Genomic DNA, 404,455 nt, shown 5'->3' on the forward strand with positions numbered 1-404,455 from the left:
GCTTTGGCGCTTGCCTGTGATCGAGGGTAATTCGATGACCTCTGGCGAATGGCTTGTTGGTGCAATGTATATGGCTGCCAAGCTTTATGACCGTCAGGAAAACGAAATTCTGGCCTCAACGGAACATGGCACCAACTTCATTCAGGGCATGGTGACGGTCAAGTCGACCAAGAGCGTGGCCTTGGCCGTGACGCGCCCTGCGTCTTTGGTGACTGGCGACTTCACCTTCTAAGAGGCTTGCGCATTTGATGTGAGGTGGTTGGGCGGCGTGGTGTCGCCCAACCATGAAAGACATTTTCTGAATTGGAATATCCAGATGCTTATCAAAATGAAGCGCAGCCAATCCTGCGGATCGGGCGTTTATCGCGCTGGTTTGATTTATGAGGTTGATGAAAAGAACGTGCTCCAAAAGCGTGACGTTGATCAAATGATTGCGCGCGGGTTTACCGTCGAGACCAGCAAGAAAGAACTGGCGTCGCTAGAGAAAAAGGCTGCTGCTGAAGCTGCGAAGGTTGCTGCCGACACCGCTGCAGCAGTAAAGTCTGCTGAAGAAAAGGCGATTGCGGACATTGCTGCCGCTGTGAAAGCGGTAGAAGAAAAGGCCGTTGCTGACATGGCTGCTGCCGTGAAAGCTGCCGAAGAAAAGGCTGCCGCCCAAAAGGCTGAAGCAAAAGACAGCGCTGCAAGGGGCGGTAAATAAGATGGCCAGCGCCGTCGACCTTGCCGGGATCAAGGCTCACTTGCGGGTGGATCATGATGACGAAGACACGTTGATTGCAGGCTATCTGTCGGCGGCGCAAGCCCATGTGGTGCGGTATTTGCGGCGCGATCTCGATACGGAGTTTCCAAGCGGGTGGCCATTTGAGGCGGATCAAGCGGTGCGGATGCTGACATGCCATTGGTATGAACACCGCGCACCAACAACGGATGGTGGGGCAGGGATGCTACCTGGTGTGAAAGGTTTACTGTCTGGTCTGCGGTGTCTGTCATGAATGATCATCATGCAGGCAAATTAGATCGCCGCGTGCAGTTTGTGCGTGCTGTGCTGAACGATGATGGGTTCCAGAAAGTAGAGCAGTTTGCGGATCATGGAGATCTGATTTGGGCCAGCAAGACGGATGTCTCTGATGGCGAACGCATGAGCGCGGGCGCGGTATCCGCATCGCTCACTGCGCGGTTTGTTGTGTGCTCATCAGCCTTCACCCGCGATCTGACGGCAAAGGATGCGCTGACCTACAATGGTGTGACCTTTGCGATCTTCGGGATCAAAGAAATCGGGCGGAATTACCGTTTGGAAATCACAGCCGGTGCGGAGGTGAGCAATGGCAACGGTTAAGATCGCAGGCCTCAAAGAGCTTGAGCGTGAGTTGGAAAAACTCAGCAAGGCAGCTGGCAAAAGTGTTTTGCGGCGGTCCTTGAAGAAAGCAGCGACGCCAATGAAGGATCTGATGCAGGACCTCGCGCCGCGTGGTGACACGGCGTCGGATGATTTGGCCGATTCAATTGCCATTGGCAGCAAGCTGTCAAAGCGTCAGGCGGGATTGCACCGCAAGATGTTCCGCGATGACCGGGCTGCCGTCGAGATGTTTGTGGGGCCGGGGCCTGATCCAGCCGCATGGAACCAAGAATTTGGCAACGTGCACCACGGCGCGCAGCCGTTCGCGCGCCCAGCATGGGATCAAGAGGCGCAGCCCACATTGGATCGGCTTGGGCGCCATCTCTGGGATGAATTTGACAAATCCCTACAGCGCGCAAAGCGCAAAGCCGCCAAGGAATAACCGATATGGAAGAAGACTTACGGGCGCTGCTGTTGGCTGACAGCGGGGTGTCCAGTCATGCCGGGGCCCGCGTGAACTTCGGCGCGCACCCGCAAGGCCAGCCATTCCCAGCCGTCGTGCTGAATACCATCAGCGACAACGAAGGCTACACATTGCAAGGCCCAAACGGCATCGCGCAGGCGCGTGTGCAGGTCGATTGCTACGCGGACAGCTACGGTGCTGCAAAACAATTGTCGCGCGCTGTGCGGTCGCTGTTGAGCGGCTATCAGCACGGCGCGTTCCAAGGCGTCTTTCTCGCGGGATCGCGGGACAGCCGTGAGGGCGGATCAAATGATGCGGTACGGCCCTACCGCACCTCAATGGACTTTCTGGTCCAGTTCACAACAACTTAGGAGGCTCTTATGAGCGAACAGATTATTGCATATGGTGCGACCGTAGAGCGCGCGACAGACGGCGTTGCATTCACCAAAATCCCTGAATGCAAAGGGCTGGCGATCCCATCGACAGAAACCGATTACAAAGAAGCGACATCGCTCGACAGTATCGGCGGGTTTAAAGAATACACCAAAGGCCTCAAGGATGCTGGCGTGATCAGCGTGCCGGCGGGTTATACGGCTGCCGGGTATGAACAGCAGCTTGCGGATCAAACGGCAGAAGGCGCGATTTATTATCGCTGCACGCTCAAACCGCAGCCGTCGCAAACAACGGGCGATGTGTTCACATTCCGTGGCTTTCCAACGCCTTCGGTTGAGGGCAATGATGTGGGCGACCTGGTTGGCATGACCGTCAGCATCCGCACGACCGGCAATGTGACTTGGGTCAAAGGCACGGCGGCACCATGAACAGCAAACGCGGCGGCGTGACGCTGACGGTTGATGGCGTGGATTATCTCTTTCGGATCACAACCAATGCTTTGATCGCTTATAAAGATATGATGGGGCAGTCATTCCAAGAGGGTCTCGCGGCGATCCAGGCCAACCAAGATGACTTCCGCACAGCACGCGCGGTAATCTGGACAGCACTTGCCCATGACAAAGCCATCACAGTTGAAGATGCGGGCGATGTCATGGACGCGGTTGGGCTGCCGGCGGCACTCGCGGCCTTTACCGAAGCTGTGAGCCTGGCGTTCCCGCAACCCGAAACTGAGACAGTGGGAAACGGCACAGCGGTGAAAACCGCCAAGCCCCAAACGAAGCCGAAGACCACGCCGAAAAAGCCGACGACATAGATAATCTTCTTGGCGCGTGGATCGATGCGCGCCAGGACTACCGCCTGTTTTGGGATCTCACGCCAGCAGAGATTCTGCGCGTCATCTCAGGCGTGCGGGCGCGCGATGCTCGCGATCATGAGGCGGCGCGCATCCGGAATTACGAATTGGCCAACCTGCTCACCTTTGCGCAGCATGATCCCAAGAAAATGCCGGGGTACAAGCCGGTCAGCGCCAAACCGCAGCCTGCGTCCGATGAGCTGCAGCAGGCAAAGGCGCGTGGTGCGATGATATTATGGGCGTTGCAGAATGGGGCGTGAGGGGGGGAGCAATCAATGATTTCGAAAGTAGACGTTAGACCTATCCGCTGTCCAAATTAGAATGAGCAGCCAATAGGTCAATGAATTCAGCTTTCTGGACGGGCTTTGACAAATATCCTGTCATTCCCGCAGCGAGACATTTCTCTCGATCTTCTGCCATGGCATTCGCTGTAAGGGCTATGATCGGGGTTTTCGGCTTGCCATGTTGTCGCTCTTGTTCTCTGATTGCGCGGGTTGCCGATAGCCCATCTAATACAGGCATCGAAACGTCCATAAATACGATATCTGGCGACCATTGATCAATTGATGAAACCGCAATCTGACCATTCTCCCAAAACACGATTTCGTCAACCAAAGGCCCAACCATTTTCTCCATGAGCATGCGGTTAATAACATTGTCCTCGGCTACAGCCACGCGAAGTTTAAAATGCTGTGCTGCGTCGATTTCTTTACTTAATAGGTTGCCGGCCTCCGGAGGCGATATTGCGTGCGTAGTTGCTGTATTAATTGCGTCAACCAGATCGGTTGTTTTGATTGGCTTATTCACTAATATGCTAATTCCCAACTGATCAGCTCTGCCTTTTAGGTCTTCTAGATTGCCAGAAGACAGAAATATAATCGGTAGACTTGATGTAGAAGCATCTTTGCGTATTGCCTCTGCCAAATCCACGCCTGAACGGATCGGCATATGATGATCTAAAATTGCAATATCGAAAGGCTTGTCGGCAGGTCGTTTCGAAATAATGTCGAGCGCACCACCATATGAATTTGCCGCTTGAGAGGTCATGCCAAGGCTCTCCAACCGTTCTGTAAGGATGCGCCGATTTACTTCGAGGTCATCAACGACGAGAGCATGCTTGCCCGTAAGATCGACGGTTTCTGTGCACGACTCGGAAATTGGGGGCTCTATTGCAGCAAGCGGGAGCGAAAAGAAAAACTCAGTGCCAACATCAGGTTCGCTTTCAAATTTGATCTCCCCACCCATCAACGAGATTAATTTGCGTGTGATTGCAAGCCCAAGGCCGGTACCTTCGATTTCGCGGGTTTCACTGCTTTCGACTTGTTCAAAATCAGCAAATACCTTGTCTACTTTATCGGGTGGAATGCCGATGCCAGTGTCCTTGACCGAAAACAGTATGTTGTCTGATCCATCTATCGCCACTTTGATTTCGACATACCCCGACGGTGTGAACTTTACGGCGTTACCGATAAGGTTCAACAAACACTGCCGCAAGCGGGCGTCGTCTCCTTCAACCCAAATTGGCACGTTGTCACCGATGTCCACGCATAGCTCTAGGTTCTTTCCTTCTGCAGCTGGAGCCAACAGGACCGCTGCATCCTGAACACAAGTGTGAATGTTGAACGAGTTTTTTGAAATCCTGATATGTCCAGAATCTATCTTCGAAAAATCCAAAACATCATTTATTATGACAAGCAAAGCGCGCGCAGATTGAGTGATCGTGTCAGTCAGCGATTTTTGTTCTTTGGTTAAGTCGGTTTCGCTCAGCAGTGCTGCCATGCCTACAACACCGTTCATAGGTGTGCGGATTTCATGGCTCATATTGGCCAAAAAGCTACTTTTAGCTTTGGCTGCACTAGTAGCCGCTAAGCGGGCTTCTTCCAGCCGCAGGTTGGAGAGTTGTAAGTGACGTATAAACCACAAAATTATGGCGATCGGAACCAATGCTGAAAGCAGTAGAATGAAGACTAAAGACTTCAACAAGGACCTGAACGCGTCGAAGATGGTTTGGTGTGCGTCGGATACATCCACATACACCTCAGCGACCCCAATTACAGTTCCGTCATCAATTAGAGGAAAGTACGTTTCAGCGTACCAATTCGGTCTATTCTCAAGTGCCCTGCCATCATTGATCTTAGTCACTTGTATTCCTGTTTGGATCACATCTAGGGCTGTTTCGTTCGTTTCGTCATCTATGAGAAACGTTGCATTTGCGTCATTCACGTTGTCTGACAATAGGATGAGATAACCTTCAGCGTCGAAGATTTTGAACCTAAATACGTCTACAAACCTTTGTGCGTCATTCAGTACTCTAACTTGTTCGTCTGTTGCCGCTTCGTTGAGAATTATTTCACTAAAGCCACCAATTTGAGAAGAAAAATGGCTTACCCAAGTACGTGCACTGGCTTCCGACCTTTCGGTCAATGTGTCATAAGCCATTTTGTCCGTCAGTCGCGTCGTCATGGCGATGCTCGCGTAGATCGCTGCGGAAACTATAAGTATGATTACTATGTTCTTTTTCACACGGAATCTCCTGACTTCTAAACGGCTAGCACGGTGTAAGGGCATGGGAGGGGGAATCCCGGCTGTTAAACCACCATATCATTACCAAAGTGTAGTTGATGCAACTAATTGGTGTAAGTTGTTCGGTGTATTAGTCAGCACTTACGGCAGAGAATATGATATTGGCGCTCGATTTGTCCTAAGGTGCACTGTGAAGGATGCACCGGCGAAACTCTAAAGTAGAGATGAATAATTACAGTACGATAGGCGGCGCTGTTAGCTGTGCAGATATGATGCTTATCTCAGTTTTCATATCGGCCAGCAGCATTAGATAACCAAGCCCCATCCTTCCCACCCCGCGACGGCCTCCCGCTCGCGCCCATAGCCGTGCGCAGGCCTCATTCAAACTGGAGTTTTTACAATGTCATCATCGGTGATTGGTAGCCTGCGGGTTAATTTGGGCTTGGATAGCGCGCAGTTTGAGCGTGGTGCCAAGCGCATGGATGCGCCGCTGCGGCAAATGCGCAAGCAGTTCATGGCGATCTCTGCGGTTGCGGCAACGACGGCGACGGCCCTGGCTGGTCTGACGGTCGGCGTCGCTGCCAACGCGCAAGAAATCGATAACTTCGCCAGAGTGGCCAATACGACGCCAGAGGTGTTTCAACGCTGGGCGGCCGGCGCGCGCACGGTTGGGATCGAGCAGGACAAGCTGTCGGATATTTTGAAGGATATGAATGACCGGGTGGGGGATTTTGCCGCGACCGGCGGCGGGCCCATGGCGGATTTCTTTGAGAACATCGCGCCACGGGTTGGGGTCACCGCTGCCTCGTTTCGCGATCTGTCGGGCGCGCAAGGGCTGCAGCTGTTTGTGAGCAGCTTGGAACAGGCGAACCTGTCCCAAGCGGAGATGACTTTCTACATGGAGGCCATGGCGGGGGATAGCACGCGGCTTTTACCGCTGCTGCGTGACAATGCGGCTGCGATGGATGGCTTTGGCGAGAGTGCCGCTTCACTGGGCGTTATCTTGGATCAAGACGCGATTGCGTCACTGCGTAAAACCAGCCTTGCGATTGCCCAAGTGGGCACCGCGTTCACAGGAATGGCAAACCGCATTGCCGTGCAAGTGGCCCCATCCCTTGAAGCGCTGGCCAATGGCTTCGTGGCATCAATGCAAGAAGGTGGGCTTTTGCGCGGTGTAACCGATGCGCTCATCAATAACCTCGACCGGCTGGCTGTCTATGCGGGCGTCGCGGTCACTGCCTTTGGCACCTATTATGTTGGAGCCCTTGTTGCGGCGAAGGTCGTGACCTTTTCCTTCTCCGGTGCGCTAGTGGCGCTGCGCACGGCACTGATCCGCACCGGCATTGGCGCATTGATTGTTGTCGCGGGCGAGCTGGTGCTGCGGTTTAGTCGCTTGGTGGAAAGCGTGGGCGGGTTTGGCAATGCCCTGGGGCTGATGAAGAATGTGGCCGTTGAGGTGTTTGACCGCATCGGCAAAGGGTTCAGTCTCATTCCCCAAGCGGTCCAGGCTGGCGGAGCTGCGATGAATGCGTGGTTTACACGCGCCATTGGATCGATGGCCTATAGCTTTGTCGAGTTCACCTGGACCGTTGCCGAAGGGCTGAACGATCTGTTTGGCACGAACATCCGCGGTGCCTCTGGTGTGATTACCCAAGAATTAACCTTGGCGGCCAATGAAGCCCAAGCGCTTGCGGATGCCGCATCCGCGACGATGACCGCCACAAAGGAGGCGATGATTGCACCGCTCGCCAGCATCGCGGCAATGCGGGCGGCCACGGTCGCGGCGGGCGAAGCCATTGCCGACACCGGCACAGAGGCGGGTGCTCTCTCAGAGCGTTTAGAGGATGTTGAAACGGCTGCGGGCGGTGCGGGGTCTGAGGCGGAAAGCCTTGCCGATACGCTGTCAGGGCAGCTGTCATCCGCCTGGGACAGGGTGGCTGCGGCCTTTGGTGATTTTGTCGCCAATGGATTTAAGGATTTTAAGAGCTTTGCGTCGGGTATCAAAGATACCTTCAAACAGCTGCTGTCGGATCTGATCTCAGCTGCAACCAAGAACACCATTATGATTGGCCTCGGGCTTTCGACCAGTGGGAGTGTCGCCAATGCGGCCACGGGCGGTGTGAGCTCTGCTTTGGGTGGCTCTGGCGGGCTGCTCTCTGGCCTAATGGGCAGCATGGGCGGATCTGGTGGTATCTTAGGCGCGTTTACTGGGGGCAGTGGATTGGCTGCTGGCTTTAGCGGCCTTGCAGGCGGCAGCGGTTTGCTCGGCGGCCTTGGCAACACATTAGCCGGCACGTTCGGGGCAGGCGGCGGCATTGGCGGTTTGTTCAGCAGTATTGGTGGCGGTGCGGGTCTGATGTCCAGCATTGGTGCCGCGCTGCCCATCATCGGGATCGCAGCGGCTGCGGTGTCGTTCTTTAAGACCAAAACCACATTGCTGGATAGCGGCATCCGCGCGACGATCAACATGGAAGACGCCATGTATGAGAGCTTTGAGAAGATCCAGAAAAGCAAGTTCTGGGGCCTCTCAAAGAAGACCAGTTATAAGTACAGCGCACTGTCAGCGGCCGAGAGCGATACAATCAATCAGGCGGTGCTTTCGGTACAAGAGGGCGTGGTTGCGGCCACCGCAGCGCTGGGGATCTCCAGCGATGTGTTTGACGGGTTTACCCATAAGTTCAAGGTCTCGCTCAAAGGCTTAGATGATGCCGCCAAAGAGGCCGCGTTCACCGAGGCGCTGGAAGGGCTTGGCGATGAGATGGCCGCCATCGTGCTGGGCTGGAATACCCAAGACGAAGCGGAAGCAGTCGGCACCTCACTGATCGATCAGATCCGCGACGGTGTGTTCGGGTCTGGGGGTTTGTCTGATCTCGGCACGACGATTGCGGAGAATATCGGTGAGGGCTTTCTTGCCAACCTCAGAAATAGCGTGGATGAGGTCAGCAACAGCGTTGACGGGGCCTATGATGAATTGATGCGGTTGAGTTCATCGCTGGTCACGGTCAATGATGTGTTCCGCGACTTGGGCTTTAGCGCCTATGATATCTCAATTGCCGGGGCGCAAGCAGCGACGGAATTCTCTGATCTGTTTGAATCCTTAGAAAACTTCACCACCGCATCTGCAGCCTATTACGACCAGTTCTATACCGATGAGGAAAAGCTGGCCAATGCCTCTGCGCGGCTGACCGAGGCACTCGCGGATCTCGGCGTGAACTTTGTGCCTGATACCAACGCGGCCTTCCGCGAGATGGTGGAAACGGCGATGCAGGGTGGTGATCTCGATCTTGCCGCGAGCCTGATCCAGCTGGCGCCGGTCTTTGATAGCGTCACGGATGCGGCCAATGCCTTGGAAACTGCCGCCTTGGAAATGCGCGGTGCCTATCAGCTGGATGGATCCGGCTATGCCACCGCCTTTGATGCCAAGATCGCCTATGAGGCGGCGAACCAAGGCGCAATCACGCAAGACCTGATTAACACGCAAAACGAAGAACTGCGCAGGCAGTCGGCCTTGTTGGCGGCGATGCAAAAGGAACTGGTGAAGCAATCCAATGCCGCCAGCGACAGTAACGTGCAAAGCAGCTTTGGATAAGTAGATGAACATTATCAAACCCGTAGACTATGCGCTGACCAGTGTCAGCGAAGCCGAAGACGACGCCGCTGTTTGGGATGCGGCCACGACTTATAACTTCGGCAACCCGGTGATGCAGGATGGTCTGGTCTATGTCTCAGCGATTGATGGGAATACAGGGCTTGATCCATCTTTAGAAGAACAAGAGCTGACGGGCGTGCGCTGGGTGCTGCGCGGTGCCACCAACATCCGCAAGTTCATGGATGCATCATTGTCGACGCAGACAGTGGGGGAAGGCCCGCTGATCATCGAGGTCACGGCCTCTGAACGCTTTACGGCACTTGCTTTGTTTGGGCTGGAGACGTCGGAAACAACGGTTGAGATCATCACCGGGGTGACGACCACGACTGCGGCCACGATTGTCACGGGGGCCGAACCCGCAAACAACTGGTGGGATTGGCTGAACACAGTCTTTTACGCCAGCACGGATCGCCTTGTTCTGACGGGGCTCTCTGGGTTTGCGGGATCCACGATCCGCCTGACCATCAACGGTGGATCACCAGCCTTGGGCAGCCTTGTTGTTGGGCGCGTGATCAGCATCGGCACTTCGATCATGGATGGGGCGACCAAGCTGCGCCGGCGCACCTTCACCAAAATCGATACCAATGATTTTGGGGATGTGACCGTGACCCGCCGCGCGATTGCGCGTGATGTGACCTATGCGATTGTCGCGGATCGCGCGGGCTTCGGGGCCAAAGCGCAGTTCTTGGACAGTGTTGACGGGGTGCGGGTGGTGACCTTCGCGACGGATGGTTGGGAGCAGTTCATCAATTACGGGTTCATCACCGATTGGGAGCTGCCTGCCAACATGCCCAATCATTTTATGTTTGAAATCACAACACAGGGGGTCAGCTAATGCCCAGTACAACCATTGCCAACTTTGATGCGGGACGGATCCCGGATGTCTCTGATGAGGCCAACTTCCACGCCGATGCGACCTATGTGTTTGAGCATATGGCGTCAGATATTATTCCTGGCATCAATGCCAATCTGGAGTGGATGAATGCGGCGCTTGCTGGGGCTGAAACACTTGTTGATGCGGTCGCGGATTTGCAGGGCTTGGTTGGGGATACAACGCCTTTTGCGAAGACGTTGCTTGACGATCCAGACGCGACAACCGCGCGCGCAACACTTGAAGCGCAAGTCTACAGCGCGAACCTGACAACGGCCTTAGCTGCATACACGTTGCCAGAGATAGCTGGGGCAGCCGGGCAGTTGCTTTTCAATTCATCGGCAGGGATGGCTGCTTGGTCAGACATCGGCGACCTCATCGCAGGGCAGGACTTCGGGGCAGTCGGAACATACGCGTTTCTGACGAACCCTGTCGCGACGGCTGACACCATTGTTGCAGGGTCTACTTACGCAGGTTCGGGGCTGTACCCGGCAGGTATCCGGAATAATAATGGCGTAAGCACAGGGTCAGATAATCCTGACACGAACGCTGACGCTGGCATATGCCACGCACTGCCTGCGATGTCTGGCACGTGGCAAGCGATGGGGTCGTTTACGGAAACGTTGACACGACGTTCTAAAACAACACTGTATTTAAGGATTTTGTGATGGAAGTTCGAAACGCTGCTTACAACGCGCACGGCGGAATTGACTGCGAAGTGAACCACCCTAGTTTGGGTTGGGTGCCTTTTACGGCATCCTTATCGGACACGAATGCACACGGAAAAGCGTTGTTCACCGATCTGAGCGTTCTGGCCACGCCCTACATTGGACCTGTCCCTGATGGGCCTGACGCTATGCTCGCCGCATTGCGCGACGCGACAACGATTACACGTCGTGCCTTATGCATCGCTTGCCGCGACGCGGGGCTGCTTACAAACACCGAGGCGATTGCAGCTGCGCGCGGCGACTGGCCTGCCTTGGTGATGACCGCACTTGACGGTTTGACCGATGATCAAAAAGCGGATGCGCAAATGGAATGGAGCGACGTCACAACAGTCCGCCGGACGGCACCGCTGATCCTGCTGCTGCAAGACCACCTGAATTACACCGACGCGCAGGTTGATGCGCTGTTTGGGATTGGTGGGCAGGGCTGATGGATGTTGATCTCAAAGACGTGCTGGCCTGGTGCGCAACGGCGGTCGCGATGGCCGGTGCGTTCTTCCATCTCAGAGGCCGCGTTTCTGTGATCGAGGCGCTGCAGAAACGTGACCGCGAGGTCGTGAAAGACGGCTTCAAAGAGATTAAAGACGGGTTCCGCGAGATCAAGGATGGTCTGCAGCGGGTCGAAGACAAGCTTGATAACAAAGCCGACAAATAGCGCCTTTTACTTAACATTGGAGTGATCGGAATGATCAATGATTGGAAGGCCACCGCCCTGGGCGCGTGGTCTATGTGGGCGTTATACGCCCTGATTTTACTTGAGGCTGCACCCGAGGTGATCGGTGCCTTGGCCCCAGACATGCAGCCCAGCGATGGGGTGATGACCGTGCTGTCGATCATCGCGGTTGCCTGCGGTGCGGTTGTACGGTTGCTGGCGCAGCCTAAGCTGGAGACAGACCAATGAGCGCCCGTAGCAAGGCTGCCGGCGGCATCGCCGGATCCGCAGCAGCACTGGCGCTGGCCATAAACTTCATCGGCGGCTGGGAGGGCAGCGAGACCACCGCCTATTGGGATCACTTTGGCCAGGTCTGGACTGTCTGCAGCGGTGAGACGCGCGGCGTGGGGCAGGGCGATCGCTACACCCAAGCGGAATGCGACGCGATGCTGGCCGATGGGATCTTGGATTTTGAACGCCAGCTGGATGCCTGCCTGACCGATGAAGACAGCATTCCGGTGAATGCCAAGATCGCCTTTGTCTCTTGGACTTACAACGTCGGCGCGGGGGCTGCGTGTGGATCCACGCTGGTGCGCAAAGCAAACGCGGGAGATCTTGATGGGGCCTGCCGTGAGCTGCCGCGCTGGAACCGGGCAGGCGGGCAAGTCATTCGCGGGCTATCCAACCGCCGGGGTGCTGAGCGCGTAATGTGCCTTGATGCGTTGGATGCGTCCTGATGTTGGGATATCTGACGGGCGGTCTCGCGGCCGTGGCGGTGGCATCACTGGGATATGCAGGCGTTCTGCGCGCTGACCGGGTCGCCCTGCAACAGGACGTAGTCAGCCTTCAACTTCAGCTCTCCGCATGCGGCGGGCGGCTGCAAACAATCCTGGATGATAAAGGGTCTGACCATGCCGTTGACCAAATGCCTGATACTGATCTTATCGCTGTCCCTGATCACTGGCTGCGCCCCTAAACCGGTCCTGGTGCCAGACGGTGCTGCAGACTTCTGCGACATCGAAGAGCCGCGGCGATTTACCCAAGAGGAACTGGATTGGCGGGCTGCAAATGCGCCCTGGAACCTGCGTCGCGATTTCAAAACAAACACCAGTTGGGAGCGCGAGTGCGCGGATCTTGATGTTTGAATTTCTGTCGTTGCTTGGCCACTGGTTACATCTCGCGATTTGCACGCTTGGCTACATTACATTTGCAGTCATCATGTTGGCGCTGATCGATGAATTGCACGCATGGTTGACGCGCGGAATGTCGGCACGACCGCGCCCAAAAGGGCAGGGCGACGTAGCGCGATAGCGGTTTCATTGATTTGGTGTATAACAGCCCTCAACCAAAATGGTGATTGACGTGACCCAAACTCACACTTATGGCGAGCCACTTGATGATGTCGCTGCTTAGGCAACGTCTCGCTTGCTAAAACCTCCAGAAAATCGTGGAACGATTGCTTTGGAAAACCCCTGAAAATGCAACGTTACTTAAGTTTCGACGACTTTTCTGAAGCGTCACAAGTGCATCGATATTCGTAACATGATCGATGGCTGGAAAACCCTTGGCGCGTGAGTTGCAATCCAATTAGCAGTATGTCATTTAGTAATTACACACTTAGGTTGTGCCTTTGAAGCGCTACTTGGGTCAAATAAAGTGAGCCAGTTTTCGCAACCAAACGACATATCTTGAGGGAACCCGAAACAGGGTAGTTTGCCATTTAGACACGATCAACCTTCTACGGTTAGCATACCTTGTTGGGAGCATACACTTCAACTGGCCAAGCTAGCGTCAGATATCTGTCATGGGCTCTTCTGTCACCGCTGTGGGCCAATGATTCTTTAAATATATAGTGTGCAATCCCACGACAAAAACTTTCACGGACCAATTCCATTGCTGCAACTAAAAACAAATAATGTGAGACAGATCATGAATAAAAAAAATACAAAAGGTAACAATCTGATAGTCTCAAAAAATGAAGCAAATAGTCAGATCAAGCTTTCTATAATAGTGCCATTCAGGGATGAAGGCGTCGCGGAATGGTACTTGCCTCGTTTAGAAGCATTGTGCAGTCAGTTCCCGAAATTGGATGACATGGAATTCATTGTGGTTGATTCTGGCTCGGTCGATGACGCGCAAGAAAAATGCCGTAATATCTGTCAGAAAACCGGCGTGGCCTACCATTATCATGATACTGCAGGGCAGACGTTTTCTATCGGCGCTGCACGCGATTTTGGAGCGTGTAAAGCTTCTGGTCGAGCGGTGACCTTTTTTGATATTGATTGGCGCGTCCCAGACGATTTTTGGCCGCGCCTATTATCATTTATGAAAACGTACGGTATCTCGGATTACAAAAAGCGGTTCTTTGTCATTCCCGCACTCTATCTGACCGAAACGGGCACGCAAGAATTTCAAGAGACAAATGATGATAATCGGTTTCAGGAATTTTATCTGCGTTGGTTAATGGGTGATACCGACAGTATCCAAAACATGGCGCCATGCTCTTCCGTAATGGTCGTCGATCGTTATCACTATCTCTCGATTGGGGGACACAATCCCGCATTCAAAGGGCATGGATTTGAAGATTTTGAACTTCTTCATCGACTTCTTGAGGAGGAAGGTCGTTTGCCCAAGCCAGACGTATTTCAGAAGGATGCTAAGACTTGGGATACGGCAACATATAACGGGTTTCGGTCTCGTCTTGCTTTGCTCGGACGGCCAGCCATGCTCAGTAATTTATTTGTAGTTCATCTATGGCACCCGCGCCCCAAGACTTTGAGCTTTTATAACACGCAAAAAATGAAAGATGCGAGGGGAATGGGCCCTGAGTTGTTGAAAGAGTTTGATCGCACAGGAAATCATCCCACGGCATTACTCCCAAGTGAAACGCCGGCAGGAAATGTTTTGATTTTGGCGCAGGTCGGGACAAATGTCGCACGTTGCGTGCGCGAGATAATACCCAGCCTAGGCAATCCAATCTATATGAGTGAAAGCGACTTTCTTGATACGGAGAAGGACCTAAATCCAAAAAAAGTTAAAGCTTTCATGGATCATCATTCTATTAAGCGCATTGTTTTTCCAAACCCGTACGGAAACACACTTCGTAAGTCTCTTTATGATTGGTGCCGAGCGACAGGGTTCCCATATCTATCATTTGAGCGTGGCGCATTGCCTGATAGCTGGTTTTTGGATCCCAATGGGTGCAACGCGGACTCGAGCAGCTATGATCCAGAACACTGGGATCATCCGTTGAGTGAAAGTGAAAAAAAGAACGCGGATACATATATCAACGAAGTTCTTTCATCCGACGCGGCTCTCGAACAACAAGGCATGCGGATCGGTGCAGAGGCTCTTGCCGAACAGCTCAAGCTTGGCGGAAAGAAAGTTCTTTTTGTACCGTTGCAGAGACCAAGCGACACTGTGACAACCTATATGGCAGGTGCTGCGGGCAGCTGTACAAAGTTCCTCTCCAAAATCGATGAAGTTTCGGCTATTCTAAAAAGCATGGGGTGGGTTGTCCTTTGTAAAAAGCACCCGCTTGAAGTCGTGACACCTGAGTTGCACCATGCCCAATATGTCCCTCAGGACACTCACTTTATGGATCTGCTAGAGCTTTGTGATGCGACTGCTTTGATTAACTCTGGGGTTGGCCTGTATGCGATGATGATGGAGAAACCATGTTATGTTTTCGGTGATGCATTCTATCAGATTGATGGTGTCAACAAAGCGGTTGGTGATATTCCTGCGGAGGACGTCAAACGTATAGTTCTTGACGGATATAACGTTGATCGCAATGCGATGTTACGCTTTATATCATACTTGACCGAGACGTTTTATAGCTTTGGCCAACCACAGTTGAAAGAATACAGAGAGTTAGATGGCTCTTTGCGCAACCGAACTACAAGCATTGATTTCTATGACTTGAAATTGATGGGACGTGAACTGTGTAAATATAAGAAAGAGTATTGGCTGCCTATATCCAAAAGTGCGCCTCTTTTTGAGCGCTATAAGCTTGATATTGTACAAAAAAACAAAAAACCCGCAACATCGAAACCCGTAGCACAAAAATCGGCGACCGCACAGCTTCCGGAGCGGGCTAAAGTGACGCAGGCTACCACTAATACAAGTCGTCGCTCAGCGAAATTTGAGAAGCTAAAACGCGATCCAAAAGCTTTTTTCCGTGACAGTAAATCTGTATTTTTGTTGCCGGTAAGAAAGCTGTTATGACGCAGTGAATACAAGGTGGGCGTCCAGCTCTTGCGCTTCGAGGCAATCCGCTGGGAGGGTCGTGGGGAGCTGAGGTCGAATTCGAATTATACTTAAGCTCCTTCCTTGTACTAAATGAAAATCAATGTTGGCTTGTCGTATTTTCCGATAACACAGAGGCGAGGAAGAATGTCTACATCAACTATAGCAAAGTCTGCGGGTCTTAAATCTTCCTGTCAGATCGAAGATCCTGTTCACGTAGGACCAGGATGTGTTGTCATGGCGGACATTATTGGTAGATATTGCTTCGTTAATGCAAATACCTGTATATTTGATAACGTTGAAATCGGGCGTTTCGTGACTTTTGCGAGAAATTGTCAAATCGGCGGTGTCGAGCACCCGATTCATCATGTTACAACGAGCTTCTTCAAAATATCACGGAATTGGTTTCCTGACGATCCATTAGCTCAATCATGCGATTTGATCAAAAACACGAAAGGCCCCTCCCGAAAAAGAGACTCGAAAATAGTTATCGGCAGTGATGTGTGGTTTGGGGCAAGTGCTATTGTGTTGAAGGGTATTCAGATTGGAACCGGAGCGGTTGTCGCTGCTGGCGCGGTGGTTACGAAGGATGTTCCCCCATACGCTGTCGTGGCGGGCAACCCTGCGAGGCTTCTTCGTTACAGGTTCGATGATACCATCATAGAAAGACTTTTGGCATCAAAGTGGTGGGATTTAGACCCTGAGCGAATTTCTCAGTTGCCGCTGGATAACGTCGAGCGTACTTTGGAAATGCTCGAGGAATAAGCTAATAGTGGCCACATTTATGGGTAGACAGGTAGTTTTTTATCTATTTACGATTGCAGGAGGTTTGACAAATGCAGATCTATTGAACTCGTTGTTGTCGCTCTCCTAACGGCGCAAGATCTCGCCACTATCGTTCTTGTACCGGGTTACGATTTATGCACCTGATTGAATGTATTACAAGATTTTGATAGTAATCCGTTCAAAGAAACAGCCGAGCATCATGGTGCGAACGTAGCGTACCCCATTTCGAATAATTTACGAAAACTATAAATATTAGTTTATCTTACATATCGTTAAGATGCCCTCCATCGGCACCAGTATCAACTTCTTAAACCTTCCGCGTTATACGAATAGGGGCGAAACCCCGACCGTATTGCGGTGCAAAACAGATCAAAAATTGCTCAAATTAAGGTAATTATGCGTAATGCCTATACTTTTGATGCATTTTGTAGCAAGCCATATTGATTACGCTCTCTGCACAGTGGTATCGGATTTTAGCTTTCGTTCCGGTTTCGAACGGATTTGACGAGTAGTACGCAGGACGTTTAAATGAACATGCCAAATCACGATAATGCGCTGCGAAATGGGTCAGCCGCCAAGCAGTTGCCAAAGCAATCCAAGAAGGTTGTGCCGTGCTTTACCCCTGGTACAGCCATTGCCACCCCGCGCGGTGAAGTCTTGGTCGAAGACCTGAAGGTTGGCGCGCGCGTCCTGACCCGCGATAACGGCATTCAGCACATTAGCTGGGTCGGTCACAAAGACGCCACCGCCGAAGATCTGACAATCACACAAACCATCCGCCCCATCTTTATCAAAGCAGGGGCCTTGGGACGCGGTCTGCCAGAACGTGATATGCAGGTTTCACCTTTTCACCGGATGTTGATCGTTTCCGAACTGGCGCAGATGTATTTTGAGCAAAACGAGGTACTGGTCTACGCCAAAGACCTGCTCAAGCTAAAAGGCGTTGGCGTCGCACCGATCCAAAACGTCAAATACATCCACTTTATGTGCGAACATCACGAAATTGTCCTGTCAAACGGATCATGGACAGAGACATTTCAACCCGGCGACCATTCCCTGCAAGGTGTAGATGGCCCGCAGCGCGAAGAACTGTTTCGGCTCTTCCCGCAGCTCGCGACAATGGAAGGGCGTAAAAATTACCGCGCTGCACGTAAGACATTGCAGAAAAAAGAAACCAAGCTCTTGGTTACTGAGATGTCCGCCAACTAGCCCAATCTGCGGGCGTGTCGAGGTCAAGTAAAGCCTGATCCCCAATGGCGACCAAGTGGACGCGATCGCGGTGCGCGGCGATGATCTGCGCCGCACCTTTATCACCTGTTAGCTGCGCAAACTTTGGACGCAATGACCCATCAAAAATAATGGGATGTCCCGGTTTGCCTGTCTGCGTTGCGCCGCGCCAGATCAGCGCAGCGGGATGTGCGTTGCGGGCCTCCAACAACGCGTCCATATCTGGCGCTTGTATGTCGACAAGATCCGCTAGCACCACCATAAAAGCATCCTCATCTGGCAGCGCCGCAACACCGTCGCGCAGGCTTGCGCCCAGACCTTCAGTGGCATTGCGGACCACAACGATATGCACATTGAGATCGCTAATCACTTGGGCGCGCGGGTGGTTAACTGCGGGCAGGGTGACAAATACCTGCTGCCCGGTCGCAAGCGCACGTAATGCCTGCGTGCGGATCAACGCGTGGCCCTCAACCGGCTCCAGTAGCTTGTCGCGCCCGCCCATGCGGGTCGATTTGCCCGCAGCAAGGATCAGGATCGGGCAGGGCGCGTGCATCACCCTAAGGGATGATACGCGTATATTTTGTGCCTTCGAGTGTGGCGCCAAGGCGCAGACCAGTTTGCCCGAACACCACGGCGATCACTGGTGAAAGCGATGTGGTGGTCTCTGCGCGGAGCATTTCGCTCTGGTCGCTGATGGCATATTCAATATCGGCACCTGCAGCCCAACCGGGGGATTGGCGGAACTCCATCAATGCCTCTTGGGTCATGAAAAACAGCACGTGACTGTATTGCTGCGCGCCAATTTGCAGCCCGGCACTCCCCGAGGCAGCAGCGTAGTAATCGACAGTCGATTCACCAATCCGCAGCGCACCGCGTCCAAATGATCCACCGAGCCCAAGCCCGACTTCGGTGATCAGCGGCATGACCAACATTCCGTTGGCACGGCTCGCAAGGTCGCTAACACCAGGGTAGGATGCGTAAAGTGCATTCAAGGTCGTATCGACGCGCGCATCAATGGTGCTTGCGCCAGCGCCGCCAATCCCATTGCTACAAGCGCCCAGAGTTGACGTTGCCACCGCACCGAGCGCAAAACTGCGCCGTGAAATGAAATCCATGTGATCCACCTTATTTTACCTGTTTTGAGACGTTTTTCCGTCTCTTATAAATCGAACTATAGATGAACGGCGTAACACTGTCACCATTTGGTTTTACGCCCCCTAAAACCGACCCATACGCTAAATCTTGCCGCTCAACTAATTCAGCGCTATACACGCTTAAGGATTGACCCGCTTGGCGATTAGCTCATAAGGTGAAGTGCTGCGATGGCTTTAGACTCTGGAGATCTCTTGTTTGTTGGTTGGGACGCCGACAACGAAGATATTGCATTCATCGCAACGACAGATATCGCGGCTGGTGAAATCATCTATTTTACCGACGACGAGCGCGACGCGTCAGGCTTTTTTGGCAGTGAACAATTGATGGAATGGACGGTTCCAGTAGGTGGTATATCGGCTGGTACAGTCGTGACGATCGATATGGATCCTGTCGCCGATACCGTTACTTTTGATGCTGGTGGTACTGTCGACTATATCACAGGTGGCTACCAAATCGCGACGCAAAACGAAATGTTTTGGGCGTTTCAGGGTACGCGCGTTGGTGACGACGTAACGGCCACAAATTATATCGCCGTGATTGCCAACGAGGCCGATGGCACTGACACGCAGACACCAAATCTAACCGGCACCGGTTTGACGACCAGTAACGGCGCGTTGATAATCGATGGTGACGAAGACATTATGGAATGGACGGGCGACGCCAGTTTGCCTGATCCTGTCCAGCAAAGTGACTTGATCGATTCGATCATGGACACGAACAACTGGACTACCGCTGATGGCACTGGAAATCAGAACCCGGGCGGCGGCTTCGATATCGATGATCAAAGCGTTGTCTGTTTCGCGCTTGGTACACGGATTGCGACGCCAAATTGCACGACAAAGATCGAAGATTTTCGCATCGGTGATTTGGTGACGACCGCTTCGGGGGCGGATACACCGATACAGTGGATCGGGCATATTCACATTCCCGCAGATCGATTGGCGCAAAATCCGAAACTTCGCCCCATTCGTATTACCGCCGGTGCACTTGGGCACGGATTACCTACACGCGACTTGCTTGTGTCGCGTCAGCACCGGCTTTTGGTGTCGTCCAAAATTTCTGAGCGGATGTTTGGTGTTTCAGAGGTTCTTGTCGCAGCCATTCGGCTTGTTGGTATTCCGGGCATCTATATTGACAAAACGGTCACGGAAATCACGTATTTCCACATTCTATGCACCGAACACGTTGTCCTTTTTGCCGAAGGCGCGCCCGCAGAAAGCCTTTTGCTTGGCGAGCAGGCGCGCGTTGCACTGCCTGCTGCGGCTGTTGAAGAGCTTACAACGCTTTTTCCACACCAATGCAGCGCGGATATATCGCGCGCAGCGCATTAAGAATGACATCCGCACCAAGACAAAACGCGCTGGTGGCGCGGCATCGCAAAAATCAAAAACCGCTTTTGCAAAGTTTCGCGGGAAACCCGAAAAATACCCTACATTAATGCGCCAACAGCTTTGCGACACGTGGTGCGAAATAGGTCAATACACCGTCACAGCCCGCGCGTTTGAACGCCAATAAGCTTTCCATCATGACTGCATCGCCATCAAGCCAGCCATTTTGTGCCGCCGCCTGCAACATCGCGTATTCACCGCTGACTTGATAGGCGAATGTCGGCACGCCAAACCCGTCTTTGACGCGGCGGCAAATATCCAAATAGGGCATACCGGGTTTGACCATGACCATATCCGCGCCCTCGGACAGATCGCGTTCCACAAGGCGCAGCGCCTCGTCTGAATTTCCCGGATCCATTTGGTAGGTTTTCTTATCACCAGCGAGCGCCGATGATGCCCCGACCGCATCCCGAAACGGCCCATAAAACGCAGAGGCGTATTTGGCGGTATAGCTTAGGATTGCGACATTCTGATACCCGGCGGTTTCAAGCCCCGCACGGATCGCGCCAATCCGCCCATCCATCATATCAGACGGCCCCAGAATATCGGCCCCGGCTTCCGCTTGTGCCAGCGCCATTTTCACCAGCGCTTCAACTGTGCGGTCATTGACGATTTCGCCGTTTTCGACAAACCCGTCGTGGCCGTTGATATTGTAGGGATCAAGCGCGATATCGGTCATCACAGCGATTTCAGGTGCCGCTGATTTGATCGCGCGAATGGCTTGGTTTGTGAGGTTGTTTGGGTCCCACGCCATGGCGCAATCTTCGGTGCGGGCGTCCATCCCAGTGTATGGAAAGATGCACATCGCACGAATACCAAGCGCTTGCGCCTCGATCGCGGCTTTGGCGATCCGGTCAACGGTCTTGCGCGTCACCCCGGGCATAGAGGCAATCGGCGTTTCCGTGTCCACGCCATCCATCACAAACACCGGCCAAATCAAGTCATCCACGCTCAGAGAATTCTGCCGTGTCAGTGCCCGCAAGCTAGCAGATTTACGATTGCGCCGCATTCGGGTGGCCGGAAAAGATGCGATGGTAGGTTTCATGACATGCCTTCTTGTGTGCTTAAGTCTTGGTCGCACGGTTTTTTGCACTTCACAAGTCTGGGCATCGGGCAAACAGGTCGTTAAGCTAACGAATAAGCGCAAGAAGAATTGGGGCAGTGCTTTGGATCTAAACGATGTTTTTTCGCGGATACTCAGCTTTCAGACATTTTCGAACCTTTGGTATTGGTTGGCTGTGTGCACCTCATGGATGATCGCCTGTTATTGGGTTGTGGGTGTGCCGCTTGATATGATCCACCGGGCCCGACGGCATGGCGGGCAGGCTGCGCAAGATCTCGAAATACTGGTTGCCGTGAACGTGCGACGTTTGCAGATGTTTACTCAGTGGGACCGGATCGCATCCGTCGGTTTCGCCACATTTATCCTGACGTCGGTTACGGTCTCGGCGTTTTTCTATGAGTTTGAAGTCGCCAAGGGTTTGTTCTTCATTCTAATCCCCATCACAATTGCCATGTTGGTGAACATCTATGCTGCGGAACATTTGCACGACGCGCCGCGCGAAGGCAGCGCACTTATCAAATATTTGATACTTGTCCGGCTTTGGATACAGGTGGTCGCGATGGTCGCGATTTTTATCTCTGTTACCTATGGCATGTTCTTTAACCTGACGCAGCCACTCGGGTACTAGGCGGTTGACACGCGGCGCGGGCAGGGTAGGTCATCGGCCATGATAAACAACACGCATATCACCGTTTCTGGCGCGCCCGAAGGGCATGACGCGCGGCTCATTTTGGCCGAATTGTCCAGGGGCGCACCCGTTGTACATATCGCGCGCGATGACAAACGACTTGCGGCTATGCAAGCAGCGCTCGCATTTTTTGCACCTGATATCCCGGTATTTACCTTCCCAGCATGGGACTGTTTACCTTACGACCGGGCATCGCCAAACGCCAATGTTTCTGCTGCACGGATGGCCACGCTTGCGGCGCTGACCCATGGAATGCCAGAAAAGTTCATTCTGCTGACTTCACTGGCTGCTGCCACACAACGCGTACCCGCACGCAGCATCCTGCGCGAAGCTGCGTTTCAGGCCACCGTTGGGCAGCGTATGGACGAAGCCGCTTTGCGTAACTTCCTAGTCCGCATGGGCTTTACCCAAAGCCCCACAGTGATGGAACCTGGCGACTATGCCGTGCGCGGCGGAATCATTGATATCTATGCGCCCGGTCATGCAGGGCCTGTACGGCTTGATCTTTTTGGTGATGTTTTGGACGGCGCGCGCCGCTTTGACCCCGCAACCCAGCGGACAACCGAAAAACTGACTGAAATCGAACTGGCACCTGTGTCCGAGGTGATCTTGGATGAGGCAGCAATCACACGGTTTCGCCAAAACTATAGGATCGAATTTGGCGCGGCTGGCACCGATGATCCCCTATACGAGGCCGTCAGCGCAGGGCGCAAACACGCCGGCATCGAACATTGGCTCGGGTTCTTTCAGGACGATCTGGAAACCTTGTTCGACTATTTGCCGCGTACGACAGTGACGCTGGATGACCAGATGGGCCCGATGCGATTGGCCCGTTGGGAGAGCGTCGCCGACCAATATGGCACACGCATGCATGCGTTGAGCCAAAAGGGCCGTATGGACAGCGTCTATAAACCTGCCCCGCCAGCACTGCTTTACCTTGATGACGCCGCATGGGACGCCGCTGTAGCCAACCACCGTGTGTTGCAGCTTTCGCCGCTCAAGCAAGCAACAGGCATGGGGGTCATCGATGCAGGCGCACGGATTGGCCGCAACTTTGCGCCGGAACGGCAGCAAGAAGATATCAATCTTTTCAGTGCTCTGGCGACACATGTAAAGGCGCGACTGCTGCATGGACCAGTGGTCATCGCATCCTATTCCGAAGGTGCGCGCGAACGACTTGAAGGGTTGATCGCTGACGAAGGCATTCCTGAAACCGTCTTAGTCAAAGATTACAGCCGTGTCGGCAAATCAGGTGTGCATTTGGCGGTTTGGCCGTTAGATCACGGATTCGAAGCCCCTGATTTGACAGTGATTTCGGAACAAGACGTCTTGGGCGACCGTTTAATCCGGCAAACAAAGCGCAAACGCCGGGCCGAGAATTTCCTATCCGAGGCGAACAGTCTAACCCCCGGTGATTTAGTGGTCCATGTAGATCACGGCGTGGGGCGCTTCAAAGGGATGGAGGTCGTCACTGCTTTGGGCGCGGCCCATGAATGCCTGCTGATTGAATACGCCGAAGATTCAAAGCTATATCTACCCGTTGAAAATATCGAACTGCTGTCAAAATACGGCCATGACACCGGGCTGCTGGACAAATTGGGCGGCGGCGCGTGGCAGGCTAAAAAGGCCAAACTGAAAGAACGCATTCGCCAAATTGCTGAACGGTTGATCCGTGTCGCGGCCGAACGCGAGCTGCGCACAGCGCCCGCGATGGACCCGCCAGATGGGCTTTGGGATCAGTTTTTGGCGCGGTTCCCATATGTTGAAACCGATGACCAATTGGCCGCAATTGCCGATGTGCTTGAAGACCTTGCCGCTGGCAAGCCAATGGACCGTCTGATTTGCGGCGATGTGGGTTTTGGTAAGACCGAAGTCGCCATTCGCGCGGCTTTTGTCGCGGCGCTTGCTGGGATTCAGGTGGCCATCATTGCCCCCACGACATTGCTTGCCCGTCAACATTATCAAAGCTTTACAGAACGTTTTCGCGGCTTTCCCGTCAACGTACGGCCCTTGTCGCGGTTTGTGTCCGCGAAGGATGCTGCCCTGACGCGCGACGGGATTACCAAAGGCACAGTCGATATTGTCGTTGGCACCCACGCGCTATTGGCGAAAGGCGTGCGGTTCAAAAACCTTGGCATGATCGTCATTGATGAAGAACAGAAATTTGGGGTCCAGCACAAAGAACGCTTGAAACAATTACGGACAGATGTGCACGTGTTGACGCTGACCGCGACGCCGATTCCACGCACGTTACAGCTGTCGTTGTCGGGTGTGCGCGATCTATCGATCATTGGCACGCCGCCGATCGACCGTTTGGCAATCCGTACCTATGTTAGCGAATTTGACAGCGTGACCATACGCGAAGCCTTGCTGCGTGAACATTACCGGGGCGGGCAGTCGTTTATCGTTGTGCCACGCATCGCTGATATGCCCGAGATGGAAGAGTTTCTGAAAACGCAGATGCCGGAAATTAGCTATATCACGGCCACGGGTCAGATGGCGGCGGGCGAGCTAGATGACCGGATGAACGCGTTTTATGATGGCAAATACGACGTGCTTTTGGCCACGACGATTGTCGAATCTGGGCTTGATATTCCGACGGCCAATACGATGATTGTCTGGCGGTCTGATATGTTCGGCCTGTCACAGCTTTACCAAATTCGCGGACGCGTTGGGCGCTCAAAAACCCGCGCATATGCGTATTTGACCACAAAACCACGCCAAAAACTGACGGATACAGCGCAAAAACGCCTGCGTGTTTTGGGATCGATTGATAGTCTTGGCGCGGGCTTTACCCTGGCCAGTCAAGATCTGGACATTCGCGGCGCGGGGAACTTGCTGGGCGAAGAGCAATCAGGCCAAATTCGCGAGGTTGGCTATGAGCTATATCAGCAGATGCTTGAAGACCAAATCGCCGCAATCAAATCAGGTGACGCTGAAGGCATTATTGATGACGGGCAATGGGCACCGCAGATTAACCTTGGCGTGCCGGTGCTGATCCCCGAAGATTACGTGCCCGATTTGGATGTGCGTTTGGGGCTTTACCGCCGTCTGTCGGAGCTGACTACCAAGGTTGAGCTTGAAGGTTTTGCCGCTGAAATGATTGATCGCTTTGGAAAATTGCCACGTGAGGTCAATACGTTGATGTTGGTGGTGCGGATCAAGGCGATGTGTAAACGCGCTGGGATCGCGAAATTGGATGCAGGTCCCAAGGGCGCTACGATCCAATTCCATAACGATAAATTTGCCTCTCCGCAGGGGTTGGTCGAATTCGTGCATGCCCAAAACGGGCAGGCGAAGGTCAAAGAAAACAAGATTGTTGTGTTGCAGGACTGGTCCAAAGAACGCGATAAAATTCAAGGTGCGTTTAACATTGCCCGCGCCTTGGCACAAAAACTGACTGATGAGAAAAAGAAAAAGGCCGGGTAAACCCGGCCTGATTTTTTGAGTATTTTTGGCAAGATGATATTGGGGAGCTATTCCTCGCCCGGGCGTTTGATCATTGTTGTCAGCCAAAGTGCGAGGCTCGCGCAAACCAGCGCGCCATAAGCCATAGGCATCGGCGTGCCATCAAACATCAGCGCTACCGGGGCCGCGATGATCACCGCGCCAACCGTTGCCACAGCTGCGATCACCGAAGCCGCGAGCCCGGCAATATGCCCCATTTCTTCCATTGCAAGCGCGTTCAGGTTACCGATTGTCAGTCCGGCCTGAAAGAAGTTCCCAAGGACCCAAATGACATAGGCCCCAAAGCTCAGCCAATACGGGCCATCAAATAGGGTAACCAAAATCAGCATGAGCGTCAGAAAAATCTGCGCGGTATACATCGTCTTGATGATAGCGCGCATCCCAAGGCGCACCACGAGGCGTGCGTTAACCACACTGGCAGTCGAAGCGCAGATCGCGATACCACCGAACCAGAGGTGGAAATGCTCTGCTTGACCAAATGTCTGGTCAAACACCTGCTGCGTCGATGAGATTAACGTGAACAACATGCCAAAGGTCAGCGTCTGGACCAAGATCGACAGGCGCGCCGTGCGATGAACGAACATTTCGTGCACTGCCGATCCAATAGATTTCATACTAAGTGGGCGTCGCTTTTCGGGGGTCAATGTTTCTGGCTGCCGCAGAAGAAGCCACAGCAATACGGCGGCTGCAAAAACGACAAATGCACCGAATATGCCCCGCCAACCAAAGCCGATGATGACATAGTGCCCGATCGTGGGCGCAAGTGCTGGCACAATCGAAAACACAAGCATCACAAATGACATTATCCGTGCCATTTCCCGTCCGCTGTAAAGATCACGCACCAGTGCCATTGCCACAACACGCGGACCGGCAGCGCCAAGGCCTTGGATCACGCGGGCGAGCAGCATGATCTCAATGCTTTGTGACTGCCATGCGATCACACAGGCGGTGATATAAATCAACGCCCCACCGACCATCACGGGCTTGCGGCCAAATGCATCGGACAAGGGCCCGGTGAACAGCGTGCCAATCCCCATACCGAACACAAAGCTGGTGATAATGAGCTGCGCGCGGTTCAGATGCAGCGGCGTGAGTTCCTGTCCAATTTGGGGCAGTGCGGGTAACATCGCGTCGATTGAAAACGCCACGGTCGCGGCAAGCATTGCCATAAGCGCAATAAATTCAGTTTGGGGCAGTCGTTTCATTTTTCAGGTCCATCAAAAAGCAAAGTAGTGTCGCCACGACAGGCAACGGGTCGCGGTGTTTCACCGCATTGCTTATGGGGCCGCCGAAATGCGGTGATGATCATTGGTGTGCCATGCAGGCTGCGGAGCAGTCATGCGCCGTTTTCGAGTTTATCCATGATTTCGGTGATCACGGTTTTCCAGACTTCAGGGGGCTGTGCACCGGGCACGGCGTGTTGTTGTGCCACAATAAATGTCGGTACAGAATTGACCCCCATTTCGCGGCTATGTTTGTCGCGCGCACGGATATCGGCGGTGTCGGCATCCGAGGCCAGCAGCTTGGTCACTGTCGCCGCATCCATTTCGGCGGTATCGGCAATATCGGCAAGGACTTCGTGATTGCTGATATCACGCCCTTCGACGAAATAGGCTTTGAACAACAGATCGACCACAAAGGTCTGACGCTGTTCAATCCCGGCCCAGTGAATTAATCGATGCGCATCAATCGTATTGGGGGTGATCTTTATCCCATCAAAATTAATATACGCGCCGGTTTTTTCGGCGTGTTCCACCACGGGGGCATAGGCACGCACGGCGGCTTCTTTGCCGCCAAATTTGGTTTCCAGATATTCGCGGCGATCCATGCCACCCGCAGGCATATCCGGGTTCAATTGAAACGGATGCCATTCCATGACAAACGGATGGTCCGGAAAGTCTAACAAAGCCTTATCAAGATTGGTTTTGCCGATGTAGCACCAGGGGCAGATCGGATCGGAAATAATGTCGAGCTTGACCATCTGGGCCTCCTGCCGTGTCAAATCTTATGGGTTTACGCGGATAACCTTACAAATTTCATGCAAGCGGGTGCCGCGCGCTGACGCACTGATACCATGTTAGCGCCAAAGAACCAGTGCAATTGCTGTGCAGCACAGCACAACATATCCTAAATTTGGTGCGTGTCAGAGTTGCAAGCCTCTGATCGCCTGCATAAAAGAAGCGGTATGAGCGAAAATGACCCAACAAAACTGATCCGTGTTGCCCATGAAAATGGCGATAGTACGATTGCACAGCCACTTGATTTAGGTGCCCGCGTGCGCGAATTGCGCAAGGCCCGCAGCTGGACCTTAGAACAGGCCGCGCAGCAGGCTGGGTTGGCCCGGTCCACCCTGTCAAAGATCGAGAACGGTCAGATGTCGCCGACTTACGATGCGCTCAAGAAGCTAGCCGTAGGGTTGGAAATATCAGTTCCACAACTGTTTACCCCCCCGTCCAAAGGGCAGGTGAACGGGCGTATGGCTGTTACCCGTAACGGCGATGAGGGCACCAAAATCACCACGACGTATGAACATGCTTTGCTGGCCGAAACATTGACCACTAAGAAAATGCTGCCCTACCGCGCCCGCGTGCGTGCCAGATCGATGGATGATTTTGAGGGCTGGGTGCGCCATGACGGCGAAGAGTTTCTGTATGTTCTGACGGGTCAGGTGCGTCTATTCACAGAATTCTATGAACCCATCGATCTGAGCCGGGGCGATAACGCCTATTATGATGCATCAATGGGCCATAATGTTGTGTCAATTAGCCAAGACGACGCGAGCATTTTATGGGTCACGTCGCTGACTTAGTGTGATTTAATTTTCTGCGTACCACCAGACGTCTGGCTGCCAACCGGGCCAATCCCCCATGACCGGCATCGTTTCGGGGTGATGCAGGTTTTTGTCATGGGCGATGCGCGACACGTTCCATTGGTAGAACGGGATTACATAGCGCCCCGCCGTCAACAGCCGATCCATGGCGCGCACGGAAGCGACAAAATCGTCTTGGTTCGGTGAATTCAGCATGCGATCGACCATCGCATCCATCGCAGACGATTCCACCCCCATCAGGTTCCGCCCACCGGGCGTATCTACGTTTTCCTGGCCAAAATAGAGATACAACTCATTGCCAGGCGACAGCGTAACGCCGCGACGATAGTAGGTCATATCAAAATCGTAAGCATCTGTACGTTCTTTATACTGTGGCCCGTCGGCCTGCGCGATCGTCATGGAAATACCCATAGATTCGAGCGTCTGCGCATACATATCCGCCATTGTCACATGTTCTGAACTGCCTTGTTTGAGCAAAAGTTCAAATGCAAACGGTTGCCCGGATTCATTCGTCATAACGCCGTCTTGGATGGTCCATCCCGCGGCCTCGAATTGCGCCAGTGCAACGCCCATATCCGCGCGGTTACGCTGGCTATCGTCACCTGCGGGCAACGCATATCCTTCTAATGTCCCTGGCAGAAGATCATCGGCGAAAGGTGCGAGCAGTTCTACGACGCGCCCGGTTGCCGGACCGGTTTGCATACCCAGCGGTGAATTCCCCCAATAGGATTCAATGCGCGGCTGCGCCATGCCCGTTGCCGCATCGTTGATGATCTGGAAATTGAACGCATGCAACATCGCGTCGCGCACACGCCAATCGTCAAAAAGCGGGTTACGTGTGTTCATTACAAACCCTGTCATTCCCGTTGGACGGCCATGCGCCAAGACAGATTTCACGACGTCGCCAGCTTGAACGGCAGGGAAATTATAGCGGCTGTCCCAACGTGCAATGCTGAATTCACGGGTGAAATTGACCTCTCCGGCGGTGAACGCTTCAAAGGCGGGGGTTTCATCACCAAAGAATTCTAACCGAATTTCATCGAGGTTGAATGTACCCCGGCGAAACGGGATATCCGCCCCCCAGTAATCAGGGTTGCGTTCTAAGGAAATAAACCGACCCGGTTCATAATCAGCGATCACCATGGGCGACGACGTGATCGGCACGATGTCGAGACTGCTTTGCTCAAAATCTATGCCATCCCATTGTGCCTTTTTCAGGATCGGGCGTAGGCCAGCCAAAAGAGCCAGTTCGCGATCTGCGCTATTAAAGGTGAACCGCACCGTACCCGGGCGCACCTCTGTGAGGCTTTCTACCTTGTCCCAAAACCCCCGGTAACGTGCGTGCCCTTGGGTCCCCAATGTTTCAAATGACCAGATGACATCTTCGACCGTGACCGGGCTACCGTCGCTAAATTCGGCCGCCGGGTTGAGCGTAAATTCAACCCATTCGCGATTCGGTCCAGCCTCAATCGATTCGGCCAAGACACCGTAAAGTGTGAAAGGTTCATCCAAGCTACGTCCCATCAGGCTTTCGCCGACCAAATAGCGAAGCTGCCAAGGCACGCTTCCTTTGGTGATGTACGGGTTTAAACTGTCAAAGCCGCCGACCTCAGCAGTGACCATCCGGCCACCGGTGGGCGCGTCTGGGTTTGCATAGGGCAGGGACACAAAATCATGTGGTAAGGCCGGATCCCCATACATAGCTATGCCATGCTGGGGTTCGGCGGAGGCAAGTGTGCCCGCTGCGACAAGCGCAATACTTGCACAAAATCCGCGCCAATTGCGTGTTCGATGTGATGCCATAATTGTGATGCCCCATAGTTTTGAATCGATTGCTCTCAAAGACCGTAATGCGGCTTTTGTGTGTTTTCAAACTTTTAGCTTGGACCCCTGTGGCAGATTGCTTATAAAGGGGTCACTGCTCGATAGGTTTCTTGCCTGTATGAAACCTGCCTCAATAACTTCACGCCCGCCTTGTGCGGGCGTTTTTTTATTGGCGATCCCAATGCACAGTGACCTTTGCAGTTGCAGCATATAGAGTGAGTCGCAAAGCATCATGACGGAGCAAATATCATGTCACTAACCGGAAAAACCGCCGTTATTACCGGCTCAAATTCAGGCATCGGGCTGGGTGTCGCGCGCGAATTGGCCAAAGCTGGCGTGAATGTGGTGCTCAATTCCTACACTGACAACGCTGAGGATCACGCGTTGGCCGCCGAAATCGCCGCGCAAACCGACGTGACGGCCCGCTATATTCAGGCCGACATGTCCAAAGGCGATGACTGTCGACGCCTGATCGCGGACGCAGGGTCCTGTGATATTTTGGTAAACAACGCCGGTATCCAACATGTCGCCCCGGTCGAAGAATTTCCGGGCAGCAAATGGGATGCGATCATCGCCATTAACCTGAGTTCGACTTTTCACACCACCGCCGCCGCAATCACAGGCATGCGCGCCAAGGGCTGGGGCCGGATCATCAACATTGCCTCGGCGCATGGTCTGACAGCGTCACCCTATAAATCCGCCTATGTCGCGGCCAAACACGGGGTTGTCGGGTTGACCAAAACCATCGGGCTAGAGACCGCGCAAGAGCCAATCACCTGTAACGCCATCTGTCCGGGCTATGTGCTGACCCCATTGGTCGAATCGCAAATCCCCGACACGATGAAAGAATACGACATGACCCGCGAAGAGGTGATTAAAAATGTCATGTTAAAGCGGCAACCGTCCAAAGCGTTCGCCACGACAGAACAATTAGGCGGCACAGCGCTGTATCTGTGTTCAGACGCGGCCGCGCAGGTTACAGGCACAACCATTAGCGTCGATGGCGGTTGGACCGCATTGTGAAACGGATCAATCTGGCACTGCAAGGCGGCGGCGCGCATGGGGCGTTTACTTGGGGTGTTCTGTCTCGGATTTTGGCTGAAGAAGATATCGAAATTGCCGCGATATCAGGAACATCTGCCGGGGCGCTTAATGCGGCGGCGCTCAAGTCCGGCTGGGTTGCGGGCGGACGCCAAGGCGCGATTGATAACCTTGATTGGCTTTGGGGGCAGGTCGGGGCCGTCACCGATCCCTATTTTTCCGCGTGGATGTCGACACTTGGGCCGACTGCCCAACATTGGGCAAAATCGCTGCATTATTCGCCGCTTTATACAGCAGTTGATTTCACGTCGCGGCTTATGTCGCCTTATGACTTTGGGATGGCAGGGAAAAATCCGCTCGCGAGCATCGTTGACCAATTTCACTATGATAAAGTCTGTGGCGACGCGGGACCTGAATTACATATCTGTGCGACAAATGTGCGATCCGGCAAAATACGCGTCTTTGCAGGTGACGAGATTTCCTCCGATGTGATCTTGGCCTCGGCCTGCCTGCCAAGCCTGTTTAAAGCGGTGGAATTTATCGACCCGAAAACCGGCGAATCCGAAGCCTTTTGGGACGGGGGCTATACGGGCAACCCGGCGCTTTTTCCCTTGTTTGAAAAGCACCTGCCAGACGATATTTTGATCGTAAATATCAACCCGCTTTATCGCGATGCGCTGCCCACTGATGTGCAATCGATCCAGAACCGGATTAACGAGATAAGCTTTAACAGCTCACTTTTACGCGAATTGCGCGCCATCGATTTTGTTAAACGGCTCATCACCGATGGGGCCGTTCCCGCAGGCGCGATGAAAAATGTGCTGGTGCATATGATCGCAGATGATGCGCTGATGAATGATCTCAATGTGGCCACGAAAACCATCGCAACGCCCGTTGTCCTCGCACGGTTACGCGCAGCAGGAGAAGAGGCCGCTGATGCATTTTTGGCTGCACATAAAAAAGACCTAAATCAGCAAAGCACGGTCGATCTGACGGATATGTTTAGCTAAGCAGTTTAAACGCGAGCGCCCACATCACCAAAGCGATCACCACATCCAATATCTGCCAGGCTTTGGCTGATTGCATCACGGGTGCCAGCAAGCGTGCGCCATATCCTAACCCAAAGAAAAAGATGAAGGATGATGTGACAGCGCCAATGGTAAAGGCCGTTTTTATTGGCACGGTTGTGAATTGAACCGAAATCGCCCCGATCAGCCCCAAAGTATCCAGATAGACATGCGGGTTAAGCCATGTCAGGGCAGCACCAGTGGCCAGCGTCGCCCAAAGCCCAGCCGATTGGCCCGCGATTTGCATCGCATATTCACCTTTATAGGCGGCCCAAAGCCGCATCGCACCGTAAACGATCAAAAACGCGGCACCGCCCCATGTCATAAACTCTGGTAATTGCGGGTACATTTCGGTGATCACACCAAACCCCAAAACCCCGGCCACGATCAAGATCGCGTCAGAACCCGCACAGAGTAAACACAAGTAAAATACGTGGCTGCGTGTCAACCCTTGGCGCAAAACAAACGCGTTTTGCGCGCCAATCGCGAGGATCAGGCTAAAGGCGGTCGCAAATCCCGTCAGTGCAGCGCCAATCACCTAAGACGCATCCGCAATCGCTGTTTCGGCGTTTTGGGGGGGAGGATAAACAAGACCCGCAGAAATCACGAGCTTGGCCGCATCTTCAACCGTCATATCAAGCACTTTGACCTCGCGCTGCGGCAAAAACAGCAAGAACCCGGATGTTGGGTTCGGCGTGGTCGGCAAAAATACGGTGACAAAGGGTTCACCATCCGAAAGCTTTGCGTCAATTTCACCTTTTGCGTTGATAGAAATGAACGCTATCGCCCAAATGCCCTTGCGCGGGTATTCAACCAAACAAGCCCGATCAAACGAGGTGTCGCGCTGCGAAAACACGGTTTCGGCAAGCTGCTTTGCGGCATTGTAGATCGACCGCACCACGGGCATCCGATCAACATAGCCTTCACCAAAGCGCAAAAATGATCGGCCAATCAATCCCTTGCCGATCCAGCCAACCATCATAGTGAAGAACAAAAAGATAAACACGCCAATGCCACGGACGTTGACCGTGATTTTGTCAGCGCCTTCAAGGCCCAGAATGCGGTTCACCAATTCTTCGGGTTGGTAGGCGTTGGGCACGAACGGCCAAACCCAGCTATCAATCCAACCAACCACGGTCCAAATCAGCCAAAACGTCAGCCCAATCGGCGCGACGATAATTAACCCCGCAAGGAAATTGCCGCGCAGCCGCGCAAAGATACGCAATTTGCCACGGCGTTTGGTTTCGTCTGGAGTTGCGTCAATCATATTGCTGTCTCAAATGGCTTTGCAAACATCTAGGCACTGCGCAGGCGCGCCACAAGCTTAGGTCACATCTTGAACGCTTAATTTCGTCATATTGATTGCAATTTGTGCAGCAAGCCGCGCGTTGTTCCGTACGAGCGCTATATTCGCCGTAAGCGATTGCCCATCTGTTAGCTCAAAAATGCGCCCTAGCAAAAATGGGGTGACCTGTTTTGCACTGACATTTTGCGCTTCCGCCTCTGACAGTGCTTGGGCGATAATTGGGGCCAAAACATCTGCGGGAATTTGGTCTTCTTGGGGGATCGGATTTGCAATCAACTGTCCGCCGCTCAGCCCCATGGCGCTGCGCGTGATCTGCGCGCGCGCGATATCAACTGCGCTGTCCATCCGCAGCGGGGCGGCCAAACTAGATTGCGCAGACCAGAACGCGGGCAGCGTGTCTTGCCCATAGGCAATAACAGGGACTCCTAGGGTTTCAAGCACTTCAAACGTCTTTGGCAGATCAAGGATCGCCTTGGCGCCCGCGCCAACAACGGTCACCGGGGTTTGTGCCAATTCTTGAAGGTCTGCAGAGATATCAAAGCTAAGTTCCGCGCCCCGGTGAACGCCGCCGATGCCACCCGTCGCAAAGACGTGAATACCCGCCAGATTGGCCGCAATCATTGTGGCCGCGACTGTGGTTGCGCCTGTGCCGCCTGTCGCAATGCAGGCCGCCATATCAGCGCGCGATAGTTTGGCGACGTCTTTGGCCTGCCCCAGCGCGTCAAGTTCGGCGGGTTCCAATCCAACGTGTAGCAATCCATCAATGACGGCGATCGTTGCCGGGACAGCACCCGCAGTCCGCACATCATCTTCGACCAACCGTGCAGTTTGAACGTTTTGCGGGAAGGGCATGCCGTGAGTGATGATGGTGCTTTCAAGGGCGACGATCGGCAAGCCTTCGGCGCGGGCATGGGCAACTTCGGTGCTGTAATGAATAGAAATTGTCATAGGGGTGTTTCTCCAGAAACGTAAGTTGCAGCGGCGTTAAGCGCGCGTGTCAGGGCGGCAGGGCGGTCCATGCCCTCTGCCTCAGACGCGATATGCGCCGCCATGAATGTATCGCCTGCGCCGGTCACACGGGTCACCATAACAGCAGGCGGGGTTTGTGTGATCACGTCACCGCCTGTGCCCTCAGACGCAGATTTGCCGCCATCGGTGACCAAAACGCGATATGCGCCGCGATCCATCAGCGCAGCGCAAGCGCTGGCGCTGTCGTCAAATACTGTATGACACAGCAACCCGGCCTCTTCGAGGTTCACATAAAGCGTCGCCGAAGGGTGACCAAGCAGCGCGAGTAAGCGTTCGGCCTTACCGGGCGACGCAGGGGCCACCCGTAAATCAGCCAATTGGAACAAAGGCGATGCAGCAATCACCTGTAGCAATTCAACCGTCAGGTTCCCGTCTAGCGCCACGGTCCCAGTATAGGGGGTTTCAGCCGTGCCTAAGGCTCCATCAGCCAAAGGGCGCAAAATTTTGTCGCCCGCAGCTTCTAAAGAGTGGGCATCAGCGATCGCCGCAATCAATCCGTTTGCGCCTTCGATGGCCATATAGACATCGGTGGGCAGGTCATCTGAGCGGTAGATATAGTCGCAAGCCATACCCATGCGCTTGGCCTCTGCCACCAATTCTTCACCCTCTGCGTCGCGACCAATGGCGGTAAGCAGGGCAGGGGTCATGCCAAAACGTCGCAATGTCATTGCAATGTTCATTGCCACGCCGCCGGGCAGACGGGTGATACGCCCCGGCACATCAGACCCCACGCGCATTGAACTGGCGGTGCGTCCGATCACATCCCACAGGACGGATCCAATACAAAGAATATCTGCGTTTTGTGTCATAGCCCCGTTCTGACTTAGCGCTGCCCGATGCACAAGCACCCGTCACACGCCATCGCGTGCCATTTGACGAATTTTTACGGCCTTTTCAAAATGATCCAACCTATGGGTTTCGATCCACCATGTAGCGGCTTGCATTAAAAGTGCAGGATCATCGTTTTTATTGGCAAAGAACGCGTAGAACGACAGGCCGACTTTGTCGCCCTTTTGCGCGATTTTCTGGTCGCAAACAGCGATGATTTTTTGACGTAGCTGTTCGTTCACTCCGGCACCCCAAAAGTAAGATTGGCCCAAAGTGTTTCCCATACAGCGCCAGTTTCATCCGCGAGCGCCTCACTTGGTTCGCGCAAAACAACTGCATCCACCATATAGCTATAGCCCGCCTGAACCGGGAATGTCGCGATACCTTCGGCGTTGGTGCGGAAATAGGTGATCGTCACTTCATCTGCGTTAGATTTTTCAAACACTTCAATCTGCACGTCTGCGCGCACATCGTGCTGGTAATACAATTGCACAGAAAACCCATCTGACAGATCATCAGTATAGGGGTTGGTTAAAGCCACCAATTCCGTCTCTAACCCCGTGCGACGGTCGGCACCGACACTATCACCCACACCAATCAAGGTTTTAGAATAACGTGAATATACTTCCTCAAATTCAACTTCGGGTAAATCACGGGCTTGGTGTTGGGTCAGGACATCGCCGAAATCTTTGTGATCTACAAAACCCTGAAAATCTTCCCATGTTTTATAGCCAACTGTCGCATTGCGCGCCTGATAAGCCACGATATTTAGCCCTTCGGCGACGGGTGGCAGGTTCAACGCAGGGCGATCCCCCATACGACCCGGCACATTTTGCGCCAGATCACCTGAAATGGCCACAAAGTGTTCAAATCGTTGCGGTAAATAGACTTGCGCGGTGCCGCCGAAATCCTGTCCGTTGACAATATCTGCTTGCAGATTAACGTCAGGCGATATCTGATAGGTCGTAGGTTCGATCCAAAATTCATGTGCTGACGCGGGCAGCGCCGACACCAACAAGAGAAATGAGACAATGCGCATCAATGTTTCCTTATCCAACATCTTAAAGGTTGCTTTTCAGGCCCTGATGTCAAGCATCATCACGTTGATTGTGATGTCTGCACCGTTACGTGCGCATGAGGTATTGCCCAGCATTTTGAATTTGCGCGCCGACGATGGCATCATCCTCATCGAAATTGACGTGAACGCCGAAGCGATCCTAGCGAGCATTGATCTGAGCAGTATTGTCGATACTGACAACGCTGAAAACGCATCAGGATACGATGCCTTGCGCGCGCTTAGTCCGCAGGAAATAGCCAATAGGTTTGACGCAAATTGGGCGACTTTCATATCTAACTTTACGGTATTGGCTGACGGTGAACCGATCACATTTCGGGACAATGGGACAATCGTTTATCCTGCCGATAATGACGAGGCCGTTCGGATCACGCGGTTAAGCCTCGTTGGTGAATATCCGGTCGATGCGACTGAATTTCAGGTCGGATGGGCCGGGATTTATGGGACATTGATTGTCCGTCAAAACGACATTGCCAATGCGCCGTTTACCGGCACCGTATCAGGTGGCGAACTCACCCCGCCATTTTTGATTAACGGTGGGTCTGCACAGACGGGTTGGCAGGTGTTCGCCAGCTATATCCCCATCGGCTTTGACCATATCGTCCCCAAAGGCTTGGATCATATCCTGTTTGTGCTGGGCCTGTTTTTCCTTGCTGCGCGGATGAAGCCACTGCTGGTGCAAGTCTCGCTGTTTACTCTTGCCCATACGATCACGCTTGCACTGGCCGCGCTGGGGCACACATCGTTTCTTGATGATTTCTTCCTCAATACGTTCAACATTGAATTTATCGCCATTGTTGAGCCGCTCATCGCCTTATCGATTGCATATGTCGCTGTTGAAAACATTTTCACCAAGGGGTTAAGCCCGTGGCGGCCCTATGTGATTTTTGCCTTTGGGCTGTTGCACGGGCTTGGGTTTGCATCTGTTTTGGCCGAATTCGGCTTGCCAGAGCACGCGTTTGTTCCGGCACTCATTGGCTTTAACGTCGGGGTCGAAGTTGGGCAGCTTGCGGTGATCGCGGTGATGTTTGCTTGCGTCTGGCAGGCACTCCGTGTGGATCGCGGTAAAAACGAAGTGATGCAGGGGTTTGTCCTTTATGGCGTGTTTTTTGTCGCGGCTATTGCGCTCATCGCGCTGAACCCACCAGTGCTGCAAGCGCTGGCCGAAGGGCCTGTGTGGCTGTTTGCAGGACCTCTCGCGCTCGTGTTTGCGCTTTGCGCACTGTCGATCCATTTTCGCGATCATGTCGCTGCCTACCGCCAAATTGTTGCGATCCCGGCATCCGTCGCGATTGCAGTGATCGGGGCCTATTGGTTCATTGAACGCGCATTTCTGTAAGTTTTGACCAAAACCCACCCCAAAAGGGTTGCGCCGGGGACAAACCCCGGCTAAAGGGCGGCTACTTAATCCCGCAGGCGGGGGCGGGTCCAATGGGGAGAAATCCCAAAGGATCCACCGGTTGGGCAATTGCCTAATCCCCCGCTGAGGTTGAAACCGGAAAAGGAAAAAAGACATGGCTCTTCCTGAGTTCTCCATGCGCCAACTGCTTGAAGCAGGCGTACACTTTGGTCACCAGACCGCACGCTGGAACCCTAAAATGGGTCAGTACATCTACGGCTCACGTAACGGCATCCACATCATGGATCTGACACAGACTGTTCCAATGCTGGATCAAGCGCTGAACGTTATCCGTGACACTGTCGCAAAAGGCGGCCGCGTTCTTTTCGTTGGCACAAAGCGTCAAGCTGCGAAACCAATCATGGAAGCTGCCGAGAAATCCGCACAGTTCTACATGAACCACCGTTGGTTGGGCGGCACACTCACAAACTGGCAGACTGTTTCTAAGTCGATCAACCGTTTGAAAGCGATTGACGAAGCGTCAGCAGCTGGCTTCGCTGGCCTGACCAAAAAAGAACGTCTTGGCATGGAACGTGAGCAAGGCAAACTCGAAGCATCATTGGGCGGTATCCGCGAAATGGGCGGCGTGCCTGACCTGATCTTCGTGATCGACGTCAACAAAGAAGACCTGGCCATCGCAGAAGCCAAAAAACTGGGCATCCCAGTTGTCGCTGTTGTTGATACGAACTGTTCACCTGACGGCGTTGATTACGTCATTCCAGGCAACGATGACGCGGCACGCGCAATTGCGCTTTACACCGATTTGGCTGCACGTGCAGCGCTTGACGGTATGTCCGCACAGTTGGGTGCAGCTGGCGTTGACATGGGTGCCATGGAAGAGTTCGCAGAAGAAGTTGTCGCTGAAGAAGCCGCAGCTGAGTAAGCGTCACAAAACAGTGGGGTAGGGGCGGTATTCCCTACCTCCAGATATTATGAATTCCGCTAAGGAGAAGTAACATGGCAATCACCGCTGCAATGGTGAAAGAACTGCGCGACAGCACGGGCGCAGGCATGATGGACGCGAAAAAAGCGCTGACAGAAAACAATGGCGACATGGAAGCCTCTGTCGATTGGCTGCGTACCAAAGGTCTTGCAAAGGCTGCGAAAAAATCTGGCCGCACTGCGGCTGAAGGTCTTGTCGCTGTAGCTGTCAAAGACGGCAAAGGGATCGCTGTTGAAGTGAACTCTGAAACCGACTTTGTTGGTAAAAATGCTGATTTCCAAAAAATGGTCGCTGGCATTGCTGACGTCGCATTGGGTGTGTCTGACATCGATGCGTTGAAAGCAGCTGACATGGGCGGCAAAACCGTCGAGCAGACTGTGACAGACGCAGTTGCCGTGATCGGCGAAAATATGTCCGTGCGCCGGATGTCCGCGCTCGAAGGTCAGCAAGTTGTGAACTACGTGCATAACGCTGCGGCACCTGGCATGGGTAACATCGGTGTTTTGGTTGCGCTGAACGGCGATAACGAAGCATTCGGCCGTCAGGTTGCGATGCACATTGCTGCTGCAAACCCTGCGTCTTTGTCCGAAGCTGATCTTGACCCGGCTGTTGTCGAAAAAGAAAAGCAGGTCCAGATGGACATCGCACGCGAATCTGGCAAGCCAGAAGCCGTGATCGAAAAAATGATCGTTGGCCGTATGAAAAAATACATGGCCGAAGTGACTTTGCTGAACCAGCAATTCGTTGTGAACCCAGATCTGACCGTTGCGGCAGCAGCCAAAGAAGCTGGCGTTGAAATCACAGGCTACGCACGCGTGGCGGTTGGTGAAGGCATCGAAAAAGTCGAAGAAGATTTTGCCGCTGAAGTTGCAAAACTGAACGGCTAATTCGCGGCACAATCGTACGATGATTTAGGCCTCGGTGGATTTCCAACGGGGCCTTTTTACATTTAAACGGTGTCTTGGAAATGACGCGACACCGTGCTCGGGAAAAGACACGGTGCCGCTTTGATCTATGTGCGTCCTAATTTCGGGACGAGAACGCACACTATCAATTGTGCTGGTGCGATAGGCAAACCCATAACACCAGCGTCCGGAAAACCGGCACGAATTGGAGTGCCTTGAAATCACAAGGGGTCCAAACCGCTGTTCCCAGGCCCAAGGCCACCACTCACGGAACTTCTATAGTTTGTCAAATAATGGCGGTTCATTAAAGTCAGGGAAACCTGACCTCGCGCATGTTTATAACGTTTCACGCGGCGTCATAAGAACGATCGTTACAAAACTGTCAAAACTCGAGCGCCATACGCCGAATCAATGCACTTACAACTCGGCGTCGATCACGAACATCTGGTTATAAAATGCAGCCTTAAGCACCGCTTGCGCGGTTGTTTCCACGTCTAATGCCTCGCGGGCAAGCCGCAGGTGTTTTTCGACTGTCGCGGGGGTCAGTCCTAGCAAAATCGCGATGTCTTGGGTTGTCTTACCGTCACCAACCCATTGCAAAACTTCGCGTTGCCGTTTGGTAAGATGGCGTTCGCCAGTATAGGGCAGGGTGAGCAGTTTCAGGTGCATGACGTTATTCATCACGATGATTTCGTCACCATGCTGCGCCCATACCTGTTCGACGGCATCTTGCGTCATGCCCGGCTTGGCCGTAAGAGCAATCGCCCCTTTGGTGCGTTCTGAAATTGACCGAAAGCTAACTGTATAGCCAGCGGTCACATTCATTTTGCGGTTAAACTCCATCACACGCGCTTCGCTTTGCGTGAGGTTGTCGATCCGTTTCATATCCATCATCCAGCGCCAGCTACAGGCACCGTCATTGGCCAAGGCCCATTTCAACATGGGGGCGTGATAATAGTAGGACTCGTCGAAAAACACCTGCATGTATTCAGGCGTTTGATTTGACAAAAGCACCCAATCTTGCGGGTCCCCAAGCGAACTGGACGTGCGGTAGCGCGTGTAACCATACATCACCCGGTCGAACCCATAGGCGTCCATTTGCTCTGTATGCAGGGTCCAAAGGTCTTCGACCGTGCGCGCGTTGGTCAACTTTGACAACTGTTCAACAAGTGTTCTCATAGGGGGTCACCCAAATAGTCAGCTATGGCTTGCATCGCCAGCGGATAGCCCGCCGCGCCAAATCCGCAAATCTGTCCGACGCAAACTTTAGAGATATAAGAGGTTTGACGAAACTCTTCGCGCGCGTGAATATTGGACAGGTGCAGCTCAATCACCGGTAACATGATACTTGAAATCGCATCCATGAGCGCAATCGACGTATGCGTATAAGCGCCTGCATTTAAAATAACGCCGTCATATGTGCCGCGCGCAGCGTGCAGCATGTCGATCATTTCGCCTTCATGATTGGTCTGCGCAAACACGACGGTAAGACCAAGCGTATCCGCCTGCGTCAAACAGAGGTTTTCAATGTCTTGTAAGGTCGTCGGCCCGTACACCTCAGGCTGGCGGGTGCCAAGCAGGTTCAAATTTGGGCCATTCAAGATCAAGATAGAATGCGTCATGGGCACCCCATAGCATCTTTAACTTACTGGTCAAAAGGGAAAATGGACGCAGGCGCTATTGCTTAAACACCGGGTCCGGTCGGACCATCGTTACGCGTGGATCCTTCGCGAGGCGCAGCAGGTCCTTTTTGTAGAGATTGGTCAAATGTTCACGTTCCCAATCCGACCAAGGGTCAAAGCCCTTGTTGGTCTTGTCCCGAGGATATCGGTCCTGAATCTCTCGGCGTGCGTCGACAGCTGCCTGAACCCCATCGGAAAGCATAAGGTTTTGGATTACTTCGACCGCACGATGCGACGCTGTCGGACGTGGGTTCTGGTCCTTTGGCGAACGAAACTTGCCGACGTCAATTTCTGGTCCCGCAATATTACTCAAAATTTGGTTTGCCATCATCGGGTTACTACGAAAATCTTCAAACGCCCAAATATAGATTTGCGCTTGGGGAAAGTAAGTTTTTACACGGTCTATAACTCCGTTCCACATCGGAAACCTCGTAATCACCTTGTCGACCATCGAATGAGTCAAAATTGGAGGGGAGCTGTCTGCTCGAATTGATCGAAAGTATTCAACGTAGGCTGCAGCGAAAAAATCTGCATAGTTTCTTACGGACAAGTGAACTTCGCGTACTGGAAACGGGATTTCACGCGCGGAGACCATCATAAAGGCGTCTTTGAAGCGGTATAAACGCCCGAATTTAACACAGTTCCCACAATGGCCCGCCAAGTTTTCGTCGCTTAAAATCAGCCTATCAGGCGCGCGCTCAACAATAGGCTCAAAGAATTTTAGCGTTATCTCGCGAAGAGTTTCATCATCAATGAATTTTTTACGTGGAAAACCGGTATGTTGGTGCGCGTTCCGTTGACAGGGCACTGTAAATTGTTCACGCATTTCGCGGTGCGGCACATAGTAAACACCCCGCTTGTCCATAAAGTTCTTATTGCGCTGCAAGATACGTTGCAGATAAGTGGACGCTGTTTTGTGAAAGCCACCATGTAGCACGACATATGGTTCGTTCATTTTTGATTGCCTGCCGCGGATTTTAGTGCGCGGCGATACTGTCGAAAACTTTTGCGAACCCGCAAGCCCATCTGTTCACGCCCGCTTTCAGTAAAGTAGTTTTGCAAAGCGCCCGCATACCAAGGCAACTGCCGTCGCCCCCGGTACAGCTGGTAAAACATCGGTTCAGTGATCTCACCAAACAGCCCGGCATGCATCAGGGGTTTAAGGGCGTCGATCTTACGGAGGAAAACGGCCGATTTATGATTTGAATACCAACACTTATATGGCGTGACATTTGCACCTGCTATGCGTTCAAAATGCTTATGGTCCGGTGCGAAATAGGGATCATAAAACACGCTAACCGGTCCGCATTTATCCAAAATTCCGCGCGCATCGCTTAACGGAAGCGTCCAATCTTGCCGCCGACCGATCCAATAGCGATCTTCCCACGGGACCAATTCCGGATCGAGGGTCGACTGCGGATTAAACGCCAAAACATGCGCGCCGGGCACCAGCGAGGCAAAGACAAGCGCGGCAAATCCCCCCATTGATGTGCCCGCAAAGACGACACGTTCATAGCCGTCGAAAAAACCACTATCGGCGAGCTGTTGCATCCGGTTGATCAACTGCGGATCGCGGTACCATTGCTTGCCATGCGCCAAGACCCCGAGATGCGACACATGATGATCCAGCGCAAACTTATACGCCCAAGGCACCCGTTCCGGACTCTTGTCGGCGACGTTCGAAAGATTGTCGAATGTTACCAAAAGAATGGGTCGCAAGCGCCTGAGAAACATCAATGAATGGCGATTTGATTTTTCAATGAATCCGATCCCATCGCCGCCGGGCGCGAGCTCTGAAAACCACAAAGGGAGCTGGGCGCCTAGCTGCGCAGCTGCACCATCAACATCTTCACTTTCGTCTGAAGGCGGAGTATCTTGCATATTGGCCCTTTGATCCTATCGCGGCCTAAGCTAAGCGGTTCGGCGCGCTAAGAAAACCAATTAATCTGCGGTACAGCTATGGTTTGGCACCGTTTTAAGCACTATACATGTCCCATCAGGCTGCGGCGCGCCGCCAACTAAAGGAACTCACCAGAATGAAAATAGCGGTTGCCGGTCTTGGATATGTCGGGCTTTCGAACGCGGTGTTGTTGGCGCAGCATCACGATGTGGTCGCAGTTGATGTCGATGAACAGCGTGTTGCATTGGTGAATGATGGTAAATCAGCAATCGAAGACGACGATATTTCGGCTTACTTGGCGCGTGGTGATCTAAAGCTGACCGCAACAACGGATGCCAAATCTGCATTTGCAGATGCCGATTTTATCATCATAGCAACGCCGACAAATTACGACCCGCGCACCAATCATTTTGACACATCTACCGTCGAATTTGTCGCGGCCCAAGCGCATGAGATCGCACCAGACGCGGTGATCGTGATCAAATCGACGGTACCTGTGAAATTCACGTCCGGGCTGCGCGCGGATATTGGTTATGACCGGATCATTTTCTCGCCAGAGTTTCTGCGCGAGGGCAGGGCGTTACACGACAACTTGCACCCCTCGCGCATTGTGGTGGGCGCGCATACCGAAGACGCAAAACGCTTTGCTGACCTTCTTGTTGAAGGCGCGATCAAAAAAGACATGCCTGTACTTTTCACTGATACAACAGAAGCGGAAGCTATTAAGCTGTTTTCAAACACATTTTTAGCTATGCGGGTTGCCTATTTCAACGAACTCGATAGCTATGCGATCGCACATGGGCTTAACACCCGCGAAGTGATCGAAGGTGTCAGCCTCGATCCGCGTGTTGGCAGCCATTATAATAACCCGTCGTTTGGCTATGGCGGGTACTGTTTGCCCAAAGATACCAAGCAGTTACTTGCCAACTATAATGCTGTTCCGCAAAATATGATCAGCGCGATTGTGCAGTCAAATCGCACCCGCAAGGACTTTATCGCAGATCAAATCATCGCAAAAAAACCAACGGCAGTAGGGGTTTACAGGCTGGTGATGAAAGCAGGTTCCAGCAACTTTCGCGACAGTTCGGTACAAGGTATCATGAAGCGCATCAAAGCTAAGGGAATTCAGTGCATCGTCTATGAACCCGTGCTTGACGACGATCAGTTCTTTAACAGTAAAGTCATCTCAGATCTTGCTGAATTTAAACAGAAATCAGACCTTATTCTAGCCAACCGCCTGACCGATGACCTGTCGGATGTGGTCGATAAAGTCTATACTCGCGATCTTTTTGAGGTCGACTGATGGCGCAGAAAACCGTTCTTGTGACCGGCGCAGCTGGGTTTATCGGCTTTCATCTGTCACAGCTTTTGATGGCCGAAGGTTTCCGCGTTGTCGGGCTAGATAGCCATAATGACTATTACGATCCGGCCTTAAAATCCGCACGTGAAGCCCAACTTATTGCCAATGCCGACTATACGTCCGTAAGGGGCAGGGTTGAAGAGCCTAGTCTTTTAATGGACCTCTTTGCGGCACATCGGTTTGACGCTGTGGTGCATTTAGCCGCGCAAGCTGGCGTACGCTATTCCATTGAAAACCCGCGCGCCTATACCGAGGCCAACCTCATGGGCACATTTGAATTGCTTGAAGCCGCACGCGCGTATCCGCCAAAACATCTGCTCTTGGCGTCGACAAGCTCTGCCTATGGTGCCAACACTAAAATGCCATACCGCGAGACGGATCAAGCGGACCACCAAATGTCCTATTACGCCGCGACGAAAAAGGCGTCAGAGGCCATGGCCCACAGCTATGCACATCTTTACGATCTGCCGGTCACCATGTTCCGGTTCTTTACTGTTTACGGGCCTTGGGGGCGCCCAGATATGGCGCCCAATCTGTTTACCAGCGCAATCATGGCCAACGCGCCGATCAAAGTGTTTAACCACGGCGATATGAAACGCGACTTTACCTATGTTGTCGATCTGGTTCGTGGAATCCGCTTGTTGGTTGATGCCGTACCAGAACGTCCCGTTGATGGGGTTGTGCCAGAGGGCGATAGCCTGTCACCAGTCGCACCGTGGCGGATTGTGAATATTGGGAATGGTGAATGCGTGCCGCTGATGGATTTCATCGGAGCGATTGAGCGCGCGTCGAACCACAAGGCGCACAAACAAATGCTACCGATGCAACCCGGTGACGTGCCCGCAACCTGGGCTGACAACAGCTTGCTCAAATCGCTCACGGGCTATGCGCCGGAAACGAGCGTGACTGACGGTATCGCAGAATACGTCAAATGGCACAGGGCGTATTACAAAATCTAAGCGTTTGTAATTATGGGCATTTGCCCCGCATAAATTTAACATAATACTGATTATGCGCTTTTTTTGTGTACGCGCAAAGTTATGTGACATTGGCTTAAATAGCTGATTGGCTTCTTGCCCTGCTTCGTTTAGTGCGATGCTCAGAACGGCAGAGCCAATCGCGCCAAGTCAAATAGTTTTCGCTCAAATGAGTTGATGATCACATCGAGTGCTTTTCGTCGCTCAACAAGGTGTGCCGCTGCAAATGGTTTCCGTAGGCCACGCGTGGCGTAACCTAGCTTTCGAGGCACTTTGAAGTACCGATTGTCGAAACAGTCAATCGGACGGAATGGTGATCCTAAGCTCGCATGAAGCAACATATCTGCGAGCGACTTGATGATCAGGGCCATTTTCCGTTTCTTGCTGTTGCACCGATGTTTCCCGGGTGTGTCTATCAAAAACTGCTCATAACGGATGATGCTGCGCCAAAGCGATTGGGTCGTCTGGCAAATGAATGCGATCTGGATGCCGTACAATGCACATTCCGGCATATCACAATAGGCAAAACAGCTAGAACACTGCCCGTTCCAGAAGCAGAAAGTGATCCCCGCCCCCTGCCCGATCTTCTAAAAGGCATTGTGGAAACTAGCTGAGGCGTATCCGATCCGAGAGACTGGTAGTCTTGTCTGCCGTGTCGTTCACTCCGCCAGTCGCGGTCAAGTCGCTGCGTTCCAGAAACGGCCATTGCGATCTGGCGAACAACTTGCTTATGGCTGACGGTTCCAATGTAAATTTTTGCGCAAGTTGTGAAGTAAACACATCCGAACATTCAAGCTACAGGGCGAGGTCAGCGGCTAGGTGCCCTGCCCCGCCAAATGTCGCGTTGCTCACCGAACAGTGCGTAATTAGTCCACTCGGCGTGCAGCCCAGGATTGCCGCATTGCGCACAATGAACGAGGCAAATATTTCTCGCTTAGCTGGTGCGCGCGAGATTGGCAGCAGTCAAATCGTAGTCATATTCGGCTCTGCTGAAGCACTCGCTGAACAATCTGTAAGTGATAGATTCCTCCGCAGAGTAGATTGCAAAAAACCGCGAGGCGGATCAACACATCAATAAGATAGCGCGTGACGCCACCAGTGCGCCGGATGAGTGCCTTACGCAGCGAATGATCACACGGAAGATCGGATTCGCGACGAAGCGGACACCAGCACGCGAAATCACCAAGAAACCCCTCGAAATCAGTGTCATTCGCCTTGAAGACTAAAATTTCGACGACTTGCGCCCGTGTGCCCAGTTGGACGTCCTGCCACGGCAGCCAAGCCGTTATGGCTCTTGCGGAAGTCCACTGGATCGCTGCCCACGATGTCCATACGCTCCAAATTGGGCACCACCAACCTGCCCTAGTCGCCGAGTTTGGCGTCTACATCGCGAGAGGTCTCGCGCGGATCATTACACCCCGCACACAGCTTGAGAGGAACACAAACAACGAGTTAGCAAGACCTGCGAGATGGTGGTGCATAAGTCTGCCGCCAAAACCAAGACACCCCGTCGAATCAAATATGTCTTGCTATGCAGGAGCCATCCACACGTGATATTCGCTGTAAGCGCAAAAAAGCGCTGGTCATGCTCAAGTAGCCCGCAACAATTCCTGTAGGTTGAACGATGCCTTCATTGCTGGCCAACCTTACTTATCTTGGACAATTGCGTTTTCCCATTCACTGATGAATGCGTCTCGTTTCATTTGATCCAGATAGGTCATCAGCGCGGGATTTAGATTGATTGTCCGTTGCGCAATATTGTCGTCAAAGCCAGACAAAGGCGGCAAAGGAAACGTGAGCGGATCAGCCGCTGTTTGGAGCGCCAAAAGGTGACGAACGAAGCTTTCCGCGTGTTCAGGGTTTGTCGCATTCGCAGAAACCAAAACTGTTCGCATCATGGTTATTGGGAAATCTGAGGGCAGGATCACCATCAACTCATCTGAAATCTCTGCCTGGTTGCGCGCATAACTTCCCAAAACGTTGTAAGCCAACAACAAATCACCCTCTCGCAAATCGTCGATCATCTGCCCCGAGCAACAATAAAGTTGAGCATCCATGCGCCCCATGACCTCCATTAGGCGCCAATAGGTTTCAGACGCGCGGGCATCTTGTGTTGCGAAAAGATAGCCCAGTCCCGATTGCCTTACATCATAGGTTCCGACCCGTCCTTGAAATCGGTGGGGATGCTTACGCATCAATTCAATTAGATCCTGTCGACTACTTGGAGTGGGGAGATCGCTCAGTGCGTGGCGATTAATGACAATAGCAGCGGGTTCGGAGGTAAAGGCAAACAAGCTATCGCCCCATTGCGCCCAGTCAGGATGCTCGACATCCAAAACAGGGACCGCGAAACCATCGTTCGTCAGTTTTAGTTGCAGATCCATTGCACTTGAAATCACAACGTCGAACTGTTCAGGTGTCGCGCGAAATATGCGGTCGATGTCGGCAGTTCCGGTGACAACATACTCGACCGCAATGTTTGAGTATGACGCGATGAAGTCTTCAATAATGGGCGCAAAAAACGACGTGTCAGTGCTGGAGAGGATACGTAGCGGGGCTTGATCGGATGAGCCAAAGGTTTGCTGATCCTCCCATTCTTGGGAGAAGCCAAAAACGGGAAAGAAAAGCGCGATTAGAAGAACAATGTAACGCATGCGCCGCCCTCCGGTCTGTTACTCAGGGTCATTTTGCCGCCATGTACGACAGCAACTTCTTGTGCGATGGTCAGCCCCAGTCCGGATCCGACCTTGTTACCCATGTTTTTACCGCGTACGAAACGCCCAGAAAGCGTTTCAATTTCATCGGGGGCGAACCCCTGACCATCGTCGTAGACACTGACCGATAAAGTCGGCGACTTGGATATCTCTACACAGACCCCCGTTTCTGAGGGGGCATATTTCACAGCATTGTCGATCAGGTTGCGCATGGCATTTTGGAGTAGGATCGGATCGCCATGCAGCGTTGCGGAACTGTCGAGTTTCATAGTGAATGTGATGTCTTTCATCTCGGCCACGGGTGTCATGCTCACAACCAATTCCTGTAACAATTCTGTCAAATCGACTCGTGGCATTTCAAGGTTCTCGGCGCGAAACGTCACCATTGCGTGATCCAGCAATTGCCCAGCTGCACGACTGCTTTCATCAATCGCGCGCACCATCGCTTGCAGTGACTTGCGATTGTCCTCGCGATCGACGCGCTGCAGCGTCGCCTCAGCATGTGAACGCACCGTTGCAAGAGGCGTTCGAATACGATGCGCCGCCTCGGCGATGAAATCTTCGGATTGGGTCAGCGTGTGATCTAGTCGCGACATGAATGTATTTAGCGACGCAACCAAGGGCGCCATCTCAGAGGGGACAGGTTTGGTCACGGGGCTTAGATCCTGCGGACCCCGGCGGGTCACGGATGTTGTAAGACGGTGCATTTGACGGCTGGTGGTCGACGCGGCCCAAATCGCAAGCGCCGATGACATAAGAAAGAAACCAAGCCCAAGTAACGCAACATTGCGGGAAATCGCATGCAAAGTGCTGGATAAGGCGTCCTGCGTCTGGGCGATGGAAACAAACACGTTCCGAGGGCCATCAGATCCGATCAGCACCCTTGCTCCTGTAGCGATGCGCAATTGATCACCGTTAAATGTCGTGTTTTCGAATGCAGTACTTTCTGGCGCCACATTTCGCGGGACAACAAGCCAATCGTAGCCTGAAAGCAGGGTCCCGTCTTCGTAAATGGCATAGAATACGCGGTCATCTGCTTGTGTATTCAGCATCGATAACGACGAATAGGGAAAGTCCAGCGTCACGCGCCCATCGCGGATTACGGCGGTATCCAACACGGATGACATCGATGCATTCAGGATATTATCTTGACCTTGTTGCGCGACCTGCGTGGCAAGCACACGTACGGCCACAAACAATACTACCGCCAACAACGCGGCCCCACCGGTTAGGATAAGCGCCAAGCGGTTTCGCAACGATCCTGAAACGATCACATTAGCCGTCATGATCTAACCTGTAACCCAACCCACGTAGCGTTACGATCCGCACTTCTGATCCTTCCAAATGTTTACGCAGACGCCCGATATAGACCTCAATCGCGTTCTCGGATACGTCGTCATCGTATGAAAAAAGTCGATCCACTAGCTTTTGCTTTGAGAAGACCTGCCCCTTGGTGGCGATAAGGAGTTCAAGCAATCGCAATTCACGATTGCGAAGGTTTATGGTGGTCCCATTGACGCGCAACTGGCCGGATACTGCATTGAATTCGACACCTCCGATGGTCTGAACTGATTGCGCAGATCCGGCATTTCGTCGCAAAACAGCACGGCAGCGCGCTTGCAATTCGGCATGATCGAACGGCTTGGTTAAGTAGTCATCTGCCCCTAAATCCAGCATACCGATTCGGTCCGATATCTGGCTTCGCGCCGTCAAAACAATAACCGGAGTGAGGTTTTTGCGGGCACGATGCTGTTTTAGAAAACTCCGCCCATCGCCATCCGGCAACATGATATCTAGTAAGATCAGGTCGTACTCTCCGGTGTCGACAAAGGCGCATGCCTCAGCGATTTTTGCAGCGTGATCAACCGTGTGCCCATCCAGACGGATGCGCGAGGCAACCGCCTCGGCAAGTTCCAGATTGTCTTCAACAAGAAGGTATTTCATCGCTGTAATCTCACTAAATAGACGCGTGACAGGTTTATGTCAGGTTGCCGTGATTATCGTCACGCACGGAGCCGTAGGGAGAACGGCTACCAAATGGGAGAGTAACATGACAACTTTGAAAATGGGCCGTCGTGCCCTGATCGCCGCAACTGCGGCAACACTTGGTTTTGGTACGCCAGTCTTTGCGGACGGCCATCAGGTTCTTGACGAAATTCACTTTATCATCCCCGGCGGCGCAGGTGGCGGTTGGGATGGCACCGCGCGCGGCACTGGCGAAGCCTTGACCGAATCTGGCCTTGTTGGCAGCGCGTCTTATGAAAACATGTCTGGCGGCGGCGGCGGCGTTGCGATCGGATACATGATCGAAAACGCCGAAAGCCTTGAAGGCACATTGATGGTCAACTCGACCCCGATCGTGATCCGGTCATTGACGGGCGTTTTTCCGCACAACTTTCGTGACCTGACACTGGTATCAGGCACAATTGGTGACTACGCGGCAATCATTGTAGGCAAAGACAGCCCCGTCAACAACATGGACGACCTGCTGGCAATCTATGATGCTGACCCTGCTGGCACACCAATCGGTGGCGGTTCGGTTCCGGGCGGTATGGACCACCTTGTTGCTGCCATGGTTATGGAAGCATCGGGTCGTGACGCGCTTGGCGTGAACTACATTCCATACGACGCTGGCGGTACAGCCATGGCAGCATTGCTGTCCGGTGAAATCGCGGCCCTGTCGACGGGCTTCTCTGAGGCAGTTGACCTTTCCAATGCAGGTGAAGTCAAAATCATCGGTGTAACAGCAGCCGAACGCGTTGACGCCGCCCCAGACGCCATGACGATGATGGAACAGGGTATCGACACCACATTCGTCAACTGGCGCGGCTTCTTTGGCGCACCGGACATGTCTGATGAAAAGCTGGCGCAATACCAGTCAGCGATCGAAGCCATGTACGACACCCCCGAGTGGGAATCCGTGCGCGCGCGCAACGGTTGGGTCAACATCCACAACTCTGGCGACGAATTCCGCACCTTCCTCGAAGAGCAGGAAGCAGTAATCGGCGATCTGATGACGAAACTAGGTTTTCTCTAGACGTTCGCGTCATTACGAAAACACGACGGTGCGCTCAGGCGCTCCGTCACGTCTACTTTGAATTTCTTTGGGGAATTGTTTCATGGCTTTGGATCGTTGGATCGCACTTATTCTTTTGGGGATCTGTATCGCTTATGGATACACCGCTTGGTTCGCGATGGATGCCAATCTTGCGCCATTCATGCGCCGCAATCCCATATGGCCCAGCACATTTCCCAAAGTTCTTTCCGTCTTGGGCGTCGCTGCCTCGCTCATCATTCTAGTTGGGCTTGAGAAAAGCGAAGAAAAGATAGGCGAAATCGACCATCGCCGTTTGGGGGATTACTTCATCGGGCAAGCGGTTGTTTTGTTGGCCCTAATGGTCGTCTATGCGCTTTGTCTTCGTCCACTCGGTTTCTTGTTTTCAACATCGGCGTTCCTGATCATCGGGTCGTTCATCTTGGGCGAACGCAAATGGCATGTGATGATCCCCGTTGCTTTCATCGCCACCGGCTCGGTCTGGTATTTGGTCCAAGAAGTGCTCGGCATTTTCTTGCGCCCCCTGCCAATGTTTATGGGAGTTTGATATGCTCGAAGGTATCCTGATTGGTCTGCAAACGGCCCTGTCACTGCAAAATTTGCTCGTCGTCATCGGCGGCTGTCTGATCGGCACGTTCATCGGCATGTTGCCCGGTCTTGGGCCGATGTCGATTATCGCAATCATGATCCCCGTGGCGATCACGATGGGTGACCCATCCGCCGCTTTGATCCTGCTTGCGGGCGTCTATTACGGCGCGATATTTGGGGGATCAACGTCCTCAATCTTGCTGAATGCACCCGGAGTCGCCGGAACAGTAGCCTCATCTTTTGATGGCTATCCCATGGCGCGACAAGGCAAGGCTGGCAAGGCCCTGACAATCGCCGCCATTGCCAGTTTTGCAGGCGGTACAATCGGCGCAATCTTATTGATGATCTTCGCGCCGATGCTGTCGACCGTCGCGTTATTGTTCCATTCACCAGAATACTTTGCACTGATGGTTGTTGGCTTGTCCGCCATTGCGGCTTTCGCAGGGCCCGGCCAGGTGACCAAGGCACTGTTGATGACCATCCTTGGCTTGGTCATGGCAACCGTGGGCGAAGGCGCATTGTTCAACTTGCCACGATTTACGGGCGGCATCATGGACCTGCAATCGGGCTTTGGCTTCATCACACTGGCCATGGCAATGTTTGCCCTACCCGAAGCAATATTTCTCGTTCTTAAACCAAAGAACCTTGGCGATGACGGAGGCGAAATCAAAGATTTGCGCATCAGCCGTGCAGAAGCCCGCGCAATCGCGCCAGTCATTGGCCGCCAATCCATTCAGGGCTTTTTCATCGGGGTCTTACCCGGGGCCGGCGCGACAATCGCTTCGTTCCTTGGCTATGCAGTGGAACGCAACATCGCCCCGAAACATGAACAAGAGGAATTCGGCAAGGGATCTGTCAAAGGCCTGGCTGCTCCTGAAACGGCCAACAACGCGGCCTGCACAGGATCGTTCGTGCCACTGTTGACGCTAGGCATTCCGGGGTCAGGAACCACGGCCATTTTGCTGGGCGCGTTGATTGCATTGAACGTGACGCCGGGCCCACGTCTGATGATCGACGAACCACAGATTTTTTGGGCAGTTATCATGTCCATGTTCATCGGCAATCTGGTGCTATTGGTTCTGAACCTACCTTTGATCCCATACATCGCGAAATTGCTGGCTATTCCGCGCAATTATCTAATCCCTTTCATCCTATTTTTCACGCTGATGGGGGCCTACATCGGCCAAAACAATGCGACAGAATTGCTCATGCTCGTCGGGTTCGGCGTGTGCGGCATCGCGTTGAAATTCGCCAACTATCCGCTGCCACCTCTGCTGATCGGATTTATCTTGGGCGGCATGATGGAAGATAACTTCTCTCGCTCGATGCAGCTTTATGGCGGTGTTTCGTTTGTTTTGGAGCGGCCTATGACACTTGGTCTGCTGGTGATCGCCGCTGGCCTGATCATTGTCCCTGTCTTGCGATCACGCCTCGCCAAGTGATTTCAATCGGGCGCGCCACCGAACGGGAACGCAACAAGGATTGTCTGCAGTAACGCCGAAGTAGCCGTTGATATGAAATTGGCGGAAGTTTGCGCCCTCCGCTTGCCAGCCATCGACGATTGACAAATCGTTGCAACGTCGACCGAATGTCTGCTCCAAAGAAGTTGCACCGCAGAGACGCATGTTTTGGTCAATGTCCGCAACGGGCCGACCATGTCGATCAACACAAAGGTCGGAAACGAACTTTTTCTGCGGATCAAACTAAATTGGGCAACTTGAAGAAAGCGGGCTCCCAAGGTTGCGCCCCTGTTTTTTTCCGATGTGCCAACGCAGCGAACGGCGGTAATGGGCCACAGTGTCGATTTTTGTGATGTACAGAATGTCCAATTTTGGGAACCTCACAAGCACTCCCGTTTGATGCCTAAACCCATCTACCAATGTGATTGCTTCCGCCCACTCATCTATACCTTACCCAGTTCTAACTCCGAATCCGCATTGCAGAGATTGCGGTCATGTTACGCGGGTCATCGGAAAACTAAGACCGGCAAAGACGAAAATATGTTCCGGAATTTGTGCACTCGTCCGTCTTCGACAGATTCGTCATTGACGGATTTCCCGACCGCACTTCCTTTTGATACCTGTGGCGAATTTCATCTTTAAGGTGCAAAGATGAACCTCATTATAAGATATTGATCAGGCTACCACCAAAAAAGAATCGCCCCACATATTTGGAACTGTGCGCAATAACACATTGAAACCAAATATATATTGTAATTATCGAAACTATGGCGTTGCCAGATAGCATTGACCTATGCTCTGCTTAACGTAGGGGCAACTATTTATTAACCCAATCTTTCACATTCGCCCCTAGGTATGCGCACTAAGCGCGTTCCGCCTTTCGACGACACATAACATAGGGGGCCACATGGTCTCTTCGACTACGCTTTTTCATGCCCTGCTTGCAGGCCCTAAAGAGATGGGTGAATCTCGTGATTGATGCGGCGCTGTCTCTGACGGTGTCCAAGTTAAACGGGCATCTTTCTGGCCGCTTTGGTGCGCCCGAAGATATCGCAGTGCTTGCGCCACTGACCGATCCTGATGGAAAAGTCTCTGAATTGACCCGCAATCGTCTTGCGCTTTTCATCACCAATATCTCCGAAGACAGCGTGCCCCGCCGTGGTCAGGGTCGCGGCGCGCCGTTGGCCGGGTTCACCGCTGGCGAAGACCCTTTGCATCTGGACGTCTACGCGATGCTCGCGGCCTCTTATGATGCAAATATCTACGGCGAAGGGCTCAAGATGCTTTCCGCCGCTTTGATGTATTTTCAAAGCTACCCGATGATGACCCCGCAAAATACGCCCAATATGCCCAAGGGCATGCAGCAGCTATCGTTTGAGATCAGCAATCTGCGCGTCGAAGAGATGGGACAGATGTGGGGCAATCTGGGCGGCCGTTACGTGCCTTCGGTCATGTTTAAAATCCGTACAGTCACATTGACCTCTGGCGCGATTACCTCGCTGAAACCGGCAATCCGCAAACCACGCCGCAGTCTGTTTCCGCTCAGGGAGGCCCAGTCATGAGCTTCCATATCGCATTGTCATTGCGTTTGACCCACGAGTATTGGGGGGATGAAACCCCGCCGCTGCGTATCCTGCCAACCGACGTGCACCATTTTACAAGGGCCGGATTTTTGGCAAAGCCAGCCCCTGCCCGATTGGATGTCGTCGCTGAAACCGCACTGTTAACGACGCCAACCCTGCTTGATTTTGATGTCTTCAGCACCAGCCCGGATACATATGTACTGACCAAGGGGCTGGCCGCCGAAAAAGTTCCGCTGTTTGATTTGGGCACCGAAGACGAATTGCAGCTTTCAGATGCGCATCCTGTCCAAGCCCCGGCACGGATGCCCGGTGACCCTTTGCTGCGGCTACGCGTATCGATTGATGTTTCTGGCACGTACGAAGTGACCTTGCATTTGCAAGCGGTAAGTGCCCTTTGGGCCTATTACTTTACCGGTGAAAATGCTGCCGAACGCCTGCAAATTTTGGATACTGCGGGCAGCACATCCTTCGAAGATCTTGGTCGCACCGCGATCACGGAGGGCCATTTCGCCCGCGTCCTACGCTCTGACACGCCCATAAAGATGTCTTACCGATCTGACGCGCGTTTTGCGCTAGAGGCGCGGCAAGACCCGCCCTTTGACCCTATTACCCTGATCCCGGTGCTTCCTGCGGCCGGTGTCAATCTGCGCCCTACAGATGACCCTGCGGCCGCAGCCCCACTTCAATCCGACATTTTCGTCAGCTTATGGTAAAGGAGAATTTCCAATGGTCATGAAGACCCCCGGCGTCTACATCGTCGAAAAAAGCGCCTTCCCGAACTCGGTCGTGCAAGTCGCCACGGCGGTGCCCGCCTTTATCGGCTATACAGAACGCGCCGCAAACGGGAATGTATCGCTGCTTGATACCCCGTTCCGGATCACGTCATTTTCTGAGTATATGAGCTATTTCGGTGGCCCACCAAAGCCACAATACGAATTGGTCCCTTACAAACACTTTGACGGTACATCGCCGCTATCAGCGGATGGGGCCGCCAAGAAAGACGCCCTGCCCCGCGCGGTGTTTTCAGTTGGCGATGCCAAGTTTGAATTTGTGCAAAATAACCCGGCCTTCGCCTTATTCGGTGCGATGCGCCTGTTTTTCCAAAACGGCGGCGGCGCTTGCTATGTCACCTCTATCGGTGGCTATGAGGTCAAAAACGAAGCTGGAGAAATCGAAGACAATGTTATCGACGCTGATCTGATGCTGGTTGCGATCAACGGGTTGAAAAAAGAACCTGAGCCCACAATGCTCGTGATCCCAGAGGCAACCCGCCTTGCCCGTCAAAACGCCGTCAAAGTACAGCAAGCCATGCTGAAACACTGCGGCAACGACATGAAAAACCGTTTCGCGATTTTGGATATCTTTGCCGGTCACCTTGACCAAAAAGACCCGCTGGGCAACCCGGTTGCGACATTCCGCAATGACGTTGGGATCAACAATCTCGACTTTGGCGCGGCCTACTACCCGTGGCTGGATACGTCGATTTTCCAATCGCGTGACTTTAGCTACGAAAACATCGTCGGGGCCAGCCACCCGAAAATGATGTCGCTCATGCGTCAGGCAATGAAAGCTGGCAAAGAGCTCGCAACAGAGATCAATCGCATCTCGGCCCCAACGGTTTCTGGCGATTTCACAATCTCTGTGCCTAAAAGCGGCACAGTGAAGGTCACGCCGCATGATCTCACGGCCGAAGACGATGAAAGCGACAAAACCGGTTTGAACTATAAGATCGCCAAGACCGATCTCATGGGCGGCACATTTGTGAATGCTGACGGCGCCGAAGTTTGGGAATTCACCCAAGATATGTTGGGCGATGAAGAAACCGCAAGTTCGATTAGCTTTCAGCATGATGGTGCCTCTGCCAAGGGTAAGATCGAATTGGTTGTCAGCGACGAGGCCGAAATGGCCACCGATACATTGACCATGAATATGGAAATGATCGGTGCGATCCTACTGCCTGCCGCGATCAAGGAACAAACGGCAACCGCCGAAATTGACGTCGCCTCTGATCACCCTGACGCGGACGCTGGATCGATTGTCCTGTCCGATGCCACGTCATCAGATGGCAAGGTTAAGGCTGTCGAAGGTGTTGGGACATGGACGGTCGCGGATGCGGGCAGTGTCAGCTTTGCGCCAGACCCCGCCTTTGCAGGCCCTGAAGCCAAAGCGACATATACGATCTTTAAAGAGGACGAACTTATCGCAAAACAAGAGCTTCGGGTCTTGGTCGATGGCACCAGCCCTGTTGTTGCCCAAGGCCCCTCGCCCGCGATGATCGACAAAACATTGCGATCTTTGGTGCCGCTTTACGGCACGATGATGGACACAATTGCTAAGCGTGAAAATAGCATGGCACCGGGTGCAGGCATGGCTGGACTTTATACAATGGTCGACAATAGCCGTGGTGTTTGGAAAGCGCCTGCAAACATCTCGATGAACTCTGTGGTTGGGCCGAAGGTCAATATTAACCACGAAGAACAAGAGAACCTGAACGTCTCAACAACGGGTAAATCGATTAACGCGATCAGACCGTTTGTAGGTGAAGGTACGCTTGTTTGGGGCGCGCGGACGTTGGACGGCAACAGCCTTGACTGGCGCTACATCAACGTGCGCCGCACGATGATCATGATCGAGGAATCGCTGCGTTTGGCATCAAAGGCTTATGTCTTTGAACCCAATACCGCCAACACATGGATCACGATGAAATCAATGACCGAAAATTTCCTGACATCTGTCTGGAAACAAGGCGGTCTTGCAGGCGCTGTGCCGTCAGACGCGTTCAGCGTGCATGTGGGCTTGGGCGATACGATGACACCTGTTGATGTTCTCGAAGGGATTCTTCGGATCACGGTTCTGGTCGCTGTCGTGCGTCCGGCAGAATTCATCGAAATCACCTTCCAGCAGCAAATGCAGAAATCTTAAGAGTTTCAGAAAGGATATAACACATGGCAGATGATGGCTCCGCCCAAACGCAGGCGATTTGGCCGCTTCCAAAGTTCCACTTTCAAGTAAAGTGGGACGATACGGAATTGGCATTTCAAGAGGTCTCAGGCCTCGATATCGAAACCCAGCCGCTTGAATATCGCGCCGGCAATAACCCGGTATTTTCCACGATCAAAATGCCCGGCATGCTGAAGACCGGCAATATCACCATGAAAAAAGGCGTCTTTGTCAAAGACAATGCCATTTGGGATTGGTTTGCTGAAATCAAGATGAACACGATCACCCGTAAGGCGCTGACGATTTCATTGCTGGACGAAGCAGGTGCCCCGACGATGGTCTGGAAAGTGCAAAACGCCTTCCCGGTCAAAGTCAGCGGCACCGATCTAAAGGCCGAAGGCAATGAAGTCGCCGTTGAAAGCATCGAAATCGCCCATGAAGGGTTCGTGATCGAGAACGCCTAAGATGGACGATTTCAGCGCACCAACAGCGTTTCACTTTGACGTGGCTTTTCAAGGCAGTGATCCGGATATTTCGGACACTGCCTTCCAAGAGGTCACGGGGTTAGAGGTCGAAATGACGACCGAACCTTTGCAAGAAGGCGGTGAAAACAGGTTTGTGCATAATCTTCCAAAACAGGTCAAGCACAAGAACCTGTCGCTCAAACGCGCTCTGACGGGGGACGATAGCGGCCTTGTGACATGGTGCCAAAACACGCTTGAGCAGGGGTTCGGGACGCCAATCAAACCGCAAGATTTGTTGATTTCCCTACTCAACGAAGAGGCCGAACCAGTTGCAAGCTGGTCAGTGACAAATGCGTTTCCGGTTAAGTGGACGACAGGAAATTTCGACGCGATGAAGAATGAACTGGCAATTGAAACCGTTGAGCTAAGCTACCTGACGCTCGAGAGGAAAAGCTAATGGCGATCGAAATCGGCAATCTTACTGTACGCGGCACATTTGGCGACAGCCGGACCCCGGAAGGCGGTATATCAGAGGATAAAGTGCGTGATATAACAGTCGGTATTCGCAAAGAAATGCGTGAACTCATCAAGAAAGAGATCGCCGCCAGTGAACAGCGCATCAAAGAGGGTCTGCTGTCATGACCAAACTCACGATTACGCGCTGCGACACATCTGTTTCGCAAATCACCGCCAAATCGGGCGCAGCGAATGTCTTTACGACCACGATCAACCCATCCGCGTTTAACCGCAAGTATGCCACGAAGTTTTCGGGTACGGGCGGCGGGTCCGATGACGCCATCGGCAAGGCGGCACCCGTTCCCAAGTTTTCAGCGTCTGAACCCGAAGAAGTGTCATTCACGCTGACGCTAGATGGCACCGGCGTTGTACCCGATGCGGCAGGTACCACCGTGGCGGCGCAAATCGATAAATTACGCAGTATCGCCTATGATTATTCTGGCGATGACCATGAACCTGATGCGGTGCAGATCGACTGGGGGACGGAACTAAAAGGGTTTCAAGGGCGTCTGACCAGCCTTGATATCGACTACACATTGTTTGACCCAGACGGCGCACCATTACGCGCGACGATGAAGCTCAAGTTCATCGAGGCTTTGACCGATGCCCAAGTTGCGCTGGAAGCCAACAATCAATCCCCCGACCTGACCCACCTTGTCCGCGTGGTTGAGGGTGACACCCTGCCCCTTTTATGTGAACGCATCTATAAGGACGTCACTAAATACCTTGAAATCGCACGGTTTAATGATCTCGACGGTTTCGCAAGACTAGAGCCGGATACGCTGCTGCGTTTCCCGCCAATGAGGTAACCCATGGCCACCTCACCCGTCGCGAATGTCAGCGGTCCGCTTGGGATCAGTGTAAAAATCAACGGCAGTGCAATTGCGGAAGATATCGCTGTGAACGGGATCACTGTCACACTCGATATCAACCGGGTGCCGCAGGCAACTGTCCGATTGGCGGATGGATCGGTCGCGACCAATGAATTTCCGTTGATTGACGGCACTGATTTTGAGGTCAGCACCCCGATAGAGATCGCAGCATTCTTCGGCGCTGGCGCCGCGCAAACCCTGTTTAAGGGCATTATCACCGCGACCCGGTTGCGCATTAGCGGTGGTGGCGCGGGTGAGTTGGAACTTACCTGCCGGGACAAGGCCATTGCCTTAATGGACATTCGCAAAACCACCAGCTTTGCCCAGATGAAAGACAGCGATGCGATGGCAGCCATCATTGGTGATGCAGGGCTTTCGGCCGCTGTTAAAGCCACCACTGCCGACCCCAGCGATCTGGTCCAATATGATTGCAGCGATTGGGACTTCCTGCGCCAGCTAGCCGACCGGAACGGTCAGATTATCATTGTCGACGATGGCAAAGTGACCACGGACGCCCCCGACCCTGCTGTGGCCGCGACGATGGGGCTGACGCTTGGCATTGATATTTTGGATTTTGACTGCAAGATCGACACGGCCTCATTGATCAAAGATAGTGCCGTAAGCGGCTGGGATCCTGCGTCACAAGCAGTCACGACCGAAACCAGCGACAGCGCTGACACGGGGTCATGGGGCAATGCAACCTATGCCGATCTAAGCAAAGTCACAGGCGACCGTAGCCATACAGCCACGACCCCCTATGCCATTGGTCAGGTCGCGCTCGCGGATGTGGCTAAGGCGCGTGCGATGCGCGCACCGATGAGCGCGATTTCAGGGCGCTGCAAATATCCGGGATCTGCCTTGGCTGAGATTGGTAAAACCATTGAAATTACGGGCGTTGGCGACCGTTTAGGCGGGACCGCCTATGTTTGCGGCATCACCCATGAAATTTCTGCGGGCACCTGGGAAACCACTTCGCGGCTTGGCCTGCCAGCCGGCTGGCGATCCGATAGCTTTGGCCTGTCTACGCCCGGCGCTGGCGGGCTGAGCGCGCCGGTGCAAGGGCTGCATGTGGGCACCGTGCTTGCGATTGTGGACAGCGGCGGTACCAACCCAATGGGCGACGATACGATGATCCAAGTCAGCGTCCCATTGATGGGGGAAACCCCTGCTGAACTTTGGGCCCGCTATGCACAGCCCTATGCGACAGGCGGCGCAGGTATTCAGTTTTTACCCGAAACCGGGGATGAAGTCATTTTGGGCTTTTTATCCGCTGATCCCGGCGCACCTGTCATCTTGGGGTCGATGCATAGCGGCAGCCTTGCCCGCACAAACGAGGCCACCGAAGAAAACGAGCTTAAGACCATCACAAGCAAGTCAGGTATTCACATCACCTTTGATGACGACAAAGAAATCCTGACCGCCGAGACCCCGGCGGGCCAATCCATCGTGATTGACGATGACGCCAGCACAATCACCCTGACCGATGTCACCGGCAACACAATTACGATGTCTGACAGCGGCATGGAAATGGCGGCCCAAGGCACGTTTGACCTGACGGCCACAGACACAATCACCATCGCCAGCGATATGGATGTCGAAATCACCGGCATGAATATCAGTGCGACCGCCGATGCGGAAATGACCGCCGAAGGCTCTGCGAGCGCAAGCTTTAGCTCCTCAGGCCAATGTACGATCGAAGGCTCGATCGTCATGATTAATTAAGAAGGACCATGCTTATGCCACCTGCCGCCCGCCTGACAGATATGCATGTATGCCCTGCCGCAACCGGCCCTGTGCCTCATGTCGGTGGCCCTATTGTTGGGCCGGGTGAAGCAACGGTTCTGATTGGCAAACTTCCCGCGGCGGTCCAAGGCGACAATTGTGTGTGCGTCGGCCCACCAGCGACAATCACAAAAGGCTCTGCCACGGTAATGATCGGCGGCTCACCAGCGGCACGCATGGGCGACACAACAGCTCATGGTGGATCGATCGTTGCGGGCTACCCAACCGTGATTATCGGAGGTTAGCCATGGCAAGCGATGATCCGGGTTTTTTGGGACGTGGCTGGGCGTTTCCGCCACAATTTGATCCGTTTTCCGGCGAGGCAAAATTGGTCACCGCCGATGAAGATATATACCAAAGCCTGCGCATTCTTTTTGAAACCCGCCCCGGCGAACGCGTCATGCATCCAACGTATGGGTGTCGGATCTATGACTATATTTTCGACCCGCTCAACGCCGCAACCCTGCGCAAAATGGAGGCCGCAATCGCGCGCGCAATCTTGTTTTTTGAACCACGCATTGATGTTGATCAGACCAAAGTATCCGTGGCGGACGCGGCCGAAGGAAAGCTGCTGATCGATCTATACTATCGTGTTCGGCAAACCAATTCGCGCGCCAATGTGGTCTTTCCCTTCTATATTCGCGAAGGCACCTTGGTCACTGACACGCCCGTGGTCGAAGGGTAGCTGATGCACGCAAGGCGCCTCATATCACTTGTCACCTGTGCGGGTCTGTTGGGCGGTTGCGATGCTGTCCAAGGGGCCGTCAATGCCGTCCGCGATACAACCGCCGCCGAAGTCATTGGGCTCGGCCCCGATTTGCCCTGCGACGTGGACCGGTTCGAAGCCAAGCGTATGGCGGGTACTTATTTGCGCACAGCAAATGGTACGCCGGGCGGCACAATCATCGCGGTGTCAGGCCGCACACACGGTGGAAGCGCACCGCTCCCGCGCAATTTAGCTGTGGATGATCGCAAAATTCGCGGGCTTGATGCGTCAGCGTTGGGAGATCTGAGCGGACGCAAACATTCCACCGCAGTCCCCATCGCCGCGCTCAACACACGCGCAACACTGCCACTGGCCTATCAGCTTCGCTATCAGGCCGATGGCGTTGACTACAGCGGCCCTTTGGTCGTCGGTATCCCGCCGTTGCAAGACGACATACCACTTTTGGGGCAATCATTGCGCATGGGGGCCGTGGCCATCACCTACACAGCCGTCTCAAACGACGGCGCGGTCGAAACCACACAAGCCACCGGCGATTTTGCGATACGTCTTGGGTTTGGATCGCAGCGCGCCACGTTTTCGATCAGCAATCTTAGGATTGAAAGCGGCCCAGCATTGCCCTTTGCCCGGCTGCGCTGGACCCGACTGGGGCTTTGCGGTGCGCGGGTTGTCAGTTCTGGGCAGGGGGTGGTCAGCATGTATGACCATGACGACGGGCGCATCCCGACCTTTGGCCCAGACGCCGACCCAAGCGAAGGTGTGCTGGTATTTCAAGCCACCCAATTTGCAGCCGATCCTACCACTCCGGGCCCAAGTGACCTTGGCGGGGTCTTTGCCATTCAAGGTGATGCATCCAGCCTAACGGCAGTCTTTCTTTCGCGTGGCGGCTCAGCCGCAGCAATCCCCTAACCCCTTCTCAAACGATGAAAAAACAATTGCAGAAAGCAACAGTGTCACACAATTGGTCAGATATCCGCGTCACGCAGGGTTCGCTCGAAGACGCGCGCTTGCCAACGCCATTGCGTTGCAGTGATCCGCATATCAGACCCGGCAATTTGGCGGATAACTTTGTACGCCTCGCAGCCAATGCCCCTGCCCCATGGGATAAAATGCTCCGGTCTGAGCCATTGCTGGTTGCCGCCCAAATCGTCGCTTTTCGCATTGATGACGAACTTACGCGCTTTGATCTGGCCCTTGAGCAGGGGGCGGACACCGCCGCACGTGAAATCCGCAACCTTGCACAGCAGCTTGACGATTGGATTATCCGGCTGCGGGCACAATGGCCGGGTGAATTTGCCGCCGTCTTGCAAGGCTTGGATCAGCAAATGAATCTCAGCGACCGTGCCCATGCACTTGCACGGGCGTCGGGCGCGCGGATGATTGCTGTGATGCAAAACAAAGGGTTTATTCCCGCGGCGACAGGCGACAACATCGTTCAAGCCCGTGCGTGCCAAGCCGGGTTAAGCGCGGCACATCGCCAACTGGTTCACGCGATCGCATCCTTAAAACCGGTGGCGCAACTTGGGTTTGATCGCAGGTTAAAATCAGGGCTGATTGACCCAGCAATTGGCCTGATGATCGCAGAACTCTCAGCGGCGCAGCAAGTTGATGCGCGCTTGAACCGGTTCACGGAACGCCACAGCGATTTTTACTATGGAGAGATCATCGGCCAGCCGCGCCGTGGCGCGGCCCCGGACCGCGCATTACTGCATCTGCCATCAGGTACCGCCCCAAAACTGCTGGCCAAGGGAACGCCACTCACAGCGCAATTGGCCGATGGTAGCAAGCTACATTTTCAGACCGAAGTTGATGTGCCGATCACCCCTGCGAAAGTCATCGCGACGGCCGCGCTCAGCTATGATACCGACCCCCAAATTTCACTATTTTCGACCTTGGGCAGCGTCACAGGTGTGCGTGGCGGGTTTGAACCCGCAGAACAGCAACCCCTCGATCGGAGCGTTTTTGTAGGGCCTGCAAATCAAGATATCGATATGGGGTTGGATATCGCGTCGCAGATGTTCCAGCTCTCAGAGGGGCACCGCCAAATTGATGTCAGTTTCAATCTGCAGCGCGCCACAGATTTACCAGCGGCGACACCGTCTGGAGCCATCGTCGCGCAGACTGCACCCGACCCTGATATCGCGTTGGAACTCCGCTCTGACCCGACGCTGATCCGCGCGCTGGGCTTTGACAATCTGAATGCAGGTGTGGCCGCCATCGCCGCACAGGTGCACAGCACCGCCTGCGCGCGCGACTGCGGCGCCTCGATGGACCTGATTTATGAGGTCATAGCGGGCAAGATCCTGACCGTGTCTGCACTGCGCATTCTTTTGGGCCGGATTGTGACGCTGGGACTGGTTGAAAATAACCCTTGGCCGACCGGGTCCTACTGGGACACACTCAAGACCCGTATATTGGCATGTGAAACGGCGCTCACCGGGCAGCATAACCCGGGGGCGGCAACAGGTGACATTGGCCAAATCGTCGAGGCCTTTGGGCAAGAAAACGGTCAGTTCATCTATTCTCCCGCCGATATGTTTGAAAAGCTGCTGGGCGATGCATTCCATGTCACCCTTTCCACGGCGCAAGGGCCAATGCCGGCGAAACTGACGCAAATCATTCCCAAAACCGACGGCACGCCCGGATTTTTGATCCGTCTGACCTATGCGCCAGATATGCCCGCCATCACCTCTGATAAGGAGAATGCGCCTGTCCTTTCATTTCGCTGGGATCAGCAGTCCCGCGTCTGCCCAATCTCGTTTTTTGAACGCTACACGCTTGATCAAGTAGGGATTGCCGTGCGGGTTGACGGGCTGACCCAGCTTTCGGGGTTTAGCGATGATGGGCCGGTTGCAACCGCGCAATCTTTCATGCCCTTTGGTGCGCGGCCCAATGAGGGAGCCACATTTACCGTCGCCTCTGCCGAGATGGCGGCGAAACCCGTGACCGGGGTGCATATGCGTTTGCGCTGGGCAGATGTCCCCGACAAGCCCGGTGGCTTTGCCACATATTATCGCGGCTATCCAGACAGCGTGACGGTCCCCGACCCAACGGTGCGCGCCGAATATCTGGTGGATGCGGCATGGAAGCCGATCACCGATGCACCCGGCCCGATGATCCCTACCAACCCCTACGACGGCACGTTGATCCCTGAATGGGCGCTCACCGCGCCGGTGCAAGGGTCTGACAGCATCGCGCCGCTATACACCCATGGGTCCTTGCCCAAAAACCGCGCGAAACTACGCGCAGGCGCGCTACGACTGACCCTGCGCGGCGGCGGGGATTTTGGGCAAGCGCAACATCCGCTTGCACTGGTCAAAGCCATGCGGCCAAACCCAGTCCCACTGCGGCCTCGCGTGCCCCCAAACCCGCCATGGATTCCGCGCATTGAGAGCCTAAGCCTTGGCTATACGGCCGCATCTGTCATGACTTTAGCTGCGCCCGACACTGCACAGCCGGGCGACAAAATCACACAAATCACGCCGTTCGGGGCACGGCCCGCCTTTCCTAATCGCATCAGGCGCAATTTGGGGCTGTTTCCACCGCGTTTGGGGCTAGGCACTTTGTATATCCAGCTTGCTGGCAAAGGTGCGCTGCGCCAATTGGGCATTTTGTTCGATATTGCGGATAGCGGGCACTTACGCCTCGTGCCGCCACCGGTGCCGCTTGATTGGTATTACCTGACTGCTGATGGTTGGACCGATCTGCCGCCCACCGCAATTTCATCCGATACGACCGACGGTTTGCTCCGCTCTGGCGTTGTCACGCTCGACTTACCAAATGATGCACACACCCCGGCCGGTGAAATGCCCGAAGGCGGGGTTTGGGTGGCGGTTTCGGCGCCGTGGCGTGGGTTTGAAACCCACCCTACGTTGTCACGCGTGCGCACAAATGGCGTTTGGGCGGTCAGCACTGAAAGTGACGCTCTGCCCGCTGCAGGCGACAGGCAATGGCGGTTTAACGTGCCGCAACCCGGCATGTCCGCGCCACAAGAAGCCGCACGCCGCGCACCACCAAAACCGCCCGAAACCCGGCCAGACTATCTTGCGCGGGTCGGTGAACGGTTACGCCACCGGCAACGCGCTGTGACCCCGTTTGATATTGAACGACTGGTTTTAAATGTCTTTCCGGATGTGTGGCGTTGCAAATGCCTGCCCCATTTGTCGCGTAAATCCGCGGCCCCGCGTCCGGGAACAGCCACCGTCGTGATCGTCCGTCACCCGCCAGAATTCGCGCAAGGCGCGCAGCAGCACGCGCAAGAAAGATACTTTGATGTCGGCACCTTAGAGCGGGTGCGTGCGTTTCTTCACAGACATGGAAGCCCAAACGCCCAGTATGAGGTGGTGAACCCTGCATTTGATCGCCTCCATGTTCGGGCCGCCCTGCGCTTTGTCCCATTCCAAGACGATGGCGCCCTGGCCAATAAGCTGCAGCATTATGTGTCGCAGTGCCTATCGGTTTGGACCGGCGGTGACGACATCGCCAGGTTTGGTTGGCAGGTAAACGTGCCGATGCTCAAGGCACAAATCGCCGCCCACCCAGATGTGCTTGGCATTACTGATTTTTCGGTTTTGCATTTCGTCGCAGACGACAGCCAGCATTATGCGCTTGGCGATACCGCGCAAGACGATGCGCGCGGGCCGCTTGGATCGATCATACGACCGTCGCGACCTTGGGCCCTGCCCTTGTCCGCCAAAAGCCACGCCATTTCGACGTCAGAACGCAAGCAACCCATTGCCCCAACCCAGAGCGGCATCGGTCGTTTGCGGATCGGTGACATGCTTATCGTAGGTCAGGAGGGTCACCCATGACCAAAAAAGATCGCACCACGCTCAAGGCGTTCTTTCGTGATGGGGCCCTGCCCACCGCCGAACATTACCGTGATTTGATTGACAGCGGCGTGAACCAGATCGAAGACGGGTATTCCAAAACCGCCGCTGACGGGTTGCGGCTGACGTCTGTTGGCGGCTCGCAAAGGGTGCTTAGCCTTTATGAAAGCCTAAGCGCGCAATACCCGGCGTGGGTCATTGATCATGGCGAAGACAGCAGCAGCCTGCATTTTCGACGCGGCGCTGATGTTACCGGCGACAATCTAGGTGTCAGCTTTTCGCCCGAAGGGCGGCTCGGGCTGCGTAATGATGCGCCTGAATGGCAGCTTGATGTCAACGGGGTGCAGCGCGCGCGCGGGCGCATCGGGTTTGCCAGTGATGAAATTCCGCATGTGCCTGCCGATGGCAAATGGCATGATGTCACCGCGGAAATGACCGGTTGCCAAGCCTTTGAAGTCATGGCGGGCGCAGGGGCCGAATTGACGCAAGGCCGCTATTCCATGGTGCATGCAATCGCGATGAATGCATTCCACCCGCGCAATTGGGTGCTTAATTGGCTGTTTGGGCGGCGGCGGATCAAATCCAAAACCGCCGTTTACGGCAGCTATGCCGACCGCATCCGGCTGCGTTGGGTCGCGACCAAAAACAGCCATCACTACAAGCTGCAAATGCGCACCAACGCGAATTTTGGCCGTGACAAGGTGATCCGCTACTATCTGACCCGGCTTTGGTTTGATCCGACAATGGCCGGATCACGTGGCGGCCCCACGCGCGAGGCTGATCTATCATGATGGATGCGCCGCTCACTTTTGACGATCTTCGCGCCCGTGCCATTGCCGCTGCCCATGACGCGTCCGGCAAAATATGGACCGACTTCAATCTGCATGATCCCGGCGTGACCTTGCTCGAACAATCGGTCTTTGCCCTCTCTGAAATCGCCTATCAAGGGGACCATGATGTGCGTGATCTGTTAACGGATCGCGACAGTGAAATCGATTTGACGCAGCGCGGAATTTTTCCTGCGGACGTTGTCCTGTCGGGTCGCCCCGTCACCAATACTGATCTAGCAAGTTGTCTCTCTGAACTGCCATCGCTTGAGCGCGTCTTTGTCACCCCCGGCCCCGCTGCCGGTCTGGTGGATTTGGTGATTATTCCACGTAGCAGCGTTGACCCACAGCAAGAGACATTGCGCACTGCCAGCGGATGGCAAGACGTGTTGATCGCCCAGACACGCGCCCGTTTCGATGAAAATCGGATGCTGGCGACAGCGATTAACCGCATTGATATCGCAACACCTAAACCCGTCATTGTGATGGGCGAAATCGCCATTGGCTCCTTTGCCCAGCCCGACCGCATCGTCGCCGAAATTTTTCATCAACTCCGGCTGTTGCTCAAAGGGTTGTCTGCACAACGCGCGCATGGCTCTAAATCGTTGGGAGCGACACGCAGTGATGTCTTTGATGATGCCGCCGAACTATGGCCGGATTTGCCTGCGGATGCGCACGAAAGCGCCTGGTTTGATGCGGTCCTCTCCCAATTTCGTGATATTGCGGGGGTTGCCCATATCGGCGCATTCGACATTCTGGATCCAGAAACGCATACATCGATCTCGCAACTTCCACTTGATCCGCGCATCTATTTTGATCCAATCTTACCGCAGATCAACCATTTAGTCCCACTGCGCGTGACGCGGGATGGTGGCGCGGTTGTCCTGAACCCCAACACCATTCAAGAAGAATTGGGCCGCATCACCGCCGCGCGTATCGCAGGCCAAAGCAACCGCAAAGCCCAATCAGATTGGGATGTGGGCCACGCTGGCAAACACCGCCAGCTAATCCACCGTTCCACCAACGATAGCTTGCCAAACCCCTACCGTGTGGCCGCGACGACCCAAAATCCGAATGGCGGGCTGACATCTTATCGCCAGATGATGGATCGGCATCTCGCCGAGATGCGCGCGCCCTTGGGCAATATTCCCGCCATTTACACACAAAACAATCCGCAAGGCCTGCATGACCCAGCCCTGCTACGCGCCCGGATCACGATGCTGGACTACTTGATTGCGCTGCAAGGCGAAGAAATGCCTCTGTGCGATCCAGACTGTTTGCATCGCTATCGCGGGGTGGCGGATCGGTTAACGTGGGAGGTGACGTGGCGCGAGGCTTACTTGCGCGACCTGCCCGCCTATAACCATTATTCGGGCACGAACCATCCTGAATACGGTTTTGCCGCGCGGCTTGCGCATTTGGCCGATCTTGGCGTTGCGACACATCAAGGGGTCGATGCGATCACGGTCGACGCGCAGATGCAGCCACCAGCCCCATCGATTAAGTCCGCAGATGTGATTTTACCGTCCCGGCCGCTCGATGCATTTGTGAAGCGTGATGATACGGTCGCGCCGTTGTCGCTCGCGAAACTCGCGATGAGCTGTCCGTGGGTCGTGGATGCACGGACAACGCCCGCATTGTTCCAGCGCGCAGCCCAAAGCGATGCCTATATCGTCGCGCGCAATCGGCAAAGCGATTGGGAAGTCATGTTTCAACCGCATAGCGGAGGTGATTTATATCCCTGTGGTAGCAGCCACACGCGCAAGAACGTCGAAGAATGGGCCAATCGGCTGCGCGTCAGTTTCGTTGAAATGCACTGCGACGCGGAAAAGCTATGGCTGTTCGAAGATATCCAACTGCGCCAAAAACAAACAGATTTCGCACCAGCTCGGGCCACGCTTTTACTGCCCGGATGGACCGCACGAACCTGCAATACCAGCTTTCGGCTGTTCGTCACCGATTTGGTCAGTCGGCTCGCGCCCGCGCATATCTATGTGCAAATCTTATGGCTCACCCCAGAAGAAACACATGAACTGCGCCCAAAACTCGGCGATTGGTACACTGCGCCAGAGGATAACGCGGCCCATATTCGCTATGCCATCCAAACCCTCACCCAAACGGCGCGCGTCCCATGAACAACATGATCGCACCCGAAATAATCAACCGGATCGACACGCTTGAATTTGACTTGCGGGTCACAAGCACAGCGCAAGCAGTCAATAGTCCAGATCGCCTATTGCTGGCCCTGCGCCAAGAGGTACTATCAACCATTGATCAGGTTCTCGATACCGCCGGGCGTGATCATGCGCCTGCGCGGATTACCACGCTCACGCTTGATATCGGGCAGTTTGACGACCCGCTTGATTGGGATTTGGTGCGCACACGGCTGCGCGATGGGCTTGTCTCGGCGATCCACCCCTATTTAACCCCGCGCAAACGGCAATCGCCGCGCGCCGCCTTTGCAGGGCAAAGCCTTGCTCAATTAAAGGGGATGGCAGCCGCGCGCGGCTTGGCCATATCGGGCACAAAATCCGCGCTGATCACCCGTCTTGTCGATCACACTGAGAAACCATGGGATTTTGCGGCGAAAACCCTAAGGCGCGCGCAATCGCGTAATGATCTGGCGTTTTTCCTTACCGGTCAAGACCGACCCTCTGCAGCGACCGCGGCCCGCAGCGTCGCAAAAATGCGCAAACAAGATATCGAAACGGCGCTTCTGATTGCATCAGCTAAAATACCACAAAACGAGGATGATTGGGCCGCGTGCCTTTCGCAGGTCATTTGCGATGAAAGCCCACATACAACAGCCACCCTGCTGTCCCCAGAGCCGGAGCAATCCCCGCTCGAGAGAGTGCGTGCGCGCTATCGTGATTTTCAGCAAACCGGGTTTGTCCCTTCAGACAATCCGATAGCTGAAAAACTGTCACCTTATTCTCATATTATCAGCCACTTATTCCTTGATACCGATATAGACCGAATACTGACCGCACGCATACCACCAAAGGCGAAGCAGCTTTCACAGGCCATCGCCGCGCTTGATGATGCCCCAGACCCATTAGCGGCAAAGCGTCATGTCATAGCAGCACTGATCGCGAACGCCCCGGTTGATATTGCCTCAGCGCGCAGTGCGCCCCATGACCCTGATAGTGCAGCACGCGCCGCATTCACACGCGCGATGTGTGCGCTGGGTGACGACATTTCACAAGCGATTGACCGCGCTGAGGCGCTCGCAGATCGCGATCAGCCCACGACCATTGCAACTGACCAACCCGAGGCTCCTTGTAAACAAGCCTTCATAGATGCCATCGGACTAACGGCCCCCGACCTGCTGGGACTGATTGAGCTGATCTACTCTGCATTACGTTCGGCCTTGCCGCCAGAGACACCGCATTCTGTTATGTTTTGGGGGCATTTAGTTGAAACCATTTTGACAAAGAGCGAAGCTCAAGCGTCTGATATTATATCGAACTTCGTCGCGCGTCTCATACCTGGCGCTCACAAACGAGACATCGCATTGCGCGCAACGATAGCGCGCCTAAACTACCCCGCTGTTGCAAGTGCAGCTGCCCGCGCCGAGGCCCGCGCAATGCTTGAAACAATTCTGCAACCACGACCGACCGCCGTACAGCCAACCCCGCGCGGGTCAACACGGCGTGCAACCCAGATTGCCGGACTTGTCCTATTCCACCCTTACATCGCGATGCTGTTTGATCGGCTTGAAATTCGCCGCGAGGGCACGAAAATCATCTCCGAAGATCATCCGCTTGCGCACGCCGCGCTTGGGCGTCTGGCGCAGGGTGAAGCCGGACATGACAGTGATCCGCTTTACGACTGCCTACTCGGGCGGCCAAGTGACGCTGACGTTCTGCCCGCCCACGCGCTTACCCCCGCGAACCACGCCTTGATTGACGGGCTTGTCCAATCGGTGATCGCGCAATGGGGGCGGCTTGGAAATACATCGCCCGATGGATTGCGATCTGCCTTTGTGCAGCGCGGCGGGGTGATGGACTTAGACGATCCGAGCCAACCAAAATTGACCGTGAATAAAGGCGCCTACGATATGTTGTTGGATGGGTTGCCTTGGGCTTTTAACGTGATCTCCCTGCCTTGGATGCCTGCACCGCTGCACGTAGATTGGAGACAGCGCGATGACTAGCCAAGCCCCAACACAAGATATCCACGCACAGGCGGTCACGGCCGAAATCACGTGGTTAAGTGCTGTGATCACAGCACGGCTGGAACATTTCTTTGGCGGGGGTGACGGGCAATTTTCGCCCCCCGCAGCACCACAGCACGATGCGGGTTCGGCCATGGCGCAAATGATCTTACGGGCCCGGCTTGATACTTCGGCGCGCGTGGTGTTTGCGCTGGCGCTTACCACACAGGTCAATCCGGCGGTTTTGGACCCGTTTTTTGTGCGCAACACTGCCATAGATCGGCCATTTTCGGCATTCGGCGGGCTGCGCACCGAAACCAGCAGCTTTATCCCGACCGCGATCACCGCGCTTTTTTTGCTGGGCGGCGGCAGCACGACCCGGCGGATCGCGGCAATGTCACTTTTTGCACCTGATCATCCGCTCCGCACGGTCGCCGGGCTCAGTCTTGGTGAATTGCCTGCGACGGGCGCTGTGCCCGGTGCGCTTTATGCTGGGCCGCTTTTGGTATCAGCACATCGGGTCGCTGAGCTGTGCGCAGGTCACAAACCCGCACCCGATTTTTCACCTCAGTTCCCAGCCAAGCGGCTGCGCAGCGGGTTGCAGTGGGATGATCTGATCTTGCCGCGCGAAGTAAAACATAATCTTGACCATATCTCGGCCTGGCTCGCCAATCGTGACACAATTTTGGAGGACTGGGGCATGAAAGCCCGCCTTGGCACCGGATTTAAGGCGTTATTTTACGGCCCTCCCGGCACGGGAAAAACGCTGACAGCAACGATGCTTGGGCAGCGTACCGGGCTAGAGGTCTACCGCATTGATCTGGCCATGGTCGTGTCAAAATATATCGGTGAAACGGAAAAGAACCTCGCGCAGGTCTTTGATATGGCAGAAGAAAACAACTGGATCTTGTTTTTCGACGAGGCCGACGCGCTGTTTGGCGCACGCGGGTCGACGAGTTCGGCAAACGACCGCCACGCCAATCAAGAAGTCGCCTATCTGCTGCAACGGATCGAGGAATGCTCGGCCCTTGTTATTTTGGCGACCAATCTGCGCAGTAATATCGACGAAGCCTTTTTTCGCCGTTTCCAGATGGCGGTCGGCTTTCCAAAACCCGATGCGGCGCTCCGCACGGCCCTTTGGCGCAGTATTTTGGGGAAAATGCCGCTCGACCCCGACGTGGATATTGCTGCCCTTGCCCGCGACACGCCGCTTGCGGGCGGGCCAATCACAAATGTCGCCCGTCACGCCGCAATTTCCGCGCTACGTCGGGACGCAACCCATGTCAGCACCCGTGATCTGCAACAAGCGATTGCAGGTGAGATGCGCAAAGAAGGACGCACCCGATGACCCGAATTCTCGCAGCAACCTTGCTTTTTTTGCCGACATTCGCGCAGGCCGATTGTCGCGATTTACGCACGATCCCTGATAACCCACCCGCATTTACGCAGGTTGACGAAATTCAACTCGGGCTGCGCTCCGCGCTTGACGACGATAATATTTTGCTTTCCGATAATTGGCTGGGGTCCTACACAAAGCAGGCCTTGGTGCGCCTGTGTCAACAGGTCCCAATGGTTTCAACCGTCACGCAGGTCGAAGCTACCTTGCACCTCGCGGATGAATATGGACGTTTGGCGGGGCTTGTCCCAGAATGGAAACAACTTGCGGGAGACGCGGGTTTTGCTAATGCGATCCTGCCAAGCGATCAGGATGTGTTTAATATCAACATCATGGCGCTTGTCGGTGCGCCTGACGGAACGGCGGATTGGTTGCTAGACCAAACCGGACCAACGGATTGCACGGACCTTAGCGATACGGGGCTTCCGGCCTTGGCGCGCACCGGGCAACTTGCGCTCACGGCGCTTGATCAAGCCACTTGGTCGAATGCTGCGGCCACATGCACGGCCCTTGACCTCGCAAGCGGCGCACAGGCCGCGACCGATGTTTTATCAAGCCTCGGACGCATTGAAACCACGCTGCCCGGCGGCGTCCAACAAATCCTGAGCCCTGATTTTGCGCTTTGGCTTGGCGAAGATGTTTCCGCGCGCGGGCCGCGACTGGTGGGCAGTGATGATGCGGTGATTGCGCTGGTCACGGATTACCGCGCTGCAAACCGCGCCGCCGCCCCCCGCGACTACAGCCTGCTTTATCAAACCCTACCGGCGAGCTGCAAACCCGCCACGGGCGCGTTGATCACCGACTATATCAGCTTTGACCAAACGGCACTTGATGGGCTGGTTGACCCTATAGATGTCAAAGGGTTGTTGGCTGATCTCGAAGAGCAAACCTTTGATACGGCGGCAGATCTTTCGCAGGCAATTGATACTGCTTTGACCGGTCAGGTCAGCGCATGCACGCGCGATCAAATCATGCGCGCAGTCAATAGCCCTGACAATTTGGGGCGCGCGTTTCAGCTCAACCCTGAAAAGGCAGCGAACCTCGCCTTGGTGCCAGAATTCGCCGAGAGCGCGCCCGTTGTGGCCGAATATATTGGACTGACCGCGCCAAGCCGCGCTGCATTGCTGACCGGCCTACGCGCGAATTTGCAAACGGCGACCAGCGCGCGGGTCCAAGCAGAGGTTGAGGCCGCCGCAGATGTGCTGGCCGCCGCCGCCGAACCGATGTCTGACACCTTCGATACTTTGCCCGAAGGAGTGCCAGAATTTGAACCGCTTGAGGTCACACCAACCATCGGGGTGACCGATGCCACGGATAGCGCAATCGCCGCAACAGTCACAGACGCGGAGTTTCGTGCGGCTTTGCTTGGTGCATCCTATGTCCCTGCCCCCAATGCCGAAGTGCTTAAATCCGACGCGCGCAAACTGCTTGCCCCAATCGCCGAAGACAAAATCGCCACCGCCGTAAACCGCGATATGATCCAGATATTGGGTGCGGTCGAAACGCGCTGGGGGCTGACGGATAGCTTAACACAGGCGATCGCAGCTGCCCCCGCAACCACCGCAATCCAAGAAGTGATCACCGATCCTGAAGCCGCCGCCGAACTTACCGCGCTTTTGGGCGTCGAATATCCAAATGCCCGGCTTTTGGACGCGGCGCTGGCGCAATTGTCGCCTGCACCATCCGCCGCATCAATCGCGGATATCCGCGCCAACGCAAGCCGCAATATCGCTGAGCCCACAGCCGATTATGACACCGCGATTGCCTTGCCTGATTGCGGCTGCGTCAGCACACGCGACGAGAACTCGGAAATATACAGTTTCTACCCGTTTTGGTTTGCACCACAGTTGAACGCGCCCGAGGATGCCCCCCCAGGGCGCAGCGTCGATTTCAGCATCGTCAGCCGCGCCGCGTTTTACGGTTTGGAGTTTGCGCTTAGTGATGAAGGCACATTGGTACTGCACAACGAGGGGCAATGGACGCAAGGCCAGCGCGATTTTGTGAACGCCGCACATCGGCACCGTGCCCAGGCCGACCTTGCGATAAAGCTGACCGGATGGGAAAATTGGTCTGACGTCCAAATCGCAACCGCCGTCCAAAAAATCCTAACGCTGACAGCACCTTACCACCGCACTGACACCAATGATCTTGCTGCTTGGCGCGCCGCGTTCCCGTACCTGTTGGATCACCCGCAAGTGGATGGTGTCACCTTGATCATTGACGGTTATGACGGTACGACGCAAAGCGTCCACAATATTGAACGCCTGATTTCTTTGGTGACCTTGCTTTATGCTGATCTGGAACCACGCGATCAAACGATCAACCTCGCGTTTGATTTGTCACTCGCCGAAGTGCCATCAAGTGAACCGGTATTTACTGACATCAAAGCACTGTTAACGGGGACCAATCCGATCGTCGATTACGTGCTTCTTTTTCTTGAACGTCCGACCACGGATAATAAAAAAACTTTGCGCGCGCGCATGGAAAACGGCGCATTTCGCGGCATCGATCGCGCCCGCGTCTTGCGGCGTATAATCCCGGTTTTGCCGCCCGCAGGCCACGAACATGTTTTGCAAAGCCCTGCTGCTGGAGCACCCGCTGATGCCCCTGATCCGGGACCATTTAGCCAGTTTGCCGATGATCTGGTCTATTTTCACGACAATTTCGCTGGTGTCGGATTTTGGCCTGCACCCGACCCAAACGCGGCTGAGACCCCGACAATCAATGCGATGTTTAGACAGATGTGGCTCAAGCCCCGCTTACCGCAGTTTTTGGCAAGCTATCAGGCCGATATGGACCGCGCCTGTACCTTCATTTGCCCCAACCGCGCCTATGTGGCCGCGGTGGCAGCGCTCATCTTTCTGGCCACGGCGCTACTTGTCTGGCGGTCGTTTTATAGCGGCTTTGTCGACCGGCTCGCGTTTCGTCTCGGCTTTGCTTGGCTTGGCGGCGCTGGCGTGTTTGCCGCCCTATTGGCGCTCACCATTTGTGATGCCGTTGCGATTTGGCCGCCTGTACTCTTGTTCATGATCATTTTGGGCGTTGGGTTCTTAATCGCGTTTCACATCTATCAAGGGGCGCGCAACGGCCCCAAACCATAAAAGCAACAGTTCCCTATAGTGAGATGAAAATAGGTAATGGGGCTATTCACACCCGCATAGGCCATGCATAAGTGCGCCAATGACCAGAATTTAGACAGGGCCTGCATCGGTGATTCTATCCAATTACGACCTTTTTGTTCTTTCCGCCGGCGCCATTCTGTTCGGTCTGTTCTTACTAATCAAAGGTGGCGATTGGACCATCGATTCGGCCGTATTCATCGCGCAACGCACCGGGTTATCGCCCTTGTTCATCGGCGCAACAATAATTTCCTTTGGCACTTCTGTGCCCGAGCTCTTCACATCCGTGAACGCAAACTTGCAGGGGTTTCCCGGGATCGCGCTAGGGAATGTGCTAGGGTCGAACATTGCGAATATTTTGCTGGTGCTTGGGGCTACAGCCATTGTGTTTCATATTGAAGGCAAAGCCAAAGACCTGATCAAAGACCTTGGCATGATGCTTCTTGCGACAGCGATCATGGTTTACGGCATGTATCAGGGTGTCTTTTCAACCCAGCTTGGATTGGTCATGTTCGGCATTCTTGTTTGCTTCGTTTTCTACCAGTTCAGGACCGATAGCCTCGAAGTCGAAATTGATGATCACGCTGACGACGACTGCCCGATTTCATCAATGGGCATGGCCCTGCTCATCTTGTTCGCTGGGCTTTGTGCGCTGGCACTCGGCTCAGAAATGCTTGTGAAAGGCGCCGTCGTTACTGGCACCCTGATCGGTGTGCCAGAAGCCATCATCGGCATGACTGTTGTCGCCTTCGGCACGTCATTGCCTGAACTATCAACATGTATCGCTGCTGCGCGCAAACGCTCTGTCGGGTTGATCTTAGGGAATATTATCGGGTCAAACACCTTTAATATCCTGTCGATTGTTGCGTTGACGGCCATTATCAAACCGCTCGAAGTGACGCCCGTATTAATGGGGATGCAGCTTTGGACGATGGTCGGAATTTCGATTGGGTTTAGCATCTGGATGCTGACAATTGGCAAAATCACGAAACCGGTCGGGATCGTCATGTTGACCGCATATATCGCGTTTATGGCGCTCCAATATATTGTGCCGACCGGCGCATAAGCGCGGCAAAATAATTTTTCATCCGAGCGCCGTTTCCATCCCCGCAAGGACAGCCTATACCTGCCAGAAATTGGCAAACCTTAGGGATCCGAACAATGAGCAAAGCAGAAATTGGCCTGATTGGTCTTGGGACAATGGGCGCGGCCTTGGCATCAAACATTGCCGATAACGGCTTTGACATCGCCGTCTGGAACCGCACCAGTGAAGTCACACAAGCGTTCCACGCAAACGCAGGCGCATTGGCCGAAAAAATAACGCCAACCCAAACGCTCGAAGAGCTTGTTGCAGCGATTGCAGAGCCCCGCGCGATCATTCTTATGGTGCCTGCCGGGCAACCCGTTGACGATCAAATTGCCGCCCTACGCCCTTTGTTAAGTGACAATGACCTGATCATCGACGCGGGCAACGCAAATTTCCACGACACAAACCGGCGCGCGATCGAGGCTGGCGATCTGCCGTTCTTGGGGATCGGCGTGTCTGGCGGCGAAGAAGGTGCGCGTTTTGGACCCTCGATTATGGGTGGCGGCAAACGTGAATATTGGGACCGGGTTGCCCATATCCTAACCGCCATTTCTGCAAAACACGAAGACACCGCCTGCGCCACATGGATGGGCGAAGCCGGCGCCGGGCATTTTGTCAAAGCCGTCCATAACGGCATCGAATACGCAGATATGCAGATGATTGCCGAAGTTTATGGCATCATGCGCGATGCTATGGGCATGGATAACGCCGCAATTGCCACGACATTCGCACAATGGGATAAGGGCCCGTTAAGGTCCTATTTGATTGAAATTTCTGGCAAAGTCGCCGCTGCGATTGATCCAAAAACAGGCCAGCCTATGTTGGATGTGATCGTCGATGCCGCGGGGCAAAAAGGCACTGGGCGCTGGACCGCGATTGAGGCACAACATCTCGCGGCACCGATCCCTGCGATTGAGGCCGCCGTTGTTGCGCGCAACCTATCATCGCAGCTTGAAACCCGTGCAGCCGGTGAAGCCCTATTTGGCACCGGCCCGCATAAAATGCCGCATGATGCACTGACATTGGACACGCTCGAACAAGCACTGATGGTCGGCAAAATTCTATGCTATGCGCAAGGCTTTGATATGATTAGCAAAGCGTCAATGGAATTTGGCTGGAATCTTCCCCTGCCAGACATCGCGCAAGTCTGGCGCGAAGGCTGCATTATCCGTTCAGACATGCTTGATGACATGGCGCTTGCATTAGGAGAGGATGTAAGCCGCAATCTGTTGTTCGCCCCACGTTTCGCCGACACCGTCAAAGCCAACCATGATGCGCTGCGCCAAACGGTCGCCCAAGGCGCACTACACGGCGTCGCCCTTCCCGCACTCTCGTCTGGTCTGGCCTATTTCGACGCGATGCGCACCGCCCGCGGCACCGCCAATATGATCCAAGGACAACGTGATTTCTTTGGTGCGCACGGGTTTGCCCGCACCGATGGCGGGTCTGGCCATCACGGCCCTTGGGGGAACAATTAATATCGTAGGGTGGGTTTAAACCCACCTTACTTTTCACCCTAACGCGTAGCCCGCACCGCGTACCGTGCGCACAGGGTCTTCGCCACCATGCTGTGTCAGAACCTTACGCAACCGCCCAACATGAACATCGACAGTACGCGTATCGACATAGATATCACGGCCCCAAACCCGATCCAGCAGCATATCACGTGACCAGACCCGCCCTGGTTTTTCCATGAATGTCGTCAGCAACCGGAATTCGGTTGGGCCGAGTTTCAACGGGTTTTCATCGCGGGTGACACGGTGGGTTTCCGCGTCCAGCACAATATCATCATAGGTCAGGATTTGGCCAACGGTCGCTGGGCGCACCCGGCGCAGCTGCGTGCGGACACGCGCCATCAATTCGGAGACAGAATAGGGTTTGACAACATAGTCATCCGCCCCCGTTTCCAATCCACGGACCTTATCGACCTCTTCTGAACGCGCCGACAACATGATCACCGGTATGGCGCGCGTTTCCGGCTTCACCTTTAGGCGACGACACACCTCGATGCCCGATAAATGCGGCATCATCCAATCAAGAATGATCACATCTGGCGTGTCTTCCTCAACACAGATGAGCCCCTCTTCGCCATTTTCGGCGCGCGTGACGCGAAACCCTTCTGCCTCTAGATTATAGGCAAGAACTTCGCGCTGTGCGGCCTCGTCTTCAACGACCAAAACATGTGGTTGCTGTGCCATGTGACCTATCCAGTTTCAAACACATAGGCGGTTTTATCACCTTTGGGGCGGGCCTCGTCAGGCATTTCGCCTGTGACAAGATAGATCACTTGTTCCGCCATGTTGGTGGTCAAATCGCCCATACGTTCGATATTTTTTGCCATAAAGTGCAAATGCATACAGGCCGTGATGTTGCGCGGGTCTTCCATCATGAAGGTCAGGAATTCGCGGAACAATGCATTGTACATCTGATCGACTTCTTGATCGCGTTGGCGCACAACCTCGGCCAATTCGGCGTCGCCGCGCACATAAGCATCAAGCGTGTCCTTCAACATTTGCTCAACTTCGCGGGCCATCCGGCGCAGGGCCGTATCTGCGCCGCTCACTGGGCTCATCTCGACCAAAACGCTTGTCCGTTTTGCGATGTTTTTGGCATAATCGCCGATCCGCTCAAGTGATGCTGACAGGCGCAAAACCGATAGGATCGTGCGCAAATCTTTTGACACAGGCGCGCGCAATGCAATTGTACGCGCCGCTTCTTCGTTGATCTGCTCTTCGAGCGCGTCAATGGCTTTATCAGCTTTGCGAACGGCCTCGGCCAATTCAACATCCCGGTTCGCAAGCGAATTCGCGGCCCGTATGATTGCCTCTTCGACCAGGCCACCCATTTGCATAATCAGCGTTGTGATGCCTTCAAGGTCGCGGTCGTAAGCGGATGAAATATGTTCGTTCATCTGATAGGCTCCTTACCCAATCCGTCCGGAAATATAGCTTTCCGTGCGCGGGTCTTGGGGGTTTGTGAAAATCTTGTCAGTGTCATCAAATTCAACCAGGTTCCCAAGGTGGAAGAACGCTGTTTTCTGGCTGACACGGGCGGCCTGTTGCATCGAGTGGGTGACGATCACAACTGAAAAGCTTTGACGTAACTCGTCGATCAATTCTTCAACCTGCGCAGTCGCAATCGGATCAAGCGCGGAACATGGTTCGTCCATCAGCAGGATTTCAGGGGCAGTCGCAATGGCCCGTGCGATACATAGGCGTTGCTGTTGACCACCCGACATACCGGTACCTGGCTGATGCAAACGGTCTTTGGCCTCGTTCCAAAGTGCTGCTTTGCGCAGTGAACTTTCAACGATTTCGTCCAGATCCGCCTTGGTTTTCGCCAGACCGTGGATTTTGGGGCCATATGCCACGTTGTCGTAGATCGACTTTGGGAACGGGTTTGGTTTTTGGAAAACCATCCCAACCTTGGCGCGTAACTGCACCGGATCGACCCGTGGATCATAGATGTCTTCGTCATCGATCAAAATATCGCCTTCGACGCGACAGATATCGATCGTGTCGTTCATCCGGTTCAAACAGCGCAAGAACGTGGATTTGCCGCAGCCCGATGGGCCAATGAAGGCCGTGACTGTTTTATCCGCGATTTCGACGTTCACGTCCTTAATCGCATGGGTGTCACCGTAGAACACTTGAACGTTCTTCGCTGTAATTTTACTGTCTTGCATGGTGCCTACTGCCCGATCTGCGTGATATTTATCGTCTAACATGATCTCTCCTACCACCGGCGCTCAAAGCGGCGGCGCAAAATGATCGCTATGATGTTCATCGTCATGAGGAACACTAGCAGGATGATGATACCGCCCCAAGCGCGCTCGTAATACGCGGGGTCGGCGCGTTTTGCCCATTCGAAGATTTGGGCGGGCATGGCCGAGTTCGGATCAAGAAAGCCAGAGGCGATCCCATCAGGATAGTTTGATGCGATGTAGCCAACCATCCCGATCAAAAGCAGCGGTGCGGTTTCACCCAATGCTTGGGCAAGGCCAATGATGGTTCCTGTCAAGATACCCGGCATCGCCAAAGGCAAAACATGGTGGAACACGGTCTGCATTTCGGATGCCCCGACCCCCAAAGCAGCAGAGCGGATCGACGGCGGCACAGCCTTAAGCGAAGCCCGTGTTGAGATCACGATTGTCGGCAATGTCATCAAGGTGAGCGTCAGACCACCAACCAGCGGCGCCGATTGCGGCAAATGCGCAAACTGGATGAACACGGCCAAGCCAAGGATACCAAACACAATCGATGGCACCGCAGCGAGGTTGGAAATGTTCACTTCGATCAGATCAGTGATCCAGTTTTGCGGCGCGAATTCTTCAAGGTAAATCGATGCAGCCACACCAATTGGCAGCGACAACAACAACACGACCAGCATCATAAACACAGACCCAAGCATCGCGACGCCCATACCTGCTTGTTCTGGCCGGCTTTCTGACGCATCCGCACCAAGAATGAAGTCCCAGTTGAATTTGCGTGTCACGCCCCCAGTTTGCGAAAGCGCATCAACAATATCCAAATGCGCGGCATCAAGGTTGCGGTCACGCGCCAGATCTTCACGGACAACGCGGCCTTTCATGTAGCCGTCCACACGTGACGAGGCCAAAAGTTCGAATTCAACCGTTTGCCCGATCAAGTCAGGGTTTGCGATAACTGCGTTGCGGACGGTGGCACCTGCAGATGACGACAACATCTTTTTCAGATCGCCGTCAGCAACTTCGGTTTCGATGTCAGCTGTCGCCGCGACCAGCGCGTCTTGGATTAATGGGTTATACCCAAAGGTCGACACTTTTTTGATGTCATCAATGTCGCGGTTGCCGTTCTTGTCCAAGACATCTGCAGGCAGTTCAACTTCAATAGTCACAAAGGTTTGCGTAAATGCGGGCACACCATTGCGGACAATCGCAAACAGCAACATCGCAAGAAACAAGATACTAAAGGCAAGCGCAGCGATGCCGTAAGCCTTAAACCGTATTTCGGCAGCATTGCGTTTTTTCGTCCGGGCATCCTGCGTCAGCAGTGATTTACCCTTACCACTTGGCGTGGCTGGTGGGGTGATATCGGCAGTCTCAAGGGTCATTCGTACTGTTCCCGGTATTTGCGAACGATATAAAGTGCGACGATGTTCAGCGCCAAAGTGATCACAAAGAGCGTCATGCCCAGTGCAAAGGCCACAAGCGTTTCAGGGCTGTTAAATTCGCCATCACCTGTTAGCTGGCTGACGATTTTAGCGGTCACGGTTGTCATCGCATCGAAAGGGTTCATTGAAAGGCTGGCGGCGGCACCCGCCCCCATCACAACGATCATGGTCTCACCGATGGCACGTGATGCTGCCAGCAAGATCGCGCCGACAATCCCCGGCAGGGCGGCGGGCAAAATCACCTGACGCACCGTTTCAGAATGGGTCGCCCCAAGCCCGAGTGACCCGTCACGCATGGATTGTGGCACCGAATTGATGATGTCATCTGACAGCGAGGACACGAATGGGATCAACATAAAGCCCATCACAAGGCCCGCCGTCATCGCAGCGGTCCCGCCAGACATCCATCCTAGATGGAACGATCCGTTTGCGCCAAAGGCGCTCAATAAAAGTGGACCTACAGTAAGCAGCGCAAACAGACCGTAAACAATCGTTGGCACCCCAGCGAGCAATTCAACCATTGGTTTGGCGAATGAGCGCACACGCGGTGACGCATATTCAGACAAGTAGATCGCAGCGAACAACCCGACCGGCACGGCCACAATCAAAGCAATGATTGAGATAAACAGCGTGCCCCAGATCAGCGGCAAGAAGCCTAGGTCTGAATTCCCGCCACGTCCAGAGAAGCTTGGCTCCCAGCGTGTTCCGAAAAAGAAATCCGACGCGGGAAAGGCCCGGAAAAATTCGATCGTGTTAAACACCAGTGACAGGACAATGCCCACGGTCGTCAAAACCGCAACAGATGCCGCCGTAATAAGCAACATCTTCACAGCACTTTCAACGTAACGGCGCGCGCGAAAATCTTTGTTGGTCATCGCATAGGCAGCCCCTGCCCCGAGCACTGAAAGCCCGATCACAGCAACCGCTTTCAATATGTTCCCAAATGCTGTTGCGCCGCGGTAGCGCTGCGCAAGTGCAAGGGTCGCGGCGTCAACATCTGCTCCAAGTGCCACACCGACGGCGGCCAGCTCTGCGCGAACATCTGTTGTCTCAACAGATAGATTTTTCGCCGCCTCAACCGTCATCGCGCCTTGGGCGACCACAAGGTCAAGCCCACCTGCGATCCGGTTTACATCGGCCATCGCAAGCGATGTCTCGCCCGCGTCACCGATGATATCTGCGGGTAGATACTGCGTTAAAGAGTTGTTGATTAGCAACGGCTGGGCGATCAGCCAAGCCAAAAGAACAAGTAACGCAGGACCCGCAGCTGCGATCGCTGCATTGGTGCCATAATAGACGGGCAGCGAGTGCATTTTTCGTGGGTCAGAACCTGCAGAAGCGAGCGCGCGTCCACGCGCTAAGAAGTAACCTACGGTTGCGATCACAAGAATGACCGCGATGATCCAAATTGCCGGCATGGCAGCGCAACCCCTTTTAGGTCGTTAATTCGTTTGGCCTGGTACGTTTTGGTACGGTACCCAAAAGCAAAGATGGGGCACCCCGAATGGGATGCCCCGAAACGTCATACTCTGATTAAAGAGTGTCTTCGTTTGCAACAGCCGCTTGTGTGTCTGACAGTTCTGGGTCAGCAACAAGACCGTAGGCAGACAATGGACCAGATGGGCCAGCGATTTCGTCAGAGATAAAGAATTCTGCGAATTCTTTCAGGCCTGGGATAACGCCGATGTGTGCTTTCTTGATGAAGAAGAACAATGGGCGTGACACTGGATATTCACCAGATGCGATGGTTTCTGTTTTTGGCTCAACACCACCGATTGTCGCAACTTTCAGCGAGTCAGTGTTGTTTTCGTAGAATGCCAGACCAAATACACCGATACCGTTCGGGTTTGTGTCAACACGTGCAAGTGTTTCTGTGTAGTCACCGTCGATGTCGACTGTGATGCCGTTGCCGCGCACTTCGATGCAAGCATCTTCTGCGTCGTCTTCAGACATGCCGCCAGCGATCATTGCTTCCATTGCGCCAGTGTCTTCACAGCCTTGCAACAGAACTTTGTCTTCGAACACTTCGCGTGTGCCGTGCTTTGTACCCGGGATGAACGCAAGAATGTCAGCCGCTGGCAATTCAGCGTTGAATTCAGCCCACTGTGTGTAAGGGTTAGCAACGACTTCGCCGTCAACCAAAACAGTTGCGCCAAGTGCGTTGAAAATATCGCTTGCTTCGAAAGCTGTGAACGCAGGACCGTCGATTTGTGACGCGAATACGATGCCGTCATAACCGATGCGGACTTCGATGATGTCGTTCACGCCGTTCTCTGTGCACAGTGCGATGTCGCTTTCGCGGATCGGACGTGAAGAGTTTGCGATGTCGATTGTGTTTTCGCCAACGCCTTCGCAGAAACGCTTCAGGCCAGCAGAAGAACCACCAGATTCAACAACAGGTGTTGGGAAGTCAAAGTTTTCGCCAAATGCTTCGGCCACGATAGACGCATAAGGCAAAACAGTTGAAGAACCAGCAACCTGTACGTTGTCACGTGCAGTAGCAGAAGTTGCGGTAAGGGCAGCAAGTACTGCGGTTGTCGCAGTCAGTTTCATGATCGACATCAAATCACTCCAGTCAGTCAAACATCAACCACGCGCGAGCCGCGTGGTTATCTCGGCCCGTCTAGGACCCAGTTCCAAACCTTTTGTGACAGTAGTGTAACAGTTTTATGACAGCTTAAGAAATTGGTAAGAAAACTGAAAATGTCGTGCCTTTGCCAAGTTCGCTTTCGATCAATAACCGCCCACGGTGGCGATTGACGATGTGCTTTACAATCGCGAGCCCGAGCCCAGTGCCGCCAACAGCGCGCGAACGATGGCTATCAACCCGGTAAAACCGCTCAGTTAGGCGCGCGATGTGGTGGTTTGGGATACCTTCACCGTAATCCGCAACCGAAATCTGTATCGCCGGGCCACGCAGACGTAGATCCACCGCCTGCGCATGAATGGTGACATCAACTTTTTTACCGGATGCGCCATATTTAATCGCATTTTCGACCAGATTGGTAAAGACTTGCACCAATTGCCCCGCGTCACCCGGAACCATATCCCCCGCGCCCAATGTCGTAAGTGCCACCGACACATTAGCGGCGGCGGCCTGCGGCTCTAAGCCTTTGATCACCGAACCAAGCAGCGCGGTCACATCAATATGTTCGCGTGGGCGCACGCGTTCGTCTTCTTCGACACGTGACAGTGACAAAAGGTCATCAACAAGCCGCGTCATGCGCGATGCCTCATGCGCCATGATCTGCAAGAAACGGTCACGGGCCTTCGCGTCATCACGCGCCGCCCCGCCCAAGGTTTCAATAAACCCCATCAATGCAGTCAGCGGAGTGCGCAATTCATGGCTGACATTCGCGACAAAATCGCGACGCATTTTACCTGCGTCTTCCGCTGCGGTTTGGTCTTCGAAGCTTAATACAATATCTTGGCCTGCAGGCGAAACGGCCACCCGGTAGATGGTATCACGTGCACCATCACGGCTGCTAAAACGGATGTTGCTTGGGCCACCTCCGCCACGCAACGAGGTGATCGCGGCCACAACTGCGGGCTGGCGCAGTGCAGAAATATAATGTTTCCCCACCAATTCAGTTCCCAAGATCGCTTCAAGCGCCGGATTGACGGCACGCACACGGTCTTCGGGACCAATGACAAGGACAGCCATGGGAAGCGCCGCAATAACATCGGCAATGTGATGATAGGTCAAAGTTTTTCCACAAATCTATTTTAGGCATGTGTAACCGTGAAAAACGCGTTGCGCCAACCCAGAAATTGCGCAATACATTTGCGCATGAAAATATGTTTTAAAGTGCCTAGCTAAATATGTATCATTCCAATACGGCGCTGGTTGTCGATTTCCCCCGCAGCACATCACGGCCAAAAACGATCGTTATTGGTGATGTGGCGCGCTGGCAGGCACAAGGAATGAATGTCGCTCCGATGGATGGTTTGCGGTTTGTCGCAATCGACGCTATTTGCGCCGATACACTTGTAGAATTCGCACCTGAAACGATTTTCTCACCACTAATTGCGGATACATTCGACGCCCTTGAGGTCGCTCAATTTCTCGCGACTTCCGCCTATTCTGGGCGTTACTGTGCGATTTCTGACCCGCTTCCTGATCGCGAAGGTGTCATCGCTGAGATTTCGAAACACGCGCCCGGCATATGGTTCGATATCTTTGTCGTGCCAATTTAGATTAACTTAAGATCACGGGCAAAGCGGTCGGCATTTTCTTGGTAATGCAAGGCTGATGCCCGCAAACCAGCAAGGGTTGCCGTGTCAAGTGTACGCACGATCTTACCCGGCGCTCCCATCACCAATGATCCGTCAGGAATAGCTTTGCCTTCGGTGATCAAGGCCCCGGCCCCGATCAAACAGCCTTTGCCAATGACGGCGCCATTCAAAACAGTCGCGCCCATGCCAATCAAACTGTCCTCGCCGATTGTGCAACCGTGCAGCATCGCCTTATGGCCAATGGTACAGCCTGCCCCGATGGTCAGCGGGTAGCCCATATCGGTATGCATCACGCAGTTTTCTTGCACGTTGCTGCCAGCGCCGATGGTGATCCGCTCGTTGTCGCCGCGCAAGACCGTGCCAAACCAGACCGAAGCCTTTGCAGCCACTGTTACTTTGCCAATAACATGGCAGCCCGGTGCGACCCATGCGTCTGCGGCAATCTCGGGCTGGTCGTCTCCAAGCGCATAGAGGCTCATGTGCGCTCTCCGAACTCTGATTGTAATTTGCGGACGTGATCCACAAGATCGGGCTGTTGCGCGCGACGCAGACGTTCAGCGCTGATAATCGTTTTCAACTGTGCCTCGGTGGCGTCCAAATCATCGTTCACTAAAACATAATCATAGCCATCCCAATGGCTGATTTCGTCCCAGCTTTTCTGCATCCGTTGTTCAATCACGTCATCGGCATCTTGGCCGCGGCTGACCAAACGACGGTGCAATTCAGTGATTGATGGCGGCAGTATGAAAATCGACAGCACATGTTCTTGCAGATCAGAATTGCTGATTTGCTGCGCCCCTTGCCAGTCAATATCAAACAAAACGTCGCGCCCGCCCTCAATCGCGGCCTGTACCGGTGCTTTGGGCGATCCGTAGTAGTTCCCAAACACCCGCGCATGTTCAAGCATATCATGGCTTGCGACCTGATCTTGGAATTCCGGAACGGAGACAAAATAGTAGTCTTTGCCGTCCTCTTCGCCCGGGCGCGGTTCACGCGTCGTTGCTGAGACCGAAAAGCGCAATGTGTCATCCCACGCACGCAGCCGCGTTGTTAACGTTGATTTTCCAGCCCCTGAAGGCGAAGACAAGACGATCAATAGGCCACGACGGGACATGCGTTACTCCACGTTTTGAATTTGTTCGCGCATCTGGTCGATCACGGCTTTCAGGTCAAGCCCAATCGCTGTCAACGCCGTTGACTGTGCTTTCGCGCAAAGCGTATTGGCCTCGCGGTTAAATTCCTGCGCCAAAAAGTCGAACTTGCGGCCAGATGGGGCGTCTTGCGCTAATAATTCGCGCGCGGCCTGCATATGCGCCTTGAGCCGGTCGATCTCTTCGGTGATATCCGCCTTCATCGCAACGACCGCCAGTTCTTGCGCAATGCGCCCTTCTTCAATGGTGGTCACATCTTCGGCGATACGCTGCAAAGCCGCCGTCAGATTGGCGCGCATTTGTGGCAACCGCGCGGTGGCCGCCTGCTCAGCGGCAGCAACAAGCGTTGCGATCTGAGTGACCTGCCCGACGATGACGTCGTGTAAAAATGCACCTTCGTCACGGCGCATGGCGTTGAAATCGGCCACGAGCGGCGCGATGTCTGCGTGAATGGCCGCAGCAAGAGCCGCGTCATCTTCTTGAACCTGTGCCGCGACCAACACCCCGCGCTGTGTCAAAACATCTGCGGCGGTCGGCTGCCCCAAGGTCACACCTTTGGTAAAAGCCCGTTCTTGAATTGCGTCCAATGCGCTCAGAACCATATCCAGCCGCAGTTCATCAATCACAAGCTCTCCGGCGGTTTCTTCGTGTGTGATGCGCAGGTTGACAGTGATATTGCCGCGCGCAGTGACTTCTCCCACGGCTTTACGCAGCGCGGGCTCTAGCCCGTCGATGCCATCGGGTAACCGCAGGCGTAGATCGTAGCCGCGCGCGTTTACCCCGCGCATTTCCCATTGCCAAGATACCCCCCCTTGCGCCCCAACTCGGGCCGCGAATGCTGTCATCGAAAGGGTCATGGGTGTCACCTGCATTGTTGGTTTGCATTGGTCCTATTGGATAAGTGGGGGGATGGGCAAGCCTGTGTGCATTAACCCATTAATACTTTGTTAAGTGAATTCATGACTAAACTATGTTAAATTTGATTTAAGGCCGCAAGATTTGTAGCACCCGATGTTACCGCATGACAGATGCAGAGGTTCAAATGACTGTTGTTAATGATTTTTCTTTTCGCCGTGACAGCGATATGCCCGGCGCCAATCATCCGGTTTTAACGAGTTTAGAGAGCTACTGGCGCGCGCTGCGACATGCCCGCCACATTCCTGCACGCAATGATATTCGCCCGCATGAGATCGATAGCGCCCTTCCCCATGCCTTTATTTTGCAACGAGTTGCGCCCGGTGTTGCACGTATGCGCGTTGCCGGACAACATTTGCATGATCTGCTTAAAATGGATGCGCGCGGCATGCCTATCAGCACATTTTTTCAGACATCTGCGCGCGATCAAATAGCAGAGCTTGTTGAAAAGGCATTTTCAGAACCTGCGATCATTGCGGTGCCATTGGTCGCGCAAGGGACAATCATCCGCTCACCGCTCTATGGCACGATGCTCTTGTTGCCGCTGCGCGATGAAGAAGGCCAAACAAGCCGCGTGTTAGGCGCAATTGTCACCGAAGGGAACCATGGCAACCGACCGCGTCGATTTGAAATTGACCAAACGGCTCGCACTCGCGTTGACATATTGGGGATCAAACTCGCCACCGCACAAACGATACCTTTGATCGCCAAAGCAAAAGGGCCAGACGCTGAACGCCCGGCCCTTCGCCTTGTGGTCAATAACGGCTGATTAGCCTGCTTTGGCTTGCTGCAACTTGCTGCGGCGGGCCGAAAGCTCTTCAGACACCAAAAACGCCAGTTCAAGAGATTGCGACGCATTCAGGCGCGGATCACAAGCCGTGTGGTAGCGGCTGGATAGATCTTCATCTGTCACAGCGCGGATACCGCCCGTACATTCGGTCACATCCTTACCTGTCATTTCAAAGTGAACGCCGCCCGGCACAGTGCCTTCTGCATTGTGAACCGCAAAGAATTCTTTGACCTCGCGCAGGACGCTATCAAACGGACGAGTTTTGTAACCCGTTGTTGATTTGATCGTGTTGCCATGCATGGCGTCACAGGTCCAAACGACGTTTGCACCTTCTTCTTCGACGGCTTTGATCAGACGCGGCAGGTGTTCGCCGACAGCGCCCGCGCCAAAGCGCGCGATCAGTGTCAAACGGCCAGCTTCGTTTTCGGGGTTCAGCGACGCCATCAATGATTTCAAGTGACCAGATGTCATTGACGGGCCACATTTCAGACCAATCGGGTTTTGTACGCCCTTACAGAATTCAACATGCGCGCCGTCAGGCTGACGCGTCCGGTCGCCGATCCAGATCATGTGACCAGAACCCGCCAGCCACTTGCCCGATGTCGAATCCAAGCGGCACAGCGCTTCTTCATATTCCAACAGCAGTGCTTCGTGGCTGGTGTAGAAATCGACAGTCTGTAGCTCGTGGTTGGTATCCGTTGACAGGCCAGCGGCCTCCATGAAATCAAGCGTGTCGGAAATACGAGCGGCCATGTCGCTGTATTTTTTCACCTCATTGGCGTCCGTAAAGCCCAAAGTCCACTTGTGAACCTCGTGTACGTTGGCGAAACCACCCGTTGAAAACGCGCGCAACAGGTTCAGTGTCGCCGCGGCCTGCATGTAGGCTTGGGACATGCGTTCTGGATCTGGAATGCGCGATTCTGGGGTAAAATCGAACCCGTTGATGATGTCGCCACGGTAGCTGGGCAGTTCCACGCCATCTACAGTTTCTGTTGGTGCCGAACGCGGTTTGGCCATTTGGCCAGCCATTCGGCCAACCTTGACCACAGGCACTTTTGCGCCATAGGTCAGAACCATCGCCATTTGCAGCATCACTTTGAAAGTGTCGCGAATACCATCGGCGCCAAATTCAGAGAAACTTTCTGCGCAATCGCCACCTTGCAACAAAAATGCCTCGCCACGGCTTACCGCGCCCAGTTGTTTCTTCAACTTGCGCGCTTCGCCAGCAAAGACCAAGGGTGGATAACTGGCAAGACGACCTTCAACAGCGCGAAGCGCAGCTGCGTCGGTATAGTCGGGCATCTGAACCCGGGGCTTGTTGCGCCAGTCAGATTTTTGCCAGTTAGTCATTTTCTTGCTCCATTTGCATGATTATTGATCGAAATTTAGACGGCCCGTATAGCGCTAACAACCCCAAGCGCCAATACGAAAGTGAGAAAGCACCGCGAAACATCGTTTCAGGTGCATTTGGGCTTGATCGCGACTGGTAAAACTGGTTCCGTCCTTTGATACTTTTTTCCGGAATCCCGACATGACTACCCAGCCTCAAATCGTCGATGTTGAACACAGCGGTAAACCACGGCATTTTGTCTTTGTTTTGCTCAATGAATTCACGATGCTCAGCTTTGCGGCGGCATTGGAATGCCTGCGGATCGCAAATCGAACATCCGGGAAAACCCTATATACATGGACAATCGTGAACGAAGACGGCGAGGACGCAGTCTGTTCAAACGGCTGTACATTTCGGGTTGAACATAGCCTGAATGAAACCACGCGTGATGACACGATTATGCTGTGCGGCGGGGTGAATGTCCAAAAAGCGACCACCAAACGCATGCTGAACTGGTTGCGCCGCGAGGCGCGCCGTGGTGCCACGATCGCAGGCCTATGCACGGCAGGCTACACGATTGCGAAAGCCGGGCTCTTAGATGGCAAGACCGCCGCCATCCATTGGGAAAATCACGACAGTTTTCTTGAAGAGTTTGAAGATGTCACCCTGACCAAATCTGTGTTTGTCGTGGACGGCAACCGGATTACGGCCGCTGGCGGCACTGCCGCGATTGATCTTATGATCAAACTGATCGCGGATGATCACGGCGAAGATTTGGCCAATGCGGTGGCTGATTTGTTGGTCTATTCGGCCATTCGCACCAGCAAAGACAGCCAGCGTCTGTCGATCCCGACCCGGATCGGTGTGCGCCATCCCAAACTGTCAAGCGTGATCCAAATGATGGAAGCCAATATCGAAGACCCGATCAGCCCCGCCACATTGGCGCGCGACGTCGGCATGTCGACACGTCAGCTCGAACGATTGTTTCGGCGCTATCTGTCACGGAGCCCAAAACGTTACTACATGGAATTACGCCTGCAAAAGGCGCGCAACCTGTTGATGCAAACGGATATGACAGTGATCAATGTCGCGCTTGCTTGCGGCTTTGCCTCTCCGTCGCATTTTTCAAAATGCTACCGGTCACATTACGACACAACACCCTACCGCGAACGTGGTAGCCAAGGGGCGAAAGTTTCGCATTAGAGTATTCGTAAAAACCCCCAAAGCACCGGGACTAGACTAATATGACCACGTTCATTATCTTGGCTTATTTTGCAGCACTTGTCGCCCTAATTCTGGCCCTTCCTGTCTATTTATATAAAACAATCAAGCACTTTTTGCGTGTTTTCATGACGATACACACAAGTAAATCCAGCCCAAAACCCGACGACACTGACTGGCTCAACGCACCCTTCGACGGCGTAGCGACAGAGAAAAAACTAAGGGCGTGGGCTAAAGTCCACTATAAGCACACGCCCACAAATTTACCCAGTGATGCCGAATTCAAGAAGATGGCGATCGCAATGGATGAACTCGTTCAAAAACGTGATACACTCCAAGAGTCTCAGGCAATCGCGGTTACACGCCAACCACGCCGCGATATCGACATCACCACAGCGGGAACCAGTTGGCTTGGTGGGTTACCCGCACTCGGAGACAACGCGTGGCCACTCGGGCGGCAAGGCAGGCCCATGCACCACGTCGCTCAAATTGATCTGCGCACATTAACAGGCTGCAAGGTGCCTGATGACTTTCCTATCACAGGTAGTCTCGCATTTTTCTTGAGCACCGACGACGACTGGCCCTATGAAGGCAAAGTTGTCTACATTTCATCAAATGATCAGCCCCCAACAACTGCCCCGGACAACCTACCAAGGTTATTTGAGGGTCCCAATTGGGGATATCATATCAAAGGTTATACACCGGAAAACGCCCCCCGCACCTTCGCGCGATGGCCTGTGGATATACTTCCCCTGCCCTTAGCAGCCGACACTATGCCAGATCATCCCATCCACAAACAATTGACAGCTGGAAGAAAGGGAAAAATAGGGAATAACCTCTCATGGTACGCGTACCAAAAAGATTTCCCGGGGCTTACCAACATTATTTGGTGGGACACCGCCATTCGGGTGGTAAACTCTTTAATCAATGCCAAAAATCATATCGAAAATTCAATTGCAGGTGCCAAAAGACATGGCAAGAAACAGCTTGAAGAAAACTTGATTGCAGAACAGGATTCGTTTCGAAACTTCGTAGACGAAACTGTCTTGTGGGCGCACGCGCACAGCCCATGGGACCAAATGACCGCAATAGATATCGGGAAATTGAATGATATAGTTTCGCGCGTAACACAACGTCATTCAAGCGGTCCAACGGGCTTCCATATTTTTCGAAACGATTTCGTCAGCAATATAAGCGACCTACGCTACGCTGCAGATGAAACGTTGTGTGCATTGGCCGTAGAGAAACCACATTTCTACGAACTACTACCTGCCCAAATCAAACGCGACATTGACGAAAAACACTTGTTGCCCGGACCACAAAGCTGGCACCAAATGTTCGGTCAGCCCGCCCTCGTACAAGAAGTCGCCATTGACCATTATCACGACTACCTTTTGCTCCAATTAAAATCCGATCACCTGATGAATTGGATGTGGGGTGACGTAGGGAACGTTCACTTTTGGATCGATCCGATCTCGTTAAAAAACCGCGACTGGGACAAGGTCACGGTCACTATGGAAGGTCATTAGGTTCGCACTAGCTTACACATGATTTCTGTACGCGGCATGAAATTAACCTTTCGTTCAGACTTTCCTTTTGAAAACACGCTGATAAGCTGCTGCGCAGGACAACAAGATCCAATTGGGAGTTTAGAAATGAAAAAACTAATGATGGCAACAACCGCCATGACCATGATCGCGAGTGCCGCAATTGCGGAAGACGTGAAAATCGGTGTAATTCTCGGGTTCACCGGCCCGCTTGAATCGATCACACCAGCGATGGGTGCGGGCGCCGAATTGGCGATGGCCGAGGTCAATGATTCCGGTGCGCTACTTGACGGGTCAACCGTGACATCTGTGCGCGGCGATAGCACATGTATCGACAGCGGTGCGGCGACCACTGCTGCAGAACGTCTGGTAACATCCGACAACGTCAACGCTATCATGGGTGCTGACTGTTCCGGTGTGACCGGCGCAATTCTGCAAAACGTGGCGCGTGCGAACGGTGTGGTGATGATTTCACCCTCAGCCACATCACCCGGCCTGTCATCTGCCGAAGATGATGGTCTGTTCTTCCGCACAGCCCCATCAGATGCGCGCCAAGGTGTGATCATCACAAACATCTTGCAAGATCGCGGCGTTGAAGAAGTCGCCCTGACATATACAAATAACGACTACGGCAAAGGTCTGGCTGACGCCTTCCAAGCCGCATTCGAAGAGGCAGGCGGCACGGTCACGATCTCAGCTGCGCACGAAGACGGCAAAGCAGACTATTCAGCTGAAGTTGGCGCATTGGCATCAGCGGGCGGCGAAGTGCTTGTTGTTGCGGGCTATGTTGACCAAGGCGGCTCTGGCGTTGTGCGCTCATCACTTGATTCTGGCGCGTTTGACACGTTCTACTTCCCTGACGGGATGGTTGGCGCAAAGCTAAACGAAAACTTCGGCGCTGAATTGAACGGGTCCTACGGCGCCTACCCCGGCACAGATAGCCCGGGCGCTGCGAAATTCGTTGAACTTGCTGCCGCTGCAGATTTTGACGGTACAGGCGCATTTGCCCCTGAATCATATGATGCTGCCGCACTGATCATGTTGGCGATGCAAGCTGCCGGGTCTAGCGATTCAGCGGATTTCAAAGACCACGTGTTTGATGTTGCAAACGCACCCGGCGTTGAAATCTTCCCGGGTGAACTGGCCAAAGGGCTTGAGCTGCTCGCGGCTGGCGAAGAGATCGACTATGTCGGCGCATCTGCGGTTGAACTCATCGGACCCGGCGAATCTGCGGGTAACTACCAAGAAATCGAATTCGCCGATGGCGAATATGCGACAATCGGCTACCGCTAAATCAGCGTATTAAGACTAGGGCGGCGCGGGAAACTGCGCCGCCTTAACAATAGACATGCCACAAAGGCGTGCGAGGGGAAGATATGATCGTTGTTGAAAATCTGGTGAAAACCTTTGGTGGTTTTCGCGCTGTGGACGGTGCGTCGCTCCGCATTGAAGAAGGATCGATCACCGGATTGATTGGCCCTAACGGCGCTGGAAAAACGACACTTTTCAACGTGATCGCTGGTGTTCTGAAACCAACATCTGGGCGTGTGACCATGATGGGCGAAGACATCACAGGTCTGCCGCCGCATGAATTGTTCCACAAAGGTCTGCTGCGTACGTTTCAAATCGCACATGAATTTTCATCCATGACGGTTCGGGAAAACCTGATGATGGTGCCCGGTGCACAGTCTGGTGAGACACTTTGGAACGCTTGGTTTGGCCGCAAAGGTATTGCCGAAGAAGAGCGCGCATTGCGGGCCAAGGCCGACGAAGTGCTTGAATTTCTGACCATCGATCACCTGAAAGACGAAAAAGCAGGAAACCTGTCCGGCGGGCAGAAAAAGCTGCTCGAACTCGGCCGCACCATGATGGTCGACGCCAAGATTGTGTTTTTGGATGAAGTCGGCGCAGGCGTAAACCGCACCCTGCTGAATACCATTGGCGATGCCATTATTCGCCTGAACAAAGAACGCAACTACACCTTTGTGGTGATTGAACACGATATGGATTTCATTGGCCGCCTTTGCGATCCCGTAATATGCATGGCCGAGGGCCGCGTTTTGGCCGAAGGCACGTTAAGCGAAATCAAAGCCAACGAACAGGTGATCGAGGCTTATCTCGGCACCGGATTAAAAAACAAAGATAAGGTCATGATATGAAATTCTTATTTACAGTTTTGCTGGGCGCAATTTTGGGCGCAGCCGGCGCATTTTACTACATCTATCTTTATCACGCAGACGCGACCGAACAGGCGCTCATGCGTGACACGATCACCACCTATCTGCCCTTCCTGTCGGAGTATATTAACCCGTGAACGACCCGTTTCTGATCGGCGATGCCATGACCGGCGGGTATGGCAAAGGTCCTGATATTTTGCATGGCTGCACCATTGCCGCCGAAAAAGGCGAAATCGCCGTGATCGTTGGCCCCAATGGGGCTGGCAAATCCACCGCGATGAAAGCCCTATTTGGCATGTTGAATGTAAATTCAGGCTCTGTCCGGTTAGATGGCGAAGACATCACGGCGCTTTCACCGCAAGAGCGCGTGGTGAAAGGCATGGGGTTTGTGCCGCAAACCTCCAATATCTTTACGTCAATGACGGTTGAAGAAAACCTAGAGATGGGTGCCTTTATCCGCCGTGATGATTTCAGCGATACGATGACGCAGATCTATGATCTGTTCCCAATCCTGAAAGAAAAGCGCAATCAAGCTGCTGGCGAATTGTCGGGCGGCCAACGCCAGCAAGTCGCCGTTGGCCGCGCCCTGATGACCCAGCCCAAAGTGCTGATGCTGGATGAACCAACCGCAGGCGTGTCGCCCATCGTCATGGACGAGCTTTTTGACCGCATCATTGAGGTCGCCCGCACCGGCATCCCAATCCTGATGGTCGAACAAAACGCACGACAAGCGCTTGAAATCGCAGACAAAGCCTATGTTTTGGTACAAGGGCGGAATGCGCATACTGGGACGGGCAAAGAGTTATTGGCGGACGAAGAAGTACGGCGGAGTTTCTTGGGCGGATGAGAAATGTCTTAAGCGCCTTAACACTCGTCATGCTCGCGCCATCAAGTGCGTTGGCCGTTGTTGATAACTATACCGAATGCAAAACGATCATGGGGTTCGTCGTTGAACTGGAGCAGACAGATTATGCTGTTCCCGCTGGAAGTGAGTTCACCATAGTTCACAGCCATGCGCCGACAGAAGCGCAGTTCTCAGAGCAATATATCGCCTATGAAAGTCAACTTCTACGCAAGGTTGAACTTGAAGTTGAGCCCGGTGAACAGACTGTGCCGATGGTGCTCGTCGATGTGATTTACAACTTTCCATATCCGCAAGGCGCCAATTCAGTTGCAGTCTATGACATGACAGTGCGCGAATTCCACACAAGCGACGATTTAATGCGCGATGGATTGTTTAGCGTTCCCCTCAATTGTTACCCAGTTAGTGGATTGTACTAATGGACTATCTTAATGCCCTTGTGGCCTTCTTGAATTTCGTTTTTGTGCCGGGCCTTGCATACGGTGCGCAGCTCGCCATTGGGGCGCTGGGTGTCACCTTGATTTATGGCATTTTGCGGTTTTCAAACTTTGCCCATGGCGACACGATGGCCTTTGGCACGGCGATGACAATTATTGGAACCAATGCGCTTTTGGCGTTGGGGATCACCTTTGGCCCCTTGCCGACCGCACTGCTCGCCCTGCCCTTTGGCATTGGCGCAACCATCCTTTTGGTGCTGTTCACCGATTGGCTGGTCTATAAATTCTACCGCGATCAAAAAGCCAAACCTGTGATCCTTGTTATCGTGTCGATGGGCGTGATGTTTGTGATGAACGGTGTTGTCCGCTTTATCATCGGGGTGCGGGATATCCGCTTTGCCGATGGCGAACGGTTCTTGATCACGGCGCGTGAATTCAAGGACATGACAGGGCTGCGTGAAGGGCTGGCGATCAAGACCACACAAGCGATCACCGTTGTTGTCGCGCTCATCGCGATGGCGCTACTGTTTTGGTTCCTCAACAAGACCCGCACCGGCAAATCCATGCGCGCGTTTTCTGATAACGAAGATCTCGCACTGCTATCGGGCATTAACCCTGATTGGGTGGTCAAGGTCACTTGGATGATTGTCGCCGCACTCGCGACTACAGCGGGTGTGCTGTACGGGTTGGATAAGTCTTTCAAAGCATTCACCTATTTCCAACTGCTGCTGCCGATCTTTGCTGCCGCCATCGTTGGCGGGTTAGGCAACCCATTGGGCGCCATCGCGGGCGGTTTTGTTATTGCGTTTAGCGAAGTCACAATCACCTATGCGTGGAAAAAGGTGCTGGTGTACCTGATGCCCGAAAGCCTTGAGCCTGACGGGCTCGTGCAGTTGATGTCGACCGATTACAAATTTGCGGTCAGCTTTGCGATCTTGATCATCGTGCTGCTGTTTAAACCCACCGGCCTATTCAAGGGGCAATCCGTATGAACCCTGCATTGAAAAATTCGCTACTGTTTGGCCTCGTCGCCGTTTTGCTGATTGGCACGGGGTTTGTGCAAGGTTGGAACTCTGCCTTGTTCATCCTGAACATGGGGCTGGTGTCTGCAATCTTGGCCTTGGGCGTGAACCTGCAATGGGGGTTTGCCGGGCTGTTTAATATCGGCGTGATGGGGTTTGTGGCACTTGGTGGCTTGGCAACGGTTTTGGTCGGCATGCCCCCCGTGGGCGAGGCATGGTCCGCAGGCGCGTTCCAAGTCTTTGCAGGGCTTGCACTGGGCGCAGGCACTGTTGTTGGCGCGGTTTTCTTACGCAAAAAACTGACCGGCCGCGCGCGGACATTTGGCACGCTCGCTGTTTTGATCGTCGGGTTTTTTGTCTTTCGCGCCGTGTTTGATGCAGGCGTTGCGGCAGTCGAGGCCGTGAACCCTGCGCTGACCGGAAACCTAGGCGGGATCAACATCTTTGGCCCGCACCGCAATGCCGCCGGCATGCTGCTTCCTGACTATTTCATCCTACTGGCTTGGCCTATGGGTGGGCTCTTGGCAGCTGGTGCGGCCTGGATCATCGGGAAAACGGCGCTGGGGCTGCGGTCGGATTATCTTGCGATTGCGACGCTGGGCATTGCAGAAATCATCATCGCCATAATGAAAAACGAAGACTGGTTGGCGCGTGGTGTTAAAAACGTCAACGGTCTACCGCGCCCTGTGCCTTACGAGGTGACATTGCAAAGCGATCCGGGCTTTATTGCGCGCGCCGCGAGTTTCGGTATGGACCCGGTCACAGCATCCACGATCTATACAAAGCTGTGTTATTCCGTGCTATTCGCCACCGTTCTGCTGATCCTGCTATGGCTCGCGCAGAAGGCGCTCAACAGCCCGTGGGGACGCATGATGCGTGCGATCCGCGACAATGAAACCGCGGCCCAAGCCATGGGCAAAAACGTCACCGCGCGGCATTTGCAGATTTTCATTCTGGGGTCCGCGATCTGCGGCATTGCGGGGGCGATGATGACCACGCTGGATGGGCAACTAACGCCAACATCCTATCAACCGTTGCGCTTTACCTTCTTGGTTTGGGTGATGGTGATCGTGGGTGGTTCGGGCAATAACTTTGGTGCGGTTTTGGGCGGGATGCTGATCTGGTGGCTGTGGGTGCAGGTCGAACCGATGGGTCTTTGGTTCATGAACTTACTGACCAGCGGTCTTGCGGATGGCAGCCCACTCAAAGAACACATGATCGAATCTGCCGCGCATATGCGGCTACTGACGATGGGTGTTGTTCTGCTGTTGGTGCTGCGGTTTAGCCCACGTGGGTTGATCCCTGAACGCTAGCTTGTTCTTTGGCACAGCATTGGTACAACGGGGTCACCCTATTACCCCGAGGATCCCATGGCGCTGATTTTCCGCTGGCTCATCCGGCTTACAACTGCACTGGTTTTCCTGTGCGTTGCGGCTATTTCATTGGCCTATTACTTCGCGTCGCGGTCATTGCCTGACTACAACGCACAGGCCGATGTTGATGGAATCAGCGAAACGATTGAGATCGTACGCGACAACGCCAATGTGCCGCATATCTTCGCCGCTAACGATGATGACGCATTTTTCGCGCTTGGCTATGCCCATGCCCAAGATCGGCTTTGGCAGATGACAATGTTACGCCGCACGGTACAGGGGCGATTGTCGGAGTTGTTTGGTGAACGCACCGTCGATATTGACGAGGTCATGCGCCGCTATGATCTTTATAATCTTTCTGTTGCCTCAGTCGCCGCACAAGATGCGCAAACGCTGGACGCCTTGGATGCTTATTCCGCAGGTGTGAACGCATGGTTGAATGAGGTGAACGCAGGCGCGCGCGGGCGTGGTGCGCCAGAAATGTGGTTGTTCAGCCATCCGGTGTCACCGTGGCAGCCTGCTGATTCAATTGCGATTATGAAGCTGATGGCACTACAGCTTTCGCCACACCTTGAAAACGAAGTTTTGCGCGCCCGGACATCGCTGCTGATTGATCCCGAGCGGCTGGCCGATATCATGCCCGATGATCCCACCAGCGGCATTGCCGCCCTGCCCGCCTTTGCCAGTTTGGTGCCCGGCCTCGCCCCATATAGCCCCGACACGCGTATGGCCGCTGACCCGCTCTCGCCCTTTCATCCGCCTGACCTTGCTGGCGCTTCCAATGCTTGGGCCGCCAATGCATCCCGTTCCGCAACAGGATCAACACTGCTTGCCAATGATCCCCATTTGGGGCTGACCGCGCCGACAATCTGGTATCTCGCGCGGCTTGAACTTGAAACTGGCGGTGTGATTGGTGCGACTATTCCGGGGATGCCGCTTGTTCTTTCAGGGCGTGGCGACGGTATCGGCTGGGGGATCACCGCGGCATATGTCGATGACGTTGATATTCTCATCGAAGAGATCAACCCCGATGATCCCACCCAATACCGCGCACCTGATGGCTGGGCATCATTTCGGACGCGCGACAGTATCATTAACATCAAAGACGCGCCCGCCGTCACCCTGAGTCTGCGCTGGACGGCAAATGGCCCTGTCATGCCCGGCAATCAGTTTAACCTTGGGGCAGTCACACCGCCGGGGCATGTAACCTCTATCGCGTGGAGCGCACTTTCAGACCGCGATACATCCATTTCGGCAGCGATGGGGATTATGCACGCGCGCACCGTCAACGAAGCCATTCGCGCAGGCGAGACATTTATTGCACCAGCATTGAACCTGACCATTGCCGATCGCAACAGGATCGCGATGAAAACAATTGGGGCACTGCCCGCACGTGATGCAAACCACCAAAGCCAAGGGCGGTACCCTTCCTTTGGCTATTTGCCACAAAACCGCTGGCAAGGCCGGTTCGCCTATTCCGACAACCCGATATTCCTAAACCCCGAAGGCGGCATTATCGGCAATACCAACAATAAAACCGTCGACCGCCCATTCCCGCATCACTTATCATTCCTCTGGGGTGATACACAGCGTATCAACCGCTGGCGGCTGCTTATGCAAGCACGCGAAGTTCACACACGCGATAGCTTTATCGAGGCGCAGCAAGACACCGTCAGCTTTACCGCGCGCACGCTTTCTGCACTCATGGGGGCTGATCTGTGGTTCACCGGCGACGCCGCCCCCGAAGGCACACCCGCGCGGCAACGCCAAATCGCGCTTGATCTATTGTCGGCGTGGAATGGTGAAATGAACGAACACCTGCCTGAACCGCTGATTTATGCAGCCTGGGTACGTGCGGTCCAGCAACGGTTGATCCGAGACGAATTAGGCCCGCTCGCGGCCGCCTATACCCATGTCGACCCGGTGTTCATTGAACGCGTGTTCCGCGATATCGACGGGGCTGGCGTCTGGTGCGACGTTATCCAATCCGCGCCTGTCGAAACCTGCACCGATATTGCTAGGCAATCAATGGATGACGCGATTGTCTGGATCACCGAAAACCACGGCACCGCAATCGAGGCCGTGCGCTGGGGCGACGCCCATGTCGCGACCCATGACCATCCTGTGCTAGGGAAAACGCCGCTGTTGCATTGGTTTGTGAACCTGCGCCAATCGACAAGCGGTGGCGACAACACCTTGCAACGCGGCAAAACATCCGGCGTTGGGCCTGATCCATTTCAAAACGTGCATGCGGCGGGCTATCGTGGGGTCTATGATTTCGCGGACCCTGACAGTTCAGTCTTTGTGACAGGCACCGGGCAGTCAGGGCATCCGCTATCGCGCTACTACGACAACCTTGGCGAACTATGGCGGCGCGGCGAATACATCCCCATGTCACTTGACCCGGCATTGGCACGGGCGGCTGCGGTTGGGGTGACTGTATTGACACCTGCGCACTAAGTATGCGCGCCGTCGCTACGATATGTTGGGCGGCTTGCCGTGAAATTCAACGTACAGATCTTGCAACCGTGGCGGCATAATATGCCAGATAGGTTTCGCGCGCGTCGGCGGAACCTGCCAAAACAGGTTTTCAACAAATGAATTATCAATGCACGCCCGCACCTCAGCGCTGCCAGTCCCCCAGTGACCATCAAAAAACTTGAAAACACCACTGATTTTTGCGTCAAAGTCTGAAGTGTCCATGCGTGAATTCAGGAAGCGCGCAAGGTCTTCGAACCACAAATGAAGCAGTGGATCCCCCTCATGGCTCCAAACTTCAGCATGTAGAGCATCTGTTGCCTCGGCAATTTCGACAAAACTTTCGCGAAAACCGGCATAGAGTTCCCTAACTTTCATGCCGCCTCCCTTGGCGCTCATCTGCACCGGACTAAAGCCGCGCGAACCGTTCGCGTTGTAGCTCTGTCCAGAATACAGTCAGATCATAGCCGGTGTCCGTTTGTACTTCATCGGTCACGATCCCCGCATCGAAAAGCCAAGCGCGTTTGCGGCCCTCTGCAAAGCTGAGTGTGATGTCCGCCACAGACCGAGGGTCCTTGAGCTTATCAGGGATACGCGCCAATAGCGCATCCATACCCTCGCCGGTGATCGCCGAAACGGCAAATAGATCATCGGTGCGTTCGGCCTGCGTGACCATCGCGTCGTGGTCTTCGGGCGACAACAGATCAATCTTATTCCAGACCTCGATGATCGGCGCCTCTTCGGCGACCCCAAGGCTTTGCAGGATTGTCATTACGTCTTGTGATTGTTCTTCGGTCTGTTCGTGGCTGATGTCGCGGACGTGCACGATCAGATCTGCGTCTAACACTTCTTCGAGCGTCGCCCGGAAGGCCGCGACGAGTTCTGTCGGCAGATCACTGATGAACCCAACCGTGTCGGACATGATGACCTCATCACCTGTGGGCAAGACGATCTTGCGCATGGTCGGGTCAAGCGTCGCAAATAGCATGTCTTTGGCGAATACTTCAGCCCCGGTCAGACGATTGAACAGGGTTGATTTTCCAGCGTTGGTATAACCGACAAGGGCAACAATCGGGAAAGGTACCTTTGCCCGCGACGCACGGTGCAATTCGCGGGTTTTGACGACCTTCGCCAGCTGGCGGCGTAAGCGGCCCAACTGTTCGTCAATTGCGCGGCGGTCAGCCTCGATCTGGGTTTCACCGGGGCCGCCGACAAACCCAAGCCCACCACGTTGGCGTTCAAGGTGAGTCCAAGCCCGCACGAGCCGGGTACGCTGATACGACAGCGCCGCCATTTCGACCTGCAACACCCCTTCCGAGGTGCGTGCGCGATCGCTAAAGATTTCCAAGATCAACCCGGTGCGGTCTAACAGCTTTACACCCCAGTCTTTTTCAAGATTGCGTTGCTGTACTGGTGTCACGGGACCGTCGATCAGGACCAATTCGACATCATTGGCTTTGAAAACGGCTTTTAGCTCTTCGATTTTACCTTTGCCAAATAACTTGCCGGGGTGGATTTTTGGCAATCGGACAATATCCGCGCCAACAACATCCAAGTCCGGAAGCGCAGCCGCGAGCGACACCCCCTCTTCAAGCGCGGGGCCAGCGGCACGGCGGGAATGATCGGATTTGAGATCAGGGTGAAGAACCCAAGCCCGTGTGACCGGGCGATCATGTTCGAGCAACGCTATTCTTCGCCTTCATACAGGCTGATCGGCTGCGACGGCATAATGGTCGAAATCGCGCTTTTATAGACCAGTTGCGCCTGACCATCGCGACGTAACAGCACACAAAAACTATCAAACCAAGTGATAACACCTTGCAACTTGACGCCATTTACCAAGAATATCGTGACCGGAATTTTGGCCTTACGCACATGGTTTAGGAATGCATCTTGCAGATTTGCTTTGTCGGCGGCCATTGTGACACCCTTTTTTTGTTATTGTGGCCATGCAATTGGCCCCCACTGTTACCGTCACTATGTCGTGGTGATCCTTAAGTTTCCAGCCCAAAATCGAAATCAAAATCGATGCGTGTCACCTGCGCCAGATTTCGGGGTTAAACAGCGCAATAATCGCCAATGTCTCGAGACGCCCCAAGACCATCGCCGCCGCAAGAATGATTTTCGCGCCGTCTGGAATACCTGAATAAGCAATCGGCACTTCGGCTGCGACCGCCGCCAATGGCCCAGTGGTTGATAAGGCAGATACCGCCAGCACCATTGAGGTTTCAAACTGCACCCCTGTCAGCGACATTAAGGTCATCACTGCAGCAATGCTAAGCGCAAAAAGCATGAAGAAAATCCATGAGATATAGGCACCTTGCTTACGGATACGCCGCGCCTCGCGCCCGCCGCCGCCAATGGACGACGGGTGCAAAAGCCGTTCTTGCTCGCGTTCGCTGTGCCGAAATAGCGCATAAATCCGCAAAAGCTTGACTCCACCGGCCGTTGTCGCAACCCCGCCCCCGATTAACGCCATGCCCGTCAGAAACAGCCCCGGTGTGCGCAGCCCTGACCACCACGTCGCCCCGTCCCAAAAACGCGATTCAAATCCAGTGGTCGTCAAAAACGACGTCACAGTGAACAACGTCCCCCAAAGCGCAGAACCCGTCTGCTGTAGCGTGACAATGGTCTGTCGATCAGTCGCGGCAACGAAATGACGCAAAAACAACCCCGCAGTGACCAAGCCGATCAAAACAAGCGCTGTGCGGAATTCAGGGTCCCGGCGCAGCCCTTGGCCACCTTCACCGATCATCCCCCGACTATATGTCAATCGCGACAAGGCGAATATGAAAAAGCCAAAGATCAAAACCTCGCCCCAAAAACCAGAGCCCGCGTAGTATAGACCGTTGATTGGCGAAATCCCCGATGTCGCCAATATCGACATCGCATGACACAGCGCGATGTAGGGCACTTCGCCCATGACAACGAGCCCGAGCCATAGCAAAAATGTCAGTGCGGTATATAGCGGCGCAAGCTTAAGCGTAAAGCGCACCAACCGTTCCGAAGGATCAGCAATACGCGTGATCTGAGACAGGCCCGCCGCCGCGCCTGTGCCAATATTCGCGGTCGCACGTACTTCGAACCCGCCAAGGTTCATTGGGGCGAAAATGGATACGGCGGTCACCCAGATCAGCAACCCGCCAAGCCAGCCAACCAAAGCACGCCATAAATGCAGCGACGGGGTAAGCCGCCCATAGGTGTCGTAAAGTGTGGCCCCCGTGGTGGTGAAGCTGGAAACCATTTCGAACCACGCGTTCAGATAGGTCGTGTTCCCGACCGCCTCGTAAAACGGCACGGCAAAGATCAATGGCAGCACCGTAAAAGCCGCCAAAAGCCCTATTAGTTGACTGCGCGCCACGTTCACGGGCGCATAGCCTGCCGTCGCCAGCCCAACGATCAGTGTCAGGATTGAAAACAGTATAAATCCGTAAAAGAACACGCGCATCGCTGTGAAATCTTCGACGACGACACCATGCGCGGCGGGCACCAGCATCGCCAATGACCCGAGCCCCATCAACACCACAAAAAAAGGAAGCTTAACGATCCAATTCATTAGAAGAAATCAATCGAAACCTGCAACAGACGCTCGACTTCAGGCACGTCTGGGCTCATGGCGAAGATGGCAATCACATCGCCCTCTTCAATACGCGTGTCTCCGGTTGGTTTGAGGAACTTGCCTTGTTTGATCAGCCCGCCGATCTTGGTGCCTTCGGGGAAATCAATTTCTTTGATCAGTTGCCCCGCGATCGGCGATGTTCCCAACACTTGGGCTTCGATCACTTCGGCTTCGGCGTCCCCGATCGAGTAAACCGCACGCACGCGCCCATGGCGGATATGACGCAAGATTGAACTCACGGTTGTGGCGCGCGGGTTGATATAGGCATCAATATTAAGCGGCGTCATCAAGGGCACAAGCGTCGGATCATTGACCAAACAAATCGCCATCGGGCAACCGAGCTCTTTCGCACGCACAGAGACCAAAATATTCGTCTTATCGTCGTCGGTCACGGCGAGTACGGCATCAGCGGTGCCGATATTGGCTTCTTCAAGCAAACCCGAGTTCAGCCCATCCCCATGCAATACAATGGTGCGGTCCAGCGCATCGGCAGCTTTTTCGGCAATACTACGGTCTTTCTCGATCACTTTGACGCGGACGCGTTCAGTGCGCGCTTCAAGCGCCTGCGCAACCCCCAGACCAACATTCCCGCCACCAATAATGACGATACGCTCTTGTTTTGAATGGGTTTTGCCGAAAATTTCAAGCGTGCGCGTCGCATCTTCGGTGATCGCAAAAATATAGCATTCGTCACCCGCAAAAATCTGATCACCCGCCGAAGGTACAAATAGAACGCCATCGCGGCGAATCCCGACGACCACGGCACGCAGGGTTGAAAACAGGTCAGTCAGTTGGCGCAGCGGCGTGTTGATGACAGGGCAATCCTCATCAATTGTAATCCCCAATAGTTGCGCCCGTCCTTCAAGAAAACTTTCCGTGTCAAATGCGGCAGGCGCTGCCAACCTTTGCAGCGCGGCCTCGGCGACTTCCTTTTCGGGTGAAATCACAACATCAATTGGCAGGTGGTCCCGGCGGTATAGATCCGAATAGATCGCATCAAGATAGCTTTGCGCACGCAATCGTGCGATTTTCCGTTGGACTGCAAAAACAGAGTGGGCCACTTGGCAGGTGACCATGTTCACCTCGTCTGAATGGGTGGCCGCGATAATCATATCAGCATCGCGTGCGCCCGCACGGTCCAGTACATCCGGATAGCTTGCGTGCCCCGCAATCCCTTGCACGTCCAATGTATCTGTGGCGCGGCGCACCAGTTCGGGATTGTTATCAACAACCGTCACATCGTTCTTTTCCCCCGACAAATGTCGGGCGATCTGCCAGCCAACTTGGCCTGCGCCGCAAATGATAACCTTCATTCTGCGTCTTCCTCGATGTAAGCAACGCGACCGCCCGCCTTGTTCGAAGTTACCACGCCCAACGATTTTAACTTACGATGCAGCGCAGAGCGCTCCATTCCGACAAAGGTTGCGGTACGACTAATATTACCGCCAAAGCGGTTAATCTGGGTCAGCAGATATTCGCGTTCAAATAGTTCACGCGCTTCACGCAGTGGCAGGGTTGCTAGGCCGCCCGCCAGAACAATCCGTCCTTCGTCACTGCCACCGCTTTCATCACCTGTTGGCAATTCTCGCGCCGTGATGTCACCCGAATTTTCACCAAGAATTAGAACGCGCTCGACGACATTCTTAAGCTGGCGCACATTGCCAGGCCAAACCATCGTTTGCAGCAAGGCCCGCGCATCATCAGCAAGCTTGCGCAAAGGTAAACCTTGAGCCTTGTTAAAGACCTCGATGAAATGCTCGGCCAAGACTGGGATATCTTCGCGCCGCTCTTCCAAAGATGGCACCTCAATCGGCACAACATTCAGACGGTGATATAGCTCTTCGCGGAATGTTCCCACCTCAATCGCGGTAGGTAGATCGCGGTTGGTACTCGACACGACGCGTAAATCAACTTGGATTTTGTCGCTGCCGCCCACCCGCTGGAACCGCTGATCAACCAAAACACGCAGAATTTTTGACTGTGTTCCCAGTGGCATATCAGCGATTTCATCGAAATAGATCACGCCGCCATTGGCTTCTTCTAACAACCCGGGTTCAACGCCGCGCGCGCTGTCTTCGCGCCCAAATAGCACTTCCTCCATCCGGTCAGGTTCAATCGAGGCAGAGTTGACTGTGACAAATGGCGCGCCTGAACGGTTCGAATGCGCATGAATGTAGCGCGCCGCAATTTCCTTGCCGACGCCTGCAGGGCCAGTCAGCATTACCCGCCCGTTCGATTTGGTCACCTTATCAAGCTGAGATTTCAGCAAACGAAACGCCGCACTATCGCCAAGCATATCCGCACTTGCCACATCACCACGTTTCAGCGCGACATTCTCGCGGCGCAGCCGAGATGTCTCCATTGCGCGTCGAATTACAACAAGCAACTGGTCGATATTAAACGGCTTTTCAATAAAGTCGTAAGCACCTTGTTTGATCGCCGCGACCGCAATTTCAATGTTGCCATGCCCAGAAATGATCACGACGGGAATGTCAGGATTGTCGCGTTTAACGGTTTTGAGGATATCAATGCCGTCCATCCCGCTGTCCTTGAGCCAAATATCAAGGATCATCAGCGCCGGCGGGGCTTTTGCGATTTCGGCCATGCAGGCGTCAGATGTACCTGCCAGCCGGGTTGTATAGCCTTCATCAATCAGAATATCCGAAATCAGTTCCCGGATATCGCGTTCGTCGTCGGTGATTAGAATATCGCCCATGATTTTCCTCATGCTGGTATTTTTATGGCCTGCGTCACTGCAGGCGTTATTGGTAGGTGGATGATCGCACAGGCGCCTGTATGGTCCTGCCCGTCAAATATTTCGGCATCAACAAGCGACAGGGTGCCGCCATGCTCTTCGATAATCTTTTTTACAATTGGCAGGCCAAGCCCGGTGCCTTTGTCGCGCGTCGTGACGTAGGGTTCAAACAACCGTGCGCGGTCACTTGGCAGGCCAACGCCATTGTCTGAAATGCGTATCTGCACCTGATCGCCCACATGGGTCATGGCAACATGCACCTGACGGGCATAGCCATCGGGGTTCTTTTTTTCCATATAAGTTTCAGTTGCTTCACCCGCGTTTTTAATCAAATTCATCAAGGCTTGACTGATCATCGTGCCGTCCATATCCGCCAGAATGGCGGCTTCGGGCAATGCCGCAGTAATTTGCACATCCGGTTGCCCTGCCCGTTGCAATGTGACGGCATCCGCGACCAGTTTTGTCAGGTCAGCGACCGCCAATTGCGGTTCGGGCATGCGTGCGAATTTCGAAAAATCATCCACGATGCGGCGCAAATCATTGGTTTGGCGCACAATCACATCCGTCATTTGTTCCAATTTACCAGCGTCATCCCCCAAAGATTTCGCGAATTTGCGTTTGATCCGCTCAGCCGACAATTGGATCGGTGTCAGCGGGTTTTTGATTTCATGCGCAATACGCCGGGCAACATCGCCCCATGCGGCCATACGTTGCGCGCTTACAAGATCGGTCACATCATCAAAGGCCACAACATAACCTTCAAGCGCCCCATCGGCGTTGCGTCGCGGTGACATGCGCACCAGCAGGCTTTCTTGTTGACCTTTGCGTACAAGGTTCACCTGATCTTGCAGGTTATCCACCCCGTCGCCACGCAGGCGCCCAAAAAGATCAGCAAATTCGGGGATCGCGACGGGTAGCGCGGTTGGGCCTTGATCATTAGGATCAACCGACAAGAGCCGCTGTGCGGACGGATTCATCATCGTCACACGCCCTTCCGCATCAAGCCCGATCACCCCCGATGTCACCGAACTCAGCACGGAATCAAACAGGCGGCGGCGCTGTTCGGTCATGCGGTTTGTTTCCAGCAATTCGTCGCGTTGCCCCTTTAGCTGCCCGGTCATCTGGTTAAAATACCGCCCAAGCTGCGCGATTTCATCATCGCCATCGTCTTCGATTACGCGGACATCCAGATCCCCCGAGCCCACGCGGCGCGAAGCCGACACAAGCCGCCCAATCGGGCGTGACAGGCGTTCAGCGAACCAAAGCCCCGCCCAGATCGCGGCCAAAATCAAAATCACCGCGAACCCAAGATACAAAAGCCCAAACTGGAACAGCATTTTACCGCGCTCAGACGCTAAAAGTTCATACTGCTCAACAGTTTGGGTCGTATCGTTCAGCAAAGACAAGACATTCCCATCCACGCTGCGTGTCACATATAGATAGCGATTGCGAAAGGCTGAAAGTGCGACAAGCGCCCGAAATTCATTGTTTTGCGCATCCTCTATGAGAATCAGCCCCTCTGCATCCGCACGGGTGAATTCTTCTGCGCTTGGGCGTTCATAATCAAAATCATAGGAATTTGCCCCGCGCGCTTTGATCTCTCCTGCGCCGTCGATGACAAAGGATTCGGTCAGCGACCGTTCGATTTGCGCCTCAACCTCTCCGAGCGCGCGGCGTACTTCGCCATCATCCATAAACAAATTGGCCTGCCGTTCGCGGTTCAAATAGCCCGCAAGCCCGCGCGCATCACGCGTGAGTTCTTGGCGGTGCTCGGCCTCATAGGCCTGCGCGGTGGTTAAGGATGTACGCAACACGTTGCCCACAGGTTCCGAAAACATCCCGTCGAGCGCGACAGAAATCAGCAGCACCGAAAATACAGCCACCAGCACGGTTGGAATCAACGCCCATGCAGCAAACACCCCGGTCAAACGAAAGTGCAGCCGCGACCCCGCCGATTTTGCGCGCCTTGCGGCCACCATACGTGCAACCTGGCGCATCACGACGGCCATAACAATCAGGACATAGACCAAATCGACCAGCAAAACAGTGCGCAGTTGCGCCGAGGACGCGCCCTGCCCCAATGGTCCAATCACAACGTAGGTCAAGATCGCAAGCACCGGCCCCGCGACAACCAAGGCCCCGGTTACCAAGCTTTGTACGTGCCGCCTGCGCTGCCAGCGCGAAAACTGCATCAAGTTAGAGGCCCAAAAGGTACGCCGCACGTTTCGGTCTCGATCTTTCTTAGGGTGGGTTAGCCCCACGTTACCGCCGGTATCCGTGGCCTCCCTGCATCATTGACGCAGAACGGTCACGGTCCTGTTGCGGTTTTACATCAATTTGCGGCGGCGTGTCACGCGAATATCAAGGTCAGTAATCTTCTTGCGCAAAGTATTGCGGTTAATGCCAAGTAAATCGGCGCATTTGGCCTGATTCCCGCCCGTCGCGTCGAGAGCAATCTCGATCAGCGGCCCTTCGACTTCTTTCAGGATACGGTTGTAGAGCCCCGGCGCGGGTAACACGCCGCCGTGCAGGTCAAAGTAGCGACGCAAATGTTTGGCGACACTGACCGACAATTTTTCGCCCTCGCCGCCAGAGCGCAGAGGCTCAATCGCGGGCTGGTTGCCCAGCACCGTTTCGACTTCGGCGCGCGAAATTTCTTCCTCGGCAGCGGTAAATACCAAACGACGCACCGCATTTTCAAGCTGGCGCACGTTTCCGGGCCAGCTATAAGCGCGCACCAATTCAAGCGCCGCATCGCCAAAGCGCCGCAGGGGCGCACCGTCGCGTTCAGAACGCGCGAGGAAGTGCTCTGCGAGCAACGGAATATCATCGACACGCTCGCGTAAAGACGGAACATCAACGGTAACGCCGCCCAAACGGTAAAACAGGTCCTCGCGGAACTGCCCGTCTTCCATCCGCGACATCAGATCGGTTTGTGACGTGGCCATGATGCGCGGCGCGTTATCGCCAAGTGCGTCCAACATACGCACAATACGGCCTTGGGCTTCGTCGGACAGATCGCTGACTTCATCGAATAAAATCGTGCCACCTTTTGCGCGACTTAGCACGGTGGATGGACCATCCATACCTTCAAGATCACTTGCCGACACCACAACAAATGGCAGGCTGCGCCGATCTGAAAAATCATGCACAGCGCGCGCGATCAATGATTTCCCAGTGCCGCTTTCGCCCGTGATCAACACCGGTAATTGCGTGTTCATCACCCGCGCAACCAGCCGGTAAAGCGATTGCATCACGGGTGTACGCCCCACTAATGGCAGTTCTCCCGCCTCTTGTGTGGCCCCAGCATCGGCGGCGCGGGCCTGTTGCGGTGCGCGGCGTTTTACCTCAAGCGCGCGCGCGGCACGCTTCATCAGGTCAGGCAGGTCAAAAGGTTTCGGCAGATAATCATATGCGTCCGCTTCGGCGGCCTGGATCGCGGTCATAATCGTGTTCTGCGCCGAGATCACAATCACGGGTAACCCAGGGCGGGCGGCGGCAATTTTGGGCAATTGGTCAAGCCCATTGCCGTCAGGCATCACCACGTCAGAGATGACAAGATCGCCTTTGCCTTCATCAACCCAGCGCATCAGCGTGACCAGTGATGATGTCGCATGGACCTTGCACCCCGCCCGCGTAAGCGCTTGGGTAAGCACCGTGCGGATTGTCCGGTCATCATCTGCAACAAGAACAGTACCGTCCATTAGTTTTCTCCTACTTCGCTATCTTTAGGGGCCAAGGGTAAAGAAATGCGGAACACGGTGCGGCCCGGGACGCTATCCACAGATATCCAGCCCCCAACATCGCCGACCAACTTGGACACAAGCGCAAGGCCCAGTCCGGTTCCGTTTTCTCTACCCGAGACAAAGGGTTCAAAAATATCATTTGCAATGGCGGGCGGCAGACCCGGCCCATCGTCGATGATCTCAATTTGAAGCGGCAGCCGCGCTTGCGTACCGTCAGCCCGCCGCACCCGCAATGAGGTGTCATAAAAGCTGTGCAGGCGGATGGTGCCGCCTTCTTTGTTCGCTTCGGCCGCGTTCTTGAGAAGGTTCAAAAAGACCTGCAACAGCTGGTCTCCATCGGCCAAAGTTTGCGGCAGAGAGGGATCATAATCTTCGACGAAAAGCATATGCGCGCCAAATCCAACAGAGGCAGATTGCCGCGCGCGGTCCAGGATGTCGTGGATATTTACGGGCTTAAGAAGCGGCGGCCGCAGGTTGCCGAACTGTTCGACCTGCTCAAGCAGCTTCACGATCCGGCGGCTTTCTTCGACAATCAGATCGGTCATTTCCTGATCTTCGCTGCTGAGCCCCATCGACAAAAGCTGTGCGGCGCCTGTGATCCCCGCAAGCGGGTTCTTGATTTCATGGGCAAGCATTTCGGCCATACCAATGGCTGATTTCGCGGCTTTTTCCGAAGAATGGTGCTGGTTCATGCGGCTCGCGATTTCACGCGGGCTGATCATAACGATCATCGCCTCATCACTGCCTTGGAGCGGCGCAAACTGCACATTGCAGGTCAGTGGCGCGCGTTCGCCGCTGCCTACATCCACGTCATTGACAAACAGCGACGATCGATTTGCACGGGCGCGTGCAAAAGGCCCCTCAAGCGGTGCATCAATCATCACCTTTTCCCACAACCGCTGGCCTGCCAGAGATTTTGAAGACATATTTAGGAAGCTTTCAGCGGCAGTATTGCTTGAGATAATCAAATCATCTTTGTCGAGCATCAAGGCAGGTACGGGAAGCGACGCCCAAAGCGCTGTATCAAGTATCATGCGGCCACCTTTTGGGTCAAAGCATCGGGAAGATCGCGCAGCACATCGCGCGGGTGAACATGGGTCAATATGGCTTTGCGTAAGACCGGGTCCGTTTGCGCATCATCCATGTACCAACCCAAATGCTTACGTGAGACGCGCCGCCCAAGGTCCGTGCCGTAAAACGACAACATTGCCTCGTAGTGCGTGCTGATCAATGCCACCAATGCCGCCCCTGATGGCACCTGAACTTTTGCGTCGCCATGCAGGGTTTGCGCCACTTGCGCCAGCGCCCAAGGGCGGCCTTGCGCACCGCGCCCAATCATCACACCATCCGCACCAGAAAGCGCCAACGCGCGCCGCGCGCTTGCTGCATCGATGATATCGCCATTTGCGATCACCGGGATATCGACAGCTTCTTTTATTTTCGAAATGGCCGCCCAATCAGCAGACCCTTTGTAAAACTGGCAGCGCGTGCGCCCATGAATTGTCACCAATTTGATGCCAGCACCTTCGGCGCGTTTTGCCACATCAGCCGCGTTCAAACTGTCATCATCCCAGCCAAGCCGCGTTTTTAGCGTGACGGGGATATCAACTGCGGCCACAACCGCCTCGATCAAGGAAAGCGCATGATCGGGTGTGCGCAATAGCGCCGACCCAGAATAACCGTTTGTGACCTTTTTGGCGGGGCAGCCCATGTTGATGTCGATCATCGCGGCGCCGTTATCTTGGATCATGCGCGCAGCTTCGCCCATCCAATAGGCGTCGCGCCCGGCAATTTGCACTGCTGTGCCCTCTTGGTCATAGCCCAGCTCCGCGCGTTCACGCACCCCGGGTTTTGCCTGCACCATTTCCTGACTGGCGACCATTTCGCTCACGACCCAGCCCGCACCAAAAGATGCCACAAGCTGCCGAAACGGCAAATCTGTGATCCCCGCAAGCGGCGCGAGCGCGACAGGCGGCTGCAAAGCCACATCGTCTAATCGAAGAGAATCGTCATTTGCCAAAGGAACGGTCATTCGCCTAAAGGGTGAGCAATACGCATGATCTAAGCCGAAATACCTGATTTCACAACGAAACGCCCAGTAACATTTTCAGAAAAAATGGCATGTGCACAAAAATTAGGCGCACTTCTGGACAAACTGTCGAATTGCGCTGCACGGGCACCCAGCATAAACCTATAGGCAACAAGGGATACAGGACCATGACCACAGCCGCCATAATTGTCGCAGCCGGACGCGGAACACGCGCAGGTGGTGGCACCCCAAAACAATGGCAAAAACTGCGCGGGAAAACGATTGCAGCGCGCGCAATGCAGCCCTTTGCCGACCACCAGGCAATCGCGCAACTGATCCTTGTGGTGCACCCGGATGACGCGCCCAGCCTTTGGGCCGATACCCCCGCTGCAACCGTTGTGGCGGGCGGGGCAACCCGGCAAGAATCTGTGCTTTCAGGGCTCAATGCGGCCGAGGGTGCCACACAAGTGCTGATCCATGACGCTGCCCGACCGATGCTTCGCGCGGCGGTCATTGACGCTGTGTTGAATGCGCTTGATCAGCATCCGGGAGCGGCCCCAGCAATTCCGGTCACTGATACGCTGTGGCATGGGGCGGATGATACCGTCGTTGGCGCACAAGACCGCGCTGGGCTTTACCGCGCGCAAACCCCGCAAGGGTTTCACCGCGCGCCACTGCTTGCCGCGCACCTTGCCTGCAAAACCGAAGCAACGGATGACGTGACCGTCGCGCGCGCCGCAGGTATGCATGTTGCGATTGTGGCGGGTGACGACGACAATATAAAGATTACAACGCCCGGCGATTTCGCACGCGCAGAACAACAGATGGGGTCAAATATGGATATCAGATGCGGTAATGGCTATGATGTGCACCGGTTTGGACCGGGTGATCATGTCTGGCTGTGTGGGATCAAAGTCCCCTTTGATCGCAGCTTGCAAGGCCATTCGGACGCCGATGTTGGCATGCATGCAGTCACGGATGCGATTTACGGCGCGCTTGGCATGGGTGACATCGGCCAGCATTTTCCGCCATCTGATCCGCAATGGAAAGGTGCCCAAAGCCATATTTTTCTAAACCACTCCGTCGCGCTGGCCGCAGAGAATGGTTACGAGATCAGCAACATCGATTGCACATTGGTCTGCGAATTCCCCAAAATCGGCCCACATCAACCCGCGATGAAAGCCGCGCTTGCGCAGATCATGGGGCTTGGCGCAGACCGGATCAGTGTCAAGGCAACCACATCTGAGCGGCTTGGCTTTACAGGCCGCGGCGAAGGGATCGCCGCACTCGCAACTGCAACACTGGTGAAACCATGACCCATCTGATCGCAACCTTCTTTTATGTCGGCCATATCCGCCCTGCACCGGGAACATGGGGGTCGCTTGCCGCCCTGCCCGCTGGCTGGGCCATTTATATGGTTGCAGGCCCTTGGGGGTTAATTGCGGGCGTCGTCGTTTCATACGTCTTGGGTGTTTGGGCTACCCGCGTTGAAACGCAGGGCAAAGACAATCATGATCCTTCTGAGATCGTCATTGACGAAGTCTGCGGCCAGTGGATTGCCTTGCTGCCGCTTGCATTTGGGGCGGCAAATAATGGCGTTGCGATCACGGCACTTTGGCCGGGCTGGATCGCGGCCTTTGCGCTGTTTCGCCTGTTCGATATCACCAAATGGGGGCCGGTCGGCTGGGCGGATCGGATGCACGGGCCAACGGGCGTGATGCTTGATGATGTGATCGCGGGGATCTTCGCCGCAATCGGCGTTGTGGCACTTGCCGCAGCTTACCATTTGTCATGACCGATCTTGCCCGCGGAATTCTTTCAGCTGCGCGCACCAAAGGCGTAATGATCACAACCGCCGAAAGCTGCACAGGCGGCATGGTATCGGCCGCGCTCACGGATACTGCGGGCAGTTCCGCCGTGTTTGAACGAGGATTTGTCACCTATACAAATGCGGCGAAAATGCAGATGCTTGGCGTGCGCAAAGCCAGTCTTGACGCCTATGGCGCCGTATCCGAACAGGTCGCGCGTGAAATGGCTTTGGGTGCAATCGCCCATGCGGATGCGCAAATCGCAGTGTCGATCACCGGAATCGCAGGCCCCGGTGGATCAGACCATAAGCCCGAAGGGCGCGTTTGCTTCGGGATCGCCGCCCCCGAACATTGCCAGACAGAAACAGTCGAATTCGGCGCATTGGGCCGGGCTCTTGTACGTCAAGCGGCCTGCGATCACGCGTTGGGTTTGCTTCTCTCAACAATAGACGCCACCCCCATCACGGGTGTAGCGCAAAAAAGCTAAGCGCCTCTTGGGTCGCATTAATTGAACTGGGCTCGCGCTGTGTTCGCCGCCCACCCGGCCATACATGCCCACCGCCATCGATGCGGATCAATACGACCACAGGCTTATTGTGCGCATCCATATAATTATGCCGCCACACCACCCCAGAACGCATTTCGACCTCTTGGACATTGCGCCCAAAGGCAGCGGCAAAGCGTATGATCACATCTGCAACTGCCGAAAAATCTGTACCGTTGCGCGTATTTACGCCCTCGCCGCCGTTAAACGGCACGTTCTGATCAGCCGTTCCGTGGATCACAAGCAACGGCACGGCGTCACGCAAACGCGTTGTGGCGTCAAAACTGCCTGCAACGCCGACCACTGCCGCAACCCGTTGAGAGCGACGCGCGGCATAGTATTCTGCCATCATGCTGCCGTTGGACATGCCTGTTATATAAACGCGTTCTGCATTCAGCCCAAAACGTGCGCCAGCGTCATCAATCACGCGGTCTAAAAAGGCCAAATCATCAACATTATTGCGTGTCGCAGCGCCACAGCAGTAACCAACATTCCATGTCTTGATTGCACCAGAACCCGCAGGGTAGATCACAGCATAGCCTAATCGCAGTGCGGCATCAGATAACCGGGTACTGCGTGCAAATTGTTCAGGACCGCCGCCGCCGCCATGTAGCCCAACAATCACACGCGGAGCGGTGACATCATCAGGCAAATCGATCCGATAATATCGTCCATCTGAAAAGCGGACAGTCTCAGCGACGGCCTGAAATGGGATCAAAAGTAGAATTAGAACAGAAAACAGGCGCATAGAAATATCCGGATATAGATTAACTCTGCGTTAAACGCGCGTTCCCCGTATTTCCGTCGTTCTAATTTGTTTGCGGCCCGTATAAATCAGCGGCGCGACCTTCAAATGCGCGCACAACACGTTGCATTGCCTCATTAAAAAACATGCCAGCTGCGCCTTGCAGTAGGCGGTTTTTGAACTCAAAATCCACTTCAAACGACACTTCGCAACCGCGGTCGACATCGCGAAACACCCATTGGCTTTCGAGATGTTTGAACGGGCCATCCAGATAGGCCGTGTCGATTTTTCGGACCTCAGGCCAAAGCGTGACCTGACTAAGAAAAGTCTCGCGGAACACTTTGAACGAAATCACCAAATCCGCCAGCATCACCTGTTTTTCGCCTTGATCATCGACACTGCGCACCCGCGCGGCAGCCGTCCAAGGCAGGAATTTTGAATAGTTCGCGACATCTGCAACAAGATCATACATTTGCTGGGCCGTGTAAGGGAGTATCTTTGTTTCTGAATGGCTCGGCATGAGACGTCTTTCGCAGGTGACTTCACGCCCTGATGTCGTAAACTGGCGCAGAAATTGCAACCCTTGTCTAACGCAGAGGCCCCTATGCCGCACCGCCCATACGAAATCGACGTGATGATCAGCGCCAAAGCCATTGCCGCGCGCATCGAAGACCTCGCACGCGAGATTGGCCGCGAATTTGCCGATACCGACAAATTGGTGGTGGTCGGGCTACTGCGTGGGTCTTTTGTATTTATCGCAGATCTTGTACGCGAGCTTGATATGCCCGTTGAGGTCGATTTTCTTGAGGCCTCATCCTATGGTGATGGGATGGAAAGCAGCCGCGAAGTGCGAATCCTTAAGGATCTGCGCGGCCAGATCGAAGGCCGTGATGTGCTGGTTGTCGAAGACATCGTCGACACGGGCCATACGCTGAAACATGTGACCGAATTTTTGCAAACGCGGAACCCTGCTAAAATGCGCTGCATCGCCCTGCTTGATAAACCCGCGCGGCGTGAAGTTGACTTTAAGGCAGACCTCATCGGCTTTGAAATCCCAGATGAATTTGTTGTCGGCTACGGCATTGATTTTGCGCAACGCAACCGTAACCTGCCGTTTATCGGCAAGGTGCGGTTCACCGATCTCGCATGAATATCCGCTGGCTAATACGCGCGAAACGCATGGCCGAGCGGCCCCCATCAGAGGCCAAATTCTGGCTCGTCGTCGGCATTATTCTGTTTTGCGCCCTGCTCTACGGGATCGAACAATTCTTTGGCTGGCCAGAATGGCTCACCCCGAATGAAGGTCAGCAGAGGCGCGCGATCCCGACGCTCTAGGCCCCGAATTTTGCCAGTCGTGCAGCCCGCAATTGCGCAAAATCATCGCCCGCATGGTAGGATGATCGTGTCAGCGGAGTTGCCGAAACCATCAAGAACCCTTTGTTATAGGCGGCCTTTTCATAGGATTCGAATTCCTCGGGCGTGACAAAGCGGTCTACTTTGTGGTGCTTTGGCGTTGGTTGCAGATATTGGCCAATGGTCAGGAAATCGATGTCGGCCGCGCGCATATCTTCCATGACCTGCACAACAGATTGGCGGTCTTCGCCCAAACCAACCATGATGCCCGACTTGGTGAACATCGTAGGGTCCAGTTCCTTAACCCGCTGCAAGAGACGTAATGAGTGGAAATAACGCGCGCCGGGACGCACTTCGGGGTAGAGACCCGGAACCGTTTCAAGATTGTGGTTAAACACGTCGGGGCGCGCTTTGACGACGATTTCCAAGACTTCCCGCGCGCAGCGAATAAAGTCGGGCGTCAGAATTTCAATTGTTGTGTTCGGCGACTGGCGGCGAACTGCGCGAATGGTCTGCGCGAAATGTTCGGCACCGCCGTCTTCGACATCGTCGCGGTCCACAGATGTGATCACGACGTGGTTTAGGCCCAGTTTTTTGACGGCATCCGCAACACGGCCAGGTTCGAACACATCCAATGCTTCGGGAGGTTTGCCCGTCGCGATGTTGCAAAAAGTACAGGCGCGCGTACAGACCTCGCCCATAATCATCATTGTGGCGTGGCCCTGCGACCAGCATTCGCCAACATTGGGGCAGCCCGCCTCTTCGCAGACAGTGACCAGCTTATTTTCACGCATGATATCGCGGGTTTGTTTGTACCCGTCAGAGGTCGGCGCTTTCACCCTGATCCAGTTTGGTTTTTTCGGCTGAGCGGAATCCGGGCGGCGCTGCTTTTCGGGGTGGCGTTGCGCTGGGATTGTCAGATCACGAGTGGTCATGGCGGTCTCCGCTTATTTGACTGATTATTTAGCGATGACTGCCATGATTGTCCAACGCTGATAGGCAAGACATGCCGGACCTGCATTTGGCGCATAGTTACTAGCCAATCAGTGGGCCGAATTTTCCACCCGTTGTTTCATAATGGCGCTGCAAGCGTTCAAGCGCGATACGCAAGACAATTTTCCCAGACCGCGCAGACCAACCCATTGATTTTTCTGTATGCTCTAAGCCCTCAAGAAGACAGCAACATTGCAAAACGATATCGCCAAGCCCCGGCCCGAGATCACCCAAAGCAGCGCGGACGCGTTTGCGCGCCTCGTCAACAGGCTCCGCATCTCCCATAATATCGTCCCATTTTGTGATCGGTTCTCCCGAAAGCTGCGCAAGTTCAAAATCTTCGCGTAACCGCTCCCCGACAACGACCAACGCGCGGTCCAAAAACGGGCTGCCGTCGCGATCCTTGCGGCGTGCAAGTCCGACCAGCGGGCTTTCAGTCCCGTGATAGCGGCGGGTGCGGCGCGATCCGCCGTCTATCGCATCCAAATCCCATGCGGCTTCGGATTCTGGATCACCACGGCTATGGCCCAAGCCATGCGCGCGATTTTCATCCTCAGCCGTCAGGCGACGCAGGGCAGCGCGCCCGGTATTGGTGATGAAATACCGCGCAACCCGGTTTTCAGGATCCGGGCAGGTGATCCAATCCTTGAGAGCCATGGCCTGCGCAATTTCACGGTCTACGACGGCCGTGCGCAATTGGTCATCGTGCCCAGCGGCCCGCACAACCACAGCGGTTTCCATTTCGCGCGCCACAGCCAAGACGGCACCCGGTTCGCATAGGCGTCGCAAAATCCGTTTGGCCTCTTGGTCAATACGCCGCTGCGTTAGCTCCTCGCTTGGATCCACGCGGTCTTGTTTTCGCTGTAATATCATTTCCTTACTTCCCCAGTTGTTTGTGGTTTCTTCCGGTCCAACCTGATCTGAAAGCGCATCAAGTGCCGCATCGATCAGCGGATCATCGCGGCGCCCTTCAAAACGGCGCACTTGCCGTAAAACAGTTGATGGATGACATGCGCTTTCACGGGCAACCGCCCGTATTGATAAACCTTTTTGAGTATGAGCTAAGTAATTGCGCGCCGCATTCGGCACCCAAACCGGGAACCTTTTGGACCGCAGCGGTCCCTTTTGAGCAGTCATCTTCACGCGTCCTCTTTCGCAGGTTTCAATGCACCAGCACAAAGCCCAGACACCCTACAAGCACATTGAAAAATCAACCTATGAGTGCTTGGTTATCTAAGTGTTAACGGCCCTATTGGCACGTCAACTATTCTTGCCAAAAGATAAACAAACCTGACCCAAGCGTTCTTAACTAACCAGATTCCCGCAACACCCGGTCCAGCCGTGCCATGGTTGGGCGACTCGACACGAAGCGTTGAAAGGGAAAAATATGCTGGATTTGGACACACGGATCGCAGGGCTCAAGAGGCCGACACTGCTTGCACGGGCCGCACGTTTTGGCGTGGACGACTACCGGCGCGAGGTACATTTGCACCGTATTTTGGGGCCGGGTCACCTGCCCCGGCACGCCGAAGCAATCATGCGATTGCTTGATATTGAGGCTGGCCTCAATATCCAAAGGGTCGCGCGCGATGGCCATTACCGCATCGCACACCATGTCGAAGTGTTGATTGCAATTGCAGGCGAAGCAAAGCTGATGCGCGCCACCCGCCTGCGGCTTGTCACGCCCTAGCCAAAGGCGTCAGGCATGCTGGCTTTCTTGTCAGCAACATAGGCGCGCAGCTTGGCTTCAATGTCAGGGTCAAGTGCGGGCTGCTGATAGGTATCGATCATCTTTTTGACCCGCACAGAGGCCAGTGTTTGCGTGTCGCGTGCGCCTTCTTCGTCCCATGTTTCAAACGGTTTGTAGTCCAGTAAATCAGTCCGCCAGAATGCGTCTTTAAAGTTGGCTTGCGTATGCGCACAGCCAAGATAGTGACCGCCCGGACCAACCTCAGCGATAGCATCCATGGCCTGCCCGTTTTCGGACATGTCCACGCCCCTTGCAAAATGGTGCAATGTGCCCAATTGGTCCGCATCCATCACGAATTTCTCAAACGATGCGACCATCCCACCTTCAAGCCACCCGCAAGAGTGCAACATAAAGTTCACGCCTGACAACAGCCCCATTTTCAGGCTGCTTGCGGTCTCGTAACCGGCTTGCGCATCGGGCAATTTCGAGCCACAAAACGATCCCGCAGAGCGATACGGTAGCCCCATACGGCGGGCCAGTTGCCCGGCCCCATAGGTAATATGCTCGGCCTCAGGCGTGCCAAATGTCGGCGCGCCAGAATTCATGTCGATTGATGTCACCATTGTACCGAAAATCACCGGTGCGCCAGAACGCACCAATTGCGAATAGGCAACGCCTGCAAGGACTTCAGCCAATGTCTGCGTCAATGTCCCGGCAACAGAAACTGGGGCCATCGCGCCACCAACGATAAAGGGGCTAATAATTGCTGCTTGGTTATTTGCAGCGTAAACCTCAAGCGCGCCCATCATCGTGCTATCAAACGTCAACGGAGAGTTGATGTTGATCAGCGAGGTCATCACCGTATTTTCTTGTACGAACTCTTTGCCGAACAATATTTCACACATTTCAACAGAATCTTGCGCACGCACAGGTTCGGTCACAGCCCCCATGAACGGTTTATCACTGTAAACCATATGCGCCAACAACATATCCAAATGCCGTTTATTCACAGCGATATCGGTGGGTTCGCAGACGGTTCCGCCAGAATGGTGTAGCCACTTCGACATATAGCCAAGCTTCACGAATTTTTCGAAATCCGCGATCGTCGCATAGCGGCGTCCGCCTTCGGCATCGCGCACAAACGGCGGGCCATAAACAGGGGCAAGCACCAGCGCATTGCCGCCAATCTCAACATTACGCTCCGGGTTGCGGGCGTGTTGCGTGAATTTAGACGGGGCTGTCGCACATAGTTTGCGCGCCAAACCGCGTGGGATCCGCACACGTTCGCCGTCGATCTCGGCGCCGGCGTCTTTCCAACGGGCCAGCGCTGCGGGGTTATCGACAAAGTTCACCCCAATCTCTGCCAAGACAGTTTCTGCGTTGGTTTCGATTGTCTGCAGGGCTTCTTCGGTTAGCACTTCGTAATTGGGTACATTGCGTTCGATAAACTTCGCCGTCTCGATGCTTACGGCTGTGCGTTCGGCCCGGCGCGCGGCCCCGCCACCACCACGTGCGCGGCGTCCTGATTTGGCTGGTGCATCTGACATATCGGTGTCCCCTTTGGCGTTGTTGGGTCTGTTTTATCGATCAGCGTCCTGACCCCTTGTAATTTTTGCGCCGTTTTTGACCTGAAAACGACATCACCGAACAAATTCCATTTTAGGCAGACCTGAATAGCGCGCGCCCTCTTGCACAAATTCAAGTCTGCCATTACCGAAGCGCCATGGAAAACAGCACCCACGAACGCCTTCTCATCATTGATTTTGGCAGCCAGGTTACGCAGCTGATTGCGCGTCGCTTGCGCGAATTGAGCGTCTATTGTGAAATTCATCCTTACCAATTGGTGACGGACGCGTTCTTGGCGGAATTCGCGCCCAAGGCGGTGATCTTGTCAGGTGGCCCCGACAGCGTGACCCGCGAGGGGTCGCCACGCGCACCGCAATCCGTATTTGAACTCGGCGTGCCGGTCCTTGGCATTTGCTACGGCCAACAAACGATGATGACCCAACTGGGCGGCAAAGTCGAAAGCGGCCATGGCACTGCCGAATTTGGCCGTGCTTTTGTAACGCCAAAAGACCCGCTCGATTTATTGCAAGGTTGGTTCGCCACTGACAAAGAACAAGTCTGGATGAGCCACGGCGACCATGTATCTGAAATCGCACCGGGTTTTGACGTTTACGGTACATCGCCCAACGCCCCATTTGCAGTGACGGCCGATGTGTCCCGCCATTTCTATGCAGTGCAATTCCACCCAGAGGTCCACCACACGCCAAATGGCGCAAAACTGTACGAAAACTTCGTTCGTATCGCAGGGTTTAGCGGTGACTGGACAATGGGCGCCTACCGCGAACAGGCGATTGCGGCGATCAAAGAACAAGTCGGCGACAAAAACGTTATCTGCGCACTTTCGGGTGGCGTTGATAGTTCCGTTGCTGCGGCGCTACTGCATGAAGCCATCGGCGATCAGCTCACTTGTGTGTTTGTTGACCACGGTTTGCTACGCCTGAATGAGGCCGAAGAAGTCGTCAGCATGTTCCGTGATCACATGAACCTCAAGGTTATTCACGCGGATGAAACTGAGCTATTCTTAGGCGAACTTGACGGGCAATCTGACCCGGAAACCAAACGCAAGATCATCGGTAAACTGTTCATTGATGTCTTCCAGAAATACGCCAATGAAATCGAAGGCGCCGAGTTCTTGGCTCAAGGGACACTTTACCCAGATGTCATTGAATCGGTGTCATTTTCTGGTGGCCCTTCGGTCACGATCAAATCGCACCACAACGTCGGCGGCCTACCCGAAAAAATGGGCTTGAAACTGGTCGAACCTCTACGTGAGTTGTTCAAAGACGAGGTCCGCGCGCTTGGTGTTGAACTTGGGCTACCACCAAGCTTTATCGGGCGGCACCCTTTCCCCGGTCCGGGTCTTGCGATCCGCTGCCCCGGCGAAATCACCCGTGAAAAACTTGAAATCCTGCGCAAAGCTGACGCGGTATATATCGATCAAATCCGCAAACATGGGCTTTATGATGATATCTGGCAGGCCTTTGTCGCAATCTTGCCTGTGCGTACCGTTGGTGTGATGGGCGATGGCCGGACGTATGATTTTGCCTGTGCGCTACGTGCGGTCACATCTGTCGATGGGATGACAGCGGATTACTATCCGTTTTCTCATGAATTCCTTGGCGAAACCGCGACGCGGATCATCAACGAAGTCCAAGGCATTAACCGCGTGACCTATGACATCACATCAAAACCACCCGGAACAATCGAATGGGAATAACGGGAAAAGCAGGTAACGTGCGTCTGACCGGCACGATTACAATTCCGGCGGACCAGCTTGAACAGTTGGTCCCGCTATTGGAGCAGCACATCGCGCTCACCCGCACCGAGCCGGGCTGCCTGCATTTCGATGTCATCCAAGACGCTGAAACACCGGAATTATTCCATGTCAGCGAATTATTCACAGATGAAGCGGCTTTTGCAGTCCATCAGGCCAATGGTGCTGCGCGCCCTTGGGGGCCGGTCAGCAAAGACCTCATCCGTGATTTTCACAAAGAAGCGCTTTAGAAGGTTGCAATTTCGGGCAGACCCGGCGCAACTAGCGGCATGAACAACACCCTCAAAGCTGGGCTGTGGATGCTTGCCGCCATTGGCTCTTTTACCAGCATGGCCGTCGCGGGCCGTGCCGTCAGCGCCGATCTTGATACCTTTGAAATCATGCTGTTTCGGAGCGTGACCGGCATTATTTTAGTGCTACTGGTTGCAGCCTTTTCCGGAAATTTCGGTCAAATCACGCGCAATCGGTTCGGCCTGCACCTTGTGCGGAACCTGTGCCATTTCACAGGGCAGAACCTTTGGTTTTTTGCGATTGCGACCATTCCATTGGCGCAAGTGTTCGCGCTTGAATTCACCACCCCTATCTGGGTTATTTTGCTGTCACCGCTTGTCTTGCGCGATAAGCTGACTCCGGTTGGTCTGCTAAGCGCGATCATCGGCTTTTTGGGCGTGTTGATCGTCACGCGTCCTGACACGGCCACCCTCAGCCCCGGTTTGATCGCCGCGGCTATCTGCGCAATTTTCTTTGCGCTGACTGCAATTTTCACGCGCAAGCTGACAATAACAGAACCAATTACCGCTATCATGTTTTACCTGACAGCAAGCCAAGCCGTGTTCGGTTTGCTTTTTGCTGGGTATGACGGTGACATCACCCTGCCCTCTGGGGCCGGTATTCCGCTAGTTATCTTGATCGGTTTTGCCGGGCTGTTTGCGCATTTTTGCCTGACCACAGCGCTTAGCCTTGCGCCACCCAGCATCGTAATGCCGTTTGATTTCATCAGGCTTCCTACAATCGCCGTTGCAGGCATGGTCCTGTACGGTGAACCATTGGAAATGCTCGTTTTTGTCGGAGCTGCGCTCATCTTTGGGGCCAACTATCTGAACATCAGCTACGGCACACGCACGGTTGGCAGCGACAAAAAATAACTAAACCGTTCAGTTTATTGCAATTTTATGACGTCACGTATAGAAGCGATACATGACGCTGCGTCAAGAATTGACGCAAACGTTACCCACTCCTTAGGGTCGATCCACGAGGAGATTCATGACAGGGATGAGGACATGAAAAACGCTATTACAGCCAGCGCAGCACTGCTGCTGACGACGACTATCGCAAACGCAGGTGGGATTGATCGCACCGGAAATCCATATTCGATTTTATTTGAGGAAGGGAACTATGTGCAGCTTTCGTTTAGCGCTGCCATGCCCGAAGTATCAGGTGAATACCCAGCCGTCCCTTTTGGCGGTGGTTCAACCGAAAACATGGCTGAAAGCTATTTCAGCGCCGGTGTCGCCCTTAAATACGAGATCAATGATCAAATCGATTTGGCTGTAATGCTCAATCAACCTTACGGTGCTGATGCCAATTATACTGGCGGCGCATATACTGGCTTGACTGCCGAATGGAATAGCACACAGCTTTCTGTTCTTGCTAAATACCAAGCAAATGACGCAATTTCAGTTTATGGTGGATTGCGCGCTATTCAATCAGAAGCCACAATCGCCATTCCTGTCGCCTTAACAATGACAGCTGATTACGACGCTGAGACCGAGAAAAACACCCAAGTTGGTTATGTCATTGGTGCAGCGTATGAAAAACCTGAGATCGCATTGCGTGTCGCGCTGACATATGAAAGCGGCGTTACACATGATTTCGCAACCGCCGAGTATGCGAATGGCGCTTTGCAACTTGAAAGCACCACCGACATAGAAATTCCGCAGACTGTGACTCTAGATTTCCAATCGGGGGTCGCAGAAGATACACTTGTTTTCGGTTCGATCCGCTGGTCTGAATGGTCAGTCTGGGAAGTACGGCCAGCCTTTTTCGAACTGGCCTCCGGGGGGGATCGCGTAACCGGAATCGATGATGATGTGATTACTTATCGTCTTGGCGTTGGGCGTCGGATCAACGACGACCTGTCAATCTTTGGTCGCGTCACGTATGAGGCAGGTAACGGCGCCGAGGCATCGCGCCTGTCTCCAACAGATGGATCAACAAGCATCGGTATCGGTGGCAGCTACACAATGAATGGCGTCAAGTTCACTGGTGGCATCGAATACGCAATGTTGGGTGATGCAACGGACGCATCCGGCGTTGAATTTGAAGATAACTCAGCGGTCGGGTTTGGCCTGTCTATTGGATACGCGTTCTAAATATTGCAAACCGAGAATTTGAAATCAGCCCCGCCAAGAAATTGGCGGGGCTTTTTTATTTGGGAAGCCGGTCCAAAACAGCCTTTGCCGCGCGCAATCCGGGTGGCTGCCCACCTGCCCCAAGCCGTTTCATTGTTTCAGCCATAGCATCCGATTGCGCGGTTGGATTGCCAAGTGTCGCGATCACAGCCTCTGCAATCGGTCCTGAAGCGCAGTTTTTACCAATAAACTCAGGGACAACGCGTGTTTCTGACACCAGGTTCACCAACGTCACCGTATCCACCCGCAACATGCGCCCGATGATGATCCGGCTTAGCCATGCCATGTCATAGGCGATCACCATCGGTGTGGCGTTCGCCGCCAGTTCAAGCGAAACTGTCCCCGATGCGGCCAGCGCAACATCTGCGCGCCGGAACCATGCGGCCTTTTCCGGCGATCCCGGCGGCACGATCGTAACGGGCACATCCCATTGTGCAGTCTTTTCGCGCACTAAATCCACGACGCCCGCGGTCGTTGGGATCACAAACATTGCGTTTGGGACTTTCGCTGCGATCTGACCTGCGGCCTTTCCAAATCGGTCGGCAAGCCGCCCGACCTCGCCCCTGCGGCTGCCCGGCAGCACTAGCACCACGGTGCCCTGACCTAACGCATCCGCCTGTTCTTGCGTCGCGATTGGATCGGTCACGACCGGATGCCCAACAAAATCACAGTCCATGCCAGCCGCCTGCATCAACGGTGGTTCAAACGGGAAAAGTGCGAGCACATGATCAATATGCGCCGCCATTTTCTGCGCGCGCCCCGGCCGCCATGCCCAGACCGTTGGTGCCACATAATGCACTGTGCGAATATCGCTTTGCGCTTTGACCAGCTTTGCGACGCGCAGGCAAAAATCAGGGCTGTCGATGGTAATCAGAACGTCAGGTTTGGTCTCAACAATCGCATCAGCCATTTCCCTGATACGCGCCTTAAGCGCACGGTATTTGGGAAGAATTTCCGCAAGTCCCATCACGCTCAGTTCATCCATGGGAAAACGGCTAACCAGCCCGTGCGATTGCATCAACGGTCCGCCGACCCCGTCAAATGTGACGTCTGGGCGCAGCTGTTTCAGCCCATCCATGAGCGCAGCACCCAGCTTATCGCCCGATGCTTCGCCTGCGATCACAAATACCTTCATGCGCCACCTCTGGGGCGCACCCATAAAAACATGCCTTGCGCATCTAATACTTTGCGGACCGTTGGTAAGTCCAAAACCATCACGCCGCCTGCCTCGATCACGATACCGTCCAGCCCGGCCTCAGCGGCCATCATCACGGTGCGTAACCCGATGAGCGGCAGGTCAGCGCGTTGGTCTTGACTTGGTTTTGGGGCTTTGAACAAAATGCCGCCCGTCGCATCTATTGTGGTGTCTGGCTTATCTGCGAGCCAGCTCTTAACCATTTTGCGTAGATCCGTTGATATATCTGTGGCCCAGTCAAATGACTTTGAATTTTCGTAGTTAGGCGCGCACAGCTTTTGCAGCATGGCATCTGTGCCTTGTGCGTCTTCGCGCGCGACTACGTCGCCGTTCAGAACAACGCAAGCCTGCCCTGTGTCCGCCAATCCCATCGCAACCACACAAGATTCGCCAGCAAATGCGTCGTTGGTATGATCCGAAGCCGGTCCAATTTTCGTGCGCACGCCGGGCTGCGGCAAGAGGTCAGGCGCAATTTCATGCGCTGCCATCACGTGAAACCCGTATTCCTCCATGATCGCGATGATGATACGCAGCGCGCCATCGTCGCCTTGGGTTAAGGCGGCTTGGACCTTTGGCACCAAAGGCATGGTGGCGGCATCAATCTGGGAAGGGTCAATTTGCGGACGACGGACAGCACCGGCCATACAAATCTGTGTCACCCCACGCGCGCGCAAATCTGCAAGAAAGCTGCCAAGATGCTCCATCCGGAATGTGATGTCGGGGTTCAGGCTAGGTTCAAATCCGCGCATGGCACAGATGAGCGGCGGTTCCGCCAATCGCCCGACTAATGCGGGGGGCAAATCCCCCGTCCCTGCAATCAGCGCCAGCATCAGCCCGGCGTCAGGAAATTGCGATCAGTATCGCCAAGGATAAAGGCAACCATTTGCTGCACGTAATCGCTATCGCTTTCTTCGCCCAAGCGCCGTGCCCGCTCTTGGAAATTGCCTTCGCCATCGCGCAGCATCTGAAACGCGGCCCGTAGCGCGGTGATATCAGCACGCGCAACGCCTTTGCGTTTCAGTCCGACAAGATTGAGCCCATCAAGAACACCGCGCGGGCCTTGGACCAACCCATGCGGGACGACATCATTTGTGACCATGGTGACCGCCCCGATGATCGCACCTTTGCCGATCCGCACCCATTGATGCACACCGCAAAGACCGCCGATGATCACATCATCTTCGATCACGCAATGCCCTGCAATTGCGGACGAATTTACTACGATCACCCGGTCGCCAATGCGTGCGTCATGCGCAACATGACAACCTGCCATGAACAGGCCGTCATCGCCGACGCGCGTTTCACCACCGCCCTGCACTGTGCCAGTGTTCATCGTGACATGTTCGCGAATACGGTTACGTGCGCCAATGCGCAGCCGCGTTTGTTCACCGTCAAATTTCAGATCCTGTGGAATTTCGCCAATTACCGCAAAGGAAAACACCGCCGTATCGTCACCGATATGCGTATCGCCATCAACAACCACATGGCTTTTGAGCACCACCCGGTCGCCCAAGACGACATTGGCACCGATCGCGCAGAATGGCCCAATGGTGCAATCAGCGCCAATCACGGCACCGTCAGCAATGACAGACGAAGGGTGGATATTGCTCATTCTTTGGGGATATCCATCATGGCTGTGAATTCTGCCTCGGCGGCCATTTCGCCATCTACAGTTGCGACGCCCTTAAAGCGCCACACCTTGCCACCGGGTTTGCCGCGTGTGGTTTCGACATGCATTTCAAGCACATCACCCGGCACGACCTTGCGGCGGAATTTACAGCCATCAATCGCCATGAAATAGACCAGCAGATTGCCCTCGGTCAGCCCAAGCGTCGCGCCAACCATCACGGCAGTGGTTTGCGCCATGGCTTCCACGATTGTAACGCCTGGCATGATCGGGTTACCTGGGAAATGGCCCTGAAAATGGGGCTCGTTCATCGTGACGTTCTTAATGCCGACAGCAGATTTTGTCCCCTCAATGCTGTGGACCTTATCGACCAACAAAAACGGATAGCGGTGCGGCAAGATTTTTTGGATCAGCAGAATGTCGGCTTCGGTGACAGGATCGGACATTGGTGGGGTATTCCTTGTATTTCGCTTATGCTGAGTAGCAATTCCACAGACTGCGGGCAAGCATGAGCCTACTGCGTTCCATCGCCCAGCTCGGCATCGACCCGCACAATCACGTCATCCGTGATATTGGCCGCGCGTACCGACATGACGACGCTGCGTTGCTCGAGTACGATGACCGCACCACGTTCAAGCATCACATTGGCAATAATACCCTGCACACGATCTTCAAAGGTCGCGCGTTGTTCGGCGTCTGCGGCTTGCAATTCAACGTTTTTGGCATCGCGGACCCGACGCACCTCTTGGACTTTCGCATCAAAGGCATCTGCTTCGGCACGAAAATCTTCCGGCGTCATCTCTGGTCGGCGCAGGGTCAGGCTGCGTTCTTCTTCGGTCAATGTTGCGACGATTTGTTCGTTTTCGTCCTGCACAGCCAGTGCCGCTTGGTTCAAATCTTCGGCAATCCGCCGGCCATAGAGTGTTTCAAAATAGATCCGGTTCATATCAAAAACCAAGATCTGCGGCGTGACCTCTTGCCCGCGCGCGGGTAATGCCGCGCACAGACAAATCAAAAGGGCACGCCATAAGCTCATCAAAAGCTCGTTGAGATGGTGACGTCAAAAGCCTTGGTGTCATCGCGGTCTTGCGCGTCCAGTGCTTCGGTAAAGTTAAACCGTAGCGGGCCAATGGGCGTGGTCCAGAACAGTGACAGCCCTGCAACCGCGCGGGGAGTGAATTCATCGTAGATCACATCTTCACCGTAGGTTTCGCCAACATTCCAAACCGATCCGTAATCGATGAACGCCCCACCAGTCAGCCCATATTCGGTGGGCAGTCCCAGCGGGAATTCAGATTCAAGACGCAGCACCGCATAGGCGTTACCCCCAAGCGCGTCATCGGTATCGTCGTCACGCGGCCCAATCCCGCCAGATTCGAACCCGCGCATTACACTGCTGCCCATAAAGAAGCGATCAGTCACACGGCTAGAGCCTTCTTGATAGTCGAGATAGCCACCTTCAAGGGTCGCTCGCAGGGTGACTTCTTCGTTCAGGACCTTGGCTTCGGCCCCAAGCAACGCAGTTGATTTAATAAACTGCGCGTCGCCAAATCCGAATTCTTGACCAAAGCGCAGAACGACACCTGCTGTTGGGTTCAATCCAGACCGACGAGTGTCGTAGCTGTAAGTATAGCCAAACGAATGGGTGGCGACCCCGCCTTCGTCGGCCTCGTTGTGAATAATCTGGCTGGCGCTGCTATCGACATCAGAAATATCGCTGTAGTCAAATGCGTAAAGCACAGTCAGGCGCCCATTTTCACTCACTGGGAATGTCAAACGAGGGCTGATACGCAGGCTTTCAGTATCGTAAAGCGCGCTTTCATTATCTGTAGTGGCATAAGAAAGGTTCACCCCAAGGCGCAAATCACGCCCCAACAAACGTGGCTCAGCAAAGCTAAACGACAGGTTTCGGTTGGTTTCAGCCGTCGATAGGTTGAAGCTGAGGCTTTGACCGCGCCCTTGAAAGTTTGATTGATTATAAGACGCAACCAGCCCAATGCCGGTATCACTGTTATAGTTCGCACCAAAGCTCAGGCTACCTGTCGGGCCTTCGACCACGTCGACGTCAACGATCTGTTGGTTTTCGCTGCTTCCCTGCCGCGTGTTCACAGACACATCTTGGAAGAAACCCAACGCGCGGATTCGGCTCGCTGAATCGCGAATTTCGCGCGGATTAAACGGGTCGCCCTCAACCACATCCACACGGTTGCGGATCACGCGGTCCAATGTGGTGCTGTTGCCTTCGATATCGATGCGTTCCACAAAAATACGTGGGCCAGGCACCAAGACGTAAGTCAAATCAAGCGTCAAATCGCGTGGGTTGCGGGTAATGCGCGTATCGACCTGCACAAAATTCACCCCCCGGCTGACCGCAAGGCGTTCAAGCCGCACAATATCCGTTTCAATTGGCACGGGTGAATAGGTCACGCCTTGGCGCACACGAATAGCGTCTTGGAATGGCGTGGGATCAAGCCCATCGATTTCGCTGGCGACAGTTACAGTGCCAAATTCAAACTTTTGGCCTTCGCGCAGATTGTAGGTAATCAGGTATGCATCGCGTTCACGCGTCAATGCGACATCCACGTTTTGCACGACAAAATCAGGGTAACCACGTGAATGGTAGAAATCCGTTAGCAATTCGCGATCTGCTGCCAGACGCTCTGACGAATAGGTATCACGGCGTATCAATGCACGCAGTGCACCGGCCTGTTTGGTGTCCAGCACACGCTGAAGGCGCGATTCAGAATAGGTCCGGTTGCCAAGGAAGGAAATTCGTTCAACTTCGGTAACCGCAGTTTCCGTCACAACGAAAACAAGGTCAACGCGGTTATCTGACAGCGGGATAATGCTTGGCGTGATCGTCGCATTGATCCGACCTTGCTCGGCATAGGCGGCGGTAATGGCGGCCGTATCGGATTCTGCCTGTGTCGGGTTATAGGCGCGGCGCGGCTGTGATTGCACAAATGGCAACAATTCGGAATCACTCAGTCGCGCGTTACCTTCGACATTGATCCGGTTAATCGTCGGGTATTCCACAACGCGGATAATCAAGGTGCTTCCACTTGGAACGACCTCAACGCTTTCAAAAAGACCGGATTCACGAATAGCCTGTGCAGCGTCGTTCAGCTCTGCAGTGCTCAGCGCCTCGCCTTGGGAAATACCTGCATATGTGAGGATTGTACCATCGGCGACGCGTTGGTTGCCTTCGATTGATACGTTATTGAAAACAAAGCTTTGCGCAAATGCGGCACCCGCAGTGAATGTTGCAATCACCGCGATGGTCGCAATCCGGCGCATATTCGCCCCGCCCTGCGCCAAAAGACGCCCCACAAATCTATGCATATTGTTCGCCTGTTTTCGTTATTCAGTTCTCTACGAACTAGCCCGATTAAAGGGCAATGTCAAAACGCCAAACACGCAAACAGGGTGTTTATGGGCACAGAATGGTATCGTTGAGCAAAGTGAACAGCATCATGGTCAGTATCAATGTCAGGCCGATCGACATAAACACTTGAATCGCTTTTTCTGAGGGCTTGCGGCGGGCCACTGCCTCATATCCGTAAAAGACCAGATGCCCCCCATCCAAGACGGGAATCGGTAGCAGATTCATAATTCCAACAGCCGCCGACAACATCCCGATTAACCAAATGAAACTTTGTGTACCTTGGCGCGCCATCGACGCACTGGTTTCAGCGATTCCGATAGGGCCAGACATATTGCAGGTCGATATGTTCCCCAAAATCATGTGTTTGACCGCAGAAAACGTCGTTGTAGCCGAGTTCCAAACACCGTTAACGCCAAAAGTTAGCGCATCTGTGACAGAGATACTTTCTACCATTGCGTCAAAGAAAAAATCACTGCTCACACCGATCAAATAGCGGGTCTGAAATCCACCTTCGGGCAAGGGGGTATCGGTTTGGCGCGCGGTTAGGGTCACTGTCCGCGTCTCACCCTCATTCCAAAGGTCTAGCACAACAGGTGCGCCTGCTGCAGCGAATACCTTTTCTTGCACCTGTAAAAACGAATAGACAGGCGCGCCATCAATTGTGGTGATCACGTCCCCTTTGACCAGCCCCGCCTCATCGGCTGCGGATCGCGGCGTCACGCTGCCAATTAGCGAAGGCATCACAAATGGACCGGTCACGATCATCTCGGCCCCGTCACGCAGGATGGTATAGTCAAGCTGCGGCGCACTCTGCACGAGATCTAGAATGTTTTCAGTGCGATCTGGATCGTTGAACAGAACACCGTCCACGGCGATCAAGACATCGCCCTGTTCAAGCTGGTTCACAATCCCATCTGGCAATGGTTTTGCACTGTCATAGGTCAGCGGATCGACCGCCTGCCCTTGCACCATCACCGCCCCCGCAAAGACCAAAATCGCGAGGATGAAGTTAAACACCGGACCTGCCGCAACCGTCGCTGTACGCGCCCATAGAGGCGCACCTTCCATCGTGTGGCGTGGATCAACATCGGGTGCGACCTCTTCTGATCCGACGCTCGCAGCATTCGCATCGCCTAGGAATTTGACGTAACCGCCCAATGGCACGGCCGCGACCTGCCAGCGTGTGCCGCGTTTATCAACCCAGCCAAACAGGCGCGGCCCAAAACCAAGCGAAAACACTTCGGCGTGGATACCACACCAACGCCCGACGATGTAATGCCCGTATTCATGCACTGCGACGATAACGGATAACGCCACAACAAAAGCCGCAATAGCAAAGGCAAGATTGCCGAACATCAGCACAAGTTGGTTGATTAAATCCAAGGGTCTATCCTAGCTTTGCAATGGCTTCGCCCGCGTGGATACGGGCCAATCTGTCTGTCTCTAAAACATTATCAAGCGTAATGGCACCCGCCGTCACGGATTGGTCGGATGACATTTTGGTTAACGTCATGTCAACGACCTTTGCCATATCCAAAAAGCCGATCTGACCGGCGATAAACCCATCCAATGCGCGTTCTTTGGCCGCGTTGAACACCGCGCCCGTCAGCCCACCCGTTTCCATCACTTGATGCGCGATCTCTAATGCCGGGTAGCGTTGCATATCTGGCGCCGCGAACGAAAGCTGGCCAATTTGGGCGAGATCAAGCCGCTCCACGGGCAGTTTGCGCCGTTCTGGCCAGTGTAGCGCATAGCCGATGGCGTGCCGCATATCCGGCGGGCCGACATGGGCCATCAACGCCCCATCATTAAACCCAACAAGCGCATGCACCATGCTTTCACGATGTACCAGAACTTCAATCATCTCATGCGGAACGCCAAAGAACTCTTTAGTTTCAATAAGCTCCATCGCCTTGTTGAACATCGACGCGCTATCAATTGTGATCCGCTGCCCCATATCCCAATTGGGATGGCTTGACGCCTCTGCCAATGTTGCGCCTGCGAGTTTTTCAAACGGCCAGTCGCGAAACGCACCGCCGCTGGCGGTAATGATAATTCGCTCAACCGACGCCATATGTTCGCCAACCAGCGCCTGAAAAATGGCGGAATGTTCACTATCAACGGGCAAAACGGTTGCCCCATGCGCCTTTGCACGGTCCAGCAATAGCGGCCCGGCAGTCACCAGCGATTCCTTATTGGCAAGCGCCAGCGTCGTGCCATGCGCCAATGCGGTCAGCCCAGGCACCAAACCGGCGGCCCCCACGATTGCGGACAACGCCCAATCAACCGGGCGCGCGGCGGCCTCTGCTATTGCAGCATCGCCAGCGGCGACCTCTATGTCAGTGCCTGCCAGCAGCTTATTAAGCTCATCATAGCAATCTTCATAACAAGTCACCGCCACATCAGCATTCAGCGCAACGGCATCGGCGGCCAGTTGCGCGACGTTGCGCCCGCCTGTCAGCGCCACAACATCATAAGAATCCATGTCGCGCTTGATCAGATCAACCGTGCTTTGGCCGATTGATCCAGTTGCGCCAAACAGCGTGATTTGCCTCAAAAGGCCGCTCCCGGAACGTTAAAGACGGATGCTATCAGTAGCAAAAACAGAGCCGCGCCAAGCACCGCATCGAAGCGATCAAACAACCCGCCATGACCGGGTATCAGGGTAGAACTATCCTTCACCCCCATGCGCCGCTTCAGCGCGCTTTCTCCAATATCGCCCATCTGCCCAGCAAAGCTGATCACCATAGAAATCAAAATAATCCATAGCCCAGCATTCGTGAAAAGAGTGAAAGTATATCCGACAAACCCGGCCCCCACCCAGCCCGCGATGGTGCCGCTCCAGGTCTTCTTTGGGCTAATTTTTGGCCAAAATTTTGGTCCGCCCAACATGCGGCCCGCGAAATATCCAAAAACATCTGTTACGATGACGACAGACATCATCCAAAGAAGCCAGACAAACCCATAGTCCATCCGAAAGTGAACGAGCCCCCAACCAGCGATTTGAATAGCGAGCGCAAAAACAAAAAACGTCACTTGTTCTTTTTTAATCAGGGTTGCGCCTATCACCGGCACCACGAAGAACAATAAAAGCCCTGCGGCACTGCCATCTGCGATTTGTCCTGACAGAACGGACGCGACAAGTGCAGCAAGCAGCATGCCCTTAGTGGGTTCATCCGTGCGGATCATCATCCACAATTCCCAAACCATCACAGCGGTCACAAAAACCACCAGCATTTGGAACCAAACGCCCCCCATGATCACGCCAGCCGCACCAATAATTGTCATCGCAATGGCCGATAGCACACGCGGTTTCAGGTCATCCCAATTGCTGGCCATTTAAGCGTTCACCCCACCAAAACGCCGTTCGCGGCTACCGTAATTGGCCAGCACATTGGCAAACTCTTTGGCCGTAAAATCTGGCCACAAAGTATCGATAAATTCATATTCCGCATAGGCCGACTGCCAAAGCAGAAAATTCGAAATGCGGGCTTCGCCGCTGGTGCGGATGACCAGATCGGGGTCGGGCAGAACGTGGGTATCCAAAAAGCCAGACAAGGTTTCGGCGTCGACGTCTTTATAGGACAGCCGCCCTTGTTCCACTTCAAGCGCCAATCGCTGTGCTGCGCGCGTCACTTCATCGCGGCCACCGTAGTTAATCGCCACTGTAAGGTGGACCAAATCATTATCCGCTGTCAGCAATTCCAATTCATCCATCAGGCTGACAAGTTTATCATCAAGCCTGATCCGGTCGCCAATAAACCGCACGCGCACACCGTTCTTTAGCAGCGCCTTCGCCTCGTTTTCAATATACTTACGGAACAAGGTCATGAGGCCAGAAACTTCGCTCTGGGTGCGTTTCCAGTTTTCCGTAGAAAAGGCAAAGATCGTCAGATATTTCACACCCTGATCGGGGCAAGCTGCCACGATTTCACGCACACGGCGTGCACCCGCATGATGCCCAAATAAGCGTGGCCGTCCGCGCTGTTGCGCCCAACGCCCGTTGCCATCCATGATAATCGCCACATGGTTGGGCCCTGTCTTGGAGTCGTTTTGATCCTCGGGCATCACAGGCCTCCTGACGTGGCGATTAGACCTGCATGATCTCTTCTTGCTTGCTTTCAAGCGTTTCATCGACCTTTTTGATATGCGCGTCGGTCATATCTTGCACTTCAGCCTCCCAGAATTTCTGGTCATCCTCTGACAAGCCATCGTTCTTGGCCTTTTTGATCTGGTCCATCCCATCACGGCGCAGGTTACGGATCGAAACCCGTGCGTTTTCGGCATAATTACCCGCAACTTTTGTTAGCTCGCGGCGGCGTTCTTCGTTCAACTCGGGGATCGGCAGCATGATGATCGTGCCGTTCAATTGTGGGTTAATTCCAAGGCCGCTTTCACGGATCGCCTTTTCAACTTTGCCCACTAGACCCTTATCCCAAACGTTGATCGTCACCATCCGTGGTTCAGGTACGTTCACCGTGCCCACTTGGTTAATTGGCGTCATTGACCCGTATGCATCAACCATTACCGGCTCTAGCATCGATCCAGACGCACGGCCTGTCCGCAATGATGCAAATTCTGTGCGCAGGTTAGCAATCGCGCCATCCATACGGCGGCCCAGATCATCGGTATCAAGTTCAAAATCGTCTGACATTTTTACTGCTCTTTCTTGGCGGGCGTTGCCCGGCTTTTATCCGTTCTATGCGAAACACCTGTGATTGTATAGCTTAGCAAATGTGCAGCATTTGTGCAGAACAATCACAAGCACTTACTACTCATGCACAATTGTATGGGTGCCTTCACCGGCCAAAATGCCTTGGAAACCGCCCGGTTCATCAAGTGAAAACACGATGATCGGCAGGTTATTGTCCCGCGCAAGCGCAATGGCGCTGGCGTCCATCACCCCAAGATGCTTTTGCAGCACTTCGTCGTATGTCACCTCTGAGTAGCGCACGGCATCCTCATGTTTCGCCGGGTCTTTATTGTAGACACCGTCGACCTTGGTGCCTTTGAAAATCGCTTCGCAATTCATCTCATTTGCGCGCAGAGTCGCGGCGGTATCCGTTGTAAAATAAGGGTTTCCGGTGCCTGCCGCAAAGATGCAAACCCGCTTCTTTTCAAGGTGACGTACGGCGCGGCGGCGGATGTAGGGTTCTGCGACTTCGTTCATGGTGATGGCGGAAATGACGCGTGTGTGGATGCCCAGCTCCTCAAGCGCGGATTGCATCGCCAGCGCATTCATCACGGTCGCAAGCATCCCCATATAGTCGGCCGTTGTGCGCTCCATCCCTTGGGCAGAGCCTTGCAGCCCGCGGAAAATATTGCCGCCTCCGATGACCATACAAATCTCGACACCCATATCGTGCACAGATTTCACTTCTTTGGCGACCCGCTGCACCGTCGGCGGGTGCAGACCAAAGCTCGTGTCGCCCATCAGCGCCTCTCCCGAGATCTTTAACATGACCCGCTTATAAGTCGTGTTCTCAGTATCGCCCATGATAGCCCCCAAGCTGTCTATTGTTATGAGGCGCAAAATGTCGCAAAACGGCGCTGAATTCAATGGCACCTTGCCGACAAAACGCAAAGCTGCGCAAATAGAGCAATGATTACGATCCCCCCTCATAAACCGGTGCTGATCGCGGGGCCGACGGCCTCTGGTAAATCCGCGCTCGCGCTGCATATCGCGCGTACCCAAGGCGGGGTGATCGTGAATGCAGATGCTTTGCAAGTCTTTGACGGCTGGCGCATTATCACCGCGCGCCCTGACGATGCTGATCTGGGGCTAGCGGATCATGCGCTTTATGGGCACATCCCCTATGACGCCGATTATTCGGTTGGGCACTGGCTACGAGATGTGACCCCATATCTACAAGGCGATGCGCGGCCAATCATCATCGGCGGCACTGGTTTGAATTTCGCGGCATTGACGCAGGGGTTGGCAGAAATTCCCGCCACACCCGACACATTAAGGTCGCAGGGCAATGAATTATCATTAAATGATTTATTACGTGAACTTGATTCAAAAACATCCGCCCGTATCGACATACAAAACCGGATGCGCGTACAGCGCGCTTGGGAGGTCCTTAAAGCCACGGGGCGCCCACTGGCCGATTGGCAAGACGAAACACCGCCGCCACTGCTTCCGGAAAGTCAGGCCGTGTGCCTAAACCTGAATGCAGACCCTGCCTGGTTGAATGATCGGATTTCGCGCCGCTTTGACCAAATGATTGCGCAAGGCGTCCTGGATGAGGCCCGCGCGATGCTTCCGACGTGGGACCCCACGCATGCGTCTTCAAAGGCTATCGGCGCGCCTGAATTAATTGCCCATCTAAATGGCACGTTAAACACTGAACAAACCCGCGACGCGGTGATTATTGGTTCCAGACAATACGCAAAACGCCAACGCACATGGTTTCGTTCGCGGCACAGAAACTGGCATCAACTCAAGGTTGATCAACTCGACATATCCGCAACACTTGATCTGCCTAAGTGACTGACACATTGATTTGAAACACTTTTCGGTCAAACTGAGAAAAACAGTCAGCATTGGGACGATGTAATGACGCTCATGACCGAAATAAAAGCAGCGGTAACGCTAGCACCGATCAAACACGCCGGCCCTCAAAGCCGCTGGCGCACCGAAGCCATGCGCAGCCACGCCACACCACGCCTGATCCATATCACCAAAGGTCAAGGGCGGATCACCGTCGCAGGTCTGACAAATGGCTACGGCCCCAATAATCTGATCTATATCCCCCCCCACACAATGTACGGGATGGAGGTCGGCCCGACCGTTTTCGCACAAATCATGGCCCTGCCCGATACGTCCGGCATGCCTGCCGCGCCGTTTCATCTGCGGCTCTTGGATGTTGGCCCGCAAAAGGAACTGTTGGGACTGTTCGAAGCCATCGAACAAGAACTGCAGCCCACCGGCGATGCGCGTGCCGTGTCCTGTCATCATGTCTTGCTGACGATTTTCATTGAACGACAACTGCGCGAACGCGATAAATCCGCTATCGATCCGCGCCGCAATTCGGCTGCGGCCAAGCTTGTCGCGCGCTATACCACGTTGATCGCACAAGATTTTCAATCAGATCGCACGGTCACAGATTATGCCGACAATCTAGGGGTTACGCCTACACATCTGACACGGTGTTGCCAACAAACCTGTAGCCGTTCGGCATTGAAGCTATTGAATGAGCGCATTCACTTTGAGGCCTGCACCCTTTTGCGTGAAACCCGGCAATCCGTGCAAGATATCGCGCAAAATCTTGGGTTCCAATCGGCGGCCTATTTCACCCGCACTTTCAAGGATCGCACTGGCGAAACCCCAACCCATTTTCGCAATACCGGGCTTACTGCCCTAAAATAACCTGCACGTAGTTTTGGGTTTCAGGATAGGGCGGAACATCGCCGTAGCGTTCGACCGCCCCCGGTCCCGCGTTATAGGCCGCAAGTGCCAGCCGCCAATTACCGAATGTGTTATATTGCTGGCGCAGATACCGCGCGCCACCTTGCAGGTTTTGCGTCGGGTCCGTCGGATCGACCCCCAAGACAGCCGCCGTTTGCGGCATCAGTTGTGCCAACCCCAGCGCACCTTTGGACGACACCGCCTGCGCATTCCAACCGCTTTCTTGCTGTACAAGCCGCAAAAACAGATCAACGGGGATGTTGTTGTTTTGGGCCGCAGCCCGCGCAATGGGCAAATAGGGACCAGAATAACTGCCTTGATAAGGTGTGACAAACGCCGCCAAATCCGCGCGCGGCGGCAAAAGCCGCTCAGACCCCGCATATTGCGTTGCGGCCCGGTCGTCCAAAATCGAAATCTGGTTTTGCAAAAGCTGCGTCCGCGTCCGGGTCGACACTTGTTCTTGCGCCCAAAGCGGCGCAACGCTCGCGCATAAAATCGCCCCGATCACCCCTGTTTGAAACCGCATGAAACCATCCCGCATCCGTTGCTTAGGTGCCTATGTACGGTTTCTTGCGCAGTTAGCCAACCCATCGGGCCACAACCATTCCTTAACCTTGTTCGCCCATCCCCAGTCTGTCACAAAAGCGCAAACAAGAATCGTGGGAGATACCGCAATGGCCGGATCAGTGAACAAAGTCATCCTTATCGGTAATCTGGGCGCTGACCCAGAGGTCCGAAATTTTCAGAACGGCGGCAAAGTGTGCAACCTGCGCATCGCAACGTCAGAAAACTGGAAAGACAAAAACACAGGCGAGCGCCGTGAAAAAACAGAATGGCATCAAGTCGCAATCTTCCAAGAAGGTCTTGTGCGCATAGCCGAACAGTACCTGCGCAAAGGCGCCAAGGTTTATATCGAAGGCAAATTGCAGACCCGCAAATGGCAGGATCAATCCGGCGCTGACCGCTATTCAACCGAAGTTGTTCTGCAAGGGTTTGATGGCACGTTGACCATGCTTGATGGGCGCGGCGAAGGCGGTGGCCAAGGCGGCGGTGGCGGCAATTATGGCGGTGGTCAATCTGGCGGCGGCTACGGCGGCGGCAGTTCCGGTGGTTACGGCGGCAATTCAGGTGGCGGTGCCCCTGCTGGCGGCGGCAGCGATATGGACGATGAAATCCCGTTCTAAAGCCTGAACTGTCAAGGCGAACTAATCAAAAAGTCCCGATTAACCTCGGGACTTTTTTAGTTCCAATGCATCTTCAAGCACTGACAGCACGACATCTGACGGCACATCTGACGTCATAAACGCACCGCCAATGCCGCGCGCCAACACAAAGCGCAGCTTGCCATCAAGCACTTTCTTGTCTTGCCCCATCAGCGCCAATAGCCCGGCGCCATCGGGCAAATCGCCAGCAATATCGGCCATATCGACCTTCATCCCCATGTCGCGCAGATGCGCACGCACGCGGCTGGGGTCTTCTTGGCTACACAGACCCAAACGGGCGGAAAGTTCAAACGCCAGCGCGCAGCCGATTGCCACGCCTTCGCCATGCAGCAGACGGTCAGAATAGCCGGTTGCGGCCTCAAGCGCGTGCCCAAACGTATGCCCAAGGTTCAATAGCGCCCGGTCACCGTTTTCCTTTTCGTCGCGGCGTACAACATCGGCCTTCATTTCACATGATCGGGTGACGGCGCGAATACGGGCGTCCATGTCACCAGCGGCAAGCGCCGGACCCTGCTTTTCAAGCCAGTCAAAAAACGCGGCATCACCCAGCATGCCGTATTTGACGACCTCGCCATATCCCGCCAGAAAATCGCGCGCGGTTAATGTCCCCAAAAGCGCAGTATCCGCGAGCACCAGACTTGGTTGATGAAATGCCCCAATCAGGTTTTTCCCCATTGGCGAATTGATCCCGGTCTTGCCGCCAACCGAACTGTCCACCTGTGCAAGCAAGGTCGTCGGAATCTGCACAAACCGCACGCCCCGACGCATGATTGCAGCTGCAAACCCGGCCAAATCACCGATGACACCGCCGCCGAATGCGATCACGACATCGCCGCGTTCAACCTTTTGAGCAAGCAACCATTCGACGCTTTTTTCTAATTGCGCCCAACATTTCGTCGCCTCACCCGCAGGCAGTGCCAGCGCCTCTGACGTCAGCCCAGCGGCGGTCAGCCCCGCCTGCAACTGCGCCAAATGCAACCCGGCGACTGTTTCATCGGTGATAATACAGATATGTTTGCGCCCACCGAACGCCGCGACATAAGGCCCTGCCTGACCCAACAAGCCGGGGCCGATATGAATGTCGTATTCGCGACCGGGCAGGTCAACATGCACCGTGGCAGTCATCTAGTTTCTCTCCAGGATAGTTGGGTCGGCAACAAGCACATCAATCGCGGCTTGTGTGGTATCGTCGATGGTTGCATCCGCACCAATTGCAAGCTGCAAACCGGCTTGCGCATAGATGGGGCGGCGCGTGTAAAAAATTTCGGTCAAGGTCGCCTTTGGCTCAGCGGTGCGCAACAACGGACGGGTATCTTTGTGCCGCACCCGTTCCCAGAGTGTTTCGAGGTCAGCATCAAGCCAAAGCGCCACGCCCATTTCGGCAATCGACGCGCGGTTGCGCGCGGCCATAAACGCCCCGCCACCTGTGGATACGATCCCAGGAGGGCCAGATAGGATGCGTCGCAGCACTTCGGCTTCGCGTTCGCGGAAAAACGCCTCGCCATCGCGCGCAAATATCTCAGCGATTGAGAGGGCGGCAGCGGCTTCGATTGCGGCGTCGCTATCGACAAAAGGCACGTCCAATTGCTCTGCCAGATTGCGTCCGATCGCAGACTTCCCGCAGCCCATCATCCCCACCAACACTACAGTGCGGTGCAAGTGGAACCCCTGCCCCTGCGTCATCACTTTTGCCCCCCGGCCTTTGGCATTTTGCCGCCTCACGTAAATTTAATGAATGAATGCCGTGATATTGCGCAAAAGGCCAGTTATAATGACTTCAAATGTTGGCATTAAGACCACATATTGAGGTAAATCAGTAGGAACGGGGCAGATAATGTTGCGGCTCATCAAGGTACTTTTATTTTTGGTTGTCCTCGCGGGCATCGGTTTGGTCGCATTTGCCTATATCGGGCCGATTTTCTTTCCAAATGATTTTGCAGCCCCGATCAGCGAGGTAACACACCCTGTTACGCTTGACACAGATTAGCGCAATCGCGCTGGCGTGCAGTCTGCTTGCCGCGCCGCTTACCGCACAACAGCAAGAACCGCTTTCTGCGATTGATTGGCTCTCGCGCAGCGTCGAACCCAATGTGCGCGTCTTTGAACCCCCTGTCAGCGATAGCGCAATCGCGCCGCAAATCACAGTTACACCGCTAGATCGCCCTTCAAAGGACTTGTTTGGCCTGCTCCCGCAATCAGTGACGGGCCTGCCCCGCACGCTTTGGGCGGGCAGCGACGAAGAAATGTTAGTGACGTTATTGCAGGCCGAACGGGTCGAAACCCTGCCTGCGATCCAAGATTTTCTTAAGGTCATGATCCTTGCTGAAACCGATCCGCCGCGCAACGCGAGCCCCAGTGGTACATTATTCTTGGCACGGGTTGATAAGCTTTTGGATCTTGGCGCGATTGAACCAGCACAAGCGCTGATCGAGCAAGCTGATCCCGATACCGCCGCGCTATTTCGGCGCTGGTTTGACGTGGCATTGCTGACAGGCACCGAAAACCCCGCTTGCGAAGTGATGGGACAAAAACCATCGATTGCGCCAACCTATGCGGCGCGCATTTTCTGTCTCGCGCGCAATGGCGACTGGGCAACAGCGGCGTTAACACTGAACACGCACCGCGTTTTGGGCGATGTGACTGAAGCAGAAGAGCTGTTGATGACCCGGTTCTTGGACCCTGAAATTTTTGAAGGCGCGCCACCGCTCGCGGCGCCTGACCGGATCAGCCCGTTGATATTTCGGATGCATGAAGCCATTGGCGAAGGACTGATCACCGCTAATTTGCCGCTCGCTTTTTCCCACGCTGATCTGCGACCAACTGTCGGCTGGAAATCACAGCTTGAAGCGGCAGAACGGCTTGCCCGCTATGGCGCGGTGTCTGAAAATATCTTGCAAGATTTCTACACCGCCAACACCCCCGCCGCATCGGGTGGCGTTTGGGATCGCGCGCGCGCAGTGCAACGATTTGACCAAGCGATTTCCGCAAAAGATACCGAAGCGATTGCGGCAACCCTGCCCGCAGCTTGGGAAGCCATGCAACAAGCGCGCACCGAAGTGCAATTTGCAAAGCTTTACGGACCAGCACTGCTTGAAACCCCGCTAATGGACGACGCCCAAGACCTCAAAATCACAATCGGCCTGCTTTCACCGGATTACGAAACATTTGCGCTGAACGCGCTGGACACATCCTATGATCCGTTTTTGATCGCGCTTGCACGCGGTCTGCCACAAGAGGTACCCGCAACATCGCCCAAAGCATTGGCCATCCAAGCTGCGTTTAACGGCGCGCAGCCGCCAGCAGTGCTACAAGCATTGGTCCAAGACGGCAAACTGGGCGAGGCATTACTGCGTGCAACCGCCCTGTTCAACGAAGGGTTTGTTGGCGATTACCGATTGGTCACCGATGCGCTCGCACTGATGCGCTCTGTCGGGTTAGAAGATGTATCGCGGCGCGCGGCCTTGCAACTGATGCTATTGGAACGGGCGACGTGACCGCACAATCCCCCCCTATGACACGCTGGATTCAAGTGTTTCTTGAAGCCCAAGCCGCCGAACTTGACGCTGCGACAAACACGCAATTGGCCTATGCGCGCGATCTGACAAAATTTGCGGAGTGGCTTTCCGACCGTGGCTTGCATTTTGCCACCACGAACCGCGACCACGTAGAAAGCTATCTGATCGATTGCGAAAACGAAGGGCTGTCAAAGGCCACGCGCGCGCGCAGGCTTTCCGCGATTAAACAACTCTACCGATTTGCCTTTGAAGAAGGCTGGCGTGCGGATAACCCCGCCATTCAAATCAAAGGGCCGGGGCGCGCCAAACGGCTGCCCAAAACCCTAGATATTACCGAAGTCGATCGTCTGCTGGAGGCTGCGCGCAATACCAAGCGCGATAGACGCCGCAATGCCTGCCTGATGGAATTGCTTTATGCGACAGGCATGCGCGTGACTGAACTTGTTAGTCTGCCCGTTTCTGCCGCGCGCGGTGATCCACGGATGCTGCTTGTGCGCGGGAAAGGCGGTAAGGAGCGTCTCGTGCCGTTATCACCCCCTGCCCGCGAAGCGCTGGCTGCTTTTCTTGAAGAACGTGACGCGAATGAAGATGCCGCACGCAAATCCGGGGTGCCCGCATCCAAGTTCCTATTCCCATCGCGCGGCAAATTAGGGCATCTCACGCGGCACCGGTTTTTTGGGCTGATCAAAGAATTTGCCGTTGCAGGCGGCGTAAGCCCCGCTAAGGTGACCCCGCATACGCTGCGACACGCCTTTGCCACACATCTTTTGGCAGGTGGTGCCGATTTACGGTCGATTCAAACAATGTTGGGCCACGCAGATGTTGCCACAACAGAAATCTATACACATGTGTTGGACGAGCGGCTAAAAGAGCTGGTGCTAGAACATCATCCGCTTGCCAAAAATAAATAGACCGAAAGAGAGTAATGGACACCCTGACTTCTGACGCTGCATTTTGGATCACGGCGGGCGCAATTTTGATCCTTTTGATCTTATCCGGCTTTTTCTCTGGCTCGGAAACGGCGTTGACCGCCGCTTCACGCGGGAAGTTACGCACCGCCGCTGACAAAGGATCGAAAGGCGCGCAAGCCGCGCTGGATGTGACCGAAGACAGCGAAAGGCTGATCGGCTCTGTTTTGCTGGGCAACAACGTCGTGAACATTCTTGCGACATCATTGGCTACCGCACTTTTGACCAAAATATTTGGCCAAAACGGCGTTGCGCTCGCGACCTTGGTGATGACGCTTTTGGTGCTGATCTTTGCCGAGGTGCTGCCAAAAACCTTTGCCATCACCCACCCCGAAACATTCGCTGCCAAAGTCGCACGCCCGATCGCGTTAATCGTGCTTGTGTTTTCACCGATGGTGTCCGCAGTGCGCTATTTGGTCCGTGGCGTGCTGTATGTCTTTGGGGTACGCACCGACCCGGATAGCAATATTTTGGCCGTACGCGAAGAAATCGCGGGTGCCTTGCAAATCGGCCATTCCGAAGGGATCGTCGAAAAAGAAGATCGCGACCGCATTTTGGGCGCGCTTGACCTCAATGAACGTGCCGTCGAAGAAATCATGCTGCACCGTTCATCCATCCAGATGGTCGATGCGGACCAAACGCCACAAGATATGCTGGCGCAAATTCTTGACAGCCCACATACACGGCTGCCGCTTTTCCGCGGCGACCAAGAAAACATCATCGGCGTGATCCACGCCAAAGACTTGTTGCGTGCCATGCATAAATTGCTGGCCGGATCAGATGCCAAAGGCTTGGCAGCCTTTGACGTCATGAAGGTCGCGATGCCCCCTTATTTTGTACCCGAAACCACAACGCTTGATGACCAGATGCGTAACTTTCTTAAGCGGCAAACGCATTTTGCGCTGGTCGTTGATGAATACGGCGGGCTGCAAGGGCTGATTACGCTCGAAGATATTTTGGAAGAAATCGTCGGAGAAATTGCCGATGAATTTGACGACCACGAAGAGGATCAAATCGAAGCCATGGCCGACGGCGCCTATATGGTCGATGGGGGCATGACCATCCGCGATTTGAACCGTGCGCATGATTGGAACCTGCCCGACGATGAGGCCAATACCGTCGCCGGCTTGGTGATCCATGAGGCGCAAATGATCCCGGTTGAGGGCCAGGTGTTTTCATTCCACGGGTTCCGGTTTGAAGTGCTGCAGAAATCAGAAAATCGGATCGCAACACTCAAAATTCGTCAACTTTGACAAGACGGTGGATCAATACCCACCTTCGCTTAGCGCCCCTTGAACAAGCCACCAAAGATGCCGCGCACGATGCGGCGTCCGGTTGTGCCTTTCAACTCTTTGACCACGGCACTTGCAAAAGCGTCTTTGATGTCGCCGCCAGTGGTTTTACTTGAAATTCGCTGACTACGACCTGGCCGCGCGCCACCGTCGTAGCGCCGCGCATGGTTTAGCCCGTCATCTTTGCCTTCGACCTCTGCCGCGCCTTTGGCTGCGGTTTCCGCCTTCTTTGACAGCATCTCATAGGCGCTATTGCGGTCTACAGGTGTCGCGTATTTAGCCGCCATATCTGAGGCATCCATGATCGCCTTGCGTGCCGCGTCATCCAGTGGGCCAAGCTGCGAGGATGGCGGGCGGATCAATGTGCGTTCGACCATCTGCGGGCTGCCTTTACGGTCAAGAAAGGATGTCACTGCCTCGCCCGTGCCGACCTCTTGGATCGCTTGGGCGGTATCAAACGCCGGGTTGTCACGATAGGTTTCAGCGGCTGTCTTTAGCTCTTTACGGTCTTTGGCGGTAAAGGCGCGTAGCGCATGTTGCACCCGATTACCAAGCTGGCCAAGCACATCACCAGGAATATCGCCAGGATTTTGCGTCACGAAATAGACGCCCACGCCTTTTGACCGGATCAACCGTGCCACCTGTTCGACCTTATCGACAAGCGCCTTGGGCGCGTCATCAAACAACAAATGCGCCTCGTCAAAAAAGAACACAAGCTTGGGCTTGTTGGGGTTCCCGACCTCAGGCAGTTCTTCAAACAGTTCAGACAAAAGCCATAAAAGGAACGTCGCATACAACCGTGGACTGCCCATCAGTTGGTCCGCCGCTAAAATATTGATCTCTCCGCGCCCATCGCGCAGCCGCATCATATCGGCCAGATCAAGTGCCGGTTCACCAAAGAGCGCAGCACCCCCTTGGTTTTCGAGCACCAAAAGTGCGCGCTGGATCGCGCCCACGGATGAGGCCCCGACATTCCCATAGCGTAACGAAAGGTCCTTGGCGTTTTGGCCTACCCAGACCAGTAACGCTTGCAGGTCTTTGAGATCTAACAGTGCGAGCCCGTCTTCATCGGCAACCCGAAACGCGACATTCAGCACACCTTCTTGCACATCGGTCAAATCCAGCAGCCGCGCGAGCAACAACGGCCCCATTTCCGCAACAGTGGCACGCACCGGGTGGCCTTTTTGGCCGAACAAGTCCCAAAACGTGACCGGAAAACTGTCGTAACTCAGGTCAAGCCCAATGGTCTGTGCGCGCGCTATAAACGCATCATGTAGTTTGAAATCAGCGCGGCCCGTCGCGGCAAGCCCGGATAGATCACCTTTTACGTCAGATAGAAAAACCGGCACGCCTGCGGATGAGAAGGCTTCTGCCATGATTTGCAGCGTGACCGTTTTCCCGGTGCCAGTGGCCCCTGCAATCAACCCATGCCGATTAGCCATATCGAGCCGCATTTCTTGCGCGACGCCGTAATCTTGTGCTCCACCACCAATAAAGATGTGATCTGTCATATACGTGCCCTTCGTTTCCATCGCTCTCAAAATACATTCTTAACCATTTGATGCCAGCTTAAAGCATGCTCGGTGGCGTCTACGTCACCGACTAACTTTCCTCCCTGTTTGACTTGCCGTGCCTTCGGGTACGGCATTTTTTTTGCACGACCTTATATGACGTGATTTCCTGTTGACGACTTTCCAAGCTTTGCGTAACTTTCGTGACAAATAGTCGGCCAAGTTCGACAGGGAGAAAGAAAAGGGTTCCTTCGGGGGCCCTTTTTTAATGGCCGCACAAATGTGATCATATCTCTGCCGACGCGATGCATTCCCCGCTGACAGCCTGTGCGCCGCATGCTAAGCAATAAAAAAATTCGAAAAGGAGCAGGCATATGCGCCGTGCAGTCACATCCATTTTTATCGCCGCCATGCTGATGCAGGGCAGCGCAGTTCTTGCCCAGGACACCGAAGAAACGCCCGCCGCAGAAAGCGCAGACGCGGTAACTGATCTTGATCTTGGTCAACCCGCAGGCCCTGTTGTTGGACAGCCCTATATTCTTGAAGAGTTTGGCGATTGGGCTATGCGCTGCGTGCGCGCGCCCGAAGGCGAATCTGACCCCTGCAACCTCTATCAGCTGCTCAGCGATGATCAGGGCAATGCGATTGCAGAGTTCAATTTCTTTCGCCTACCCGAGGGTGCTAACGCTGCGGCAGGCGCGACTGTTGTCGTCCCACTTGAAACATTGTTGACCCAACAGTTGACCATTGCTGTTGATGGGCAAAATGCGCGCAGCTACCCGTTCCGGTTTTGTAACGCAGGTGGCTGTGTTGCCCGACTTGGCTTTACCGCGCCAGAGGTCGAGCAGCTCAAGCGCGGCGCCGCTGCGACCGTCCGGCTCGTGCATGCTGCCAATCCCGGCCAAGAAATCACCCTTGATCTGTCGTTGAACGGCTTTACCGCAGGTTACGACGGCACGGCAACCGCCGGCGAATGATCCCAGTGCGCCCGGTCACGTGATCGGGCGCACAAACTAACTGTATTTGCGCAGCGCAATCACAGCATTTAGCCCGCCAAAGGCAAACGCGTTCGACAAGACCACATCCACATCTGCGTCGCGCGCCTCATTTGGCACCACATCCAATGCACATTCCGGGTCAGCCTCTTGATAGCCAATTGTGGGCGCGATCACCCCATCACGCAGCGCCATTACGCAGGCAAGCAGTTCGACGGCGCCGGTCCCGCCGATCAAATGTCCATGCATGGACTTCGTCGACGAGATCATCAATCGATCTGCATGGTGCCCAAAGACATCAGCGACGGCCGCGCATTCTGTTTTGTCGTTCGCGGCCGTGCCAGTGCCGTGCGCATTAATGTAGCCGACGCTGTCCACAGGGATCTTCGCATCACGGACCGCCCCGGCGATTGCACGCGCGGCCCCTTGTTTCGAAGGGGTAACAATATCAGAGGCATCCGACGACATCGCAAATCCCGCGACCTCGCACAAAATTTCTGCACCACGCGCTTTGGCGTGTTCATAGTCTTCAAACACATAGACCGCCGCCCCTTCGCCTTGAACCATGCCGTTGCGGGTGGCCGAAAACGGGCGGCACGCGTCTTTGGACATCACCCGCAGCCCTTCCCAAGCTTTGATGCCGCCAAAACACAACATCGCCTCGGACCCGCCGGTGATCATCACCTTTGACATGCCCGACCGCACCATATTAAACGCCTGCCCCATTGCGTGGTTGGATGACGCGCAGGCGGTGGCTACCGTAAATGTCGGCCCACGCAAATTCCATTCAATCGACACATGGCTTGCGGCGGCGTTGTTCATAAGCCGTGGGACGATAAACGGATGCACCCGGTTTTTGCCTTCTTCATAGACCGCGCGGTAGTTTTCATCTTGCGTGGTCAGCCCGCCACCAGAGGTGCCCAAGACGACACCAGATTGATCCGCCAATTCACCCGAAAATGTCAGCCCCGATTGCGCAATCGCCTGACGCGCAGAAAGCAGTGCAAATTGCGTAAAGCGATCATACAGGGCCAATTGTTGGCGGTTGAAATGATCCGCTTCGGCGTACCCCTTGATTTGTCCGCCTATTTGGATCGACAGCCGGTCAACGTCGCGAATTTCAAGCTGACTGATGCCGCAGCGCCCTTCGCGCAGGGCCGCAAACGTCGTGGCGACATCATCACCCAGCGGGTTGATCGTTCCCGCGCCCGTGATCACGACGCGACGCATTATTTACTTTGCTCTTGTTTCAGTTTCTCAACAGCAGAGATGATCGCCGCAACAGAGGAAATGTCAAAATCGCTCTCGGACGGATCATTCGCATTAAACGGAACAGTGATGTCAAAGGATTCTTCGATCGCGAAAATGCTTTCAACCAGCCCAAGGCTATCAATCCCCAAATCCGCGAGCGTATGATCCATCTTCACATCTGTTGGGTCAACCATTGCCTGATCTGCAATTATCGTGATTACCTGTTCTTTGATGCTCATCTTTCGAGACCTATTATTGTTTCATCGGGACTTAGGTCGTTTTGCCTAAGAATGAAACAGTTTCTTAACGCTTCGCAAGCTTGTTCAACAATCGTGGCAGCCGGCGCAGGGCTTTGTAGCTTTCGAGATGTGTTGTCATCTTGGTCGCCGGATAGCCCATCATCACGCGCCCGGCAGGCACATTTGACAAGACGACCGATCCGCCGCCCATGACCACATCAGCCCCAATTGTCAGATTATCGGCGACCCCGGCCTTGCCACCCACGACAACCCGGTCACCCAGTTGCGTGGAGCCCGCAACGCCCGCTTGTGCGCATAAAAGGCAATGTTCCCCGACGATCACGTTATGGCCGACCTGCACCAAATTATCGATTTTGGTGCCCTTGCCCACGCGTGTGGCCCGGATTGTGCCCGCATCAACGGTCGAGCCCGCCCCAACCTCTACATCATCGCCAATTTCAACACCGCCAAGCGAATGAATACGGTGCCATGTCGGGTCTTCTGGCGCGGTCATGGGATCAACACCCAAGGTTTCGCGTGCACGTTCCACATTTGATGGCTCAGTGCTTACAAATGAAAACCCGTCGCCGCCAATCACCACATTGGGTTGCAGGATCACTCGCGCACCAAGCGAAACCTCGCGCTGCAAGCGTACACCCGCGTGAATTTGACATTGATCGCCAATTTGCACGCCGGTTGCGATGCTCACATGATCTGCAATCCAGCAGCCTTCACCGATCACCGCACCGGCGCCGACGACGGTAAACGCCCCGATCACCACATCGGTCCCGATCTGCGCGGTCGGGTCGATCACCGCGTGGGGGCTAATGCCTGCGCCGGGCAATGCGGCATCCAGCATCTGCGTCAGTCCCGCCATCGCCAACCGCGCGCGCGGAGCATAAATCGCCGCGTCCAGCCCCAGCGCCTGCCAATCCGCACCCGGCCAAACAACGGCGGCACGCGCTTGGCCGTCGGCCAGAGCATCGCCATAGGCGGGCGTCATCGCAAGTGCTAGATCGCGCGGCCCTGCGGCACCCGGCTCTGACGCGCTGTCCACCAAAAGGTCAACGGCGCCAAAGGACTGAGCCCCAAGCGCCGTTGCGATATCTTTGATTGAATGTGCCATGCTAACCCCCGGAAATATCCCGAGGTTAGATTTACCCGCGAACGGCGCGGATCGCCACCCCTTCGCGTGCAAGTGCATTCCAAATCCGCGCATCACGCCCATAGACGTCGCGGCGGAATTGCATCCGCCCGTCCGCTTGGGTGAATGCGGTCCGGTAAACGAGGTGCACTGGCACCGGATCATCTAGATCAACACGTTGCTCTCTGCCCGTCGCCAATTGGCTTTGAAAGAACTCTTCTGGGTTCCCGACTTGGCGCGCAAGCAAAGCGTAAGCGAAATCAAACGGGTCCGCGAGCCGGATACAGCCATGGCTAAACGCACGGGTTTCGCGGCCAAAAAGGCTCTTGGCGGGGGTATCGTGCAGATAGATGTTGTAACGGTTCGGGAACATGAACTTAACCAAGCCCAACGCATTGCCGCGGCTTGGCGGTTGGCGCATAGAGAATGGGAAGTTATTGGCCGAATATTGCGTAAAGTCGACATTAGACCGGTTTACTGTCCGCCCGCTCGAATCTGTAATCACGAGTTGACGTACAGAGTTTGGATTCGCCTGAAGCTGCGGCAGATATTCTTTTGTGATGATTGAACGCGGCACATACCAACTTGGGTTAATGACCATGAATTCCATCACGTCAGAGAATTCTGGGCTGACGCGGTCATGGCGGTTGGCTCCAATCACAGAACGCGTTTCAAAGGTGACCACATCATTATCGACAATCTTTGCCGTAAAATCAGTGAGGTTCACCCAGATATGCCGTGTGCCACGTGGGCGGTTGTTCCAGCGTTCACGCTCCATCGCGACGATGATTGATTGTAGACGGCTTTCAGGTGCGACATTGATTTCGCGCAATGTGCCCTGCCCGGCCGTGCCGTCAATCGCCAACCCGTGGGCCTGCTGAAAACGCTGCACAGCGTTCACAATTGCTGCATCATAGGTCTGTGTATTCGTCCGCTCAAGGAAACCCATGGCGATCAAACGGTTGCGCAGTGCAACAACGCGGTTGCCACTATCGCCTGCTTCCAGCTTACCACCCGGCACCGTTGCGCCCCAGCCGCCATCCGCGAGCAGCCGTTCCATCGTCAGCTTTTCGCGCATCAGCCGCGTATATTCAGGAGAACTTGGCGGGAGTGCGCGCAAGAAAGATTCTGGATTTGATTGCACAAAGGCCCGCACAGTTGAAAGCCGTGAACGATACGGCACTTGGCGGTGAATGTTACTGTCAACGCGCGACGGCACCAACATGCCTGTTTGCACATCACGGGCATACTGCATGAACAACCGGGTCAATTCGACCTCGATTGCGGCCTGCTCAGTTGCTGTTGTCGCCGCCTGCATCCGCGCCATCAAAGGCACTGGATCATAGCGCGACATCGACAACCCATGATCACCAGCAGACGCAAAGGCCGCCATCAACGCGTTGCGGCGGCGGCGATCTGCGCTCGCGCTCCAGATTCCTTCGTAATTGCGTTCACGGTAAAATGCCGCAATGTCATCGTCAGATGCAGCCGCTTGGGCGACGGCCTGACGGAAATCAGTGACTTGTGCTTGGGCCGCAGGTGCGACCAATAGCAGCGGCGCCACTGCCGCACATCCAAGCCAAACGCGCACCATCGTCGCGCGTAGTGCAGTACTCATGATCATCATAACTGATCCCCCGAAATTCTTTAGTCGCATTTAGTATACTAGGCACAAATCATAAAGAAGAGTATGAATATCCTTACTTTGCCCATGTCCATTCATATTCCCGCGAGCAGCGAAACCTCCTTCAGAAGTGTTGCTGCGATGCCGATGTACCCGTAGGCACAGGCCTTCAAAACTGCACAATTTCTGCGCAAGAGTCTGCCGACTTACACATTAATTAATAAAAACTGTGTAATCAGGCCTTGGTGTGAGAATCAAAATGTGCCATAAAATAGGCACATCTGGGGACAAGGTGTAACCGCCGCAATGCGGCAAATTCGAGCGACGGGACAGGCGCAACAATATGAGCAATAAAAACTCCTCTGGGATTACACGTCGCGGCTTGCTTGGTGCATTTGCAGCAACAGCCGTAACAGCCGCACCAAGCTATGCAAACGCAGCAGGTTTTCTGCGTGGCGCTGGCGACATTCGTCGCATTGCGATGCATTCGGGCCGGACTGGTGAACGCATTGACACGATTTACTGGATTGAGGGCGAATATATCGCCGAAGCTGTCCGCGAAATTAACATCCATATGCGCGATTGGCGCACAGGCGAAGCGGTACAGATGGACCTGCGGACGATCGATATCATGGCCGCTGCCGCAAATCTGATGGATGCAAACGAACCTTACATGCTGCTGTCAGGCTACCGGTCTCCCCAAACAAACAACATGCTGCGCAGCCAATCTTCCGCCGTCGCACGCAACTCTCTGCATATGCGGGGTCAAGCCGCCGATTTGCGTCTGCAAAGCCGTTCACCCGGACAAATGGCAAGTGCCGCTGTCGCCTGTCATGCCGGTGGCGTTGGTCGCTACAACGGATCAAATTTTGTCCATATGGATTGCGGTCCAATCCGTACTTGGCGCGGCTAACACCCCCTGTTTGAATTGTCTAAAATGCGCGCTGCCCTGCTGGGTTGCGCGCTTTTTATAAGAAATCCATTTATTTTTCTGATCTGTGCCAGTTTAAGCGGATTTTAATAGCCCGTGTGCAAAAACATCGTGAACCGATGAATCTGCGCGAGGCCATGCATGAATTTCTTGAACGCGATCCGTATCTCGACCAAGCTACCAATGCTTGTCGCAACTTTGTGTCTTTTGGCATCAGCTTCCGTCGCTCTGCTGGGCTACTATGATTTACAACGCAACATCTTAAAAAACCAACGCGGAACCTTTGAACTGCTTGCTGAGGAACGCATTGCAGCGCTTGAGACCTGGTTGGGTAAGGTCACCGACGATGTAGCCAATTTGGGCAATGACCCAACGGTTGTCTCTGCCGTTAGCGCCTTTGGTGCCTCTCACAATCTGATGATCGATTCGGCGGGATTGCAGGCGGCATACATAACCGACAACCCAAACCCAATTGGGGAAAAGGAACTGCTTGATCAAGCAACTGAATCGCTCCCCTATCACTTTCAGCATGGCAGCTTTCATCCGTTTTTCAGGCAAACCAAGAATGTGGATGGTTACTATGACATTTTTCTTTTTAACCTCGACGGAGACATGCTGTACTCGGTGGTCAAGGAAGCCGATTTTGCGACAAATTTTGAAACCGGCCCCTACCGCGATAGCGGTCTCGCAGACGTCTTTCGGGCTGCACGAGATGGCGCGACCGGCGATGTCCACTTTGCCGATTTCACATCATATAGCCCAAGCGGCGGAGCGGCAGCCCTATTTCTTGCAACGCCCGTTGTCGATACGCAAGGGGCGGCTATTGGCGTGGTCGCTGCGCAACTTCCCCCTCATCGCATCGACAACATTATCAATAATCCAATTGGGCTTGGTGCAACGGGCGAGTTATACGCGGTTGGTCAAGATGGCCACGCAAGGAGCGACTCGCGTTTCGCAGGTGGGTTTAGCGCCCTGTCTACACTTGCAAATATCACGCACCTCTTGGGCGACACCGGCAGCTATCACATCAATGTGCCTGGCGTTACAGGAAATCAAGTCGTGGCTGTTGTGTCAAAGCTTGACGTATTTGATGGTCACTGGGACATCATTGCCGAAATGGATATGGATGAAGTATTGGCACCCGTGGTGGTCGCGCGGAATAAAATGCTCATTGTCAGCGCTGTTATCGCCGCAATGGCCGCCATTCTGGGCTGGCTTACCGCACGGTCAGTCGTTGTTCCACTCAACAGGTTGGAACAATCGATGCACGCCGTGGCTGACCACAAATATGACGACCCCGTGGATGATCAATACCGCGAAGACGAAATTGGGCAGCTCAGCAAATCACTTGTCGCCTTGCGAGACAAACTTTGTGTAGCCGAAGCAGCAGATCAGGCGCAAAAAGAAATTCAACAAGAGCAAACGCTTGTAGTTAATCGGCTAAGCACCGCGCTAACTAATCTTGCAGATGGAGATCTGACCCAAAAACTCAGTACACCCTTTTCAGAAACCTACGATAAGCTGCGCTTAGACTACAACCGAACGCTCGAAACCTTACACGCTACAATTAGCTCTGTAGTGCATGGGACGCGCGGTATTCAAACCCGCTCTGACGAAATGAGTAAATCATCTGACGAACTTTCACGCCGGACCGAAAACCAAGCCGCGACACTCGAAGAGACCGCCGCCGCATTAGACGAACTCACTGCCAGTGTCAGCGCTGCAGCAAGTGGCGCCAAAGAAGTCGAAAGCATTGTTGCTCACGCGCAATCCGACGCCGACGCCAGCGAAACCGTGGTTCACAACGCGGTCACGGCGATGACTGAAATCTCTGGCTCTTCGACCGAAATCTCACAAATTATTGGGGTGATCGCTGACATCGCCTTCCAAACCAACTTACTCGCATTAAATGCGGGCGTTGAAGCGGCACGTGCCGGTGAAGCCGGACGGGGATTTGCGGTCGTCGCGTCCGAAGTCCGTGCGCTCGCGCAGCGTTCATCAGAAGCCGCACGTCAAATCAAGGAATTGATCAGCGGGAGCAGTGAACAGGTCGACCGTGGTGTGACCCTCGTTGGACAGGCCGGCGATGTATTAACCCGTATCGCAAATCATATTGGCCATATTTCAAGTCTAATGAGCGATATCGCCGCAGGTGCGGCCGAACAGTCAACAGGATTGGGTGAAATCAATATCGGCGTCACCCAACTAGACCAGGTCACCCAACAAAACGCAGCAATGGTCGAAGAAGCGACAGCCGGCAGCCACGCATTAACAACACAGGCAACACAGCTTTCTACGCTTGTCGAAAAGTTCAAAATCGGTACGGAGAACGCAGTCAGCAAGTACCCCGAGCCTGCTGCAACGACCAATGTCACAACCTTCGCATCAAGGCGCAAACCCACGCTCACGCCGGCGCCTGCCCCAGCACCAGCACCAAAACGGGTAGTGAATGCAGTAAATACCCCCGACCCAGACGTCGGATGGGAGGATTTTTAAAAAACAGAGATGGGCCAACAACGTGAATATGGTGCACCCGAGAGGATTCGAACCTCTGACCTCTGCCTTCGGAGGGCAGCGCTCTATCCAGCTGAGCTACGGGTGCCTGCAGCCCCTATAGCCCGGCTATCACGCCCCTGCAACGGGCAATCATCACGAACTTGACTGGGTGGCGTCGGAAATTGAGCCGCGCACTGTATTAGATACCTAGATGCCCTTTTTCGATTTGGACACCATCGTCAGCGATTTCCGCGTTTTGGCCCTAAGAAAACCGCCAACGTCTGCGTCGTCAGGCAAAAAGGTCGTGACAAAGCTCAAGCGCATCAACCAGCGCGTCGACCTCTTGTGGCGTGTTATACATCCCAAATGAGGCCCGGCATGTGGCCCCGACGCCCATATGTTCCATCAGTGGCATGGCGCAATGGGTCCCGGCCCGTACGGCCACGCCTTTTTTGTCCAACACGGTTGAGATGTCATGCGCATGGGCCGCGCCTTCAATTGTGAACGAAAAAATCGCCCCTTTTGTCGCGGATTGGCCCTGAATATTGAGCCAATTCAGCCCGTCTAGCCGCTTGCGGGCATAGGCGCATAGCTGCGCTTCATGCGATGCAATCTGCGCCATCCCAACACCTGTCATATAGTCAAGCGCAGCACCAAAGCCGATGGTTTGCACGATACCCGGTGTGCCCGCTTCGAACATCATCGGCGGATCATTATAAGCAACCGCATCGCGTGATACTTCGCGGATCATGTCCCCGCCGCCCATAAAGGGCTGCATTTCGGCCATCCGCTCTGGCGTGACATAGATCGCCCCGGACCCCGAGGGGCCATATAGTTTGTGGCCTGTGATTGCGTAAAAATCGCAGCCGATATCGGCCACATCGACCGGCATATGGACGGCCGCTTGCGATCCGTCGACCAAGACGGGCACACCTTTTGCATGGGCGCCAGCGGTTATGGACTTGACGTCAACCACGGTGCCCAAGACGTTTGACATATGGGTGACGGCGGCCAATTTGGTTTTGGGGCCAATGGCATCAATGAATTTCTGCGGGTCAAGATCGCCATTTGAATCTACATCAACCCATTTGATGGTCACACCCAGACGCTCGCGCAAGAAGTGCCAGGGCACAATATTTGCGTGATGCTCCATGATCGATAGCACGATCTCATCGCCGGGCTGCATCCGGGGCATGGCCCACGCATAGGCCACCATATTGATGCCCTCTGTGGTGCCAGAGTTGAAGATAATGTTATCCTCGGAAGGCGCATTCAGAAATTTCGCGACCTTGCCGCGCACGGCCTCGTAGCGGTCCGTTGAAATGTTGCTGAGGAAATGCAGCCCACGGTGCACATTCGCGTATTCTTCGGCGTAGCCGCGCGTGATCACATCGATCACGGCCTGCGGCTTTTGCGCTGACGCCCCATTATCAAGATAAACCAAAGGTTTATTATTCACTTCACGTGACAAGATCGGAAAATCTGCGCGTATCTTTTGGACATCAAAGCTCATGTCATATCTCCGGATGGGGTGATACCCAGCAATGCCATCATCACGACGACAGCAAAAATTGTACCGATCATCGCAATGACCAGCGTGATCGTCGCCTTGCCCAGCGACGCAAACCCGTGCAAAACATTGATAAAGTTAACCGTGCACCAGAACAGCGCAACCAGCGCGCCAATCCCCAGCATAAACGCGAGCGTCGGGCTCATCAGCATCAAAAAAATTTGTGCAATGTCGATTGTCAGACCCACGGCTTGCAACCAGATCACGGCGGCAAGCGCACCGTCAAAATCCCCGGCGCCGCCGAAGATGCTCCCCACACGCGCGATCGCTGACGCCATTATAAACATGCTACCTGCAATTAAAATCGTCAGGGTAAAGGGCGTCACATAGACCGTGTCTTCGATTGGCGGCGGCGAAAGCAGGCTAACGATTGCGAGCAACATCAAATTGATAATCGCAACGACAATTACCGCCTGCACCAAGATCGGTCGCGCAAGGCGTTTAGACAACACCCGGTCGGCGATATCCGCAGGAGCATTCAACGTGGCGCCCACCGCGCGCAACCAACCTTGCAACGTCACATTCATGACTTTTCAGACTCAATCATGCATTGGATCCAGATAAACACGAATATCGCCGCCCAAATTGCGCCGACCACCAGAGATTGGGTGCCCGGTCCAATAAACCCGCGCACCAAGCCGTGCAAAAGCAGCAATGGTGTCGTCGCCAAAAGTGCCCAAAACAGCGCAAGACGCGCCGAGTACCAACTGCCCTGCCCGCCCATCACACGTGCAAGCAAACGCGCGACCGCTGCTAGCCCATACAAGGCCAAGGGCAACATGATCACGACAGCATAGAACGTATAGGTCATCATGCCCTCGAAATTAATTTCGGGCGGCCATGGTGAGGGTTCGAAATCATTCGCGATGCGCGAAAGGCGCGGCCATTGCGCGACAAAGATCAAGAAACAGGCGATCATCACGAATGCGACGGCGCGATCTTCGCGCCGCCCTTGGTCAAGTAATCCGCGGATCACAGCGCGCGGTGCGCGCCATGTGCGGACGATATCAGCGGTTAGTGCCATCAGCCGTGCCGCGCCAACCAGCCCTCAAGCCGATCACGCAGTTCCTCGGCCAATACGGGATCATCGATTTCATCCAGCGCTTCGGCCATGAAAGACAGGGTGAGCAGATTGCGCGCAACATTCATTGGCACCCCGCGCGAGCGCAGATAAAATAAAGCGGTTTCATCAATCGCACCTGATGTTGACCCATGCGAACACGCCACATCATCGGCGTAGATTTCCAGCTCTGGCTTGGCCAAAAACTGCGCGTCATCATCCAACAAAAGCGACTGGCTGATCTGATAGCCATCTGTTTTTTGCGCACCCGCTTTCACAAGGATCTTGCCTTGAAAAACGCCAGTCGCCCCGTTGCGCAGCACCTTTTTGAACACTTGGCGGCTTTCACCGTTCAGCGCGTCATGGGTGATGAATACCGTATCGTCATGATGGAAATCATTACCGTCACCGACACAGACACCCGCAACATGCGCAATCGCGTCATCGCCGATGATATCCAAAATGCATTCGTTGCGTGTCATCACGCCGTTCACTGTCATGGTAAATGACTTAAACGTCGATTCAGCGCCAACCCTTGCGAAACAATGAGTTACAGTCCGGCGCTCATGGTCGCGTCCTTGTGCGCGGACATGGTGGAATGCGCCAGTGTCTGCGATGTCAGCTTCAAGGCAGCTGGAAAAACGCGCGGCACCGGGCCCCGTTTCAAGCAAAGTTATCTCTGCACCTGCGTCAACCTTAACCAGATTGTGCAGGATCGCATCAGAGGTTTCATCGACATGTAGATAGGAAATATGAACCGGCTTGCTGACTTTACCTGTGGCATGGATCACAACGCCATCGGTTGCCAGCGCCGTATTGAGCGTGGCCAATGGTCGTTCAACCGGCGTTTGACCTCGCGTTTCCAGCACACCATACAGGTCCTTAGCCCAGTGAATATCCGCCGCCAAAGCATCGGACAGACGCATGATTTCAAGACCTTCACCGGCAAGCACGTCAGACGCATCCGCATCGAACACACCGTCAACAAAAACGACTTTCAAACGGTCCGTGTCGCCAAATAGCGGTGCCTCTTGCGCGTCAAACAGCGCAGCCTTAGGCGCGGCGACTGCCGTTAGATCGGATGGGTCGGTATATTTCCAATATTCATCACGCTTTGACGGCAGGCCCATTGCGCGCAACCGTGCCAACGCATCCTTGCGCGCGGCCTGCGCCCAAGCCGCACCATCAGGCAGGGTGACCCCGGCCAAGCGCGCCTCTGTGGCGTCAGATTTGAGTTTCGCAATCGCCATTAGGACACCTCTGCCAGAATGTCAGCGTAACCGTTGTTTTCAACTTCAAGGGCCAGTTCAGGACCGCCGGTTTTGATAATTTTACCGTCTGCCATGATGTGAACAACGTCGGGTTTGATGTGATCCAGCAAGCGCTGATAGTGCGTAATCACAAGGAATGACCGCCCTTCTGAACGCAGCGCATTCACGCCTTCAGCCACGAGTTTCATCGCGTCCACGTCAAGACCGGAATCGGTTTCATCCAAGATGCACATTTTTGGTGTGAGCATCGCCATTTGCAGGATTTCATTGCGCTTTTTCTCACCGCCAGAAAAGCCAACATTGACCGGGCGTTTCAGCATATCCGCGTCAATTTTTAGGTCTTTGGCTTTGGCGCGTACTTCCTTAAGGAAATCGCCTGCGCTCAATTCCTCTTCACCGCGCGCCTTGCGTTGCGCGTTCACGGCAGTCCGCAAAAAAGTCATATTGCCAACACCGGGAATTTCGACCGGGTATTGGAATGCAAGGAACAGGCCCAATGCGGCACGCTCTTCGGGGTCCATATCTAGCAGGTCATCGCCTTCGAGGAGCGCGCTGCCGCCGGTGACTTCATAGCCATCTTTGCCCGATAACACGTAAGAAAGGGTCGATTTACCAGACCCGTTCGGCCCCATGATCGCATGCACCTTGCCGGTTTCAACCGTCAGGTCCAGCCCTTTGAGGATTTGCTTATCTTCATCTTCAAGTTTGACCTTCAGGCCTTTGATTTCTAGCATTTTTATTCCTTCAACAAAGCGGCACGTCCCCGTGCACAAGAGGTGACGCGACCGCGCGAAACGCGCGCCGCAATTCGTGAATTATGTTGATATGCGCCAGCACGAAACACCCCAGATGGGGCGCTAATCATGCGGTCAATTCGTTGGTAAAGTGGAGCGCCTAGTTGGACCCCAAGGCGTAAACGTTGCCCTGAACAACGATCGACTGCACTTTGGTCGTGGCTTGAATTTCGGCGACATATTCCGGCGTGTATATTTTGCTCATCAGATCGGGCCACTTCCAGATCAAATTGTGCCCGGTAACCATCATCAGGCACAGGCCCGCAATCTGCCCCAGACGGCCAATCAGTTGCCGCCGCTGCATCAACGCCGAGATAATCAGCACCAACCAAAACCCGACCAGAAGATCGGTAAAGGTGACAAGGGAATTGCCGCCAGATAGCCCAAAATACCGCACGCGTAGAACTTGCGCGCCGAACATCGCGGTGCCGCCGAGCACCATAGAAACCAGGAATGCCGAGAGCGCTTCGTTGGATTTTGACGGCGGCTTTTCGATTTTGGCACGTGTGACCCGTTTGGGAATGTGCATCTGCAAATCGGGATCGTAATAGGAGTTGTTGCGCGGATTCTTGATACGCTTGATACGCGCATTGAAATCCGTTTGCCCCATATTCGCCATTGTGCCGCGTCCCAATCATCCGTCGCTGCCCGATATATGGCAACGAACTACGGCAACTTCGGGGCGAAGCGGTGACGGTTAATGGGCGCATTTCGGATAGCGAAATCATGACGCGACCATATCCGCATATGCCCTAACGATTGACGCATCAATTTTATTTCGCTGAACAAGGCGATCAAGACAATGGCAGGTGAGATCAGGGCTGTCGAACACAGCGTCCGCAAAAATGGCCAGTTTCTTAAGCTGCTCACTGCTTATGCTGTCATCATCTCGCATATCGCGAATATATACTGCATCACCATCGATTAGATGACTTCGCCGGGTGTTCTGGCGTATCTGTTGCTTGACCGAACTGCCAATGCGTGCAGTACTGAGAGACTGAAACTTATGCAGCATAAAGCCCTGATCACGCAGTGTAATGTCGAGCCCAGCAAACATAGGCTCTCCTTCGTATAACTGATTGAACCGTACTTCAGGAATAACGACAACCGCATCAGATAGTTTTTGCGCGCCATTATCGATAATCATCTTCTCGGCACCCTGCACATCAATTTTCAGGCAGTCGATTTGGGGCAATGCCTCCAAGTCGTCGAGACGCACGGTATCAATTGCATGCTCCGTAAATCTCCTGACGCGAGGCCTCCAGAATCCAAACGTCGTAAATCCCTTGATATGAAAAGGAAAAATCGAAGTAAAGCCGCTATGAGGTGACACGTAAAGTGTATGCCCTCTCCCATCACCGACTGCATTCGGAAAGTAGCTCTCATTCGGGCCACATTCCTTTAGCAACTGCTCATAAGCGTCCTGTTGTGGTTCGAAGCCCCACACATGACACAACCCATCCTCCAAGAGCTTTTGGTAGGGTGGTGGCGACAACGGATTTGCGCCAACGTCAACCACCCGCAACTTCTGTGCGGGTTGCAACTGTTCAACCAAGAATGCTGGACGAGATTGCACCGTGCTAACCAACAGACCCCTCCAATGAGATCGCCACAAGCGCTTGCGCTTCCATTGCGAATTCCATTGGTAGCGCTTGTAGCACTTCTTTGCAGAACCCGTTCACAACCAATGCGACGGCTTCCTCTTCGTCCATTCCGCGCGCGCGGCAGTAGAATAGTTGCTCATCGTCGACCTTGGATGTGGTTGCTTCGTGCTCAACCCGGCTGCTGTTATTTTTGACTTCGATATAGGGCACGGTGTGCGCGCCGCATTTGTCGCCGATCAGCAAGCTGTCACATTGCGTATAGTTGCGCGAATCCTTGGCTTTGGGGTGCATAGAAACAAGGCCACGGTAGGTGTTTTGCGCCTTGCCCGCTGAAATCCCTTTGGACACGATCCGCGATTTGGTATCTTTGCCCAAATGCACCATCTTCGTGCCGGTATCGGCCTGCTGCATGTTGTTGGCGATGGCAATTGAATAAAATTCGCCTTGGCTTTCGTTCCCGCGCAGGATGCAGCTTGGGTATTTCCATGTCACTGCAGACCCTGTTTCAACCTGGGTCCACATGATTTTTGACCGGTCACCGCGGCAATCCGCACGTTTGGTCACAAAGTTGTAAATGCCACCAACACCGTTTTCATCACCGGGGTACCAGTTCTGGACAGTTGAGTATTTCACCTCGGCATCTTCTTCGATGATGATCTCAACCACAGCGGCGTGCAGCTGCGCTGTGTCACGCTTTGGCGCGGTGCAGCCTTCGAGGTAAGATACATAGCTGCCTTTGTCTGCGATGATCAGCGTGCGTTCAAACTGACCGGTATTTTCAGCGTTAATACGAAAATAGGTCGACAGTTCCATCGGGCAGCGCACGCCGGGCGGCACATAGACGAATGATCCGTCCGAAAACACTGCTGAATTGAGCGTCGCATAAAAATTATCCGACGGCGGCACAACGGTGCCAAGGTACTTCTTGACCAGCTCAGGGTGCTTTTCAATCGCTTCCGAGATGGAGCAGAAAATCACCCCTGCCTTTTCCAGCTCTTTTTGGAACGTGGTGCCAACAGACACAGAATCAAACACCGCATCAACCGCAACTTTGCGTCCTTCTGCGGGGTACTCTTCAGCGCCTTCGACACCTGCAAGGATCATCTGCTCTTTCAGCGGGATTCCCAGTTTTTTGTAGGTCTCCAAAAGCTTCGGGTCCACCTCATCAAGCGATTTTGGCTTTTCGGCCATGCTCTTGGGGCGGGCATAGTAATAGATGTCTTGAAAATCGATATCGGGGTAGTCGACCATCGCCCATGTCGGCTCTTCGATTTTTTCCCAACGCGCGAACGCAGAAAGGCGCCAATCGGTCATCCATTCAGGCTCGTTGTTTTTGCCTGAAATCAGTTTCACGATATCGGTGTTCACGCCTTTGGGGGCGTAATCCATTTCGATCTCGGTATTCCAGCCGTATTTATAGGTACCCGATAGCTTGGAAACCGCATCAACGGTTTCTTGATCAACGCCATCTTTGACTTCTACGTCCTTGATATCCGACATGTTTATCCTCTCAGGCGGCCCGAAGCCGCGCCCGTTTCTGCGTCCACGCCTGTACAAAGCGCATGACTTCATCTTCTGTTGTATTGACCCCCAGCGACACGCGTAGCGCGCTTGCTGCGGCAGTATCATCCAATCCCAACGCGCCCAAAACCCGGCTCACTTTGACCTTGCCAGACGAACAAGCAGAGCCCGCCGACACGGCAAAGCCGGCCAAATCCATCGCCATCACTTGGGTTTCACCCTTCCAGCCAGGTGTCGCAAAACAACTGGTGTTGGGTAATCTGTTCGCGTCTTTCCCGACGAAAATAGTATTCTTTTCGGCAGTCTCAATGGCCTTTTCTAGAATATTTCTAAGTTGTGCAACCCGTTCCCATCGTCCGGCAGCCAAATCAGCCTGCGCGGCCACCACTGCAGCCCCCATTCCGGCAATAGCAATCACGTTTTCAGTGCCCGATCGGCGGCCCATTTCTTGACCACCACCCTTGATTTGTGCGGCAACATCGGTGCCTGCCGGAAAAATCAGCGCACCAACACCTGTGGGCCCGCCAAACTTATGTGCGGACAAAAACACCATTTGCACACCCGACCATGAAAATGCAAAGGGAACTTTGCCAAACCCTTGGGTAATATCGCTCACGGCCAATCCAGGTGGCAATTGCTGCACAATCCCGGTTTCCGAATTCGCCAATTGCAAAACCGATTCTGCCGGATCATCGACAACCGCCAGCCCATCGCGCAACCCCAATACCGGATCAATCCAGGCATGTACGGCGTCATGCTCAACCCGCGTGCCCTTCAATCCGCGCCCAGCCAGTGCCAGAGCAGCCGCCTCGGTCGCGCCGGATGTGAACACAACATCGGCCCCGGTCGCGCCAACCGCCTCAGCGACTTGCAAGCGCGCCCTTTCAACAATCGCTTTGGTCGCACGGCCTTCGGCGTGCACGGATGACGGATTGCCGACGACATCCATCGCCGCAATCATCGCCGCACGCGCCTCAGCGCGTAAAGGTGTGGTCGCATTATGATCGAGATAAGTTCTTACCATATCATCTAGCCAAAAATACTCCGGGGGAGGCCGCAGGCCGGGGGCAGCACCCAACTTTATTCTTCATCCACGATCTCAAACAATGCAGGCACTGCCGGGCACGGAACCAACCCGTTGCCCACAACATCAGACAGGCGGGCTTGATGCAAAAACACGTAGACATGCGCGCTCAGCCCCTCCCACAAACGGTTGGTCAGCGACTGTGCCCGTGAACCAGATGCACCACCTGATGCGCCTGCGCCCTTATGCATCGCCGAAACTGTTTCATCGACAGCCCCCAGAATATCGGAAACACGCATTTCAGAAGGCGGACGAGACAGACGGTACCCGCCACCCGGCCCGCGCACGGAATCGACCAGGCCCGCGCGGCGTAGCTTCACAAACAACTGCTCAAGATAGGGCAATGAGATATCCTGGCGTTTTGAAATCTCTGTCAAATTGACCAATGTATCGGCGGGTTGCAGTGCTAAATCTGCGAGCGCCACCATAGCGTAGCGACCTTTTGTGCTTAATTTCATCGCAGTTTTCCCTATGCAGACGCAATTTCATTGACGGCGCGGCGCTGCGTGATTACTTCACCGTGACCAGATAATGTGGGATCTCCCCCAGATTAGAATCTTTCTAAGGTGCCTGAGCATTTTCGTCAACAATGCTCTTGGCTCCGCAGCAGCGACGGAACACTATGCCCGAAGTTATTTTTCCCGGACCAGAAGGACGCCTCGAAGGGCGTTATCACCCCCAAAAAGACCGTGACGCACCGATCGCGATCGTTTTGCATCCACATCCGCAGTTTGGCGGCACGATGAACAACCGGGTTGTCTATAATCTGCACTACGCATTTTATAACATGGGCTTTACGGTTTTGCGGTTTAACTTCCGCGGCGTGGGTCGGTCTCAGGGGGAATATGATCAAGGGGTTGGCGAATTGTCTGATGCCGCCTCGGCGCTGGATTACCTGCAATCGATGAACAACAATTCCAAGCATTGCTGGGTTGCGGGTTTCTCGTTTGGGGCTTGGATCGGCATGCAGCTTTTGATGCGCCGCCCTGAAATCACCGGATTTATCTCTGTCAGCCCACCCGCCAATATGTATGACTTCAGCTTTCTTGCACCCTGCCCTTCCTCGGGGTTGATCATCAACGGTTCAAACGACCGCGTGGCACCACCTGCGGACACTGTGAACCTCGTGAACAAATTGCACGAACAAAAAGGTATCACTGTCACCCATGATGAAATGCAGGGCGCAGGCCACTTCTTTGAAGACCCGCATATGGACCCTATGATCGACACCGTCAAAACCTATGTGCGGCGGCGTCTGACTGAAAACACACGGTAATATCATGGCTGACTCGTATCTGGATCAAGTTGCAGACGAACTCGCGGATCTGGCGCTCGCGGATCAGGCCGCCTCTGGTGATATTGGGATCACCGAAACGATCGGTAACCTTTTGGGGGCCTCGTCGCAAACCTTGCAAGAGGCCTTTTTGACAGCTGTGCGTGTCCGCCGCGCAGAAGCACGCGCGCGCGCGCTGCTAGCGGAACGCGTAGCCAACAACTACCAAGATGCCCCTGCCCCCAAGGCAGCCCCGCTACAAGGTCTTTCAGACGAAGAAAAAGAAGCGCAACTTGACGAAGATATCGCCGATCTCTGGGGCGGGACGGTCAAAAAACCAGAGCCCGAAGACGAAAAGCCCGAACCTGATCCTGAACCATCGGTGAGTATGCCACGCCGGGTGAAACGTTAGATGACCAATAGAATCAACGCGCAGCTTGCGTTTTTGACCGAGGCCGACAAGCTCAAATCCACCCTGCGTGCAACCACACTATGTGACGGCTCACGCCGCGAAAACTCGGGCGAACATAGCTGGCATATTGCGCTTTACGCGCTGGTCATGGCCGAACATGCGGCCCGCCCGGTGCAGGTCGACCGGGTCATTAAGATGCTGTTGATCCACGATATTGTCGAGATTGACGCCGGCGATGCGCCGATCCACGGGGACCACGACCCGGTCGCCCAAGATGCGATTGAACAGCGCGCAGCCGACCGTATTTTTGGCCTACTCCCCCATGATCAAGCTACTGAATTTCGTACCCTCTGGGATGAATTTGAAGACGCACAAACGGATGATGCGATATTCGCAAAATCCATCGACCGCGTGCAGCCAGTCATCGCGAACCTTGAAACCGGCGGTGGCACTTGGCCCGCATATAATGTCACACCCGCACAGCTAGAGACCCGCGTCGGCAGCAAGGTCGCGCGTGGCGCGCCAGCAATTTGGGACGCGCTGAAAATGCGTATCGCAACTTGGTTCGCGCATAATCCACCCACCTAGGCTCTCAAATATTCTTGACCCAAGGGATTTTGCAACTGTAGGCTGCACCTATTCTTTTGCCATTTTTCGGGACGCATATGCCCAAATCCGCTAAGATTTCATTTGTACTTGCCGATGCACAAGTTCAGCATCCCATAACCAAGTTTGGCGGGCAGCCCGCTTGGGTCGACGCGCCAACATGGCCAGTTGATGATGAATTCGGCGAACAAATGATCTTTGTCGCACAGTTTGCGCTCACGCCAGAGATCTTCCCCTGCAGCAAAGAAAGCGTGGTCTATCTTTTTGTGGCAGCCTCCGAACCCGTGACGACTGACACAGCGACCTGTATCGTGCAATCTACACATGTAGCCATCCCAGTCACGTGCAAAACCACCCCCGAATTAACCGGCCCCAGCGTGATCACCCTGAGCGATGAGGTCGAAGAACGGCTTGAATACGTCGTCAGTTTGCAGACCGTGGACGAACCTATTGTTCCCCTTGCAGACCGATTTACGAAATCGGAATTATCGCTCAAAGATGGCTATCAGTTTCGTCATACCGCCCTTGCTGGGTGCAAGCTGGCGGGTCAGCCGATTTACGTCGAACAGCAACAGGCCCCTGAATATTTCCGCAACCCTGATTGGGTTCACATCTGCCAGCTCGCGCCCGACCACGGGTATTTCACCCAGTTTCAGCCCAACTTTTACCCCTTCGTACTTGAGCTGGGCGAGTATGGGCTTCTAAATGTGTTCATCAACACCGACGGCACGCGCGCTGTGGCCTATGTGCAGTCACTATGAGCCTGCAGCAGCATCAAACCTAGCAAACATCAACGCCCCTCACCCAATAATCGGGTCACGCCGCACCCTAAGGGTGCACTGCAAGATGCGGCAGATCATTCGCCCGCACATGCGCATTTGACGGCACTGCAACGGATGGCCGATACCCGACAGCTTGCGCAGGGTGACACGCGAGGGGATGTGACCGACAAGACAAAATCGCCTGAGGAAACACACCCCTCTGACGCCGCGTACTCCGATCCGACATCGCCCGACGACCCACCCGACCTGCGCAAACGTGCCGCCGCAGATAAGCTAAAGGAGTTGATGGCTGGCGCGGCCCAAACCAAAGACAATCTGGCCAAGCTGCTACAGGTCGTTGTCGACCAATTCCATCTTAGCGCCGCGCGCGTTGAAGGCGACGGGGATGCTGCAAAAATCGCGTTTTATGCATCACCTGCACTGTTCATCCCCTAAACAACAACTCCCATCAGCGGCCTATTTGATGACGCTGCACCAAAAAAACGAAAATCTGTAAAGAACGGCGATTACATTCGGGCGACCCAATACGATGGCCCCCATGAGGCCCGGGGAAAGCAGGCCTTTGACCAAATTGAGGCTCGATTTAACGGCGTACCAACATTTGCATCCTCGCCCGTGACCACGGCTGGGGCGCCAAAGAAGAAAAAGAAAAAAATGACGGTACCGCTTTGACATCAACGGTTCCTGAAAACCCGGGATCAGAAAAGCTGTGGACCCAATACGCGGAAGACACCTATATGCGCGCCGGAACAGTTGAGGCATTAACCAGCGTTCAACGAGGCACGGGTCGATCGGGGACAGGTGAAACAATATTTGGCCGGTTTGGCTACGACGAAGAGGTGATCTTCGTCAGGGAACGGCAGCAAGTTCAACGGCGGCCATATGGTTGGAGACCAATTGATGGATAGTAAAAAGGCGTTCAGTCTCTATGAAGACTGGAACCTTGTTCCGCAGGTCTCTACCTTCAATTCGCCCATTTACACTAGTGCACTTGAAAACCCAATTGTCAGGGCCGTGAAAGCTGGCGCGCAAATCAAATACACCGTGCGCGTGCAATACCCAGATAGCACCTATACAGTTCTCCCTTCGGTGCTTGTGACGCGGCTATATGATACACAAAACAGATACCGCAAACACGTCGAAGCAGCGCTCGCCTATGATCCGACACTCAACGCGCCCTTTACCTTCCGGCGGCGCGTCCCCGGATTTTGGCAAGCCACCGCCGTGGTTGTCTCGGGGGCCAAAATCAGTTCTGGCAACATTAACGAACGATTGACCGAAATCTACGATGACACCACCACCCATGTCGCGGCTGGTGCAACCTATACCCCTACCGGTTTGGAACGCGTGCGCTACATGCTCGAAACCGACGACGACGGGTCGGGATATGCAGTGTCAGCGGGGCCACAGCCCGTCGATGGTTTTTTTGGCAAATCCTACGACTATGATGATCAGGCAAGGGTGCAGATGACGGCGCGCCAAAAGACGTTTTCTTAGCCTGTTGTATTTAAAATCGGCGCGAAATCCCGCGCAACCCCTATACAAATGCGTCGTGTCGGCGTAGTGCGCACGCTTACCCGCCAGAAAGCCACCCGATGACAACGATGATCCAGACCCTTGCCGATGCCCTAGCCAAACAAGGCTACACAGATTTGACCCCCGTACAAGAGGCGGTCACCGCGCCCGAATTAGAAGGGCAAGACCTGTTGGTTTCCGCCCAGACCGGGTCGGGAAAAACCGTTGGTTTCGGGCTTGCGATTGGGCCGACAATCTTGGGCGAAGATGGCCACTTTGGCCCTGCGGGTCGCCCGCTCGCATTAGTCATCGCACCAACACGCGAACTGGCTTTGCAAGTGAAACGCGAATTGCAATGGCTTTATGCAAGCGCAGGCGTGACGATGGCATCGACCGTTGGTGGGATGGATATGCGCGATGAACGCCGCGCGCTGGATCGTGGCGCGCATATCGTTGTCGCAACACCGGGCCGGTTAAAAGACCACATCATGCGCGGCAGCCTTGATATGTCTGATATGCGCGCGATCGTTTTGGACGAAGCAGATGAAATGCTTGACCTTGGGTTCCGCGAAGATCTTGAATTTATTTTGGGCGAAGCGCCTGAAACACGCCGCACGCTGATGTTCTCGGCGACAGTGCCGCCGATGATTGCAAAGCTCGCGAAATCCTACCAGCGCGATTCCATTCGCATAGCCACAGCAACCAAAGAAAAGCAACACAGCGATATTGAATACCGTGCGTTGACTGTTGCCAACCACGATATTGACGCCGCGATCATCAACTGCCTGCGGTTCTATGATGCCCCCAATGCAATTGTGTTCTGTAACACTCGTGCCTCTGTCACACGTTTGACAACACGGCTTTCAAACCGTGGCTTTGCGACAGTGGCCCTGTCGGGTGAGCTGTCCCAAAATGAACGCTCACATGCGCTGCAAGCCATGCGCGACGGGCGTGCGCGGGTTTGTGTAGCGACAGATGTTGCAGCACGCGGGATTGACTTGCCGAACCTTGAACTGGTTATCCACGCCGAATTACCGACAAACGCGGAAACATTGCTGCACCGGTCTGGCCGGACCGGTCGCGCGGGCCGCAAGGGTATTTCTGCACTGATTGCCCCTGCAAAAATGCGCCGCCGCGCTGAAAACCTGCTCAAATGGGGCAAGCTGACAGCAACTTGGGCCGTGCCCCCCACCGCCGATGAGGTTAAAGCACGCGACGAGGAACGCCTGTTGAACGACCCGGTTTGGTCCGAAGAATTCAATGAGAGCGAACAAGAGTTCGCAACACGCCTATTGGCCCAACACGCGCCTGAAAAAATCGCGGCAGCCTATCTGCGTCTATACGCGGGCAAGCAATCCGCGCCCGAGCATCTATCAGAATACAAAGACGGTCCACAACGCGGCGAACGCGGTGATCGTCCCGAACGCGCCCCACGCGAGCATAAGGCATTTGGCCCGTCCAAATGGTTCAGCGTCGATGTTGGCCGCGAAGGCAAGGCCGAAGCCCGTTGGTTGCTGCCAATGATCTGTAAGGCTGGCGGGATCACTAAGAATGAAATTGGCGCGATCCGTATTCAGCCAAATGAAACCTTTGTTGAGATTTCGGAACCTGCGGTCGCAGGGTTCCTTAAGGCTGTTGGCGGGGACATGAAGCTTGAAAACCAAGCTAATTTAACCGCACTTGATGGCGCACCACAGCTGGGCGAACGTGGGCCGCGTAAAACCAAACGCGACTATGATGACCGCCCGAAACGAGATTTTGGTGACAAACCAAAGCGCGATTATGGTGATAAACCAAAACGTGACTACGGTGATAAGCCAAAACGCGCCGCGCCGCGCGATCGTGGCGCCCCGCCGCCATCATCACAGCATGATGTTGCGGCAATCCAGCCTGTACCGGGTGCAGCCGATGATTACAGCCCGCGCAAACCGCGGCATAAACCGGCCCGCAAAGATCACGGTGATGCGCTAGTCGCGAAACGTGGCAAGCCACCATACAAGGCAAAATCAGACGGCGGAAAGCCCCCGTATAAGGGTAAATCTGATGGCGGGAAGCCCGCCTATAAAGGTAAGTCCGATAGTGGCAAACCGGGCGGTAAACCACGGTCAAAAGCAAATGACACCTCCAAACGGTTCACCCCGCCCGGCGGCAAAAGTAAACCGCGCAAGCCACGTAGCTAAATCAATCTTCAGCCGTATCCCACAAGGATGCGGCTGAATTTTTCTGGGCATCCGCACGGCCCATGAATAAACTGCCCCCATGACAGCGCTGACATCCATCAAAAACATCGGCCCCGCGTTTGAAAAATCGTTGACCGCTGCGGGAATTACGACAGCCGAACAGCTGCGCGAACTGGGCGCGGATGCAGCATATCGGCGATTGCTGGAAAACGGCGGTCGCCCGCACTTCATCAGCTATTATGTGTTGCATATGGCCCTGCAGGGCCGCCCGTGGAACGATTGCAAAGGCGATGAAAAGAAAGCCTTGCGTCAATCATTCGATCAGATCAAAGAGAGCAGCTTTGACGCGGAACATTCTGAACTTGAACGGTTTTTAAATCAAATCGGAGTGATTGCGCGCGACTAAGTAAACACCATTCACATTTATGTGCGAATCGTTTATGTTAACAATATGAACATTGAACAAGATATGAATTATGAACTGTCCCGCCTGCGTAAAACTGCACAGCGTATGGATGCCCTTTTCAACATTCCGCGTACCAATATTTCTGTAGGTCTCGACAACATTTTGGGTCTTGTACCTGTTATCGGTGACATCGCCGCACTGATCCCATCGTTGTGGATGATCAAACAAGCACACCGCTTGGGTGCAACACCCGGTACGCTTGCCTACATGGGGCTGAATACGTTGGTCGATTTTGTGATTGGCAGCATCCCCTTGATCGGAGACATCTTTGATGTGCTCTACAATGCGAATATTCGCAACTATCGCGCCCTTGAAATCAATCTGAACAAAAAAGCCGCCCGCGCCAAAGAGGTGCGGACGGCCGGGAAAGATATTGGTTGGGATACCCCTAACCTACTTGGCGGATTAGCCAACCAGTTCAAGACCTGAGAAGAAGAATGCGATTTCTTCTGCTGCTGTTTCTGGTGCGTCAGACCCGTGAACAGAGTTTTCACCGATAGACAGTGCGAACTCTTTACGGATTGTGCCATCGGCTGCGTCTGCAGGGTTTGTTGCGCCCATAACTTCGCGGTTTTTCGCAATTGCGTCTTCGCCTTCAAGAACCTGAACAACGATTGGCTCAGAGATCATGAATTCACACAGTTCACCAAAAAATGGACGCTCAGAGTGCACACCGTAAAATGTTTCTGCTTGTGCCAAAGTCATCTGAATACGCTTAGACGCGACGATGCGCAGGCCAGCTTCTTCGAATTTCGCGGCGATTGCGCCAGTTAGGTTACGCTTTGTTGCGTCTGGTTTAATGATCGAAAATGTGCGTTGAATAGCCATGTTTTTAGGTCTTTCATGTCGGTGGGTTTACTTTGTGGCACCCCCTAACATGGGCTGCCCGAAGTGAAAAGAGGTAGGATAATGTCCGTCTTAAAACGAATACGGCCGCCCGAGGCGATCAGGCGGCCGTATGTAGATCAGGTGACGAAGACTTAGTCGCTTAAACCGTCCAGCGCCCAGAACATTGTCTCGCCAGAATGATCATCGACGCCGTCATTGTCGGTCACAACATAGGCGGTGCCGTTTGGCGTGAATGTCAGGCCTTCAATTTTATCAAGCACATAGCCACCGGTTGAGGTCAAATCAGGGATCAAATCACGCACAACGTCTTTTGTGACGACGGGCAGATCGCTGCCTAATGGTGCAGGCACCATTTGATCAAGCGAAACGCGGGTGATTTGTTTGATCACCGCGTTGGCCCCGATCTGATTGTCGCGCTCAATCAGGTAAACATAATCGCCCTGAGCCACGATTTCTGATAGGCCGATCCAGCCGGTTTCCGGCGTCTCAAGCGGATAATGCACCGCGCCCCATTCCTCTGTCTCAAGGTTATAGGCGACCAGTTTTACCAAACCAGCGGCATCGTCTTCCCATTCGCGCTGCACGGCCATCCAAAGCGTATCACCGACAAGGGTGATCCCTTCAAAACCAAAGCGTTTCTGCACGCCCAGCAATGCGTTTGGCAAACCGATTTCTTCGTCAATAGCCCCTTCTGCATCCACATGGTAGATTGCATGTGGCACGTTGCGGTCGATCCGGCCTTCAGAGGCAATCCAATAACCGCCCTGCCCGTCAACGGCGATCCCTTCCATGTCCATCTTTTGCGCCGGGTATCCACCGCGCGTAACAGGAATGGCCGAGGTGATCTGCGCAGGTGTCGCACTGACATCCACGGTAAAGATCGTTGGCTGATAGCTGTAGAAGCTATCATTCACAGCAACCAATGAGGTGTCATCCACCGCGGCCAGCCCAGAAAGCGCACCCCAACCGATCAGGCTGTCGGCGCCCGCTGATGTGATCATCGGGTACGTGGCCTCTGCATCTGAATATTCAAAGATCATCACATGGCTGCGCACGCCGCCATCTGCGATCAGATCAACTTCGTTTGCCGATACAAGCAGGTTCCGCGATGGAATCGCAACATAACCTTCTGGCCCGATGCCTGATGGCAAAAGCTGGGTCAGCACTGGGGCCGACAGGTCGGACACGTCATACACCCCAACCATCGACGCGCGTTCTGCGCCGACAAAGACCATCGGCGTATCGCCAAAGGTGGCGGTTTCAATTGATTCAGGCTCGACGCCTTTGCTATCAGAGCGTTTGTCAGGGTAGTGCCCGGCCTGAACGACAGCATATTCAAAAGACGTACCCGCATCATAAACGACTGTGCCGTCTGCGTTGAAAATAGTCCAACCGCGCGTGCCGCCATCCATGTCGCCCTCATTCGCGGTCGCGAAATGCGTGTCATCGATCCATTTGACCGCGTCGGGTTCACGCGGCAGATCAGATTGGCTTTCGGTGAATAGCAATGCGGCGCGTTCATCCGTGGCATCAATGTTTTCCAGATCAACGGTGCCCGCGCTAAAGTGGTTTTTGATCACGCCATCGCGGCCAACAACCACCATATGGTTATTTTCTTGCATGCTGACGATCACGTCACCTGCGCTGTTGATGTCCACAAACTCTGGCTCGGGGTCTTCGGGGCTGATTTCGGCCAAATCGGTCATCGTGACATTGATCAGCGTGCCGCAATCAGCGACGCCATCCGCGATTTGAACCAAGCTAAGCGCACCAGCAGGCAATTGGCCGGTACGGCCATCGCCCAGATCTTCGTCACGTTCGTTTTCAATCGCAATCGCAACAAATGACCCGTCCTTAGCAACCGCAATGCTGTCAGGCTGGCCGGGCAGTTCGCAGCTTGCCAGTTCTTCACCAGTGACGATGTCCACAACGGCCAAACGACCAGATGGCGCCGTATAGCTTTCAGAGGTGTTCACACCCACAAATGCCGCATTGCCAACAATCCCAACAGACGTAGGCTCGCCGTTCATATCAACATTGCCAAGCGGCGCAGGGTTGGCCGGGTCTGTAATATCGATACGCCCAATCACCCCCAGTGGGCTGTCTGTGTACACCAAAGTCATGCCATCGGCGGTGGCGGCGATGATCTCGGCGGATGTTTCAACCGCGTGATCACCATCAGCAATGTTCATATGGGTTGGGAATGATGCGATACGGTTAAATGAATCAGCCTGCGCTAGGCCAGCGGTCAAAGCCAAAACAGAAGTCAGGCAACAAAAACGATAGGTCATGATGATCCTCAGGGTTAATTATCCCCTTCCCATGCCGCTGCTGCGTTACAGTTCGGTAACCGTTGCGTGACGTTTTCATGACCCGCACGAAATCATCTGATTGACCCCGCCCGCATGATCGCGCATAGCGCTTTTATGCTTAAAATATCTGACATCACATACTCCGTCGAAGGCCGCACATTGGTCGAACATGCCACCGTCACCATCCCGACGGGCCATAAGGTTGGCCTAGTGGGGCGTAACGGTTCGGGCAAGACAACATTGTTCCGCATTATTCGCGGGGAAATGGTGCTTGATACCGGCACCGTGACAATCCCACGCGGATGGAAAATTGGTGGCGTCAGCCAGGAAGTCCCCGGTAACGAAGTGTCACTGATCGACACCGTACTGCGCGCCGATACCGAACGCGAAGCGCTGATGGCTGAAGCAGAAACAGCGACCGATCCCGACCGTATCGCCGAAGTGCAAACGCGACTTGCCGATATTGATGCATGGTCCGCCGAAGCACGTGCCGCGACGATCCTTAAGGGGCTTGGATTTACGCACGAAGAACAACAGCAGCCCTGTTCTGCGTTTTCGGGCGGCTGGCGCATGCGTGTAGCCTTGGCTGCGGTGCTGTTTTCAGAACCTGATCTGCTACTGCTCGACGAGCCGACCAACTATCTTGATCTCGAAGGCGCACTATGGCTCGAAGCATACCTCGTCAAATACCCGCATACAGTGCTGATCGTCAGCCACGACCGTGAACTGCTGAACCGCTCTGTCGGGGGGATTTTGCATCTCGAAGACAAGGGGCTGATTTATTATACTGGCACCTACGATATGTTTGCCAAACAGCGTGCTGCCAACCGCGCCGTTGTTGCGGCCGCAGCTAAGAAACAAGACGCACAGCGTCAGCATTTGCAAGCTTTTGTTGACAGGTTCAAAGCCAAAGCATCGAAGGCAAAGCAAGCTCAATCACGCGTCAAGGCGCTTGAAAAAATGGAAACCATCCGCGCGCCCGAAGATGCCGCGCGCACCGTGTTCACATTTCCCGAACCCGAAGAACTATCGCCGCCCATCATCGCGACCGAAGCCGCGTCTGTCGGTTACGGCGAAGCTGTCATTTTGCGCGACCTGAACCTGCGCATTGACCAAGACGACAGGATCGCGCTTTTGGGGCGCAACGGCGAAGGGAAATCAACACTTTCCAAGATGCTATCAGGTCGCCTTGATGTGATGAACGGCAAAATGGTGACGTCAAACAAGCTGCGCATCGGCTTTTTTGCGCAACACCAAGTCGATGAACTCTATATTGATGAAACTCCGCTGGACCACCTGATGCGCGAACGCGCCTATGAAGGTCAGGCCAAACTGCGCGCACGTTTAGCAGGCTTTGGACTGGGGGCAGATCAGGCCGACACCGAAGTCGGACGTCTGTCAGGTGGACAAAAGGCGCGTCTGTCACTGCTGCTTGCCACCCTGCCCGCTCCGCACCTACTGATCCTCGATGAGCCGACAAACCACCTTGATATCGAAAGCCGCGAAGCGCTAGTCGAAGCGCTGACCGCCTATTCAGGCGCTGTAATCCTTGTCAGTCACGATATGCATCTATTGTCGATGGTCGCGGATCGTTTGTGGCTTGTCAAAGACGGGCACGTGAACCCCTACGACGAAGATCTGCAAGCCTACCGCAAACTGCTTTTGACGCCTGAAAAAGCCGTCGAAAAAGAAAAGCCCAAACCGGTTAAACCAGCCAAACCAAGCCGCGAAAAGATCCAAGCGATGCGCAGCGACGTGCGCAAAAACGAAGAGCGCGTCAAGAAAATCAACGACATGCGCGACAAGCTCGCCAAAAAACTCGCTGACCCTGCGCTCTATGAGGATGGCAAAGCTGGCGAATTGGCCACTTGGAACAAGAAATACGCCGAAGTCATGGAAGCCCACGAGCGCGCCGAAACCATGTGGATGGCGGCGCTGGAACGGTTGGAGAAGGCTGAAAAAGCGTAGTTCAACCACGCTATTCATCGCTCAATGCGACTGCCGTATCTGTTAAACACTGCGGCAGCAATCCATTGGTCATATATGGTTCTTCTCGGGCGGCCATATTCGACAAGCCTTTCATCAGCGCCGAAACGGCCCGTTCCGAAGTGTTATAATCGCTTGACGCGATCAACCCGCCACTGAAAAAACTGCGGGTAAATCGGTCAAGTCCGAGAATCTCTCCACGCGCGACGCAATCCGCGATTTCTGCCCCGCATAAACGTTCGCAAACTGTCACCAATGGGCGCAATAAAGTCGTATGTTCTGCCTCTGCGATCAATAGGTCGCCCATCGTGACTAACCTCTCGTCCCCCTCCAAAAAACCCGGATTACTGTCTCTAACCATAATCGTTTGCAGATAGAATTCGGCTACTTTTTCATGCTGTTCCGCATACCTAAGGTCTTCGATGATTGCAGGTCGAAAATTGGGTAGATACGCAAGAAATCGAACAGCGTGCCAACGCCCATCGCGCAGGGCATCATCTAACGCGTGCGTGTCCTCGGCGCGCCAAGGTAAGCCGCCCCAATGCGCGACGATCGCTTCCGCTTCGCCCGGCTCAAGAAAGTTGTTAGCCTCGACAAGACCCGCGTGGAACATGCGAATCCACCAAACAGTTGCGCGTATCTCCATATCTAAGGGAAATCTTGTTTCAAGATAGCGCGCAATGTCGATTTCCAACAAACGCCTATCCCTTCCCAAAGTTTTTAGCACACGTGGCTGATACCCAGCGGCCCATGTGCGTTCTGCCAACGCGATCCAGGTTTCAATATCATCTGCATGATCAATTTCTCTAAGTGCGACCATCGCGGGAACCACGTCCCAATCAACATAATATGGTGAAGATATCGTCGTTCGCGCGCCTGACCGATCCGCAGGAACCAACGCCTTTCGTTCATCGTGATCAAATTCTGGAAAGTCTATATCCATATGAACCGAACGCATTATTCGGGTGACGAACATGCGGGCGGCAATATTCCCATCAGCGGCGATTTCACCCAAAGCCCAGATGTCTTCAACAGGGTTTTCACTGTCCAGCCACCGTTGTGCTGCGATCAGCAATGCAGGATCGTCAGCCCCGGGGATCGGCTGCGCGTCGGCAGGTTGTGATATCAGAAAGCTTGCAAATATGGCTGATAGCGCTTTGCGCATGGCGTCTCTCCAAATTCACTTTATCAAATTGTGGCATAATACACCTATGGCGCGAACGCCCTCTATTCAACCTGCTTGCGCATCACCGCCAAACAAACGATTGTCGCCGTATGACAGACATGACAGCCCTCATCGCCGCATTTACCACGATGTTTATCATCATCGATCCACCGGGGCTTGCGCCGGTGTTTATTGCCATGACCCAAGGCATGTCCGCCGCCCAACGACGCGCGATTGCGATCCGGGCTTGCCTTGTCTCTGCCGGTCTGATGATGGTGTTTTTATTCTTGGGCGAGGCCGTGCTTGGTTTTATTGGCATCTCAATGGATGCGTTCCGCATTGCGGGCGGAATATTGTTGTTTTTGACCGCACTTGAAATGCTGTTTCAAAAACGCCAAGCCCGCCGCGAAGATAACGCTGCCGAAGGGCTGGACGAACACCACGATGACCCATCGGTGTTTCCGTTAGCTTTGCCACTGATCGTAGGCCCCGGCGCGATTACCACGATCATTCTGCTCGCGGGCCAAGCCCAACGGGCAAGTGATTTTGTGGCTATTACCGGCGTGATCTTAGCGGTATTGCTGATCGTCCTGCTGGCGTTTTTGGCCTCCAACGCCATTGAACGCGCTTTGGGCAAAACCGGTTTGAATATTCTGACCCGGGTTTTGGGGATGCTCTTGGCCGCGCTTGCGGTACAATTCATTTTGGATGGGCTGCGCGGTTTTGGTATTGGCGGTTAGGGAAAGATCATGACCGGCGACCAAATAGCACGCGCGATATATCTGGGCATCTTAGGTCTTGCGATTGTGGGGTCCGTGCTGGTTTCAAGTCGCGAAAACCTAGGCAAATCGCTCCAGCAAGCCCTGATTTGGCTGTTTATCTTTTTGGGGGTGATTGGGGCTTACGGGCTTTGGGAAGATATCAGCCGCGACGTGACGGGGCAGCAGGCCACTTTGGCAGACGGGCGGATCAGTGTCCCACGCGCCGGTGACGGGCATTACCATCTGGATCTCTTGATTGACGGCATCCCTATCGCCTTTGTCATCGACACGGGCGCAAGCCAGGTTGTGCTGACACAAGCGGATGCAGAATCGCTTGGGATTGATCCTGACACGCTACACTATTTCGGTTCTGCGATGACGGCCAATGGGCGCGTCAGGACTGCAGCGGTTACGCTCGAAAACGTGGCCCTTGGTCGCTATGTTGATCAGAATGTAGATGCGGTCGTCAACGGCGGAGAGACGGATATTTCACTGCTTGGCATGACCTATCTTAATCGATTTTCACATATCGAAATTACCAATAATCAAATGGTCCTAACCCGATGAAATACATTATAATTGCGCTCTTAGCACTGGCGGCATGCGCCCCTGCACCGACGGAATTACCCGAAGATTTCGATTCAAGTTTTGCGTTTTAAACCGACTGAGTTTTACCAGTCGTTAATCCATTTCCCGCAATACTTTTGGGATGGAGAAATACGCCACCCCTGACCCGGCTGCGATTGCGGTGCTCGCAAGTTGCACGTTTTGTTTTACGCTTGCGGCAGCGCAATGGGTGCAGGGTAATCTTTGGTTCTCGGATATGCTGCGCACGATCTGCGGCGGTTAGCCTTTTTGCGCTTTCATCGCCCAACGCCCGTCTTCTTGCGCCCAGTATTGCGCCGCGCATCCCGCATCTGTCAGTGTTTTCCACTGGCTGCGCGCATGGCTCAACGCGGCCTCATCCCAGCCGTCAAACAACACGCAAGCGCGTTCTGCGTCGTCGACCTCCGCCTGTGTCAGCGCTGCGCCATCGACGCAAATCACGCAATCGAACCCCGTTGCCGGGGCATCCCCGATCAATATGGGTTGGTCCGCATCATGGGCGCCGCCCGCGACCCCATGCGGCAAAAACGCAGCCTCGGGCCCTTGCCATAAAATTTCATCTAAACGCGCGCATAGCTTCGGGTTCACCGCACGGATCAACACCCGCCAGCCTGCCGCGCGCGCCTTGCCGACCAACATCGGCAAGGTTACATCAAGCGGGCTATCTTTAAGCTGATAGAAATAGGCCGCGCCCATATCAGCCCTCGTATTTATCGGCAATCAAACGGTTGAGCGCCATGACGCCCCACCCTGTTGCCCCCGCAGGCGCAAGCGCTGTTTCGGATTTGACGCTGGCCACACCAGCGATATCCAAATGGCACCACGGCACATCTTCTTTGACAAACCGTTGCAAGAATTGCGCCGCCGTAATGGAACCCGCCATCCGTCCGCCAATATTCTTCATATCTGCAACCCGTGATTTCAGCAGATCATCATAGGCTTTGCCCATCGGCATCCGCCACGCGCCTTCGCCCTCAGAACCCGCCGCTTTGATAAACGCATCAGACAGCTCGTCGGAATTTGAAAAGACTCCGGCGTTTTCATGCCCCAAGGCCACCAAAATCGCCCCTGTCAACGTCGCCAGATTGATCATGCCGACAGGTTTAAACCGCTCTTGCGCATACCACATCACGTCAGCCAGCACCAAACGGCCTTCGGCATCAGTATTGATGACCTCGATTGTGTCGCCCTTCATCGATGTGACCACATCGCCGGGGCGTACGGCGTTTCCAGAGGGCATGTTTTCGACCAGCCCAACTAAGCCGACGACATTCGCCTTGGCCTTGCGCAGCGCCAATGTGCGCATCACACCAGAAACGACGCCAGCGCCGCCCATGTCCATGGTCATATCTTCCATGCCTCCCGCCGGTTTGAGGCTGATCCCGCCCGTATCAAACACCACACCTTTGCCAACCAATGCGAACGGGGCTTCATCGTCGCCGCCGTTCCACGACATCACCACCACCTTGCTGGGGCTGTCAGACCCTTGCCCAACACAGAGCAAACTGCCCATGCCAAGCCGTTCAAGATCGTCTTCTTCAAGAATTTCGACTTCAAGCCCAAGCTCGTGCATGGCCGCCAGCCGCGCAGCAAAATCATCGGTGGTTAAGATATTCGCAGGCTCATTGGTCAGATCGCGGGTAAAGAACACCCCTTCGGCAATTGCGGCCATGGGGGCAGCGGATTTCGCGACCTCTTCGGGTTTGGCGACCATGAATGTAACCGCACCTTTGCTTGGCTTCTCGGCTGTTTTATGGCTGTCAAAACGGTAATCGCGCAGTGCCAGCCCCAGTGCGATTTCATCCGCACGTGCGATGCTTCCGGCGCATACGGTCAAATCCGCGTTGCCTTGCGCTTTGGCCAATTGCGCGCCCGCTTTGCGCGCCTCTTGTGATGACGGACGCCGAGAAAGCTTTACGACCAAGAGGGTTTCAGCAGTCAATCCAGCGGGATAAGCGATTGTCGCGACATCGCCAGCGGCCATTTTTTCAAATTTTTCGCTTTCCGCGAATCGTGCCACTGCCTTGCGCGTCAAAGTATTTGCTTTGCGCGCCCCTGCATCTATTTTTCCATCTGCACCCAAAAAAATCGCAACCGCACCGCTGGCCGTTGCGATCCCATCAAGATCGACGTCTTTAAACTGAATTTCTGCTGGCGTTGTCATGGCGGCTCCTTGGCGCGAAGATCATTTCAACATAGGTAGCCCGCACGATGCGCAAATACCAGATAGCTGTTCAATCTGCCGCACCGATGCGGTAGCTTGAGCGAAATTTAGGCGACACGCGCAAACAAGGATCTGCCATTGGCCAAGTTCGACAGATATTTACTGTCACAATTGATGGTGATGTTTGGCTTTTTTAGCCTTGTGTTGGTGTTGATCTATTGGATCAATCGAGCCGTTGTTTTGTTCGATCAATTGATCGCGGACGGGCAATCGGCTGGGGTGTTTCTTGAATTTACGGCGCTGTCTTTGCCATCTGTGATCCGGCTGGCCCTACCATTGGCGGCCTTTGCAGCATCTGTCTATGTGACCAATCGGATGACAACCGAATCTGAACTCGTCGTGGTGCAAGCCACCGGCTATTCCGCCTTTCGGCTTGCGCGCCCTGTGTTCTATTTTGGGATTATTGTTGCAATTTTTATGTCCGTGTTGATGCATTATCTTGTGCCGCTTAGCTCTGCGCGATTGGAAGAACGCCAAGCCGATATTTCGCGTAACATCACCGCGCGGCTACTGACAGAGGGCCGGTTTATTGAACCCGTCAAAGGGATCACCTTCTATATTCGCGACATCACAACAGCAGGTGAACTCCAAGACATCTTCCTATCGGACACGAGATCTGATGATGAACAGGTGACCTATACCGCCACGCGCGCATTTCTTGTAAACGATACGGATGAGACGCAATTAGTAATGATAGAAGGGCTTGTGCAGGTGTTTGACACTGGCACCAAACGTCTGACGACAACCGCCTTTGACGATTTCGCCTATAATATCGGAAGCCTGATCACCACCAGCGAATCCAGTGGCCGAAGGGATGCGCATCTGTCGACTTGGGAACTCTTGAACCCTACCCCGGAAATCATTGCGGAAACGCGACGCAGTGCAGCACGGCTTATTGCGCGCGGGCATGATAGGTTCAGCCAATCTTTGCTAGGCACGGTTGCCGCAATGCTTGGATTTGCGACGCTTTTGATTGGCGGATTTAGCCGCTTTGGGGTTTGGCGCCAAATTGTTGCGGCAATCTTCTTGATTGTCGTCGTCAAAGCCATGGAAACAGCCGGGATCAATGCTGCGCGCAGTTCTGAAAGCCTGTGGTTTGCCACCTATTTGCCGGCGGTTGCCGGGTTTGCGATCATCTGGTTCTTACTATTTTGGGCCACGCGGCCGCATTTGTTTAAGCGACGCCGTAAGCCAGAGGGCGCGCAATGATCTTACACCGCTATTTTGCGCGCCGTTTTTTAATGACGTTTTTGGGCGTCTTGGGCGTGTTTTTTGTGATCATGATGTTTTTGGACATTGTCGAACAATTGCGCCGCTACGCGACAGCCGATGCAAATATTTTTGAAATTTTGACTCTCACGCTGCTGAACATCCCAGCGGGTGTGTATCAGATTATGCCTTTGATTATGATCCTTGCCGCAATCGCACTGTTTCTAGGGCTGGCGCGTTCATCGGAAATGGTTGTCACCCGTGCCGCGGGACGGTCAGCCCTGCGGGCCCTTGCCGCCCCATTGTTTGTCGCGTTGATGATCGGGGTCGTTGCCGTTGCGATCGGAAATCCGATCGTAGCGAGTACGTCGAAAGAATATGAACTTCGGTCTGGCGCATTGCGTGGGAATAATTCTGTGTTGTCGGTTGGGTCATCCGGGCTTTGGCTTCGGCAGGGCACCGATGCGGGCCAAACGGTCATCCGGGCGCAAAGTGCGAATTTGGACGGAACTGTTCTAACCGAAGTGAGCTTTTTTCGCTTTGGCCCTGACGGCACCCCAACCCAACGCGTCAACGCCAAAACCGCAGAGCTTGTGCCGGGCGCTTGGGCGCTGACAGACGCAAAACAATGGTTTTTTGACACTGGCGTCAATGCAGAGGCGGCGGCGATGCTACATCCCAGCCTCAATGTCGTATCGACCCTGACCCCGGATCAAATTCGCGACAGTTTCGGCACGCCCGCGTCTATCCCGATATGGGAATTGCCTGCGTTTATTGAACGGCTCCACGCCGCCGGGTTTTCGGCGCAGCGGCATCTGGTCTGGTTCCACACCGAATTGGCATTGCCTTTCTTTTTGGTCGCCATGGTCATGATTGGCGCGGCGTTTACACTGCGCCACCAACGCGGCGGACGTACCGGGTTGATGGTGATGTTTGCGATTTTGCTGGCCTTCGTGATCTATTTCATTCGCAATTTTGCGCAGGTCTTGGGCGAAAACGGCCAATTGCCAGCGGTGCTCGCAGCATGGGCGCCGCCATTCGCGGCGATTGGCATTGCTTTGGGTATTTTGCTCCACAATGAGGACGGCTAATGCGCCTGATTACGTTCTTACTACTACTGCTTTTGCCGCAGACCAGCCTCGCGCAAGGGGCTGCAACCTTGGTCGCCGACAGCGTGCGGGTCACCGATGATCAGCAGCTCATTGCCACAGGGAATATCGAGGTTCTATATGAAGGAACCCGGCTGACGGCGACCGAAATTACCTATGACCCGGCGGGTGACCGGCTAACGGTCACGGGGCCGATTGTCATTCAAACGTCCGATGGGACACTGCTGATGGCGCAAAGCGGCGCGCTGGACCCAACGCTCGAAAACGGCATTCTTCAGGGGGCGCGCATTGTATTGGATCAACAGCTTCAACTGGTCGCGAATCAAATTGACCGCCACGACGGGCGCTATTGGCAGCTCTACAAAACTGTTGCGACATCGTGTCAGGTATGTGGGGACGCAGCGCCGCTTTGGTCAATCCGGGCCCAGCGTGTCGTACACGATAGCGTGGAACAGCAGCTCTATTTAGACAATGCCACACTTTTGATCCGCGACATACCCGTGTTCTGGCTGCCAACATTGCGCCTTCCCGATCCTAACCTTGAGCGCGCAACTGGGTTTTTGATCCCAGAACAGCGTAACAACACGCAGCTAGGCACAGGGATTAAGGTACCCTATTTCATCACTTTAGGCGATTCCCGTGATCTTACGGTGACCCCTTATGTTTCTGAGGAAACCCGCACCCTAGAACTGATCTACCGTCAAGCCTTTCGCAAAGGCTCCCTGCGCATCGAAGGTGCCGCCAGTGATGATACACTTGAAGATGAAGATCGGTCATATATTTTTGCATCTGGAAGTTTTGATTTATCCCGCGATTACAAACTCGACTTTGACGTCGAAGCGGTCAGTGACACAGCCTATCTGGAAGACTACAGCTATTCGAGTAAAGATCGGCTTGATAGTGAGGTTTCGGTGACCCGCGTGACCGATACGGCGCTCACGCAAGTTGCTTTAACATATTATCAAACGCTGCGTGATGACGAAACGAACTCCTCATTGCCACCTATTGTCGCAAATGCGCTGTACGAAGCGCGCGATACTGAACGTTGGGGCGGCACGCTGACCTATGGCGCCAGCATCGATAGCGCCTATCGCTATAACACAACTGATGGCGACGATGGGCGCGATGTGTCGCGTATAGGCGCCTATAGCACTTGGGACGACAGCTGGATTTTGGGCAGTGGCATTGTTTTGCGAGCAGAGACCGGGATCCGTGCAGATTATTACAACGTGCAAGACGACAGCAGTTATGACAGCGATATTTTTCGCGCGGTACCTTCCGCGCAGATCACGGTCCGTTGGCCATTGGCCGCTGACAACGACGGCGGGGCGGCGCATCTGATCACGCCGGTGCTTAGCCTTGGCTGGGCCGAAAGCTATGGCGAGACACCCCCAAATGAGGACAGTACGCGCAGCGAATTGGACCAAGGAAACCTGTTAGACCTCTCACGCTTCACCGGCGAGGACGCCGTAGAAACCGGCGCACAGGTCGCACTAGGGGTAAGCTATACGCGCATAGGCACGGCCGGCCTGGACACATCGCTGGCATTTGGACGGGTCTTGCGAGAGACGGAAAACACCGCATTCACAAGTTCGTCGGGGCTGGATGGGCTGCAATCGGATTGGCTGGTCGCCGGACAAATCAGCAGTCCGGGTGGTTTCTTGTTTGATGCCCGTGCGCTGTTTGATGATAACACGGGCCTGACCGTGGCCGATGGGCGGATCGCGTGGAAAAATGATCGGGTGTCATTGGCCGCGAATTACATTTGGCAATCTGAGGATGCTGATGAAGATCTAACCGATACAGTATCCGCCTGGACGGTCGATGCGGGGGTCGTTTTATCGGATGCTTGGCGCGTCGATTTGGATGGGCGCTATGACATCGCAGCTGATTCCCCTGTCAGCGCCGGGATTGAGCTGGGATGGCAGAACGAATGTGTGAACATTAACGTTTCTGCCTCGCGTAGCTACACGTCTTCCAGTACAGTTGATCCAAGTACGACTTTTGGGCTAAGTGGCTCTTTGACAGGCTTTTCCGCTGGACGCTCCGCGGCAGGCACCGTCGCAAGTTGCCGAAACTGATTGCAAGAACGAGGACACCGATGCGCCTATTTACCTATTTCGCCGTTATTCTGGCTTGGGCACTGACAAGCAGCAGCGCAGCACTGGCACAGGGGCAATTGACCCCGGTAATCACCGTCAACGATAAAGTCGTGACCCGCTACGAGTTGAACCAACGGATGCGGCTTTTGGAACTGTTCCGCACGCCCGGCGATTTGAATGAGGTCGCCCGTGAAGGGCTGATCGAAGATCGGCTGAAGCAGCAAGAAATGGACCGCGTTGGGCTACAGCTGGACCCCGCGTCACTTGAAACCGCGCTGAATGATTTTGCCGCGCGCGCCAATATGACATTGCCGCAGTTCACAAATGTCTTGGCACAAAACAATGTCGATGTCGAAACGCTTCGTGATTTTGTTGCGGTCGGCGTTGCTTGGCGCGACTATGTGCGCGCCCGCTATAGCCGCGAAGTCACAATCACAGATGCCGACATTGAACGCGCGTTGCAGGCCCAAGGCACCCAACCCACCCAGATTGAGGTCTTGCTTTCCGAAATTATCATCGCGCCACCGCCAGATCGGCAGGTCCAAGCCGCACAAGCCGCGCGCGAGATTTCGCAAATGCGCTCTTATGCCGAATTTGAAGCCGCCGCGCGCCAAGTCTCTGCGCTCCCGTCACGTGAAAACGGCGGGCGTCTGGGCTGGCTGCCGATTTCAAACTACCCGCCCCAGCTACAACAAATCTTGCTTGATCTTGCCCCCGGTGAAGTGACCGAGCCTATCGAAATCCCGAATGCGATTGCGCTGTTTCAAAAACGTGGCATGCGCGAAGCCCCGCGCGCCCTACAAGCCCCGGTTAGCATCGACTACGCCGCCTACTACATTCCCGGTGGCCAATCGGACGCAGCCCGGAACACGGCGGCCGATGTGAAAAATAGCGTCGACACCTGCGACGATCTTTATGGGATAGCGCGTAACCAGCCTGCCGAAGTGCTTGACCGCCTTGTCGTCGCCCCATCCGAGATTTCAAGTGATGTCGCGCTTGAGCTCGCCCGGCTTGATCCAGGTGAAGTGTCGTACAATCTGACCCGCGACAATGGCGAAACATTGGTATTCTTGATGATGTGTGCTCGCAATCAGGCTGGCAGCGACACCATCGATCCAGCCGCCGTGCGCAATCAACTGACAAGCCAAAGGCTCGCTGGATTGGCGGATGCATTGGTTGCGGATCTGCGGGCATCGGCAGTGATCACGTCACGATGAAACCGATCGCGATCAGCTGTGGCGAACCGGCGGGCATCGGCCCCGAAATCGCGGCAGCTGCATGGGATCAGTTGCGAGACCAGATACCACTACTTTGGATCGGCGACCCGGCGCACCTGCCTGCAGGCACCCCTTACCAAACCGTCACAGACGCGGCTGAAGCCGCGTCACTTAGCCCAAATGCCCTACCCGTGCTTGCACAGGATTTTGGACCAATGGCCACCGCGGGCGTTGCCAACCCCGCCCATGCCCAAGGTGTGATTGACGCCATCGCAACAGGTGTGGCATTGACCCGTAGCGGTATGACACGCGCGCTTTGCACTGCGCCAATAAACAAAGCCGCGCTAATCAACGGGGCTGACTTTCCTTATCCCGGTCACACCGAATATTTGGCTGCGTTAGCGGACACCGATCAAGTTGTGATGATGCTCGCCTGTGACGCGCTGCGCGTTGTGCCGACGACAATTCACATCCCTTTGAATGCTGTGGCCACGCAACTGACTGCAAGTTTGCTGACAGATACATTGCTGATCACCCATGCCGCACTGCGCCGTGATTTCGGGATCGCGGTGCCACGCATCGCTGTGGCTGGGCTGAACCCGCATGCAGGCGAAGATGGCAAAATGGGACAGGAAGAGATCGACATGATCGCGCCCGTGCTAACGGCATTGCGCGCGCAAGGTATGGATGTGACCGGCCCCCTTCCCGCTGATACGATGTTTCATGCGGGCGCACGCGCAAAATACGATGTCGCCGTTTGCATGTATCATGACCAAGCTCTGATCCCGATTAAAACGCTTGATTTTTCAGGTGGAGTGAATGTGACGTTGGGGCTACCGTTTATTCGCACGTCTCCTGACCACGGCACCGCCTTTGACATCGCGGGGCAAGGCGTTGCAGATCCGACATCGATGATTGCAGCCATTAAAATGGCTGCAACGATGGCAGACAGCCGAGAACAAATTTAGACATGAGCACCATCGACAATCTTCCACCGCTGCGCGACGTGATCGCCACCCATGAATTGGCCGCAAAGAAGTCTTTGGGGCAGAACTTTTTGCTCGACCTTAATCTCACCGCCAAAATCGCGCGGCTTGCGGGCGATGTTTCTGCGGCGGATGTGCTCGAAATCGGTCCCGGTCCGGGTGGTCTGACACGCGGCCTATTGGCCGAAGGGGCGCGCCGTGTTTTGGCGATAGAAAAAGACCCCCGCTGTATGCCTGCGCTGGCCGAGATTGAAGCTGCGTACCCCGGACAATTGCAGGTGATCAATGGGGATGCGCTTGATGTGAACCCGCTCGAACATCTGACCGCGCCAATCAAAATCGCGGCAAACCTGCCTTATAATGTCGGGACTGAATTGCTTGTGCGCTGGCTGACGCCACCGGCTTGGCCCCCATTTTGGGAAAGCCTGACGTTGATGTTCCAGCGCGAAGTTGCCCAACGTATCGTCGCTCAGCCGGGTAACAAGGCTTACGGTCGCCTTGCCCTACTTGCGCAATGGCGTAGCGACCCGCGTATCGTGCTTGATCTCCCACCCGAGGCCTTTAGCCCGCCACCCAAAGTAAATTCCGCTGTCGTGCATCTGACTGCACTGCCTGCGCCACGCTATCCGGCTGATCCTGCCGTCCTGAACAAGGTCGTCGCAGCCGCGTTCAACCAGCGACGCAAGATGCTCCGCTCTGCGTTGAAATCCGTCAGCCCTGATATTGAAACGCATTTGGCCGCTGTCGGGATCAAGCCCACAGAACGCGGCGAACAGGTCGGACTTGAGGCGTTTTGTGCCCTTGCCCGACAGGTCGCGGACAATCCCACATAAAAGGCCCCCCGAAAATCGGAGGGCGATTTGATTATTCTGCGGCCTCTGGCGCATTATCGTCGCTTGGGCGCGCCTCGGCCTTAGGCTTGCGCGGGGCGCGGGGTTTGCGGGCGCGCGGTTTTGGTTTTTCTTCGGGCGTTTCAACGAGCCCATGGTCCGGAGTATCGGCAGCTTCGATATCAGGCTGCTCTTCGAGCCCCGCTGCTGCAGGCTGTTCCGTACTTGCAGCTTCTTGTGCTTTGATCCGCTCTTGACGTTCGCGGTCGCGTTCGGCCTGGCGTTCGCGGTTTTGGGCTTCTTGCTCTTCGCGGCGTTGATCAACTTCGCGCTGCGCTTCGGCCAACATACGTGTGTAATGCTCTGCGTGTTGCGCAAAGTTTTCAGCGTTTACACGGTCGCCAGATAGCTGCGCGTCACGATGAAGCTGGTTATATTTTTCAATGATCTGTTGCGGCGTTCCGCGCACTTTTCCATCCGGACCAGAGCTATCAAACACGCGGTTGATAATGTTGCCGCCAGACGGGCGGTTATTATTACGGTTTTTGTTCCGTGACCGGGACTTCGATGATCTCATTGATTTGCTTTCAAGCCTTTGGCTGTCGTTGCGCTGGCCGCATCGCGCTGTCTTGCACGTCTTAAAAAAAATTGGCCTTGCGATGTATTGGCGACTTATCGGGGGGAGATCCAATTTGGCCCTCTTACCGTCCGATGTCTTTGAATAAACATGTGATGTGGTTCAAGACAAGTAAAATTTGTGCAAAGCTTACGTTTTTTACGCCAAAGCTGCGGATTTATGCGGCTAATTTGGCATTTGCGCTGCGACAACTCGGTCGCGCCCGTCAAAATCTTGATGCACCTGCACGTCGATCAACCCTGTATCAACAATCATTGCAGCGACAGCATTCGCTTGGGTCGGTCCGATTTCGACGATCAACCGCCCACCCGGCGCCAGATGCGCGGGTGCACCACCACATATGATGCGGTAGGCGCTCAGCCCATCAGCCTCATCGGTGAGCGCCATACGCGGTTCATATAGCCGCACTTCGGGTTGGAGCCCCTCCATTTCGGACCGCGCGATATAGGGCGGATTGCTCACGATCAGATCGAATGTCCCACTGATCTGTGCGAACCAATCTGACTGCATGAAATCCGCGCGCGCACCAATTTCTAGAGCGGCACAGTTTTGCTGCGCAACCTCTAAAGCAGCGTCTGAAAGATCGGCCCCCACCCCTTGCGCATCGACGCGCGCGGCCAGCAAAGACAAAAGAATACAGCCCGACCCGGTTCCCAGATCCAACACCCGAGTAAATGCAGTTTCGAGCGCGCAGGTAATCAGGGTTTCTGTGTCTGGCCGCGGGTCCAAAACGGCCTCTGTCACGATAAACCGATGCGCATAGAAATCGCGGTAGCCCAAAATCTGTGACATCGGAACACGTTGCGCGCGCCGCGCGACCATCGCAAGAAAATCACCGGTTTCGCCGCCGTTCCGCCACAGCAACCGTGCTTCGCGTTGCGGGTCAGAAATGCCCGCCTCCGCCAAAAGCGCGGCGCCACGTTGCAGCAAATCGTCTGAAATCACGCGCCCATTTCCGCAAGAAGCGTCGCTTGGGCATCGGCCTGAAGCGCCAGAATCGTTTCCTCAAGATCGCCTTGCATCACTTGGTTCAGCGAATAAAGCGTCAGGTTAATACGGTGATCGGTCATCCGCCCTTGCGGGAAATTATAGGTGCGTATCCGTTCCGAGCGATCGCCTGACCCCACCTGCGCTTTGCGGTCCGCAGAGCGTTCGCCATCCACGCGTTGGCGTTCTAGGTCAAACAATCGGGTCTTCAACACCTGCATCGCGATTTCGCGGTTCCGGTGTTGTGACTTTTCAGCGCTGACGACGATGATTCCTGTGGGGATGTGCAAAATACGGACAGCAGAATCGGTGGTGTTCACGTGCTGGCCGCCTGATCCAGACGCGCGCATCGTATCAATGCGTAGATCACCGGGGTTAATTTGCACGTCGACATCTTCGGCCTCAGGCAACACCGCAACAGTCGCGGCAGATGTGTGAATCCGCCCGCCACTTTCGGTTTCGGGCACGCGCTGCACCCGATGTACGCCGCTTTCATATTTCAGCTTTGCAAAGACACCATCGCCCGCAACCCGCGCGACAACCTCTTTGATGCCACCAAGCTCTGTTTCCGACATTTCAAGAATTTCAAACTTCCAGCCCTGCCCTTCGGAATAGCGTTGGTACATACGCAGCAAATCAGCCGCGAAAAGCGATGCCTCATCACCACCGGTACCGGGACGAATTTCGACCAACGCGGGGCGTCCATCGGCGGCATCTTTTGGCAAAAGTGCAAGCTGCACACCGTGCTCAGAGGCTTCAAGCGCCGCTCTTAGGTCAGGCAATTCGGCCTCGGCCAGCTCCTTCATCTCGGGATCCGCCAGCATGGCTTCTGCATCTGCAATCTGCGCGACCAAGTCTTTATAGGCAGTCACGGTTTCGACTACGGGCCGCAGTTCCGCATATTCTCGGCCCAAGACCGCAATTTCATTCCCGGCAGAGCCATCGGCCATCTTGGCCTCTAGGAACTGAAAACGGTCGATGATTTGTTCAATTTTATCGGATGCTATCATGGCACCCGGATTGGCGGATCAAAGCGGCTCGGTCAAGGGGGCAAGCGTGGTGATCCACCCCAAGATACGGGTTTTATTTACACCCATGTCCGATCTACCGAACCGCAGATGCCCTGCTATAACCAACAAATCACCCTGCACCGACGCCGTCGTATAGTCTGGAAATCCCCAAAGCGCAGAGCGCGTCTCAAAGGTGATTGTCCCATCTTCGACGCTGCCCGCAATCACGCGGGTACGCAGCGTGGCAAGGGCGCGCTGTTCGACCGCCTGCAAGACATCGACAGTTGGCGCGATGATTTTGCGCGCCGCTTGAAACCCACCTGTGCTTTGCAGATCGCCGACTTCGGTCGGCACCGCAGCCTTGTGGCGCGCGTCCAGTCGGGTCGGCGCAAGCCGCACATACCCCATCAGACCGATGAGAATAACCAAAAATAATAAGACGATGCGCATCAGCGTGTTACTCCACAAACTTGAGAGGACGAATTTTGGTGGCTCGGTCGTGAAAAGCGCAAAACAGCTGTCCTCTACCCGCCCCCAAGCGGCAAAGCCCGCTCAATCAATCGCGCGAAATAAGAGGCCCCCACAGGCGCTGCATCATCATCAAAATCAAATTCTGGATGGTGCAATCCCGCCGTATCACCATTGCCGATAAACAAATATGCGCCGGGACGCTTTTCGAGCAAATAGGCGAAATCCTCTGCCGCCATTTCACGGCTGCCGTTATCGTCAACCTCGGCGGACACTTCGCGCGCCACCTCAGCAGCGAATGCCGTGCGTTCAGGATCATTAATTGTCGCAGGGTAGCCGACCTCATAGGTCAAATCTGCCTTCACACCAAAGGCGGCCGCCTGCCCCGCGACGATCTCTTTAAGCCGTTTCATCACCAGTGCCTGCACTTCGCGGTTGAACGTGCGCACGGTGCCGCTGATTTCGGCGGTTTCAGGGATAATATTATTCGCTGAACCCGAATGGAGTTGCGTAACAGAGACAACCAGATCGTCTTGCGTAAAATGATTGCGGCTCACGATAGTTTGCACCGCCCCGTAAATCGCCACGGCAGCCACCAGCGGATCATTGGTTTCATGCGGGGTTGCGGCGTGCCCGCCCGTACCCGTGATAACCACGCGGAATTCGTCGACAGCGGCCAGAACCGGCCCCGGCGTCGCCGAAAATGCCCCCACTGGCAACCCAGGCGTATTATGCAACGCATAGACCTGCGCGATGTCGAAGCGTTCAAGCATTCCTTCGCGCACCATCACATCGCCCCCGCCGCCGGCCTCTTCGGCGGGCTGAAAAATAAGCGCGACGCGGCCTGCAAAATTGCGCGTTTCCGCCAAATACTTTGCCGCACCCAGTAGCATGGTCGTGTGGCCATCGTGACCACAGGCGTGCATTTTCCCGGGCACTGTTGAAGCGTGTTCCAACCCGGTCAGCTCGTCCATTGGCAGGGCATCCATATCCGCGCGCAACCCAATCGTCGGCCCCGGTGCATTGCCTTCAATGATCGCGACCAACCCCGATGTTGCAATCCCTTCGTGAATGTCAGTCACGCCAAATTCGCGCAGGCGTTCGACAACAAAACCGGCCGTTTCGTGGCAATCAAACTGCAATTCTGGATGCGCGTGCAAGTGACGACGCCATGTCTTCATGTCTTCGGCATAGTCAGCAATACGGTTAATAATGGGCATCTAAGGTGGCTTTCTAAAATACAAATAATACTTCCGAAAAGCTGCCAATTCCGCGCAACTGTCAAGCCCCTGCAATGACGGTCTTGGCGCGGGGCGCGCTGTTGGCTAATCTTTGTGCAAACAACAAAGGCCACCCAAATGTCCGACGACCTCCTCATCTATGATCCAAACGGCGGATTGCCGCGCCTATTAGAAATCATGCGTCGCCTGCGTGACCCAAACACCGGATGCCCGTGGGATATTGAACAGGATTTTGACAGCATCGCCCCCTATACAATCGAAGAATCATACGAGGTCGCTGATGCGATTGCCCGCAAGAATTGGCCCGACCTAGAAGGCGAATTGGGCGATCTTTTGTTGCAAACCGTTTACCACACGCAAATGGGCAGCGAGGCTGGGCTGTTTAATTTTGAAACGGTCGTAAAATCAGTTGCGGATAAAATGGTTGCCCGTCACCCGCATGTCTTTGGCGATGAATCGCGTGATAAATCCGCAGACCAGCAAACTGCCGATTGGGAAAAGATTAAGGCCGCAGAGCGCGCGGGCAAAGCCCAGACCCGCACTTTGGACGGGGTGGCAACCGGGCTGCCCGCACTGACCCGCGCCGTAAAGCTGCAAAAACGCGCCGCGCGCGTGGGATTTGATTGGCCAGAAACGGCACAAGTGATCGACAAACTGCAAGAAGAAGCCGCCGAACTGGTCGAGGCCCGCGATGTTTTGACCCAAACTGAAGTTGAAGAAGAGTACGGTGATCTGATGTTCGTGATGGCGAACCTTGGGCGGCATTTGGGGGTGGACCCAGAAACTGCGCTGCGTAGCGCTAATGCCAAGTTTACAAGACGGTTCGAGGGGATCGAAGATGCGCTCAGCGCGATTGGCAAGACACCGCAGCAAAGCGACCTTGCTGAGATGGACGCGCTTTGGGATGCTGTCAAAACACGTGAGAAAACGCCGGAGTAAGGCGGTCATGACTTGACCTGAGTAAAATAGTCAGATTAATGTGCGCCAATCATAAATGGAGCACCGAATATGACCCTACGCACCGCACTTTTGACAACAGCATGCGCCGCAATCGCGACCCCGGCCCTTGCAGACGTTAATATCTATACAACGCGCCAGCCCGAATTGATCCAACCCGTCATGGATGCGTTTACCGATGCCACAGGTATTCACGTGAACCTTGCCTACGTCAGCGATGGTGTGGTTGAGCGGCTCAAGGCCGAAGGCGCCCGGTCGCCCGCCGATCTGGTGATGACTGTCGATATCGCCAACCTGATGCAAATCGTTGAGGCAGGCGTGATTCAGCCTGTCGAAAGCGACGTGTTGACCGCTGCTGTACCCGAAAGCCTGCGCAGCAGCGATAATCTTTGGTTCGGCCTGACAACACGTGCGCGTATCATCTATGCCTCACGTGATCGCGTCGCCAAAGATGAAGTGACCACTTACGAAGACCTGGCCTCTGATAACTGGGAAGGCCGTATTTGCACACGCTCTGGCGTCCACAACTATAACCTCGCGCTGGTTTCTGCCGTCATCGCCCATCAGGGTGAAGACGGCGCGACAGAGTGGGCCGCTGGCGTGCATAATAACCTTGCGCGCAAACCCGAAGGTAATGACCGCGCGCAGGTCAAGGCAATCTGGGCAGGCGAATGCGACATCAGCCTTGGCAACACCTATTACATGGGCCAAATGCTCGCCGACCCAGAGCAGACAGAATGGGCGAATTCTGTACGGATCGTGTTCCCAACCTTTGAAGACGGCGGCACGCATGTCAATATTTCGGGGATCGCGATGACCAAAGCCGCACCCAACCACGACGAAGCCTTACAGTTGATGGAATACCTTGTATCGCCCGAAGCACAGGCCATCTACGCCGAGCTGAACCATGAATACCCGGTGCTCGAAAGCGCCGCACTTTCCGATTTGGTCGCAAGCTGGGGCAGCTTTGAACCAGACGCTGTTGCTTTAGAAGAATTAGCCGCGCACCGCCCCGCAGCACTGCGGATCATGGAAGAAGTCAACTTCGACGGCTAAGCGGATTATACACTTCCGTTGAAACGCAATGCGCCCCGCCAATCTGGCGGGGCGCTTTTGCTTTGGCCACAAAAAGCGGCGTTTTACGCCAGATGCGTTCTGAAATGCGCAATCGTGCGATCCCATGACAGGGTCGCCATTTCTTCGTCGTAGCGCGGCGTGCTGTCGTTGTGGAAACCGTGGTTCGCATTTTCATAGATGAATGCCTCATAGGCCTTATCATTCGCCTTCAACGCTTCCTCATACGCAGGCCAACCTTCGTTCACACGCGCATCCAACCCACCGTAGTGCAACAGCAGTGGTGCTTGAATTTGCGGGACATCTTCGGCCGCAGGTTGACGGCCATAATAGGGCACCGCCGCCTTCAGTTCTGGGTACGCAACTGCAGCCGCATTCGCGACACCGCCACCGTAACAGAACCCCGTGATCCCAACATTCCCAGTTGATCCCTCATGGGCCATCATGAATTCGATTGCGGCAAAGAAATCATTCATCAGCTTTGTGCTGTCGACGGTTTGTTGCAGATCGCGCCCTTCGGCGTCATTGCCCGGATAGCCGCCAACCGACGACAAACCATCAGGCGCAATCGCCATGAAACCCGCCTTTGCCAAACGGCGTGCGACGTCTTCGATATATGGATTCAACCCGCGGTTTTCATGTACCACCACTACGGCTGGCAATTTGCCTTCAACGCCAGCGGGGCGCACCAAATAGCCCCGCACTTCGCCGTGGCCATTGGGCGATGGGTAGGTGATGTATTCCGGTTCAATTTCAGGGTCATTGAATGACACTTGTTCAGCCAACGCATAATTTGGCGCCATCAGGCCCAGAATCGTCGTGGCGGTCATGCCCGCGACTGCAAACTTTGTCGCACCTTCTAAAAACTGGCGCTTTGTGATCATCCCATGCGCATAAAAATCATACAATTCCAGCAACTTAGGATCGAAGTCTTTTGCAGTTAAACGTGTCATGTCATTCCCTCGGTTTATAGATATGGCAAACCATAGTTGAAATGAGCGACAATATCATATGCCTTCATCCGAGATAAACGAAACGTGATTAATATCTAGGGTTGCGAGCGTGACGGCGTTCGCAGCCACGGGAACTTATCCCCCGAAAACCCCAACTGATTTGTATGATGCAGACGCGGCCAACGGCTGCTCTGAGCCCTCTTTACCGAATTTCTGTAGCGCAGCGAATGTCCGGTTCGAGAAAATCGGCAGATTGCGAACGCTATGCACGACCTATAAACGGTATTGATCGTTGCCGATTTGTTAGGGACCATTTTGCTAGGAAGAGCTTTAGTATATATCGCGCGTAAAAAACGTGTCCTGCTTTTTCAAGAGGCTGTATTTGAGGGTCAAGTTGACCTTGTAAATGAGATGCTTGAAGTTGACCCAATACTGGCAGTGACCGGTCGCCGGGACGGAACCCAACCTATTCACCTCTTAAATACGTGCGAGGCGGATGATATGCTTGATATTCTTTTATCGCATGGTGCAGATGTTATGGCCCGCAATAACAGTGGTGTAACTCCATTACACTGTGTCATTGATGAAGACGCTGGTCTGAAACTTATTGCAAATGGGGCGGATGTTAACGCTACAGATTCACGAGGGCTTACACCGCTTATGAGTATTGCCGAGCAACCTCAACATTCTTTGCCGATTGCCGAAATATTAATTGAAGCAGGTGCAGAACTTGCAAATCGCGATCAAGCCGGTCGTACAGCACTCGATATTGCGCAGTCGAATGGCGCACATGAGTTAACCGATCTGTTCATGAGGGCTGGCGCATCGCGAAGCGGACGTTCGATTTAACCTATCAAAGGGCAGCAAAGTCCGCATAGCAGACTTTAGGCGCTAAGGTTCATGGATGACAGTTAACAGGACCAGCCTCTAAAAACGGGTTTACCCAGCTGCTTTTTCTTCCAGCATCAGCCATTCTTCTTCGGCGTCTGAGCGCGCGTTCTGACGCGCAATGAGCGCATCGGTTGCTTTTTGGAATTTGGCAGGAAATTTCGTGAAAAGCTCTGGATCGGCCAGCAATTCTTCTAGCTTTGTAATCTCAGCGCCCAGCTGGTCAATCACGCCCGGCAATTCTTCGAGCCGATGTTTTTCGGTAAACGATAGGCCAGATGCGGCCTTCTTTTCGGCTTGTTTTTGCTTTTTGGCGAGCGGCTTTGACGCCACCTTTGCCTCAACAAAATCGCCGCCACGTTGCGCGCGGTAGTCGGTCCAGCCGCCCGCATATACGACAGCCTGCCCGTTGCCTTCCATCGCGATGGTCGTTGTCGCCACCCGGTCAAGAAAGTCGCGGTCATGGCTGACCAATAGCACGGTGCCGTCATAATCGCCCAAGATGTCCTGCAATAGATCAAGCGTTTCAATATCCAGATCATTCGTCGGCTCATCAAGAATCAACAGGTTGCTTTCGCGCGCCATGAGCCGCGCAAGCAGTAGTCGCGCCTTTTCGCCACCCGACAGCGACCGCACGGGCGCACGCGCTTGGGCCTCGTCGAATAGAAATTCTTTGAGATAACCAACCACATGTTTGGGATTGCCGCGCACCATGATCTGGTCCGACTTTCCGCTGACCCCAAGTTCAGGATCATTGGCAAGGTTTTCCCATAGCGTCATATCGGGGTTTAACGCGGCGCGGGTCTGATCAAAGATCGCGATATCAAGGTTTGTGCCAAGCTTCACCGACCCCTCATCCGGTTCAACTTGACCCAGTAACATCTTGATAAGGGTTGTTTTTCCGACACCATTAGGGCCAACAAACGCGATGCGATCACCGCGTTGCACGGTCAGGTCAAGCCCTTGCACGATCTGCTTATCACCAAAGGATTTAGTCAGGCCCAAGGCCTCGACCACCTTTTTGCCTGATGTGCTGCCGCCATCAAATGCCATCGCCGCGGTGCCTTGACGTTTGATCTGGCCAGCCTTTTCGGCACGCAAATCCGCCAACGCGCGCACACGTCCTTGGTTGCGGGTCCGGCGGGCTGATATGCCCTCAACGGCCCAACGGGCCTCTTGTTTGATCTTGCGGTTCAGCTTGTGGCGCTGCTGGTCTTCTTCTTCCCAGATTTTGTCGCGCCAAGCCTCAAAATTCTCAAACCCTTCTTCGGCGCGGCGCACTGCACCGCGGTCGATCCACAGGGTCGCGCGGGTCAGCGCACGCAAAAACGCCCTATCATGACTGATCAAAACAAATGCGGCCCGCGTAGTTTTTAATTCGTTCTCAAGCCACGCAATCGCTTCGATATCAAGATGGTTTGTCGGCTCGTCCAGCAGCATCAGTTCTGGTGCTTCAGCCATCAGTTTGGCCAATGCTGCACGGCGGCGTTCCCCGCCTGATGCCGTGGCCACTTTGCCGGCCGGGTCAAACTTCAACCCTTCGGCCACCATATCGACCTTATATGCCTCGTCTATGTCCAGCCCGCTGGAAGCATATTCGCCCAAGGTTTCGAACCCCTCCATGGTCGGGTCCTGTTCCATATAGCCAACCCGCACACCGGGCGATGCCACGCGCGTGCCGCTGTCGACCTCGACCAATCCGGCCATGACTTTCATCAAGGTGGATTTGCCCGACCCGTTGCGCCCAACAAGCGCCACGCGGTCACCGGGTTGAACCACCAATGACAGGTCTTCGAATACAGGATCGCCACCGAATGTCAGCGCGATGTCGGAAATTTGGAGTAAAGGTGCTCTAGCCATAGCGTCTGCTACGGCGCGACGGCGCTTGCGTCAACTGGCAACCGCACGCAATCGCGCCACACGGGCCACTGACATGGCGCTGACGGGCAGACAGGTGAACACATGCAGCGTATTCATCTCTGGATCAACGACCACATGATCGCCGACCCAGCCGCCCAAAGACAGGTAGGATTTGAGCAATGCCGGTACGGGCGCAATGCCACTTGGCGCGATATCCATCATCCGCACGGCCTGTGCCGTGGTGATGGATGGGATCAGATCGGGCGGCCCTTGGTGATTGCGCATAAGCCGTTGAAATGCGGCACCATATACCTGCGGATCTGTCCCGGCAAAGCTGGTGCAACCAAGTAACATTTGCGCCCCATGTTGGTCGACGATCCGGGTCAGCGCACCCCAAAGCATCCGCAGCAGATCCGCATCCATATTTCCCGGAGCCGTACAAAACCGCCCGATCTCAAGAAACGGGCCCGCCTGCCCTTGCCAACCCGACAAATCGTAATATTGCGCAACATAGCCTTGGGCCAGATCATCGGTTGTTGCGGTCAATCGAAACCGCAACGTGCCACAAAGCACACCGTCGCGGTCATGGATCATCAAATGTTGAAATTCGGGGTCCAGCGGGTCCGCGTCCACCCCCTGCGCCCCATGAAAACTAAGGTGGCGCAGCGCCTGACAGGCGCGCACATCTGCTGCACCCGCAGCAAGCCGCGCTGTCAGCTGACCTTTATAAAACGGAAATGTCATTACGGCATCCCTTGGCGAACCTTTGGCAACAGCTTAGGTTAGATGTTAAGAATGCAAAAGGATTATGAATGATGGACAAGATTGTAAAATCAGATGCCGAGTGGCGTGAACAACTGTCCGATGAGGCTTATCGCGTCGCCCGCAAACACGGGACCGAACGCGCGGGCACACATGACAATTTCCCCAAGGACCCGGGCACATTTAGCTGCGTTTGTTGCGATGCGCCGCTGTTTGATCAAAACGCCAAGTTTGAAAGCGGCACGGGCTGGCCATCGTTCTTTCAACCCATCGCACCCGATGCCGTGGGCGAAAGCGTGGACCGCAAGTTTTTCATGAAACGCACCGAAATCCACTGCGCGCGCTGCGACGCCCACCTCGGCCACGTCTTCCCCGACGGCCCGCAGCCCACAGGGCTACGGTACTGTATGAACGGGGTGGCGATTGTGTTTGAGGAAGCGGCATAGATCCCCTCACAAACTAAGCCTGTCGTTACCGGCAGACCGCGGGATTAACACGCAAATACCTAACGTAACGCGGCTGCGGAATCGAACATATACCATCTGGGCACAATGTTTCCTCTTCGGAGGACACAATAAATGTCATTCTTGCCCCCGCGTTTAAAGCAAGATCATCCAGAACGGCCCCTCTCAGAGGAATATCGCGCAAATCAAGGCGAAAGAACGCAGGGCTATAGGGTTGGTCGTAATGTTCAAAAAGCTCGGTGCGCCCGAAATAATCAACGGGGTTTCCCCATGTTCCCGCTACGGCATATCGGATCGAAGCGCTCGTTTGTCGCGGCCCAGCTTTTTGCGGGCATGCAGCGTCACTATCCCAAGGCTGAAATACGCCTTCGTCGACTGTCGTTGTCATCCCGTTATTAGTTGTTGCCTGCCATGCCCCTTCCATCACCTGGTAGCTGGTTGGCGTCATACATGAAACAAGCGTTGCATGGACAGACAGCTGCATTTGTTCAAGTGATTGATCAATGCGAATTTGCGAGAGCGATCCAGTAGAAACGCGCCAGTCCTCGCCACACGATACCTCTATCCGGATTCGGTCTGTGCCACGCATTTCTTGTCGGTAACACACTTCTTCCACGGGTGCTGATGCGGATGTACGAGTACGTTCAAGGGCATCAACGAACAACGCGACGTCGTCTGCAAACAAGTCTGTCTTGAAAGCGATTTGTCCAATGCCATCGCAGCCTGCGTAACCTTCAAGCACGATTTGTTGTGCGAAATACGTGTTCACGGCCCCTTCTGGGATCGTGTCAGCAATGCCTACCGCCGGGATGCAAATTAGGCTTAACGCCAAAATTTCACTTCTCATAAATATCTCCTTCTAATAGGTGATATATAGGTAAGCATTGCTGACATTTCAAGATTTAGCCCGCTTCATCCTTCATCACCCATGCGCTGGCACCGATGATTACGGCGGCACCGATCCACATCATACCGGGTGGTGCGAAGCCGAAGAAGATGATCCCGAGCCCAACGTTGAGCGGCAGTTTTAGGTGGTCAAACGGCTGCAGATACGCAGCATCGGCGACCATATAGGCCTTTGCGATCAGGTATTGTGCGGCGGCGATTAGTAGGCCTGAGAGCGCGACGAGCCAAAGCGCCTCGGGCGTGACGGCGAACCCGCTGCCGATAGCCGCCACCCCGTTGATCGGCACCAAAAGCACCAAGAGTGCCAGCGTCAGCGTGCCCGCGTTTTCTGTTTTCGTAAGGTCTTTGGTCACGACAGATGATGCCGCCCAGAACGCCGCAGCGCCAACAGGCAAAAGTGCGGCAACCTCAAACGCATCCGCCCAAGGGGCCAGAATAATCGCGCCACCAACGCCACCAACCAGCACGGCCAACACGCGTGGCGCGGTCATCCGTTCACCCAAGAACAACCATGCGCCCAAGGTCACAAACAAAGGTGAGGTCAGGATAAGGGCGACAGCCTGCCAAATTGGCACAACGGCTAGCCCGGCGACCCAGAACTGCACACCAATCGCGGCGAAGCCAACGCGCAGCAGTTGCGCCAAAGGCCGATCACTGCGCCACGGCGCCCGCCAAACCATCGGAATCACGATCACGCAGGCCAGTGCGTATTGCCAAAATGCGATCGTCGCCGATGGCACGCCGAAGCCCATGCCAGCGCCTTGCACGGCGGTATTCGCCCCTGCAAACAGCGCACCGGCGGTCACAAAATAAAGTGGCCCCATGATGGCACCGCTGTTCATATTTTTCGTTTGGATCATTGCATCTATCCTTTCGTTTTGCGCATGACCCAAGGCAAAACAGGACAGACCCGGCGCAAAAATGCACCTGATTTGCTCTATTCTCTTTCATCCGGACTATGACCGTCGGCTCAGGCATCGCACCTGATCTGCTGACCAAGGGGAACCCCTTGCGCTCGCGGGCTCGTCCCGAAAGACATACCGCCGGTGGGGAATTGCGCCCCGCCCTGAGAATATGCCGCCCAAAAACAAGCGGCCCTTGCTAGTTAGGCAAGGGACGCGGAAAGATCAAGCGGTTGGCGTGGTGTTAGCTATCGCCCAAGAAAGTTCCGGCATCGATCTGCCCCAATGAGCCAAGCATCTGCCCGATAAAGGTAATATCTTGGATGCCATCATCCGTTACGCGGCGATCAAGCGAAACGACCTGCCCGTCTTGCAATGTATAGCGTGCCACGTCTTGGGTGACGTTGTTTTCATCAAACCGAATGGCAACAACTTGGCGGTCCACCTCTTTGGGGGCAAAGGCCCCGTAATGCACAAATTGGCTAGACGCATAGTAGACCGCGTTATTGGCGATCACACCTTCGGACATGGGTGGCCCAAATCGCGCGATCACGTCAGCGCGTGTCGTCTGGCCCAGTGTCACCTCGGTCAGATCTTCGGGAGACGGCGCGTATCCGTGGAATTTGTCGATCTTGCTGCACGCCGATGTGGCCGCCAAAACCAATACAACCCCTGCAATCCGTGCAGCGATGTGGAATTTACCTGATGTCTTGCTCATGACTGGCCTCTTGCTTTGGCGTCTTATGCCTTTTATCCCCACTATATCACCACCCGCCCCTGATCAAGAATGGAAGCACCTTTGGCCCAATTGCCGACATCACTGTTACGTATTGCTGATTTGCCAACTCGCAAACCCACGACATTCGATCTGACCCCAACCGCCGATGAGCGTAAAGCGATCGCGCAGATGTTAGATGTCATCGCCGTGAAAAAGCTGCGGTTCACGGGGGAATTGAGCCCACAAGGCCGGACCGACTGGGCATTAAACGCGAAACTTGGCGCGACAGTCGTGCAGGCTTGCGTTGTCTCGCTTGATCCGGTCACAGCACGCATCGATGAAGATATCGGCCGCCGTTACTTGGCCGAAGTGGCCGAGATTGATGCCGCAGAGGTCGAAATGCCCGAAGATGACAGCATTGATTTGTTGCCCGACTCGCTTGATGTCGCGCAGGTGATGATTGAGGCCTTATCGCTAGCCCTGCCCGCCTATCCGCGTAGCGCGGATGCTGCTTTGACACAGGTGAACTTTAGTGAACCGGGCACCGCGGCCATGACCGACGAAGACGCAAAACCGTTTGCGGGTCTCAGTTCTTTAAAAGAAGCCCTTGAAAAAAGGGAAGAATAAGCGTCTAAGCCGCACATCGGAAAAAAGGTTGCGTCATATTAATTTCACAGTATGTTCGCGGCCTCTTTATATCTCTCTCGACAGGGCGGCCAGATTGGCGTAGGACCCCGCGAGAATGCACGAAATCAGGGCCGTCGGCCCTACTTATCATAGGGTTGAGACATGGCTGTCCAGCAGAATAAAGTATCCAAATCACGCCGCAACAACCGGCGCTCGCACGACTCACTTGTCGCGGCGAACCCCAACGAATGCGACAACTGTGGTGAGCTGAAGCGCCCACACCACGTGTGCCCATCTTGCGGTCACTATGCGACACGCGAAGTGATTGCAGACACGACAGAAATCGATCTGGACGAAGACGCAGCGTAAGCTACGGCAAAGGTACAGTAGCATGACGCAAAGCCAGACGGATACCGCTTCCACGACGGCAACTGACGCGTCACATGTACTTTCCGTCGATGCGATGGGCGGCGATAAAGGGCCTGCAACTGTTGTTGCGGGCCTTTCAAAGTTTCTACGCAAAAATCCAGATGCTCGTATCATCGCGCACGGACCAGAATCAGAGCTGACCCCCCTGCTTGCCAAGCATAACATCACAGACCGTGTGTCCATTCACCACGCGGCAGATGTCGTTATGATGACCGACAAGCCCAAGGTCGCGTTCCGCAAGGGCGACACCACATCAATGTGGTCCGCCATCGCAGCGGTGCGATCAGGTGAAGCATCCGTTTGCGTCAGCTGTGGCAACACTGGCGCGTTGATGTTGATGTCAACAATCAGATTACGCAAAACAGACGGGGTGAACCGCCCTGCCATCGCCTGCCTTTGGCCATCACGCAACCCGGCCGGGTTCAACGTGATGTTGGATGCAGGCGCTGATATTAGCGCGGATCAGGATGATCTTTTGACCTACGCGCTGATGGGGGCGTCATATGCGCGCAATGGGCTTGATATTATGCGCCCACGCGTTGGGTTGCTGAATGTCGGCACCGAAGACCACAAAGGTCGTGCTGAACTTAAGGTCGCCAATGAAATGATTGCCGCAGCCGCAGATTCGGGCGGGTTCGACTATGTTGGTTTTGTTGAAGGCGGCGATCTGCCAACCGACAAAGTTGATGTCGTTGTGACAGACGGGTTCACAGGCAATGTCGCGCTTAAAACCGGTGAAGGCACTGCGAACCTGATCGGGGATTTGCTGCGCGAAAGCCTGATGAAGACACCCTTGTCGATGCTAGGCGCGCTGTTAGCGCGTGGATCGCTCAAACGGTTAACCAAGCGGATCGACCCGCGCCGCGTGAATGGCGGGGTCTTTTTGGGATTAAACCAGACCGTCATCAAGAGCCATGGATCCGCCGATGCAACCGGAGTTGCAGCCGCGCTTCACCTTGCTTACCGCTTGGCACAAAACGGCTTTTCGGAAAAGCTGGCAGCACGGGTTGCATCTGTCGCGGCACTTGCCCAAGATGTCCCGCATGACACTGGCACCGAAAAACCAGGCACCAAAACAGGCTAAAACGCATGACACGTCGCGCAGTTGTTAAGGGTATCGGGCATTATCTGCCTGAACGCATTGTTCCAAACGCTGAATTTGAAAAGACCCTTGATACATCAAACGACTGGATCGTCTCGCGCTCTGGGATTGAGCGCCGCCATTTCGCAGCCGAAGGTGAAACAACATCACAACTAGCCACCCATGCGGCCAAAGCCGCCTTAGAAATGGCCGGAATGGATGCCAATGACATCGACGCGATCATTGTTGCCACATCGACCCCAGATAACACCTTCCCTTCCGCCGCAACCATGGTGCAATCCGCACTTGGCAACACCACAGGGTTTGCTTTTGACGTTCAGGCGGTATGTGCCGGGTTCGTCTATGCCATGAGCAACGCAAATGCGATGATCCTTGCGGGGCAAGCGGACCGCGTGCTGGTGATCGGCGCAGAAACATTTAGCCGCATCATGGATTGGACAGACAGGTCAACGTGCGTCCTATTTGGTGACGGCGCTGGCGCACTGATTCTCGCGGCCGAAACTGGCAATGGCACCAGTGATGACCGTGGAATTTTGGCGACCGATTTGAACTCTGATGGCCGCTATAAAGACCTGCTTTACGTCGACGGCGGGGTCGCGACACAAAACACGGGCGTCTTGCGTATGGAAGGCAAAGAAGTCTTCCGTCACGCAGTCGAAAAATTGGCGCAAACCGCCGATGCCGCCTTGGAAAAAGTCGGGCTCAGCGCTGAGGACGTTGATTGGGTCGTGCCGCATCAGGCCAATATTCGGATCATCCAATCCACGGCGCGCAAGCTCGGCGTGGGTATGGACCGCGTTGTGGTCACGGTCCAAGACCACGGCAACACCTCTGCCGCATCGATTCCCCTCGCGCTTTCGATTGGGGTGTCTGAAGGCAAAATTAAGCCCGGCGACCTTGTCGTGACCGAAGCAATCGGCGGCGGATTGGCTTGGGGCGCAGTTGTATTGCGCTGGTAGCCTAGAAACACCGGGTTAACCCGACTTGCCAAGCCCTTGTTATTGACTCTGAATTTACCTCGCGCCTATGCTAGTAAAAATTGGTAGGGGAAGAGTAATGGTAGACAAAACACTAACACGCATGGATCTCGCGGATGCAGTCCACTCCGAAGTTGGATTGTCGCGCAACGATAGCGCCGATCTGGTCGAAAGCGTGCTGACCCATGTGTCCGATTCTTTGGTCGCTGGCGAATCTGTCAAAATTTCTTCTTTTGGAACATTTGCGGTGCGCGAAAAAGCTGCCCGTGTGGGTCGCAACCCAAAGACCGGCGAAGAAGTCCCTATTCACCCGCGCCGCGTCTTGACGTTCCGCCCTTCGCACCTGATGAAGGATCGCGTAGCCGCAGGTAACAAGTCCTAATACAATGGCCAAAGCCAAAGACGCATTTCGAACGATCAGCGAAGTCGCTGAATGGCTTGACACGCCAACCCATGTGCTGCGTTTTTGGGAAAGCAAATTCACGCAGATCAAACCGGTCAAAGGTGCCGGCAGTCGCCGGTATTACCGTCCCGCAGATATGGAATTGCTGGGCGGCATCAAACAATTGCTGCACGAAGATGGGATGACGATCAAAGGCGCGCAGAAACTGCTGCGCGAACAAGGTGTCAAACATGTTGCGACACTGGGCAAAACCTTGGCCCCGGCCGCGGCCCCTGAACCCGTTGTCGCCGAAAAAGTTGCTCCTCAAGCGCCGGACGTCAGCACGGCTGCCCCGGCGACTGATCCAACGCCAAGGCAAAACAGCCTGCCGTTCGAAGAGACGCCTGTTTTTACAATCGACGTCGCTCCGCTACCTGATGCATTTCCAGACTTGCCCGGTCGTCTTGTCGGGACACGACTTGCGGATAAGGCGGAGATCAGCGGGCGGGCCGCCCAGATCGCGCCGCTGCTGGCGCGTCTTGAACACCTGCGTAACCAGATGCACAAACAGTAGCCATGGCGATGCGTTTCGGGCTTGCTCCCACATCCATTTCGGGTATGAAAGCGCCTAGTCGGGCTATAGCGCAGCCTGGTAGCGCGTCCGTCTGGGGGACGGAAGGTCGCAGGTTCGAGTCCTGCTAGCCCGACCAATCATAACCGCCCGCTTGCGTCACAACGCAGCGGGCGTTTTGCGATCCAAATGGGGGCTTTGATGCAAACACCCGGCGTTCTTGCTGATCACCAAATCCGCGCGTTGATTGCGGCTGAACACATCAGTGCCACAGCCCCAATCACCGATGCGCAAATCCAGCCTGCCTCGCTTGATCTGCGGCTCGGATCGACCGCTTACCGGGTCCGCGCGTCGTTCTTGGCGGGGAGCAATCGCCGCGTCCAAGATCGTTTAACCGATTTTCAAATGCACGCGATTGATCTGGACGGCGGTGCCGTTTTGGAAAAGGGCTGCGTTTATGTGGTCCCATTGATGGAAAGCCTGTCGCTGCCCCAAGGGATGACCGCCGCTGCGAGCGCGAAATCATCCATCGGGCGGCTTGATTTGCTGACCCGCATTATTACAGACCAAGGTGTTGAATTTGACCGTGTACCTGCCGGGTACACCGGCCCGCTTTATGTTGAAATCTGCCCGCGCTCGTTTTCGGTGGTGGCGCAGCCCGGACAAATGCTGAACCAAATCATTTTTAGGCAAGGCAAGACCATCATGTCCGACGATGATCTGCGTCGCCTGCATGCGCAGACACCGATTGTTTCCGGCGATCCAGTGATTTCAGATGGGTTGGGGTTTTCTGTTGATTTACGCCCCGCCAGCGGAAATTTGGTCGGCTACCGCGCCAAACCACATACGGGTGTCGTTGATCTGTCCAAGCTGGACCACTATGCCCCCGATGAATTTTGGGAACCGGTGCATACGAATGACGGCTGGATCATCCTTGATCCGGGTGCTTTCTATATTTTGGTGAGCCGCGAATCGATCATCATTCCACCGCTACAAGCCGCCGAAATGGCCCCCTATCTGGCAATGGTCGGCGAATTTCGGGTCCATTACGCAGGGTTTTTTGACCCCGGTTTTGGTTATGCAGATGCGGGCGGATCTGGGTCGCGCGGTGTGCTTGAAGTCCGCTGTCACGAGGCCCCGTTTGTGCTTGAGCATGGGCAGGTCGTGGGGCGACTGGTCTATGAACATATGGCGGCGATGCCTGACGCCCTTTATGGGCGCGAGATTAAATCAAACTACCAAGGCCAAGGGCTTAAGCTGTCTAAGCATTTCAAATCTAACGCATAAACCGGCGCATAATCCGCATTCCCTTGCGGGCCCTTTGCAAGTTTTGTTGTGCAGATTGGGCTGATTGGCGCTCTTGCGGCGTCATATCTTCGGTGTTTTTACCACGGTTAGATGCCATTTTGATGCCGCCATTCATCAGCATCCGCATCCCCATGTTGATCAAACGGTTCATATTCATTGGCGCAGTCCTAATTGTTCCTGCCAACATTACCAGAGAATGATCATTCCTCAAACAGCTCTGTCTGATCATCGTTACCGTCCGCATTGTCTTCTTCATCAGGCACATCAACCACGCCCGGCGGCGGACGGTTTTCCAATAGACCTGCGGCGCGCAGGTCTTTGAGCCCCGGTAGATCGCGTGCGCTTTCCAAGCCAAAGTGATCAAGGAAGGTTGCGGTCACCACAAATGTCACAGGACGGCCCGGGGTCATCCGGCGGCGTCCAAACCGTATCCATTCAAGCTCGATCAACTGATCCAAAGTCCCCCGGCTGACGCTGACCCCGCGAATTTCTTCGATATCTGCGCGTGTTACCGGTTGATGATAGGCGATAATGGCCAAGGTTTCGATCGCCGCACGCGATAGCTTGCGGGTCTCAACCGATTCTTTTTGCATCAAAAAACCGAGATCAGGTGCCGTGCGGATCGCCCATGCATTGTCGATCTTCACAAGGTTCACGCCCCGTCCCTCGTAGCGTTTACGCAAATAGGCGATAGCCTCGGCCGGATCGCAACCATGTGGCATCCGCCCGATCAAATCCTGCACGCTGACCGGATCCGCAGAGGCAAAAAGAATCGCTTCGACCATGCGTTCTTGTTCGCCAATGGGCGGTGCTTCGAAAAGGCTGTCATTTTCTGGTTTAGACATCGCGCGGGGCCCTTTTTCGAATTTCAATCGGCGCAAAGCTTTCGCCTTGGCGCAATTCAATTTTACCTTCTTTTGCCAGCTCAAGACTGGCCGCAAAGGTAGCAGCCGTGGTCGACCGCCGCCGCTGCGGGTCGGCATCCCAGCCTTCGGGCAGATAGCTGGAAATATCGGTCCAATCGCCGGCAAAACCAATCAGATGACGCATTCTTTCAAGGGCTTGCTCCATCGTCATCACGTGCTGACGATCCATCACGAAGGGCCGGAAATCATCGCGGGTGCGGATACGCGCATAGCCCTGCATCAGGTCCAACAATGTCGCGGTATATGTCACGCGGCGCACACGCTGCACGTCTTCGGTGATACCACGCGCGAAAAAATCGCGCCCCAATTGATCGCGCGCCATAAGTTTGGCAGCGGCATTTCGCATCCCCTGCAAACGTTCAAGCTGAAACGCCAAATGCGCGGCAAGCTCTTCGCCGGATGGGCCTTCTTCCTTGGGATCGGGCGGCAAAAGCAGCCGCGATTTTAGAAACGCGAGCCATGCCGCCATCACCAAATAATCTGCCGCCAATTCAAGACGCAGTTGTTTAGCCTTTTCGACAAAGGCCAAATATTGTCGCGCAAGCGCCAGAATAGAGATTTGGCGCAGATCCACCTTTTGCGTACGTGACAGCGTTAACAAAAGATCAAGCGGGCCTTCAAACGCGCCCACATCAACGATCAGCGCCTCGGCAGCAACCCGGTCGCTAACGCTGATTTTATCGTCGGAAAGGTCGAAATTTTCTTGCATCACTTCTCACGCTAATAGCGTTTCAAGTTCGGCCTCCAATGCCGCGATGTCAACAATTTCGGCGGATTTGCGTTGCAAAAGCGCATTTTGGCCGCGTTTCTGCGCTGCATCGGTCATCATCCCAGAGGTTTCGGCGACCATTTGCATCTCGTCCTTATCGCCGTTGCAGTGCAAAACAAGATCGCACCCCGCCGTAATTGCGGCTTGCGCCCTGTCAGCGACAGTACCAGACAGTGCCTCCATTGAAATATCATCCGTCATCAATAGCCCATCAAAACCAATCTCAGTGCGGATCACATCGATCATCGCGGGAGAGGTTGTCGCGGGCCCATCGGGGTCAATCGCAGTAAAGACGATATGTGCGCTCATCCCCATCGGTAGGTCAGCAAGCGCTTTGAAAGGGGCAAAATCTTTGGCGTGTAGATCCGCAAGATCGGCGGTTACGGTAGGCAATTTCAAATGGCTATCAACCGCCGCGCGCCCGTGGCCGGGAATATGTTTCAACACGGGCAGCACGCCACCCGCCAAATGCGCATCAGCGCAGGCCCGCGCCGCCGCGACGACAGTGTCCACATCACGCCCATAAAGACGGTTTTGCAAAAAAGGATGCGTCGCGTCTTCGGCAATATCCGCCAAGGGGGCGCAGTTCACGTCAATCCCAACGCTGCGCAGATCATCGGCAATCAGGTGATTCCTGATCCAATGCGCACGCAGCGGGTCGCGCGCACGATCCATTTGATCAAGCGCCGGCAAAAATTCGCGCCAATGCGGGCTGCGCATTCGCTGCACCCGCCCGCCCTCTTGGTCGATCAAAATCGGGGCATCACGCCCCACGGCATCACGTAGATCAGCGGTCAGGCGACGCAATTGGGTCGGGTTATCGATATTCCGTGCAAATACGATGAACCCAAAAGGCTGCACATCACGAAAAAAATCGCGTTCCCAAGCAGTGATTTCCAAACCCTCAGGTCCAAAAATCGTCGCGTTCATCTGCATTTAGTTAACCACTACCGCGATACAATCCGCGCCTTCGGCTTCGAGTGCCGCGCAGAAACGGCGGGCTTCGGCACGGTCTTCGAACCCACTGGCGCGCAAGCGATACCATGTCCCGCTGGATTGATCAGACACTTGAATGACGCGTTCTTTCCCAGCCAGTAGCGTGTCAAAACGCCCTTCGATCAGCGCCCATTGGGTTGCCGCCAATTCAGGCGAAGGAAACGCGCCAAGCTGCACAAGGTTTGTACCAACCGCAAAACTGGCTGAGTTCACCGCGATTTCGTTATTTGTTGCAGCGACAGGCGCTGCCCGCAGGCTCGCGGGGCGAATGACGGGTCGTAATGAGCGAGCAACGCCCGGCACATCGGCGGCAATCGTGACGATTTGCGCGACTTCGGGATTTGCGTCTTCGGCGGTTTGGCTGGCGATTGCTAGGATTTCGCCGACAACCGCATCCGCTTCGGCCTGTGTCAAATCCGTCGTCATCGCAAATGCGTCGACTTCAGCAACAGGCTGCGCGTCCAAATCTTCTTGTGCCAGACCCGCCGTCGTTGGTGCGAGCACGAGACGATCCTCTGGGCCACCTGCCTCGCCGATGGCGGCAACTTCATTCACAGAAAGCCCCGTATGCGTCGCGACAGCCCCACCAGGATTATCGGGCAAGACACGCATTTCGCCTTCCATTGCGCGCACAACAGGAATGCCGGTGACGTCGCGCATGATCAGCTTATAACCCCAAAAGCTGACCCCAAGGATCAGCGCAAGAGACAGGCCAGCGCCTGCGAAATTCATGATGGTATTGGTGCGCGATGCGTCACCCGATGGGGCGAACCCTTCGTTGTAAACTGCCATTTCTGCCTCACTGCCCGCGCCTTTTTGGCTTATGGGTCCGTTATTACTCAGCTCGATCCAGCAGTGTGTGCGTCAACGCATCTCTTCTGCCGGAGTGACACCAAGAATACCCAATCCGTGCGAAATAACAATCGCTACGGCGCGGATCAGGGCGATTTTCGCCTGTGTGGCATCTGAATCACTCTCTTGGACAAACCGCAGGGCAGTTTCATCGTTACCGCGGTTATAAAGCGCATGGAAATCCGACGCCAAATCATAGAGATAAAACGCGATCCGGTGCGGTTCGTGGCCTTTTGCGGCGATCTCAACAAGGCGGGGCCATTCGGCAATTTTCTTGATCACACCCAGTTCAGCGTCATGTGACAGACCTGACAGGTCGATCCCGGCAAGCGTGGCATCATCCACAGCCGTAAACGCACCCGCCTTTTTCACCGCAGAGTTCACGCGCGCATAAGCGTAGTTCACGTAGAACACCGGGTTGTCTTTGGATTGCTCCAGCACCTTGTCGAAGTCAAAATCAAGCGGCGCGTCATTTTTGCGCGTCAGCATGTGGAACCGCGTCACATCGGGGCCAACTTGTTTCACGACATCGGCAAGCGTGACAAAGGTCCCTGCCCGTTTGGACATTTTGAACGGCGCGCCGTTTTTATACAGCTTCACCAATTGTGTTAGCTTCACATCTAGCGGCACTTTGCCATCAGACAACGCAGAAACAGCCGCCTTCATCCGTTTGACATAACCGCCGTGATCGGCACCGAACACGTCGATCAGCTGATCAAATCCGCGCTGTACCTTATCATAGTGGTACGCGATATCAGGCGCGAAATAGGTCCAAGCCCCGTCAGATTTCTGTACAGGCCGGTCCACATCATCACCGTGTTCTGTTGACTTAAACAACGTCTGTTCGCGCGGTTCCCAATCTTCGGGCATTTTGCCTTTTGGCGGTTCAAGCACACCACGATAGATCAGGCCTTTTTCATCCAACTCAGCAATCGCTTTTTCAATCAATCCTGTGCCATACAGCGATTTTTCAGAAAAGAAATTGTCCATGACAACGCCAAGCGAGGCCAGATCAACGCGGATCAGGTCCATCATCGTGTCCGTTGCGAATTCCCGAATTTCAAGCAACCAGACGTCTTCGCCCTTGTCCACAAACGCATCGCCAACTTTGGCTTTCAAAGCTTCCCCCACCGGGATCAGATAATCACCAGGATAGGTGCCGTCAGGAAACGCAACCTCTTGGCCGTGCGCTTCAAGGTAGCGCAAATAGACAGAGCGTGCGAGCACATCGACCTGCGCCCCGCCATCGTTGACATAGTATTCTTTGGTCACATCATAGCCAGCATAATCCAGCAGGCGCGCCAGCGCATCGCCGAATACGGCCCCGCGTGTGTGCCCCACATGCAGCGGCCCGGTTGGGTTCGCAGACACATATTCAACCAGCATTTTGGCGTTTTGGCCCAATATGGATTGCCCGAATTTGGGATCCGTCAACGCAGTCTTGACAACGCCCTGCCAAACACCCGCATCGAGCCGCATGTTCAAGAACCCCGGTCCGGCGACCTCGGCCACTGTGATCATCGGATCATTCAGCAGTTTGGCGGCCAATGCATCTGCAATCGCGCGCGGGTTCATTTTAGCAGGTTTCGCCAAAACCATCGCCGCGTTGGTCGCCATATCCCCATGGGCTGCGTCGCGTGGCGGCTCAACGGACACGGCCGCCGTAGACAGGCCTTCGGGCAGTGTTCCTTCGGCCACCATCTGATCAAGGCAAGCAATTACACGGGTACGGATATCGGCAAACAGGTTCATAGCAATCCTTTAGCCCCAATTGGGGATCATCTTATTTGGCCCGGGTTTACCACCCTATCCGCGCAGGTCAATGCGGCCTGCACGGGCCGTTGTGCTAGCTATCCGCGGGCGGCTGTTCACCGTCTTCGTCGCCAGGAGGACGCATCGCGATGATCCGCACGTCCGGCGCGGGTTTAACCTCTTCATCTTTACGGATCAATTTAATCGCGCCAGCGGTGTCAATCCGGGCGAAAAGATGCGCCTCTGGGCGGTTTTGCCGCCAATGTTGCAGCGTGTATTCTTCGGTCAACCGCGTCACACGGAAGGTCCAGCCTTGCGCGATCAATGCCTCTAACCCGTGATGGGTTTCTTCGGGACCAAACTTGCGCCCGCCGAGTGTACGCGGCAATTGGTGGCGCGCGCTGTCGTTCTTGGCGCGCATCACTTGAAACACGGAATCGCGGCCAAATTCGGGGGCCAAATCCGTCGCGACAAGCGTGTTGTAGGCGTCATTGTCAGTGGCTGCGACCAAGGTCGCATAGCTGATCAGTTCAAGCCGCTGTTCTGCGGCCTCGGACAGAATGTCGCCGGAAAACGTCGGAATTCCAGCCGCACGCGCACTGCGTAGATTGCCAAAGTTAGGGTCAGTCATCAGCACGGGCACATCCGCCTTTTTCAACGCCGCAGCAAAGGCCGTTGTCCACTTTGACCCGCCGATCACCACGACCCCCGGCACATCCGCACCCGTCAGCCCCAGCCAGCGCGCAAAAGGTGCCAACGTAAACCCGTGCAATACCACCGTGAATGCCACAAGAACAAACGCCAGCGGCGCAATCAGTGGCGCATCTTCAAAGCCAAGCCCGATCAGCCGATCCCCAAACAAGCCTGCAACAGCGACCAACACCACCCCCCGCGGGCCGGTGAAGGCCACAAGGATTTGTTCTTTGTACGGCACGCCGGAACCTAAAAGAGCGACGAACACTGTCAACGGGCGCGCGACCAAAACAACCAATGCGACAAAGGCAAACGCGCGGAAATCAAGCTGCCGTAACGCAGAAAAATCAAGGCTCGCTGCGAGCAGAATAAACACGCCTGACACCAGCAAAACGGTGGCGTGTTCCTTAAAGCGGCGCAGCTCTTCGTAGCTGGGCAGGTTCGCATTCGCGATCACGATCCCCATGATCGTCACCGCCAATAGCCCGCTTTCGTGCAAAACATGATCCGAGAGACCAAAGATGCCCAAAAGCAGCGCAAACAGCACAGGCACTTTCATGTATTCTGGCACAAGACCGCGTTTGAATGCCCGTGCGAGACCATAGCCTGCCACCACACCAAGCAGGGTCGCAAAGCCAATCCCGATCACCAAATCCATGATCGCCGCGTTCACGGTGGTGGCCGTGTTCATCACCAGCACAACTTCAAACGCCAGTACCGCCGCCAAGGCCCCAATAGGATCATTCACGATGGCTTCCCACTGCAACAGGGCCGCCGGGCGTTTTGACAGGCGGGCTGTGCGCAGCAAAGGCGCAATCACGGTGGGTCCTGTCACAATCATGATACCGCCAAAGACCGCCGCGCTTTCCCACGAAAGCCCCGCCCCATAGCGCAATGCAAGCGCCGATGTCAGCCAGCCAAGCGGCGCACCGATAAACACAAGTCGTCGTACGCCTTTGGCCGCATCAGACAATGAATGAAAGTTGAGCGTAAGCCCCCCCTCGAACAAGATAATCGCAACCGCAATCGAAATCATCGGCGCCATCAACGGCCCAATATCGCGCGCGGGGTCAAAAACACCTGCCACTGGGCCGATCAAAACCCCAGCAACCAACATCAAAACAATCGCGGGCATGCGAAGACGCCACGCCACCCATTGCGACCCAACGCCAAGCGCGCCAACAAGCGCAAACGCCATCACAGGAGCCATCGCTCCTACTTCTGATTCAACTGCCATCGATAACTCCTGCTGGAATTTCTTCACCGCCGATCAGGCGGGTATGTTCTTGGATCGCGAACCGGTCCGTCATTCCCGCGATATAATCCGCAACAATCCGAGCAAGCGCGGTTCTATTCGGCGCATCCGCCACGTCCTTGCGCCATTGTTTTGGCAACTCGTCAGCATTTTCCATGAAAAACGGGAAAAGGTCATCAACCATCTTGGTAACCACCACACGCATATCAACAACGGCGGGCGCGCGGTACATACGGGTGAATAAGAACTTGCGAATAACCTTAAGGTCTGTCCAAAGTTCGGGTGAAAATTGCACCATCATGCGGCCCGCATGGCGAATGTCGTGCACACTAGCCGGATGTAGTTCGGTTAGGTTGCGCTGGCTGACCTTGATGACATCTTCGACCAAGACACCAAAGAAACGGCGCAGGGCTTCGTGGCGGCGGCGGTAATAGTTCAGACCGGAGTATTTGGCATCCACACGGGCAAAGCAGTCACGCAGGATTGGCAGTTCCGCCAGATCATCTGTGCTGAAAAGCTCCGCACGAAGTCCGTCATGTAAGTCATGGTTATTATAAGCAATATCATCCGCAAGCGCGGCAACTTGCGCTTCGGCACTCGCATGTGTGTGCAGTTCAAGATCGTGACGATCATTGTACGCCGCCAATGCGTAAGGAATATCCCCCGTCACAGGCCCATTGTGCTTGGCGATCCCTTCCAGGGTCTCCCACGTCAGGTTCAGCCCATCCCATTCGGCATAGTGCCGTTCCAGATCGGTGACGATCCGCAGGGCCTGTGCGTTGTGGTCAAACCCGCCGTAGGGCTGCATCAGCGCATCAAGCGCCTCTTCTCCGGTGTGGCCAAACGGTGTGTGCCCAAGATCATGGGCAAGCGCGATGGCTTCGGTCAGCTCAACATTTAGTCCCAATGTGCCCGCAATCGTCCGGGCCACTTGGGCGACCTCAATTGAATGGGTCAGACGTGTGCGAAAATAATCGCCTTCATGTTCGATAAACACTTGGGTCTTATGCTTGAGCCTGCGAAACGCCGACGCATGGATAATTCGATCGCGATCGCGTTGAAAAGGTGAGCGAAAATAACTTTCCTCTTCGGTATAAAGCCGCCCGCGCGGGTTTTGCGGGTCGGTTGCATAAGGGGCTGCCATTGATTTGCCTGTCTTGTCCGTCTTGCCTGACATCCCTATATTGCAATTGAACACAAACGCATAGGTCGCAAAATGCTGACAATTCCCCCTAAAGTAACGCCGCGCGCGTTTGAACGGCTTGCCGAGATCGGTGCCGCAGCCCAAGGCAAGGCCCTGCGCATCGCGGTCGAAGGCGGCGGATGTTCCGGGTTTCAGTATGAAATCGACCTCGATGACGTCAAGGACGATGATCTGGCGTTGTCAGATCAAGGCGAAACCGTCGTGATCGACGCGGTGTCCCTGCCGTTTTTGGCCGATGCCACAATTGATTTTTCCGAAGAATTAATCGGCGCGCGGTTCGTGATCAACAATCCAAACGCGGCATCATCATGCGGTTGCGGCACATCGTTTTCGATGTAACCTACCCTTGTGCATCTTTGACCCGTCCGTCAAAACTTACCCAAACGAGGGATTGGCCATGAAAATCGCGACATTCAATATTAATGGCATCAAGGCACGGATGAATGCGCTGTCTGACTGGCTTGATGATGCCAATCCAGACGTCGCGATTTTGCAAGAAATCAAATCCCAAGACGAAGGGTTTCCGCGCGAAGCCCTTGAAGAAAAAGGGTATAATGTCGAAACCCACGGGCAAAAGGGGTTTAACGGCGTTGCGATCCTGTCCAAGCTGCCGCTTGAGGATGTGACCCGCGGCTTGCCCGGTGCAGCGGGTGCCGGGCGCGAAGGCATTGACGACGAAGAGGCGCGCTATATCGAAGCAACTGTCGTAGGCGATGTCGCGATCCGCATTTGCGGTCTGTACCTGCCCAATGGCAACCCAGCCCCCGGCCCCAAATATGATTACAAACTACGTTGGATGGATCGCCTGCATGCGCGTGCGCAAGAATTGCTCGCGGATGAACTGCCCGCGCTGATGGCCGGTGACTACAACATCATCCCACAACCCGAGGATGCAGCGCGCCCCGAACTTTGGACAGACGACGCGCTGTTTCGCGCCGAAAGCCGGGCCGCATTTCGTAAGATCGTGAATCTTGGATTTACCGAAGCCTTTCGGTCGGTTGAAACGGGCGACGGCCACTATTCATTCTGGGATTATCAGGCAGGCGCGTGGGAAAAAAACAACGGAATCCGGATTGATCACTTCCTTTTGACCCCACAATGCGCGGATTTGTTGAATAATTGTTGGATCGAATCTGCTGTACGTGGCCGCGAACGCCCATCGGATCACGTGCCAGTTTGGGTTGACCTCGCGGCTTAAGGTCATAGATACGTATAGTACGTATTTATTTTGTAAGGAGCATCCTAAAATGCTCAATAAAACCACATTGATGGTCACATTTTTGACCGCGCTAAGCCCTTCGGTCGCGGCCGCGCAATGCGCGATGGCGTCAACTGGGGCCGGCTGCGTTTCAGTGCCACAATCCGCCGCCGCCCCGCGCCCCAGCCCAGTTGAAATTGGCAGCTATCTCACGCGTGGCGAACATTCGATCATGATGAATGCCGGGTACTACGGGTTTCCCCCGGTGCGCGATGGCTGGGTGTATATCCGCATCGAAGATGACGTCTACCGCGTTGATTTTAGTAGCTTTGAAGTACTTGAGCAGGTCACCTATCAGGCGAATTACTATTTCCGCTAGGCGCTGACATCAAAATCATAAAGCCATGACAAGCGGTTAAGAAACGCCTTGGGTGCCACGGCCCCCATTGTACGCAATCCGCCATGTGCAATCCGTCGCTTCACCCCCGAGAAATGGTAGTTGCGCGCATTGCTGTTGGCGACCTTGATCGCACGGATCACGCGGTCACGCCGTGCTTGCTGGTAAAGGCGCAGACCCGTCGACAAGCTGTCATGCGCTTCACAAGACTGCGCCAAAACATACGCATCTTCGATCGCAAGATTCGCACCCTGCGCCAAAAACGGCAGCGTCGGATGCGCGGCATCGCCCAAAATCGCCAGCGTCCCCATTTGCCACCGCTGCGCCACCGGGTGCCGGAATAGGCCCCAAAGGTTGACCTTTTCAACATCGGCAAGAATAGATTTCAGGCTCCAATGGCAATCCGCAAAGACGTGCCGCAGATTGCCGGGATCATCAGGATGGTTCCAGCCTTCATCCGCCCATTGGCTGCGCTGTTGTACGGCGACGATATTCAACCGCCCGCCCGACAGCGGGTAGGTCACAACATGGCGACCCGGTGCCATCCAAATACGGGCGACCGGATCGGCATCCGTCGTTTTTACCAATGCTCGCCAAGCGACTTGGCCCGTGAAAAACGGCGTTGTGGGTTTATTGATCACGCTGCGGACTGTCGAATGCAGCCCATCGGCACCGATGGTCAGATCAGGGCGCACCTGTGCGCCGCCCGCCAGAAACGACCCATCAACCTGCACATCTGCGATCTTGGCGTTGAGTTGCACGGTCACGCCCGCAGCCGCACAGGCACGCGCAAGCAGGTCGATCAAAGCTGCGCGATGAAAGAAGCGGTAAGCTGGCGATTGGGATGAGAGGTCAAACCTGGTGATCTCATTCCCGGTCAGTGCATCCACCGGAACGACGGCTTCGGCCCGCACCCCTGTCACGCTTAGCGCCTTTTCAAGACCAAGCGCATAAAGCGCGCGCATACCGTTTGGGGTAATCTGCAGCCCTGCGCCGACCTCGGTCAAGGCAGGGGCTTGCTCATAGACGGTGACAGCAGCACCTTTCTGTGCGAACGCAAGGGCTGCGGTCAGCCCCCCGATCCCGCCGCCAATAATGGCGACGTTGCGATTTGCGTTGCTCTGCATCTTAGTCGTCGCGGTGCACCTTTTCGCGGCGCTCGTGGCGCTCTTGTGCCTCAAGGCTCATGGTGGCGATAGGGCGTGCGTCAAGCCGTTTGAGAGAGATCGCCTCTCCGGTCATTTCGCAATAGCCATATTCACCTTCGTCGATGCGGCGCAGGGCTGCGTCGATCTTGGTCACAAGCTTGCGCTGACGGTCGCGTGTGCGCAGTTCAAGTGAACGATCTGTTTCCTCGGACGCGCGATCAGCGACATCGGGAATATTGCGGGTTTGGTCTTTCATACCGGCCACTGTATCGCGGGTATCTTCGACAAGTTCAGCCTTCCAGTTCAAAAGCTTGCGGCGGAAGTATTCCGTCTGGCGTTCGTTCATGAACGGCTCATTATCGGCGGGGGTATAGTCTTCTGGCAGAAACGTTTCGGCTTTCATCGTCATACCTTATTAATTCTCCGGCGCGGCCTTTGGGCAGTGCAAATGCAGCAAGTCCATGACCTTAATTACGCCGGGGTTTACCCCTTCAACTGGCAACTGTCACCCCCTGATTTTAACGTTTATGTGTTGTTGATGATCGCGACCGACCTGTTAGATTGCCGGCACAATAATTGGATTTACCGAGATGAAGTTTACAGGCACCGACACTTACGTCGCGACAACCGACCTGCGGGTCGCAGTGAACGCGGCGATGACATTGCAGCGCCCTTTGCTCGTTAAAGGCGAACCAGGCACGGGCAAAACAGAACTGGCGCGCCAGGTTAGCACAGCCCTCAATATGCCTATGATCGAGTGGAACATAAAATCCACAACCAAAGCGCAGCAAGGTCTGTATGAATATGATGCCGTAAGCCGGTTGCGTGACAGCCAATTGGGCGATGCCAAAGTGAATGATGTCGGCAATTACATCAAAAAGGGGAAGCTCTGGCAGGCGTTTGCCGCCCCCGCTCAATCCGTGCTGCTCATCGACGAAATCGACAAGGCCGATATCGAATTCCCCAATGATCTTTTGCAGGAATTGGACCGGATGGAGTTCCACGTCTATGAGACAGGCGAAACGATACGCGCCAACCACCGCCCCCTGATCATCATCACGTCAAATAACGAAAAAGAATTGCCCGACGCGTTTTTGCGCCGGTGTTTTTTCCACTACATCCAATTTCCCGACATCGACACATTACGTAAAATCGTTGCAGTGCATTTCCCCGATATCAAAGACGCGCTACTAAGCACCGCGCTTACGCAGTTTTACGAAATCCGCGATACGGCCGGGTTAAAGAAGAAACCATCAACCTCCGAGGTTTTGGATTGGCTCAAACTGCTGCTGGCCGAAGACCTAACCCCCGAAGATTTGAAACGCGATGGGGCGAATGCATTACCAAAACTGCACGGTGCGCTGCTGAAAAATGAACAAGACGTCCATCTGTTTGAACGGCTTGCGTTCATGGCGCGGTCAGGCCGCTAACAGCAATTTGACTGGAACCCACGCGAAACCCGTTTATTGTGGTCACAAAGAAGGTTTAAAAATGACGCAGACGATAATTCGCCCCCTACAAGAAGCGGATAAATCCGCTTGGGCCGCGCTTTGGTCAGACTACCTAACTTTCTACAAAACATCATTACCTTCAGAAGTTTACGATGTGACCTTCGCGCGATTGATTGACAATGATCCGCAGGATTTCACCGGGTTGTTGGCTGTGCAAGATGGCACGCCCGTTGGGCTTGTCCATTTTCTATTTCATCGCCATTGCTGGCGCATCGAAAACACCTGCTATCTTCAGGATCTCTTCGCTGCACCCGCCGTGCGCGGCACTGGTGTGGGCCGCCAGTTGATCGAAGCCGTCTATGCCGCCGCCGATGCGCAGGGCGCGCCAAACGTTTATTGGCTGACGCAAGAAGACAACCACACGGGTCGCCAGCTTTATGATCGCGTGGGGACGTTAACTAATTTCATCAAATATCAGCGGCCCACATGAAACGGTTCGCGGCCATTGCCTTTGCTTGTTTAACGGCCTGCGCCCCCGCGCCCGACGCCACGCAAGCCCCCCAACCAACACTGTTGGTGTTTCCGCAGATGCGCAGCTTTGGCACGACGACACCGACAGCGCCGCAACGCCCCAATTCCGAAATCGCGGGGGATTTTCTTGACCTCGCGTTTCAAATGGAAACCGGGCAAGCACTCCCCGTATTAACCCGTTTTGAAGAACCTATCACCGTAGGCACGGCCGGCAATTTCCCGAGCTACATGGACCGCGATCTTGATGCGCTATTGGCGCGCCTTCGCAATGAAGCACGGATCGACATCTCGCGCAGCAATGCGGCAAATGCGAGCATTGTGATCGAAATCATCTCTCCTGCGCAGATGCGGCGTGCGGCGCCAAACGCGGCGTGTTTTGTGGTGCCCCGCGTGCAAAGCTGGGCTGAATTGCAACGCTCGCGGCGCAACGGCGCGCTGGATTGGACGACGCTGACACAGCGTGAACACGCCGCGATTTTCATCCCCGCAGGCATCCCTCCACAAGAAGCCCGCGACTGTATGCACGAAGAATTGGCCCAAGCGCTTGGGCCGCTCAACGATCTCTACCGTCTGCCCGATTCCGTTTATAATGATGACAATATCCATGCCGTTCTAACAGGTTTCGACATGCTGATCTTGCGCGCGTTTTACGATGATCAGTTGCAAAACGGCATGACCCGTGCGCAGGCGGCTAGCCGTATCCCCGGCATTTTGGCACGGATCAATCCCGCCGGGCAACGCGGCGGCGGATCCGTTGAACCGACCACGCCGCGGTCTTGGAAATCGGCGATGGAAACCGCGCTTGGCGGGCAAGGCAGTTTGTCGGCGCGACGCGCTGCGGCCGCACGCGCCATCGATATTGGCGGACAGGTAGGTTGGTCTGGGGCGCGCGAAGGCTTTGCGTATTACGCCTATGGGCGCCTGCAAATCAGCAATGACGCGTCCCAAGCGCTTTATGCGTTTAACGCGGCGAACCGGGCCTATTCGCAAAACCGCATCATGGATATCCATGCAGCCCACGTCGCTGTGCAGCTTGCCGCGGCAACGCTGATTGCGCGTGACCCACAAACGACAATCCGGATTGCTGATCAGGCTATCCCCGCTGCTCAGCGGCACGAAAACGCGGCACTTTTGGCCCAGCTCATGATGTTCAAAGCAGAGGCGCTTGATCTGCAAGGCAACACTGAGGCCGGCGCCGCGCTACGGCTGGACAGTCTGGCATGGGGGCGTTACGGGTTTGGCAGTCGCGATGAGGTCATCGACCGGCTCAATGAAATCGCGTCGCTTGCGCGTGACAATCCAAGCTAACAAAGGGTTAGAGGCATGATTTTTCCGCTTTTTGGGCTATTGTTTGGGGCCATTGTGGGGGGCGTACGCGCAAAATTGCGCGGCGGGTCCGGCAAGGATATTGCGCAATGGGCCATCGCATTTGCGATCATCTTTGGGCTGATCGGCCTGTTCACCCTCATTTTCATTGAACGTAGCCTGACCTAACCCATGTTCCTGCCCTTCTTTGACAATTTGCGCAAACACGCGGTCCCGGTATCGCTGCGCGAATTCTTGGCCTTTCTCGAAGGGATGGAAGCGGGTCTGGCGACCTATGACATCGATGCGTTTTACTATCTTGCGCGCACGATCATGGTCAAAGATGAACGCAATCTTGATAAATTTGACCGCGCCTTTGCCGCGACGTTTCAAGGGCTTGACGCGATCCCGCCAGAGGCGGTGATGAAGGCCGTCGATATTCCCGCTGATTGGCTTGAAAAGCTGGCAGAAAAGCACCTAAGCGCCGCAGAAAAAGCCGAAATCGACGCGTTGGGTGGCTTTGAAAAGCTGATGGAGACGCTCAAAAAACGGCTCGAAGAACAAAAGGGCCGACATCAGGGCGGCAATAAATGGGTGGGCACTGCGGGGACTTCGCCCTTTGGCGCTTATGGTTACAACCCCGAAGGCGTGCGCATCGGCCAATCTGAAAGCCGCCACCAACGCGCCACCAAAGTCTGGGATAAGCGCGAATTTCGTAACCTTGATGACAGCGTCGAACTGGGCACGCGCAATATCAAAGTTGCGCTCAAGCGGTTACGCCGCTGGGCCCGCGATGGTGCACATGACGAATTGGACCTGTCCGGGACCATCCGCGCCACCGCTGAAAACGGCTATCTTGATGTGCAAACGCGGCCAGAGCGGCGCAACGCGGTGAAGGTTCTCCTTTTCCTAGATATCGGCGGATCGATGGACCCGCATATCAAGCTCGTCGAGGAACTGTTCAGCGCGGCAAAATCCGAATTCAAGCATTTTGAACACTTCTATTTCCACAATTGCCTGTACGAAGGCGTCTGGCGTGACAATGCGCGCCGTTGGGATGCACAAACGCCGACTTGGGATGTGCTACGCACCTATGGGTCTGACTACAAATGCATTTTTGTGGGTGACGCCAGTATGTCCCCCTATGAAATCGCCTATAGGGGCGGCGCAAATGAACATTGGAACCCCGAAAGCGGAGAAACGTGGCTGACGCGCGCGCGCGAACAATGGCCGCAACATCTGTGGATCAATCCTACGGATGAACGCTATTGGGGTTACACGCAATCCATCCAGATGGTCCAAGATATCTTTAGCGCGGACCGTATGGTGCCAATGACCTTGGCCGGGATCGAAACCGGTATGAAATCACTGGGCCGCTGAATGGAATTACTAAGCATCCAGATTGGCAAAGCCGAACCAACGCCCGCGAAATCGGGCCTAACAGGGCATTTCAAAAAACCTGTGCCACAGGCGGCGGTCAGTGATCTGGGTCTTGCCGGTGATGTGATCTGTGACACCAAACATCACGGTGGCGTAGATCAAGCCGTCTACATTTTTGGCGAAGAAGACAGGCTTTGGTGGGAGATCAAATTGGGTCGCCCCACCCCGCCCGGATTCTTTGGTGAAAACCTTTTGATATCTGACCTTTGTAGCGCTGAATTAGTGATCGGTGACATCTTTGCAATCGGCGATGTGCTGCTGCAAATCACATCGCCGCGTATCCCCTGTGCTACCTATGCCGCCCATATCGGCAGCGGCAAAGCAATAAAAGATTTCTACGCCGCAGAGCGCCCCGGCGCCTATGCGCGGGTTTTGCGTGGCGGAACTGTAAAAGCAGGCATGCAGGTGCTCCACCAGCCGTTTGACGGCCCGAAAATCACGATCATCGACAATATGCGCGCCTATGTTGCCGGGTTCTCTGACGATTTTCTGCGCAAGGCGCTTCAGGTCCCGGCGCATTACAAATTGCACGATGAGGCCAAACAGCGGCTCAACCTCGCATGATCACCTTGCGCTGCGGGATTTCAGAACCATATTAACCCTATGATCAAACTCGCTCCCATTCTTATGGCCGTACTTTATGGCCTGGCGATGTACCGGTTTTCAGTCTGGCGGACCGCGCGTGAATTGGACGCGAAATCAACCGAATTGGTTGATCCAAACCTCAACCAAATGATGAACCGCATGGCCAAGGCGTTGGATATCGACCGCATTCGCGTGCATATCTATGAAATCGCGCCTGTGAACGGTCTTGCCGTAGCCGACGGGCGCATTTTCATCACACGTGGATTTTATGAGAAATACCTTGAAGGCAAGGTCAGCGCTGATGAGATGGCATCAGTGATCGCACATGAATTGGGGCATGTTGCCTTGGGTCACGCGAAACGCAGGATGATCGATTTCTCGGGTCAAAACGCGATGCGCACGGCGCTTGCCATGGTGCTAAACCGGTTTATCCCTGTGGTCGGCCCTTGGCTTGCAGGGATGGCGATGCGCCTCGTGGCCGCAGGAATATCGCGCAAGGATGAGTTTGAAGCGGACGCCTATGCATCGGCCCTCTTAACCAAGGCCAGAATCGGCACCGCACCGCAAAAGGCACTGTTCAAAAAGCTTGAAACGCTTACGGGCGCGCGCGGCGCGAGCTCCCCTGCTTGGTTGCTTAGCCACCCTAAAACGGCGCAACGTATTGCCGCGATTGAGGCCAATGAAGCCAAATGGCGCTAGGCGATCAGCGCTTTACCGAACCTTGGCAGGCGTGCTTTTTTCATCAGCGCGCGCATGTCCCACGGGCGGTCCGACAGGCGGTTCGCCTCGGCCAATACCCGGTCGGCAACCGGGCGCACGGCATCTGGGGATTGTGCAAAAAATTGGCACAAGAACCCGTCTGGATCACGACGCATCAGCCCCTCTTCGCCCAAGATATTGCCAGGGAAGTCTTTGGCGTTCATGGTCAGGATAGCGTCACATGACCCGATCACGGCTGCGGTCAGCACATGGATATCGCCCGGATCAGGCAGCCAGAATTGCGCTTCGCGGGCTGGATCATAATTCACACAAGCCTTGGGGAATTGCGCGCCAAGTGCGGCGATTTCGCCGCGCGCAAAAACTTCGGCCTCTGGTCCCAGTTTACGTGTCGCGCGCGCCCATTCTTCTAAGATGCGCGGGCTCCAGCGGGGTTCAAACAATCCCGCCTGCGCACAGCCAAGCACAACTTCACGCATGACTGTTGGGTAAAGCACGCAGGCGTCGATCATCACCCTCATAGGCGGAAAACGATGACCTTGAGATATCCGCTTTCGGCCAAATGCGGCATTTGCGGATGATCTGGCCCGGCAAAGCCTGTGTAGATGATCTGCCCACGCCGTCCTGCCCGGCCAATGCCCCGCGCAGATGCGTTACGGAATTTGGTGATATCTGCGGCGTGCGAACATGAACATAGCACAAGATACCCGCCTTCGGTCACCAAAGGTGCCGCCAAACGCGCAACACGCTCATAGGCGCGCAAGCCCGCTTCGGCTGCGTTACGTGTGGGTGCGAAGGCGGGCGGATCACAGACGACGACGTCAAAACGCGCGTCTTCCTCGGCCAAGGTGGCCAACACATCGAATGCATCGCCTTTGCGGGTTTCAAACCGATCCGTGGCCCCCATCGCCGCTGCCCCTTGGGCCGCCAATTCGAGCGCTGGCGCAGAGCCATCAACTGCAAGCGCGGAATGCGCGCCCCCTGCCAATGCCGCCAAACCAAAGCCGCCAACATGCGAAAACACGTCTAGAACACGGGCATCTTTGGCCAAGCCTGCGGCGAACGCGTGGTTGGGACGCTGGTCAAAGAACAGGCCTGTTTTCTGCCCCCCCATGACATCCGCCATATAGGTCGCGCCATTCATGGGTACAGGGATCGGCCCGGTTGGCGCCGCGCCCACGATGACTTCGGTCTTTTCTTCTAGCCCTTCAAGCGTGCGCGCCCGTCCTGTCCCGTTCATAATAACGGTGGTAACGCCCGTGACCTCTTGCAATGCGGCAACCAGCGGGGTGATCAACGCATCGGCCCAAGCCGCGTTTGGCTGCACTACGGCCGTGTCACCAAATCGGTCAATCACAACGCCGGGAAGCCCATCAGCCTCTGCATGGACAAGACGGTAGAATGGCGCGTCGTAAAGACGTTCGCGGTGCGTAAGTGCACGGGCCAAACGGGCTTTGAACCACGCCTGATCAATCACCGCGTCCGGGTCTTGATCCAGCATCCGGCAGATGATCTTAGACGCAGGCGTCACTGCAACCACCCCCATCGGGGTGCGGTTTGCATCTTCAAGCCGGGCAATTGTACCGGGCGTTAGATTGCGGGTGCGTCGGTCGGTCACCAATTCATTGGCATAGACCCAAGGGTAGCCGTGGCGAATTGCGCGGGCTTCGGCCTTTGGGATCAGGCGGACAACAGGCATAGTGGCGGGGGCGGTATCAGATGTATTCATATCTGACCTCCTACCCCTATTCACCACCCTTTGGAAAGGTGCCGCGTTTTTAGATCAGTTCATTCCGCAGTGTAGCGGTCAAGAAATCCACCACCTCAACCTTTTCAGTGCGGCCCGCCCGTTCAAGCGCTTGTGCTTGGCCGCCACCGGGGGCTTTCAGGTTTGCCTCAATCCGGCGCGCGGGTTCAATTACGGCACCCGTGCGGGCGTCGCGCACTGTCATCATAAAGATGATGTTGTAGACACCACCGACAGAGCCGCGGGTTTTTTCGGTCACGCCATGAAAGCGGATCAACTGAATATCCAAGGTGACAGGTACGTCGCCACGGATCACCGACGCATTACGCGCAACAGCCGTTTCGAACATCGCGCCGATCTGCGCGACACGTGGGCCGGGCCGATCACCGCGCCAGACGATATCCGCTTGCGGATAATACCCGTTGTCTTCAGACACCACGAGCCCCGGCGTCGCGACAAAATTTAACGATTGCAGCGTATAGGACCGATCCATCACAGGGCGTGGGTCCGAACCCGGTCCCGCACAGGCGGCCATCACCGCAATCAGCATCATCATTGCCAGTAACCGTTTCATCACGATCATATCTCTAACCCGTTTGTTCTGTTTAGAATTCTTGTCGCGCCATAGCATAGGCACCGTGCTGTGATAAGCGATTACGCGAGACAGGCTAACAATAAGACAACTAAATCCGCAGCGACTCACTTGTTAGCGCTAACACTTTATGATAGATTACGCGCAAATACATCCCATGAGGAAGCCAATGCCACTTCATCCCACCATTCTTGCCGTGACGGACCGGATTCGCGCACGTTCCGAAGAGACGCGTCAAACCTATCTTGAAAATATGGCCAATGCCGCATCCGAGGGACCCCGCCGCGCACATATGGCCTGCGGCAACCTAGCGCATGCCTATGCCGCGATGGGCGAAGACAAGGATACTCTGGCCGCCGGGCGCGCGCCGAATATTGGCATCATTTCCGCCTATAACGATATGCTTTCCGCGCATCAGCCATTTGAACAATACCCCAACCTGATCCGCGCCGCCGCGCGGGCGGCTGGTGGGACTGCACAAGTTGCAGGCGGTGTGCCAGCCATGTGTGACGGCGTCACCCAAGGGCAAACGGGGATGGAGCTATCGCTGTTTTCACGTGATGTCATCGCCCTGGCCGCGGGCGTTGGCCTGTCGCATAACGTCTTTGACGCGGCGATTTATCTGGGCGTTTGTGACAAAATCATTCCCGGCCTTGTCATGGCCGCAGCGACATTTGGCTATATCCCCAGCGTGTTTTTGCCTGCCGGACCGATGACGTCGGGCCTGCCCAACGATGAAAAAGCCAAAGTGCGTCAGCAATTTGCGCTTGGTGAAATTGGCCGCGATGAGTTGATGAAATCAGAAATGGCATCCTATCACGGGCCGGGCACATGCACCTTCTACGGCACGGCCAACACCAACCAAATGTTGATGGAATTCATGGGGCTACACCTGCCCGGCGCGTCATTCGTCAACCCCAACACCCCGATGCGCGATGCGCTGACAGTGGCTGGCACCGAACGTGCGCTTGAGATTACAGCGCTTGGCAATCAGTTCACCCCAACCTGCGACGTGCTGGATGAAAAGGCATTCGTAAACGGGCTTGTTGGGCTGATGGCCACGGGCGGATCAACCAACCTTGTGCTGCACCTGCCTGCAATGGCACGGGCCGCAGGGATTATTCTTGATCTACAAGACTTTAGCGATCTGTCGGACGTGACCCCGCTGATGGCGAAAGTCTATCCAAACGGGCTGGCCGATGTGAACCACTTCCACGCGGCTGGTGGTCTTGGGTTCATGATCGGCGAACTGCTGAACGCGGGGCTTTTGCATGATGACGTGAAAACCGTCGCAGGCGACGGGCTGCATCTTTATACGCAAGAACCCAAACTGACGGACGGGCGGATCTGCTATGTTCCGGGCGCGGGAAAATCGCAAAACGAAAAAATCTTGCGCCCAGCAAACGATCCATTCCAGCCCGAGGGAGGGCTTAAACAGCTTCAAGGCAACCTTGGGCGCGGCGTGATCAAAGCCTCTGCCGTCGCCAAAGAACGCCACATTGTCGAAGCCCCTGCGCGTATTTTTCACACCCAAGACGCGGTCAAAGACGCGTTCAAAGCAGGCGAGCTGACAAGCGACACGATTATTGTGGTACGTTTTCAAGGGCCTAAATCCAACGGTATGCCAGAATTGCACGGACTAACCCCGACGCTGGCGATCTTACAAGACCGCGGGCTTAAGGTGGCGCTGGTCACAGATGGGCGCATGTCTGGCGCCTCAGGCAAAGTGCCATCAGCGATCCACCTGTCACCCGAGGCGGCGGATAATGGGCCGATCAGCCTGATCCAAGATGGCGATATTGTGCGCCTGGACGCGACCAAAGGCACAATTGATGTCCTCAACGTTGATCTGAGCACCCGCACGCCAGCTGCTGCGGACCTGACGGGCAACGGCAACGGCGTCGGCCGCGAATTGTTCGAGGTTTTCCGCCGCAATGTTGGCCTGTCGTCTGATGGCGCGGCGGTGGTTGTCTAACCGTTACAGTTTCCGATAAGTATACTAGTATGGTGCGCCCGCGCGCCATGCCACAAACCAAAGATGAAAGCCTAGATCATGACCCCACAAGAAGCCTCTGCCGCCGCCACCAAAGTTTGCCAATTGGCGCCTGTGGTCCCTGTTTTGGTTGTCGATGATGCCAGCAAAGCCGCTGACCTTGCCCGCGCATTGATCGCAGGCGGGCTGCCCGCGCTTGAAGTCACCTTGCGCACCCCTGCAGCGCTTGACGTGATCCGCGAAATGGCCAGCGTCGCAGGCGGCGTTGTCGGCGCGGGCACTTTGCTAACTTCGCAAGACGTCGAAGCCGCCAAGAAAGCAGGCGCGACATTTGGCGTGGCACCCGGTGCAACGGACCGCCTGTTGGACGCTTGCGAAGCCAACGATATGCCTTTACTGCCCGGCATTGCCACTGCGTCCGAAGCCATGCGCCTACTTGAGCGCGGCTATACCGTACAAAAATTCTTTCCAGCCGAGGCCAACGGCGGCGCACCCGCGTTGAAGGCAATTGGCGCCCCGATCCCGCAGGTCAAATTCTGTCCGACAGGTGGTGTCAGCCTGAAAAATGCCAATGATTACCTAAGTCTAAGTAACACGTTATGTGTTGGCGGCTCTTGGGTTGCTCCCAAAGATTTAGTCGCTGCTGGTGATTGGGCTGGCATCGAAGCGCTTGCGCGCGAAGCGTCACAACTTCAGGTCAGTTAATTATTCAGGCACCCGCGCCCGTCTGCCGCCCCTGCGTTTGGGCGGGCGCAAATCACCCAAGGCCGACAATAACGTCACGATCATCGGATGATCAGGATGCGTCGGCTGATGGCGCCCCAGATGGATTTTCACAGCCGCTTGCGTATCCACATCCGCGCCTATGCCCATCGCCCATTCAAAAAAAATCGTCCGGCATTCGCTCGGGGTAATACCTTCGATTAAGAACGATTCCGCGATCAGCCCGGTGGGATCAATCGGATCACGCGTCACTGGGCAGCCCCAACATCCGGCAAATAATCACGTCTGCCAACGCCGATTGCGCGCGCAATTGATCTGAAAGCGCGTCTAACTCTTGGCAATCTGTTTCGCGCAAAATCAATCGCTTTGCCCCTTCACCAATTTCATCTGGGCGCAGCGGCCCTCCGGTCAACAATCGTGCAACCGCCTGCAAGCGCCACATAAGCACCGCCGCATCGCACAGCGCCTGTGCGTCAGCGGCATTCAACCAGCCATCCACGACACCCGCTCGCAATTGCCCTGATAAATCGCGCGCGGCAGCGCCCGCACGCAAACAGGCCGTCTGCGCAAATAGTTCAATATCTTGCAGACGCCCGGGGCCGATTTTGGGGTCCCATGCGCCCTGCGGCGGTTTCGTCTCTGATATGCGCCGTCGCATATCCGCAACATCAGACAGCACGGTCGCACCCTGCCCCTTTGTCGCCAAAACCTCTTGGCGAAATTCTTCGATCTGCACAGTCAACTCGCCATTACCGGCGATCGCGCGTGCGCGCGTCAAGGCCAGATGTTCCCATGTCCAGGCTTCATTTGTCTGATAGTTTTTGAACGCGTCAAAAGAAGTCGCAACAGGCCCGGCCCGGCCCGACGGACGCAAGCGCATATCGACCTCATACAGTCGCCCTTCGGACATCTGCGCCGACAACGCGGTGACAAGCGCCTGTGTCAGACGCGCAAAATAGGCGCGCGTGGCCAAAGGTCGCCGCCCGTCGGACATATCGACGCCCTGCGCATCATAAATTATGATCAGATCAAGATCGGATTCTGCATTCAAACGACCTGCGCCCAGTGAACCCATACCCAGCACAACACCGCCCCGCCCCGGCATCGGCCCGTGTTTTGTCTCGAATTCCGCAACAATTACCGGCCATAACCCGGCAACCGCGGCACCAGCCAAATCGGCATACTGATGGCCTGCGACCTCTGCGCTGATCAGCCCGCGCAGCAAATGCACACCAATCCGAAAATGCCATTCCTTTGCCCATCGACGTGCAGCAATCAACTGCGTTTCGTAATCTTCGAACGGCGCTAGGGCCTCTGTAAGGGCTGTTTCCAGTGCGGCTTGCCCCGGCCAAGGATCGAAAAACGCGCCACCGATGACCGCATCAAAGACGCCCGCATTGCGCGACAAATATTGCGCCAATGCTGGCGCAGTTGCGGCGATATCGACGATCAATTGGGTCAATTGCGGATTGGCCTCAAACAGCGAAAATAGCTGCACACCTGCGGGAAGCCCCGCAAGGAACCCATCGAATTGTAACAAGGCTTCATCTGGTTTTGAAGCTTCTTGCAATTTTGCGAGGATTTCCGGTTTCAACCGTTCAAATATCTCAACGGCGCGCGGCGACCGGAGCGCCGGATAATTGTGCCACCGCGCGACAACATCGCCCCCCCAATCGTCAACGACGACGGGGGCCGCATCAGGCGCAAAGAACCCTTCGGTCAGCGCATGTACCTCTGCGCTGCGCTGCGTGATCTCTTGCCGCAGTGTCGCAACTTCGGTGCCCATAAAGGCTGCCAGCCGTTCGAACCCGTCGGTATCGGTCGGCAAGTGATGGGTTTGCTGGTCGTTGACCATCTGCAAACGGTGCTCAACTTCTCGATGATATTTATAATGATTATAAAGCGTTACAGCGTCACTTTCAGACAACCAATTGGCGGCAGCCAAAGCATTCAACCCTTCGCGCGTACCACGCACCCGCAATGATGCATCGCGCCCACCCGCGATCAATTGTCGGGTTTGTGTAAAGAATTCGATCTCGCGGATACCGCCGCGCCCCAGCTTAATGTTGTGGCCCTCAAGCGCCAATTCCCCGTGCAGCCCCTTGTGGTCACGAATTTTGAGCCGCATATCGTGCGCATCTTGGATCGCCGCAAAGTCGAGATGCTTGCGCCACACAAACGGGTGCAACGCCTTTAAGAATCGCGCGCCCGCCCCATTGTCGCCAGCACAAGACCGCGCCTTAATGTAGGCGGCGCGCTCCCACGTGCGGCCCAGACTTTCATAGTAGCGTTCGGCAGTTTCCGCCGACAGGCACACGGGCGTCGAAGACGCATCGGGACGCAAACGCAGGTCCGTGCGAAACACATAGCCACCCTCGCGGACATCAGACAACATCGCGGCCATTTTGCGCGTGACGCGGATAAAACTTGCGCGCACCGCGTGATAATCATCGGGGTCAAACCGCGTTTCATCAAACAGGCAAATCAGGTCGATATCAGAGGAATAATTCAATTCCCCCGCACCCATTTTGCCCATCGCCAATGCAAACATTCCGCCCGCCAATGCCGGATCATCCCCGCCCGGCAGCTTGCCACGCGCGACCTCTGCCGCGACCAGTTGCACCAATGCCGCTTGAACAGATGCATCAGCAAAATCGGTTAAGACTTGCGTCACTGTTTCCAATGGCCAAACACCGCCCAAATCAGCGAGCGCTGTGATCAGCGCAATCCGGCGTTTGCATTGGCGTAAATGCACCGTCAGATCTTGCAACGTGACCAGCGAAATTTTAACCAAAATTTCGCGCATCGCCGCCTCGGGGTCGTCCAGTGCGGGCACAATCCAGTCGGCCTCTTTTTCCAACAGGCCTGCAAGATAGGGGCTACACCCCGCCGTCCCCACAATCAGTGGGGCCAGTGCGGCAGGCAAATCAGGCAAATGTGTGAGCGCATCCGCCCCCCGATCAGGATCAAAGGGGCGCGGGCAAAGGGTCAGGCGATCAATAAAGGACATAGGACACAGTTACCCTGTGCATTAATTTGGTCAATCGCTAGGTTGCACTAGAAACCCTCATTAAGGACAACATCATCATGAGCAAAAGCCTCAAACGGGTCATTCTTGCGCTTAGCGACGCAGGTATCACCGCCGCCCCACTTGAAATGCAATCTGAAACGCATACCGCACAACAGGCCGCCGATGCTGCCGGGTGTCATGTCGATCAAATCGCGAAATCTATCATCTTTGCGGGGCGCGATTCTGGTCAGGCTGTTTTGTTCATCACGGCAGGTGGCAATCAAGTTGATATCGCCAAAGCAAGCCAAGCTGCTGGCGAAGCTTTGGGTAAAGCGGATGCCGCCTTTATTCGCGCGCAAACAGGTTTCGCAATTGGCGGCGTATCACCGATTGGGCATCGGAACCCGATCCGGGCATTTATTGACCCTAGGCTAGACGCATTTGGCCAAATTTGGGCCGCTGCGGGCACCCCACGCCATATATTTCCGATTTCCCCGACAGATTTAATCGCATTATCAAACGCGCAACACTTTGAATTTACACAATAAATAAAGTAAATGTAAAAAACATTCACATCTACCCTTGAAGATCGCGGGCGTTATGCTGATATCTGTTCATGTGAAAGCCTTTCACATAACACTGAAGTCACAAAGGAGCCTACCATGAACACCGCAACACCCCAGACTTCGATGGGACACAGCAGCCCCATAGGGTTTTTCGCCCGCGCCGAGGCCTGGCTTGACGAGCGTGGCAAAGGCGCCTGGATCGCGGCCATGGTTCTGGGCTTCATCTTTGTCTGGCCAATCGGTCTCGCCCTTCTTGCCTATATGATCTGGAGCAAACGCATGTTTAACAAATTTTGCAGTCACAAATCCCACCGCACACACCGTCGCCATATGCGCCATACCAGCGGAAACACCGCCTTTGACGCCTATAAGCAGGAAACACTGCGCCGCCTTGAAGACGAGCAGGACAATTTCGAAGCTTTCTTGAAACGCCTGCGCGACTCAAAGGACAAAGCGGAATTTGACCAGTTCATGAATGAACGTGCCAACGCAGTCGAAGACGACGCCTTGCCTGAACCAAGCCACTAACGGCGATCGGGTGATCCAGATGTCTGGGTCACCCCCACCTATTTGACACGAGAAATTTCATGACAACATATTCCTATGACCCAACCGCAGCATATTCCGGTGTCGCCGTGAAACGCGGAATTGCTTGGGTTTTTGACATGATCGCCATCGGGATTATATGCACGCTGGCGCTGCCGTTTACTGCCTTTACGGGCGTTTTCTTCTTTCCTTTTTTGATGCTGGTGATCGGATTCTTTTACCGTTGGTTTACAATCGCTAACGGGTCGGCCACCTGGGGCATGCGCATGATGGGGATTACACTGCGCGACGTTTACGACCGCCCACTCTCCTCGCAAACTGCCTTCTTTCATACGCTCGGCTATTCAGTCAGCGTCTGCGTTGCGCCATTGCAATTGGTGTCCGCGATCTTAATGCTTGTCAGCCCACAAGCCAAAGGCCTCACGGATTACCTGCTTGGGACATATGCGGTGAACCATTTTACATAAGCGCATTAACCGCAGATTTGCCACATGTCCAAACGCGGTGATCCCCTATTCCAATCTGGGGCTTGGCCTATCGAAAACGGGTTGCTAAGCTTTTGGGTGCAACAATCTGGATACCTTCATGCGCCACACGCTCCCTATTGCACCGCAGTTCTATGTCACTGCACCGCAACCCTGCCCCTACCTGGAAGGCAGGATGGAGCGAAAACTATTCACCGCTTTGCAAGGCGATAGCGCGACAAAGCTGAACGATTCCCTTTCAAAGCAAGGATTTCGTAGGTCGCAGAACGTGCTTTACCGCCCATCCTGCGCCGAATGCTCGGCTTGCATGTCGGCGCGGATTGATATTTCCAAATTCAGCCCCTCGCGCAGCCAGCGCCGCGTTGCAAAACGCGCATCTTATCTTGCGCGCCGCGCGACATCGCCGTGGGCGACAGAAGAGCAATACGATTTGTTTCGCGACTATCTTGATGGCCGCCATGCCACTGGCGGTATGGCTGATATGGATATGTTCGAATTCGCGGCTATGGTCGAAGAAACGCCGATCCGGTCACGGCTGATCGAATATACCGACGCGCGCACGCTTCAAGCTGTGTGTCTGACCGATATTCTCGATGATGGGCTATCGATGGTCTATTCGTTTTTTGACCCTGCGCTCGAAAAGCTGTCGCTTGGGACCTATATTATTCTGGATCACATCGCGATCGCGCACGAACTTGGCCTTCCCTATATCTATCTTGGGTATTGGGTCCCTGGCAGCCGCAAGATGGATTATAAAGCCAAATTCGCGGGGCTTGAGATTTACAAAGGCGGTCAGTGGACACCTTTGGGCGATCCTGCTGACCACACTTCTGACGTACACCCGCTGTCCAACGATCCGATTGCCGAACAGGTCGCGCAAATCCAGCTGCCTGACGGCCGCATTTAGCCCCATCCAAACGAAAAAGGCGCCCGCAGTTTTCTGCGTGCGCCTTTTTTGATGTCCGCGTCCCCTATTTCAGCAGGTTCGGAATGATTGTCACGACGCTTGGCACCAACGCCAGTAGCAACAATGCACCAACTTGAATGGCGATGAACGGCATCACCCCGCGATAGATTTGCCCTGTTGTAATCGACTTGGGCGCAACGCCCCGAAGATAGAACAGTGCAAAGCCAAAGGGCGGAGTCAGGAACGATGTTTGCAAGTTCACAGCGATCATGATGGTCACCCATTTGGGATCAAACGTGCCGCCATAGATGACGGGCCCCACGATGGGGATCACGATGTAGATGATTTCCAAGAAATCCAACACAAAGCCCAAGATGAACAGCACGAACATCACCAGAAGGAACACCGTCCATTCATTATCGAACGACCGTAGGAACTGCTGGATATAGTGTTCGCCGCCAAATGAGATCAGCACGAGGTTCAACAATTGCGACCCGATCAGGATGGTGAATACCATCGATGTGACCTTGGCGGTTTCGCGCACAACAGGTGACAAAACCCCACCCGACAGAAGCACCCAGCATGACCAGCCCAAACCAAACATAGCATATAGGAAGCTGACGAAAGCCACGAGGTAAGCAATTTTGTTTTCCAACAAGACAACCTCTTGGCCGATGCGCATATCAAAGTTCACGCCGACCAGCAGCATCAACCCGATGGCGCCAGTGGTGTAGAGCACGATGTTGCCTGACAGCCCTTGATCCTGACGTTTGCGGTAGGCCGCCAGCAATAGCGCGCCGCCTGCCCCCAACGCCGCAGCCGGGGTTGGGTTCGTGATCCCGCCAAGGATCGAACCAAGCACCGCAATGATCAAGACAAGCGGCGGGAAAACCACGCGCAGAATCTCATTGCCCGCCAAATAGCCAAACGCAGGACGAAGCCCCAGATAGGTCACGTAAAGCGGGATCGCGATATAGAGCGTGGTCCAACCCGGTGATGTCAACGGCGTGATCATCACAAGGTCAACCAGCAGCAACAGCGCGATACCTGCAACACCGATCAGCAGCGGACGCGGGTCCTTGCTTGGGGCGACACCGCGTGCCACGGCAAAGATCAGCGCAAGGAACATGGCAGTGATGCCAATCCCTTTGCCAATGGGTGCAGCTGCTTCGACTTTTGCGGCCATGATTGTCGCGCGTTCTTCATCAGACAGTGCACGCGCTTCAACGACGCCGCCTGCTGCTTCGATCGCGGCCTGCTCAGACAAGGCCGTTTCCCAAGCTTCGGTACCATGCAAGTCTTGCATCGCAACGGCACAGTCGTCGCCGACATTGGTACGCAGTGACGCCGTTTGCCCAGCATCGGTAAAGCTATCCACGATGATCGTCTGTGATCCAAGCAGACCTGTTTGCCCAAGCCCAATGGTCAACCCGATAATCGCAACAGGTGCCGCAAGGAACCAAGTGAATGCCTCGTTACGGGTGACGTGTTCGCCTGACCCTGTGCTTTCAAACTGCACAGGTGGGGCTTTGGATGGGTTGATCAGCGCAAAGACAAAGGCGTAGCCAGCATAAAGTACGGCCAGCATAATTCCCGGCAACATCGCCGCTTGGAACAATGTTCCCACCGATACAACAGCCGGTTCACCCAGATATGTCAGCGCGTCAGAACAGCCAACAAGCTGCGCACGTTCTTCTTGCGCTGCGGAGTAAAGATCACCTGCCAGCGTGCCCAAAAGCACGATCACGATGGACGGAGGAATGATCTGGCCCAATGTGCCAGAGGCCGCAATCACACCTGTCGAGAGTTCAGGTGAATAGCCGTTCTTCAACATTGTCGGCAGCGCCAAAAGCCCCATTGTCACAACCGTCGCACCAACGATCCCGGTAGAGGCCGCCAAGAACGCACCTACGATTACGATAGAAACGGCCAAACCGCCGGGCAACGGGCCAAAGACTTTGGCCATGGTTGTCAGCAATTCATCGGCAATGCGCGAACGCTCCAACACGATACCCATCATGACGAACATCACAACGGCAAGCAGTGTTTCGATAGACTGCCCCGCCAGAACCCGTTCGTTCATCCGGTTCACAAGAAAGCCGATATTCCGATCAAGCGCTTGTTCCCAGCCATTGGGGAACAACACATGTTCATAACGTGGCAAATCAGGGTATCGGAACACCGAAATCGCATCGGTGCGCACACCTTCGGCAATCAGCCCTGCATATTCAGCGGAATTTGTATCAATCGCCGCGTGGATCAATAGACCCGAACTATCGAGTGCCGCGATCACACCAAACGAAATGACGGCAGAACCTGAAATCGCAAAAGCGACAGGGAAGCCCGACAAAATACCAGCAAACAACGTCAAAAAGACGATCATAATGCCGATTTCAACGCCATCTAAACCTAAAAGCATATCTTCGGTCCTACCCTAGTGAATTTCTGCGACAAGTTCGGCGGTTTCATCGCCAATGACATCGCGGTCAAGATATTTACCTTCGCTTTGCGGGCCTTCCTTCAGCTCTAGGTAAGAGCGATAGAAGAACGCAACAGCCTGCAACATCACCATGAATGTGAAGGTGACCAGCAGGATTTTGAACAGAAAGTAGGCGTTAAACCCGTTTGGCGAAAAGCCAATTGTTTCGACGTTCCAACGCAATGCACGGGCCTTATTCACCAAACGATCAAGGCTGTCTGATGCCGAGGGGTTTGGCACCACAAGGTTGCGCCACAAGAAGAACCAGCCGTAAAGCCATGTCAGGATGGCCGCTGGGATCATGAATAGCAGCGAACCAACCATGTCGATGATCCGCTTGGTGCGAAAACTGACGGCGGAATAGACCAGATCAACGCGGACATGGCCGCCTTGGACGAATGTGTAGCTCGCGCACATGCAAACGATCATTGCGTTAAACAGCTTGAGCTCTTCTGACCACCAACTGACGTCTTTGGCAAAGTTCACGCCAAACCCAACGCCGATTTCAGAAACCGCAAAGACCCGTTGCATAAAGATAATGACGATCTGTTGCAGCACCATCAAAAGCCCGGCCCATGCGAAAAAGCGACCTACCTTGTTGGCGAACCCTTCAAGGACCTGCACACAGCCCCACATAAAGCGGTTGTTTACAAATCCAACGATGCTGACGATCAGGAAGATCACGAAGACGACAAAGAACAATTCGACCGAGGCGCCGTAGTAAATAAAGCGCATCAGCGCTTCTTTGACCTCTAGGTCGGCCATTGCCGCATTTGTAAAGGGGACCCATGACAACCATTGGCCCGGATGCGTGACCGCATAACCAAAGTTATAAAATGCTTCGATGAGGTTCGCAAAGAACCACCCAACGGGGTTCCCCCCCCAAGCTTCGACCAGGCCCATGTCCTACCCCTTTTAGAAATTTATTTCGGCACTTATGCGGGTGCCTGACGCATGAGGGCCCCTATGCGTTTGCATTGGGCCCTCATGTCTATTCACTCACTTCACGTGATTGGGCTTAGCCCATTACGCGGTCACGCTGTGTGCGGTAAGCACCTTCGGATTTTTGGATCCAAGAAGAAGACGCAGCCATTGATTCATTGTAGCTTGCACGCAGACGATCATAGATGTCATCGCCAGCATATTGATCAAGCGTTTCTTTCGCAGCAACACCCATCGCATCCCAAACTGTGTCAGGGAATTCCAGAACCTTAACACCACCGGCTTGCAAACGCTGAAGCGCTGCACCGTTGTTGTTCATGAACTGTGCAAGGTTCCACTGGTGGGCTTCGCCAGATGCGATTTCGATGATTTTCTGGTGCTCTGGGCTCAGGCTTTCGAACACGTCAAGGTTTGTTGCCAAAGACAGGGCTGCGCCCGGCTCGTGCATACCCGCGGTATAGTAGAACTTCGTGATTTCTTGGAAGCCCGCTTTTTCATCAGCCCATGGGCCGATCCACTCTGTACCGTCGATCGCGCCAGATGCCAGCGCTTGGTACACTTCAGCACCTGGAAGGTTCTGAATAGATGCGCCCATTTTACCAAGTGCTTGACCACCAAGGCCAGGCATACGGAATTTCAGGCCTTGGAAATCTTCTGGGCCAGTGATCTCTTTTGAGAACCAACCGCCAGCCTGTGGGCCAGTGTTACCTGCGAGGAACGATTTCAGACCAAAGATTTGGCCCAGCTCGTCGTGGAAACCCTGTCCTTCGCCTTGGTAGTACCAGTTGCAAATTTCTTGCGCGGTCATACCGAATGGCACAGCTGTGAAATACGCGTAGCCAGGGTGCTGGTTTACAAAATAGTAATCAGCACCGTGGTACATGTCAGCCTGACCAGACGTTACAGCGTCAAACACTTCGAACGCCCCAACCAATTCGCCAGCCGCTTTCAGGTCGACAGTCAAAGACCCACCTGACATGGCTGTGATTGTGTCAGCTGCGCGCTGTGCAGCGTCATGTACACCGGCAAGGCCACGGCCCCATGTGGTGACAAGCGTCAGCGTGCGGTTACCTTGTGCATACGCAGGTGCAGCAAGCGCTGTTGCGGCTGCGGCGGTCCCGCCAAGTGCAGAATTCTTTAGAAATGAACGGCGATCCATGAAATTTCCTCCCAGATATTATTTCTTTGGCCATAACACGGCCAAGACGCGATCGATTTTCGTCCGGCGACACTAACGATAGTTTCCTAAACGTAAAATACGTAGTTCTACGTAGATTGGATATTTTTGGTACGTTTTTTGCACCATTTTGCATTATTATTAGGCGATCACGGAAGATCGAGCACACCGAAGGCGGCAGTCAAGGGTTTGATTCGCGGCTGATTCCCCGCTAACGGTCAGCCTATGACACAACTGTATACGCGCCTGCGCGACATGTTTTCGATTGGTTACGGGCAAAAGATCTTTCTTTTGGCCACTGTCCCGCTTGTCATCGCGGTTTTTCTGATCTCGATTGTGGTTGCCACCCAATCGACGCAATTGGCCGAGCGCGAAATTCAGGCGCTTGAAACGCAGCTGATCGCGACGAAACGTGCAGAGCTTAAAAACTATCTGTCAATTGCGCGCACGGCCGTTGTGAATACCTATGGCCGCGCTGCGCCTGACGATGAAGTCGCCAAATTGGCGGTCACCCAACAACTCTCGTCAATGCTTTACGGCCAGGACGGGTATTTCTTTGTGTTTGATTACGACGGCAACAATCTTGTCGCACCGCGCCAAACCGATTTGATTGGGCGCAACTGGCTGGGGCTGGCGGACGCGAATGGCACGGCAATCACCGATGATCTGATCCGAATCGCGCGCACGGGCGGCGGCTATCACAGCTTTGTCTGGACCAAACCATCAACGGGTGAACAGGCCAGCATGATCGCCTATGTCAATGGGTTTCAGGATTGGCGTTGGGTCATCGGGACCGGAATTTTTATTGACGATGTACTTGAAAATGTTGCCGTTTCTCGCGCCGAAGTACGGGCCCGGATCACCCGAACATCCTACTATATCGTCGCGATCGCGATCGTAGCGCTTATGGGGGTGTTTCTGACCGGGATGGTCCTGAACATCCGCGAGCGGCGGCTGGCGGACGTCAAGCTTAAGGAGCTGACACAGCGTATTATTGATACCCAAGAAGAAGAACGCGGCCGTGTGGCGCGCGAACTCCATGACGGCATTAGCCAAATGCTTGTTGGGGTGCGTTATGCACTGGAGTTGACCCGCCGAAAATCAGTGGCAGATGATCATACCAGCCTTGACCGGGGGATCGATGGGCTCAGCCAAACGATCCAAGAAGTGCGTCGCATCAGCCGCGACCTGCGACCGGGCGTCTTGGATGATCTTGGGCTTGGCCCTGCCCTGCAGGCCCTGACGGATGACTTTCGTAGCCGCACAGGCATTGCAACCGCATTTGAAACCGTAGTTTTTCGCAATCGACTTGATCAAGATGCCCGGATCGCGCTGTACCGCATCGCGCAAGAAGCCCTGACGAATATTGAACGCCATGCGCAAGCGACCGAAGTCCATATGTCCCTCAAGGGGCATCGCAGCGGCGCAATGCTTCGGATCGCGGACAATGGGGTTGGCATGACCTGGCCACCATCGAACCGTGGACCGACGCATGGTCTTGGGTTGCGAAACATGCAAGAACGCATTGAACAGCTCGGGGGTAACTTACGTGTCACAACATCACGCAGCGCCCCAACAGGCACCACCATCGAAGCACATGTTCCGCTAACCCACCTGCTGAACCCGCAAAAGGACACGGCATGACGATCCGCATTTTGATTGTTGACGACCACCCAATGGTCACCGAAGGCATTCAGGCAATCCTTGAAAGCTATGATGATATTGATGTGGTTGGCGCGCTCAACAACGGCCAAGATGCGGTGGATCAGGTCGAGACACTGGCGCCTGATGTAATCTTGCTTGATTTGAACATGCCAGGTCTCTCAGGGTTGGCGGCGACTGAAATGATCCTTGAAAAGCGCCCCGAGACGTTGATCGTGATCCTATCGATGCATGACAGCCCGGAATACATTTCGACCGCGTTAAGTCACGGTGCGAGCGGATATATTCTTAAGGATGTGCCAACAGATTCAATCCGCCAAGCGATTGATGCGGTACTTGCGGGCGAGCAATATCTTTGCACCGGCGCCAAAGGGTCGCTGCGCCCAAAAATTAGCGGTGGGCGCGAGGCGCTCACCAGCCGGGAACAAACGATCCTGCTCGAATTGGCCCAAGGCAAATCCAACAAGGAAGTCGCGCGGATTTTGAATATATCCGTGCGCACCGTGGAAACCCACCGCAATAATATCAAAAGCAAACTTGGGATCAGTTCGACCGCAGGGTTAACACGCTACGCGATGGAACATGGGGTGCTGCAAGGCACTGGAATCCAATAGGTCTTGCGCCCGCCCAAGACGGGCGCAACAGTGTTTAGTTTTCAACCGTGGTTTTGATGCCTTCGCGCACAATTTCAAACCACTCGCCGGACAGGCGCAGGTCTTCGAGCCCCGCATTGATGATATCCATATAGGCATCACCATTGGGGTTGGTCTTGGACACGAACACGTGCAGGGTCTGCTGCGATGTCAGCTCAGGCAAATCAACGACAACATCCGTCATGCCTGCGTTATCCGCGTCTTCCTCTGCGGGCAGCGCGTCATATGTCACAACATCAACCGCGCCATCGCGCAAAAGATCCCAGCAGGCTGCCTGTGTCTCGGCTTGGATCAGCTCAATATTTGGCGCGACCAATGCTTCGGCCTCAAGGTCAAACGTAAACCAGACCTCCGGGCGACAAAGCCGCGCGCCATATAGGTCCTCATAGGTGTCCGCGTTCTCATAGGCGCTGCCAGTCAACGTGTAATACCCAACAAGCGCGTCGTAAAACGGTTCGGAATGGTTGAAATCCGTACAACGCACCGCGTTCGGCGCAGAAAGGTTTTCAAGCTTGCTGCAATCGGGCCTGTACCACGGGAATGCCATATCGATCGCTCCTGACGGCAAAAGCACCTCAAGGTGCGAGCCCCAGTCATTCACGAACATGATGTCGAATTCCTGCTCTTCGTTACCCAATTCGAGCGAACGGCGCACCATTTGGGTAAACAGGCCGCCGCCGGGCAGGCTTTCGTCTGTGAAAGGCGCATAGCCACTTGAGGTCACAAGCCGCAGTGGGCGATCAAGGCTATCAGGCTGCAAGGTCGGCGCGGCGGGTGCAGCAACACTGAGGGTCAGTGGCAAGGATCCGTCCGCGCATGGGATTTTAAGCACCTGCCCAACCTCTAGCAAATTCGGGCTTGGCAAAACATCCGTGTTCGCGTTGTACAGCGCTTGGTAGCCGCCCGGCACATCGGCGCGACGCGCGATGCTGCTCAGGACGTCGCCGCGTACGATCGTATAGGTCGTACATTGTTCTTGCGCGTGCACTTGGGTGGTGGAAGCGGCAACAAGGCCAAGACTTGTGGCGCACCCTGTTGATGATAAAAATGCTACTCGTTTGAAGGTTGACCAGATAGTTTGGGGTTGGTTTTTCGACATTCGCCGTCCCTTTCTTGAATCATTTCTTCGTGATCGCACTATTCCACAGAAAATTCAGATGTCTTGCGAAAGTTGATCGAAAGCCACAAACCGTTGCTTTCACGTCGACATTTCGACGCAACCGCGCCAATGCCGAGGTTCAAATTTATAAAAATGCCTTGCACTTAGGCGGTTTGCTGGCTCAATTTGCACATGAACAATCAATGACCATATCGGAGCAAAAAATGACTGGCAGCAATACATATGTCCCGCCAAAGGTTTGGAAATGGGATGCAAAAAATGGCGGTGAGTTTGCCAGCATTAACCGTCCCATCGCGGGGCCCACCCATGATAAGGCCCTGCCCGTCGGCAAACATCCCTTGCAGCTGTACTCGCTCGCGACACCCAATGGCGTGAAAGTCACGGTGATGCTCGAAGAATTGCTCGCAGCCGGGCATGACGCAGAATATGACGCGTGGCTGATCCGTATCGGGGATGGCGATCAATTTGGCAGCGGGTTTGTCGATGTGAATCCAAATTCAAAGATCCCCGCGCTCATGGATCATGGGACTGGTAGCCGGGTTTTTGAAAGTGGCGCCATCCTTTTGTATTTGGCGGAAAAATTTGGGGCCTTTTTGCCCAAAGATCCCGCAGCACGTGTCGAAGCGATGAACTGGCTGTTTTGGCTGCAAGGATCTGCGCCTTATATGGGGGGTGGCTTTGGCCATTTTTACGCCTATGCCCCTGAAAAATTCGAATACCCGATTAATCGTTTTGCAATGGAGGCCAAACGCCAGCTTGATGTGCTCGACCGCCGCTTAGGCGAGGCGCAGTTCCTATCGGGCGTTGACTATACAATCGCCGATATTGCCACCGCACCATGGTATGGGCGCATGGTACAAGGTGGGGCCTATGATGCGGGTGAATTCCTTGACGTTGGGATTTACAAAAATGTGATCCGCTGGGCGGATGAGGTCATGTCGCGCCCTGCATATCAACGCGGCGCGATGGTCAACCGCACATTTGGCCCACCCGAGGGTCAGCTGCACGAACGCCACGACGCGGCTGACTTTGACACTCAAACACAAGATAAAATAGGCACGGACGCTTCATAGACCCTGGTGCACACTTACGCTGATACTTGCGGCGGCAACCACAGTTCTACTGAGGAATCGTCGCCGCCCCAAACCGCGCGTGCCCGACCGCTTGCTTTGGCGACGTAAAGCGCCTTGTCAGCTTCACTCAACATGCGTTTGGTATCCAACCCGCCGTTGGCCTGTAGCAACCCGACCGACGATGTGACATTGATAGCAGTGCCTGAATACGCCTCTTCGTGGCGTACCCCTTCACTTAGTCGCGCGCCAAGTTGTTCGGCACTGTCAGTGTCAATGTCTGCCACAAATATTGCGAATTCTTCCCCCCCTAAACGTCCAACAATGTCAGTTGCGCGCACCAGGTGACGCATCCTGTCAGCCATTCCACGCAAGACTTCGTCGCCTACAGGATGGCCAAAGCCGTCATTCACGTCCTTAAAGTGATCAAGGTCGAGCATAAACAGAACGCCGTTCGTCTGTTTTTCGAGGCGTGCCATAAACGCCCCGCGATTTAGCAGACCTGTTAAAGAATCTGTCCGTGCCAAACGCATCGCGTCACGACGCAATCTTTCGCCACGCGCAATCAAAACAAGAGCAATCGTAACCAGCGGTGTAGAGGTTGTCATAGAAATCCAAAAATGCTCTGTGAATTTATTCGATCCGCCCCCCAAAATTAGAAATTCTATTGCGATGACGACAAGGGAATCGATCACGCTCCATAAGATCACCGAAATAGGCCAATGCCACCAGGCGCGTGGCATAAGTTTTGTGAGTATTTGGTCCATACTTTTTCCAGTTTCCATGGGCACAACGAACTTCTACCTTCATTTCCCTAAGACCTACTTAAGTCGGGCTGCTGCACGTTCCAGAAATAAAGTTCCAAAATCACCCCCTAAAACGACATTTTCTCCATTGAGCTATTGACCCCCTGTTTTGCGACCCTTATTGTCTGATAACACGCAAAGGAAACCTAATGACCAAGGTCGTACTCATTCTAAGATACATGCGCATGGGCCGGTAACGGTAAGACCATAACGATCCCATGCGCCTCCGACACTCTCGGGGGTTTTTTTGTGACTAATGATAACATCAGCGGATAGGACGCGAGAACAATGACAAAAGCCATGACGGGCGCAAAAATGGTAGTACAGGCCTTGATCGATCAGGGTGTGGAAGTCGTCTTTGGATACCCTGGCGGTGCCGTCCTACCAATCTATGACGAGATTTTTCAGCAAAACAGCATCACCCATGTTTTGGTGCGCCACGAACAAGGGGCCGTTCATGCCGCCGAAGGGTATGCGCGTTCAACCGGCAAACCCGGCGTCGCATTGGTGACATCTGGCCCCGGCGCGACAAACGCTGTGACCGGTCTGACAGATGCGTTGCTGGACAGCATTCCCCTGATCGTTTTGACCGGCCAAGTGCCAACATTCATGATTGGGTCAGATGCGTTCCAAGAGGCCGACACCGTCGGCATTACCCGCCCCTGCACCAAGCATAACTGGCTGATCAAAGAGACAGACAAGCTGGCCGCGACCCTGCACGAGGCATTCCATGTCGCAACATCAGGCCGCCCCGGCCCCGTGCTGATCGACATCCCCAAGGATGTTCAATTTGCGACCGGCACCTATACCGAGGCCAAACAGGTCGAAACCCACTACAACCCGCAGGTCAAAGGCGACATCGACGCAATCACCGAATTGGTGAAAGCAATGGAAACTGCCAAGCGCCCCGTGTTCTATACAGGCGGCGGCGTGATCAATTCCGGCCCGCAAGCCTCGCAATTACTGCGCGAATTGGTTGCAGCAACCAACTTCCCGATCACCTCAACCTTAATGGGTTTGGGCTGCTACCCGGCGTCCGGTGATAATTGGTTGGGCATGCTGGGTATGCACGGGCTGTACGAAGCCAATATGGCGATGCATGATTGCGACCTGATGATCAACATCGGCGCGCGATTTGACGATCGGATCACAGGCCGTCTGGATGCGTTCAGCCCCGGATCTAAAAAGGCGCATATTGATATTGATGCGTCATCAATCAACAAGGTGATCCATGTCGATATTCCGATCTTAGGCGATGTTGCGCATGTGCTTGAGGATTTGCTGAACGTGTGGAAATCCCGCGGGCGCAAAACCAACCAAGAAGGCCTGTCGAACTGGTGGGACCAGATCAACGATTGGCGCGCCGTGAAATGCCTTGATTTCACTCAAGAAGGCAAGATCATCAAGCCGCAGTACGCGCTGCAACGCCTTGAAGAACTGACGAAAAAGCACGACCGTTACATCACAACCGAGGTCGGCCAGCACCAAATGTGGGCCGCGCAATACCTTGGGTTCGAGGATCCGAACCGTTGGATGACGTCAGGTGGTTTGGGCACAATGGGTTACGGGTTCCCCGCCTCTATCGGGGTACAAATGGCACATCCTGACGCGTTAGTTATAAACGTGGCAGGCGAGGCATCTTGGTTGATGAACATGCAAGAATTGGGCACCGCCATGCAGTTCAATCTGCCCGTCAAACAGTTCATCTTGAACAATGAACGGCTAGGCATGGTGCGCCAGTGGCAACAATTGCTGCATGGCGAACGCTATTCATCAAGCTGGTCTGAATCGCTGCCCGATTTTGTCAAACTGGCCGAAGCCTTTGGCGCGAAGGGCATCCAATGCCACGACCCCGATACGCTGGACGATGCAATCATGGAAATGATCACACATGATGGGCCTGTGCTGTTTGATTGCTTGGTTGAAAAGCACGAAAACTGCTTCCCGATGATTCCATCAGGTAAGGCGCATAACGAAATGCTGATGGGCGACGCATCAACTGACGGCGCGATTTCAGGCGCTGGCGAGGCGTTGGTTTAATCCTATCGCCCGGCCGATAGGCCGGGCAGCCCCCGACCCTCCCCACGGGAGGGGGCTTCACCCCCACCCAGGGTCAGGGGCCGCCCTTTGCGCCTGATCTCGATGAATAAAACAAGGCACATCACATGTCCGCACTAAAAATCAAAAAAGGCGCAACGAGCCACTCTGCCTATAACCTACGGCCCAACTATTCCGACACTGTTGAGCGGCACACGCTGGCGGTTTTGGTTGAAAACGAACCGGGCGTTTTGGCCCGCGTGATCGGGCTGTTTTCCGGGCGCGGCTATAACATCGACAGCCTGACCGTGGCCGAGGTCGATCACCTTGGGCATCGCTCGCGCATCACAATTGTGACCAACGGTACGCCGCAGATCATCGAACAGATCAAAGCACAATTGGGCCGCATCGTGGATGTGCATAAGGTCAATGACCTGACCGTTGAAGGGTCATCAGTGGAACGCGAACTCGCGCTGTTCAAAGTGTCCGGCAAGGGTGAAAACCGCATTGAAGCGGTCCGTTTGGCAGATATTTTTCGGGCCAATGTTGTCGATAGCACATTGGAATCATTTGTGTTTGAAATCACCGGCACGCCCGAAAAAATCGATGCTTTTGCGGAACTGATGCGCCCACTTGGCTTGCAAGAAATTGCGCGCACGGGTGTCGCGGCGCTATCGCGCGGGGCTGTCTGAAAAAACGCGCCGGGTCAGCCCCCTGACCCGGCGCAATTGCTTAGCTAGGCAGAAGACCTGCTTCTTGGCCCGCTGCGATTTCTGCGGCGTCAAGGAGCCCATCACCAGACGCATCCAATGCAATGAATTCGTCATCCGTGATATCCGGAAGCACGGCCGCTAATTCAGCATAGCTATACATGCCGTCACCGTTGACATCGATCGCGGCATCCTGTGCGAACGCGGGAACGGCAAGCGCAATTGCAAACGCAGTTTGTGCCACCAGTGTTTTCTTGATCGTCATTTTAGTTCTCCTTCATGGATATTTAGAAGGCGATGTTGCCTTCACCAGAAGGCATGAACCCCACGATTGCGCGGGACCAGATCAAACAGATTAGCTGCGAAAACCAGCATATAAATGCCATTTTTAGAAACAATGGATGCAAAAATACGCCCAAAAATACCAAATGGAAACAGTAAGCCAAACACCACCACCCTCACCTAGCAAATCTGGCGAGGTAACGCCGTCACGCGCAAATCCCGAAATTGTGAATGCCGTATCTGTTGAAAACCGAACAAATAAATCCGCGGCCTGCCTAAACTATGCCGCGGCTACTTCTCAAGATTCATATTGTCGGTGACCGGGCCGCGTTCGCGCAGCCCAAGCCGATTGCGGACTAGCCCGGCAAAAGCCCTGCTGATTGCCCATTGGCGATCTCAGATGCGTTCAGCAGGCCGTCGCCGGACGTATCAAGCACCTCGAAGGTGGCGTCGGTCAAATTAGGAAGCACCGCTGTCAGCTCGGGATAGCTATACATCCCGTCGCCATTGATATCGATATTTGGGTCTTGGGCGAGTGCCGGTGATGCAAAAAGGGCCAATAAAACGGTGGCTGGTTTGAGAGGTGATGTCGCGCGCTTCATCTTCAATCTCCGTTACGAATAAATGCTAATTTTCTTTTCTTGGCTACCATATGGGAAGCCCTGCCCCGACTTACCATCTTTGCAACAGAAACAAAGTAAAAAACCTGTCACCGGCGGGCCCTGCGGTACCAAAAGATCACAATCGCCCCCTTGCCCCTGCCCGGCTAAAACGACAATCTGCCCGTGAAACGAAATCAGGAATTCACATGGCACCGCGTAAAATCATCATCGACACAGACCCCGGCCAAGACGATGCGGTGGCCATCCTTTTGGCGCTTGCATCGCCCGAAGATATTGATCTGCTTGGGATTACAGCCGTTGCGGGCAATGTTCCGCTCGCGCTCACCGAAAAGAATGCGCGCATTGTCTGTGAACTTGCGGGAAAACCCGACACCTTGGTCTTTCCGGGATGTGACGCACCGATGCACCGTAAATTGGTCACTGCCGAACATGTACACGGCAAGACCGGCCTCGACGGCCCGCAGATGGACGATCCGAAAATGCCGCTGCAACCGCAGCATGGCGTTGATTACATTATCGACACCCTGCGTAATGAGCCCGCAGGCACGGTCACGATCTGCCCCATTGGACCGCTCACCAATATCGCGACCGCCTTTGAAAAGGCGCCCGACATCATCCCGCGCATCCAAGAGATCGTGCTGATGGGCGGCGGTTGCTTCGAAGGCGGCAACATCACTCCAGCCGCCGAATTTAACATCTACGTTGATCCCGAAGCTGCCAAAATTGTGTTTGAATCCGGTGTGCCGCTGGTCGTGATGCCCTTGGACGTAACGCATAAGGCGCTCACCACCAAAGCCCGCATCGACGCGTTTCGCGCGATGGGCACCAAGGTCGGGGATATGGTTGCGGCTTGGACCGATTTCTTTGAACGGTTTGATATGGAAAAATATGGATCAGAGGGCGCGCCACTGCACGACCCATGCACGATTGCCTATTTGATCGATCCCAAATTGTTTACGGGCCGCCATATCAATGTTGAGATCGAAACAGAATCTGAACTGACCCTTGGCATGACCGTCGTGGATTGGTGGCGGGTCACGGACCGTACGCCCAATGCGCTGTTCATCGGTGACTTGGACGCCGAAGGTTTCTATGCGCTGCTGGCAGATCGGATTGCACGCTTGTGAAAATCCCGTTTGATAACAGCTATGTAAAGCTACCCGCGCAGCTTTATGTGGCAACGCCACCAACCCCTGTACCTGCGCCCGCGCTGATCAGCTATAATCAAGCCTTGGCGGATGATCTAGAAATTCAAGGCACGCCTGATCTGGCGGTTTTTGCAGGCAATGCGATCCCCGAAGGGGCCGCGCCGATTGCGCAGGCCTATGCCGGGCATCAGTTCGGCCAATGGAACCCGCAATTGGGCGATGGCCGCGCGGTGCTATTGGGCGAAGTGATAGATCATTCAGGCACCCGCCGCGATATCCAGCTCAAAGGCGCAGGGCAAACCCCGTTTTCGCGCCGTGGCGATGGGCGTGCATGGCTTGGGCCAGTGCTGCGCGAATATCTGATATCAGAGGCGATGCATGCATTGGGTGTGCCAACCACCCGCGCTTTGGCCGCTGTGACGACGGGCCAAGACATCGCGCGCGAAACCCTGCTGCCGGGCGCGGTCTTAACCCGTGTCGCACAAAGCCATATCCGGGTCGGAACCTTTCAATATTTCGCGGCGCGCCAAGACCTAGTGGCGCTGCGCGCGCTGACCGATCATGTGATCGCACGCCATTACCCGACAGCCGCGGACCCCGCGGCGCTGTTAGATCAGGTGATCACACGCTATGCACAGTTGATTGCGCAATGGATGGGGTTTGGGTTTATTCACGGCGTGATGAACACCGACAATGTGTCCATCGCAGGCGAGACGATTGATTACGGCCCCTGTGCTTTTATGGATGGGTATCATCCGTCCCAAGTGTTCAGTGCGATTGACCGCCAAGGCCGCTATGCCTATGCGAACCAGCCGCAGATTGGCGCGTGGAACATGGCACAATTCGCCACATCGCTGATCCCACTCATGCCTGACCAAGACGCCGCAATTGAACAGTTCACGACCGCAGTAAACCGGTTTGGCGACATCTATCTTGCAGCATGGCGCGCCGTGTTCGCCGCGAAAATCGGGATCATCGACCCAACACCAGAAGACACTGAGCTGATCCAAACCTTGCTTGATCTTATGGCCACTGAACGCGCCGATTTCACGGCTGTTTTCGCGCATCTTGGCACCGATACCGCCCGCGACCAGTTTATTGACCGGGCAGCGTTTGACGCCTGGGCAATAGACTGGAAAGCGCGCAGGTCGAATGATTTTGCGGCGATCATGGCGGCGGCCAATCCAAAAACTATTCCGCGCAATCATCAGGTTGAAGCTGTGATCCAAGCCGGTGTTGCGGGTGATTTTGCGCCATTTCATGCGATGCTTGATGCGGTCGCGCAGCCCTTTGCGCCGCTGACCGACACAACCGCCCGCTATGCAACGCCGCCAACATCGGCAGAGCAAGTCACCCGGACGTTTTGCGGGACTTAGCCGGGCGGTTGATCAATACGATTCCAATCGCCACCAGCAACAATGCCCCAATCAGATCGAATCCAACCTGTTCGTCCAACAAGAGCCAGCCTAAACCGACGCTGAGCACAGGCGACAAAAAGCTAAACGACGCAACCCCAGAGGCCGGATAGACCGACAAAAGCCACAGCCAGAACACAAAGCCTGCGCTGACCACGATCACGATTTGGAAAAGCAGCCCCGCGATATGGATCGGCCCAATATCGCGGATAAACGGGCCAAAGAAGAAGGCGGCGATCAGCAAGATGGGTGCGGAAACAAGAACTTGCCAGTAAAGCTGCATTTCAGGGCGCACCCGCGCAAGCGGCGATGCTTTGGCCATCATCGCGGTCACAGACCAAGACAGCGCACCGCCCAAGGCAGCGATGTCGCCCCAGATGCTTGCCTCGCCCGCACCGCGGTTGAGCATCGCCCAAGCGACACCCGCCATCGCGAACACCAGCCCAACGGCCTTGAGCGCGGTGATCTTATCATTGGGCATCACAAAATGCGCGATAATCGCAAGCCAAACAGGCATCGAGTAAAAGATTACGGCAGAACGCCCCACGGTGGTCAGATCAAGCGCCACAAATAAGCAAAGGAACTGAATCCCAAAGAAAACCCCTGTGATAAAACCGGCCATGCGTGTGTCCGGCTCAAAGCGGATCGGAATCCCGCGCCAGCGCAAATAGGCCCACAGGCACACCACCGCACCAGCAGACCGCAAGCCTGCAAAAAACACGGGCTGTAACCCACCATTGGTGACTTTGATTACCACCTGATTGAATGCCAAAAACAGCGCAAACCCGGTCAGCGCAACCGCGCCAAATGTATCGATCTGAGATTTTCGTTCCATGGCGGCACCCTTTGCCGGTGCCCCTGTAAAGTCAAGGTGTTAACCGGGGTTTATCATCCATTTCCCGGCAGGCCAAAAGGCATGAAATGCGAAGGCAAACATCACGTCATGCGCGATGTCATTTCCCGCCGCATCACGCACCCGAATATTGCCCACATCGCGCCCTTGCGCGATCGTCCCACCATCGAGCGCGGACGCTTGGCCTGCGGCCCATGTCAGGGTGATCCCCTCTTCGGTCAGCATACCCGCCGCCGCGATCCGGCTGAGCGGCCACGCCTTATCCCCGATCCGCACCACCCGTGCGAGCGCTGGAATATCATGGGGAGGCAATTCACCCGAATACAAAAATGGCCGGTGCGAACTGTCATAGCTGACATAGGGGTTGGTGCCATAACTGCGGTCGTAATCCGGTTCCGCCATCACCCGCCCATCAGGGTTGGCCGCACGAAAACTCTCCCAGCTTTCCATCCACGCAGGCAAAGCCTGTAGCTGTGCCCCTGTGAGATCGCCGACAATGGCAGTACCCGTGGCCTGCTGCCACCAGCTTAAGCTTTCGCGGTCATACATGATCATATCGGAATTGCGCAGCTTTCCCGAGACTCCAAAACGCAACGTGCCAGTGGGCCCACGTCGATCAAACACAATACCTGAATTGCAAAGCGGACAAAACGTGACCGCGACCGGCATATCGCCGATGCGATCGTTCACAATTTCATGCCACATGAGATAGCGAACAGGATAGGCCCGCGGTGGTTCGCCTGCAATATCAACAGTGATCACAGGTTCATATGCAGGTAAATCAGCCGCAGCCAACGCGGTAAACTGCGGATCATCAAGCGCGAGAATACCGTCTTTGGGTGGGCCGCCCGAAAGGATTTCAACCCAGTTTTCAACAGTCGTTTTTGAAAAATTAGTGTCTGGCCATTCGTGCGCCCAAAACTCTGGGCTGGCACTGGCGCTTTGCACGGCCAGAAAGAATGCGGTGATCGTCGTAAAAATACGCATGATGGTCCTCCCTTTTTCAGGTCAAGGGTGACCGAAGTCATCGCGTTGCACGAGCCCCCTCGCGCAGATGTGAGGGGGCTTGATGTTTGCTTATTCAGTCACGCGGACGGCTTGCATGACGTCAGGCTGGCCGATGACAGCGCCGTTTTGACCAGCACCGCGTTTGATCGCGTCGACAATCTCCATGCCTTCCACGACTTCGCCGACAACGGTGTATTGACCGTTCAGGAAGTAACCGGGTTCAAACATAATAAAGAACTGACTGTTGGCAGAGTTTGGGTTCTGCGCACGCGCCATGCCGACGATGCCACGTTCAAACGGCTGTTCGGTGAATTCAGCCGGGATGTCCGCGAATTCAGATCCACCTGTGCCCGCCATGGACAAATCACTGCCCAAAAGACCGTTTTGCACGTCGCCAGTCTGGGCCATGAACCCATCAATCACACGGTGAAAAACAACGCCGTCATACTGACCTGATTCAGCAATTGCTGTGATTTGGGCGGCATGCAACGGGGCCGTTTCTTCAAACAGGTCGATAACAATGGTGCCATTGGCCTCGCCTGCGACGTCAATCTCAAGCCCGGCAGCCAGCACAGGGCCAGCGACGACGGCTAAAAGCGCTGCGAGCTTAAACATCGGCAGCGACTTTCACGCTGATCATACGGTCAGGGTACATTGGTGGCTCGCCTTTGACGATCGCATCTACATGTTCCATGCCAGAGATCACTTGGCCGTAAACGGTATATTGGCCATTCAGGAAATCATTGTCTTTAAAGTTGATAAAGAACTGGCTGTTCGCAGAATTTGGGTTTTGTGACCGTGCCGCGCCCAATGACCCACGTGCGTGTGGCACTTTTGAGAATTCAGCAGGAAGATCAGGCAGGTCAGAACCACCAGTACCCGCACGGCCAATGTCAAAGTTTTCTTCCATATTGCCGTTTGCCACATCGCCAGTCTGCGCCATGAAGCCATCGATCACACGGTGAAACGCAACATTGTCGTATTTACCGGCGCGTGCCAGTTCTTTCATACGTGCAACATGCTGTGGTGCTACATCGGGCAACAACGCGATTGTCACGTCACCACCGGACAAGGTCATGATAATTGTGTTTTCTGGATCTTTGATATCGGCCATGTTGGGCTCCTGTTAGCTATATTGCCCACTGACATAGGACCAAGTGTTCGAAATGCCAAGCGGGTCTGGTTGACGTGACGCCCCAATTGCCGCAACAAAGCGTGAAACTTGACCCATAAAGGATTTTCACATGGCTTGGAAAACGCTCGACGACATGGATTTCGCCGGAAAACGCGCTTTGGTGCGTGTCGATATTAACGTGCCTGTCGAAAATGGCGTGGTCACGGACACAAGCCGGATTGATCGGATTGCAGCCACCGTTGATGACATCCAAGCCAAAGGCGGCAAGGTGATTTTGATGGCGCATTTTGGCCGCCCCAAAGGCCAGATTGTGCCCGAAATGTCGCTCGAAATCATCGCGCCCACTGTATCAGACGTGCTGGGCCTGCCGGTGACCTTTGTGAATGGCGATTACGCTAATGCCGTCGCCGAAATGGATGCGGGCGATGTTTTGCTGCTTGAAAACCTGCGCTTTAACCCCGGCGAAGAGAAAAACGACGCAAGCTTTGCCCAGCGTCTTGCCAGCCTTGCAGATATCTATGTGAACGACGCGTTTTCTGCCGCCCACCGCGCCCACGCCAGCACAGAAGCTATTGCAAAGCTGCTTCCGTCTTGCGCGGGCCGTTTGATGGCCGAAGAGCTGGGCGCACTGGAAAAGGCGCTTGGCGCCCCTGCCCGCCCTGTCGTCGCCGTTGTCGGCGGTGCGAAAGTATCAACAAAGCTGGACTTGTTGGGCAATTTGGTTGGTAAAGTTGACCACCTCGTGATTGGCGGCGGCATGGCGAACACGTTTTTGGCGGCCCAAGGAATCAACGTCGGCAAATCGCTTTGCGAACATGATTTGGCGGACACTGCACGCAAAATTTTGGCCAAGGCGGAAACCGCTGGCTGCGAAATCATCCTGCCCCGCGATATTGTGATTGCCCGCGAATTCAAAGCAAACGCTGACAATGAAACCGTCGCGGCGGCTGACTGCCCTGATGACGCGATGATCTTTGACGCTGGCCCGCAAACGGTTACTTATATCAATGAGGTCGTGAAAAGCGCCAAGACCTTGATCATGAACGGGCCGTTGGGCGTGTTTGAGCTGACACCATTCCACAAAGGCACGTTCGGCATTCTCGACGTGATCGCAGCCCAAACCAACGCGGGCGCATTGATTTCGGTCGGCGGCGGCGGCGATACGGTCGCGGCGATCAACGCCTCAGACCACGCGGATGATTTCACCTATATCTCAACCGCAGGCGGCGCGTTCCTTGAATGGATGGAAGGCAAAACCCTACCCGGCGTTGCGGCACTTGGGGTCTGAACATCCGATCACATTGACCTACACATCGGGAGAGGCGAAGCTGCCGTTACGCAATTCGCAGCGAATGGCGGGTTTGAGCCCATATTGACGAATGCCGCAGTGTGAACGAAGGTCTGCTTAATGACACAGCCAATCCTATTTAGAACTGACCTTGGAGGTCAGAAGGTTCCAATCCATTGGGAAGAAATGCATCCGGTTCGAAGGGATATTCTTCATTATTTTGAAGAAAACCTTGATGAGCCCATGAATGTTTATCTCATTCCAGAATACACGAAGCTAGAGTACTGGAAATATTTGTCGGTGTTCTTCACGAAACAATATGCAGAGAGCAAGAGGTATGCATGGTTGTTTGAACGTGGATGTCTGGCCCTACTAAATGGGTTAGCTTTAGATGTCCTAGGCGAGCAACTCCATGAAGGATCGGGCCCTTGGCTAAAGGGCAAAGACATCGCTCAATCAAGTTTACCATATCTACAGACCTACACGCCGACGGAAGCAATCCTCAAAGATGGGCAAGAAATGTTGATAGATTCATTTAGTTTCATAGCCCAGATGAACTCAAGCGATCTGGACTGGGACGGATATCCAAAATTCATTGCTAATGACCAAGGGTTATGGTTCACCAGAAACATTATTGGCGACTATTATCGTAAGACAGCTGCTCTCGATTTCGGATAACCTTGGAGCTCGAATTTTTTTCCACAATCCATCTTTGAAGCAGCCATTGGCCCAACCGCAGCGAAATTGCGCTTCGTCCGCATAGCGGCCATCCACGCACAGGACCTTGAACCTTAGCTTTGCGTATATAATACTCGACGTTTCGGTGATGCGTGTATGATATGTTGCCCGAATAGGTTCGCGCTGATGTGATCCCCCAGCGCGTTACACTTTGTACTTACAATGTTGCTTTAGTCGCATTGCACCACTCCCGGGCAAATATATTACTTGATTTATGAACGACGTTCAATTACATACATCTACATAGGAGATAGCCATGAAAAAATTTACACCATTATCAACAACAGCGGCGCTTGCGCTATTGGCCGCTACGCCCACGGTCGCCCAAGACCGCGATCCGCAGGTCACGTTTGGCGAATTCTTTAGCCCAGACCGTATTGCAACCGCGATAGCGCACACAGGTATTTCTGCGCTGCGCACCCAGATGGAATTGCAGTACGACCATATGACGGTTGATCCGATGCGCGGGATTGTCTCGCTTTCGGGGATCGTCGCGCGCCCGCAGTTGCCATACGATCAGGCTGGGCAATGCGAGGTTCTGATCGACCGTGTCACGCTTTCTAGCGATTTCACCAGCCCGTTTCAAACCGCGGCAGAGATTGACATGAACCTGATCGGCGCCCATGCGACGCTGGCTTGTTTTGAGCGTGACATGGCGGTTGCCCTGCGCACGGCTGGCTACCGTGATATGCCGATTGACCAGTTCAAAATGCGCGCCTCTTATACCTATGCGACCGGGGCCACAGCGGTGGACAGCACGATTGCGATCAACGGGTTTGGCATTTTGGATTACTCCGCATCGGGCACGATCTTGCCCCGATTGGGCCAATACGGCATCCCAGCTGAACCCGCTGTACGTGTGACCCGCGCGGTTGCGACGCTCAAGGATGACGGCGGCTGGGCTGCGATTTCGCAAGTACTGCCCGAAAACCTGCGCGATCCGGTGATGATCCGCGAAATGGGCACACAGGCCATATCCTCAGTGCTGAGCCAAGACGGGCTGCGCCCACTTGGGGCGGTTGAACGTCGTTTCGTCGCGGATCTGATGACCCAGGTCGAGGCCTATGTCACCGATCCGGGTGAAATCACCATTGAAGCCACCCTGCCCGACAACGGCATCACGCTTGAACCTGAAATGTACGCCGACCCGCTTGATCTGATTGCGGGGCTTGGGTTGCAGGTCCGTGCAGCACCGATGGCACGCTCACAGATCTTGAGCCTTGATGCACTGGCCGCAATCCAAACACCCGACAGCCTCTCACCCGACGCGCGAATTGCGCTTGCGACTGCGTTGCTTGACGGAAACGGCGTACCGCGTAGCACGTCAATGGTTGCGGGGCTTTTGGAACCGCTGCTGGATACCCCTGAAACGGCAGGTGCGGCAGCCGCGCTGCTTGCCCGTGCAGAGCAAGAAAGCGACGTGCCAAATGCCTACCGCCACGCGCTGATTGCCGCCTCCGCTGCGGAGCCGGGCGCGATTGGGCTGCTCGACAAGCTTGAATCGCGGATGACCACGCAATCTGTGCTGGCGGCGCAAGATCGGCACCTGACGTCAGTGGGCGCTGTCGCGCCGCTCGAAATGGTGACCGGTGATGACCCACGTGATTTGCGGGCATTGTCATTGGCCTATCTGACGGGCACCGGCCAAGCCCGGTCCTATGCGCGCGCTTATTACTATGCGCTCCTGGCGGAGGCCGCAGGCGATATCGCGGCGGAATCGCTGCGCAATGAAATCATCGCACGGTTTGGCGCACGCGGCCCGGATGTGGCGCAGGCTTGGCACGCGCTTGCAGCCCAAGTCGAAGAACAGGCGGTCACAGATTGGATCAACGCCGACCTTCCCGGGCGCTATCTGGTTGCTGAATAAATTGTTCGGCCCGCAGGTTTCTGCGGGCCAAAATTTCAAGTGATTTCGAAAAATACTGAATATCCACGCAATGTTAACGCAAACATCTAGTATGTTAGCGCAACCGTCATTGTCCCCCGATTTCTAGGTGTTAAAGCCCCTTTAGCGAATAGCAACATAGGGGCCTACGCCATGAAAACCACCAAAGCCGTCCAACGTATTCTTGCCAACTACGAGGGTGAAACACCCGGCGTGAAGGCGAACCTGGCGCGTATCATGATGGCCGGGAAATTGGGTGGGACTGGAAAGATGATCATCCTGCCAGTGGACCAAGGGTTTGAACATGGGCCTGCGCGCTCTTTCGCACCGAACCCGGCCGCCTACGATCCGCATTACCACTACCAGCTGGCAATCGACGCGGGGCTAAACGCCTATGCTGCACCTTTGGGTATGCTCGAGGCTGGCGCTGATACATTTGCCGGACAAATTCCAACGATCCTCAAAGTGAACTCTGCCAATTCACTGATACCCGACCCGGCCCCCAAAACCCAAGCGATCACCGCATCGGTTGATGATGCGCTGCGGTTGGGTGCGTCGGCGATTGGGTTTACGATCTACCCCGGATCGTCCGCCGCATTGAACATGTTCAGCGACATCGCCGAAATGCGCCGCGAAGCTGCCGCCAAAGGTATCGCCACCGTGATCTGGTCCTACCCACGTGGCGAATCCCTCGACAAAGACGGCGAAACGGCCATCGACATTGCCGCCTACGCCGCGCAAATCGCGGGGCTTTTGGGGGCGCATATCATCAAGATCAAACTGTCGACGGATCACCTGTCCCTGCCCGAGGCCAAAAAGGTCTATGAAGCCGAAGGGATCGACATTTCCACCCAAGCCGCACGCGTCAAACATTGCGTTGATAGCGCGCTGGCCGGGCGCCGGATCATGGTGTTCTCTGGCGGAGCAGCCAAAGGGGCGGATGCGGTCTATGATGATGCGCGTGCGATCCGCGATGGCGGCGGCAACGGGTCCATCATCGGACGCAATTCGTTCCAACGCGACCGCAAAGATGCGCTCGCGATGCTGGCCAAGCTGATGGATATCTATCGCGGCAAGGCATAAATCTGCCCAAACCCTGTGATTATCCCCTATTTGTGAAAAATAGGGGATTCACATTGCGAATCAGATGTGCGATTCTGCCGACAGCTATCCCCCAAGAGATGGCACCTGAGGCAAGCACATGTTCCGACGTCACCGCCCCCAAATGGGCACCCTTTTGTATTTCCTAGGCGCTTTGATGCTTGGGCTGTATTTCACCTTTGCTGCTGTGCAAGGTGATTATGGCCTGTTCAAGCGTATCGAGATCCGCGCGGAGGGCGCAGCGTTAGAACAAGAACTGGCAATCCTTCAGGCAGAGGTGGGGCGCATGGAAAACCTCACCTCTCGCCTGTCGGACGACTTTCTAGACCTCGACCTGCTCGACCAACAAGCACGGGACGTGCTGGGGCTGATCCGGGCGGATGAAGTGGTTATTCGGTAGGTATAGCGTCACAGCCCTGGACGTTTACTCTGCGGGCGAACTGAAATTGAATGAAGCAAAATGAATGGCCGGTGAGCAAACATTAAGCTGCTGGTCCGTCGCTCCACGGAAGATATTCTGGAGCGACTATCTGCAAGAAACCTGCGACAACAAAAAGCATCAAGAAACTCAACGCAACATATCCAATCGCTTTGAGCCACCTTCGCCGCAAATCAGGAAAAATCTCACCTGCAATGAAACGGCCAAAGCTGTTTTGAGGGCTATTTGGGTTACTCAAAGCCTTCCATGGGACAAATGGACCATCCCAGTTCGACGACCAAATCAAGGTGAAGATGACCCTTGCATGCCAATAGAAAGCAATCCCGAATGCGATCAGGGCATTTGCAAATAGCAGAACAACAAGAGCAAAAACGACGAAGACCATGAGCTACCCATAATAGTCAACAGCGTGTCATTCAACTAGCATTGCAACCATTCAGTTCGGCCGGAAAATCGGCGTCACTGGGCCCTCGACAAACTTTCGCCGCAACGCCGAATTAGCTGCAAGGTCAACGCTGCTGCCAAAGTTTGCAACGTCGTACGCCCTTAAACCACCCCTTTTCACTTTACCCCTCGTAATCCGCGCCCAACTCCTGTATAAGATAGTTTAACATTAAACTATATTTACAAAAACGCTGGAGGAGCACTCATGCCGCCCAAAAAGGCCGCCGCGAAACCGAACGTCTCAGCCGAAGAACTGCTGGGTCATTACCGTGAAATGTTGCTGATCCGGCGATTTGAAGAAAAGGCTGGCCAGCTTTATGGCATGGGCCTGATCGGCGGATTCTGTCACCTTTATATCGGTCAAGAGGCCGTTGTTGTCGGCCTTGAGGCCGCAGCAGATGAGGGCGATAAGCGCGTCACATCCTACCGCGACCACGGCCACATGCTGGCCTGCGGGATGGACCCTAAAGGTATCATGGCTGAATTGACAGGCCGCGAAGGCGGTTTTTCAAAGGGCAAAGGCGGCTCTATGCATATGTTCTCTAAGGAGAAACATTTCTACGGCGGTCACGGCATCGTTGGCGCGCAGGTGCCACTGGGCGCCGGTCTTGCGTTTTCGGACAAATACAAAGGCAATGATCGCGTAACATTCGCCTACTTCGGTGATGGCGCCGCCAACCAAGGTCAGGTCTACGAGACCTACAACATGGCTGAGCTTTGGGACCTTCCGGTTGTTTTTGTCATTGAAAACAATGGCTACGCAATGGGTACCTCTGTTACGCGTTCAACCAAATCCCCATCGCTTTGGGAACGTGGCGCGGCTTATGGCATCAAAGGTGAGGAAGTTGACGGAATGAATGTTCTTGCCGTCAAAGAAGCTGGCGAACGCGCGGTAGCGCACTGTCGCGCGGGTAAAGGCCCCTATATCCTTGAGGTCAAAACATACCGCTATCGCGGCCATTCCATGTCTGACCCGGCAAAATACCGGACCCGCGAAGAAGTCCAGAAAATGCGTGATGAACGTGACCCGATTGAACAGGTCCGTGACATGCTGCTGACCGGCAAACACGCGTCCGAGGATGATCTCAAGGCCATCGACAAAGAAATCAAAGCCACGGTGAACGCGGCCGCAGAGTTTTCAAAAGAAAGCCCCGAGCCCGCGTTGGAAGAGCTTTGGACAGATATTTACGCAGAGGAACACGTTTAAATGCGGCTGTCTGTTTCTCTATGTACCTTGGCTGCATTGGCAGCCTGCATAGGTGATTCAGACGTCGATGTCGCTGTCGCAAAAGCGATCTCAATCGTCAACGACACGCAGCCAGAGTTTTATTCACAATCGATAGCTTTGGCACAGGTCGATGATTGCGATGTTACTCTGAACTACGTTGGCCCGATCCCAACAGGTGAAGCTGGCACGTTCGCGGTCACAACTTTCGCTGATATGTCACGACTAGACTATGAGAACGCGTCAATTGAACCGAACCTGCTTGCGCAAAGCAAAGGCGTTTTGTTGGCTATCCCATACACCGGCGCTCCATTCCCGCAAACAATTCGCACGACCGATACTGCAGTGTCTTTTCAAGAATACGTTGCAAACACCGGACGTGGAAGCTGTGTGGATGCGACCTGCGAAATGACTTGGGAAGCCCCGCATTTATTGTTCAGAATTGACGTAAACGAACCAGAACCCGCCGCCGAGGCGATCCTCGCGGCACTTACCGAAGTTGGCGCGGCTTGCCGCGCTACCGGTCTTTAACGGAGAAAATGAATGGCAACTGAAATACTGATGCCCGCCCTCTCGCCCACCATGGAAGAAGGCACCTTGGCCAAATGGCTTGTCAAAGAGGGAGACACTGTTTCATCCGGCGACATCATGGCCGAGATTGAAACGGACAAGGCCACAATGGAATTCGAAGCTGTCGACGAAGGTATTGTTGGCAAGATTGTCATCGCCGAGGGGACTGAAAACGTCAAAGTCAACGACGTGATCGCGATCTTGGTCGAAGAAGGTGAAGCAGTTCCCGAAGTTGGTGCAGCCCCTGCGGCCGCAGCGCCTGCCGCGGCAGAGCCTGTTGCAGCGGCGCCTGCAGCAGCTGCGGCCCCTGCGGCCCCGGTTGTCGATGCCACCCCTGATTGGCCCGCCGATACCCCTGTGACATCGACCACCGTCCGCACCGCCCTGCGCGATGCGATGGCTGAAGAAATGCGTCGCGATGAAGATGTATTTTTGATGGGTGAAGAGGTCGCGGAATACCAAGGGGCCTATAAGATTTCGCAAGGTCTGCTGGATGAATTCAGCGCCAAACGCGTGATCGACACACCGATCACAGAACATGGGTTCGCCGGGATCGCGACGGGTGCCGCCTTTGGTGGGCTAAAGCCTATCGTTGAATTCATGACATTTAACTTCGCCATGCAAGCGATTGATCATCTTATCAACTCTGCCGCCAAGACATTGTATATGTCCGGTGGTCAAATGGGTGCGCCCATGGTGTTTCGTGGTCCAAATGGCGCCGCTGCGCGTGTGGGTGCCCAACACTCGCAGTGTTATGCCGCATGGTACATGCAGGTGCCCGGCCTCAAGGTTGTGATGCCTTATTCGGCGTCTGACGCCAAAGGCCTGATGAAAACCGCGATCCGTGACCCCAACCCGGTGATCTTCCTTGAAAACGAAATCATGTATGGCAAGTCTTTTGATGTGCCTGACATGGATGACTTCACCATTCCCTTTGGCAAAGCCAAGGTGGAACGCAGCGGCGATGATGTCACGATCGTTTCCTTCGGGATCGGTGTAGGCTACGCGCTGGAGGCCGCAGAAAAATTGGCGACCGAAGGCGTGAACGCCGAGGTGATCAACCTGCGCACATTGCGCCCAATGGATACGAAAACCATCCTAGCCTCTGTGCGCAAGACAAACCGCTGCGTCACCGTCGAAGAAGGCTGGCCGCAAGGTTCTGTTGGCGGCTACATGAGCAACGTCATCATGCAAGAGGCCTTTGATTATCTTGACGCACCTGTCATCAATTGCACTGGCAAAGACGTTCCGATGCCCTATGCGGCGAACCTTGAAAAACACGCGCTGATTACAGTCGACGAAGTTGTCGATGCCTGTAAATCAGTGACTTACCGTTAAGGAGATAAAGCGATGCCAACAGAAATCCTGATGCCCGCCCTGTCACCGACAATGGAAGAGGGTACATTGGCCAAATGGCACGTCAAAGAAGGCGACACTGTCTCCTCTGGCGATATCATGGCTGAGATTGAAACTGACAAAGCGACGATGGAATTCGAAGCCGTCGATGAAGGTGTGATGGGCAAAATCCTGATCGCCGAAGGCACCGAAGGTGTCAAAGTCAACGATGTGATCGCTGTTCTGCTTGAAGATGGTGAAAGCGCGGATGATATCAGCGCAACACCTGCTGTGGCTCCGGAGGCAGCGCCCGCCGCGGCCGCAGAGGCGGGCCCCGCAGGGGGCTCCGATAAGGCCGCACCCCCTGCCCCGGCCGCCCCTGTGAAAGACGGCAAACGCATCTTTGCGACACCGCTGGCACGCCGTATCGCGGCGGACAAAGGTTTGGATTTGGCGGCGATCGCGGGCTCTGGCCCACATGGTCGTATCGTGAAAGCCGATGTCGAAAACGCTACCGCTGCGCCGAAAGCTGCTGCACCTGCTGCTAAGGCCGACGCGCCTGCGGCCGCTGCAATTGCAACAGGTCCTTCAACGGACGTGGTGCTTAAGACCTATGCGGATCGCCCCTTTGAAGAGGTCAAACTGGACGGGATGCGTAAAACAATCGCCGCCCGCCTGACCGAAGCCAAGCAATCGGTGCCGCATTTCTATCTACGCCGTGATATTCAGCTTGATGCTTTGCTCAAATTCCGCAGCCAGTTGAACAAGCAACTCGAACCACGTGGCGTGAAACTGTCGGTCAACGACTTTATCATCAAAGCCTGTGCACTGGCGCTTCAACAAGTGCCTGAAGCCAACGCAGTTTGGGCAGGTGATCGCACGCTGAAGTTCGAAAAATCAGACGTCGCTGTCGCTGTGGCGATTGAAGGTGGGTTGTTCACACCTGTGCTCCAAGACGCCGACAGCAAATCACTGTCAGCCCTGTCGGCGCAGATGAAAGACATGGCAACCCGTGCGCGCGACCGCAAACTTGCGCCACATGAATACCAAGGCGGGTCATTCGCGATTTCCAACCTTGGCATGTTCGGCATCGATAATTTCGACGCCATCATCAATCCGCCGCATTCGGCCATTTTGGCCGTGGGCGCGGGCGTCAAGAAGCCCATCGTCGGCGCAGATGGCGAACTGACCGTCGGCACCGTGATGTCATGCACATTGTCCGTTGATCACCGGGTGATTGACGGTGTTCTGGGCGCAAATTTATTGAATGCGATCAAGGACAACCTTGAAAACCCCATGACGATGCTGGCTTAACAGCCAATCAAAATCTGATAAAAAACGGCACCTTGCGCTAAATCAAGGTGCCGTTTTGCGTTCTATGTCATGCATGTGCCAACCTAGACAAACAAAGGTATCTGACATGGATTGGAAAAGCGAACTTGCCGAGGCTGGCAGCAATATCGAAAACTTCCGCACCGCACAAAGCGCCGCCAGTGATGGTTTCTCGGCGATGCACCGCGCGGCTTTGGTTCCGGGGGCTTTGGATACGAAACAAAAGGAACTGATTGCGCTGGCCATCGGTATTTCAAAGCAATGCATTGATTGCATCGGTTTTCATGTCCAAGCTGCGATCAAAGTAGGTGCGACACGCGATGAAATTGCCGAAGTGATTTCCGTATCCATGATGATGGGCGGCGGGCCAGCTTATATGTACGGCGTCAAAGCTCTCGAAGCCTTTGATCAGCTCACAGCCGATTAAGCTCGCACACGAAACGGCCGCATTCCTAAAATGAAATGCGGCCGTTTCGCGAAATTGGCGTTAGCTCCCATTGGGCAAGAGCTGGTTCATCGACATGGCGGGCTGCGAACAGCCTGCTTCGCCGACGATCTTTGCGGGTACGCCTGCAACGGTTTTCATGGGTGGCACATCTTCCAAAACGACCGACCCAGCCGCGATCCGGCTGCAATGGCCCACGTTGATGTTTCCCAGAACTTTGGCCCCGGCCCCGATCAGCACGCCATTGCCAATTTTAGGGTGCCGGTCGTCGTCTTCTTTGCCTGTCCCGCCAAGGGTCACGGAATGCAGCATCGACACATTGTCACCAATCACGGCCGTTTCACCCACAACGATGGAATGGGCGTGGTCGATCATGATCCCCTGCCCGATGGTTGCCGCCGGGTGGATATCGACCCCGAAAATTTCGCTGACCCGCATTTGAACAAAATAGGCCAAATCGCGACGTCCTTGTTGCCACAGCCAATGGCCAAGTCGATACGCTTGCACGGCCTGAAACCCCTTAAAGAACATCAAAGGCTGTAGAAATCGGTGGCACGCCGGGTCGCGGTCCACGATGGCGACAATATCAGCGCGTGCAGCAGCACATAGCAGAGCATCTTCCGCATAGGCCGCGTCAGCGATTTCGCGGATGATCTGTTCTGACATCTCGGGCGAGGCGAGTTTCATCGACAAACGGTATGCCAGCGCACCCTCAAAGCTGTTATGGTGCAATACACAGGCGTGGATCATCCCGCCAATCAGTGGCTCTGCCTTGATCGCCTCTTCGGCCTCATTGCAGATGCGTTGCCAGACCGGGTCAACTTCGCGCAAGCTTGGGTTCAAATGTGCCATCTGGGTTTCCTTTGCCGTCAGACCTATTGTCTAGAGCATAACGCGCCCAAGGGCCAAGAACAAAGCTGTGATTTCACACATCAGCTTGTGTGATTATCCGCCAAGTATGTGCAAAGCGCTGCGAGGCTTCTGAGGAAACCTTTGTTGCAAGGACCGCGCGCAACCGATTCATCGTATTTTAAGGCTGCCGACATTAGCGTGCCATTGCCAAATTGCGGGTGCGGCTTTCCCTGCGCAATCCGGTACGCATCAGCCTGATCCGCCTGTGCGCAAAGCTTAGCGATCATTGCTTGCCGCGCGGGCGATGCTGCCACCACCCGCGCGGCTGTTTCTAAGTCTGCAAGTTGCACCGGGCGCATGGTTAAACCTGCAAGTTCACGCCCACAAACGGCCCAGCGCCGAACCGCGCCGAGACTTGCGCGACCTCAATCCGGTAGGGCAAAGCGCCAACCTCTGATATCCGGGTGGCATCAGGATAGGACCAGGCAGGCGTGGCTGATGTTTCGGTTCGTTTCGTGATCCCATCTTGCATGATCCTGACTTGATAACTTTCTGTATCTTCGCCCAAGGGAATTTCACCATCCGCCCAGATATCGCCATCGATCCGGCTACAGCGGATCCATGACAGATCGGTCCCGCTTACCCCTGCCTGCGCGCGCAGGTACGCCACCGGATAGGGCCGCAGCCCGTTGCCTTGGAACGTATGCTCGGCATAGCGAAAGCTTGCGTCCGTCAGGGGTCGCTTGGCCGGCCCATACCGGAAATGTCGTGGTAATCCGCGCAACGCCGAGGGTATGGCGATTTGTGTCGGTGCCCCATCCATCACCACCACGCGTGACCCGTCGGGCCATACATCAGGCATAAGCCCGCGACTGCCCGCTTGCCCGCGCAACAGCCCGGTCAACTGATAGCTGCGATCTCCAATAGGTGTCGCGGTCTGAAATTGCAGAATTTCCCATTTGTCTGGCGTACCATCCCCGATCGCGATTGTGTTCGCCCCAGATAAAAGGGCTGCTGTTGTCGCCGAACTGAGTTCCCCGTTGACGAGCGTGACTTCAAGCCCAGTTTGTCTATCCCAAATTCCGACGGGTCCAGCGCCCAGCGCAGATTGCGTGGTCCCAATAAAGGCGGCGCTTTCGATCAACGATTGCAATGTATAATCACTGTCTTGCGGAGCCCCGTAAACCGCAATCGTGCCCGGCCAAGGCCGCCCACCCAATGCGATGTACGGCGCGGTTGGCTGTTCGTCCCCAGTAAGCAGCGGCAAGTCCATAAACACCGCGGCGACCGGCACAGGTCCAACATAGGGTTGCAGCACCGGCCCGTCGCCATCATCACTGGCCGCGCGGTAGATTTCGGCATCTATACGTGTGGCCTCGATCAACCGCAGACCGGATTCTTCGATCCGGTCCACCCTGTAGCGTCCGGTATGATCGGCAATATCAAGTTCAACAACATCCCCCGCCCCGACGCTCAGCAATGACGGCGGCAGCGCAAAGCTTGCCTGATCACGCGCGATACGTGCCTCTTGGAGCCAACGTGTTACCGTATTGGACGCCTCTGAACGCGTCAGCGCGAGCGGCATTTCAGTTTTACTAACCCCATAGGTTTGACGATCGGGGTGTACGGCCTCGGCGGCGATGGCACCGTAATCAGCATCATTGTCGAGATGTACCAATTGGATGCGTGCGGCAGTTTCTGCGGCAGGTGACCGAGTCAGCGCGATAGACTGATCCTTTTCAAGATCAATCGCCAGATCACTATCCATCAAAAGATGGTCCGCCCGTCCAGCGCGGTTTTCAAAGGCCAGCACTCCGTCGCGTTCCATTGCATCAAACCCATAGGTGACCATCAGCGGCTGCAACGCGGCCCGCCCAGAGCCGATATCGCTGACCGTATAGCCCCGCACCACACCGTAAAGCTTTGAGACGTCAAACCGGGTCACGCCAGAGCGGGTGCAAATCTCGGCCACGACAGAGGCAAGCGCGCGGTTGCTTGCCCGCCCGTTCAGCCAATGCCCACGTGCATAGTTTTCGCCGTCAGACCAAAGTATGCGGTTCCCCGGAAAGAACGGATAGGGTCGTGCATCCCATGCCCAGACGTGCATCCGCCCGATGTCTACCATCGGCGCACCATAGACAGCGGATACCGGGTTATTGGCCAAATCACCAAAATGCCCATAGATGGCCCGCAGATACTGCATCTGCATAAAATCATCTCGGTTCCCGTTGGAATAATAAGGCAGCTGCGATTCAGAGGATTTAGGATCGATGAATTTGTTGGGTTGGTTTGCTGCTTTGTCCAATGCGGCACAGCCAAATTCAGTGAACCAAATCGGTTTGCTTTGCGGCACCCATGCCGTCGGCGTTGTGTCGCGCACCCCATCTATGCGGTTATGGTGCGCATTTTCCCACCATCCTTGAAAATCCTTATAGCGCCACAGCCACGGCTCTCCTTGCCCATCAGTGATCGGGGTGCGCAGCTGGGCCTCGCGTGCTTCGGGGCTGGGGTAATACCAATCATAGCCTTCCCCGCCCGCAACATTGCTGCGCAGATAGTCCAAATTGTAGATCGCACCCGCCGCAATATCAGCGTGGTCTTCACCGTCACGCCAATCCGCAAGCGGCATATAATTATCCACCCCGATGAAATCGATATTCGCATCCGCCCAAAGCCGATCAAGGTGAAACAGCTTATCCGCCGTCCCTGTGGGTTGATATCCGTGGTATTCAGACCAATCCGCCGCATAGCTGATTTTGCACGCTGGCCCAAGGATCGCCCGGACATCCGCCGCCAGTTGAATCAGCGCTTCTACAGCAGGAAAGCTATTCCCCACCCCGCGAATTTGCGTCAAAGCGCGCATCTCCGAGCCGATACAAAACGCAGATACGCCCCCTGCAGCTGCACAAAGATGTGCATAGTGCAGTATAAACCGCCGGTATCCCCAATCGGTTGGCCCAGTATAGGACACCCGCGTGCCGTTTACATCAAAATCACTGGCTTGGGCATTCCCCATAAAGGCGGCCACCTCTGCGACGGCTGCGGCGGTGCCATCGCTGGTGCCATCCATGTTTGGGGCAAGTGCCGTGGTAATCCGCCCACGCCAAGGCAGAACAGGCTGACCGACATCCGCTGTCCACGGATTGGGCAGGCTGTTGCCCGCGAGTTGTTCCATCAAAATAAACGGGTAGAACACCGCAGACAGGCCTCGCGCATTCATATCTTGTAGCGCCTCGACCACTGCCGCATCAGCGGGTGTCCCACCATAAACAGGATCGCCATCAAGCTCAGGCGATATTTGCGCAGTGCTGCGGGTCAGCCCCGACACGCGCCAGCGCATCCCCTGCGCGTCAGCTTCGTCTTGTTCCATCTTTGGAATGATGTCGCATTCACCACAGCGCAGGTCATTGCCAAACCAAGACACCACCAACATCACCGATTGACAGGCGGGGATTTCACCCTGAAGCGCATCCATCGACGCACTAAAGTCGCTTTGCCCCATCGGCGTATTGGTATTGACCGCCACCTCTTCGCCATAGTTACGCGACATATAGACTTGCGAGGTGGCCAGTGCATATTCGCCCGTGCCGGGGATCAGGGCCACGCCAGTAACGGTGTCGCCTAGTTCATCCACGCCCGGGCGCATGACCTCAAACGTCAGTTGCGGGATACGGTTGCCGAATTGGGCCAAGGGCATATCTTCAAACACGACATAGGCGGTGCCACGGTAGGCGGGCGTGTTTTCAATGCCTTCAACCGCCGCAATTTTGGGATCGGCTTGCTGGTCAAGCGCCCCCGTATAAACCCGCATATTCAAATCATCTTGCGCGACTTCGGTGCCGTCTGCCCAGATGCGGCCAACGCGTCCGATCTCGCCTTCGCACAACGCAATCGCAAGACTTACGGAATATGAAAACTCGGTCACTTCGGGGGTTGGTGGCGCACCTTTGCCACCGCCCGAGGTTTTGCTGCGTTCCTTAAACTCCGATGCCCAGATCACTTGCCCCGGTACGCGCATGCGCCCGTAGATTTGCTGGATGTCGGCGCCTTCGTCCGCGCCCGTCAGACGCAACCGATCAACCCGGCCCGTTTCAACCGGGTCACTGCCCGCGCCCATGATTTTTTGGTCAATCTGGCGTCCAATCGCAGCCCCAGCCGCGCGACCAATTGTTGCCATAGAAAGCCCCAAGACAGAGCCGCCGATAGACCCGCCCAGCGCCATACCCGCTGCGGAAAGAACGATTGTCGCCATGACCTGTTATCCTTTTGAAATCTCGAAACGCGCAACGATCCGTCTGCGCCACGGGGTCGACAGCGGGCTTTCGACAACCCCATGCCCCGCATATGAATGGATGAAAGCAGGGCTTGCACCCGCCTGACTGATAATGCCGACATGTTTGGCCACTGCCCCCGCCCGCATACGAAACAACACGACCTGACCATGCGCGAACGTGCCCCCCGCCACCACATGCATGTGGCGCAGTGCGGCCGCATGCAGCGTTTCATCACCTTGGGGTTCGGACCAATCGGCCGTGTAGGCCGGCACGTGTTCGGGTTCTTCCCCGTAAAGCTCGCGCCAGACACCACGCAAAAGCCCAAGGCAATCACAGCCTACGCCCCTAACCGAGGCTTGATGCAAGTAAGGGGTGCCGATCCAGCCGCGCGCTGCGGTAACGATTGCCACCGTCATCGGAACAGACTTCCACCTGTGTTGGCCCCATCGCTGCGCGGCACGCTCAGCAGCCAATCACTGCCCGGAATATCGGAAAAGCCTTGAAAATTAACAAAGTTACTAAATTTTTCGCGACATGTTTCGGCGCGCCTATCGCAGCCTGCGATAAAGCGCAGCGTATCACCTGCTAAAATTGGCGCTTTGATCTGCTCCCATAGGGTGATCTGCCGGGTGTCACCGACAATCCTATCCGATTTGATCACCCCCCGTAGATGTTGCGCCGCGCCTGACTGGACAATCAATTGCCCCTGTTCAAACCATTGATCATTGAAGGTGGGAAACAGGGCCAACGTAAAATGTTGCCCGTCAGTATCAGCGGTCAGGGTGAAGTCGGTGGTGAATAAGGGGTTGGTCAGGTCAATGCCGCAACGCCCATCCCCTAGTAGCGCACTACATGTTTTCAAGTACGACCGCCCCTGCGGTTGGTTCAGCGCCTCGGTCAGACCGCGCAATTCCGCTTGGAACCCGCCGCTCGCACGCGTAATTTCACCGATAGTGCCATAGAACCGGACCTTGCGCGCGCTCGGGTCATCCCATTGCACCAGCCAGGTCGTGACCTCAGCCCCGTCATAGCGGCCTGCATTGATATCGGCCTCGGTGATCGCATCGGCGGAGAGCACCCCAATGGCTTCGGTGTTATTGACCGATAACCCCGTGGTGCTGGCCAGCGCGCGCGCACTTAACCCAGATTCTGGCATGAAAGCGATGCCATCAAATTGAATGGGCTGGTCATGGTCCGTAAACCCAAGCGTCACCCCGTCGCTGCGTGTCACCGCCCAGCAATAACAAAGATGCGTGGCCTTGGTGTCGAGATGTGTCTGTAAAGCTGTGGTCATACTCGCACCTCTACAACTGGTACATTCGGGATTTCGCCCGCCTGAAAATGCGACACAGAGGTTTTGATCGCATCCGTGTCAAAGCGCACCGGCACATCAAATTCATATCCCGCCGTCACATCTGCACCGATATCTGGCGGGTGGGTGAACGTCAGCATCCCCGTATCGTGATCAATCGCGTAATCTGCGCCCTCAAGCTGAAGCACGCCGCCAATCGCCACGCGCACCGACCCAGGCACGGGCTTCGCAATCGGCCGCAGATAGGTCGTGTCGCCCGAACGGTAGGTTTTGATAATTTGGAACACGTCCGTGACCTCATCACCTGTCCCAATCAACTGGTCCTCGGCATCTGTGTCCGCCGAAGGGGTGCAGGATTTAAAGTCGCTCCAGTCTTTCCAGCGAAACCCGATCAGTTGCCCTTGTCGCGCCTCAAAAAAGGCGATCAGGGTCTCAATATCGTCAAGTGACCGTAGCCCGATGCCTGCATCGTACCGCCGCCGCGCATGCGCCCAGGGCGTGTTACGTTCTTCAAACCCGTTCGCCAGCGTGACAATATCCGTGCGCCGTTCGGGACCACCGACGGATCCAAGGCTCAGCGAGGCGGGAAAGCGAATGTCGTGAAATGCCATTGTTGATGCTCCTACCTGTTACGTTGGCTGCGGCCCAAGGCGCGCGCCACCTGCGAGGCAACCTGCCCGTTTGATCGCTGAAAGCTTTGCGCATCCGGGGTTGAAATGTTCATATTAACAGTCACAGCGCTGCCCCCTTGGGTACGCACGCCCAACCGCCCATCTGCCCCCCGCGACAACGGCATGATGGCTTCGGGGCCTGCTTCGCCCATCAATCCGGTGCCCCCACGCATGGGAAAGGCCACAGGGCTGCTAACAACCCCGCCTTTGGCAAAGGGCATCACGCGGCCTTGCGAAAACGGTGCGCCATCAGCGTAGGGCATCATACTGGATACGGCGGCGTTGATCCCATCCGACAGCATCCCACCAAAGTGGTTCATCACGGGGTTCACAGCGGCCGAATAAGCCGTGTTGACCATGGATTGCGCCAGCCCGCCCAGTACGTCAGATAGTTTCGCGCCATCCAGTACCAGCCCATCAAAAGCGCGCCGCAACCCGCCCGAAAACCCGCGTTCCAGATTGCCCAGATCGCGGGTGGTTTCAGCCAAAGACCCTTGCACGCCGCGCAATTGGCTATCAAAGGCGGCGGTCACTTGCGCCGCGTCGCCGATGCTTTGCTCAAGCGCGGTGACATTGCTATCAAGCTGGTCAATCTTATCTGCATCATCCATTTTCATTCTCCTTTTGCGCATCCGGGAACCGCGCTTCGAGTTCCGTCAATCGTGCGCGCGCCATTGGAGCTGAAACATGGGTCAGCCCCAACATCACCTGAAGTTCGAGCGGGGTCAGCGCCCAAAACTGCGCGGGTGTCAGGCGCAGCCCATGCAGCCCCGCCTGCATCAAGCCGCGCCAATCCAGTCCAATCATGACGGCGGCGCGAAGGTCCGCGCGAGCAATGTGGCAGCCAATTGCGCGGCCCCGACCGGGCCACCCGCAATTTCAGCCGACATCAAATCATCTGCCGTGCCTTGCCAGCCGCCCCCCCGTAGCCCAGCAACAACAACGGCCATCACATCCCGGCTCGAAAATGCGCCACCTTCAAAACGGCGGATCAGATCGATCAGTGACCCTTCGCCTAGGCCTGCCTCCAACTCGGCCAATGCGCCAAGTGTCAGCTTGCAGACATAGGGCACATCATCGATGCGCACCTCTGCCTCTCCCGTCCAAGGGTTTGCCATTAGATCAACGCCGTAAAGGTCAGCGCCCCAGCGGAGGCCAACGACAATTCGTAAGTCGCTTCGCCATTATGCGATCCCGCATATTCGACCAATGTAATCTGAAACGGGCCCTCAACAGTGCCAAAATCAGGAATGATCACCTGAAAATCAGGGGTTTCACCGTCAAAGAAAATTTGACGTGCCCGTTCATCGGTCGCTTCATCCTTGAATACACCTGAACCCGAGATTGACGCGGTTTTCACACCTGCCCCACCCAGGATTTCGCGCCAACCACCGGTGCTTTCTAAACTTGTGACATCAACCGTTTCCGCATTGAAACTAATCCGCGTGGCCCGCAGCCCCGCAGCCGTTTCAAACAAGCCACCGCCCGTCATGTCGATCTTGACCAACAGGTCTTTTCCATTTTGCGCTACCATAGTTGATACTCCGTTTTAAAGATTAAGCGTCATCCGCGACACGCGCGCGGAAGATTAAATTGATCTGGCGGACATCGCCGGTGCCCACGCGGGCGGCCTTTGCCTTGTAGAAATTCAGTGACACCAGCGCGCCGCGTGTCAGGGTCAAATCAGCATCCACCAATGCATCAGACACTGCCGCCGCAGCGGTCTTCGCCGTTGAAAACCCAGCCGTTTCTGTCACCACAGTGACCGTGAATTCATGCAAAGCCCCGCCACCCGTCTTATCGGATGCATCGCGCACGTCTTCTGATCCAAGCACCACGTAAAGCGCAGGCAATGTACCGCTGGGCAGCGCATCATAGATCGCCGTGCCGACAAGCGCTGTCAGGTCAGGGTCCGCAGTCAATTGCCCGTAAACAGCCGTTTGAAGGGCCGACGCAACGCCATAGCTCATGATGCTGTCTCCTCGGTTGCGTGGCAGGTTAGAAACCGGGCATCGGTATCCTTCTCGGCCACAGCAGTAATGTTGAAAATGCGGGTGCCATTGCGAAACCGTTGCCCGGCAATCGGGCGCGATGGCGCGCCTTCTGGGGCCGCGCGCACCGTAATCCGGTAAGGCACACGTGATACCGTCGCCGCAAAGGCCGCTGTTTCTCGCCCAGACCCGGCTTTAAGTTCCGCCCAGAGCGTTCCCAGCGTTTCCCACCGACGGATATAGCCGCCCGCGCCATCGCTGATCTGTTGCGGCGCCTCAAGCACAAGCGCGCGGGTCAATTGCGGCACTCTCATAGCGGGCCACCCATGAACAGGCGTACTGAGCGGTATTGTTCAATCAGCGCGCTCACGCCAAATGGCATCGACGGGGTGCCATGGGTCACATCATGACGGTATTCATAGTAATGCGCAGCAAGCATCAGCACGGCCTGCGCCAGATCGGCAGGCAGATCAGACCATTCTGGCCCGTAGCCCGCAAGCAGCCCAATCCGCACACGGCCATTGGTTGGGATCGCGGGCAGGCTTGTGCCACTGGCCTTAAGGCTGGGCCGCTGCATGTCAGGTTCAAGATACCAACTATCGGCGGCGGCGGTCTCAATACCTTCCAACGTAATCAACGTCACCTCAGAAATGCCGCTGACCGGGGCCACGGGCAGCGGTTGCCGCCGCGCATCGCGCCAGCCGGTCAGGGTCCAGCTGAAACTGCGCTCAATCAAGATTTTCCCGGTGCGGGCTTCGATCGCGGCCATTGCGGCGCGCAGATAGCTTTCCAGCACCCCATCCTGAAGCCCATCATCCGAGAAACCCGAACCAAGGCGCATATGGTCTTTGAATTGTGCGACCGGCAGCGCCAATTGCGGCACGGTGGTCTCTTCGACTAACATCATGGATTTACTCCGAAAATATCTGATCTTGCGACCGTTGTGATCAAATCCCCCGGACGCGCGGCTACCTCGCATCACTCGGACGGAAGCAAGCAGCTAGACAATGCGAGATTGCCTATGCGTCCGGGGACCAAGGGCGGTTGCGCCCTTGGCTTTCACGCCAGGATTAGCTGGTCGCGAACTTCAACAGTTTGATCGCGCCAAAGTCGCTCACGGCACCGCCAACGCGCTTGGTCGCGTAAAACAACACATGCGGTTTGGCAGAGAACGGATCGCGCAAAACACGCAGATCTGGGCGTTCGGCAACGGTGTAGCCTGCGCCAAAATCACCAAAGGCAATCGCCATCGCATCTGCCGCGATGTCGGGCATGTCTTCGGCAATCAGCACCGGATAGCCCATCAGACGTGCAGGCTCGCCAGCAGCCAGACCATCGGACCACAAGAAACGGCCGTCGTTGTCTTTGAGCTTGCGGATCGTGCCTGCGGTTTTGGAATTCATCACAAATGTGCCGTTCGCGCGGTATTCCGCACCCAGCGCATAGACCAAATCAACAACCGCATCGCCGCCATCAATACCGCCAGCCGTGCCCGTCGGCACATAGCCGATGTTGCCCCAGGTCCAGACGTCATTATCGACAGTTGGGTAGGTCAGAACGCCCATCGGTTTGTCCACGCCGTCGCCATCGATAAATGCACCGGCCTCAGAGCGGGCGAATTTATCCGCAATGCGCCCGGCCAGCCAACCTTCGATATCAAAGGCACTATCGTCTAACAAACGCTGTGATGCTTTTGGCAGGGCCGAGAGTTCGTGCAACGGGATCGTGATCCGGTCGATCTGCGGTGTGTCGGTTTCAACGGTGGACCCAGCTTCGGTTGCCCAGCCTGCGCCCATTTCAGTGTGATCGACCAACACGTCATATGATGTCGCATCGACGCTGACCACATTGGCCACGGCGCGGATTGATGCGGTGGACGAAAGCGTACCTTTGATCGTGTCTGAGGTTTGCGGGTCCACCAAGTAACCGCCATCCGCAGCCACAGATGTGTTCAGCGATTTGCCGTCGAGTTCCAACCCGCGCAACGCGTCATCATCGCCTGAGCGCAAGTACGCGGCAAATGCCTTTTGATGCGGCGCATCTTGTGCGGCTGTATTTGCCAATGCGGCACGTGATGTCATCATCGTTTTACGATCCAGCTTGTTCATCCGGTCATCCTGTTTTTGAAGTTTGGCATTAATGCCGTGGGAAAAGTCTTTGAATTCGTTCATGAACCCGGAAATTGCCGCGTTCAGTTCTTGTGCCGGAGACACATCTTCTCCGGCCCGAGAATGGCTCTCAGTTCTGCTCATCAATCTATCCTTTGATCGTGATTTGGGCGGGTTAATCCCGCGCCATAAGACGGCGGGCATCGTCAAATACCGCAGCCAAGTCACGCATTGCCCCAGCCGCCAGGTCATCCCCTTTGGCCGCGACACGCGCATCCCGAAGCATAGGGAACGTCACCAGTGACACCTCCCATAACTCCAGCTGAGACAAAAGGCGTCCGCCTTTGTCGTTCTTTTGGGCCTTCACAGTGCGGTACCCGATGGACAGCCCGTCAATTGCGCCCGCCGCCACCAATGATGCCGCTTCGCGCCCTTTGGCGACATCTGTCAGCAACCGCCCCTTAACCCAAAGCCCGTTGTCGTCTTCACGGACCTCGTCCCAAACCCCAATCGGCTGGGCCGGATCATGCTGCCAGAGCATTTTGATCTGGCGGCCTTGCGCCAGTGAACCGGCATAGGCCCCCGGCAGAACCGTATCGCCGCCCTGATCCGCCTGCCCAAATAGTGACGCGTAACCACTGATCACCGATCCACCGGTCACCGTGACATCCGCGCCCACGGCACAAAATTTATGTTCCAAACTCATAGCGTTCTCCCGCTGAGTGCTTTTACGATCTCAAAAACCAACAGCCCAAAACAGCTGCACACGATCAGCCAAATCTGCCATTCCAGACGGGTGATCATTGTTTCAATACGCCCAAGCCGTAGATCGACCTGTGCGAACCAAAAATCTGATACGGGCGGGCTCTTGTGCGGCTGGCCTTTTAGGTCGACAACATTATGATCCATCGCCGACCTCAAGCGCAGGCAATCCCAAAAGCGCACGTTTCTCGGCATCGGTTAGAAAAGCCGCCTCGCCCACGCGGCGCCATTGCGCATCGCGTTCCACCGAAAGTGCTGGAATTTGGTCCAAATCCGGGCGTAGTTCAAACTGTTCGCCGGTAAAGTCAGACAGCCAATCAGCAATTGTACTGGTCACACGTGTGACCAACGGCAGCACCGTCAGCCGGTAAAACGCCCGGTTCGATTCTTGGTAATTTGCATAGGTCGCATCACCCGGAATCCCCAACAGCATCGGCGGCACCCCGAACGCAATCGCGATCTCACGCGCCGCAAGCTCTTTGGTTTTCTGAAATTCCATATCTGATGGCGAAAACCCCATCGGCTTCCAATCCAGGCCCCCTTCAAGCAACATCGGACGGCCCGCATTGCGTGCGCCTTGGTGCTGGGTTTCCATTTCTACCAGCAACCGGTCGTATTGATCAGCAGAAAGCGTCGCCTGACCATCCGCGCCACGGTAAACAATCGCGCCAGATGGGCGGGCCGCATTATCAAGCAACGCCTTGGACCAACGCGAGGCAGCGTTGTGTACATCCACCGCATTCGCAGCGGCTTGCAGCGCCGAAAGACCATAATGATCATCTTGCGGATGAAAGCTTTTAAGGTGACATATTGGTCCCCGCCCGTCCGCCATCGCAAACCGGTGCTTGCGCCCGTTCACCGCATATTCATAACCAACCGGCCAGCCATCTGCCCCCGGCACGATCGACATCCGGTCAGACCGGAGCACATGCAACTCAAGCGGCAGACCTTCGTCGCCCACGGCCTCAAGATACCCGTTTCCGGTCAGCAAAAGCTGACCCACTGCGGCCTCGAACAATTCTGCACGGCCCTGCGCCCCATTCGGGCGGTTTAGCAGCGTTAAAACCGGGTGCGTGTCATAGCGGCGCTCTGCGTCTTGCAAGACCAACGGAATGGCCGCAGCGGCCTCTGCGATCATCTTGACCGCGCGAAATCCGATTGGGTTATTGGTAAACCCGGTGCGGGTGAGCGAGACAGCGTCACGCGGGCTCCATGCCACACGCCCCGCACCCGACATCGCCATCACACGGCCAGTTGCCGATGCTTTCGCTTCGGGAGCTGTGTCATCTGACGTGGTGCGGTTAAAGAATTCGAACATCCAAATCTCCTTGGTGCAATCGTTGAAAACAATTTGCGCTGAATTGATTGTGAAATTGGTAGGGGCGCGTACGCACCCCTACGCAACGGCGTCAAAGCCCACGTATAGTGGGGTTTCGCCACTTTTGGGCAGGTTCCACCATCAGATCATAAAGCGCCCAAACAAGCGCATCGACCCGGTCAGGCGACCCGCGCCCGGCGAATCCTTGGGTGGTCATCTGGCACATCTGATCTTCAAGCTGCGCCAATCCCCGCAGGTGCTGCACGCGACCCTGTTCATACAGCGCCGCGATTGGTTCGGCCCTTGCGACCTTGCCCTTAGACGCATGAACCGACCGATACGACACCAGCGGGTCAACCTGCCGGATCACTGCTTCGACCATATCGCCGCCTTGGTTCACCTCAGCCACAAGGCGATCCGCCCCGAAACGCTCCATCGCATCAATCGCCGCGCGCGCCCAATCTGTTGGCCGCGCCGCCGACATTGAAAGATCGGCAAGAACATAGGCCCGCCAATCCTGCGGCGGACCATCTGTCACGACACCCGCCACGACGATCCCGCATTCATCCGATCCCTTGTGCGAGGTCCCCGGCGGATCAATCGCCACTACGACGCGGGTACATGTCGGATGTTGATCCACCTGTCGCCCCGCAAGTTGATCCGCCCCCCAAAGCGCGCCTTCGACATCTTCCAGCAGTGCACCATCAATCTCTTGGCGCCCCAATGCGGTGCCCGCATAACGCGCCTCGATCTCAGCAATGAAACTTTGCGCAAGGTTCGCGCGATTGGCTTGAGTGGGCGCATGGGTTTGCACAGTGGACTCCAAGGCCAGCAAATCACGTAATGCAGCCGTGCGGCGGGGTGTCGTGGTCACGCAAGCCTGCGGATGATCCCCAAGACGCAAGCCAAACTGCAACATATCCCATGTGTCCCCAGCTTTGCGCCATTTCGCCAGTTCATCCGCCCAAACGGCATCAAACTGCGGACCGCGCAACGATTCAGGCTCATGCGCTGAAAACAACTGTGCTTGCGCGCCGTTTGGCCAGACCAATAACCGACGGGTCGCAATCCAATCAGGGCGACGGTCCGGCGGACAGACCGCCATAATGCCGCTTTCACCAAACACCATGACCTCGCGCGCTTGATCCATGGTTTCGGCAACAATCGCCAAACGGCGGGCGCGGCCAGGAACCGTGGGCCGTGGCCCTTCGACCATAGACCGGACCCATTCAGCACCCGCACGGGTTTTCCCGGCACCCCGCCCGCCCAAAATCACCCAAGTGCGCCAATCTCCAGTCGGCGGCAATTGATGGGGCAAGGCCCAGAACCCAAACAAGTAAGGAAGAGCCAAAACCTGTTCCGGTGTCAGTTGGTTAATAAATTCAACCTGCGTCAAGCGCGGCGCGGATGCGATCAAGTTGGCCCCCGATGTCATCGCGCAGGGCGTCATAGTCGATGGCGGCATCGGGTTCGCTGGCTTGTTGTTGGACATGAAACGCCTCCTCTGCCGCAAGCACCTTCAGGTGTGCGGATTGTAAATCGCTGAGCTTGGTCACAATTGCTTTGGGGGGTGTTGCGGTAGCGGTTTCAATTTCCGCAATCATTTGCCGCAGTAAATTACGGACGGATAAATACAGTTCTGCAATCTCGGCCACGCGGGCCGAAGCAGCATCAAGGGCGTCGCGCCCTTGATCGTCTAAGTTGTTCATGATGGTTTTGCCTAAATTAGGCTTCCGTGTCACCGAGAGGTGCGTGCACCTTCTAGCAAGATGACTATAGGCATGCAAAGGCCCAAAAGTCAATCAGCCGAAAGTGCCCTGACGCACCCCCGGCTGATAAATAGTTAACCTTTAGAATGCCTTAATTGTCCGCGCCCTGTTCTGCTTCGATTTCACGCCAGCGTGCAACATTACGGTTATGTTCGTCCAATGTCGTCGCAAATGCGTGCCCCCCTGTGCCATCGGCCACAAAGAAAATGAACGGCGTGCTATCTGGGTTTAGCGCAGCTTCAATACTGGCACGGCCCGGGTTCGCAATTGGGGTCGGCGGCAAGGCCGGGATGACATAGGTGTTCCAAGGTGTCTCGCCCCGCAGCTCGCTTTGCCGCAGACCACGGCCCAAGATGCCTTCGCCCTGCGTGATCCCATAAATCACGGTCGGGTCTGTTTGCAGTTTCATGCCTTGATTTAGACGGTTGATAAAGACACTGGCAACCTGCCGGCGTTCTGCAGCAACACCTGTTTCTTTTTCAACAATACTTGCCAAAATCAACGCTTCTTCAGGCGAGGCCAATGGCAGCCCTTCCGCACGTTCCGCCCAAGCGGTCGCCAGAATTTCGGTCTGACGCTCAGTCATCTGCGCGATGATTTCAGATGCGCGCATCTCTGTGGCGATTGGATAGCTACCGGGGGCAAGCGACCCTTCTGCGGGTGCCTCACGCACGTCAGCGGTCAAAACATCAATCGCGCTGAGTTCATTCACAATTTGCCAACTGGTCACACCTTCGGCAATGACAACACTAAACTCGGTGCCCGTCGCATCGCGCGCTTCAACGTATTGCGCAGGCGTCGCCACGTCGTCAGGGTTAAAGCTAACAAGATCTACAAAACTGTTTGTTTCCGGGTCAAGTTCGCGCACCTGAATTTGCATCCGGTTGATACCAATACGGTAAACAATGCCAACGCCACATGTATTGGCCCCGCCACGCGTGACGATATCAACGATTTCTTCCATTGGCGCGGCTTCCGGCACCAAGAAACGGCCCGCCTTCAGCAAACCTGCTTTATCCGAATAATCCGCACCCGTTTCAAAGATAAACGTCGATGAAATCGCATCGCGTTCAGACAATTCGCGCGCAACGCGCGACATGTTTGATCCGCTGCTGACCTCGAAACAGATTGGCTGTACCAATGGGCCGGGAGCCGTATATTGCGTCACACCCCAGCCGATACCGCCGACCAAAAGAAACAGACCGACGATGATCAGCGTCATGAAATTAGACGCAATATGGCGCCACATTAGCTGACCTTTCCGAAAACAACACTGGCGTTCGTGCCGCCAAATCCGAACGAGTTCGATAAGGCAATGTCAATTTTCCGTTCGCGCTTCGCATTTGCGCAAAGATCGACAGTCGTTTCAACCGCCGGGTTATCAAGATTGATTGTCGGCGGCGCCACTTGATCCCGGATCGCAAGAATCGAGAAAATAGCCTCAATCGCGCCCGCTGCGCCCAAAAGGTGCCCGGTGGCGGATTTTGTCGAAGACATGGTCAGCTTTGCTGCGGCCTCTGGGCCCACAAGCCGCTCAACAGCGCCCAATTCAATGGTGTCGGCCATCGTCGACGTGCCGTGCGCGTTGACATAGTCGATTTGTGCAGGGTCGATCCCCGCATTGCGGCAGGCCGCGCGCATCGCCCGTTCGGCACCTTCGTGGTCCGGTGGCGGAGCTGTGATGTGATGCGCGTCACCGCTCAGCCCGTAACCCAGCACTTCTGCATAGATATGCGCACCACGCGCGACGGCATGTTCATATTCTTCAAGCACGACCATCCCGGCCCCCTCGCCCATGACAAACCCGTCACGGTCTTCGTCCCACGGGCGGCTGGCCTTTTTCGGATCATCATTATGCTTTGTGCTCAGCGCCTTACAGGCGTTAAATCCCGCAATGCCAATTTCGCAAATCGCGGCTTCGGCGCCGCCTGCAACCATCACATCGGCGTCGCCATGCTGGATCAGGCGCGACGCATCGCCAATCGCATGCGCACCCGTTGAACAGGCCGTCACAACAGCGTGGTTGGGGCCACGGAATCCGTATTTGATCGACACTTGACCTGAAATCAAGTTGATCAGGGCACCGGGTACAAAGAATGGGGACACGCGACGCGGGCCTTTTTCAGCCATCATCACCGCGGTGTTGGCAATGGAATTTAGACCACCGATACCGGACCCCATCATCACGCCTGTGCGCTCTTGGCTTTCGCGATCCTCAGGCATCCAGCCCGCGTCTTCAATCGCTTGCTGTGCGGCAGCCATTCCAAACAGAATGAAGGTATCAACCTTACGCTGTTCCTTTGGCTCCATGTATTTATCGGCGCTAAACGTGCCATCCGTGCCATCGCCCAGCGGCACTTCGCAGGCGTATTGGGTGGTCAATTTACTGGGATCAAAGCCGATAATTGTCCCCGCCCCTGATTGGCCCGCAAGGATACGTTCCCAAGATTTTTCGACACCATCTGCCAGGGGTGTGACCAACCCCAGCCCTGTAACTACAACGCGACGCATATTATTCTGCCCTCACCTGATTGGCGTATTTGAAAGCAGTGATAACCCAGCCAGTCGTGCCGGGGCAAGAGCATGCACCGATTCAAGCGGTGACGCGCCAAATGTTCACGCCAATTTAACGAAGTCCGACATAGGATTGCTGGGTTTCCAAGCGGTGAACGTGAAATGAACGCATTTTTTCAGCGGTGGATGCTTGCATCCGTATTGGTTTGGGCTGCTTTTGCGGCCCACGCTAACTGCGGTGTGATCGATACGCTTGATAAATTATACAGCGTCGAAACCCGGCTGATGCGAAATCCGAATTCTCCTCTTTTTAGGTCAGAGATTCGGTATTTGTCCGCCCAAGCACGTCAACTCAACGGGACATCAGTGACAGATGGGCTTCAAGCGGGCCCATCAACTGACAAAGGTGCCGCGTTTCTTTATTTTATCTACTACGCCAAAAAGCTCGCGCTTGAAGTCAGCATTGACGAACCAGCCACCGCGACACGCATTCTGCAACACCCTGCAGTCAGCGCAAACCATACCAGCGTTGGCGTGTATTTGGGCGACATGCGGTGTTCGGCAGCCGAAATTGCAAGTGCCGCCCCCTTCCCGATTGTTGCCACTGACCGAATTGATATCGAATTTCTTGTCGCGCGTTCCGCCGTCACATCCGTATTCACTTTGCGTCACATCTTAATCGCAATCGCTCTGTCAGCGGCCCTTTTAGTCTGGCTACAGTTCCGAAATACGCATAGGGTTGCCAACCCGCGCTCAAACCGCTCATGAACATGCGAAACACGCCGCCGTTTTGCTTTAACCTTTATTAACTCTCTATCGCTTAACTTCCTTAAATCCAGCATTGGAAGTTTTGATGGTTCGCGGTCTTCGCATATTTATTAGTGTCATAGTGTCTGTGTTCAGCGTGCAGCCCGCTCAAGCGAATTGCGAGTTGATTGCGCTGCTCGACATGATGCACAGTGTTGAATACCGTATCTCTCAGGCAGAAAACGACACAAATTTAGGGGTGGAAATCCAATTTTTGTCGCGTGGCATAGCCCGCATAACAACCTACGATATGTCGGAAATCGTTGGGAGGCAAAACACCGCTGCCTTTGAACGGTTCCTTGACCAAACACAGGAATTTCTGCACGTTTTTGAACGCCAAAGCCTGCCCACTGCATTGGCTTTTCTCAAATCACGCAACGCCATTCGTCAATTAGACGACATTGCCAATCGTTTGCCCGAATTGCGCTGCGCACCCCCTCAACAGATCCAACAGGGGCCACCCAGCGACGACGAGGGCACAAACCTATCAGGTGCACCTCTTGATTTCACGCTCTCGCGTGATCGGCTCATGCTCGCAATTTTTGGACTGATCGCCTTTATGATCGCATTGGCCTTTGCAATGCGTTGGCAGGCGCGAAACCAACGGCGTACGAAGCGTTATCGCATCCACTATCAGACCAGATATCAGACAAGCGATGGCAAACATTCCGGTGTTCTACTTGATATAAGCGGCGCTGGCATAAAGCTACAGCACGATCCAACGCGACCGCCCATGCTAGAGGCAAAAATCACAGTGGAAATTGGGGATCAATGGGTCAGTGGCACCATTCAATGGACCAATCCGAACTTTAGCGGCATTCTTTTGAGCCCGCCAATGCGTGCGCGTCAGGTTGACAAATTCGTCCGCACGCAGCTAAGCGCGAAAACGAAAACGGCGCCCCAAAGGGACGCCGTCTAACGCAAACGACAGTAAAGTTACTGTGCGCCGTTGATGAATTTTACCGCATCACCAAATGTTTGGATCGTTTCGGCTGCATCATCAGGGATTTCGATCCCGAATTCTTCTTCAAAAGCCATAACCAGCTCAACAGTATCAAGGCTATCTGCGCCAAGATCGTCGATGAAAGACGCTGTTTCTGTTACTTTATCTTCTTCAACACCAAGATGCTCTACTACGATCTTGCGTACGCGGTCTGCAACGTCGCTCATGTCAAATTCCTCATGTCTTTCTGGGCTTATGCCCGTTCTAATTTGGGCTGACGCCCGACTTATACTTTTCCCCTTACGGGGTTTCACCGATCTGCGCCACAAACATCCGACGTGACGTCACATGCGCTTTTCGGCAAATCTGGGTGGCCTATAGCAGAGAAATCCGCTTTCGCAAACGGTTTCATACCCGCCCCTAGAGCATGGCCATCCCGCCGTTCACATGCAAGGTTGTCCCAGTCACATAAGCGGCTTCCTGGCTAGAAAGATACAAAACCGCTGCTGCGATCTCGTCTGCGTCGCCCATCCGGCCCGCAGGCACCTGTGTCAAAATGCCCGTTTTTTGATCATCGGTCAGCTTATCGGTCATCGCCGTTGTGATAAAACCAGGCGCCACGCAATTCACTGTGATCCCGCGGCTGGCGACCTCATAGGCGATTGATTTAGACATGCCGACAACGCCAGCCTTTGATGCCGCATAGTTGGCCTGCCCAGGGTTCCCTGTTGCGCCCACAACAGAAGAAATATTCACAATGCGTCCCCAGCGGGATTTCATCATGCCACGGATCACGCCTTTGCACAGGCGCATGGTTGACGTCAGATTGACGTCCAGCACAGATGACCATTCGTCATCTGACATCCGCATAAAGATATTGTCGCGGGTGATCCCTGCGTTATTCACCAAGATATCAACTGATCCCATCGCGTCTGCGGCTTGCTTTGGAAGCGCTGTCACGGCCTCTGCATCGCTTAGGTTACAGGGCAGCACATGCGCGCGCTCACCCAATTCGGCAGCCAATGCCTCGAGCGGGGCAACCCGTGTGCCAGACAATGCGACAGTTGCGCCAGCGGCGTGCAATGTCTTTGCGATAGCACCGCCGATACCACCTGAAGCCCCTGTAATCAGGACATTCTTTCCATTCAAATCAAACATTTCTTTTCCTTCATGCAGTCATTGCAGCGACCGCAGCGGTCACATTTTCGGGCGTCCCAACTGCTGTTGCCGTCAGGCTTCTATCAATCCGTTTCACCATGCCACACAGCGCTTTACCAGCACCAATTTCAAAGATTTCTGTGACACCTTGCGCGGCCATATAACCCACGCTTTCGCGCCAACGAACAGAGCCGGTGACCTGATCCACCAAAAGCGCCCGGATTGAAGTCGGATCGGTCGCTCTGCTTGCGATCACATTGGCAACCAATGGCACAGTTGGCGCATTGATTGTAACGTCCGCTAATGCCTGCGCCATTTTTTCCGCAGCTGGTGCCATCAATGCACAGTGGAATGGTGCACTCACCGGGAGCAAAAGCGCACGTTTCGCGCCCTTTTCTTTGGCCAAAACGGTTGCACGTTCAACGGCGGCCTTATGACCAGATACCACGACCTGCCCCGGATCGTTATCATTGGCAGCTTGGCAAACTTCGCCTTGGGACGCTTCTGCGGCGATTGCGGCAACTGTATCAAAGTCCAACCCAAGTATCGCCGCCATCGCGCCAACACCCACTGGCACCGCCTCTTGCATGGCTGTACCGCGCAAACGCAACAGGCGTGCTGTATCCGCCACCGAAAAAGCCCCGGCAGCAGCAAGCGCCGAGTATTCACCCAAGGAATGCCCTGCGACGAATTGCGCGGCTGTGATCTCCACGCCTTCGGTTTCAAGAGCCCGCATGGCGGCCAGTGAGGTTGCCATCAATGCGGGCTGCGCATTTGCAGTCAGGGTCAAATCAGCGATATCGCCTTCCCAGATCATGCCTGACAAGTTTTCGCCCAAGGCATCGTCGACCTCGTCAAAAATTGCTTTCGCGGTCGGATAGGTGTCGGCCAATGCCTTCCCCATCCCAATTGTTTGTGCCCCTTGGCCCGGAAATACGAATGCGCGCATGAGACCTCTCCATAATTCATCTCTATTGGCGGCTAGGCTTACCCTGCGGCGCGCGGGCGCACAAGCAACCCGTCACATGATTACGGATGCACATGGGATCATGCGTAGGCACACAGAATCCGCAGTTTGCGCGAATCTTTCTCCCTGCTAGCCTTCCCCGAACGACATTCACGAGGTTTACGATGGCGGCAACAAATTCGCACAGCGCTTATGGAACTGTGAGCAAAGTCTTTCATTGGCTGACGGCCCTGATGATCTTCACTGTGATACCGGTTGGTGTGATAGCGGATCGGCTGGCGCTTGATGCCCCATTAAAGGTGCCGCTGTTTTCCGCGCATAAGACGCTCGGCGTTCTCATATTTATCGTGGCGGTCTGCCGTATTCTTTGGGCATTGACCCAGAAAAAACCCGGTGACCTGCATCTCGAACGGCGCGTCGAAACACTGATCGCGCATCTTGTGCATTGGATGCTCTATATTGCTTTGGTTCTGGTGCCTCTGTCGGGTTGGCTGCATCATGCGGCGACCACTGGATTCGCACCTATCTGGCTGCCCATTGGCCAAGACCTCCCCTTTATCCCCAAGGACGAATCCCTTGCCGAAGTGTTTGCCGGGCTGCACTGGATCTGGGGCAAAATCTTAGTGTTTTCGATCCTTTTGCACATTGCAGGCACGCTAAAACATCAAATCATCGACAAGGATGTCACCCTAAGCCGGATGTGGTTCGGAAATGTCGCGTTGCCTGACACCAGCGCCCCAGACCCACAGCGCGCGGTGCCGTTCATTGCGGTAGCGATTTATCTGCTTGGCACTGGCGGGGCTGCGATGAGCGGGCTTATGTCACACAAGAGCCACGACAATGACGCGCCCCTAGCACAGGTCGCATCAGAATGGGTCGTGACACAAGGCACGCTTGGCATCGGCATCACGCAGCTTGGCAATCCTGTGCAGGGGCAATTTGACGATTGGACCGCCGCGATTCAGTTTGACGAAAATGCAACCGGCACGCTCGGAACCGTGACAACAACAATTGCGATTGGCTCGCTCAATCTTGGGTCGGTCGGCGGCCAAGCCATGGGCGCAGATTTCTTTGACGCAGATGTGTTCCCGACAGCGACATTTGATGCAGATATCACCGCTGATGGTCCTGCGTATCTGGCAACGGGCACCTTGACGATCAAAGATATTTCTGTGCCTGTCAGCTTGCCTTTTGTGTTAAACCTGCAAGGGGACACTGCGGAAGTGGCAGGATCACTGGCCCTTGATCGGCGCGACTTTGCGATTGGTCAAAGCATGGCGGACGAAAGCAATCTTGGCTTTGATGTCGCGGTCACAATCATGTTTACAGCAACACGCTAGATAAAAGTAACCCGCGCCTTGGGTACAAGACGCGGGTTACATGTGTACGAACAGGCGGCGCCTATTCTGCTTTCATTGCCTCGATAGAGAGCGTGACAGACACTTCATCACTGACGTGCGGCGCAAAGGCACCAACACCAAAGTCTGAACGCAGCAATGTCGTTGTCGCGTCAAACCCGGCCCATTCTTGATTGGCCATCGGGTGTGTCCCCACTTGGTTCAATGTCGCGTCAAGCACGACGGATTTTGTCACATCATTTAATGTCAGGTCGCCTGTAATCAGGGCAGTGTTGTCACCAGTCACTTCGATACCTGTTGAGGTGAATGTCACCATTTCATCATCTGCGGCGTCGAAAAAATCACCTGCCATGAAGTGATCAAAGCGGGCTTCCCAGCCGGTCAACATGCTGCGCACGGGAAATGAAACGTTGACGCTGGATGCAGCGGGGTCTTCTTGGTCAAAAGCGATCTCGCCTTCGAAACCCGAAAACATGCCCATCCCTGTCGAATAACCAAGGTGGTTATAGGTAAATACGATCTGACTGTGACTTGAATCCAGAACATAGGTTTCAGGGGCGGCCAGTGCAGGTGCAGCAGCGGCCATAAGTAACGCAGTCGCGCAAAGAAGGTTTTTCATTGGTGGCTCCAGTTGAAGGTTTGATACCCATACAACTGACGGCGATTTGCCGCACAAAGCAATCCAGCAATTCTGAACAAATTGTGTTCAGCAATACACGCTAGCCGTCCTTATACAGCCACAGCCGCGCCAACCATCAGATCTTGGGCCAACCTGTCACGCAGCGGGATAAGCTGCGCTTCAAGCCCTTCAGCCACGCTAACCTGTTTCTCTGTATCACGGTATTGCAGCACCAAAAGCGACATTGGGTCCAGCCCGTCAATGATATGCACGCCGCCAATTGTCTCAAACCCGTATGCACCAACCGTGGTCGGCTTGCCTGCGCGGTTGATGATCACTTGGCGGATTTCACCGACGCTCGTGTCAACGTGAATTTCCGTTTGCGATCCACGGCTCGCGAACCATAGCAAATAAAACGCAGCCGCGGCAAATAGGACCGAGGCGACGACGCGCATAACGCCCACACCTTCACCAAAGAACAAAATTGGCGCCCCAACGATACTAACGGCTGCGATCATAAAACACGCGCCAAAGAAATACGAAAACGATTGTGCCACCACGAGGCCCATGGCCGGCGCGCGGCCAGATTGAATCTGATAGCCCCAAAACGTGTCTTCAACTGAAAATTGCGGTGATTTTGTCATTTGCCTCTGCCCGTCTTTGCGTTTTCTCACGAAGATAGCCGCGGTGACGCGACGTGAATACTGTTTTCACAAAATAAATAAAAAGTGATCAGGGCAAAAAAGCGGCCATCGCATGGCAGAACAGCAGAAATCCAAAAACAGGCGCCAACCCAAGAAAAACAGGGATATGCGACTTGCATCATGGGCCAACCCCTGTATAAGGCCGCAACCTTTCTGCGGAATATTGAACTGCGCAGTCTCTCGTGGATGGGGTGCAGGAAGGGTCACTGCCCCATACTTTGAAATGCGCTGATAAATGAATGGAGAACGCATGCCGCTATACGAGCATGTCATGATTGCGCGTCAGGATCTTTCCAACTCGCAAGCAGAAGCCCTTATTGAACACTTCGGTTCAGTACTTGCTGACAACGACGGCAAACTGCTGGAAAACGAATATTGGGGCGTCAAAACGATGGCCTATAAGATCAACAAAAACCGTAAGGGCCACTATGCCTTTTTGCGCACCGATGCGCCGGTTGCTGCGATCCAGGAAATGGAACGCCTGATGCGTCTGCATGACGACGTCATGCGTGTGCTGACAATCAAAGTCGACGCACACGAAGAAGGCCCATCAGTGCAGATGCAAAAACGCGAAGAACGTGGCGAACGCCGCGAGCGCCGCTAATTGATCTTAGATAAGGACAACAATCATGGCTACTAAACCATTTTTCCGTCGTCGTAAGTCTGATCCGTTTGAAGGCGATAACGCGCCAAAGATCGACTACAAAGACACTCGCCTTTTGCAGCGCTACATCTCCGAGCGCGGCAAAATCGTTCCAGCCCGTATCACAGCTGTTGGCTCTAAGAACCAGCGTAAGCTCGCCCAGGCGATCAAACGCGCGCGTTTCCTTGCCCTGCTGCCATACGCAGTAAAGTAAGGACACCGACACATGGATATCATTCTACTGGAGCGCGTGGCCAAGCTGGGTCAGATGGGCGAAGTCGTTTCTGTTAAAGAAGGCTACGCACGTAACTTTTTGCTGCCACAAGGCAAAGCGCTGCGCGTAAACGCAGCCAACCTTGCACGTTTCGAAGCTGAAAAAGCACAGCTTGAAACACGCAACCTTGAAAGCAAAAAAGAAGCAGAAGCATTGGCTGAAAAGCTCGATGGCGAAACCTTCATCATCATTCGCTCTGCGTCTGATGCGGGTGCGCTTTACGGTTCTGTCACAACACGTGACGCAGCTGACGTTGCAACCGAAGCTGGCTTCACTGTCGACAAAAAACAAGTCGTTTTGTCTGCAACTATCAAATATCTGGGCCTGCACGACGTCACCGTCAACCTGCACCCAGAAGTTGCTGCAACGATTTCACTGAACGTTGCTCGTTCTGCCGAAGAAGCCGAACTGCAAGCAGCTGGTAAATCTATCGCAGAATTGGCCGCCGAAGAAGAAGCAGCTGCTGAATTCGAAATTCAGGAATTGTTTGACGATATCGGTTCAGCCGCTGACGAATTCGGCGACGACGAAGAAGAAGCACCTGCAGCCAGCGAAGACGACGCATAAGTCATCCCCGCATTTGCATTGAATTGGGCCGCTCCTGAAATGGGGCGGCCTTTTTCGTTTTAGCCGCCGGATGATACACCCTTGTTACGAATCCCCCCCAGATGTCTACTGATCACACATCTAGAAATCCGGGGGATTATCTTATGACACTTCGTCTTAATCGTCGTCACTTTCTTGCTGGCTCTGCTGGGCTCATCGCCATGCATCCGTTTTCGGTCAACGCGGCCACCGGCCAAGCCCACCTGCGCCTGATGGAAACCACCGACCTGCATGTGCATGTTTTTCCTTATGATTATTATGCCGATAAGGCCGTTGATACTGTCGGCCTCGCGCGGACTGCATCCATCATCGCAGGCGTACGCGCTGAATCGACGAATTCGCTGTTGCTCGACAATGGTGATTTCTTGCAAGGGAACCCGATGGGCGATTACATCGCCTATGAACGCGGCATGGCCGAAGGCGACATGCACCCGGTCATCACGGCGATGAACACTTTGGGCTATGATGCGTCCACTTTGGGCAACCATGAATTCAACTACGGCGTGCCGTTCTTAATGAAGTCTGTCGCGGGCGCGGCCTTCCCCATTGTTTCAGCCAATGTGGTTAAGGAAATGGGCGCAACCCCAACCGCCGACACAACATTGCTGCCCCCCTACACCATTCTGGAACGGACAGTGACTGATGGCGCTGGCACTGCCCACCCGATCAAGATCGGACTGATCGGGTTTGTCCCGCCGCAAATCATGAACTGGGACCGAAAACACCTCGAAGGCAACGTACAGGCCCGCGACATCGTTGCATCTGCACGCGCCTATGTACCACAAATGAAAGAGCAAGGTGCCGATATCATTGTAGCGCTTTGCCATTCGGGCATTGGTGAAGCAAATGAAACTGAGGGCATGGAAAACGCCGCCATTCCACTGGCCGGTGTTGACGGGATCGACGCGATTTTGACCGGGCACAGCCACCTTGTATTCCCATCGTCAAATTATGACGATTGGGCCGGTGTCGATGTGGCGGCAGGTACAATCAACGGCAAACCCGGTGTTATGGGTGGGTTCTGGGGCAGTCATATGGGGCTGGTTGATCTGCTGTTAGAGCGCGATGGAAACGGCTGGCGTGTTCTTTCCCACACATCCGAGGCGCGGCCAATTTCGCGCCGCGAAGAAGACCGCAGCATCACCCCGCTTGCCGAAGATTTCACCCCGGTGATGGCGTCAATCCAAGACATCCACGACGAAACCCTCGCCTATGTGCGCACAGCCGTTGGTAAAACCGATGCGGCCCTGCACAGCTATTTTGCCTTGGTCGCGGACGATCCATCGGTGCAAATCGTGTCCAATGCGCAAACATGGTACATCAGCGAACAAATGGTCGGGACAGCTTACGAAGGGCTACCAATCTTATCAGCGGCAGCCCCATTCAAAGCCGGCGGTCGCGGTGGCCCAGAGTATTTCACCGACGTCCCTGTCGGCGATGTCGCGATCAAGAACGTGGCGGATCTGTACCTTTACCCCAACACGGTCCGCGCAGTAAAAATAACGGGGGCGCAGGTCAAGAAATGGCTGGAACGCTCTGCGGGGATGTTCAATCAGATCACGCCGGGATCATCTGATGCGATCCTGCTAAACCCTGATTTTCCAAGCTACAACTTTGATGTAATGGACGGTGTCACTTATGAAATCGACCTGTCGCAACCAGCGATGTTCGACCGCGAAGGTGCAGTGATCAACGCGGGTACCAACCGGATCGTGAATCTTTCCTTCAATGGCGCCCCCATTGACCCGGCGCAAGAATTCATCGTGGCAACGAACAATTACCGTGCATCTGGTGGTGGTCATTTCCCCGGTGCAGATGGGTCAACGGTCGTGTTCGAAGGGCCCGACACCAACCGTGATGTTATTGTGCGGTATATCGTCGACAAAGGCACCGTCAGCCCGCGCGCCGATGCAAACTGGTCGTTTGTGGCAATGCCCGACACAACCGTGATCTTTGAATCCGGCCCCGCCGGCGCTCAATATGCAGATAGCGTTGCAGGCGTAGACATCAGCCCAGCCGGCAATAGCGATACAGGATTCGCCCTGTTCCGCATCGCACTTTAAACGAAAAAGGCCCGGCATCCTTCACGGGTGCCGGGCCTTTTCTACTCTAACTGATCGACTTAGCGGTCAAATGTTTCCATCGACAGACGTGCATTGCAGTATTCGCCATCATATGTGCCCGCCCAAATATCGATACGCCCGTCAACCGGACGCGTCAGAACGATACGCGGGTCAAGGTTACCGTTGTCATCATCATCATAATACCAATTGGCTGACGACGTGTTGATCAACAGCGCAGAATCGCATTCGCTGACCATGCTGATGACCAACTGATACGGAGCCATGCCCGAGATCTGGAACGAGAAATCAGGGGCCGTTGTGAAATAGCCGGCACCAGTATCTGTCCCCGGGCGGACGTTCGAACAATTCCAAATGTAATTTTCACCGCCTGCGACCACATCAAAAGTGCGCTCTTGGTACATTTGTTGACCTGTAGCTTGATAGGATGCTGAAGGTGAGGCGTTGTAGTCAGGGCAAGCCATTGCAGCACCAGATAGACCAAATGTCGCAACAGCGGCCAAAATAGACGTTTTCATTAAAATCTCCGAAAAATAAGTACAATTGTCGTGACACAAAATCGCGCCCACTCACGGTATTGTGACATTATTTTATCGGGCAGTCAAAAAAAAGACGCCCCAAAAGGGCGTCTTTTCGTAAACAGTTTGTTCTGAAATTTACTCTTCTTCGAGCTTCTCAACAGCGGCCTGCAAATCATCTTTGCTGACTTCTTTGTCTGTCACAGCGGCCTTTTCAAAGATGTGGTCAACGACCTTGTCTTCGAACATCGGTGCTTGAAGCTGCTGACGGAACTGCGCGTTTTGCTGCACGAATTCAAAGAACTGACGCTCTTGTCCCGGATACTGACGGGCTTGGTTCATGATCGCTTGGGTCATTTCCTGATCCGTCACCTGCACTTCGGCCTTCTGGCCGATATCAGCCAACAACAGGCCCAATTTCACGCGGCGTTCAGCCAGTTTCTTGTGCTCGTCAGTGGCTTCGATCGTTGGGTGATCGTGGCCTTCGACCTCTGGGTTTTCTTCGTGCCACAGCTGATGCGCAATTTGGTTTGCCTCGGCAGTGACCAGTGATTCTGGCAGGTCAAACGACACGGCCTCGTCCAAAGCATCCAGCAATGCGCGTTTTGCAACAGCACGTGACGCGCCAGTGTATTCTGCTTCCAAACGCTCAGTGATCTGTGCTTTCAGGCCGTCCAGATCTTCTGCACCGAATTTTTTCGCCAGCTCATCATCCAGCTCAGGCGCTTTAGGCGCTTTCACTTCTTTGATTGTGCAGCTGAAGACAGCTTTCTTGCCAGCAAGGTTTTCGGCTTGGTAATCTTCAGGGAAGGTGACTTCGATGTCTTTTTCTTCACCAGCTTTGACCTTTAGCAGGCCGTCTTCGAAACCGGGGATGAATGAATTAGATCCGATAACCAACGGGTAATCTTCAGCCGCGCCGCCTTCAAAGGCTTCGCCGTCGACTTTACCAACAAAATCAAGAACAACTTGGTCGTCTTTCTTGGCTTGTGTTTTCTTTGGCTCATAGCTGACAGCCTGTGGCGAAGACGCAAGATTATCAAGCGCCTCTTTAAGCGAATCTTCATCCGCTTTGACGACCATGCGCTCAAGCTTGATAGATGCAAAATCTGTGTCGGCAATGTCAGGCAATTTTTCGTAGGAAACGTCAACGGCAACATCGTCGCCCTCTTTCCAATCCGCATCAGCCATTTTCATTTCTGGCTGCGCTGCTGGACGGTCACCTGTTTCTTCAAGGTGCTTGCTCATCGCGCCGTCGATGGACTCTTGCATCGCTTCGCCCATGATACGCTGGCCGTACTGCTTGCGCAGCAGCGCCATAGGTACCTTGCCCTTACGAAAACCCTTCATTTCAACGGTTGGCTGCGCTTCTTTCAGCTTTTCTTCAACCTTCGCGTCGAGTTCAGCCGCCGTAACGGTGATCGCATAGCCGCGCTTGAGGCCTTCATTCAGGGTCTCAGTGACGTTCATGTGCTGTCCTTCATAAAACTAATGGTGCGGGTGAAGGGACTCGAACCCCCACGCCTCGCGGCGCCAGAACCTAAATCTGGTGCGTCTACCAATTCCGCCACACCCGCATGATTATTAGGGGCAGTTTTCAAGGCCACCCCAAGGTTGGCCGCTTACTAGCAAAGCTATTACCGGGAAGCGAGAGGAAAAATGCGCTTTCTTGATACGATTTTGCAGAAACTTTGGATCAAGGCACATCCAGTGCACGCAGAACCGCTGGCAATTGCTCTGGCAGGTCCTCTGCAATCAGCCCCGGGCCGAAGTTCAGTGCGCATTCTGTGTGCAACCACGCCCCCGTTTCGGCAGCCTGCATGGGCGCAAACCCGCGCGCCAAAAGCCCCGTGATGAATCCGGCCAAAGCATCCCCCGATCCAGCGGTAGCCAACCACGGTGCAGCGCGCTCATACACCGATGCATTAATGCTGCACCGGCCTGTTGGATCAGCGATCACGGTATCAGGCCCCTTAAACAGAATAACGCACCCTGCCCGCTTGGCGGCTTCGCGCGTAGCATCCACCTTGGAATAGGCTGGACCAGTCGTTGCGGGCGCATTCAATTTTTCGGCAATATCCGGGAACAACCGCGCAAATTCGCCCGCGTGTGGCGTCAGAACACATGATTTATGCAGCGCCGCAAATAGATCCGCATCACGCGCAAGCAACGTCAACGCATCCGCATCCAAAACCGCCGCCCGCCCGCTTTCTAACACGGCAGCAACTAGCGCCACCCCCCGCGCGCCAAGCCCCAACCCCGGCCCAACGCAAAGCGCATTGATGCGCGCATCCGTCAAAATAGCACCCAAAGCAACGGCATCATTCACGGGTGTCAGCATCACAGCATTCAAATGCGCCGCATTTTCAATCAACGCGTCCTCAGGACAACCCACCGTCACAGCCCCAGCCCCAATCCGCAAAGCGCCGCGCGCCGCAAGCCGCGCAGCACCACCCTTACCGATACCGCCGGAAAGAATAAGAGCGTGACCGTGGGAGTATTTGTGGACATCGTCCTTTGTCACCCATGACGCATGTGGGGCAGAAACTATCCGCACGGCACACAGGCCTTTAGGCTCTCGTTTGATCCCAAGGTCTCTTACAACGATTTTTCCGGCATATTGCGGCCCATCATCCAAAAACAGTCCCAACTTAGCTCGATGGAAGGATACTGTCAGATGCGATGAAATTGCATTTGGGTCATAGTCATCTAGGCTAATAGTGCGTCCTGTTTCAGAGCAAACACCTGAAGGGACATCTACCGAGACGATCCCAGGGCGCCCACGTGGATGTCCAAATTCTGGCACATAACAGTCACGCATATCAGAAGTATTCCAAAAAAAATTGCTCAAGCCATGCATTGGTAGCGGCAAACCCGCGCCAAAGAGAGCATCCACGAGAATGTCACAGCACCACTTTTTTCGGTCTACATATGCAACCAACGAACCTACCTCATATGCAACCAACGAACCTACCTCATGCGCATCACACCACCGCGCATAATTCACCTTCGCATCCGGCGGCAGCTTCGCGGCATCACCATACAAAAACACCTCAACCTCCCAGCCCGCCTCAAACAACAACCGCGCGACAACAAACCCGTCACCGCCATTGTTGCCGGGCCCGCATAAGACAACCGCCCTATGCTTGCCCTTCTCATCATCTTGCAAAAAATACTCCGGGGGTTTGGGGGCTGGCCCCCATGGCGGCGCCAGCTCTGGCCATTCTTCAAAAATGGCGGTCACAACGCCACGCCCGGCGCGCTCCATCAGTTCAAGCCCGGTAACATCACCAGAGGCAATCGCGGCAGCCTCAATGGCGCGCATTTGGGCAGCGGTCAAAAGTTCGGTCATAGGGTGGGCATCCAGTTTACATTTCGCATGAATTTCAGGACAGTTGCATAATTTTTAATCACTTAATATTCTTTACCCTCTTGCAACACACCTTATGGTTCGCCACGAATTGTCCCGATGCAACAGAAATGTTCTGACCACTATGAAACACCGTTAGGGGAGTCGCGGCCTATGAAAAAGATCGAAGCGATCATTAAACCATTCAAACTTGATGAAGTGAAAGAAGCGCTGCAAGACGTCGGCGTGCAAGGTCTATCCGTCGTTGAGGTCAAAGGCTTTGGCCGTCAAAAGGGTCACACAGAACTGTACCGCGGTGCAGAATATGTTGTGGACTTTTTGCCAAAGGTGAAAATTGAGATCGTCCTTGCCGACGATCAGGTTGATGCCGCTGTCGAAGCAATCGTAGGCGCCGCAAAAACCGACAAAATTGGTGACGGCAAAATTTTCGTCTCTCCGATTGAACAGGCAATTCGCATTCGCACCGGGGAAACCGGCGACGAAGCTCTTTAATACCACACTGCGGGCCTGTCCCGCGGACAGTACACCTACCAAAAGACGCTTAGAAAGGTACCAAAATGGACAACAAAGATGTCATCAAGCTGATCAAAGATGAAGAGGCCGACTACGTCGATATCCGCTTCACTGATCCACGCGGGAAACTCCAGCACGTAACCGTGGTTTCTGATCTGGTTGACGAAGACTTCCTCGAAGAAGGATTCATGTTCGACGGTTCATCCATCGCTGGTTGGAAATCAATCGACAAATCAGACATGAAACTGATGCCACAGGCAAGCAGCGCATATGTTGATCCGTTCTACGCGGAAAAAACAATCTGTATCCACTGTGATGTTGTTGAGCCAGACACAATGGAAGCTTACGACCGTGACCCACGCGGCACAGCAGCCAAAGCCGAAGAGTACCTGAAATCTACAGGCATCGGCGACGCGGCTTACTTTGGCCCAGAAGCCGAATTCTTCGTCTTCGACGATGTGCGCTTCCAGGTTTCCATGAACAAAGTGTCCTACCAAGTTGACGCCATCGACGGCGCTTGGAACACAGACACAGAATACGAAATGGGCAACACAGGCCACCGTCCGGGCGTTAAGGGCGGCTATTTCCCTGTAAACCCAGTAGATGACGCACAAGAAATGCGCTCTGAAATGCTGTCCACCATGAAACGCATGGGCATGAAGGTTGACAAGCACCACCACGAAGTGGCGTCTTGCCAGCACGAATTGGGCCTGATCTTTGGCACGCTGACACATCAAGCGGACGAAATCCAAAAGTACAAATACGTTGTGCACAACGTCGCCCAAGCCTACGGCAAATCAGCGACATTCATGCCAAAGCCAATCGCTGGCGATAACGGCACTGGCATGCACGTAAACATGTCGATCTTCAAAGATGGCAAACCACTGTTCGCAGGCGACAAATACGCGGATCTGTCACAGGAAGCCCTGTACTTCATCGGTGGCATCCTGAAGCACGCCAAAGCGCTGAACGCGATCACCAACCCATCCACAAACAGCTACAAACGCCTGATCCCAGGTTTTGAAGCACCCGTTCTGCGCGCCTACTCTGCGTCTAACCGGTCTGGTTGTGTACGCATTCCTTGGGCCGAAAACCCAAAAGCCAAACGCGTCGAAGCCCGATTCCCTGATCCAGCAGCCAACCCATACCTGTGCTTTGCGGCACTGCTGATGGCTGGCCTTGACGGTATCAAAAACAAAATCGATCCGGGCCCCTCTTCCGACAAAGATCTTTACGATCTGCCACCAGAAGAGCTCGCAGGTATCCCAACTGTTTGTGGGTCTCTGCGCGAAGCGCTCGAAGCCCTTGAAGCAGACCAAGACTTCCTGATCCAAGGTGACGTGTTCACCAAAGACCAACTCGAAGGCTACATGGAACTGAAATGGGAAGAAGTGTACGCCTACGAGCACACACCACACCCAATGGAATACAAGCTGTACTACAGCTGCTAATTTCCGCAGCTCACGATATTGGAAAAGGCATCGCTTACGCGGTGCCTTTTTCGTTGAACGCCTAATGGTCCAACGACAGCTGTGCCAAGACACCTAGATGATCGGATCCCAATCGATCACGGTAGGTCACATGCCCGCCGCCGGGCGAATAAACGTGATCCAAGAACAGCGGCAACCCATAAAGATCATACGTCGGCCGCAATGGCCCGGCGATCCGCGTGCCTGACACCTGTCTGATTTGATGCGTCGTCGATGCCCAGGGAAAGATATTGAAATCACCCGCGACCACAATGGCGCCCGCAAGCTGCCCGAGCAACGCGGTTGCAGCCCCCGCCGAACGCGCGTGATCATAAGGGTATGGCCAAGGCAAATGCACAGAGGCCACCCAAACCGCCTGCCCGTCTTTTTCGATCTGGGCGACTGCAACACCGCGATGTATCGAACAACGCGCATCTGCAACAAACGGCGTTTTCGACAGCACGGCGATGCCACTCCAGCCCGAAAAGCGACACAGGTGTTGGTAAGGGTAATGGTCGGCCATCATGGCCAAGAATACATCATTGCGTTGCCCCACCTCTTGCAAGGTTACGACATCCGCATCGCTTGCAATGATATCTGCGGCCAACGCTGGCAATGCGTCATTCCGGTACAGCAGGTTTTTTGAATAAAGCAGTAACGTTCCATCTCCCCGCGTAGTTGCCAACATTGGGACCGTTGTCATCAACGCCAACGCGGCCGCGCATCCGACGCAAACCCGCAACACCATTGGCATTCTAAATACCAAGCCAATTACACAAATCACACCGAGCGGGATCCGCAAAAGGGAAAGACTGTCCCCGAAAGGGTGCAGCCGCCCGCCAAACCCGGCGAAAACCCCGGTACACAGTACCAATAGCGTGATTGCCCCCATTCCACGGCTTACCTGTCTCATTGTAATTTCCTTCACCTCATCGCGATCAGGCACCAATCTATTTGTCTTAGGTGCAGGCGGCGGACATATGTTGTGCAAGAATTGCGCAAATACGAAGGAATTTACCCATGCACACGGAACGGATGACATTTACGGGCCACGCAGGCGATACCCTGTCGGCACGGCTCGACCTCCCCCAAGGGACACCGCGCGCGACAGCACTTTTTGCGCATTGTTTTACCTGCTCCAAAGACAGCATCGCGGCGCGGCGCATTTCTGCACGGCTTGCGGCGACGGGTGTGGCCGTGCTGCGGTTCGATTTTACAGGGCTGGGCCAATCGGCAGGCGCGTTTGAGGATACCAGTTTTTCGTCGAACGTGTCAGATTTGATCGCGGCGTCGGAGACTTTAACTGCACGCGGGCTGCCCCCCTCACTGCTCATCGGTCATTCCCTAGGGGGGGCTGCGATCTTAAAAGCAGCAAGCGCAATCCCAACCGCCAAGGCTACCGTGACCATCGGTGCCCCTTTTGATCCGGCGCATGTTACCCATCATTTTGCAGGGGCTTTACCCGAAATTCAGGCGCAAGGTGCGGCACAAGTCTTGCTTGGCGGCCGCCCCTTTACCATTAGTAAAAGCTTTGTGGATGATATCAGTGCGGCAGCCTTGGCCTCGGCAATTGCGCAGCTACATACGGCACTTTTGGTCCTACATGCACCGCGTGACGCGACCGTCAGCATCGACAACGCCGCCGATATCTTCATGGCCGCAAAACACCCCAAAAGCTTTGTCACATTAGATGATGCGGACCATCTGATTAGCAAACATCAAGATGCCGAGTACGCAGCAGATGTGATTATGGCATGGTCAAAACGTTACCTTCCCACACCTACGGAAAACCGGTCTGAGGTTACCCCCGAAGGCATCACGCGCGTCACTGAAGCCGCGCCAGAAGGTTTTTTGCAGGACGTCCAAAGTGGTACGCACCATGCACTAGCAGATGAGCCCAAAAAATACGGCGGTACTGACAAAGGGTTCACACCCTACGGATTTGTCGCGGCGGGGCTTGGGGCCTGCACATCAATGACAATCCGCATGTACGCCCGGCGCAAAAATTGGCCGCTGGGTGGGGTGCGCGTTGACGTCAGCCATGCCAAAGAACACGCCACAGATGCTGCCGAACCGGGCGCAAAAATCGACCACTTTGATCGGCAAATCACGCTCACCGGAGACCTGTCAGCAGATCAACGCACGCGCCTGCTCGAAATCGCAGACAAATGCCCGGTCCACCGCAGCCTTGAGCGCACAAATGTGATCACCACGCAGATCACACCACCCGTGTAGGGTGGATTTAAATCCACCCTACTGTTTCGTCACCAAAAACCGTACCTTCGCGTACATGAAGCGAAAGACCGCTGTGAGCCCACTTTAACCGACGCTGCACAACCAAAGAAGGTCGGCTTCTGTTGGTCTCGAGTGCGGACTGCAATTTGAGCGAACCTGGTTGTGCTACTCAAAGTTTTTTTAGCACTTCAAAGTCTAAGTGTCCCATATTAAAAAATTGCAGCGTCGCGAAATGACTGCTGCTATTTGAGCGCCACTCAAGATTTCAAATTAGCCGCTTGTCGGTCAGCAACCCAAACAACTGGCTTTGCGATGAGATGTTAAGTTTTCTATAAAGCGTCCGACGATGTACTTTTACAGTCTGGCGTGAAATGCTCAGGATAAGCCCGATCGAGCGGCTTGAATGGCCCTGAACAACAAGGGCGGCCACTTCCGATTCGCGTTTGGAGATTGGCGTGCCATCCTGCTGCGCTATGGCAAAGTAACGATCCTTCAGGGTGGGGTCGTGTAAATCTGGACTGGTCTGTTCTTGATGCGCAATTACGCCGAGTTTTGGGGCCAGAACCTTGGACATGAGGCGGAATTGTTCCAGCTCGCTGCGCCGGATACGTCTGCCACCCACATTGCGCCCCAAGGACAAATGCAGGCTGGCATCTGCATCAATGCCCATGACAAATCCCATCTCGTCGACCATACGTGTGCCCTGAAAATAGGACGCGACGTATTCGCTCGCCTCAAACCGGTCGGGTGCGATGTCACGCAGCCTGTGAACCTCCAAAGACTCTGTACCCCATGCCCGTTGATGAAACGGGTCGAGCAGATAGCCAAAATCAGTGTAGTTCCCGTCGAAGAAGCGGCGCAAATTGGGGTCGGGAACCCAACGGAACAGGATGTTAGGGCGTGCATTACGATGAAAACGGATGGCGATGATGCTTTGCACGTCAAAACGTTTTGGGCAGTGATCGATCGTCGCACTTTCGAAATCGCCTAAATCTTTGGCAACGGCGATCTTTCCGAAGAAATCATAGTCATCTGATATGAGTTGTTGAATACGCACCCCCGAAATTACCAGTTTTTTCACAATACTACCCCAGTGGGGGTATTGGCCACCCGGTTTGTGACCGACTAGCGTTTATTATGCATAGCTAAGGTGGTGGGATGACGTGACGTCTGCAGTGAAAATTCAAGCATTGAACAAGGTCTACCCAGGAGATGTGACCGCGCTGAAAAGTGCCGATCTTGAGATTGGCGACAATGAGTTCTTTACGTTGTTGGGGCCATCGGGGTGCGGCAAGACGACGTTGTTGCGCCTTATCGCGGGATTTGAGGAACCGACAGCTGGCGTATTGTCGCTATTTGGCGATGACATATCGACGTTACCGCCGGAAAAGCGCCCCGTGAACACAGTCTTCCAGCACTATTCCCTGTTTCCACATATGAGTGTTTTTGAAAACGTAGCCTTCGGTCTGCGGCGCTTGGGGCGGTCGGACAAGGACGCAAAAGCGCGGGTAGAGGCGATGTTGGACCTTGTGCATCTGACAGACTTTGCAGGGCGCAAACCATCGCAGCTGTCTGGTGGTCAACAGCAACGCGTGGCTTTGGCCCGCGCGCTGGCACCGGAACCCAAAGTTCTGCTGTTGGATGAACCGCTGTCCGCACTAGATCTAAAACTGCGCCAATCCATGCGGGCTGAACTGAAACGGCTGCAAAAGGACACCGGGATCACGTTTGTCTTTGTGACCCACGACCAAGAAGAGGCACTTGCGATGAGTGATCGGATTGCGGTCATGTCTGCGGGCGAAATTCAACAGGTTGGCGACCCATCTGCCATCTATGAACATCCAGAGAACCGGTTTGTTGCCGAATTCATCGGCGATGCAAATTTCCTGAATGCAACCGTGGCTGAAACAACGCCCAGCGGAACAACCTATGCATTGGATGCGGGCGGAACTCTGACTGGCCCTGATCAAGGTCGCGCAAAAGGTGAGGCTGTGACCCTCTTCTTTCGCCCCGAAAAAGCGACACTCTCGCAGGTTGGCGAGGGGCCCAATCAACTGCGCTGCACTGTGAAAGATATTCTCTACCTTGGGAACAGCACCGATTATTGGCTGGCATTGGATCACGTCACGACGTTGATCGTCCGTTCAAAAAACCAAACTGACGGGACGGTGATCGCGGACATCGGCGAACAGATCAGTCTCTCGCTTGATCCCGCAGCCCTGCGGATTTTGGCGACATGAGCAGCATCGCGGAAAAACTGCGCGTCTACACGGGTTTGATGCCTGCGGTCTTCGTGATCGGTGTTTTTATGATCGTGCCGATCATGATCATCTTCGTGTATTCTTTCTTGGTTGCTGGTGATTTCGGCGGCGTGAAACCTAAGTTTTCAACTGATGCTTACGTTCAGTTGCTGTTTCAAAAGAACCTCTTTGATGTGTCAGAATTCAACCCAGCCTATCTGATCATTGCGTTTCGGTCCCTTTGGATTGCGGTGGTCACTGTTCTGGGATGTTTGCTGCTCGGCTTTCCCGTCGCGTACTACATCGCCAGCCAGCCGGAAGACCGGCGCAATCTGTTTTTGTTACTAATCACGATCCCCTTTTGGACAAACCTGTTGGTCCGCACGTATTGCTGGATTTTGGTGCTGCGCGACACGGGGCTGATCAATGGTGCGCTCATCAATATGGGCCTCATCGATGAACCGTTGACACTGCTTTATACCGAAGGAGCCGTCGCATTGGGCCTCATCTACACCTACGTTCCGTTCATGGTTCTGCCGATTTATGCAGCCCTAGAGCGCCTTGATGTCCGCCTGATCGAAGCGTCCCGCGATCTTTATGCGAACAGGTGGGTTACATTGCGCCATGTGGTTGTTCCATTGGCGATGCCGGGAATGATTGCGGGTTCGATCCTTGTGTTTATTCCTGCCCTTGGTGCCTTTATTGCGCCTGACCTGCTGGGCGGGGGCAAGAACCTGATGCTGGGGTCTTTGGTGCAACTCCAGTTTTCGTCGGCCCGCAACTGGCCGTTTGGCGCGGCCCTGTCGATGGTGATTATGGCCGTCGTGTTGTTGTGCCTTTACGCCTATGCGCGCAACGTGCGCAAAAACGGTGGTGGGGTACAACATTGACCCGTTCTCGTGACATCAGATGGCTACCCGGATTTAGCTGGGTCACGCTGTTTTTCTTTGTGTTTCTTTACGCGCCGCTGATCATTCTGGTTGTGTTTTCGTTCAACGCGTCGCGGTCGGCAACCGTCTGGGCGGGCTTTAGCTTTGAGTGGTACACCAAGGCATTCGCCAACGATGACATCCAACGCGCCGCAACCAACAGCGTCATTATTGCTATTTTTGCCACCATCGCAGCAACGACGATTGCCACAATGGCGGCCCTGACCCTAAGCCGCAATAAGCGCGTCAAAGGCAAACCTGTGTTCGGGGGTGTGTTGATCTTCCCCCTGATGATCCCCGAAATCGTGACCGCTGTGGCGACATTGACCTTCTTTGCAGCGATTGGATTGTCGCTTGGTCTGGGCAACATTATCATCGCGCATACAGTGTTTTGCATCCCCTTCGCCTACCTCCCCATCCGCGCACGCCTTGACGGGATGGATGAAAGCCTCGAAGCGGCGGCGCAGGATTTGTATGCGAGCAAGTTCACGACACTCCGGCTGATCACATTGCCGCTTTTGATGCCGGGGATTGTCTCTGGCGCGATGCTGGCCTTCATCATCTCGCTCGATGATTTCATCATCACACTGATGGTCGCCGAAGCAGGGTCAACCACACTGCCTATCTACATCTATAGCCTCGTGCGGATCGGGATCACCCCAGAGGTGAACGCCGTCTCGACAGTGCTATTGGGATTTTCCGTCATCGTGGTGACGCTGTCCTACGTGATCGGCAAAAAGAACAAGACCTGAATAAAAATTACCGAACCAACAAGGAGAGTACACATGAAAACGCTAACAGTTTCTACACTTGCGCTCATGCTGAGTGCGAATATCGCAGCCGCCGAAGGCGAGCTGTTTTTGTACAACTGGACGGATTACACCGCGCCGGATTTGATCGAAAAGTTCGAGGCCGAAACCGGTATCTCTGTCACGCTGGACACCTACGATTCCAATGAAACGTTGCTGGCAAAACTCCAGTCCGGGGCTACGGGCTACGACATCGTGGTGCCAAGCCATAACTTCGTTCAAATCTTTGTCTCCGAAGGGCTTCTGCAAGAAATCAGCGCATCAGAACTGACCGGCTACGAAAATATCTCTGCCGATTTCGCCAGCCCGTCTTGGGACGAAGGCAATGTCTACACCATTCCTTGGCAGTGGGGCACCACGTCGTTCACCGTGAACACAGACGTCTTTGGCGGTGACATCAACACCTATGACATCCTGTTCCAGCCACCTGCCGAACTAGAAGGTAAAATTGGCATGTTTCGCTCTGCGGATGAGGTGATTTCTATGGCGCAGTTGTCGCTTGGTTTGGGACTGTGTAGCGAAGATCCAAATGAAATGCAGCAGGTGCTTGACCTTCTTCTGGCCCAAAAAGACGACGTCAAAACATACAGCTCAGATGGCATTCTGGAACGTCTCGCATCCGGTGACGTGGCCGTTCACCAAAACTGGAACGGCTATTCGATCCGCGCCCGCGAAGAAAACCCAGCCATGCAATATGCCTTCCCGAAAGAGGGCGTGATCACATGGGCCGATAACATTGCGGTGCCGGTTGGCGCACCAAACTATGATAACGCGATCAAGTTCGTCGAATTCCTGATGCAGCCTGAAAACATCGCGATCCAGTCGAACTTTGCCGGCTATTCCAACGGGATCACCGGCAGTGCGGACCTGATGAACGACGACCTTAAAGCGGCAGGTGAATTGTCTCCCCCTGAAGGCACGCCATTGGTGTTCTCACAGACATGTTCACCAGCGGCAGTCGAGCTTCAGAACCGCGTTTGGACAGCGTTACTGCAATAACACTGACCTGTGTGGTGGGGCGTCCTCGCCACACACTTCTCCAATCAGGAATGCCGACTTTGAACGCAGATTTAATTATCTTCAACGGATGTGTCCGCACCATGGACCCGAACGCGCCCGTCGCTGAGGCCGTTGCCATGACAGACGGAAAAATAATTGCCGTGGGGACGAACGATGACGTCCGTAGTTCGACGGCCAATGCGACCCGGCAGATCGATGCAAACGGGCGCAGTGTGCTCCCCGGTTTCATCGACAGCCATGTGCATCTGTTTCAGGGATCGGCCGAACTGGATTTCCTCCCCGTCGGCGGGTTGACCGATCTAGACGCCTTGCGCCCGCTGGTTGACGCCTACGTGGCCGATCGCCCGGACGAGCCTTTGATCCTTGGTGTTGGCGCGTTTTATGGCTTGTTCGAGGGCGTTGAGAGTGCCCCGCGCATCGCTTTGGACAATCTCATGAAAGATCGCCCCTTTGCCTTGCTCGCGGCTGATCTGCATACGGTTTGGGCCAATACCAAAACGCTTGAAATGGCAGGCCTGCTCCACGGCGCCTATATGCCCGAAGGCAGCACCGTCGTCATGGGTGACGATGGGCTTGCGACCGGCCTGCTGCTGGAAACCGGGGCGTTTGGCCCGGCCCTCGCGCTTTCGCGAACGGGTGGCCGCGACATGCTGGGCTATGTGACAGGCGCTGACCCCGACCCCGCCGCGACGTCGGCTGAACGTGAGGCCGATAAGGCGCTGCTGCTTAAGGGGATCGCGCACGTCGCGTCGCACGGGATTACGACGCTGCACAATATGGATGGCAATTTTTACCAGCTCGAATTGCTGAGTGAGCTTGAGGCAGAAGGCCGCCTGAATTTGCGCATTCAAATTCCGTTTCATCTAAAGAATTTCGACTCCCTCGACCGACTTGAAGAAGCCGCCGAAATGCATAGGCGGTACACCGGCGACAAAGTCTGGTCAGGGCGGGTAAAGATGTTCATCGATGGCGTATTGGAGAGCCGCACCGCGCTAAAATCGCGGGCCTATCCGGATGATCCACACAACCACGGCGAAGCAGTTTTTGATGCGGAGCACTTCAATGCGGCCTGTGTTAGGGCCGATGCGCTTGGGCTTCAGATCAGCGTGCATGCGGTCGGCGACCTTGCGGTCACCCGTGTGTTGGATGGCTATGAATTGGCCGTAAAAACGAACGGCACGCGTGACGCCCGCCACCGTGTGGAGCATCTAGAGATTATCACCGACGCAGATCTTGAACGTATGAAAGCCCTCAATGTCGTTGCCTCAATGCAGCCGCGGCATGCGGTCTTTGGCGGATTCTTTGATCCACCGGCCCCGAACACTATATTCTTCGAAGACGAATGCGCGCGCGCCTATGCGTGGGCGCGGGTGCGGCAGAGCGGCATCCCACTTGCCTTTTCAACAGATTGGCCTGTTGTCCCCGTCGATGTCATGGCGAATATCCAAAGCGCCGTTGCGCCAATGGCGCTTGGCTCCGACTGGCCTGATCAAAGCCAGACTTTGCAAGATACGCTGACGTCCTACACCGCAACAAATGCATGGATGGCCTTTAAGGAGGATCACCACGGCACCCTACGTCCGGGTCTGGCGGCTGATCTGGTCATCCTTGATGGCGACGTTGAAGCGCAGGACCTGCAAGGTATGGCTAAGCTGCCCATCGCCATGACGATCTGCGATGGCGAAATATCCTATGACGCAGGTACCTTATGACACTGTCATAATCATCGCCAAAAGACGGTCACGTGCTGGCGTCGGTCTGCGATCTTAACGGACGCTTGCGCGGTAAAATGTACCGTGCGTCGGCCGCGGAAAAGCTGCTTAAGTCTGGCCTGCGGATGCCACTCTCAAGCATTTGCGGCGACATTTAGGGCAATGACGTGCTGGCGTCCGCGTTTATTCAGGAACACGGCGATCTTGATGGCATTTGCACGCCCCTATCGGACGGATCTATTACCGATTCAACCAACGACCCAATGCGCGGGCCTTGTTCCACTTTGGATGCACATGGAAGGCGGCAGCCCGTTTCAGGCAGCCCCCGGCCAAGCTCTGGCCAAGGTGCTCGCTGGATTTGCACGGCTTGGCCTAAAACCTGTCGTGGCCAATGAACTGGAGTTCTATCTGCTGGACCCGTCTTAGCCACGAGCCAAACCCGTTGGACTGCCCTCGTTGGGAGATCAAATCTACGCATTAGACCAGATCTTAGACCATGCCGCGTTTCTTGATGATGTTTACGCGACTGCGGCATAGAAGTAGAGGCCGCGATCCCAGAGGGAGGACAAGGGCAGTTCGAATTCAACCTGCTGCATATCGACGACGCGCTGCTGGCGGCGGATCACGCGGTTTACTTTAAACAGATCGTCAAAACATGCGCCCGCAAACATGACCTTTCTGCCAGCTTTATGGCCAAGCCGTTTCTAGAAAACTCTGGATGTGAGTTTCATGTGCATTTCAGCTTACTCGATGCCGTCGGTCGCAATGTTTTTGATGACGGGACGGAGGCCGGGACACCGCTGATGAAACATCCTGTGGCTGGGTTGATCGACAGTATGGCGGAAATGACGTTGTTTTTTTGCGCCGCATCTGAATTCTTACCGCCGTATGGCACAGGGCAATTTCGCACCCACCAAAGCGCTATGGGGATATGAAAACCAGTCCGCCGCCGTGCGCATTCCGCGCGGGCCAACGGTCGCGCGGCGGATCGAACATCGGGTCGCAGGGGCCGACGCCAACCCTTATCTTGCCTTCGCCGCCATTCTGGGGGCCTCACTTATCGGCATTAAACAAAGCCTTACGCCCACCACCCCTGTCAGGGGCAACGCCCATGGCGTCGACGCACCGGACCTGCCCTCCCAATGGCCAGATGCAGTATCGCTGTTTGGAATGGGGCCCATATCCAACTCGGTCTTTCACCAGGCTATGGTTCGGGCCTTTATCGCGTGTAAACGGCAAGAAATTAAAACGTTCAACGACCGGTTTTCAACCTTTGAATACGAATCCTACCTCGACGCGGTCTAACCGCCCAAACGCAAATCAAAAGAGGCAAAACCGATGTCTGAAGACCACGTTGAGACCTATTATTCCGCAACTGCACGCGACAAACGCGGCTTTCCGACACTTCATGGTGATATATCAGCCGATGTTGCCATCATCGGCGGAGGCTTCACTGGAATTGCCTCGGCCGTCGAGCTCGCAGAGCGCGGATTGAGCGTTGTTGTGCTGGAAGCCAACAAAATTGGCTGGGGTGCAACGGGGCGGAATGGCGGGCAAGTCACCGGCAGCCTTTCAGGCGATACCGCGGCAGTTCAGTAAACCATTGGGAGTGAAAGGGGCTTCTGATTATGTTTGTAACCCACGCTGGCGCGGGCATGACATCATTCGCGACCGCGTTGCAAAATACGGGATCGAATGCGATCTCACCGCTGTCCATATAGAAGCCGCGATCAAACCCAGCCATATGGACCAACTCAAGGCGATCGAAGCTGAAGGGCGCCAGCGCGGTTTTGGCGATGACATGACCCTGATCGGGCAGGACGAGATCCAGAAACAAAGCTCTACATCGGCGGGCTGCGCAATATGCGCAATATGCACCTGCATTCGCTGGATCTATGCCTGGGCGAAGCGCGCGCAGCTGAAACCCTCGGCGCAAAGGTTTTTGAGAACAGCAAGGTCATGCACATCGAACACGGACCGCGATCACGCGTGGTGACCGAAAGCGGCAGCGTTCAAACTGATCAGGTGTTGATTGCTGGCAATGCGCTACACCTTTTGGAACAAAAGGCACTCGGCGGCGCGTTATTTCCCGCAAGCCTTGCGAATATGGCAACCGCGCCACTCAGTGCAGCGCAAGTCGAGGCGATCAATCCGCACAACCTCGCCGTCTACGATTGCCGCTTTGTACTCGACTATTACCGGCTGACCGCTGACAAACGCCCGATGTTCGGGAGCGGCACCAACTATTCCGGTAGGCCCACCACGGATGGCGCAGCCGAACTGAGGCCCGCGATGGAGCGCACGTTCCCGCAACTTAAAGGGATTTCGATCGATTACGCTTGGAATTGCAGCGATGGGATCATCGCCAATCGTATTCCGCACGTGGGTCGCGCTGCCGCTAATATTATGTTTATCCAAGGTTATTCCGGTCGCGGGATTGGCTTGACGCATATCATGGCAGAAATCGCGGCGCAGGCCATGACCGGGGACACCAAAGAGTTCGACCTTTTCGCTGGCGTCAAACACCTCAAACTGCCTTTTGCACGTAGTTTTGGCAGCCAAATCCAAGCCTTTGGTATGGGCTTTTATGCCCTTGCGCGACATGCTTCGTTAAGCGCGGTTCTCGTCCCGAAAGCAGTCATTCCCACAGCCGCGGCGAACGGCAGCATTGTTTAAGGTTTTTCGATGCGTGCCTGAGCGCAGGGTTTTGTTTCTGTGCGACGGTGGCCTGCGTTTGGAAACATGACTAGGAGGAAGCCGTGGGGTCTGGATGAGCCCTACTGGGAAAGGGTGAAGCGCGCCCTGCCAAGGTTAATCCAAGATGATGAGGCTGTGTTTTTCTGGCGCTGATCTGAAGTGGCCGAACTTCTTTTACGAGAAGGGTTTTAGCCAATTCATGCACATTGAGCATCTTAAATGGCGTTGCAGGCAAGCCGGTATCGGCCTCGAACGCGTTGCTGTTCAGGGTGTGGCCGTTGGATGGTGACGTGCGTCTCGTCATGCGGCGGCCTCTTGGGGTGGTGCGCGGGATTGCGGTTTCTGGCCGCGTCGGAAAGTCTCGATGATGCGCATTGCGCCGCCACAGTCTGGGCATGGTTCTCGCAATGTGAGTGGGACGGCTTCTGCGGCTGATGTGTCTTCTAGTTTTTTTGGGGGTGCGCCAAGCAACGTGAACACTTTTGCAATATTAACCTTGCGCTTTGAACTGGCCAACAGGCCCTAGTGGCGGATACGGTGGAAGCGATCGGGCAGCACATGGATCAGAAAGCGCCGGATGACCTCGGAGGTTGAGAGGCGCATAACGCTCTGTCTGTCGTCGGATTTGATGCGGTAATTTTTCCATTTGAACGCGACAGTGTTGGCATCGGCGTTGATCAGACGACTGTTTAAAATTGCCACGCGATGCGTATATCGGCTGAAATAGGCCAGCACTGCCTCGGGGCCACCGAAGGGTGGTTTGGCGTAGACCACCCAATCTATTTTACACAATGGGGCGAGATACGCGGCAAGAGCGTGAGCCTCTGACAGTCCAGTCAGATCACCGAAGAAGACCAGTTCGCCTGTGCGATGTAAGGCCAGCAGCCCTTCGATAAACAGGCGGCGGAACAATCGAGACAACACCCGCACCTGCAGAAAGAACCCCGGCTTGCAGGCGACCCAGCGGTTGCCACTTGGCGACAGGCCGCCACCCGGAATGATCATATGAATGTGCGGGTGATGGGTCAGTGCCGATCCCCAAGTGTGCAGTACAGATGTCATGCCAACCTTTGCACCGAGGCGCTTGGAATCAGCTGCAATTGTCATCACCGTTTGCGCAGACGCTTTGAACAGAAGGCCATAGACGGCCTTCTTGTTCCAGTAGGCGATGCGGGCGATCTCAGCGGGCAACGTGAAGACGACGTGGAAGTATTCCACCGGCAGCAGATCCTCTGCCCGCGCCGCCATCCAGTCGCGCGCAGCCGGACCCTGACATTTGGGGCCGTGGCGGTTCTTGCAGCTGTTGTACGCGATGTGGTGATGGTTGCACTTGGTACAGGCCGCTACATGCCCGCCGAGCGCCTCGGTTCGGCAGGCCTCAATGGAGGACATCCCTTTGAGCTGGCTGAGGCTGACATGTCCCCTATTGGCCCGCCGCCAAGCAGGGCCATGGGTGCGGAAGATGTCAGCGGTCTCCAGCTTGAACTTTGGCAACTGACCAGTACTTATCCCGGTCGGTGATGCAGGTTCTCGATGTTCAGCCTCTTCAGCGCTTCGAATGGGCTGGGCGTATCCCGGATCGTCTTGGTGGCGACATGGGTATAGCGCGCCGCCGTGCTCAACACTTCAGAACCGGGCCAGGGGCCGCAGCAAGAAGCTCCGAAACGTCCTCGATACTTAGCACCGTCGGCAACTTCCGTGGTTGCGTGCGGGACTGCATGTACTTCTTCATCTCTTCGCGCCCGCAGGTCTTCCCATACAGAAACCTGAACGCCATGATCCGCGCATTATATGTAGGCGGCGTGACCCCAGTATCGGTCATGTGCAGCTGATAGGCGCGCAGGTCGTCAGGCGTCGCCGTATCAGGTGATCGCTTCAAGAACCCGGCAAAATGCTTGATCGCCCGGATATGAGCCTTTTGCGCTTTATCGCCCATCCCATGAATGCGCATATCTGCGATCATCCGCTCACGCAGCGGAGTTGTCTTCTCATGTGTCATGGAAATCTCCTGTCCGTTGATTGAGAAGGCTCAATCGTCAGACAGGTGCGTCAGATATCAAAATGCACAGCGTTCACAGCAACGTGCCACGTTCAAAACAAACGCCATTGCCGCGGTAGCAGCTTCGTCCAAATCCCGCTAAGTGGTCATCCACTCAAAAATTCCTGAAAGTCGGGATTGCATCAGCATCGTTTGTCGCGCCTCAGTCGTCAGTGCAAAAATTCTGCACGATCATGTCATGGATCTAGGTCGATACACACTGCCCCTTGAGCCTTGGTCCCCTGCCCCTTATGACGCAGGGGAATATAGCTGCTCACCCCAAGAAAGGTGCCACCCATGATTCCACGCTATTCCCGCCCAGAAATGACCGCCATCTGGGAGCCCGCTGCCAAATTCAAAATCTGGTACGAGATCGAAGCCTATGCCTGCGACGCCCAAGCTGCGATCGGCGTGATTCCTGCTGAAAGCGCCGCTGCCGTTTGGAAAGCCAAGGACGTGGAATTTGATGTGGCCCGCATCGACGAAATCGAAGCTGTAACCAAACACGACGTTATCGCGTTCCTGACGCATCTGGCCGAACATATCGGATCAACCGAAGCCCGTTTTGTGCATCAGGGTATGACATCTTCCGATGTTCTTGACACAACATTCAACGTACAGCTTGTGCGCGCCGCCGACCTGCTTTTGTCTGGCATGGACCGTGTTCTTGCTGCGCTGAAAACTCGCGCGATTGAGCACAAGGAAACCATCCGCATTGGACGCAGCCACGGTATCCACGCAGAACCGACAACAATGGGGCTGACTTTTGCCCGGTTTTACGCGGAAATGGACCGGGGCCGCGCGCGTCTGGTTGCCGCACGCGCGGAAATCGCAACGGGTGCTATTTCTGGCGCTGTTGGCACATTCGCCAATATTGACCCATCCGTTGAAGAACATGTTTGCGCAAAACTTGGCCTATCCCCAGAGCCGATCAGCACACAAGTCATTCCACGTGACCGCCACGCGATGTTCTTTGCCACGCTGGGTGTGATCGCATCCTCTATTGAGAACATCGCCACTGAAGTCCGCCACATGCAGCGCACCGAAGTTCTTGAGGCCGAAGAGTTTTTCTCAAAAGGCCAAAAGGGATCTTCTGCGATGCCGCACAAACGCAACCCTGTTCTGACTGAAAACCTGACAGGGCTTGCACGTTTGGTGCGCATGTCAGTTGTTCCTGCAATGGAAAACGTGACGCTTTGGCACGAACGCGATATCAGCCACTCGTCCGTAGAGCGCGCGATTGGCCCTGACACAACCGTCACATTGGATTTCGCCCTGCACCGTTTGGCAGGCGTCATCGAAAAGCTGGTGATCTACCCTGACAACATGTTGGCCAACATGAACAAATTCCGTGGCCTCGTGATGTCACAGCGCGTCCTTCTTGCACTGACCCAAGCCGGAGTCAGCCGCGAAGACGCCTACAAGCTGGTGCAACGCAACGCGATGAAGGTTTGGGAGCAAGGCAAAGACTTCCAAACCGAACTTTTGGGTGATGACGACGTGCTTGCTGCGCTATCCGCCGAAGAAATCAAAGAAAAATTCGACCTCGGCTATCACACCAAACACGTTGAGACGATCTTTAAGCGGGTCTTTGGCGACAGCTAAGCCTATGCGGTCGGTAAGGAAATCGTCCTTTCCGACCGCAACAAGTGTCTAACTCACAGATGGCGCATGAACCGCAGCTAACGGCGCACCGCTTGCCGCCTTGGCTGAGTGTGCAACAGCGGCTGCTTTTGGCCGGCGTGGTTTTGCGGGCATGCTCATCGCGACATAACGGCGTTCATCGTGGCAATTCACATACGAGTCACCAATCAGCTCCACATCGTAACCAAGTTGACGTAGCGTTCTGGAAAATACCGGCGGGCACAGCGCGATAATCTCGGTCCCACCGTGCGCTTTTGTCTGTTCTACGACGCCATCCAACACCAACCCCAAGCATTCTGCCCGCTCGGCTTGGGTTGTGACCTCATCGGAAATGACCACGCGCGTCGCTTCCCAAACATCGGGCGTCACAGTTGAGATGTCGATAATATCTTCTGGAATACCAATCAATTTGCCCGCAACTGCATCGCCCAACATATAGGTATGTGAACCCCATTGAGCCGTCGTTGACATCGCTCGCATCCCGCCGATGACTTTGCCGTCACGCAAAACCAGAGAATAGTGCGCATTTGGGTTGTCATATTGATCCATCTCGACGGTGTCATCGTGTGGAATCTGCCAGCCAAGCTGGTCTACGAAGAATTGCTTACGCAGAGCAAGAAATTCATAAAAAGCGGTGCCGTGTAGGTGAAGCTGTGCGAAACTGAACGAAATATTTTCCATGGTGTTTTCTCTCTACCGATAAGCGATCTGGTCGCCAAATTACATCTGCTAATTGTCACGAAGGCCGTGCCTAGTACAAATTAGCGTCAAATTTTATATAAGTAAGAAAAAAATAAACGGCCCGGTTCAGATCAGGCCGTACTGGTTCGCGAGCGCCGCAGCTTGGGTGCCCGTTTTCGCTCCTAATTTTAGCTTTGCGTTCTTAAGACGTTGCTTCACAGCGCCTTCACTAACACTCAACTCAAAGGCGATCTCCTTGAGCCGTTTTCCGTCCTTGACCATCCCTAACGCTTCAAGCTCTGCACGGGTTAAATTGGTTGGCGGGGCGGTCTCGCCATGCCGTCTTACAAGCAAAGCCTTGAGCAGTTTGACTTCAAGGTCACTATATTCGCGATCCCCACGCGTGAATGAAGCAAAAGAACGCTGGGCATCAATATTCCCATCAAACACTGACACAGTAACCCCAAAGCGCATCCCAAATGTCTTCGCTTGTGCAATCACACGTTTAGGATCATCAAGTGGTAGTTCGCTCCAGCGGCACATCCCGGTATTGCTGAATGCCCACCTAACCGCCGGATCAAAAAGCATAAACCTTTGGGTTGTGTAGTGATGCACCCAACCGGCAGGAAATGCATTCACTTCCTCCATCGGAAAAGCAAAGCCGATCCGAAGTGCAATATAATACCCGGAAGGAGCAAGCTGCTCGATTTCCTCCGGCCCCATCAACGTCGACATTCTATTTCCCCGAGCCTCAAATTTTTTTAAGGTCTTGTTGCTGAACCACTGTTATCTGTAGAATGCGGAAAACGCGGTGCTTCGATTAGTAGTATTGCTATATTATCGCCCTTGGCAACCGGAAAGCGAGTTTAGACATGTCGCAAACACAAAACAAAATTGGCGAAATTTTGGAACAACTCGGTGAACTTGCGCCGGCTGGCTATGCGCTTGGTTTCCACATCGCATACACGACACCTAAATTTATGTTCCAATCATATCCTAAAGCTTGGCTGGACTATTATTCGCAAAATGGGCTGGTGATGTCCGACCCGATGGTTGCTTGGGGATTCGAACACATAGGGACATGTCGTTGGTCTGAACTTGATGACCCAGCAGACGTCCTACAAAAGGCGACTGAATTTGGAATGCCATATGGCATTGTTTGTACAACAAAGTCCGGCGACAGCCTCAGTATTTGCGGTTTTGCACGCGCGGATCGCGAATTTTCCAACACTGAAATTCAAGATATATCCGGCAAAATTGAATCTTTGCACAAATGGACCGCAGACAAGGCGCATTTGTCACCTGAGACCATTCAGGAACTTAAGAACATGTCAATTTCATTCACCCATCCGGGATCTTAAATAGAAGTTATAACCTTTCATTTACCCCCATCCTATAGGCTGTGGGGATGAGCATGCAGTTTGACACCCCGGCCGCATCGGCATTATCTCGCCGACGCAAAGCGGCAATGATCGTTCAAATGATGATCAGCGACGGCGGCAACCTTTCGTTGTCTCAGTTACCCGAATCACTTCAAGAAGTTTTGACGAATGAATTGGGCGCAATAAAACTGGTTGATCGGGATACCGTTGCGGATGTTGCGGCTGAATTCACCGCACAGCTTGACGCCATAGGTCTGTCGGCCCCAGGTTCGCGCGATGGGGCCATTGCAGCCCTATCTGATCACCTAAGCCCCTCTTTGGCGGAACGGTTGCGCGCCCAAATGGAGAGCGTGCGCAACGGTGATCATTGGCCTACAGTCGCCGATCTTTCAATTGAACGGCTGGTGGATATCATGACCCGTGAAAGCATCGAAATTTGCGCCGTCGCCCTATCAAAATTACAGGTTGGCAAAGCGGCAGAGGTTCTGACACAAACGCCAGGTGAACGGGCACGCCGGATCACTTATGCAATGTCCCTGACATCTGAAATCTCGCCGGATGCCGTCCGCCGTATTGGGGCATCACTGGCCCAAGACTATGGGCAACCTACCAAATCCGCGTTTGAAAAACCCCCGGTGCAACGATTGGGCGCGATCTTGAATTCGACCATCACAGACACACGCGAAGATGTGCTGACCTCACTGGGCGAAACGGACCCTGATTTTGCGAGCAATGTCCGCAAAGCTATCTTTACATTCAAAGACATCGCGCCACGCGTCAAACCCACCGATATCCCCGGCTGCATTCGCGCTGTCGATGCAGAGGTGCTGACGCGCGCTATTGCGGCTGGTCTCGCGGGGGAACCGCAAATCGTGGCTTCGGCCGAATTCATCCTAGGCAGCGTGTCGCAACGTATGGCCGGACAAATGCGCGAAGACGCCGAAGAGATGGGGCGCATCAAAAAAGCTGACGCAGAGGCGGCGATGTCAGCCATCACCACGGCGATCCGCGAAATGGCGGAAAGCGGTGTCATCACATTGATTGACCCGGATGAGGATGACGACGAGGATGATTAGCGCGTGGACAGGCCCTAGGGATTAGCCCTATTCTTGCCCGATGATTCCTCACGCGTTTATAGGCCGCAAATGACTCGGCGCAAATCCTCCCAAGGCACCAATGTCGATTGGGTCGCAGACCGTGTTCTGCGAGGGTTGATCGGCACGTTGCTCCGACTGCCCTATGAAACACGGGTGCCTGCGATGGGGGGCGCGCTAAGCGGTGCAATCGCCCCGCTCGCGGGCTACCGCAAGCGGGCTGAAGCCAACCTTGCGATGATTTACCCTCAGATGTCAGTCAGCCGGCGCCAAGAGCTTGCGCGGGGTTGCTGCGATAACTTTGGGCGCACATTGATCGAAAACTATGCGTGGCAAGAGTTTTCTGAGCGTTTAGCAGGGACCAAACCCACTGGTGCAGGCCTCTCCGCTGTTAAAAAGGCTGCGTCCGATCAGCGCCCAGTGATGTTTGTCACCGCCCATTACGGCAATCACGAAGCCCCGCGTCAGGTACTGACCAACATGGGTTACACGATTGGCGGGCTCTACCGTCCGATGCTGAACCCCTATTTTAACTCCCATTACGCGAAAACCATGACCTCATGGGGCGGGCCCGTTTTCGAACAAGGGCGGCGCGGCACGATGGGGTTTGCGCGGCACCTGAAATCCGGCGGAATGGGAACTTTGCTGTTTGACGTTTCAGCCAAAGGGATCAGCCTGCCGTTTCTGGGGCACCCCGCACATACGGCCACCTCGGCCGCTGACATTGCGCTGCGTATGAATGCGGTCGTTATCCCTTATTTCGGTATTCGCCAACCCGACGGGCTGTCCTTCGCGGTTGAAGTCGAAGCCCCGATCACCCCTGCAAGCCCCGAACAAATGATGACGGAAATGACCGCACGGCTAGAGGCTCAGATCGCGCGAGATCCGGCACAATGGTTTTGGGTGCATCGGCGTTGGAAAGCCCGGGGAAAGTCCTAGCGCAGCTGCGCTGCACCCACGATCGGCCCATACCCGGCCCGCTGAACCAAGACCGCAACAGGATCATCGCCCGGTGCAGCAGCCCGAATGGTCATCACACCTGCCCCGTCCCATTCCGCGACCTGATCAAAATCCGTCACGATATTGGAATAGGTCAATTGTTTACCGGCATTTTCGCCCCTGCGGATATCGACACTTGCCTGCGGCGTATATCGTACGATTTCAAAGACATAATCGCCCGACTGACTAGCCGTCGCGGAAATTTCGATATAATCTTCGGACCGCGTGAGCGTCACAGAAACCGGATACTCTTGCTGGTTATGCGCTTGTATAAGATCCATCACCTGCATCGGCCGCGACCCAATCACATGATCGACGCCTCCAATAATCATCTGTGGCGTATAGACTGACGCCGCATGCGCTGCACGCGCATAGGCATGTTGGCGGGCAGTGTATTCGGGGTTAGCAAAACTATCAGCCCAGCCAATGTAATCCCAGTAATCAACATGCAACGCCAATGCGATGACATCATCGCGTTGTGCCAAATCATGTAGGATCGCGTCCGCCGGCGGGCAAGACGAGCACCCTTGCGAGGTATACAGTTCAACCACGACTGGATCGGCGTGCCCAACACCTGGTGCAGCAAACAGGAACCCACAAACTGCAAAGCCCGATAAAATTCTAAACATTTCACATCCCGATACAAGTTACCTATCGGTTTAGCCCGGCCCCGCTGTAATAACCAATCAATGAATTGCGAACAGTTTGTTATGTATGTTTCAACTGCAACAGCCGGGAATACGCAAATTTGTATACAACAGTATACGTAATGTAAAAACATCCTCTTGATCACACGCGCACCATGACGCAAGTTCATCGTGTAGCCTTGCACAGCAACCGCCATGAAAGGGATAGCCATGACGATCACAGTCGGCGCCGATACAGCCAAAACCCGTAAAACCCTAACCGTCGGGGATCAATCCGTCGCTTATTACTCAATTCCCGCGGCACAAGCCGCGGGCTTAGGCGATTTTTCGAAACTTCCAGCGGCGTTGAAAGTCGTGCTCGAAAACCTGCTACGTTTTGAAGACGGTGGGTTTTCTGTATCCGTCGATGACATCAAAGCGTTTTCTGAATGGGCCGACAATGGCGGGAAAAACCCGCGTGAAATCGCCTACCGCCCTGCCCGTGTCCTGATGCAAGATTTCACGGGCGTGCCCGCTGTTGTTGATCTTGCAGCGATGCGCGATGGGATTGTGGCACTTGGGGGTGACGCCCAGCAGATTAACCCACTCAACCCCGTTGATTTGGTTATCGATCACTCTGTGATGATTGATGAATTTGGCACCCCACGTGCGTTCCAAATGAATGTCGACCGCGAATATGAACGCAATATGGAACGCTACCAGTTCCTCAAATGGGGCCAAAGCGCATTCAGCAATTTCCGCGTGGTGCCGCCGGGTACAGGGATCTGTCACCAGGTGAACCTTGAATACCTGGCCCAAACCGTTTGGACAGACAAAGACCAAAACGGAGTCGAAGTCGCCTATCCCGATACGCTTGTCGGGACAGATTCGCACACTACAATGGTCAACGGTTTAGCCGTTCTAGGTTGGGGCGTTGGCGGGATCGAAGCCGAGGCCGCCATGCTCGGCCAGCCGATATCAATGCTGATCCCAGAAGTCGTCGGATTTGAGCTGACAGGAGAAATGGTCGAAGGCACCACAGGCACCGATCTGGTCCTTAAGGTCGTCGAAATGCTGCGTGAACTGGGCGTCGTTGGCAAATTTGTGGAATTCTACGGCGCAGGTCTGGACGCGTTGCCGCTGGCCGACCGGGCGACCATCGCCAACATGGCACCGGAATATGGCGCGACCTGCGGGTTCTTCCCCATCGATGGCGAAACACTGCGCTATCTGCGCAATACCGGCCGCGACGAAGATCGGATCGCATTGGTCGAAGCCTACGCCAAAGAAAATGGTTTCTGGCGCGATGAAAACTATGCACCGATTTATACCGATACGCTAACCTTGGACATGGGCAGCATCGTCCCTGCGATTTCAGGACCGAAGCGCCCGCAGGATTACATCGCGCTTGATGTGGCGGGTAAGGAATTTGGCAAATACGTCAAAGGCATCCGCGAAGGCAAAGAAGCGAGCACCAGTGCCGAAATCCGTTGGGAAGGTGAAGGTGGACAGCCCGAACCATGCGACATCCCTGGTGATGAAGGCCATCATCAACGCGGCTATGTGATGACCGATGACGGCCATTATCAACTGCATGACGGGTCCATCGTGATTGCCTCGATCACCTCCTGCACCAACACATCCAACCCTTACGTGATGATCGGCGCCGGTTTGGTAGCCCGTAAGGCACGCGAACTGGGGCTGAATCGCAAACCATGGGTCAAAACATCGCTCGCCCCCGGGTCTCAGGTGGTGTCCGAATATCTTGAAGCGGCTGGTCTGCAAGAAGACCTTGACGCAATCGGTTTCAACCTTGTTGGGTATGGCTGCACGACCTGCATCGGCAATTCCGGTCCACTGGAAGCGCCGATCAGCAAAGCAATCAATGACTATGACCTGATCGCCACGTCTGTCCTGTCGGGCAACCGGAACTTTGAAGGCCGGATCAGCCCCGATGTGCGCGCCAACTACCTTGCCTCTCCACCGCTTGTGGTGGCCTATGCACTGGTTGGTGACATGAATGTGGATCTGGCCAAGGACGTGATCGGTCAGGATAAAAGCGGCAATGATGTCTATCTCAAAGACATCTGGCCATCCTCAGCCGAGATCAACGAACTGGTCGAAAAAACAGTCACCCGCGAGGCCTTTATCAGCAAATACGCGGAAGTCTTCAAAGGCGACGATAAATGGCAGGCCGTTGAAACGACCGGGTCTGAAACCTACGATTGGCCCGCTGCATCAACCTATGTGCAAAACCCGCCCTATTTCCAAGGCATGTCCAAAGACGCAGGCAAAATCGCCGATGTTGAAAACGCCAAAGTGCTTGCGGTACTGGGTGATATGGTCACGACTGACCACATCAGCCCAGCCGGATCGTTCAAAGACACGTCGCCTGCGGGGCAATATTTGATCGACCACCAGGTGCCTGTGCGCGAATTCAACTCTTACGGCTCGCGACGTGGCAATCACGAGGTCATGATGCGCGGCACATTCGCCAATATTCGCATAAAAAACGAAATGCTCGACGGCGTTGAAGGCGGCTACACCAAAGGGCCCGACGGCGCGCAAACCTCAATCTTTGAAGCCGCAATGGCGCATCAGGCGGCTGGCACCCCGCTCGTCATCTTTGGGGGTGAACAATATGGTGCAGGGTCATCACGCGACTGGGCAGCAAAAGGTACATCGCTACTCGGCGTGAAGGCTGTGATTTGCGAAAGCTTTGAGCGTATCCACCGGTCAAACCTTGTGGGCATGGGCGTCGTACCTTTTGAATTCACTGGCGGAGACACCCGCAAAACACTGGGCCTGACCGGCGAAGAAACCGTCACCATCAAGGGCCTTGATACAGTCAAACCGTTGCAAGAATTGACCGCCAATATCACGATGGCCGATGGTTCAACCAAAGACATCACCGTCAAATGCCGGATCGATACGGCGGTCGAGATTGAATATGTCGAAAACGGTGGCGTGCTGCACTATGTACTACGCAATTTGGCAAAGGTATCTTGAAGCCTCAGCAAGAAAATTAACCATAAGGCCCGCGCAACTTGCGCGGGCCTTATCGAGCAAAATCCGCACCGAAACTTAAACGGTTTGTGCGGACCTAGCGCGTTGATCATTTTGCAGAATTTCGGTAGACTAGGTTTGTCATTTCTCAAAATTTTAGGATTATCGTGGACTGGGCCAACCTTCTTCGTGAATTTGTAACATTGTTCGTCGTCATCGACCCGGTGGGTTCAATTCCTGTGTTCCTCTTTGCGGTAGCAACTGTACCGGCGCGTCTGCACCGTCGCTATGCGCTTCGGGCGGTGTTCATTGCGACGCTCGTCTTGTTAACGTTCTTAGTTGCCGGACAATACGTCTTAGAGACCTTAGGCTTGCGCTTTGGATCATTCCAAATTGCGGGTGGGATCATCCTATTCCTCTTTGCGCTTTCAATGATTTTCGGGAGTTCGAAACCAGAGACCGAAATCGAAGAAGCGGGCAAAGATCATCTCGCTGGCGCAGTTTTTCCGCTTGCAATGCCTTCTATTGCATCGCCTGGCGCGATGCTGGCTGTCGTTGTTCTGACGGACAATCATGAACAAGCGTTGACCGAGCAAGCCATTACGGCAGGCCTACTGATCATAGTTATGTTTTTCACCTTTGTATTGCTGTTGGCTGCAACCTACGTGCACCGCGTCATAGGCAACACAGGCGCCAGTGTGATTAGTCGGGTAATGGGGATGATATTAGCAACAATCGCAGTCGATTCAGTTATTGGCGGGATGGAGGCGCTTGCCCTCATCGACCTTCCCGCTGCGCAATCCACAGATGGGCTACTGAACGAATAATTACTCTACCGCCTCCATCAACGCGGGCAAAAACCGTTGCTCATAATCCGATCCAACCAGTGGTCCGACGTAGCGGAACAAAACCGTACCATCCCCATCGACGATGAAGGTTTCGGGTGGTGCGGTGACGCCCCAGTCAATCGCCACCCTCCCCCGCAGGTCGAACCCAGTAGCGAAAAACGGGTCTTCGTAATCGGTCAGATATGTCGACGCGTGATCCTGTTGGTCGCGGAAATTGATGCCTGCAACACGGTAGCCTTCTTCGGCCAATTCCAGTAATTTCGGGTGCTCTGCACGGCACGGCGGGCACCAGCTGGCCCAGAAATTCACGATTGTGATCTCACCAGCCCGCAGGTCCGCATCGGTGAGTTGCGTGGTGCCTGATACGGCCTCCAATGGGACAGCAGGCGCTTGCTGCCCGATGAAGGTCGACGGCAAATCGTCAGACTTTCCCTGAATCATGCTGACCGCGAACATACCCGCGAGCCCCGCAAATATGACCGGCGGTAAAATCACAAGCGACGATATTTTAGCCATTGTTTTCAATCCGTTCCAGTGCCGCGCGCATACGCACAGACCGTCGCCAGCTAAGCACGATCAGCACAGCCAGCAACCCAAGGCTCACCCCGTAAGCGGCGAGAACTTCAACAGCATATTTTCCTAAATCAGGCACGGCGGGCCCTCGCTTCTAGGGCCCGGATGCGTCGGGCGCGGATTTCGGTACGGGTACGCATCAGCACAAGGCCAACGAACAAAAGCACAAACCCCACGATACAGATCACCAGCGGTTGCCAGAACACATCAGACACGTGTTCTTCGGCATCCAGTGAAAGAGACGCGCCTTGGTGCAACCCTTGGTTCCAGAAATTCACCGCATAACGCGACAGAATGGCAAAGACCGATCCCACCATACACAGCACAGAGGTCAAATCGGCAGCTGTATCCGGATCCTCGATCGCTTCCCACATGGCGATATAGCCAAGGTAGAACAGGAACAGGATCAAAAATGACGTCAACCGCGGGTCCCAAGCCCAATAGGTGCCCCACATCGGTTGCCCCCAGATCGCGCCGGTCAGCAGTCCGATCAATGTCATCGTCAGACCAATTGGCGCAGCGGCGCGCGCGGCAAGTGCGGAAACGTGATGGCGTCGTACGACCCAAATCAGCGAGGCAGCAAGCATCATGAACCAAGTGCCTGTTGCCATCGTCGCAGCCGGCACATGCAGGTAGATGATTTTGACTGTTGATCCTTGCCGGAAATCGTCAGGCGTAAAGAAGAACCCCCAAATCAGCCCAACCGTGAGACACAGTGCAGCCGCCCCAAAAACATAGGGAAGAACGGGTGCGGTCCAGCCCATAAATTTCTTCGGATTTGCATATTCCCAAAACGACATACTATTTACCTACCCTGCCCCATGCGCGCCTTCAACGCAGATTCATGCGTAATGTGGCCGCAGTCGCAAATGGCAGCAACGCAAAGCATCCAGCGGTGATCGTGCCCAGCAAGATCAGCGCGCCTGTCGCGTCCAGCCCGTCAGCCCCACGCCGCACAGCCTCTGCCCCGAATATCAACGTAGGCACATATAATGGCAAGACAAGCAGCGACAAAAGCAAACCACCACGCCGCAGCCCCACCGTAAGCGCCGCACCAAAGGTGCCGATCATCGACAGCGCGGGAGTCCCCAAAAGGAGCGAAAGCAGAAGATAGCTGTAAGCCTCTGGCGCCAGCGACAACAAGAACCCAAGCGCAGGTGCCACGATCGTCAACGGCAACCCGGTTGTGATCCAATGCGCGAGCGCCTTCATCAACGCCGCCCCTTCAAGCGGTAGTGGTGAGGTCGCCAAGAGACCGAGCGATCCATCCTCAAAGTCGAGCGCGAATATCCGGTCGAGCGACAAAAGCGCCGCGAGCAGTGACGCGATCCACAATATCCCCGGCGCGATCCGTGTCAGCAAGTCCACCTGCGGCCCGACCCCAAACGGGACCAGAATGATAACAATCAGAAAAAACGCGAGCCCCAGCCCAAATCCGCCGCCCGCGCGTACCGCTAGCCGCAAGTCGCGCAGCAGCAGGGCAATCACAAGAATGCCTCGTCAGCGCCACCGCCGATATTCAGGTCAGCCTTGAACGGGGTCAAATCAAGTTCGGGCGCATCAATCCCCAGATCGATATGTGTGGCGATCACTGCGATTCCGCCGCCCGCCAGATGGGTATCTTGCAGCCATTTCGCGAAAAGCTTGACGGAAAACCCATCCAGCGACACGGTGGGTTCGTCCAAAAACAATATTTTGCGCCCAATCACGCCTAGCCGCGCCAGCCCAAGACGCCGCTTTTGCCCGGCGGACAATGTGCCTGCGATACGGTCTTGCAAATCGGCCAGATCGAAGGCCTCCCAGATCGTATCAGGCACGGGATTGCCATAGATATCAGCCCAGAATTTTAGGTTTTCGGTCACGCTGAGCGCGGTTTTGATCCCATCGGCATGGCTTGCATAGGCAAGATCATCCACGTCTGCGTCAACATCGCCTCCTAAGGCGGGTTGCAACCCTGCGAGCGTGCGCAGCAATGTCGTCTTGCCGATCCCATTGGGGCCGCGCAAGATCAGCGCCTTGCTTGCGGTAACATCAAAGCTCACTTCGCTGAGCACCGGAATCCCGCCGCGCGCGCAAGTCACATCTGTGACGCGCAACATCAAACTGGGATCAGGGCGACAGCGACGCGGCGCCCTTCGGACAAAAGCACATTGTAGGTGCGGCAAGCGGCGGGTGACGCCATGGCCTCTACCCCGATCCCAGCGTCTTCAAGTGCGCTGCGAAAATCGGTTGGCAGATGGGCAATCTCGGCCCCTGTGCCGACAAAGAGCACATCCAATGTATCAGCCTGCGCAATCAATGTGGCGGTGTCGTCATAGCCGCCCCAAGGCTGAACACCCGTTGCAAAGGCGGCAATTGGCCCATCAAACCGGGTGCCCCCAATACGAAAGAAACCAGCGCCATAGCCGTCGACCGGGGCCGCGTTATCATAGCTGATTTCATTTAGGCGCATGGGCGATCCTTAGTTATCGATATGGGCGTAACGAGTGCCCGCGCTTGGGTCTTTCTTAGACCAATCGCGTTTGACGCCCAAGATCAGCAAGACTGTCGAAGCCACAAAGATCGATGAATAGGTCCCGATCACAACGCCCCAGATCATCGCAAAGACAAAGCCGCGGATCACATCGCCGCCCAGCACATAAAGCGATACTAGCGCCAGCAACGTCGTGACCGATGTCATCAAGGTCCGCGAAAGCGTTTCGTTGATCGACAGGTTCAGCACCTCTTTGAGGTCCTTTTGTTTATATTTGCGCAGGTTTTCACGCACCCGGTCAAACACAATCACAGTATCATTGATCGAATAGCCGACAATCGTCAGCAACGCCGCGATAATGGCCAAATCAAATTTAATCTGCAATTCCGAAAAAATCCCGATGGTTAGTAACACATCATGCGTCAATGCCAGCACGGCGCCGACGGCAAATTGCCATTCAAATCGCATCCAAATATACAACAGGATCGCACCAATCGCCAAGGATACGGCCAAAATCGCGGTGTTGATCAATTCACCCGACACTTTGGGGCCTACGGATTCGATGGATTGAAATGTGAGCGTTGGCTCAAGCGTCGTTAACGCGATTTCAATCGCTTCAACGGTTTCCGTCGCGATGCGTTCGTCGCCTTCTTGGGCTTGAATGCGGACCATCGCGACGTGTTGATTGTCGTCAAAACTTGGGTCGTTGACCTCTGCAATTGACACGTCTCCTAGCCCCAGCGGTTCAAGCGCAGACCGGTAGGCGGCGACGTCAACGGATACTTCGGATTGGGTGCGGATGCTTGTCCCACCTTGGAAATCAATCCCAAAGGCCAGCCCTTGGATCAGGAATGACCCCAAGGCAACGACCATCATGACCAACGAGATACCCAGCCAAATCCGGGCCTTGCTAAAGAAATCGATGTTGATGTTTTCGCGAACGAGTTTCAGGCGCATGTTAAACCTCGATTGTCTTAGGACGGGCACGCGCGAAGTAAATCGCGATCAGCGAGCGGGTCACAAAAATGGCCGTAAAGACCGATGTCAAAATGCCAAAGCCAAGCGTCACAGCAAAGCCAGACACCGGACCAGAGCCGAAGACGAACAAGATCACGGCAGTCATGAACGTGGTAATGTTCGCGTCAACGATGGATGACAACGCTTTTTCATAGCCCAGTTCAACCGCGCGTGCGGCCCCTTTGGCCGATTTTAGTTCTTCGCGTATCCGTTCAAAGATGATCACATTGGCATCCACGGCCATCCCGATGGTCAGCACGATCCCTGCAATCCCCGGCAGGGTCAGCGTGGCCCCAATGATCGACAGCAAACCGAAAATCAGCCCAACGTTGATAATCAACGCGATATTGGCGAAGACACCGAACAGACCATAGCTCAGCACCATAAACACAAGGATCGCGATGCCGGCAACGATACAGGCAATTTTACCGGCATCAATACTGTCTTGGCCCAACTCGGGGCCAACTGTACGCTCTTCAAGCACAGTTAAATCCGCAGGCAAGGCCCCCGCACGCAGCAAAATCGCAAGGTTCGTGGCCTCTTCAACCGAGAAACTGCCCGAAATAATCCCAGAGCCACCCGGAATATGGCTGTTGATACGCGGCGCAGAAATCACTTCGCCATCCAGCACAATCGCGAAAAGCGATCCGATGTTTTCCAGCGTGTAATCCCCAAAATCGCGGGCTGCTGATGTGTTAAACCGAAACGCCACCGCAGGTGATCCGTTTTGGTCAAAATCAAGCTGCGCATTTTCAAGATCTTCGCCAGTAACAACCGAACGCTTTTCAAGGATATAGAATACCCCGTCATTTTCAGCATCTGGTGCAAGAATATTGCCCGTCCCCGGCGATTGTCCCGGATCAGTCGTGCTGCCCAGAACAGCGTTAAACGTCAACTGTGCGGTGGTGCCAATCAGATCAATCACCTCTTGCGCAGACCCGACACCCGGCACTTGGATCAGTACGCGGTCGCTGCCTTGGCGTTGAATAGTGGGTTCGCGTGTACCAGATTCGTCAATCCGGCGACGTACGATCTCAAGCGTTTGCGCCATCGTGCGATCATTCATCGCAGCGATTTCTGCTTCGCTCAGCTTCACCGTCAGCACAGGACCAGTGATAGACACATCCAAGTTGCTGCCAGCAGCCCCCGTCAGCGATGTGACAGGCTGGCCCAAGCCACGGACGATTTCAAGTGCGCGTGCAGCGCCCGCTTCTTGCGAAATACGCACGCGCAATTCATCAGCGGGGCTATCATCACGGGTCACAAAACCGATGGTATCGCGTTCGGCGGCCAACGCATCACGTACGTTTGGCCAGAACCCTTCGAGGTAAGTGGCTTGCACGTCGGCAAGCTGCACTTCGACCAGCAAATGCGCCCCGCCGCGCAGATCAAGCCCTAGGTTCACAAGGCCAGAAGGCAAGAAACGCGGCCACTGTGCTGCATCAGCGGCAAGCGCGTCATTGGACAGCCCACCTTCGATGATCGCAACCGCGTCATTATGTGTTTCAACCCGCGTGTAAAACGCATTTGGCATTGCAAACAGCAAGCCTAGCACCACAGTGCCCCAAATCAGGAACTGTTTGGTAAAGGAAAAATTCAGCATGACGCGGCCCTTCGGCGTTTAGGATTTCGCCGGTTCGGTTTTGTTCAAAACAGTTGCGATCGTAGAGGTCACAATGCGCACGTTCACGCCCGCCGCAATTTCGACTTCAACTTCGTTGTCGTCTTTGACCTTCACAATTTTGCCCTTGACGCCGCCTTGGGTCACGATCTGGTCTCCACGACGCAACGCATCAAGCATAGCTTGGTGTTCTTTCATCTTGCGTTGCTGCGGACGGATTAGCAGAAAATACATGATCCCAAAGATCAGCGTGAGCATTAACAGGTCGGCAGGTCTCATATCGTAATCCTTTAATTCGCAGGGGCCATAGGGCCCTAAAGTCGCGGCACGTTACTGGCGAGATAAGCAATTAGCAACCAGATGCAAGGCTATATCAGACGCGATACCGTGATTTGAAAGCTTATCAAGCGGCCGCCGACAATTACGGGTTCACTTGCCGCGCGCGATGATGCATATCACGCGCACGCTAAACACCCAATAAAGGACCGATGCTATGCATGATATCCGCGCCATCCGTGACAACCCCGCTGCTTTTGACGCAGCTCTGTCTCGTCGTGGGATGTCACCTGCGTCGTCCGATATTTTGGCAATCGATGAGGCCCGCCGCGCCAAAATTTTGGCTGCCGAGACGGCCCAAGCCGAAGCCAATAAAGCCGCCAAAGAAGTGGGTGCTGCCAAAGGCCGCGGAGACGAGGATGAATTCCAGCGTCTGCGCGCACTCGTCGGCGAAAAGAAAGCCGAAATCGCCGCCCTCAACGACGAAGCCAAAGCCCAAGATGTTGCCCTCACTGATCTGCTAATGGCGATCCCGAACCTGCCCGACCCGTCAATTCCCGACGGCGCAGACGAAGAAGATAACGTCGAGATCAACCGCGCAGGCAGCCCGCGTAATTTTGCCTTCACCCCCGTTGAACATTACGACATCCCCGGTATTCGCCCCGGCATGGATTTCGAAACGGCAGCCAAACTATCCGGCAGCCGCTTTGTGTTGCTATCAGGTGCGGTCGCACGTTTACACCGCGCATTGGCGCAATTCATGCTCGACACACATGTTGACGAACACGGGCTGACCGAAACCATCACCCCCGTGCTCGTGCGCGAAGAAATGATGTATGGCACCGGGCAATTGCCGAAATTCGGCGATGACAGCTATCAAACCACCAACGGCTGGTGGTTGATCCCAACGGCAGAGGTCACGCTGACCAACATCGTGAATGGGTTGACGGTCGATGAATCCTACCTGCCCCGCCGCTATGTCGCGCACACACAGTGTTTCCGATCAGAAGCAGGGTCGGCAGGCCGTGATACATCAGGCATGTTGCGCCAGCACCAGTTCGAAAAAGTCGAAATGGTCAGCGTGACCAAGCCCGAAGACAGCGCCGCAGAACACGACGCGATGACAAAACGCGCCGAGGCGATTTTGGACAAGCTGGGCATCCCCTACCGCACAGTTGTGCTTTGCACCGGTGATCTGGGCGCGGGCATGCGCAAAACCCATGATATTGAGGTTTGGCTGCCTGGCCAAAACGCCTACCGCGAGATCGCGTCGGTTTCGGTCGCAGGCGATTACCAAGCCCGCCGGATGAACGCACGGTTCAAACCGACTGCGGGCGGCAAACCCGAATATCTGCATACGCTGAACGGGTCAGGCCTAGCCGTCGGGCGTTGCCTGATCGCCGTGGTCGAAAACGGCCAGCAAGAAGACGGGTCAGTTGATCTGCCGGCCGTGCTGCACCCTTACCTGCGCGGCAAAACAAAAATCACAGCCGACGGCCAACTGGCCTAATCAGGTGGGAGAAGATCATCTTTGGTGATCTGCTCTTGCAGATGTTGCATGACCTTTTCAAGCGTCTTGGGTTGATAATCCTTGTCACAAGCGATGCGATCGCGGGCCACCTTGCTGATATCCGCTATGCGGTCAGGCCCAATGCGGTCCTTTTTTGTAAGCATCATTAAACGGGTCACTATGTTCAGCTTGCTTTTATTCACTAAATGCTCGCGAATATTCTGCCCCTCGCGCACCTCTTGCAAAACACGCTGATCCATCTCGAGCCCGACGCGTTCGGCGCCTTGGGCGACCCAATCGCATGAAAATGACGACAGCCCCACGCGGTCGCCGCCACCGCCAACCGATCCGTGATCGCCTGGAAACCATTCTTGGCGATACGCCCAGTTGTCGCGCGTTTGCGGGTCTAACGCCGCATCACTTTCCAATCCAAGTGCACGTAAATTCATTTCGTCCAATTTCTCGGACCATAATGCCGGCGGGAAGGTTTTACGGTGTTCATCAATCGAAACCGCGTGACGCGCCGAAGCTACCATGCTGCTCAGGTGTTGGTCATGAAATTCATGGCGCTTGTTGAATAGCTTTGCTGACATCCAATGCCCGGGAACCCCCAAAGCTCCGACCGTATCCCAAACGCCCAGATAATTCACAGCAAGCTTGACACACAGGCCCGGCCGGGTCTTCAGCCGCCATTGCCATTCCATTTCGCTTGTGGCGGTAAAAGGAGAAAATTCGGAGCGAAACAAGAAGCTTTCTGGATCATCTGGGTGCGTATTCTTGTCGCGCGACCGATAGCGGGCCATTGCCTCTCCCAGCCGGTGAACATGTTTACGGGGCGGAATACCGCAAGAACGGATCAGCCCGGCCAGAGAGCGTGCGGTATAAGCCCCGCGCGAAAACCCAAAGATAAAAATCTCGTCACCCGGTTCATACGAAAAAACCAATGCGCGGTAGGCATCTTCGATGTTTTCCACCAGCCCCATACCCATCGCGCCGCCCAGCTTGCGGTCCAAGAACCGTGCAACGGCATTCGATCCGCGCCCCGCGCCCACGCCAAGCACATAAAACACCTCTTGCTTAACGCCGTCATCAGCCGTGTGTTTGACCGCCTGAGCCAACTGCACAACATTTGTCGGGTGGGCCGCATCATGGCGGTTCCATGTCCCGTCACAAAAAATAGCAATGCGTTTCATGTCAAATCACCTCTTAAGAACGCGCCAATGGTGCGCACCCTTGGGATGAGAGACAAGTCAGAAAATCCCGACCTTAGCGGTCAGACCCACCCTTTTTAAGGTGCTTAGACAAGCGCGACGGTTGGGATGATTTTTTGTCCTTATAAGGATTTTTGTCGCCTTGATCACGCAGGAACAGCCGGATTGGCGTGCCGGGCATGTCAAAGTCGACACGCAACCCATTGACCAGATAGCGTTTATAGCTTTCGGGCATCATGTCGGGGTGCGATGTCATCACCACAAACGCAGGCGGCCGGGTTTTCACTTGGGTCATGTAGCGCATTTTAATGCGCTTGCCGCCCGGTGCGGGTGGCGGGTGCTGCTCAAGCATCCCCACAAGCCAACGGTTCAAGTTGGCGGTGCTGACACGGCGGTTCCAGACCTCATGCGCACGCATGATGGCTTGTTGTAATTTATCGACGCCCTTACCCGTTTTCGCAGATACGGTGACCAAGGGGGCGCCGCGCAGCTGTGGCAGCAGGCGCTCAAAGCTTTGCCGCAGCTCTTTAAGTTTCGTCTGCTTTTCGTCCTCAATATCCCACTTATTAACCGCGACCACCACGGCACGGCCTTCGCGTTCGGCCAAATCGGCAATCCGCAAATCTTGTTGCTCAAACGGGATTTCGACATCCAGCAAGACAACGACAACCTCGGCAAATTTAACGGCCCGCAAACCATCTGAGACCGACAATTTTTCAAGCTTTTCTTGCACCTTGGCCTTACGGCGCATGCCGGCGGTATCAAAAATCCGCATCGGCACGCCGCCCCAATCCTGCTGGACTGAAATCGCATCGCGGGTGATCCCGGCTTCGGGCCCGGTCAGTAACCGCTCTTCACCGATGATTTGGTTAATCAGGGTGGATTTACCCGCATTCGGGCGGCCAACCACGGCGATTTGCAGCGGTTTGGATTGCGTCGGAACACGTGGGGCGTCTTCGTCATCATCGCCCACTACGACGTCGATTTCAGGCGCGTCAGCGGCGGCACGTTCTTCGTGTTCATCAAAGATCGGGCGCAGCATATCCATCAGTTCGCCCATGCCTTCGCCATGTTCGGCAGACATACGGATCGGTTCACCAAGGCCCAGCGAATAAGCCTCTAGGATGGTTGCGTCAGCCGCTTTGCCTTCGCCCTTGTTAGCGGCAAGGATAACGTTGGCGTTTTTCTTGCGCAGAATTTCGGCAAAGACCATATCCGCAGGCAGCACCCCTGCCCGCGCGTCAATCATGAACAGGCAGACATCAGCCATTTCGACCGCGCGCTCCGTCAGGCGGCGCATCCGGCCCTGCAAGCTGTCATCTGTGGCTTCTTCAAGCCCGGCACTGTCCAGAACCGTGAACCGCAGATCTGCGATCCGGCCTTCGCCTTCGCGCAAATCACGCGTTACCCCCGGCTGGTCATCGACCAAAGCCAGCTTTTTGCCAACCAAACGGTTGAATAGCGTGGATTTGCCCACATTTGGACGGCCCACAATCGCGAGGGTAAAACTCATCTTTTCGGCTCCTGACGGATGTTGAGGCCCGCCGATACACCAATCAGAGGCTAACGGAAAGCATGCAATTTGCCATCTTTACTGACAACATAAAGCACCTGCCCTGCAACAACAGGCGCAGAGGCCGCGCCACCAGGCAATTCGACGGTTCCAATTAATGCCCCTGAGGCTGGATCAAACTGGCGGATAAGCCCGTCTGACGATGTCACAATCAGCCGCCCACCGGCCAAAATCGGGCCATAATGCGCAAAAACGCTGCGCTGGCGCGCGGTTTTACCAGTTGTAAAATTCGGCAAGTTCACGCGCCACACAGGATCTCCAGTGTTCGCGTCAAGCCGCACCAATTCATTCAGGTCGTTGACCAAGAAAACCGCATTGCCGACTGGCCAAACCGGGCTCAGCGCGCCTTCGGCCGCAGTCCAGATACGGCTACCGTCGCTCAGATCAAGCGCAACGATTCGTCCGCCAAAGTTGCCGACATAAACGCGGTCCCCCATTACGACAGGGTCACCAGCGATATCAGTGACCAGCGACGCAGCACTGCCCAAGCGATCACCTGAGACAACCGTGCTCCAACGTTGAATACCACCTTCAGGGTAGGTCGCGACGACTTCACCAGATGGGAACGGCAGGATTACTGTATCCCCTGCAACCGCTGGGGATGCCCCGCCATCGAAGTTGGCAATCGACGGCGTGCCGCTTTGTTGCCAACGGATGCGGCCGTCATTGACGTCAATTGCCCATGCTGTGCTATCGCGGCCAACAACATAGACCAAATCCCCGCGCAATGTTGCAGAGGCATTGACCGGCGCGTCAAGATCTTGGACCCAAACGACATCACCAGTCACCGCATCAAGCGATGTGATTTCACCAAAACCAGTTGTGGCATAGACGCGTCCGCCACCAACCATGACCGCCCCACCGGAGGCGTCGCGCACGCGGGCGCGGTCTGGCGTCAAATCTCGGGACCAAACCGGTCGGCCATCTACAGTGGTGGCCGTAACGGTTGCACGCGCATCAATAGTATAGACGATACCGCCTGCGACCACCGGCTCAGCGGTGATCCGTGCCCGGCGACTATCGCCTTCGCCGATAGAAACGGCGAACAGCTGAGTCAGGTTCGCCCCCAGCGCAGGATGGTTTATCTGATGCGACGGGCCACCATTACGGTCGCTCCAATCGGCATTCACCTGCGCTTGCGGCAAGCTCACGGGTTGCACGCTGTTTTCGAAAACAGGTGTGTTGCGCAGGGCAAAGCGTTCACCCGGCAGGATCACGTCTTTTTCACCACATGCGGACAACAGCGCTAGTGCGAGCCCCGCGCCGAGGAAAGATTTTGCCATCACGGTGCGTTCCAATCCGGGTACTATTGTGTCACAGGCTCGGGCAATGGTTCGCCCAAGGCAATCATCATATTTTGCACGCGTTCACGCAAGCCCTGCGTTGATGCTGCGTCTTCTTCGATCTGACGCAGCAACACCAGTGCGGCCTCTGTGTCTTGGGTCTCTAGATGCACATAGGCGATCTGTTCCATCGCAAGCAAATAATAGGGCTGACCGGGCTGTGACAGTGGCGTCAAAGCAGCGATCTTGGCGGCGCTGTCGTCATTGGGCAGCATCGCCGCCTTTAACGCCGCGAGGTCGCGATACATCTGCGGTGCCGTTTCATCGGCTGACAGCGCAGCAAATGCGCGCGCCGCTGCGTCAAAATCGCCAGCTTCCACCAGCGCGGATGCCGCAAGCATATTCGCGACAGCCGCGGCGCCAGCGTCAACGGGTGCAGCGGCTAGGTTAGTGGCGCGCGTTGCGGGGTCGGCCTCTACCAATGCATCATAAAGCGCGTCGCCTGCGGCTTGGGCGCGGGCATTTTCTTGGGCGAATTTATACTCGGACCATGCCGCACCCCCAACCAATGCCAAAACCAACGCAACAGCGATAGGCCCATATTTACGCATCTGCGCATATAGCTTGTCGCGTTTCACCTCATCGGTGACTTCGTCGATAAAACTGTCCGAGTTGCTCACCCTGGCCCCCATTTAACGCTGAATGTTTCGCATCCTTTGCGCGTTCATATCGCGAAGCTGCCCAGATGGACAAGTAAGAAGGCGCGCCCTGCGCCTTCTTATCCGATTTACACGCTGATTTTACCGTCGTTTTTCGGTGTCTCACGGCTCATCAGGCGAAATGTCCGCAAAGCCGTCGCCAATGCAAGTACAGAACAAAGCGCAATACCTGCGACCATTGGCACCGCTGTTCCGTCAAAGAACAGCCCTGTGACAACAACCATTAGCCCGCCCGTCACCATCTGCAATGTGCCCCCTAGGCTCGAGGCGAGGCCCGCAATTTCGCCGTGCGGGTCAAGTGCAACGACCATCGTGGTTGGCAGAATCAGCCCCAAACAAGCGTTGGCACAAAACAATCCCGCGATGACGACGTAAAGATTAGCAAAGCCTGCGAATCCGATCACCAGCAGTACAATCGAAAACCCCGCGAACCCAATGACCGCCCGGCGCATCACTGGTAGAATGCCGTATTTTTCACCCAAAGGGGCCGCCAATTGTGATGCAGCGAAAAAGCCAACCGCGTTCACCGCAAAGGCCAGGCTGAATCCTGTCGGGGTTAGCCCAAATTGATCAGTGTAAACAAAAGATGCGCTGGCGATGAACACCATAAAACTTGAAAAGCCAAAGCCGCCAATCAGTGTAAGCCCCATGAACACTGGATCGCACACCAATATTTTCGTCCCAGCCCATAGATTCGCGATATTCACGGGCACGCGGTGTTCCGATGCGAGTGTTTCGGGCAAAGCACCTCCCACCAAAACGAGGCTCAATATGGCAACCAGTGCCAGCACCCAAAATATGATTTGCCACCCGCCAAAGACGATCAGCCCTGACCCAACCAACGGCGCGAGCATCGGGGATACTGAAATCACCAACATGATCATCGCCATTAATCTGGTGGCTTGGGTGCCCGTGTGCATATCGCGCACAATCGCCCGCGGCACGACCATCAACACAGCCCCGCCCAAACCTTGCAACGCACGCGCGGCAATCAGCCAGCCAATGCTTGGGGCTAATGCACAGCCAATGGCCCCCAAAATGAATATCCCAACACCGACATAAAGCGGCCGCTTGCGCCCAACTTGGTCGGCCCAAGGCCCGTAGAAAAGCTGGGCCAGACCAAACGCCACGAAATACGATGTCAGCGTGAGCTGTACCGTCGTCACCTCAGCATCAAGCGCCAAAGCAATTGCAGGCAACGCGGGAAGATACATATCAATCGCAAATGGACCAACAGCAGATAGAAGCCCTAGGATTAGGGCGGCACGAAGCATCGACATAGGTAGACCTGATATTGTGTGGAGTCTCCTTATCAGTAGGGGCAGTCTTCGCGCATTGCAACCGCTGTATTAGGCCGCATTCTCTTCGGATTGGCGGTTCCACAACAGCGCGTAGCGCCCCGCTATGGCCAACAATTCATCGTGCTTGCCCTGCTCGACAATGACCCCGTTTTCTAACACCACAATTTGATCCGCATCCGCAATGGTCGACAGGCGGTGCGCGATGGTGATCACGGTGCGGCCCTTCCCCATTGCTTTCAACTCGGCCTGAATTTCCATCTCAGTCTGGGTATCCAGCGCCGATGTCGCCTCGTCCAACAAAAGAATTGGCGGGTTCTTGAGCAATGTCCGAGCAATGCCCACACGCTGTTTTTCTCCGCCGGAAAGTTTCAACCCGCGCTCTCCGACGCTGGTCTGATAGCCATCGGGCAGACTGATCACAAAATCGTGGATTTTAGCCGCTTTAGCGGCCGCGATGATTTCATCCTCACGCGCGCCGGGACGGCCATATGCGATATTATAATGAATGGTATCGTTAAATAGCACCGTGTCCTGCGGCACCACGCCAATTTGCGCATGCAGGCTTTCTTGGGTGACATCGCGCAGGTCTTGCCCGTCGATTTTCATCGCGCCGCCGTTCACATCGTAAAAGCGAAACAACAGCCGCCCGATAGTCGATTTACCCGACCCAGAAGAGCCGACAATCGCTACCGTTTGGCCCGGTTCAGCCGTCAGATTGATACCCTTCAGAATCGGACGCGCGACGTCATAGCCAAAGGCAACGTCATGCAATGTAACCTGACCGCCATTCACATCCAGCGCAGGCGCGTTTGGTTTGTCTTGCACCTCGGCTGGTTGTTCAAGCAGATCAAACATATCGCCCATATCGATCAGCGCTTGACGAATTTCGCGGTAGACCGTGCCAAGGAAATTAAGCGGCATGGTGATCTGGATCATATAGGCGTTAACCATGACAAAATCGCCCACGGTCAAAGTGCCGGTTTGCACCCCAATTGCCGCCATCACCATCACGGCGACAAGACCGCTGGTGATCAAAACCGACTGACCAAAGTTCAAGAATGCCAGTGAATAATTAGTGCGCACAGCCGCTTTCTGATATTCGGCCATGGCCGCGTCGTAGCGGTCAGCCTCCCATTTTTCGGCACCAAAATATTTGACGGTCTCAAAATTCAGCAGGCTATCAATCGCCTTTTGGTTGGCGTCGGTGTCTTGTTCGTTCATTATTTTGCGAATTTTCACGCGCCATTCAGTCACCTTGAACGTGAACAGAATATAGAGCGAAATCGTCACAAAAACGACGGCCAAGTACCAGACATCAAACAAGAAAAATAAAACCGCTGCGATCATCAGCAACTCGAGGATCAGCGGCCCGATGCTAAACAATAAGAAGCGCAGTAGGAATTCGACGCCCTTGACACCACGCTCAATGACCCGGCTTAACCCGCCTGTTTTGCGCATGATATGATAGCGCATCGAGAGGTTGTGAATATGGGTAAATGTCTCAAGCGCGAGCTGGCGCAGCGCACGTTGCCCCACGGGCGTAAACACCACGTCACGCAGTTGCTGAAAGCCCACGGTCATCAGCCGCGCGATCCCGTAAGACAGTGTCAGCCCAACCGCGCCAAACCCTAAAAATGCAGCAGCGGATGCACCTTCGGGGGCCAAAGTATCGACCGCTTGTTTGTAGAATAGCGGCGTTGTGACCGCGATCAGCTTGGCCGTGAACAAAATCGCCAAGGCCAGCACAACCCGCCGCTTAACCCATGCTTGGGATTGCGGCCACAAATAAGGCACGACGCGCCGAATAACATCCCAGCCCTGCACTTTGGTATCATCAAGGTTGGCTGATGTTGTCGCTAAATGACGCATGTTGGCACTCCGGCTGGCGGCCCCTACTTAGGCTGCACCCGGCCTGATTACCAGCGGCCTTTGCCTATTGGCTGACCTCGGGCATCCGAAAAATCTGCCCCGGATAAATCAAATCAGGATCACGGATCAGGTCGCTATTCGCCTCGTAGACTTGTACATAGTAGACACCGTTACCTAGGCTTTCTTCCGCAATCGCCCAAAGCGTCGCACCCGGCTGTACGGTCCGCACCGCAACCTCAAACCCGTCCGCGCCGGTTTCTTCAGCCAAAACAGCGGCCACATCCGCAGCTTCTTCGCGCTTAAACGGTGTTTCCAGCCGCGATACCACATCGCCCGCGTTATCGACCTCATCAACGCGCAACGTATAGATCCCAGTTTCAATTTCTGGCAGGTCAATTTGCCAATCGCCGCCTTCGGTCACCGGTGAGGTCGTCACAGGTTCATTATCAAGGTAAATTTGCACTGCACCATCGCCCACCGCACGACCTGACAATTGCACTTCGCCTTCGGGGTCATAGGTAATTGCGTCCAACCCGACATTTGGCGCGGGAAGCTCTGGACCAGATTGCACAACGCGCACCCCTTGCGCATCGGCCTGAAGCACTGTTGGCGCTGCTGGACGTTCAGGGGCCGCAATCGGCGCAGCAGCGACTTCGGGTGCTGCGGGTGCCGCTGGTGCAGCAGGCTGGGTCGCACTGCTGGTTTGCGTAGGTGCGGCCGTCGGTGCCTGCGGCGCGGCTATTTGGTTTGGCAATTCGGGCACTGCAAGCTGTGCCACAACGGGCGCAGGTGCGGCGATCGGGGCCACGATATAGCTGGTTTCAGACCGCAGCGCCGCCGCGTCTGGGTCCGCAACAAGCGTCAGGCTGCGCGGCGTATCCGACACGCCCGCCATCGGCAAAGCCACGAAATTGCCGGCGCCATCGGCCGTCACGCGCTCTAATTCGGTGCCACCAAGCATGATCGCAATCTCTTGTCCCGGATCTGCGCGGCCTGCAATCACCATAGCCCCATCCGTTTCAACACGAAACGTATCAAATTGAGGGCCTTGGGGTGCTGCGGGTTCTTCTGGTGTGACTTGCGCGATCTCTTCAGCTGGGGCGGCGTTTGCCGGGCTGTCCACCTGCGCGATTGGATCAGAGGTTTCGCGTTCAGGCCCGAACAACAAGCTAACCGCCCAGACGGCGACAAGGGCAATCGCGCCAAGCGCAAGCCGCACAACTTTAGATTTGGATGCTTCGGTCACGTCTTTTCCCCTCACAGGCCATTGTATTCGGCGCCCCCACCGCACATGGTTAGGCCACCGTAACCACGCCACATTCGGGCGTCAAAGCGAAGCTGCACAAAAAGGGTCCTTATGTCTACATTTCCAAAATCTGTCTGCGTCTATTGCGGCTCGCGCGATGGGGTGTCCGCTGCCTATGCAGACGCCGCCGAAGCCACAGGCAAAATGCTGGTACGCAACGATTGGCGCTTGGTTTATGGCGCAGGCGATGTGGGCTTAATGGGGCGGGTCGCAAACGCGGTGCAAGCAGCGAACGGGAAAACCTTTGGTGTTATCCCAACGCATTTGTTGGATTGGGAGGTCGGTAAACGCGATCTCGATAGCTTTGTCATCACCGAAACCATGCATGAACGTAAAAAAGTGATGTTTATGAATGCCGACGCGGTTGTGGTTTTACCGGGCGGCGCAGGATCACTGGATGAATTTTTTGAAGCGCTGACATGGCGACAGCTGAATTTGCACGCCAAGCCGATTGTCTTGCTGAATATTGACGGGTTTTGGGACCCGTTGTGGGGACTACTGGAACATGTCGTGACGCAAGGATTCGCAGGCGATGATATCTTGTCCTATGTCACTATTGTGCCCGATGTCGCCGCGCTTGAAACCCGTTTGCGCGAGGCCCTTTCCTGACGCAAGGCCGTAACGGAATAGATAATCACCCCGCCCCATATCATCGGAAAAGCGATCATATGCACGGTGCCGAATGGTTCAGCAAAGATAAGCACCGCAACCAAAAATTGCAAAGTGGGATTGATATAAAACGCGATGCCGGTTGTCGCCATTGACACCCGGCGCGCGCCATAGCTGAACATCAGAAGCGGGATAGATGTGATCGGCCCCGCAAACATCAGCATCAAGCTGTCGGATAGGTCGTTGCCAAATGCACCGCCTGCCCCACTACGGAACCCTTCGAACCCGGCAAAATGCACACCGACCAGCCAGATGATCCCCAGCGGTAGAACAAGCGTCACCTCGGCGGCGACCGTCAACATTGGTCCGGCCGTGATACCCTTTTTGATCAACCCGTATACAGCAAACGTACCTGCCAACGAAAGCGCAACAATCGGAACGGTCCCAAGCCCCACGGTCAACACCGTGACCGCCGTAAGCGCCAGCCCGATCGCCAGCCACTTCAGCGTGCTTAAGGTTTCCCCCAAGACAAAGCGACCGATCAAGACCGCCAACATAGGGTAAATATAATAACCGACGCTTGCCTCGGTTGACCGATCAATTTGCGATGACAGGATAAAGATAAACCAATTCGCCGATACCATCAGCGCCGCAAGGGATATGACCGTAAACTTTGTGCGAATCAGCTCGAACATCTGTTTCATGCGGCCTTGGATCAGCAAAATCGCCGCGAAGAATACAAAGGACCAAAGCGCCCGGTGCGACAACACCTCTAGCGGGGGCACATGCGACAAGGCCTTATAATATATCGGCGATAGCCCCCAGATCACACAGGTCGCGATGATGGCAATGATCCCTTTGCCAGTTTCCGTCATTGAGCCAAAGCGCCCATCAATTCTGCATATCGGGTCAACGAAATATTTGATCCGCAGGCGATGATCCCAACATGACGTCCCGTCAAATCGCCTGACAACGGCCCCAGCACAGCCGCCAAAGACGCAGCACAAGCAGGTTCGGCGGTGATCCGTAGATTGCGTTGATAGTAGTTCATCGCGTGCCGCATCTCATCATCTGCGACCCGCACGATCCGGTCCACATATTTGGCGGAAACCCCATAAGAATAAGGCATCGCATAGGGTGCCCCAAGGCTATCTGCAATCGTATCGATATTAGCCAACGTGGCAGGTGCACCGTTGGCAAAGCTTTGGTACATACTATCCGCGCCAAAGGGTTCAACCCCAATGACTGTTGCTGATGGGTTCAACTGCTTAATCGCGCACCCCATGCCCGAAATCAGCCCGCCGCCGCCGATCGGGACGACATAGGTATCAATCTGCGGGGCTTGGCGGTGGTACTCGGCCCCGCAAGTCGCGGCTCCCAATGTCATATGCGCGCCTTCAAACGGATGCATCAGGGTGCGCCCTGCATCCGCGCAGGCATTCATCGCGGCGAATGCATCGGCCATGGTATCATAGAGCTCAACCGTCGCGCCCAGCGTCTCGCAGCCTGCGATCCGCGAAGGATCAACTGCGCGGGGCATGCAAATAAGCGCATCGACACCGGCAGCCTGTGCAGCCCAAGACACTGCCAATGCGTGATTGCCACCGCTTGCGGCAACAACGCCGGCGGCGCGTTGATCGGCGTCAAGCTGCAGAATACCAAGATAGGCCCCGCGCGCTTTAAACGATCCTGCCTGTTGAAACAGTTCCAGCTTAACCGTCACACTTGCGCAGTCAGGCAAGACGTTTTCCCAGCGCGCCGCGGCCAATGGGAGGACGGGCGTTTTCAGCAAAACCCCGTCTAACTGCTTGGCAGCCGTATCAATTGCCGACAGATTTGGAATGGACATCACACACCGATTTTGGAGAGTTCAGGCGACTATTTCACGGCCCCTATTCATTGTCTACACGTGAAATGAACAGGGCCGTAAGGCGGCGCGGTCATAAACAACATAACACATTATTTTCGCATATTATTTTTAGCCATACGCGCACGCAAAAGCGCACCGATATCTTGCTGATCACGTTCCCTTTTTGCTTCATTTTCCGCGCGTTCCGCCTGCGCCTGATGGGCGCGTCTTTCATAGCTCAATGCCGCCCCCGCGCATTGCAAACAAAACACCCAAATCGCAAACATGATGGCCCCCGACACAATCACCGCGTGGCGCAGGGTAAAGACTGCATCTTTTTTACCAGCCAAAATGAAAATCACGTCGTCCAGCTTTTCACGCAGGACCGTCGAAAAATCCAGAAACGACACGGCCCCTTCTACAAAATACCCTGTCGCCGCCGTAAGCCCGGTAATCATCAGCATCAATAAAAACATGATGCCAAAACCGGCGCCAAAACCATCAAAGTTCGAAAAACTGATCCCCTTTGGGTTTGTTCCCGCCACAAAGTTTGCAAGTGCCGGCAGCAAAGCCGCGCGCATGGCCATAACGATAAGACTGCTGAGCAACGACACAAACGTCAGCGTGCCCAAAGCAATGTCTGTCGAAAGCTGACCAACTGGACCATCAGGGGCATCAGCGGCGCTGATCCCGAGCTGCCCAGAAACGACAAAGGCCGAAACACTGGTCACAACCACAAGCAAAGCCCCCACAGTGACCGTTTCAAACAGTCCGTAACCAGCCGCGCCCGCAAACAGCCGTTGTTGTGAGTTTTTGGTAGCAAACCCAAGCGACCGCAGGCCAAATCGGATCCCAATCAAATAGGGATGCATCGAAATCATCGCGAACATAATGGGGACCACAATCGCAAACACGAGGATCCCAAGAAAGCCGATCACCGGAATGCCCAGCATCGCGGGAAATGTGCCAAACACAAAGAAAAGCGTCATCGCCGTGTAGGCGACAATCCAAAAAGGCAGCACAAGCACAAACCGCCACAGGATCGAAAACGACAGAGGAATACTACGCAATAAAAGCAAAGAAAGCTCCTTTCAAATTGGTTGCGACACGGCGCACAAATACGGGCGCTGCACGGATCAGCGCAGCGGCGAGTATTGTCTGTGTCGGGTGGCGCCTGCGCGCAAAAAACGGCGCGGCACGGGCTAGATGCGCATGATATGCGCTTACAAAAATTGTTTGGTTAGAATGATCTAGCTATATAGATATAGGAACGCGCAGTGATGTTTTCAAGACAAAGGCCCGCCGCGAGATACGCGACGGGCCTTTTCGATAGCTTTAAAAGCGAAAGTTACAGGCGGCCTGCAACATTTTCCCAGTTCACCAGATTGTCCAAGAAATTGGTCAGGTAAACAGGGCGTTTGTTGCGGAAATCGATGTAATAGGAATGCTCCCAGACATCGCAGCCCAGCAGCGCAGTTTGACCAAAGCAAAGCGGGTTCACGCCGTTTTCAGTCTTGGTCACTTTCAGCGCGCCGTCAGTGTCTTTGACCAACCAGCACCAGCCTGAACCAAACTGGCCAGCACCAGCGGCAGAAAACTGCTTTTTGAACTCATCAACAGAACCAAAGCTTTCAACCAATGCTTTTTCTAGCTCAGTTGGGATCGCATTGCCATTTGGGCCCATCATTTCCCAGAACTGGTTATGGTTCCAAAGCTGAGAGATGTTGTTGAAGATGCCGTTTTGCGCAACCGAGGTTGCGTCATACGTGCCGGTGATGATTTCTTCGAGGCTCTTGCCTTCCCACTCAGTACCCGCAATCGCCGCGTTGCCATTGGTGACATAGGCGTTGTGGTGCAGGTCGTGGTGGAATTCGAGCGTCTCAGCGGACATGCCTTTGGCGGCAAGTGCGTCGTGTGCATATGGAAGATCAGGAAGTTCAAAAGCCATGGTGCTCTCTTTCTGCGTTGCGAATTTATATAGTGATACATGTCACATGGCAGGCAGAGGTCAAGCCCGTGATGAAACAACGCAGTCCAACATACGAGCAAAAGTAATCAAAATTTGATAAATGGCCCCTAAACTATACTTTTGAATACCTTTCATGCTGCGCAAAACGGTTTAAAATCTGGAACAGAGACTATCGACGCCGAAGGATCAACAGATGGCACTGACAAACCTGATCATCAATGGTGACTTTTCAAGCAGCACCAATAATAGTGCAACCGGCTGGTCCGGCACCGACATTGAGACACGCGTGTCATCGGTCTACATTTCAGGGACAGGCAACAGCCGCGTTGCCGAACTTAATGGTGGCACCGGGAACGTGACCGTCATGGAACAGACATTCACAGTCGACAGCGCACGGGACGCAGACTTAAACTTTGACTATGCGTTGCGTGACAGTGGGACACTGGGCGTTGACGGATTCAAAGTCGAGGTCTTGGACAGCAATGGCGTCGTTATATTCACGCAAGATATCGTACCAGACGTGCAATCGACCTATATTGAATTCTCAGATGTGGTGACGTTCCCTGCCGCAGGTGACTACACGATACGGTTCACCGAAATCGGCGACAATGCCGACGGATCTGGCGCCCTTTTGGACAATGTTGAACTTCTTGTTTGTTTTTCCGGTGACACGCTGATCAAAACACCGACCGGATATGCTATGGCCCGTGATTTGAAAGCCGGGCAATTGGTCATAACACAGAATGGACGCAAACCTATCCGTTGGATTGGACGCCGTACCGTTGACGCTGCGATGATCGATGATGATGCACGTTTCTTGCCTGTGCGTATCTGTCAGGGCGCGCTGGGCAACGGACTGCCAACCCGTGATTTACTAGTTTCACGCCAGCACCGCGTCATGGCCCGGTCTCCGATCGCACAACGCATGTTTGGGCAGGCCGAAATATTATTGGCCGCGATCCGGTTAACAGATTTGCCTGGAATTTACGTTGATACGTCTATCCGCGAGATCGATTATTTCCACTTTCTTCTAGACGAACACGAGGTGCTTCTGGCCGAGGATGCCCCCGCCGAAACATTGTATTTGGGCGACCACGCCAATGCCGCACTTGGCGATGATGCGGTTGCAGAAATCGACCTGATTTTTCCAGGCCTACGCGCCCGCCACAGTGAGGCCCTGCCCGCACGCGCAGTTCCAACCCGCGAAAAGCAGATCCGTTTTATGTCACGCGTTGTCAAAAACGCGCGCCCCGTATTGGAAGACTTCACCCAAAACACAGGTGAGTGCTAAAATTCGGTTCAGCGGGCACTGCGGGCATGAAAGATAAAGCCCAAAAAGTTCAATAGAATCTGCGCGGCCAAGACCTGTGTACTTTCGGTGGGGTCATAGGCTGGGGCAACTTCGACCAGATCGATGCCCACGACATCACCGCGCTGCGCCAATCCTTGCAAGATTTCGAGCACATCATAGTACAAGAACCCCCCGTGGCTTGGTGTCCCTGTGCCGGGCGCAATAGAGGGGCAAAAGGCGTCGATATCAATCGTGACGTAATAGCGCGCACCAGCGGGAATTCGGTCAAGCACGGCTTGCGTGCCAAGCTTGCGCACATGGCGCACTGACAAAACATCAGAGCCGCGCGCGCGCGCATCTGCGTAGCCTTCTTTGGCGGTTGATGACACATTGCGAATGCCCAATTGGGTCATGCCCGACACGTAATCTTTTTCAATGGCGCGGCGCATTGGATTGCCGTGCCCTGCGGTCACCCCGTGGCGTTCATCGACGAAATCTAAATGCGCATCAATTTGCACCACATGGATGTCGCCGTTTTTCGCGCAATCATCTGCAAAGGCGTTGATACAAGGAATGTTGATCGAATGATCCCCGCCGATGGTGACAGGCAATGCGCCCGCGGCCAAAATCTTTTCCACGCCGTAAGCAATATTGGCGTGGCTTTCTTCGGTTTTGGTGTGGATGATATCAGCATCGCCTATATCGACGATCCGCACGTCTTCGGCGAGATAGGTCGCGTCATCCTCAAAATCATAGGCACCTGCATGGCCAAAGCTAAACAGGGTTGATGCCTCGCGCACCGGGCCGCCACTGCGTTCCAAAATCGAACGGAGCCCCCAACACGGCGACATCCGCATCAATCTGATCCCAATCCGCGACATAGGGTTTCTTGCCAAAGGTCGAAATCCCCACGAACGGAAGATTCAACCGCCCTGCATCATAGCCGTGTTTTGTCATGTGATGCCCTTATGCTTTCTTTCAGCCAGCTTGCCTGAAATCTGCGTGACATCAGGGCATGAAACGGCGGCCGCCCGTTAGTCGAAATAGCCCACAGGCCCCGCTTTCGCTGACATCGCCAAGAGATCAAACGCGTAATCCGCGACCGAACGGAAACAGATCACTTCGATCGTGTCTGCATCACGCATCCAAAACGCAGCGGCCACTTGGCCGATATGCGAGCGGCGGAATTCACCGGGCTGAAACGCTTCGGGGTGCAGATCGACGGGCGCAAGTTTTGCAATCACTTCACGTGCAAATGCGCCTTCAACGGTGATCAACGCCCGTGCGTCTGATACGTTTTCAGCCAAATGGTGTTTCTTTTTAAGCGTCTTAGCAATCTGGGCAAGCGCGTCATTCACCTCTGCATAGGGCACCAGGATCAACAGTTCATCTGGCGACATCCAGCACAGGCCTTTTTCGCCAACGCAATTGGCTTGGCCCACGGCTGGGAAATTCACGCCGGTCAGCCCGGTGCAGACGGATTTGATTTTACTGTCGCTTAGGTCGCCGCGCAGGGTGATCATGCCGCGCAGGCCCGCCTCGCGGATCGTGACTTCTCCGGCGGCGATCTTGCCATTCAAGGCGCTGACTGCATTAGACATTTTGCTTTGCCCCTTCTTTGTCATAGAACACCGGATCAACGATTTTGGCGGCGATCGTGGTGCCATCGACCTTGTTGAATTCAATCACTTCACCCATGCGGTCAGGGCCATTATGGACCAAACCCATCGCGATACCACGATCAAGCGTTGCTGAATAATAGGTCGATGTCACACGGCCTTGAGTCGCTATTTGAGCATTCGCGTTTGCACCAACATCACGATGATCGGTCCATTCAAGCGTCTCATCGTAGCGACCGGTATCAAAATCAATCGCATAGGCACCATCAGGCAACACAGACCCATCGACAGTTTCCAGCCCCACCAGCTTCCAGCGGTTCGGATCGGCCATATGGCTGCGCAGGTGCGCGCGTTTGCCCAGGTAATCCTCTTTCTTCTTGGACAGCGCCCAATTCAGGTTCAAATCCTGTGGGATCACTGTCCCGTCGGTTTCATCGCCAATCATGATAAAGCCTTTTTCGGCACGCAGGATGTGCAAGGCCTCGGTCCCATAGGGCATGACGCCGAATTCTTCCCCTGCGGCCATCAACGCATCCCAGAATGCAGCACCCTGCCCGGCTGGCACGGCAACCTCGTACGACAATTCACCCGAGAAACTGATCCGGAACACCCGCGCGTCGAATTCACCAATTTTCCCGGCTTTCCACTGCATGAACGGCAGCGCTTCGGCGGATAGGTCCATATCGCCGCCCAATTTTTGCAGCAGTTTGCGCGCCTTTGGCCCGACAACCGCGATCTGCGCGTATTGTTCGGTGACATTGGCAACATAGACCTGCATGTCCCACCATTCGCATTGCAGCCAGTCTTCCATATGGGCGTGAATGCTTTCGGCACCGCCTGTGGTGGTGTGACAAAGCCAAGTGTCATCATCCATGCGCACGACAACACCGTCATCCATCAAGAACCCATTCTCTGAGCACATCAGCCCATAGCGGCATTTCCCAACGTGCAATGTGGACATCATGTTGGTGTACATCAAATCAAGGAATTTACCTGCGTCCGGCCCTTTGACGATCAGCTTACCGAGCGTCGACGCATCCAACAGGCTGACGTTTTCGCGTGCATTGCGTACTTCGCGGTTTACTGCGTCATGCACCGTTTCATCGCCACGGATATAAGTATAGGGCCTGCGCCATTGGCCGACAGGTTCGTTATCAGCACCGTTCGCGTTGGACCATTCGGACACCGGGGTCTTGCGGACCGGTTGGAACAGATCATCACGCGCAGCACCCGTAATCGCCCCCATTGAAATAGGTGTATATGGCGGGCGGAACGTGGTCGTGCCCACATTCGGGATATCCGCGTTCAATGATTGCGAAAGGATCGCAAGACCGTTGATATTGCTTAGCTTCCCTTGATCCGTCGCCATACCCAGCGTGGTATAGCGTTTGGTGTGTTCGACGCTTTCAAAGCCTTCTTGGGCTGCAAGCTGCACATCCGAAACTTTTACGTCATTTTGGAAATCAAGCCATGCCTTAGACCGCAACGCGTGTTTGGCACCTTGCGGCATTAGCCAGACGGGGGAAATCGGGCCTTCTTCGGTATCTGCGCCAATCGGCGCTTCTGACCCGCGTTTGCTATGGCCAGCCACATTTGCTGCAGCACGCCCAGCGGCCCAACCGTCGCCAACGACCTCGGCGCAAAATAAATGCCCATTGGCAGTGCCTGCGGTGATCACAAACGGCTGCCCGTCTGCGCCTGTTGGCGGCTTTTCATGATCAGGGCGGAACATAACCTGATCCGCGTCCCAAATCAGTTTGCCACCGCAATGCGACCAGAGGTGCACAACAGGTGACCAACCGCCCGACATCGCAACGCAATCGCATGCGATGTCTTCTAGCACGGCACCTTCGCCGGCTTGCGCGCAAATCCCTACCGATTTAACCCGCTTGCCGCCTTTAACTTTGGCGATACCTTTGCCCAGTTCAACCCGAATGCCCAATGCGCGGGCCTCATCGATCAACGGGCCTTCGGCGTTTGGACGTGCATCAATGATCGCGGGAATATCAAGCCCGGCCTGTTTTAGGATCAGCGCCGTGCGGTACGCGTCATCATTGTTGGTGACAACAACCGTACGGTCGCCCATCGAGACGCCAAAGTTCACTGCATAATCACGGACCGCAGCCGCCAAAACCACGCCCGGGATATCATTTCCCGCGAATGACAACGGACGTTCAATTGCGCCCGTTGCAGTGATGATCTGCTTGGCACGAATGCGCCAGAGGCGGTGGCGTGGGCCGTCTGCATCCGGTGTATGATCAGTTAACCGCTCATAGCCCAGCGCATAACCGTGATCATAAACGCCAGCGCCCATACAACGCAAACGCAGCTCAACATTTCGCATATTTTCAAGCTCTTGCAGCGTAGATTTAATCCACTTTTGCGCAGGAATTTCGTCAATCACTGGCGTATCGACGACAGCACGACCGCCCCAATCCGCGGTTTGTTCCATGATCAGAACACGCGCGCCGGCCTCACCCGCAGCGCGCGCCGCAGCAAGCCCGGCAATACCACCGCCGACCACAAGCACATCAACATGCGCGTGAAAATGTTCGTAGGTGCTGGTATCGCGGTCCTTGGGTGCGCGGCCCAGACCCGCGGATTTACGGATGATCGGTTCATAAACATGTTTCCAAAATGCGCGTGGATACATGAACATTTTGTAGTAAAATCCCGCGGGCAGGAACCGCGAGAATGCCGTATTAATTGCGCCCACGTCGTATTCAAGACTTGGCCAGTGGTTTTGTGATTGCGCCGTCAAACCATCAAAAGCTTCGGTTGTTGTGGCACGTTGGTTCGGTTCGAACTGTCCGCCCTCGCCCAGATTAACCAGCGCGTTCGGCTCTTCTGCCCCAGCACCGACGACGCCGCGTGGACGGTGATATTTGAACGACCGGCCCATCAGCATTTGGTCATTGGCGAGCAAGGCCGAAGCCAGCGTATCGCCTTCAAACCCACGTAGATTTTTACCATTAAACTTGAATGATACCGATTTGTTTTTGTTAATCAAACGGCCCATGTCGGAAAGACGGGTGCTCATTTAAAATTCCCCCATGACCAACCGGGACGCTGCGCGGATATGGCATCTTTGATATCTTGTGGTGGTTCCAGCGTCTGCGCCGAATAGGTGCCGAACACTTGTAAAGTCGTGGTGCACCGCGCGGCCAAAAACCATTTACCGCAACCGTAGGCATGGCGCCAACGCTCAAAATGCACACCCTTGGGGTTTTTGCGCATGAATAGGTAGTCCTCGAATGCATCATCGGATGCGCCCGGCCCTTCGCGTTTGAGATGGGCTTCGCCACCTGCTTGCAAATCAGTTTCATCGGCGTCCACGCCGCAATAGGGGCAACGAAGGGTCAGCATTGGGAAACCTCGGGCTTAGAAAAATTGTATGTGCGGGCCGTGTTCAACATCAGTGTGCCACCCCTGCCGCGACGCTTTCGTCGATGAACTTACCTTCACGGAAACGGTACATGCTGAATTCATCTGTGAGCGGAGATTCACCTTTGGCCATCAGTTCGGCCATCGCCCAGCCGGACCCCGGGATCGCTTTGAACCCGCCAGTGCCCCAACCACAATTGACGAAGATACCATCAACCGGTGTCTTTGATAGAATAGGTGATCGGTCGCCCGTTACATCGACAATACCGCCCCATTGGCGCAGCATTTTTAGGCGTGACACCATTGGGAATGTCTCAACCAATGCGCGCACGGTTTCTTCGATATGGTGGAACGACCCGCGTTGGGTGTAGTTGTTAAACGCGTCGGTACCGCCGCCGATGACCATTTCGCCCTTGTCGGATTGGGACATATAGCCATGCACGGTGTTCGCCATCACGACCACATCCATGCAAGGTTTAATCGGCTCTGACACAAGCGCCTGTAGGGCCACCGATTCAACAGGTAGCCGGAAGCCCGCCATTTTCGCCATGACACCCGCGTGCCCGGCAACAACCATGCCCAGTTTATCGCAGTCGATTGGCCCTTTTGAGGTATCAACGCCAACAACCTTGCCGTTTTCCTGACGGACACCCGTGACTTCGCATTGTTGGATGATATCCATACCCATATCCGAACAGGCCCGCGCATAGCCCCATGCCACCGCATCGTGACGCGCGGTGCCGCCGCGTTCTTGGTAAAGCCCGCCCAAAACAGGGTAGCGCGGCCCGTCGATATTCATAATCGGGCACAGTTCTTTAACCCGTTGCGGGCCGATCCATTCTGTCTGAACGCCTTGCAACGCATTGGCTTGCGCCGTGCGTTGATAGCCGCGAATTTCGTGCTGGGTTTGGGCAAGCATGATCACGCCGCGCGGGCTGAACATCACATTGTAGTTCAGGTCTTGCGACATGGTTTCATACAGGCTGCGCGCCTTTTCATAGATCGCAGCGGATGGGTCTTGCAGGTAATTCGAGCGGATAATGGTCGTATTGCGCCCGGTGTTCCCACCGCCAAGCCAGCCTTTTTCCAGCACTGCAACGTTTGTGATGCCAAAATTCTTACCTAGATAGTAAGCCGTGGCGAGCCCATGCCCCCCTGCGCCCACGATAATTACATCGTATTTCTTCTTGGGTGCGGGTTTGGCCCAGGCGCGGTCCCAACCGGTATGTTGGCGCATAGCTTCACGGGCGATGGCAAAGGCGGAATAACGTTTCATGCGATCATCGATTCCCTGATTTGTCGGACGAGCTTATATTCTAACTGGACCCATCGCGGTGCCAAGAGGATACTCTCAGCGGCGTCTGGCTGCTATTTTGCGACATCACCCCTGCCACGTGGTCGCAGTCCCCTTTCCACAGCCGCCTGTGATGGTTATGTCAGCGTGACGTTATTTAGGTGGATAGCATGATTTTCTGGCTCATTTGTGTGGTGTTAACTCTTGGGGTTGCCGGTGTTCTGGCAGCGCCATTGTTGCGGACGGCCCAAACCGAAACGGTCAACCCCGATATCGCGGTCTATAAGGCCCAGCTTTCAGAAATCACCCGCGACCTTGAACGTGGCATCCTGCCCGAAGCAGAAGCCGAACGCGCGCGCGCAGAAATCGCGCGACGGCTTTTGGCGGCCAACAAAGAAGTCACCACAACCCCGCAATCAGGAAGGGCATCGCCGCTGCTTATGGGGGGAATTGCCATCGCGATTTGCGCTTTTACATTTGGCACCTACGCGTACTTGGGCGCACCGGGCTATGATGATCTGCCGCTAGAAGCCCGGATCGCAACCAGCGACGAGATGCGCGAAAGCCGCCCCAGTCAAGCCGCACTTGAGGCGCTCGCCCCACCGCGGGTTCCTGTTGATGCGCCGCAAGATTTTATGGACGCCATGGAGCAGCTTCGCACCATCGCCCCCATGCGCCCTGACGATCCCGAAGCATGGTCGCGCCTTGCCTATTACGAAGGTGAATTGCGTAATTTCGCCGCAGCGGCGGCGGCGCAAGCCCATCTGCTGGACATATATGGAGCAGAAGCCACGATTGATGAAATGCGCTTGCTTGTTGATTTTCAGGTCGCCGCCGCCAACGGGTTTGTCTCACCCGAGGCCGAGGCCGTCATTCGCATAATCCTTGACCGCGACCCGCAAAACATCGGCGCGCGCTATTATCTGGGGTCGCTTTATAACATGACGGATCGCCCCGATTTCGCCTACCAACTGTGGCGCGATTTCGCAGAGAATGGCGATCCGAACAGCTTTTACGTTACTTCTGCGCGCGCACAAATCGAAGACGCCGCCTACCGCGCTGGAATCGATTACAGCTTGCCCGAAGTGCGCGGCCCCTCTGCCGCTGACATTGCCAACGCGGAAAGCATGACCGAAGAAGACCGCACCGCGATGATCAACGGGATGGTTGCCGGGCTCGCAGAACGTTTAGCCTCTGAGGGCGGTCCGGCCACTGACTGGGCGCGGTTGATCACGGCCTACGGCGCACTAGGCGAGACGGACAATGCACGCATGGTCTGGGTTGAAGCCCAAGAGGTGTTTGGCGCGAATGCGGATTCAATGGCCACCCTGCGTGATGCGGCGCAAACGGCGGGGCTGCTAGAATGATATGTGAGACACCGCAAGAATTCGCGGCGGCAATCCCCGCATACGGGGCGCTCGCGGGGCTCGATTTAGGCACTGTCACCATTGGGGTCGCCGTGTCCGATTTAATGAAATCCGTGGCGACACCGTTGGAAACGATCAAGCGCAAGAAATTCGGCGTAGACGCGGCGAAGCTTTTGGAAATTACCACGGCGCGCCAGATCACGGGGATCGTGTTGGGCCTGCCGATGAATATGGACGGATCAGAGGGACCGCGCTGTCAGGCGACACGGGCATTTGCGCGCAATCTTGAACGGCTGACCGACTTACCGATCACATATTGGGACGAACGGCTATCGACCGTCGCCGCCGAACGCGCACTACTCGAAGCAGATACATCACGCCAGCGCCGCTCCGAAGTCATCGATCACGTTGCGGCCGCCTATATTTTGCAGGGGATGTTGGACCGTCTGGGCAATCTGCGAGCAGCAACATGACCGATGACATCTGGGCGCGTGATGAAATCGAAAGCCCCTGCATCAAGATTTGCGTCATTCACCCGCAAAGCAGGCTTTGCACTGGCTGCCTGCGTACGATTGATGAAATTGGTGCATGGTCGCAAATGGGGCCGGATGCGCGGCGGGCGGTTTTGGATGAACTCGAAAGCCGACGCAGCCAAATCACCAAGCGGCGCGGTGGACGGTCTGCACGTGTTGCGGCTAGTCGTGCGGGAACACAAAACACCGATCCCGACGGATCATAATCCAAAGCGGCGTGCCGATTTGTGGCAAGAAGACCGACGGCACGCTGGCCTGTAAAAGCGATCCATCATAATCCATCCGCAACGAAACCAAGCTTGACGCACCAACAAACCGCGCGCGCTCAACCACGCCGCGCGCAGGCGCGCCATCTCCGGCAGTAGGGTTTGGTCCGTGTCCGGCCCGATCAAAATCGATTTTCAAGTGCTGCGGGCGGATCACAATATCGACCTCTGTGCCATCAGGCACGCCAGGGGCCAGAAACTGCCCAAAGGGTGTTTCAGTCAATGCGCCCTCAACTGTGCCCGTGATCACATTGATATCGCTAAAAAATGCCGCCGCCTTGCGATCCACAGGGGTGTTATAAATATTATAGGGCGCGCCTTGCTGCACGATTTTGCCATCACGCATCAACGCAATTTCATCAGCCATACGCATGGCTTCGCCCGGTTCGTGGGTGACTAGCAGCACCGCAGTGCCCTCACCCTTGAGAACCTCAAGCGTTTCATCACGGATTTCATCGCGCAACCGGTCATCAAGGCCGGAAAAGGGTTCATCCATCAGCATCATTTGGGGACGGGGAGCCAAGGCACGCGCCAATGCGACCCGCTGCTGTTCGCCACCTGACAATTGATGCGGATAGTCGTCGATGAAACGGGCCATGCCGACCTTTTGCAAAAGCTCTTGCACACGCGCCGCCGCGTTTCGGTCACCGCGCAGACCAAACGCAACATTTTGCCCAACACTCAGATGCGGAAACAGCGCAAAATCCTGGAACATCAACCCGATTGAGCGCCCTTCTGGCGGGACACGAAAAACCGTATCGCAAACAAGATGGCCGTCAACATGGATGGTGCCGCTGTCTTGCATCTCGACGCCGGCAATGATGCGCAGCGTCGTGGATTTCCCGCACCCTGATGGGCCCAGCAAACAGGTCACCTGCCCCGGCATCACGCTCAGGCTCAGGTCGTCGACAACCTGCCGCCCGCCAAAGGATTTGACGATATTCTTGATCTCAAGGCGGGGGGTCAGCATAAGGCGCGCAATCCCAGACGGAAACATTGGTTCTCCGCACCTAGCAAGCACGGCCGATCAGGGCAAGCTAATGCAAAGCGAAATCGCGGCTTTGGACGATCTTCCCATTGATTTGCACGTGAAGACGGTGGGCACCGGGATGCAGGCGAAACGTCGTGGCATCGCCTTTGAACTTATGTTTCTTGCTGATTACGATGGGCACGCCCGCTTTGGCCGACACCTGCTTACATTTGAACACTTTGGGAGAAGTTTTGCCCTGCGCCTTCACAAAGTCCATGACGTAATCGATGATCAGCGGCGCATCTTCTGCCGCCTCCACGATAAAAGAAATCGCTGCTGTCTCATCAATTTGGATGGGATTGGGCGCAATGGTAAGTTGCGTCACTGTGACACCCACATCTGGCCGATATCCCAAGTGCAGCATCGCCGCTGGGTGCCCGGCTTTCACCAAACCGCGCAAAGCATGTCTGCGCATATAGCTTAATTCAGGCGTGGTCTGCGCGGCTTTGGTTTGCCAATCGGACAATCGCCCAATCACGGCGTCCGGGTCTTTTTTGCTGATGTCGTTCAAATGGTTCGCGACCGATCGGGTCACAAAGCGTGTATTGTCCGCGTGCAGCTGGTCCAACAACGGAAGGGTCTGCGCCGTATTCACCCCAATCCCCTGCCCCCAAGGTAAATTGGGTCGCGTCCCTTCGGAAACGAGCCTGCGCACGTGATAGCTGTCATGCTTGACCCAATCATGCATGCGTTCCAACGTCGCGGCTTCATGCGTATTCAAGAATGCGCGTATAGAATATTCCATTGAAAATCGTTGGGTGATCTGCGCAATCAGGTCGAGGCTTAAATCGCGGTGATCGGTGATCCCCATGGTTTCAACAACCACACCCAAAGGGGCATAGATAAAATGCCCAAAATCATCGTCGGATTTAGTCGGATCAAGCGCCGGAGGCAAGGCAGCCAAAATAGATTCTGCCGCAGCCGGAAAGTTATTGGGCAAGTAGCGCACTAAAACCTCGGCGATCCAATTGATCCGCGCCTTCAGTTCAAGCGGGCCCATCTGCGCCAATACGTCGCGGGTAAAGGGGGCGGCTTCAAAGACGCCCGCCTTTTCAAAGTGATCGCCCAAACGACCAACCGTTTCAGGATTGAACAGTTGGTCTTTCAGGCTAAACCCTTGTGCCATTAGATCGTCGCGTTCAGCGCGCCGCCATCAACTACAAGGTTTTGACCAACGATAAAGCCCGCTTGGTTTGAACATAAGAACGCACATGCCGCACCAAATTCAGCAGCTGTGCCGTACCGGCGCGCGGGAATTGTTGCTTTGCGTTGGGCAGTTGCGGCAGCGATATCAATGCCTTGTGCCTTTGACACGCCAGCATCAAGGCTTGCGGCGCGATCGGTAGCATGAATTCCCGGCAACAGGTTGTTGATGTTTACACCGTGTTGCGCGACCTGACGTGAGGTGCCTGCAACAAAACCTGTCAGCCCAGCGCGCGCTGAATTCGACAGGCCAAGCGCCGGGATCGGCGCCTTAACAGACCCCGATGTGATGTTCACAACGCGGCCCCAGCCACGGTCGATCATTCCGGGCATCAATGCTTTCATCAGTGCAATCGGGGCCAGCATATTGGCGTCCAAAGCGGCGATAAAATCGTCACGGTCCCAATCAGACCACATCCCCGGAGGCGGCCCACCCGCGTTGTTCACCAAGATATCAACGTCGCCTGCAGCAGCAAGCAAGGCCGCGCGCCCTTCTTCGGTCGCCACATCAGCAGCGACAGTGGTGACATCGACGCCATATTTACTACGGATATCTGCTGCGGTCGCCTCTAGAGCCTCTGCCCCGCGCGCGTTCAATACCAGATCAACGCCTGCTTCAGCTAGCGCCTCTGCGCAGCCGCGCCCCAAACCTTTTGATGACGCACATACCAACGCGCGTTTGCCCTTAATTCCCAGATCCATCCGTTTTCTCCATCGGTGATTTATCGCACTCCTATCACCGCAAGTTCACCGGGTCTATTCCCTTCTAAAACTGTCACGTATACCAATACGGATATGACTGACCACAAGCTGACCATAGACGTCTACCGCGCCGAAGATTTCACCGTATCCGAAGGCGTGCGCATTGGTGAACCGCTGTCGTTTGCAGATGATTTGCTAATGGACGACCAGTTTCAGATGGGCGCGGACGCGGACATATTTGGTCTTACGCTGCTTGACGATGGGCATACGCTACGGCCCACAGCGAGGCCCGATAACCTCGTCCATATTGATTGTTGCCTGACGCTAATCGCGCCAGACGGTGGCACGCACGAGGCAGTCGTACTTGTCGAGGTGACAGGTGATCTCATCGCCGGTGTGCATGTGCTTGCGCTTGGCGATTTTGTGCCTGCGACGGATTACCGGCTAATCGGAGTCGAACGCCACAGCGCCACCAAACGGTTCGCGCAATCTGCTGGGGGCTCTTTCGCGCGCGGCACGTTAATCACGATGGGGAATGGCATGATGCGCCCCATCGAATCCCTTGCCGTTGGTGATGAAATATTAACCCGCGATAGCGGCAAACAACCGCTCCGTATGATTGGGCAATGCACATTACGCGCCACCGGGCGTTTTGCCCCGGTCGTAATCACCAAAGGCACGCTGCACAATGAAAACGATTTGGTGCTGCGCCCCGATCATCGGCTTATGGTTTACCAAAGGGCCGACTACCTTGGGGCGGGCCGCCCAGAGGTTTTGATCAAGGCCCGCCAGCTTGTCGATGGCACATCTGTCGTACGCCGCAAGGGCGGATTTGTGGACTATTTTCAGCTCATTTTGGACGAGCACTTCATCATTTTTGCCGAAGGGATCGCCGCCGAGTCGCATCTTGTCGACCCGCGCAGCCGTGCCGTGCTATCGACAAATATTACCCCCAAGAACCATACCCCACGCGACCCACAAGACTACGAATTTCAAGGTGATATTACGCCAAGCGCCGATATTGCTCACCTGCTACGACGCGCATCGCGTGGCTAGGGTGCCTGTTGACCCACAAATGTGCCATCAAAAATATCGACGGCGACGCCTTGGGTGATATCTCCAAAGACCACGCCTGCGATCCCCTCCCATTGCGCGCCATAAAAATCGCCTGCGACCGTGCCATCGATGCTGTAAATCGTCCCGCCTTCATCCACTGCGCCGCCGATGTTCGCTGTGAACTGATAGTCGAGGCTGGGTACCGCGCCAGGGTTCATTGCCCCGTTGTCGATCTGCAATGTGCCCGTCAAGGATATCGCATCCGAGGCTAAATCCGTCACGCTGCCCGTCACCGGGGTTCCGCCTGCGTCAAAGCCCAAGGTGACGTCAAACGCGCCCTCAAACGTTTGCGCTGTCCCGTCAATCGGCAAATCAAGCTGAATGAGCCCTGCATAGGCCGCACTGCCTTGCGTCGGCAGATCACCAGCCGGGGTCACGCCAAGCCCGGTCACCTCATCGTGCACCCCAACAAAACCCGCAGGAGCAGTTTCTCCCCCCGCGCCCCCGCCGCCACAGGCGGTCAGCATCCCCCACATGATCCAATGATACTTCATCGCATCAAATTGCGCGCAACATCGTTAACGTGAGGTTAAGGCGGCGGGGGCGTTTCTGCGACAACGACCAATGTCGCGTTTATGAGGCCGTCATTATAAATCACCTCGGCCTCAAGATCAGAGGTGGTTAAAGCAGCCATCGGATCCCCTAAGAAGGCGCCAGTCATGGTGCCATCAAATACCAATGTGTTAGTCCCTTCGGTCAGCACCCCGCCGTAGTCGAGCGAAACATCCGTCGCGATACGCCCCGCGTCAATGGCAATTTCACCTGCATAGTCAACAACTTCACCCGTCGCGTTCGTGCCAAAAAACGCTGACATCGCCCCTGTCGCATCGCCTGTGTCAAACCCAACCGTAACAAGTGTATCACCATAAAGCACAAGCGGTGCGCCCGGGTTTTCAACCCGTATCGTCGCGAACCCATCAAAATCTGCCGCCCCTGTCACCGGAATGGCGGCATCAGGCGTTGGAGCCATTCCAATCGCGCCTGTTTCCACGTCACCTAATACCCGAACGCGCTGCGCATCAAATGCATCCAAACGGGCAACACGCGGATCGATCCCAGAGCCGGGATCATCACCGCCGCCACCGCCGCCGCAACCCGCTGCAAGCAAAACCAACGCAAGACAAAAAATCTGTAATTTCATACATCCCATTTAGACAACAAAACCCGAAGCAATCGTTAAGCGCGCAGTGGATTGCCCTTTGCTCGTCAACCGCATAAAGCATGCGCCATGACAAATCGCCTTGACCTGCCCGCTGAAATTGCCCGTCGCCGCACCTTTGCGATCATTTCGCATCCTGATGCGGGCAAGACGACATTGACCGAAAAATTCCTTTTGTATGGTGGGGCCATTCAAATGGCCGGACAGGTGCGTGCCAAAGGCGAAGCACGCCGCACGCGGTCCGACTTTATGCAGATGGAAAAAGATCGCGGGATCTCGGTTTCGGCGTCGGCAATGTCCTTTGACTTTGAACAGTATCGCTTTAACCTTGTTGATACGCCCGGTCACTCTGATTTTTCCGAAGACACTTACCGCACGCTGACAGCTGTCGATGCGGCGGTGATGGTGATCGACGGGGCCAAAGGAGTGGAAAGCCAGACCCAAAAACTATTCGAAGTTTGCCGGCTGCGCGACCTGCCGATCTTGACCTTTTGTAACAAAATGGACCGCGAAAGCCGCGATACGTTCGATATTATTGACGAAATTCAAGAAAACCTTGCAATTGACGTGACACCAGCCTCTTGGCCGATCGGCGTTGGGCGCGAGTTTATCGGCTGCTACGATATCCTGCGCGACAAGTTGGAACTCATGGATCGCGCGGATCGCAACAAGATTGCCGAAAGCATCCAGATCAGTGGGTTGGACGACCCCAAACTAGCCGAACATGTGCCCGCCCATTTGCTTGAAAAATTTCTGGAAGAAATCGAAATGGCAAAAGAGCTGCTTCCGGCATTGGACCCAGAGGCACTGCTGAACGGGTCCATGACCCCGATTTGGTTTGGCTCTGCGATGAACTCCTTTGGCGTCAAAGAACTGATGGACGGCATAGCAACATACGGCCCACAGCCACAGGTGCAGTCGGCGCATCCGCGTGATGTCGCACCAGAAGAACCCAAAGTCGCGGGCTTCGTGTTCAAGGTGCAGGCGAATATGGACCCCAAACACCGCGACCGCGTGGCCTTTGTGCGATTAGCCTCCGGGCATTTTCATCGCGGCATGAAGCTGACCCATGTGCGTGCAAAAAAGCAAATGGCGATCTCGAACCCTGTTCTGTTCCTTGCCGCTGATCGCGAATTGGCTGAAGAGGCTTGGGCAGGTGATATCATCGGTATCCCCAACCACGGGCAGTTGCGCATCGGTGATACATTGACCGAAGGTGAAGACATTCGTGTGTCCGGCATCCCGTCATTCGCGCCCGAATTGCTACAATCATGTCGCGCGGGCGACCCGATGAAGGCCAAGCACCTTGAAAAAGCGTTGATGCAATTTGCCGAGGAAGGTGCTGCGAAAGTGTTCAAACCCACCTTTGGGTCAGGCTTTATCGTGGGCGTTGTCGGTGCGTTGCAGTTCGAAGTGCTCGCCAGCCGGATCGAATTGGAATACGGGCTACCGGTCCGGTTTGAACAATCCCAGTTCACGTCTGCCCGCTGGGTGACAGGCGACAAAGACGCCGTTGAGAAATTCAGCGCGTCCAATAAGCAGCACATCGCGACAGATAACGACGGCGACACCGTGTTTTTGACGCGTTTGCAGTGGGATATCGACCGGGTTGGGCGGGATTACCCTGATGTGTCTTTGACCGCTACTAAAGAAATGATGGTCTGGTAACGGCAAGAGTTGCGATCACGGCATTGCACGGTGGCCACAATTGGCCGCTGTCTGTATGCGAAATGCTGCTTCGCTTGACGCTAAAGGCTAATTTCGCTATCCGCAGACCGGACGGCACGGGCCGTCGAGACCGGGGCGTTCGGGGAAATGCGTCCTTTCACAAATGCGGATCGATCCCGCACACTTAGGACGCACATGACGAAATTCACTGATTTGAACCTTGATGCCAAGGTTCTAAAAGCTGTAGCCGAAACAGGTTACGATACACCAACACCTATTCAGGCTGGTGCAATTGCCCCCGCACTAGAAGGACGCGACGTTCTTGGAATCGCGCAGACCGGCACAGGGAAAACCGCGGCGTTTACCTTGCCGATGATCACGCTTTTGGGCCGAGGCCGCGCCCGCGCCCGTATGCCACGTTCGCTGGTGCTGGCCCCGACCCGCGAATTGGCGGCACAGGTTGCAGAAAACTTTGACGCCTATGCAAAATACACCAAACTTAGCAAAGCCTTGCTGATCGGCGGGACGTCTTTCAAAGACCAAGACAAGCTGATCGACAAAGGTGTCGACGTGTTGATCGCGACGCCGGGCCGCCTGTTGGACCATTTGGAACGCGGCAAACTGATCCTGACCGACGTGAAAGTCATGGTCGTCGATGAAGCCGACCGCATGCTGGACATGGGGTTCATCCCCGACATCGAAGAAATCTTTAAACGCACGCCGTTCACCCGCCAAACGCTGTTCTTCTCGGCGACGATGGCCCCAGAAATTGAACGGATCACGAATACATTCCTGTCCAACCCCGCCAAGGTCGAAGTCGCGCGCGCGGCAACGACAAACACCAACATCAAACAAAGTGTTGTGATGTTCAAAGGCTCATCCAAGCCCAAAGAGCCTTCCGAGAAACGCGCGCTTTTGCGTGATCTAATTGATAGCGAAGGCGATAGCTGTACCAACGCAATCATCTTTTGTAACCGCAAGTCAGATGTCGATATCGTCGCCAAGTCACTGAATAAATACGGCTATGAGGCTGCGCCGATCCACGGAGATTTGGATCAGACACACCGCACCCGGACGCTCGAAGCCTTCCGCGATAACAAACTGCGTTTCCTTGTGGCCTCTGACGTGGCTGCGCGTGGGCTTGATATTCCGGCAGTGACCCATGTGTTTAACTTTGACGTGCCAAGCCACGCCGAAGACTATGTGCACCGCATTGGCCGCACAGGCCGTGCCGGGCGCACGGGCACCGCGATCATGATCTGCGTCGGACGCGACGACAAAAACCTCGCTGACGTCGAAGCCTTGGTCAAAGAAGAAATTCCACGCCAAGAAGCCCCGGTCAAAGCAGCCCCTGCCCCCAAGGCACCGGCAGCCGACGCGGATGAGAAACCAAAGCGTTCACGCACACGTACGCGTCGTAAGCCTGTTGAACCAAAGCAGGCCGAAGAGAATACACCTGCGGAACCGGCAGCCCCCGTTGCCGAAAAAGCCCCAGCTCCAAAGCAAGAACAAGACCACAAACCACGCGAAAACCGCCAGCGCGGCGGACGCGGACGCAATCAGCCGCGCGATAACGGCCCTGCGATTGTCGGCATGGGTGAAGATACCCCCGCTTTTATCGCGATGAGCTTTGAGGAGCGCGCGAAGGCGTAATCCGTCATGGGTCCCCAATTACTTCATTGGAGGGAAAATCGTTATTTCGGATAAAATTATGTCTGAAATACATTACCTCAACACTAATATGGTTTCTGACGCTGCCAAGGATTGAATTAATCCTTGGCAGCTAGCCTATCTTGGTTGCCAAGCCCCCTAAAAAACCGCTATTTTTAACCTCAAAGGCAAAGACAACGACGCAACTAAAGCGAGGAGTCTGCCTTTGGAACTAATTCATTTAATTGAGAACGCTGAACTGAGCCTATTTGGCATGAAACGAAGCGGCCTAGGAGCAGTACTCCTGTTTCTTATCGCAATTACGTATATCGTAAGCAGTCGAAAACAGGGGGGCGGCTTCTGGCCATTTTGGCAGCGCGTTATCCTGCATGTATCAAAAGGACATCACAACAAAAAGAGGCCCCCAAAAGGCGCCTCAAGACGATAAAATGCGAACATTTTAGCTCAATCGAGATACAATCACTGTCACCTCAGGCTTTTTACCTATCTCTGCCGCAGCAGAGCGGCGCGCGATTGTTTTGAGCTCTTTTTCCAGCTTCACTTCGTCGCGCAGCGTTTTGGCGTTGGCACGATTCATGAATTGGCTCAGGTCTTGTTCGACCACATCCACAAGGGCGGCATTGTTACGACCTGTTTCCGCGATGCCAGAGATTTCAACCCACGGATCACCTAATGGTTCATCGTTTTCGTCGATGATCAGCGTCACGATCATATGGCCGTTCAGCGCCATACGGATCCGGTCGCGCACGATGCCGTCCATCGCGCCGATTTGCACGGTGCCATCAAGATAAGTGCGGCCCGTTTCGATGTATTCTGCAACTTTTGGTGCGTTGCCTGACAGGTCAATCATCATACCGTTAACGGCAACAATCCCAGTCAGGCCTTTGGCATTCCCGACTTTGACGTGTTCTCGCAAGTGACGGTGCTCGCCGTGCATTGGGATCAAGATTTGCGGTTTGACGATCTCGTGCATGGTTTCCAGATCGGGGCGGTTGGCGTGACCTGACGTATGGTACTTGCCGCCTGCGTCATCGATCACATCAACGCCCAATTCGGACAGTTGGTTCATGATCCGGATCACGCCGCGTTCATTGCCGGGGATCGTTTTGGACGAGAATAGGAAGGTATCCCCTTCTTTCAGTTTCAGGCCCAAATACGACCCTTGGGCCAGTTGTGCAGATGCAGCGCGGCGTTCGCCTTGCGATCCCGTCACCAGCAGCATCACGTTCTCGCGTGGCATGTTCAGCGCGTCCTCTGGGGATACGACAGGTGGGAAGCCGGACAAGATGCCGACCTCGGTTGCAGCTTCGACCATGCGGCGCATCGCGCGGCCGAGTAACACAACAGACCGTCCGCCCTTTTCCGCTGCAATCGCCAAAGTCTTTAGGCGCGCGATGTTGGATGCGAAGGTGGTCGCGACAACCATGCCGGTTGCTTCTTTCATCATATCGGCGATAGCATCGCCAATTGTCGCCTCGGATCGGCCTGCCGCGTCAGAAAAAATGTTTGTACTGTCACAGACAAGCGCTTTGACGCCATCTTTAGACACCTCTTCCCACAGCGCCGCATTCCACGGATCGCCCACCACCGGGGTTTCATCGATCTTAAAATCACCGGAGTGCAAGATGCGCCCATCAGGGCTATCGATCAAAAGACCAGCACTTTCAGGGATCGAATGGCTGATTGGCAGGTAAGACACTTTGAACGGGCCGCAATCGATGACTTGTGGGTAGACGTCCACGACCGTCACAACGCTTTCGGGCAAACCGTGTTCACCCAATTTGCGACGCGCGATATTCGCGGTGAACGGCCGCGCATATACAGGCGCACCAAGCTGTTCCCAATAATGCCCAATGGCACCGACGTGGTCTTCGTGGGCGTGGGTAATAAAGATGCCTTCGATCTGGGATTTGCGTTTTTCAAGCCATGAAATGTCCGGCAGGATCAGATTAACACCCGGCGTGCCGTCCATGTCAGGAAATGTCACGCCAAGATCAACCACGATCAACCGTTCTTTGCCTGGTGCGCCATAGCCATAGACATAGGCGTTCATGCCGATCTCGCCGGCACCCCCAAGAGGCAAGTAGATCAGGCGGTCGGTCATGTGTTTTCCTTATTGTACTTATTGATCACGGTCAGCCCGTGCATCGTCAGATCGTCGTCATATGAATCGAACAGATTGTCCGCTTGTTGGAACAGGGGTGCGAGCCCCCCGGTTGCGATAACTTTCATGGGCGTATCGCGTTCCGCTTTGATCCGCGCACATATCTCGCGGACCAACCCGATGTAACCCCAAAAGACACCAGATTGCATGCAAGCCACAGTATTTGTGCCCACAACACGCTGCGGCATGGTGATATCGACATGCGGCAATGCGGCGGCAGCATTGTGCAGCGCTTCAAGGCTCAGATTGACGCCCGGTGCGATCACACCACCGACATAGGCCCCGTCTGTGTCAACCACGTCAAATGTGGTCGCCGTGCCAAAATCAACAACGATCAGGTTACCACCAAAACGGTCATAGGCGCCGGCCGCGTTCACAATCCGGTCTGGCCCGACGGCTGTTCCTTCATCGACACGCGGCTGCTGTGCAAGCAAGCAATCAGATTTGCCAACCACCAAGGGGCGACAATTGAAATAGCGATCGGACAGGACACGCAGATTGAACACGACGCGCGGAACAGTCGAGCTGATGATCATCTCAGTAATTTCAACATCCAGCTGTTGCACAGCCATCAAGGTGGACAGCCAGACGTAATATTGATCCGCCGTGCGCTGCCATTCAGTACTGGTGCGCCATGTCGCGATAAAGCTGTCTCCATCCCATATAGAGAACACAGTATTGGTATTGCCGCAGTCAATCGCCAAAAGCATGGGTTATCTCCCGTCTAAAAATACACGTCCGCAGCCGCGATTACACGTTCGCCTCGCGCCGTCTGCAACACCAGATTGCCATCCATATCAACCGTATCAAAGCGCCCTGTGATTTCTTCACGCCCGGTGCGGGCGGTGATCACTTCGCCCAAGCGCGCGGCTTTGGACAACCAATCGTCGCGAATACGCGCGAAACCGAAGCTACGCAAATTTTCTTCTTGGGTCGCGTATGCCTCTGCAAGCACCGATAGGAAATCGACCGGGTCAACATCCCACCCGCCAGTGGCCCGCAAGCTGGTGGGCGCAAAGGCTGCGTTTTCGACCGCCTGCGGCGTCGTGACAAGGTTCACGCCGATCCCGATTGAAAGCCAATCGACGCGCGACCCCTGCCCGCTGCTTTCGAGCAAAATCCCAGCGACCTTTCCACCAGACAATAGCACGTCATTCGGCCATTTCTGCGCCAGCTTTTCAGGTTGCACATAGACAGATAGCGCTGCCCCCAACGCATTCGCGGCAACAAATGACCGTTGGGCCGCTTCTGCAAGCGTGCAATCAGGCCTAAATACGAGCGTGGCGATCAGATTACCCGCGGGATCCACCCAAGGCCGCCCACGGCGCCCGCGCCCCGCGGTTTGGGTATGTGCCATTATCCAAGTGGGGTGTTCTAAGGTCGGCGCGAGGCGTGCCGCCTCGGCCATCGTGCTATCCACACTGTCGAGAATGACACGCGCGTAGCCATCAGGCCAATGCGCGTGTGTATTGTCAGTGAACAAGCGCTTCTGCCGCAGCTTGGGCAATCGGTTCGATTCCGAACAGGTTGATCACGCCGATCAACATCGCCAAGGAAGCCGCCATCAAGAAGCCCCATAGAACAGGGTTCATCTTGCCATCCAATTGCTCCGTTTCTTCGCCGAAGTACATGTAGTACACGATGCGCAGGTAATAAAACGCGCCGATCACAGAAGCGATCACACCCGCAACTGCCAACCACGCCAAACCGGCATCAAAGGCCGCACGCAGCACGTAGAACTTACCAAAAAAGCCAACCATTGGCGGCACCCCTGCAAGGCTGAACATCAAGACCAGCAGCGCAAGTGCGCGTAGCGGCTGGCGCTTGGAATACATCTTGAGGCTCTCGATTGAGGTCACCGGGCGGCCATCACGTTCCATCCCAAGGATAAACGCAAAGGCGCCGATGTTCATGGTCACATAGATCGCCATGTAGATCAGCATCGCCTGCACGCCCAAAACTGTGCCTGCCGCCAAGCCCATCAAAGCAAAGCCCATATGCGCAATGGATGAATAAGCCATCAGACGTTTGATGTCTTTTTGTCCAATCGCTGCTACCGCGCCAAGGAACATAGATACGACTGCAAGCAAAGCTACGATCTGCTGCCAATCGGACACGATGTGGCCAAATGCGTCGTGCACAACCCGTGCAAACATAGCCATTGCTGCGAATTTTGGCGCTGTCGCAAAGAAAGCCGTCACAGGTGTTGGTGAGCCTTCGTATACATCCGGTGTCCACATGTGGAAAGGTGCCGCCGAGACTTTGAATGCAAGACCCGAGACCAAGAACACGATGCCGAACAGCAGGCCCAACGATGGGTGATGCGCGCTCGCCTCGATGATGCCGCTGAACAATGTTGTCCCGGCGAAACCATAAGTCAAAGACGCGCCGTAAAGCAGCAGACCTGATGACAGCGCGCCAAGAACAAAGTATTTCAGCCCGGCTTCGGTCGATTTCACGCTATCGCGGCGCAATGACGCCACAACGTAAAGTGACAGCGATTGAAGCTCTAGCCCCATATACAGCGCCATCAGATCGCCAGCCGAGACCATGACCATCATCCCGACGACCGACAGGGCCACAAGGATCGGGTATTCAAAGCGCAGCAACCCGCGGCGCTTCATATAGGCTTCGGACATCATCAAAACAGCGGCGGCAGAGAGCAAAATCGCGACCTTCGCAAAGCGCGAGAAGCCATCATCGTTGAACATGCCGTCAAAGGCGGTCTGTGTGCCCTGCCCGTTTATGCCAATCCAAAGGCCCATCAGGACAAAAAGCCCCGATGTCACCCATGTCAGCAACGACGCGGATTTGTCTTTGTTGGTGTAAACCGCCGCCAGCAAGGCCAGCATGGCATAGATAGCCAGCAGGATTTCAGGCATGACGATTTGGATATCTGCGGAAATCATGTCATCCGTTCCTTAATGCGACGCTACTGGGGTGACGGGAGCAAAGCCCGCGACAGCCGTTTCGTAATTTTCAACCAATGCTTCAACGCTTGGCCCAATGATATCAAGAACCAGCGCCGGGTAGACACCCAGCAGCAATGTCATGGTAACCAGCGGGACAAAGATCAGCTTTTCACGCTTGGTCATATCGGTGATGGATTTCAGGCTTTCTTTGATCAGATCACCCATGACAACCCGGCGATAAAGCCAAAGCGCATAAGCCGCCGAGAAAATAACGCCAGTGGTCGCGATGGCTGCCACCCAAGTGTTCACTTGGAATATCCCGACCAGCACCAAGAATTCGCCGATAAACCCAGACGTCCCCGGCAGGCCAACATTGGCCATGGTAAAGAACATAAAGATCAGCGCATAGGCCGGCATCCGGTTCACCAACCCGCCATAGGCGTCGATTTCGCGGGTATGCATTCGGTCATAGATCACGCCGACACATAGGAACAAAGCGCCGGAAATAAAGCCGTGGCTGATCATTTGGAAGATCGCACCGTCTATGCCTTGTTGGTTAACGGCAAAGATCCCCATCGTCACGTAACCCATGTGGGCAACCGATGAATAGGCTATCAGCTTTTTCATGTCCTCTTGGACCAGTGCAACCAGCGATGTGTAAACAATCGCGATTGCTGACAGCCAAAGCACAAGCGGCCCCATGACCTCGGACCCGATTGGGAACATTGGCAAGCTGAACCGCAAGAAACCGTAGCCACCCATTTTCAGCAGGATCGCCGCCAGCACAACAGAACCCGCTGTCGGGGCTTGCACGTGCGCGTCAGGCAACCATGTGTGAACCGGCCACATAGGCATTTTCACGGCAAATGATGCAAAGAACGCAATCCACATCAAGGTCTGCGCGCCGCCCATGATGTTCAGGCCAAGCACAGTGATTGGGTCAGAGGCAAAGCTGACTTCTGGGGACAGCAACAGCGCAATGTCAGTGGTGCCCGCGTGGTAGAACATCGCGACCATAGCAACCAACATCAACACCGAGCCAAGGAAGGTATAAAGGAAGAACTTGAAAGATGCGTAAATCCGGTTCTTGCCGCCCCAGATCCCGATGATCAAGAACATTGGGATCAGACCCGCTTCAAAGAACAGGTAGAACAACACCAGATCAAGCGCCATGAACACGCCCAACATCAATGTTTCCAAAAGCAGGAAGGCGATCATGTATTCTTTGACGCGCGTGGTCACATTCCAGCAAGAAGCAAACACAAGCGGCATCAAGAATGTGGTCAACATCACGAATAGAATGCTGATCCCGTCAACGCCCATCTTATATTGCAGACCTGCCAACCATGTGCGTTCTTCGACAAACTGAAAACCAGTGTCAGACGGGTCAAAGTTCGAAAGGATAAACAGAGACACCACAAAGGTAACCAACGATGTGCTCATCGCGACCCATTTTGCATTTCTCTGTGCCGCCGCATCATCGCCACGCAATAGAAGCGCGAGAATGATAGCCCCGCCCAGCGGGATGAACGTCGTAAGCGAAAGGATATTGCTCATTAGTGCGCCCCCCCTGACATCGACACAATGGTCAGCAGCACCGTGATCCCAATAACCATGCCCAATGCATAGGTGAACACATAACCAGACTGCGCACGACCGGCGAGCCTTGTGAAGAATGGAATGATGCCCATGGTCAAACCGTTAATCCCACCATCAATGAGTTGCGTATCTCCGCGTTTCCAGAAGAACCGACCAATGGCCATCGCGGGCCGTACAAAGATCAGATCGTACAGCTCGTCAAAGTACCATTTGTTAAGCAAGAACCGATAAAGCGGTGCTTGTTGCGTCGCCAGTTTGCCCGGCAGATCAGGACGACGGATATACATCAAGAACGCGAGGCCAAAGCCCAAGATCATCGCAATGAACGGCGATACCTTGACCCATGTCGGCGTATGGTGAGCGTCGTCCATCACGTGATTGTCGTCAGCCATAAAGATGGCACCTTTACCTGGCACTGAGGCATGTTCTGCATCAGTAGCATGATCATCCGTTGCGTGATCATCGCCATGCGCATCCGCTTCACCGTGGCCTGCATCTGAATGCATTTCCGCGTCCGCAATCCCAAAGAAAGTTTCGACCTTATGGTGATCGCCAAAGAATGAATTATACCAAAGCATCCCAGAGAACACCGCACCAAGACCAAGAACACCCAGCGGGATCAGCATAACCATCGGGCTTTCATGCGCGTGGTCATGTGTATGCTTATCGCCACGCGGTTTGCCGTAGAAAGTCATGAACATCAGACGCCAGCTGTAGAAACTGGTCATGAAGGCCGCAATCACAAGCATCCAGAACGCATAGCCACCGGATGTGCCTGCAAAGGCGCTCTCGATCACCGCATCCTTAGATAGGAAACCCGCGAAACCAATGTGTGTCAGCGGGATACCCACCCCGGTGATCGCCAAGGTGCCGATCATCATCGCCCAGAACGTATAGGGGATCTTTTTACGCAGACCGCCGTAGTTCCGCATGTCTTGTTCATGATGCATCGCGTGGATCACAGAGCCCGCACCAAGGAACAGCATTGCTTTAAAGAACGCATGTGTCAGCAAGTGGAACATCGCGACTGAATAAACGCCCACACCCGCAGCCACAAACATGTAGCCCAGCTGCGAACAGGTTGAATATGCGATGACGCGTTTGATGTCGTTTTGAACAAGGCCCACGGTTGCCGCGAAAAACGCGGTTGTGGCACCCAAGAAAACGATAAACGCGGTGGTTTCCGGCGCATATTCCATCAATGGCGACATGCGACACACAAGGAAGACACCAGCCGTAACCATGGTCGCAGCGTGGATCAGCGCAGATACAGGCGTTGGCCCTTCCATCGCGTCTGGCAACCATGTGTGCAGGATCAATTGCGCCGATTTCCCCATCGCACCGATGAACAACAGCATAGCGATCAGGTTCGTTGCGGACCAATCTTTCCAAAGGAAGTGCAGGTTTTGTTCGGCTATGTGCGGGATTTCAGCAAAGATATCGTCGAAATCTACACTATCCGTCATCATATACAGCGCAAAGATACCCAGCGCGAAACCAAAGTCACCGACACGGTTCACGACAAACGCTTTGATCGCAGCAGCACCAGCAGAGGGCTTTTTGTAGTAAAAACCAATCAGCAGGTATGAAGCAACGCCCACGCCTTCCCAGCCAAAGAACATCTGAACAAGGTTGTCAGAGGTGACAAGCATCAACATCGCAAAGGTAAAGAACGACAGATACGCAAAGAAGCGGGCCTTGTAGTTCTGGCCTTCACTAAAGTGTTCATCATGGGCCATGTAGCCGAATGAATAGAGGTGAACCAACGCAGAAACGGTCGTGATCACGATCAACATGATCGCGGTCAAACGGTCCATACGGATCGACCAATCAGTCGACAGTGTGCCGCTTTCGATCCACTTTAGAATAACGATTGGATCATCAGGGAAGTTTCCGCGAAAGAACACGATCCATGACAGGAAAGCTGCCAGAAACAACAGGCCGGTGGTGATCCACTGCGCGGCGGTTTCGCCGATCAGTTTCCAACCAAAGCCGCCAATAAGCGCGCCCACAAGCGGGGCAAATAGGATGGTGGTTTCCATGTGCCTTAACCCTTCATCACGTTGACGTCTTCAACGTCGATGGTTCCGCGGTTGCGGAAGAAACAAACCAGAATGGCCAGACCAATCGCAGCTTCAGCAGCGGCAACCGTCAGAACAAACAAGGTAAAGACCTGACCAACAAGGTCATCAAGGTAGCTTGAGAAAGCGACAAAGTTGATGTTCACCGCCAGCAGCATCAATTCGATGCTCATCAGCAAGATGATCACGTTTTTACGGTTCAAAAACAGGCCAAAGATGCCAATGACAAACAGGGCCGCAGCCACCGCGAGATAATGTTCAAGTCCGATCATCGTGTCATTCCTTCTAAGGCAAAAACGTACAAAGAGAATATCTTCATCACAGCCCCTGCCCCGGTTTAACGTCTTTGAGTTCCATTGCTTTGGCCGGATCACGGTGCATTTGCGCGATCACGTTCTGGCGTTTGATATCCACGCGGTGGCGCAGCGTCAGCACAATCGCACCAATCATCGCGACTAGCAGGATAAGGCCTGCGAGCTGGAACAGCATGATGTATTTGTCATAGATCAGCATGCCCAAAGCAGCCGTGTTATCTGCATCGCCTTGTGGTGCGGCGACCCGCGCTGAAACCCCGTCCGAGAAATCCCAAACGCCAAAGGCCAACGCCAATTGCATGATAATCACGATCCCGATCAGCAAGGCCAGCGGCATGTATTTCGCCATCTCAGCCTTGAGTTCGGCAAAATCGACATCCAGCATCATCACAACAAAAAGGAACAGTACCGCGACCGCGCCGACGTAAACGATGATCAACAGCATCGCCACAAATTCAGCGCCAAGCGTCACGAACAGCCCTGCCGACGACAAGAACGCAAGGATCAGCCAAAGCACCGAGTGTACGGGGTTGCGGCTAACCACTGTGAACAACCCGCCCACAACCGTGGAGATAGCAAATAGATAGAATGTGAACGCGAAAACACTCATGCGGTTTCGTCCTTTTCCAACACTTCATTGGCCAATTGCATGGCCTTATTCATGGCAGGCACACCGCCAAACATGCCCATCTGGGCGATTGTTTCGGCGATTTCCTGTTTCGTTGCACCCGCTTCGGTCAAATGCCGGACCGTCAGGCGAATTTGGGCTTCGGCTTGGGCACCCAGCACTGTCAGCCCCGCAAGGGTCAACAAAAGCCGAGTTTTGGCGTCAAGCCCATCTGGGTTCACGCCCTTACCGAAAAACATTTCCATGGTTTCCTTTGGCATCGTCGGCCATAGGTTTTCAAATCCGGTAGGGGTAAAGGCATCCATGTCGACATTCATCGACTTGGCCCAATCCTGCCCCATCTTCATCATGGCTTCAAAAGGGTTTTGATCGTTCATGCAGCATCCAATCGCGCACGCAACGTCTTCATCTGGGTGAGCCAATCGTCAAGCTCATCCGTTTCAGCCCAAAGATCATAAAGCTCTGACGTTTCGGCGTCGGCCATCAACGCTTCAAGTGCTTCGCTGGTGCGGGCCTGTACATTATCGATCTCTAACAGCGCATCTTTGTGGTTTTCAACCGGGTCTTCCAACTGATCCGCAAGATCCTCGTCCGGCTTGCCAAGGGCAGCAGCGACAACTTCGGCCAAGGCAATCACACCCGTACCGATATCACTTTCGACGTAGCCGCTGGCAACCGCGTCAGAACACGCGTCAAGAATATCGGTCGCCGCAGAGGCCCCAAATTCACCAAAATCGGTCAGCCAGTCCTGGCTGCCGTCATTGTCGAGTGATCCTACGCCCCAAGCGCCCATCTTTTCTTCCCCTACCGGTACGGTGCGTCAAGCTCGAGATTGCGCGCAATCTCGGATTCCCAACGGTCGCCGTTCGCCAGCAGTTTTTCTTTGTCGTAATACAGTTCTTCGCGGGTTTCGGTGCTGAATTCGAAATTCGGCCCCTCAACAATTGCATCCACTGGGCAGGCTTCCTGGCAGAAACCGCAGTAGATGCATTTGGTCATATCAATGTCATAGCGCGTAGTGCGGCGGGACCCATCATCGCGGGGTTCCGCGTCAATGGTGATCGCTTGCGCCGGGCAAACGGCCTCGCACAATTTGCACGCAATACAGCGCTCTTCGCCATTCGCATAACGGCGCAACGCATGTTCGCCACGAAAACGCGGGGACAAAGGCCCCTTTTCATGTGGGTAGTTCAACGTGGCCTTGGGCGAGAAGAAATACTTCAACCCCAGTTTAAAACCGACATAGAAATCCTGCAGCAGGAAATACTTTACGGCGCGTGTGTAATCCATTTGGGTCATCCTAGGTGAATTCCTCGCATCTTTCGGCTACGCTTGCAGGCTCAGTGTAGTGTTCATGCGCACGCATGAGATCGGCGTAGGCTGCATCTCTATCGTCTGGTAGAATGCTCGCAAAGTCTGTTTCGAAGTATGACCGCATAAACAAGAGATACTCCATCGGGCAATTTCCCGTATAAATTGATCGCGAAACGTTCCGCCACAACTCATCGCCCTTTTCGCCGAGGCCAGATGCCATCGGTGGATTTCTTACTTCTTCTGCAGAGGGCCAAATGCAGTCCATGAGGTCTAACAGATACAGCGCGCGACCATATTGCTCGGCCTCAACCTCAAGGTAGTTGTCGCTTTGAAGATGGTCCTCATCCGTGAGTAGATTCGTGTACTTAAGCTGTTCGACGATCCCGAATGCACCAACAAACACAATAGCCAAGCCACGCTTATCGATGTCAGTCATCTGCGACGCTATGCTGTCCTTGCCTAGCGTCTCAAGCCATTGCATTTCGTCAGACTCATCGCCCATCCCAAACGGCGCTTCCATCAGCCGAAGAAGTTCTTCGTCCATAGTCGCGTCGCGTGCCGGCGTCGGGCAGGTATCAGCCACATACGTCATAATAGTCTCGGCAAATTCCTCCGCACGGTGATCATCCGCCAAAGAACCCGCACTGCTGTACCGCGCCCAAGCAAAGCTTAGGCAAACTGCGGCAGCAAGCGCGGCGCAACACAGCATCACTGTGCGGCGGGATATGATCGCTCGTAGGATCAATTAACCACCCATTGTCCAGCGTGCCCAGAAACCGCCGAGCACTTCGAATTTTGCGAGGAATGACACTAGAACCACCCAGAAGAGTGAGAGCGGCAAGAAGACTTTCCAGCCGATCCGCATCAGTTGGTCATAGCGGTAGCGTGGTGTGATCGCCTTGACCATTGAGAAGACAAAGAAACAGCCAGCCATTTTCAGCACCATCCACAGGATACCATCTGGCAGGCCCGGAATTGGTGACAACCAGCCGCCAAAGAACAGCAGTGAAATCAGCGCGCACATCAGTACGACGGCCATCAATTCACCGATCATAAACAGCAAGAACGGTGTTGATGAATATTCAACCTGATACCCCGCAACCAGTTCGGATTCCGCTTCGGGAAGGTCAAACGGTGGGCGGTTGGTCTCAGCCAGTGCAGAGATAAAGAAGAGAAACAGCATCGGGAAATGCGCAACCCAATACCAGTTGAACAGGCCGGCCTTGCCGTCTTGGGCCGCGACGATATCGCCAAAGTTCATGGAACCGGTTGAGATAATCACACCGATGATGATTAGGCCCAGCGAGACTTCGTAAGAAATCATCTGCGCGGCAGACCGTAGTGAACCAAGGAATGGGTATTTCGAGTTCGACGCCCACCCGCCCATGATCACACCGTAAACCTCGAGCGAGGACACCGCGAAGACAAACAGAATGGCCACGTTGATGTTGGACAGCACCCAACCATCGTTGAACGGGATCACCGACCATGCGACCACGGCCAGCACGAACGAAATCATCGGCGCAAGGAAGAAGACAAATTTGTCAGCACCCGCAGGGACGACGATTTCTTTGACGATGTATTTCAAGAAATCCGCAAAGGATTGCAGCAAACCAAAGGCACCAACCATGTTTGGCCCTTTGCGCATCTGGACGGCGGCCCAGATTTTACGGTCCGCATACATCAAGAACGCCAAAGCGACCAGCAATGGGACCAGAACCAGCAAACACTGGGCCAAAATCACAAGGACGATCCCAAGGTTGGTATTGGTGAAGAACTCGACCATATTTATTCCCTCACACCATGAACTGGTGCCATCTTGACGCGGCGCGCGTGTTTGTCGTGCCACTGGTGCCAGCCAAAAGGCTGCAATTTATGGGGCGAACCCCGTCTTATTCAGCCGCGACTGCGGGGGTTGCCCGCGCTTTGGCATTCGCGCTGAGTTCAGCCATCAGGCTGGACGCACGCGCGATTGGGTTTGTTAAGTAGAAATCCGTGATTGCGTACTTGAACGCGGCTTTCCCCGGCATTTTCGCCTCAATAGGGTGCCATTCATTTTCCGTGACTTCGTCAATCTGACCCAAATGCGGGTGGGCGCTCACAATCGCCTGACGCAGTTGCGCCATGCTATCATAGGGCAAGGTTGCGCCCAATTCAGCAGATAGCGCGCGCAAGATCGCCCAGTTTTCTTTGGCCTCACCCGGAGGGAAGCTGGCACGCAGTGCAAGCTGCGGACGCCCTTCGGTGTTCACAAACAATCCGTTTTCTTCGGTATAGGCAGCGCCCGGCAGGATGATGTCTGCGCGGTGCGCACCACGATCCCCATGCGAACCTTGGTAGATCACAAATGCGCCCGGGGCGATGTCGACCTCATCCGCGCCTAGGTTATAGATCACCTCAGCGTCTTTGATTGCGTCCATGCCACTGTCAGTCACAGCACCAACATCAAGCGCACCAACACGTGACGCTGCCCCGTGCAGCACCATCAATTTGCCGTTAGAGCGTTCAACCGCTTTCATCACTTGGCTTAATACGGCTTCGCCGTCAGCCTCGTTCAATGCGCCTTGGCCCACGATCATCACAGATTTCTTGTCTTTGATGTCGCCGAATGCATGGTCAGCCAATGACACCAGCGCGTCGCGGTCGGTGCCCATATGAACATAGTCATAGGTCAAATCGACGGCTTCGCCGATCAGCGCGACATTTGCCCCTTTGGACCAAGCACCACGGATACGGGCGTTCAACACAGGCGATTCTTCGCGTGGGTTGGTGCCGATCAGCATGATGTATTCTGCGTCGTCGATATCTTCGATTGACGCGGTACCGACGTAGGCCGACCGATTGTCAGCAGGCAGTTTCGCACCGTTGGTGCGCGCCTCGACTACGCCGCCTTGGGCTTCGATCAGTTGTTTCAGTGCGAATGTCGCTTCGACCGGGGCCAGATCACCGACAAGCCCTGCGACTTTTTTACCGTTCATTGCTGTGGCGGCGGCGGTTAATGCCTCGTCCCAACCAGCTTTGCGCAATTTGCCGTTTTCACGGATGTAGGGTGTATCTAGACGTTGGCGGCGAAGACCATCCCAAACAAAACGTGTCTTATCCGAAATCCACTCTTCGTTCACGCCGTTGTGGTTGCGCGGCAAGATACGCATGACTTCGCGGCCTTTGGTATCAACGCGGATGTTTGACCCCAGCGCGTCCATCACATCGATTGATTCTGTCTTGGTTAATTCCCAAGGACGGGCGGTAAATGCATAGGGTTTCGACACCAGTGCGCCAACCGGGCACAGGTCAATGATGTTACCCTGCATATTCGAATCAAGCGTTTCACCCAGATAGCTGGTGATTTCCGCATCTTCGCCACGGCCAGTTTGGCCCATCTGCGTGATGCCTGCGACTTCGGACGTGAACCGCACGCAGCGGGTGCACGAAATACAGCGGGTCATGTGGGTTTCGACAAGCGGGCCAAGATCCAGATCATCAGTCGCGCGCTTTGGTTCACGGAAGCGGCTAAAGTCGACGCCATAGGCCATCGCCTGATCTTGGAGATCGCATTCCCCGCCTTGGTCACAAATCGGACAATCAAGCGGGTGGTTTATCAGCAGGAATTCCATCACGCCTTCACGGGCCTTTTTGACCATGGGCGAATTGGTTTTCACAACGGGTGGCTGACCTTCTGGGCCGGGGCGCAAATCGCGCACCTGCATCGCACAAGAGGCGGTGGGTTTTGGCGGGCCGCCGACAACCTCGACCAGACACATGCGGCAGTTGCCCGCAATCGAAAGCCGTTCGTGATAGCAGAACCTTGGAACTTCGATCCCGACCTGTTCACAGGCCTGGATGAGGGTCATCGCCCCATCAACTTCGACCTCAGTTCCATCAATGACGACTTTGCGTAGATCAGACATGGCGTGCCTTTTTATTCCCTTGCGCGCCTTCCCCGACAAGTTGGGGTGGGACCGCGTTAGCCGCGTTCTAACGCGACCGGGAACATGATGCCAGTCAGTTTGACAAAAAAGACGCCAAAATTCGCGTCAAATTCGGCTCCTTAGCGCAACAACCACCCTACGCGGGTATTTGCAGCGATTTGCGCATGGCCAACGGTGCAATATGTGGCAGGATCATCGACGACCACCCCAAGCTGCGCAAGCTGCGCGCGCGCGATACCTTCGAGCCTGCGTTTTTCGGCACGATCCCCGACATAGGCATCAATTTCAGCGTCCGAATACCCCAGCTCTGCAGCCCGCCGTTTGAGCGATTGAAGGAAATTAATACCACGAAACGTGCGCGCACGAATGTCGCTGCATTGCTCTGAAATCTCATAGGCCATGCCAACATAGATGATGCCATCGCGCACTTCGGGCTGATCGCGCAACGCGGTCTGCGCGGATAAATTGCCGGCAAGCCCACATAGAACTGCGGCGGCGGCGATAATAAATGGGGGTTTGGCCATGTGTCGTCTCCTGTAGGGCGGTTCTTAATGCGCCTTTGATTGCACCAAAGATTGTCATTGCGGCACCGTTATTCAATATCAGTGCCTTGATTACCTATGGGATCGGCCAGGTTTCGCGTAAAAATAAAAAGGGCCGCGCAGAAACTGGCGGCCCAAAAACAATCGCGTCTTCGCAGAGTTTCTAAACAGGTACCAACAAGGCGCTCAGCGCGGTACCTTCAAGCGTTTCAGCCGTAGCGGCAGGACATAGATCTTGACCGACCATTTCAACACCGTGCTTTGCTTCAAAGCTGCGTTCGCTGACGCTGGTTTCCGTTTCAATCGCAAGACGCAAAGGGATCGCAGAGAGTGAGCCACGCCCCATTTCATTGCGTTTTTCGTTCAGCTCAGCATCCAATGCCGCATCATAACGAAAATCAGCGCAGTTGCGCGCGACATCATTCGCAACTTTCAGCGTCGCGTAATACTCTGGCGTCGACATGTTATACAGTTTTTGCACTGCAGGATCATCAAACGAGCGCGCAGCACCCGATCCGGTTGCACAAGCGGCAAGCGTCAAAGCCGCCCCCAAAATTAGGCCTGTTTTCATCATTCTGCTGCAATCCCCGCAATACGTTTATGCTTAATCCGGTCTTCAATTTCATCCCGGAAATTCCGGATAAGAGCCTGAATTGGCCATGCGGCCGCATCACCAAGCGCACAAATTGTGTGGCCCTCAACCTGTTTGGTCACATCAAAGAGCATATCGATTTCTTCGACAGATGCATCACCTTTTACCAAACGCTCCATAACGCGCATCATCCAGCCGGTGCCTTCGCGACACGGCGTACACTGACCGCAGCTTTCGTGCTTATAAAACTTGGACAGACGCCAGATCGCTTTGATCATATCTGTTGATTGATCCATCACAATGACCGCCGCAGTGCCAAGGCTGGAGCCTTTTTCTTTGAGCCCGTCGAAATCCATGATCGCATCGCGCATGTTTTCACCGCGCACGTTAGGCACGGAAGAGCCACCGGGGATCACAGCCTTAAGGTTATCCCAGCCGCCCTTGATGCCACCGCAGTGCTTTTCGATCAGCTCTTCAAACGAAATACCCATTTCTTCTTCGACGACGCAGGGGTTATTCACGTGACCTGAAATCGCAAACAGCTTGGTGCCCGCATTGTTTGCGCGACCGATGCCCGCAAACCAACCACCACCACGGCGCAAAATCGTTGGCACTACGGCAATTGATTCGACGTTGTTCACAGTTGTCGGGCAGCCATAAAGACCAGCGCCCGCTGGGAACGGCGGCTTCATCCGCGGCATACCTTTTTTGCCTTCAAGGCTTTCGAGCAGCGCGGTTTCTTCACCGCAAATATAGGCCCCCGCCCCGTGGGTCAGGTAAATATCGAAATCCCAACCCGATTTAGCGGCATTTTTACCAACTAAACCCGCAGCATATGCTTCGTCGATCGCGGCTTGCAGGGCTTCTTTTTCGCGAATGTATTCGCCGCGAATATAAATATAGCAGGCGTTTGCGTTCATCGCGTAAGAAGCGATCAAGCAACCTTCGACCAATGTATGCGGATCATGGCGCATAATTTCGCGGTCTTTACATGTGCCCGGCTCAGATTCGTCGGCATTCACAACAAGGTAAGATGGGCGACCGTCGCTTTCTTTGGGCATAAATGACCATTTCAGACCGGTCGGGAAACCCGCACCACCCCGGCCACGCAAGCCAGAGGCTTTCATCTCGTTCACGATCCAATCGCGGCCCTTTTTGATGATATCCGCAGTACCATCCCAGTGACCACGCGCTTGAGCGCCAGCCAAGGTGCGGTCGTGCATCCCGTAAAGGTTCGTGAAAATCCGGTCTTCGTCTTTGAGCATCAGCTTTCGCCCTTGTCGTTCTGGCGTGTCCGCCAGAGTTGAAATGTCTGCCACAGCGCAAAGCCGAAACCAGCAAGCGCCGCAAGGTCAAATAACCCGCGCGTGCGCTGGGTCCAACCGAAATGTGACCCTGCCCATGTCGCTACGATCCATAAAACACCTGTTCCGGCAAGAATCAACGCGGCGCGTTGACCTGACTTGGCACGTTTGATGTCTAAATCGTTGCTCATCTGTGGAACGGCGCCCAACGGCGCCGCCTTTCGCATCGTCTACACGGTGGTTTATCCCGCCGCTAGGGTCTTTGCCTGTTCTACCCATTTGTCACGCGTTGCACGACCCTTAAATCCAGGCAAATTCTCATCAACCCATTTTTGTTCAGCCGGGCCCCAAGCGGCGATCTGATCAAAGTGATAAAAACCCATACCATTGAGCATCGTTTCCAGCTTTGGGCCGACGCCTTTGATCTTCTTCAAATCGTCGGCGCCGCCTGCACGCGCAGCTTCCAGACCTGCAGGCTTCTCGTCTGCAAATACAGGTTCGTCGGCGGGCATGGGTTCAGGTGCTGGCTCAACGATAGGTGCTGGTTCCACTGCCATTTTTGGTTCGGGTTCTGCGGCTGCTTCGGGTTCAGGAATTACTTCAGCTTCGGGTGTGGCTTCCGGCTCTTCGGTTGGTTCCGGCGTAGACTCGGCTTTCGGTGCAGGTTTGCTTGGCGGCACATCCTCCACGGGATTTGCAGCGGCAGGCGCATCTTCCCCGACGAACGCATCAAGCAGCCCCATCATCATCGCAAACAAGATCGCGGCAGCCACAATCAGGCCAATAAACAACGCGCCAAAAAAACCAAACTTGCTAAAAATCAGTAGAAGAATCGCAAAAACGGCTCCTATACCGCCTGCAATAAACAGCATCCGCTGCGTAATGGGTTTGAGTTCATTCATTGTGCAGTCTCCCTCGGGTGATCAATTCGCCGAACCATTACCCGCACAAACGGATTCACCTAGGGATTTTTGTACAAACGGCCATTTATCTCCATAAATCGCCCAATTGCCGCGCAAATGTTACTTTTCTGCCAATTCTTTCGCCTGCGCCATCCAATTGTCACGAATGATCCGACCTTTGAATTTCAAGCGGCTATCCACCCAAGCGACCTGCGCATCTGTCCAATCAGCGATCTGATCAAAATGCCAGAAACCAAGGTCGTTCAACACGCCTTCCAGCTTTGGACCAACGCCGCTAATTTTTTTCAAGTCATCCGCACCAGTTTCGCGGGCAGCATCCAACGTGAGCGGCTGTTCTTCAGCGATATCCGCAGACACGTCGGGCTTGGCCTTGGATTTGGCGACAGCCTGCTGCTTGGTGATGCCGGTCTCGTCGATAGGCTTCTTCGCGGCAGGTTTCGCAGCTTTGGGTTTGGCTGCTGCTTTGGGCTTCGCGGGTTTAGCGGCGGCATCTTTGACCCAGGGGGTCAAAAGCGGCACTTCGGTGCCATCGATGCGCTTTACAGTGTCGCCGATTTCGACAGCGGCTTGCACGCTGGCGTTATATTTGGTCTTACCGCTGTCATAGTCGCGCAGGCTGGTCAGGCCCTTGAGCGGCTCTGCTGCGAAACGCCCGTTTTGAGGACCCGGCACGGGCACCTGCCCTGCGGCCAATTCATCGATGATTTCGCTCAGGCGTTCTGCGGTCAGATCTTCGTAATAATCTTTGCCGATCTGCGCCATAGGCGCATTCGCGCAAGATCCAAGGCATTCCACCTCTTCCCAAGAAAACTTGCCGTCAGCAGAGACTTCATGCGCCTTTTCAGCGATCTTATCTTTACACACGCCAATCAGATCCTCGGCGCCGCAAATCATACACGATAGGGTACCGCAAACCTGAATATGGGCAATGGAGCCAACAGGCTGCAGTTGGAACATGAAATAGAACGAGGCGACTTCCAGCACGCGAATATATGCGAGATCAAGCATCTGTCCGACATATTCGATCGCCGGACGGGTCAACCAACCGTGCTGTTCTTGGGCGCGCCAAAGCAGCGGGATCACAGCCGAGGCCTGACGGCCTTCGGGGAATTTTTTCATCTGCGCTTCGGCCCATTTCTGGTTGTCTGGCGTGAATGCAAATGTTTCAGGCTGGTCGTGATATAGGCGGCGTAGCATTAGTGTATCCCAGTCATTACGGCGGCTGATGTGGTCAGCACGAACAAGGCGGTAGGGACGACCCCACCGGGGTTAAAACAGGCTGTCATAAGGAGCAAGCCGGGCAATCCAGCGTTTATGAGGTTCGGGGCTTCCATTATAGGCAGTTCGCGGAAATCAGTTCGAACGATTGTTGGTCCGCAGCGATTTGACCGCGCCCTTCGGCCCGTAATTCGGTCATGATCCGCGCCAAATCCTCGCGCGATAGCGTCGCGTCAGTCAAGATCGTGGCAGAGTTGCTTTGGTTCACGACGCAGCCGTTTTGTTCAACCGTCGTCACAAACCGTTCCTTCGCCGAAAGCGGGTTCACAATCGGTGCGGCAACGGGAACAGGTGCCGGAGTAGGCGTCGCATTAGGGCGAAAGTCGGGAATTTGAAACATTCCGCCTGAACAAGCGGAAAGCGTCACAAACGAAAGACCGATCAAAGAACGTTTCATGTTTTCTTTTCTCCTGCGCGCCTAAAGCATACCGCGTATGAACGTTGCCAAAAATACCGCTACCGCACCTGCCAACGCAGATTTCAAAACCCGGCTGCGCCCCTTAGCAACAAGACCGCCTGCGATGCCGCCAACGGCTCCCAGAACAAGCAGCCAAATATCAAGCGTGATCGACCCCATCAGCGGTCGATCTCACCAAACACAACATCCATCGTCCCGATGATCGCTGCGACGTCGGCCAATTGGTGGCCGCCCGCGACGTGATCCATCGCTTGCAAGTGCAAGAAGCCCGGCGCGCGCAGTTTTGCGCGATACGGTTTGTTGGATCCGTCAGCGACCAAAAACACACCAAATTCACCTTTAGGCGCTTCAACGGCGGCGTAAACTTCGCCGGCGGGAACGTGGAACCCTTCGGTATAAAGCTTGAAGTGGTGGATCAGCGATTCCATCGATGTTTTCATCTCGCCGCGTGTCGGCGGGGTCATCTTACCGCGCGCCATCACATCACCTTTTTCATGGCGCAGCTTTTCGCAGGCCTGACGGATGATCGATGTGGACTGGCGCATTTCTTCCATGCGGCACAGGTAGCGGTCGTAGCAGTCGCCGTTTTTACCAACTGGAATTTGGAATTCAAATTCGTCATAGCATTCATAGGGTTCTGCACGGCGCAAATCCCATGCAAGTCCAGACCCGCGCACCATCACACCAGAAAAACCCCATTCTTGGATGTCTTCTTCGGTGACGATACCAATATCGGCGTTGCGCTGTTTGAAAATCCGGTTTTCGGTCAGCAAGCCGTCGATGTCGGCAAGGACCTTTGGGAACTCAACAGCCCAAGTGTCAATGTCTTCGATCAGTTGATCAGGCAGGTCCTGATGCACACCACCGGGGCGGAAATAAGCGGCGTGCAAACGCGCACCACAGGCACGCTCATAGAAAACCATCAGCTTTTCACGCTCTTCAAAACCCCAAAGTGGTGGGGTCAGCGCGCCAACATCCATCGCTTGCGTGGTGACGTTCAGCAGGTGGTTCAACACACGGCCAATTTCAGAATAAAGCACGCGGATCAGGGAGGCACGACGCGGCACTTCGGTGCCCGTCAGTTTTTCGATCGCTAGGCACCAAGCGTGTTCTTGGTTCATAGGTGCCACATAATCCAACCGGTCGAAATACGGCAAGTTTTGCAGATATGTGCGGCTTTCCATTAACTTTTCGGTGCCGCGGTGCAGCAGGCCGATATGCGGATCGCAGCGTTCTACGATTTCGCCGTCCAGCTCTAGCACCAAACGTAAAACACCGTGGGCCGCCGGGTGCTGCGGACCAAAGTTGATGTTAAAATTACGAATTTGCTGTTCGTCAGTGGCCGCGTCAGTTGAACCGTCGTCATACGCGTTCGTGCGAATATTGCCATCCATCATCTTACTGCGCCTCCTCTTTTTTCTCATCGCCGGGCAGGATGTACTGGGCCCCTTCCCACGGCGACATGAAGTCGAACTGACGATATTCTTGAACCAGCTTCACCGGCTCATAAACAACGCGTTTTTGCACTTCGTCATAGCGCACTTCGGTATAGCCGGTTGTTGGGAAATCTTTGCGCAGCGGATAGCCGCGGAACCCATAGTCCGTCAAGATACGGCGCAAATCGGGATGACCGGTGAACAAAATACCAAACATGTCGAAAATTTCACGCTCGAACCAGTTTGCGCTGGGGTGCACAGGCAAGATCGACGGCATCATTTCGTCTTCGCGAATTTGAACGCGCAGACGAATGCGGTGGTTTTGGTACATGCTGAGGAAATGATAGATTACGTCAAACCGTTTGGCCCGGCTTGGGTAATCGACAGCCGTGATGTCCACAAGGCTTGAGAATTTACAGGCCTGATCGGTTTTCAGGAATTCGACAAAGGACACAAGTGATGAGGGCGCAACGGTCACTGTCAGCTCATCGTGGGTGACTTCCCACGACAGGACACAGTCGCTGCGCTTAAGCTCAAGATGCGCGCCGAGTTCATTGAGTGCTTCAGTCATAGTCTTCCCTTTCAGCACGCGCCTTAGCGCACGATCGTCCCGGTGCGGCGAATTTTACGTTGCAGCTGCAAAATGCCGTAAAGCAGGGCTTCGGCCGTTGGTGGGCACCCGGGCACATAGATATCAACCGGCACGATACGGTCGCAACCGCGCACAACTGAATAGCTATAGTGGTAGTAGCCGCCGCCATTCGCACAAGACCCCATAGAGATCACATAACGTGGCTCTGGCATTTGGTCGTAAACTTTGCGCAAAGCCGGGGCCATTTTATTGGTCAGCGTGCCAGCAACAATCATCAGATCAGATTGACGCGGGGACGCACGCGGCGCGGTGCCGAACCGTTCAAGGTCATAGCGCGGCATCGATGTATGCATCATTTCAACCGCGCAACAGGCCAGACCAAAGGTCATCCAGTGCAACGATCCTGTGCGCGCCCAATTAATCATATCTGCGGTGCTGGTCACAAGGAAACCCTTGTCCTGCAATTCGCGATTAAGGGTCTGGGTGGCAGCTTCCTTGTCGGCGCCCGCATCATTCAGGCCGGTGGCGATCCCCATAAGTGCGTCTTTCCTTATCAGTTACCATGCAGACCAAGGGCCTACCTTTTGCTAGTTAGGAACTACGCGCGGTGCCCCCCAAGGTCAAGTCGGCACTATGCCTCAGTGGCTGTCAATCAGAGGTGTTTCGCATCTTCACTGCAAATTTTCAGCTATTGCACCGGACCCGCCAACAAAAATGCCAGCTGCATATGCAACTGGCATTCCAAAATCGCAGATTTCGACGCGGGTTATTCCCACTCAAGCGCGCCTTTTTTCCACTCATAGGCAAACCCCGCGGTCAACACGCCCAGGAACACCATCATCGACCAAAACCCAACCATGCTGATGTCCTTAAAGGCCACGGCCCAAGGGAACAAAAACGCGACTTCGAGGTCGAAAATGATAAACAGGATCGACACCAGATAAAAACGCACGTCAAATTTCATCCGCGCATCATCGAAAGCGTTAAACCCACATTCATAGGCAGATACTTTTTCGGGGTCAGGATTGCGCACGGCCACAATCGCGGCCGCAAGAATCAAAATCAGCCCAAGCCCGATTGCCAGCCCTAGAAAAATCAAGATCGGCAGATATTCAAGAAGCATTTCCTGCATGGCGGGTCCTTTGTGGCACGGCGCGATGATCAGCGCGCAATAATAGCTTTTTGTTGCATACCCCTGCCCCAAGCGCGGGTCAACAAGCTGCGGTTCGAAAATGGCAATGGGAAATGGAAACTAGTCCAACACCGGCTGGCGCGGCGACAAAACAACGCCCGCAATCGACAAAAGCGATACCGCGTGGGCAAGACCGTTCACCCGCGATGGTTCATTTTGCATCAGCTCAGCGACTTCGACCAGGTTATCCGTCTGCTGATCCGTCAGCCAAAACATTGCGTGCATGCCAAACGTGAAATCACCGGGCATTTCAGTCACGCTCACACGGCACCCGTCGGCCTTTGGCGCAAACCGATGTGCTGTCACTGTGACCGCACCATTGGGCAGGACCAGCATTGTTTCGTGGTTTTGCGGATCGGATGATAAAACCATAGCGTCAAGCTTCACAACCAAAGGGCAGCTTGGGTCGTCTGGGTCTGTCATGTGTTCCGAAACGACCGCAACATCAAAGAACCCTTGCGCGTCCGCGGGGCCAGCCATCACGCGCCCACGCCGGGTTTCAGGGCGCAATCCAAATTGCTGACAGGCGACCGTAGCTGAATACGGCACATCAAGATGTGTTGTGATGCGCAGCTGCGCCATCGGTCCCGCGTAGACACAGATTTCTAGTAACTTTTGAAGTCCCGTCATCAACGCAAGCGCGACAAGCACGACAAAAACCACAGCAAGTGTCAGCGCCGCCTGATAATACGCTATAGAGGCATAGCCTGCAATTTCGGGCAAAACTGGCAAAACCGCGATAAATAGAGCCCCCACAACCGACAGGCTAAGCGTTTCAAGCGCCACATTGGGAAACAGTACGACATGGCCCAAAACCAAAACCGCCATCGTCGTAAAAATACTGACCGCGCGCGTCGCGGGCAACAACTCGGGAGACACCAATGCCGTCAAACCCAAAACAACAGCGGCCAACACATAGGCAGCGACAATCAGACGGCGTAAGCGCGCGATCCGGTAAGTAGCTTGTGTCAATGTTGGCCATGAAAACGACATCGGAATCTCCTTGACTCCAAAAGGCCCTTCGATTCGGTCAGAATTGAGACCGAAATCTGACATTTGGATTCTAATGGCTCTGGCCCCAATGCGATCATTGGGGGCACAGATTACGGTTTCAGCGGCAGGAAACCCAATTACAGCCTCCATGCGCAGCCGGTTGCCGTTTGAGAAACACCCCAAAGCCGAGACATCCCAAATTTCTCATAGGCATGGGGGGCAGCCTGCCCTTGCCAATTGGCCCAACCAACCCCGCAGTGCCTGTCGGACCATACGTGTCGACAACGGCCCAGAATATATCAGTGGGACGTTGATGGCGTGGGCTGAAAAGCGCGGCATCCGCCTCGAGCATATCCAGCCAGGCAAACCTCAGCAGAACGCCTATATTGAGCGTTACAATCTCACCGTCCGAGGTGAATGGCAGAGCCAATACATCTTTGAAACCATCGAGGAGGCACAAGACCAAGCAACCGAATGGCTATGGACTTACAACAACGAGCGACCCAACATGGGCATCGGCGGCATCACACCCGCAATGAAACTGAAAACAGTCGCCTGAATTCTACGGCTGAACCCCATTAAAAATGGGGAGATTACCCCTTGATTTGTAGATTATCGCTGGTAGATCATCGAAGAACAACACGCATTTAGCATGCCAAATGTACCCACCAAAAACGCTCGTTTTTGGCAGACATGGAACTAACGTATAAATAGCCGTAGCGAGCGTATTGACCGTTAACAGTTTCTTGGTTTGAAACGTCTCAATTGTGTAAAAATATAGGCTGGTTCGAACGATGAAGGCACTTAATCGTCACCAAATAACACTCTATGGAAAGCAGCAATTTCTTGACTGGATAAAGTTGGTGAAGCCTGAACTGCATAGATGGGATTTAGAGGCCCTCAATCACCGGCCTTCGGCATATTTAATTGAGATGGAAGACCAGAATTGCCATGGACTAGTGCTTGAAAAGTGCTTCAGAAGCATCGTTGAGCAAGAGCTTTCGCAACATATTTACGTCCCCAAAGAACATTGGCCTTCCGAAATCACGTTCGACTTGTTTCGAGCATGGTTTTCTTACCAATACCATGAGGAAGTGTACGACTTATCTTTGGAAAAACTCGTAGTCTTTGACGATTAGTCTTCAAATGCCGAGCGCAATCATCGCGTACCTTTATCGATAGCGACGTTTTCAAGTCTGCCAAAAACGGTCGTTTTTGGCACGGCCTAAGGGCTGCCCCTACCGGAACATCCCCCCCCTTATCGCACAGGCAAAATAGCGATACATGGCACATCTAGCGGAAGCTATTCCTTGTCCCTTACGGAAATTATGCCTGCATAGGCCTCGCCGATTTTGATTGAGAAGGCTCCGACTTTTAGATCATTGACGACGATCATCGGTAATTTCTGGTACGTATTTCATCAAAACCAAGTTGCCAAATAGATAAAGGATAAGGTCGCCGACTGTAGTAGTCATACGTAAAATCAAAGCCGCTATCAAAACGGTGTCGTCGGCCGCGACATGGGTTAGTAAACTGACTAATAGAGCCTCACGCACGGCGATCCCACCCGGTGCGCCGGGTGTCAGAAAGCCAACCAACCACGCGAATATAGCAGCTGGAATTGCAAGCGCGACAAAGCTGCCGGACACGATATAGAGAACGACCGCGAAGATTATCCCCTGGCACATCATGAAGACCACCCCACGACACACGACGATTATTGCGGGTAAATGCCATGATCTTTGGGCACGCCAGATAGCCAGCGTAGACACGCCCACAGCAGCAATAAAGAACGGTGGCGCCAGCGCATCCATTTCCCAAGGCCCTAAGTATGATTCGTCAACAAGGGGCATAACAAGACAGATGGCGGTAACGGCCGCCAACGGCAGGCTCAGAAGCTCCAGCAAAGACCCGGTGGCAAGTGATCTGTGGTTAAGGCCAAAATTCCGAAGATACATGTGTCGGCTGACAAGATGCACCACGTTGCCGGGGACATATTTGGCGATCTGTGTTTTGGTATAGGACAGTAACAGGGCAGCCCGTGGCGGCGATTGCGCAATCAGTGTCTGCACGATTATTACCCAGTTGAATGCCAATAGCATCAACGCGCCGCTGTAGCTAAATGCCAGCACCGCAAACAATGCAATCTGTGCCTTGGTAGGTCGCCAGTGGCTGATCGCACCCCATTGCTGGTATAGCGCCCATGCTAAGAATACGAGCGCGCAAGACGTGATCAGTTGCCCGGCACGCCGAGCGATCAACCTTAAAAATGATGATCTGTCAGACATTATGCCCGTCGGTTGGCGTGACATGCAAAAGGGTTGTCTTGTCTCGATACGGCAACGACGGGGTCATCCCTGCAAGATGCGTTGCAGCAAGCCCACTTTGACGGATCGCGATGTCATAACGTTGGCGTTTGGTGTTATCAAAAACAATCATTCCGTCCTTTGTCAGACAATTTTTCGCGACGTGCAGACATGCAGGACGCGCACGCCCATCTATAACAATCAAATCATATTTTTGGCCGGTTTTGGCGATTTCCTTAACATAGTTTTCAAAGCTATGGTCAGCGTATGCCTCTTTTTGAGAATGGTAGAGAGGGTCTTGGCTAAGCGTGGCATCAGTGGGCACATATGTGAGATGGATACCTGGATAGAGGATGATCCGACTTTGCATCAAATCGAACCAATCTTTGTCATGCTCCGTGCTGTGAACGGTGCCGGCACGGCGGGCGAGCCAGATTGTGCTTGCCCCGCTACCAAATTCAAAAACTGCCGCATTTGGACGTTCTTTTAAAAATTGATCCACAGCGTCAATCGCGCGGTATGTCCACCAAGGGACATCCAACGCAATCATTTGATCCACATCGTAAATGGCAAAAAGAGCGCGCACCCAATGAAAGCTACGTCTGTCTTGCCGACGTTCTAGCCAGCCAAGAATGCCAATGCGCCGTGCGATTGCGCCCAGACCATGCACCATTTTCACATATACGCGTTTTGCCGTGATCTTTATCATAGTTTTACTCTATTCTTGGTCTCGTTGCGCAAAAACGCTTTCGGGATCAACGCATAATTGTTCCAATCGTTCTGGCGAAAACGCCTTACTTGCGAGCCGGGTCTGACACATATCGACGTCCCATGGCGCATAGGTTTGCCCCGGTGCTTTTTGGTAACTTTGCGCAAGCGGGATCGCGACGCGTGCCGACGTAAAAACACCGCTTAGAACGACCACGAGGCTAAGGAAGACGACGCGCGTGTTTTGCAAAATTTCTGAACCAAATCGCCGTATCACGCCCGGAAAACTAAGCAGGCACAACGCCATGACAAATGGCCATACATCAATTCTGTACCGCAAGGTAACGGTTGGATAGCTTAACATCAAACCGGCGCCAATGCCTGTCGCAACCAAAAGAGGCAAGGCCCGAAGGCCGCCAGAGAAGCGGGGGCGCCCCGTGCTTAGGCCCACCATCACGAGCACGATCCATGCCGTCCAAAAAAAGAGCATCCCAAACCGTGGCGCTTCGATATATCCGTACCCAGAAATACTTTCGGTTGCATTTCGGTGAAGCGTCGCGATTTGCGAACTGGCAGCAGGGGTGTCAAATGTGTAAATTAGTGTGTTTGGCACGATGCGCCATGGGTGGAAACGGCCATGCTCAGCGAAAACAAGACCGCGCCCTGCGGTCGCATAATCGCTGCCAAAAAAGACTGGCGCATATTGTACCTGACTACTTGCTTTGGGTCCTTCTATCTGGCCATGTGCCGCGGTTGCGGACCCAAAACGCGCCGTATTGAGTTGCAAAAATGAAAGCCCGACTACCCCAAGAACTGCAAGGCTCATAAATGCGGGAATAAGCGTTCGTTTTGTATCGTGCCAAAGCGATAGGGCAATCATCACCAAAATACCTGCGTAAAGACCCACAGCCAAGTGTGGGCGTGCGTGCAGTAAAATCCCAGCCATAAATGCCGCTGGGATCAAGGCGTAACGCCATGCCATGCCAAATAACGCACAGCGTAGCATTAAATAGAAGCCAACAGCCATCGCCGCGTAAGAAATACTGATCGGTTCATGGTATAAAACCGGATTGGTGCTGAGCAGAAAGCCGGGGCTACAAATCCAAATTGTCAGCCCCAAAATGGCGACCCAAAGGAGGGATATTGGGCCGACATATTTGCGGACCACCTGAAAAATTGCGAGGTGATAAAACCCTGTGCCTATCGTTGCCCAAAGCCAGACTGAAAATGCCCCTGTCGGGAATTGGTTAAGCGCAACAAACGGGTGTAGTGCAGCCCGTGTCAGAAGTGGTGCAATCCCATGATAGAGAATACCGGTGCCATCCGCACTATAGTGTCCTTCGAGCGTCAACATACGCATAGGGAGGTCAAAACGCCCTTCGATCAAGCGATAGAAATAGGCGTTGTAGATGTCTGTACCAAAATAGGGGTAGGGCTGGGGTAACATGACCCCAAAGGCCAACAAAGCGTAGACAATCGCGCCAGTTGCGGCGCAGAAACACGCGAGAAGAACTGTTTTGTCTTTGGTCACGGCTGTGGGGTCCGTTCTTCTGCGCGCAAGTCGTCTGATATTGTGTTGGTGGGATCCGCATGCGCCATTTCGATGTCGCGAACGCGCCGCAATATCCGTTCCAGCAGTTGGCGGTTTGTTGCAATCGTATCGCTGAGAAGCGCCAAAATAACCGTGATATACCCTGCCAGCAAAAACACGCCTCCTAAGACCAAAGATTGAACATTGCCATCACCGTTTCCAGCCATGAACAAATAAAGAAACCGCAAAATGGGCAGGAGCCCGATCAGGACCATCACGGCACCCAGGCTCATAAATGCATTCAGCGGGCGGTACATCACATAGCTGCGCAGTATCGTCGTTGCCTGTTTACCGACAAACGACCACATCGAACGGAAAAGACGCGACGGCCTAGTTGTTGGGTTGGTGTTTATGACAACCGATGTGATTTTGAATCCTTGTTGGCCGGCGTGGATCAACGTTTCCGTCGTATAGCTGAAGCGGGTCATCACGTTGATACTTAACGCGGCTTCACGTGAATACGCCCTAAAACCTGACACCGCATCAGAAATATCAACTTGGGCGAGATTACTGACCACCGCACTACCAATTTTTTGTAATAGGCGCTTTATCGGTGAAAACGTGGTGTTTTGTGCCGGTTGGCGATCACCAAGCACAATCTCAGCCTGTCTTTCAACGATTGGCTTGACCAAATCTGTGATGCTTGCACTATCATATTGATGATCTCCATCGGTATTTACAATGATGTCCGCGCCATTGCGCAGGGCATTTTCAATTCCAGCCTGAAAGCTGTAAGCAAGCCCGCGGTTTACGTTGTTGCGCAGGATATAGGTGACGCCCATTTGGGTGGCTATCTCGACCGTCCGATCTGTAGATCCGTCATCGATGATCTGCGTTTCAATCGTGTCAATCCCTGGTATCTCATTTGGGATGCCTTTTAGAACCTCCTTGAGGTTAGCTTCTTCGTTCAGACATGGAATCTGGACAATTAGTTTCATTCATGAGGTCCCATAGAGTATTATATATTAGGCGTTATTGCATTTTTTATTATTTTAAAGCTATAGGATTCTACAACTTCCGTGATGCCACCATCCGATATAATTCCACACGACTTTGTTGTACAAATCGGCCTGAGGTCGAACTTCCGCTTACCGCAGACGAATTTAGCCCATCACGATAGGTACGCGATATGCCAAGAGCTGTGAAGCCGTTTAGGATCGCAGCGCGGTGTAACCTGACGATCTGACGAGCCCGAAGGAGTATCCGACGTGGCACCCCCTTGTCTCCAAACATGACGAACAGAACCCTGAAACGCTACCAAGTGAACGGACGGGATATAGTGGCCTCGATCATACACGATACTTCGCCCACGGTTTTATTACCTGTCCGTATCATGGGTCGGCTGATGTCATTGAATCCGCGCTAAGCATCAACCATCACTGTGCGTCGATCACCGCTGAAAAACTGGATGCTATGGCCGCGCAGGTTGGCATGAGCCGCGCGGTGTTTCATCGACGTTTCAAACAGGCAACAACAATGTCTCCTATCCAGTTCGTAAAATCGATGGGGCTGAACAATGCTGCGATGAAAATCGCGAGCGGCATGAATGTGTCAGAGGCGGCCAGGGACGTGGGCTATCAAAGCGCGTCGCAGTTCAGCCGAGAATTCAAACGCATGTACGGCCAGTCACCACGGCAATGGGGCAACGAAACACGAATTCCCGTCGGGCTGATCTAAAACTTTTTTGCTTAGCTAGTGGATAAACTTTCCGACTGGAATGACCTATCCCACACCCTTTGATAGCACATCGGGTTGAGGGATGGCTAGGTTTGCGCCTGAAACACGGCGCTGACTTCGGCGCGGATGATCCGAGCGATTTGCGCGCAATCGTCCAGATCAAAGGTCAGTGGCAAACGCATGTCAATGATCCCGGCCAAGATACGGTCAGTTGCTAGCATGGGCGTGCTTGGGGCATAGCGCCAGCTATCATAGCGTGACGTGAACCCTGCGGGCTCTGCCCCGCCGAACCATTTGAGTTCAACCCCGCGCTGCGCACAACGCGCAATCACCTCAACCACGGCGGGCGCGGACCAATCGAGCAGCAAGAACTGGAAAGATGAGGCGACAAAGCCTTCGGCGCTGGGCCGCGTGATTAGTCGCAAGCCGGGGGTATCAACCAGCCCCGCCTCAACTGCGGTATAGCGTGCATTCCACCGTGCCGCTTGCGTGGCCAAATCCCGTAGCTGCGGCCGCAAGATCGCCGCACGCAGGTTATCCATTCGCCCCGATATATTTGGCGTTTCATATTTAATCTGCGCGAATGTCTCGGCTGGCGGTGCGGCCCGGTGCCGTTCAAACAGCATATAGCTGCCTGACAGCATAATGGCCCGCGCCATGCCTTCGGCGTCATCCGAAATGAGCAGCCCACCCTCGCCCGAGTTGATATGCTTGTAGGTCTGTGTTGAATAGCAGCCAAACTTGCCCCAGCGCCCGCTTGGCACGCCATCCCAATGCGCCCCCATCGTATGGGCGCAATCTTCGATTACGGTTACCCCCGCCGCATCGCACATCGCCATCAGCCGCCGCATATCGCAAATATGCCCGCGCATATGGCTAAGCAATAGCACCTTGGCCTGATCCAATTTGCCCGCAAGATCATCCAGATCGATCACCAAATCCTCGGTCACGCCAACATAGATCGGCACGCCGCCCACGGCAGCAATCGCACCGGGTACCGGGGCCAAGGTAAAGGCATTGGTCAACACCTGATCGCCATGTTGCACACCGCACGCACGCAGCGCCGTTGTCATCGCATACCCGCCAGAGGCCACCGCCAAACAAAACTGCGCACCCGTGCTCGCCGCAAATTCTTCTTCGAGCAAGGCCGCTTCGGCGATTTCCCCGTCGACGGTATTATAACGGTGCAAGCGCCCGTGCTGCATTACAGCGTTTGCTGCCGCAATACCTGCCTCTGGAATAGGCTCTTGTTGGGTGAAACTGCCGGTGAAATTCTCTGTCATAGGCTGGGCTTGTCCTTGAATTATTTGCGTGCAGGCCGTTAGCCGATCAACCGCGCCACGGTTTCTGAAAGCTGTGCATAATCACTGATGATGGCCTCTGGGGCCAAAGCGGCCACATCGCCACCTGGCCCAAAGTCAACCAAGATCGACGGCACGCCCGCGTTGCGCGATGTATCACGATCAGTTGCCGTATCCCCGACAAGCAGCGACCGCAAAGGATCGCCCCTTGCGCGGCGGACCGCCTCAAAATGATGTTCTGGGTCGGGTTTGCGCACAGCGAGCGTATCAGCCCCGATCAGCGAGGCAAACGCATCACGCACACCCAGCCGGGTCAGCAGGGTTTCGGCCAGCGCTTCTGGTTTATTGGTCGCGATGCCCACGGCGTAGCCATCTGCAGATAGCGCAGCGACGGCCTCCATCGCGCCGGGGTACATGACCGTATGGCTGTCGATGTCTCTTGCATAGGCTTCAAGCAAGATCGGATATTGCTGCTGTACCTCGGCATCGCCGAAACCATCGATCCGCGAAAACCCAAGGCTCAACATCGCGCGCCCGCCGCGCAACGCCGTAGCCGCGTCTTGTGCCGGGTCCAAAAGATCACCCAAGCCTAGCCCACGAAAACATGTATTCGCTGCTGCGATCAAATCGCCACTGGTATCAGCCAGCGTCCCATCAAGGTCGAAAATCACGGTGCGCATACAGAATCCCCTACAACTTTGCTGTATTGATCTGTAACGCGCTGAAAACTGATGTGAAGCCCTCGGACCTTGTGATAATCGAAAACACCGTTAGAAGTTCGGGAAAACCAAAAAGAGGCGCGCATGAGCACAGCACTGATCATTCTAGCCGCAGGCATGGGCACACGGATGAATTCCGATCAGCCCAAAGTGCTGCATGAAATCGGCTTTGCACCGATGCTGGTGCACGCGATGAAAGCAGGCGGCGCGCTGGGACCTGCGCATACGGTTGTGGTGGCAGGCCACGGCGCGGATGCGGTTGAAAAAGCGGCCAAAGCTTTTGACCCGGATGTGCAAATTACCCTGCAATCGGAACAATTGGGCACAGGCCACGCCGTCGCCCAAGCCCGCGACGTGCTGTCAGGTTTTACAGGCGACGCGATTGTGCTTTATGGTGACACACCCTTTATCAGCGCGGAAACGCTTGCAGCGATGTCGGCTGCGCGGCTCACCCATGACATCGTTGTGCTTGGGTTTGATGCGGCTGATCCGGGCCGCTATGGGCGATTGATTTTGCAAGATGATCAGCTGGATCGCATCGTTGAATTCAAAGATGCAACCGATCAAGAACGCGCCGTAACACTTTGTAATAGCGGCGTTATAGCTGCCAATTCTAATGTCCTACTTGACCTCATCGATGCCGTCGACAACAACAATGCCGCTGGTGAATATTACCTCACCGATATTGTTGGAATCGCACGCGCACGCGAGCTGTCCGCAACCGTTGTGCGCTGCCCTGAAGCCGAGACATTGGGCATCAATTCACGCGCCGAACTGGCCCGTGCAGAGGCGTTGTTTCAGGCCAAAGCGCGCGCACAAGCGACCGAGGACGGCGTCACATTGGTCGCACCTGACACGGTGTTTTTTGCTCATGACACGGTGATCGGGCTCGATACTATCGTCGAACCCAATGTGGTTTTCGGCCCCGGCGTGACGGTTGAGTCTGGCGCGACAATTCGGGCATTTTCACACCTCGAAGGCTGCCATGTATCGCGTGGCGCCGTGATTGGCCCCTATGCCCGTTTGCGCCCCGGCGCAGAACTGTCAGAGGGCGTGAAGGTCGGCAACTTTGTCGAAATCAAAAACGCGACCGTACAAGAAGGCGCCAAGGTCAACCACCTGAGCTATATCGGCGATGCCGATGTGGGCGCGCGCACGAATATTGGCGCAGGCACAATCACCTGCAATTATGACGGCGTGTTCAAACATAAAACCACGATTGGGCCGGATGCGTTTATCGGGTCAAACACGATGCTTGTCGCGCCTGTCACCCTTGGCGCTGAGGCGATGACCGCCTCTGGCTCTGTGATCACCCGTGACGTACCTGCTGGCGATCTGGCGATCGGGCGCGCACGACAAGAAAACAAATCTGGACTGGCAGTCAAACTATTCGACAAGCTGCGTGCGCTGAAGGCGAAAGGCAAATAATATGTGTGGTATCATTGGCGTATTAGGCAATCACGAAGCCGCCCCGATTTTGGTCGAGGCGCTCAAGAGGTTGGAATATCGCGGCTATGACAGCGCGGGCATTGCAACGGTGAACAACCAACAGCTGGACCGTCGCCGCGCGGTTGGCAAATTGGTGAACCTGTCTGATGTTTTGGTACATAATCCCTTGGCGGGCAAAGCCGGAATCGGCCACACCCGTTGGGCCACACATGGCGCGCCAAATGTGGGCAACGCTCATCCGCACCGCGCGGGTGGCGTCGCGGTCGTGCACAATGGCATCATTGAAAACTTCCGCGAATTGCGTGATTTTTTAGGGGCCGAAGGCATCGGGTTTGAAACCGATACGGATACAGAAACCGTTGCATTGCTCGCGCAATATTACCGCGACCAAGGGCTGACGCCCGTCGATGCTGCCGCGCAAACGATTGCCCGGCTTGAAGGGGCTTATGCGCTGTGTTTCTTATTTGATGGCGAAGAGGACTTGCTGATCGCCGCCCGCAAAGGGTCGCCCTTGGCGGTCGGCTATGGCGTCGGTGAAATGTTCGTGGGCTCAGATGCGATTGCGCTGGCCCCAATGACAGATCGGATCAGCTATCTTGAAGAAGGCGATTGGGCCGTCATTACCCGTGACAGTGTCGAAATTCGTGACCACGCAGGCAATCTGGCGCAGCGTGAAATTCGCACCGTGCAACTGGACACCGCAACGGTCGATAAAAGCGGCTACAAGCATTTCATGGCCAAAGAAATCGCGGAACAGCCCACTGTGTTGCAAGGTGCACTTGCGCATTACATCAACGGCGACGCAAGTGCGGTCACCCTGCCCGCGCCCGGCCTTGATTTCACAAAAATCGAACGCATGACCATGGTCGCCTGTGGCACCGCATTTTATGCCTGCCTGGTTGCGAAATACTGGTTCGAACAGATTGCAGGTATCCCGGTTGAGGTCGATGTGGCTTCGGAGTTTCGTTACCGCGAACCGCCTGTCACAGCGGGTACTGTAGCGCTGTTTGTCAGCCAATCCGGCGAAACTGCCGATACGTTGGCTGCGCTACGCTATATGGAGGGCAAGGCGGCCAAAATCGTATCCGTCGTAAATGTTCCGGAAAGCTCAATTGCGCGCGAAAGCGACCTGCCCTTGCCAATCCTTGCAGGCACGGAAATCGGGGTGGCCTCGACCAAAGCCTTTACCTGCCAATTGACCACGCTAGCGATTTTGGCCCTGAATGCGGCGCATGCACGCGGGCGCATTGATGATGCCAGCTTGGCTACACATCTGACGCAACTGCGCGCCCTGCCGGGCATTATGAACACCGCATTGGCGATTGAGAACAAATGCGCCAGCGTTGCTGCCAAATTGGCCGAGACCCGCGATATCTTGTTCTTGGGGCGTGGCGCGATGTATCCGCTTGCGCTTGAAGGGGCGCTTAAGCTCAAGGAAATCAGCTATATCCATGCCGAAGCCTATGCCTCGGGCGAGCTGAAACATGGGCCGATTGCCTTGGTCGATCAACATGTTCCGGTGATCGTCATGGCCCCCCGCGACGCGCTTTTTGATAAGACTATATCGAACATGCAAGAGGTTATGGCGCGCGGTGGTAAGGTGCTCCTGATCACCGATCAAAAAGGCGCAGCCGAGGCGGGTGACGGCGTCTGGGACACGATTATCATGCCTGAGATTGATCCGTTCCTCGCGCCAATCCTTTATGCGGTGCCGGCGCAATTATTGGCCTACCATACCGCCGTTGCAAAGGGTACAGATGTGGACCAACCCCGCAACCTAGCCAAATCGGTGACTGTCGAATGACCTCAAAACGCGAAGCCCTGGACGCATTGCGCGCCGCTGGCGATCCTGAAAAAGCCAAAGATATGCACCGCTATCACAAGGTGGATCGTCCCTATCTGGGCGTCGCGAACCCAGTGATTGATGATCTGGTCAAGACTTGGCGCGCGGATATCGATTTGGATGCGCGGCTGGTGCTGGCAAACAGCCTGTGGAAAAGCAATGTCCACGAGGCCCGCATCGCCGCAGCAAAGCTGCTAACCCAAGCACGCCTGCGCCCGGATGACGCGGCGGCGTGGGATTTGATCGTATCATGGGTGCCTGATTTTGACGCTTGGGCGATTGCGGATCATGTGTGCATTGCCGGGCAAAAACGGCTTGTTGCGGACCCATCACGGCTAGATACCGTTGAAAGCTGGACAGGTACTGATCATATGTGGACGCGTCGCGCCGCACTCGTGATGACATTGCCGTGGACCAAGCAGAACAATCCGAAACCTGCGGAATTGGTAGCGCGTGACCGTGTGCTGGGTTGGGCGGCCGGATATACCACTGATCACGACAAATTCATTCAAAAAGCCATCGCTTGGTGGCTACGCGAGCTTTCAAAACACGACGCTGAGCGGGTCCAGGTATTTATCACCCACCATGGCGCCGATATGAAACCATCTGCCGTCAAAGAAGCGGGGCGTCTGTTGCCCACGTAAGGTGGATCAAGATCCACCCTACTGACGATAGACGGTCAGTTCAGGCAGGCTCGTAAGCGGCACCCCAAGTAGGCGCATTGCCGCAAGGCTGATCTGGCTGCCCGCGCCAGCTTCACCGCCTGATGGGCGCAGTTCAAGGTTCACAGACGTACCGCCATAACCCACGCGTCCCGGCGTCACCGCATCTACAAGAGGGGTTTTCAGCCAAATTCCCGGCTCGGTTGGCGGCCCAAGTGATGCAATTGTAACCCCCAAGGCAACATCTATGCTCTCTGTCGGCGCTGTTGCCGCGGCGCGGTCTTCGGCGCTGGTGGTGTCAAATTCTTCGACGGTGGCTGCGCTTGCCGGCGGCGCGACCGCGACCACTGTCGTTTCCGTGATTGGGTCCGAAGGGGGCGACACCTCTTGAAACGCAGGTGTCGTACATCCGGCCAAAGCCACAATCGGGAGGAGTAATTTGATATCCATCCCTTCAACATATGGTGCACATGACGATGTTACAACATCGTGCGCTGTGCTTGCGCAGCGAGTTGCGCAGCCCTAGACTAGCCCGATGAACCAGCCCTTAATTGACTCCTTTGCACGCGCGATTGAATACCTGCGCGTTTCTGTCACCGACCGGTGTGACTTTCGCTGCGTCTATTGCATGTCCGAGAACATGACGTTCCTGCCCAAAAAGGAACTTCTGACGCTCGAAGAATTGGACCGGCTTTGCTCAGCATTCATCCGGCTTGGGGTGCGCAAACTGCGGATCACCGGGGGGGAGCCGCTTGTGCGCCGGGACATTCTGACGTTTTTTCGCGCCATGTCGCGGCATCTTGATGCCGGATCACTGCACGAGCTGACAATCACCACGAACGGCAGTCAGTTAGAACGGTTTGCGGATGATCTGTTTGCGGCGGGGGTGCGGCGGGTGAATGTCTCGCTCGATACGCTGGACGACCAAAAATTTGCCGATATCACCCGCTGGGGGCGCCTTCCCCAAGTCTTGCGTGGCATTGACGCGGCCCAAAAGGCGGGATTGCGGGTGAAAATCAACACTGTCGCGCTCAAAGGGTTTAACGAAGATGAACTCTTTTCCCTGACAGATTGGTGCGCGTCGCGCGATCTGGATCTGACATTCATCGAAGTCATGCCAATGGGCGACATCGGTAACGAAGATCGGTTTGGGCAATATTGGTCGCTCAAAGACTTACGCGCGCAGCTCGCGACGCGGACTGAAATCACTGATCTGCCCGAGAAAACCGGCGGGCCAGCGCGCTATGTGCAATTGGCAAACACAGGCCAAAAAATCGGGTTTATCACGCCGCTGTCGCATAATTTCTGCGAAAGCTGCAACCGCGTCCGGATTACCTGCACCGGCGAAATCTACACCTGCTTGGGGCAAGAAGGTCATTCTGACCTACGTGGCCCGCTACGCGCTTCCGAAGCAGATGCAGACCTTGACGCAGCAATCCATGCCGCCATCGCCCAAAAACCCAAAGGGCATGATTTCGATTATTCACGGCAAAAAGCCGACGGGCAAGTCAGCCGTCATATGTCGCATACGGGTGGGTAATCCTCGGGAATTGGCTAGTCTTAGATGGGTTGCCGATAATATTCACCACCCAACATACTGTATATGTGCGGCTTATCTAAAAGGGTGTCAAAATATTGCAGACGACTATCGAGAAATGGAACGCATTGCATGCTGAGCAAGAAGAAATCAAAAATTTTCTCGCACTTGACACATTAGCTACGCAATTCCAAGCAATCCTAAAGCAATACAGTGCTGCGCAGGAAATCCTTAATAACCGCCATGTTTTGAATAACAGCTGGGTAATTCCTCAGCCCATTGACCTTTCAACTCACGTTTGCAGACGTGCGCTTGCAGTCGGAATTGAATGTGCGCTTATGGAGTTGGAACAATACCTTGCTGACGAACAATTAGAGCTCCAAGCGGTCGTAGCCTTGAACCAAACGGTTTCGCAAACGCGATTTGACTTTAGCAACGGCGTTTCTCTTATTGGTGCGCAAGATGTCATCCCATCGCAGACTGCGCAAACAATCTCCGACATTGGTATGACCGGCCTGAGCTCTGTTTGTGCCGTATTGATCCGTCGTGTTTCTATACCCAAACTTATGATACTGAGGTGCCCCTAGTTCCCTAGACGCCTGCCTCGTTCATTTTCTGTTGTTTCATTTCATAGTCAACCGGCGACAGCATGCCATTGTTGGTGTGCTTGCGTGTCGGGTTGTAGAACATCTCGATGTAGTCGAA

407 protein-coding genes, 3 tRNA genes, 5 pseudogenes and 1 riboswitch are annotated in these 404,455 nt (G+C 54.7%); of the genes and pseudogenes, 195 read left to right on the forward strand and 220 right to left on the reverse strand.

The features are described from left to right. The 9 genes from DS901_RS06625 to DS901_RS18695 all read left to right on the forward strand — a co-directional run. Positions 1–232: phage major capsid family protein (locus tag DS901_RS06625; RefSeq protein WP_181820797.1), on the forward strand; the 232-nt coding region annotated here is incomplete at its 5' end. A gap of 84 nt (positions 233–316) precedes the next feature. Further along, positions 317–700, forward strand: a complete 384-nt coding sequence (locus DS901_RS06630) for a hypothetical protein (protein WP_147249873.1) — start codon at positions 317–319, stop codon at positions 698–700. A gap of 1 nt (position 701) precedes the next feature. Beyond that, on the forward strand, positions 702–992 hold the full coding sequence (locus tag DS901_RS06635) for a head-tail connector protein (protein WP_113776159.1): 291 nt from the start codon (positions 702–704) through the stop codon (positions 990–992). Further along, a complete protein-coding gene (locus DS901_RS06640) occupies positions 989–1,336 on the forward strand; it encodes a phage head closure protein (protein ID WP_113776160.1) in 348 nt (115 codons plus the stop codon). The genes DS901_RS06635 and DS901_RS06640 overlap by 4 nt, the downstream gene beginning before the upstream one ends. After that, positions 1,323–1,778: an HK97 gp10 family phage protein gene (locus DS901_RS06645; protein WP_113776161.1), complete on the forward strand. Its 456-nt coding sequence runs from the start codon at positions 1,323–1,325 to the stop codon at positions 1,776–1,778. Before DS901_RS06640 ends, DS901_RS06645 begins: the two co-directional genes overlap by 14 nt. A gap of 5 nt (positions 1,779–1,783) precedes the next feature. Beyond that, on the forward strand, positions 1,784–2,170 hold the full coding sequence (locus DS901_RS06650; protein ID WP_113776162.1) for a DUF3168 domain-containing protein: 387 nt from the start codon (positions 1,784–1,786) through the stop codon (positions 2,168–2,170). A gap of 9 nt (positions 2,171–2,179) precedes the next feature. Further along, a complete protein-coding gene (locus DS901_RS06655; RefSeq protein WP_113776163.1) occupies positions 2,180–2,620 on the forward strand; it encodes a phage tail tube protein in 441 nt (146 codons plus the stop codon). Next, positions 2,617–3,006: a hypothetical protein gene (locus DS901_RS06660; protein WP_113776164.1), complete on the forward strand. Its 390-nt coding sequence runs from the start codon at positions 2,617–2,619 to the stop codon at positions 3,004–3,006. Before DS901_RS06655 ends, DS901_RS06660 begins: the two co-directional genes overlap by 4 nt. A gap of 146 nt (positions 3,007–3,152) precedes the next feature. Continuing rightward, complete coding sequence (locus tag DS901_RS18695) at positions 3,153–3,305, forward strand: hypothetical protein (RefSeq protein ID WP_181820798.1); 153 nt, start codon at positions 3,153–3,155, stop codon at positions 3,303–3,305. A gap of 40 nt (positions 3,306–3,345) precedes the next feature. Here the strand turns inward: DS901_RS18695 and DS901_RS06670 are convergent, their stop codons facing one another. Then, the gene (locus DS901_RS06670; RefSeq protein WP_181820799.1) at positions 3,346–5,568 is read right to left on the reverse strand and encodes a hybrid sensor histidine kinase/response regulator; all 2,223 of its coding nucleotides are present in this window, start codon (positions 5,566–5,568) and stop codon (positions 3,346–3,348) included. A gap of 400 nt (positions 5,569–5,968) precedes the next feature. On the opposite strand from DS901_RS06670, the gene DS901_RS06675 reads away from it, so the two are divergent. The 12 genes from DS901_RS06675 (at position 5,969) to DS901_RS06730 (ending at position 17,708) form a co-directional block, all read left to right on the forward strand. Beyond that, positions 5,969–9,157 carry a hypothetical protein gene (locus DS901_RS06675; protein ID WP_113776167.1) on the forward strand — a complete coding sequence of 1,063 codons (3,189 nt, stop codon included), beginning with the start codon at positions 5,969–5,971 and terminating at the stop codon, positions 9,155–9,157. Between the two features lie 4 nt (positions 9,158–9,161). Continuing rightward, complete coding sequence (locus DS901_RS06680; RefSeq protein ID WP_113776168.1) at positions 9,162–10,052, forward strand: hypothetical protein; 891 nt, start codon at positions 9,162–9,164, stop codon at positions 10,050–10,052. Then, positions 10,052–10,756 (forward strand): hypothetical protein, encoded by a 705-nt coding sequence (locus DS901_RS06685; RefSeq protein ID WP_113776169.1) that lies wholly within the window; start codon positions 10,052–10,054, stop codon positions 10,754–10,756. The genes DS901_RS06680 and DS901_RS06685 overlap by 1 nt, the downstream gene beginning before the upstream one ends. Then, the gene (locus DS901_RS06690; protein ID WP_113776170.1) at positions 10,756–11,244 is read left to right on the forward strand and encodes a hypothetical protein; all 489 of its coding nucleotides are present in this window, start codon (positions 10,756–10,758) and stop codon (positions 11,242–11,244) included. The genes DS901_RS06685 and DS901_RS06690 overlap by 1 nt, the downstream gene beginning before the upstream one ends. Continuing rightward, on the forward strand, positions 11,244–11,468 hold the full coding sequence (locus DS901_RS06695) for a hypothetical protein (protein ID WP_113776171.1): 225 nt from the start codon (positions 11,244–11,246) through the stop codon (positions 11,466–11,468). The genes DS901_RS06690 and DS901_RS06695 overlap by 1 nt, the downstream gene beginning before the upstream one ends. Positions 11,469–11,498: 30 nt before the next feature. After that, positions 11,499–11,714 (forward strand): DUF7940 domain-containing protein, encoded by a 216-nt coding sequence (locus DS901_RS06700; RefSeq protein ID WP_113776172.1) that lies wholly within the window; start codon positions 11,499–11,501, stop codon positions 11,712–11,714. Next, positions 11,711–12,202 carry a lysozyme gene (locus DS901_RS06705; RefSeq protein WP_113776173.1) on the forward strand — a complete coding sequence of 164 codons (492 nt, stop codon included), beginning with the start codon at positions 11,711–11,713 and terminating at the stop codon, positions 12,200–12,202. Before DS901_RS06700 ends, DS901_RS06705 begins: the two co-directional genes overlap by 4 nt. Continuing rightward, positions 12,202–12,441, forward strand: coding sequence for a hypothetical protein (locus tag DS901_RS06710; protein ID WP_113776174.1), 240 nt, complete (start codon positions 12,202–12,204; stop codon positions 12,439–12,441). Before DS901_RS06705 ends, DS901_RS06710 begins: the two co-directional genes overlap by 1 nt. A 161-nt stretch (positions 12,442–12,602) precedes the next feature. Next, the gene (locus DS901_RS18700; protein WP_181820800.1) at positions 12,603–12,776 is read left to right on the forward strand and encodes a hypothetical protein; all 174 of its coding nucleotides are present in this window, start codon (positions 12,603–12,605) and stop codon (positions 12,774–12,776) included. Positions 12,777–13,394: 618 nt separating this feature from the next. Beyond that, positions 13,395–15,692, forward strand: coding sequence for a glycosyltransferase (locus DS901_RS06720; RefSeq protein WP_113776176.1), 2,298 nt, complete (start codon positions 13,395–13,397; stop codon positions 15,690–15,692). Positions 15,693–15,860: 168 nt separating this feature from the next. Further along, positions 15,861–16,478 carry a xenobiotic acyltransferase family protein gene (locus DS901_RS06725; RefSeq protein ID WP_113776517.1) on the forward strand — a complete coding sequence of 206 codons (618 nt, stop codon included), beginning with the start codon at positions 15,861–15,863 and terminating at the stop codon, positions 16,476–16,478. A gap of 549 nt (positions 16,479–17,027) precedes the next feature. After that, positions 17,028–17,708: a Hint domain-containing protein gene (locus tag DS901_RS06730; protein ID WP_113776177.1), complete on the forward strand. Its 681-nt coding sequence runs from the start codon at positions 17,028–17,030 to the stop codon at positions 17,706–17,708. Here DS901_RS06730 and DS901_RS06735 read toward each other — a convergent pair. Together DS901_RS06735 and DS901_RS06740 are read right to left on the reverse strand one after the other, a co-directional pair. Continuing rightward, entirely contained in the window at positions 17,686–18,279 is a 594-nt protein-coding gene (locus tag DS901_RS06735; RefSeq protein ID WP_113776178.1) for a nucleotidyltransferase family protein, read from the reverse strand. The genes DS901_RS06730 and DS901_RS06735 overlap by 23 nt on opposite strands. A 4-nt stretch (positions 18,280–18,283) precedes the next feature. Further along, on the reverse strand, positions 18,284–18,841 hold the full coding sequence (locus DS901_RS06740) for a YSC84-related protein (protein WP_113776179.1): 558 nt from the start codon (positions 18,839–18,841) through the stop codon (positions 18,284–18,286). A 207-nt stretch (positions 18,842–19,048) separates the two neighbouring features. Here DS901_RS06740 and DS901_RS06745 point away from each other — a divergent pair, with 207 nt between their 5' ends. After that, complete coding sequence (locus tag DS901_RS06745; RefSeq protein ID WP_113776180.1) at positions 19,049–20,212, forward strand: Hint domain-containing protein; 1,164 nt, start codon at positions 19,049–19,051, stop codon at positions 20,210–20,212. A 103-nt stretch (positions 20,213–20,315) separates the two neighbouring features. Here the strand turns inward: DS901_RS06745 and hemB are convergent, their stop codons facing one another. Then, on the reverse strand, positions 20,316–21,314 hold the full coding sequence (hemB, locus tag DS901_RS06750) for a porphobilinogen synthase (RefSeq protein WP_113776181.1): 999 nt from the start codon (positions 21,312–21,314) through the stop codon (positions 20,316–20,318). Positions 21,315–21,435: 121 nt separating this feature from the next. On the opposite strand from hemB, the gene DS901_RS06755 reads away from it, so the two are divergent. Continuing rightward, positions 21,436–21,960: a hypothetical protein gene (locus tag DS901_RS06755; RefSeq protein WP_147249875.1), complete on the forward strand. Its 525-nt coding sequence runs from the start codon at positions 21,436–21,438 to the stop codon at positions 21,958–21,960. A 39-nt stretch (positions 21,961–21,999) separates the two neighbouring features. Further along, positions 22,000–25,449, forward strand: coding sequence for a transcription-repair coupling factor (gene mfd, locus DS901_RS06760; protein ID WP_113776183.1), 3,450 nt, complete (start codon positions 22,000–22,002; stop codon positions 25,447–25,449). A gap of 47 nt (positions 25,450–25,496) precedes the next feature. On the opposite strand, the gene DS901_RS06765 is transcribed toward mfd, so the two are convergent. Next, positions 25,497–26,693 carry a multidrug effflux MFS transporter gene (locus DS901_RS06765; protein ID WP_113776184.1) on the reverse strand — a complete coding sequence of 399 codons (1,197 nt, stop codon included), beginning with the start codon at positions 26,691–26,693 and terminating at the stop codon, positions 25,497–25,499. A gap of 131 nt (positions 26,694–26,824) precedes the next feature. Continuing rightward, positions 26,825–27,469, reverse strand: coding sequence for a DsbA family oxidoreductase (locus DS901_RS06770; protein WP_113776185.1), 645 nt, complete (start codon positions 27,467–27,469; stop codon positions 26,825–26,827). 204 nt (positions 27,470–27,673) lie between these two features. Between DS901_RS06770 and DS901_RS06775 the strand changes: the two genes are divergently transcribed. Beyond that, entirely contained in the window at positions 27,674–28,297 is a 624-nt protein-coding gene (locus DS901_RS06775; protein ID WP_113776186.1) for a helix-turn-helix domain-containing protein, read from the forward strand. 6 nt (positions 28,298–28,303) lie between these two features. On the opposite strand, the gene DS901_RS06780 is transcribed toward DS901_RS06775, so the two are convergent. Beyond that, positions 28,304–30,121, reverse strand: coding sequence for an extracellular solute-binding protein (locus DS901_RS06780; RefSeq protein WP_303396718.1), 1,818 nt, complete (start codon positions 30,119–30,121; stop codon positions 28,304–28,306). A 270-nt stretch (positions 30,122–30,391) separates the two neighbouring features. Between DS901_RS06780 and DS901_RS06790 the strand changes: the two genes are divergently transcribed. Further along, positions 30,392–31,165 (forward strand): 3-hydroxybutyrate dehydrogenase, encoded by a 774-nt coding sequence (locus DS901_RS06790; RefSeq protein WP_113776188.1) that lies wholly within the window; start codon positions 30,392–30,394, stop codon positions 31,163–31,165. Next, positions 31,162–32,193: a patatin-like phospholipase family protein gene (locus DS901_RS06795; RefSeq protein WP_113776519.1), complete on the forward strand. Its 1,032-nt coding sequence runs from the start codon at positions 31,162–31,164 to the stop codon at positions 32,191–32,193. The genes DS901_RS06790 and DS901_RS06795 overlap by 4 nt, the downstream gene beginning before the upstream one ends. Here DS901_RS06795 and DS901_RS06800 read toward each other — a convergent pair. From DS901_RS06800 to DS901_RS06825, 6 genes are read right to left on the reverse strand one after another with little or no spacing between them, the layout of a single operon-like run. Next, on the reverse strand, positions 32,186–32,788 hold the full coding sequence (locus tag DS901_RS06800) for a LysE/ArgO family amino acid transporter (protein ID WP_113776189.1): 603 nt from the start codon (positions 32,786–32,788) through the stop codon (positions 32,186–32,188). The genes DS901_RS06795 and DS901_RS06800 overlap by 8 nt on opposite strands. Then, entirely contained in the window at positions 32,789–33,517 is a 729-nt protein-coding gene (locus DS901_RS06805; protein WP_113776190.1) for a DUF502 domain-containing protein, read from the reverse strand. Positions 33,518–33,574: 57 nt separating this feature from the next. After that, positions 33,575–34,504, reverse strand: a complete 930-nt coding sequence (locus DS901_RS06810; RefSeq protein ID WP_113776191.1) for a pseudouridine-5'-phosphate glycosidase — start codon at positions 34,502–34,504, stop codon at positions 33,575–33,577. Further along, on the reverse strand, positions 34,501–35,394 hold the full coding sequence (locus tag DS901_RS06815) for a PfkB family carbohydrate kinase (RefSeq protein WP_113776192.1): 894 nt from the start codon (positions 35,392–35,394) through the stop codon (positions 34,501–34,503). Before DS901_RS06815 ends, DS901_RS06810 begins: the two co-directional genes overlap by 4 nt. 42 nt (positions 35,395–35,436) lie before the next feature. Then, complete coding sequence (locus tag DS901_RS06820) at positions 35,437–35,655, reverse strand: DUF6500 family protein (protein WP_113776193.1); 219 nt, start codon at positions 35,653–35,655, stop codon at positions 35,437–35,439. Beyond that, on the reverse strand, positions 35,652–36,452 hold the full coding sequence (locus DS901_RS06825) for a DUF4198 domain-containing protein (protein ID WP_113776520.1): 801 nt from the start codon (positions 36,450–36,452) through the stop codon (positions 35,652–35,654). The genes DS901_RS06820 and DS901_RS06825 overlap by 4 nt, the downstream gene beginning before the upstream one ends. A gap of 46 nt (positions 36,453–36,498) precedes the next feature. Here DS901_RS06825 and DS901_RS06830 point away from each other — a divergent pair, with 46 nt between their 5' ends. The 3 genes from DS901_RS06830 to tsf all read left to right on the forward strand — a co-directional run bounded on the left by DS901_RS06830 (position 36,499) and on the right by tsf (position 39,717). Then, positions 36,499–37,827 (forward strand): HupE/UreJ family protein, encoded by a 1,329-nt coding sequence (locus DS901_RS06830; RefSeq protein ID WP_258546669.1) that lies wholly within the window; start codon positions 36,499–36,501, stop codon positions 37,825–37,827. A gap of 175 nt (positions 37,828–38,002) precedes the next feature. Continuing rightward, positions 38,003–38,770, forward strand: a complete 768-nt coding sequence (gene rpsB, locus DS901_RS06835; RefSeq protein ID WP_113776194.1) for a 30S ribosomal protein S2 — start codon at positions 38,003–38,005, stop codon at positions 38,768–38,770. 74 nt (positions 38,771–38,844) lie between these two features. Beyond that, entirely contained in the window at positions 38,845–39,717 is an 873-nt protein-coding gene (gene tsf, locus DS901_RS06840; RefSeq protein ID WP_113776195.1) for a translation elongation factor Ts, read from the forward strand. Between the two features lie 435 nt (positions 39,718–40,152). Here tsf and DS901_RS06845 read toward each other — a convergent pair whose 3' ends face one another. The 4 genes from DS901_RS06845 to DS901_RS06860 form a co-directional block, all read right to left on the reverse strand. Next, complete coding sequence (locus tag DS901_RS06845; RefSeq protein ID WP_113776196.1) at positions 40,153–40,914, reverse strand: helix-turn-helix transcriptional regulator; 762 nt, start codon at positions 40,912–40,914, stop codon at positions 40,153–40,155. Then, positions 40,911–41,357: a type II 3-dehydroquinate dehydratase gene (gene aroQ / locus DS901_RS06850; protein WP_113776197.1), complete on the reverse strand. Its 447-nt coding sequence runs from the start codon at positions 41,355–41,357 to the stop codon at positions 40,911–40,913. The genes DS901_RS06845 and aroQ overlap by 4 nt, the downstream gene beginning before the upstream one ends. 55 nt (positions 41,358–41,412) lie before the next feature. After that, a complete protein-coding gene (locus DS901_RS06855; protein WP_147249876.1) occupies positions 41,413–42,303 on the reverse strand; it encodes a hypothetical protein in 891 nt (296 codons plus the stop codon). A gap of 65 nt (positions 42,304–42,368) precedes the next feature. Then, positions 42,369–43,298, reverse strand: coding sequence for a hypothetical protein (locus DS901_RS06860; RefSeq protein ID WP_113776199.1), 930 nt, complete (start codon positions 43,296–43,298; stop codon positions 42,369–42,371). Between the two features lie 155 nt (positions 43,299–43,453). Between DS901_RS06860 and DS901_RS06865 the strand changes: the two genes are divergently transcribed. The 3 genes from DS901_RS06865 (at position 43,454) to DS901_RS18555 (ending at position 46,268) form a co-directional block, all read left to right on the forward strand. Continuing rightward, the gene (locus DS901_RS06865; protein WP_113776200.1) at positions 43,454–44,620 is read left to right on the forward strand and encodes a nucleotide sugar dehydrogenase; all 1,167 of its coding nucleotides are present in this window, start codon (positions 43,454–43,456) and stop codon (positions 44,618–44,620) included. Continuing rightward, positions 44,620–45,636, forward strand: a complete 1,017-nt coding sequence (locus DS901_RS06870) for an SDR family NAD(P)-dependent oxidoreductase (protein ID WP_113776201.1) — start codon at positions 44,620–44,622, stop codon at positions 45,634–45,636. Before DS901_RS06865 ends, DS901_RS06870 begins: the two co-directional genes overlap by 1 nt. 347 nt (positions 45,637–45,983) lie before the next feature. Beyond that, on the forward strand, positions 45,984–46,268 hold the full coding sequence (locus tag DS901_RS18555; protein ID WP_147249877.1) for a hypothetical protein: 285 nt from the start codon (positions 45,984–45,986) through the stop codon (positions 46,266–46,268). 1,032 nt (positions 46,269–47,300) lie between these two features. Here DS901_RS18555 and DS901_RS06885 read toward each other — a convergent pair. From DS901_RS06885 to DS901_RS06895, 3 genes are read right to left on the reverse strand one after another with little or no spacing between them, the layout of a single operon-like run. Next, positions 47,301–48,308, reverse strand: coding sequence for an ABC transporter substrate-binding protein (locus tag DS901_RS06885; RefSeq protein ID WP_113776204.1), 1,008 nt, complete (start codon positions 48,306–48,308; stop codon positions 47,301–47,303). Further along, positions 48,287–49,654 (reverse strand): sensor histidine kinase, encoded by a 1,368-nt coding sequence (locus tag DS901_RS06890; protein ID WP_113776205.1) that lies wholly within the window; start codon positions 49,652–49,654, stop codon positions 48,287–48,289. Before DS901_RS06890 ends, DS901_RS06885 begins: the two co-directional genes overlap by 22 nt. Beyond that, the gene (locus tag DS901_RS06895) at positions 49,644–50,312 is read right to left on the reverse strand and encodes a response regulator transcription factor (protein ID WP_113776206.1); all 669 of its coding nucleotides are present in this window, start codon (positions 50,310–50,312) and stop codon (positions 49,644–49,646) included. The genes DS901_RS06890 and DS901_RS06895 overlap by 11 nt, the downstream gene beginning before the upstream one ends. A 106-nt stretch (positions 50,313–50,418) precedes the next feature. Here DS901_RS06895 and DS901_RS06900 point away from each other — a divergent pair, with 106 nt between their 5' ends. The 22 genes from DS901_RS06900 (at position 50,419) to gndA (ending at position 79,244) form a co-directional block, all read left to right on the forward strand. Next, positions 50,419–51,405, forward strand: coding sequence for a Bug family tripartite tricarboxylate transporter substrate binding protein (locus DS901_RS06900; protein WP_113776207.1), 987 nt, complete (start codon positions 50,419–50,421; stop codon positions 51,403–51,405). 82 nt (positions 51,406–51,487) lie between these two features. Then, positions 51,488–51,970, forward strand: coding sequence for a tripartite tricarboxylate transporter TctB family protein (locus DS901_RS06905; protein WP_113776208.1), 483 nt, complete (start codon positions 51,488–51,490; stop codon positions 51,968–51,970). 1 nt (position 51,971) lies between these two features. Beyond that, positions 51,972–53,453 (forward strand): tripartite tricarboxylate transporter permease, encoded by a 1,482-nt coding sequence (locus DS901_RS06910; RefSeq protein ID WP_113776209.1) that lies wholly within the window; start codon positions 51,972–51,974, stop codon positions 53,451–53,453. A gap of 980 nt (positions 53,454–54,433) precedes the next feature. Further along, positions 54,434–55,033 carry a DUF4255 domain-containing protein gene (locus DS901_RS06920; protein ID WP_258546670.1) on the forward strand — a complete coding sequence of 200 codons (600 nt, stop codon included), beginning with the start codon at positions 54,434–54,436 and terminating at the stop codon, positions 55,031–55,033. Next, complete coding sequence (locus DS901_RS06925; protein WP_113776212.1) at positions 55,030–55,767, forward strand: hypothetical protein; 738 nt, start codon at positions 55,030–55,032, stop codon at positions 55,765–55,767. The genes DS901_RS06920 and DS901_RS06925 overlap by 4 nt, the downstream gene beginning before the upstream one ends. Positions 55,768–55,780: 13 nt before the next feature. After that, positions 55,781–57,976, forward strand: coding sequence for a phage tail sheath C-terminal domain-containing protein (locus tag DS901_RS06930; RefSeq protein ID WP_113776213.1), 2,196 nt, complete (start codon positions 55,781–55,783; stop codon positions 57,974–57,976). Positions 57,977–57,999: 23 nt separating this feature from the next. Then, positions 58,000–58,458: a phage tail protein gene (locus DS901_RS06935; RefSeq protein WP_090198084.1), complete on the forward strand. Its 459-nt coding sequence runs from the start codon at positions 58,000–58,002 to the stop codon at positions 58,456–58,458. A gap of 1 nt (position 58,459) precedes the next feature. Beyond that, positions 58,460–58,915 carry a phage tail protein gene (locus DS901_RS06940; protein ID WP_113776214.1) on the forward strand — a complete coding sequence of 152 codons (456 nt, stop codon included), beginning with the start codon at positions 58,460–58,462 and terminating at the stop codon, positions 58,913–58,915. Further along, positions 58,915–59,100 carry a hypothetical protein gene (locus DS901_RS06945; RefSeq protein ID WP_113776215.1) on the forward strand — a complete coding sequence of 62 codons (186 nt, stop codon included), beginning with the start codon at positions 58,915–58,917 and terminating at the stop codon, positions 59,098–59,100. The genes DS901_RS06940 and DS901_RS06945 overlap by 1 nt, the downstream gene beginning before the upstream one ends. Continuing rightward, positions 59,097–59,783 (forward strand): CIS tube protein, encoded by a 687-nt coding sequence (locus tag DS901_RS06950; RefSeq protein WP_113776216.1) that lies wholly within the window; start codon positions 59,097–59,099, stop codon positions 59,781–59,783. Before DS901_RS06945 ends, DS901_RS06950 begins: the two co-directional genes overlap by 4 nt. Positions 59,784–59,786: 3 nt before the next feature. Further along, complete coding sequence (locus DS901_RS06955; protein ID WP_113776217.1) at positions 59,787–61,568, forward strand: phage baseplate assembly protein V; 1,782 nt, start codon at positions 59,787–59,789, stop codon at positions 61,566–61,568. A 14-nt stretch (positions 61,569–61,582) separates the two neighbouring features. Next, positions 61,583–61,873, forward strand: coding sequence for a PAAR domain-containing protein (locus tag DS901_RS06960; protein ID WP_113776522.1), 291 nt, complete (start codon positions 61,583–61,585; stop codon positions 61,871–61,873). A 2-nt stretch (positions 61,874–61,875) separates the two neighbouring features. Next, positions 61,876–62,313 (forward strand): GPW/gp25 family protein, encoded by a 438-nt coding sequence (locus DS901_RS06965; RefSeq protein ID WP_113776218.1) that lies wholly within the window; start codon positions 61,876–61,878, stop codon positions 62,311–62,313. A 3-nt stretch (positions 62,314–62,316) separates the two neighbouring features. Next, positions 62,317–63,261 carry a hypothetical protein gene (locus tag DS901_RS06970; RefSeq protein WP_113776219.1) on the forward strand — a complete coding sequence of 315 codons (945 nt, stop codon included), beginning with the start codon at positions 62,317–62,319 and terminating at the stop codon, positions 63,259–63,261. A 41-nt stretch (positions 63,262–63,302) separates the two neighbouring features. Continuing rightward, on the forward strand, positions 63,303–67,163 hold the full coding sequence (locus DS901_RS06975; protein WP_147249878.1) for a hypothetical protein: 3,861 nt from the start codon (positions 63,303–63,305) through the stop codon (positions 67,161–67,163). After that, positions 67,160–67,972: a hypothetical protein gene (locus tag DS901_RS06980; protein ID WP_113776221.1), complete on the forward strand. Its 813-nt coding sequence runs from the start codon at positions 67,160–67,162 to the stop codon at positions 67,970–67,972. The genes DS901_RS06975 and DS901_RS06980 overlap by 4 nt, the downstream gene beginning before the upstream one ends. Further along, positions 67,969–70,143, forward strand: a complete 2,175-nt coding sequence (locus DS901_RS06985; protein WP_147249879.1) for a hypothetical protein — start codon at positions 67,969–67,971, stop codon at positions 70,141–70,143. Before DS901_RS06980 ends, DS901_RS06985 begins: the two co-directional genes overlap by 4 nt. Further along, positions 70,140–72,164: a contractile injection system tape measure protein gene (locus DS901_RS06990; protein ID WP_113776223.1), complete on the forward strand. Its 2,025-nt coding sequence runs from the start codon at positions 70,140–70,142 to the stop codon at positions 72,162–72,164. The genes DS901_RS06985 and DS901_RS06990 overlap by 4 nt, the downstream gene beginning before the upstream one ends. Further along, entirely contained in the window at positions 72,157–73,512 is a 1,356-nt protein-coding gene (locus DS901_RS06995; protein ID WP_113776224.1) for an ATP-binding protein, read from the forward strand. Before DS901_RS06990 ends, DS901_RS06995 begins: the two co-directional genes overlap by 8 nt. Beyond that, positions 73,509–76,661, forward strand: a complete 3,153-nt coding sequence (locus tag DS901_RS07000) for a hypothetical protein (protein ID WP_113776225.1) — start codon at positions 73,509–73,511, stop codon at positions 76,659–76,661. The genes DS901_RS06995 and DS901_RS07000 overlap by 4 nt, the downstream gene beginning before the upstream one ends. Before the next feature lie 109 nt (positions 76,662–76,770). After that, positions 76,771–77,745: a calcium/sodium antiporter gene (locus DS901_RS07005; protein WP_113776226.1), complete on the forward strand. Its 975-nt coding sequence runs from the start codon at positions 76,771–76,773 to the stop codon at positions 77,743–77,745. A gap of 95 nt (positions 77,746–77,840) precedes the next feature. Then, positions 77,841–79,244, forward strand: a complete 1,404-nt coding sequence (gene gndA / locus DS901_RS07010; RefSeq protein WP_113776227.1) for an NADP-dependent phosphogluconate dehydrogenase — start codon at positions 77,841–77,843, stop codon at positions 79,242–79,244. Between the two features lie 33 nt (positions 79,245–79,277). Here the strand turns inward: gndA and phoB are convergent, their stop codons facing one another. The 7 genes from phoB to DS901_RS07045 all read right to left on the reverse strand — a co-directional run bounded on the left by phoB (position 79,278) and on the right by DS901_RS07045 (position 86,581). Then, positions 79,278–79,964: a phosphate regulon transcriptional regulator PhoB gene (gene phoB, locus DS901_RS07015; protein WP_113776228.1), complete on the reverse strand. Its 687-nt coding sequence runs from the start codon at positions 79,962–79,964 to the stop codon at positions 79,278–79,280. 5 nt (positions 79,965–79,969) lie between these two features. Further along, positions 79,970–80,677 carry a phosphate signaling complex protein PhoU gene (gene phoU / locus DS901_RS07020; RefSeq protein WP_113776229.1) on the reverse strand — a complete coding sequence of 236 codons (708 nt, stop codon included), beginning with the start codon at positions 80,675–80,677 and terminating at the stop codon, positions 79,970–79,972. Positions 80,678–80,689: 12 nt separating this feature from the next. Continuing rightward, entirely contained in the window at positions 80,690–81,451 is a 762-nt protein-coding gene (gene pstB / locus DS901_RS07025; RefSeq protein WP_113776523.1) for a phosphate ABC transporter ATP-binding protein PstB, read from the reverse strand. A 50-nt stretch (positions 81,452–81,501) separates the two neighbouring features. Further along, positions 81,502–82,857, reverse strand: a complete 1,356-nt coding sequence (gene pstA, locus DS901_RS07030) for a phosphate ABC transporter permease PstA (RefSeq protein ID WP_113776230.1) — start codon at positions 82,855–82,857, stop codon at positions 81,502–81,504. Continuing rightward, positions 82,854–84,335, reverse strand: a complete 1,482-nt coding sequence (gene pstC / locus DS901_RS07035) for a phosphate ABC transporter permease subunit PstC (protein ID WP_113776231.1) — start codon at positions 84,333–84,335, stop codon at positions 82,854–82,856. Before pstC ends, pstA begins: the two co-directional genes overlap by 4 nt. Before the next feature lie 115 nt (positions 84,336–84,450). Then, the gene (locus DS901_RS07040) at positions 84,451–85,479 is read right to left on the reverse strand and encodes a PstS family phosphate ABC transporter substrate-binding protein (protein ID WP_113776232.1); all 1,029 of its coding nucleotides are present in this window, start codon (positions 85,477–85,479) and stop codon (positions 84,451–84,453) included. A gap of 115 nt (positions 85,480–85,594) precedes the next feature. Beyond that, positions 85,595–86,581: a sensor histidine kinase gene (locus DS901_RS07045; protein WP_113776524.1), complete on the reverse strand. Its 987-nt coding sequence runs from the start codon at positions 86,579–86,581 to the stop codon at positions 85,595–85,597. A 158-nt stretch (positions 86,582–86,739) separates the two neighbouring features. Here DS901_RS07045 and DS901_RS07050 point away from each other — a divergent pair, with 158 nt between their 5' ends. Continuing rightward, entirely contained in the window at positions 86,740–87,114 is a 375-nt protein-coding gene (locus DS901_RS07050; RefSeq protein WP_113776233.1) for a hypothetical protein, read from the forward strand. Here DS901_RS07050 and DS901_RS07055 read toward each other — a convergent pair. The 3 genes from DS901_RS07055 to DS901_RS07065 are packed head-to-tail and all read right to left on the reverse strand — an operon-like array spanning position 87,111 to position 89,176. After that, positions 87,111–87,632, reverse strand: a complete 522-nt coding sequence (locus DS901_RS07055) for a gamma carbonic anhydrase family protein (RefSeq protein ID WP_113776234.1) — start codon at positions 87,630–87,632, stop codon at positions 87,111–87,113. The two genes, DS901_RS07050 and DS901_RS07055, sit on opposite strands and share 4 nt — an antisense overlap. Continuing rightward, complete coding sequence (gmk, locus tag DS901_RS07060; RefSeq protein ID WP_113776235.1) at positions 87,629–88,267, reverse strand: guanylate kinase; 639 nt, start codon at positions 88,265–88,267, stop codon at positions 87,629–87,631. The genes DS901_RS07055 and gmk overlap by 4 nt, the downstream gene beginning before the upstream one ends. A 3-nt stretch (positions 88,268–88,270) precedes the next feature. Further along, on the reverse strand, positions 88,271–89,176 hold the full coding sequence (locus DS901_RS07065; protein WP_258546672.1) for a YicC/YloC family endoribonuclease: 906 nt from the start codon (positions 89,174–89,176) through the stop codon (positions 88,271–88,273). A 149-nt stretch (positions 89,177–89,325) separates the two neighbouring features. Here DS901_RS07065 and DS901_RS07070 point away from each other — a divergent pair, with 149 nt between their 5' ends. Beyond that, the gene (locus DS901_RS07070) at positions 89,326–89,988 is read left to right on the forward strand and encodes a PAS domain-containing protein (protein WP_258546673.1); all 663 of its coding nucleotides are present in this window, start codon (positions 89,326–89,328) and stop codon (positions 89,986–89,988) included. On the opposite strand, the gene DS901_RS07075 is transcribed toward DS901_RS07070, so the two are convergent. Next, positions 89,989–91,359, reverse strand: a complete 1,371-nt coding sequence (locus DS901_RS07075; protein WP_113776236.1) for a class II 3-deoxy-7-phosphoheptulonate synthase — start codon at positions 91,357–91,359, stop codon at positions 89,989–89,991. It abuts the gene before it with no gap. Positions 91,360–91,540: 181 nt separating this feature from the next. On the opposite strand from DS901_RS07075, the gene DS901_RS07080 reads away from it, so the two are divergent. The 10 genes from DS901_RS07080 to DS901_RS07120 all read left to right on the forward strand — a co-directional run bounded on the left by DS901_RS07080 (position 91,541) and on the right by DS901_RS07120 (position 102,438). After that, positions 91,541–92,542 carry a GlxA family transcriptional regulator gene (locus DS901_RS07080; protein WP_113776237.1) on the forward strand — a complete coding sequence of 334 codons (1,002 nt, stop codon included), beginning with the start codon at positions 91,541–91,543 and terminating at the stop codon, positions 92,540–92,542. Between the two features lie 41 nt (positions 92,543–92,583). After that, a complete protein-coding gene (locus DS901_RS07085) occupies positions 92,584–94,089 on the forward strand; it encodes a DUF1963 domain-containing protein (protein WP_113776238.1) in 1,506 nt (501 codons plus the stop codon). Positions 94,090–94,215: 126 nt separating this feature from the next. Further along, on the forward strand, positions 94,216–95,400 hold the full coding sequence (locus tag DS901_RS07090; protein ID WP_113776527.1) for an ABC transporter substrate-binding protein: 1,185 nt from the start codon (positions 94,216–94,218) through the stop codon (positions 95,398–95,400). Positions 95,401–95,483: 83 nt separating this feature from the next. Further along, complete coding sequence (locus tag DS901_RS07095; RefSeq protein WP_113776239.1) at positions 95,484–96,266, forward strand: ABC transporter ATP-binding protein; 783 nt, start codon at positions 95,484–95,486, stop codon at positions 96,264–96,266. Further along, positions 96,263–96,421 (forward strand): hypothetical protein, encoded by a 159-nt coding sequence (locus DS901_RS18705; protein ID WP_181820801.1) that lies wholly within the window; start codon positions 96,263–96,265, stop codon positions 96,419–96,421. The genes DS901_RS07095 and DS901_RS18705 overlap by 4 nt, the downstream gene beginning before the upstream one ends. Then, positions 96,418–97,131: an ABC transporter ATP-binding protein gene (locus tag DS901_RS07100; RefSeq protein ID WP_113776240.1), complete on the forward strand. Its 714-nt coding sequence runs from the start codon at positions 96,418–96,420 to the stop codon at positions 97,129–97,131. Before DS901_RS18705 ends, DS901_RS07100 begins: the two co-directional genes overlap by 4 nt. Before the next feature lie 29 nt (positions 97,132–97,160). Continuing rightward, complete coding sequence (locus DS901_RS07105) at positions 97,161–97,565, forward strand: hypothetical protein (protein ID WP_113776241.1); 405 nt, start codon at positions 97,161–97,163, stop codon at positions 97,563–97,565. Further along, on the forward strand, positions 97,565–98,575 hold the full coding sequence (locus DS901_RS07110; protein WP_113776242.1) for a branched-chain amino acid ABC transporter permease: 1,011 nt from the start codon (positions 97,565–97,567) through the stop codon (positions 98,573–98,575). Before DS901_RS07105 ends, DS901_RS07110 begins: the two co-directional genes overlap by 1 nt. Further along, positions 98,572–99,918, forward strand: coding sequence for a branched-chain amino acid ABC transporter permease (locus DS901_RS07115; protein WP_113776243.1), 1,347 nt, complete (start codon positions 98,572–98,574; stop codon positions 99,916–99,918). Before DS901_RS07110 ends, DS901_RS07115 begins: the two co-directional genes overlap by 4 nt. Before the next feature lie 57 nt (positions 99,919–99,975). Continuing rightward, positions 99,976–102,438, forward strand: a complete 2,463-nt coding sequence (locus DS901_RS07120) for a penicillin acylase family protein (protein WP_113776244.1) — start codon at positions 99,976–99,978, stop codon at positions 102,436–102,438. A 15-nt stretch (positions 102,439–102,453) separates the two neighbouring features. On the opposite strand, the gene DS901_RS07125 is transcribed toward DS901_RS07120, so the two are convergent. The 10 genes from DS901_RS07125 to dusB all read right to left on the reverse strand — a co-directional run bounded on the left by DS901_RS07125 (position 102,454) and on the right by dusB (position 114,608). Continuing rightward, positions 102,454–102,855, reverse strand: a complete 402-nt coding sequence (locus DS901_RS07125) for a DUF7674 family protein (RefSeq protein WP_147249881.1) — start codon at positions 102,853–102,855, stop codon at positions 102,454–102,456. 10 nt (positions 102,856–102,865) lie between these two features. Continuing rightward, positions 102,866–104,140: a GTPase HflX gene (hflX, locus tag DS901_RS07130; protein WP_113776246.1), complete on the reverse strand. Its 1,275-nt coding sequence runs from the start codon at positions 104,138–104,140 to the stop codon at positions 102,866–102,868. A gap of 2 nt (positions 104,141–104,142) precedes the next feature. Beyond that, complete coding sequence (gene hfq / locus DS901_RS07135) at positions 104,143–104,376, reverse strand: RNA chaperone Hfq (RefSeq protein ID WP_090198185.1); 234 nt, start codon at positions 104,374–104,376, stop codon at positions 104,143–104,145. Between the two features lie 115 nt (positions 104,377–104,491). Next, complete coding sequence (locus DS901_RS07140; RefSeq protein WP_113776247.1) at positions 104,492–106,012, reverse strand: TrkH family potassium uptake protein; 1,521 nt, start codon at positions 106,010–106,012, stop codon at positions 104,492–104,494. Then, positions 106,012–107,388 carry a Trk system potassium transporter TrkA gene (trkA, locus tag DS901_RS07145; RefSeq protein ID WP_113776248.1) on the reverse strand — a complete coding sequence of 459 codons (1,377 nt, stop codon included), beginning with the start codon at positions 107,386–107,388 and terminating at the stop codon, positions 106,012–106,014. The genes DS901_RS07140 and trkA overlap by 1 nt, the downstream gene beginning before the upstream one ends. Then, a complete protein-coding gene (gene ntrX, locus DS901_RS07150; protein WP_113776528.1) occupies positions 107,385–108,791 on the reverse strand; it encodes a nitrogen assimilation response regulator NtrX in 1,407 nt (468 codons plus the stop codon). Before ntrX ends, trkA begins: the two co-directional genes overlap by 4 nt. Before the next feature lie 8 nt (positions 108,792–108,799). Beyond that, positions 108,800–111,022 (reverse strand): sensor histidine kinase NtrY-like, encoded by a 2,223-nt coding sequence (locus DS901_RS07155; protein WP_113776249.1) that lies wholly within the window; start codon positions 111,020–111,022, stop codon positions 108,800–108,802. Positions 111,023–111,157: 135 nt separating this feature from the next. Beyond that, positions 111,158–112,534 (reverse strand): response regulator, encoded by a 1,377-nt coding sequence (locus tag DS901_RS07160; protein WP_113776250.1) that lies wholly within the window; start codon positions 112,532–112,534, stop codon positions 111,158–111,160. Further along, positions 112,534–113,610, reverse strand: a complete 1,077-nt coding sequence (locus DS901_RS07165; RefSeq protein ID WP_113776251.1) for a two-component system sensor histidine kinase NtrB — start codon at positions 113,608–113,610, stop codon at positions 112,534–112,536. The genes DS901_RS07160 and DS901_RS07165 overlap by 1 nt, the downstream gene beginning before the upstream one ends. Then, positions 113,607–114,608: a tRNA dihydrouridine synthase DusB gene (gene dusB / locus DS901_RS07170; RefSeq protein ID WP_113776252.1), complete on the reverse strand. Its 1,002-nt coding sequence runs from the start codon at positions 114,606–114,608 to the stop codon at positions 113,607–113,609. The genes DS901_RS07165 and dusB overlap by 4 nt, the downstream gene beginning before the upstream one ends. A gap of 185 nt (positions 114,609–114,793) precedes the next feature. On the opposite strand from dusB, the gene DS901_RS07175 reads away from it, so the two are divergent. From DS901_RS07175 to DS901_RS07185, 3 genes are read left to right on the forward strand one after another with little or no spacing between them, the layout of a single operon-like run. Beyond that, positions 114,794–115,921, forward strand: a complete 1,128-nt coding sequence (locus DS901_RS07175; protein WP_113776253.1) for a bifunctional 2-C-methyl-D-erythritol 4-phosphate cytidylyltransferase/2-C-methyl-D-erythritol 2,4-cyclodiphosphate synthase — start codon at positions 114,794–114,796, stop codon at positions 115,919–115,921. Continuing rightward, complete coding sequence (locus DS901_RS07180; RefSeq protein ID WP_113776254.1) at positions 115,918–116,400, forward strand: phosphatidylglycerophosphatase A family protein; 483 nt, start codon at positions 115,918–115,920, stop codon at positions 116,398–116,400. Before DS901_RS07175 ends, DS901_RS07180 begins: the two co-directional genes overlap by 4 nt. After that, positions 116,397–116,900, forward strand: coding sequence for a CinA family protein (locus DS901_RS07185; RefSeq protein WP_113776255.1), 504 nt, complete (start codon positions 116,397–116,399; stop codon positions 116,898–116,900). The genes DS901_RS07180 and DS901_RS07185 overlap by 4 nt, the downstream gene beginning before the upstream one ends. On the opposite strand, the gene DS901_RS07190 is transcribed toward DS901_RS07185, so the two are convergent. Together DS901_RS07190 and DS901_RS07195 are read right to left on the reverse strand one after the other, a co-directional pair. After that, positions 116,875–117,705, reverse strand: a complete 831-nt coding sequence (locus DS901_RS07190) for an alpha/beta hydrolase family esterase (protein ID WP_113776256.1) — start codon at positions 117,703–117,705, stop codon at positions 116,875–116,877. The two genes, DS901_RS07185 and DS901_RS07190, sit on opposite strands and share 26 nt — an antisense overlap. Positions 117,706–117,766: 61 nt before the next feature. After that, on the reverse strand, positions 117,767–118,222 hold the full coding sequence (locus DS901_RS07195; protein ID WP_113776529.1) for a type II toxin-antitoxin system RatA family toxin: 456 nt from the start codon (positions 118,220–118,222) through the stop codon (positions 117,767–117,769). An 84-nt stretch (positions 118,223–118,306) separates the two neighbouring features. Between DS901_RS07195 and hpt the strand changes: the two genes are divergently transcribed. After that, a complete protein-coding gene (gene hpt, locus DS901_RS07200) occupies positions 118,307–118,852 on the forward strand; it encodes a hypoxanthine phosphoribosyltransferase (RefSeq protein WP_113776257.1) in 546 nt (181 codons plus the stop codon). A gap of 29 nt (positions 118,853–118,881) precedes the next feature. Beyond that, positions 118,882–119,037: a hypothetical protein gene (locus DS901_RS07205; protein ID WP_258546674.1), complete on the forward strand. Its 156-nt coding sequence runs from the start codon at positions 118,882–118,884 to the stop codon at positions 119,035–119,037. On the opposite strand, the gene lipA is transcribed toward DS901_RS07205, so the two are convergent. Next, positions 119,034–119,990, reverse strand: a complete 957-nt coding sequence (lipA, locus tag DS901_RS07210) for a lipoyl synthase (RefSeq protein WP_113776259.1) — start codon at positions 119,988–119,990, stop codon at positions 119,034–119,036. The genes DS901_RS07205 and lipA overlap by 4 nt on opposite strands. 100 nt (positions 119,991–120,090) lie before the next feature. Next, positions 120,091–121,185: a DUF6456 domain-containing protein gene (locus DS901_RS07215; protein WP_113776260.1), complete on the reverse strand. Its 1,095-nt coding sequence runs from the start codon at positions 121,183–121,185 to the stop codon at positions 120,091–120,093. 250 nt (positions 121,186–121,435) lie between these two features. On the opposite strand from DS901_RS07215, the gene DS901_RS07220 reads away from it, so the two are divergent. Next, positions 121,436–121,738 carry a DUF6477 family protein gene (locus DS901_RS07220; protein WP_113776261.1) on the forward strand — a complete coding sequence of 101 codons (303 nt, stop codon included), beginning with the start codon at positions 121,436–121,438 and terminating at the stop codon, positions 121,736–121,738. On the opposite strand, the gene DS901_RS07225 is transcribed toward DS901_RS07220, so the two are convergent. Next, positions 121,735–123,285: a trimethylamine methyltransferase family protein gene (locus tag DS901_RS07225; RefSeq protein ID WP_113776262.1), complete on the reverse strand. Its 1,551-nt coding sequence runs from the start codon at positions 123,283–123,285 to the stop codon at positions 121,735–121,737. The two genes, DS901_RS07220 and DS901_RS07225, sit on opposite strands and share 4 nt — an antisense overlap. A 176-nt stretch (positions 123,286–123,461) precedes the next feature. On the opposite strand from DS901_RS07225, the gene guaA reads away from it, so the two are divergent. The 4 genes from guaA (at position 123,462) to DS901_RS07245 (ending at position 127,450) form a co-directional block, all read left to right on the forward strand. After that, a complete protein-coding gene (gene guaA, locus DS901_RS07230) occupies positions 123,462–125,021 on the forward strand; it encodes a glutamine-hydrolyzing GMP synthase (protein ID WP_113776263.1) in 1,560 nt (519 codons plus the stop codon). Beyond that, positions 125,012–125,308 (forward strand): putative quinol monooxygenase, encoded by a 297-nt coding sequence (locus DS901_RS07235; protein WP_113776264.1) that lies wholly within the window; start codon positions 125,012–125,014, stop codon positions 125,306–125,308. Before guaA ends, DS901_RS07235 begins: the two co-directional genes overlap by 10 nt. 39 nt (positions 125,309–125,347) lie before the next feature. Then, a complete protein-coding gene (locus tag DS901_RS07240; RefSeq protein ID WP_113776265.1) occupies positions 125,348–126,223 on the forward strand; it encodes a DMT family transporter in 876 nt (291 codons plus the stop codon). Between the two features lie 135 nt (positions 126,224–126,358). Further along, positions 126,359–127,450: an OmpP1/FadL family transporter gene (locus DS901_RS07245; RefSeq protein ID WP_181820802.1), complete on the forward strand. Its 1,092-nt coding sequence runs from the start codon at positions 126,359–126,361 to the stop codon at positions 127,448–127,450. Between the two features lie 55 nt (positions 127,451–127,505). Here the strand turns inward: DS901_RS07245 and lpxB are convergent, their stop codons facing one another. The 12 genes from lpxB to pyrH all read right to left on the reverse strand — a co-directional run bounded on the left by lpxB (position 127,506) and on the right by pyrH (position 139,193). Then, entirely contained in the window at positions 127,506–128,624 is a 1,119-nt protein-coding gene (gene lpxB, locus DS901_RS07250) for a lipid-A-disaccharide synthase (protein ID WP_113776267.1), read from the reverse strand. Continuing rightward, positions 128,621–129,514 (reverse strand): LpxI family protein, encoded by an 894-nt coding sequence (locus DS901_RS07255; protein ID WP_113776268.1) that lies wholly within the window; start codon positions 129,512–129,514, stop codon positions 128,621–128,623. The genes lpxB and DS901_RS07255 overlap by 4 nt, the downstream gene beginning before the upstream one ends. Beyond that, complete coding sequence (gene lpxA / locus DS901_RS07260) at positions 129,514–130,296, reverse strand: acyl-ACP--UDP-N-acetylglucosamine O-acyltransferase (protein WP_113776269.1); 783 nt, start codon at positions 130,294–130,296, stop codon at positions 129,514–129,516. The genes DS901_RS07255 and lpxA overlap by 1 nt, the downstream gene beginning before the upstream one ends. Further along, the gene (fabZ, locus tag DS901_RS07265; protein ID WP_113776270.1) at positions 130,293–130,757 is read right to left on the reverse strand and encodes a 3-hydroxyacyl-ACP dehydratase FabZ; all 465 of its coding nucleotides are present in this window, start codon (positions 130,755–130,757) and stop codon (positions 130,293–130,295) included. The genes lpxA and fabZ overlap by 4 nt, the downstream gene beginning before the upstream one ends. Positions 130,758–130,825: 68 nt before the next feature. Next, the gene (locus tag DS901_RS07270) at positions 130,826–131,347 is read right to left on the reverse strand and encodes an OmpH family outer membrane protein (RefSeq protein WP_113776271.1); all 522 of its coding nucleotides are present in this window, start codon (positions 131,345–131,347) and stop codon (positions 130,826–130,828) included. Then, positions 131,347–133,653: an outer membrane protein assembly factor BamA gene (gene bamA / locus DS901_RS07275; protein ID WP_113776272.1), complete on the reverse strand. Its 2,307-nt coding sequence runs from the start codon at positions 133,651–133,653 to the stop codon at positions 131,347–131,349. The genes DS901_RS07270 and bamA overlap by 1 nt, the downstream gene beginning before the upstream one ends. 88 nt (positions 133,654–133,741) lie before the next feature. Continuing rightward, positions 133,742–135,079 carry an RIP metalloprotease RseP gene (gene rseP / locus DS901_RS07280; RefSeq protein ID WP_181820803.1) on the reverse strand — a complete coding sequence of 446 codons (1,338 nt, stop codon included), beginning with the start codon at positions 135,077–135,079 and terminating at the stop codon, positions 133,742–133,744. Between the two features lie 4 nt (positions 135,080–135,083). Next, the gene (dxr, locus tag DS901_RS07285) at positions 135,084–136,253 is read right to left on the reverse strand and encodes a 1-deoxy-D-xylulose-5-phosphate reductoisomerase (protein WP_113776273.1); all 1,170 of its coding nucleotides are present in this window, start codon (positions 136,251–136,253) and stop codon (positions 135,084–135,086) included. Continuing rightward, positions 136,250–137,035 carry a phosphatidate cytidylyltransferase gene (locus tag DS901_RS07290; protein ID WP_113776274.1) on the reverse strand — a complete coding sequence of 262 codons (786 nt, stop codon included), beginning with the start codon at positions 137,033–137,035 and terminating at the stop codon, positions 136,250–136,252. Before DS901_RS07290 ends, dxr begins: the two co-directional genes overlap by 4 nt. After that, complete coding sequence (gene uppS, locus DS901_RS07295) at positions 137,036–137,764, reverse strand: polyprenyl diphosphate synthase (protein WP_113776275.1); 729 nt, start codon at positions 137,762–137,764, stop codon at positions 137,036–137,038. A gap of 22 nt (positions 137,765–137,786) precedes the next feature. After that, positions 137,787–138,350: a ribosome recycling factor gene (gene frr, locus DS901_RS07300; RefSeq protein ID WP_113776276.1), complete on the reverse strand. Its 564-nt coding sequence runs from the start codon at positions 138,348–138,350 to the stop codon at positions 137,787–137,789. Positions 138,351–138,467: 117 nt separating this feature from the next. After that, entirely contained in the window at positions 138,468–139,193 is a 726-nt protein-coding gene (pyrH, locus tag DS901_RS07305) for a UMP kinase (protein ID WP_113776277.1), read from the reverse strand. A 105-nt stretch (positions 139,194–139,298) separates the two neighbouring features. On the opposite strand from pyrH, the gene miaA reads away from it, so the two are divergent. Beyond that, positions 139,299–140,189 (forward strand): tRNA (adenosine(37)-N6)-dimethylallyltransferase MiaA, encoded by an 891-nt coding sequence (miaA, locus tag DS901_RS07310; RefSeq protein WP_113776278.1) that lies wholly within the window; start codon positions 139,299–139,301, stop codon positions 140,187–140,189. Between the two features lie 66 nt (positions 140,190–140,255). Further along, on the forward strand, positions 140,256–141,068 hold the full coding sequence (locus DS901_RS07315) for a helix-turn-helix domain-containing protein (protein ID WP_113776279.1): 813 nt from the start codon (positions 140,256–140,258) through the stop codon (positions 141,066–141,068). Here DS901_RS07315 and DS901_RS07320 read toward each other — a convergent pair. Continuing rightward, on the reverse strand, positions 141,052–141,633 hold the full coding sequence (locus DS901_RS07320) for a lytic transglycosylase domain-containing protein (RefSeq protein ID WP_113776280.1): 582 nt from the start codon (positions 141,631–141,633) through the stop codon (positions 141,052–141,054). The genes DS901_RS07315 and DS901_RS07320 overlap by 17 nt on opposite strands. Before the next feature lie 148 nt (positions 141,634–141,781). Between DS901_RS07320 and DS901_RS07325 the strand changes: the two genes are divergently transcribed. Continuing rightward, positions 141,782–142,291 (forward strand): single-stranded DNA-binding protein, encoded by a 510-nt coding sequence (locus DS901_RS07325; RefSeq protein ID WP_113776531.1) that lies wholly within the window; start codon positions 141,782–141,784, stop codon positions 142,289–142,291. Positions 142,292–142,330: 39 nt separating this feature from the next. Here DS901_RS07325 and aroB read toward each other — a convergent pair whose 3' ends face one another. Next, positions 142,331–143,455 carry a 3-dehydroquinate synthase gene (gene aroB, locus DS901_RS07330; RefSeq protein WP_113776281.1) on the reverse strand — a complete coding sequence of 375 codons (1,125 nt, stop codon included), beginning with the start codon at positions 143,453–143,455 and terminating at the stop codon, positions 142,331–142,333. Beyond that, positions 143,456–144,013: a shikimate kinase gene (locus DS901_RS07335; protein WP_113776282.1), complete on the reverse strand. Its 558-nt coding sequence runs from the start codon at positions 144,011–144,013 to the stop codon at positions 143,456–143,458. It lies immediately after the preceding gene. Between the two features lie 151 nt (positions 144,014–144,164). Here DS901_RS07335 and DS901_RS18710 point away from each other — a divergent pair, with 151 nt between their 5' ends. The 4 genes from DS901_RS18710 to DS901_RS07350 are packed head-to-tail and all read left to right on the forward strand — an operon-like array spanning position 144,165 to position 148,066. After that, positions 144,165–144,317, forward strand: coding sequence for a hypothetical protein (locus tag DS901_RS18710; RefSeq protein WP_181820804.1), 153 nt, complete (start codon positions 144,165–144,167; stop codon positions 144,315–144,317). Next, positions 144,304–145,824: a hypothetical protein gene (locus DS901_RS07340; protein WP_309472525.1), complete on the forward strand. Its 1,521-nt coding sequence runs from the start codon at positions 144,304–144,306 to the stop codon at positions 145,822–145,824. The genes DS901_RS18710 and DS901_RS07340 overlap by 14 nt, the downstream gene beginning before the upstream one ends. 17 nt (positions 145,825–145,841) lie before the next feature. Beyond that, positions 145,842–146,756 (forward strand): site-specific tyrosine recombinase XerD, encoded by a 915-nt coding sequence (locus DS901_RS07345; RefSeq protein WP_113776283.1) that lies wholly within the window; start codon positions 145,842–145,844, stop codon positions 146,754–146,756. 14 nt (positions 146,757–146,770) lie between these two features. After that, positions 146,771–148,066: an HlyC/CorC family transporter gene (locus DS901_RS07350; protein WP_113776284.1), complete on the forward strand. Its 1,296-nt coding sequence runs from the start codon at positions 146,771–146,773 to the stop codon at positions 148,064–148,066. 29 nt (positions 148,067–148,095) lie between these two features. Here DS901_RS07350 and DS901_RS07355 read toward each other — a convergent pair whose 3' ends face one another. Further along, positions 148,096–149,616 carry a helicase HerA-like domain-containing protein gene (locus tag DS901_RS07355; protein ID WP_113776533.1) on the reverse strand — a complete coding sequence of 507 codons (1,521 nt, stop codon included), beginning with the start codon at positions 149,614–149,616 and terminating at the stop codon, positions 148,096–148,098. Positions 149,617–149,990: 374 nt separating this feature from the next. Here DS901_RS07355 and DS901_RS07360 point away from each other — a divergent pair, with 374 nt between their 5' ends. Beyond that, positions 149,991–150,593, forward strand: coding sequence for an invasion associated locus B family protein (locus tag DS901_RS07360; RefSeq protein WP_113776285.1), 603 nt, complete (start codon positions 149,991–149,993; stop codon positions 150,591–150,593). 36 nt (positions 150,594–150,629) lie between these two features. Here the strand turns inward: DS901_RS07360 and DS901_RS07365 are convergent, their stop codons facing one another. From DS901_RS07365 to DS901_RS07380, 4 genes are all read right to left on the reverse strand, one after another. Then, positions 150,630–151,841, reverse strand: coding sequence for a beta-ketoacyl-[acyl-carrier-protein] synthase family protein (locus DS901_RS07365; RefSeq protein WP_113776286.1), 1,212 nt, complete (start codon positions 151,839–151,841; stop codon positions 150,630–150,632). Continuing rightward, on the reverse strand, positions 151,841–152,101 hold the full coding sequence (locus tag DS901_RS07370) for an acyl carrier protein (protein ID WP_113776287.1): 261 nt from the start codon (positions 152,099–152,101) through the stop codon (positions 151,841–151,843). Before DS901_RS07370 ends, DS901_RS07365 begins: the two co-directional genes overlap by 1 nt. A gap of 64 nt (positions 152,102–152,165) precedes the next feature. Continuing rightward, complete coding sequence (locus tag DS901_RS07375) at positions 152,166–153,227, reverse strand: UDP-3-O-(3-hydroxymyristoyl)glucosamine N-acyltransferase (protein WP_113776288.1); 1,062 nt, start codon at positions 153,225–153,227, stop codon at positions 152,166–152,168. A gap of 31 nt (positions 153,228–153,258) precedes the next feature. After that, complete coding sequence (locus DS901_RS07380; RefSeq protein ID WP_258546682.1) at positions 153,259–154,839, reverse strand: L,D-transpeptidase family protein; 1,581 nt, start codon at positions 154,837–154,839, stop codon at positions 153,259–153,261. A 373-nt stretch (positions 154,840–155,212) separates the two neighbouring features. On the opposite strand from DS901_RS07380, the gene DS901_RS07385 reads away from it, so the two are divergent. Together DS901_RS07385 and DS901_RS07390 are read left to right on the forward strand one after the other, a co-directional pair. After that, the gene (locus tag DS901_RS07385; RefSeq protein WP_113776289.1) at positions 155,213–155,782 is read left to right on the forward strand and encodes a YcbK family protein; all 570 of its coding nucleotides are present in this window, start codon (positions 155,213–155,215) and stop codon (positions 155,780–155,782) included. A 159-nt stretch (positions 155,783–155,941) separates the two neighbouring features. Beyond that, positions 155,942–158,296: a methyl-accepting chemotaxis protein gene (locus DS901_RS07390; RefSeq protein ID WP_113776290.1), complete on the forward strand. Its 2,355-nt coding sequence runs from the start codon at positions 155,942–155,944 to the stop codon at positions 158,294–158,296. A 29-nt stretch (positions 158,297–158,325) separates the two neighbouring features. On the opposite strand, the gene DS901_RS07395 is transcribed toward DS901_RS07390, so the two are convergent. The 11 genes from DS901_RS07395 to DS901_RS07445 form a co-directional block, all read right to left on the reverse strand. Beyond that, positions 158,326–158,402, reverse strand: a tRNA-Arg gene (locus DS901_RS07395). Positions 158,403–158,585: 183 nt separating this feature from the next. After that, on the reverse strand, positions 158,586–159,809 hold the full coding sequence (locus tag DS901_RS07400) for a cysteine desulfurase (protein ID WP_113776291.1): 1,224 nt from the start codon (positions 159,807–159,809) through the stop codon (positions 158,586–158,588). Next, entirely contained in the window at positions 159,806–160,393 is a 588-nt protein-coding gene (locus DS901_RS07405) for a YIP1 family protein (RefSeq protein ID WP_113776292.1), read from the reverse strand. The genes DS901_RS07400 and DS901_RS07405 overlap by 4 nt, the downstream gene beginning before the upstream one ends. Next, a complete protein-coding gene (locus DS901_RS07410; RefSeq protein ID WP_113776293.1) occupies positions 160,390–160,890 on the reverse strand; it encodes a YIP1 family protein in 501 nt (166 codons plus the stop codon). The genes DS901_RS07405 and DS901_RS07410 overlap by 4 nt, the downstream gene beginning before the upstream one ends. Continuing rightward, complete coding sequence (locus DS901_RS07415) at positions 160,890–162,176, reverse strand: SufB/SufD family protein (RefSeq protein ID WP_113776294.1); 1,287 nt, start codon at positions 162,174–162,176, stop codon at positions 160,890–160,892. The genes DS901_RS07410 and DS901_RS07415 overlap by 1 nt, the downstream gene beginning before the upstream one ends. Then, positions 162,176–162,931: a Fe-S cluster assembly ATPase SufC gene (sufC, locus tag DS901_RS07420; RefSeq protein ID WP_113776295.1), complete on the reverse strand. Its 756-nt coding sequence runs from the start codon at positions 162,929–162,931 to the stop codon at positions 162,176–162,178. Before sufC ends, DS901_RS07415 begins: the two co-directional genes overlap by 1 nt. Before the next feature lie 160 nt (positions 162,932–163,091). Continuing rightward, positions 163,092–163,610, reverse strand: coding sequence for a hypothetical protein (locus tag DS901_RS07425; protein WP_113776296.1), 519 nt, complete (start codon positions 163,608–163,610; stop codon positions 163,092–163,094). 105 nt (positions 163,611–163,715) lie between these two features. Beyond that, positions 163,716–164,579, reverse strand: coding sequence for an FkbM family methyltransferase (locus tag DS901_RS07430; protein WP_181820805.1), 864 nt, complete (start codon positions 164,577–164,579; stop codon positions 163,716–163,718). After that, entirely contained in the window at positions 164,572–166,095 is a 1,524-nt protein-coding gene (gene sufB / locus DS901_RS07435) for a Fe-S cluster assembly protein SufB (protein WP_113776298.1), read from the reverse strand. Before sufB ends, DS901_RS07430 begins: the two co-directional genes overlap by 8 nt. A 10-nt stretch (positions 166,096–166,105) precedes the next feature. Further along, positions 166,106–167,140 carry a cysteine desulfurase family protein gene (locus DS901_RS07440; protein WP_113776299.1) on the reverse strand — a complete coding sequence of 345 codons (1,035 nt, stop codon included), beginning with the start codon at positions 167,138–167,140 and terminating at the stop codon, positions 166,106–166,108. 56 nt (positions 167,141–167,196) lie between these two features. Beyond that, a complete protein-coding gene (locus DS901_RS07445; protein ID WP_113776300.1) occupies positions 167,197–167,658 on the reverse strand; it encodes an Rrf2 family transcriptional regulator in 462 nt (153 codons plus the stop codon). 164 nt (positions 167,659–167,822) lie between these two features. On the opposite strand from DS901_RS07445, the gene DS901_RS07450 reads away from it, so the two are divergent. From DS901_RS07450 to DS901_RS07495, 9 genes and pseudogenes are all read left to right on the forward strand, one after another. Further along, positions 167,823–168,476 (forward strand): alpha/beta hydrolase, encoded by a 654-nt coding sequence (locus DS901_RS07450; protein WP_113776301.1) that lies wholly within the window; start codon positions 167,823–167,825, stop codon positions 168,474–168,476. A gap of 4 nt (positions 168,477–168,480) precedes the next feature. After that, a complete protein-coding gene (locus DS901_RS19085; RefSeq protein WP_309472526.1) occupies positions 168,481–168,885 on the forward strand; it encodes a hypothetical protein in 405 nt (134 codons plus the stop codon). Then, positions 168,886–169,473, forward strand: a complete 588-nt coding sequence (locus DS901_RS07460; RefSeq protein ID WP_113776302.1) for an HD domain-containing protein — start codon at positions 168,886–168,888, stop codon at positions 169,471–169,473. It abuts the gene before it with no gap. A 77-nt stretch (positions 169,474–169,550) separates the two neighbouring features. Then, on the forward strand, positions 169,551–170,252 hold the full coding sequence (locus DS901_RS07465; RefSeq protein WP_113776303.1) for a DUF1963 domain-containing protein: 702 nt from the start codon (positions 169,551–169,553) through the stop codon (positions 170,250–170,252). 135 nt (positions 170,253–170,387) lie between these two features. Continuing rightward, positions 170,388–170,708, forward strand: coding sequence for a hypothetical protein (locus DS901_RS07470; RefSeq protein WP_113776304.1), 321 nt, complete (start codon positions 170,388–170,390; stop codon positions 170,706–170,708). A 432-nt stretch (positions 170,709–171,140) separates the two neighbouring features. Next, positions 171,141–171,770 (forward strand): annotated as a pseudogene (locus DS901_RS07480) (hypothetical protein); the annotation flags it as partial. Between the two features lie 98 nt (positions 171,771–171,868). Then, positions 171,869–173,968, forward strand: a complete 2,100-nt coding sequence (locus DS901_RS07485; RefSeq protein WP_113776307.1) for a DEAD/DEAH box helicase — start codon at positions 171,869–171,871, stop codon at positions 173,966–173,968. A gap of 79 nt (positions 173,969–174,047) precedes the next feature. Next, positions 174,048–174,374, forward strand: a complete 327-nt coding sequence (locus DS901_RS07490) for a TfoX/Sxy family protein (protein ID WP_113776308.1) — start codon at positions 174,048–174,050, stop codon at positions 174,372–174,374. Positions 174,375–174,419: 45 nt separating this feature from the next. Continuing rightward, positions 174,420–174,863, forward strand: coding sequence for a DUF4112 domain-containing protein (locus DS901_RS07495; RefSeq protein ID WP_113776309.1), 444 nt, complete (start codon positions 174,420–174,422; stop codon positions 174,861–174,863). Here the strand turns inward: DS901_RS07495 and ndk are convergent. Together ndk and DS901_RS07505 are read right to left on the reverse strand one after the other, a co-directional pair. Next, a complete protein-coding gene (gene ndk, locus DS901_RS07500) occupies positions 174,840–175,262 on the reverse strand; it encodes a nucleoside-diphosphate kinase (protein ID WP_113776310.1) in 423 nt (140 codons plus the stop codon). The two genes, DS901_RS07495 and ndk, sit on opposite strands and share 24 nt — an antisense overlap. Before the next feature lie 152 nt (positions 175,263–175,414). After that, positions 175,415–177,574 carry an esterase-like activity of phytase family protein gene (locus DS901_RS07505; RefSeq protein ID WP_113776311.1) on the reverse strand — a complete coding sequence of 720 codons (2,160 nt, stop codon included), beginning with the start codon at positions 177,572–177,574 and terminating at the stop codon, positions 175,415–175,417. Positions 177,575–177,709: 135 nt separating this feature from the next. On the opposite strand from DS901_RS07505, the gene DS901_RS07510 reads away from it, so the two are divergent. Continuing rightward, complete coding sequence (locus DS901_RS07510) at positions 177,710–179,563, forward strand: ABC-F family ATP-binding cassette domain-containing protein (RefSeq protein ID WP_113776535.1); 1,854 nt, start codon at positions 177,710–177,712, stop codon at positions 179,561–179,563. Positions 179,564–179,573: 10 nt separating this feature from the next. Here DS901_RS07510 and DS901_RS07515 read toward each other — a convergent pair whose 3' ends face one another. Then, positions 179,574–180,746 (reverse strand): hypothetical protein, encoded by a 1,173-nt coding sequence (locus DS901_RS07515; RefSeq protein WP_113776312.1) that lies wholly within the window; start codon positions 180,744–180,746, stop codon positions 179,574–179,576. A gap of 110 nt (positions 180,747–180,856) precedes the next feature. On the opposite strand from DS901_RS07515, the gene DS901_RS07520 reads away from it, so the two are divergent. From DS901_RS07520 to DS901_RS18715, 3 genes are all read left to right on the forward strand, one after another. Further along, the gene (locus DS901_RS07520; protein WP_113776313.1) at positions 180,857–181,486 is read left to right on the forward strand and encodes a MarC family protein; all 630 of its coding nucleotides are present in this window, start codon (positions 180,857–180,859) and stop codon (positions 181,484–181,486) included. A 9-nt stretch (positions 181,487–181,495) separates the two neighbouring features. After that, entirely contained in the window at positions 181,496–182,074 is a 579-nt protein-coding gene (locus tag DS901_RS07525) for a retropepsin-like aspartic protease family protein (RefSeq protein WP_113776314.1), read from the forward strand. Positions 182,075–182,216: 142 nt separating this feature from the next. Then, positions 182,217–182,357: a hypothetical protein gene (locus tag DS901_RS18715; RefSeq protein ID WP_181820806.1), complete on the forward strand. Its 141-nt coding sequence runs from the start codon at positions 182,217–182,219 to the stop codon at positions 182,355–182,357. Here the strand turns inward: DS901_RS18715 and DS901_RS07535 are convergent. Both DS901_RS07535 and DS901_RS07540 read right to left on the reverse strand, forming a co-directional pair. Then, positions 182,354–182,809, reverse strand: a complete 456-nt coding sequence (locus DS901_RS07535; RefSeq protein WP_113776316.1) for a DNA polymerase III subunit chi — start codon at positions 182,807–182,809, stop codon at positions 182,354–182,356. The two genes, DS901_RS18715 and DS901_RS07535, sit on opposite strands and share 4 nt — an antisense overlap. A gap of 1 nt (position 182,810) precedes the next feature. Further along, positions 182,811–184,277 carry a leucyl aminopeptidase gene (locus DS901_RS07540; RefSeq protein ID WP_113776317.1) on the reverse strand — a complete coding sequence of 489 codons (1,467 nt, stop codon included), beginning with the start codon at positions 184,275–184,277 and terminating at the stop codon, positions 182,811–182,813. Between the two features lie 138 nt (positions 184,278–184,415). Between DS901_RS07540 and lptF the strand changes: the two genes are divergently transcribed. Genes lptF through rsmA form a run of 6 tightly spaced genes read left to right on the forward strand, consistent with a single transcriptional unit; the run spans position 184,416 to position 191,793 of the window. Beyond that, positions 184,416–185,546 carry an LPS export ABC transporter permease LptF gene (gene lptF, locus DS901_RS07545; RefSeq protein WP_113776318.1) on the forward strand — a complete coding sequence of 377 codons (1,131 nt, stop codon included), beginning with the start codon at positions 184,416–184,418 and terminating at the stop codon, positions 185,544–185,546. Beyond that, positions 185,543–186,637 carry an LPS export ABC transporter permease LptG gene (gene lptG / locus DS901_RS07550; RefSeq protein ID WP_113776319.1) on the forward strand — a complete coding sequence of 365 codons (1,095 nt, stop codon included), beginning with the start codon at positions 185,543–185,545 and terminating at the stop codon, positions 186,635–186,637. Before lptF ends, lptG begins: the two co-directional genes overlap by 4 nt. Continuing rightward, positions 186,637–188,736 carry an LPS-assembly protein LptD gene (locus DS901_RS07555; protein WP_113776320.1) on the forward strand — a complete coding sequence of 700 codons (2,100 nt, stop codon included), beginning with the start codon at positions 186,637–186,639 and terminating at the stop codon, positions 188,734–188,736. The genes lptG and DS901_RS07555 overlap by 1 nt, the downstream gene beginning before the upstream one ends. Before the next feature lie 20 nt (positions 188,737–188,756). Next, on the forward strand, positions 188,757–189,974 hold the full coding sequence (locus DS901_RS07560; protein WP_113776321.1) for a peptidylprolyl isomerase: 1,218 nt from the start codon (positions 188,757–188,759) through the stop codon (positions 189,972–189,974). Next, positions 189,971–190,942, forward strand: a complete 972-nt coding sequence (gene pdxA, locus DS901_RS07565; RefSeq protein ID WP_113776322.1) for a 4-hydroxythreonine-4-phosphate dehydrogenase PdxA — start codon at positions 189,971–189,973, stop codon at positions 190,940–190,942. The genes DS901_RS07560 and pdxA overlap by 4 nt, the downstream gene beginning before the upstream one ends. Positions 190,943–190,944: 2 nt before the next feature. Then, positions 190,945–191,793, forward strand: a complete 849-nt coding sequence (gene rsmA / locus DS901_RS07570) for a 16S rRNA (adenine(1518)-N(6)/adenine(1519)-N(6))-dimethyltransferase RsmA (protein ID WP_113776323.1) — start codon at positions 190,945–190,947, stop codon at positions 191,791–191,793. A 31-nt stretch (positions 191,794–191,824) separates the two neighbouring features. Here the strand turns inward: rsmA and DS901_RS07575 are convergent, their stop codons facing one another. The 5 genes from DS901_RS07575 to DS901_RS07595 form a co-directional block, all read right to left on the reverse strand. Beyond that, the gene (locus tag DS901_RS07575) at positions 191,825–192,367 is read right to left on the reverse strand and encodes a DUF4167 domain-containing protein (RefSeq protein ID WP_113776324.1); all 543 of its coding nucleotides are present in this window, start codon (positions 192,365–192,367) and stop codon (positions 191,825–191,827) included. Between the two features lie 225 nt (positions 192,368–192,592). Further along, positions 192,593–193,372 carry a peptide chain release factor N(5)-glutamine methyltransferase gene (gene prmC, locus DS901_RS07580; RefSeq protein ID WP_113776325.1) on the reverse strand — a complete coding sequence of 260 codons (780 nt, stop codon included), beginning with the start codon at positions 193,370–193,372 and terminating at the stop codon, positions 192,593–192,595. Then, positions 193,369–194,424 carry a peptide chain release factor 1 gene (gene prfA / locus DS901_RS07585; RefSeq protein WP_113776326.1) on the reverse strand — a complete coding sequence of 352 codons (1,056 nt, stop codon included), beginning with the start codon at positions 194,422–194,424 and terminating at the stop codon, positions 193,369–193,371. Before prfA ends, prmC begins: the two co-directional genes overlap by 4 nt. An 18-nt stretch (positions 194,425–194,442) precedes the next feature. Next, entirely contained in the window at positions 194,443–194,874 is a 432-nt protein-coding gene (locus DS901_RS07590) for a DUF1499 domain-containing protein (RefSeq protein ID WP_113776327.1), read from the reverse strand. 74 nt (positions 194,875–194,948) lie between these two features. Beyond that, the gene (locus DS901_RS07595; protein ID WP_113776328.1) at positions 194,949–196,112 is read right to left on the reverse strand and encodes a M20 aminoacylase family protein; all 1,164 of its coding nucleotides are present in this window, start codon (positions 196,110–196,112) and stop codon (positions 194,949–194,951) included. Between the two features lie 138 nt (positions 196,113–196,250). Between DS901_RS07595 and mazG the strand changes: the two genes are divergently transcribed. After that, positions 196,251–197,072, forward strand: a complete 822-nt coding sequence (gene mazG / locus DS901_RS07600) for a nucleoside triphosphate pyrophosphohydrolase (protein WP_113776329.1) — start codon at positions 196,251–196,253, stop codon at positions 197,070–197,072. A 69-nt stretch (positions 197,073–197,141) separates the two neighbouring features. Then, positions 197,142–198,146: a Fe(3+) ABC transporter substrate-binding protein gene (locus DS901_RS07605; RefSeq protein ID WP_113776330.1), complete on the forward strand. Its 1,005-nt coding sequence runs from the start codon at positions 197,142–197,144 to the stop codon at positions 198,144–198,146. 83 nt (positions 198,147–198,229) lie between these two features. On the opposite strand, the gene yghX is transcribed toward DS901_RS07605, so the two are convergent. Further along, positions 198,230–199,117: a YghX family hydrolase gene (gene yghX, locus DS901_RS07610; protein ID WP_113776331.1), complete on the reverse strand. Its 888-nt coding sequence runs from the start codon at positions 199,115–199,117 to the stop codon at positions 198,230–198,232. A 285-nt stretch (positions 199,118–199,402) separates the two neighbouring features. On the opposite strand from yghX, the gene DS901_RS07615 reads away from it, so the two are divergent. Continuing rightward, positions 199,403–199,966: an ankyrin repeat domain-containing protein gene (locus tag DS901_RS07615; RefSeq protein WP_113776332.1), complete on the forward strand. Its 564-nt coding sequence runs from the start codon at positions 199,403–199,405 to the stop codon at positions 199,964–199,966. 90 nt (positions 199,967–200,056) lie between these two features. Here the strand turns inward: DS901_RS07615 and DS901_RS07620 are convergent, their stop codons facing one another. Together DS901_RS07620 and DS901_RS07625 are read right to left on the reverse strand one after the other, a co-directional pair. Then, positions 200,057–201,865 carry an ABC-F family ATP-binding cassette domain-containing protein gene (locus DS901_RS07620; protein ID WP_113776333.1) on the reverse strand — a complete coding sequence of 603 codons (1,809 nt, stop codon included), beginning with the start codon at positions 201,863–201,865 and terminating at the stop codon, positions 200,057–200,059. Positions 201,866–201,895: 30 nt separating this feature from the next. Continuing rightward, positions 201,896–202,609 (reverse strand): GNAT family N-acetyltransferase, encoded by a 714-nt coding sequence (locus DS901_RS07625; RefSeq protein ID WP_113776334.1) that lies wholly within the window; start codon positions 202,607–202,609, stop codon positions 201,896–201,898. Between the two features lie 71 nt (positions 202,610–202,680). On the opposite strand from DS901_RS07625, the gene msrB reads away from it, so the two are divergent. Beyond that, entirely contained in the window at positions 202,681–203,073 is a 393-nt protein-coding gene (gene msrB, locus DS901_RS07630) for a peptide-methionine (R)-S-oxide reductase MsrB (RefSeq protein ID WP_404932344.1), read from the forward strand. A gap of 25 nt (positions 203,074–203,098) precedes the next feature. On the opposite strand, the gene DS901_RS07635 is transcribed toward msrB, so the two are convergent. From DS901_RS07635 to DS901_RS07645, 3 genes are all read right to left on the reverse strand, one after another. After that, positions 203,099–203,938, reverse strand: a complete 840-nt coding sequence (locus tag DS901_RS07635; protein WP_113776336.1) for a hypothetical protein — start codon at positions 203,936–203,938, stop codon at positions 203,099–203,101. Between the two features lie 55 nt (positions 203,939–203,993). Continuing rightward, positions 203,994–204,857 (reverse strand): DMT family transporter, encoded by an 864-nt coding sequence (locus DS901_RS07640; protein WP_258546675.1) that lies wholly within the window; start codon positions 204,855–204,857, stop codon positions 203,994–203,996. 75 nt (positions 204,858–204,932) lie between these two features. Next, a riboswitch (FMN riboswitch) is annotated at positions 204,933–205,075 on the reverse strand. A gap of 68 nt (positions 205,076–205,143) precedes the next feature. Further along, positions 205,144–205,617, reverse strand: a complete 474-nt coding sequence (locus DS901_RS07645; protein WP_113776337.1) for an outer membrane protein assembly factor BamE — start codon at positions 205,615–205,617, stop codon at positions 205,144–205,146. A gap of 69 nt (positions 205,618–205,686) precedes the next feature. On the opposite strand from DS901_RS07645, the gene DS901_RS07650 reads away from it, so the two are divergent. From DS901_RS07650 to DS901_RS07685, 8 genes are all read left to right on the forward strand, one after another. Continuing rightward, positions 205,687–206,244, forward strand: coding sequence for a YceD family protein (locus DS901_RS07650; protein WP_113776338.1), 558 nt, complete (start codon positions 205,687–205,689; stop codon positions 206,242–206,244). A 162-nt stretch (positions 206,245–206,406) separates the two neighbouring features. After that, positions 206,407–206,613 (forward strand): 50S ribosomal protein L32, encoded by a 207-nt coding sequence (rpmF, locus tag DS901_RS07655; protein ID WP_113776339.1) that lies wholly within the window; start codon positions 206,407–206,409, stop codon positions 206,611–206,613. 22 nt (positions 206,614–206,635) lie between these two features. Beyond that, positions 206,636–207,757: a phosphate acyltransferase PlsX gene (gene plsX / locus DS901_RS07660; protein WP_113776340.1), complete on the forward strand. Its 1,122-nt coding sequence runs from the start codon at positions 206,636–206,638 to the stop codon at positions 207,755–207,757. 5 nt (positions 207,758–207,762) lie between these two features. Beyond that, positions 207,763–208,734, forward strand: coding sequence for a beta-ketoacyl-ACP synthase III (locus DS901_RS07665; protein ID WP_113776341.1), 972 nt, complete (start codon positions 207,763–207,765; stop codon positions 208,732–208,734). Positions 208,735–208,831: 97 nt separating this feature from the next. Next, a complete protein-coding gene (gene ihfA, locus DS901_RS07670) occupies positions 208,832–209,134 on the forward strand; it encodes an integration host factor subunit alpha (RefSeq protein WP_113776342.1) in 303 nt (100 codons plus the stop codon). Between the two features lie 4 nt (positions 209,135–209,138). Further along, positions 209,139–209,708, forward strand: coding sequence for a MerR family transcriptional regulator (locus DS901_RS07675; RefSeq protein WP_113776343.1), 570 nt, complete (start codon positions 209,139–209,141; stop codon positions 209,706–209,708). Positions 209,709–209,767: 59 nt separating this feature from the next. Beyond that, a tRNA-Pro gene (locus tag DS901_RS07680) sits at positions 209,768–209,844 on the forward strand. Positions 209,845–209,906: 62 nt separating this feature from the next. Beyond that, the gene (locus DS901_RS07685) at positions 209,907–210,992 is read left to right on the forward strand and encodes a 2'-deoxycytidine 5'-triphosphate deaminase (RefSeq protein WP_113776537.1); all 1,086 of its coding nucleotides are present in this window, start codon (positions 209,907–209,909) and stop codon (positions 210,990–210,992) included. Here DS901_RS07685 and DS901_RS07690 read toward each other — a convergent pair. From DS901_RS07690 to DS901_RS07725, 8 genes are all read right to left on the reverse strand, one after another. Then, on the reverse strand, positions 210,982–211,170 hold the full coding sequence (locus DS901_RS07690; protein ID WP_258546676.1) for a hypothetical protein: 189 nt from the start codon (positions 211,168–211,170) through the stop codon (positions 210,982–210,984). The two genes, DS901_RS07685 and DS901_RS07690, sit on opposite strands and share 11 nt — an antisense overlap. A gap of 43 nt (positions 211,171–211,213) precedes the next feature. Next, positions 211,214–211,858 (reverse strand): SMC-Scp complex subunit ScpB, encoded by a 645-nt coding sequence (scpB, locus tag DS901_RS07695; protein WP_113776344.1) that lies wholly within the window; start codon positions 211,856–211,858, stop codon positions 211,214–211,216. Beyond that, positions 211,851–212,648 (reverse strand): segregation and condensation protein A, encoded by a 798-nt coding sequence (locus DS901_RS07700; RefSeq protein ID WP_113776345.1) that lies wholly within the window; start codon positions 212,646–212,648, stop codon positions 211,851–211,853. Before DS901_RS07700 ends, scpB begins: the two co-directional genes overlap by 8 nt. A gap of 6 nt (positions 212,649–212,654) precedes the next feature. Then, a complete protein-coding gene (nagZ, locus tag DS901_RS07705) occupies positions 212,655–213,644 on the reverse strand; it encodes a beta-N-acetylhexosaminidase (protein WP_113776346.1) in 990 nt (329 codons plus the stop codon). Further along, complete coding sequence (locus DS901_RS07710) at positions 213,645–214,496, reverse strand: SPOR domain-containing protein (protein WP_113776347.1); 852 nt, start codon at positions 214,494–214,496, stop codon at positions 213,645–213,647. 72 nt (positions 214,497–214,568) lie between these two features. After that, a complete protein-coding gene (gene argS, locus DS901_RS07715) occupies positions 214,569–216,308 on the reverse strand; it encodes an arginine--tRNA ligase (RefSeq protein ID WP_113776348.1) in 1,740 nt (579 codons plus the stop codon). A 94-nt stretch (positions 216,309–216,402) separates the two neighbouring features. Beyond that, entirely contained in the window at positions 216,403–218,238 is a 1,836-nt protein-coding gene (locus DS901_RS07720; protein WP_113776349.1) for a cation:proton antiporter, read from the reverse strand. Further along, on the reverse strand, positions 218,228–219,400 hold the full coding sequence (locus DS901_RS07725; RefSeq protein ID WP_113776539.1) for a deoxyguanosinetriphosphate triphosphohydrolase: 1,173 nt from the start codon (positions 219,398–219,400) through the stop codon (positions 218,228–218,230). The genes DS901_RS07720 and DS901_RS07725 overlap by 11 nt, the downstream gene beginning before the upstream one ends. 72 nt (positions 219,401–219,472) lie before the next feature. Between DS901_RS07725 and DS901_RS07730 the strand changes: the two genes are divergently transcribed. The 3 genes from DS901_RS07730 to DS901_RS07740 are packed head-to-tail and all read left to right on the forward strand — an operon-like array spanning position 219,473 to position 221,037. Next, positions 219,473–219,799, forward strand: a complete 327-nt coding sequence (locus DS901_RS07730; protein ID WP_181820807.1) for a HesB/IscA family protein — start codon at positions 219,473–219,475, stop codon at positions 219,797–219,799. 58 nt (positions 219,800–219,857) lie between these two features. Continuing rightward, positions 219,858–220,658, forward strand: coding sequence for an exodeoxyribonuclease III (xth, locus tag DS901_RS07735; protein WP_113776350.1), 801 nt, complete (start codon positions 219,858–219,860; stop codon positions 220,656–220,658). Positions 220,659–220,707: 49 nt separating this feature from the next. After that, a complete protein-coding gene (locus DS901_RS07740) occupies positions 220,708–221,037 on the forward strand; it encodes a hypothetical protein (RefSeq protein ID WP_113776351.1) in 330 nt (109 codons plus the stop codon). On the opposite strand, the gene DS901_RS07745 is transcribed toward DS901_RS07740, so the two are convergent. Together DS901_RS07745 and dksA are read right to left on the reverse strand one after the other, a co-directional pair. Further along, positions 221,034–222,182, reverse strand: a complete 1,149-nt coding sequence (locus DS901_RS07745) for an FAD-dependent monooxygenase (RefSeq protein ID WP_113776352.1) — start codon at positions 222,180–222,182, stop codon at positions 221,034–221,036. The genes DS901_RS07740 and DS901_RS07745 overlap by 4 nt on opposite strands. Before the next feature lies 1 nt (position 222,183). Next, positions 222,184–222,606, reverse strand: a complete 423-nt coding sequence (gene dksA, locus DS901_RS07750) for an RNA polymerase-binding protein DksA (RefSeq protein WP_113776541.1) — start codon at positions 222,604–222,606, stop codon at positions 222,184–222,186. A gap of 187 nt (positions 222,607–222,793) precedes the next feature. Between dksA and DS901_RS07755 the strand changes: the two genes are divergently transcribed. From DS901_RS07755 to DS901_RS07780, 7 genes are all read left to right on the forward strand, one after another. Further along, positions 222,794–223,633 carry an AAA family ATPase gene (locus DS901_RS07755; protein WP_113776353.1) on the forward strand — a complete coding sequence of 280 codons (840 nt, stop codon included), beginning with the start codon at positions 222,794–222,796 and terminating at the stop codon, positions 223,631–223,633. Between the two features lie 61 nt (positions 223,634–223,694). After that, the gene (locus tag DS901_RS07760) at positions 223,695–224,144 is read left to right on the forward strand and encodes a GNAT family N-acetyltransferase (protein WP_113776354.1); all 450 of its coding nucleotides are present in this window, start codon (positions 223,695–223,697) and stop codon (positions 224,142–224,144) included. After that, positions 224,141–225,493 carry a DUF2927 domain-containing protein gene (locus DS901_RS07765; protein WP_113776355.1) on the forward strand — a complete coding sequence of 451 codons (1,353 nt, stop codon included), beginning with the start codon at positions 224,141–224,143 and terminating at the stop codon, positions 225,491–225,493. The genes DS901_RS07760 and DS901_RS07765 overlap by 4 nt, the downstream gene beginning before the upstream one ends. Positions 225,494–225,508: 15 nt before the next feature. Then, the gene (locus DS901_RS18720) at positions 225,509–225,679 is read left to right on the forward strand and encodes a hypothetical protein (protein WP_181820808.1); all 171 of its coding nucleotides are present in this window, start codon (positions 225,509–225,511) and stop codon (positions 225,677–225,679) included. 3 nt (positions 225,680–225,682) lie between these two features. Further along, positions 225,683–226,870, forward strand: a complete 1,188-nt coding sequence (locus DS901_RS07770; RefSeq protein WP_113776356.1) for a vWA domain-containing protein — start codon at positions 225,683–225,685, stop codon at positions 226,868–226,870. After that, the gene (locus DS901_RS07775; RefSeq protein WP_113776357.1) at positions 226,871–227,494 is read left to right on the forward strand and encodes an MOSC domain-containing protein; all 624 of its coding nucleotides are present in this window, start codon (positions 226,871–226,873) and stop codon (positions 227,492–227,494) included. Between the two features lie 39 nt (positions 227,495–227,533). Next, on the forward strand, positions 227,534–228,214 hold the full coding sequence (locus DS901_RS07780; RefSeq protein WP_113776358.1) for a M48 family metallopeptidase: 681 nt from the start codon (positions 227,534–227,536) through the stop codon (positions 228,212–228,214). Here DS901_RS07780 and DS901_RS07785 read toward each other — a convergent pair. From DS901_RS07785 to DS901_RS07795, 3 genes are read right to left on the reverse strand one after another with little or no spacing between them, the layout of a single operon-like run. After that, positions 228,211–228,753 (reverse strand): RSP_2648 family PIN domain-containing protein, encoded by a 543-nt coding sequence (locus DS901_RS07785; RefSeq protein WP_113776359.1) that lies wholly within the window; start codon positions 228,751–228,753, stop codon positions 228,211–228,213. The two genes, DS901_RS07780 and DS901_RS07785, sit on opposite strands and share 4 nt — an antisense overlap. Beyond that, entirely contained in the window at positions 228,750–229,961 is a 1,212-nt protein-coding gene (locus DS901_RS07790) for an RSP_2647 family RNA methyltransferase (protein WP_113776360.1), read from the reverse strand. The genes DS901_RS07785 and DS901_RS07790 overlap by 4 nt, the downstream gene beginning before the upstream one ends. Before the next feature lie 49 nt (positions 229,962–230,010). After that, positions 230,011–230,562, reverse strand: a complete 552-nt coding sequence (locus DS901_RS07795) for a DUF6778 family protein (protein ID WP_258546677.1) — start codon at positions 230,560–230,562, stop codon at positions 230,011–230,013. 178 nt (positions 230,563–230,740) lie between these two features. Between DS901_RS07795 and edd the strand changes: the two genes are divergently transcribed. Together edd and eda are read left to right on the forward strand one after the other, a co-directional pair. After that, positions 230,741–232,546 (forward strand): phosphogluconate dehydratase, encoded by a 1,806-nt coding sequence (edd, locus tag DS901_RS07800; protein ID WP_113776543.1) that lies wholly within the window; start codon positions 230,741–230,743, stop codon positions 232,544–232,546. A 78-nt stretch (positions 232,547–232,624) separates the two neighbouring features. Next, a complete protein-coding gene (gene eda / locus DS901_RS07805) occupies positions 232,625–233,269 on the forward strand; it encodes a bifunctional 4-hydroxy-2-oxoglutarate aldolase/2-dehydro-3-deoxy-phosphogluconate aldolase (RefSeq protein WP_113776361.1) in 645 nt (214 codons plus the stop codon). Here the strand turns inward: eda and DS901_RS07810 are convergent, their stop codons facing one another. Next, a complete protein-coding gene (locus DS901_RS07810) occupies positions 233,270–233,539 on the reverse strand; it encodes a hypothetical protein (protein ID WP_113776362.1) in 270 nt (89 codons plus the stop codon). Beyond that, positions 233,529–236,297, reverse strand: coding sequence for a glutamine-synthetase adenylyltransferase (locus tag DS901_RS07815; protein ID WP_113776363.1), 2,769 nt, complete (start codon positions 236,295–236,297; stop codon positions 233,529–233,531). Before DS901_RS07815 ends, DS901_RS07810 begins: the two co-directional genes overlap by 11 nt. 77 nt (positions 236,298–236,374) lie before the next feature. On the opposite strand from DS901_RS07815, the gene DS901_RS07820 reads away from it, so the two are divergent. The 4 genes from DS901_RS07820 to DS901_RS07835 all read left to right on the forward strand — a co-directional run bounded on the left by DS901_RS07820 (position 236,375) and on the right by DS901_RS07835 (position 238,801). Beyond that, positions 236,375–236,845, forward strand: coding sequence for a YbaK/EbsC family protein (locus DS901_RS07820; RefSeq protein ID WP_113776364.1), 471 nt, complete (start codon positions 236,375–236,377; stop codon positions 236,843–236,845). A gap of 114 nt (positions 236,846–236,959) precedes the next feature. Further along, positions 236,960–237,391, forward strand: coding sequence for a DUF2852 domain-containing protein (locus DS901_RS07825; protein ID WP_113776365.1), 432 nt, complete (start codon positions 236,960–236,962; stop codon positions 237,389–237,391). 59 nt (positions 237,392–237,450) lie between these two features. Continuing rightward, entirely contained in the window at positions 237,451–237,876 is a 426-nt protein-coding gene (locus DS901_RS07830; RefSeq protein ID WP_113776366.1) for an RDD family protein, read from the forward strand. A 118-nt stretch (positions 237,877–237,994) separates the two neighbouring features. Then, complete coding sequence (locus DS901_RS07835) at positions 237,995–238,801, forward strand: arginyltransferase (protein ID WP_113776367.1); 807 nt, start codon at positions 237,995–237,997, stop codon at positions 238,799–238,801. Between the two features lie 64 nt (positions 238,802–238,865). Here the strand turns inward: DS901_RS07835 and DS901_RS07840 are convergent, their stop codons facing one another. The 3 genes from DS901_RS07840 to DS901_RS07850 form a co-directional block, all read right to left on the reverse strand. Further along, positions 238,866–241,220, reverse strand: a complete 2,355-nt coding sequence (locus DS901_RS07840) for a TRAP transporter large permease (RefSeq protein WP_113776368.1) — start codon at positions 241,218–241,220, stop codon at positions 238,866–238,868. 15 nt (positions 241,221–241,235) lie between these two features. Further along, a complete protein-coding gene (locus DS901_RS07845; RefSeq protein ID WP_113776369.1) occupies positions 241,236–242,183 on the reverse strand; it encodes a TRAP transporter small permease subunit in 948 nt (315 codons plus the stop codon). Positions 242,184–242,298: 115 nt separating this feature from the next. Then, entirely contained in the window at positions 242,299–243,381 is a 1,083-nt protein-coding gene (locus DS901_RS07850; RefSeq protein ID WP_113776370.1) for a TRAP transporter substrate-binding protein, read from the reverse strand. A 243-nt stretch (positions 243,382–243,624) separates the two neighbouring features. Here DS901_RS07850 and DS901_RS07855 point away from each other — a divergent pair, with 243 nt between their 5' ends. Continuing rightward, positions 243,625–245,043 carry a cache domain-containing protein gene (locus tag DS901_RS07855; RefSeq protein ID WP_113776371.1) on the forward strand — a complete coding sequence of 473 codons (1,419 nt, stop codon included), beginning with the start codon at positions 243,625–243,627 and terminating at the stop codon, positions 245,041–245,043. Next, a complete protein-coding gene (locus DS901_RS07860) occupies positions 245,040–245,675 on the forward strand; it encodes a response regulator transcription factor (RefSeq protein ID WP_113776372.1) in 636 nt (211 codons plus the stop codon). The genes DS901_RS07855 and DS901_RS07860 overlap by 4 nt, the downstream gene beginning before the upstream one ends. Positions 245,676–245,709: 34 nt before the next feature. Here the strand turns inward: DS901_RS07860 and DS901_RS07865 are convergent, their stop codons facing one another. After that, the gene (locus DS901_RS07865; protein WP_113776373.1) at positions 245,710–246,813 is read right to left on the reverse strand and encodes a LysM peptidoglycan-binding domain-containing protein; all 1,104 of its coding nucleotides are present in this window, start codon (positions 246,811–246,813) and stop codon (positions 245,710–245,712) included. 224 nt (positions 246,814–247,037) lie between these two features. Here DS901_RS07865 and yghU point away from each other — a divergent pair, with 224 nt between their 5' ends. Next, entirely contained in the window at positions 247,038–247,907 is an 870-nt protein-coding gene (gene yghU / locus DS901_RS07870; protein ID WP_113776544.1) for a glutathione-dependent disulfide-bond oxidoreductase, read from the forward strand. Between the two features lie 14 nt (positions 247,908–247,921). Here the strand turns inward: yghU and DS901_RS07875 are convergent, their stop codons facing one another. After that, complete coding sequence (locus DS901_RS07875) at positions 247,922–248,647, reverse strand: GGDEF domain-containing protein (protein WP_181820809.1); 726 nt, start codon at positions 248,645–248,647, stop codon at positions 247,922–247,924. 351 nt (positions 248,648–248,998) lie between these two features. On the opposite strand from DS901_RS07875, the gene DS901_RS07880 reads away from it, so the two are divergent. Both DS901_RS07880 and ilvN read left to right on the forward strand, forming a co-directional pair. Next, positions 248,999–250,750, forward strand: coding sequence for an acetolactate synthase 3 large subunit (locus tag DS901_RS07880; protein ID WP_113776375.1), 1,752 nt, complete (start codon positions 248,999–249,001; stop codon positions 250,748–250,750). A 125-nt stretch (positions 250,751–250,875) separates the two neighbouring features. After that, a complete protein-coding gene (gene ilvN, locus DS901_RS07885; protein ID WP_113776376.1) occupies positions 250,876–251,439 on the forward strand; it encodes an acetolactate synthase small subunit in 564 nt (187 codons plus the stop codon). A 40-nt stretch (positions 251,440–251,479) separates the two neighbouring features. Here ilvN and DS901_RS07890 read toward each other — a convergent pair whose 3' ends face one another. Continuing rightward, positions 251,480–251,722, reverse strand: coding sequence for a hypothetical protein (locus DS901_RS07890; protein ID WP_113776377.1), 243 nt, complete (start codon positions 251,720–251,722; stop codon positions 251,480–251,482). A 373-nt stretch (positions 251,723–252,095) separates the two neighbouring features. Further along, positions 252,096–252,341 carry a hypothetical protein gene (locus DS901_RS07895; protein WP_113776378.1) on the reverse strand — a complete coding sequence of 82 codons (246 nt, stop codon included), beginning with the start codon at positions 252,339–252,341 and terminating at the stop codon, positions 252,096–252,098. 206 nt (positions 252,342–252,547) lie between these two features. Between DS901_RS07895 and DS901_RS07905 the strand changes: the two genes are divergently transcribed. After that, positions 252,548–253,489 carry a nucleoside hydrolase gene (locus tag DS901_RS07905; RefSeq protein ID WP_113776380.1) on the forward strand — a complete coding sequence of 314 codons (942 nt, stop codon included), beginning with the start codon at positions 252,548–252,550 and terminating at the stop codon, positions 253,487–253,489. Next, positions 253,486–254,886: a protein adenylyltransferase SelO gene (locus DS901_RS07910; protein WP_113776381.1), complete on the forward strand. Its 1,401-nt coding sequence runs from the start codon at positions 253,486–253,488 to the stop codon at positions 254,884–254,886. The genes DS901_RS07905 and DS901_RS07910 overlap by 4 nt, the downstream gene beginning before the upstream one ends. Here DS901_RS07910 and DS901_RS07915 read toward each other — a convergent pair. The 4 genes from DS901_RS07915 to DS901_RS07930 all read right to left on the reverse strand — a co-directional run bounded on the left by DS901_RS07915 (position 254,861) and on the right by DS901_RS07930 (position 257,900). Then, entirely contained in the window at positions 254,861–255,760 is a 900-nt protein-coding gene (locus DS901_RS07915) for a DMT family transporter (protein WP_113776382.1), read from the reverse strand. The two genes, DS901_RS07910 and DS901_RS07915, sit on opposite strands and share 26 nt — an antisense overlap. A gap of 39 nt (positions 255,761–255,799) precedes the next feature. Then, positions 255,800–256,765: a DUF3179 domain-containing protein gene (locus DS901_RS07920; RefSeq protein WP_113776383.1), complete on the reverse strand. Its 966-nt coding sequence runs from the start codon at positions 256,763–256,765 to the stop codon at positions 255,800–255,802. A 90-nt stretch (positions 256,766–256,855) separates the two neighbouring features. Further along, a complete protein-coding gene (locus tag DS901_RS07925; RefSeq protein WP_113776384.1) occupies positions 256,856–257,401 on the reverse strand; it encodes a peptidylprolyl isomerase in 546 nt (181 codons plus the stop codon). Further along, on the reverse strand, positions 257,394–257,900 hold the full coding sequence (locus DS901_RS07930) for a peptidylprolyl isomerase (RefSeq protein ID WP_113776385.1): 507 nt from the start codon (positions 257,898–257,900) through the stop codon (positions 257,394–257,396). Before DS901_RS07930 ends, DS901_RS07925 begins: the two co-directional genes overlap by 8 nt. A gap of 130 nt (positions 257,901–258,030) precedes the next feature. Here DS901_RS07930 and DS901_RS07935 point away from each other — a divergent pair, with 130 nt between their 5' ends. The 11 genes from DS901_RS07935 to DS901_RS07985 all read left to right on the forward strand — a co-directional run bounded on the left by DS901_RS07935 (position 258,031) and on the right by DS901_RS07985 (position 268,705). Beyond that, positions 258,031–259,209: a phosphoglycerate kinase gene (locus DS901_RS07935; RefSeq protein ID WP_113776386.1), complete on the forward strand. Its 1,179-nt coding sequence runs from the start codon at positions 258,031–258,033 to the stop codon at positions 259,207–259,209. 120 nt (positions 259,210–259,329) lie between these two features. After that, positions 259,330–259,887 (forward strand): hypothetical protein, encoded by a 558-nt coding sequence (locus DS901_RS07940; RefSeq protein WP_113776387.1) that lies wholly within the window; start codon positions 259,330–259,332, stop codon positions 259,885–259,887. Positions 259,888–260,203: 316 nt separating this feature from the next. Further along, positions 260,204–261,814 (forward strand): hypothetical protein, encoded by a 1,611-nt coding sequence (locus tag DS901_RS07945; protein ID WP_113776388.1) that lies wholly within the window; start codon positions 260,204–260,206, stop codon positions 261,812–261,814. A gap of 171 nt (positions 261,815–261,985) precedes the next feature. Beyond that, positions 261,986–262,915: a class I fructose-bisphosphate aldolase gene (locus DS901_RS07950; RefSeq protein WP_113776389.1), complete on the forward strand. Its 930-nt coding sequence runs from the start codon at positions 261,986–261,988 to the stop codon at positions 262,913–262,915. A gap of 118 nt (positions 262,916–263,033) precedes the next feature. After that, entirely contained in the window at positions 263,034–263,333 is a 300-nt protein-coding gene (locus tag DS901_RS07955) for an FtsB family cell division protein (RefSeq protein WP_090198751.1), read from the forward strand. Positions 263,334–263,397: 64 nt separating this feature from the next. Beyond that, positions 263,398–263,724 carry a hypothetical protein gene (locus DS901_RS18725; RefSeq protein ID WP_181820810.1) on the forward strand — a complete coding sequence of 109 codons (327 nt, stop codon included), beginning with the start codon at positions 263,398–263,400 and terminating at the stop codon, positions 263,722–263,724. Between the two features lie 297 nt (positions 263,725–264,021). Further along, positions 264,022–265,023, forward strand: coding sequence for a pyruvate dehydrogenase (acetyl-transferring) E1 component subunit alpha (gene pdhA, locus DS901_RS07965; protein ID WP_113776391.1), 1,002 nt, complete (start codon positions 264,022–264,024; stop codon positions 265,021–265,023). Beyond that, positions 265,024–265,572, forward strand: coding sequence for a hypothetical protein (locus DS901_RS07970; RefSeq protein WP_113776392.1), 549 nt, complete (start codon positions 265,024–265,026; stop codon positions 265,570–265,572). 12 nt (positions 265,573–265,584) lie between these two features. Then, on the forward strand, positions 265,585–266,949 hold the full coding sequence (locus tag DS901_RS07975; protein ID WP_113776393.1) for a pyruvate dehydrogenase complex E1 component subunit beta: 1,365 nt from the start codon (positions 265,585–265,587) through the stop codon (positions 266,947–266,949). A gap of 12 nt (positions 266,950–266,961) precedes the next feature. Further along, positions 266,962–268,260, forward strand: a complete 1,299-nt coding sequence (locus DS901_RS07980; RefSeq protein WP_113776394.1) for a pyruvate dehydrogenase complex dihydrolipoamide acetyltransferase — start codon at positions 266,962–266,964, stop codon at positions 268,258–268,260. 106 nt (positions 268,261–268,366) lie between these two features. Then, a complete protein-coding gene (locus DS901_RS07985; protein ID WP_113776395.1) occupies positions 268,367–268,705 on the forward strand; it encodes a carboxymuconolactone decarboxylase family protein in 339 nt (112 codons plus the stop codon). Between the two features lie 60 nt (positions 268,706–268,765). On the opposite strand, the gene cysE is transcribed toward DS901_RS07985, so the two are convergent. The 20 genes from cysE to fabF all read right to left on the reverse strand — a co-directional run bounded on the left by cysE (position 268,766) and on the right by fabF (position 286,291). Next, positions 268,766–269,575 carry a serine O-acetyltransferase gene (gene cysE, locus DS901_RS07990; RefSeq protein WP_113776396.1) on the reverse strand — a complete coding sequence of 270 codons (810 nt, stop codon included), beginning with the start codon at positions 269,573–269,575 and terminating at the stop codon, positions 268,766–268,768. 80 nt (positions 269,576–269,655) lie between these two features. Next, the gene (locus tag DS901_RS19195; protein WP_113776397.1) at positions 269,656–269,934 is read right to left on the reverse strand and encodes a DUF7742 family protein; all 279 of its coding nucleotides are present in this window, start codon (positions 269,932–269,934) and stop codon (positions 269,656–269,658) included. A gap of 2 nt (positions 269,935–269,936) precedes the next feature. Further along, positions 269,937–273,827 carry a baseplate multidomain protein megatron gene (locus DS901_RS08000; RefSeq protein WP_113776398.1) on the reverse strand — a complete coding sequence of 1,297 codons (3,891 nt, stop codon included), beginning with the start codon at positions 273,825–273,827 and terminating at the stop codon, positions 269,937–269,939. 6 nt (positions 273,828–273,833) lie between these two features. Then, on the reverse strand, positions 273,834–274,265 hold the full coding sequence (locus tag DS901_RS08005; protein WP_113776399.1) for a peptidase: 432 nt from the start codon (positions 274,263–274,265) through the stop codon (positions 273,834–273,836). Further along, entirely contained in the window at positions 274,262–275,143 is an 882-nt protein-coding gene (locus tag DS901_RS08010) for a DUF2163 domain-containing protein (protein WP_113776400.1), read from the reverse strand. The genes DS901_RS08005 and DS901_RS08010 overlap by 4 nt, the downstream gene beginning before the upstream one ends. After that, positions 275,140–275,772: a DUF2460 domain-containing protein gene (locus DS901_RS08015; RefSeq protein WP_113776401.1), complete on the reverse strand. Its 633-nt coding sequence runs from the start codon at positions 275,770–275,772 to the stop codon at positions 275,140–275,142. The genes DS901_RS08010 and DS901_RS08015 overlap by 4 nt, the downstream gene beginning before the upstream one ends. A gap of 11 nt (positions 275,773–275,783) precedes the next feature. Next, a complete protein-coding gene (locus DS901_RS08020) occupies positions 275,784–276,443 on the reverse strand; it encodes a phage tail tape measure protein (RefSeq protein ID WP_113776402.1) in 660 nt (219 codons plus the stop codon). Further along, positions 276,436–276,639 carry a rcc01693 family protein gene (locus DS901_RS08025; RefSeq protein ID WP_113776403.1) on the reverse strand — a complete coding sequence of 68 codons (204 nt, stop codon included), beginning with the start codon at positions 276,637–276,639 and terminating at the stop codon, positions 276,436–276,438. Before DS901_RS08025 ends, DS901_RS08020 begins: the two co-directional genes overlap by 8 nt. Beyond that, on the reverse strand, positions 276,636–276,950 hold the full coding sequence (locus tag DS901_RS08030) for a gene transfer agent family protein (RefSeq protein ID WP_113776404.1): 315 nt from the start codon (positions 276,948–276,950) through the stop codon (positions 276,636–276,638). Before DS901_RS08030 ends, DS901_RS08025 begins: the two co-directional genes overlap by 4 nt. Then, positions 276,950–277,366: a phage major tail protein, TP901-1 family gene (locus DS901_RS08035; protein ID WP_113776405.1), complete on the reverse strand. Its 417-nt coding sequence runs from the start codon at positions 277,364–277,366 to the stop codon at positions 276,950–276,952. Before DS901_RS08035 ends, DS901_RS08030 begins: the two co-directional genes overlap by 1 nt. Before the next feature lie 22 nt (positions 277,367–277,388). Beyond that, entirely contained in the window at positions 277,389–277,802 is a 414-nt protein-coding gene (locus DS901_RS08040) for a DUF3168 domain-containing protein (protein ID WP_113776406.1), read from the reverse strand. After that, a complete protein-coding gene (locus tag DS901_RS08045) occupies positions 277,799–278,137 on the reverse strand; it encodes a phage head closure protein (protein ID WP_113776407.1) in 339 nt (112 codons plus the stop codon). The genes DS901_RS08040 and DS901_RS08045 overlap by 4 nt, the downstream gene beginning before the upstream one ends. Further along, positions 278,134–278,730: a head-tail connector protein gene (locus DS901_RS08050; protein ID WP_113776408.1), complete on the reverse strand. Its 597-nt coding sequence runs from the start codon at positions 278,728–278,730 to the stop codon at positions 278,134–278,136. The genes DS901_RS08045 and DS901_RS08050 overlap by 4 nt, the downstream gene beginning before the upstream one ends. Before the next feature lie 163 nt (positions 278,731–278,893). Further along, on the reverse strand, positions 278,894–280,075 hold the full coding sequence (locus DS901_RS08055) for a phage major capsid protein (protein ID WP_113776545.1): 1,182 nt from the start codon (positions 280,073–280,075) through the stop codon (positions 278,894–278,896). A gap of 31 nt (positions 280,076–280,106) precedes the next feature. Then, positions 280,107–280,637: an HK97 family phage prohead protease gene (locus DS901_RS08060; RefSeq protein WP_113776409.1), complete on the reverse strand. Its 531-nt coding sequence runs from the start codon at positions 280,635–280,637 to the stop codon at positions 280,107–280,109. Between the two features lie 192 nt (positions 280,638–280,829). Next, a complete protein-coding gene (locus DS901_RS08070) occupies positions 280,830–282,011 on the reverse strand; it encodes a phage portal protein (RefSeq protein WP_113776411.1) in 1,182 nt (393 codons plus the stop codon). Positions 282,012–282,102: 91 nt separating this feature from the next. Continuing rightward, positions 282,103–283,446 (reverse strand): DNA-packaging protein, encoded by a 1,344-nt coding sequence (locus DS901_RS08075; RefSeq protein ID WP_113776412.1) that lies wholly within the window; start codon positions 283,444–283,446, stop codon positions 282,103–282,105. Further along, positions 283,394–283,720 (reverse strand): hypothetical protein, encoded by a 327-nt coding sequence (locus DS901_RS08080; protein WP_113776413.1) that lies wholly within the window; start codon positions 283,718–283,720, stop codon positions 283,394–283,396. Before DS901_RS08080 ends, DS901_RS08075 begins: the two co-directional genes overlap by 53 nt. Positions 283,721–283,871: 151 nt before the next feature. After that, complete coding sequence (gene mltG, locus DS901_RS08085) at positions 283,872–285,029, reverse strand: endolytic transglycosylase MltG (protein ID WP_113776414.1); 1,158 nt, start codon at positions 285,027–285,029, stop codon at positions 283,872–283,874. Beyond that, entirely contained in the window at positions 285,029–286,291 is a 1,263-nt protein-coding gene (fabF, locus tag DS901_RS08090; protein ID WP_113776415.1) for a beta-ketoacyl-ACP synthase II, read from the reverse strand. The genes mltG and fabF overlap by 1 nt, the downstream gene beginning before the upstream one ends. A gap of 165 nt (positions 286,292–286,456) precedes the next feature. Here fabF and DS901_RS08095 point away from each other — a divergent pair, with 165 nt between their 5' ends. Together DS901_RS08095 and DS901_RS08100 are read left to right on the forward strand one after the other, a co-directional pair. After that, complete coding sequence (locus tag DS901_RS08095; RefSeq protein ID WP_113776416.1) at positions 286,457–287,062, forward strand: hypothetical protein; 606 nt, start codon at positions 286,457–286,459, stop codon at positions 287,060–287,062. A gap of 181 nt (positions 287,063–287,243) precedes the next feature. Beyond that, a complete protein-coding gene (locus tag DS901_RS08100) occupies positions 287,244–288,020 on the forward strand; it encodes a PilZ domain-containing protein (RefSeq protein ID WP_181820811.1) in 777 nt (258 codons plus the stop codon). Between the two features lie 17 nt (positions 288,021–288,037). On the opposite strand, the gene DS901_RS08105 is transcribed toward DS901_RS08100, so the two are convergent. From DS901_RS08105 to fabD, 3 genes are all read right to left on the reverse strand, one after another. Further along, positions 288,038–288,271: an acyl carrier protein gene (locus DS901_RS08105; RefSeq protein WP_045996352.1), complete on the reverse strand. Its 234-nt coding sequence runs from the start codon at positions 288,269–288,271 to the stop codon at positions 288,038–288,040. A gap of 193 nt (positions 288,272–288,464) precedes the next feature. Further along, a complete protein-coding gene (fabG, locus tag DS901_RS08110) occupies positions 288,465–289,202 on the reverse strand; it encodes a 3-oxoacyl-[acyl-carrier-protein] reductase (RefSeq protein ID WP_113776418.1) in 738 nt (245 codons plus the stop codon). A 10-nt stretch (positions 289,203–289,212) separates the two neighbouring features. Next, complete coding sequence (fabD, locus tag DS901_RS08115; protein WP_113776419.1) at positions 289,213–290,151, reverse strand: ACP S-malonyltransferase; 939 nt, start codon at positions 290,149–290,151, stop codon at positions 289,213–289,215. 218 nt (positions 290,152–290,369) lie between these two features. Here fabD and DS901_RS08120 point away from each other — a divergent pair, with 218 nt between their 5' ends. Beyond that, positions 290,370–291,509 carry a cytochrome b/b6 domain-containing protein gene (locus DS901_RS08120; protein WP_309472527.1) on the forward strand — a complete coding sequence of 380 codons (1,140 nt, stop codon included), beginning with the start codon at positions 290,370–290,372 and terminating at the stop codon, positions 291,507–291,509. Between the two features lie 61 nt (positions 291,510–291,570). On the opposite strand, the gene DS901_RS08125 is transcribed toward DS901_RS08120, so the two are convergent. Both DS901_RS08125 and DS901_RS08130 read right to left on the reverse strand, forming a co-directional pair. Beyond that, positions 291,571–292,146 carry a YceI family protein gene (locus DS901_RS08125; RefSeq protein ID WP_113776421.1) on the reverse strand — a complete coding sequence of 192 codons (576 nt, stop codon included), beginning with the start codon at positions 292,144–292,146 and terminating at the stop codon, positions 291,571–291,573. 110 nt (positions 292,147–292,256) lie between these two features. Beyond that, positions 292,257–292,790: a hypothetical protein gene (locus DS901_RS08130; protein ID WP_113776422.1), complete on the reverse strand. Its 534-nt coding sequence runs from the start codon at positions 292,788–292,790 to the stop codon at positions 292,257–292,259. Between the two features lie 310 nt (positions 292,791–293,100). Here DS901_RS08130 and rpsF point away from each other — a divergent pair, with 310 nt between their 5' ends. The 4 genes from rpsF to DS901_RS08150 all read left to right on the forward strand — a co-directional run bounded on the left by rpsF (position 293,101) and on the right by DS901_RS08150 (position 296,436). Then, positions 293,101–293,454, forward strand: a complete 354-nt coding sequence (gene rpsF / locus DS901_RS08135) for a 30S ribosomal protein S6 (RefSeq protein WP_113776546.1) — start codon at positions 293,101–293,103, stop codon at positions 293,452–293,454. A gap of 25 nt (positions 293,455–293,479) precedes the next feature. Next, positions 293,480–293,707, forward strand: coding sequence for a 30S ribosomal protein S18 (rpsR, locus tag DS901_RS08140; RefSeq protein ID WP_113776423.1), 228 nt, complete (start codon positions 293,480–293,482; stop codon positions 293,705–293,707). Positions 293,708–293,719: 12 nt separating this feature from the next. Next, positions 293,720–294,334 (forward strand): 50S ribosomal protein L9, encoded by a 615-nt coding sequence (gene rplI / locus DS901_RS08145; RefSeq protein ID WP_113776424.1) that lies wholly within the window; start codon positions 293,720–293,722, stop codon positions 294,332–294,334. Between the two features lie 143 nt (positions 294,335–294,477). After that, positions 294,478–296,436, forward strand: coding sequence for a bifunctional 2',3'-cyclic-nucleotide 2'-phosphodiesterase/3'-nucleotidase (locus DS901_RS08150; protein WP_113776425.1), 1,959 nt, complete (start codon positions 294,478–294,480; stop codon positions 296,434–296,436). Between the two features lie 59 nt (positions 296,437–296,495). On the opposite strand, the gene DS901_RS08155 is transcribed toward DS901_RS08150, so the two are convergent. The 4 genes from DS901_RS08155 to DS901_RS08170 all read right to left on the reverse strand — a co-directional run bounded on the left by DS901_RS08155 (position 296,496) and on the right by DS901_RS08170 (position 300,324). Beyond that, positions 296,496–296,972, reverse strand: coding sequence for a hypothetical protein (locus DS901_RS08155; protein ID WP_181820812.1), 477 nt, complete (start codon positions 296,970–296,972; stop codon positions 296,496–296,498). Between the two features lie 138 nt (positions 296,973–297,110). After that, a complete protein-coding gene (gene tig / locus DS901_RS08160; protein WP_113776426.1) occupies positions 297,111–298,442 on the reverse strand; it encodes a trigger factor in 1,332 nt (443 codons plus the stop codon). 22 nt (positions 298,443–298,464) lie between these two features. After that, a tRNA-Leu gene (locus DS901_RS08165) sits at positions 298,465–298,549 on the reverse strand. 119 nt (positions 298,550–298,668) lie between these two features. Next, complete coding sequence (locus DS901_RS08170; protein WP_113776427.1) at positions 298,669–300,324, reverse strand: NAD(P)H-hydrate dehydratase; 1,656 nt, start codon at positions 300,322–300,324, stop codon at positions 298,669–298,671. Between the two features lie 171 nt (positions 300,325–300,495). On the opposite strand from DS901_RS08170, the gene DS901_RS08175 reads away from it, so the two are divergent. Then, positions 300,496–300,834 carry a P-II family nitrogen regulator gene (locus DS901_RS08175; protein WP_113776428.1) on the forward strand — a complete coding sequence of 113 codons (339 nt, stop codon included), beginning with the start codon at positions 300,496–300,498 and terminating at the stop codon, positions 300,832–300,834. 65 nt (positions 300,835–300,899) lie between these two features. After that, on the forward strand, positions 300,900–302,306 hold the full coding sequence (gene glnA / locus DS901_RS08180) for a type I glutamate--ammonia ligase (RefSeq protein ID WP_113776429.1): 1,407 nt from the start codon (positions 300,900–300,902) through the stop codon (positions 302,304–302,306). 61 nt (positions 302,307–302,367) lie between these two features. Here glnA and DS901_RS08185 read toward each other — a convergent pair whose 3' ends face one another. Continuing rightward, on the reverse strand, positions 302,368–303,237 hold the full coding sequence (locus DS901_RS08185; protein WP_181820813.1) for an endonuclease/exonuclease/phosphatase family protein: 870 nt from the start codon (positions 303,235–303,237) through the stop codon (positions 302,368–302,370). Between the two features lie 107 nt (positions 303,238–303,344). Here DS901_RS08185 and DS901_RS08190 point away from each other — a divergent pair, with 107 nt between their 5' ends. Continuing rightward, on the forward strand, positions 303,345–304,559 hold the full coding sequence (locus DS901_RS08190; protein WP_113776431.1) for a bifunctional alpha/beta hydrolase/OsmC family protein: 1,215 nt from the start codon (positions 303,345–303,347) through the stop codon (positions 304,557–304,559). A gap of 265 nt (positions 304,560–304,824) precedes the next feature. Here the strand turns inward: DS901_RS08190 and DS901_RS08195 are convergent, their stop codons facing one another. Further along, positions 304,825–305,616 carry a helix-turn-helix transcriptional regulator gene (locus DS901_RS08195; protein ID WP_113776432.1) on the reverse strand — a complete coding sequence of 264 codons (792 nt, stop codon included), beginning with the start codon at positions 305,614–305,616 and terminating at the stop codon, positions 304,825–304,827. A 106-nt stretch (positions 305,617–305,722) separates the two neighbouring features. On the opposite strand from DS901_RS08195, the gene DS901_RS08200 reads away from it, so the two are divergent. From DS901_RS08200 to DS901_RS18895, 11 genes are all read left to right on the forward strand, one after another. Beyond that, positions 305,723–306,799 (forward strand): ABC transporter ATP-binding protein, encoded by a 1,077-nt coding sequence (locus DS901_RS08200; protein WP_113776433.1) that lies wholly within the window; start codon positions 305,723–305,725, stop codon positions 306,797–306,799. After that, positions 306,796–307,689, forward strand: coding sequence for an ABC transporter permease (locus DS901_RS08205; protein ID WP_113776434.1), 894 nt, complete (start codon positions 306,796–306,798; stop codon positions 307,687–307,689). The genes DS901_RS08200 and DS901_RS08205 overlap by 4 nt, the downstream gene beginning before the upstream one ends. Then, entirely contained in the window at positions 307,686–308,480 is a 795-nt protein-coding gene (locus DS901_RS08210; RefSeq protein WP_113776435.1) for an ABC transporter permease, read from the forward strand. The genes DS901_RS08205 and DS901_RS08210 overlap by 4 nt, the downstream gene beginning before the upstream one ends. Positions 308,481–308,513: 33 nt before the next feature. Next, positions 308,514–309,536 (forward strand): ABC transporter substrate-binding protein, encoded by a 1,023-nt coding sequence (locus DS901_RS08215; protein WP_113776436.1) that lies wholly within the window; start codon positions 308,514–308,516, stop codon positions 309,534–309,536. A gap of 50 nt (positions 309,537–309,586) precedes the next feature. Further along, entirely contained in the window at positions 309,587–311,269 is a 1,683-nt protein-coding gene (locus DS901_RS08220) for an amidohydrolase (protein ID WP_113776437.1), read from the forward strand. Positions 311,270–311,476: 207 nt separating this feature from the next. Next, positions 311,477–311,695: a hypothetical protein gene (locus tag DS901_RS08225; RefSeq protein WP_147249883.1), complete on the forward strand. Its 219-nt coding sequence runs from the start codon at positions 311,477–311,479 to the stop codon at positions 311,693–311,695. Between the two features lie 125 nt (positions 311,696–311,820). Continuing rightward, positions 311,821–312,204, forward strand: a complete 384-nt coding sequence (locus tag DS901_RS08230) for a glutamine synthetase (RefSeq protein WP_258546683.1) — start codon at positions 311,821–311,823, stop codon at positions 312,202–312,204. Then, positions 312,158–312,574, forward strand: a complete 417-nt coding sequence (locus tag DS901_RS08235) for a hypothetical protein (protein ID WP_113776440.1) — start codon at positions 312,158–312,160, stop codon at positions 312,572–312,574. The genes DS901_RS08230 and DS901_RS08235 overlap by 47 nt, the downstream gene beginning before the upstream one ends. A 33-nt stretch (positions 312,575–312,607) precedes the next feature. Next, complete coding sequence (locus DS901_RS18890) at positions 312,608–312,868, forward strand: NAD(P)/FAD-dependent oxidoreductase (RefSeq protein ID WP_220150222.1); 261 nt, start codon at positions 312,608–312,610, stop codon at positions 312,866–312,868. Positions 312,869–312,878: 10 nt separating this feature from the next. After that, positions 312,879–313,265 (forward strand): hypothetical protein, encoded by a 387-nt coding sequence (locus DS901_RS18960; protein ID WP_258546685.1) that lies wholly within the window; start codon positions 312,879–312,881, stop codon positions 313,263–313,265. Continuing rightward, positions 313,148–313,945, forward strand: coding sequence for an NAD(P)/FAD-dependent oxidoreductase (locus tag DS901_RS18895; RefSeq protein WP_258546684.1), 798 nt, complete (start codon positions 313,148–313,150; stop codon positions 313,943–313,945). Before DS901_RS18960 ends, DS901_RS18895 begins: the two co-directional genes overlap by 118 nt. A 321-nt stretch (positions 313,946–314,266) precedes the next feature. Here the strand turns inward: DS901_RS18895 and DS901_RS08245 are convergent. Next, positions 314,267–315,460 (reverse strand): annotated as a pseudogene (locus DS901_RS08245) (IS91 family transposase). 130 nt (positions 315,461–315,590) lie between these two features. Then, positions 315,591–315,965, reverse strand: a pseudogene (locus tag DS901_RS08250) (site-specific integrase); the annotation flags it as partial. A 336-nt stretch (positions 315,966–316,301) separates the two neighbouring features. On the opposite strand from DS901_RS08250, the gene purB reads away from it, so the two are divergent. Beyond that, positions 316,302–317,609, forward strand: coding sequence for an adenylosuccinate lyase (gene purB, locus DS901_RS08255; protein WP_113776441.1), 1,308 nt, complete (start codon positions 316,302–316,304; stop codon positions 317,607–317,609). Positions 317,610–317,657: 48 nt separating this feature from the next. On the opposite strand, the gene DS901_RS08260 is transcribed toward purB, so the two are convergent. Both DS901_RS08260 and DS901_RS08265 read right to left on the reverse strand, forming a co-directional pair. Next, a complete protein-coding gene (locus DS901_RS08260; RefSeq protein WP_113776442.1) occupies positions 317,658–318,329 on the reverse strand; it encodes an acyl-homoserine-lactone synthase in 672 nt (223 codons plus the stop codon). A 126-nt stretch (positions 318,330–318,455) separates the two neighbouring features. Then, the gene (locus DS901_RS08265) at positions 318,456–319,064 is read right to left on the reverse strand and encodes a helix-turn-helix transcriptional regulator (RefSeq protein ID WP_113776443.1); all 609 of its coding nucleotides are present in this window, start codon (positions 319,062–319,064) and stop codon (positions 318,456–318,458) included. Between the two features lie 137 nt (positions 319,065–319,201). Between DS901_RS08265 and DS901_RS08270 the strand changes: the two genes are divergently transcribed. The 3 genes from DS901_RS08270 to DS901_RS08280 all read left to right on the forward strand — a co-directional run bounded on the left by DS901_RS08270 (position 319,202) and on the right by DS901_RS08280 (position 321,744). Then, a complete protein-coding gene (locus DS901_RS08270) occupies positions 319,202–319,690 on the forward strand; it encodes an autoinducer binding domain-containing protein (RefSeq protein ID WP_258546679.1) in 489 nt (162 codons plus the stop codon). A 47-nt stretch (positions 319,691–319,737) separates the two neighbouring features. After that, positions 319,738–320,787 carry a FliG C-terminal domain-containing protein gene (locus DS901_RS08275; protein ID WP_113776444.1) on the forward strand — a complete coding sequence of 350 codons (1,050 nt, stop codon included), beginning with the start codon at positions 319,738–319,740 and terminating at the stop codon, positions 320,785–320,787. A 69-nt stretch (positions 320,788–320,856) separates the two neighbouring features. Then, positions 320,857–321,744 carry a lysophospholipid acyltransferase family protein gene (locus DS901_RS08280; protein WP_113776445.1) on the forward strand — a complete coding sequence of 296 codons (888 nt, stop codon included), beginning with the start codon at positions 320,857–320,859 and terminating at the stop codon, positions 321,742–321,744. On the opposite strand, the gene DS901_RS08285 is transcribed toward DS901_RS08280, so the two are convergent. Next, positions 321,741–322,433, reverse strand: a complete 693-nt coding sequence (locus DS901_RS08285) for a DUF1223 domain-containing protein (RefSeq protein ID WP_113776446.1) — start codon at positions 322,431–322,433, stop codon at positions 321,741–321,743. The genes DS901_RS08280 and DS901_RS08285 overlap by 4 nt on opposite strands. A 228-nt stretch (positions 322,434–322,661) precedes the next feature. Here DS901_RS08285 and acnA point away from each other — a divergent pair, with 228 nt between their 5' ends. Both acnA and DS901_RS08295 read left to right on the forward strand, forming a co-directional pair. After that, a complete protein-coding gene (gene acnA, locus DS901_RS08290; protein ID WP_113776447.1) occupies positions 322,662–325,439 on the forward strand; it encodes an aconitate hydratase AcnA in 2,778 nt (925 codons plus the stop codon). A 161-nt stretch (positions 325,440–325,600) separates the two neighbouring features. Further along, complete coding sequence (locus tag DS901_RS08295; protein ID WP_113776448.1) at positions 325,601–326,263, forward strand: MarC family protein; 663 nt, start codon at positions 325,601–325,603, stop codon at positions 326,261–326,263. Here DS901_RS08295 and DS901_RS08300 read toward each other — a convergent pair whose 3' ends face one another. The 9 genes from DS901_RS08300 to yajC are packed head-to-tail and all read right to left on the reverse strand — an operon-like array spanning position 326,264 to position 332,247. Next, positions 326,264–326,800 (reverse strand): DsbE family thiol:disulfide interchange protein, encoded by a 537-nt coding sequence (locus tag DS901_RS08300; RefSeq protein WP_113776449.1) that lies wholly within the window; start codon positions 326,798–326,800, stop codon positions 326,264–326,266. Next, positions 326,793–326,936 (reverse strand): heme exporter protein CcmD, encoded by a 144-nt coding sequence (ccmD, locus tag DS901_RS08305; protein ID WP_113776450.1) that lies wholly within the window; start codon positions 326,934–326,936, stop codon positions 326,793–326,795. The genes DS901_RS08300 and ccmD overlap by 8 nt, the downstream gene beginning before the upstream one ends. Continuing rightward, positions 326,929–327,657 carry a heme ABC transporter permease gene (locus tag DS901_RS08310; RefSeq protein ID WP_113776451.1) on the reverse strand — a complete coding sequence of 243 codons (729 nt, stop codon included), beginning with the start codon at positions 327,655–327,657 and terminating at the stop codon, positions 326,929–326,931. The genes ccmD and DS901_RS08310 overlap by 8 nt, the downstream gene beginning before the upstream one ends. A gap of 31 nt (positions 327,658–327,688) precedes the next feature. After that, a complete protein-coding gene (gene ccmB, locus DS901_RS08315; protein WP_113776452.1) occupies positions 327,689–328,345 on the reverse strand; it encodes a heme exporter protein CcmB in 657 nt (218 codons plus the stop codon). After that, a complete protein-coding gene (gene ccmA, locus DS901_RS08320) occupies positions 328,342–328,956 on the reverse strand; it encodes a heme ABC exporter ATP-binding protein CcmA (RefSeq protein ID WP_113776453.1) in 615 nt (204 codons plus the stop codon). Before ccmA ends, ccmB begins: the two co-directional genes overlap by 4 nt. Then, positions 328,956–329,309, reverse strand: a complete 354-nt coding sequence (locus DS901_RS08325) for an Mth938-like domain-containing protein (RefSeq protein ID WP_113776454.1) — start codon at positions 329,307–329,309, stop codon at positions 328,956–328,958. The genes ccmA and DS901_RS08325 overlap by 1 nt, the downstream gene beginning before the upstream one ends. Before the next feature lie 9 nt (positions 329,310–329,318). Then, positions 329,319–330,287, reverse strand: a complete 969-nt coding sequence (gene secF, locus DS901_RS08330; protein WP_113776455.1) for a protein translocase subunit SecF — start codon at positions 330,285–330,287, stop codon at positions 329,319–329,321. A gap of 1 nt (position 330,288) precedes the next feature. After that, the gene (gene secD, locus DS901_RS08335; protein ID WP_113776456.1) at positions 330,289–331,950 is read right to left on the reverse strand and encodes a protein translocase subunit SecD; all 1,662 of its coding nucleotides are present in this window, start codon (positions 331,948–331,950) and stop codon (positions 330,289–330,291) included. Positions 331,951–331,968: 18 nt separating this feature from the next. Next, on the reverse strand, positions 331,969–332,247 hold the full coding sequence (yajC, locus tag DS901_RS08340; protein ID WP_113776457.1) for a preprotein translocase subunit YajC: 279 nt from the start codon (positions 332,245–332,247) through the stop codon (positions 331,969–331,971). A gap of 214 nt (positions 332,248–332,461) precedes the next feature. Here yajC and serS point away from each other — a divergent pair, with 214 nt between their 5' ends. Next, positions 332,462–333,754 (forward strand): serine--tRNA ligase, encoded by a 1,293-nt coding sequence (serS, locus tag DS901_RS08345; RefSeq protein WP_113776458.1) that lies wholly within the window; start codon positions 332,462–332,464, stop codon positions 333,752–333,754. Here the strand turns inward: serS and DS901_RS08350 are convergent. From DS901_RS08350 to DS901_RS08380, 7 genes are all read right to left on the reverse strand, one after another. Beyond that, positions 333,751–334,947 (reverse strand): DUF2235 domain-containing protein, encoded by a 1,197-nt coding sequence (locus tag DS901_RS08350; RefSeq protein ID WP_113776459.1) that lies wholly within the window; start codon positions 334,945–334,947, stop codon positions 333,751–333,753. The two genes, serS and DS901_RS08350, sit on opposite strands and share 4 nt — an antisense overlap. A gap of 73 nt (positions 334,948–335,020) precedes the next feature. After that, positions 335,021–336,478 carry a ribosome biogenesis GTPase Der gene (gene der / locus DS901_RS08355; RefSeq protein ID WP_113776460.1) on the reverse strand — a complete coding sequence of 486 codons (1,458 nt, stop codon included), beginning with the start codon at positions 336,476–336,478 and terminating at the stop codon, positions 335,021–335,023. Between the two features lie 50 nt (positions 336,479–336,528). Next, on the reverse strand, positions 336,529–337,821 hold the full coding sequence (locus DS901_RS08360) for a PQQ-like beta-propeller repeat protein (RefSeq protein ID WP_113776461.1): 1,293 nt from the start codon (positions 337,819–337,821) through the stop codon (positions 336,529–336,531). Between the two features lie 23 nt (positions 337,822–337,844). Continuing rightward, on the reverse strand, positions 337,845–338,501 hold the full coding sequence (locus DS901_RS08365) for a tetratricopeptide repeat protein (RefSeq protein WP_113776549.1): 657 nt from the start codon (positions 338,499–338,501) through the stop codon (positions 337,845–337,847). 107 nt (positions 338,502–338,608) lie between these two features. Continuing rightward, complete coding sequence (locus DS901_RS08370) at positions 338,609–339,814, reverse strand: multidrug effflux MFS transporter (RefSeq protein ID WP_113776550.1); 1,206 nt, start codon at positions 339,812–339,814, stop codon at positions 338,609–338,611. A gap of 75 nt (positions 339,815–339,889) precedes the next feature. After that, positions 339,890–341,710: an ABCB family ABC transporter ATP-binding protein/permease gene (locus DS901_RS08375; RefSeq protein ID WP_113776462.1), complete on the reverse strand. Its 1,821-nt coding sequence runs from the start codon at positions 341,708–341,710 to the stop codon at positions 339,890–339,892. 64 nt (positions 341,711–341,774) lie between these two features. Beyond that, positions 341,775–342,956, reverse strand: a complete 1,182-nt coding sequence (locus tag DS901_RS08380) for a LysM peptidoglycan-binding domain-containing protein (RefSeq protein ID WP_258546680.1) — start codon at positions 342,954–342,956, stop codon at positions 341,775–341,777. A 111-nt stretch (positions 342,957–343,067) separates the two neighbouring features. Between DS901_RS08380 and DS901_RS08385 the strand changes: the two genes are divergently transcribed. Further along, on the forward strand, positions 343,068–343,625 hold the full coding sequence (locus DS901_RS08385) for a TIGR00730 family Rossman fold protein (protein ID WP_113776463.1): 558 nt from the start codon (positions 343,068–343,070) through the stop codon (positions 343,623–343,625). On the opposite strand, the gene rarD is transcribed toward DS901_RS08385, so the two are convergent. The 4 genes from rarD to DS901_RS08405 all read right to left on the reverse strand — a co-directional run bounded on the left by rarD (position 343,562) and on the right by DS901_RS08405 (position 347,422). Further along, entirely contained in the window at positions 343,562–344,500 is a 939-nt protein-coding gene (rarD, locus tag DS901_RS08390; protein ID WP_113776464.1) for an EamA family transporter RarD, read from the reverse strand. The genes DS901_RS08385 and rarD overlap by 64 nt on opposite strands. After that, positions 344,497–345,474 (reverse strand): threonine ammonia-lyase, encoded by a 978-nt coding sequence (locus DS901_RS08395; protein WP_113776465.1) that lies wholly within the window; start codon positions 345,472–345,474, stop codon positions 344,497–344,499. The genes rarD and DS901_RS08395 overlap by 4 nt, the downstream gene beginning before the upstream one ends. A 110-nt stretch (positions 345,475–345,584) precedes the next feature. Further along, a complete protein-coding gene (locus DS901_RS08400; RefSeq protein ID WP_113776466.1) occupies positions 345,585–346,553 on the reverse strand; it encodes a hypothetical protein in 969 nt (322 codons plus the stop codon). 269 nt (positions 346,554–346,822) lie between these two features. Next, positions 346,823–347,422, reverse strand: a complete 600-nt coding sequence (locus DS901_RS08405) for a superoxide dismutase (RefSeq protein ID WP_113776467.1) — start codon at positions 347,420–347,422, stop codon at positions 346,823–346,825. A gap of 214 nt (positions 347,423–347,636) precedes the next feature. Between DS901_RS08405 and DS901_RS08410 the strand changes: the two genes are divergently transcribed. Then, complete coding sequence (locus DS901_RS08410; protein WP_113776468.1) at positions 347,637–348,734, forward strand: Hint domain-containing protein; 1,098 nt, start codon at positions 347,637–347,639, stop codon at positions 348,732–348,734. 8 nt (positions 348,735–348,742) lie between these two features. Here the strand turns inward: DS901_RS08410 and DS901_RS08415 are convergent. The 5 genes and pseudogenes from DS901_RS08415 to DS901_RS08435 all read right to left on the reverse strand — a co-directional run bounded on the left by DS901_RS08415 (position 348,743) and on the right by DS901_RS08435 (position 355,013). Then, positions 348,743–349,691: pseudogene (locus DS901_RS08415) on the reverse strand (agmatinase). 77 nt (positions 349,692–349,768) lie between these two features. Further along, positions 349,769–350,335 carry a sarcosine oxidase subunit gamma gene (locus tag DS901_RS08420; protein ID WP_113776469.1) on the reverse strand — a complete coding sequence of 189 codons (567 nt, stop codon included), beginning with the start codon at positions 350,333–350,335 and terminating at the stop codon, positions 349,769–349,771. After that, the gene (locus DS901_RS08425) at positions 350,328–353,393 is read right to left on the reverse strand and encodes a sarcosine oxidase subunit alpha family protein (protein ID WP_113776470.1); all 3,066 of its coding nucleotides are present in this window, start codon (positions 353,391–353,393) and stop codon (positions 350,328–350,330) included. The genes DS901_RS08420 and DS901_RS08425 overlap by 8 nt, the downstream gene beginning before the upstream one ends. Beyond that, positions 353,390–353,719 (reverse strand): sarcosine oxidase subunit delta, encoded by a 330-nt coding sequence (locus DS901_RS08430; RefSeq protein ID WP_113776471.1) that lies wholly within the window; start codon positions 353,717–353,719, stop codon positions 353,390–353,392. The genes DS901_RS08425 and DS901_RS08430 overlap by 4 nt, the downstream gene beginning before the upstream one ends. A 49-nt stretch (positions 353,720–353,768) precedes the next feature. Continuing rightward, the gene (locus tag DS901_RS08435) at positions 353,769–355,013 is read right to left on the reverse strand and encodes a sarcosine oxidase subunit beta family protein (RefSeq protein ID WP_113776472.1); all 1,245 of its coding nucleotides are present in this window, start codon (positions 355,011–355,013) and stop codon (positions 353,769–353,771) included. 188 nt (positions 355,014–355,201) lie between these two features. Between DS901_RS08435 and ccmI the strand changes: the two genes are divergently transcribed. From ccmI to DS901_RS08450, 3 genes are read left to right on the forward strand one after another with little or no spacing between them, the layout of a single operon-like run. Then, positions 355,202–356,398 (forward strand): c-type cytochrome biogenesis protein CcmI, encoded by a 1,197-nt coding sequence (ccmI, locus tag DS901_RS08440; protein WP_113776473.1) that lies wholly within the window; start codon positions 355,202–355,204, stop codon positions 356,396–356,398. After that, on the forward strand, positions 356,395–356,871 hold the full coding sequence (gene ruvX / locus DS901_RS08445; RefSeq protein WP_113776474.1) for a Holliday junction resolvase RuvX: 477 nt from the start codon (positions 356,395–356,397) through the stop codon (positions 356,869–356,871). The genes ccmI and ruvX overlap by 4 nt, the downstream gene beginning before the upstream one ends. After that, positions 356,868–357,137 (forward strand): DUF1289 domain-containing protein, encoded by a 270-nt coding sequence (locus DS901_RS08450; RefSeq protein WP_113776475.1) that lies wholly within the window; start codon positions 356,868–356,870, stop codon positions 357,135–357,137. The genes ruvX and DS901_RS08450 overlap by 4 nt, the downstream gene beginning before the upstream one ends. On the opposite strand, the gene DS901_RS08455 is transcribed toward DS901_RS08450, so the two are convergent. The 3 genes from DS901_RS08455 to DS901_RS08465 form a co-directional block, all read right to left on the reverse strand. Beyond that, complete coding sequence (locus DS901_RS08455) at positions 357,094–358,167, reverse strand: ABC transporter ATP-binding protein (RefSeq protein WP_113776552.1); 1,074 nt, start codon at positions 358,165–358,167, stop codon at positions 357,094–357,096. The two genes, DS901_RS08450 and DS901_RS08455, sit on opposite strands and share 44 nt — an antisense overlap. Before the next feature lie 67 nt (positions 358,168–358,234). Then, positions 358,235–359,353 carry a DNA alkylation repair protein gene (locus DS901_RS08460; RefSeq protein WP_113776476.1) on the reverse strand — a complete coding sequence of 373 codons (1,119 nt, stop codon included), beginning with the start codon at positions 359,351–359,353 and terminating at the stop codon, positions 358,235–358,237. Further along, entirely contained in the window at positions 359,353–360,132 is a 780-nt protein-coding gene (locus DS901_RS08465; RefSeq protein WP_113776477.1) for an SDR family oxidoreductase, read from the reverse strand. The genes DS901_RS08460 and DS901_RS08465 overlap by 1 nt, the downstream gene beginning before the upstream one ends. A gap of 93 nt (positions 360,133–360,225) precedes the next feature. On the opposite strand from DS901_RS08465, the gene DS901_RS08470 reads away from it, so the two are divergent. Beyond that, complete coding sequence (locus tag DS901_RS08470) at positions 360,226–361,188, forward strand: Hint domain-containing protein (RefSeq protein WP_113776478.1); 963 nt, start codon at positions 360,226–360,228, stop codon at positions 361,186–361,188. Here the strand turns inward: DS901_RS08470 and DS901_RS08475 are convergent. Together DS901_RS08475 and DS901_RS08480 are read right to left on the reverse strand one after the other, a co-directional pair. Further along, positions 361,185–361,742 carry a hypothetical protein gene (locus DS901_RS08475; RefSeq protein WP_147249884.1) on the reverse strand — a complete coding sequence of 186 codons (558 nt, stop codon included), beginning with the start codon at positions 361,740–361,742 and terminating at the stop codon, positions 361,185–361,187. The genes DS901_RS08470 and DS901_RS08475 overlap by 4 nt on opposite strands. Positions 361,743–361,777: 35 nt before the next feature. Further along, positions 361,778–362,389 carry a hypothetical protein gene (locus DS901_RS08480; RefSeq protein WP_113776480.1) on the reverse strand — a complete coding sequence of 204 codons (612 nt, stop codon included), beginning with the start codon at positions 362,387–362,389 and terminating at the stop codon, positions 361,778–361,780. A gap of 87 nt (positions 362,390–362,476) precedes the next feature. Here DS901_RS08480 and DS901_RS08485 point away from each other — a divergent pair, with 87 nt between their 5' ends. Together DS901_RS08485 and DS901_RS08490 are read left to right on the forward strand one after the other, a co-directional pair. After that, the gene (locus DS901_RS08485) at positions 362,477–364,075 is read left to right on the forward strand and encodes a peptide chain release factor 3 (protein WP_113776481.1); all 1,599 of its coding nucleotides are present in this window, start codon (positions 362,477–362,479) and stop codon (positions 364,073–364,075) included. Positions 364,076–364,270: 195 nt separating this feature from the next. Continuing rightward, a complete protein-coding gene (locus DS901_RS08490) occupies positions 364,271–365,728 on the forward strand; it encodes a DEAD/DEAH box helicase (RefSeq protein ID WP_113776482.1) in 1,458 nt (485 codons plus the stop codon). A gap of 457 nt (positions 365,729–366,185) precedes the next feature. Here DS901_RS08490 and DS901_RS08495 read toward each other — a convergent pair whose 3' ends face one another. From DS901_RS08495 to DS901_RS08620, 27 genes are all read right to left on the reverse strand, one after another. Further along, positions 366,186–367,850, reverse strand: a complete 1,665-nt coding sequence (locus tag DS901_RS08495; protein WP_113776483.1) for a ribonuclease J — start codon at positions 367,848–367,850, stop codon at positions 366,186–366,188. Then, entirely contained in the window at positions 367,847–368,620 is a 774-nt protein-coding gene (locus tag DS901_RS08500; RefSeq protein ID WP_113776484.1) for a type III pantothenate kinase, read from the reverse strand. Before DS901_RS08500 ends, DS901_RS08495 begins: the two co-directional genes overlap by 4 nt. A gap of 14 nt (positions 368,621–368,634) precedes the next feature. Next, on the reverse strand, positions 368,635–369,393 hold the full coding sequence (locus tag DS901_RS08505) for a biotin--[acetyl-CoA-carboxylase] ligase (RefSeq protein ID WP_113776485.1): 759 nt from the start codon (positions 369,391–369,393) through the stop codon (positions 368,635–368,637). Beyond that, the gene (gene nuoN, locus DS901_RS08510; RefSeq protein ID WP_181820814.1) at positions 369,383–370,819 is read right to left on the reverse strand and encodes an NADH-quinone oxidoreductase subunit NuoN; all 1,437 of its coding nucleotides are present in this window, start codon (positions 370,817–370,819) and stop codon (positions 369,383–369,385) included. The genes DS901_RS08505 and nuoN overlap by 11 nt, the downstream gene beginning before the upstream one ends. Positions 370,820–370,831: 12 nt before the next feature. Beyond that, positions 370,832–372,379, reverse strand: a complete 1,548-nt coding sequence (locus DS901_RS08515; RefSeq protein WP_113776486.1) for an NADH-quinone oxidoreductase subunit M — start codon at positions 372,377–372,379, stop codon at positions 370,832–370,834. Next, positions 372,379–374,463, reverse strand: a complete 2,085-nt coding sequence (nuoL, locus tag DS901_RS08520) for an NADH-quinone oxidoreductase subunit L (RefSeq protein WP_113776487.1) — start codon at positions 374,461–374,463, stop codon at positions 372,379–372,381. Before nuoL ends, DS901_RS08515 begins: the two co-directional genes overlap by 1 nt. 5 nt (positions 374,464–374,468) lie before the next feature. Further along, positions 374,469–374,774 (reverse strand): NADH-quinone oxidoreductase subunit NuoK, encoded by a 306-nt coding sequence (nuoK, locus tag DS901_RS08525; protein ID WP_113776488.1) that lies wholly within the window; start codon positions 374,772–374,774, stop codon positions 374,469–374,471. A gap of 46 nt (positions 374,775–374,820) precedes the next feature. Next, complete coding sequence (locus tag DS901_RS08530) at positions 374,821–375,426, reverse strand: NADH-quinone oxidoreductase subunit J (protein WP_113776489.1); 606 nt, start codon at positions 375,424–375,426, stop codon at positions 374,821–374,823. Next, positions 375,423–375,821, reverse strand: a complete 399-nt coding sequence (locus tag DS901_RS08535) for a carboxymuconolactone decarboxylase family protein (protein ID WP_113776490.1) — start codon at positions 375,819–375,821, stop codon at positions 375,423–375,425. Before DS901_RS08535 ends, DS901_RS08530 begins: the two co-directional genes overlap by 4 nt. Continuing rightward, positions 375,818–376,237, reverse strand: a complete 420-nt coding sequence (locus DS901_RS08540; RefSeq protein ID WP_113776491.1) for a DUF4259 domain-containing protein — start codon at positions 376,235–376,237, stop codon at positions 375,818–375,820. The genes DS901_RS08535 and DS901_RS08540 overlap by 4 nt, the downstream gene beginning before the upstream one ends. Positions 376,238–376,248: 11 nt before the next feature. After that, the gene (gene nuoI / locus DS901_RS08545; RefSeq protein WP_113776492.1) at positions 376,249–376,743 is read right to left on the reverse strand and encodes an NADH-quinone oxidoreductase subunit NuoI; all 495 of its coding nucleotides are present in this window, start codon (positions 376,741–376,743) and stop codon (positions 376,249–376,251) included. 1 nt (position 376,744) lies between these two features. Further along, a complete protein-coding gene (locus tag DS901_RS08550; RefSeq protein ID WP_147249885.1) occupies positions 376,745–377,503 on the reverse strand; it encodes a hypothetical protein in 759 nt (252 codons plus the stop codon). Beyond that, entirely contained in the window at positions 377,504–378,544 is a 1,041-nt protein-coding gene (gene nuoH / locus DS901_RS08555) for an NADH-quinone oxidoreductase subunit NuoH (RefSeq protein WP_113776494.1), read from the reverse strand. It abuts the gene before it with no gap. A 106-nt stretch (positions 378,545–378,650) separates the two neighbouring features. Next, complete coding sequence (gene nuoG, locus DS901_RS08560; RefSeq protein ID WP_113776495.1) at positions 378,651–380,666, reverse strand: NADH-quinone oxidoreductase subunit NuoG; 2,016 nt, start codon at positions 380,664–380,666, stop codon at positions 378,651–378,653. 140 nt (positions 380,667–380,806) lie between these two features. Next, positions 380,807–381,211, reverse strand: coding sequence for a DUF5333 domain-containing protein (locus DS901_RS08565; RefSeq protein ID WP_113776496.1), 405 nt, complete (start codon positions 381,209–381,211; stop codon positions 380,807–380,809). Positions 381,212–381,392: 181 nt separating this feature from the next. Continuing rightward, the gene (locus DS901_RS08570) at positions 381,393–381,803 is read right to left on the reverse strand and encodes a hypothetical protein (RefSeq protein WP_113776497.1); all 411 of its coding nucleotides are present in this window, start codon (positions 381,801–381,803) and stop codon (positions 381,393–381,395) included. Further along, positions 381,800–383,086, reverse strand: coding sequence for an NADH-quinone oxidoreductase subunit NuoF (gene nuoF, locus DS901_RS08575; RefSeq protein ID WP_113776498.1), 1,287 nt, complete (start codon positions 383,084–383,086; stop codon positions 381,800–381,802). Before nuoF ends, DS901_RS08570 begins: the two co-directional genes overlap by 4 nt. Continuing rightward, the gene (locus DS901_RS08580; protein ID WP_113776554.1) at positions 383,086–383,316 is read right to left on the reverse strand and encodes a DUF5337 domain-containing protein; all 231 of its coding nucleotides are present in this window, start codon (positions 383,314–383,316) and stop codon (positions 383,086–383,088) included. The genes nuoF and DS901_RS08580 overlap by 1 nt, the downstream gene beginning before the upstream one ends. 51 nt (positions 383,317–383,367) lie before the next feature. Next, positions 383,368–384,027 (reverse strand): NADH:ubiquinone oxidoreductase, encoded by a 660-nt coding sequence (locus tag DS901_RS08585; RefSeq protein ID WP_113776499.1) that lies wholly within the window; start codon positions 384,025–384,027, stop codon positions 383,368–383,370. A gap of 120 nt (positions 384,028–384,147) precedes the next feature. After that, positions 384,148–385,245: an NADH-quinone oxidoreductase subunit E gene (locus DS901_RS08590; RefSeq protein ID WP_113776500.1), complete on the reverse strand. Its 1,098-nt coding sequence runs from the start codon at positions 385,243–385,245 to the stop codon at positions 384,148–384,150. Positions 385,246–385,381: 136 nt separating this feature from the next. Beyond that, a complete protein-coding gene (locus DS901_RS08595) occupies positions 385,382–385,723 on the reverse strand; it encodes a hypothetical protein (protein WP_113776501.1) in 342 nt (113 codons plus the stop codon). A 21-nt stretch (positions 385,724–385,744) separates the two neighbouring features. Then, positions 385,745–385,903 carry a hypothetical protein gene (locus DS901_RS18730; protein ID WP_181820815.1) on the reverse strand — a complete coding sequence of 53 codons (159 nt, stop codon included), beginning with the start codon at positions 385,901–385,903 and terminating at the stop codon, positions 385,745–385,747. After that, complete coding sequence (locus DS901_RS08600) at positions 385,903–387,141, reverse strand: NADH-quinone oxidoreductase subunit D (protein ID WP_113776502.1); 1,239 nt, start codon at positions 387,139–387,141, stop codon at positions 385,903–385,905. The genes DS901_RS18730 and DS901_RS08600 overlap by 1 nt, the downstream gene beginning before the upstream one ends. 1 nt (position 387,142) lies before the next feature. Then, positions 387,143–387,751: an NADH-quinone oxidoreductase subunit C gene (locus DS901_RS08605; protein WP_113776503.1), complete on the reverse strand. Its 609-nt coding sequence runs from the start codon at positions 387,749–387,751 to the stop codon at positions 387,143–387,145. A 23-nt stretch (positions 387,752–387,774) separates the two neighbouring features. Further along, the gene (locus DS901_RS08610) at positions 387,775–388,308 is read right to left on the reverse strand and encodes a NuoB/complex I 20 kDa subunit family protein (protein WP_090199045.1); all 534 of its coding nucleotides are present in this window, start codon (positions 388,306–388,308) and stop codon (positions 387,775–387,777) included. Positions 388,309–388,538: 230 nt separating this feature from the next. Next, entirely contained in the window at positions 388,539–388,904 is a 366-nt protein-coding gene (locus DS901_RS08615; protein ID WP_113776555.1) for an NADH-quinone oxidoreductase subunit A, read from the reverse strand. A 120-nt stretch (positions 388,905–389,024) separates the two neighbouring features. Continuing rightward, complete coding sequence (locus DS901_RS08620; protein WP_113776556.1) at positions 389,025–389,957, reverse strand: hypothetical protein; 933 nt, start codon at positions 389,955–389,957, stop codon at positions 389,025–389,027. A 271-nt stretch (positions 389,958–390,228) separates the two neighbouring features. Between DS901_RS08620 and DS901_RS08625 the strand changes: the two are divergent. Next, positions 390,229–390,516: pseudogene (locus DS901_RS08625) on the forward strand (transposase); the annotation flags it as partial. Between the two features lie 820 nt (positions 390,517–391,336). Here DS901_RS08625 and DS901_RS08635 read toward each other — a convergent pair. The 4 genes from DS901_RS08635 to DS901_RS08650 form a co-directional block, all read right to left on the reverse strand. Next, positions 391,337–392,098, reverse strand: coding sequence for a hypothetical protein (locus tag DS901_RS08635; RefSeq protein WP_147249886.1), 762 nt, complete (start codon positions 392,096–392,098; stop codon positions 391,337–391,339). 139 nt (positions 392,099–392,237) lie between these two features. After that, positions 392,238–392,972, reverse strand: a complete 735-nt coding sequence (locus tag DS901_RS08640) for a class I SAM-dependent methyltransferase (protein ID WP_113776506.1) — start codon at positions 392,970–392,972, stop codon at positions 392,238–392,240. A 9-nt stretch (positions 392,973–392,981) separates the two neighbouring features. After that, positions 392,982–394,502, reverse strand: coding sequence for a hypothetical protein (locus tag DS901_RS08645; RefSeq protein WP_113776507.1), 1,521 nt, complete (start codon positions 394,500–394,502; stop codon positions 392,982–392,984). Beyond that, positions 394,499–395,500, reverse strand: coding sequence for a glycosyltransferase family 2 protein (locus DS901_RS08650; protein WP_113776508.1), 1,002 nt, complete (start codon positions 395,498–395,500; stop codon positions 394,499–394,501). Before DS901_RS08650 ends, DS901_RS08645 begins: the two co-directional genes overlap by 4 nt. 466 nt (positions 395,501–395,966) lie before the next feature. Here DS901_RS08650 and DS901_RS18735 point away from each other — a divergent pair, with 466 nt between their 5' ends. After that, a complete protein-coding gene (locus tag DS901_RS18735) occupies positions 395,967–396,239 on the forward strand; it encodes a helix-turn-helix domain-containing protein (protein WP_368506475.1) in 273 nt (90 codons plus the stop codon). Between the two features lie 86 nt (positions 396,240–396,325). On the opposite strand, the gene DS901_RS08660 is transcribed toward DS901_RS18735, so the two are convergent. Both DS901_RS08660 and DS901_RS08665 read right to left on the reverse strand, forming a co-directional pair. Further along, the gene (locus DS901_RS08660) at positions 396,326–397,522 is read right to left on the reverse strand and encodes a DegT/DnrJ/EryC1/StrS family aminotransferase (RefSeq protein ID WP_113776510.1); all 1,197 of its coding nucleotides are present in this window, start codon (positions 397,520–397,522) and stop codon (positions 396,326–396,328) included. A gap of 38 nt (positions 397,523–397,560) precedes the next feature. Beyond that, the gene (locus tag DS901_RS08665) at positions 397,561–398,220 is read right to left on the reverse strand and encodes an HAD-IA family hydrolase (protein ID WP_113776511.1); all 660 of its coding nucleotides are present in this window, start codon (positions 398,218–398,220) and stop codon (positions 397,561–397,563) included. Between the two features lie 123 nt (positions 398,221–398,343). Here DS901_RS08665 and glmU point away from each other — a divergent pair, with 123 nt between their 5' ends. Genes glmU through DS901_RS08680 form a run of 3 tightly spaced genes read left to right on the forward strand, consistent with a single transcriptional unit; the run spans position 398,344 to position 402,195 of the window. Next, on the forward strand, positions 398,344–399,687 hold the full coding sequence (gene glmU, locus DS901_RS08670; RefSeq protein ID WP_113776512.1) for a bifunctional UDP-N-acetylglucosamine diphosphorylase/glucosamine-1-phosphate N-acetyltransferase GlmU: 1,344 nt from the start codon (positions 398,344–398,346) through the stop codon (positions 399,685–399,687). A 1-nt stretch (position 399,688) separates the two neighbouring features. After that, positions 399,689–401,512, forward strand: a complete 1,824-nt coding sequence (glmS, locus tag DS901_RS08675) for a glutamine--fructose-6-phosphate transaminase (isomerizing) (RefSeq protein ID WP_113776513.1) — start codon at positions 399,689–399,691, stop codon at positions 401,510–401,512. Continuing rightward, a complete protein-coding gene (locus DS901_RS08680; protein ID WP_113776514.1) occupies positions 401,509–402,195 on the forward strand; it encodes a DNA alkylation repair protein in 687 nt (228 codons plus the stop codon). Before glmS ends, DS901_RS08680 begins: the two co-directional genes overlap by 4 nt. An 18-nt stretch (positions 402,196–402,213) precedes the next feature. Here the strand turns inward: DS901_RS08680 and DS901_RS08685 are convergent, their stop codons facing one another. Further along, entirely contained in the window at positions 402,214–402,663 is a 450-nt protein-coding gene (locus DS901_RS08685) for a D-galactarate dehydratase (RefSeq protein WP_181820816.1), read from the reverse strand. Positions 402,664–402,748: 85 nt separating this feature from the next. Here DS901_RS08685 and moaA point away from each other — a divergent pair, with 85 nt between their 5' ends. Both moaA and DS901_RS08695 read left to right on the forward strand, forming a co-directional pair. Then, complete coding sequence (gene moaA, locus DS901_RS08690) at positions 402,749–403,753, forward strand: GTP 3',8-cyclase MoaA (RefSeq protein WP_113776515.1); 1,005 nt, start codon at positions 402,749–402,751, stop codon at positions 403,751–403,753. 95 nt (positions 403,754–403,848) lie between these two features. Beyond that, on the forward strand, positions 403,849–404,337 hold the full coding sequence (locus DS901_RS08695; protein WP_113776516.1) for a hypothetical protein: 489 nt from the start codon (positions 403,849–403,851) through the stop codon (positions 404,335–404,337). 4 nt (positions 404,338–404,341) lie between these two features. On the opposite strand, the gene DS901_RS19135 is transcribed toward DS901_RS08695, so the two are convergent. Continuing rightward, on the reverse strand, positions 404,342–404,455 hold a 114-nt coding region (locus tag DS901_RS19135; protein WP_404932345.1), incomplete at its 5' end, for an IS3 family transposase.

It is taken from the genome of Loktanella sp. D2R18 (genome assembly GCF_003318235.1).
Classification (GTDB): domain Bacteria; phylum Pseudomonadota; class Alphaproteobacteria; order Rhodobacterales; family Rhodobacteraceae; genus Yoonia.

Excerpts from the sequence above, each read along its gene's own strand:
- DS901_RS06630 (WP_147249873.1), top strand. The coding sequence starts at position 317 with ATGCTTATCAAAATGAAGCGCAGCCAATCCTGCGGATCGGGCGTTTAT.
- DS901_RS06635 (WP_113776159.1), top strand. The coding sequence starts at position 702 with ATGGCCAGCGCCGTCGACCTTGCCGGGATCAAGGCTCACTTGCGGGTG.
- DS901_RS06640 (WP_113776160.1), top strand. The coding sequence starts at position 989 with ATGAATGATCATCATGCAGGCAAATTAGATCGCCGCGTGCAGTTTGTG.
- DS901_RS06645 (WP_113776161.1), top strand. The coding sequence starts at position 1,323 with ATGGCAACGGTTAAGATCGCAGGCCTCAAAGAGCTTGAGCGTGAGTTG.
- DS901_RS06650 (WP_113776162.1), top strand. The coding sequence starts at position 1,784 with ATGGAAGAAGACTTACGGGCGCTGCTGTTGGCTGACAGCGGGGTGTCC.
- DS901_RS06655 (WP_113776163.1), top strand. The coding sequence starts at position 2,180 with ATGAGCGAACAGATTATTGCATATGGTGCGACCGTAGAGCGCGCGACA.
- DS901_RS06660 (WP_113776164.1), top strand. The coding sequence starts at position 2,617 with ATGAACAGCAAACGCGGCGGCGTGACGCTGACGGTTGATGGCGTGGAT.
- DS901_RS06675 (WP_113776167.1), top strand. The coding sequence starts at position 5,969 with ATGTCATCATCGGTGATTGGTAGCCTGCGGGTTAATTTGGGCTTGGAT.
- DS901_RS06680 (WP_113776168.1), top strand. The coding sequence starts at position 9,162 with ATGAACATTATCAAACCCGTAGACTATGCGCTGACCAGTGTCAGCGAA.
- DS901_RS06685 (WP_113776169.1), top strand. The coding sequence starts at position 10,052 with ATGCCCAGTACAACCATTGCCAACTTTGATGCGGGACGGATCCCGGAT.
- DS901_RS06690 (WP_113776170.1), top strand. The coding sequence starts at position 10,756 with ATGGAAGTTCGAAACGCTGCTTACAACGCGCACGGCGGAATTGACTGC.
- DS901_RS06695 (WP_113776171.1), top strand. The coding sequence starts at position 11,244 with ATGGATGTTGATCTCAAAGACGTGCTGGCCTGGTGCGCAACGGCGGTC.
- DS901_RS06700 (WP_113776172.1), top strand. The coding sequence starts at position 11,499 with ATGATCAATGATTGGAAGGCCACCGCCCTGGGCGCGTGGTCTATGTGG.
- DS901_RS06705 (WP_113776173.1), top strand. The coding sequence starts at position 11,711 with ATGAGCGCCCGTAGCAAGGCTGCCGGCGGCATCGCCGGATCCGCAGCA.
- DS901_RS06710 (WP_113776174.1), top strand. The coding sequence starts at position 12,202 with ATGTTGGGATATCTGACGGGCGGTCTCGCGGCCGTGGCGGTGGCATCA.
- DS901_RS18700 (WP_181820800.1), top strand. The coding sequence starts at position 12,603 with ATGTTTGAATTTCTGTCGTTGCTTGGCCACTGGTTACATCTCGCGATT.
- DS901_RS06720 (WP_113776176.1), top strand. The coding sequence starts at position 13,395 with ATGAATAAAAAAAATACAAAAGGTAACAATCTGATAGTCTCAAAAAAT.
- DS901_RS06725 (WP_113776517.1), top strand. The coding sequence starts at position 15,861 with ATGTCTACATCAACTATAGCAAAGTCTGCGGGTCTTAAATCTTCCTGT.
- DS901_RS06730 (WP_113776177.1), top strand. The coding sequence starts at position 17,028 with ATGAACATGCCAAATCACGATAATGCGCTGCGAAATGGGTCAGCCGCC.
- DS901_RS06735 (WP_113776178.1), bottom strand. The coding sequence starts at position 18,279 with ATGCACGCGCCCTGCCCGATCCTGATCCTTGCTGCGGGCAAATCGACC.
- DS901_RS06740 (WP_113776179.1), bottom strand. The coding sequence starts at position 18,841 with ATGGATTTCATTTCACGGCGCAGTTTTGCGCTCGGTGCGGTGGCAACG.
- DS901_RS06745 (WP_113776180.1), top strand. The coding sequence starts at position 19,049 with ATGGCTTTAGACTCTGGAGATCTCTTGTTTGTTGGTTGGGACGCCGAC.
- hemB (WP_113776181.1), bottom strand. The coding sequence starts at position 21,314 with ATGAAACCTACCATCGCATCTTTTCCGGCCACCCGAATGCGGCGCAAT.
- mfd (WP_113776183.1), top strand. The coding sequence starts at position 22,000 with ATGATAAACAACACGCATATCACCGTTTCTGGCGCGCCCGAAGGGCAT.
- DS901_RS06765 (WP_113776184.1), bottom strand. The coding sequence starts at position 26,693 with ATGAAACGACTGCCCCAAACTGAATTTATTGCGCTTATGGCAATGCTT.
- DS901_RS06770 (WP_113776185.1), bottom strand. The coding sequence starts at position 27,469 with ATGGTCAAGCTCGACATTATTTCCGATCCGATCTGCCCCTGGTGCTAC.
- DS901_RS06775 (WP_113776186.1), top strand. The coding sequence starts at position 27,674 with ATGAGCGAAAATGACCCAACAAAACTGATCCGTGTTGCCCATGAAAAT.
- DS901_RS06780 (WP_303396718.1), bottom strand. The coding sequence starts at position 30,121 with ATGGCATCACATCGAACACGCAATTGGCGCGGATTTTGTGCAAGTATT.
- DS901_RS06790 (WP_113776188.1), top strand. The coding sequence starts at position 30,392 with ATGTCACTAACCGGAAAAACCGCCGTTATTACCGGCTCAAATTCAGGC.
- DS901_RS06805 (WP_113776190.1), bottom strand. The coding sequence starts at position 33,517 with ATGATTGACGCAACTCCAGACGAAACCAAACGCCGTGGCAAATTGCGT.
- DS901_RS06810 (WP_113776191.1), bottom strand. The coding sequence starts at position 34,504 with ATGACAATTTCTATTCATTACAGCACCGAAGTTGCCCATGCCCGCGCC.
- DS901_RS06815 (WP_113776192.1), bottom strand. The coding sequence starts at position 35,394 with ATGACACAAAACGCAGATATTCTTTGTATTGGATCCGTCCTGTGGGAT.
- DS901_RS06825 (WP_113776520.1), bottom strand. The coding sequence starts at position 36,452 with ATGCGCATTGTCTCATTTCTCTTGTTGGTGTCGGCGCTGCCCGCGTCA.
- DS901_RS06830 (WP_258546669.1), top strand. The coding sequence starts at position 36,499 with ATGTCAAGCATCATCACGTTGATTGTGATGTCTGCACCGTTACGTGCG.
- rpsB (WP_113776194.1), top strand. The coding sequence starts at position 38,003 with ATGGCTCTTCCTGAGTTCTCCATGCGCCAACTGCTTGAAGCAGGCGTA.
- tsf (WP_113776195.1), top strand. The coding sequence starts at position 38,845 with ATGGCAATCACCGCTGCAATGGTGAAAGAACTGCGCGACAGCACGGGC.
- DS901_RS06845 (WP_113776196.1), bottom strand. The coding sequence starts at position 40,914 with ATGAGAACACTTGTTGAACAGTTGTCAAAGTTGACCAACGCGCGCACG.
- aroQ (WP_113776197.1), bottom strand. The coding sequence starts at position 41,357 with ATGACGCATTCTATCTTGATCTTGAATGGCCCAAATTTGAACCTGCTT.
- DS901_RS06860 (WP_113776199.1), bottom strand. The coding sequence starts at position 43,298 with ATGCAAGATACTCCGCCTTCAGACGAAAGTGAAGATGTTGATGGTGCA.
- DS901_RS06865 (WP_113776200.1), top strand. The coding sequence starts at position 43,454 with ATGAAAATAGCGGTTGCCGGTCTTGGATATGTCGGGCTTTCGAACGCG.
- DS901_RS06870 (WP_113776201.1), top strand. The coding sequence starts at position 44,620 with ATGGCGCAGAAAACCGTTCTTGTGACCGGCGCAGCTGGGTTTATCGGC.
- DS901_RS18555 (WP_147249877.1), top strand. The coding sequence starts at position 45,984 with ATGAAGCAACATATCTGCGAGCGACTTGATGATCAGGGCCATTTTCCG.
- DS901_RS06885 (WP_113776204.1), bottom strand. The coding sequence starts at position 48,308 with ATGCGTTACATTGTTCTTCTAATCGCGCTTTTCTTTCCCGTTTTTGGC.
- DS901_RS06890 (WP_113776205.1), bottom strand. The coding sequence starts at position 49,654 with ATGACGGCTAATGTGATCGTTTCAGGATCGTTGCGAAACCGCTTGGCG.
- DS901_RS06895 (WP_113776206.1), bottom strand. The coding sequence starts at position 50,312 with ATGAAATACCTTCTTGTTGAAGACAATCTGGAACTTGCCGAGGCGGTT.
- DS901_RS06900 (WP_113776207.1), top strand. The coding sequence starts at position 50,419 with ATGACAACTTTGAAAATGGGCCGTCGTGCCCTGATCGCCGCAACTGCG.
- DS901_RS06905 (WP_113776208.1), top strand. The coding sequence starts at position 51,488 with ATGGCTTTGGATCGTTGGATCGCACTTATTCTTTTGGGGATCTGTATC.
- DS901_RS06910 (WP_113776209.1), top strand. The coding sequence starts at position 51,972 with ATGCTCGAAGGTATCCTGATTGGTCTGCAAACGGCCCTGTCACTGCAA.
- DS901_RS06925 (WP_113776212.1), top strand. The coding sequence starts at position 55,030 with ATGAGCTTCCATATCGCATTGTCATTGCGTTTGACCCACGAGTATTGG.
- DS901_RS06930 (WP_113776213.1), top strand. The coding sequence starts at position 55,781 with ATGGTCATGAAGACCCCCGGCGTCTACATCGTCGAAAAAAGCGCCTTC.
- DS901_RS06935 (WP_090198084.1), top strand. The coding sequence starts at position 58,000 with ATGGCAGATGATGGCTCCGCCCAAACGCAGGCGATTTGGCCGCTTCCA.
- DS901_RS06940 (WP_113776214.1), top strand. The coding sequence starts at position 58,460 with ATGGACGATTTCAGCGCACCAACAGCGTTTCACTTTGACGTGGCTTTT.
- DS901_RS06945 (WP_113776215.1), top strand. The coding sequence starts at position 58,915 with ATGGCGATCGAAATCGGCAATCTTACTGTACGCGGCACATTTGGCGAC.
- DS901_RS06950 (WP_113776216.1), top strand. The coding sequence starts at position 59,097 with ATGACCAAACTCACGATTACGCGCTGCGACACATCTGTTTCGCAAATC.
- DS901_RS06955 (WP_113776217.1), top strand. The coding sequence starts at position 59,787 with ATGGCCACCTCACCCGTCGCGAATGTCAGCGGTCCGCTTGGGATCAGT.
- DS901_RS06960 (WP_113776522.1), top strand. The coding sequence starts at position 61,583 with ATGCCACCTGCCGCCCGCCTGACAGATATGCATGTATGCCCTGCCGCA.
- DS901_RS06965 (WP_113776218.1), top strand. The coding sequence starts at position 61,876 with ATGGCAAGCGATGATCCGGGTTTTTTGGGACGTGGCTGGGCGTTTCCG.
- DS901_RS06970 (WP_113776219.1), top strand. The coding sequence starts at position 62,317 with ATGCACGCAAGGCGCCTCATATCACTTGTCACCTGTGCGGGTCTGTTG.
- DS901_RS06980 (WP_113776221.1), top strand. The coding sequence starts at position 67,160 with ATGACCAAAAAAGATCGCACCACGCTCAAGGCGTTCTTTCGTGATGGG.
- DS901_RS06985 (WP_147249879.1), top strand. The coding sequence starts at position 67,969 with ATGATGGATGCGCCGCTCACTTTTGACGATCTTCGCGCCCGTGCCATT.
- DS901_RS06990 (WP_113776223.1), top strand. The coding sequence starts at position 70,140 with ATGAACAACATGATCGCACCCGAAATAATCAACCGGATCGACACGCTT.
- DS901_RS06995 (WP_113776224.1), top strand. The coding sequence starts at position 72,157 with ATGACTAGCCAAGCCCCAACACAAGATATCCACGCACAGGCGGTCACG.
- DS901_RS07000 (WP_113776225.1), top strand. The coding sequence starts at position 73,509 with ATGACCCGAATTCTCGCAGCAACCTTGCTTTTTTTGCCGACATTCGCG.
- gndA (WP_113776227.1), top strand. The coding sequence starts at position 77,841 with ATGAGCAAAGCAGAAATTGGCCTGATTGGTCTTGGGACAATGGGCGCG.
- phoB (WP_113776228.1), bottom strand. The coding sequence starts at position 79,964 with ATGGCACAGCAACCACATGTTTTGGTCGTTGAAGACGAGGCCGCACAG.
- phoU (WP_113776229.1), bottom strand. The coding sequence starts at position 80,677 with ATGAACGAACATATTTCATCCGCTTACGACCGCGACCTTGAAGGCATC.
- pstB (WP_113776523.1), bottom strand. The coding sequence starts at position 81,451 with ATGCAAGACAGTAAAATTACAGCGAAGAACGTTCAAGTGTTCTACGGT.
- pstA (WP_113776230.1), bottom strand. The coding sequence starts at position 82,857 with ATGACCCTTGAGACTGCCGATATCACCCCACCAGCCACGCCAAGTGGT.
- pstC (WP_113776231.1), bottom strand. The coding sequence starts at position 84,335 with ATGCCGGCAATTTGGATCATCGCGGTCATTCTTGTGATCGCAACCGTA.
- DS901_RS07040 (WP_113776232.1), bottom strand. The coding sequence starts at position 85,479 with ATGTCGATCATGAAACTGACTGCGACAACCGCAGTACTTGCTGCCCTT.
- DS901_RS07045 (WP_113776524.1), bottom strand. The coding sequence starts at position 86,581 with ATGGCTGTCCTTGTCATTGGTCCCGAAGACCGTGTGCGTGCCGTCAAT.
- DS901_RS07050 (WP_113776233.1), top strand. The coding sequence starts at position 86,740 with ATGTATCATTCCAATACGGCGCTGGTTGTCGATTTCCCCCGCAGCACA.
- DS901_RS07055 (WP_113776234.1), bottom strand. The coding sequence starts at position 87,632 with ATGAGCCTCTATGCGCTTGGAGACGACCAGCCCGAGATTGCCGCAGAC.
- gmk (WP_113776235.1), bottom strand. The coding sequence starts at position 88,267 with ATGTCCCGTCGTGGCCTATTGATCGTCTTGTCTTCGCCTTCAGGGGCT.
- DS901_RS07065 (WP_258546672.1), bottom strand. The coding sequence starts at position 89,176 with ATGCAGGTGACACCCATGACCCTTTCGATGACAGCATTCGCGGCCCGA.
- DS901_RS07070 (WP_258546673.1), top strand. The coding sequence starts at position 89,326 with ATGACAGATGCAGAGGTTCAAATGACTGTTGTTAATGATTTTTCTTTT.
- DS901_RS07075 (WP_113776236.1), bottom strand. The coding sequence starts at position 91,359 with ATGACTAACTGGCAAAAATCTGACTGGCGCAACAAGCCCCGGGTTCAG.
- DS901_RS07080 (WP_113776237.1), top strand. The coding sequence starts at position 91,541 with ATGACTACCCAGCCTCAAATCGTCGATGTTGAACACAGCGGTAAACCA.
- DS901_RS07085 (WP_113776238.1), top strand. The coding sequence starts at position 92,584 with ATGACCACGTTCATTATCTTGGCTTATTTTGCAGCACTTGTCGCCCTA.
- DS901_RS07090 (WP_113776527.1), top strand. The coding sequence starts at position 94,216 with ATGAAAAAACTAATGATGGCAACAACCGCCATGACCATGATCGCGAGT.
- DS901_RS07095 (WP_113776239.1), top strand. The coding sequence starts at position 95,484 with ATGATCGTTGTTGAAAATCTGGTGAAAACCTTTGGTGGTTTTCGCGCT.
- DS901_RS18705 (WP_181820801.1), top strand. The coding sequence starts at position 96,263 with ATGAAATTCTTATTTACAGTTTTGCTGGGCGCAATTTTGGGCGCAGCC.
- DS901_RS07105 (WP_113776241.1), top strand. The coding sequence starts at position 97,161 with ATGCTCGCGCCATCAAGTGCGTTGGCCGTTGTTGATAACTATACCGAA.
- DS901_RS07110 (WP_113776242.1), top strand. The coding sequence starts at position 97,565 with ATGGACTATCTTAATGCCCTTGTGGCCTTCTTGAATTTCGTTTTTGTG.
- DS901_RS07115 (WP_113776243.1), top strand. The coding sequence starts at position 98,572 with ATGAACCCTGCATTGAAAAATTCGCTACTGTTTGGCCTCGTCGCCGTT.
- DS901_RS07120 (WP_113776244.1), top strand. The coding sequence starts at position 99,976 with ATGGCGCTGATTTTCCGCTGGCTCATCCGGCTTACAACTGCACTGGTT.
- DS901_RS07125 (WP_147249881.1), bottom strand. The coding sequence starts at position 102,855 with ATGAGCGCCAAGGGAGGCGGCATGAAAGTTAGGGAACTCTATGCCGGT.
- hfq (WP_090198185.1), bottom strand. The coding sequence starts at position 104,376 with ATGGCCGCCGACAAAGCAAATCTGCAAGATGCATTCCTAAACCATGTG.
- DS901_RS07140 (WP_113776247.1), bottom strand. The coding sequence starts at position 106,012 with ATGAATTGGATCGTTAAGCTTCCTTTTTTTGTGGTGTTGATGGGGCTC.
- trkA (WP_113776248.1), bottom strand. The coding sequence starts at position 107,388 with ATGAAGGTTATCATTTGCGGCGCAGGCCAAGTTGGCTGGCAGATCGCC.
- ntrX (WP_113776528.1), bottom strand. The coding sequence starts at position 108,791 with ATGGGCGATATTCTAATCACCGACGACGAACGCGATATCCGGGAACTG.
- DS901_RS07155 (WP_113776249.1), bottom strand. The coding sequence starts at position 111,022 with ATGCAGTTTTCGCGCTGGCAGCGCAGGCGGCACGTACAAAGCTTGGTA.
- DS901_RS07160 (WP_113776250.1), bottom strand. The coding sequence starts at position 112,534 with ATGGACGGTACTGTTCTTGTTGCAGATGATGACCGGACAATCCGCACG.
- DS901_RS07165 (WP_113776251.1), bottom strand. The coding sequence starts at position 113,610 with ATGATACTTGATACAGCGCTTTGGGCGTCGCTTCCCGTACCTGCCTTG.
- dusB (WP_113776252.1), bottom strand. The coding sequence starts at position 114,608 with ATGACCGTTCCTTTGGCAAATGACGATTCTCTTCGATTAGACGATGTG.
- DS901_RS07175 (WP_113776253.1), top strand. The coding sequence starts at position 114,794 with ATGACCACAGCCGCCATAATTGTCGCAGCCGGACGCGGAACACGCGCA.
- DS901_RS07180 (WP_113776254.1), top strand. The coding sequence starts at position 115,918 with ATGACCCATCTGATCGCAACCTTCTTTTATGTCGGCCATATCCGCCCT.
- DS901_RS07185 (WP_113776255.1), top strand. The coding sequence starts at position 116,397 with ATGACCGATCTTGCCCGCGGAATTCTTTCAGCTGCGCGCACCAAAGGC.
- DS901_RS07190 (WP_113776256.1), bottom strand. The coding sequence starts at position 117,705 with ATGCGCCTGTTTTCTGTTCTAATTCTACTTTTGATCCCATTTCAGGCC.
- DS901_RS07195 (WP_113776529.1), bottom strand. The coding sequence starts at position 118,222 with ATGCCGAGCCATTCAGAAACAAAGATACTCCCTTACACGGCCCAGCAA.
- hpt (WP_113776257.1), top strand. The coding sequence starts at position 118,307 with ATGCCGCACCGCCCATACGAAATCGACGTGATGATCAGCGCCAAAGCC.
- DS901_RS07205 (WP_258546674.1), top strand. The coding sequence starts at position 118,882 with ATGGCCGAGCGGCCCCCATCAGAGGCCAAATTCTGGCTCGTCGTCGGC.
- lipA (WP_113776259.1), bottom strand. The coding sequence starts at position 119,990 with ATGACCACTCGTGATCTGACAATCCCAGCGCAACGCCACCCCGAAAAG.
- DS901_RS07215 (WP_113776260.1), bottom strand. The coding sequence starts at position 121,185 with ATGACTGCTCAAAAGGGACCGCTGCGGTCCAAAAGGTTCCCGGTTTGG.
- DS901_RS07220 (WP_113776261.1), top strand. The coding sequence starts at position 121,436 with ATGCTGGATTTGGACACACGGATCGCAGGGCTCAAGAGGCCGACACTG.
- DS901_RS07225 (WP_113776262.1), bottom strand. The coding sequence starts at position 123,285 with ATGTCAGATGCACCAGCCAAATCAGGACGCCGCGCACGTGGTGGTGGC.
- guaA (WP_113776263.1), top strand. The coding sequence starts at position 123,462 with ATGGAAAACAGCACCCACGAACGCCTTCTCATCATTGATTTTGGCAGC.
- DS901_RS07235 (WP_113776264.1), top strand. The coding sequence starts at position 125,012 with ATGGGAATAACGGGAAAAGCAGGTAACGTGCGTCTGACCGGCACGATT.
- DS901_RS07240 (WP_113776265.1), top strand. The coding sequence starts at position 125,348 with ATGAACAACACCCTCAAAGCTGGGCTGTGGATGCTTGCCGCCATTGGC.
- DS901_RS07245 (WP_181820802.1), top strand. The coding sequence starts at position 126,359 with ATGAAAAACGCTATTACAGCCAGCGCAGCACTGCTGCTGACGACGACT.
- lpxB (WP_113776267.1), bottom strand. The coding sequence starts at position 128,624 with ATGAAGGTATTTGTGATCGCAGGCGAAGCATCGGGCGATAAGCTGGGT.
- DS901_RS07255 (WP_113776268.1), bottom strand. The coding sequence starts at position 129,514 with ATGCTGGCGCTGATTGCAGGGACGGGGGATTTGCCCCCCGCATTAGTC.
- lpxA (WP_113776269.1), bottom strand. The coding sequence starts at position 130,296 with ATGAGCAATATCCACCCTTCGTCTGTCATTGCTGACGGTGCCGTGATT.
- fabZ (WP_113776270.1), bottom strand. The coding sequence starts at position 130,757 with ATGTCCGATCCTGTCACCGAAGCCGACATTCTGCTGATCCAAAAAATC.
- DS901_RS07270 (WP_113776271.1), bottom strand. The coding sequence starts at position 131,347 with ATGAGCTTATGGCGTGCCCTTTTGATTTGTCTGTGCGCGGCATTACCC.
- bamA (WP_113776272.1), bottom strand. The coding sequence starts at position 133,653 with ATGCATAGATTTGTGGGGCGTCTTTTGGCGCAGGGCGGGGCGAATATG.
- DS901_RS07290 (WP_113776274.1), bottom strand. The coding sequence starts at position 137,035 with ATGGCCAGCAATTGGGATGACCTGAAACCGCGTGTGCTATCGGCCATT.
- uppS (WP_113776275.1), bottom strand. The coding sequence starts at position 137,764 with ATGCCCGAGGATCAAAACGACTCCAAGACAGGGCCCAACCATGTGGCG.
- frr (WP_113776276.1), bottom strand. The coding sequence starts at position 138,350 with ATGTCAGACGATTTTGAACTTGATACCGATGATCTGGGCCGCCGTATG.
- pyrH (WP_113776277.1), bottom strand. The coding sequence starts at position 139,193 with ATGGGCGATACTGAGAACACGACTTATAAGCGGGTCATGTTAAAGATC.
- miaA (WP_113776278.1), top strand. The coding sequence starts at position 139,299 with ATGATTACGATCCCCCCTCATAAACCGGTGCTGATCGCGGGGCCGACG.
- DS901_RS07315 (WP_113776279.1), top strand. The coding sequence starts at position 140,256 with ATGACGCTCATGACCGAAATAAAAGCAGCGGTAACGCTAGCACCGATC.
- DS901_RS07320 (WP_113776280.1), bottom strand. The coding sequence starts at position 141,633 with ATGCGGTTTCAAACAGGGGTGATCGGGGCGATTTTATGCGCGAGCGTT.
- DS901_RS07325 (WP_113776531.1), top strand. The coding sequence starts at position 141,782 with ATGGCCGGATCAGTGAACAAAGTCATCCTTATCGGTAATCTGGGCGCT.
- aroB (WP_113776281.1), bottom strand. The coding sequence starts at position 143,455 with ATGACTGCCACGGTGCATGTTGACCTGCCCGGTCGCGAATACGACATT.
- DS901_RS07335 (WP_113776282.1), bottom strand. The coding sequence starts at position 144,013 with ATGACGCAGGGGCAGGGGTTCCACTTGCACCGCACTGTAGTGTTGGTG.
- DS901_RS18710 (WP_181820804.1), top strand. The coding sequence starts at position 144,165 with ATGTTGCGGCTCATCAAGGTACTTTTATTTTTGGTTGTCCTCGCGGGC.
- DS901_RS07345 (WP_113776283.1), top strand. The coding sequence starts at position 145,842 with ATGACACGCTGGATTCAAGTGTTTCTTGAAGCCCAAGCCGCCGAACTT.
- DS901_RS07350 (WP_113776284.1), top strand. The coding sequence starts at position 146,771 with ATGGACACCCTGACTTCTGACGCTGCATTTTGGATCACGGCGGGCGCA.
- DS901_RS07355 (WP_113776533.1), bottom strand. The coding sequence starts at position 149,616 with ATGACAGATCACATCTTTATTGGTGGTGGAGCACAAGATTACGGCGTC.
- DS901_RS07360 (WP_113776285.1), top strand. The coding sequence starts at position 149,991 with ATGCGCCGTGCAGTCACATCCATTTTTATCGCCGCCATGCTGATGCAG.
- DS901_RS07365 (WP_113776286.1), bottom strand. The coding sequence starts at position 151,841 with ATGCGTCGCGTCGTGATCACGGGCGCGGGAACGATCAACCCGCTGGGT.
- DS901_RS07370 (WP_113776287.1), bottom strand. The coding sequence starts at position 152,101 with ATGAGCATCAAAGAACAGGTAATCACGATAATTGCAGATCAGGCAATG.
- DS901_RS07375 (WP_113776288.1), bottom strand. The coding sequence starts at position 153,227 with ATGGCACATTCAATCAAAGATATCGCAACGGCGCTTGGGGCTCAGTCC.
- DS901_RS07380 (WP_258546682.1), bottom strand. The coding sequence starts at position 154,839 with ATGGTGCGCGTTTGGCTTGGATGTGCGGCAGTGGCGCCGCTGCTATTG.
- DS901_RS07385 (WP_113776289.1), top strand. The coding sequence starts at position 155,213 with ATGAGCAATAAAAACTCCTCTGGGATTACACGTCGCGGCTTGCTTGGT.
- DS901_RS07390 (WP_113776290.1), top strand. The coding sequence starts at position 155,942 with ATGAATTTCTTGAACGCGATCCGTATCTCGACCAAGCTACCAATGCTT.
- DS901_RS07400 (WP_113776291.1), bottom strand. The coding sequence starts at position 159,809 with ATGAGCTTTGATGTCCAAAAGATACGCGCAGATTTTCCGATCTTGTCA.
- DS901_RS07405 (WP_113776292.1), bottom strand. The coding sequence starts at position 160,393 with ATGAATGTGACGTTGCAAGGTTGGTTGCGCGCGGTGGGCGCCACGTTG.
- DS901_RS07410 (WP_113776293.1), bottom strand. The coding sequence starts at position 160,890 with ATGGCACTAACCGCTGATATCGTCCGCACATGGCGCGCACCGCGCGCT.
- DS901_RS07415 (WP_113776294.1), bottom strand. The coding sequence starts at position 162,176 with ATGGCGATTGCGAAACTCAAATCTGACGCCACAGAGGCGCGCTTGGCC.
- sufC (WP_113776295.1), bottom strand. The coding sequence starts at position 162,931 with ATGCTAGAAATCAAAGGCCTGAAGGTCAAACTTGAAGATGAAGATAAG.
- DS901_RS07425 (WP_113776296.1), bottom strand. The coding sequence starts at position 163,610 with ATGGCGAATATGGGGCAAACGGATTTCAATGCGCGTATCAAGCGTATC.
- sufB (WP_113776298.1), bottom strand. The coding sequence starts at position 166,095 with ATGTCGGATATCAAGGACGTAGAAGTCAAAGATGGCGTTGATCAAGAA.
- DS901_RS07440 (WP_113776299.1), bottom strand. The coding sequence starts at position 167,140 with ATGGTAAGAACTTATCTCGATCATAATGCGACCACACCTTTACGCGCT.
- DS901_RS07445 (WP_113776300.1), bottom strand. The coding sequence starts at position 167,658 with ATGAAATTAAGCACAAAAGGTCGCTACGCTATGGTGGCGCTCGCAGAT.
- DS901_RS07450 (WP_113776301.1), top strand. The coding sequence starts at position 167,823 with ATGCCCGAAGTTATTTTTCCCGGACCAGAAGGACGCCTCGAAGGGCGT.
- DS901_RS19085 (WP_309472526.1), top strand. The coding sequence starts at position 168,481 with ATGGCTGACTCGTATCTGGATCAAGTTGCAGACGAACTCGCGGATCTG.
- DS901_RS07460 (WP_113776302.1), top strand. The coding sequence starts at position 168,886 with ATGACCAATAGAATCAACGCGCAGCTTGCGTTTTTGACCGAGGCCGAC.
- DS901_RS07465 (WP_113776303.1), top strand. The coding sequence starts at position 169,551 with ATGCCCAAATCCGCTAAGATTTCATTTGTACTTGCCGATGCACAAGTT.
- DS901_RS07470 (WP_113776304.1), top strand. The coding sequence starts at position 170,388 with ATGGCCGATACCCGACAGCTTGCGCAGGGTGACACGCGAGGGGATGTG.
- DS901_RS07485 (WP_113776307.1), top strand. The coding sequence starts at position 171,869 with ATGACAACGATGATCCAGACCCTTGCCGATGCCCTAGCCAAACAAGGC.
- DS901_RS07490 (WP_113776308.1), top strand. The coding sequence starts at position 174,048 with ATGACAGCGCTGACATCCATCAAAAACATCGGCCCCGCGTTTGAAAAA.
- DS901_RS07495 (WP_113776309.1), top strand. The coding sequence starts at position 174,420 with ATGAACATTGAACAAGATATGAATTATGAACTGTCCCGCCTGCGTAAA.
- ndk (WP_113776310.1), bottom strand. The coding sequence starts at position 175,262 with ATGGCTATTCAACGCACATTTTCGATCATTAAACCAGACGCAACAAAG.
- DS901_RS07505 (WP_113776311.1), bottom strand. The coding sequence starts at position 177,574 with ATGACCTATCGTTTTTGTTGCCTGACTTCTGTTTTGGCTTTGACCGCT.
- DS901_RS07510 (WP_113776535.1), top strand. The coding sequence starts at position 177,710 with ATGCTTAAAATATCTGACATCACATACTCCGTCGAAGGCCGCACATTG.
- DS901_RS07515 (WP_113776312.1), bottom strand. The coding sequence starts at position 180,746 with ATGCGCAAAGCGCTATCAGCCATATTTGCAAGCTTTCTGATATCACAA.
- DS901_RS07520 (WP_113776313.1), top strand. The coding sequence starts at position 180,857 with ATGACAGACATGACAGCCCTCATCGCCGCATTTACCACGATGTTTATC.
- DS901_RS07525 (WP_113776314.1), top strand. The coding sequence starts at position 181,496 with ATGACCGGCGACCAAATAGCACGCGCGATATATCTGGGCATCTTAGGT.
- DS901_RS18715 (WP_181820806.1), top strand. The coding sequence starts at position 182,217 with ATGGAGAAATACGCCACCCCTGACCCGGCTGCGATTGCGGTGCTCGCA.
- DS901_RS07535 (WP_113776316.1), bottom strand. The coding sequence starts at position 182,809 with ATGGGCGCGGCCTATTTCTATCAGCTTAAAGATAGCCCGCTTGATGTA.
- DS901_RS07540 (WP_113776317.1), bottom strand. The coding sequence starts at position 184,277 with ATGACAACGCCAGCAGAAATTCAGTTTAAAGACGTCGATCTTGATGGG.
- lptG (WP_113776319.1), top strand. The coding sequence starts at position 185,543 with ATGATCTTACACCGCTATTTTGCGCGCCGTTTTTTAATGACGTTTTTG.
- DS901_RS07555 (WP_113776320.1), top strand. The coding sequence starts at position 186,637 with ATGCGCCTGATTACGTTCTTACTACTACTGCTTTTGCCGCAGACCAGC.
- DS901_RS07560 (WP_113776321.1), top strand. The coding sequence starts at position 188,757 with ATGCGCCTATTTACCTATTTCGCCGTTATTCTGGCTTGGGCACTGACA.
- pdxA (WP_113776322.1), top strand. The coding sequence starts at position 189,971 with ATGAAACCGATCGCGATCAGCTGTGGCGAACCGGCGGGCATCGGCCCC.
- rsmA (WP_113776323.1), top strand. The coding sequence starts at position 190,945 with ATGAGCACCATCGACAATCTTCCACCGCTGCGCGACGTGATCGCCACC.
- DS901_RS07575 (WP_113776324.1), bottom strand. The coding sequence starts at position 192,367 with ATGAGATCATCGAAGTCCCGGTCACGGAACAAAAACCGTAATAATAAC.
- prfA (WP_113776326.1), bottom strand. The coding sequence starts at position 194,424 with ATGATAGCATCCGATAAAATTGAACAAATCATCGACCGTTTTCAGTTC.
- DS901_RS07590 (WP_113776327.1), bottom strand. The coding sequence starts at position 194,874 with ATGCGCATCGTCTTATTATTTTTGGTTATTCTCATCGGTCTGATGGGG.
- DS901_RS07595 (WP_113776328.1), bottom strand. The coding sequence starts at position 196,112 with ATGCCCATTATTAACCGTATTGCTGACTATGCCGAAGACATGAAGACA.
- mazG (WP_113776329.1), top strand. The coding sequence starts at position 196,251 with ATGTCCGACGACCTCCTCATCTATGATCCAAACGGCGGATTGCCGCGC.
- DS901_RS07605 (WP_113776330.1), top strand. The coding sequence starts at position 197,142 with ATGACCCTACGCACCGCACTTTTGACAACAGCATGCGCCGCAATCGCG.
- yghX (WP_113776331.1), bottom strand. The coding sequence starts at position 199,117 with ATGACACGTTTAACTGCAAAAGACTTCGATCCTAAGTTGCTGGAATTG.
- DS901_RS07620 (WP_113776333.1), bottom strand. The coding sequence starts at position 201,865 with ATGGCTAGAGCACCTTTACTCCAAATTTCCGACATCGCGCTGACATTC.
- DS901_RS07625 (WP_113776334.1), bottom strand. The coding sequence starts at position 202,609 with ATGACATTTCCGTTTTATAAAGGTCAGCTGACAGCGCGGCTTGCTGCG.
- msrB (WP_404932344.1), top strand. The coding sequence starts at position 202,681 with ATGGACAAGATTGTAAAATCAGATGCCGAGTGGCGTGAACAACTGTCC.
- DS901_RS07635 (WP_113776336.1), bottom strand. The coding sequence starts at position 203,938 with ATGAGAAGTGAAATTTTGGCGTTAAGCCTAATTTGCATCCCGGCGGTA.
- DS901_RS07640 (WP_258546675.1), bottom strand. The coding sequence starts at position 204,857 with ATGATCCAAACGAAAAATATGAACAGCGGTGCCATCATGGGGCCACTT.
- DS901_RS07645 (WP_113776337.1), bottom strand. The coding sequence starts at position 205,617 with ATGAGCAAGACATCAGGTAAATTCCACATCGCTGCACGGATTGCAGGG.
- DS901_RS07650 (WP_113776338.1), top strand. The coding sequence starts at position 205,687 with ATGGAAGCACCTTTGGCCCAATTGCCGACATCACTGTTACGTATTGCT.
- rpmF (WP_113776339.1), top strand. The coding sequence starts at position 206,407 with ATGGCTGTCCAGCAGAATAAAGTATCCAAATCACGCCGCAACAACCGG.
- plsX (WP_113776340.1), top strand. The coding sequence starts at position 206,636 with ATGACGCAAAGCCAGACGGATACCGCTTCCACGACGGCAACTGACGCG.
- DS901_RS07665 (WP_113776341.1), top strand. The coding sequence starts at position 207,763 with ATGACACGTCGCGCAGTTGTTAAGGGTATCGGGCATTATCTGCCTGAA.
- ihfA (WP_113776342.1), top strand. The coding sequence starts at position 208,832 with ATGGTAGACAAAACACTAACACGCATGGATCTCGCGGATGCAGTCCAC.
- DS901_RS07675 (WP_113776343.1), top strand. The coding sequence starts at position 209,139 with ATGGCCAAAGCCAAAGACGCATTTCGAACGATCAGCGAAGTCGCTGAA.
- DS901_RS07685 (WP_113776537.1), top strand. The coding sequence starts at position 209,907 with ATGCAAACACCCGGCGTTCTTGCTGATCACCAAATCCGCGCGTTGATT.
- DS901_RS07690 (WP_258546676.1), bottom strand. The coding sequence starts at position 211,170 with ATGAATATGAACCGTTTGATCAACATGGGGATGCGGATGCTGATGAAT.
- scpB (WP_113776344.1), bottom strand. The coding sequence starts at position 211,858 with ATGTCTAAACCAGAAAATGACAGCCTTTTCGAAGCACCGCCCATTGGC.
- DS901_RS07700 (WP_113776345.1), bottom strand. The coding sequence starts at position 212,648 with ATGCAAGAAAATTTCGACCTTTCCGACGATAAAATCAGCGTTAGCGAC.
- nagZ (WP_113776346.1), bottom strand. The coding sequence starts at position 213,644 with ATGCAGATGAACGCGACGATTTTTGGACCTGAGGGTTTGGAAATCACT.
- DS901_RS07710 (WP_113776347.1), bottom strand. The coding sequence starts at position 214,496 with ATGGCAGTTTACAACGAAGGGTTCGCCCCATCGGGTGACGCATCGCGC.
- argS (WP_113776348.1), bottom strand. The coding sequence starts at position 216,308 with ATGAACCTGTTTGCCGATATCCGTACCCGTGTAATTGCTTGCCTTGAT.
- DS901_RS07720 (WP_113776349.1), bottom strand. The coding sequence starts at position 218,238 with ATGGCAGTTGAATCAGAAGTAGGAGCGATGGCTCCTGTGATGGCGTTT.
- DS901_RS07725 (WP_113776539.1), bottom strand. The coding sequence starts at position 219,400 with ATGGCAGCCCCTTATGCAACCGACCCGCAAAACCCGCGCGGGCGGCTT.
- DS901_RS07730 (WP_181820807.1), top strand. The coding sequence starts at position 219,473 with ATGCTGACAATTCCCCCTAAAGTAACGCCGCGCGCGTTTGAACGGCTT.
- xth (WP_113776350.1), top strand. The coding sequence starts at position 219,858 with ATGAAAATCGCGACATTCAATATTAATGGCATCAAGGCACGGATGAAT.
- DS901_RS07740 (WP_113776351.1), top strand. The coding sequence starts at position 220,708 with ATGCTCAATAAAACCACATTGATGGTCACATTTTTGACCGCGCTAAGC.
- DS901_RS07745 (WP_113776352.1), bottom strand. The coding sequence starts at position 222,182 with ATGCAGAGCAACGCAAATCGCAACGTCGCCATTATTGGCGGCGGGATC.
- dksA (WP_113776541.1), bottom strand. The coding sequence starts at position 222,606 with ATGAAAGCCGAAACGTTTCTGCCAGAAGACTATACCCCCGCCGATAAT.
- DS901_RS07755 (WP_113776353.1), top strand. The coding sequence starts at position 222,794 with ATGAAGTTTACAGGCACCGACACTTACGTCGCGACAACCGACCTGCGG.
- DS901_RS07760 (WP_113776354.1), top strand. The coding sequence starts at position 223,695 with ATGACGCAGACGATAATTCGCCCCCTACAAGAAGCGGATAAATCCGCT.
- DS901_RS07765 (WP_113776355.1), top strand. The coding sequence starts at position 224,141 with ATGAAACGGTTCGCGGCCATTGCCTTTGCTTGTTTAACGGCCTGCGCC.
- DS901_RS18720 (WP_181820808.1), top strand. The coding sequence starts at position 225,509 with ATGATTTTTCCGCTTTTTGGGCTATTGTTTGGGGCCATTGTGGGGGGC.
- DS901_RS07770 (WP_113776356.1), top strand. The coding sequence starts at position 225,683 with ATGTTCCTGCCCTTCTTTGACAATTTGCGCAAACACGCGGTCCCGGTA.
- DS901_RS07775 (WP_113776357.1), top strand. The coding sequence starts at position 226,871 with ATGGAATTACTAAGCATCCAGATTGGCAAAGCCGAACCAACGCCCGCG.
- DS901_RS07780 (WP_113776358.1), top strand. The coding sequence starts at position 227,534 with ATGATCAAACTCGCTCCCATTCTTATGGCCGTACTTTATGGCCTGGCG.
- DS901_RS07785 (WP_113776359.1), bottom strand. The coding sequence starts at position 228,753 with ATGAGGGTGATGATCGACGCCTGCGTGCTTTACCCAACAGTCATGCGT.
- DS901_RS07790 (WP_113776360.1), bottom strand. The coding sequence starts at position 229,961 with ATGAATACATCTGATACCGCCCCCGCCACTATGCCTGTTGTCCGCCTG.
- DS901_RS07795 (WP_258546677.1), bottom strand. The coding sequence starts at position 230,562 with ATGATCGTGATGAAACGGTTACTGGCAATGATGATGCTGATTGCGGTG.
- edd (WP_113776543.1), top strand. The coding sequence starts at position 230,741 with ATGCCACTTCATCCCACCATTCTTGCCGTGACGGACCGGATTCGCGCA.
- eda (WP_113776361.1), top strand. The coding sequence starts at position 232,625 with ATGACCCCACAAGAAGCCTCTGCCGCCGCCACCAAAGTTTGCCAATTG.
- DS901_RS07815 (WP_113776363.1), bottom strand. The coding sequence starts at position 236,297 with ATGTCCTTTATTGATCGCCTGACCCTTTGCCCGCGCCCCTTTGATCCT.
- DS901_RS07820 (WP_113776364.1), top strand. The coding sequence starts at position 236,375 with ATGAGCAAAAGCCTCAAACGGGTCATTCTTGCGCTTAGCGACGCAGGT.
- DS901_RS07825 (WP_113776365.1), top strand. The coding sequence starts at position 236,960 with ATGAACACCGCAACACCCCAGACTTCGATGGGACACAGCAGCCCCATA.
- DS901_RS07830 (WP_113776366.1), top strand. The coding sequence starts at position 237,451 with ATGACAACATATTCCTATGACCCAACCGCAGCATATTCCGGTGTCGCC.
- DS901_RS07835 (WP_113776367.1), top strand. The coding sequence starts at position 237,995 with ATGCGCCACACGCTCCCTATTGCACCGCAGTTCTATGTCACTGCACCG.
- DS901_RS07840 (WP_113776368.1), bottom strand. The coding sequence starts at position 241,220 with ATGCTTTTAGGTTTAGATGGCGTTGAAATCGGCATTATGATCGTCTTT.
- DS901_RS07845 (WP_113776369.1), bottom strand. The coding sequence starts at position 242,183 with ATGGGCCTGGTCGAAGCTTGGGGGGGGAACCCCGTTGGGTGGTTCTTT.
- DS901_RS07850 (WP_113776370.1), bottom strand. The coding sequence starts at position 243,381 with ATGGATCGCCGTTCATTTCTAAAGAATTCTGCACTTGGCGGGACCGCC.
- DS901_RS07855 (WP_113776371.1), top strand. The coding sequence starts at position 243,625 with ATGACACAACTGTATACGCGCCTGCGCGACATGTTTTCGATTGGTTAC.
- DS901_RS07860 (WP_113776372.1), top strand. The coding sequence starts at position 245,040 with ATGACGATCCGCATTTTGATTGTTGACGACCACCCAATGGTCACCGAA.
- DS901_RS07865 (WP_113776373.1), bottom strand. The coding sequence starts at position 246,813 with ATGTCGAAAAACCAACCCCAAACTATCTGGTCAACCTTCAAACGAGTA.
- yghU (WP_113776544.1), top strand. The coding sequence starts at position 247,038 with ATGACTGGCAGCAATACATATGTCCCGCCAAAGGTTTGGAAATGGGAT.
- DS901_RS07875 (WP_181820809.1), bottom strand. The coding sequence starts at position 248,647 with ATGCCACGCGCCTGGTGGCATTGGCCTATTTCGGTGATCTTATGGAGC.
- DS901_RS07880 (WP_113776375.1), top strand. The coding sequence starts at position 248,999 with ATGACAAAAGCCATGACGGGCGCAAAAATGGTAGTACAGGCCTTGATC.
- ilvN (WP_113776376.1), top strand. The coding sequence starts at position 250,876 with ATGTCCGCACTAAAAATCAAAAAAGGCGCAACGAGCCACTCTGCCTAT.
- DS901_RS07890 (WP_113776377.1), bottom strand. The coding sequence starts at position 251,722 with ATGACGATCAAGAAAACACTGGTGGCACAAACTGCGTTTGCAATTGCG.
- DS901_RS07895 (WP_113776378.1), bottom strand. The coding sequence starts at position 252,341 with ATGAAGCGCGCGACATCACCTCTCAAACCAGCCACCGTTTTATTGGCC.
- DS901_RS07905 (WP_113776380.1), top strand. The coding sequence starts at position 252,548 with ATGGCACCGCGTAAAATCATCATCGACACAGACCCCGGCCAAGACGAT.
- DS901_RS07915 (WP_113776382.1), bottom strand. The coding sequence starts at position 255,760 with ATGGAACGAAAATCTCAGATCGATACATTTGGCGCGGTTGCGCTGACC.
- DS901_RS07920 (WP_113776383.1), bottom strand. The coding sequence starts at position 256,765 with ATGCGTATTTTTACGACGATCACCGCATTCTTTCTGGCCGTGCAAAGC.
- DS901_RS07925 (WP_113776384.1), bottom strand. The coding sequence starts at position 257,401 with ATGTTTAAGCTCGCAGCGCTTTTAGCCGTCGTCGCTGGCCCTGTGCTG.
- DS901_RS07930 (WP_113776385.1), bottom strand. The coding sequence starts at position 257,900 with ATGGCCGATATCAAAGATCCAGAAAACACAATTATCATGACCTTGTCC.
- DS901_RS07935 (WP_113776386.1), top strand. The coding sequence starts at position 258,031 with ATGGCTTGGAAAACGCTCGACGACATGGATTTCGCCGGAAAACGCGCT.
- DS901_RS07940 (WP_113776387.1), top strand. The coding sequence starts at position 259,330 with ATGACACAGCCAATCCTATTTAGAACTGACCTTGGAGGTCAGAAGGTT.
- DS901_RS07945 (WP_113776388.1), top strand. The coding sequence starts at position 260,204 with ATGAAAAAATTTACACCATTATCAACAACAGCGGCGCTTGCGCTATTG.
- DS901_RS07950 (WP_113776389.1), top strand. The coding sequence starts at position 261,986 with ATGAAAACCACCAAAGCCGTCCAACGTATTCTTGCCAACTACGAGGGT.
- DS901_RS07955 (WP_090198751.1), top strand. The coding sequence starts at position 263,034 with ATGTTCCGACGTCACCGCCCCCAAATGGGCACCCTTTTGTATTTCCTA.
- DS901_RS18725 (WP_181820810.1), top strand. The coding sequence starts at position 263,398 with ATGGCCGGTGAGCAAACATTAAGCTGCTGGTCCGTCGCTCCACGGAAG.
- pdhA (WP_113776391.1), top strand. The coding sequence starts at position 264,022 with ATGCCGCCCAAAAAGGCCGCCGCGAAACCGAACGTCTCAGCCGAAGAA.
- DS901_RS07970 (WP_113776392.1), top strand. The coding sequence starts at position 265,024 with ATGCGGCTGTCTGTTTCTCTATGTACCTTGGCTGCATTGGCAGCCTGC.
- DS901_RS07975 (WP_113776393.1), top strand. The coding sequence starts at position 265,585 with ATGGCAACTGAAATACTGATGCCCGCCCTCTCGCCCACCATGGAAGAA.
- DS901_RS07980 (WP_113776394.1), top strand. The coding sequence starts at position 266,962 with ATGCCAACAGAAATCCTGATGCCCGCCCTGTCACCGACAATGGAAGAG.
- DS901_RS07985 (WP_113776395.1), top strand. The coding sequence starts at position 268,367 with ATGGATTGGAAAAGCGAACTTGCCGAGGCTGGCAGCAATATCGAAAAC.
- cysE (WP_113776396.1), bottom strand. The coding sequence starts at position 269,575 with ATGGCACATTTGAACCCAAGCTTGCGCGAAGTTGACCCGGTCTGGCAA.
- DS901_RS19195 (WP_113776397.1), bottom strand. The coding sequence starts at position 269,934 with ATGCGCCCGGTGCAACTTGCAGACTTAGAAACAGCCGCGCGGGTGGTG.
- DS901_RS08000 (WP_113776398.1), bottom strand. The coding sequence starts at position 273,827 with ATGGCGACAATCGTTCTTTCCGCAGCGGGTATGGCGCTGGGCGGGTCT.
- DS901_RS08005 (WP_113776399.1), bottom strand. The coding sequence starts at position 274,265 with ATGACGGTGGCAATCGTTACCGCAGCGCGCGGCTGGATCGGCACCCCT.
- DS901_RS08010 (WP_113776400.1), bottom strand. The coding sequence starts at position 275,143 with ATGACCACAGCTTTACAGACACATCTCGACACCAAGGCCACGCATCTT.
- DS901_RS08015 (WP_113776401.1), bottom strand. The coding sequence starts at position 275,772 with ATGGCATTTCACGACATTCGCTTTCCCGCCTCGCTGAGCCTTGGATCC.
- DS901_RS08020 (WP_113776402.1), bottom strand. The coding sequence starts at position 276,443 with ATGGATGATGCAGATAAGATTGACCAGCTTGATAGCAATGTCACCGCG.
- DS901_RS08025 (WP_113776403.1), bottom strand. The coding sequence starts at position 276,639 with ATGATTGGACTGGATTGGCGCGGCTTGATGCAGGCGGGGCTGCATGGG.
- DS901_RS08030 (WP_113776404.1), bottom strand. The coding sequence starts at position 276,950 with ATGGCAAACCCTTGGACGGGAGAGGCAGAGGTGCGCATCGATGATGTG.
- DS901_RS08035 (WP_113776405.1), bottom strand. The coding sequence starts at position 277,366 with ATGGTAGCGCAAAATGGAAAAGACCTGTTGGTCAAGATCGACATGACG.
- DS901_RS08040 (WP_113776406.1), bottom strand. The coding sequence starts at position 277,802 with ATGAGCTATGGCGTTGCGTCGGCCCTTCAAACGGCTGTTTACGGGCAA.
- DS901_RS08045 (WP_113776407.1), bottom strand. The coding sequence starts at position 278,137 with ATGAGAGTGCCGCAATTGACCCGCGCGCTTGTGCTTGAGGCGCCGCAA.
- DS901_RS08050 (WP_113776408.1), bottom strand. The coding sequence starts at position 278,730 with ATGATGTTAGTCGAAGAGACCACCGTGCCGCAATTGGCGCTGCCGGTC.
- DS901_RS08055 (WP_113776545.1), bottom strand. The coding sequence starts at position 280,075 with ATGAGCAGAACTGAGAGCCATTCTCGGGCCGGAGAAGATGTGTCTCCG.
- DS901_RS08060 (WP_113776409.1), bottom strand. The coding sequence starts at position 280,637 with ATGAGTTTGGAACATAAATTTTGTGCCGTGGGCGCGGATGTCACGGTG.
- DS901_RS08070 (WP_113776411.1), bottom strand. The coding sequence starts at position 282,011 with ATGTTCGAATTCTTTAACCGCACCACGTCAGATGACACAGCTCCCGAA.
- DS901_RS08075 (WP_113776412.1), bottom strand. The coding sequence starts at position 283,446 with ATGACATCGGGGGCCAACTTGATCGCATCCGCGCCGCGCTTGACGCAG.
- DS901_RS08080 (WP_113776413.1), bottom strand. The coding sequence starts at position 283,720 with ATGAACAACTTAGACGATCAAGGGCGCGACGCCCTTGATGCTGCTTCG.
- mltG (WP_113776414.1), bottom strand. The coding sequence starts at position 285,029 with ATGTGGCGCCATATTGCGTCTAATTTCATGACGCTGATCATCGTCGGT.
- fabF (WP_113776415.1), bottom strand. The coding sequence starts at position 286,291 with ATGCGTCGCGTTGTAGTTACAGGGCTGGGGTTGGTCACACCCCTGGCA.
- DS901_RS08095 (WP_113776416.1), top strand. The coding sequence starts at position 286,457 with ATGAACGCATTTTTTCAGCGGTGGATGCTTGCATCCGTATTGGTTTGG.
- DS901_RS08100 (WP_181820811.1), top strand. The coding sequence starts at position 287,244 with ATGATGCACAGTGTTGAATACCGTATCTCTCAGGCAGAAAACGACACA.
- DS901_RS08105 (WP_045996352.1), bottom strand. The coding sequence starts at position 288,271 with ATGAGCGACGTTGCAGACCGCGTACGCAAGATCGTAGTAGAGCATCTT.
- fabG (WP_113776418.1), bottom strand. The coding sequence starts at position 289,202 with ATGTTTGATTTGAATGGAAAGAATGTCCTGATTACAGGGGCTTCAGGT.
- fabD (WP_113776419.1), bottom strand. The coding sequence starts at position 290,151 with ATGCGCGCATTCGTATTTCCGGGCCAAGGGGCACAAACAATTGGGATG.
- DS901_RS08125 (WP_113776421.1), bottom strand. The coding sequence starts at position 292,146 with ATGAAAAACCTTCTTTGCGCGACTGCGTTACTTATGGCCGCTGCTGCA.
- DS901_RS08130 (WP_113776422.1), bottom strand. The coding sequence starts at position 292,790 with ATGACAAAATCACCGCAATTTTCAGTTGAAGACACGTTTTGGGGCTAT.
- rpsF (WP_113776546.1), top strand. The coding sequence starts at position 293,101 with ATGCCGCTATACGAGCATGTCATGATTGCGCGTCAGGATCTTTCCAAC.
- rpsR (WP_113776423.1), top strand. The coding sequence starts at position 293,480 with ATGGCTACTAAACCATTTTTCCGTCGTCGTAAGTCTGATCCGTTTGAA.
- rplI (WP_113776424.1), top strand. The coding sequence starts at position 293,720 with ATGGATATCATTCTACTGGAGCGCGTGGCCAAGCTGGGTCAGATGGGC.
- DS901_RS08150 (WP_113776425.1), top strand. The coding sequence starts at position 294,478 with ATGACACTTCGTCTTAATCGTCGTCACTTTCTTGCTGGCTCTGCTGGG.
- DS901_RS08155 (WP_181820812.1), bottom strand. The coding sequence starts at position 296,972 with ATGAAAACGTCTATTTTGGCCGCTGTTGCGACATTTGGTCTATCTGGT.
- tig (WP_113776426.1), bottom strand. The coding sequence starts at position 298,442 with ATGAACGTCACTGAGACCCTGAATGAAGGCCTCAAGCGCGGCTATGCG.
- DS901_RS08170 (WP_113776427.1), bottom strand. The coding sequence starts at position 300,324 with ATGACCGAACTTTTGACCGCTGCCCAAATGCGCGCCATTGAGGCTGCC.
- DS901_RS08175 (WP_113776428.1), top strand. The coding sequence starts at position 300,496 with ATGAAAAAGATCGAAGCGATCATTAAACCATTCAAACTTGATGAAGTG.
- glnA (WP_113776429.1), top strand. The coding sequence starts at position 300,900 with ATGGACAACAAAGATGTCATCAAGCTGATCAAAGATGAAGAGGCCGAC.
- DS901_RS08185 (WP_181820813.1), bottom strand. The coding sequence starts at position 303,237 with ATGAGACAGGTAAGCCGTGGAATGGGGGCAATCACGCTATTGGTACTG.
- DS901_RS08190 (WP_113776431.1), top strand. The coding sequence starts at position 303,345 with ATGCACACGGAACGGATGACATTTACGGGCCACGCAGGCGATACCCTG.
- DS901_RS08205 (WP_113776434.1), top strand. The coding sequence starts at position 306,796 with ATGAGCAGCATCGCGGAAAAACTGCGCGTCTACACGGGTTTGATGCCT.
- DS901_RS08215 (WP_113776436.1), top strand. The coding sequence starts at position 308,514 with ATGAAAACGCTAACAGTTTCTACACTTGCGCTCATGCTGAGTGCGAAT.
- DS901_RS08220 (WP_113776437.1), top strand. The coding sequence starts at position 309,587 with ATGCCGACTTTGAACGCAGATTTAATTATCTTCAACGGATGTGTCCGC.
- DS901_RS08225 (WP_147249883.1), top strand. The coding sequence starts at position 311,477 with ATGGCATTTGCACGCCCCTATCGGACGGATCTATTACCGATTCAACCA.
- DS901_RS08235 (WP_113776440.1), top strand. The coding sequence starts at position 312,158 with ATGGCACAGGGCAATTTCGCACCCACCAAAGCGCTATGGGGATATGAA.
- DS901_RS18890 (WP_220150222.1), top strand. The coding sequence starts at position 312,608 with ATGTCTGAAGACCACGTTGAGACCTATTATTCCGCAACTGCACGCGAC.
- purB (WP_113776441.1), top strand. The coding sequence starts at position 316,302 with ATGATTCCACGCTATTCCCGCCCAGAAATGACCGCCATCTGGGAGCCC.
- DS901_RS08260 (WP_113776442.1), bottom strand. The coding sequence starts at position 318,329 with ATGGAAAATATTTCGTTCAGTTTCGCACAGCTTCACCTACACGGCACC.
- DS901_RS08265 (WP_113776443.1), bottom strand. The coding sequence starts at position 319,064 with ATGTCGACGTTGATGGGGCCGGAGGAAATCGAGCAGCTTGCTCCTTCC.
- DS901_RS08270 (WP_258546679.1), top strand. The coding sequence starts at position 319,202 with ATGTCGCAAACACAAAACAAAATTGGCGAAATTTTGGAACAACTCGGT.
- DS901_RS08275 (WP_113776444.1), top strand. The coding sequence starts at position 319,738 with ATGAGCATGCAGTTTGACACCCCGGCCGCATCGGCATTATCTCGCCGA.
- DS901_RS08280 (WP_113776445.1), top strand. The coding sequence starts at position 320,857 with ATGACTCGGCGCAAATCCTCCCAAGGCACCAATGTCGATTGGGTCGCA.
- DS901_RS08285 (WP_113776446.1), bottom strand. The coding sequence starts at position 322,433 with ATGTTTAGAATTTTATCGGGCTTTGCAGTTTGTGGGTTCCTGTTTGCT.
- acnA (WP_113776447.1), top strand. The coding sequence starts at position 322,662 with ATGACGATCACAGTCGGCGCCGATACAGCCAAAACCCGTAAAACCCTA.
- DS901_RS08300 (WP_113776449.1), bottom strand. The coding sequence starts at position 326,800 with ATGGCTAAAATATCGTCGCTTGTGATTTTACCGCCGGTCATATTTGCG.
- DS901_RS08310 (WP_113776451.1), bottom strand. The coding sequence starts at position 327,657 with ATGTCGTTTTGGGAATATGCAAATCCGAAGAAATTTATGGGCTGGACC.
- ccmA (WP_113776453.1), bottom strand. The coding sequence starts at position 328,956 with ATGTTGCGCGTCACAGATGTGACTTGCGCGCGCGGCGGGATTCCGGTG.
- DS901_RS08325 (WP_113776454.1), bottom strand. The coding sequence starts at position 329,309 with ATGCGCCTAAATGAAATCAGCTATGATAACGCGGCCCCGGTCGACGGC.
- secF (WP_113776455.1), bottom strand. The coding sequence starts at position 330,287 with ATGCGCCTGAAACTCGTTCGCGAAAACATCAACATCGATTTCTTTAGC.
- secD (WP_113776456.1), bottom strand. The coding sequence starts at position 331,950 with ATGCTGAATTTTTCCTTTACCAAACAGTTCCTGATTTGGGGCACTGTG.
- yajC (WP_113776457.1), bottom strand. The coding sequence starts at position 332,247 with ATGAGACCTGCCGACCTGTTAATGCTCACGCTGATCTTTGGGATCATG.
- serS (WP_113776458.1), top strand. The coding sequence starts at position 332,462 with ATGCATGATATCCGCGCCATCCGTGACAACCCCGCTGCTTTTGACGCA.
- DS901_RS08350 (WP_113776459.1), bottom strand. The coding sequence starts at position 334,947 with ATGAAACGCATTGCTATTTTTTGTGACGGGACATGGAACCGCCATGAT.
- der (WP_113776460.1), bottom strand. The coding sequence starts at position 336,478 with ATGAGTTTTACCCTCGCGATTGTGGGCCGTCCAAATGTGGGCAAATCC.
- DS901_RS08360 (WP_113776461.1), bottom strand. The coding sequence starts at position 337,821 with ATGGCAAAATCTTTCCTCGGCGCGGGGCTCGCACTAGCGCTGTTGTCC.
- DS901_RS08370 (WP_113776550.1), bottom strand. The coding sequence starts at position 339,814 with ATGCTTCGTGCCGCCCTAATCCTAGGGCTTCTATCTGCTGTTGGTCCA.
- DS901_RS08375 (WP_113776462.1), bottom strand. The coding sequence starts at position 341,710 with ATGCGTCATTTAGCGACAACATCAGCCAACCTTGATGATACCAAAGTG.
- DS901_RS08385 (WP_113776463.1), top strand. The coding sequence starts at position 343,068 with ATGTCTACATTTCCAAAATCTGTCTGCGTCTATTGCGGCTCGCGCGAT.
- rarD (WP_113776464.1), bottom strand. The coding sequence starts at position 344,500 with ATGACGGAAACTGGCAAAGGGATCATTGCCATCATCGCGACCTGTGTG.
- DS901_RS08395 (WP_113776465.1), bottom strand. The coding sequence starts at position 345,474 with ATGTCCATTCCAAATCTGTCGGCAATTGATACGGCTGCCAAGCAGTTA.
- DS901_RS08405 (WP_113776467.1), bottom strand. The coding sequence starts at position 347,422 with ATGGCTTTTGAACTTCCTGATCTTCCATATGCACACGACGCACTTGCC.
- DS901_RS08410 (WP_113776468.1), top strand. The coding sequence starts at position 347,637 with ATGGCACTGACAAACCTGATCATCAATGGTGACTTTTCAAGCAGCACC.
- DS901_RS08420 (WP_113776469.1), bottom strand. The coding sequence starts at position 350,335 with ATGTCTAATGCAGTCAGCGCCTTGAATGGCAAGATCGCCGCCGGAGAA.
- DS901_RS08425 (WP_113776470.1), bottom strand. The coding sequence starts at position 353,393 with ATGAGCACCCGTCTTTCCGACATGGGCCGTTTGATTAACAAAAACAAA.
- DS901_RS08430 (WP_113776471.1), bottom strand. The coding sequence starts at position 353,719 with ATGCTGACCCTTCGTTGCCCCTATTGCGGCGTGGACGCCGATGAAACT.
- DS901_RS08435 (WP_113776472.1), bottom strand. The coding sequence starts at position 355,013 with ATGAAACGTTATTCCGCCTTTGCCATCGCCCGTGAAGCTATGCGCCAA.
- ccmI (WP_113776473.1), top strand. The coding sequence starts at position 355,202 with ATGATTTTCTGGCTCATTTGTGTGGTGTTAACTCTTGGGGTTGCCGGT.
- ruvX (WP_113776474.1), top strand. The coding sequence starts at position 356,395 with ATGATATGTGAGACACCGCAAGAATTCGCGGCGGCAATCCCCGCATAC.
- DS901_RS08450 (WP_113776475.1), top strand. The coding sequence starts at position 356,868 with ATGACCGATGACATCTGGGCGCGTGATGAAATCGAAAGCCCCTGCATC.
- DS901_RS08455 (WP_113776552.1), bottom strand. The coding sequence starts at position 358,167 with ATGCTGACCCCCCGCCTTGAGATCAAGAATATCGTCAAATCCTTTGGC.
- DS901_RS08460 (WP_113776476.1), bottom strand. The coding sequence starts at position 359,353 with ATGGCACAAGGGTTTAGCCTGAAAGACCAACTGTTCAATCCTGAAACG.
- DS901_RS08465 (WP_113776477.1), bottom strand. The coding sequence starts at position 360,132 with ATGGATCTGGGAATTAAGGGCAAACGCGCGTTGGTATGTGCGTCATCA.
- DS901_RS08470 (WP_113776478.1), top strand. The coding sequence starts at position 360,226 with ATGACTGACCACAAGCTGACCATAGACGTCTACCGCGCCGAAGATTTC.
- DS901_RS08475 (WP_147249884.1), bottom strand. The coding sequence starts at position 361,742 with ATGAAGTATCATTGGATCATGTGGGGGATGCTGACCGCCTGTGGCGGC.
- DS901_RS08480 (WP_113776480.1), bottom strand. The coding sequence starts at position 362,389 with ATGAAATTACAGATTTTTTGTCTTGCGTTGGTTTTGCTTGCAGCGGGT.
- DS901_RS08485 (WP_113776481.1), top strand. The coding sequence starts at position 362,477 with ATGACAAATCGCCTTGACCTGCCCGCTGAAATTGCCCGTCGCCGCACC.
- DS901_RS08490 (WP_113776482.1), top strand. The coding sequence starts at position 364,271 with ATGACGAAATTCACTGATTTGAACCTTGATGCCAAGGTTCTAAAAGCT.
- DS901_RS08495 (WP_113776483.1), bottom strand. The coding sequence starts at position 367,850 with ATGACCGACCGCCTGATCTACTTGCCTCTTGGGGGTGCCGGCGAGATC.
- DS901_RS08500 (WP_113776484.1), bottom strand. The coding sequence starts at position 368,620 with ATGCTTTTGGCGATTGACTGCGGCAATACCAATACTGTGTTCTCTATA.
- nuoN (WP_181820814.1), bottom strand. The coding sequence starts at position 370,819 with ATGATTTCCGCAGATATCCAAATCGTCATGCCTGAAATCCTGCTGGCT.
- DS901_RS08515 (WP_113776486.1), bottom strand. The coding sequence starts at position 372,379 with ATGAGCAATATCCTTTCGCTTACGACGTTCATCCCGCTGGGCGGGGCT.
- nuoL (WP_113776487.1), bottom strand. The coding sequence starts at position 374,463 with ATGGAAACCACCATCCTATTTGCCCCGCTTGTGGGCGCGCTTATTGGC.
- nuoK (WP_113776488.1), bottom strand. The coding sequence starts at position 374,774 with ATGATCGGACTTGAACATTATCTCGCGGTGGCTGCGGCCCTGTTTGTC.
- DS901_RS08530 (WP_113776489.1), bottom strand. The coding sequence starts at position 375,426 with ATGAGTGTTTTCGCGTTCACATTCTATCTATTTGCTATCTCCACGGTT.
- DS901_RS08535 (WP_113776490.1), bottom strand. The coding sequence starts at position 375,821 with ATGAACGATCAAAACCCTTTTGAAGCCATGATGAAGATGGGGCAGGAT.
- DS901_RS08540 (WP_113776491.1), bottom strand. The coding sequence starts at position 376,237 with ATGGGCGCTTGGGGCGTAGGATCACTCGACAATGACGGCAGCCAGGAC.
- nuoI (WP_113776492.1), bottom strand. The coding sequence starts at position 376,743 with ATGACCCAAATGGATTACACACGCGCCGTAAAGTATTTCCTGCTGCAG.
- nuoH (WP_113776494.1), bottom strand. The coding sequence starts at position 378,544 with ATGGTCGAGTTCTTCACCAATACCAACCTTGGGATCGTCCTTGTGATT.
- nuoG (WP_113776495.1), bottom strand. The coding sequence starts at position 380,666 with ATGTCTGATCTACGCAAAGTCGTCATTGATGGAACTGAGGTCGAAGTT.
- DS901_RS08565 (WP_113776496.1), bottom strand. The coding sequence starts at position 381,211 with ATGGCCAAACCCCCATTTATTATCGCCGCCGCCGCAGTTCTATGTGGG.
- DS901_RS08570 (WP_113776497.1), bottom strand. The coding sequence starts at position 381,803 with ATGATGAAAACAGGCCTAATTTTGGGGGCGGCTTTGACGCTTGCCGCT.
- nuoF (WP_113776498.1), bottom strand. The coding sequence starts at position 383,086 with ATGCTCAAAGACGAAGACCGGATTTTCACGAACCTTTACGGGATGCAC.
- DS901_RS08580 (WP_113776554.1), bottom strand. The coding sequence starts at position 383,316 with ATGAGCAACGATTTAGACATCAAACGTGCCAAGTCAGGTCAACGCGCC.
- DS901_RS08585 (WP_113776499.1), bottom strand. The coding sequence starts at position 384,027 with ATGAATGAACTCAAACCCATTACGCAGCGGATGCTGTTTATTGCAGGC.
- DS901_RS08590 (WP_113776500.1), bottom strand. The coding sequence starts at position 385,245 with ATGCTACGCCGCCTATATCACGACCAGCCTGAAACATTTGCATTCACG.
- DS901_RS08595 (WP_113776501.1), bottom strand. The coding sequence starts at position 385,723 with ATGAAACGTTCTTTGATCGGTCTTTCGTTTGTGACGCTTTCCGCTTGT.
- DS901_RS18730 (WP_181820815.1), bottom strand. The coding sequence starts at position 385,903 with ATGGGGTCGATCACGCTTGATATTTGGCTGCTTGTTCTGGGAGCCGTT.
- DS901_RS08600 (WP_113776502.1), bottom strand. The coding sequence starts at position 387,141 with ATGATGGATGGCAATATTCGCACGAACGCGTATGACGACGGTTCAACT.
- DS901_RS08605 (WP_113776503.1), bottom strand. The coding sequence starts at position 387,751 with ATGACTGAAGCACTCAATGAACTCGGCGCGCATCTTGAGCTTAAGCGC.
- DS901_RS08610 (WP_090199045.1), bottom strand. The coding sequence starts at position 388,308 with ATGGGGATCGCCACCGGCCTGAATGATGCGGGCGCCGACAAGGAAGCT.
- DS901_RS08615 (WP_113776555.1), bottom strand. The coding sequence starts at position 388,904 with ATGCAGGAAATGCTTCTTGAATATCTGCCGATCTTGATTTTTCTAGGG.
- DS901_RS08620 (WP_113776556.1), bottom strand. The coding sequence starts at position 389,957 with ATGTCGTTTTCATGGCCAACATTGACACAAGCTACTTACCGGATCGCG.
- DS901_RS08640 (WP_113776506.1), bottom strand. The coding sequence starts at position 392,972 with ATGATAAAGATCACGGCAAAACGCGTATATGTGAAAATGGTGCATGGT.
- DS901_RS08650 (WP_113776508.1), bottom strand. The coding sequence starts at position 395,500 with ATGAAACTAATTGTCCAGATTCCATGTCTGAACGAAGAAGCTAACCTC.
- DS901_RS08660 (WP_113776510.1), bottom strand. The coding sequence starts at position 397,522 with ATGACAGAGAATTTCACCGGCAGTTTCACCCAACAAGAGCCTATTCCA.
- DS901_RS08665 (WP_113776511.1), bottom strand. The coding sequence starts at position 398,220 with ATGCGCACCGTGATTTTCGACCTTGATGGGACGCTGGCTGATACCAGT.
- glmU (WP_113776512.1), top strand. The coding sequence starts at position 398,344 with ATGAGCACAGCACTGATCATTCTAGCCGCAGGCATGGGCACACGGATG.
- glmS (WP_113776513.1), top strand. The coding sequence starts at position 399,689 with ATGTGTGGTATCATTGGCGTATTAGGCAATCACGAAGCCGCCCCGATT.
- DS901_RS08680 (WP_113776514.1), top strand. The coding sequence starts at position 401,509 with ATGACCTCAAAACGCGAAGCCCTGGACGCATTGCGCGCCGCTGGCGAT.
- DS901_RS08685 (WP_181820816.1), bottom strand. The coding sequence starts at position 402,663 with ATGGATATCAAATTACTCCTCCCGATTGTGGCTTTGGCCGGATGTACG.
- moaA (WP_113776515.1), top strand. The coding sequence starts at position 402,749 with ATGAACCAGCCCTTAATTGACTCCTTTGCACGCGCGATTGAATACCTG.